Below are 388,312 nucleotides of genomic sequence, written 5' to 3'. Positions count from 1 at the left end.
AGCACCGTAAGGTGTGGAGGTGACCGGTACTAATAGGCCGAGGGCTTGTCCTCAGTTGCTCGCGTCCACTGTGTTAGTTCTGAGGCAACGACCGTGTTTTTTTCCGGTCCAACTTCATAGTGTTTCGGTGGTCATAGCGTGAGGGAAACGCCCGGTTACATTCCGAACCCGGAAGCTAAGCCTTACAGCGCCGATGGTACTGCAGGGGGGACCCTGTGGGAGAGTAGGACGCCGCCGAACAATCTTTGGGAAAACCCCGCACCTTACCGGTGCGGGGTTTTCTGCGTTTAGGCTCCTTGTTATGCGCTATGACCTCGTGATCTTCGACAACGACGGTGTGCTCGTCGACAGTGAGCCCATCTCCAACCGGCTGCTCGCCGCCTATCTCACCGAGCTGGGGTACCCGACCTCCTACGAGGACTCCCTGCGCGACTACATGGGCGCCGCCATGCACCGCGTACACGATCTCGTCGAGGCTCGGACCGGGGAACGGTTGTCGGGGGACTTCGATGATGTCTTTCACGCTCGGGTGTTCGCTGCCTTTGAGCGGGAGCTGAAGCCGGTGGCCGGGGCCGAGGGAGTGCTGGAGAAGCTGGCCGCGGACGGGGTGCCGTACTGCGTGGCCTCTTCCGGGAGTCATGAGCGGATTCGGGTGGGGCATCGGACGACCGGGCTGACGCGGTGGTTCGAGGACGGGCGGATCTTCAGCTCGCAGGATGTCGGGCGGGGGAAGCCGGCGCCGGATCTGTTCCTGTACGCGGCCGAGCGGATGGGGGTCGCGCCGGAGCGGTGTGTCGTAGTGGAGGACAGTCCGCTGGGGGTGCGGGCCGCCGTCGCGGCCGGGATGGATGTCTACGGCTTCACGGCGATGACGCCCGCCTCGCGGCTGGAGGGCGCCACCGGACTCTTCGGTGACATGGGGGAGTTGAACGACCTGCTCGTCTGACCGAAGCTGAGGGAAACTCATCTTTGGCTGGATCTACCCACGAGTACGCCCGGGCCCTACGCTCCCGCCATGACTGATGTGCTGCGGCGCGGCAGGGCCTCGCTGGCGTTCGGCTTCTTCGCCCAGGGCGTCGCCTTCGCGCTGCTGGTCACCCGGATCCCGGCCATCCAGGACCGGTACGGGGTCTCCGACGCGCTGCTGCCGGTCTTTCTCGCCGCCGTGCCCATCCTGGCCGGCGTCGGGAGCGTGGCGACCGAGCGGCTGGTGAAGCGGGTGCCGCCCAGCCGGGTGCTGCGGTGGTCCCAGCCGGTGGTGTTCCTGGCGCTGCTGGGGGTCGCGGCCGGGGACAGGATGGTCGAGCTGGCCGTGGCGCTCGCGGCGTTCGGGCTGTCGGTGGGGGCGTTGGACGCCTCGATGAACATGCTCGGGGTGAGTCTGCAGCGGTCGTACGGGCGCAGCATCATGCTCAGTTTCCACGCGGCGTACAGCCTGGGCGGGATTCTGGGGGCCTCGCTGGCGTGGGCGGGGGCACATTGGGATCTCGCGCTGTTCGTGTCGTACCTGCCCGTTGTGGTCGTGCTGCTGCCCGCCGCGTTCGTGGGGAGTCGGTGGTACGTCGACGGGGAGTCGGCGGCGGGTGTGCGCGGGGAGGTGGTGAAGGGCTCGGCGGGGGGCGTCGGGTTCAAGGTGCTGTTGCCGCTGTGTCTGGTGATGACCTTCGCGTACATCGGGGATTCCACGGTCTCCAACTGGAGCGCGAAGTACCTCCAGGACGTGCTGGGGAGCAGTGAGCAGCTCGCGACCGTGCCGTATGCCCTCTACATGGTGACCACGCTGGTGGGGCGGTCCATCGGGGACTTCGGGGTGCGGCGGTTCGGGGCCGTGGCGGTGGTGCGGGGCGGGACGGTGGTCGCGGCGGGTGGGTTCGCCGTCGTGGCCGTGGCGCCCGGGGCGTGGGTGGGGATGCTCGGGTTCACCTTGGTGGGGCTGGGGTTGTGTGTGCTGGTGCCGCAGACCTTCGCGGCGGCGGGGCGGTTGTTCCCGGGGGCGTCCGATGCGGCCGTTGCCCGGCTGAATGTGTTCAACTATGTGGGCTTTTTGATCGGTTCGCCGTTGGTGGGGGCCTTGGGCGATGCGTGGAGTTATCGCGGGGCGATGCTGGTGCCGATGGTGTTGGTGCTGGTGACGCTCGTGTATGCCAGGTCGTTCGACGCTCAACCGGACCGATACGGTGGCGGGCATGAGCGGCCGCGCACAGCTGATGTGGGACGAGGCAGTAACGGGATATGACTTTGGTCCGGAGCATCCGATGGATCCGGTCCGGCTCACGCTGACCCGGCGACTGGTCGAGGCGTTCGGGCTCGACCGGGAGGTCGATGTGGTCGCGGCGAAGGCGGCGGGGGAGTCGACGCTGCGGCTCGTGCACCGGGAGGACTACATCGCGGCCGTCAAGGCGGCGTCGGTGGATCCGGGGGCGGCGGACGGGTCGTACGGGCTGGGGACGCTCGATGATCCGGCGTTCGCGGGGATGCATGAGGTCTCGGCGCTGATCGCGGGGCAGTCGGTGGGGGCCGCGGAGGCGGTGTGGCGGGGCGAGGCGCTGCACGCGGTGAACTTCGCGGGCGGGCTGCATCATGCGATGCCCGCGAGTGCGTCGGGGTTCTGCGTCTACAACGACGCGTCGCTCGCCATCGCGCGGCTGTTGGAACTGGGCGCCGAGCGGGTCGCGTACGTGGATGTGGACGTGCATCACGGGGACGGGGTGCAGGCCGCCTTCTGGGAGGATCCGCGGGTTCTGACGATCTCCCTGCACGAGCATCCGCGGACGCTGTTCCCGCAGACCGGGTGGCCGGAGGAGACCGGGGCGGCCGGGGAGGCCGAGGGGTCGGCGGTGAATGTGGCGTTGCCGGCGGGGACGGGGGACGCGGGGTGGTTGCGGGCGTTTCACTCCGTGGTGCCGGAGTTGATCGCTGAGTTCCGGCCGCAGGTGCTGGTGACGCAGCACGGGGCGGATACGCACTTCGAGGATCCGTTGGCGCATCTGGCGGTGTCGTTGGATGCGCAGCGGGCTGTGCAGGTCGCCTGTCATGAGTTGGCGCATGAGTTCGCCGGGGGGCGGTGGGTGGCGCTCGGGGGTGGCGGGTACGCGGTGGTGGATGTCGTGCCGCGGTCGTGGACGCATCTGGTGGGGATTGCGGCGGGGCGGGAGATCGCGCCGGAGGCCGTGATTCCTGAGGGGTGGCGGCAGGAAGTGTTCGCTCGTACGCGGCAGTTGGCGCCGGCGCGGATGACGGACGGGCGGTGGCCGGTGGAGTGGGGGGCGTGGGAGGCGGGGTACGACCCTGCGGATCGGCTGGACCAGGCTGTGTTGGCGGCTCGGCGGGCGGTGTTTCCGTTGCGGGGGCTGTTGGCGTAGGGGAGGGGGTTTTCGCCCCCGCCGCCCCTACCCGTCCCCTCCCCAGGGGCTGCCGCCCCTTCCGCCCCGCCCGGGGGCTCCGCCCCCTGGACCCCCCGGTCGGCCCCGAAAGGGCCTCGTCCTCGAACGCCGGACGGGCTGAGAGGGCCGACCTTGCTTCCGCGTCCTCAACGCTGGACAGCTGAGAGCGCCAGCGTGCCGTTACGCCGACCGTGGGGTGTTCCGCTGTTCTGGTCGTCCTGGGCGGGCTTGTCCGTCAGCATCGCTCCCGTGTTGTCCATCGGTGCTCTGCGTGCTCATCTGGTCGCTGCTCGGCTGGCGGGGGTGGTGGCCACCTCGCGGGAGGCGAGTCTGCGGAGTTATCGGCTCTTCGCGGCTCGGGATCCGAGGGTTTTGCTCGGGATTGATCCGCAATGTTCCTGGGAGCCCCGCGAATTGGTCGCACTCATGGCCGATAAATGTGGGGTTTCCGCTGATCCGTCGCGCGTGGACGGGCATGATGTGATCGATCCGGCGCGAACCGTGGCCGCTCTCGACTCCTTCGCCGCCCGCATCGCGGCCGTCGCTCAGCGCAGCGGCCCCGTGCTGATCGGCACCGGACATCCGCATCGGCTGCTCGGTTTCTACGTCGCTTTGGCGGACGCTCTCTCGACGGCTGGATGTGCTGTCCTCACACCGGCGCAGGGTCGCTGTGTCGACATAACGACCCGGTTCGGTCTACGCACGTACAACCTGGACTACGTACGAGGAGTCGCGCTCGTGCGAGAACCGGGCCGCCCGGGCTCCGGTGGTGAGACCGGCGCACACAGCCACTCGCCCCTCCCGGTTCGCACCGCGCTGGCCGCGGCCGCCGAGGCCGGCGGGCCGTTGCCGGAGCTGGTCATCGGGGATCACGGCTGGGTCTGCGGAGCAGGTCAGCTGGGGTTCGAGGCCATTGGTCTCGCCGATACCGATGACCCCGCGCTCTTCGTGGGGGAGGCCGAGGGGACCGTGTCGGTCGTCGTTCCACTTGATGACGCTGTGCGGTCCGATTACTACCGGCCGCTTACCCGCTACGTACTCAATCGAGCGTGTCTGTCACAGTAGTCCGCCGATGGGTGCACCTCTTCCCCACTCGCATCACCCGCCCCTACATTGGGGAGTGAGCACGCAACGACGAAGAGTCACCGGAAGGGGAAGCCGGTGGCCGTCGAGTGCGGAAGGTTCAGGTGTGTCATGGCTGCAGCTGGCGAGAGGCCTCTGAACGAGGTTCAGTTCCTTACCGTGGCGGAAGTCGCCTCGGTGATGCGAGTGTCGAAGATGACCGTGTACCGCCTGGTGCACAGCGGTCATCTGCCCGCGATCCGGGTGGGGCGGTCCTTCCGCGTCCCCGAGCAAGCGGTGCACGAGTACCTCCGCGAGAGTTATGTGGGGGTGGAAACCGCCTGACGGCACGGGTGCGGGGGAGTCCTCAGGGCACCATCGGATCTCCCCCGGACACCTCGATTACGACCTCAGCGCTCGGGCGGGTAGGCTAGCCCCTCGTAGGTCGTGTGGGCCCATGGCGCCCAAACACCGAGTGATGAGAAGTGAGCGAGGGTAGTCGTGGGCTCTGTTATCAAGAAGCGGCGCAAGCGGATGGCCAAGAAGAAGCACCGCAAGCTGCTCAAGCGCACGCGCGTTCAGCGTCGCAACAAGAAGTAAGTTCGCGACGCGAGCCGCGAGAGCGTATGTGTGGCCCCCCACCGGCAGGTGGGGGGCCGCGCGCGTTCCCGGGCCGGTGTGCGGCGGACCGGACCCTGTGCGCGGGTCTGGACACCGGTATGGCTTGGTCCGTTCGTACGTCCGGGGGTGCCGTCACTTCGTGCAGTGGGTGGTCCTCACAGCGCGACACCGAGCCGCTAAGTTGGCGGCACGCGGGGAACCCGGCAGGGTAACGAGCAGCGGTACATCAGGTCTGGACGATTCCTGGAAGGAAGGCGCTGATCTTGGGCAAGGTCGTGCTCGTGACCGGAGTGGCCCGTCAACTGGGGGGCCGGTTCGTACGGCGGATCCAGCGTGACCCCCAGGTCGACCGGGTCGTCGCCGTGGACGCGGTTCCGCCCGAGCACCATCTGGGCGGTGCGGACTTCATCCAGGCCGACATCCGGCAGGCCGGCATAGCGCGGGTACTGGCCGAGACGGGCGCCGACACGGTCGTACACCTGGACGTCACGGGCACCGCGCTCGGCGCCGGCAGCCGGACCACGGTCAAGGAGACCAACGTCATCGGCACCATGCAGCTGCTCGGGGCCTGCCAGAAGTCGCCGGCCGTGCAGCGGCTGGTGGTGAAGTCCAGTACGAACGTGTACGGGTCGGCGCCGCGCGATCCCGCTATGTTCACCGAGACCACCCCGCCCAAGTCGCTGCCGAGTGGCGGGTTCGCCAAGGACACCGTCGAGGTCGAGGGCTATGTGCGCGGCTTCGCCCGGCGGCGGCCGGACGTCGCCGTCTGTGTGCTGCGGTTCGCCAACATCCTCGGCCCGACCGCGGACACCCCGCTCGCGGCGTACTTCTCGCTGCCCGTGCTGCCAACCGTGTTCGGCTACGACCCGCGGTTGCAGTTCGTGCACGAGGACGATGTGATCGAGGTGCTGCGGATCGGTTCGCACGAACCCGAGCGCGGCACCCTCAACAGCGGCACCTTCAACATCGCCGGTGACGGAGTCCTGCTGCTGTCGCAGTGTTCGCGACGGCTCGGCCGGCCCACCGTGCCCCTGCTGCTGCCCGCCGTCACCTGGGCCGGCTCGCTGGTGCGCACGCTCGGCATGACGGACTTCTCGCCCGAACAGATCCGGCTGCTGACCCACGGCCGGGTCGTGGCCACGGACCAGATGCGTGAGACGCTCGGCTTCCAGCCGAAGTACACGACCGCGGAGACCTTCGCGGACTTCGCGCGCAGCCGCGGACCCGGACTGCTCCCGCCGGAGGCCCTCGCGGGGGCCGTCGACCGGATCGCCGCGCTGTCCCTCGAGGGCAGCGGTCACCCCCCGACGCAGAGCGCCAACTGAGGAGCGCATCAACGATGGCGGACGCCAAGGTCATTCCGTTCGACGACGACCGGTCCCGCGCGGGCGCCGTACAGCGGCCGGCGCGGCGCCGGAGCGTGGGGAACCGGCGCAAGAGCGCGGAGCCCGCGCTGGTCCGCGAGGTCCGTGAGGTCCCTGGGGCCCAGCCCCTGCCCGACCCGGCGGCCGCGCAGGATGATGGCCCGGTGACTGAAGAGAAGCGGGAGCCGCAGGACGGCGGCCTGGAGCGGCGCATCGCCGGCGGACTGTCCTTTCTGCGCCGCCGCCTCACCGGGGACTACGAGGTCGACGACTTCGGCTACGACGAGGAACTGACCGACCAGGTCCTGATGTCGCTGCTGCGCCCGGTGTACGAGAAGTACTTCCGGGTCGAGGTGAAGGGCGTGGAGAACATCCCGTCCGAGGGCGGCGCCCTGATCGTCGCCAACCACTCCGGCACCCTGCCGCTGGACGGCCTGATGATGCAGGTCGCCGTCCACGACAACCACCCCGCCGGGCGTCATCTGCGGCTGCTCGCCGCGGACCTGGTCTTCATGCTGCCGGTGGTCAACGAACTCGCCCGCAAGCTCGGCCACACCCTGGCCTGCGCGGAGGACGCCGAACGCCTCCTCGGCCAGGGCGAACTGGTCGGCGTGATGCCGGAGGGCTTCAAGGGCATCGGCAAGCCCTTCAGCGAGCGCTACAAGCTCCAGCGCTTCGGCCGCGGCGGCTTCGTCTCCACGGCGCTGCGCCAGGGCGCCCCGATCATCCCGTGCTCGATCGTGGGCGCGGAGGAGATCTACCCGATGATCGGCAACGCCAAGACGCTGGCCCGGGTCCTCGGATTCCCGTACTTCCCGCTGACGCCGACCTTCCCGTGGCTCGGCCCGCTCGGCGCGATCCCGCTGCCGACGAAGTGGACGATCCAGTTCGGCGAGCCCATCCTCACGGACGGCTACCCGCTGGAGGCGGCGGAGGACCCGATGCTGATGTTCAACCTGACGGACCAGGTCAGGGAACAGATCCAGCACACCCTGTACAAGCTGCTGGTGCAGCGCAGGTCGGTCTTCTTCTGAGCCCTGCCGCACCCGGGCGGACCGAAGAAACGTTTATACGGCAACGGGGGCGCCCTTCCCGAGAAGGGCGCCCCCGATCCGCGTACCGGCTAGTCCGCGTCCTCGGCCTCGATGCCGAACCCGGGGAGCAGGCCCGGGAGGAGCGGCGGGAGTGTCACATCCGGCTCCGGGACCGGCGGGGTGCTGGTCGACGGAGTCGTACTGCCCGTGCTGTCCTTCGGCGGGTCGAGCAGGCCGCCGGTGCTGCCGCCGAGCAGGCCGTCGTCCTCGGCGCCGGAGCTCGCGGACCTGCTGGGGCCGCCGCTGCTGGACTGGCGGTCGTCGGAGGCGCTGTTGCCGCTGCTGGGGGCCGCCGAGCGGTCCGTGCCGGACGAGCCGGTGGAGGCCGCGCCGGAACCGCCCTGCCGGGGGCCGGAGCCGCCGCCCTTGGCGGGGGGCTCGGGCAGCAGGGTCTGCAGCGGGGCCACTTCTTCGTCTATGGCGTCGAAGACCGACGACACCCGCTCACCGACGTCGCCGAGCTGGACGGGGAGCCGGTCGCGCAGAGCGCCCCAGGTGTCGCGGTGCGAGCGGGAGAAGGCGGACAGCGCCTGCATGGGGCCGAGCGAGTCCGGATCGGCCGCGTACGCCGCGGAGAGCAGCCGGTGGCCCTCGGAGGCGTCGTGGTGCATCCCGGACAGGGCGCGGCGGATCTCGCCGAGGGACTCGTGGTCGAGGTGGCCGCCGCGGTCGCGCTCCATCAGCCGGCGCGCTTCGCTGAGCCGGGTGGAGGCCTGGTCGAGGAAGACCTGGCCGCGCTCGCCGTCGGTGTCGGTGAGACCGCGCTTGAAGTCCTCGATGCCGCGCTTGAGGCCGTAGAGCGAGTCACCGGGCAGGGCGTCACCGCTGGCGGCGGCGACACCGCCGAAGGCGCCGGCGGCGACTCCGACGCTGAGACCGCCCGCGGCCAGGCCCTTGGTGAGCCGGGACCGCGGTCGCAGTTTGCCGAGCGGGGTCGCCCGGTGTGCGCCCCGGGCCCGATGGGAGCGCTGTTCGGGTACCGCGGAATCCATCCCGCCGCCCGCGCCCTCCAGCAGCATGGCCTCCATCGCGGCCACGAGCTGGGCCCGCTGCACGACCTTGACCTCCGGATCCATCTCCGGCTTGGGCAGTTCGCCGAGACCCGAGGCGAGGGCCAACAGGCGGCCCTGCTCGGTCTGTTCCGCAGCAGCCGGGGCCGGGGCCGGTCCTTCGGACTGCTCGGCCGCCGTGCCCCGGTCGGACTGCTCCTCCAGGGCCAGGGCGAAGGCGTTCGCCCGCCGGTGCGCCGATACGTTCGCGATCACTGGCGGCACCTCCTCTCGTCATGACGGTCGACTCCCCAGGGGGTCCTGAGGGTTGCACCACCTGACCACATCCACACGATCGGGTGATCGGTGGTGGCCGGGTGGTGACCACAGGGAGCCTGCATCCCGCACAACGAGCGTCGCGGCACTTGGGTTACGGACGGCGGATGATCGGATCGGGAAGTCAACGCACTATTACCGAAAGCGACTTGGTCATTACCGACCGTATGCGGTCAGCGGGCGTCGTCCGGCAGGAGCCGGGCGAGGGTGCGTACGGCGCGGTACTGGAGGGTCTTGATGGCCCCTTCGTTCTTGCCCATGACGCGGGCGGTCTCGGCGACGGAGAGGCCCTGGAGGAAGCGGAGCGTGACGCACTCCTGCTGCTGCGGATTGAGCCGCCGGACGGCGTCCAGCAGGGCCGCGTTGGACAGCGACTCCAGCACCGAGTCCTCGGGGGAGCGCTCGACCTCGTTGGCGTCGAGCATCTCGCCGGTGGTGACCTCCAGCCGGAAGCGGCTGGACTTGAAGTGGTCGGCGACGAGATTGCGGGCGATGGTGACGAGCCAGGCGCCGAAGTCACGCCCTTGCCAGGTGAAGGTGCCGATCCGCCGCAGGGCGCGCAGAAAGGTCTCGCTCGTGAGGTCCTCGGCCGTGGCCTTTCCGCCCACGCGGTAATAGATGTACCGGTAGACCGTGTCGCTGTACTGGTCGTAGAGACGCCCGAAGGCGTCGGCCTCGCCGGCCTGTGCGCGTTCGACGAGATCCATCATGCGGGCGCTGTCGCTGTCAGCGGCCGGACGCCGGGCGGTCGTGGCACCGGTCGAACGCCCCCGTCTGCCGACGGCGGCGCCGCCGTCGGCGAGCGCGTAGCACGGCCCGACGGGGGCGGCGGCTACGGCAAGGGTGGGGACGGCGTACGCGGTGGGGACGAAGCCGCGCAACAGGTCTTGGACCGTTGCGCGCAGCGTAGCCAGGCCCGAGGCGTCAACCCCGACGTGTGGGTACACGGGACTCCCAGAGGCAGAGCTTCCATCACGTGCAGTACGGGACCGTTCACCCGTCGTAGCGACGGAGGGGTACCGGAATGCGTCTGAGGAGAATAACGCTTCGTACAGGCGCTGCTACACCCAGTTGCTCAAATCATCGATTACGTCGCTTCTGTAACCGAATGAGGCTCGATCAAGTGCCGCACTGTGATCGTTTGTTGATCAGGTGTGGGCGTATTCCGGTCGGGGCCGGGGCGTGTTGTGGCCGTGTGCAGCCAAGGGGGCTGGACAGCGGGTCGAGGGGGTACGGACTTGCGATTGGCCGGGTTCCGTCGGCGCGGAGGGCTGGTGATCAGAGGTGGGCGCGGGTGGGCGCGGTCCGGTCGGCCGGAGACGCGGGCGCGGGCCGGTTCAGCGGCGGCGGCGCGAGATGGCGATCGCCGCGGCCGTGCCGCCGGCCACCGCGCCGACTCCGGCCGCCGCGGGGATGCCGACCTTGGCGGCCTTGCGGCCCGTCCGGTAGTCGCGCAGGCGCCAGTCCAGTTCGCGGGCGTGCTTGCGGAGCTTGGAGTCCGGGTTGATCGCGTAGGGGTGGCCCACCAGGGACAGCATCGGGATGTCGTTGTGGCTGTCGCTGTAGGCGGCGCAGCGGGTCAGGTCCAGGCCCTCCGCCGTCGCCAGCGCCCGGACCGCCTCCGCCTTCGCCGGGCCGTGCAGGGGTTCCCCGACCAGCTTGCCCGTGTAGACGCCGTCCACCGATTCCGCCACCGTGCCGAGGGCGCCGGTGAGGCCCAGCCGGCGCGCGATCACCTGCGCGATCTCCACCGGTGCCGCCGTCACCAGCCACACCTTCTGGCCCGCGTCCAGATGGGCCTGCGCCAGCGCCCGCGTCCCGGGCCAGATCCGCTCGGCCATGTACTCGTCGTAGATCTCCTCGCCGATCGACATCAGCTCCGAGACCCGGTGGCCCTTGACGATCGACAGCGCCGAGTCCCGCGCCTCCTGCATGTGCTCGGGATCCTCGACCCCGGCCAGCCGGAACCACGCCTGCTGCCAGGCGAAGCGGGCCAGGTCACGGGTCTCGAAGAACTTCCGTTTGTGCAGGCCACGGCCGAAGTGGAACAGCGCGGCGCCCTGCATCACGGTGTTGTCCAGGTCGAAGAACGCCGCCGCCCGGTCGTCCCCGAGCACCGGGAACTGCGGTTCGTCCTCCGGGGGGACCGACTTGCGCGCGGCCTCCGCCGAGGCCTCGCCTGCCAACACGCTCCGCGCCGTGGCGGAGCGCCTACGGGGAGTGAGCCATCCGAGAGCGGCCATGGCGTGAGCATAGCCATTTTGTTCGGTGGTTCCGGAGTCGAGAGGTTGGGAGGCTGTGAACTCTCCGCGACCGTGCCGTTAAAGAAGTCGTCGCCGCGGCGGTCCCTGTCCGCGGGCTCCCGGGCGGTGTCCGCGGCTGTCCCGGCCGCCTTGCCGCGGGCGAGAATGGCTGACATGAGTCCACTCTTCCGCCGCAAGGGCCGGGCGCCCCAGGACCGGCTCGTCACTCTCGTCCGCAAGCCGGGCTGTCATCTGTGTGATGACGCACAGATCGTCATCGAGAAGGTCTGCGGTGATCTCGGGGTCCGCTGGGAGCAGAAGGACATCACCCAGGACCCCCAACTCCACGACCGGTACTGGGAACAGATCCCCGTCGTGCTCGTCGACGGGGAGCAGCACACGTTCTGGCGGGTGAACGAGGAGCGGCTCCGCAAGGCACTGACCGAGTAGTCCAACTCCTCCGGCCGGTCGCTTAGGATCGATGGAGAGTTGGTCTTGGGGGCGAGATTGATGAGGGAAGTGTGCGGTTTTGCCTCCGAGACAGACGCGCGTGACCCCGGTCACGTTGGCCGGGCAAATCGGACACCATCTTTGTGCACGCGTTCACAAAGACATAGCCTGCATTCGACGGGGCGGTCTGGGGACGCATGACCGCCTACAGCCCCGCTCTACCCGCAGGAGCACCGTGGCAACTGGCCGAACTCACCGACCGGCGACCCGTAGCCGAGGGATTCCCGAGGCCACCGTCGCCCGGCTTCCGCTGTACCTCCGTGCGCTGACCGGACTCTCGGAGCGCTCGGTACCCACGGTTTCCTCCGAGGAACTCGCGGCCGCGGCGGGGGTCAACTCCGCGAAGCTGCGCAAGGACTTCTCGTACCTGGGCTCCTACGGGACGCGTGGCGTGGGTTACGACGTCGAGTATCTCGTGTACCAGATCTCCCGCGAACTGGGGCTGACCCAGGACTGGCCGGTTGTGATCGTCGGTATCGGAAACCTCGGCGCCGCGCTCGCCAACTACGGCGGCTTCGCCTCGCGCGGCTTCCGGGTGGCGGCGCTGATCGACGCCGATCCCGCGATGGCCGGCAAGCCCGTCGCCGGGATCCCGGTGCAGCACACCGACGAGCTCGAGAAGATCATCGACGACAACGGCGTGTCCATCGGTGTCATCGCCACTCCGGCCGGAGCCGCCCAGCAGGTGTGCGACCGGCTGGTCGCCGCCGGGGTCACCTCCATCCTGAACTTCGCGCCGACCGTGCTGAACGTCCCCGAGGGCGTCGACGTGCGCAAGGTCGACCTCTCCATCGAGCTGCAGATCCTCGCCTTCCACGAGCAGCGCAAGGCCGGCGAGGAAGCCGCGGCGGCCGACGGCGCCGGTCGGGTGCCCGCCGTCCGCGCCGAGTCCGGCGACAAGGGACCCGACGGGGACGTACCCGCCGTGATGCCGGCATGAGCCTTCTCGTCGTAGGACTGAGCCACCGCAGCGCCCCGGTCAGCGTGCTGGAGCGGGCCGCGCTGAGCGCGGACGCCCAGGTCAAGCTGGTCCAGGACACGGTCGCCGCCGAGCCGGCCACCGAGGCCGCGGTGCTCGCCACCTGCAACCGGATCGAGCTGTACGCCGACGTGGACAAGTTCCACGCCGGTGTCGCCGAGCTGTCCACGCTGCTCGCCCAGCACAGCGGGGTGGGGCTGGACGAGCTCACGCCCTATCTCTACGTGCACTACGAGGACCGGGCCGTCCACCATCTGTTCTCGGTGGCCTGCGGGCTGGACTCCATGGTCGTCGGCGAGGGGCAGATCCTCGGGCAGATCAAGGACTCGCTGGCCCGGGCGCAGGACCTGCACACCGCGGGGCGCCTGCTCAACGACCTGTTCCAGCAGGCCCTGCGGGTCGGCAAGCGCGCGCACTCCGAGACCGGCATCGACCGCGCCGGGCAGTCCCTGGTCACCTTCGGGCTGGAGCAGCTCTCCGGCGGTACGGCCGTGCGGGACTGGGCGCGCGGGAAGAAGGCGCTGGTCATCGGCGCCGGGTCGATGTCCTCGCTGGCCGCGGCGACGCTGGCGCGGGCCGGGGTCGCGGAGATCGTGATCGCGAACCGTACGGCCGACCGGGCCGAGCGGCTCGTCGAGATCCTGAACGAGGGCGCGGCGGGGCCGGCGCGCGCGGTGCCGATGGACGCGGTGCCCGATGAACTGACACGTGCCGATGTCGCGGTGTCCTGCACCGGGGCGACGGGTCTCGTGCTGGCCGCGGAGACCATCGCCGGGGCGCTGACGGGCCGGGTGCCCCTCGCGCAGCCGGGCGCCGGCGAGGCGCCGGTCTCCGTCCCGGCGGTACGGCAGCCCGCGGGCTCCGCGTCCGTCGCGGCTCTCACGGCCGAGGAGAACTGCCCGCTCGACCTGCCCGCCGTCCGGGCCACCGCCGGCTTCTCCGTGCTCGGGGAGGCCGCCGTGGCCGGGATGGGGGCCGCCGAGCTGGAGCAGCACGCCGCCTGGGTGGACAACGCCCCGCGCCCGCAGACCACCCCCGACGAGGCCGAGGCCATCGCCGCGCTCGCGGCCGCCGCGGCCACCGCCGGACGGATCCCCGAGCGCCGCAGGCCCGAGTCGGTGGTCGAGTCCGCGCGGCCCGAACCCGTGCTGTACCTGCTCGATCTCGCGATGCCGCGGGACATCGACGCGGCCGTGCACCGGCTGGCCGGGGTGCGGCTGGTGGACATCGAGTCGCTCGCCGACGCCTCGGCGGACGCTCCGATGGCGGCCGACGTCGACCAGGTGCGCCGTATCGTCTCCGACGAGGTCGCCGCCTTCGGGGCGGCGCTGCGGGCCGCGCACATCACGCCGACCGTGGTCGCGCTGCGCACCATGGCCGCGGATGTCGTCGCCGGGGAGATCGCCCGGCTGGAGGGGCGGCTGCCGGGTCTCGACGACAAGCACCGCAGCGAGATCACCCAGACCGTGAAGCGCGTCGTGGACAAGCTCCTGCACGCGCCGACCGTACGGGTCAAGCAGCTCGCGGCCGAACCCGGCGGCGCCGGGTACGCGGACGCACTGCGGACCCTGTTCGACCTCGACCCCGAGACGGTGGCCGCCGTCTCCCGGGCCGAGGACAGCACCGAGAAGGACCGAGGGCCGGCATGAAAGACAAGGCACTGAGGCTCGGGACCCGGCGCAGCAAGCTCGCCATGGCCCAGTCCGGGCAGGTGGCGGACGCCGTGAGCCGGGTGACGGGAAGGCCCGTGGAGCTCGTCGAGATCACCACGTACGGCGATGTGTCGCGGGAGAACCTCGCGCAGATCGGCGGCACGGGCGTGTTCGTCACCGCGCTGCGGGACGCGCTGCTGCGCGGTGAGGTCGACTTCGCGGTGCACTCCCTGAAGGACCTGCCCACCGGGCAGCCCGAGGACCTGGCGCTGGCCGCGATCCCGGAGCGCGAGGACCCGCGGGACGTGATCGTCGCCCGGGACGCGCTGAAGTTCACCGACCTGCCGCGCGGGGCGCGCATCGGTACGGGTTCGCCGCGCCGCATGGCGCAGCTGAACGCGTACGCGCGCAGTCACGGGCTGGACATCGAGACGGTGCCGATCCGCGGCAACGTCGACACGCGGATCGGGTTCGTGCGGGACGGCGCGCTGGATGCCGTCGTGCTCGCCGCCGCCGGACTGAACCGCATCGGGCGCATCGACGAGGTGACCGACTTCCTCTCGGTCGACACGGTTTTGCCCGCCCCCGGCCAGGGGGCCCTGGCGATCGAGTGCTCCGCGGACAACGCGGACCTGATCGCCGCGCTCGGCGAGCTCGACGACCCGTTCACGCGGGTCGCCGTGACGGCCGAGCGGTCCCTGCTCGCCGCCCTGGAGGCCGGCTGCTCCGCCCCTGTGGGCGCGCTGGCCGACCTTCCCCCACTCTCGGCTCCGCTCGAGCGGGGGGACCCCCAGGCCGCCAGGCAGATTGTCAAGGAAATGCGCCTGCGGGGCGTCGTCGGCACGACCGACGGCTCTCGTACGGTGCAGCTGTCCACCACCGGTCCCGTGCCCGAGACGCACGACCATGCGCTGGCACTCGGTCGCGAACTCGCGGCCGAGATGCTCGCCCAGGGCGCGGCCGGTCTGATGGGGGAGCGAGCACAGTGAGCCCCACCGCCCTTTCCGCCGGCCTGGAACACGGTCACGTCACCTTCCTCGGTGCCGGACCCGGGGATCCGGGGCTGCTGACTCTGCGCGCCGTCGAGGCGCTGGCGAACGCGGACGTCCTCGTCGCCGAGCACGACGTGCTCGACGTCGTCCGGGTGCACGCCAGGCCGGGCGTGTCCGTCGTGAACACGGATCCCTCGTCGGACCCTGTTCCGGGCACAGGCACGCCTCAGCTCGCGGTCGTTGACGGTACGTCAAAAACCGCTGGTGCACCCGCTGTGCGGGATGCCGCACATCTTGTCATGGAGGCCGCGCGGGGCGGCAGGCGGGTCGTGCGTGCGGTGTCCGGGGACCCCGGGCTCGACGCCTACGCCGCCGAGGAGATGCTGGCGTGCGCCGCGGCCGGGGTGCCCTTCGAGGTCGTCCCCGGTGTCGCGGCCGCGGTCGGTGTGCCCGCGTACGCCGGTGTGCCGCTGCGCGACGCACAGGGCGCGGACGTGCGGTTCGTGGACGCGCGCACCGCGTCCGACCGGTGCTGGACGGAGGTGGGTGCCTCCGACGGCACGGTGGTCGTCTCGACGACCCTCGACTCCGTCGCCGCGGCCGCCGGTGAGCTGGTGGCGGCCGGGCGCAAGCCCGATACGCCGATGACGGTCACGGTCGCCGGCACGACCACGCGTCAGCGGACCTGGACCGCCACGCTCGGCACCATCGCGCAGACGCTGAAGCAGGCCAAGGTGCTGCCCTCGCCGGAGGGCGGGCGGCAGGTCATAGCCGTGGTCGGTGAGCGTTCCGCAGCCGCCCAGCGCGACCAGCTGTCGTGGTTCGAGTCCAAGCCGCTCTTCGGCTGGCGAGTGCTCGTGCCGCGCACCAAGGAGCAGGCGGCCTCGCTCTCCGACCAGCTTCGGTCCTACGGGGCCGTGCCGCACGAGGTGCCGACCATCGCCGTCGAGCCGCCGCGCACGCCCCAGCAGATGGAGCGCGCGGTCAAGGGGCTGGTGACCGGGCGGTACGAGTGGATCGCCTTCACCTCGGTGAACGCGGTCAAGGCCGTGCGGGAGAAGTTCGAGGAGTACGGGCTCGACGCGCGGGCCTTCGCCGGGATCAAGGTCGCGGCGGTGGGGGAGCAGACGGCCAAGGCGCTGATCGCCTTCGGCGTGAAGCCGGATCTGGTGCCGTCCGGGGAGCAGTCGGCCGCGGGCCTGCTGGAGGACTGGCCGCCGTACGACCCGGTCTTCGACCCGATCGACCGGGTGTTCCTGCCGCGGGCCGACATCGCCACCGAGACGCTGGTCGCCGGGCTGATCGAGCTGGGCTGGGAGGTGGACGACGTCACGGCCTACCGGACCGTGCGGGCGTCGCCGCCGCCGGCGGAGACCCGGGAGGCGATCAAGGGGGGTGGCTTCGACGCCGTTCTCTTCACGTCGTCCTCCACGGTGCGGAACCTGGTCGGCATCGCCGGCAAGCCGCACAACGTGACCGTGATCGCGTGCATCGGTCCCGCCACGGCGAAGACCGCCGAGGAGCACGGGCTGCGGGTGGACGTGATGGCTCCGGAGCCGTCCGTGCACAAGCTGGCCGAGGCGCTGGCGGACTTCGGCGCGCAGCGCCGGGCCGCGGCCGTGGAGGCGGGGGACGCGGTGACCCGGCCGAGCGAGCGGCGGCCGGGGGCGCGGCGGAGGCGTACGACGACCTGAACGTGACGGTCGGCTGGGGCGGCACCGGTTCGGTGCCGCCCCAGTGGCATGTCCGGCTGCCGTTACTGGGTGACGGTGTGGCCGTAGCGCAGCAGGTTGTCCGGGTCGTACGTCTTCTTCGCCGCGCGCAGGCGGGTGAGGACCTCCGGGGTCCAGGCGCGGGCCCGGTCCTCGGCGTCGCCCGGGGTGCCGTGGATGTTGACCATGGTGCGGCCGGTGCCGTACGGGGCCATGGCGCGGTGCAGGGAGGCCGTGGCGCGCTCCAGTGCTTCCGCCGCCGGCGGGGCGGCCAGGACGCCCACCGCTTCGAGGAGGAAGGCGGCGTCCCGGGCGCAGATCGCGTCCTCGGTGCGTGCCGGGCGGGACAGGGCGCCGCCCATGTGGCGCAGGCCGACCGCCAGCAGGGGGTAGTCGGCTGCCTGGGGGCCCGCCTCGTCGAGGAAGGCGCGGATCGCCTCCGGCGGGAGGTCGCGCAGCAGGCTGCACGATTCCCGGGCGGGGAGCGGGTCCTGGGGTTCCATGTAGATACGGTCGAGTGCGGTGTACGGCATCTCCTCGACCAGGTCGACGGCTACCGGGGCGGCTCCGCGGATCGGTGCCAGCAGGGCTTCGCCCTCGGCGGGGTCCGCGGTCCAGGCCACCGCGACGCGGGCCCAGGAGCCGCCGCGCAGGGGCTCGGGGATCTGGGGGATCGGGGGCAGGCGCAGCAGCGTGAACGCGCTGCACATGGTCTCCGGGATGTCCTGGGCCCACTGCGCCCAGGCGGTCATGAGGGCTTCGGCGTGCTGGATCTCGCAGTAGATTCCGCCGCCGAGGAGGGTGCGGAGTTCGAGCAGGCCGCAGGTCATGGAGGTGACGACGCCTACGTTTCCCTTGCCGCCCCTCAGGGACCGGAAGAGTTCCGGTTCGTGGGTGGCGTCCGTCTCGTGCAGGGTGCCGTCCGGGGTGACCACCTGGAAGCTGTGGACCAGGTCGGCGGCGTAGCCGTAGGCGCGGCCCAGGACGGGGAGGCCGCCGCCGAGGGTGTAGCCGATGGCTCCCGCGTCGGTGGCGGAGCCGCTGAGGGCGGCGAGGCCGTGGGGGGCGGCGGCGTCCAGGACGTGTCGCCACTTGGCGCCCGCGGAAATCTTCGCGGTGCGGGTTTCCGGGGTGACCGTCACGTCGGTCATGCGGGTGGTGTTGATGAGCAGGCCGTGGTCGATGGGGAAGTTGGCGCCGTGGCCGGTGGCCTGGACGGCGACGGGGGTGTGGGTGGCCGAGGCCCAGCGGAGGGCGGTGACGATGTCGTGGGGGCTGGTGGCTCCTACGACGACGTCCGGGGTGTGGAGGGCGGCGAGGTTGAAGCCGGTGACTTCGTCGCCGTAGCCGGGGTCGCGGGGGCGCAGGACTGGGCCCTGGATCTCCGAGAGGGCGAAGAGGTCGGGGGTGGGGTGGGGAGCGGTCATGTGGTCCTCCGTCGGGGGCGTACGGAGGGACGACGGCGGTCGGGGGCGGCCGTCGGGGTCCTGGGGCGCGCTTGTTCTTCCAGGATGACTTGTGGGGGTGGGGTGTGCAGGTTGGCGGGGGCGGGGCGGGGGTGTGGGGGGTGCGCTTTGGTGGGGGCTTTTCGGGGTGCGGGTTGGTTGGGCTGAGGTGGGGTGGGTTTCGCTGGGTCCGCGCTGGCGGGGTGCCTCCCCCAGAGGGGGGACCCCCAGCCCACCCGTGCCGCCCCAGCGGCACGACTGCCCGCAGCTAGGCGGGTTGGGGGCGGCGCTGCGTGCGGCTGCGTGGGCGGGGGCGGGGTCGTGGGGGGTGGGTTTGGGGTGGGGGAGGCCGACATTGCGTCGGTATCGGGGGGGTCTGGGCGGGCGTAGCGTAGGTGGTATGACGACGTATGGATCTTTTCCGGGGACTCGGCCCCGGCGGTTGCGGGGTTCCGCTGTCATGCGGCGGATGGTTGCCGAGACCCGGTTGCATCCGGCCGACTTCATCCTTCCGGCCTTCGTGCGGGAAGGGGTCAGTGAGCCGGTGCCGATCGCCGCCATGCCGGGCGTCGTGCAGCACACCCGGGACAGTCTGAAGAAGGCCGCCGCCGAGGCCGTCGCCGCCGGCGTTTCCGGGATCATGCTCTTCGGCGTGCCCGAGGAGAGCAAGAAGGACGCCCTCGGCACCCCCGGGACCGACCCGGACGGCATCCTGCAGGTCGCCCTGCGGGACGTGCGCGCCGAGGTCGGTGACGAGCTGCTCGTGATGTCCGATCTGTGTCTCGACGAGACCACCGACCACGGACACTGCGGGGTGCTCGACGACCAGGGGCGCGTCGACAACGACGCCACCCTGGAGCGGTACGCCGAGATGGCTCAGGTCCAGGCCGACGCCGGCGCCCATGTCGTCGGGCCCAGCGGGATGATGGACGGGCAGATCGGGGTCGTCCGGGACGCTCTGGACCAGATCGGCCGGGAGGACGTCGCCATCCTCGCGTACACCGCCAAGTACGCGTCCGCCTTCTACGGCCCCTTCCGCGAGGCCGTCGGCTCCTCCCTCCAGGGGGACCGCAAGACCTACCAGCAGGACCCCGCCAACGCCCGGGACTCCCTGCGGGAGTTGGCCCTCGATCTGGAGGAGGGGGCCGACATGGTGATGGTCAAGCCCGCCGGGCCCTACCTCGACATCGTCGCGCGCGTCGCGGACGCCGTGGACGTGCCGGTCGCCGCCTACCAGATCTCCGGCGAGTACTCCATGGTCGAGGCCGCCGCCGAGAAGGGCTGGATCGACCGGGACCGGGCCATTCTGGAGACGCTCACCGGGATCAAGCGGGCCGGAGCGCGGAACATCCTCACCTACTGGGCCACCGAGGCGGCCCAGAAGCTCCAGGAGCGCCAGTAGCCCGGCGCGTCCCGGATGCCGGGCGTCCGTATCGCGGAAAGCTGCTTGTAGGCACCACCTAGCTCCTTACAGTGCGGGAAGCAGCCGTATCGCCAACGAGGAGCCGCCCCGTGACCGTCGTCGAGCCCGCGCCGTTCCGTTCCGCGCCCGTTCCGCCGCTCGCCGCTCGCGCCCGCTCGGTCGGAGGGTCGCCGGTGCGCGACATCCTGGCCGTCACCGCGCGGCCCGAGGTGATCAACTTCGCCGGCGGGCTGCCGGCGCCGGAGCTGTTCGACGCGGCGGGGATCGCGGCGGCCTTCGGGGCGGTGCTGGCCGAAGTGCCCGCGCGGGCGCTCCAGTACGCCCCCACCGAGGGCGAGCCGGAGCTGCGGGCCGCGCTCGCCGCGCGGACGTCCGCGCGGGGGCTCGCCACCGACGCCGACGACCTCCTCGTCACCACCGGCTCGCAGCAGGCGCTGTCCCTGCTCGCCACCGCGCTGCTGGAGCCCGGGGACGCCGTGCTGGTCGAAAGCCCCTGCTATCTGGCGGCACTTCAGGCCTTCGGTCTCACCGGGGCGCGGCTCGTGGCGGTGCCGGGCGACGGGGACGGCGTCGACCCGGCCGCGCTGGAGGAACTGGTCGTCCGGGAGCGCCCCAAGCTGCTCTACACCGTCCCCACCTTCCAGAACCCGACCGGCCGCACCATGCCCGCCGCCCGCCGGGCCGCCGTCGCCGCGGTGGCCGCCCGGCACGGGCTGTGGATCGTGGAGGACGACCCGTACGGCGAACTGCGCTTCGAGGGCGAGCGCGTGCCGTGGATCGCGGCCCACCCGGGCGCCGAGGACCGTACCGTCCTGCTCGGTTCCTTCTCCAAGGTCATGGCACCCGGACTGCGCCTGGGCTGGCTGCGCGCGCCGGCCGGCCTGCGCCGCGCCTGCACGGTCGCCAAGCAGGCCGCCGACCTGCACACCCCGACCGTCAACCAGCTCGCCGCCGCACGTTACTTGGCCGACCGGGACCTCGACGCCCACGTGGCCCGCGTCGCGCGCGTCTACGGCGAGCGGCGCGACGCCCTGCTCGCGGGCCTGGCCGACGCCCTCCCGCCCGGCTCGACCTGGCACCGTCCCGAGGGCGGCATGTTCCTGTGGGCCCGGCTGCCCGAGTCGTACGACACGGCCGCCCTGCTGCCGAAGGTGGTGCGGCAGGACGTCGCGTACGTCCCCGGCGCCCCCTTCTACGCCGGCGAGCCCGACCCCTCGACCCTGCGCCTGTGCTTCGTGACGGAGACCCCGGAGCAGATCGCGGAGGGGCTGCGGCGGTTGGGCCGAGGGCTGCGGGACTAGGACCGAAGTCCCGGCGCTGTTGCGGCTGAGGTCCGCCGACGGGGGCGGGGGTGGCTGCCTAGGGTGAAGGCATGTCCGACACAGTGGAGTTCGACCTCGACGCGTATCTCGGCCGCATCGGATGGGACGGGGAGCGCAGGGCCGACCTGGCCACGCTGCGGGGGGTGCATCTGGCGCACTCCCGGTCCGTTCCGTTCGAGAACCTGGACCCGGTCAGCGGCAGGGCGCCCTCGCTGGAACTCGGCGACCTCATGGCCAAGTTGATCCACGGGCGCCGCGGCGGCTACTGCTACGAGCACAACACCCTCTTCCGGCACGCCACGGAGGCCCTCGGCTTCCGGGTGACCACGCTGGCGGCCCGGGTCGTCCTCGGCGCGGACCGGCCCGAGAGCCGGCCCCGCACCCACATGACCCTGCTCGTCCACGTCCCCGGCGAACCGGAGCCCTGCCTCGCCGACGTCGGCTACGGAGCCATCGGCGCGCTGCTGGAGCCGGTGCCGCTGAGGACCGGCGCCGAGTTCCGCGGCGCGGGCCGCCGGCACCGGCTCGTGCACGCCCCGCACCACGGGCCGCTGGAGCTGTGGATGCTGGAGTCGCACGACGGGAAGGACTGGGAGCAGCAGTACGCCTTCACCCTGGACCCCTTCGAGGAGCCCGACTACGAGGTGTTCAACTGGCACGTCGGGACCAACCCGCGCTCCCCGTTCACCCGGAGCCGCTACGTCCAGCGCGTCACCGCCGACCGCCATGTCCTGCTGCACGGCAACCTCCTCACCGAGACCCGCGCCGACGGCACGGTCAGCGAACGCGAGGTCGCGGACGAGGACGTCGAGCGGCTGCTGAAGGAGGAGTTCGGGATCGAGGTCTAGCCGGCGCGGGCGGCCACGCACTCCCGGCGGCCGTCGGCGGGCCGGAAGCAGGCCCGGACGGTGGCTCCGGGGGGCGTCGCGGTCATCGGCGTGTAGACGTAGGCGTCCGCGTCGATGCCGTCCTCGATCCGCCTGCCGCGGGTCGCGCCGCCCGCCTCCACCTCCAGCCGGTCCCCGACCCGCGTGCCCCACATCCGGCCCCAACTCGCCCCGCACGCCGCGTTGTAGCGCACCGCCACCCAGGCGCCGGAGGCCGTGCGGTGCTCGGCGAGGGTGGCGGGACCCCTGCCGCAGCCCATGTGCATGGGGTCCTGCCCCTCGCAGCCGGCCCCTCGGCAACGGGGGCCGGTGAGCGTGCTGGTGGGGGCGGCGGACGGTTCGGTGCCGTCGCCCGGCAGCAGGAGCAGGCCCGCCGCGACGACCCCGGCGAGCAGTACGGCGCACCCGGCCACGAGCGGAGCGCGCCGCCGCCGGCCTGCCGCGACGGGCGGCTCCGGCTCCTTCGCCCGGCCGCTCCACTCCGCCTCCGCTATCTCCCACAGCGCCAGATACCGGCCCTCGGGCTCCCGGGCGATCCGGCACAGCTCCTGCACGGCCCGCCGGGGCGGCAGCGTCTTGCCGTTGAGGTACCGCTCCCAGGACGACTTGCTGTACGTCGTCCGGCCCGCCAGCGCCACCATGCTCAGGCCCGTACGCGACCGCAACTCCCGCAGCTCCGCGGCCAGTCGGGCGCCGGTCATCCGCGCAGGGCCTTCCAGGTGTGCGGCCCGATGATGCCGTCCACGACCAGACCCTCCCGCTCCTGGATCCGCTTGACCGCGCCCTGCGTCAACGGGCCGTAGATCCCGTCGATCTCGCCCGCCGGGAACCCCGCCCGGCGCAGCAGGCACTGCGCCTCCGCGACCTCCGGGCCCGCCTGGCCGTACGCCAGGATCGCGTCCCGGGTGCGGCTGTTGCCCGCGTACCAGCGGCCGTCCGCGCTCCGCTCGACCCGGCACTCGTAGGTGCGCTTCGACCGGGACGCCGACGGGGGCCCCGGGTGTGCCGCCGCGCGTTCCTCCCCGGAGCCGCCGTCCGTGAACCGCACGATCAGCACGACCGACGTGGCGATCGCCACCACCAGGGCCACCGCGCCCGCCACGAACGCGACCCGCAGGCGCCGCGGTGGCTCCGGTGCCGCGCGGCGCGCACCCCACGCCTCCGCGGCGACCTCGTGCAGGGCGAGCAGCCTCGTCGGGTCGTCCCCGCCGACGCGGGCCAGCGCCGCCACGGCCTCCCTGGGCGGCAGCGACCGGCCGCCCAGGTACCGCTCCCAGGACTTCGCGCTGTACCCCGTCTTGACGGCCAGTTGCCGCATGCTCAGCCCGCTGTGGTCCTTCAGCCGGCGCAGGCGTACCACCAACTGGCACACCTGAGGGCTCAGTTCGGCGGGCAGCTCTTTCCAACGCGCCATGCCAGAAGGTACGGCCCCCACCGCCCCGCGGTTCCCGCCGCCGTACGGAACCGGCCACCGCCGCCGTCCCGCGCCGCCGTCCCGGCCGACCGCGTCCCCGCAGGTCAGCGCGCGGGACGTCCCGGGAGGCCGTCACTTGCCCGGTGGCTGTGGCGGGCAGCCGGTCCAGCCCAGCAGTCTCGATGGCACCGCACCACCGACCCACCGAAGGGGGAACACCATGGGAGCCATGACGAGGACCCTCGTCAGTCTGACCGCCGCCGCCGGGATCGCCGCGGGGGGCCTGGCCGCCACGGGCACCGCCCACGCGGCGTCCGCACCGGCCGCCCGGCCGGCCGTGAGCGCCGAGGCCGTCGCACCGCTCGCGGTCAACAACCTCGGCCTGAACACCACCCAGGCCAAGAACTGGCAGTGCTGGCTGCGCGACACGGGCTACCACCCGGGCACGATCGACGGGCAGCTGGGCACCAACAGCTGGAAGGCGGCCCAGCGGAAGTTCAACGACCTGGGCCTGGGCGCCGGTGCCGTCGACGGAGTCGTCGGAACCAACACCGTCAAGGCGCTCCAGCGCTACCTGAACATCTTCGACTACGGCCTCACCGTCGACGGCGTCGCCGGAGCGAAGACGAGGGCCGCCTTCGCCGACTTCAACTCCATCGGCTGCTGAGCGGCCCCGCACACGCCGCGGCCCGTCCTCCCAGCGGGGGAGAGGACGGGCCGCGGTCCCGCGTGCGCGGCTACAGCCGTGCGGGCGTCCGGATGCCCAGCAGGGCCATGCCCTGGTGGAGCGTCTTCGCCGTCATGTCGCACAGGAACAGCCGGTTCTCCACCAGCTCGGGCGTCTCGGCCTTCAGCACCGGGCACTTGTCGTAGAACGTCGTGTACAGCGACGCCAGCTGGTACAGGTACGCGGCCAGCTTGTGCGGGGCGTACTCCGCCGCCGCCTCGAAGACCGTGTCACCGAAGGCGTCCAGGTGCAGGCCCAGGGCCCGCTCGGCCGGGGCGAGTTCGAGCTCCGGGTGCGCGGCCGGCTCGGTCGCGCCCGCCTTGCGCAGGATCGACTGGATCCGGGCGTACGCGTACTGCAGGTACACGCTCGTCTCGCCGTTCAGCGACACCATCTGGTCCAGGTCGAACTTGTAGTCCCGGTTCGGTGACGTCGACAGGTCCGCGTACTTCACGGCGCCGATGCCGACCTGCGCGGCCCGCTCCTGGATCTCGTCCTCGGTGAGGTCCCGCGCCTTCTCCCGTACGACCTCGGCGGCCCGCTGGGTGGCCTCGTCGAGGAGGTCCTCCAGCTTCACCGTCTCGCCCTCACGGGTCTTGAACGGCTTGCCGTCCGCGCCGAGCACCGTGCCGTAGCCCATGTTGTGCGCGGTGACGTGCTCGCCGAGCCAGCCCGCCCGGCGGGCCGTCTCGAAGACCATCCTGAAGTGCAGCGACTGGCGGACGTCCACCACGTACAGGAGCGTCGTCGCCTTCAGGTCGAAGACCCGGTTGCGGATCGCGGACAGGTCGGAGGCCGCGTAGCCGAAGCCGCCGTCCGCCTTCTGCACGATCAGCGGCACCGGCTGGTCGTCCTTGCCGCGGATCTCGTCGAAGAAGACCACGAGCGCGCCCTCGGAGCGCACGGCGACGCCGGACTCCTCCAGCAGCCGGGCCGTCTCCGGCATCAGGTCGTTGTACGCCGACTCGCCGACGATCTCCTCGTCCCGGACCCGCATGTCCAGCTTCTCGAAGACCGAGTAGAAGTAGACCTTCGACTCGTCCACGAACTGCTGCCACAGCTCCAGGGTCTCCCGGTCGCCGGACTGCAGCGCCACGACCCGCTTGCGCGCCCGCTCCTTGAACTCCTCGTCCGAGTCGAAGAGCGCGCGGGACGCCTTGTACACCCGGTTCAGGTTCGACATGGCCTGCTCGCCGTCGACCTCCGAGGCGGGGGCCAGCACGCCGGGGTGCTCCAGCAGGTACTGGATGAGCATGCCGAACTGGGTGCCCCAGTCGCCGATGTGGTGCCGGCCGATCGTCTTCTCGCCGGTGAAGTCGAGCATGCCGCGCAGGGCGTCGCCGATCACCGCGGACCGCAGGTGGCCGACGTGCATCTCCTTCGCCACGTTCGGCTGGGCGTAGTCGATGACCGTGACGCCGGGGTTCTGCTTCGGCGCCACGCCGAGGCGGTCGGGGTCGGCGTACCGGGCGGCGAGGTTCTCGGTGATCGCCCTGTCGGTGATCGTGATGTTGAGGAAGCCGGGGCCCGAGACCTCGACGTCCTTGATCACGTCGCCGGTGACGATGCTGCCGACGACCCGCGCCGCCAGCTCCCGCGGGTTCGCCTTGGCCTGCTTGGCCAGCGCGAGGACACCGTTCGCCTGGAAGTCGGCCCGGTCACTGCGTCGCAGCAGGGGGTCCGCGGAGGTCTCCGGCAGGGCGGCGGAGAGGGCGGCGGTGAGCTGCTGTTCGACGGAGTCGCTGAGGGACGTGACCGGAGCCATAGGAGTGGGTGCCGTTCTCCTCGTGGGAATCGATGGGCACGGTCAGTATCCCACGGGGGGTAAAGCCGTTTTTCGGCCGCACGCAGGTCTGTGACAATGGAGCCTCACCCGTTCAGAAAGAAGGACGTGCCGATCGTGGCTCAGAGCACCGAGACCACCGACTGGGTCTCCCGTTTCGCGGATGAGGTCATCGAGGAGTCGGAGCGTCGGGCCCCGGGCAAACCGGTCGTCGTCGCGTCCGGGCTCTCCCCCTCCGGGCCCATCCACCTGGGCAACCTCCGTGAGGTCATGACCCCCCACCTCGTCGCGGACGAGATCCGGCGCCGTGGTCACCAGGTCAGGCACCTGATCTCCTGGGACGACTACGACCGCTACCGCAAGGTGCCCAAGGGCATCGCCGGGGTCGACGAGGAGAGCTGGGCCGAGCACATCGGCAAGCCGCTGACCTCGGTACCGGCGCCCAAGGGCTCGCCGTACCCGAACTGGGCCGAGCACTTCAAGGCCGCGATGATCGACTCGCTCGCCGAGCTGGGCGTGGAGTTCGACGGGATCAGCCAGACCGCGCAGTACACCTCCGGGGTGTACCGCGAGCAGATCCTGCACGCCATGAAGCACCGCGGCGACATCGACGCGATCCTCGACCAGTACCGGACCAAGAAGTCCCCGGCGAAGAAGCAGCAGAAGCCTCTCGACGAGGCCGAGCTGGAGGCCGCCGAGGGTTCGGGGGCCGCGGCCGAGGACGACGGCTCCTCCGGCTCGGCGGGGTACTTCCCGTACAAGCCGTACTGCGGCAACTGCGAGAAGGACCTCACCACGGTCACCTCCTACGAGGACGAGACCACCGAGCTGTCGTACACCTGCAACGAGTGCGGCTTCGCGGAGACCGTCCGGCTGAGCGAGTTCAACCGCGGCAAGCTGGTGTGGAAGGTCGACTGGCCCATGCGCTGGGCCTACGAGGGTGTCGTCTTCGAGCCGAGCGGTGTCGACCACTCGTCCCCGGGGTCGTCGTTCCAGGTCGGCGGGCAGATCGTCGGGATCTTCGGCGGCAAGCAGCCCATCGGGCCGATGTATGCCTTCGTCGGCATCTCCGGCATGGCGAAGATGTCCTCCTCGCGCGGCGGCGTGCCCACGCCCGCGGACGCCCTGCAGATCATGGAGCCGCAGCTGCTGCGCTGGCTGTACGCCCGCCGCCGTCCCAACCAGTCCTTCAAGATCGCCTTCGACCAGGAGATCCAGCGGCTGTACGACGAGTGGGACAAGCTCGACGCCAAGGTCGCCGACGGTTCGGCCCTCCCGGCGGACATCGCCGCGCACGCCCGTGCGGTGCGCACGGCCGCCGAGGAGCTGCCCCGGACGGCCCGGCCGATGCCGTACCGGACCCTCGCGTCCGTCGCCGACATCACCGCCGGGCACGCGGACCAGGCGCTGCGGATCCTGTCCGAGCTGGACCCGGCGAACCCGCTCGGGTCGCTGGACGAGGCCCGGCCGCGGTACGACAAGGCCGAGGCGTGGATCAACACGCATGTGCCCGCCGACCAGCGGACCATCGTGCGGTCCGAGCCCGATGCCGAGCTGCTGAAGTCGCTCGACGAGGCGTCCCGGCAGTCGCTGCGGCTGCTGCTCGACGGGCTGGCCTCGCACTGGTCGCTGGACGGGCTGACCCATCTCGTCTACGGCGTGCCCAAGGTGCAGGCCGGCTTCTCGGCCGACGCCACGCCCAAGGAGCTGCCGCCGGAGATCAAGACGGCTCAGCGGACGTTCTTCGCGCTGCTGTACCACCTGCTCGTCGGGCGGGACACCGGGCCCCGGCTGCCCACGCTGCTGCTGGCGGTGGGGCAGGAGCGGGTGCGGGCCCTGCTCGGGGAGTAGGCGGTACGCAGGCGGTACGTACGGGAAAGGGGGCCCTCGGCTTGGTCGAGGGCCCCCTTTCGTGTGCCTGCTGTTCTGTGCCTGCTGTTCTGTGCCTGCTAGGCGATGTGTTCGTCCGCCAGTTCCGCGTTGAGGCGGTTCGAGAAACGGTTCACCATGCGCTTGGCCTCGGCCTCGGGAAGCGTGACGCCGTAGGTCGCCTCCACGTCCGCCATGAAGCCGCGGGGCGTGGGGGCTCCGTTGCCGCTCTTTATCGACTCGCGGAAGACCTGGTAGTAGGCGTCCTCGTCCGGTTCGGCGGGGAGGGTGCCGCCGCCCTCGCCGAGTTCACGGGTGCGGCCGGGGGCGACGGGGATGGGGAAGCTGCCGGTTTCCTCCATGGAGGGTTCCGGGGTGGGGGGTTCTTCCTGGTGCCACTGGTCGAAGCCCGGGTCGTACGTAGGGTCGTAGCCGCCGTGGTACTGGATCTCCTCCGGGTGCCTGGCGTGCAGCCAGGGGCTCTCTTCCGGCTCGGGTTCGTGGTCGAGGTACTCGGGGTGGGGATCGCGGGGCAGTTCGGGGCGCTGCTCGCGGGCAGGCACCGCCGCGTCGGCGCGGCCGGCCGTGACCGGCTCGGGCCGGGGCGCCGGAGGCAGCAGTGCCGGTTCGATTCCCGCCGCCGCCAGGCCCGCCGGGGCCGTTTCCGCCAGGGGGACGCCGTAGCGGGCCAGGCGCAGGGGCATCAGGCTTTCCACCGGGGCCTTGCGGCGCCAGGCCCGGCCGTACCGGGAGCGCAGGCGGGCCTGGTAGACCAGGCGCTCCTGCTCCAGCTTGATGACCTGCTCGTACGAGCGGAGCTCCCAGAGCTTCATGCGGCGCCACAGCAGGAACGTCGGGACCGGGCTGAGCAGCCAGCGGGTCAGCCGGACGCCCTCCATGTGCTTGTCGGCCGTGATGTCGGCGATCCGGCCGATCGCGTGCCGGGCCGCCTCCACCGACACCACGAACAGGATCGGGATCACCCCGTGCATGCCGACGCCCAGCGGGTCCGGCCAGGCCGCCGCGCCGTTGAAGGCGATCGTCGCCGCCGTCAGCAGCCAGGCCGTCTGGCGCAGCAGCGGGAACGGGATGCGGATCCACGTCAGGAGCAGGTCCAGTGCCAGCAGGACGCAGATGCCCGCGTCGATGCCGATCGGGAAGACGTACGAGAAGTTCCCGAACCCCTTCTGCAGGGCCAGCTCGCGGACGGCGGCGTACGACCCCGCGAAGCCGATGCCGGCGATGATCACGGCGCCGAACACGACCACGCCGATGAGAACGCGGTGCATCCGGGTCAGCTGTATTGGCGCGGCCACCCGTACTCCCCTCCCTTACCTGTTGTTGCGCGCAACAGGGTGGCACATGTGTGCGGTGCACGTGGTGCCGGAGGGGTCAGCTCTTCTTCGTCGCCGTGGCGGAGGGCTTCTTCGAGGCCGAGCCCGAGGCCGACTTGGACGGGTTCGCGCTCGCCGAGCCGCCGCCCGCGCCGTTCGCCTCCGTCACCGCGGCCACCGCCTCCTTGGCGGCCTTCTTCGCCAGCTTGGTGAGGGTGTCCGCGCTCGGGGTCTCCTCACCGGCGAGACCGGCGCCGTTGTAGTCGAGGGTGACGACGACGTTCTCGACGCGGGCCACGACCGTCTGCTGCTTGAAGAGCCCTTCCTTCTTCTTCAGGTCGTAGCGCACGGCCGTCGCCTCGTCGCCCGTGCCGCTGACCGGCTCGGACTTGACGTTCTTCGCGCCGTCCACCGCCTGGACGTCCTCGACCTGCTTGGCGTAGTACTCCCGCGCCAGCTTGTCGCCCTCGCCGCGGGTGACGTCGGAGTCGAAGCGCAGCAGCGAGACGTTCAGCCAGCGGAACTGCGAGCCGTCCACGCCGTTGTTGTCCAGGCTGTTCCAGGAGCAACTGGCGCGCGCCGCCGTGTCGTTGGACGCGCCCTCCTTGCCCGACTTGCTCGCCTGCGGCACGAGATCGCTCAGGGTGCCCTTCGACAGCACGTCGCACGCCTCGGGCAGCTTGCCGTACGCGGCGGCCTGCACCGTGGGCGACGGGCTCGCCGAGGCCGAGGCGCTCGCGGAGCTCTTGCCCGCGTCGTCCGTGCCGGAGTCCGAGGAGCAGCCCGCGGCGATCAGCATCGCGGGGACGGCGGCCGCACCGACAACAGCGCGGGAGAGGCGCCTGGCTCGCTGGGGGCTCGGGTCACGCTGGACTGCTCGCTGCATGGTTCCTTCACTCATGAGACTCGTGGTTCCTGCCGTCGGATCGGGTCCGAGGGGCCACGGTACGCGGTGAGCACGGCGGGCGTTTTGGTTTCGCCGTCTTCGCGAACGGCCGCGAACGGACCTCAGCCGGCCAGCGCGTCCGCCAGCTCGGCCGCCAGATTCCGCGCCCTGTCCTGCATTTCCTTGCTGTCCGGGACGGTGCCGACGGTGGCCGGCTGCTCCTCGTACTGGATGGTCACGATGACGTTGGACGTGCGGAACGCCACAGTCACCGTGCGCTGCTGGACCGTCGAACCGGCGCTGCTCAACACGTCGTCCAGGAACGCCTCGTCGCCCACGTCGTCGAGGACGCGGGGCTGGAGGTCGGTGGGGGTGGCGGACGGCGAGGAGGAGGCGGAGGAAGCGGAGGGGTCCGGTTCCGAGGGGGTCGCCGAGGCGGACGCGGAGCCGCTCGGGGTGATGGTGGGGGCCACGGAGTCGGACTCGGTGACGGTCGGCACCGGGAGGTCGGCCGCCGTGCGCCGGTCGGCGAAGAGCTGCTCGGCCTGGGCGTCGTCGCTGACGCCGTTGTCGTAGGACACCACCCGCTCGAAGTCGATGAAGAGATGGTCGGTGGCGTCGGTGGACTCCACCTTCCAGCGGCAGCCGACCTTGCGGTCGGTGTCGTAGGTGAGGGTGGCGGTGCCCTCGTAGGCCTTCTCGCGCTGGTTCGCGTCGGCGATCTGCGGGATGCCGGGCAGCAGGACGTCGAGGGTGTCGGCGCTGACCGCGCCGCAGGGTTCGGGGAGCGTGCGGTAGCGGCCGGGCTCGGCCGCCGTCGTCGCCGTACCGGAGTCGTCCGCGTTGGAGCCGTCCGTGGTGCCGCCGTCCGCGGAGCCGCCGGTGCAGCCGGCCAGCAGGGCCGCGAGGAGCGCGGCGGCGCCGGATACGTACGCCTTCCGCTGCACGGTCGGCTCCTCTCGCTGCGGGTTAATCGTTTGCGGGGTGGGGGCGGCCCCTGCAGACAATGTGTATCGCACGCACTGCCGTGAACGCCGGTCCGTTGTCCCTTACGTTGACCTTGGCGCCGGTTTTGCGATTTGAGACTTGTGTTGCTTATCGGGGGAATGAGGGCGATATGTCGTACGTGGAAATGCCCGGCGCGAAGGTTCCGATCCGGATGTGGACGGATCCGGCGACGGTGGAGGACGTGGCCCTCCAGCAGCTGCGGAACGTGGCGACCCTGCCGTGGATCAAGGGTCTGGCGGTCATGCCGGACGTTCACTACGGCAAGGGCGCGACGGTCGGCTCGGTGATCGCGATGCGGGGCGCGGTGTGCCCGGCGGCGGTCGGCGTCGACATCGGCTGCGGTATGTCGGCGGTCCGGACGTCCCTCACGGTGAACGATCTGCCGGGGGATCTGTCGAGGCTGCGCTCGAAGATCGAGCAGGCGATCCCGGTGGGCCGGGGCATGCATGACGACGCCGTCGACCCGACCCGGATGCACGGCTTCGGCACGGCCGGGTGGGACGACTTCTGGGGCCGCTTCGACGGGATCGCGGACGCGGTGAAGTTCCGGCAGGAGCGGGCCACCAAGCAGATGGGGACGCTGGGCAGCGGAAACCACTTCGTTGAAGTGTGTACTGACACCGAGGGTGCCGTCTGGCTCATGCTGCACTCGGGTTCGCGGAACATCGGCAAGGAGCTGGCCGACTTCCACATCGGTGTGGCCCAGAAGCTGCCGCACAACCAGGGCCTGGTCGACCGCGACCTCGCCGTCTTCATCGCGGACACCCCGCAGATGGCGGCGTACCGCAACGACCTGTTCTGGGCGCAGGAGTACGCGAAGTACAACCGCTCGATCATGATGGCGCTCCTGAAGGACGTGGTCCGCAAGGAGTTCAAGAAGGCGCGGCCCGCCTTCGAGCCGGAGATCAGCGCGCACCACAACTACGTGGCCGAGGAGCGCTACGACGGGATGGACCTGCTGGTCACCCGCAAGGGCGCGATCCGTGCGGGCTCCGGCGAGTACGGGATCATCCCGGGCTCGATGGGCACCGGTTCGTACATCGTGAAGGGCCTCGGCAACCCGCTGTCCTTCAACTCGGCCTCGCACGGCGCGGGCCGGCGCATGAGCCGTAACGCCGCCATGCGCCGCTTCTCGACGAAGGACCTGGAGGAGCAGACGCGGGGCGTGGAGTGCCGCAAGGACTCCGGGGTCGTGGACGAGATCCCGGGTGCCTACAAGCCGATCGAGCAGGTCATCGATCAGCAGCGGGACCTCGTCGAGGTCGTGGCGAAGCTGAAGCAGGTCGTCTGCGTCAAGGGCTGACCGACCGCGGGGCCCGGGCCGTCCTGGCTCGGGCCCTTTCGCGCGTCAGGCCAGCTTCTTCTCCAGCAGCGTCACCGGGTACGGGCCTCTCGGGCCGTCCTTCGTGGGGTGTTCGCCGGTTGCCCGGCGGGGCGGTGTGGGCGGTGGTCATCAGGCGGTGGATGCAGCCGGCGTCGTCCGGGCGGGGGCCCCAGGCCGCGGGGTCGGTCCAGCACAGTTCCCAGGCGCCGGCCAGGTGGCCGCCCGTGTGGGCGAGCCAGACCTCGCCGTCCCGCATGCGGGCGAGGGTGCCGGCGTCGGTCTCGGCCGCCTTGCGGTAGGTCAAGTGCGGCCAGGTGGCGGGGGGTTGTTCCAGGAGGGCGGTTCGCAGGGTGTGCGTGAGGGCCGGCGCGTCCAGGGACAGGGCCTTGGTGACGTAGTGCTCGAGCGAGCCGTAATGAGTGGTGAGGGAGGCCAGGAACAGGCGCATCACCGACTCGGGGGCGCGGCCGTAGCCCAGCCAGGTCGGTGTCCGGCCGTCGTTCCTGGCCCGCCACTCGGCGAGGAGCGCCGGGGCCGCCAGCTCCGTGAGGCTGAAGTCCTCGATGACGGTGTGGTCGCCGACGCCGAGCAGTCCCAGGACCAGGGCCGCCAGCAGTCCCGTGCGGTCCTTGCCGGAGGCGCAGTGGAAGACCAGGGGCTGGTCCGCCTCGGCCGCCTCGGCGACCAGTTCCAGGGCCCGGCGGATCTCCTTCGTGCCGTCCTGCGCCACCTCCAGGTAGCGCTCCGCCAGATACGGGCCCGGATCCACGTCGGCGGCGAGCGCGGGCTGGTCGTAGGGGCGGTGCTCGATGCTGAGGTTGTGGTAGGCGAGGCCGTCGTGGTGCGGGACGCGGCCGCGGCTATCGATCTCCCAGGGATGGCGCAGGTCGATCACCGTGCGGATGCCCAGGGAGCGGAAGCGGGACCAGTCGGGGGTGGCTTCGGCCGGCTTGCTCAGGGAGTCCGCGCGGTAGAGCCGGGACGGGCGGACGCGGCGGCCGTCCGCGGCCGGACAGCCGCCCAGATCGCGGAAGTTGTGCAGGGCGTCGAAGCGTATGTGTCTGTCCACACCGATCGTTCTACTGGCCGTTCCGCTGCGCGCCCCCGGAAACGGAAAGACCGTCACAGGTCGCGGTGCACCTTGGTGTTGGACGCCTGGGCGCGCGGGCGGACCACCAGCAGGTCGATGTTGACGTGGCTGGGGCGGGTCACCGCCCAGGTGATGGTGTCGGCCACGTCGTCCGCGGACAGCGGCTCGGCCACGCCCTGGTAGACCTTGGCCGCCTTCTCCTCGTCGCCGCCGAAGCGGGTGAGCGCGAACTCGTCGGTCTTCACCATGCCGGGCGCGATCTCGACGACGCGGACCGGCCGGCCGACGATCTCCAGGCGGAGGGTCTCCGCCAGGACGTGGGCGCCGTGCTTGGCGGCGACGTACCCGCCGCCGCCCTCGTAGGTGCTGTGGCCCGCGGTGGAGGAGACGACGACCACCGTGCCGTCGCCGCTCGCCTCCAGCTTCGGGAGCAGGGCCTGGGTGAGGTTGAGGGTGCCGATGACGTTCGTCTCGTACATCGTGCGCCAGTCGGCCGGGTCGCCGGTGGCCACCGGGTCGGCGCCGAGGGCTCCGCCGGCGTTGTTCACCAGGACGCCGATGGTCCGGAAGGCGGTGGCGAACTCGTCGACCGCGGCGCGGTCGGTGACGTCCAGCTGGTAGGCCGCCGCCGAGTGGCCGGCCGCGCTGATCTCCTCGGCCAGCGCCTCGACGCGGTCCTTGCGGCGGGCGGTGAGGACGACCCGGTATCCGGCCGCCGCGAGCCGGCGTGCGGTGGCGGCGCCGATTCCGCTGCTCGCACCGGTGACGACGGCGATGCGGGAGGCGGCGGAGGGTGCGGCGGTGGCCATGGGGGTGCTCCTCGGGGCGGACCGGTGGACGGTCTCGGGTCGACGGACTGTCCGGCCAGGATAGGCGGGCGGTGGGACAATGAAACGGGTGATCCCCACTGTGGGAGGTGGACCATGGGACAGGCACGTGAGGTCATGGACCGGCTCACGGAAGCGATCACGACGGCGGACCAGAAGACCATCGGCGAGCTCTACGCGCAGGACGCCGTCGCGATCACGCCCGACGGCGGTGAGCTGCACGGCCGGGAGGACATCGCCGCGTACTGGCGGCAGATGACGGAGGCGATGCCGGAGGCCAGGTTCGAGTCGGTGCACGCGTACGAGGTCGGCGACACGGCCATCGACGAGGGCATCTACACCGGCCGGAACACGGGGCCGATCCAACTCCCCACCGGGGAGACGCTGCCCCCGACGCAGAAGGAGATCAGGATCCGCGGGGTGGACTTCGCCACCGTCGACGACACCGGGCACATCGTCGACTACCGGCTCTACTTCGACGAGATGGAGTTCCTCGACCAGCTCGGCCTGCTGCCGCCCGGCTGATCCCCGGGCTGATCCCCCGGCTCAGCCGCCTCGCGGGGCGTACATGATCACGGCCATCCCCGCGAGGCAGATCAGCGCGCCCGTCACGTCCCACCGGTCGGGCCGGTAGCCGTCCGCGACCATGCCCCAGGCGAGCGACCCGGCCACGAAGACCCCGCCGTACGCGGCGAGGATGCGCCCGAAGTTCGCGTCCGGCTGGAGGGTGGCCACGAAACCGTAGGCGCCGAGCGCGACGACGCCCGCGCCGGTCCACAGCAGCCCGCGGTGCTCCCGCACCCCTTGCCAGACCAGCCAGGCGCCGCCGATCTCGAACAGGGCGGCGACGGCGAAGAGGGCAGCGGAGCGGGCGACGAGCATGCGCAGCAGCTTCGCATACGGCCGTCCGCGGGCCGTCACCTGATGGAGGGCGCCTGTGACCCGCTCCGCGTGGGATACATCCGTACGACGAGATGACCGGCGGTGTGCGATCGCGGAGGAGTGGGCGGTATGCGGAGTGTGCGGGTGCTCGGGACCGGGGTCGCGGCGGTGCTGCTGGCGGCGGGCGGGGCGGCCGGTGCCGGCGCCGCCGAAGGGCGGGAGGCGGATCTCGCCTATCACGGGGCCGCGTCCCTGGCCGCCGGTCAGGTCGACCTGCGGTTCACCCCGCGCAATCACGGGCCGGCGGCGGTACCGGACGCGACGGTACGGCTGCGCTGGTCCGAGCCGCTCGCCGACCGGCAGGAACTGCCCGGTGGCTGCGCCCGGTCCGGGGCGCGGGCGGTGCTGTGCCGGGTGGGGGCGCTGGCGGCGGACGGGGTGGGGGAGCGGATCGCGCTGCGCGTGCAGCTCCACAAGGCCGCGTCCGAGGTGCGGCTGGAGATCGACACGGTGTGGAGCAGCGGGGCGGTGGACCGGAACCCGGACAACGACCGGCAGCGGGTGCTGATCCTGGACACCGGGGACGCGTACTACTTCTAGGGCTGCCGGGCGGTGGGAATAGTGGGCCCGGGGGTGCCGTTCCCAGGTATAGTTGAACAGTCAACAACCTGGAGGGTGAGCGGCCATGCAGTTCGGGATCTTCACCGTCGGCGATGTCACACCGGACCCCACCACGGGCCGGACGCCGACCGAGCGGGAGCGCATCAAGGCCATGGTCGCCATCGCGCTGAAGGCCGAGGAGGTCGGCCTGGACGTCTTCGCTACCGGTGAGCACCACAACCCGCCGTTCGTGCCGTCCTCGCCGACCACGATGCTCGGCTACATCGCGGCACGGACGGAGCGGCTGGTCCTGTCCACCTCGACCACGCTGATCACCACCAACGACCCGGTGAAGATCGCCGAGGACTTCGCGATGCTCCAGCACCTGGCCGACGGCCGGGTCGACCTGATGATGGGCCGCGGCAACACCGGCCCGGTCTACCCCTGGTTCGGCAAGGACATCCGCGAGGGCATCAACCTCGCCATCGAGAACTACAACCTGCTCCACCGGCTGTGGCGCGAGGACGTGGTGAACTGGGAGGGCACGTTCCGCACGCCCCTGCAGGGCTTCACCTCCACGCCCCGCCCGCTGGACGGCGTACCGCCGTTCGTCTGGCACGGTTCCATCCGCTCGCCGGAGATCGCCGAGCAGGCCGCCTTCTACGGCGACGGCTTCTTCCACAACAACATCTTCTGGCCGGCCGACCACACCAAGCGGATGGTCGAGCTGTACCGGACCCGCTACGCCCACTACGGGCACGGCACCGCCGAGCAGGCGATCGTCGGACTCGGCGGGCAGGTGTTCATGCGGAAGAACTCCCAGGACGCGGTGCGCGAGTTCCGCCCGTACTTCGACGACGCGCCGGTCTACGGCCACGGGCCCTCCCTGGAGGACTTCACCGAGCAGACCCCGCTGACCGTCGGCTCGCCGCAGCAGGTGATCGAGAAGACCCTGTCCTTCCGCGAGTACGCCGGTGACTACCAGCGCCAGCTGTTCCTGCTGGACCACGCCGGACTGCCCCTGAAGACCGTGCTGGAGCAGCTCGACCTGCTCGGCGAGGAGGTCGTGCCGGTGCTGCGCGAGGAGTTCGCGAAGAACCGCCCGGCCGGTGTCCCGGAGGCTCCCACCCACGCTTCCCTGATCAAGAAGGCCCAGGAGGTGACCGTCGCATGAAGCTCGTCGTCGTCTCGGCGGGGCTGAGCGTCCCGTCCTCCACCCGGCTGCTCGGCGACCGTCTCGCCGCCGCGGCCGCCGGGCGGACCGGGGCCGAGGTCGAGGTCGTGGAGCTGCGCGACCTCGCGGTGGAGATCGCACACCATTTCACCAACGGTTTCCCGGGCCGGAAGCTGGCCGCCGCGCAGGACGCGGTCACCCGGGCCGACGGCCTGATCGTCGTCACGCCGGTGTTCTCGGCCTCGTACAGCGGACTGTTCAAGTCGTTCTTCGACGTCCTGGAGCAGGACGCGCTGGCCGGGAAGCCGGTGCTGGTCGCCGCGACCGGCGGCACCGCCCGGCACTCGCTCGTCCTGGAGCACGCCCTGCGCCCGCTCTTCGCCTACCTCAAGGCGGTGGTCGTCCCGACCGGCGTCTACGCGGCCTCGGAGGACTGGGGAGCGGAGGGCCTGGACGGCCGCGTCGAGCGGGCGGCGGGTGAGCTGGCCGCGCTGATGAGCGGGCTGAGCACGACGAAGGCCGCCGGGGCGGAGCGCCTGGTGCCGTTCGCGGAACAGCTCGCCGCGCTGCGGCCCACGGGGTGAGAGGCCGGTAAGAGGGCCCCGGGTGAGCTGCTCGGCACGCCGTAGGACGGGCCGGGTTGGCACACTGAGCACCGTGCCTCAGACCGTGCTCCTCGCCGAAGACGACCGCGCCATCCGGCATGCCCTGGAGCGTGCCCTGACCCTGGAGGGCTACCGGGTCATCGCGGTCGCCGACGGCGTGGAGGCGCTGGCGCAGGCCCACACCGCACCGCCGGACGTGCTCGTCCTCGACGTGATGATGCCCGGCATCGACGGCCTCCAGGTCTGCCGGGTGCTGCGCGCCGAGGGCGACCGCACGCCGATCCTGATGCTGACGGCGCTCGTGGAGACCCAGGACCGTATCGCGGGCCTGGACGCGGGCGCCGACGACTACGTGGTCAAGCCCTTCGACGTCGAGGAGGTCTTCGCCCGGCTGCGGGCGCTGCTGCGCCGCACGGGACAGGCCGAGGCCGCGCCCCCCTCCGTAGCCGACGCACCGAAGCCGGAGCCGGAGCCCGAGCCCGATCGGGTGTTGGAGGCGGCCGGGCTGCGCATGGACCTCCAGGCGCGCCGGGCCTGGCGCGGCGGGCGCGAACTGGAGCTCACCCGCACCGAGTTCGAGCTGCTGGAACTGCTGGTGCGCAACGCCGGGATCGTCCTCGACCACGCCACCATCTACGACCGCATCTGGGGCTACGACTTCGGCCCCGGCTCCAAGAACCTCGCCGTCTACGTCGGCTATCTGCGCCGCAAGCTCGACGAGCCCGGCGCCCCGCCGCTGATCCACACGGTGCGCGGGGTGGGTTACGTGCTCCGGGAGAACTGAGTGGCCCGCTTCGGCCGGCTGCTGCGGCGCCCGCGGCCCCGGCTGGTCTCCCTGCGCACCACCTTCGCGGTGTCCTTCGCCGCCGTCACCGCCGGGGTCACCGTCCTGGTCGGCATCCTGTCCTACAGCGCCGCCGCCCGGCTGGTGCGGGTGGACCAGCAGTCCGTGTTCGACGAGGTCGTGCAGGACGTGCGCAGCGAGGTCCGCAACCGGCGGATGGAACCCGTCGACTTCTCCTCCACCGCCCCCGGCCACGACCTGGTCCGCCCCGCCCGCACGGACGTGCAGGTCCTCGGCGCGGACGGCTCCGTCTACGACCCCGGCCGCCCCGGCCTGCCGGTCACCGACGCCGACCGGCGGATCGCCGCCCAGCGGGTCTCCGGGCGCACGGTCGTGCACGCGGACGTCGATGTCGGCGACGACGTCTACCGCGTCGCCACCGTCTCGTTCGGGGGCGGGCGGGGAGCGGTGCAGATCGCGCAGGAGTTCAGCAACACCGAGGATCTGCTGCGCGCGCTCCAGCAGCGGACCCTGATCCTCATGTCGGCGGTCGTGGTCGCGGCCGGGCTCTTCGGGTGGTGGCTGGCCCGGCGCATCACCCGCCGGCTGATCGTCCTCACCACCGCCGCGGAGGACGTGGCGCGGACCCGGCGGCTCGGCATCCAGGTGCCGGTCACCGGATACGACGAGGTGGGGCGTCTGGGGCGGGCCTTCGACCGCATGCTGGGCCGGCTCGCCCAGTCGGAGGAGGACCAGCGGCGGCTGGTGCAGGACGCGGGGCACGAGCTGCGCACCCCGCTGACGTCCCTGCGCACCAACATCTCGCTGCTGCGCCGCATCGAGGAGTTCCCGCCGCAGACCCGGGACGAGCTGGTCGCCGACCTCGCCCAGGAGGCGCGTGAACTGACCGACCTGGTCAATGAGCTGGTGGACCTGGCGGCCGGGCAGTCCGACTCCGAGCCGCCGCAGCGGGTGGACCTCGCCGAGGTCGCGGAGGACGTGGCGGGGCTCGCCCGGCGCCGCACCGGTCGGCGGATCGTGGTGCGGGCCAGTGGCGATACGACGACGGTCGGGCGGCCCGGGATGCTGCAGCGGGCCGTGTCCAACCTGGTGGAGAACGCGGCGAAGTTCGACCGGGGCGGGACGGCGCCGATCGAGATCAATGTGGCGGGGCCCGCGGTGCACGGGACTGTCCGGGTGGAGGTGCTGGACCGGGGGCCCGGGATCACCGACGACGACCTCCGGCATGTGTTCGACCGGTTCTACCGGGCCGCGGATGCGCGGTCCCTGCCGGGGTCGGGGCTGGGGCTGTCGATCGTGCGGGAGGTGGCCTTCGCGCACGGAGGTGCGACGTTCGCTGCGCGGCGGGCGGGGGGCGGGTCTGTTATCGGGTTCACGGTGGGGGGTGGTTGAGTCGCGTGGTCGGGTGCGGGCCGGTGGGGGCCGGTCGCGCTCACGGAGCCGCATATGGACACTGTCCCGCGCCCCTGGGTGAGCCCTAGCATCCGGCGTTATGTTGAGCCGTGAAGAGGCGCTTGCGCTGGACGCCATCGATGACGCCGACATCGGCCGTACCCTGCTCGAACTGATCGCGATACCCAGCGTCACCGGGAGCGCGGCCGAGTCCGAGATCCAGCATCACCTCGCCCGTCGCCTCGAACTCCTCGGGCTGGACGTCGACTTGTGGTCCATGGATCTCGACGCCCTGCGCTCCCACCCCGCCTTCCCCGGCTCCGAGGCCCCCCGCGACGAGGCGTGGGGGCTGGTCGGTACGACGGCCGGCGGGGACGGGCCGACCCTCGTCCTGCAGGGCCACGTCGACGTCGTACCCCCCGGGGACCCCGCCACCTGGCCCGGCGACCCGTTCGTCCCCCGGGTCACCGGAGATCTCGTGCACGGCCGCGGCGCCTGCGACATGAAGGCGGGCCTGACCGCGCACCTCGCCGCGCTCGCCGCGATACGGGCGGCCGGGATCCGGCTGCGCGGGCGGGTCGCCGTGCACTTCGTCGTGGGGGAGGAGGACGGCGGTATCGGCGCCTTCGGGACCCTGGAACGCGGCTACCGCGGTGACGCCTGTGTCATCGCCGAGCCCACCGCGGGGAGCGTCATCACCGCCAACGCCGGAGCGCTGACCTTCCGCCTCGCGGTACCCGGCAAGTCGGCGCACGGCAGCTCGCGCGAGCAGGGCGTGAGCGCGATCGACGCCTACCTGCCGCTGCACCGGGCGCTGGCCCGCCTGGAGACCGAGCGCAACAGGGACCCCGCGCCGCTGATGGCCGAGTACCCGATCCCGTACGGCCTCTCCGTCGGTACCCTGCGCGCCGGTGACTGGGCGAGCAGCGTGCCCGATCTGCTGGTGGCCGAGGGACGGCTCGGGGTGCGGCTGGGGGAGGAACCGGCCGATGCGCGCGCGGAGTTCGAGCGGTGTGTGGCGCGGGCGTGTGCCGAGGATCCCTGGCTGCGGGAACATCCGGCGCAAGTGACGTGGCCCGGCGGGCAGTTCGCGAGCGGGGCGCTGCCGGACGGGCATCCGCTGGCGGAACTGGTGCGGGACGCCCGGTCCGACGCCGTCGGCGACGGCAGGCCGCGGGTGCGCGGGGCGACGTACGGCAGTGATCTGCGCCTGTACGCCGGGGCCGGCATCCCCACGCTCCAGTTCGGGCCCGGTGACATCCAGGTCGCCCACAGCGCGCGGGAGCATGTCTCGGTGCGCGAAGTCGTGGCCGCGGCACGGACGTTGGTGCCGGTGATCCTGCGGACCGTCGGGACGAGGTGAGCACCGGCGCCCGCGAGCGGGCCGGGCGCCGGTGCCGTGGGGTCACGGGGTGACCGCGGTGCCGCCGAACGTCACCACCAGTCGGCCGTCCGAGGTGAAGGACCAGCCGAGGGCGCCGTCGTAGGAGGAGCAGCGGGAGCCGTTCGTACCGGACCAGAACTGGTTGGTGGCGTCGGAGTTGCCGATGATCCGGTCGTTCGTGCCGCTGCTGAAGCGGCAGGAGGTGTTGTTGCGGAACACCGAGGTGCCCGCGTCGAAGTTGAAGTTGCGCTCGGTGTTGTCGACGCTGACGTTGTCGGAGATCGTCATCGTGCCCGGGTTGCTGTTGTAGGTGAACCCGTGCTTGCCGTTGTCGACGGCGAAGCTGCGCCGCACGACGTGGTTGACCGGCACGTTCTCACCGCCGAGCTTGTAGCCGTTGCGGTCGCCGGCGCCGGCCTGGGAGCCGTCGCTGAGGGTGCCGTTCTCGTAGGAGAGGGAGTCCTCGACGGTCACCGGGCCGATGGGGTCCTCGTCGGCATAGGTGTACAGGTCCCAGCCGTCGTCGATGTTGTGGTGGGCGACGGCGTGGCGGAAGACGTTGCCGGTGCCGGTGGTGAGCTTGGCGGCGAAGCCGTCGGCGTCCTCGCCGTCGGAGTCGGCGTTGTCGTGCGACTCGGCGCTCAGGATGAGGTTGTTGGACGGCCACTGGGCGGTCGGCGTGGTGGAGGTCATCCGGCCGAGCTGGAGTCCGGTGTCGCGGTTGAAGCGGGTCACCGTGCGCTCGATGACGTTGTTGCTGCCGCCGACGAAGATGCCGTTGTCCCCGGCCCGTTCGACGATCAGACCCTTGATGTGCCAGTACGAGGCGTTGAGCTGGAGCCCGCGGTTGGCCGAACTCTCGGTCTGCGCGGAGAAGTTGAGCACCGGGGTCTCGCCCGGGTAGGCGGCCAGGGTGGTGCGGGCGCCGGCGGTGCCGTTCTGGCCGGCCGGGACGGTGACCGTCGAGGACTGGCGGTACGTCCCCCCGCGCAGGTAGATCGTGCCGCCCGCGGAGATCCGGCTGATCGCCGAGGTGAGGGTGGTCGGGGCCGACTGGGTGCCGGCCGCGCTGTCGGTGCCGTTCGGGGCGGCGTAGAGGGTGGCGCCGGTCGGCGGCGGGGTGTCGCCGGTGACGACGTCCAGGTGGTCGAGGTTGGGCAGGCCGGTCGCGGTGGTCGGGCTGAGGCGGACGGTGTTGCTGCCCGCGGCGAGCGGGACGGTCAGCGTCTTGGTGGTCCAGGCCGACCAGGTGCCGGTGCCCTCGAAGGACGGGGTCTGCACGGTGGTGCCGTTGACGATCAGGTTCGCCGGGCGGGGGGTGGTGGTGCCGTTGGCGAAGCGGACGTTCAGGGCGGCGGTGCCGGCGGTGGCCGCGTTCACGGTGAACTGGGCGTACGCGCCGGTGGCGTTGGTGCCGTTGCAGAAGCCGCTGCCGGAGTACCCGGGCCAGTCGGAGTCGATGGTGCCGGTGCAGACGGCGGCCTCGGCCTCGTACCGGGTGGTCGCGGCCTGTGCCGGGTTGCCGGACAGCGCGACCAGCGCACCGGCGAGCAGTGCGGCGCACGCGAGGGCGGGTCTCAGGTGCATCGGGTGCCTCCAGGCTCTTGGGAGCAAGCGCTTTCTCCCCGGAAGCTTGGGAGTGGTGTTGTGTGCGCGTCAATATCCGGGTACTTGATTCTTATTCACGGACATGAACACCGGAACGCCGTGGTGTGGGTCACAGGTTCGGGATTGAGTGCGGGGCGGGGGCGGACGTCGTACCCACGCCTGACGGGACGTGCCCGGATGCGAGGATGAGGCGCTGTGACAGCAGGGTGGGGTACGCGCACGACACGGGCCGCGGTGTTCGCGGCCGTGTGCGTGCTGCTCGCCGCCCTGGGGCACGTCCTGATGTCCGGCAGCCATGTGCCCGCGTGGACGCTGGCGGCCGGGGTGGCCGGCGCCGGGGCCGTGGGGTGGTGCCTGGCGGGCCGCGAGCGTGGGCTGCCGCTGGTCGTGACGGTCGTGGTGGCCGCGCAGACGGGGCTGCACTCGGTGTTCTCCTGGGCGCAGTCGGCGTCTGGTGCGTCCGGTGTGTCTGGCGGGTCCGGTGCGGCTGGTTCGGATGTGGGCGCGGGGCACGTGCACTCCATGGGTGCCATGGATATGGGGCACGTGCATCACGGGGGCTCGATGACGGCTGCGGTGTCACCGTCGGCGGAGGTGTCTTCGTCGGTGGAGGTGTCTGCGTCGGTGGGGATGCTCGCCGCCCATCTGCTCGCCGCCCTGCTGTGCGGGCTGTGGCTGGCGTACGGCGAGAAGGCCGCGTTCCGCATCCTGCGGGCGGTGGCCGGATGGCTGGCCGCGCCGCTGCGCCTGCTGCTCGCCCTGCCCGCCCCCGCCGACCGCAGCCCGCGCCCACGTCTCGACCGGGACCGTGCGGACCGCGTACCGCGCCTTCTCCTCGTCCACGCGATCACCTCTCGGGGTCCGCCTGTGGGGCCCGCTGTCGCCTGACGACAGCCGGCGCTTACGGCCCTGTGGCCGGTACCCCCACATCCCTCACCGGGTCCCTGACCGCCACGCCTGCCCGCTCCGCACGCCGCGGTCCGGACTCGGGACGACCCGAAGGACAACAGGTGATCGCTCCTGCCTTGCCGGAAACGGCGCCGTGCGCGGGGAAACCGGTGGCAACCGTCCCGCACTCCCCGAACGCCCTTCCGCACCACCCCGCACCCCCCAGATCCGCCGCCCTCGACGAGGCGATAACCGGGTGGGCGCTTGCCGCGCGTGCCGGGGACTCCGTCGCCGTCGAACGGTTCGTGGGCGCGCTTCAGCGGGATGTGCTGCGGTACGTCGCTCATCTCGGGGCTGATCCCCAGGCTGTGGACGACCTCGCGCAGGACACGTTCCTGCGGGCGCTCGGCAGTCTGCACCGGTTCGAGGGGCGTTCCTCGGCCCGGTCCTGGCTGCTGGCCATCGCCCGGCGCGCGGTGATCGACAGTTACCGTCGTGCGGCCGCGCGGCCCCGCCTGTGCGACGTACCGGACTGGCGGCTGGCCGTGGAGAACGCGCAGCCGCGAAGCGTGCCCGGGTTCGACGACGGTGTCGTCCTGCGCGATCTGCTGGCCGCGCTGCCCGCCGAGCGCCGGGAGGCGTTCGTGCTCACCCAGCTGCTCGGCCTGCCGTACGAGGAGGCCGCCGCGGTCAGTGACTGCCCGGTCGGCACCGTGCGTTCACGGGTGGCGCGGGCGCGGGCGACGCTGCTGGAGGCCGTGCGTCAGGCGGCGTGAGCCGGGGGAGGGGTGCCGGGTCTCCGGCACCCCGTTCCCGTCATGACGGTGGCCTGCCCCTCCTCACGTACCGGTTCAGCGGGGGCTCCTCCGCCAGTACCGCTCCGATGGTGACCGAGAAGGTGGCCGCGGCGCAGACCACGATCAGCCAGGAGAGGAGGGTGAGGACGAGGCCGAGGGAGCCGTACTCCGCCAGGCTGCGGTTGAGTGCGTTGGGGACGTAGAGGCGGGCCGTCAGGGCCAGGGCGGTGGTGGAGGCCGCGGTGAGGATCGCGCCGGGCAGCAGCGGCAGCCAGTCGACGCGGCCCGCCAGCAGCAGGCGCTGCGTCCACAGCCACACCCCCGTGCTCGCCAGGAACAGCAGCGGGACGCCCAGCCACAGGCCGACGCCGAAGCCGCTGCGGATGGGGCCCTGCAACAGTACGAACAGCACCAGTGCGAGGAGCCACACCACCCAGCGCCAGGCCGCGATGCGGGTGCTCGCCCTCGGCAACTGCCAGGCGCGTGCACAGACGCGGGCCATGACCCGGCTGAAGCTGGTGGCGGAGACCAGCGCGACGAGCAGTCCGACGACACCGCCGGTCTCGCGGGCGGTCTCGTCGACGGAGCCGCCGAGGACCTGCTCCAGTTCCAGTTCGGCCCGGCCGTTGAGCCCGAACATCGCGCGCAGCGACTCCCCGAGTTGCTCGCGGACGCCGTTGGGGGTGAAGGCGGCGACGGCGAACAGCAGCGGTACGGACGCCAGGAACGCCTGGGCGGCGAGCCTGGTCCCCGCGTCCAGGAGGTTCGCGGACAGGAGCCGGTTGGTGACCTCGGTCAGGACGGGGAAGCGCTCCTCGGCACGGTCGCGCAGACGCTGGATCCGCACCGTCCACGTCATCCCGCCTCCCACGGCCGCACCACTCGCCCCCAGTCAAGGCCGTCCGCCTCGGGGCGGCGAGCGGGGGTGGCCCGTCGGGGGCAGGGGGTGTTCTCGGGGGTGGGTTTCGGGGCGTCGGGGCGTTGGGGGTTCGGGCGGGGTGGCGGGTCGGTTCGGCGCGGGGTGTTGTGGTCAATCGTCCCTGGGCGAGGCCGTCCGCCTCGGGGCGGCGAGGGGAACTGGCCCGTCGGGGGCAGGGGGTGTTCTCGGGGGTGGGGTGTCGGGGCGCTGGGGGTTCGGGGGGATGGCGGTGGAGGTGGCCCGTCGGGGGCAGGGGGTGTCCTCGGGTGGGGTGTCGAGGCCCCCGGGGGTTCGGGCGGGGTGGCGGGTCGGTTCGGCGCGGGGTGTTGTGGTCAGCCGCTCCCCGTGAGGCCCGCCCCCGGACGGCGGCCGGGTCGGCCGGAGGGAGTCAGCGGGGGGCTTCGTCGGACGGGGCGCCGAGGCCCTGGGAGTCAGGGCGGGACGCCACCCGGTTCAGCAGGGGGTCGGGCAGGGCCGTCGCGGTCAGCCGCTCCAGTGCTGCCCGGCGCTCGTCGAGCGGTTGCGCCCGGTCCTCGGATGCCTCGGCGCGCACCCGGTCGAGCAGGGCCCGCAGCCGCCGTACGACCTGCGGGTTGGCGCAGCCGTAGAGAAGGGTCTCGTCCAGGGCGAGGGAGACGAAGTCGGCCCACTGCGGTGCGGGGCAGCGGACACGGGGCCGGCCGGCCCGGTCGAGCAGCCAGGCGGGTCCCAGCGGGCGGCGGGCCAGCCGCAGCAGGCCCTCCTCGATCTGGTCCAGCGCCTGGACGGCCGTGGTCGGGTCGTTGACGGCCGGGGACAACGAGCGGATCGCGATGTCGGCCAGCAGACGGAAGCCGTACGCCACGTCCTGTTCCACGGTACGGGTGGGGCCGTAGCGCACACAGGAGGCGGCCCGCCGGGCCACGCGCGCGGGGACGGGACCACGGCCGTCGAGCCGCCCGACCACCACCCCGGATCCGACGAAGTCACCGACCGCCTGCCGCAGCTGGACCTGGACGTCATGGCGGGCCGCGAGCCTGGTCAGGCGCGGTTCGTCGACGGCGAAGACGACGGCCGGGGGCCCGTGATGGATGAGCGGGATGCCGCGGGGGTCCCCGTGATTCCCTGACACCCCGGGCACGGTGGAGCGCGCCGAGCCGGGATCCCGAGCCGGTTCCGGACGCCACGTGGGATACGCCTCGGACGTCTCGGCGGAGCGCGCCGAGCCGGAGTCCCCAGGGCCCTCGGGATGCCCCCCGGGCCCCGGCCCGGTCACCCCCGTATCCCGCCCCGAGCCGGAATCCCCACCAGCCTCCGGACGCCCCCCGGGGCCCGCCCCAGTCACCCCCGTATCCCGCGCCAAGCCCGACCCCCCGGCCCCCTCCAACCCCCCACCCCCCTCCCCCGGAAACACCTCCTCGATGACCGTCCGCAGCCGCTCCCCGACCGCTCGGGCCAGGCCGCCGCCGGTGACGGCGTGGCGGAGTGAGGCGAGCAGGCGCAGGACCGTGACGGCGTCGATCAGGACGAGACCGATCGCGAGCGTCACACTCACCCGGGGCACGCTGTCCCCCCGGATCTGGCTCAGGGTCACCAGCGCGTACAGGGCCGTCCCGATCAGCAGACCGAACAGGACCAGGTACCGGCTGAAGTGCCCCAGCGCGGACACCAGCCGAGGCGACATGGCCTGCACGGTCTGCACGACGAGCGTGATGGCCGTGACCACGAACCCGGCGAGGGTGATCATCCCCCCGGCGATCGCGGCGAGCGTGGCCTGCGCCGTGGAGGCGTCGAAGCTCAGCCCCGCCTCGGGCAGATGCCGTTCCCACCGCGGCAACGCCCAGCCCAGCAGCGCCCCCGCGGCGACCAGCACGAGCGCGGCGCCGTTGCTGCGGGCGCGCCGGGCACGCTGACTGCCGCTGCCGCGGTGCGGCGGCCGGGCGCGTACGGGCTCTGTCGCCATTCACCGGTCCAGGTCCAGGGGGGAGAGGGACTTCGAGTGTCCGGCGGGGCGCGGCCGGGGGCGAGTCGTCATTCCCCTGTCCGGCCCACACCCGCTCGTGGCGCCGCCGGGTCCGGGAGACGGTGGCACCAACCCCTCCGGTGAGGGAGGTCCACATGACGCTGCGAGGGAGTTCGACATGACCCGCTCCGACGGATCCAGGCCCGCCGAGCCGGGCATCGCCGCGGCCAACCGGGCGGTGCTCAGCCGGTTCCCCTTCGACGACGAGCAGGATCTGGCGGACGCGCGGCGCGGGTTCATGGGCACGGCCCGGGACGGCGTCGTACGCGACACGGAAGGCCGTACCGTCTGGGACCTGGACGCCTACGGCTTCCTCGCCCAGGACTGCCCCGACACCGCCAACCCCAGCCTGTGGCGGCAGAGCAGGCTCTGCTCCGACCACGGCCTGTTCGAGGTGGTCGAAGGCATCTACCAGGTGCGCGGCTTCGACCTGTCGAACATGACCCTGGTCGAGGGCGAGCGGGGCGTCTTCGTCATCGACCCGCTGCTGTGCGCCGAGACCGCCGCCGCCGGGCTGGCCCTGTACCGGGCCCATCGCGGGGACCGGCCGGTGACGGGCGTGCTGTACACCCACAGCCACGCCGACCACTTCGGCGGCGTGCGCGGTGTGGTGACGGATGACGTGCCGATCCTCGCCCCGCAGGGCTTCCTGGAGCACGCGGTCAGCGAGAACGTCTACGCCGGTACGGCCATGAGCCGCCGCGCCGCCTACATGTACGGTGCCGCCCTGCCGAAGGGTGAGCGCGGGCAGATCGGCACCGGCCTCGGACAGACCGTCTCCACCGGCGCGGTCGGTCTGATCCCGCCGACCGTGGACATCACCGCCACCGGGCAGACCGAGACGGTCGACGGCGTCCGCATGGTCTTCCAGCTCACCCCCGGCACCGAGGCACCGGCCGAGCTGAACGTCCACTTCCCCGACCACGCGGCGCTGTGCATGGCCGAGAACGCCACCCACAACCTGCACAACCTGCTGACGCTCAGGGGCGCGCAGGTCCGCGACCCGAAGGTGTGGGCCCGTTACCTCACCGAGGCGATCGACCTGTTCGCGGGCTCCTCGGACGTCGCCTTCGCCTCCCACCACTGGCCCATCTGGGGCCGCGAGCGCCTGATCGGGTTCCTGTCCGAACAGCGGGACCTGTACGCCTACCTCCACGACCAGACCCTGCGCATGCTCAACCAGGGCCTCACCGGCCCGGAGATCGCCGAGCTGATCGAGCTGCCCCCGGCCCTGGAGCGGGCCTGGCACACCCACGGCTACTACGGCTCCGTCAGCCACAACACCAAGGCCGTCTACCAGCGTTACCTCGGCTGGTTCGACGGCAACCCCGCCCACCTGTGGGAGCATCCGCCGGTCGAATCCGCCCAGCGGTACGTGGAGTTCATGGGCGGCGCCGACGAAGTCCTGCGCCGGGCCCGGGAGTCCTTCGCCGCCGGCGACTTCCGCTGGGTGGCCCAGGTCGTCAACCACGTCGTCTTCGCCGACCCCGGCAACACCGAGGCCCGCGCCCTCCAGGCCGACGCCCTCGAACAGCTCGGCTACGGCAGCGAGAACGGCACCTGGCGCAACTTCTTCCTCATGGGCGCCCTCGAACTGCGCCACGGCTCCGTCGGTACGCCCACGGCGACCAGTTCGCCCGACATGCTCGCGGCGCTCACCCTGGACCAGCTCTTCGACGCCCTCGCCATCCGGGTCGACGGCCCGCGCGCCTGGGACGCGGACCTCACCGTTCGCTGGAACGTGACCGACGCCGAGCCCGTCACCCAGCGCCTGCGCAACGGCGTCCTCACCCACGTGACGGGCACCGGCCCGGCGGCGGCCGCCCCGCAGGTCGAGATCACCCTCGGCGAGGCGGACCTGCGGGCCGTCCTGCTCGGCATGGTGCCGCCGGCGGACCTGGCGTCCCGGGACGGCATCAAGGTCACCGGTGACGTGGGCGTACTGGCCGAACTGCTCGGCCATCTCGGGGAGCCGGACCCCGACTTCGCGGTCGTCACCCCCTAGTGGTGTTCTGGGGGCGGGTCAGTACCGCAGGGCCGTGCCGACCTGCGCCCGCACGCTCCCGGAGAGCTTGTGCGTGCTGCGTGCCGTAGCGCTGCCGGAGGCGTCGGCGCCCACGTCGGAGAGGGTCACCACCACCATGTCGACCAGCTTGCCGTCCTCGGCGCGGAACTCGACCCGTACGGCGAAGGACTTGGGTTCGCCCGCCGTGTTCCGGGCCGTCACCTGGACCGTGGTGCGGCCGTCGCCGTCCGTGCCCGGCTTGCCCAGCGTGACCTGGTCCTTGGCCTCGACGCCCCCCTTGACGGACTCCATCGCCTGTCCGGCCTCCGCGGTGGCCGAGGCGACGGCGTCGGAACCCCGGGAGGCCAGGGAGGAGGCCGCGGAGGCCGCCCTGCTCGCGGCGTCCGAACCGACGCCGTTCCCCTCGTCCGAGCAGCCGCTCACCCCCGCGGCGCACACCGCCACCAGCGCCGCACTCACCGCGGCCCGTCCGGCTCGTCCCACCTGTCCAACCATGACGTCTCCTGCCTGTCCGTGATCAGCCGTCACCCCAGTGAAGGGCCGCCGGGCAGCCCCCGCATGCCCCGGCGACCGGGGGCGCCGGGGATTCACACCAACAGCCCCGCGGCGCGCTTCACCCGAACGGCCCGGCCCTCGTGGCCGGCTCCCGGCGCGGCGCGGAAGGTCGAGGCGTACGGCGCCGGCCGGACCGGACCGCCGGACAGGCACCGGAAGGGGACCCCATGCGGCGCTACCCGCCCATCGCCGACCACGGGATGATCGGCGACCTCCAGACCACCGCCCTCGTCTCCTCCGACGGCGTCGTGGACTGGTTCTGCGCCCCGCGCTTCGACTCGCCGAGCCTCTTCGCGGCCCTGCTCGACCACGACCGCGGCGGGCACTTCGCGATCGGCGTGGAAGGCGCGCACGTGACCACGCGCCAGCTGTACCTGGCCGACACCGCCGTGCTGATCACCCGCTTCCTCACCCCCGACGGGGTCGGCGAAGTGGTCGACTTCATGCCCGTCGACCGCCCGGAGACGGCCACCGACCACCACCGGCTGGTCAGGGTGATGCGGGTGACCCGGGGCCGGGTCCGCTTCTCGCTCACCTGCCGCCCCCGCTTCGACTACGCCCGCGCCGAGCACCGCCTCACCCTGCGCGAGGACACCGCCCACTTCTCCGCGTCCGGCACCGAGGCCTACCTCCAGACGGCGGGACCGGTGTCCCTGCAACCGGACGGGCGGGACGTGCGCGCCTTCGTGGAGCTGGAGCCGGAACACCTGGCGGCGGCGGTCCTGACGGTGTGCGCGGCCGGCGGCGAGCCGCCCCCCTCGCCCACCGCGGACAGCGTCCGCGCCGAGTTCGAGGAGACGTACGCCTTCTGGCACCGCTGGATCCGCCGCAGCCGCTACCGGGGCCGCTGGCTGGAGACGGTCAACCGGTCCGCGATCACGCTGAAGCTGCTCACCTACGCCCCCACCGGCGCCCCCGTCGCCGCCGCGACCGCGGGCCTGCCCGAGCAGCTCGGCGGCGAACGCAACTGGGACTACCGCTACACCTGGGTCCGGGACGCCTCCCTCTCCCTGCACGCCCTGCTCGGCCTGGGCTTCACCGAGGAGGCGCACGCCTTCCGGCAGTGGCTCGGCGAGCGGCTGCGCGAGGGCCGCACGGTCACCGGGGAGCCGTTGCAGATCATGTACCGGGTCGACGGCGACCCCCGGCTCGCCGAGGAGACCCTCGGCCATCTGGAGGGCTACCGCGGCTCCGCCCCGGTCCGCATCGGCAACGGCGCCGCCGACCAGCTCCAGCTCGACATCTACGGCGAGGCGGTGTACGCCCTCACCCGCACCGAGGACCTCGCCCACCACATGGGGTACGACGGCTGGCTGGGCCTGTCCCGGGTGCTCGACTGGCTGGTGGACCACTGGGACCGCCCCGACGAGGGCATCTGGGAGACCCGGGGCGGCCGGCGGGACTTCACCTACAGCCGGCTGATGTGCTGGTCCGCCTTCGACCGCGGCATCCGCGTCGCCCGCGAGCTGGCCCGCCCCGCCGACCTGGCCGGCTGGACCGCCGCCCGGGACGCCGTCTTCCGGCAGATCATGGACCGCGGCTGGAGCGAGCGGCGCGAGGCGTTCGTCCAGCACTACGGCAGCGACGTGCTCGACGCCTCACTGCTGCTGATGCCGTCCGTCGGTTTCATCACACCCCGCGACCCGCGCTGGCTGTCCACCCTGGACGCGATGGAGAGCGAGCTGGTCTCCGACAGCCTGGTCTACCGCTACGACCCGGCCGCCTCCCCCGACGGACTGCGCGGGAGCGAGGGCACCTTCTCGCTGTGCAGCTTCCTCTACGTCGACGCCCTCGCCCACTCCGGCCGCCTCGCCCAGGGCCGCTATGCCTTCGACAAGATGCTCACCTACGCCAACCACGTCGGCCTGTTCGCCGAGGAGATCGGCCCCACCGGCGAACAACTCGGCAACTTCCCCCAGGCCTTCACCCACCTGGCCCTGATCACAGCGGCCCTGTCCCTGGACGAACACCTCGACGACGCCCCCGAGAAACCCCGCCTCAGGGCCACCCGGAATTGACGATGTGTTACCGAGCGCGCACCTTCTGTAGCAGTCTTGAGTCATGACGTACATCCCGGAAGACCTGAAGTACACCTCGGAACACGAGTGGGTCCGCACCCTGAGCGCCAACAAGGTCCGCGTGGGCATCACCGAGCACGCGCAGAGGCAGCTCGGTGACATCGTCTTCGTGGAACTCCACCCCATCGACGGCCGGATCGACGCCGGCGAAACGTTCGGCACCCTGGAGTCGGTCAAGGCCGTCACCGAGCTCTACATGCCGGTGACCGGTGAGGTGACCACCCGCAACGACCGCCTGAAGGACGATCCGGAACTGATCAACACGGACCCGTACGACGACGGGTGGCTGATCGAGGTCACCGTGAGCAACCCGAGCAGCGACGGCCTGATGACCGCCAAGCAGTACGGCGCGTACCTCACGGCCGAGGACTAGCCGCCCGCCGGCGGCCGCAACCACTCCAGGGAGCGCCCGCCGGCGCCTGTCACCACCGCCGGAAAGGAGCGAGCCGCCTCAGGGCCACACAAGGCAGTACGGCTGATGTCCCGCCTCATGCAGGCGATGGCTGAAGTCCTGCCACTCGTGCAGCGATTGGTGACGGGAGGGCGCTGACCTGGGATTTCGCAAGGAAATGCGCGTTGACATGGGGAAACTCCTCTCGGTAGTTCTCACGGGTCAACGCCGTTTCCCAGGCTCATGTGCCCTGGATGTGCCCTCGCGGCCTCTCACCAGAGGGCGCCTTGCTCGGCAGATGGGCGGGTAGGGGGCGGCGCTGTAGCCAGGCTCACTCGCGTCTTGACGTTGATGGCGCGAGGTTCCGTCGTCACAGCGCCCGCCTCACGCAGCTGCCGGACGGTCTCGATCACTTGGGCGGGCCGGTAGACGGTTTCCAAGAGGGCGTATCGCTTGAGCTCGGGGATGGTTCGCCCGCCAGGCGTTTCGGAGATGAAGTCGTGCAGGATCCGTCGCAGCGGAGCCGTATCCGGTTCGAATACGAGATCAAGCATCTGCTGTTGGGTGTCCCTGGGGTCGCGGTAGCGGACGCCGTAGGAAGGGTCCACCTTCCACATGGCGTCCTTCATCTTCTCCAACCCCCGTTCGTGCTGGGTGCCGAAGATCAGGTAGAGCATCCTGCCGCCCTCGTCGACCATCTCGAAGTACAGCGTGTGCGTGAAGCCTGCCTGGCGCAGCGTGTTCCGGTACTGCTCGCGCAGGAAGGTGAACTTGCCTGAGGGAGACTGCTGGAAGACGCCTTGCCACTCCTGACTGCCGAAGGCTTCGTTGCCGAGCTGGCGGTGGCCGTCGTGCTTCTCGGCGAACCGGGTGAGGAAGCTGGGCTCGAAGGTCACCATCACTTCCGTGCTGGGATGGCGCCCCAGCTCCTGGAGGAGTGAGAAGGGGATGTCTGGTCCGCCGAAGCTGTCCAGCAGCACAAAGAGGGGCTTCCCCAATGCGCCGATGTCCCGCAGCTTCTGCAGGAGGGCCGGGCGGAAATCCCCGTGATGTATGTCGACGGCTATTCGTTTGGTGATGTCGTCCGTTTGCCTGGAGCGGACGAGCTCCATCTGGCGCTGTAACTCTTTGACACGCCGGGCGTCCTCCTCCATGAGGATCACGCGCATACGCTTTGGGAACCTATGCAGAGCGTCGGCGAAGACTTCGTAAGCGATGACCGGGGAGCCAGGCTCTCCCCGTTTGTAGACGCCGGCACCCGCGAAGCCTTCGGCGTAACCGATCACGTCGAGTCGTGATAGCAGAATCGGCGCCCATGCCGCCAAGTACTGCTTCAGTAAGTCATGTTTGGCCGCCGTGTGCGGATCGCGTTCCCACACGGCATCCTTCGGTACGGCCACGATCGGTCCCCCTACTCCCGTCGGCCCCGCTGGGAAGAGGGTCACACACCGTTGCCATATGCCACCAGAGTGCGTACGGCGACTGCTGGACTTTGGCCGCTAATGGGCTGCGACAGGCAGTCGGGGTGGCATCTCGTCCCAGGTCGCTCCGTCGAGTTCGCGGCCCCCTGACTTCGGGCTGCGGCCACCCCATTGCTTGAAGAAGAAGGGCACTCCAGCGTCGTTGCAGGCGTCGCGGATGTCCACCAGCCACTCCTCCTGCACGGGCCGATGGTGGGGCCCGGACTCCCCCCCGGCGATAACCCAGCCGATGCCGTCCAGGTGCAGACCGGTAAGCGGACCGAGTAGTGGCTCACAGGACAGGAAGCGCACAGCAGCGGGAACCTGTCGAAGGTCGTCGACACGATCCAGGTGCTCTGCATCTTCGACGGAGACGCCCATCCACAGGTTGGAAGGCCAGTCGAGTTCGCCGGCCACACGTCGCAGCCTGCGGGCTCTCTTGGTCAGTAGCTGGTAGGTGTGTTGGGGAGTCTCGGCAATTACCTGGAAGACCTGCCGGACGAAGTCCAGGGGGACCTTGGCGTGGAAGAGGTCGCTCATGGAATTGACGAAGACCATCCGTGGGGCCTTCCACTGGCGGGGAATGGCCAATGCGTCTGGGTGAGGGGTGAGGCCGAAACCCGGGCCGGAAGTCCTGGGATCCCCGTCCGTTTGGTACTTGGCAACACCCATGGCCTTGAGGCGCCTGGATAACGTCAAGGCGTAGCAGTTGTCACACCCGGGGGAGATCTGGTCGCATCCTGTGGTGGGATTCCAGGTCGCCTCGGTCCACTCGATGGTGCTGCGATCGCCCATGGGTCCCCTCCCGTAGCGGGTGGACACTGGTCATCAGCGCTTTCCCACCCGGCGCTTCGACTGCGCTGCCTAACGAGCGACGTGCTGAACTGACACGCGATCACCCCCATCCTCCACGTCGAACGCATGTTCTGTGAAGGGGGTGTTGGAGTCGAGGTCGGTTCAGGCAGCTGTGCGGCTACCTGAGGGCGTCAACCAGCGCGGCACAAAGAGACTTCGCGTCGTCGAGGCCTTGGCGGCATGCGGCATGCGGCATGCGGCATCGGTGAGTACGAGACGCTGACCGATTCGAGCGGACCCTGGGCACTCTGGACAGGTACTTCTCACCCACGATGCCGTCGTTATGCGTGAAGACGTGCCGGGCGGCCCCGGTTTCGAGGAGGCGTTGCCACGACTGTGGGCAGGCTCCGGGTAGGTCATGACGCTCTCCGCGGAGTAGCCGTGGATTCCGGGCGCCAGCTGTTCGCTTGAGCTGTTCCCAAGCACGTCTGTTGACCGTTGCCTGGTCGACCTCCGAGATGTCGACCCAGAGACTGCCCTCGCCATCAGCGATAAGTTTCTTGCATGCGTCACAGATGGCGAGAAGCTCGTGCGTCAAGGCGTTCCCTCCCAGCAGGTGCGAGGCTACTTCGAGGCGTCCTCGATGGCCTCGAAGATGTCGGCGTCGGTCTCCTTCTGCCAGTCGGGCAGGTCGGGCCAGTCGGCGACGTATCCGGGCTTGGGGTTCTCGAAGTGCTTGTACATCTGGGCGGTCCAGCAGGTGGCGACGAAGCGGCTCTTCTGCTCGCGGGTGAGGCGGGAGGCGTGGCGGTCGCTGAGGTCGAGGAACAGTCGCACCTGGTTGTACACGGCCCCGGCAGCCTGACGCTCCCACTCGGGGGTTTCTTCCCAGGGGGTGATGTAGCCGGGCTTGGGTTCGCCGGGGAAGTACTTTCGAACGCCGGTGATCCAAGCCTCGCGGAACACGTGTGCGCCCTCGATCTGCGACATGCCTTCCCCTCTCGTCACATCGTGCACAGTGCGTCGATATCGGCGCCCAGTTCGACCACGCGGGCGTCGCGGGCGAGGGGGCCAAGATCGGTTCGTAGCCCCTGGAGTTTACGGGCGACGTACCCGGAGGACGTCGCCCGGGCGAGCTGCAGGGCCTCGCGGCCGTAGGTGATGACCTGGTCCGGGTCGTGGCGCTTGGCGCCGATGGACGCGAGGTCGGTCAGGACTGCGCCGCGGCGCCGGAAGGACTGCCCGGAGGCGAGTACGTCCTGGCTCAAAGCAGTGGTGAGAGCCTTCTCGGCGAGGTCGAGGCGGCCGAGTTGGAGGTAGCGGGCGCCGCGTTCCTCGGCGAGGCGGGAGCCGTCGAAGCGCAACCAGCCGCCGGTGTGAAACGGGCCGTTGAGGTCCGTGACCCTCTCCGCCTCGTCCAAGGCGCGCTCGCAGGCGGACAGGTTCCCGAGTCCGGCGTACGCCTCGGCCTGAACGGAGGCGACCCAGTGGCGGGTGGACAGGGAGCTGTCTCCTCGCCGCGCCACCCGCTCTGCAGCCGAGAGTGCGGTGGCAGCCTCGGCGTAACGCCGTTCGTACAGGTCGACGTATGCGTGCCGGACCAGGGCGCATGCCCAGAGGTCGTAGGACTCGGCTTCCTTGCTGGCGGAGGCGGCGAGTGTGTAGGACGCGGCTGCATCGGTGTAGCGGTTGCCGTCGAAGGCCAGTTCTCCGGCGAGCTGGAAGAGATCACCGGCCGCGCCGCACAGAGCCTGGGATTCAGCTGCTGGCTGGCCGTCGAGAGTGTCGTTGAGCGTGGTGAGCTGGTCGCGGACGATCGGGTACACGGAACCCTTGGCACGGGCGAGTTGGTACACCTGCCACAGGTGGCCGTTCATGCGCAGGAAGTCCTCCGACATCCCACGGCGGGTCCCGTCGGTGAGGGCGGCGCTCTCGTCGGCGGGCAGAGCCACGAGGGCGCTGGTGACGGCGATGGCGCGCAGAAACTGGCGTCGGATCATGTCGTCGAGGTCCCCTGAGCCGTGGTGGTCGCGAGGCGGCGACCCTGCCGGCGCTGGACGGGCTGCTTGTGGCTGTCCCACCAGGGCGTCGAGTTCGTCAAGGTCGAGGTGCAGCAGCTCGGCCAGCCGTGGCCGTAATGGCGGCTGGGGTGTGGTGGTCCGGGTCTCCCAGCGCCCGATCGTGCGCCGGTCGACGCCGAGGGCGTGCGCGAGCTCTTCCTGACTGTAGCCCAGCGCCCTGCGCCGCTCCGCAAGCCCCATGCCGCCCCCTTTCCACGTTCCCGTCCGTGTCTACCCTGGCGGCGCTGATCTGTCCCATGAGTGTCCCAGGACTGCCTCATGGATGCCGTGGTCCGCGCCAACCCGCTCCGGTTTTCTGGACGTTGTCAGCCACGACAACGGTGGACACCGGAGAAGGGGTGCGGGCATGGGAACACAGAGCGCCATGTCGTCCGAGGCGGCGCAGCTCCCGACCGCCTTGGAGGCGGTCGACGAGAGCGTGGCCACGGCGCTCGCAGTCGGGCTGGTGATGCCGGATCGCTCGGTGATCGAGGCGACGACCCGGGACCTGGTCGGTCACCTCAGAGCGCTGATGGCCGAGGACCTCGGCTTCGACGAGGACCCGGCCGTGCAGGCGCTGTTCCGGGAGGGCTGCCGGGTCCTCGACCTGACGCGCCGGCCCACCGCGGAGTCCACCCACTTCGGCGCCTATCAGTACATGCGTGAAGTCGGCCTGCTGACCAGGCGCTTCGCTGATGTCTACCGCGAGGCGCAAGAACAGGACGAAGCCGATGCCTGACGAAGCCCCCACCGATCTGCCCATGCGCTGGCGCGGAGCGACATTGCCCGAGCAGGAACGGGCACGACGCCTCTTCATCAGGCCACCCGGCCTCCCGCCCTTCGTCAGGCAACCCGAGAAGAGCCACCGCGAACAGTGAAGAAACACATCACGGCCCAGGTCATGTACGTCGTCTCGGTCCTTGCGCTCGGCGGCTCGATCACGCTGGCAGTGTCGCGAGGATGGTGAGACATGGAAGCAACAGGCGCCGTGGTCCTTACGGCTGGCGGCAGTGGCTGTTGTCAGCCCTGATCATCGCCTCCACCTCACCGGTCGCCTGGGCCTTCTGGTACTTCGACCGCTCCTAGCCCTCGACGGGCACTCACTGACTCCCGCTCTGGCCGCGCGAGCCCTCAGGAAGACCCGGTCCCCCACCGGGGCGGGCTCAGCAACTCCCCGGCGGCCGGAGCGGGATCCCACCACGGGGCAACCCGGTGTGCGCCCTGCCGCCGTGGCAGAGCAGTACCTCCGATAAGCCCCCGTCCCGGTCGCTGGATCTGCCTGCGGCTGGGACGGGTCCTGGGCTTCGCAACTTGCGGGGCTCGTCCACTCACTCCGTAGGAGAGGAACGACCATGAACATCGACGAACTGTTCACCGGCGACCTGATCACCGGCGTCCCCAGCATGGACGCGGCGCTGCTCGACAAGATGCCCGGTGGCGGCGACAACAACGGCGACCACTGCAGCTGACCAGCCCGTGAACGCGGTGGAGCAGGGCTGACTGCTCTGCTCCACCGCCCTGACTAGGGGGGAAGCAGGTGCTTTCGTTTCGTGTGCGGCTGGCTGACACCTGGAGCACAGCCTGGCGCTGGGACACAGATCGTTGGGTGAGCGGCGATAGCTGGATCAGACCCGCTCACGCGGCTGCCCTGGAAGCCGAGCTTGTGCCGGGCGATGGATCCGGCGTCCACGCGCTGGTGAGAGAGGACAAGGGCGGGGAGGTGGACTTCACGTCGCTGCTCCTACGCCCGGACGAGGTTCAGGTTTCAGTGGGAGTGTTTGGCACCGCACCGCTCTACCTCGTAGCGGCCGGAGAAGACCTATACGGCTCATGGGACTTGGCCGACCTACGGCCGCACCTGCGACCCGACCGACTCAATCCCCAGACCGTGGCGCGCACCTTGACCCGCCGACACCGCTACAGCTCCGACACCCTCTTCGACGGCGTGTACCGGCTCACGGAACGCGCCACGGCCGTCTTCACGACCGCGGGACTCGCGATCCTCTACCCCGAGCCCGCCCAGCACGTGCTGGAGCCCCGAAGGCTGCGCGCGGGTGTTGACCCGGTGGAGACGTTCGATGCGCTGCTGACCGAGGCCGTGGCCGGGTGGCGTTCTACGGTGAGCTGCGTCGGCGTGGAGGTGTCTGGCGGGGCCGACTCGGGCAACGTGGCTCTCTCGACCGCCGCAGCCGGCTTCAGCTCCGTCCACACGTTCGGCTTGCTCATGGGCGGCCGGATCGGCTGGGTCCAGCAAGAGCGACGCCGCATCCTGGTGGAACACCTGGAGCTGCGGGACACGGCTGTCCCGGCCATGCAGTACCCACCGTTCATGCCTGGTGGGGTACGAGGGCGCGGAGCGCCGCACGACCCGGCAGGAGCCTTCTACCAGGAGGCTTTCGACGCCCTGCGTGGACGCGTGGCTGCCCACGGTTGCGAGGTGATCTTCACGGGCGGTGGTGGGGACGAGGTCAATGCCTGCCACTCGCGTACGAACGTCCAACTGCCCAAAGCCAACTCCATCCCGTGGCTCGGGAACAAGGCCGTTGAGGCCCTGGTCCAGGTGGACGAGAACCTCGCTCCCATACCAGTACTCCCCGTCCCCACCCTCATGGCCTTCGGCCTGCACAACCCGGCCTACCTGAGACACGGCATCTGGCCGGTCGCCCCGCTCGTCCACCCGCGAGTCGTCCGCTTCATGGAGCAGCTGCCGCACGAGCACAAGCAGGGCAAGACAATGTTCCGCAACCGCTTGCGGCGTGCCGGATTGTCCGATTCCGTCGCGGCCCCGGCCGAACCGGAGAACTTCCTCGCGGTCATGGAGTCGGGCCTGCGAAGCTACGGTCTTCCGCTCTTGGACGACATGCTCCGCGAGTCGCTGTTGGTCGACCTCGGCTACGTTGATCCTGTCGCCCTGGCCCAGGCCCGGGACCACGCGGAGCGAGCCCCCGTCGTGCCCGACCTGCTCTGCGACACACTCGCCCTGGAAGTCGGACTCCGGAGCCTTTCATGAGCAACCTGGACACCGTGGAGGCGGAACGCCTCCAAGCGTCCAACCTCTTCTACCGAGACCCCGCTCTGTATGACAGCGTGCAGGCCGACAGCGATAGCACGAGCATCTGTCAGGCGCTGATCGACCGGTACTCCCCGGAAGCCCGCACCCTGCTGGACTTCGGCTGCGGCACCGGCAGGAACCTGCAGCTGCTGGCCCGGCGCTTCGACTGCATCGGTATTGATCTACAACCTGGTCTGGTCGACTACGGGCGACACACGCGCTCCGAACTCGACCTCCGTGTCGGGGACATGCGCACTGTGCGACTCGGCTGCACCGCCGACGTCCTGGTGTGTCTGGGCAACTCCCTCGCCTACGTGCACGAAAACGCTGACCTCCAGGCAACGTTCCAGACCTTCGCCGCACACGCACACCGCCACACCCTGCTCGTCCTGTGCTCCCCGGTGGCCCCGATCCAGTCACCGAGCCCTCAACAAGCCCGCGTTGAGACGCGCCTCGGGCCTGCCACGGTGACTATCGGCTACGAGTGGGATCTGCGGACGCAGATCAACACCATGCGTCGTCACTGGGTGTTCGACTCGGGCGAGGAGTACCACGATGCCATCCGGCGGCGTGTTCTCGGCCCTCGCGAGCTGGAGCTGCACGCGCTCCTCGCCGGTTTCGAGGTCTTTGAGATTGTCAACGAAACCGGCGCACTGACTGTCCTGGGTCCAGGCGCCTACACCGTAGCTCGCTATCAGGGGTGAGGCTGCGACGACGCCTCCACCGAGGACGCCAGGCTGGAGCGCAGGGCATATCAATGCCTCGCCCAAACTCATGTGCCCTGGCCGCCTGACGGCCCCTCCCGGCACATGACAAAGGCGAGGTCCGAAAACCCCGCCCGAATCACCGAAAGCCCAGGTCAGGGCCACACAAGGCAGTACGGCTGATGTCCCGCCTCATGCAGGCGGTGGCTGAAGTCCTGCCACTCGTGCAGGAGTTGGTAGACGTTGAACGCGTCCCGCGGGCCCCCGCGGTCGGGGACCGTGGACCAGATGAACGCCGCCGCGCCGACCGCTTCCTCGCCGATGCCGCGCAGGGGGTCGACGACCGTCATGGGGAGTTTCACCACGGCGTAGTCGGGATGCAGGACGACCAGCTCCAGCGGGGGGACCTTGTGCAGGGGGACACCCTCGATGCCGGTGAGCACCATCGCGGCCATGGTCTCCGGCTTGATCTTGGTGAACATGCCGTTCATGCCGAGTTCGTCGCCGCCGAGTTCCTCCGGGCGCATCGAGATCGGGACGCGGGCCGCGGTCGCGCCGTCCGGCGCGCCGAAGTACTTGTACGTCACCCCCACCCGACCACCATTCCCGCTCGCCTCCCGGAGCCGGTCGACACGTCGGTCGATCCGCTCGGGGTCGGTCTGTCCGCCCTGTGCCTGCCGTGCGTCGGTGGTGTCCGCCGCCTCGCGCCGGTGCTTCCCCCGCCGGGCACGTCGAGGACCCAGGTCATCAGTCCCCTCGCCCAGTCCGCCACCGCGATGCATATCTCCACCCGACTGCTTTTCTAGGACGCGTGGCCCCCGCCGCGCAACCCGATCATCGTGTCAGTGACCTCCCCCACGGCCGCTCGCCGAAACGTGCGCGCTGAAACACCTGTCCGCAGGATCTTGTACCAGCCCCCAGTTTCGCAGATCGCCCGGGGGTAGGAGTCGGATGTCCGGTCGGAGGAGAGCGGGCCCACAGCCCCGGGCGCCCGCTGGCCTACCCTGAGGAGGTCACTGGCAACCGGAGTCCGAGCAGTCGGAGAAGGTCGGAGAAGTCGCACGACATGAGCTCACTGCCCTATTCATACGATGCGCCTGAGTCGCAGGCTCTGTTCGACCGTGCGGCGGCCGTCACGCCCGGCGGCGTGAACTCCCCGGTGCGCGCCTTCCGCGCGGTGGGCGGAACACCCCGGTTCATGGTGTCCGGCACCGGTCCCTACCTCACCGACGCCGACGGACGCGAATACGTCGACCTCGTCTGTTCCTGGGGGCCGATGATCCTCGGGCACTCGCACCCCGAGGTCATCGCCGCCGTGCAGGAGGCCGTCGCGCGCGGCACCTCCTTCGGTACGCCCGGTGAGGGCGAGGTCACGCTCGCCGAGGAGATCGTCGACCGCGTCGGCCCGGTGCAGCAGGTGCGCCTCGTCTCCAGCGGCACCGAGGCCACCATGTCCGCGATCCGGCTCGCCCGCGGGTTCACCCGGCGCACCAAGGTGGTCAAGTTCGCCGGCTGCTACCACGGCCACGTCGACTCCCTCCTCGCCGCCGCCGGCTCCGGCGTCGCCACCTTCGCGCTGCCGGACACCCCGGGCGTCACCGGTGCCCAGGCCGGCGACACCATCGTGCTGCCGTACAACGACCTGGAGGCCGTGCAGGAGGCCTTCCACCGGCACCCGGGCGAGATCGCCTGCGTCATCACCGAGGCATCGCCGGGCAACATGGGCGTCGTACCGCCGCTGCCCGGGTTCAACCAGGGGCTGAAGGACGCCTGCCAGGCCAATGGCGCCCTCTACATCTCCGACGAGGTCATGACCGGCTTCCGCACCAGCCGCGCCGGCTGGTTCGGCGTCGACGGTGTCGTCCCCGACCTGATGACCTTCGGCAAGGTCATGGGCGGCGGCTTCCCGGCGGCGGCCTTCGGCGGCCGGGCGGACGTCATGGCGCACCTCGCGCCCGCCGGGCCGGTCTACCAGGCCGGCACCCTCTCCGGGAACCCGGTCGCGACGGCCGCGGGGCTCGCCCAGCTCCGGCTCCTGGACGACGCCGCGTACGAGAAGGTCGGCGCCGTGTCGGAGCAGATCCGGACCCTCGTCGCCGAGGCGCTCACCAAGGAAGGCGTCGCGCACCGGCTGCAGACCGCCTCCAACATGTTCTCGGTGTTCTTCACCGACCGGCCGGTGCAGAACTACGAGGACGCCAAGAAGCAGGAGTCCTTCCGCTTCACCGCCTTCTTCCACTCGCTGCTGGAGAACGGCGTCTATCTGCCGCCGTCCTCCTTCGAGTCCTGGTTCGTCTCCACGGCCCACGACGAGCGGGCCGTGCAGAAGATCGCCGACGCCCTTCCGGCGGCGGCCCGGGCGGCGGCGGAGGCGCGGGCATGAGCGGCTCCGACATCACCGTCGTCCATCTGATGCGGCACGGCGAGGTCGCCAACCCGGACGGCGTCCTCTACGGCCGGCTGCCCGGCTACCACCTCTCCGAGCTGGGCCGGCAGATGGCCGACCGGGTCGCCGAGCACCTCGCCGCCCGGGACATCACCCATGTCGGCTCCTCCCCGCTGGAGCGGGCCCAGCAGACCGCCACGCCGATCGCCAAGGCGCACGGCCTGGACCTCGCCACCGACGAGCGGCTCATCGAGGCCGACAACGTCTTCCAGGGCAAGACCTTCGGCGTCGGCGACGGCGCCCTGAAGCGGCCCGGGAACTGGAAGCACCTCGTCAACCCCTTCAAGCCGTCCTGGGGCGAGTCGTACTTCGACCAGGTCGTGCGGATGATGGGCGCCCTGGACACCGCCAAGGACCGGGCGCGCGGTCACGAGGCCGTGCTGGTCAGCCATCAGCTGCCGATCTGGATCGTGCGGTCCTACGTCGAGAAGCGCCGCCTGTGGCACGACCCGCGCCGCCGCCAGTGCACGCTGGCGTCCCTGACGACGTTCACGTTCCAGGGCGACCGGATCGTCTCGGTCGGCTACAGCGAGCCGGCGATCGACCTGGTCCCGCCGCATCTGCGGGCCGGGGCACGGCCGGTCAAGGGCAAGAACAAGGCATTCGGGGCCTGAACGGGCCCTGGGCCCGCTCAGGGCCTTAGTGCCCATTCTTCGTATTTGTTGTGAAACACATGTGATCCGCCGGAACCTCCCCCTTCGTCACGTCCTCTGACTGGGTGACCAGCACAGAACGTGACGAAGGGGGAGGCCATGCGCACTCTCACCCGCAGGGGAGCACTCGGACTCGGCGTCGCCGGGGCCGCCGCGGTCGGACTCGGCGGGTGCGGGACCTCCACCCCGTCAGAGGGGTCGACCCCCTCCGAAGGTTCCGCGGCTCACCGCCCGGCCGGTTCCGGGCCGAAGCCCTCGGCCCGTCTCATCGGCGACGGCTCCACCGCGTACACCGGCAAGCAGCCGAAGCAGCCCGAGCGGCCCGTCCCGCTGGAACCCGGCCAGACCCCGCCCCAGTTCGTCGTCTTCTCCTGGGACGGCGCCGGTGAGGTCGGCAACGGCCTCTTCCCGCGCTTCCTCGACCTCGCCGAGGAACACGGCGCCCGCATGACCTTCTTCCTGTCCGGGCTCTATCTCCTGCCCGAGTCCAAGAAGCGGCTCTACGACCCCCCGAACAACCCGCGCGGCGCCTCCGACATCGGCTACCTCACCGACGCGCACATCAAGGACACCCTGAAGAACGTCCGCCGCGCCTGGCTCGACGGACACGAGATCGGCACCCACTTCAACGGCCACTTCTGCGCCGGTTCCGGCTCGGTCGGCAACTGGACCCCGCGCCAGTGGCGCAGCGAGATCGACCAGGCGAAGTCCTTCGTGCAGGAGTGGCGCACCAACAGCGGCTGGACCGACCTGCCCCCGCTGCCCTTCGACTACGACAAGGAACTCGTCGGCGGCCGCACGCCCTGCCTGCTCGGCCAGGAGAACCTGCTCCCCGTCGCCCGCGACCTTGGCTGGCGCTACGACGCCTCCTCGCCCGGCGGCCGTCAGGTCTGGCCGGCCAAGAAGCAGGGCATCTGGGACCTGCCGCTTCAGCAGATACCTTTCCCCGGCCGGAGCTTCGAGGTCCTGTCCATGGACTACAACATGCTCGCCAACCAGTCCGTGAACTCCACCAACGCCCCCGCCCACAACTACCCGGCCTGGCGCGAACAGTCCGCCCAGGCGTACATATCCGGCTTCAAGCGGGCGTACGAGACCAATCGCGCTCCCTTCTTCGTCGGCAACCACTTCGAGCAGTGGAACGGCGGCATCTACATGGACGCCGTCGAGGAGGCCCTGAAGCACATGGCGCGGGAGAAGGAGAAGGGCGAGGACGTGCGGCTCGTCTCCTTCCGGCAGTTCACGGACTGGCTGGACGTGCAGTCGCCGGAGGTCCTGGACAAGCTGCGCACACTGGACGTCGGCCAGGCACCCGCGGAAGGGTGGAAGCGCTTCTGAAATGCGGGTTTTCACCTGCAAGGGGGGTGTGCAAGATCCCCGGAACGGACATGCGAAACTTTTCACATGAGTGCCGCCAGTCGCGCCCCCCTGACCCTCGCCGGTGCCGTCGTCGCCGCGTCGCTGCTGTCCGCGTGCACGTCCGGAGGCACCTCGGGCGGTGGCGGCGACACGAACTTCATCATGGGCAAGGACGGCATCTCCACCGTGGCGAAGGGCAAGCGCGACGCGGCCCCCGAACTGTCCGGCAAGACCCTCGACGACAAGCAGCTCGCGGTCTCGTCCTTCAAGGGCAAGGTCGTCGTCCTGAACGTGTGGGGCTCCTGGTGCGCCCCCTGCCGCGCCGAGGCCCCCAACTTCCAGAAGGTCTACAAGGACCTCAAGCCGCGGGGCGTGCGGTTCGTCGGCATCAACGTCGCCGACCCCCAGATCCGCAGCGCCCGCGCCTTCGAGGAGCAGTACGGCGTCACCTACCCCAGCCTGTACGACCCGAGCAGCAAGCTGATGCTCCGCTTCGACAAGGGCACCCTCAACCCGCAGGCGATCCCCTCCACGCTCGTCCTCGACCGGGACGGGAAGATCGCGGCCCGCTCGCTGGCCGCGCTCAGTGAGGAGAAACTCCGCAAGATGATCGACCCGGTCCTCGCGGAGAAGTGACGTGAGCGCGCTCACCACGCTCGCCGCGGAGGGCTACAACGGCACCGTGCTCAACGGTGCCCTGCTGGTCGCCCTGCCCATCGCTCTGCTCGGCGGACTCGTCTCCTTCTTCTCCCCGTGCGTGCTGCCGCTGGTCCCCGGCTATCTGTCCTACGTCACCGGCATCAGCGGCACCGACCTGGCCGAGGCCCGGCGCGGCCGGATGGTCGCGGGCGCCTCCCTGTTCGTGGCGGGCTTCACCGCCGTGTTCGTCTCCGGCGGGGCCCTGTTCGGCTACTTCGGGGCGACGCTCCAGGAGCAGCAGGACGTCCTGTCCAAGGTGCTGGGCGGGCTCATGATCCTCATGGGCGTGTTCTTCATGGGCCTGATGCCCTGGATGACCCAGCGGGAGTTCCGCCTCCACCGCAGGCCGGTGGCCGGACTGGTCGGCGCCCCCCTGCTCGGCGCGCTGTTCGGCATCGGCTGGACGCCCTGCATCGGCCCGACCCTCGCCTCCGTGCTCGCCCTGTCCTCGCAGCAGTCGAGCGCGGGCCGCGGTGCCATACTGACCGTCGCCTACTGCCTGGGCCTCGGGGTGCCGTTCGTGCTCGCCGCGGTCGCCTTCCGCAAGGCGCTCGGTGCCTTCGGCTGGGTCAAGCGCCACTACGTCTGGGTGATGCGGATCGGCGGGGCGATGATGATCGTCACCGGTCTGCTGCTGCTGACCGGAGCCTGGGACAGCCTCGTACAGGACATGCAGTCCTGGTCCGCTGGATTCACCGTGGGGATCTGACCGATGAGCAAGACGACAACCGACCGCGCCGAAGACCAGGACCTCGGCGCCGCCGGCTCCCAGCTCTCGACCGCCCCCAAGGAGGAGCCGGCGAACCTGCCCGCGATGGGGGTCGTCGGCTGGGTCCGCTGGTTCTGGCGGCAGCTGACCTCGATGCGGGTCGCGCTGCTGCTGCTCCTGCTGCTGGCCCTCGGCGCCATCCCCGGCTCCCTGATCCCGCAGTCCGGCAGCGACGAGACGAAGGTCGCCGAGTTCCGCGAGCGGCACGAGATCCTCGCGCCGGTCTACGACCAGCTCGGTCTCTTCCACGTCTACAGCTCGGTGTGGTTCTCCGCGATCTACATCCTGCTGTTCGTCTCCCTCATCGGCTGCATCGTGCCGCGCACCTGGCAGTTCGTGGGCCAGCTGCGCGGCCGGCCGCCGGGCGCCCCGAAGTGGCTGACCCGGCTGCCCGCCTACACCACCTGGCGCACCGAGGCGGAGCCCGAGCAGGTCCGCGAGGCCGCTCTCGCCCTGCTGAAGAAGAACCGCTTCCGCGCGCATGTCGCCGGTGACGCGGTCGCCGCCGAGAAGGGCTATCTGCGCGAGGTCGGCAACCTCCTCTTCCACATCGCGCTGATCGTGATGCTGATCGCCTTCGCCTGGGGCCAGCTCTTCAAGTCCGAGGGCAACAAGCTCCTCGTCGAGGGCAACGGCTTCTCCAACACCCTGATCTCCTACGACGACTTCAAGTCCGGCAACCTCTTCAGCACCCACGACCTGACGCCGTTCAGCTTCACCCTCGGCGACTTCACCGGCACCTACGAGACCACCGGCCCCAACAAGGGCACCCCGCGCACCTACCAGACCACCCTCACCTACTCCGAGGGCGCCTACGGCAAGGACCGCAGGACGACCGTCAAGGTCAACCAGCCGCTGGAGATCGGCGACTCCAAGGTCTACCTCACCGCCCACGGCTACGCCCCCGTCGTCACCGTCCGGGACGGCAAGGGCAAGGTGGTGTTCCGGGACGCCGTGCCGCTGCTGCCGCTGGACTCCAACGTCACCTCCACCGGCGTGATCAAGGTCCTCGACGGCTACAAGAACGCCGAGGGCGTGACCGAGCAGCTCGGGATCAAGGCCTTCTTCCTGCCGACCTACACCGCCGGCAGCGAGGTCGCCTCCACCTTCCCCGCCCTGATCAACCCGGTGCTGAACCTGGAGCCCTACCACGGCGACCTCGGCGTCAACTCGGGCATCCCGCAGAGCGTGTACCAGCTCGACAAGAAGCACATGAAGGGCTTCAAGAACGCCAAGGGCAAGCAGATGCGGGAGAACCTGCGGCCCGGGCAGACCGTGAAGCTGCCCGGCGGCGCCGGCTCGATCACCTACGAGGGCACCAAGGAGTGGGCGAACTTCCAGATCACCCAGCAGCCCGCGAGCGGCTGGGCGCTGGCCGGTTCCCTCGCCGCGATCCTCGGCCTGGCCGCCTCCCTGTTCATCCAGCGCCGCCGGGTGTGGGTGCGGGCGGTCAGGGGCGCCGACGGGGTGACCGTCGTGGAGATGGCCGGGCTCGGCCGCAGCGAGTCCGCCAAGGTGCCCGAGGAACTCGGCGACCTCGCCGGGATCCTGTACGAACGGGCGGCGCCCGGCGCGCCGGACCCCGAACCCACAACCGACCCCGCTGTACCTGCCGAAGGGGCTGAGAAGTGACTCTCGCCGCCGCAACCAACGAAAGCCTCGCGAGCCTCAGCAACACGCTGATCTACTCCGCGATGGCCGTCTACACCCTGGCGTTCTTCGCGTACATCGCCGAATGGCTCTTCGGCAGCCGCAGCAAGGTCGGCCGCACCGCCGCCGCGCTCACCGCGTCGCAGAAGGCGGGCGCTCCGGCGGTCACGGTGCGCAAGGCCGGCGGCACCGCCGTCCTGGAGCGGCCGAAGGTCGTCGTCCGGGCCGCGAGCGGCACCCGCGACGTGCCCGACGGCCCCGGCGCGCACGGCGGGGACGAGCAGGGCGACCTCTACGGCCGTATCGCCGTCTCGCTCACGGTGCTCGCCTTCCTCATCGAGTTCGGCGGTGTGCTCGCCCGGGCCCTGTCGGTGCAGCGGGCGCCGTGGGGCAACATGTACGAGTTCAACATCACCTTCTCCACGGTCGCCGTCGGGGTGTACCTGACGCTGCTGGCGCTGAAGAAGAACGTGCGCTGGCTCGGGCTGTTCCTGATCACCACGGTCCTCCTCGATCTCGGTCTCGCCGTCACTGTCTTGTACACCGACAGCGACCAGTTGGTTCCCGCGCTGCACTCGTACTGGCTGTACATCCACGTCTCCACCGCGATCTTCTGCGGCGCGGTGTTCTACGTGGGCGCGCTCTCCTCGCTGCTGTACCTCTTCAAGGACAGCTACGAGAACAAGCTCGCGGGCGGCGGCACCCCGGGCCGGTTCGCGAACTCCGTGCTGGACCGGCTGCCCGCCGCGGCGTCCCTGGACAAGTTCTCCTACCGCGTCAACGCCGCCGTCTTCCCGCTGTGGACGTTCACGATCATCGCGGGCGCGATCTGGGCGGGCGACGCCTGGGGCCGCTACTGGGGCTGGGACCCCAAGGAGACCTGGTCCTTCATCACCTGGGTCGCCTACGCCTGCTACCTGCACGCCCGGGCCACGGCCGGCTGGAAGGGCCGCAAGGCCGCCTACCTGGCCCTGATCGCCTTCGGCTGCTGGCTGTTCAACTACTACGGCGTCAACATCTTCGTCTCCGGCAAGCACTCCTACGCCGACGTGGGCCTGGGCGCGCTGCAGTCCGTGGGGTTCTGAACCTACGCTGGTGTCATGACCGGACCCATCGAACAGGGCACCAGCCAGACCGACGGGAGCACGCGCGTCCTGCACTTCCTGGTGCGGCTCCCGAAGCGCATGGAAGAGGTCTGGCCGGCGCTCGCGACCCCGGAGGGGCTGGCCGGCTGGTTCACCGACGTCGACGTCCTCGAACCCCGGCTCGGCGGGATCGTCGCCCTGCGCGGCCTGGGCGCCGGGGAGGTCACCGCCTGGGACGTGGACCGGGTCGCCGAGTACACCGTGGAGGGCGGCGGCCGGCTCCGCTTCCACCTGGAACGCGACGGCGACGAGGCGAGCGCCCTCCGCTTCACCCACGAGTACCAGGGCGGAACGGAGCCGGAGGACCGCTGGTGGACCCGCTTCGAACGCCTGATCGAGTTGTTGCGATAGCCCCGGGCGTCCCGGCCCTCACTCCCCGATGTCCTCGTGCCACAGCTCGGGCCGCTCCCGGATGAAGTCGCGCATCATCCCGACGCACTCGGAGTCGTCGAGCAGCACGACCTCCACGCCGTGCCCGGCCAGCCAGTCGTGCCCGCCGTGAAAGGTGACGGCCTCCCCGATGACGACCCGCGAGATCCCGAACTGCCGGACCAGCCCGGAGCAGTACCAGCAGGGCGAGAGGGTCGTCACCATGGTCGTCCCGCGATACGAACGCTGCCGTCCCGCGTTCCGGAACGCCGCCGTCTCCGCGTGGGTCGACGGGTCGTCGTCCTGGACGCGCCGGTTGTGGCCGCGGCCGAGCAGGGTGCCGTCGGCGCCGTAGAGCGCCGCGCCGATCGGGATGCCGCCCTCGGCGAGCCCGGCGCGGGCCTCCTCGACGGCGGTGGTGAGCCAGCTGCGTGCCTGTGACCGATCCATGGGTCCACTCTGGCCGAACGAAGCCGGTGCCTGCCACGTCGGAGTCACAGGCAGCGGGAAGAGGGGGCGTCCATGAGGGCGGTAGTGCTGATGGCCGGGATCACGGTCGTGGCGCTGAGCGCGGTCGGCTGCGCCGAGGCGGACGGGGGCGGGGCAGCGGAGGCGTCCTGCGCCTACCTCGTCGAGTACGACGACCGGCAGTACGGAGACGTGGCCAACATCGACTTCCTACCGGGTCAAGGGCCTGGACCCCGAGGTGGCCATCGCCGTGGGGGACGACCCGGGCGCCCTCCTCCTGGTCGCCGTCCGCCGGAACGGCGAACTGCCCCTGGAGTTCGAGAAGTTGCGGCAGGCGGCGACGGACGAGTGCGTCGGCACCCGCCCCGCCCCCACCGCGTCCGGCACCGACGACAACCCGGACGACACCCCCCTCTATCGCACCCTCGCCCACATCGACCGACTCGCCGCGAAGCGGTACGCGGGGTCCTTCACCGGGCTCTCCGTCGAGGCCGTCTGCGACGCCGCCGAGGACCTTCCGGTTGGCGTCGGTGTCGTGGATCCGACCGCCGAGCCGCTCATCCAGGACGCCTTCGACGCCGAGCACATCAAGGTCGTACACGTCGAGCAGAGCCACCTGGACCGATCGGCGACCCCGATGGGCCCATCGGCAGGACGCCCCAGCAGCCCGTGGACCTGCGCCGACACCGGCTCGTAGCGTCCAGGACATGACCTCAGAGAACAAGGGCACGGCCCAGCTGACGACCGCGATGGTGCTCTCCGGCACCCTCGGTGTCTTCGTCGTCGAGTCGGGCGCCTCGCCCTTCAACGTCGTCTTCTTCCGCGTCCTGTTCGGCGCCCTCGCCCTCGGCGGCTACATCCTCGCCCGCGGCTGGTTCCGCGAGCGCGGCCTCGGCTTCACGCCCCGCACCCTCGCACTCGCCGTCCTCGGCGGCGTGTTCATCGTCTTCAACTGGGTCTTCCTCTTCCAGTCGTACGAGAACACGTCCATCTCCGTCGCCACGGTCGTCTACCACACCCAGCCGTTCTACGTCGTCCTGCTCGGCGCCCTCCTCTTCCGCGAGCGGATCACCGCCGCCAAGGCCGGCTGGATCGGCGTCGCCTTCGCGGGACTGGTCCTCGTCTCCGGCGTCCGGCCCGGGGACCTGACCGCCGCCTCGGGCGAGTACGTCCTCGGCCTGGGCCAGGCCCTCCTCGCCGCGCTCCTCTACGGCCTGTCCACCGTCGTCACCAAGAGAATCACCGGCGTCCGCCCGCACCTCATCGCCCTGGTCCAGGTCATCGTCGGCATCCCGCTCCTCCTGCCCTTCGCCGACTTCGGCGCGATGGCCGGCACCGGCGCGGACTGGGGCTGGCTGGTCGGGCTCGGGGTCATCCACACCGGGCTGATGTACGTCCTGATGTACGCCGCCTACGCCCAGCTCCCCACCCCGAAGATCGCCGTCCTCGCCTTCGTCTACCCGGCGGTCGCGATGACCGTCGACTGGGCGGTGTACGGCCATCACATCGGCCTGGTCCAGGCGCTCGGCGTCCCGCTGATCGTGACGGCGAGCCTGAAGGTCACCCTTGCTCGGCGATCAGCTTCCGTGCCTGCTCAAGGAAGAGCCGGGCGTGCGCCGGAAGCCGCTTCCCGGCCCGCCACGCCAGCTGCGTCCGAAGCGTGAACGGCGGCTCCCACGGCAGCCGTACCAGCGACCCCTCCGCGAGTTCGGCGGCGACCGTCACCTCGGGCAGCAAGGCGATCCCGAGACCGGCCGCCGCCGCCCGCTTGGTCGCCTCGATGGTGCCGAACTCCATGAACTCCACAGCCGGGTCCACCGACTTCAGCTCCCGCTCGAACAAGTCCCGGTAGGCGCAGCCGGGTTCCGTGGCGAGCAGCGGATGCCGGAGCAGACCGGCCGTCCCCGGGACCTCCACCGCGGTGCCCGCCACCAGCGCCAGCGGCTCGACCGCCAGCACCTCGCTCTCCAGGCCGGGATGGTCCGTCTCCGCCTCCATCAGGAAGCCGAGGTCGTACGTCCCCTGCCGCAGCGCCTGCCGGGTCTCGTCGCCGATCGTCGTGCGCAGCGCGAGCCGCACCTTCGGATAGCGGTGGTGGAACAGTTCCAGCAGCGGGGGCAGCCGGTAGGAGGTCAGCGACTCCATGGTGCCGACGACGAGCGACCCCGTCGGCTCCTCTTCGGCCGTCACCGCGGCCCGGGCCTCGGCGCTCAGCTCGATGATCTGCCGGGCGTAGGGCAGCAGCCGCTCACCCGCCTCCGTCAGCCGGATCCGCCCGCCGAGCCGGTCGAACAGCTCGGTGCCGAGGGAGGATTCCAGGGCCCGGATCTGACTGGTCACACTGGACTGCGCGTACGCCAGCTCCGCCGCGGCCCGCGTGAAGCTCAGGACGGTCGCGACCTTCTCGAAGGTGACGAGGAGCCGCAGCTCCATGTCAGGGCTCGTCCCGCTTCTTCTTGTCGTCGTCCTCGTCCAGGGACTTCAGGAAGTCCGGGTTGTCGTCGGGCGCCACCCACTGCTGGGAGCGGCCCGTGCGCACCCCGGACCAGCCCTCGGCGGCCGGGCTGCGCTTCTTGCCCGCGATCAGCCACGAGATCGAGCCGACCAGCGGGAACAGCAGCACGAGGATCGCCCACAGCGGCTTGGGGATGTGCCGGATGTCCTCGTCCTTCGTGCTGATGCAGTCGATGAAGGCGTAGATGCTCAGCGCCAGCGGTACCAGGAACATCAGCACCCGGAGCATGGGGCCCTCCAGCGATTAGTGGTCGGGGACGCGATCACAGCCCCCAGGTACAGGGCCAGGGTAGCGGCTCGGGGATACTTGACCCCATGGCTTACGACGATCTTCGTTCCCTGCTCAGGGCACTGGAACGCGAAGGCGACCTCAAACGCGTCAAAGCTGAGGTCGATCCGTATCTGGAGGTCGGGGAGATCGTCGACCGGGTGCAGAAGGCAGGTGGCCCGGCACTGCTCTTCGAGAACGTGAAGGGCTCCTCGATGCCCCTCGCGATGAACGTCTTCGGCACCGACCGCCGGCTCCTGAAGGCGCTCGGCCTGAAGTCCTACGCCGAGATCAGCGAGAAGATCGGCGGGCTGCTCAAGCCCGAGCTGCCGCACGGCTTCGTGGGCGTGCGGGAGGCCTTCGGCAAGCTCGGCGCGATGGCCCACGTACCGCCGAAGAAGGTCAAGTCCTCCGACGCGCCGGTGCAGGAGGTCGTCCTGCACGGGGACGACGTCGACCTCGACGCCCTGCCCGCCCTGTTCACCTGGCCCAAGGACGGCGGCTCCTTCTTCAACCTGGGGCTGACCCACACCAAGGACCCGGAGTCCGGGGTCCGCAACCTCGGTCTGTACCGGCTCCAGCGCCACGACCGGCGCACCATCGGCATGCACTGGCAGATCCACAAGGACAGCCGCAACCACTACCAGGTCGCCGCGCGCCGGGGCGAGCGGCTGCCGGTCGCGATCGCCTTCGGCTGCCCCCCGGCCGTCAGCTACGCCTCCACCGCCCCGCTCCCCGGCGACATCGACGAGTACCTCTTCGCCGGGTTCCTCGCGGGCAAGCGGATCGAGATGGTCGACTGCAAGACGGTCCCGCTGCAGGTCCCGGCGCAGGCGGAGGTGGTGATCGAGGGCTGGCTGGAGCCGGGCGAGATGCTGCCGGAGGGCCCCTTCGGCGACCACACCGGCTTCTACACCCCGCAGGAACCGTTCCCCGCTCTGAAGATCGACTGCGTGACGATGCGGAAGCGCCCGCTGCTCCAGTCGATCGTCGTGGGCCGCCCGCCGACGGAGGACGGGCCCCTGGGCCGGGCGACCGAGCGCTTCTTCCTGCCCCTGCTGAAGATCATCGTCCCGGACATCGTGGACTACCACCTGCCCGAGGCGGGCGGCTTCCACAACTGCGCGATCGTCTCGATCGACAAGAAGTACCCCAAGCACGCGCAGAAGGTGATGCACGCGATCTGGGGCGCCCACATGATGTCCCTGACGAAGCTGATCGTGGTCGTCGACTCCGACTGCGACGTCCACGACCTGCACGAGGTCGCCTGGCGGGCGCTGGGCAACACCGACTACGCCCGTGACCTGTCGGTCGTCGAGGGTCCCGTCGACCATCTCGACCACGCCTCCTACCAGCAGTTCTGGGGCGGCAAGGCGGGTATCGACGCGACGAGGAAGTGGCCCGAGGAGGGCTACACCCGCGACGGCGGCTGGCCGGACATGGTGGAGTCGGACCCGGAGACGGCGGCGAAGGTGGACCGCCGGTGGAAGGAATACGGGCTGTGACTTCCGCGTCTGCCGCGCTTCCCCAGCCGGGCCGCACCAAGGCGTTCCTGCGCCTGGTCATGATCGAGCACTCGGTCTTCGCGCTGCCCTTCGCCTACATCGCCGCCCTGACCGCGATGTTCCAGTGGGACGAGAACATCCATTGGGGCCGGCTGCTGCTGGTCACCGTCTGCATGGTCGGCCTGCGCACCTTCGCCATGGCCGTGAACCGGATCATCGACCGCGAGATCGACGCCCGCAACCCCCGCACCGCGCACCGCGAGCTGGTGACCGGCGCGATGTCGGTGAAGCACGCCTGGACGGGCGCGCTGATCGCGCTGGTGGTCTTCCTGGGCTCGGCGGCGGCGCTGAACCCCCTGTGCCTGGCCCTCGCGCCGGTCGCGGTGATCCCGATGGTGGTCTACCCCTACGGCAAGCGGTTCACCAACTACCCGCAGGCCATCCTTGCTCTGGCCCAGGCGATGGGCCCGATCGGCGGCTGGCTGGCGATCACCGGCGAGTGGTCCTGGGACGCGGTGATCCTGGGCCTCGCGGTCGGCATCTGGATCGGCGGCTTCGACCTGATCTACGCCTGCCAGGACGTGGAGTCGGACCGCGAGACCGGCGTCAAGTCGGTCCCGGCCCGCTTCGGCGTCCCGGCGTCCGTCCAGGCCGCCCGGGTCTGCCACGCCCTCACCACGCTGCTGCTCGTCTGGTACGCGCTGGCCACCGGCGCGGGCGCGTTCTTCTGGCTCGGCCTGCTGATCGTGGCGGGAGCCTTCGTCTACGAGCACACCATCGTCCGCCCGACCGATCTCTCCCGCCTGAACAGGGCGTTCTTCAGCGTCAACGGCTTCATCGGCATCGCCCTGTTCGGCTGCGCCCTGCTGGACCTCCTGGTGCGGGGGCTGACCGTCTGACCGTCCCGTCCACCGGTACGCTCAAGATGTGAACGCAGGAGAATCGCAGCGCGTGCCTTGGATCGTGGGGGTGTCCGGAGCGTCCGGGACGCCGTACGCGGCTGCTGTGCTGCGCGCGCTGCTCGCGGCGGGGGAGAGCGTGGATCTGGTGGTGAGCCGCGCCTCGCGGCTCACGCTGCTCGACGAGACCGGGCTCTCCTTCCGGGACGCGCACTGGCAGGACGACCTGCGCGCCTGGCTGTCCCGGGGGGCGGACGGAAAGCCGGGCACCTTCGACCCGGACATCGCGGGGGTACGGCACTGGAGTGCCGGGGACCTCGCGGCGGGGCCGTCCTCCGGCTCGTACCCCACGAAGGGCATGCTGATCGTGCCGGCGTCCACCGCCGCCGTCGCGGGTGTGGCGCTCGGGCTGTCCAAGGACCTGCTGCAGCGGACCGCGAGCGTCACCCTGAAGGAAGGCCGCAAGCTGGTCGTCGCCGTACGGGAGACCCCCTTGAACGGGCAGACGCTGCGGCACCTGGTCACCCTCGACGACGCGGGCGCCACCGTCGTGCCCGCCTCGCCGGCCTTCTACGCCGGGGCCACCCACATCCAGGACCTGGTGGACTTCGTCGCCGGGCGGGTGCTCGACGCGGCGGGCGTGCCGCACCGCCTCTACCGCCGCTGGAAGGGCGACCTCGGCGGCGCACGCACCGACTGAGGCGGCACGGCAGGACGCATCAACCGTTTCAGACCTCTTCAGACCTCTTCAAGATCTTTCGGATCAGGATCATTCAGCGGAAGGCTTCGAATCGCATGGACGCGGTGGACAGGCAGCTCATCCAGGCCCTGAGGGAGAACGGCCGGGCCTCCTACGCGGAGCTTGGGCGCCTCGTCGGCCTGTCGGGACCCAGTGTCACCGACCGCATCAACCGGCTGGAGGCGGCCGGGGTCATCACCGGCTACCGCGCCACGGTCGACGCCGCCTCCCTCGGCCTCGGCGTCACCGCCCTGATCGGCATCTCGCTCTCCGACGCGGCCGACCACGAGGACGTGGCCCGGCGCATGAAGGACCTCTCGGAGATCGAGGACTGCTGGTTCATCGCCGGCGACGACTCGTACATGCTCAAGGTGCGGGCGAACGACGTGGACGGCCTGGAGAAGATCATCCGGCGGCTCAGCGGCACCAAGGGCGTCTCCCGGACCCGTACCACCATCGTGCTCTCCACGAAGTGGGAGAACCGGGTGGGTGAGTTGCCCGAAGAGGTGTAGGCCCGCAGGGCCGTATGGGGGTACCGCCCGCCCGAAGGGTGGGGGAGTAGGTTTGTCACGTCGGTCTAGGAGAGGTGTACGCATGGACGTCGGGCTCAAGCGCGAGCTGGAGGAGAAGGTCCGCTCCGGTGAGCGGCTGACCCGCGAGGACGGCATCGCGCTGTACGCGTCGGACGATCTCGCCTGGCTCGGCGGACTCGCCCACGAGGTGCGGACCCGCAAGAACGGCGACGTGGTCCACTTCAACGTCAACCGTCACCTCAACATGACCAACGTGTGCACGGCGTCCTGCGCCTACTGCTCCTTCCAGCGCAAGCCGGGGGAGAAGGACGCGTACACGATGCGCATCGAGGAGGCGGTGAAGCTCGCCAAGGCGATGGAGTCGGAGAACCTGACCGAGCTGCACATCGTCAACGGCCTGCACCCGAACCTGCCGTGGCGCTACTACCCGCGCTCGCTGCGGGAGCTGAAGGCCGCCCTGCCGCACGTGTCCCTGAAGGCCTTCACGGCGACGGAGATCCACCACTTCGAGACGATCTCGGGCCTGTCGGCGTCGGAGATCCTGGACGAGCTGATCGACGCGGGCCTGGAGTCGCTGACCGGTGGCGGCGCGGAGATCTTCGACTGGGAGGTCCGCCAGCACATCGTGGACCACCGCACGCACTGGGAGGACTGGTCGCGGATCCACCGCCTGGCGCACGAGAAGGGTCTGAAGACCCCGAGCACCATGCTCTACGGCCACATCGAGGAGCCCCGGCACCGGGTGGACCATGTGCTGCGGCTGCGCGAGCTGCAGGACGAGACCGGCGGCTTCCAGGTCTTCATCCCGCTGCGCTACCAGCACGACTTCGTGGACATGCAGGACGGCAAGGTCCGCAACCGCCTCCAGGCGCGCACCCAGATGGCGACCGGCGCGGAGGCGCTGAAGACGTTCGCGGTGTCGCGGCTGCTGTTCGACAACGTGCCGCACGTCAAGGTCTTCTGGGTCATGCACGGCGTCCAGACGGCGCAGCTGGCCCTGCAGCACGGCGCTGACGACATGGACGGCTCGGTCGTCGAGTACAAGATCACCCACGACGCGGACAACTACGGCACGCCGAACAAACTCACCCGCGAGGACCTGCTGGACCTGATCAGGGACGCAGGCTTCCGCCCGGTCGAGCGGAACACGCGCTACGAGATCATCCGAGAGTACGAGGGCCCGGACCCGGCCCGCAGGGAGTCCCCCCAGCCGATGCGGGTGTGAGGGCGAGGCCGTTACGGCTGGTCGGGCTTCCCCCGGTTCCCACCTCAGGGGCGCGGGGAACTGCGCGACCAGCCCCCACCGGCCCGCATCCGCCACACATGCTCGGCGTAATGGTTACGATGCGCAGGTGGCCCTTACCTTCACCCTCGACCCCGCCGTCGGCCCCACCCTCCGCGACGGCGTCCTCGACCTGTGGACGGACGTCTCCAACGCCGGCGGCTCCGTCGGCTTCGTGCCCCCGGTGACCCGCGAAGCGATACGCCCCGAGCTGCTCAAGCACTTCGCGGCGATGGCCGAGGGCCGCACCCGCCTGCTCGTCGGGCACGACCCGGACGGACAGGTCGCCGCCACCGCGTTCTTCACCTTCAACACGCACCGGCTGATGACGCACTGGGTGTGGCTGTACACGGTGATGGTGCACCCCCGGCACCAGGGCAAGGGCTACGGCCGGGACCTGCTCGCCGCCGCCGAGCGCGCGGCCCGCGGTTTCGACGGCATCGACGCCGTACGGCTCACCTGCCGCGGCGGTCAGGGCCTGGAGCGCTTCTACGGCTCCTGCGGCTACAAGGAGGTCGGCCGGATCCCGGACGCCATCGAGGTCGCCCCCGGTGACCGCCGCGACGACGTGATCATGCTGCTGCCGCTCGACTGAGCCCCGCCCCCAAGATCGCGCCCCGGACATGCTTCACTGGATGTCGCACCTTTGGGACTTTGTCGGAATCGGAAGACTGGATTGAGATGCTCCGCTACACGCTGATGCGCCTCGGGATCTTCGCGGGCTGCCTCGTGGTCGTCTGGGGCCTCGTCTACTCCGGTGTCGCCCCGCGCGGCCTCGGCGACTCCAACGGCATGTGGGTCGTGCTGCTCGCCCTGCTGATCTCCGCCCCGATCAGCTTCGTCGTGCTGCGCAAGGAGCGGGACCGCGCCTCCGTGCAGATCGTCCAGAGGGTCGACCGGGTGAAGGCCAACCTGGAGGCGAACCGCTCCCAGGAGGACGGCATCGACGACTCCGCTCGGGCGCAGGGGCAGACGTCCTAGTCTTGCCCCATGGGTGCAGTCAAGTCCAAGCGAATGCCGCGTGCGGTCCGTGAACAGCAGATGCTGGACGCCGCCGTACGGACCTTCGGGCGCCGCGGATACATGGCCGCCTCGATGGACGAGATCGCCGAACTCGCCGGTGTCTCCAAACCGTTGGTCTACCTGTACCTGAACTCCAAGGAAGACCTCTTCACCGCCTGCATCCGCCGCGAGGCGCGCGCGCTCACCGCCGCCGTACGGGCCGGGGTCGACGCCGACGCGCCCCCCGACCGCCAACTCTGGGACGGCCTGCGGGCGTTCTTCACGCACACCGCCCGCAACCCGGACGGCTGGGCGGTGCTGCACTTCCAAGCCCGCACCCACGGCGACGCGTTCGCCGCCGAGGCGACCGCGATGCGCGAGGAGATCGTCGCGTTCGTCACCCAGCTGATCCTCGCCGCCGCCCGCGCCGCCCACCGCGACCCGGACCTCCCCGAGGACGAGGTCGCCGGGCTCGCCGAGGCCCTGGTCGGCGCCGCCGAGTCGCTCGCCGACTGGGCCAACGCCACCCCCGGCGTCAGCGCCCGCCAGGCCGCCGCGACCCTGATGAACTTCGCCTGGGCGGGACTGGGCAACATGATGGACGGCCGCCCCTGGGTGCCGCCGGTCAGCTGACCGTCCCCGCCAGGTGCACGCGGCCCGCGCCGCCGCGCACCTCGAACCGCCCCGGCTCCGCCCCGTACGTCACCGTCCCCGGCAGCGGCACCGGCGCCCGGAACTCCGCGGTGACCCGGGCCGCCGGTGGAACCCCGTAGGCAGCCAGACAGCGCGCCACCGTCCACATCCCGTGCGCGATGGGCCGGGGGAAGCCGAACGGCCGGGCGGTGAGCGGGTGGAGGTGGATGGGGTTGCGGTCGCCGGAGACGGCGGCGTACCGCCGTCCGAGGTCCGCGCCGAGCCGCCAGTCGGCGACCGCGGGCAGCGGCGCCCGCTCCTGCCGCGGTGCGGCGCGCGTGTCCGTCCGGTGCCGCGCGAGATAGGTGCTGCGCGACTCCCATACGGCGGCCCCGCCGGCCCTGAGTTCCGTCACCACCGCCGCCTCCGTGCCGCGCCGGTGCGGGGCAAGTCCGGCGACGTACACGGTGAGTTCGTACTCCTGAAGGGCCGCGAGCCGTTCCCGCTGGGTGATCTCGATCGAGGTGTGCACGAGTCCCAGCAGCGGCAGCGGGAAGTCCCGTCCGCTCATCAGCCGCAGGGCCGACGGGAAGCCCAGCACATGCGGGTAGGTGAGCGGCAGGGCGTCCTCGCCGGTGGCGAAGCCGCACACCCGCTCGTAGGCGGCGAGCCGCGCGAGGTCGACGCGCACGCCCGGCAGGACCAGCCGGCCGCGCGGGAAGTCGGCGTCGGCGCGGGGCCGTTTGAAGGGTGAGAGCAGGGCACCGAGAACGACGGTCATGGCGGCTTCCACCTTGCTTCCCCTCGTGACTGCTGCTTACTTCGGAGTAAGGTTACCGGAGGTAAGCACTTCTGTACGCCCCGAACCGGAGTGACCCTCACGTAACCCCCGAGGATGCACAGCCCCGCCCCCGAGCCCTCCCCGAACACGCACAGCCCCCACACGTAAGCCCCGTACGATCTCCTTCCTAACCGGCGGTAACCCCGTTCCGCACGTAGGGAGCCGTCCGCGAACGCCGTGCCAGGAGCCGCCCGTGTCCACGCCACTGCCTTCCTTCGCCGCGTCCGCCGCCTTCGACGACGCCCCCGCCCCCACCCTCGTGGAGCCGGAGACACGGCGGCTGGACGGAGCCGTCCGGGAGGCGTACGTACCGCCCTTCGCGCCGCCCGTCTCGCACGGCTCACTGGGCGACCTGCCGTTCGACAACGCCCTCGCGGTGCCGGACAAGGTGCTGCTCAGCCGCAAGACGCGGGACGGCAGTTGGGCCGACGTGACGGCGACGCGGTTCGCCGCGCAGGTGCTAGCCGTGGCCAAGGGGCTGATCGCCGAGGGGCTGATGCCGGGCGACCGGATCGCCGTCATGGCGCGCACGACGTACGAGTGGACACTGCTCGACTTCGCCGCCTGGGCCGCCGGCCTGGTGACCGTGCCCGTCTATCCGACCTCGTCCGTCTTCCAGACCCGCTGGATCCTCCAGGACTCCGGCGCCGTCGCCCTGGTCACCGAGACCGTCGCACAGGCCGCCGCCCTCGGCCCCGAGCGCGAACGCCTCCCCGACCTGCAGCACTTGTGGGTGATGGAGAAGGGCCATGTCGAACGGCTCGCGGAGACCGGCCGCCGGATACCGGACCAGGAGGTCGAGGTGCGCCGGGGCATGCTCGGCCCGAGCACCCTGGCCACCCTGATCTACACCTCCGGCACCACCGGCCGCCCCAAGGGCTGCGCGCTCACCCACGGCAACTTCTTCGCCGAGGTCGACAACGCCATCGAACTGCTCTACCCCGTCTTCAAGTCCAGATCCGACGAGGACATCTCGGTCCTGCTCTTCCTGCCGATGTCCCATGTCTTCGGCCGCATGGTCGCGGTGGCCTGCGTCCGCGCCCGGGTACGCCTCGGCCACGCGCCGAGCCTCCAGTCCGAGGACCTCCTCGCGGACCTCGCCGCCTTCCGCCCGACCTGCCTGCTCGCCATCCCCTACATGCTGGAGAAGGTCTACAACTCCGCCCGCGCCAAGGCGGAGGCGGGCGGCCGGCTGACCATGTTCGACCGGGCCGCCGCCGTCGCGGGCCGCTACGGCGAGGCCATGGAGGCCAAGCAGCACGGCACCGGCTCGGGTCCGGGCCGCGCCCTGAGCATGGCCCGTTCCTTCTACGACCCGCTCGTCTACCGCCGGATCCGCAACGCCATGGGCGGCCGGGTCCGCCACGCGATCTGCGGCGGCTCCCCGCTCGGGCGCCGCCTCGCCGCGTTCTACGCCGGTGCGGGCATCGAGATCTACGAGGGCTACGGCCTGACCGAGACGACCGCCGCCGCCACCGTCACCCCGCCCCTCAAGCCCCGCCTGGGCACGGTGGGCTGGCCGCTGCCCGGCACCCGGGTCCGGATCGCCGCCGACGGCGAGATCCTGATCTCCGGCGAGCAGGTGCTGCGCGGCTACTGGGACCCGGCCGCCGGGGGAGTGGTCCCGGCCGCGGTGGACGGCTGGCTCGCCACCGGTGACATCGGCGAACTGGACGACGAGGGCTATCTGACCATCACCGGCCGCAAGAAGGAGCTGCTGATCACGGCCGGCGGCAAGAGCGTGGCCCCGGCACCGCTGGAGAACTGGCTCCGTTCCCACCCGCTCATCTCGCAGGCCATGGTCCTCGGCGACCGCCGCCCCTACGTCACCGCCCTGATCACCCTCGACACCGACGGCGTGAACCACTGGCGCCGGATGAACGGCCGCCACCCGGTACCGGCCGAACTCCTCGTCGACGACCAGGAGTTGCGGGCCGTCGTGCAGCGGGCGGTGAACGAGGCGAACAAGCTGGTCTCGCGCCCCGAGTCGATCCGCCGGTTCGCGATCCTGCCCAGGGACTTCACGGAGTTCACGGGCCACCTCACCCCGTCGATGAAGCTGCGCCGGGCGGCGGTCATGCGGGACTTCGCGGCCGAGATCGAGGCGCTGTACGAGCGCTGAGCGTCAGGGCTGCGGCCAGTGGTCCGAGGCGAGGAAGGCGGACCAGGCGGCGGGGGAGAGGGTCAGCCGGGGGCCGGTGGGGGTCTTGGAGTCGCGGAGGTGGATGGTGGTGGGGGTTATGGCGACCTCCAGGCATTCGCCGCCCTCGCCGTCGCTGTAGCTGGACTTGAACCAGGCGAGCTGCTCTTTGTTCATAGCTCCTCCAGCTTGCTCTCGATCAACTTGCGGGTCTCCGAGGGGGAGAGCGCCATCGCTCGCATGATCCCATAGCGATCGGCGATCTTCCGGACCTCTTCTGGATCGGTGACCAGCCGGGGGTGCCCCTGCGCTTCCGTGTACGCCACCTGCCCGTGGCCCTTTGGCGTCAGCAGGTTGAACGCGCTGCCCAGATTGGGGTGTTCCTCCACGCGGGTCGGCATCACCTGGATTTCGACGTTCTGCATCTGCCCCACATGCAGCATGCGGCGAAGCTGGTCCGTGTGCACACGCCGACCCCCGATCGGCCGATCCAGCAGGACCTCTTCGAGGACATAGCTCACGATCGGAGCAGGCCGACGCTCGAAGACCTGCTGCCGCGAGAGCCGGTCCGCCACCCGCCGCTCGATCGTCTCCTCGTCGAGGAACGGCCGCCGTTTCGCGAACACGGCCCGTGCGTAGTCCTCGCTCTGCAACAGACCCGGCACGCCGTGGTTGGCGTAGAAGTGGAGCTCGACCGCCTCCGCTTCCAGCCCCGCGTAGTCCCGGTACCACTCCGGGTGCCGGGTCCTCGCTTTTGTCATCGCCGCCTGTACTTCCGGAATAACCTCCTTCAACAGGCCCCCGGCGTCCAGGATTTCGTCGGCCTTCTCCAAAAGATCCGGCTGTGGCGTCCGTACGCCCCGCTCGATCGCCGAGATCGCGTCCGGGCCGTATCCCACCAGCGCCCCGAACTCCTTCTGCGTCAGCCCTTTCCGCTCTCGCAGCAGTCGGAGCATCTTGCCCACGGCCGTGAACAACCCCGTCGTTCCGTCCGCCTCCGCCGGTGTCTCAGGACCCCGTTTGCTCACGTCCGCACCCTCTCTCACGACAACCCGCACACCGCACTCAGCGCAGTCGTACAGATACCCAGCGTCGTCCCGTCCCTCCTGGTCAGGGTAGAGAGAACCCGCCACTCTCGGTGACGTGAACGCCGAAATCACCACCCCCACTGCTGAACTGGCCCAGCGCATCAGCGCCACTCCGCGCGGCGCCCGGCTGGCCCGGCACCTGACCACCCAGCAACTGGCCCTGTGGGGTTACGCCCCGGACAGCGAGGTCAGCGACACCGCGCAGCACCTGGTCGCGGAGCTGGCCGCCAACGCCGTCACGCACGGCCGTGTGCCCGGCCGCGCTTTCGAACTGCGGCTGCTCCTGTTTCCGGAGGGCACTCTCCGTATCGAGGTGAGCGATGCGCGGGGCGACCGGAAACTGCGGTACGTGACGGAGACGGACGGCGAGGGCGGCCGGGGCCTGATCCTGGTGACGCTGCTGGCGAGGGCCTGGGGCGTGGCGGAGCGGGACGTGGGAAAGACGGTGTGGGCGGAGATCGGTCCGGGCCCGAAGTGAGGCTCGCCCACTAGGAGTTGGCGTCGTCCGAGGGCGGGGCGGGCGGCTCCGCATACAGTATGTCGCGGGCCTGTTCGGCGGCGCGGGCGATGCTCTCGCCGACGAAGTCGACGAAGCGGGCGATGTTCTCCAGGCGGACTGCGGCCGGGGTGTCGGCGCCGAGGATGCCGACACCCTGCCGTGCGGTCTTGGCGAGGTCGAAGCTGGCGCGGGCGCTGGCCATCATGGACTGGAACCAGACGTCGTTGTCGACGACGTAGCGCTCGCGGCGGCGTTCGTCGCGCTCCCGGCGGATGAGGCCCTGGTTCTCCAGAAACGCCACCGACTTGGAGACGGACGCCGGGCTGACGTCGAGGCGCTGGACGAGTTCGGCGGCGGTGAGACTGCCCGCGTCGGTGGTGAAGAGGCAGGTCAGCACCCGGGACATCATCTTGGGCAGGCCCTGTGCCATGAGGAGGGTGGTGAACGCCTCCTCGTACTCCCGCACCGCTTCGGGATCGCGTCCGTAGGCCGGTGCGGGCGCCTTCGGGTCCCGGGGGGCGGCCTGCTTGCGGCGGTGGGCGCGCTGTTCGGTGGCGCGGTGGGCGAGGTCGGCGCGGTAGCCGGTGGGGCCGCCGTTGCGCATGACCTCGCGGGTGACGGTCGAGGTCGGGCGGTCCAGGCGCCGGGCGATCTCCGCGTAGGCGAGGCCGTCGGCCAGTCCCAGCGCGATCTGCTGACGTTCCTGCTGGGTGAGCCTGCCTCCGGGCATCGCTGTCTCCTTCATGGGTCCTGAGGCGGTCAGCATAGCGTTCATTTCCTAGCCATTGCAACGGTTGGGGTTGATGTGCGTTGCGTTAGATGTTGGCCTGTTGCAACGATTTCGCTCAATCTACCTGGCGTTATGGGGATTGCGTGCAACGAAGTTGTTGCCAGGATCTCGAACGCAACGTAGCTTTCCATCAACGGAAACGACGGCGGACGGAACGCCCGCCACCTGAACCAGGAGAGCCACCATGCAGACCTTCGCCACCCCCGCCGCCATCACCGCCGTCCTGGACATCCCCGCCGGACGCATCCAGATCATCGCCGGCGACCGCACCGACACCACCGTCGACATCCGCCCCGCCGGCGCCGCCGAGAAGCACGACATCAAGGCCGCCGAGCAGGTCCAAGTCGCCTACGAGGACGGCGTCCTGCGCATCACCGCCCCCGAGGTGACCCACCGGCTCCTGGGCAACACCGGCTCCGTCGAGGTCACCGTCCAGCTCCCGGCCGGCTCCCACGTCCAGGCCAAGGCCGACGCCGCCGAACTGCGCGGGGTCGGACGCCTCGGAGACGTCGACTTCGACGGCGGCTACCGCTCGGTCAAGCTCGACGAGACCACCGGGGCCCGCATCACCGCCCACGACGCCACCATCACCGTCGGCCGCCTCACCGGCCCCGCCGACATCACCACCCAGCGCGGCGACATCCACATCACCGAAGCCACCACCGGCACCGTCACCCTGGCCACCCAGCACGGCGACATCGAGATCGGCGCCGCCCACGGCGTATCCGCCTCCCTCGACGCCGGCACCGCCTACGGCCGCGTCCACAACTCCCTGAACAACAACGACGGTTCCGCCGCGCCCCTCGCCCTTCACGCCACCACCAGCCACGGCGACATCACCGCCCGCAGCCTCTGAGCCACCGAGCCTTCGAAGGAGCCCCTCTCATGACCAACCTGGCGATCGCGGCGGACGGACTGCGGAAGTCCTACGGCGACAAGACGGTCCTCGACGGGATCGACCTGGCCGTACCGGAAGGCACGGTCTTCGCCCTGCTCGGGCCGAACGGTGCGGGCAAGACCACGGCGGTGAAGATCCTGTCCACCCTGATCTCGGCGGACGGCGGCCGGGCGAGCGTCGCCGGGCACGATCTCGCCGCCGAGGCCCAGGCGGTACGGGCCGCCATCGGGGTCACCGGTCAGTTCTCCGCCGTGGACGGGCTGATCACCGGCGAGGAGAACATGCTCCTCATGGCGGACCTGCACCACCTGCCCCGGAGCGAGGGCAGGCGGGTGACGGCCGAACTGCTGGAGCGGTTCGACCTGGTGGAGGCCGCGAAGAAGCCGGCCTCCACCTACTCCGGCGGTATGAAGCGCCGCCTGGACATCGCGATGACGCTGGTCGGCAGCCCGCGGATCATCTTCCTGGACGAGCCGACCACGGGGCTGGACCCCCGTTCACGGCACACCATGTGGCAGATCATCCGGGAGTTGGTCACGGGCGGGGTCACGGTCTTCCTCACCACGCAGTACCTGGAGGAGGCGGACGAACTCGCCGACCGGATCGCGGTGCTGAACGACGGGGGGATCGCGGCGGAGGGAAGCGCCGACGAACTGAAGCGGCTGGTCCCCGGCGGGCACGTACGGCTCCGCTTCACCGACCCGGCCGCCTACCGGGCCGCAGCGTCCGCGCTGCACGAGACGACGCGGGACGACGAGGCGCTGGCGCTGCAGATCGCCAGCGGCGGAAGCCAGCGCGAACTGCGCGCCATCCTCGACTGGCTCGACGCGGCGGGCGTGGAGGCCGACGAGCTGACCGTGCACACCCCCGACCTCGACGACGTGTTCTTCGCCCTGACCGGCGGCGCCGCGACCGTCCCCAACCAGCCGAAGGAGAACGTCCGATGAGCTCTGTGTCCCTCGCCGTGCGCGACTGCTCCACGATGCTGCGCCGCAACCTGCTGCACGCCCGGCGCTACCCGTCGCTGACCCTGAACCTGCTGCTGACTCCGATCATGCTGTTGCTGCTCTTCGTGTACATCTTCGGCGACACGATGAGCGCGGGGATCGGGGGCGGGGGGCCGGACCGGGCCGCGTACATCGCCTTCGTGGTGCCGGGGCTGGTGCTGATGACCATCGGCAGCACGACGATCGGCACGGCGGTCTCCGTCTCCAACGACATGACCGAGGGCATCATCGCCCGCTTCCGGACCATGGCGATCCACCGGGGGTCGGTGATCATCGGCCATGTGATCGGCAGTGTGCTCCAGGCCGTGGCCAGTGTGGTCCTGGTCGGGCTGGTGGCGGTGGCGATCGGCTTCCGCTCCACCGACGCGACGGTGGTGGAGTGGCTGGCGGCGTTCGGACTCGTCGTCCTGTTCGCCACGGCACTGACCTGGATCGCGGTGGGCATGGGGCTGGTCAGCCCGAACGCGGAGGCGGCGAGCAACAACGCCATGCCGCTGATCCTGCTGCCGCTGCTCTCCAGCACGTTCGTTCCGCTGGACGCGATGCCGGGCTGGTTCCAGCCGATCGCCGAGTACCAGCCCTTCACCCCGGCCATCGAAACCCTCCGAGGCCTCCTGCTCGGCACGGAAATCGGCATCAACGGCTGGCTGACCCTGGCCTGGTGCACAGCCTTGACGGTCCTGGGCTACCGCTGGTCCACGGCCCGCTTCAACGCGGACCCGAAGTAAGGGCACCCCATAGCCCGCGTAGCTGCGGGCAGTCGTGCCGCTGGGGCGGCACGGGTGGGCGCAGCGGCCCCCCGCCAGCGCGGGGGAGCGTGCCCACCCCCACCTCGACCCCGACCGACGGTCACGGCACCCCCAGCCAGCGCAACCCCGCCGCCACGGCCGCCGCTCCCAGGACCACCACCGCGAACGGGGCCCGGCGCCAGGCCAGTACACCTCCGGCCAGCGCCCCCGCCGGGCGGGCCCAGCCCGCGAAGTCCCCGCCCTCCGTCAACGCCCCCGTGGCCAGGAGCGCCACCAACAGCACCACCGCCCCGCCCGCCAACAACTCCCGCACCCGCCCCGACAACTCCACCCGCCCATGCAGCACAGGCCCCGCCAGCCGAAACGCGTACGTCCCCACCGCCAGCACCAGGATCAAGCCCACCGTCGCACTCACGCCGAACCGACCTTCCGCCCGCGCCCGTACAGCGCCAGCCCCACCAGCGCCAACAGCACCGGCACACCCGCCGGAACCACCGACGAGACCGCCAGTGTCACCCCCGCCCCCACCACCGCACACCGCCGCACCCGCGCATCCGCCCGCAGCACAGGCAGCACCAGAGCCACCAGCACCGCCGGGAACGCCGCGTCCAGCCCGTACACCGCCGTATCCCCCAGCGCCGTACCCGCCACCGCCCCCGCCGGCACCCCCACGTTCCACACCACGAACAGCCCCACCCCGGAGACCCAGAAGGCCGCCCGCCGCCGCCCCGGATCCGGCTGCGCCAGCGCGAAGGCCACCGTCTCGTCGGTCACCAGATGCGCCCCGAGGAAGCGGGAGAACCGGCCCCCGCTCGCCAGGACGTCCGCCACCGCCAGACTGAAGGCAGCGGTCCGGGTGTTCAGCAGCAACCCCGTCGCCGCCGCCGCGAGCGGCCCGCCCCCCGCCAGCAACACCCCCACCGCACTGAACTGCGCGGACCCGGCGTACACCACCACCGACATCACCACCGGCACCCACACCGGAAGCCCACCCGCCACGGAGATCGCCCCGAAGGACACCCCCACCACCCCACTGGCCACCCACACCAGCGAGGCGTCCCGGACCAACCCACGGGACCCACCCACCGTTCGCCACACCGTACGCATGTTCACTACGATGGACAGCAGACCCCTCGTCCGTCAAGGCGAACGATCGTACCGATGGAGCGAACGCAGATGGCCGACACCCCACCCCCACGGCTCCCCCTGGACTGGATCGCCGCCTCCCTGCGCAGGGAACGCACCCGCGCCGGCCTCTCCCTCTCGGAACTCGCCAAGCGCGCGGGCATCGCGAAATCCACGCTCTCCCAGCTGGAGGCGGGCAGCGGAAACCCGAGCGTGGAGACCCTGTGGGCGCTCGGCGTCGCACTCGGCGTGCCGTTCAGCGCCCTGGTGGAACCCCCGGCCCCGCCCGTCCACGTCATCCGCGCAGGCCAGGGCCCGTCCGTCGCCTCGGAGAAGGCCGCGTACGCCGCCACCCTGCTCTCCGCCAGCCCACCCGGCGCCCGCCGTGACATCTACCACCTGCGCGCCGAACCGGGCCCGGCCCGGGAGTCGGAGCCGCACATCCCGGGCTCGGTCGAGCACCTGATCGTGAGCACCGGCAGGATGAAGGCCGGTCCCGCGGGCGAGGAGGTCGAACTGGCCCCCGGCGACTACATGTCGTACCGCGGGGACGTCCCCCACTCCTATGAGGCCCTCGCCCCCGGCACGACGTTCGTCCTGGTCATGCAGCACGTGTAGCGGGCCCCGGAAAAGGCAGGAGCCCCGACGCCTGACGGCGCGGGGCTCCTTGGGTACTGCTCTCAGGTCCGGATCAGAGGCGGGGATCGCCTCAGACGGGGGTGACGTTCTCCGCCTGCGGGCCCTTCGGGCCCTGGGTCACGTCGAAGGAGACCTGCTGGTTCTCCTCCAGCGAACGGAAGCCGCTCGCATTGATCGCGGAGTAGTGGACGAAGACGTCGGGGCCGCCGCCCTCCTGGGCGATGAAGCCAAAGCCCTTTTCGGCGTTGAACCACTTAACGGTTCCGGTAGCCATAAGCCCTCCTTGGGCCCAAAGGGTTGCCCTGCTCCAGAACCTGCAAGTGTGAGAGCAAATGCCTGCACTGCATACTTCTGAAAACGACTAGAGCCTGCGGTTACATGCTCCGCAGGCTCTGTACTGCAAGGGAAACCAAACTGCAACTTGCGGGCGAGCCTAGCACGCGGGCAGCCGAAAGCAATAGAGGTCAAGATCACGTCACCCGAACGTTTGAAGGGCCGAAAACCGCTTGACGTCGGGGCCGAAGTCTGGAGCGTACCCCAGAGGGTCTAGCCTCGCGATGTGGACAATTCTCGCACCCGGCCGCGTGTCGGCCACATCCAGTTCCTGAACTGCCTGCCCCTGTACTGGGGGCTCGCGAGAACGGGCACGCTCCTCGACTTCGAGCTCACGAAGGACACCCCGGAGAAGCTCAGCGAGCAGCTGGTGCAGGGAGACCTCGACATCGGGCCCATCACCCTGGTCGAGTTCCTCAAGAACGCCGACGACCTGGTCGCCTTCCCCGACATCGCCGTCGGCTGCGACGGGCCGGTGATGTCGTGCGTGATCGTCTCGCAGGTCCCGCTGGAGAAGCTGGACGGCGCCCGGGTCGCCCTCGGCTCGACCTCGCGCACCTCGGTCCGGCTCGCGCAACTGCTGCTGGCCGAGCGCTACGGCGTACAGCCCGACTACTACACCTGCCCGCCCGACCTCAGCCTGATGATGCAGGAGGCGGACGCGGCCGTACTGATCGGCGACGCGGCCCTGCGGGCCAACCTGCACGACGGCCCGCGCTTCGGCCTCGACGTGTACGACCTCGGCGCGCTGTGGAAGGAGTGGACCGGCCTGCCGTTCGTCTTCGCCGTCTGGGCCGCCCGCCGCGACTACCTGGAGCGCGAGCCGCTGATCACCCGCAAGGTCCACGAGGCGTTCCTCGCCTCCCGCAACCTCTCCCTGGAGGAGGTCGGCAAGGTCGCCGAACAGGCCGCCCGCTGGGAGGCCTTCGACGAGCGGATCCTGGAGCGGTACTTCACCACCCTCGACTTCCGCTTCGGCGCCCCCCAGCTGCAGGCGGTCGCCGAGTTCGCCCGCCGCGTCGGCCCGACCACCGGCTTCCCCGCCGACGTGAAGGTGGAACTGCTCCAGCCCTGAGGCCGTAACCTGCTGGGAGTTCTACGGGGGAGTTCTACGCGGGGGAGGGGGACGCCATGCAGCCGCTCGGAGTCGAGGAACCCAGCGTCGTGGGGCCCTACCGGCTGCTCGGCCGGCTCGGCTCCGGCGGGATGGGACGCGTCTACCTGGGGCGCAGCGCGGGCGGCCGGACCGTCGCGGTCAAGATCGTGCACCCGCACTTCGCGCTCGACGAGGAGTTCCGCGCCCGCTTCCGCCGCGAGGTCGAGGCCGCCCGCCGGGTCGGCGGCGCCTGGACGGCCCCCGTCCTGGACGCGGACCCGGAGGCGCCGGTCCCCTGGGTCGCCACCGTGTACGCGGCGGGCCCCTCCCTGTCGGCGGCGGTCGCGGACACCGGCGCCCTGCCCGCCCACACCGTGCGAGTCCTGGGGGCGGGGCTTGCCGAGGCGCTGGCCGCCGTGCACGAGCTGGGCCTGGTGCACCGGGACGTCAAGCCCTCCAACGTCCTGCTCACCGTCGACGGCCCCACCCTGATCGACTTCGGCATCGCCCGCGCCATCGACGGCACCGCCTCCCTCACCTCCACCGGCGTCTCCATCGGCTCCCCCGGCTACATGGCGCCCGAGCAGATCCTCGGCAAGAACGTCACCGGCGCGGCGGACGTCTTCTCCCTGGGCGCGGTGCTGGCGTACGCGGCGACGGGGGCACAGCCCTTCCCCGGCGACTCCTCGGCGGCGCTGCTCTACCGGGTCGTGCACGAGGAGCCCGAACTCGGCTCGCTGGAGGGTGAGTTGCGGGAGGTGGTGGAGGCGTGCCTGGACAAGAACCCCGCGGGCCGTCCCGCCCCGGCCGAGCTGGCCCGGCGGCTGGCCCCGGAGGGCGCGGCACGGCTGGTGGCGGCCGGGTGGCTGCCCGGGGTCCTGGTCGAGCGGGTCAGCCGCAGCGCGGTGCAGGTGCTGAACCTGGAGGCGACGGGTGGGGGTGAGGGCGGGGGTGGTGGGGGCGGGGTCTCGGGGCCGGTGGCGTTCAGCAGTCCCGCCGTGGGGGACTTCGGCAGTCCCGCCGTAGGGGAGTTCGGGCCGCCCCCGGTCATGCCTGCCTCTGCGATGCCTGCCTCTTTGGCGCCTGCCACCGCGATGCCTGCCGGTTCGACGCCTTCCGTCGCGGTGCCCGAGCCGCGGGACGCCGAGCCCGGCACGGCGCCGCGGCCCGGCAAGCTGTCGGTCTCCGTCGCGGCGACCTCGGTACCGGGCGACGGCGGCCGGGGACGCCGTATGAGCTGCACGGTCGCGCTGGCCGTCGCCGGCGCGCTGGCCGCCGTGACCGTCGGGTCGGTGTTCGTGCTCGACCTGCTCCCCGGCAACTCCCCGGACGACGCGGGCGGTTCGGACGCCGGCTCGTCCTACTCCCAGGCACCGCCCGGCGCCTCCGGCTCCGCGTCGGCCGCCCCCGACGCCCTGACGGCCTACCTCGGCACCTGGGAGGGCCAGGGCGTCGCCCTCGACGGCAAGCTCCCCCTCGGCGCCTTCCGGCTCACCGTGCACCGGGCCGAGCCGGGCGAGAAGCTGGGCGAACTCCGCCAGACGGATGTGCTCGGCGGCGTCTGCAATGACGTACTGACCCTGAAGAGCGTCAGCGCCGAGCGGCTCGTGGCGACCTCCGTGGGTGCCGAGTCCAACCACAAGGGCTGCAACCCGGCGCCGACGACGGTCACCCTCACCCCCGTCGGCGACGACCTCGACTACGCCTCGGACAGCGCGGAGTCGGGGAAGCCGACGGCACGGCTGTCGAAGACCGGGTAGCCGTCATCCGGGGATGACCACCGTGCGCAGCTCGCCGTCGCCCAGGTGCAGCATGCCCTTGCCCGGCACCGCGGGCCCGCCGACCATGCCGCGGTTCAGGCGGAAGCCGATCAGATCACCGCTGGAGGACTCCTGCGGGGAGAGCAGGATGCCGCGGCGGGCCTTCTTGGCGTCGACCTGCCAGCCGGAGAAGCCGCTGCACACGTCCTCCTCGTCACCGGCGATGACGAGCGCCAGCCCGCGCTCGGCACCACGCGAGACGATCTTCTTCATCTGGCTCGCGGCGTCGCAGTCCTCCAGGATCTCGCCGTCGTCGATCAGGACGACCACCGGGTTCTCCACCGACGGCTCCGCGCCGTCGATGAGCTCCTCGAACTCGTCCTCGTCGATGTCGTCACCGGTGAAGACCTTCAGCACGCCCTCCACACCGTCCAGTTGGCGGACCGGCGACTGACGCGGCGCGGCCACGACGAGCCGTGCGCCCTGCGTCAGGAACGACTGCGCGAAGTTCATCAGCACCGTCGAGCGACCGGACTTCGCCGGGCCCGCGATGACGAACGACGGCACGCCCCGCGCGAGATCGGGGCCGAAGCCGATGATCTCGTCGCCACCGATACCGGCCAGCGCGTACAGCTTGGAGCCCGAGACGTCCGGGTCGCGCAGCTCCCACGCCTCGGGGAAGGAGATCCGGCTCGGCAGGCTGTCCACCCGGAACGGCCGCCGGGCGCGCGGTACTTCGGCGTCGCGGGCGGTCGCCGCCTCGCCGATCGCCGCCAGCGCCGCCGCCTGCCCCTGTCCGGTGGTGTCCTCGGCGAGCAGCGCGAACTGCGTCTCCGTACCGGCCTCGTTCTTGAAGGCGCGGCCCGGCGGGATCTCCTCGGGCACCTTGCGCGCCGGGATGCCGAGCGTGGAGAAGTCGCTGCGGTCGGCCAGCCGCAGACCGTACTTGTCCTCGGTGAGCGTGGCGATACGGCCCACCAGCAGCGTCCGGTCACCGGTGAGGACCAGATGGATGCCGACGCTCGCGCCCTCCCGCATCATCGTCTGCAGATCGTCCGTCAGCGCCCCGTGATCGACCTCGCCGAGCGTGGGCACCCAGCCCTCCCAGCGGTCCAGCAGCACGACGATGTGCGGCAGCCGCTCGTCCTCCGCCACCGCGGCCCGCTGCTCACCGATGTCGGCGAAGCCCTTGTCCGCCAACACCCCCTGGCGGCGGTCCATTTCGCCCTTGAGCCGGTTGACGAGCCGGACCACCCGCTCGGTCTGGTTACGGCTGACCACCGCCCCGCAGTGCGGCAGCCGGGTCAGCGCGTTCAGCGCGCCGTTGCCGCAGTCGATGCCGTACAGGTGCACATCGGCCACCGAGTGCGTACGGGCGATGGAACCCGCGATGGTCCGCAGCACCTGCGAACGGCCGCTGCGCGGCGCACCGCCGATCATCAGATGCCCGAAGCTCGCGAAGTCCACGGCGACCGGGCGGCGCGCCTGGAGCGCGGGCAGGTCCTCGACGCCGTACACCGCGGGCGGCAGCTTGCCGGCGGCCGGGGTGAAGGCCGGTGCCGGGATCGCGTCCAGCAGCAGCGTCTCGTCGAGGGCGGGCAGCCAGGGGCTGTGCTGCGGAGGGATGCCCAGCGACTGATTGGCCCGGCGGATCTCGTCCACGAGCACCTTGAGGTCGGTGATCTCCTCGTCCTCGCGCGACTCGGCCTTCGGCTTGGTCAGCGCGGCCCGCCCCAGGTCCTCCCAGGTCAGCGGCGACACCCACGGCATGAGGACCGCGGGGTCCGCGGCGCCGGGCCGGCGGCCACCCACCCGGCCCGACTGGAACGGCACCAGGGAGGCGTGCCCGAGCCGGACGTACGCCCGGCCCGGCGTGCTCTTGGAGATGTGCCCGGCCTCGGGGGAGTCGATGACGTCGGTCGACTCGCCGCCGTCCGTCACGCGCAGCGCGATGCGGAGGTTGGTGTTGGCCCGGATCTCGGGCGACACGACACCCGAGGGTCGCTGCGTGGCGAGGAGGAGGTGGATGCCGAGGGACCGCCCTCGCTGGGCGATGTTGACCAGACCGGTGACGAAGTCGGGCAGGTCGCGCACCATCGAGGCGAACTCGTCGATGACGATGAGGAGTCGGGGCACGGGCTTGTGGGACGGATCCCTGCGCACCAGATCCTGATAGTCCTCGATGTCCTTGGCATCGGCTTTGGCGAGGATGTGCTCCCGCCGGTGCAGCTCGGCACCCAGCGACTCCAGCGCCCGCTCCACGAGATGGGCGTCGAGGTCGGTCACCATGCCGACGGTGTGCGGGAGATGGACGCAGTCCTTGAACGCCGCGCCGCCCTTGTAGTCGACGAGCACGAAGGTCATGTTCTCGGGCGTGTTCGCCACGGCGAGGGCCGCGACGATGGTCTGCAGCAGCTCCGACTTGCCCGAACCGGTCGTACCGGCGATGAGACCGTGCGGCCCGTCCTTGCGGATGTCGATGCCGAAGGGACCGTCGTACGACTCACCGATGACGGCGAGCGTCGACTGCCCGCCCATCCGCCAGCGCGCCACGATGGCGTCGCTGGTCGGCGGCTCCAGCTGCAGCACGTCGAGCAGCCGGCTGGAACCGGGCAGCGCCGAGTCCTCCGTCTCCCCGCTGATGTCCCGCAGCGAGGACAGGGACCGGGCGAGCCGCAGACACCAGGCGGCGGAGACGAAGTCGGGCCGTACGTCCTTGCGCCGCTCGGCCCCCGCCTCCTCGACCCTGAGCCGCAGCTTGTCGGGCTGCTGGGCGCCGGGCCCGCCGGGCTCGGGGGCGCTTTGATGCCACGCCTGGAAGGACGGGAAGCCCCCCGCGGGCCGGGCCGCCTGCTGGACGCTCTCCTGCCGCTGCCGGCCCTCCTCGGCCTTGGGCTCCGCCACGACGAACGCCTGGCACTCGCCGGGCAGGAACCGCTCCTCGGCGTCGAGGCAGAGCGCGTACATGGACACGGACGGCCCCTCGCGCAGCAGCCGTACGACACCCGGCAGCGACCGCAGCCGCCGCGACCCGTCCCATACGACGACGATGTCCGGGTCGGTGAAGGTGCTGCCCTGGCTCCGGTTCTGCTCGGCGGCCTTCTTGCGCGCGTCGAGGATCTGCGTCAGCTCACCGATCCGGGCGCCGACGGTCTCGGCGTCGGTGCCGATGAGCACGTTGACGTCCTGCCCGCCGGACGGCCTGGAGTGCGGCAGCCAGCGCATCCAGTCCCAGCTGCCCTGGGCGGAGTGCTCGGACAGGACGTAGAACTGCACGTCCATCGGGCTGTGCAGGGCGGCGAACTGGGCGACGGCCCAACGCCCCATCGCCCGCGCGGAGTCGCCGGGCCCGGCCATGCCGATGACCCCGAGGCCGCGCAGGTTCAGCGCCACGGGCGCGTCCTCGATGGTCCAGGTGACCTCGCGCTTGTGGTCGTCCTGCTCCGGGTCGTCGAGCACGACCTCGGACGGCAACTGCCCGGTGCCGACGCGGAGAAGAAGGTGATCGCGGTCGGTGCGCCGCCGCTCCCAGAGCCGGGTGCGGGGTCCGGTCCCCAGCGACAGGACCGTCGCCGGATCGGGAATGGCCTGGCGCCGGTCGTCGCGCTCGGCGACGAGGGCGTCCTGGGCGTCCTGCTCGATCCGCGCCTTCTGCTCCTCGTACTCCTTGACCTGCTTCGCGTGCGACTTCCTGCCGTGCTTCTTGTCGTTGTAGTAGTTCGCGAAGAGGAGGAAGGGGCTGAGCGCCGCCATGATCAGGTAGTACCAGCGCTGGAAGATCAGCACGGCGACGACGGCCCCGACGAGCGGCGTCAGCGCCATGAGCCAGGGCAGCGGCCGGGCTTCGTACTCACGCGGCGGCGACGGCAGCCGGAACCGGGTCTGCCGCTCCGGGGGCCGCAGACGCGGGGGCCGGTTGTAGTCGAGGCCGACGCCGTCCTCGGACCACTTCAGGGCGGCGTTGGGAGGGGAGTAACGAGCCAGCTCGACCAGGGAGTTGCCGATGGCGATCTGGGATCCGAGCTGCCACAGGTCGGGGTCGGGGGGAGGAGCGACGGCGGAGGCGTCTGCGCCGGCCGGGCGACCCCGCTTCTTCTTTTCCTTCTTCTTCCCCTTTTCGCGGGCCTTGTCGTCCTTGGGGTCGAGGATGTCGTCGATGGGGGTGCCGTCGAGGGAGACGCCGTCGGTGTCACCGTGGACCTTGAACCGGCAGGTGCCGTCGGTGGCGACGGAGAGGGTGAGGGCGCGGGCGTCGAGTTCGGGGTCGTCGATACGGATGTGACTGGCCGGCCCGCTGCCGATGTCGTACCGCCCGACACCGAGCCGGTGCACGTACCCGGCGACGGGCCCGCCGACGATGCGCAGCTCCACGAGCCCGGTGGGTTCCCCGGGCAGGCACCCGGACGGGTCCTGGAGACTGACGACGGCGCCTTCGCGCAGGGGCGAGTTGAGGACGGTGGCGGAGGGGTCGACGGCGTATCCGTCGACGTAGAGAAGGGGGGCGTTGTTGCCGGGGACATGGTGGGGCTGCTGTCCGATGGGAATGACCTGAGCCCCGGAGTGCCCGACCTGCCTGGCCAGTTCCTGGGCGATGTCCCCCATGGTGGACTCAGGATCGGCATCGAGCACGACGTCGGCGGTGCCCCCGCCGAACGGGTCGACGACGGTCAGAGTCAGGCGCACGTCTCTTGTCCTCCCCGATGCCCCTGTGACCGCTTCCGCAACGCCGGCCACAGTTCGAAGCGACGATATCCGCTGGGCGCGGAGCGGCGACAGCGGGAGGGGGCGGTCGCGGGTTCCGTCTTCCCGATGGCAACGAAGTGCGGGAGTTGTTGTGACGGGGCCATGACGGCTTGTTCACAAAGCCGGGATGTGACACCTCAGGCCCCACCCGTAAGCTGCTGCCTCAAGAGCGGACGATCACACCGGCTGGCGCACCCGAGTTGGGGCCGGCCGGTCACTGTCGGACCGCAAACAGGGAGCCACGGGGGTTGGCCCTGCGGCGTTGTGGAGAGGGAGCGGCTTCATGGCCAAGGACCTTGACGTCACATATCAGGACATGCGGGATGCTGCCAAGCATGTCGTGAAGGAGAAGGAGCGGCTCCAGGAGAAGCTCGACGGCCTGAAGAAGTACATCAACAACCTGGTCGAGTCGGGCTACGTCACGAAGAGCTCCTCCAAGGCCTTCGACGAGAACTTCACGGAGTTCGTGCAGGGTTCCAAGGACACGCTGGACGGTCTGGACGGCATGGGGGACTACCTGACCATGGCGGCGGACAAGTTCGAGCAGATCGACGACGAACTGGCCAAGCAGGCTCGGGGTAAGTGACGTTCGTCGGATGACGCGTGGGGCGGCGGCCTCGATCGGGGCCGCCGCACCGCTGTGACCGAGCTGGACATGGCACAACGGGGGCATTTATGAGCGACTTGTCGGCCGACTACGCGGTCCTGAACCGAGTGAGACACAACCTCGATCACATAGCCGAGCTGATGAAGAAGCCGGGCCGGGAGATGGAACACGTCACCGGCGACGCCATGGGGGTGCCGGAACTCGCCAAGCGCATGGACGACCTCGGTGACGAGTGGTCGTACGGCATCAAGCAGCTGACGAAGTTCTCGGAGAAGGCGTCCGAGGCGCTGCTCAAGGTCAAGGAGTCCTTCGAGAAGCTGGACCACGAACTGGCTGAGGCCAACAAGAACCAGGGCAAGGCCAAGGGAGGCGGCAAGTAGTCATGGCCGAGGCGAAACTGGAGAGTTTCCCGGCCCTGGGCTTCGTGCCCTGTCCCGGTGATCACACGGTGGCCGACGAGGTGGCCAAGACGGTCCGCCGGACGGCGAAGGCGCTCGTCGAGATCTGCCATGTGCTGCACGGCACCGGGGTCGGTGACTGGAAAGGGAAGGCGGCGGAAGCCTTCCGGGAGAAGTTTGACGATGAGTTCCGCCCGCGCATGGACGAGGCCCGCGACTCGTTCGACGCTGCCGCCACCGCCCTGGAGGACTGGGCGGCGTACATGGAGAACAAGCAGGCCGACGCCGTGCGGCTGGAGGCGAGTGCGGCTGCGGTCAGTGAACAGTTGGGCAACGCGCGCGACACGTCCGACAAGCTGAAGAAGGCTGACGACGACACCAAGGACGCCGACGACCACGAGGACAAGGTCAAGGCGGCAGGCCGTACGGTGAGCGCCAAGGAGGAGGAGCTGGAGGAGCTCCGCCGCCGGGGTCGCCGTATGGCCGGCAACTACCGGGAGTACGGCAAAGAGATAGCCGAGCGCCTGAAGAAGGCCATGGACATCGCCCCGAACGAGCCCGGCATGTGGGACAAGCTCGGGGACGCCATCGCGGATCTGGGAAAGGCAATAGCCGATCTGCCGGGGGCGGTGGGTGACGTACTCGCCGCAATAGGCGACTGGATCAAGAGCCACGCCGACTGGATCACCGTCGCGGCCTCCGTCATCGGCGTGATCGCCATCTTCTGTCCGGTGCTGGCCCCGCTGGCCATCGGGCTGAGCGCCGTCGCGCTCTTCGCACACGCGGCGTCCTACGGAGTGAGCGGGCTGTTCCCGCCGACCGGGGGCAACATCGGCAACTGGCTCACCCTGGGGGGCGACGCACTGGGCATGATTCCCGGCGTCGGTGCCGCGAAGGCGGGAATCACGGCCGGGCTCAAGGCGGGCCGAGGGGCCGGGGGCGTCGTCGCGGGCACCAAGGTCGGTATCAAGACCGGCTCCACAGTGGCGAAGAATGCCATGAAGGCCGCCGACCCCGTAGCAGCGGTGATCGACAAGCCGATCATGGCCGCCGCCGCCAAGCTGGGTGTCTCGCGCGGCGCCGCCCTGACGACCACGGAGGGTGTTCAGGCCGCGGCACAGCTCGCGTGGACGGCGCCCACCGCCATCAACGCCTACGAGACGAGCACCGGTCGCTACGACGCCGCCACCTGGGGAACCGGCGTGGGCAACATCGCCACCGGTGCGGGCGGAGGCAAGTTCGGCGGAGTCGTGGCCGTGGGTAGTGCCATCGGCCTGGGTGCTTGGGAGCTGACGGACTGATGACCCCCACCGCAACACCGATCGCCCCCACTGACGTACCCGACCTCTGGTTCGAGCTTCCGCCGGGCTTCATGGAGTTCGACCTCGCCGAGGACCCCGAGGCGCGCGTGCTGCGCATGGCGGAAGCGGCCGAGATGCTCTTCGCCGACGCCACGGGGGAGCAGAGGCTCAGCCTCGTGGTGTCGAGCGAGTACATCCTGCAGACGATGATCGCGGCGGGTGCCGAGCACGTGTCGAGCTGCCTGTTGCGCATGCCCGGGGACCAGCTGTCGCAGGGCACGCTCTACGTGATGATCGAAAGGCCGGAGGCCGGCCCGCAGAGCCAGGACAGACAGGGGTCCGCGAGACGGACGGCCGCCCAGTGGCGTGAGCTGTATTCGGATGCCGAGGTTGGGCTGGTCATGCTGCCCTACGGCATTTCGGCCCTCTGCATCCGCGATCAGGACCTGCGGATCCCCGGCGTACTCTTCGGTCTGGACGAACCCGTACCCGCCACCGTCCGGCAGGTGCAGTTCTGCGTGCCGCTGAAGACCGGACCTGGGTCGGCCCTGTTCGTCTTCATGACCCAGGACATCGAGCACTGGACTGAATACCTCGATGTGCTCAGCGGCATCATGAAGTCGGTCTCGGTGGACGAACCGCGCGGAGGGAACACTCCGCAGGCCACTGGCCCGAATGTCGAAGGAACGGAGTGACGAGCATGAGCGGCCTTGCAGGGGCAGAGGGCGAGGCGCACATGAGGCGTATCCGCTATCCGGTTCTGCTGGCGGTCGGCATTGGCTGCTATGTACTCGCCGTGATCGCGGGGCTGTTCGTCCTGGCGGACGATCTCGGGCCCGTCGCTGAGATCCTTCTGTGGATCGCCCACGGCGTGCTGCTGATCGTGCTGATCCGGAAGCTCGGGGCCAAGGAATCGAGTGCCTACGCGGCGCTGTTCATGGTGATTACGTCTGCGATGTCGGTGGTTGTCGCTGACCTCGCCCGTGACGACCTCATGCTGGCACAGCGGGGCGAGGAGGTCAGCGCAACGGTAGTGAGCGAACGGCGCGATCCGGCCCAGGGGCGAAAGGGCCGTCACTCCTACTACACGCTGGAGCATCAGGACGGTACCCGGGTCCCGGGCCCCGAAATGGAAACGACGTCGGACCTCTACGACGCCGGCCAAGTGCTGACGGTGATCGAGGACCCCGACGGCGACCTCCGTCCGCAGACGCCGGGCCAGGTGGACGCCACCGCCGAAGCCCTCGGCTCCAGCGCGCTCGCCCTCGCCGCACTCGGCTCCGTCGCGTGGATGACCTGGCGCGGTTCGGACGCCGCGAGGCGCCGGGACGCGCAGAAGGACAAGGGGACGGGCGCCGTGGGGCAGCCGTACAAGGCTGCGGAGCAGGAGGAGAAGCTGCGTGAGGCGCTGCGCACCCACCCTGCCGACAGGCGCGGCTACATCAAGGTGCTCCCCGAGGAATACCCCGACCTGACACACGGCCGGGCCGCCCGGATCGCCTGGGAGCTGGGCCTGAAGGCGGAGGCACTGGGGAATCGGGGCTCGTGGCGGTTCAAGGAGACGGTGATCGAGGAAGTCCCGCACGACTGAGGGGGGCGGGGGGAGTGGACGTGGCTGCAGCCCTGACCTGCTACAAGAAACTGGCAAAACTCACCACGTGAAACATCCTCTTCAGGCCGCAGGGTGGGGTCTCGTCGGACTTGCCCTTGGCGTACGGCTCGACGATGGAGCCGTCGGCGTTGATGGCGCCCGTGGCCTGGACCTCGTGGAAGACGGCACGTCGAGCCAGGCCCACGTCGGCAGGTTCAGCTTGGTGACCGCCGCAGGGGCGAGGGTGACCTCGGAGTCCGGTAGCTCCATGTGCTGGTCGACGCCGTGGCTCGTTCGGTCAGGTCGTGGCTTGGAGCCGAACGCTCTTGGCGAAGTCGTCGATGGCGTCGAAGGATGCCTCAAGGAGCGCCGGATCGTTGTAGTGGCCCTTCAGAAGCAGGTCGATGTTGTGGACCGGGTCGTTCCAGGCGTAGGCGACGGAAAGCATCAAACCCCCGTCTGGAGCCGTCCAGCTGCGGAGACAGCGGAGGCCTTCCCCGAAGTGGGGAGAGACGAACGGCGTGGTCTCGACGCGGCTGCTGGCATCCGCTGTTGAGGGGTCGGGTTCGGCCATCATGCTCAGATGCAGAGGTGTGTGTGCCTCGTCGCACGCGAACTGCTTGGCGAAAAGGACCAAGGGTGCGGCCTGAGGCGGCATCGGGCCGAACAGGAAAGCCTGCTCGGCCTGGACGCGATTCCGCAGCATGGCGGCGGAGCCTTCCAGGAACTTCTTCATCTGCCGTTTCTCACGCCAGGTGAGCCTTCGCTGGTGGAGCAGAGAAGTCGCTTCGACTTGCAGATCCAGCCACTGGGCGAACTCCGATTTTGTGCCGTGCAGAGGCATGTGAAACCAGAGGGACGGATCGGAGTCGGTCTCGACGATCATCATGCGTAGCTCCATCGGAAGGTGGTCATCACGGCGTCGAAAAGCTCCACCAGGGTCTCGGTGAACTCGATGTCCATGCCGGAAGCGATCAGTGTGCTGAAGGAGAACGTCAACCATTGAGCGGGGAGGCTGTGCGGGATCGGCACTGTGTACTGCACGCGCCACGACGGTACCTCGACGCCCTTGGCGGGGTCGGCCGGCATCTTCAGCAAGGTGCGTACGGCGGCAGTCCCGTCGAGTTCCCGTGCTGATGCCTCTTCGGCCCCCCGGGCGAGGTCAAGGAGGACACGGTCGGGATCGACGTTTTCCGTCGGCGCTCCCAGCGGCTCCGAGGCGATGAAGGAGGCGGGGATGAGCATTCCGTGCATCCGCTCGACAGGGAGGTAGAGCGTGAGGCCGTCGGACTTGCGGGCCTGCCGGACCGTGTCTTTGAGTTCCTTCGTGAGGAGCATGCGCGCCTTGGGGATGTCATCCTTCGGGAACCCGACGGGCAGCTGAGTCACCGACTTTTGCACGATCCGTTGGATTGCCTCCCTCGTGCCAGTCTGGAGGGGAATCGTGTCCCATCCAGGCGGTGGGACGAGGTTGAACCCGGTGGGCATGCTGGTGGATTCCCCAGGGTTCTCAGGACGTGGCATCGCGGTGTCCAACCTTTTCCACGGCCCAAGTCGCGCCGACCAGCAGGGTGAGCAGCGGGGCGCCGATGACTCCCGGCCAGAAGGAGACGAGGAGGCTGGGGATCGCGAGAGCCCACCCCATGGCGAGGTCGCGGGTCAGCAGGGGTGGCCGCCGACTGGGCCTTGGGTTCTGGAAGAGGATCCAGAGGAGGTAAAGCAAGCAGCCTGCGAGCATGGCCCAGTAGAGCCAGAGCAGAAAGTCACCACCGGATTCGGGAACCACAATTCCGATAGCAATCATGGGGAAAATGGAGACGAGTCCACCGATGATGGTCACGCGAACCCTATAATTTGCGCCTGCGCCCAGTTGGTCTCTAAATGACATGTATCCGGCCTAGTTTCCGTTTGTGATGCAACTTCCCCGCAGTGGTCAAGTGTCACCAATGGGTGTCGGGTTCAGGCATCCAGCCGCTTTCCTTCCATGTGTTGTAGTCCTCGTTGTACGGCTTGTCACCGGGAAAGAAGGACGCATGCTCGTTCAGCCAGCCGACGGAGTCGCTCTTGCTCAGCGATTTGTCCATGACATCCACGGCCATACCGGTGTATCCGGCGAACACCGACGCAGCGTATCCTGCGTGTCCCAGCCTTGAGGCGCCGCCGGCGACAGCGTCCGGGAAGGCTTGCTTGTTGGCACGGAGCTGGCCGAACAATCCGGGCGCCTCGTCATCGCCCACGTGCATCCACTTGGAAAGTCCGGAAACCGGCGTTGGCTCCTTGGCGACCAGACCGGTATCCCGGGAGATCTTCTTCAGGGTGTAATTGCGCAGGTCCGTGTAAAATTTACGCGATCCGGCGTCCCTGGCGTTCGCAATGGCCTTACTCAAATCATCCAGCATTCCCTTGTGTGATCTCAGGCCCCCTTTGAGGCCGCCGGTACGTGCAACTTGAGCTGCCGCGCTGGTGCGCTTGGCGGCGCTTTTGAGCGCAATGATGCCGCCGCGGCCAATTCCCATCAGGAGTAGGCCGCCGATGTCGAAGGCCAGATCGGTCCAGGATGCGTCGCCGGAGGCGACCAGTAGGGATCTGGTGAGGATGGTGAGCAGGGCGATGCCGAGGACCAGAACGTTCAGGCCCGGAATCCAAATGGCCACGATGCCGGCGATGGTGGCGATCCAACCCAACCCGTCGAGTACGGTCTTGATCCAGTCCGCGTTGTCATGAACCCATCCTTTGACGTCGTCCCACCACGAGTCCTCAATGACGTCGTCGATCTCGTCCTTGATTTTTCCCGCGTGGTAGCCGGCTCGGCTGTCACGGTCGCCGGTGATGGTGTTCAGCTGACTCCGATACGTCTGCAGAGGATCGTGATCCGTTCCGCTGACAGACGGCTTCGGTGTGTTCTTCTCTCCCGAGTCGGCCTCCTTGGCTTTCTCGGCCTCGATCTCGGCCTGCTTCTCCTTGGCCCGGCGCAGGACCTTGTCGGCGTCGGACTGGAAGTCCTCCAACTCATTGGCCCACGTGGTGAGATGGCCGTGAACGCGCTCGTACCGACTGGCCACCTCCCGCATGTGCTTCTCAAGGGTCGAGGATTCCTCGCGCAGGCGGTTTACGTATTTGCCCTTTAGTTTGTCCTCGTTGCTGATTGTCTGCAGGTTCTTTGCCTGATCCCTGAGCTTCTTCGCAACCGACACCATGTGGCGGACCTCAGCGCGGATCTCTTCCGGATCGCCGGGTACGGGATCGGTGTCACAGAGCGGCTGCCAGTCGACCGGGCGGCGCTTTGATGTTGGTGTCACTTCTTCTGCTTCTGGTCATCGCGCTTGGCAAGCTGGTTGTCGAGATCCTCAAATGCCTTTTTGGTGCCGGCCACGAGCTTGCCGACCGAATCGAAGCCCTCGACAAGCTTGGTGCGGTAGTCGTCCCAGTTGTCGACGAACTTCTCCATAGCCTCGGCCATCGAGCCGGCACCCCAGTGTTGGCGCATGTCGTCACGACGGTTCTCGAGATCCTCGAATGTCTTCTTGAGCTGGCCCAGCTTCTTCTCGGACTCCGCGAGGAAGTCGTAGTCGACTGTCAGGTCTGGCTCTGCCACTGGGCACCCTCCCCCTGTGTGTGATGTGTCGCTTCTTCGGTCAGCGGTTGGTGGCCTGGATTTCCTGGACGGTGACGGCCTGGTTGCTGCCGTAGGTGCCGTTCGGGAGGTCGCCGCCCGTGCCGCCCGTGCCCGTCCACGTGATTTCCCAGGTGATGGTGGCCTGGAGGTTGTAGGTGCCGTCGCCGGAGGAGCGGAGGTATTTCAGGCCGCAGGGTGGGGTTTTGTTGGCCTTGCCTTTGGCGTAGGGCTCGCCGATGGAGCCGTCGGTGTTGATGGCGCACTCGCCCGATGCCGGGTAGGTCTCGGCGTCTGTCGTGCCGGGCTCCAGTTTCAGGGTTACCGGCTTGGCTGTGGTGGTGGCCTGGAGGTTGAGGCCGGGGGCGTTGATGGCGGCCGTGGCCTGGATCTCGTCGAAGACGGTCTTGTCGAGCCAGGCCCATGTCGGCAGGTTCACCTTGGTGACCGCCTCGGGGGCGAGAGTGACCTCGGTGTCCGGCAGCTCCATGTGCTGGTAGGCCAGGGCTGCGAGGATCTTTGGGGTGATGGCCTGTTCGTACTGGGGTGGCGGGGGCTCGCCGGTCTCGACCCAGAAGGGGAGGTCGTTGCATGAGCTGCGCTTGAGCAGGTCTGGCTCGTCGGGGTTTTCGACGGCGGCCCAGAACATGCCCTTGCCGTCGTTCTCGACGTTGTAGTCCTTGTAGCCCGGTGTGTCGGTCCAGCCGTACTCGTCCTCGTAGTGGCGCTGCAACTCGCTGAGCGCGGCGCCGGCGTGGCCGCCCATGCCGGGTGTGTTCATCTGGCCTTCGATGTCCTTGGACATCTTCTCTTTGAAGTCCTTGGCGCCGAGGTAGGGGGCGTACCAGCAGGGTGGTGGCGTCCAGTTGACGTCGGCGGAGGTGACGTTGCCGGTGCCGCCGTTCTTGGCTACGGATCCGGAGTAGTGGATGCGGGCGGCGGCGTAGATGCCGTTGCCGTCACTGCCGCCCGACTGCTCGGTGTTGGAGCCCTGGGTGTTCCCCGGCTGTTCTCCCGCGAAGGCCGGTTCCGTGACGAAGGCACCCAAGGCCAGTGTCAGCGCGGCCGCGCCGGTGGTGAGGGTCGTACGCCGTGACCTGTTCACTGGCACTGCGCCGCCTTCGTCTCGACGTACACCTTGGACGCCTGCCACAGAGCGTCCCCGGTGGGGAGCTTGACCATGATGATCTTGAAGCGGTCGTAGTCCGAGATGCTGGGCGCACCCTTCAGGACCTTTCCGGTCTTGACCTCTTTCGAGTAGAACTTGGTCGAGTCCACGCAGAACGCGACCTCCACCGAGTTGCCGTTGGAGGCGGACCTGGTGGTGGCCTGGTAGTGGCGTCGGGTGCCGGTTGCCGTCCAGCCGCCTTCGAGCCTGACGTCGATCTGCGTCTTCGCGTACCTCAGCCCATCGCCCGTGGCGTAGGCGGCCAGGGCGGCGTCGTCGGTCGTGCGCTTGTTCACGCCCCGATAGATGGCCCGGAAGAAGTTGGCCGTATCCGCCATCGCCGCAGCCTCGTTCTCGTCCTCCGGCTCGGCCCAGTCGAAGACCAGGTTCATGTCCTTCGGCAGGGAGACATCCACGCCGTCCGGCTTGTTCTGCGCCGTGGCCCCGGAGGGCTGCGCCGACTTCGTCGGCTTTTCCGTCCCCTGCTCGGCGCCGGCGATCTTGTCGTTGTCGCTGGACTTGTCGTCCTCGCTGCCACACGCTGTCAGCAGCAGAGCCGCCGTCGCGGCGAGCGCGGCAGCAACGGGCAAAGAGCGGCGCTTCACAGTGGACTCCCCGTGAGATACAGATGCAGTTGAGTGCACTGACGGTATCTATGGGGCGGGTCGGTTCGCCAGGCGGAACGTGCCCTGTGAGGTGGGCGTTCAGGAAACTTCTGGTGCAAATCGTGCGCCGTGTGTGTCCTGAATCGTATCCGGTGGGAAGTGACGTCGGTCTCGGGCGGCGGGGGCGATCCGGGTCGAGTCCGACGTGCATGCTTCGCGGAAGCTACGGGTTACGGGACGCGCACCGCCTCCCGCACCCTTTCGACCAGCCGCCGAACACCCTCGGGTACCGCCGTCAGCAGCTCGTCCGCCTCCTCGTACGGCACCCGGGCGCCCCGGCTCGTGGGCAAGGTCAGGATCCGGGTGTGCAAGGCGGCCGGCGTCGCGATCGCCGTATCGCGGCACAATCCGCACACGTGCAGCAGCCGCCGCTGCCTGCCCTGGGCGGAGACCCGCACATGGTGGCGCGTGACCGCCGGGCCGTGCAGGGGATTGACCGCGCAGCAGCGGTTGTAGCCCTTGCCCGCGAGCGCGGCACGGCCTGCCCGGGCCAGCACGATCACCGCGACCAGGGTGGCGGCCGACGTTGAGGAGTCCTCGACACGGCCCGCGTCCCCGTCGAGGAGCAGCAACGCCGCGTCGAGACTGTCCGCCGGCCGGCGATCCGACGCCGTCACCGCGGCTGAGGACTCGAAGTCCCATGTCAGCGCGCGCAGTTCGACCCGTGCCGTGCTTCGCAGGTACGACATCGGCGGCTCGGTCGGCGACACCTCCGGGAGCGAAGCCGTCGGCAACGGCTGCGGCCGGAGGCGCCGCAGCACCCTCCGGACGATCGCCACGACGGCCGCCACCAGACCGAACACCGCCCCCGCCGCGAGCGTGCCCATGAACAGCCCCGGCGTGAAGTCGGTCCCGAACAGGGGCGGAAGGTCGTCCTCGGTGACGGGGTCCGTGACCGGGTACGGCTCGCCGGAGGTCTCGGGCCGGTCCGTGCGCGGGGCCTTGTCGAGGACCGTCATCAGGGCGTCGAGGCGCTCACCGAGCAGGTGGTCGTCGGCCTCCTCCGCCCTGTCGTCGCCGTAGGCGATGGACGAGGGGAGGTCGAAGAGGAGGTCGAGGCTGTCCAGCAGGAGGCCGTGGTTGAAGACCTCGATGGAGCCGTACACCGGATCGGCGACGACGTACACGCCGTCCTCGCCCAGTTTGTCGTGGACCGCGGCCGCGAACGCCTCCTCGTCCCCCTCGGACTCGTCCGCGGGCAGCTGCGGCACGACGGACACTTACACCGGGCCGCCGCCCTCGGACTTCCGGAACTTCTCGATACGGCTGTGCAGGCGCTCCAGTTGGGCCGCGTCCAGGACTCGGGGGCTCTCGGGATCCGCGTACACCGGGTCCTCGGCCAGGCCCTGCGCGACCCGGTCGATCCGGACGTTGAGGTCCATCGCCCGCGGGCGGGGGGAGGCGCTCGACGTGGTCTGGTCGAAGGCCGCCGTCGCCACCAGGAGGACGGTGGCAGCCGCCGCCAACGCCACCGCCGGGACCAGCCAGCGGCGCCTGGGCTTGCCCTTCCGGCCGCGAAGCCGGCGTACGTACGGGGTCAGCAGGAGGATCAGCAGCGGTACGCCCGTGAGCAGCATCCCGGTCAGGAAGGACTGGCTCTCCCGGTCGGACGGCCCGATGTACATCTCCTCGGGCTCGTCGTCGCCGTACTTCTCCCGGGCCGCCTCCGCCCGGTCCGCTGCCTTCCCGGCGCCGTCGGCGACGACCTCCGCGAACAGCTCGAACTCGCGCAACGGACCCGCGTCGTAGGGAAGTTCGTAAAGGCAGACGGCCAGGGCCTCATCGACCGGCGCGTTGACCCCGAAGGCCGCGGCGTACGTGACCGACGACTCGTCGATGAGGACGTACAGCCCGTTCCGGTCCAGTCGGTCGTGCACAGCGCCGAGCAGGCCCTCCCTGTCCGCCGCCAGGCCGGGCAGGACCAGGACATACGTCGGGACGCCCGTGCGCTTCGCCACCTCGGCGAAGTCCGGAGTCATCGACTTCGGTACCTCGCGCGGGAGTTGGTCGGACACGTACACCGGGCTCTCCCGGAGACGGTCGGCCAGGTAGGCCGCCTGGGTGTCGGCGCGGGCCGGAGTCGCTGTGGCAAAAGCCGCGAGCAGCGCTGCAACGAGAGCGCACAACGCGAGGAGTGCCCGCGCGAGCCGGCCCCCTTCCGTGGCGTATGCCCGCAGCGCGCTCACCGTCGCCGCCCCCCGTATCCCGTCGGCTGTTGTCACCGGCGGCACTCTACTGAGGGCTTCGCTGGTGCGAAACTCGTCGCGGCGCGGGCTACGGGGAGAGGACGATCAGGCTTCGGGGTCCGCGAAAAGGTCGTCGGCGGAGTCCACCGTCACGGCCCGGGTGAGCCAGGTGCGGAGCGCGTCCAGGTCCGTGCAGGAGGTGATCCGCTCGCGCGCCGCCTCCGTCACCTCGATGCCGCGTGTGTCGAGGATCAGGAGGACACCCTCGGCACGGCCTTCGGCACGGCCTTCGGCACGCAGGCGCTGGGAGGTCTCGGAGCGGAAGAAGGACAGATCCACGGACATCAGTTGCCTCCAGGTCTCGGCGGCCCTGGCTTTACCGAGGCCGAGTTCGGTGAGCTCGGCGAAGATCCTTGCGGTCTCCTCGTCGATGGTCTTCAGGGCGACAGCCAGGGCCTTCAGTATGGCAGGAGCGTTCGGATCCTTACCATGCGTGATGGCGCTCAGGGTCGCGAGCGGGATGTCCCGGGCCGCGGCGGACGGATCCGTGATGACCGGGACGTTGTGAGGGCCCAGGACCAGGGCGCGCAGGGTGAGAGTGGGCCACTGCGGGGGCCCGATCTTGAACGGCTTCGAAGCCCAAGCGGCGGTGTGCCTGTCCTGGCACGTCACGAGAAGGACCGGAGGGATGCCGTACTTCTCGCGGAGGTGCGCGACGTAGTAGGCCCAACTGGTGGGCTTGCGAGGGTCCTTCTCGCCTTGTGCCTCGACGATCAGGAGGTGACTGTCGCCCGACTCGGTGTCGATCCTGAGGAGAGTGTCCACGCGCCGTTCCGTGGGTCTGGTCTCGGTGAGATCCGTGGGCATCAGGGACACGGCGGCGGGGTCGGGGAAGGGGAGGTCCAGGGCCCGGAAGGTCCGGGCGAAGACGCCCGGATCCTCCTGGAAGATGCGATGCATCGCCTCGTGGGATGAGCTGACCATGGGGCTGAAGCTAGGTGGGGCGCTGCACAGTGGTCTGGCATACGCCCTCGATTCACTCGTGGGTGTGGACCAGGTTCATCTCGTGAGTGAATCGTGCAGGGCTCATGGTCGCCGCGTGACGAACAGGCGGCGCGGTGCCGGTTCCCCTTCGCTACCGCACAGGCGGACGCAGCTCACTACCGCGTGTGCGACTGGGTCACCAGGGAATCCAGTTGCGGATGAGTAACAGTCCCGCCACCGCTCCCCACGGGGCCGGACGCGTCTTGAGGGGCTTATGAGCGGCTGATACGGTGCCATGGCTTGACACTCACCCCAGCTGCTGACTATCCGCGCAGACCGCGACGATGAAGCGGGAAGTCGGGTGAAGTGTCCGGAATTGCAGAGAATTTGACAGTCGTGGCAGACAATTTCTTGGGTGTACGGGGAGCGGTTGCGTGAAGATCCAAGAGCGTACGGGGGCGGGCGCTGGACGTTCCGCCGCTCCGGCTCAGCCGTCGGTCGGCGATCGGCTTCCCACCCCTCCTCGCGAGCGCAAACCCGCGCTGGCCGCACTGGCGGTGCTGCTGATCCTGGTCGGCGCGCTCGGCGCGACCATGCTCGTGCTGCAGGCCGGTGACCGGATCGAGGTCGTCAAGGTCACCAAGGAGATCCCGGCCGGCGGATCCGTCACCGACGACAACGTCACCTCCGTGATGGTCGCCGAGGACGAGAGCATCCACTACGTCGAGTGGCACCTGCTGGACGGCCTGAAGAAGCTCAAGGCCGTGCACACCATCCCGGCCGGTGTCGTGCCCGTCGGTGAGATGTTCAGCGAGCAGGTCGGTGTCACCGAGGGCAAGGCCACCGTAGGACTCTCCCTCAAGGCCGGTCAGTACCCCACCGGTCTGAAGGCGGGCGACACCGTCGCCGCCTACCGCGTCGGCACCACCAGCGGCTCCAACTCCAGCTCCAATGAGGAGGACAGCGGCGCCGCCGCGGGCGGTGGCAGCGACACCCTCATCGTCGACCAGGCCACCGTCACCTCCGTGCCGGGCGCGGGCGGCGACGACATCGTCGCCAGCAGCAACCTCGCCGTCACCCTCACCGTCGACGCCGACAAAGCCGCCCTCCTCGCCCAGGCCGCCTCCAACAACGAAGTGGCCCTCGTGCTCGTCCCCGGCAGCAACTAGAAGGCGGCACACCACCCATGGCGCTCATCGCTCTCGCCGCCGACAAGGGTTCCCCCGGCGTCACCACCGCGGCCGTCGCCCTCTCGGCGGTCTGGCCGCGTCGCGTCCTGCTCGCCGAGACCGACCCGGCGGGCGGCGACCTGGTGTACCGCAGTGCCGCCGCGCACGGCGGGCCGCTCAACCCGAACACCGGCATGCTCTCCATAGCCGCGACCGCGCGACGCGGACTCGTGCCCGACCAACTCTGGGACCACGTCCAGCCGTTGAGCGGCGGACTCGAGGTCCTCGTCGGACTCGGCATCGCCGAGCAGGCCGCCGGTCTGGCCGGGCTGTGGCCCACCCTCGGGCACGCCTTCGCCGCCCTCGCCGACTCCCCGCACGCGCCCGCCGACGTCATCGCCGACTGCGGCCGGATCAGCGGCGACACCCCGGCCGTGGAACTCTTCCCGCACGCCGCCCTCGTCCTGCTGATCAGCCGTACCGAACCCGAGGCCATCGCCCGGGTCCGGGACCGCGCCGCCGCCCTCGCCGCCAAGCTGCACGGCGGCCCGCGCGGCGCCGCGAGCCTCGCCACCCCGCTGATCGGCGTCGTGCTCATCGCCGACCCGGGCGACGCCGCGAAGATCGCGGGCCAGGTCAACGACATGCTCGTGCACGCCCAGACCGGCGCCCGTGTCGTCGGCACCATCGCCGAGGACCCCAGCGGCGCCGACCAGCTGGCCGGCCGCAAGCGCGGACGCCTCGACAAGTCGCTGCTGATCCGCTCGGCCCGCAAGGTCGCGGCCGACATCTACCAGCAGTACGGCGCCGCATGGGCCCACCAGGCGCAGCTGAACGGCGGCCCGGCTCGATGAGCGCTGTCGATCATCAGCTGGTCAAGCGGTTCCGGCAGGAGGCCGGCGACCGCATCTCCGAACAGCGCCGCCTGGACCAGGTCAGCGGCGTCACCCCGATGTCCAGCGAGGACGAGCGGCAGTACGCCCGTGCCGTCATCGCGCAGATATTGGAGGAGTACGCCCGCACCGAGATCAACGCCGGGCGCACCCCGCTGGACGCGGAGACCGAGGAGCAGTACGCGGCGGCCGTGCACGCGGCACTGTTCGGGGTGGGACGCCTCCAGCCGCTCCTGGACAACCCCGAGGTCGAGAACATCGACATCAACGGGTGCGACCAGGTCTTCGTCGGCTACAGCGACGGCCGTGAGGTCAAGGGCGACCCGGTCGCGGAGACCGACGAGGAGCTCATCGAGCTGATCCAGGTGCTCGGCGCCTACTCCGGTCTCTCCTCCCGGCCCTTCGACTCCGCCAACCCCCAGCTCGACCTGCGGCTGCCCGACGGCTCCCGGCTGTCGGCCGTCATGGACGTCGCCCGGCGCCCCGCGCTGTCCATCCGTCGCGCACGCATGGGCAAGGTCTTCATCTCCGACCTCGTCGGCAACGGCACGCTGACCCCCGAGGTCGGCCACTTCCTCGCCTGCGCGGTCCGCGCCCGCAAGAACATCATGATCGCGGGCGCCACCAACGCCGGAAAGACCACGCTGCTGCGGGCCCTCGCCAACGAGATCCCGGGCCATGAGCGCCTCATCACCGTCGAGCGCGCCCTGGAGCTGGGGCTCGACACCTTCCCCGAACTCCACCCGAACGTCGTGGCGTTCGAGGAGCGGCTGCCCAACTCCGAGGGCCAGGGCGCCATCACCATGGCCGAGCTGGTCCGCCGCAGCCTCCGGATGAACCCCTCCCGGGTCATCGTCGGTGAGGTCCTCGGCGACGAGATCGTGACCATGCTCAACGCGATGTCGCAGGGCAACGACGGCTCGCTGTCCACGATCCACGCCAACAGCTCCAGCGAGGTCTTCAACCGTATTTCCACCTACGCGCTGCAGGCGACCGAGCGACTGCCCATCGAGGCCAGCCAGATGCTGATCGCGGGCGCGGTGAACTTCGTCGTCTTCATCCAGCGGCGCAACGACTACCAGAGCGGCGGCCGACTCCAGCGCATGGTCACCTCCATCCGCGAGGTCAACGGCGTCGACGGCCGCGTGCTGTCCAGCGAGGTCTTCGCCGAGGCGCCCGACGGCCGCGTCGTACCGCACGCCCCGCTCGCCTGCCTGGAGGACCTGATGGCGCACGGATACCGGCCCGCCGGAACGTGGGGGTGAGCACATGAGTGAACTCGGCTCCATGGGCGGCCTGTTCTCCACGACCGTCCTGTACGCGCTCGTCTGCGGCGTCGCCGTCGGCGGTGGACTCGCGCTGCTCCTCATCGCCGTACGCGGACTGCCCGCCAAGCCCGAGCACGAGAAGCAGCGGGCGAGCGAGCGCGCCAACGAACTGATCCGGTTCGCCGGTCAGCGCGGGTCGCTCGCCGCGGGCGTAGGACTGGTCGTCCTGCTGCTCACCCGGTGGGCGGTGCTCGGCATCGCGGCCGGGATCCTCGTCTTCTTCTGGGACCGGCTCTTCGGCGGGGCCGCCGAGGAGCGGGCCGCCATGAAGCGGGTGGAGGCGCTCGCCTCCTGGACGGAGTCGCTGCGCGACACCATCGCCGGCGCGGTCGGCCTGGAGCAGGCCATCCCGGCGTCCGCGCGGGCCGCGGCCCCGGTGCTGCGGCCGCACCTGGACGCCCTCGTCGACCGGCTGCGCTCGCGCACCCCGCTGCCCGACGCGCTCCAGCAGCTCGCCGACGAGATCGACGACGCCTCCGCCGACATCATCGTCGCCGCGCTCATCCTCAACGCCCGGCTGCGCGGCCCCGGTCTGCGGCAGGTGCTCGGCGCGCTCGCCAAGTCCGCCCGCGAGGAGGTCGACATGCGTCAGCGCGTGATGGCCCAACGGGCGTCCACCCGGCGCTCGGTGCAGATCGTCGTCGCGGTGTCCGTGGCCTTCGTACTCGGACTGTCCGTCTTCAACCGCGAGTTCGTCGAGCCCTACGGCGACCCGGTCGGCCAGCTCGTCCTCGCCTGCGTCTGCGGCCTGTTCGCGCTCGGCTTCCTGTGGCTGCGCAAGCTGTCGACGATCGAGACACCGGAGCGCTTCCTGGTCCGCGATGAGGCGTCGGTGCAGTTCGTGCGGCCGCGGACGCCCTCCGGTGCCGCCCAGCCGTCGCCGTTCCAGCCGGAGGAGGGGGCACGCCAGTGAGCGATGTGACGATGCCGATCGTCGTCGGCGCGATCTTCGGACTGGGCGTGTACACCCTCGTCCGCGCCCTGATGCCGACCAAGCGCAGCGCCGTCGCCCAGGTCGCGCGGATCGACGCGATGCGGTCGCGGGGTGCGGCGTACGGATCGACGCGCACCACACAGGACACGGGCCGCTTCTCCTCGACCCGGACCGAAGTCGGCCGCCGGGTCGCCGAGTTCTACCTGCAGCAGGGCTGGGAGCAGCGCTCGCTGCGGGCGGACCTCGCGGTGCTGGAGCGCAGCTGGGAGAAGTTCCTGGCGACGAAGGTGCTGCTGGGGATGGCGGGCCTGTTCTTCGGCCCGTTCCTGTTCGCGGTCGTCTGGACCCTCGGCTTCGGCAGCAGCCCGGTCATCCCGGTCTGGCTGGCCCTGCTCTTCGCGGTCCTCTTCTTCTTCCTCCCCGATGTGGAGGTACGGCGGGACGCGGCCGAGAAGCGGCGCGACCTGCGGCGGGTGATCGGCGCCTATCTGGACCTGGTGTCGATGAGCCTGGCCGGCGGACGCGGTCTGCCGGAGGCGCTGATGGCGGCGGCCGAGATCTCGGACGGCTGGGCCAACCAGCGCATCCGCAACGCCCTCGCCGACGCCCGGATCACCGGCACCAGCCAGTGGCAGGCGCTGGGTTCGCTCGGCGAGGAGCTGGGCGTGGAGGAACTGAAGGACCTGTCGGCGTCGTTGGCCCTGGTCGCCGACGACGGCGCGAAGGTCCGGGAGTCCCTCGCCTCCCGCGCCGAGACCATGCGACACCGTGAACTCGCCGAGATCGAGGGCAGCGCGGGCGAGAAGTCCCAGTCGATGCTCGTGGCGCAGCTGCTGCTGTGCGCCGGGTTCCTGGTGTTCCTGATCTATCCGGCCGCCATGCGCGTGTTCCAGGTCTGACGCCGACCAACCCTCTGAAAGGACAACTGACCATGACCGAACGGAACTTCCGTACCGGGATCCCGGCGGTGGACTTCCTCGTCACCTTCCTGCAGAGCCGGGTGCAGCGCGCCCGCTCCGGCGAACTGGACCGCGGCGCCTCGGCCGTGGAGTGGGTCATCATCTCCGCGGTCGTCGTGGCGATCGTCGGCGTGGTCGCCGCGATCATCAACCGCGCGCTGGAATCCGGCGCGGAGAACGTGGAGGACTGCATCGAGGGCGCCAGCGCGGCCGGCACCTGCTGACCGTGGTGACGGGGGTGCAGCGACGTATGCGGGCCTGGGTACGCCGTAGACGGGAGGAAGCCGCCACGCGCGGCGACTCCGGCATGTCCGCGATCGAGTTCGTGCTGCTGACCCCCGTCCTGTTCTTCATGATCTTCGCGACCGTGCAGTTCGCGCTGTACTTCTTCGCCGATCACGTGGCCCAGGCGGCGGCCCAGGCCGGAGCCCGCAAGGCGCGTGCCACGGCGGACGCCCAGCCGGGCGGCTGGCGCGGCGAGGCCCGTACGGTCGTCGACAGCTACATCGAGCAGCTGGGCCCGACGCTGGTGCTCTCGCCGGACGTGACGATGCTCCAGCCGGAGCAGAACACGGTGGGCGTGGAGATCACGGCGCGGGTGCCGTCGGTCTTCCCGGGCCTGGACCTGACGGTGCACGCGCAGTCGGCGGGGCCGGTGGAGCGGTTCGTGCCGGAGGGGGAGAACTGATGCGGTCCCTGCGGGAGGACCGGGGCCTGTCCACCATCGAGGTCGTGATCCTCGCTCCGGTGATGATGCTGTTCATCCTGGTGCTGGTCGCCTTCGGGCAACTCGTCGACGGGCGGGGCGCCTTGGACGGCGCCGCCCGGGACGCGGCCCGCGCCGGGTCCATCCAGAAGGACCACGGCACGGCGATGGCCGAGGCCCGCAAGGCGGCTGCCGCGAACCTGGCGGACGTCTGCTCGGGCCCGGTGACGGTGACGCAGACGAGCGCGGGCTTCGACCCGGAGGTGGACCCCCTCTTCTCGGTCCAGGTCAGCTGCGAGGTCAGGGGCCTGGCGATGCTCGGCCTGGACATCGACCCGACGATGGACGCGACCTTCAGCTCCCCGCTCGACCCCTTCCGGAGGTCGGCGTGAGACGGTGGTTCTCGCAGGTCCGCGCGGGGATGGACGACCGCGGTTCGGGCGCGGGCGCGGTGATCATCTTCGCGCTGCTGTTCCTGGCCCTCGCGGCGTTCGTCATCGACGGAGGCATGTCCATCAGCAAGCGCGAGCGCGCGGCCGACATCGCGGAACAGGCCGCCCGTTACGCCGCCCAGGACATCGACCGCGAGGCCCTCTACGACAACGAGGGCGGCCCCGCGCCGATCAACTACGAGAACTGCGACGCCCGCGTGAAGGCCTTCGCGCGCGAGATGGACATGACCGGCCCGGACATCGCGGCGACGCACTGCGTGGCGGCGGACGTGGACCAGGTGCAGGTGCAGGTCCAGCTCACGTACTCCCCGGTCTTCACCGGCATGTTCTACGGCGGTGACGTGATCGTCCGCGGGGAGGCCGTGGCCGAGAACGAGGTGGGCTGACGGGGCTCAGCCCTTGTCTTTCTTGGGCCGCTTGTCCTCGGTCTTCATCGCGTCGTTGACCTGCTTGGCGAGTTCGTCGTCGAGCTTCTTGAACTCGCGGACCACGGCGTCGGACATGCCGGCGAGGGCGTCGAGCTGCTGGCCGATGTCCTCGCGGCCGTCCTCCCAGTTGGACTCGAAGTCCCCGAGAGCGCTGTTGACGGTGCCGTCGCCGATGTCGTCCGCGTAGGCCTCGAACATCTTCTTGGTGTGGTTCATCCGGGTCTTGATGGACCGCAGCCGCCGCCCGTAGTCCTCCAGCTCGGTCAGCGGCAGCGACAGGTCGCTCTTGCCCTTGCCCATGTATGCGTCCCCCGACTGGTACTCGTAGGCTGATCGGCACCGTACATCGGATGAAGGGGGAAGGTCGACGTCATGGCCCGCTACATGGAGGCGCTCACGATCGAGCGCGGCGGCTTCCGGATCAAGGTGCCGGAGTCGTGGTGGGAGTTCGACGTCCGCCCTGAGTCGCGCGACGACTCGATCCGCCGCATGGTGAACGACCGGGTGGCCGGCCACCCAGAGTTGTCCAAGTACCGCGACACCTATGTGGAGTTCCTCCGCAAGGCCGCCGCCGACGCCTGGAAGTCGGGCGCACTGTACTGCGGTTGCATGGCGGAGAGCTTCGGCGGCGACACCCCGATCACGGGCTCGGTGACGGTGTCCCTGGTGGGCGGCCGCTCGCAGTCGGGCGAGCCCCTGTCGACGGACCCGTCGGTCATGGCGAGCCAACTCGCCGTCAAGGAAGCCAAGAAGGAGGGCGACTCCTGGCGCAAGGTGACCACCGTCGACATCCCGGGCGTGGGCCCGGCGGCCCGGACGTACGGCATCGAGGACATCGCGGTACCGGACGACGCGCTGAAGCGCACGATCCGCGCGGTGCTGATGCAGACCTTCATCCCGGTGCCGGGCCAGGAGGGGAAGGTGGCGCTGGTGGCGGGGAGCAGCCAGGTACTGGATCTGGCGGACTCGTTCTTCGACATCTTCGATGCGATTACTTCTACGTTCCGCTTCGCGGAGTAGGCCGCGAGAGACGATCCATGGTGAGTTCCTGTGGGTCTTCGCGCAGAGCGCGCCCAACGGGCATCTCGACATCGCCGAGCAGACCGGGCAGTTGCGCTCCCTCCTCCAAACCAGGCCGCTCCCCGTACTGGACGCATACCGTGCCGAACACGGGGATCTCGTCCCGAACACTGGCCGACCGTGATCATTCAGGCCGGCCCAGCATGCCGGCCGGCCGGCTCGGTGCGGTCGTGAGTGCCCGCAGTTCGGCCGAGACTGTCCTCGGACTCCTCACCGGGGCTGTGCGCGTCCCCTTCTTCCCCGACGACTTTCCCAGCGAGCGGCCCTCGTTCTCACCGGACCCGTATCACTGAGTCCGCAGATCCACCGGCACCCTTCGCATCGAACCTCTGACCCTTGTATGTTCACGTGTGCATACGGTTGTTGAAGATGCGTACGTGACGGGGGTTGCGGTATGGCGGGGCATCGGCCCACGGATTGGCATGTCCTGGATCTGGACGGTGATCCGGTGCCGGGGGATCCGCAGCAGGTGCGGCAGCTGGCGAAGAAGCTGCATGACTTCGCGGATGACGTGTCGGATGCGTTGCGTCTGGTGAAGGGGATGGCGGGGGAGGGCACGCTCGCGGAGTGGGCGGGTAAGTCGGCGGATGTCTTCAAGGAGGACTTCGCCGATGTCCCGAAGAATCTGAAGAAGTTGAAGTCGTCGTACGAGTTGTGCGGTGATGCGCTGGCGGATTACTGGCCGAAGCTGGAGCGGGCGCAGGCGTTGGCGGATCGGGCGTTGGCGCGGGGGCGGGAGGCGCGGTCGGATCTGGCGTCGGCGAAGTCGCGGCTGTCGACTGCTGATTCGTGGGTGACGCGGGCGGGGAAGGAAGCCGGCAAGTACAAGGACGACCCGACGGGCAGCAAGGCGGCCGACAAGCCGGACGAGGCGAAGGTCCGTGCGGCGACGCGGGATGTGCAGCAGGCGGAGACGGCTCAGGCCACCGCGCGTGGTGATGTCGCTGATGCGCAGGGCGCGTTGGACGCGGCGAAGAAGATGGCCGAGGACGCGCGCAAGATGCGCGAGGAGGCCGCCAGGACCGCGAAGACGAAGATCGACGAGGCGTCGGACGCGGGGATCCAGAACCGGTCATGGTGGGAGGACATCGGGGACTGGTTCGTCGACAACTGGGACACGATCGTCGCCGTATGCAAGGTCGTCGTGGCGGTGGTGGGTGTGATCGCGATGATCATCGGGGGGCCGATCCTGGCCGCGATCGTGATCGTCGCCGGTCTCATCGTGCTCGCCGACTCCCTCTACAAATACTCCAAAGGCCAAGCCGGTCTACTCGACGTCGGACTCGCCGCGCTGGACTGCATACCCGGCATGAAGGGCCTCACCAGCCTCGGCAAGCTCGCCATGGGTATGAAGGCGCTCGGCAAGGGCGGCCTGAAGGCCATGGCCAAGGGGCTGGGGAAGAAGGGCCTGCGCAAGGAGGCCGACGACGCCGTCGCGCACAGCAAGCCGACGAAGGGCCGCTGCAAGAACGGCGACCCCATCGACATGATCTCCGGCGACATGCTGATGGAGGAGAGGGACGTCGACCTGCCGGGCCTGCTCCCGCTGGTCCTGCGCCGCACGCACCTCTCCTCGTACCCGTACGGCCGCTGCTTCGGCCCCTCCTGGGCCTCCACGCTGGACGAACGCCTCGAACTCGACGACGAGGGCGCCGTCTTCGCCACCGAGGACGGCATGCTCCTCTTCTACCCGGTGCCGACGCCGGGCACCTCGGTCCTGCCCCTGGAAGGCCCGCGCCTGCGACTCGACTGGGACGGCGCTCCCGGCGCCCCCGTCAGGATCACCGACCCGCTCAGCGGCATCACACGCCACTTCGCCCCGCGCAGGAAGCCGGCGGCACCCGACGAGGCGTTCACCCTCCCCCTCGCCGCGATCACCGACCGCAACGGCCTCCGTATCGACTTCGACCGCGACGACGACGGCACCCCGGTCGCCGTACGGGATTCGGCGGGACGCCACCTCTACGTCGACACCGCGGACGGCCGCGTCACCGCACTGCGCCTCCACAACCCCGAGGACGGCCCCGACGGCACGCTCCTCAGGCGCTTCGGCTACGACGCCCAGGGCAACCTCGGCAGCATCCACAACTCCAGCGGCCAGCCCCGGAAACTGACGTACGACGCCCGCACCCGCATCACCTCCTGGACCGACCGCAACGGCTACTCCTACCGCTTCACCTACGACGCCCTGGACCGCTGCACCGCGGGCGAGGGCGACGACGGCAGCCTCTCCTGCACGGTCGAGTACGACAGCGAGAACCGCGAGACGCGCTACACGGACGCGCTCGGGAACACGACGACGTACCGCTACAACGAGCAGCTCCAACTCGTAGCGGAGACAGACCCCCTCGGCCACACCAATCACTCCGAGTGGGACCGCTACGGCCGGATGCTCTCCCGCACCGACGAACTGGGTCGCACGACCCGCTTCACCCTCGGCGAGCACGGCGAGCCGGTGCGCATGGACCGCCCCGACGGCACCAGCATTCACGTCGAGTACGACGCGGAGATCCAGCCCGTCGCCATCGTCGAGCCCGACGGGGCGCGCTGGGAATGCGCCTACGACGACCGCGGCAACCTGCTGAGCAGCACCGATCCGCTGGGCGCGCTGAGTTCGTACACCTACGACACCCGCGGCCACCGCATCGCCCAGACCGACGCGCTCGGCAACACCTTCCGCTTCGACACCGACGGGACCGGACTCCCGGTACGGGTCGTCGACCCGCGCGGGAGCGTCGCCGTCGTGCACAGGGACGCGTACGGCCGTGTCGTGCGGATCGACGACCCCGTCGGCGGCAGCGTCCGGCAGGGCTGGAACCCCGAGGGCCTGCTGCTGTGGCGAGAGCGTGCCGACGGCAGCCGCGAGTCCTGGTCGTACGACGCCGAGGGCAATCTCACCGAACACCAGGAACCGGGCGGCTTCACCACGGCCTTCGAGTACGGCGCCTTCGACCTGCCGAGCGCCCGGACCGACCCGGACGGCACCCGTTACGTCTTCACGCACGACGCCGAGCTGCGCCTCACCGCGGTGACCAACCCGCAGGGCGGCGCATGGCGTTACCGCTACGACGCCGCGGGCCACCTCATCGCCGAGACGGACTACAACGGCCGCACGGTCACCTACGCCTACGATCCCGCCGGCTACCAGATCGAGCGCACGAACGGAACCGGCCAGACCGTGCGCGTCACCCGCGACGCCGCCGGGCGTGCCGTGACGACGCAGACCGACACCGGCGCGGTCACCTCCCTGCGCTACGACGCGTCCGGCCGGATGGTCGAGGCCGTGAACGCCGACAGCAGCGTCGCGTACGCCTACGACGCCGTCGGCCGGATCGTCGCGGAGACGGCGGACGGCCGTACCGTCACGAGCGAGTACGACGCGCTCGGCCGACGTATCCGGCGGACCACCCCCTCCGGCGCCGTTTCGCAGTGGTCGTACGACTCCGCAGGTCTGCCCGCCTCGCTCGTCACCGCCGCCGGCGAACTGACGTTCACGTACGACGCGGCCGGTCGCGAGACCGCTCGGGGCCTGGGCGGCGCGGCGACGCTGACGCAGTCCTGGGACGCGGGCCACCGGCTGGTGGAACAGATCATCCAGTCCCGGACGGGGGTGGACGGCAGCGGGTCCGGTACCCCGGCCGTCCGCCAGTCCCGCGCCTACGCGTACCGCGCCGACGGCCACCTGACCGCGATCACCGACCGCCTGTCCGGCACCCGCCGCTTCGACCTCGACCGCGCGGGCCGGGTCACCCGGGTCACGGCCGACACCTGGACCGAGTCCTACGCCTACGACGAACTCGGCAACCTCACCACCGCCGAGCACCCTGCCCCCGACGGCCAGGACGCCCAGGGCCCGGCGCAGCACGCCGGCACGAAGGTCAGCTCGGCGGGCCGCACCTCGTACGAGCACGACGCCCAGGGACGCGTCTCCCGGGTGATCCGACGGACGCTGTCGGGCCTGCGCCGCGTATGGACGTACGTCTGGGACGCGGAGGACCGCCTCACCGAGGCGGTGACGCCCGACAACGGCGTCTGGCGCTACCGCTACGACGCCCTGGGCCGCCGTACGGCCAAGGCACGGGTGCGGGAGGACGGTTCGCTCACCGACGAGGTCCTCTTCACCTGGGACTGCGCCAACCTCGCGGAGCAGCAGACGCTCCGGGACGGTGTGCTGGAGACGGACACCTGGGACTGGGAGCCGGGGACGCACCGGGCGGCGGCCCAGGTGCGGAGCAGGTTCCGCACGCCGGAGGAGATCGACCGGCAGTTCTACGCGATCGTCACCGACCTGGTCGGGACCCCCACCGAACTGGTCGACGAGGACGGCGAGATCGCCTGGCGGTCGGCGACGAGCCTGTGGGGACGGCCGCTGCCGGACTCGGGCGAGGCCCTGTGCCCGCTGGCCTTCCCGGGCCAGTACCGCGACGCGGAGACGGGCCTGCACTACAACCTGGCCCGCTACTACGACCCGGACACGGCGAGCTACCTCTCACCGGATCCCTTGGGTCTCGCCCCGGCGCCGAATCATCACGGATACGTCGACAACCCGTTCCGCTGGAGCGACCCGCTCGGTCTGGAGGAGGACGCCAAGGAACCGACCCGGGTCTACGACGACTCGGAGTACAGCAAGCACGGTTCGGGGTCCAGTTCGTCGGCCAAGGGCGAGGTGAGCCGGGCGCCGTCCAACGGTCAGGCCGCGCTGGACCGCTCGATCGACATGGACCCGAACAACCCCAACGTCACCCGGCGTCTCGGCGTGGACCACGCCAACAACGAGATCGTGGTCCTGGACCGGCACCGGGAGATCCTCGACAAGGACGGCAACGTGGTCAAGGAGATCTACCATGGCCACGTCCAGTCGTCGTACCCCTCGAAGAGCGTCACACAAGGCGACCTGACCAAGCTGAAGAAGGCGGGAATGATCGACAACGTCAAGAAGCAGCGGGTGCTCCCGCCGCCGCCCTGCGATGACTGACGGCCGTAGCTGGAACTGGGAGACCGGCGAGGGCCTGCTGGGTGTCGACGACCCCGCCGAGGTGGACGCGGCGTTCGAACGGGGTGAGGAGTCCCTCGGCGCGGCGGTGATCGGTCTGGCGCTGAACTGCCCGCCGGAGGTGGCCTCGTCGCGGATCATCCGGGCCCTCGCCGTACTGGACCGCTCCCGGCGGGACTTCCCGTTCACGGCGGCGGCGCACGTGGCCCGGCTCAACGGGCGGCTGACTCCGGAGCTCTACGCCGCGCTGCGAGCGGAGGGCTGGGGTGGCTTCGCCGACCATGCGATCAGGGACACGCTGACGTTCGTACCGTTCCGTGAGCTCCCGCCGTGGTTCAAGTGGCAGATGGTGCGGACAACGGTGGCCGACAAGCTGGAGTCGTGGCGCCTGACGGTCACGGATGCGGTGGAGGAGGCCTGGAAGACCCTGCGCCGACGCCGGTCCTGAACAGTGGTGTCGGAAGCGCTGCTCGCGCGCGCGGTGTTCGGGCCGCTGGGCGGGGTGGTGGAAGTCGGTGCGGTGAACTCCACCGGCACCTGGCGGCTGACCGAGGTCTCCATGGGCGACTATCTGGCGCGTCACCGGCCCGACACCGAACGCCTGATGGAGGGCATCCGGTCCGTCTGCCGGTTCAGTGACCACGCGATGGCGATCGTCGACGAGTTGGGCAGATTCCGCGACCATGACGTGCCCGCGGCCCTCCTGCTGCTCTGGTCAGGGGGCATCACGGGTGTGGCGCAGCCGCTGGAGCGACTTGAGGAGCCGCCGGTGGTGCGGCGGATGTGCCGTATGGCGGCGGACCTCCAACTCACCCTCTTCCTGCAGGCCCTGATCAACGCCGCCATCGCCGCTGGGACGGAACCCGGACGAGGGGCGCCCGAAGTCGCCGAAATCCTTGCCACCGCCTCCGACTTGGCCGACACCACGGGCCGAAGCGCCCCGGCGGACATCTTCAGGATGTGGCGGGTCGCTCATCTCCCGGCCATCCTCCGCCCTGAGTCGGACGCACCGGAGAGCGGCAAGGCCGGCTTCCGGGCATACGACCAGCTGCTGGAGGAACTGCTCGCAGCAGACTGACCTTTACTACAAGGAGGCCACTGTGACGCGCGGGTGGGAGCGCGAGCATCGATGGTCCGAGGAGACCGACCGGGTGTTGCGCAGAGCCGGCTGGTACTCGCTGCTCTCCAGCCCGCCGAACTCGGTGAGGAAACGCCGGGCCGCCTCGTGGATCTCGAAGCCGCCGTGCTCGCGGAGCGTGTCCCACTCAACCGTGCACACCGAACGGCCCGGGGGGATCTACGACACGTTCGCCGAAGCCCTGCTGTTCCCCGGCTACTTCGGCAGGAACTGGGACGCGATGGTGGACTGTCTGGATGATCTGTGCGGTGCGGTGACCGGCGGGGTTGGGGTTGCCGCAGTCATCGGCGAAGCGGATCGACTCCTGGAGGCGGAGCACTTCCCCCTGTTCGTGTCTGTGCTTCGTCTTCGAGTTCGATGAGTTCGATGAGTTGGACGAGATCGACGGGTTCGACGGGAGCGGGTCGTCCGCAGGGTGGAACATCCCGACCTGACGATCACGGTGGGGGAGGGGTTCGTCGCGGCCGCTCTGAACCCGCAGGTGTGGCACCAGCGGAGAGCCCCCTGAGCCTGCCGTCGCGATTGTGTGGGGAATGTGAGGAGTCCCCCGGTCCCGGCCGCCCGGGCCCACCTGGCCTTCGACGACCCCGAGGCGAGTCCATAAGATCTCTGTAGGCTCAGCACACCCATCACACCTCACCCCGCCGCACCCGACCACTCACGACCACACACCCCAGGACACCTCCCATGCCGCGACGCTCCAGCTCGACGGGAAGCCCGACGGGAAGCCCGACCACCCCGCGGAACCGGACCCCGCAGCCCGTGCGGGTGCACCGGCGTTCGTTCGGGGACGTCGTCAAGGCGTTCCTCGCGTTCGTCGCGCTGCTCGTGCTGGTCGTCGGGGTGCCCTGGGCGCTGGCAACGCAGTTGGGGTGGCCGCTGCCCGAAACCTGGGACCCGCAGGAGTGGCTGACCGACGAGCTGAGCGTCGGCACCTTCCTCGGCATCCTCACCTTCTTCGTCTGGGTCGCCTGGGCCCAGTTCACCGCCTGCGTGATCGTCGAGATGAAGGCCGCCCTGTCGGGCGTCGGGGTCCCCGGGCGGGTACCCGGCGCCGGGCCCAGCCAGTTGCTCGCCCGCCAGCTCGTCGCCGCGCTGCTCCTCGTCGGCGCCACCGCCGCCAGCCTCACGCCGGGGCTCTCCCAGCTCGGCCAGAGCCTGGACGCCGACCAGCGCGGTGCCGTCGCCGCCGCCCAGCAGACGCCCGGTGGCGGTCTCTTCGCCCAGCAGCAGGAGCAGGCCGCGGCCTCCGCCGCCGCCCTCGCCGAGCAGGCGTCCCACGCCGAGGCGGCAGCGCCGAGCAGCGCCAAGGACGGCGACACGAAGTACTACCGGATCCAGCCGCCCGAGGGCCGCCACCACGACTCCCTGTGGGAGATCGCCGAACGGCACCTCGGCGACGGCCGCCGGTACAAGGAGATCTACCAGCTCAACAAGGACCGGGTGCAGCCCGACGGCAGCAAGCTGTCCGAGGCCAGCCTCATCCGGCCCGGCTGGATCATGGAGATGCCGGGCGACGCCCGCGGCGGCGAACTCGTGGAGATGCCCGACGAGTCCCCCGACGTCTCGCCGGAAGTCGAGCAGCAGATCCACGACTACGCCAAGACCGGCGGCGACCACGCCCAGGGCGGCGGCGCAGGGGCCGCCCACGTCTCCCTCCCCGAGCAGCGCCCCGCCCCCGACCAGCGGCAGACCCCCCACAACACGCCCGCCGCCACCCCCGCCACGCCCGCCACCACCCCCTCCGCCGCCGCGCAGTCCGACGGTTTCGGCCTCCCCGAGGCCCTCCTCGCCGCCCCCCTCCTAGCCGCCGGCCTCCTCGGCGCCCTCGGCCGCCGGCGCCGCCAGGCCATGTGGCAGTCGGCGCTCGGTTCCGTCGGCGGGCGGCGCGGCATGGAACCGCCCACGCCCACCGGCGACGCCGCCGACGCCCAGGACGCCCTCCTGGTCGGCGCCGACCCCGAAGGCGTACGACTGCTGGACCGTTCCCTGCGCGGGCTCGCCGCGTCCCTCGCGGCGGAGTCCCGCGCCCTGCCCACCGTCTACGCGGCCTGGCTCAGCAACGGCGATCTGCATCTCCAGCTCGCCCAGCCCGCCGGGAAGCCCCCCGCGCCCTGGCAGCTCGGCCAGGACCAGACCTTCTGGATGCTGGCCCGCAGCGACGCCGAACGGTACGAGGAGGCGGACACCGCCGCGCCCTACCCCGGCCTCGTCAGCCTCGGCACCATGGACGACTCCCGGCTGCTGCTGAACCTGGAGTCCGTGCCGGGCATCGTGTCGCTGAGCGGACGCGAGGCCGACCGGGCCGCCGTATTCGCGTCCGTCGCCGCCGAGTTGGCCACCAACGGCTGGTCCGACCGCATGACCATCACCCTCGTCGGGTTCGGCCAGGACCTCACCCCGCTCGCCCCCAACCGCCTGCGCCACCTCGACGGCATCGACGACCTGATCGAGACCATGGAGGCCGAGACCCGGCAGCGGCGCGGCGCGCTCGGGGCCACCGGACACGACTCCGTGCTCACCGGCCGCACCGGGCCCGCCCAGCACACCCGTTGGGCCCCGCACCTCGTCCTGCTCGCCGCGCAGCCCTCCGCCGAGGACGCCGTCAAGCTCGCCGAACTCGCCTCCGACGCAAGCCGGCTCGGCATCGGCTACCTCGTCGGCACCGAGACCGGCGATCTGCCGGGCGCCGCCTGGGAGATGGAGATCACCGGCGAGGGCAAGCTGCTCGCCCCGCTGCTCGGCCTCGAACTCGAGGCGCAGCTCCTGCCGACCGCCCAACAGCAGGCCGTGGTCGAGCTGTTCGTCCAGGCGGACCCCGACCACGGCCCCGAGGGCGGCCCCGCCAACACGCCGCCGTTCCTCGTCGACATCAGCGAGCAGGGACGGCCCGCGGTCTACGCCCGGCTCGTCGGCCCGTACGAGATCATCGGCCTCGACACCCCGGACGGCGAGCGCAGCGCCCTGCTCCACGAGGCGCTCGCGCTGCTGCTGCTGCACCGCGAGGGCGTGCACCCGCGCGTGCTGTCCTCCGCGCTGTGGCCGCGCGGGGTCACCCAGGACGTGCGCGACGCGCTGCTGGAGCGGCTGCACGCGTGGCTCGGCACCGACCCGGACGGCAGCCCCCGGCTGCGTACCGACGCCACCGGGCGGCTCACGCTCGCCAAGTCCGTCGTCTCCGACCTCGACGTGCTGCGCTCGCTCTACCACGAGGCCACCCAGGGCCGGGGGATCAACAGCCGGCAGGTCCGGGGGCGGCTGCTCACCGACGCGCTCGTGCTGGTGCGCGGACCGCTGCTCGCCGACCGGCCCGAGGGCCGCTACCGCTGGCTCACCCACGAGATCATCGACGCCCAGCTTCCGCTGCTGGTCGCGGACATCGGGCTCGCGCTGTCGGCGTTCCACCTGGAGAAGGACCGCGCGGAGAAGGCCATCGAGGCACTCACCGCGGCCCTGAACTCCGCGCCCGCCGACGAGCGCCTGTGGCACGAGCTGCTGCGCGCCACCCACGCCACCGGCGACACCGCCCGCCTCCAGGCCCTGGCCGCCGACCTCATCACCCGCAGCGGGGCGCGCGGGCTGCCGCCGCGCACGGAGGCGCTGCTCGACGAGCTGCTGCCGGCCTGGCGCTCCGGCGCCGTCGCCGCGGGATGACCGAGGTGATCGCCGCCGCCCTGTGGGGTGCGGCGGCGGGCGCGTTCCTGCCCCGGGCCGTGTACCGCTTCTCGGCCCCGGCCGGCGAGCCCTGGCGGGACGGCTGCCCGGACGGGCATCCGGTACGCGGCTGGCTCGGGCGCGCGCGATGCGCGACCTGCATGAAGGCATACGGCCCTGCCGTCGCCCCCCTCTCCCTCGCCACCGCCCTCGTCTGCGCCGCCCTCGCCGCGGCCACCGGCACCCGCCCCGAGCTGGGCGTATGGCTGCTGCTCGCCCCCCTCGGCGTGCTGCTCGCGGTCGTCGACTTCCGGGTGCAGCGGCTGCCGGACCCGCTGACCCTGCCGTTCGCGGCGGCCGCCCTCACCCTGCTCGGCGTGGTCGCCTTCGTCCCCGAGCACACGGGGGAGTGGCTCACCACTCTCTACGGCGCCCTCGCCCTCGGCGCCGGCTACCTCCTCCTCTTCCTCATCAACCCCTCCGGCATGGGCTTCGGCGACGTCAAGCTCGCCCTCGGCACGGGCGCGGTCCTCGGCTGGTACGGCTGGTCCACGCTCATGCTCGGCACCTTCGCCGGCTTCCTGCTGGGGGCGCTGTACGGCGGCGCCCTCGTCGTCGCCCGGCGGGCGGGGCGCAAGACGGCGATCCCGTTCGGCCCGTTCCTGATCACCGGGGCTTTTCTGGGCCTGCTGGCCGGGGCGTACGCGGCCTGACGTCGGCCCGGCAAAGCACCTGGCGTACGCTGGATCTCCGTCCACAACCCTTGACGAAAGGGACGCCGCCGGTGACCGAGAAGGCCGACCTTCAGTCCGTCCTCGACCGTGCCGCCGCGGGCGGGCGCATCACGCCCGAGGAGGCGCTCGACCTCTACCGCGACGCCCCGCTGCACGCGCTCGGCGCCGCCGCCGACGCCGTGCGCCGCCGCAGGTACGCGGGCACCGAGCACATCGCGACGTACATCATCGAGCGCAACATCAACTACACGAACGTCTGCGTGACGGCGTGCAAGTTCTGCGCCTTCTACGCCGCCCCCAAGGACACGGCCAAGGGCTGGACCCGCGACCTCGACGACATCCTGCGCCGGTGCGCGGAGACCGTCGAGCTCGGCGGCACCCAGATCATGTTCCAGGGCGGCCACCACCCGGACTTCGGCGTCGAGTACTACGAGCACCACTTCGCCGCCATCAAGAAGGAATTCCCCCAGCTGGTCATCCACTCGCTGGGCGCCTCCGAGGTCGAGCACATGGCCCGCATCTCCCAGGTGTCCGTGGAGGAGGCGATCCGGCGGATCCACGCCGCCGGCCTCGACTCCTTCGCCGGTGCCGGCGCCGAGCTGCTGCCCGCCCGCCCCCGCAAGGCCATCGCGCCGCTGAAGGAGTCCGGCGAGCGCTGGCTGGAGATCATGGAGATCGCCCACGGGCTGGGCGTCGAGTCCACCTCCACCATGCTGATGGGCACCGGCGAGACCAACGCCGAGCGCATCGAGCACCTGCGGATGATCCGCGACGTACAGGACCGCACGGGCGGCTTCCGCGCCTTCATCCCGTACACCTACCAGCCCGAGAACAACCACCTGAAGGGCCGCACCCAGGCCACGCTCTTCGAGTACCTGCGGATGATCGCCATCGCCCGGCTCTTCATGGACAACATCGCCCACATCCAGGGCTCCTGGCTCACCACCGGCAAGGAGATCGGCCAACTCTCCCTGCACTACGGCGCGGACGACCTCGGCTCGATCATGCTGGAGGAGAACGTCGTCTCCAGCGCGGGCGCCAAGCACCGCTCCAACCGGCTGGAGATCATCGACCTGATCCGCAAGGCGGGACGTGTGCCCGCCCAGCGGACGACGACGTACGAGCACATCGTCGTGCACGACGACCCGGCGGACGACCCCGTCGACGAGCGGGTCATGTCGCACATCTCGTCCACGGCGATCGAGGGCGGTACGGCCCACCCCGAGCTGAAGCTGCTGGCCTCCAACTAGGCCCGCGGTGCTGACGATCCACGCGGCGCCGCTCGTCCTGCCGGTCGGCGCCGCGCCGGTGCCCGACGGGGCGGTCGTCGTCGACGGCGACCGCGTCGCGGCCATCGGGCCCTACGCCGAGCTGGCCGCGTCCTTCGGGAGCGCGCGCACCCGCCGCTGGCCGGGAGTGCTGACCCCGGGGCTGCGGCAGTGGCACGGGCGGTGGCTGCTGACCCGGGTCTACCACCCCGACCCGCGCGAGGCGGACGAACTCGGCACCGAGCCGGTCACGGGTGCCGCCCTCGACGCGCTCGCCCCGGACGCGGGCCGGATGGCGGGCAGCGTCCGGCGCGGGCTGCAGCGGATGCTCGCGCACGGGACGACCCACCTCGGCGGCCCCTTCCCGGACGCCGTACGGCAGTCCGTGGTGCGCGCGGGACTGCGCGAGGTGCCCGAGCCGTGGCGCTCGGCCCCGCCGGTGGGGGACGGGCCCGACCTGGATCCCTTCGCCGAAGGCTCCGACCTCCCCGGCACCGTCCACGGCCCGCTCACCGTCGGCGGCGCGGCCGACCTCGCGGTCTTCGACGTGCCGGACGAGGCGGCCCTCCGCGCCAAGGGCGCGCGGACCTGCGTGGCCACGGTGCTCGGCGGCCGGCTGGTGTACCGGCGGCGCTGACCCCTCAGCCGGCGAACGCCTCCCCGAAGGCGCCTGAACTCTGCTCCACCCCACTGCACTTGGTCAGTGCGTCCGCCCCCTCCGCACACTCCTGGTCCCGAAGCGTCGACCACATCGACACCCAGGCGATCTCCCTCCGCTCCGCGAACCGCCGTACCTGCGCCGCGTCCTGGAGCGTGAAGGTCTCGCCGTCGACATCGTTCACGCCGATCATCGAGGTCAGCGCCATGCCCCGCCAGGCGGCGGCGGAGGACGTGCCGAAGACGTCCCGGAGCTGGGCGTGCGCCGCCTTCGCCGCGGTGAGGGCGTAGTCGCCCATGTCACCGTCGTAGGACTCGCCGTAGTTCATCGTCATGAGGTTGACGGTGGAGACCTGGACGGCGTGGTCGTTGGCCGACCGCAGGAGGGCGACTCCGGCGTCGTCGAGGCCGGCCGGCATCACCGGGAGCGTGAAGGAGACCGTGAGGCCGGTGCGCTCCCGCTGGAGCAGGGCTATCGCCTCCGCGCGCAGGTCCACCGAGTCGGAGTCGGTCAGTTCGTCGCCCTCGATGTCGAAGTCGGCCTGGGTGGAGCCCGCCGCGTCGAGTGCGTCGCCGTACGCCTTCGCCAGCGCCTCGGCGCTGTCGCAGTGCTGGGCGAGTTCGTCGCCGGAGGCGCCGCCGAAGGAGACGCGGACCGTGGCACCGGACTCCTTCAGCCCGGCGACCCGGGACGCCACCTGGGTGGCGTCCACGTCGTACACCCCGCTCCAACTCGGCGTGCAGTCACTGCCGTCCGCGATCACGAAGGCCAGGTTGTACGTCGCCGGGGAGCCGGCCGTGTCCGTGGCGGAGGCGGTGAGGGCGCTGACGTAGGGGGCGTAGGAGGTAGGGCTTTCGGCGCTCTCGGTGTTTTCGGAATCCGCTGAGCACCCGCTCATTGCCAGGGCAAACATCAAGGTGAGTCCGGCCGTCGTCTTCAGGAAGCTCCGCATCCAGTGAATGTCTCACATCGCGCCGGACGCACCCCCGGAAGTCGCCCGCAGCGGCCCAACTCTCAGCGAACAGACAGCTCAAGGAGGTTTTCATGGGCATCTCACATGAATACCGGCGCCTCGGACACATAAAGCTTCCCTACTGTCCGTGGAATGCACTCCGAGCCTGCCATCGAAAGCCGCGCCGCGACTCGCGGTCGCCGCCGCAAACGCGGCAACGGGTCCGTCGAAGGGCCCGTGTTCGTTGACAACTCCGGACGCCGGTCGAGGATGCTGCGCCGTATCGGCATCGCCGTGGGCGTGGGCTGCGTCGGGTACGCGGTCGTCCTGGGGATGGCCTTCATGGGCATCGGCACCTCGATCACCCCGGCCGAGCTGCTGCCGTTCGGCACCAGTGCCCAGGGCGCCGGGCCGGGCGGTGTCCCGGGCGAGCAGCCGCAGGGCGGCATGGGAGGCCAGGTCCCGCCCAGCGGCGCCCCGTCGGCCCCGCCGTCCGGCACGCCCGCGCCCACCGCTTCCGCGTCCACCTCCGCCGCTCCCGCGTCCACCGCTTCCGCCTCCGCCGTGGCGGACTCCGCCAACTGACCCTGGACCGCAGCCACTCCATGACTACGACGCCACCCTCACGCGGCCGTCGGCGTGCCCCCACCCGGATGAAACGGGTGGCCGGCAAGGCCGCGGCGCTGCAGAAACCGCGTGTCATCCTCGCCCTGCTGCTCCTGCTCGCGCTGACCAGCGTCATGCTGCTGGACGGCTACCTGCGCGCCGAGGTCGGCGGCGACCAGCGCGTGCGCAGCGGGGCCAGCTCCAGCGACGTGCCCGACGACATCCTCGACGGCGGCCCGATCCTCACCTTCCGGGGCGGCCGGGCCGGCACGGTCTCGGTCCCGGACAAGACCATCGCCCTCACCTTCGACGACGGCCCGAACCCCACCTGGACGCCCCAGGTCCTGGAGATCCTGGAGGAGTACGACGTCCCGGCCACTTTCTTCGTGGTGGGCTCGATGGTCTCCCGCTACCCGGGCATCGTGAAGGACCTGGTCGACCAGGGCAACGAGGTCGGCATCCACACCTTCACCCACGTCGACCTGTCGTACCAGAGCGACGCCCGGGTCACCCGTGAGATGACCCAGTCCCAGCTCGCCCTCGCGGGCGCGGCCGGCATCACGACCACGCTGTTCCGGGCGCCGTACTCCTCGGAGACGGACGCCATCGACAACTACAGCTGGCCCGTGTACCAGGCGCTCGGCGAGGACGGTTACACCAGCGTCTTCATCGACACCGACAGCGACGACTGGAAGCGGCCGGGTGTCTCGAAGATCGTCAAGTGGGCCACTCCCGCGAAGGACCAGGGCGCGTCCGTGCTCTTCCACGACGCCGGCGGCGAGCGGTCCCAGACGATCAAGGCGCTGCCCCGCTACATCGAGAGGATGCGGGCCAAGGGATACACCTTCACCACGATCAGCGGGGTCATGCAGGAGGAGGGACCCGCCGCCGGTCCCGGCGGCTCCGGCCTCCAGGCCGCCCACCGCGAGGCCACCGGCGCGACCCTGTACGAGGGCAAGGCCCTCATCGCCGCCGTCGCCGTCGCCGAGTGGACCGTACCGGCGCTCTCGGTCGGGCTGATGGTCGTCGGGGTCGCGGTGCTGGGCCGGTTCGGGATGATGCTGCTCCTCGCCCGCCGCCACTACCGCCAGCGCAACAGACGCCGGTTCAGCTGGGGTCCCCCGGTGACCGCGCCGGTCAGCGTGATCGTCCCGGCGTACAACGAGAAGGAGTGCATCGCCAACACCCTTCAATCGCTGGCGAGGAGCACCCATCCGATCGAGGTCATCGTCGTCGACGACGGCTCTACCGACGGCACCTCCGAGATCGCCCGGGCCGTCGCCGACTCGCTGGGCATGCGCAATGTCCGCGTGGTCCGCCAGGAGAACGCGGGCAAGCCCGCCGCGCTCAACAACGGCGTCCGCAGCGCCAGTCACGACATCGTCGTGATGATGGACGGCGACACCGTCTTCGAGCCGGACACCGTACGGCAGCTCGTGCAGCCCTTCGCCGACCCCGAGGTCGGCGCCGTCGCGGGCAACGCCAAGGTCGGCAACCGCGACACCGTCATCGGCGCCTGGCAGCACATCGAGTACGTGATGGGCTTCAACCTCGACCGGCGCATGTACGACCTGCTGCGCTGCATGCCCACGATCCCGGGCGCGATCGGCGCGTTCCGCCGGGAGGCGGTGCTGGAGGTCGGCGGGATGAGCGAGGACACCCTCGCCGAGGACACCGACATCACCATCGCCATGCACCGCGCGGGGTGGCGGGTCGTCTATCAGGAGCACGCGCGCGCGTGGACCGAGGCGCCGGGCTCGCTCAGGCAGCTGTGGTCGCAGCGCTACCGGTGGTCGTACGGCACCATGCAGGCGCTGTGGAAGCACCGCAAGTCGCTGACGGACAAGGGGCCTTCGGGCCGCTTCGGGCGGGTCGGGCTGCCGCTCGTGGTCGTCTTCCAGATCGTCACGCCGGTCTTCGCCCCGCTGATCGACGTCTTCACCGCCTACTCGATGATCTTCATCGACTTCGGGGCGGCCCTGCTGGCCTGGCTCGCGGTGCTGGCCGTCCAGCTGGTGTGCGCGGCGTACGCCTTCCGCCTCGACCGCGAGAAGTACCGCTACCTGCTGATGATGCCGCTCCAGCAGCTGGCCTACCGGCAGATGATGTACCTCGTCCTGATCCACTCCTGCGTCACGGCCCTGACCGGCGGCCGGCTGCGCTGGCAGAAGCTGAAGCGCACCGGTGAGGTCGGGACACCGGCGGGGGCGGGCTGAGTGGGCGCGCACCGGCGCGGGGGGACTGTCACCGCCGCAGCGGCCCACCCCGTTCGCGACCGCTACTTCGACACCCTCCGCGCGGTCGCCCTGATCAGGGTCGTGACCTACCACACCTTCGGCTGGGCCTGGGCCGGACTCGTCTTCCCCTCCATGGGCGTCATGTTCGGCCTGGCCGGCACCCTGATGGCCAAGTCCCTGGAGCGGCCCGCGCCGCAGGTGGTGCGCGGCCGCCTCCGTCGCCTCCTGCCGCCCTTCTGGTTCTGGGGCTTCTTCGTGGTCCTCGCCATGCTGATCCACGGCTGGATGCCGGGCCCGGCGATCGTCTACTGGGTCCTCCCGCTCGGCGACCCGCCCGGCAACGCGTGGGGCGTCCAGGCGTACGAGATCGTGTGGTACCTGCGGACGTACCTGTGGTTCGTGCTCCTGTCCCCCTTGCTGCTGAAGCTGTTCCGGCGCGCGCCCCTGGCCGTCCTGCCGGCCTCCCTCGCCCCGGTCCTGGTGCTGCACTTCCTCTGGACGCCCCGGGACGACCGGCTCGGCAGCGCCCTGTGGGATCTGTCGACGTACCTCTTCTGCTGGATCCTCGGCTTCGCGCACCGCGACGGCGTGTTCCAGCGGACCAGACCGGCGGCGGTGGTCCTGCTGTCGCTCGCCGCGCTCGGCTACGGCGGCTGGTACGCCTTCGCCCACCAGGGCGCGTACGGCACCTACGACCTGGACGAGATCCCGCTCGCGCAGGCCTTCTGGTCGGCCGGGTTCGTGACGCTGCTGATGTGGGCCAAGGCGCGGTTCCGGATCGACTTCGCGGGGCTGTCCCGGTTCCGCCGGCTGGACCGGCTGGTGACGGTCTTCAACGCGCGTGCCGTGACGATCTACCTCTGGCACGAGATCGCCCTGATCCTCGCCGTCCCGCTGATCGACCGGTTCTGGGAGGTGCCGGCCTTCGAGGCGTATCTGCCGCTGGAGAGCCAGTGGTTCATGTTCGGCGTCGGCTGGGTGCTGATCGCGGGGTTCGTCCTGCTGTGCGGGTGGGTGGAGGACATGGCGGCGAAGCAGCGGCCGCGGCTTCTGCCGGGACGGGGTGCTGCAAGAATGGGCGCGTGACCCGCGCCTCCCTGAACAAGCAGCCGCACGAAGTCGCCTCGATGTTCGACGACGTCGCGGAACGGTACGACCTGACGAACGACGTGCTCTCGCTCGGCCAGGACCGGGTGTGGCGCAAGGAGGTCGCCAGAGCGGTCGACGCCCGCCCCGCGCAGAAGGTCCTGGACCTGGCCGCCGGTACGGCGACCTCCTCCCTGCCCTTCGCCCGCACCGGTGCCTATGTCGTCCCCTGCGACTTCTCGCTCGGCATGCTCCAGGTCGGCAAGCGCAAGCACCCCTGGCTGCCGCTGACGGCGGGCGACGCGACGAGGCTGCCCTTCAAGGACGACACCTTCGACGCCGTCACGATCTCCTTCGGCCTGCGCAACGTCCAGGACTTCGACGCCGCCCTGCGCGAGATGTACCGGGTGACCAGGCCCGGCGGCCGGGTCGTCATCTGCGAGTTCTCGCACCCGACCTGGGCGCCCTTCCGGACCGTCTACACCGAGTACCTGATGCGCGCCCTGCCGCCGGTCGCCCGCGCGGTCTCCTCCAACCCCGAGGCGTACGTGTACCTCGCGGAGTCCATCCGCGCCTGGCCCGACCAGCCCGCGCTCGCCGAGCGGCTGCGGAAGGCGGGCTGGTCGAAGGTGGCCTGGCGGAACCTGACCGGCGGTGTCGTCGCCCTGCACCGGGGCTTCAAGGAGAGCTGAGGCGCCGCGGCGGGGCTTCAAGGAGCGCTGAGGCGCCGCGCCGCGCCGGGGCTTCGAGGCCAGCCGGCACGCCGTCGCTCAGGCGAACCCGGACGCCGGGGCGTAGGAGTGACCGGTCGGCTCGTCCAGCTCCCGCTGCGTCCCACCGCCCGGCGGACGCGGCGCTCTTGGCTCGCGCACCCCGGAGCCTCCGCCGCCCTCGCCCTCGGCGAACTCGAACCAGACGGTGACCACGGCCCCGCGCGGCACCTCGACGCCGGGCGCCGGGTACTGCCGTACGACGTAGTCCACGACGGCGAGTCGGAGGTCGGGGCGGTCGGGGGAGGCGATCAGCACGCCGCGTGCCTCGGCCGACCTGCGCGCGTCCACGGCCATCAGACCGACGAGGCGCGGTACGCGCACTTCGGTTGTCCTGGGCGGTATGTACACAGACGTCACCCCCTGCGGTACCGGCAGGGTAACCCCCGCCGGGTACCACCCGGAAGCGCTAAGTGTCTTTCTGTGACAGTCAGTTACTGCGAGTAACGTAACTGCGTCAAGCCGCTCCGCTTGTCAGGTCCAAGCGGTAGCAGTGCCCCTGTCGATCGCTCGTCGGCGTGCGGAACACCTCGGCGAGCGTCATGCCCAGCCGCCGGGTCACCGCGATCGAGCGCTCGTTGCGGGCGTCGACCATCGCCACCACGCTCGGCACGCCCGCCGTCCGCACCCGCTCCAGCGTCTGCCGCGCGGCCGAGGTGACGTACCCCTTGCCCCAGTGCTCCCGCGCCAGCCGCCAGCCGATCTCGATCTCGCCCGTGGGCCCCCACGCGCGCTCCCAGGGCTGGGCGCCGGTGAAGCCGATGACCCGGTCGGACTCGTCCAGCACGGACCACAGACAGAACCCGCGTTCGGCGTCGTGCCGCCGCTGGCGGGCGGTGAGCTCCTCGTACACCGACAGTCCGGCGGACCTGCCGCCGTGGAACTCCATGACGTCCGGGTCGTCGAAGAGCCGGTGCCAGACGACCGCGTCCTCGTCGGTGGGGACGCGCAGCCGTACTGCGGGGAGAGCTCGGTTCACGGGGGGCAACCCTTCAGCCGGGTGATCGATGCTGCTGAATAGACTGCCCATGTCCTGTGCCGGTCGGCACGCAGATTTCGAACTTGGGGAGATCCCGCCGTGACCGAGCCCCTCCTCTCCGACAACACCGCTGATGTGATCGTCGTGGGCGCGGGGCCAGCCGGCTCCACGACCGCGTACCACCTGGCCAAGGCCGGACTCGATGTGCTGCTGCTGGAGAAGACCGAGTTCCCGCGGGAGAAGGTCTGCGGTGACGGCCTGACCCCGCGCGCGGTCAAGCAACTCGTGGCGATGGGCATCGACATCTCCGAGGAGGCCGGCTGGCTGCGCAACCAGGGCCTGCGGATCATCGGCGGTGGGGTCCGGCTCCAGCTCGACTGGCCCGAACTCGCCTCCTTCCCCGACTACGGCCTGGTCCGCAAGCGCGACGACTTCGACGAGCAGCTCGCCCGCCAGGCCCAGAAGGCCGGCGCCCGGCTGTACGAGCGCTGCAACGTCGGCGCCCCGATCGTCGACGACCGCACCGGCCGGATCACCGGCGTGCACGCCAAGCTCGGCGAGGAGAAGCACGAGGTCGCCTTCCACGCGCCGCTCGTGGTCGCCGCCGACGGCAACTCCACCCGCCTGTCCCTGGCGATGGGCCTGCACCGCCGCGAGGACCGCCCGATGGGCGTCGCGGTCCGGACGTACTTCGAGTCCCCGCGCCACGACGACGACTACCTGGAGTCCTGGCTCGAACTGTGGGACCGGCGCGGCCCGGGCGAGGACCGGCTGCTGCCCGGCTACGGCTGGATCTTCGGCATGGGCGACGGCACCTCCAACGTCGGCCTGGGCGTGCTCAATACCTCCGACTCCTTCAAGGAACTGGACTGGCGCGAGGTGCTGAAGGCCTGGTGCGCGTCGATGCCGGAGGAGTGGGGCTACACCCCGGAGCACATGACCGGCCCGATCCGCGGCGCCGCGCTCCCGATGGCCTTCAACCGCCAGCCCCACTACACCAAGGGCCTGCTGCTGGTCGGCGACGCCGGCGGCCTGGTGAACCCCTTCAACGGCGAAGGCATCGCCTACGCCATGGAGTCCGGCCAGATCGCCGCCGACGTCATCGTCCAGGCCCACGCCCGCCAGACCCCCGCGGGCCGCGAGATGGCCCTCCAGCGCTACCCGCGCGTGCTCAAGGACACCTACGGCGGCTACTACACGCTGGGCCGCGCCTTCGTGAAGCTCATCGGCAACCCGAAGGTCATGAAGATCGCCGCCCAGCGCGGGCTGACGCACCCGCTGCTGATGAAGTTCACCCTGAAGATGCTCGCCAACCTCACCGACCCGACCGGCGGCGACGCGATGGACCGCATCATCAACGGCCTGAGCAAGGTGGCCCCGAAGGCCTGAACGGCCGCTCAGCGCCCGAACGTCGACGGCCGGGGCGGAGGAGTCCTTCCTCCGCCCCGGCCGTCCCACACCGCCGACCTCGGCCGACAGCGATGCCGGACGGGGCCGCTGCCCCCGAGCGGCTGCGGCCCCGTCCGTACTGTTGTGCCCCTTTTCGGGCCGTGCGTCAGAGTACGCGCACCGCGCCCGAGGCGGGATAGCCGGAAAGGTCCTGAATGACCACGCCCTTGGACGGGTTGGCCGCGTCCAGGTACTGGCCGTCGCCGATGTAGACGCCCACGTGGTACGCCGAGCCCTTGCCACCCCAGTAGAGGATGTCGCCGACCTGGAGGCTGGACAGGGAGACGTCCGTGCCGACCATCGACTGGTCCTGGGAGACCCGGGGGAGGTCCACGCCGACCTGCTTGAAGGCGGCCTGCACCAGCGAGGAGCAGTCCCACGCGTTCGGGCCGGTGGCGCCCATGACGTAGGCGTCGCCCAGCTGCGCCTTGAGGAAGGCGATGACCGTGCCGACGCTGCCGCTCGCGGGGGCGGAAGCGGTGGCGGTGGTGGTGGCGGTGGCGGTCGTGCTGGTGGCGGCGAGCGTGGTCCGCTCGGCGCTGCGCGCGGCGCGCTCGGCGGCGGCCTTGCGGGCCGCCTCGGCGGCCTCCTTCTTGGCCTCCGCCTTCTTCTTGGCCTCCGCGAGGTCGGCCTTGGCCTCCTTCGCGGCCGCCGCGGCGGCGGCGTCGCGCTCGGCCTGCAGCTCATAACCGGCCGCGGCCTGCTGCGTGACGTCCGCGGACTCGGCGACCTGAGCGGCCAGGTCGGCCGTCAGGGTGGGCAGTTCGATGGTCTGCGTGACCGGCTCGGCGGCGCTCGCCGTGGCCGACGCACCCGCCGCTGCCATGCTGAGGACGCCACCGGCAACTCCGGCGCGCATCGCGAGGGTCGTGGACCCGGAGCGGCGGGGTTTCCGGTGGCTGCGTATGTGAGCGGTGTGGGACATGAGAACAACCGGTATCAGGGGCTCCTCCATACCTTCAAGAAACGTGTGCTGCGCCACAGTTGTTCAACCGACCCCCCGAAAACCTCTCCTGACACCCTTTATTGACGCCGTAACGGACATTGCGGGCGCCACCCCGCACGCCCGTGATCACGTCCTTTCATCGGTTCGCCCGAATTGCCCCGCGCCTACCACTGGTTGGGGCAGGTGGCCAAGCCCGGTTCTCATCGGCCTCTCATCAATGTGGCGGAGGTCACGCAACGGTCACAGCCGCGGGTGCGTCCCCCGTGCGCGACCGACCCCCCGATCGCTCGTGAACGCGTGCACGCGTCCACACCCCGCCCCGCGTCTCCCTCTGATGTGTGAACGCGGTCCTCTATCAGGACCCTGGGCCCATCTCCAATTTGCATGCAAGGGAAGTCTCTTGATATGGAGACGACCCATCCGAGCTGCGCCGACGAGCGGAAATGTCACCTCAGGTGATCACTTGCATGCCTCGCGTACGAAGATCACCACTCATCCGACTTCATGATCCTTCGTCAGGTGGTGGAGATCACAAAGCTTGTGCAATACCCCGTGTCGCAGATCACAGAGCGGCGGGCATAAGATGCGAGGCAGTTGGGCTTGTGACCTGCTTCACATGTTCTCGATCTTCGCCGGGACGAGCGGGGTTCGAGGAACCGGTGGGACAGGAGTGGCGAGCCCGACGCAACCGCCAGCAGTCAGTGCCGACTGAGAGGAGCGAGGAGCGGTGAACGCGTATGCGCCCATCCTCGTACTGGGAGCCCTCGGGGCAGGCTTTGCGATCTTCTCCGTGGTCATGGCCACGCTGATCGGTCCGAAGCGGTACAACCGGGCCAAGCTCGAGGCCTACGAGTGCGGCATCGAGCCGACCCCCACGCCGGCCGGCGGCGGGCGTTTCCCGATCAAGTACTACCTGACGGCGATGCTCTTCATCATCTTCGATATCGAGATCGTCTTCCTCTACCCCTGGGCCGTCACCTTCGACGCCCTGGGGATCTTCGGGCTCGTGGAGATGCTGCTCTTCGTGCTCACCGTCTTCGTGGCGTACGCGTACGTATGGCGGCGCGGCGGCCTGGAATGGGACTGAGGGGCCTTTAACTCATGGGACTCGAAGAAAAACTGCCGAGCGGCTTCCTGCTGACCACCGTCGAGCAGGCCGCGGGCTGGGTGCGCAAGGCGTCCGTCTTCCCGGCCACCTTCGGCCTCGCCTGCTGCGCCATCGAGATGATGACCACCGGCGCCGGCCGCTACGACCTGGCGCGCTTCGGCATGGAGGTCTTCCGCGGTTCCCCGCGGCAGGCCGACCTCATGATCGTCGCCGGCCGGGTCAGCCAGAAGATGGCGCCGGTGCTCCGGCAGGTCTACGACCAGATGCCGAACCCCAAGTGGGTGATCTCCATGGGGGTCTGCGCCTCCTCGGGCGGCATGTTCAACAACTACGCCATCGTGCAGGGCGTCGACCACATCGTCCCGGTCGACATCTATCTGCCCGGCTGTCCGCCCCGGCCCGAGATGCTGTTGGACGCGATCCTCAAGCTCCACCAGAAGATCCAGACCTCCAAGCTCGGCGTGAACGCCGAGGAGGCGGCCCGCGAGGCCGAGGAAGCCGCGCTCAAGGCGCTCCCCACCATCGAGATGAAGGGGCTGCTGCGATGAGCGACACGAACAACGGCGTCAACCCCGAGAAGGACCTCGGCACCGAGAACCTCCCCGGCCAGCGGGGCGAGGGCGGCGAGGAGATCCGCGTCCAGCGCGGCATGTTCGGCGCCAACAACGGCGGCGACACCTCCGGTTACGGCGGCCTGGTCCGCTCGGTCCGGCTCCCGGGACCGGCCACCCGCCCCTACGGCGGCTGGTTCGACGAGGTCGCCGACGAACTCGAGGGCGCTCTGGAGGAGCAGGGCCTGCTGCCGGAGAACGCCATCGAGAAGACGATCGTCGACCGCGACGAGCTCACCTTCCACATCGAGCGCGAGCACCTGCTCCGCGTCGCCCGCACCCTGCGCGACGACCCGGCCCTGCGCTTCGAGCTGTGCACCGGCGTGAGCGGGGTCCACTACCCCCACGACAAGGGCCGCGAGCTGCACGCCGTCTACCACCTGCGCTCGATCACCCACAACCGGCTGATCCGCCTGGAGGTCAGCGCCCCCGACAGCGACCGCCGCGTCCCGTCGCTGGTCTCCGTCTACCCGACCAACGACTGGCACGAGCGCGAGACCTACGACTTCTTCGGTCTCGTCTTCGAAGGCCACCCGGCCCTGACGCGGATCATGATGCCGGACGACTGGCAGGGCCATCCGCAGCGCAAGGACTACCCCCTCGGCGGCATCCCCGTCGAGTACAAGGGCGCCCAGATCCCGGCTCCGGACCAGCGGAGGTCGTACTCGTGAGCACTTCCCACGCTTCCCCCCGCGAGACCACCGAGGGCACCGTCTACACGGTCACCGGTGGCGACTGGGACGAGGTCGTCCAGTCCGCGGCCCGCGCCGACGACGAGCGCATCGTCGTCAACATGGGTCCCCAGCACCCCTCCACCCACGGAGTGCTCCGGCTGATCCTGGAGATCGAGGGCGAGACGGTCACCGAGGCCCGCTGCGGCATCGGCTACCTGCACACCGGCATCGAGAAGAACCTCGAGTTCCGCACGTGGACGCAGGGCACCACGTTCGTGACGCGCATGGACTACCTGACGTCCTTCTTCAACGAGACCGGCTACTGCCTCGCCGTCGAGAAGCTCCTCGGCATCGAGGACCAGATCCCCGACCGGGCCACCCTGATCCGGGTGCTCCTGATGGAGCTCAACCGCCTCTCCTCGCACCTGGTGTGCATCGCCACCGGCGGCATGGAGCTAGGCGCCACCACGATCATGATCTACGGATTCCGTGATCGTGAAATGATTCTCGACATCTACGAGCTCATCACGGGCCTGCGGATGAACCACGCGTACATCCGCCCCGGCGGCCTCGCCCAGGACCTGCCGCCGGGCGCGGTGGACCAGATCCGCGAGTTCGTGAAGAAGATGCGGAAGAACCTCCCGGAGTACGACAAGCTCGCCACCGGGAACCCCATCTTCAAGGCCCGTATGCAGGACGTCGGCCACCTCGACCTGGCCGGCTGCATGGCCCTCGGCGCCACCGGCCCCATCCTGCGCTCCACCGGCCTGCCGCACGACCTGCGCAAGTCCCAGCCGTACTGCGGCTACGAGACCTTCGACTTCGACGTCCCCACCGCCGACACCTGCGACTCCTACGGCCGCTTCCTGATCCGCCTGGAGGAGATGCGCCAGTCGCTCAGGATCGTCGAGCAGTGCCTGGACCGGCTGCAGCCCGGCCCGGTCATGGTCGCCGACAAGAAGATCGCCTGGCCCGCCCAGCTCGCGCTCGGCCCGGACGGTCTCGGCAACTCCCTCGACCACATCAAGAAGATCATGGGCACCTCCATGGAGGCCCTGATCCACCACTTCAAGCTGGTCACCGAGGGCTTCCGCGTTCCGCCGGGACAGGCGTACGTGGCCGTCGAGTCGCCCAAGGGCGAGCTCGGCGTGCACGCCGTCTCCGACGGCGGCACCCGCCCCTACCGGGTCCACTTCCGCGACCCGTCCTTCACCAACCTTCAGGCGATGGCGGCGATGTGCGAGGGCGGCCAGGTCGCCGACGTCATCGTCGCCGTCGCGTCCATCGACCCCGTGATGGGAGGCGTCGACCGGTGACCACCAGTTCTTCGGAGCAGGGCGTCAGCCTGGGCATGCCCGAACTGCCCGCGCCCGGCTACCCGGACGACGTCCGAGCCCGGCTGGAGCGGGACGCGCGCGAGATCATCGCCCGCTACCCCGACTCCCGGTCCGCGCTCCTTCCGCTGCTGCACCTGGTGCAGTCGGAGGAAGGCCACGTCACGCGCACCGGGATGCGGTTCTGCGCGGACATGCTGCAGCTGACCACGGCCGAGGTCACCGCGGTGGCCACCTTCTACACCATGTACCGGCGCCGCCCGAGCGGTGACTACCAGGTCGGGGTGTGCACCAACACGCTGTGCGCGGTGATGGGCGGTGACGCGATCTTCGAGGCGCTCCAGGACCACCTCGGCATCGGCAACGGCGAGACCACCGACGACGGCAAGGTCACCCTGGAGCACATCGAGTGCAACGCGGCCTGCGACTACGCCCCGGTCGTGATGGTCAACTGGGAGTTCTTCGACAACCAGACCGTGCAGAGCGCCAAGCGCATGGTGGACGACCTGCGCGCGGGAGCACCGGTCTCCCCCACGCGCGGGGCGCCGCTGTGCACCTTCAAGGAGACGGCCCGGATCCTGGCGGGCTTTCCCGACGAGCGGGAAGGGGCGGTCGAGGCCGGCGGAAGCGCGGGACCCGCTTCGCTGATCGGACTCAAGCTGGCCAAGGGGGAGACCGCCCCCGCGCGCGTGGTGCACCCGCGCGACGGCGGACCCCATGAGGAGCCGCAGGACAGGGCGGTGCACGAGCCGTCACCCACGCAGCACCTGAGCTCACACGACGCGCCGCAGGACACATCGGCCTCCGACCCGGCCCACCCGGCCGGGCCTGCCGCCGAGGAGGGGGAGTGATGACCTTGGCACCCGAGCTGAAAGACACCGGCCCCGAGAAGCTGCTCGCACCCGTGCTGTCGGCCTTCTGGGACGAGGACAAGTCCTGGACGCTGGACGTCTACCGAAGGCACGAAGGGTACGAGGGACTCCGCAAGGCGCTCGCCATGTCGCCGGACGACCTCATCGCCTATGTGAAGGACTCCGGTCTGCGCGGGCGCGGCGGCGCGGGATTCCCCACCGGAATGAAATGGCAGTTCATTCCCCAGGGAGATGGGAAGCCGCACTATCTGGTTGTCAACGCCGACGAGTCGGAGCCGGGAACCTGCAAGGACATCCCGCTCCTCTTCGCGAACCCGCACAGCCTCATCGAGGGCATCGTCATCGCCTGTTATGCCATCAGGTCTTCTCACGCCTTCATCTATCTGCGGGGTGAAGTCGTCCCCGTGCTCCGGCGGTTGCACTCGGCCGTGAGCGAGGCCTATGCGGCCGGCTACCTCGGAGAGAACATCCTCGGCAGCGGCCTCGATCTCGAACTCACCGTGCACGCGGGCGCCGGGGCGTACATCTGTGGTGAAGAGACCGCACTGCTCGACTCGCTCGAAGGCCGCCGTGGTCAACCGCGGCTCCGTCCCCCCTTCCCCGCGGTGGCGGGCCTGTATGCCTGCCCCACTGTGGTGAACAACGTCGAGTCGATCGCGTCGGTTCCCGCGATCCTGCACAAGGGCAAGGACTGGTTCAGGTCGATGGGCAGCGAGAAGTCCCCGGGCTTCACGCTCTACTCGCTCAGCGGCCATGTCGCGAGCCCCGGCCAGTACGAGGCCCCGCTCGGCATCACCCTGCGCCAGCTGCTGGACATGAGCGGCGGAATGCGGCCCGGCCACCGGCTGAAGTTCTGGACGCCGGGCGGCTCCTCGACGCCGATGTTCACCGACGAGCACCTCGACGTCCCCCTCGACTACGAGGGAGTGGGCGCCGCCGGTTCGATGCTCGGCACCAAGGCGCTCCAGTGCTTCGACGAGACGACCTGCGTGGTCCGCGCCGTCACCCGCTGGACCGAGTTCTACGCCCACGAGTCCTGCGGCAAGTGCACGCCCTGCCGTGAGGGCACGTACTGGCTCGTGCAGCTGCTGCGCGACATCGAGGCCGGCAAGGGCGTGATGAGCGACCTCGACAAGCTGAACGACATCGCCGACAACATCAACGGCAAGTCCTTCTGCGCCCTCGGCGACGGTGCCGCCTCGCCGATCTTCTCCTCGCTCAAGTACTTCCGCGAGGAGTACGAGCAGCACATCACGGGCCGCGGCTGCCCCTTCGACCCGGCCAAGTCGACGGCCTGGGCCGACCACCGTACGGAGGTGAACGCATGACTGTGACCACGAGCGCTCCCTCCGGAGGGGGAGAGGCGGCGGTCCCGCCGGAAGATCTCGTCTCGCTGACCATCGACGGCGTGGAGATCAGCGTGCCCAAGGGCACCCTGGTCATCCGGGCCGCCGAACAGCTCGGCATCGAGATCCCCCGCTTCTGCGACCACCCGCTCCTCGACCCGGCCGGCGCCTGCCGCCAGTGCATCGTCGAGGTCGAGGGCCAGCGCAAGCCGATGGCGTCCTGCACCATCACGTGCACCGACGGAATGGTGGTGAAGACGCATCTGACCTCGCCGGTCGCCGAGAAGGCCCAGCACGGTGTGATGGAGCTGCTCCTCATCAACCACCCGCTGGACTGCCCGGTCTGCGACAAGGGCGGCGAGTGCCCGCTGCAGAACCAGGCCATGTCGCACGGCCAGGCCGAGTCCCGCTTCGAGGGACGCAAGCGGACCTACGAGAAGCCCGTGCCGATCTCCACGCAGGTGCTCCTCGACCGCGAGCGGTGCGTGCTGTGCGCCCGCTGCACCCGCTTCTCCAACCAGATCGCGGGCGACCCGATGATCGAGCTGGTCGAGCGGGGCGCCCTCCAGCAGGTCGGCACCGGCGAGGGCGACCCCTTCGAGTCGTACTTCTCCGGCAACACCATCCAGATCTGCCCGGTCGGAGCGCTCACCTCGGCGGCGTACCGCTTCCGCTCCCGCCCCTTCGACCTGGTGTCCTCGCCGAGCGTCTGCGAGCACTGCTCGGGCGGCTGCGCCACGCGCACGGACCACCGGCGCGGCAAGGTCATGCGCAAGCTCGCCGCCGACGACCCCGAGGTCAACGAGGAGTGGATCTGCGACAAGGGGCGGTTCGCCTTCCGGTACGCGCAGCAGCGGGACCGGCTCCAGACGCCGCTGGTGCGCAATCCCGAGGGCGAACTGGTGCCGGCGTCCTGGCCGGAGGCCCTGCAGATCGCGGCCCAGGGGCTGCTCGCCTCGCGCGGGCGGGCCGGTGTCCTGACCGGCGGCCGCCTCACCATCGAGGACGCCTACGCCTACAGCAAGTTCACGCGCGTGGCGCTCGATTCCAACGACATCGACTTCCGCGCGCGGGTGCACAGCGGCGAGGAGGCCGACTTCCTGGCGGCCCGGGTCGCCGGACGCGGCCGTGACCTCGACGGTACGGGCGTCACCTACACCCTCCTGGAGAAGGCGCCCGCGGTCCTGCTCGCCGGGTTCGAGGCCGAGGAGGAGGCGCCCGGGATCTTCCTGCGGCTGCGCAAGGCCTGGCGCAAGCACGGCCAGCAGGTCTTCTCGCTCGCCACGCACAGCACCCGCGGCCTGGAGAAGGCCGGCGGCGTCCTGCTGCCCGCCGCTCCCGGCACCGAGACCGAGTGGCTGGACGCCCTCGCGAGCGGGGTCGGACTGGAGGGCGACGGTGCCAGGGCCTCCGAGGCGCTGCGCACCGAGGGCGCGGTGATCGTCGTAGGGGAGCGGCTGGCCGGGGTGGCGGGCGGGCTCACCGCCGCCGTACGGGCCGCGTCCGCGACCGGCGCGCAGCTGGTGTGGATCCCGCGGCGGGCCGGTGAGCGCGGCGCCGTGGAGGCCGGCGCGCTGCCGTCGCTGCTGCCGGGCGGCCGTCCGGCCACCGACCCGCGCGCGCGGGAGGAGGTCGCCGCGGCCTGGGGCGTGGCCGAGCTCCCGCACCGCTACGGACGCGACACCAGCCAGATCGTGGAGGCCGCCGCCACCGGTGAACTCCAGGCCCTGGTGGTCGCCGGAGTCGAGATCGCCGACCTGCCCGACCCGGCACGCGCACGCGTGGCGCTCGCCGAGGCCGGCTTCCTGGTCTCGCTGGAGCTGCGGCCGAGCGAGGTCACCGAGCTGGCCGACGTGGTCCTGCCGGTCGCCGCCGTCGCCGAGAAGGCGGGCACCTTCCTCAACTGGGAAGGCAGGGTGCGCTTCTTCGAGGCCGCGCTCAAGCCCGACCACATGACCCGCCGCCTGCCCCCGACCGACGCCCGCGTCCTGCAGATGCTGGCCGACGCCATGGACGTCCACCTGGGCCTGCCGGACCTGCGCACCGCGCGTGCGGAGCTGGACCGGCTGGGCGCCTGGGACGGACCCCGTGCCACCGAACCCCTGGAGACCGGGGCGCAGTTGCCGCGGCCGGCCGTCGGAGAGGCCGTGCTGGCCGGGCACCGGCTGCTGCTCGACCAGGGACGCCTCCAGGACGGTGACGAGGCGCTCGCCGGGACCCGGCACACCGCCCACGCGCGCCTGTCGGCCGCCACGGCCGCCGAAGCGGGGCTGAAGGAGGGCGACCTCCTCGCGGTGACCGGCACCGCCGGGACCGTGCAACTCCCGCTCAGGATCACCGCGATGCCCGACCGGGTGGTCTGGCTGCCGCTGAACTCCACCGGTGGCGGCGTCGCCTCCGACACCGGGGCGCGACCCGGCTCCCTCGTCCGCATCGGCCCGGCGACGCTCGCCACCGGAGCACCCAAGGAGGTGGAGGCATGAGTGTGTTCCTCGCCGCTGAAGACCTCTCGATGTTCGGCCGCGACCCCTGGTGGCTGGTCGTCGTCAAGGCGGTGTTCTGCTTCGCCTTCCTGATGGTGACGGTGCTGTTCTCCATCGTCTGGGAGCGCAAGGTCGTCGCCTGGATGCAGCTGCGCATCGGCCCCAACCGGCACGGCCCCTGGGGCATGCTCCAGTCGCTCGCCGACGGCATCAAGCTGATGCTGAAGGAAGACGTCATCGTCAAACGCGCGGACAAGGTGGTCTACGTCCTCGCGCCGATCGTCGCGGCCATCCCGGCCTTCATGGCGATCGCGGTGATCCCCTTCGGCCCGGCCGGGAACGAGATCTCGATCTTCGGCGAGCGCACCACGATGCAGCTCACCGACCTGCCGATCGCGATGCTCTACATCCTCGCGGTCGCCTCGGTCGGCATCTACGGCATCGTGCTGGCGGGCTGGAGCTCCGGCTCCACGTATCCGCTCCTCGGCGGCCTGCGCTCCTGCGCGCAGATGATCTCGTACGAGATCGCCATGGGCGCCGCCTTCGCCTCGGTGTTCCTCTACTCGGGGTCGATGTCGACGTCCACGATCGTCGAGGCGCAGCATGACCGCTGGTACGTCGTCCTGCTGCCGGTCTCCTTCCTGATCTACATCGTCACGATGATCGGCGAGACCAACCGTGCCCCCTTCGACATGCCGGAGTCCGAGGGCGACCTGGTCGGCGGCTTCAACACCGAGTACTCCTCGATCAAGTTCGCGATGTTCATGCTCGCCGAGTACGTGAACATGGTGACGGTCTCGGCGGTGTCGGTGACGCTCTTCCTCGGCGGCTGGCGGGCCCCCTGGCCGGTCTCCACCTTCTGGGAGGGCGCCAACCACGGCTGGTGGCCGCTGCTCTGGTTCGTGATCAAGGTGCAGCTGCTGCTCTTCTTCTTCATCTGGCTGCGCGGCACCCTGCCCCGCGTCCGCTACGACCAGCTGATGAAGCTCGGCTGGAAGGTCCTGATCCCGGTCTCCGTGGTCTGGCTGATGCTCGTCGCGACGGTACGGACCCTGCGCAACGAGAACTACGACTTCGCCGACATCGCCCTGTACGTCGGCGGCGGCGTCCTGGTGCTCCTGCTGCTCTCCTTCGTCGCGGACATGTTCCGCGGCAAGCCGAAGGAGGAGGAACCCGCCGCCCCGGCCGCCGGATTCGACGCGATGGCGGGCGGATTCCCCGTGCCGCCGCTGCCCGGACAGGAGCTGCCGCCGGTGCCGCGACGCCGTTCGCGCCGGGAGCGGGAGCTGATTGTCAGTGGCGGGGTCAATACTCACAGTGACGACGGATCTCTGGATGGAAAGGAGGCGTCCGATGGCTGAGGAGCCCAAGGAGACCAAGCCCGGTTTCCAGAATCCCGTGGCCGGCTTCGGCGTGACCTTCAAGGCCATGTTCAAGAAGCGGCTGACCGAGCAGTACCCGGAACAGCAGAAGACCACCGCTCCCCGGTTCCACGGACGGCACCAGCTCAACCGCCATCCGGACGGCCTGGAGAAATGCGTCGGCTGCGAACTGTGCGCCTGGGCCTGCCCCGCCGACGCGATCTACGTGGAGGGCGCGGACAACACCGACGAGGAGCGCTACTCGCCGGGCGAGCGGTACGGCCGCGTCTACCAGATCAACTACGCCCGCTGCATCCTGTGCGGCCTGTGCATCGAGGCGTGCCCCACGCGCGCGCTCACGATGACGAACGAGTTCGAGCTGGCCGACTCCAGCCGCGCCAACCTCATCTACACCAAGGAGCAGCTGCTCGCCGGCCTTGAGGACGGCATGGTCGACGCGCCGCACGCCATCTACCCCGGCACGGACGAGCAGGACTACTACCGGGGCCTGGTGACGGAGGCCGCGCCGGGCACCACCCAGCAGGTCGCGCTCTCCAAGGGCGAGGTCCCGCAGGAGGCCGCCTCGACGTTCGGCGAGGACGAACCGGCGTCGGGGAAGGTGGTCGGCCGATGACCGCGCAACTCGCCGCCTACTCCACCTCCACCGGCGAGGCCTTCCAGTTCTGGATCCTCGGCACGGTCGCGGTGATCGGCGCCCTGTGCACCGTCTTCATGAAGAAGGCCGTGCACAGCGCGCTCTGCCTGGCCGGCACCATGATCGTCCTGGCGGTGTTCTACCTCGCCAACGGCGCCTACTTCCTGGGCGTCGTGCAGATCATCGTCTACACCGGCGCGATCATGATGCTGTTCCTGTTCGTGGTGATGCTGGTCGGCGTGACCGCCGCGGACTCCCTGAAGGAGACCATCAAGGGCCAGCGCTGGCTGGCCCTTCTGTGTGGCCTCGGCTTCGGCATCCTGCTGTTCGCCGGGATCGGCAACGCCTCCCTGACGGAGTTCAACGGCCTCGCCCAGGCGAACGCGGGCGGCAATGTGGAGGGCCTGGCCGCCCTGCTGTTCACCAAGTACGTCTTCGCCTTCGAGATCACCGGCGCCCTGCTCATCACGGCCGCCGTCGGCGCCATGGTGCTCACCCACCGCGAGCGCACCGAGCGGGCCAAGACGCAGCGCGAGATGGCCGAGCAGCGGGTGCGCGAGGGCAAGCACGTGCCGCCGCTGCCGGCGCCCGGCGTGTACGCCCGGCACAACGCCGTGGACATCGCCGGTCTGCTGCCCGACGGCACCCCCTCGGAGCTCACCGTCAGCAAGACGCTGCGGGAGCGCGGCCAGATCCGTGATGTGTCCACCGAGGCGCTCAACGACCTCAAGGCCCTGGAACAGCGGGCCGAGGAGCGCCTGGAGCGCACGAAGAGCGGGGAGGCGTTGAAGTGAACCCGGTCAACTACATCTACCTCGCGGCCCTGTTGTTCACGATCGGCGCCACCGGCGTACTGATCCGGCGCAACGCGATCGTGGTGTTCATGTGCGTCGAGCTGATGCTCAACGCCTGCAACCTCTCGCTCGTCGCCTTCTCCCGGATGCACGGCAATCTCGACGGCCAGATCCTCGCCTTCTTCACGATGGTCGTCGCCGCCGCGGAGGTCGTGGTCGGGCTCGCGATCATCGTGTCGCTGTTCCGTTCCCGCCACTCGGCCTCGGTCGACGACGCCAGCCTGATGAAGCTGTAAGGGGTCGCTGAATCGTGGAGAACCTGATTGCGCTGCTCATCGCGGCGCCCCTGCTCGGAGCGGCGGTCCTGCTGTGCGGCGGCCGGCGCCTGGACGCCGTCGGGCACTGGATCGGCACGCTCCTCGCGGCCGTGTCCTTCGTGTTCGGCGCGATCCTCTTCGTCGACCTGCTCGGCAAGGACGCCGACCAGCGGACGCTGACCCAGCATCTGTTCAGCTGGATCCCGGTGGAGGGCTTCCAGGCGGACGTCGCCTTCCGCCTGGACCAGCTGTCGATGACGTTCGTCCTGCTGATCACCGGTGTCGGCTCGCTGATCCACCTGTACTCGATCGGGTACATGGAGCACGACGAGCGGCGCCGCCGCTTCTTCGGCTATCTGAACCTGTTCCTCGCGGCGATGCTGCTGCTCGTCCTCGCCGACAACTACCTGCTGCTGTACGTCGGCTGGGAGGGCGTGGGTCTCGCCTCGTACCTGCTGATCGGCTTCTGGCAGCACAAGCCCAGTGCCGCGACGGCCGCGAAGAAGGCCTTCCTGGTCAACCGCGTCGGCGACATGGGTCTGTCGATCGCGATCATGATCATGTTCACCACCTTCGGGACCTTCGCCTTCGGCCCGCTGCTCGGCACCCACGAGGAGCCCGGGCTCGTCGGCGAGACCTCCGAGGGCACGCTCACCGCCATCGCCCTGATGCTGCTGCTCGCGGCCTGCGGCAAGTCCGCCCAGGTGCCGCTGCAGTCCTGGCTCGGGGACGCGATGGAGGGCCCGACCCCGGTCTCGGCCCTGATCCACGCGGCGACGATGGTGACCGCGGGCGTCTACCTGATCGTCCGCTCCGGCGCGATCTTCAACGCCGCCCCCGACGCCCAGCTGGTCGTCACCATCGTCGGTGCCGTCACGCTCCTGTTCGGTGCGATCGTCGGTTGCGCGAAGGACGACATCAAGAAGGCGCTGGCCGGCTCGACCATGTCGCAGATCGGCTACATGGTCCTGGCCGCGGGCCTCGGCCCGATCGGCTACGTCTTCGCGATCATGCACCTGGTGACCCACGGCTTCTTCAAGGCCGGGCTCTTCCTCGGCGCCGGTTCGGTCATGCACGGCATGAACGACGAGGTCGACATGCGCAAGTACGGCGGCCTCAGGAAGTACATGCCGATCACCTTCATCACCTTCGGCCTCGGCTACCTCGCGATCATCGGCTTCCCGGGCCTGTCCGGCTTCTTCTCCAAGGACAAGATCATCGAGTCGGCGTTCGCCAAGGGCGGCACCGAGGGCTGGATCCTCGGCGGCTGTGCCCTGCTGGGCGCCGCGATCACGGCGTACTACATGACGCGCGTGATGCTGCTGACGTTCTTCGGCGAGGAGCGCTGGCGCAACCGGCCCACCGCCTCCCCGGCCGCGCCCAGCGCGGAGCCGGCCGCCGCGCACCACGGCGACCACGCTGAGCCGCACCCGCACGAGTCGCCCAGCTCCATGACGATCCCGATGATCCTGCTGGCGTTCGGATCCGTCTTCGCGGGCGGCCTGTTCAGCGTCGGTGACCGCTTCGTGCACTGGCTGGAGCCCATCACCGGCCACGACCACGGCCACTCCCCGCTCAGCGCGGCCACGGTCACGGCGTCCACGGTGGCCGTGATGGTCATCGGTGTCACCGCCGCGTACCTGCAGTACGGGCGCCGCCCGGTGCCGGTCGTCGCCCCGCGCGGGTCGCTGCTCACCCGGGCCGCCCGGCGCGATCTGCTCCAGGACGACTTCAACCACGTCGTCCTCGTCCGCGGCGGCGAACACCTCACGCGCTCCCTGGTGTACGTCGACCACACCCTGGTCGACGGCGTCGTCAACGGCACGGCGGCCTCGGTCGGCGGCCTCTCCGGACGGCTGCGCAAACTGCAGAACGGCTTCGCGCGGTCGTACGCGGTCTCGATGTTCGGCGGTGCGGCACTCCTCGTCGCCGCGACCCTGCTGATGAGGGCGGTCTGATACCGATGTCCTTTCCCCTGCTGACAGCGACGGCGGCGCTCCCCGCGATCGGGGCGATCGTCACGGCCGCCGTACCGGCCACGCGGCGCACCGCGGCCAAGTGGCTGGCGCTGCTCGTCTCGCTCGCCACGCTCGCGCTCGCCGTCGCGATCGTGGTCCGCTTCGACCCGGACGGCGACCGCTACCAGCTCACCGAATCCCACTCGTGGATCGCCGAGTTCGGGGTCCGCTACGACCTGGGCGTGGACGGCATCGCGGTGGCCCTCATCGCGCTGACCGCCCTGCTGATCCCCTTCATCATCCTCGCGGGCTGGCACGACGCCGACCCGCTGGAGACCGGCAGCAAGCGCTGGCGGCCGACGCAGGGCTTCTTCGCCCTGATCCTGGCCGTCGAGGCGATGGTGATCCTCTCCTTCGAGGCCACCGACGTCTTCCTCTTCTACATCTTCTTCGAGGCCATGCTCATCCCGATGTACTTCCTCATCGGAGGCTTCGGGGACCGTGCCCACGAGCACGGCGAGGAGGTGGCGTCCACCCAGCGCTCGTACGCCGCGGTGAAGTTCCTCCTCTACAACCTGGTCGGCGGCTTGATCATGCTGGCCGCGGTGATCGGCCTGTACGTGGTCGCCGGGAACTTCTCACTGCCCGAGATCGCCGAGGCCCGGGCCAACGGCTCGCTGGAGATGGCGACCAGCACCGAACGCTGGCTGTTCCTCGGCTTCTTCTTCGCCTTCGCGGTGAAGGCGCCGCTGTGGCCGCTGCACACCTGGCTGCCCAATGCCATGGGCGAGGCCACCGCCCCGGTCGCCGTGCTGATCACCGCGGTGGTCGACAAGGTCGGCACCTTCGCGATGCTCCGCTTCTGCCTCGGGCTGTTCCCGGAGGCCTCGAAGTGGGCGACGCCCGCCGTCCTCGTCCTGGCGCTGATCAGCATCATCTACGGCGCGCTGCTCGCCGTCGGCCAGCGGGACATGAAGCGCCTGGTGGCCTACGCGTCGATCTCGCACTTCGGCTTCATCATCATGGGCATCTTCGCGATGACCAGCCAGGGCCAGTCGGGCGCGACGCTGTACATGGTCAACCACGGTCTCTCCACGGCCGCGTTGATGCTGGTGGCCGGCTTCCTGATCTCGCGGCGCGGCTCGCGGCTCATCGCCGACTACGGGGGAGTGCAGAAGGTCGCCCCGGTGCTCGCCGGCACGTTCCTGATCGGCGGTCTGGCGACCCTGTCGCTGCCCGGACTGGCGCCGTTCGTCAGTGAGTTCCTGGTCCTGGTCGGCACCTACGCCAGGTATCCGGTGGTCGGCATCATCGCCACCTTCGGCATCGTGCTCGCCGCGCTCTACACCCTCGTCCTGTACCAGCGGACGATGACGGGGCCGGTGAAGCCCGAGGTCGCCACGATGCCGGACCTCAGGGTGCGGGAGCTCGCGGTCGTCGCCCCGCTGGTCGTACTGCTGATCTTCCTGGGCGTCTACCCGAAGCCCGTCACGGACATCGTCAACCCGGCGGTGGAGCAGACCATGTCCGACGTACAGAAGAAGGACCCCCAGCCCGAGGTGGAGGCGGCCAAGTGAGCGCATCAGCCGTCCACAGCCTGTGGACAACCGCGGCCGACCCGATCTCGAAGATCGACGCGCCGAAGATCGAATACGGACAATTGTCGCCCACGCTGATCGTCGTCGGCGCGGCGGTCGTGGGGGTGCTGATCGAGGCGGTGGTACCGCGCAAGTCCCGGTACTACGCCCAGGTGATCGTCTCCGCCATCGCGCTGACCGCCGCCTTCGCCGCGGTGGTCGCGCTCGCGGCCGACGGGTACGGCACCACGAAGGCCGGCATCGTGGCGATGGGCGCCATCGCCGTCGACGGCCCGGCGCTCTTCCTCCAGGGCACGATCCTGCTGGCCGGGCTGGTGGGCCTGTTCACCTTCGCCGAACGGCGGCTCGACCCGGCGGCGCACGGCAACCGGGTCGACTCGTTCGCCGCGCAGGCCGCGTCCGTGCCGGGCAGCGACAGCGAGAAGGCCGCGGTGCGGGCCGGGTTCGCCACCACCGAGGTGTTCCCGCTGCTGCTCTTCGCGGTCGCGGGCATGCTGGTCTTCCCGGCCGCCAACGACCTGCTGACGCTGTTCATCGCGCTGGAGGTCTTCTCCCTGCCGCTGTACCTGATGTGCGCCCTCGCCCGCCGCAAGCGGCTGATGTCGCAGGAAGCGGCGGTGAAGTACTTCCTGCTCGGCGCGTTCGCCTCCGCGTTCACCCTGTTCGGCATCGCGCTGCTGTACGGCTACGCGGGCTCGTTGTCGTACGCGACGATCGCGCAGGTCGTGGACGGCACCCTCACCACCGTCGACCCGGCCCTCGCGTCCACCATGGGCAATGACGCGCTGCTGCTGATCGGCATGGCGATGCTCGTCATGGGCCTGCTGTTCAAGGTCGGCGCGGTGCCCTTCCACATGTGGACGCCGGACGTGTACCAGGGCGCGCCGACCCCGGTGACCGGCTTCATGGCGGCGGCGACCAAGGTGGCGGCGTTCGGCGCGCTGCTGCGGGTCCTGTACGTGGTGCTGCCCGGCCTGCGCTGGGACTGGCGGCCGGTCATGTGGGCCGTCGCGATCATCACCATGCTGGGCGGCGCCATCGTCGCGATCACGCAGACCGACATCAAGCGGCTGCTGGCGTACTCGTCGATCGCGCACGCGGGCTTCATCCTCGCCGGTGTGATCGCTACCACGCCGGACGGTGTCTCCTCCGTGCTGTTCTACCTGGGCGCCTACTCCTTCGTGACGATCGGCGCCTTCGCGGTGGTCACGCTGGTCCGGGACGCGGGCGGCGAGGCCACGCACCTGTCCAAGTGGGCGGGGCTCGGTCGGCGTTCGCCGCTGGTGGCGGCCGTGTTCGCGGTGTTCCTGCTGGCCTTCGCGGGCATTCCGCTGACGTCCGGGTTCGCCGGGAAGTTCGCCGTGTTCAAGGCGGCGGCGGAGGGCGGGGCGGCCCCGCTGGTCGTGGTCGGTGTGATCTCGTCGGCGATCGCGGCGTTCTTCTACATCCGCGTCATCGTGCTGATGTTCTTCAGCGAGCCGCGCGCCGAGGGCCCCACGGTCGCGGTGCCGTCACCGCTGACGACGACGGCGATCGCGGTCGGCGTGGCGGTCACGCTGGTGCTCGGTGTGGCGCCGCAGTACTTCCTGGACCTGGCGAGCACTGCCGGGGTGTTCGTGCGCTGACCCGCGCCGCCGACCCGGAGGGCCCCCGGTTCCCGAGGTGGGAGCCGGGGCCTTCGTCGTGCGCCGGGGCAGGGATGACCGGCTCCCTTCGGCCGACCACCGACCGTCACGAGGGGCAGCCTGTGGATAACTCGGGCGCTGTCGGTGCGGACGCCTATCGTGGACGCAGTGGTCGACAAGCGACGTACGGGGGGCACGACGATGGGCGGGACGGGCGGGATCGGTGTCATGACAGCGGTAGCCGAGAGCGAGGCGTTGGCCACGCTCAACAGGGTCTTCGGGTACGAGACCTTCCGGGGCGAGCAGGAAGCGGTCATCGAGCATGTGGTGGCCGGCGGTGACGCCGTCGTCCTCATGCCGACCGGCGGCGGCAAGTCGCTGTGCTATCAGATCCCGTCCCTGGTCAGACCCGGTACGGGCATCGTGGTGTCACCGCTGATCGCGCTGATGCAGGACCAGGTGGACGCGTTGCGGGCGCTCGGCGTGCGGGCCGGGTTCATCAACTCCACGCAGGATTTCGACGAGCGCCGGGTGATGGAGGCCGAGTTCCTCGCCGGGGAGCTGGACCTGCTGTACCTCGCCCCGGAGCGGCTGCGGCTCGACTCCACGCTGGATCTGCTCTCCCGCGGCAAGATCGCGGTGTTCGCGATCGACGAGGCGCACTGCGTGTCCCAGTGGGGCCATGACTTCCGGCCCGACTATCTGGCGCTGTCCCTGCTCGGCGAGCGCTGGCCGGACGTGCCGCGGATCGCGCTCACGGCGACCGCCACCCACGCGACGCACCAGGAGATCACCGAGCGGCTGAACATGCCGACGGCCCGCCACTTCGTGGCGAGCTTCGACCGGCCCAACATCCAGTACCGGATCGTGCCGAAGGCCGACCCCAAGAAGCAGCTGCTGAGCTTCCTGCGCGAGGAGCACGCCGGGGACGCGGGCATCGTGTATTGCCTCTCGCGCAACTCCGTGGAGAAGACGGCGGAGTTCCTCAGCCGCAACGGCGTGGAGGCGGTGCCGTACCACGCGGGGCTCGACGCGGGGACCCGCGCGGCGCACCAGTCCCGCTTCCTGCGGGAGGACGGGCTGGTCGTGGTGGCGACGATCGCGTTCGGCATGGGCATCGACAAGCCGGACGTACGGTTCGTCGCGCACCTGGACCTGCCGAAGTCGGTCGAGGGCTACTACCAGGAGACGGGCCGGGCGGGCCGGGACGGGCTGCCGTCCACGGCGTGGATGGCGTACGGACTCAATGACGTCATCCAGCAGCGCAAGATGATCCAGTCGGGGGAGGGCGGCGAGGCGTTCCAGCGGCGGGCGGCGGCCCACCTGGACGCGATGCTCGCCCTGTGCGAGACGGCTCAGTGCCGGCGGGGGCAGCTGCTCGCCTACTTCGGCCAGGACCCCGATGCGTCCGCCTGCGGCAACTGCGACACCTGCCTGACTCCGCCCGAGACCTGGGACGGGACCGTCGCGGCGCAGAAGGTGCTGTCGACCGTGGTGCGGCTGCAGCGGGAGCGGGGCCAGAAGTTCGGGGCCGTGCAGATCGTCGACATCCTGCTGGGCAAGCGCACGGCCAAGGTGATCCAGTTCGACCACGACCAGCTCTCCGTCTTCGGCATCGGGGAAGAGCTGAACGAGGGCGAATGGCGCGGCGTCATCCGGCAGTTGCTGGCCCAGGGCCTGCTGGCCGTCGAAGGGGACTACGGCACGCTCGTGCTGACCGAGGGCAGCGGGGCGGTGCTCCGGCGGGAGCGGGAGGTGCCGCTGCGCAAGGAGCCGAAGAAGCCGGTGACCTCGCGGTCGGCGTCGGCCGGCAAGGGGGAGCGGAAGGCCCGGGCCGCCGTGGTGGAGCTGCCGGAGCGGTTGGTGCCCGCGTTCGAGGCGCTGCGGGCCTGGCGGGCCGAGCAGGCCCGGGAGCAGGGGGTTCCGGCGTATGTGATCTTCCATGACGCCACGCTTCGGGAGATCGTCACGGTCTGGCCCTCGTCGGTGCGGGAGCTGGGGAGCGTTGGCGGGGTGGGGGAGAAGAAGCTGGCGACCTACGGGGAGGGCGTGATCGGGGTTCTGGCCGGACTGGGCGAGGGCGCGGCCGAGCCCGAGTCCGAGTCCGAGTCCGAGTCCGAGTCCGAGTCCGAGTCCGAGCCTGAGTCCAAGTCGAAGTCCGAGCCCGAGCCCAGGCCCAAGTCCGTTTCTCAGCGCGAGGAGGATCACTGGCCCGAGATGGACGCGGAGCCGGAGCCTGACGCCTGGGAGTGAGGGGGCGCCCGGGGGCGGGACGCGCCTTCGCCGCTAGGCCAGCGCCGTCAGCCCCGGGCCGAAGACGATCAGCAGCGGGAGCAGGGGCACCAGCGCCGCCGCGGTGGTCGTCAGGACCCGGTGGCGGCGGTCCAGGCGCGGCTGGGGTTCCAGCAGCCGGTCCACGCGCTCGCCCAGCAGGCGGTGGCTGGAGGCGCAGGACAGGACGCCTCGGTGCTGGTTGAGCTCGATCAGCGCCAGCGCCGTGGTCAGGTGGCCGCAGCGGCGGGACGCGGTGTCGTCGGCGGCCAGCTCGACCAGGCGGTGGGTCTGGTCGCAGAAGTGGGCGAACAGGGGGATGCGGGGGAAGCCGGTGGCCAGTGCGGTGGACAGGTGCAGCAGCCAGTCGTGGCGGGCCCGGGCGTGGCCGCGTTCGTGGGTGAGGACGGCGTCCAGCTGGTGGTCGGTCAGGCGGCGCAGGGCGCCGGTGGTGACGATCAGCTGGGGCGGGTTGCCGGGCATCCACCAGGCGTCCGGGTACTCGTCCTCCAGCACCAGCAGGGGGCCGCGTGCGGCCGGGAGACCGGCGGGCAGGTCCGGGGCGCGTTCGCGCAGGTGGGCCCTGGCCTGGCCGCGGCTGCGCCGGGCCTCGACCAGCTCCCGGGCCAGCATCGCCGTCGTCCAGGCGGCGCCGCAGGCCAGCAGCAGCGTGAAGGCCGTCGCCCAGACCGGCGCCGTGGACAGGTCGTACGCCGCGGTCACCGCGGGCGGCGCGGGCGCGAAGACATGGTCGCGGACCGTGTGGAAGACGGCGGCGGCGCCCAGGACGAGGGCCGTCAAACAGCACAGCAGCACGGTCGCGACCAGGCACTGCCACACCCACAGCGCGACCACCGGCTCCCGCTCCGGCCACATGGCCCGGGTCAGGGAACGCGGTACCGGCACGGCGGCCATCAGCGCGACGGCGCTCAGCAGGAGCAGGCAGACGGTCATGCCACGGGCTCCGGATCCTGGTCGGGACAAGGGCGGCTGCGGGGCGGGGTGTGCGCGGGCGGTGCGAGAGCGTGTCCCGCGCGCACCGTCCGCCGCCCAGTATGACGGCGAGCGGCGGTACGCGGCAGACATCGGCGGCCATCGAACCGTTCGACCCGAGGGGCGCGGCCGTGAGCGGCAACTCCCGCGGGGGTGATGGCCGTTCGGCAGGCGGTGGGGTCAGGCCCCGCCGCCGGCCACCACGCGCCCGGTGACCTCGCCCAGCCCCACCCGCGCCCCGTCCGCTCCCGGGGCCCACGCCGACAGCGTCACCACGTCGCCGTCCTCCAGGAAGGTCCGCTTGCCGTCGGGGAGCTCCAGGACGTCCCGGCCGTTCCAGGTGAGCTCCAGCAGGGAGCCGCGCTCGCGTTCCGCCGGACCGCTGACCGTGCCGGAACCGTAGAGGTCGCCGGTGCGCAGGGAGGCGCCGTTGACGGTCATGTGGGCCAGCTGCTGGGCGGCCGTCCAGTACATCGTCGAGAAGGGAGGTTCGGAGATCACATGACCGTTGAGGGAGACCGAGATGCGCAGGTCGTAGCCGGCGGGTTCCTCGGCCGCGTCGTCCAGGTAGGGAAGCAGGCCGTGGGTGCGCTGCGGAGGGGCCACCCGGGCCTCCTCCAGCGCGTCCAGCGGGGTGATCCAGGCCGACACCGACGTGGCGAAGGACTTGCCGAGGAAGGGGCCGAGCGGGACGTACTCCCAGGCCTGGATGTCGCGCGCGGACCAGTCGTTGAGCAGGCACAGTCCGAAGACGTGCTCCCGGAAGTCACCGAGGCCGACCGGGCTGCCCATCGCCGACGGCACGCCCACCACGAAGCCGACCTCGGCCTCGATGTCCAGGCGGACGGACGGGCCGAAGACGGGCGCCGCGTCGGCCGGCGCCTTGCGCTGGCCGGAGGGCCGTACGACGTCGGTGCCCGAGACCACGACCGTGCCCGAGCGGCCGTGGTAGCCGATCGGGAGGTGCTTCCAGTTCGGGGTGAGGGAGTCCGCGGCGTCCGGGCGGAACATCTGGCCGACGTTCCGGGCGTGGTTCTCCGAGGCGTAGAAGTCCACGTAGTCCGCGACCTCGAAGGGCAGGTGCAGGGTCACCGCGGAGAGCGGGTGGAACAGCGGCTCGATGGTCTCCCGGTGGGACGGCACCGTGACCCAGGCGGTCAGCGCGCGGCGCGCGTCCGACCAGGCGGTGCGGCCCGCCGCCAGCAGCGGGTTCAGCGTGGGCCGGGCGAGCAGGGAGGCGTACGGGGAACCCAGGGCCAGCGCCGCCGCGCCCGCGTCGAGGACGTGGTCGCCGAGCCGTACGCCGACCCGGCGCGCGCTGTCCTCACCGGGAAGGGAGAAGACACCGTACGGAAGGTTGTGCGGGCCGAAGGGGTCGCCCTCGGGGACATCAAAGGGGGGCATGGGTGCTGCCTCACTCTCGTGCGTGCCACGGGTCCGTGTCGTCGCCGCACACGTTACGGGTGGGGCACCCGTCTTGGGCAGTGCACAAGGAGCGGGACGATCGGTTCCCGAGGTGCGCCCGGCCTGCTGGCGGCCCTGTCGCACGGACCTCGCTCCGGCCCGTCCCGCCCTCCGCGCCCGTGCGGCACGGCAGTGCCCTCAGGCCGCCAGCAACGGGTGAGGGCAAGGGAGTTGGAGGGGGCGCGTGGGGCGCAGGAGGGCGCCGGGGTCGTCCGGTTCGCGCTGAGTCGTGGGGGCGTCCTGTCCGTATTCTCTGATCATGGCCGCACCCATCGCATATTCACTCATCGCCACCGACCTGGACGGGACCCTCCTGCGAGGCGACGACACGCTCTCCGACCGGTCGCTGGCCGCACTCGCGCGGGTGGCGGAGGCGGGCGCCCGGCACCTGGTGGTGACCGGCCGGCCGGCGCCCAGGGTGCGGCCGCTCCTGGACGACCTGGGCAGCGAGGGGCTCGCGGTGTGCGGGCAGGGCGCGCAGGTGTACGACGCCGGCGCGGGCCGTCTGCTCTGGTCCGTCACCCTGGACCAGGAGCTGGCCGAGACCGCGCTCGGCAAGATCGAGGCCGAGGTGGGGCAGGTGTACGCGGCGGTCGACCAGGACGGCGTCGACGGGCTCACCCTGATCGAGCCCGGGTACCTGATGCCGCATCCCACCCTGCCCGCGGTGCGCGTCGGCCGGCGCGACGATCTGTGGGGCGCGCCGATCAGCAAGGTGCTGCTGCGCCATCCCGAGCTGTCCGACGACCAGTTGGCGGCGACGGCGCGTGCGGTGGTGGGTTCGCTGGCGACGGTCACCATGTCGGGGCCCGGGACCGTCGAACTTCAGCCATGCGGCATCACCAAGGCGACCGGGCTCGCCCTGGCCGCGGATCACCTGGGTCTCGGCCCGGAGGGGACGATCGCCTTCGGTGACATGCCGAACGACATCCCGATGTTCGACTGGGCCGCCCACGGCGTGGCGATGGCCAACGCCCACCCCGAACTCAGGGCGGTCGCCGACGAGATCACCCTGTCGAACGAGGACGACGGCATCGCCGTCGTCCTCGAACGACTCTTCCGGTGACGGGCCCGGTCAGTACGCCCCGAAGACGTTGTCGATCGAGCCGTACCGCTGCGCCGCGTAGTTGCAGGCGGCGGTGATGTTGGCGACCGGGTCGTAGGGGTCCCACGAGGTGCCGGACACGTGGTACGCCTGGAAGGTCGGGTCGATCACCTGGAGCAGGCCCTTGGAGGGGGTGCCGGCGGCGGCGTTGGAGTCCCAGTTGTTGATCGCGTACTGGTTGCCCGAGGACTCCCGGATGATGTTGCGGTAGATGCCGTTGTAGCTGCCGGGGATCCCCTTCTGGGCCATGACCTGGAGGGACGCGTGGATCCAGCCGTCCAGGTTGTTGGCGTACCCCAGCGAGGCGGCGGTGGTGACGGTCGGGGTGGCCGCGGAGGCGGTGGTCGCGCCGAGGAGCGGCAGCGCGAGTACGGCGGCTCCGGTGCCGAGGACGGCGAGCTTGCGGGCGACCCGGCTGGTGCGGGCAGGACGGTGCTGAGCGGCAGCAGGCATGACGAAGTTCCTCTCCGGCGCCTGCGAGGTGAGCTGTCGGGTTCGGGCGGGAGCTGCCCGGCCGCGCACCGCGAAGGGCGCGCGACTGCACCCCGAGCCGCACCGGCGCGTCCGAAGACGTTCCGGGTCGGCGACTTACCTGGTTCCCCCGCTCCTGCCGTACGAAGAATCTCGGTGGAGCCGGACGGCGGCAGGATTAGGCGTCCGCCCGACAGGCCGGGAACGTATGCGAGAGCACATGTCCGAAACAAGTAGCGGATTCACATATCCAGGGTTTTGATCTTCGTCCACAGGGTGTGTGGCGGGTGCATCTTTGCGAGTGTCAAGGCTCAACTGGCGGCCGGGGAAGGGGCGTCGGGGGAAGTCCGTGGGGTGCCGGTGGACTCGCGGGCGTGAGTCACATCACGCGTGATCGCAAGTCACACTAAATCGGGCAATCGCCTCAAGGAGGCTTAATCAGCCCGCCGTTCGCGGGATCCGCTTCTCCCGCGTCCGGTGGAAGACCACTTCGCCGCCCGCCGTGCACATCACCTCGTTCGAGGCGACGAAGTCCTCCGCGTCACAGGTGAGCTCCGAGCGGGTCCGCACGGTCGTGTCCCACGCCAGGTCAGGCCGGTGCAGCCGGATCGACCGGTCCGAGCGGGTGCGGGCGGACAGCGGGTCCGCCTCCCGGATCGTGTACGTCTCCAGCGCGTCCTCGGTGCACTCCAGGCCGTCGGGGTACACGCGCGTGCCGCCGTCCCGCGGATCGACCTCCAGGCGCCACTCACCCTTGGCCACGTCCCGGACGACCAGCCGCTCCGGGCGCGGCTCGTCCAGCGTGACCGGCTCATTCGCCCCCAGCGGCTCGGCCTGCTCGGGTTCCTCGAAACCGACGCCGCCCCCGGAAGCCTCGGCCCGCGCGCGCACCGGCACCTCCAGGAAGCTCCCCGCCGGATCCAGCGTGAAGCCCGCCCCCGACTCCGCCTGCGGCCACACCCACGGCCAGTACGCCGACGACACCGCGAGCCGGATGCGGTGCCCGGCCGGGAAGGCGTACCCGATGCCGTTCAGCCGGAGCTCCACGTCCCGGGTGGCACCCGGCTCCCACGGCACCGCCCGGTCCCGGCCGAGGCGCGCGGAGAGGTTCAGCACGCCCCGCGTGACCAGGGTGGAGGTGCCGTCGGGGGCGACATCGCACAGCCGGGCGACGACCTGCCCGCGCGACACCTCCGACGTCAGCCGCAGCCGCACCCCCGGCCGCCCCAGCACCCAGGTGTCCTTGCCCACCGTGAACTCGAAGCAGGCCGAGCGCGCGTCCTCCTCCCGCTGGTCCGGCGGCAGGTCGGCCTCGTTCCCGACCGGGCGGAAGCGGCCGGCGTCCACCCCGGTGTGCATCGGCGACCGTACGAGGACGGGGGCGCCCTGGAGGGCGTACGTCACGTTCGTGATGTGCGGGGAGGGCCAGGCGGGCTCGCCGACCCAGTGGCCGGGCAGGGTGCCGCAGGCCGGGGCGGGCGGGTGCGGGCCGGTGACGTAGGCCCGCAGGAGGGGCTCCGCCAGTACGTCCGTGGGGGCGCCCTTCAGCCAGTGGTCCCACCAGCGCAGGGTCTCCTGGAGGAAGCCGATCGCCGGTCCCGGCAGGCCGCGGTCGGGGTACTGGGCGGACCAGGGGCCGATCAGGCCGCGGACGCGGTCGGCGGGCAGGTGCTCGACGAGGCGGAGCACGGTGTCGCGGCACGGCTCGTGCCAGCCGCCCACCGCCAGGACGGCGGCGTCGATGGCGCCGTAGTCCTCGCGGACGCTGCCCCGCCGCCAGTAGTCGTCCCGGGTCTGGTGGTCCAGCCAGGTGTGCAGGAGCGGTTCCAGGGACTCCAGGCGCCTGAGCCACATGTCCTGCCAGGCGTCCCCGGCGTACCGCGGATCGGGGGGCCGGGAGGCGTGGGCGAGCAGGGTGGCGGCCCCGGCGTGCAGACCTGCCGCGAGGACGGAACCTCCCGTGCAGTGCGCGTCGTTGTCATAGCGATCGTCGGTGGCGCAGACCGTGACGATCGCCTTGAGCGGCTCGGGCGCGAGAGCCGCGACCCGGAGGGAGTTGCCGCCGCCCCAGGAGAGGCCGAACATGCCGACCTTGCCGTCGCACCAGGGCTGGGCCGCCAGCCAGTGCACCACCTCGACCCCGTCCGCCAGCTCCGTCGCCGAGTACGCGTCCGTCGGCAGCCCCTCGCTGTTGCCGTGCCCGCGGACGTCCACCCGGACGGAGACGTAGCCGTGACCCGCGTACCAGGGGTGGCGCTGGACGTCGCGCGGGGCGGTCCCGTCGGTCAGCCGGTGCGGGAGGTACTCGAGGAGCGCGGGCACGGGCTCGTCGCTCAGCGGGCGCCACACGCGCGCGTACAGCATGGTTCCGTCCGCGAGGGGGATACGGACATCCGCGTGGGTTGTCTCGTAGGGGAAGGACGTACGGATGTGCGGGCTCATCGTGAGGGCCTCGGGGGCGGGCGGCCGTCGACTTCGGTTCGAGACACGCTCCACCGCTTCCACGTAAGTCGATCTATATCCGTTCTTATCAGGTGATCAAAAACATAACCGCCGTGATCCGATACCGCCCGTCGTGGACGGGTGGGCGGCAGCGGTGATCGAAACGTGACCGGATACGCTGACTTGAGTGAAGGCAGCGACCTATCGACAAACCGCGTAATCGCCAGTAGACACCAGCAGACAGGAGACCCCTCGTGACCGTCGTCGGGCCGTTCGGGCTGAGCGTGCGGGACCAGGCTCTGGAAGCCGATGTCCAGGCCGGATTGGCGGCTGTCGAGGAGGGACTGCTCGAGGCCACCAAGAGCGAGGTCCCCTTCATCACGGGCGCAGCCCAGCATCTGGTGCGCGCGGGCGGGAAGCGGTTCAGGCCGCTGCTCGTGATGCTCAGCGCGCAGTTCGGGGACCGCCACGCGCCGGGGATCGTGCCGTCGGCCGTGGTGGTGGAGCTGACCCACCTGGCGACGCTGTACCACGACGACGTGATGGACGAGGCCGAGGTCAGGCGCGGGGTGCCGAGCGCCAACACCCGCTGGGGGAACTCGGTCGCGGTCCTCACCGGCGACTTCCTCTTCGCCCGCGCCTCGCACATCCTCGCCGACCTCGGCCCGGAGGCCGTCCGGGTCCAGGCCGAGGCGTTCGAGCGGCTGGTCACCGGGCAGATCCTGGAGACGGCGGGACCGCAGGACGGGCGCGACCCGGTCGAGCACTACCTCGATGTGCTGGCCGGGAAGACCGGCTCGCTGGTGGCGGTGTCGTGCCGCTTCGGCGCGATGATGTCGGGCGCCGACGAGACGGTGGTGGACGTGCTCACCCAGTACGGCGAGCGGCTGGGGGTCGCGTTCCAGCTGGCCGACGACGTCCTGGACATCGCTTCCGACTCCCGCGAGTCCGGCAAGACGCCGGGTACGGACCTCCGGGAGGGGATCGCGACCCTGCCCGTGCTGCGGCTGCGGGAGCGGGCGCAGCGGCTGGGTCTCGCGGAGGACATCGCGCTCTGCGAGCTGCTGGACTCCGACCTGACCGACGATGTGCGGCATGCCGAGGCGCTGGCCGCGCTGCGGGTGCACCCGGCTCTGGAGCAGGCCCGCCGGGACACCGTGCGGTACGCCCAGGACGCGCGGGCCTCGCTGGCGCCCCTGCCCGAGTGCGACGCCAAGGCCGCGCTGATGGAGCTGTGCGACGCGGTGGTGCACCGCGCGGGTTAGCGGCGCGGCCCCCTTCCGGGCCACCGGCGAAACGGCGGCGTCACCGTCCGACCCCTACGGGTCGGGGGAGGCGCCGCCCTCTTGTGTCATACCGCAGGTGTACACGGAGTTGAGCCCGCGGTCTGACGCTTCGCGGCCGCCGATTTGGTCAGATGGTGACAACGGAAAACACCACTGCTCACCGATTCGGGTGAGAATGGCGGCTGAGGGCTGGACGCACGGGAGTTGGCAGGCCGCCGCCGACGACGGAGGTAAGTCAGACATGGCACCGTACGAATCCGACGACAGCACGACCGCGAACGAGGTCGACGACCTGCGCTCGGGGCGGCGCAAGGCCGCGCGGTACGTCGTTCCGGTCGCGGTGGTGGGCGTGGCGGCGGCGACCATCGGTCTCGTCCCCGCCCTCGCCGACTCCGGCGACCCCGACCTGCCGAAGATCAGCGCACAGCAACTCATCGAGAAGATCGCCGAGTCCGACGTACAGCAGCTGTCCGGGACCGTGCGCGTCAGCACCGATCTGGGGCTGCCCGACCTCGGCGGTCTGGAGAGCTCGCTGGCGTCCGGGGCGATGGAGTCCGGGGACGGTTCGTCCGCCGACCCGTCGGCCAAGCTCACCGAACTGGTGTCCGGCAGCCACACCCTGCGGGTCGCCGTCGACGGCCCGGACCGGCAGAAGCTCTCGCTGCTGGAGAACGCCTCGGAGTACAGCCTCATCCACAACGGCAAGGACGTCTGGGGCTACGACAGCTCCTCCAACGAGGTCTTCCACAGCACCGCCCCCGACAGCGCCGAGCCGGAGAAGGAGGTCCCGGCCACGCCCAAGGACCTCACGGAGGAGGCCCTGAAGTCGGTCGACGACACCACGTCCGTCACCGTCGACGGCACCGCGCAGGTCGCGGGCCGGGACGCCTACCGGCTGCTCATCAAGCCCAAGCAGTCCGGCACCACCGTCGGCGCCATCACCGTGGCCGTCGACGCGAAGACCGGTATGCCGCTGAAGTTCACGCTCACCCCGTCGAGCGGCGGCGCGGCCGTCGTGGACGCGGGCTTCACCGACGTCAGCTTCGCCAAGCCGGCCGCCTCCACCTTCGACTTCACCCCGCCGAAGGGCGCGAAGGTCACCGAGGACGACGCGATCGAGGCCCCGGCGGAGGAGCAGGAGGAGCACTCCAAGGCGCCCGAGCTGGAGCCGGAGGGCGAACCGGAGGTCATCGGCGAGGGCTGGAACTCCATCGCCGTCCTCGACACCGGCGGCGAGGGCATCCCCTCCGGCTCCGAGGTCGGCGGAGACCTCGGCGGCTTCATGGATTCCCTGGGCGACAAGGTGAAGGGCTCGTTCGGCGAGGGTACGGTCTTCAAGACCCGCCTGATCAACGCCCTGATCACCGACGACGGCACGGTCTACGTCGGCGCGGTCACCAAGGACGCGCTGGTGAAGGCCGCGAACGCCGGGTAGTAAGGCACCCATGACCGACACGTCCGCCGCGGAGCCGAAGCCGGAGCAGGGTGACGGCGTGATCGTCACCCGCGCTCTCACCAAGCGCTACCGCGGCGGACAACTCGCCGTGGACGGTCTCGACCTGACCGTCCCGGCGGGCAGCGTCTTCGGCTTCCTCGGCCCCAACGGCTCCGGCAAGACCACCACCATCCGGATGCTGATGGGCCTCATCGAGCCCACTTCCGGCACGGCCCGGGTCCTCGGCCGCCCCATGCCCCGGGCCGCCCGCTCCGTTCTGCCGCACGTGGGCGCCCTGATAGAGGGCCCCGCCCTCTACGGCTTCCTCTCCGGCCGCGACAACCTCCTGCGCTACGACGCCGCCGACCCGACCGCCGACCCGCGCACCCGGCGCGAGCGCGTCGCGGCGGCACTGGACCGGGTGGGCCTGACGGCCGCCGCGGCCAAGAAGGCCAGGGCGTACTCGCTCGGCATGAAGCAGCGGCTCGGCCTGGCCGCCGCGCTGCTCCAGCCGCGCCGCCTGCTGGTGCTGGACGAGCCGACCAACGGCCTCGACCCGCAGGGGATGCGCGAGATCCGCGCGCTGATACGGGAACTGGCCTGCGACGGCACGACCGTCTTCCTCTCCTCCCACCTCCTCGACGAGATCGAGCAGGTGTGCACGCACGCGGCCGTGATGGCCCGGGGCCGGCTCGTCACCCAGGGCGTGGTCGGCGACCTCGTGGCCGGCATGCGCGGCAGGCTCCTGGTCACCACCCCCGACACCGCGGACGCCGCCCGGGTGCTGAAGGAGCAGGGCGCGAGTGATGTCGTGGTAGCCGAGGACCGGGTGACGGCCGAGCCGCCCGACCGGGACCTGGCGGAACTCACCGCCGCTCTGGTGACCGCGGGCGTCCGCGTCCGTGGCTTCGGGGTCGAACGGGCCTCCCTGGAGGACGCGTTCTTGGCGCTGACGGGAGAGGGCTTCGATGTCGCAGGCTGAACCCACCGCCCCGGTGCGCGGGGGATGGACCTTCGGTCTGCTGCGCAACGAGTGGTGGACGACCCTGCGCCGCTGGCGCACCCTCGCCCTGCTGGGCGTCCTCGCCGCCGTGCCGGTCCTGGTCGGGGTCGCCGTGAAGATCGAGACCGGCGACGGCGGTTCGGCCGGCGGCGGCGGTGGCGAAGGCCCCGCGTTCGTCGCGCAGATCACCAACAACGGCCTGTTCCTGGTGTTCACCGCGCTCGCCGCGACACTGCCGTTCTTCCTGCCGATGGCGGTCGGCGTGATCGCGGGCGACGCCATCGCCGGCGAGGCGAACGCGGGCACCCTGCGCTATCTGCTGGTCGCCCCCGCGGGCCGCACCCGGCTGCTGCTCACCAAGTACGCGACCACGATGGCCTTCTGTCTGCTGGCCACGCTCGTGGTCGCGGTCTCGGCGCTGACGGTGGGCGCGCTGCTCTTCCCGCTGGGGGACCTGACGACGATCTCCGGTACCCGGATCGGTTTCGGCGAGGGACTCGGCCGCGCGCTGCTGATCGCGCTGGTCGTCGCCGCGTCCCTCACCGGGGTCGCGGCGCTCGGCCTGTTCGTCTCCACCCTGACCAACAGCGGCATCGCGGCGATGGCCACGACCGTCGGCCTGCTGATCACGGTCCAGATCCTCGACCAGATCCCCCAACTGGACGCGCTCCAGCCGTACTTCTTCTCCCACTACTGGCTGTCCTTCGCCGACCTGATGCGCGAACCGGTCTACTGGGACGACCTGGTCAAGAACCTCGGCCTCCAGGCCCTGTACGCCGCGGTGTTCGGCTCGGCGGCCTGGGCGAGGTTCACGACGAAGGACATCACGGCCTAACTCTCGTGGGGGAAGCGCGCGAGCGGGGTCTCCCCCTGGAAGAACGTCTTCGCGCGGGTCAGCGCGTCGGCGTCGTTGAGTACGTCACCGGGCTTGCTGCCGTTGCCGAGCAGCACTCCGCCGAAGCGCATGCCCATGTACGCGGCCGAGTTGTTGAGCGTGCCGATCAGCGGGTCGGCGACCACCTGCTCGTGCTCGGCGAGCACGGTGACGCCCCAGAGGGTGCGCCCGGCCAGCGTCGGCTTGAAGTCGAGGCCGGGGGTGCGCAGCCAGCCGGCCCAGTAGTCGAGGTAGCGCTTGGTGTGGGCGGACACGGAGTACCAGTACAGCGGGGAGACGATCACGATGTCCGTCGCCGCGAGGGTGGCGTCGAGCAGCAGCGCTTCGGGGCCCTCGGTCGGGCGGACACGGTCGCTGTCGTGGCGCAGGTCCACGAAGTCCGGCAGCGGACGGGCGGCGAGATCGATCCACTGCTGCTCGACGTCCTCGGGCAACTGTTCGGCGGCGCGGCGGGCGAGCGTCTCGGTGTTGCCGTCGTCGCGGCTGCTGCCCAGGACGAACAGGAAACGGCGGGTCATGGGTCCCCCAGAAGGCGAATGGTCGGCGTACGCGAACAAACTGCATCTGCATTATATGCGTACGCAAGAAGTTGTCGAGGGGGATTATCCGGAGTCCGCCCGCTACCGTCGCCCGATGCCGGTCAGGTGGGCCAGCGCCTCGGTCTCCCGGGGCGGGCCCCCGGCCCGCTCGCCGAGCCGCCAGTCGTGGACCCAGGGCACCCGGTACACGTCGATGACCTCCTCGATCGCCTTCACCCGCCGGGCGAGCGGGCGCGGCAGCCGGCCCGGCGCGTCGGCGACGAGCACGACCGCGTCCAGGTCGAGTCCGGGCGGCACCGGCCCGTGCCGGAAGGCGTCCAGCGCGCGCAGTACGGCGTCGAGGCCGGCGGCGTGCGTACGGCCGACCAGCAGGACGGAGCGCGGAGCGCCGGGCCCCGGCCAGTCGCGCCCGCAGTCGTGGCCGCCGTAGACCAGGGCCAGGGTGGTGACGCCGGCGCCGCCGTGGGTGCCGACCCAGGAGTAGCGCCGGGGGGTGACTCCGGCGGGCGGGCTGGGCGGCGGTGGTGCTTGAGGTACGGCCACCGGCCCGCGGATCCAGATTTCCGGTCCCTGTCGCACGTCGGTGGGCATGCCCGCGCGCGCCCCTCGTCACGCCATCGATGTGGGGGCGGGTCCTGGAACGAGGCTGTGACGACTCGGTGACGTGTGTGGCGGGGACCTGCGGAGAGACTCGACGGTAGGTGCTGCCAGGGAGTGAGGAACCGATGTCTCGACTCAGCCGCGCGAAGAAGCGGGAACAGGGGGAGGAGCGGGCGGTGGATGCGGGAGCTTCCGTGGGTTCTGCGGCTTCTGGCGGTCCTGGAATTGCCAGGGGCTCTACGGCTTCTACGGCTTCTGCGGCTCAGGCGGTTTCCGCGGCGGCGCCGATAGAGGTCCGGGTGCCGGGGGACGGCGGGGGAGGCGCGTCGGTCGGTGGTGTTCCGGTCGCTGCGGTTCCGGGCGAGGAGATCCAGCAGACCGTCCTGACCCACCTGCACCGGATCGCTCTCGCTGCGGGGACCCCGGTGCGGGCGACGATCCGGGACGACCGGATCGGGTACGTGGTGCCGCTCCTGGTGAACCTGGACGGGTCGAGCGCGCTGATGGGGGAGCCGGTGGACACGACGCCGCGAGCGGAGTCGGCCGTACCGCTTCCGCCCGAGCCGCCGCGGGCCGTCCGGGAACCCGCTCCCACGTTCCCCCTGCGGGCGGTACGGGACGCCGTCCCCGGCACGGTCGCCCCACCGACGGGCGCGTTCGGCCCGCCGCCGGTGATGGACGCGCCGGTGAGGGAGACGCCGGTCGGGGACGCGCCAGTCCGGGACGTGCCGGTCAGGGACATGCCGGTGAGGGAGACGCCCGTGAGGGACGTGCCGGTCAGGGACATGCCGGTCAGGGAGACGCCCGTGAGGGACGCGCCGGTCAGGGACATGCCGGTCAGGGAGACGCCCGTGAGGGACGCGCCGGTCACGGACGTGCCCGTGCGGGACGTGCCCGTGCGCGACGCCCCGCCCCCGGTCGGCGCCCCACGGTCACCGCACCCTTCCCGACCGGCGGCCCCGGACCCGGCCTTCGACCCCGGAGTGGACCCGGGACCCAAACCCCCGACCCCGCCCCGGGGCTTCGACGCCGTCGCCGAGGCGGTACTCGGTGACGAGCCCCCCACCGCCACCCTCCTCGCGGAACCGGTGACCAGGATCAACGAGGCCGTCCGGGCCGGGCGCACCCAGGAGGCGGCGGAACTCGCCCAGCGGACCGTGGCAGAGGCCGCGCAGTCACTGGGCCCCGAGCACCCCGACGTGCTCCAGCTGCGCGAACTGACCGCGTACATCGCCTACCTGGCGGGCGAACCGGCGCAGGCCCTCACCCTCTCCCTGGACCTGGCCCGGATACACCACCGCGCCCAGGACGCCGAGGCCGCCTACGGCAACGTCCTGAGCGCGGCGACCGCCTGGCGAGCCGTACGCGACCCCGAGCAGGGCCTGCGCCTCGGCCACGACCTGATCGCCCTGTGGGCCGTCCTCGCGGCGGAAGCCGGCCCGGCCGCCGAAGAACCCGAGAAGCTGACCGCGGCCCGGACCCGCATGGGCCGCCTCGCGCAGCGAGCCCGCAACCGATAGAGGCCCCGGCGGCTCACTGCACGCAGAACTCGTTCCCCTCCGGATCCGCCATCACCACCCACTGACCGGAGGGTTCCTTCACCTCCCGCAGCACACTCGCGCCGAGCCCCCGCAGCCGCTCCACCTCCGCCTCCCGCCGCCCCTCGGGGGCGTGCAGGTCGAGATGGAGCCGGTTCTTGCCGGTCTTCTCCTCCGGCACCCGCTGGAACAGCAGCCGCCGCCCGAGCCCCGTCCCGCTGTCCGGGTCGAAGGGGTCCTCGGGATGCCGTACGGCGACGAGGTCCCGGAAGGCGAGCCGGGCACGGAACTCGACGGTGGCCTCACGGGGCAGCGCGCCGAGTTCCAGCAGCCGTTCGATGAGCGCGTGGTTGTCCTCGACCTCGTAGTGCAGCGCGGCGGCCCAGAAGTCGGCCTGCGCCTGCGGGCTCGCGCAGTCCACGACGAGCTTCCAGTGCAGCGGCGCGGGTGCGGACGCGGAATCGGGAACCTGTGTCATGGGTCCCTTATAGCGGCCCATCAGGTCGGGAACTGTCCTAGTGGGCCGCGGCTTCCCTCTTGTCGTACGCCTCCCGCGCCTCCGCGATCTCCCGCTGGTGCCGCTCCGTCCAGTCCACCAGCGACTGGATCGTCGCGTGCAGGGTCCCGCCCAGCGGTGTCAGCTCGTACTCCACCCGAGGCGGCACCACCGGATGCACGGTCCGCTTCACCAGCCCGTCCCGTTCCAGCTGCCGCAGCGTGACGGTGAGCATCCGCTGGCTGACCCCGTCGATCTCGCGCCGCAGCTCGGTGAAGCGCAGCCGCCGGTTCTCCAGCAGGGCGATGACCAGCAGCGACCACTTGTCGGCGACCCGGTCCAGGATCTGCCGTACCTGGCAGTCCTCGCGGGTGTCCCACTGGAAGGGGTCGGCGTCGCCGTAGTCCACGGTGCTCGCGCAGTTACTCGGTGACTGAGAAGTGCCTTCTTCCATGTCTGCCGATGGTGCCGCAGGGTGGGGGTGGTTACAAGAGGGAACCGACCCTCTTTCGCGTAACTCCCCTCTCTTTCCTGGAGTGTTCCTATGGGCACCCGCGCCTGGGCCCTGCTGTTCGTCCTCTGCGGAACGATTTTCCTGGAGGGCATCGACGTCGCCATGATGGCCGTCGCGATCCCGTCGATCAGAGCCGATCTGGGGCTCACGACCGGCACCGCGGCCTGGGTCATGAGTGCCTACGTCCTCGGGTACGCCGGTTTCACCCTGCTCGGCGGCCGGGCCGCCGACCTGCTGGGCCGGCGCCGCATGTTCCTGCTCTGGCTCACCGTCTTCCTCTGCTTCTCCGGCCTCGGCGGTTTCGCCACCGAGGGCTGGATGCTGGTCCTCGCCCGCTTCGTCACCGGCGTCGCCGCCGCCTTCATGACCCCGGCCGCGCTCTCGCTGATCACCACCTCGTACGAGGAGGGCCCCCGGCGCAACAAGGCCCTGATGATCTTCGCCGGTACCGCCGCCGGAGGCTTCTCCTTCGGCCTGGTGGCCGGCGGACTCCTCACCGAGCTGGGCTGGCGGTGGGTCTTCTTCGCGCCGGTGCTGCTGAGCGCCGCCCTGCTGCTCGCGGCGGTGCGGCTGGTCCCCCGGCAGGACGGTCCGCGCGCCCGCGGACGGAGCTTCGACCTGCCCGGCGCGATCATCGCCGCCGGCGCCATGCTGCTGGCCGCCTACACCGTCGTACGCCTGGAACACGGTCTGGAGGATCTGCCGCTGACCTCGGGCGCGGCGCTCGCGGCGGTGCTGCTGGCCGCCGCCTTCGTGGTCGTGGAGCGCCGCACCGCCGATCCGCTGGTCCGGCTGGGCATCCTGCGGGTGGGATCCGTCGTGCGCGCCGACCTCGGGGCGCTGCTCTTCGTCGGCGCCTTCTTCGGCTTCCAGTTCGTGGTGACGCTCTACCTCCAGGAACTGCGCGGCTGGTCCTCGCTGCAGACCGCGCTCGCCCTCGTGATCATGGGCTGCGACATGATCCTCGCGCCGACCCTGACGCCCTGGCTGGTCGCCCGGTACGGCAACACCCGCGTGATCGTCGGCGGCTTCGCGCTGGCCGTCGTCGCCTACGCGCTGTTCCTGCCGGTGGGCCCGGACTGGCCGTACGCCGCGATGCTGCCCACGCTGTTCGTCGCGGGCCTGGCGTTCGCGCTGGCCTACGGGCCGCTGACGATCGCGGCGACGGACGGGGTCGCCGAGCGGGAGCAGGGCCTGGCGAGCGGGCTGCTGACCACCGCCACCCAGTTCGGCTCGGCGATCGGCATCTCCGCGGTGACGGCCGTCTACGGCCTGGCGTCCACCGGGCCGGGACCCGAGGAGACGCTGTCCGCGTTCCGTACGGCACTGGTGGTGCCGGTCGCGATGGTGGCGCTGGGGTTGCTGATATCGGCCCTCGGCGCCCGGGCGGACCGGCGGCGCGCGGAGCGCCAGGCGTCGGCGGTCAGCAGGGTCAGCGCCAGCCACACCAGCGCGAACCCGGCCCAGCGCTCGGCGGGCATGGCCTCGCGGAAGTAGAGGATGCCGAGCAGGAACTGGAAAACGGGCGCCAGGTACTGCAGCAGCCCCAGGGTGGACAGCGGCACGCGGATGGCCGCCGCGCCGAAGCAGACCAGCGGCAGCGCGGTGACCAGGCCGGTGGTCGCGAGGAGCGCCGCGTGTCCCGGGCCCTCGGTGGTGAACGTGGAGCCGCCGTCGGCCGACAGCCACAGCAGAAACGCCAGCGCCGGCAGGAACTGGATGGCGGTCTCGGCGGCCAGCGACTCCAGGCCGCCGAGGTTGACCTTCTTCTTCACCAGGCCGTAGGTGGCGAAGGAGAAGGCGAGGACGAGCGAGATCCACGGCGGCCGGCCGTAGCCGATGGTGAGCACCAGGACCGCGGCGAAGCCGATCCCGACCGCCGCCCACTGCACGGGACGCAGCCGCTCCTTCAGGAGCAGCACGCCCATCGCGATGGTGACCAGCGGGTTGATGAAGTAGCCGAGCGAGGCCTCGACGACCCGGTCGTTGTTCACGGCCCAGATGTAGACGCCCCAGTTGACCGCGATGACGGCCGAGGCGACGGCGATGAGCGCGAGCTTGCGCGGCCGGCGCAGCAGCTCACCGGCCCACTTCCAGCGCCGTACGACCAGCAGGGCCAGCGCCACCGCGACGAGGGACCACACCATCCGGTGGGCCAGCACCTCGACCGGCTCGGCGGGCTTGAGCAGCGGGAAGAACAGGGGGAACAGCCCCCACATCCCATAAGCCGCGAAGCCGTTCAGCAGACCTATGTGCCGCTCGCCCTTCGGCTTCCCGCTCACGGGCCCTCCTTCTGGTCGTCCTCGCCCCGAAGAAGGTAGCGCCGATCACCCTCGCCTGTCATGCCCGTATCGTCATACGGTCATGACACGCGGTGGCGCCCGGTCACGGGGGGCGTCAGTCCTTGAGCGCGGCGGCGATGGCCTCGGAGAACGGCGTGGTCGGACGGCCGGTGAGCCGGGACAGGTCGCCGGAGGAGACGACCAGTTCGCCCTTGGCTATGGCGGCGTCCACCCCGACGAGGATGTCGGCGAACGGCGCCGGCATCCCCGTGCCACCGAGGATGCCCTTCATGACCTCGCCGGAGACGGCGTTGTAGGCGATCTCCCGGCCGGTCCGCCGGCTCAGCTCGGCCGCGTACTCGGCGAAGCTCCACGCCTCGTCGCCGCCCAGCTCGTACGCCGTGTTCTCGTGCCCCTCGCCGGTCAGTACGGCGACGGCGGCAGCGGCGTAGTCGGCGCGTGCGGCGGAGGAGACCCGGCCCTCGCCGGCGGCGGCCACGACGGCGCCGTGCTCCAGCACGGGGGCGAGGTTCTCGGTGTAGTTCTCGTGGTACCAGCCGTTGCGCAGCAGGACGTAGGGCACGCCCGAGCCGGTGAGCGCCTCCTCGGTGCCTCGGTGGTCGTCGGCGAGCGCGGCCGTCAGGCTGCCCGGGGCGCTGGTGTAGGCGAGCAGGGCGACACCGGCGGCCTTCGCGGCCTCGATGACGACCTGGTGCTGGGCGACCCGGCCCTTGTCGAACTCGTTGCCGGAGACCAGCAGCACCTTGTCGCCCGCGGCGAACAGGCCGTCGAAGGTCTCGGGCGCGTTGTAGTCGGCGACGGCGATCCGGACGCCCTTGGCCGCGAGGTCCGCCGCCTTCTCCGGGGTGCGCACGACGGCGGTGATCCGGTCGGCGGGCACCTTGTCCAGCAACTGCTCCACGACGTGGCGGCCGAGGTTTCCGGTGGCTCCGGTGACGACGATGCTCATGATGCGGGCTCCTTGGGAGGTGGGTGATGTCATCGACCCTAGAAGGAGCGCTAACTATTGGAAAGTACCCACTTTGAAGTAAGGTACTGGCATGACGGTAAGTGAGGGGACGCGCCAAGGGCAGCCCGACGGTGAGGCGATGTGCCCGTACCGCCTGGTGCTGGAGCATGTGACGAGCCGCTGGGGCGTCCTGGTCCTGATCCACCTGCTGGACCGGCCCCGCCGCTTCAGCGAACTGCGCCGGGCGATCGGAGAGGTCCGCCCGGTCAGCGAGAAGATGCTGACCCAGACCCTCCAGACCCTGGAACGCGACGGCATGATCCACCGCGACGCCCAGCCGGTGATCCCCCCGCGCGTCGACTACTCCCTGACCGGCCTCGGCCGCGAGGCGGCGGAACAGGTGCGGGGGCTCGCCGAGTGGACGGTGCGGCGGATGGGGGAGGTCAACGCGGCCCGGGAGCGGTACGACGCGGAGAAGGGGCGGGGCTGAAGGTGCGGGGCTGAAGGGGCGGGGTCGAAGGGGCGCGGCTGCGGCAGAGGGCCCGGGCACCCTGCGGTACCCGGGCCCTGATCGGCCGGTCGGTCAGCCGACGACCGTCCAGGTGTCGCCGCCCGCCAGCAGCGCGGCCAGGTCGCCCTTGCCGTTCTGCTCGATGGCCGCGTCCAGCTGGTCGGCCATCTGCGTGTCGTAGACGGGCCGCTCGACGCTGCGGAACACACCGATCGGGGTGTGGTGGAGGGTGTCGGGGTCGGCGAGCCGGGAGAGGGCGAACGCCGTGGTCGGCGAGGCGCTGTGGGCGTCGTGGACCACGATCTCCGCCTCGTTCTCCGGCGTCACCGTCACCACCCTCAGATCACCCGTCGCCCGGTCCCGGACCACGCCCCGCGCCCCGTCGGTGCCGAAACGGATCGGCTCGCCGTGTTCCAGGCGGATGACCGCCTCCTGGGCCTGCTGCTTGTCCTTCAGGGCGTCGAAGGCACCGTCGTTGAAGATGTTGCAGTTCTGGTAGATCTCCACCAGCGCGGTGCCGGGGTGCGCGGCCGCCTGGCGCAGCACCTCGGTGAGGTGCTTGCGGTCGGAGTCGACGGTCCGCGCCACGAAGGACGCCTCCGCGCCGATCGCCAGCGACACCGGGTTGAAGGGCGCGTCGAGCGAGCCCATCGGCGTCGACTTGGTGATCTTCCCCAGCTCGCTGGTCGGGCTGTACTGGCCCTTGGTCAGGCCGTAGATCCGGTTGTTGAACAGCAGGATCTTGAGGTTCACGTTGCGGCGCAGGGCGTGGATCAGATGGTTGCCGCCGATGGACAGCGCGTCGCCGTCCCCGGTCACCACCCACACGCTCAGGTCCCGCCGGCTGGCCGCGAGACCCGTCGCGATCGCGGGCGCGCGGCCGTGGATGGAGTGCATGCCGTACGTGTTCATGTAGTACGGGAAGCGCGAGGAGCAGCCGATCCCCGAGACGAACACGATGTTCTCCCGCGCCAGGCCCAGTTCGGGCATGAAGCCCTGCACCGCGGCCAGGATCGCGTAGTCACCGCACCCGGGGCACCAGCGCACCTCCTGATCGGACTTGAAGTCCTTCATGGACTGCCTGGCCTCGGCCTTGGGAACGAGCGAGAGTGCCTCGATCGTGCCCGTGCCTTCCCTGGACGTCTCAGCCATCGATGGCCTCCTTGAGAGCCGCTGCGAGCTGTTCGGCCTTGAACGGCATGCCGTTGACCTGGGTGTACGAGCGGGCGTCCACCAGGTACTTCGCCCGGATCAGCGTGGCGAGCTGACCGAGGTTCATCTCGGGGACGACGACGCGGTCGTACCGCCCCAGGACGTCACCGAGATTCTTCGGGAAGGGGTTGAGGTGCCGCAGGTGCGCCTGCGCGATCCCGTGTCCGGCGGTGCGCAGCCGGCGGACGGCCGCGGTGATCGGGCCGTAGGTCGAACCCCAGCCCAGCACCAGGGTCCTCGCGTCGTGCGGATCGTCGACCTCGAGGTCGGGCACCTCGATGCCGTCGATCTTCGCCTGCCGGGTGCGGACCATGAAGTCGTGGTTGGCGGGGGCGTAGGAGATGTTGCCCGTGCCGTCCTCCTTCTCGATGCCGCCGATGCGGTGCTCCAGACCCGGGGTGCCGGGGACGGCCCAGGGCCGGGCGAGGGTCTGGGGATCCCTCTTGTACGGCCAGAAGGCTGCCGAGCCGTCCTCCAGGGTGTGGTTCGGGCCCTGCGCGAACTGCACCCGCAGGTCCGGGAGTTCGTCCAGCTCCGGGATCCGCCAGGGCTCGCTGCCGTTGGCCAGGTAGCCGTCGGAGAGCAGGAAGACCGGCGTCCGGTACGTCAGCGCGATCCGTGCCGCCTCCAGCGCCGCGTCGAAGCAGTCGGCGGGCGTGCACGGCGCGACGACCGGCACCGGCGCCTCGCCGTTGCGCCCGAACATGGCCTGCAGCAGGTCCGCCTGCTCGGTCTTGGTCGGCAGACCGGTCGAGGGCCCGCCGCGCTGGATGTCCACCACCAGCAGCGGCAACTCCAGCGAGACGGCCAGCCCGATCGTCTCGCTCTTGAGCGCCACCCCGGGGCCGGAGGTCGTCGTCACCGCGAGCGAGCCGCCGAAGGCCGCGCCCAGCGCCGCCCCGATCCCGGCGATCTCGTCCTCCGCCTGGAAGGTACGCACACCGAAGTTCTTGTGCCGGCTCAGCTCGTGCAGGATGTCGGAGGCCGGGGTGATCGGGTACGAGCCCAGGAACAGCGGCAGATCCGCCTGCCGGGAGGCCGCCACCAGGCCGTACGACAGGGCCAGGTTCCCGGAGATGTTCCGGTAGGTGCCGACGGGGAAGGTCTTGGCGGCCGGGGCGACCTCGTAGGAGACCGCGAAGTCCTCGGTCGTCTCGCCGAAGTTCCACCCCGCTCTGAACGCCGCGATGTTCGCCGCCGCGATCTCCGGCTTCTTCGCGAACTTCGTCTTCAGGAACTTCTCCGTGCCCTCGGTGGGCCGGTGGTACATCCATGACAAGAGGCCGAGCGCGAACATGTTCTTGCTGCGCTCGGCCTCCTTGCGGCTGAGGTCGAATTCCTTGAGGGCCTCCACCGTCAGGGTGGTCAGCGGCACCGGATGCAGGTGGTAGCCGTCCAGCGAGCCGTCCTCCAGCGGTGAGCTGACATAGCCCACCTTCTGCATGGCCCGCTTGGTGAACTCGTCCGTGTTCACGATGATCTCCGCGCCGCGCGGCAGATCCTGCACGTTCGCCGCCAGCGCCGCCGGGTTCATCGCGACCAGGACGTTCGGCGCGTCACCCGGCGTGAGGATGTCGTGGTCGGCGAAGTGCAGCTGGAAGGAGGAGACGCCGGGGAGGGTGCCGGCGGGGGCGCGGATCTCGGCAGGGAAGTTCGGCAGCGTCGACAGGTCGTTGCCGAAAGCCGCTGTCTCGGAGGTGAAGCGGTCACCGGTGAGCTGCATACCGTCACCCGAGTCCCCCGCGAACCGAATGATCACTCGGTCCAGCCGGCGGACGTCCTTCGCCGTCGCCGGTTTGCGCTGCTCTCCCAGAACTGCTTCGTCGGCCTGCTCCGCTGGGCTACTGACCTGGCTGGTCACTGAACTGGACCTCCCTCGAGGCGGCTGTCGGGGACAGGCCTTCCCGCGGGCCCTCCCACAGGATCAACCCTACGTCCGTAAAGGTCGCCTTCCCCGGGCCATTCGCATGATGGACACGGTTTTGAGACGGTTCGCCACCCTGACTTGTCACGGTTTACGCGCCCCCCGGCGCTTTCTCGAAGACGCTCTCCGCTCTGTGTGTGGTTCTGTGTGTGGTTCCCCCGCTCGGCGAGGGCCGCCGGGCGGGACTGACGCGGTGTCAGTTACGTCATGAGTTCAGATAGGTGAGTACCGCGAGAACGCGACGGTGATCCCCGTCGCTCGGGGACAGCCCCAGCTTCAGGAAGATATTGCTGACGTGCTTCTCCACGGCCCCGTCGCTGACCACCAGTTGGCGGGCGATGGCGGAGTTGGTCCGCCCCTCGGCCATCAGCCCCAGGACCTCCCGCTCCCGCGGGGTGAGCCCCGCGAGCACGTCCTGCTTCCGGCTGCGTCCGAGCAGCTGCGCGACCACCTCCGGGTCGAGCGCCGTGCCGCCCTGGGCCACCCGCACCACCGCGTCCACGAACTCCCGCACCTCGGCGACCCGGTCCTTGAGCAGATACCCGACCCCCCGGCTGGAGCCTGCCAGCAGCTCGGTGGCGTAGCGCTCCTCCACGTACTGTGACAGCACGAGCACACCGAGTCCCGGATGCGCCTTGCGCAGCTGTACGGCGGCCCGCACGCCCTCGTCGGTGTGGGTGGGCGGCATCCGTACGTCCGCGACGACGACGTCCGGAAGTGTGCCCTGCGCGTCGAGCTCCGTGATGGTCTTGATCAGTGCTTCCCCGTCGCCCACGCCGGCGACGACCTCGTGCCCGCGGTCGGTCAGCAACCGGGTCAGGCCCTCTCTGAGCAGCACTGAATCCTCTGCGATGACCACCCGCACCCTGTCCTCCACGACGTCCGGCCCCCCGAGCCTGTTGCGCGCCCGGCCGGCTGTCTCCGGCCCGGTCCCGCGGCTCCTCAGTATCGCGCGATCGGCCGGTCCTCACCGGGCCTGTGGATAACCCGGCCTGCTGTTTTCCGATCCGAGGGCCGGGAGGGGCCGATCCGAGGGCCGGAAGGGGCTGATTTCCGGCCGCGTGCGCACACGGACACGTCCGCCTCCGGGAACCGGAGACGGACGTACTACGCCTGTACGGCTCTACGGCGCTTACGCCTGTACGGCTCTACACCGCCCGCCAGGGCAGCTCCGCCGTGATCCGGGTGGGCCCGCCCACCGGCGAGTCCACGACCAGGATCCCGTCCACCGCGTCCAGGCGTTCGGCGAGCCCGGCCAGACCCGACCCGGCGGAGGTGTCCGCGCCGCCCACGCCGTTGTCCACGACCTGGAGCATCAGCCGGTTCTCCACCCGCCAGACGTCCACCCCCGCCCAGGTGGCCCGCGCGTGCTTGCTGATGTTCTGGAGCAGTTCCGAGACGGTGAAGTAGGCGATGCCCTCGATCGCCGGCACCGGCCGCGCGGTCAGGTCGACCTGGACCTCGACCGGGACGGTGCAGCGGGAGGCGACCGAGGAGAGCGCGGCGTCCAGACCCCGGTCGGTCAGTACGGCCGGGTGGATGCCGCGGGCCAGGTCGCGCAGTTCCTGGAGCGCCGTCTTCACCTCGCCGTGGGCCTCCTCCACCATGCGGGCCGCGGCCTGCGGGTCCTCCGTCAGCTTCTCCTTCGCCAGCCCCAGGTCCATGGCCAGCGCCACCAGCCGGGCCTGCGCGCCGTCGTGCAGATCGCGCTCGATGCGCCGCAGGTCCGCGGCGGCCGTGTCGACCACGACCCCGCGGCCCGACTCCAGCTCCACCACGCGCGTGGCCAGCCGCGTCGGCCCGAGCAGCCCGTGCACCAGCAGCCGGTCCACCATCGTCAGCGCCCGCACGATCCACGGCGTCGCCAGCGTGAACAGCAGCCCCACCAGCGCCGTCACGGTGATCTCGAACGCGTTGTCGAGGTAGATGCGGTGCGTCTCGTCGCCGTAGAGCTGGATGCCGCCCTGGCCGCCGTAGAGCGGGAAGAGCCAGAACCACAGCGGATACGTCAGCAGGCTCCAGCCGATGGCCCAGAAGTTCACCGCGACCACGAAGGAGAAGACCGCCCACGGCAGCTGCAGCACCGCGTACAGCAGCGAGCGCCAGGAGGCGCCGCTCTTCAGGACGGCACCCATCCACGCCATGAAGCCCTGCTTGCGCATCCGCAGCGGCTCCGGGTCCGCGACCTCCAGATCGAGCAGCCCACGCGCGCGTGCCCGCTCCATCGCCCCGAACCCCCGGCAGCCGGCCAGGCCCGCCGCCAGCACCGGGATCCCCAGGAACGTCACCAGCAGGCCCGCCCCCAGCGACACCATGGTGACCGCGTAGGTGAAGAGCAGGATGCTGATCGGCAGGCTCAGCAGGACGTAACCGAGCTCGCGCCAGTGCCGCGCCTCGAACGGCGCCCGCAGCCCGGCGGGCAGCCGGTGAGCGCGCTCACTCTCGGGGAAACCGAGCCCGTAACCCTGTCCGTACTCCGTGGCCATCGACGTCGTCCGTTTCTGCTCGTGCGGCTGTGTCTTCGCGATACCTCCACCCTCCTCGGGCGCAGGTCGGCGGGCCATGGAGTCCGTCGGCGTCTTGGGCGGGGGGTTTTCCCTACCCCTGCTCCGGCACCCGGTCGCGCCAGGGCAGCTCGGCGGTGACCGTGGTGGGGCCGCCCGGCGGGGAGTCGATGACGAACAGCCCGTCCACGGCGCCGAGCCGGTCGGCGAGCCCGCGCATCCCCGTACCGCCGTCCAGCCGCGCGCCCCCGTGCCCGTCGTCCCACACCTGCAGCAGCAGCCGGTCGTCCGTCCGCCACACCTCGACCGAGGCGGTCCGGGCCCCGCTGTGCTTGCTGATGTTCTGCAGCAGCTCCGAGACGGTGAAGTAGGCGATGCCCTCGATGGCCGCGGCCGGCCGCCCGTCCAGATCGACCGTCACCTTCACCGGCACCGTGCACCGCGTGGCCACCGACGACAGCGCCGCGTCCAGCCCCCGGTCGGTCAGCACCGCCGGATGGATCCCGCGCGCGAGATCCCGCAGCTCCTGGAGGGCGAGCTTCACCTCACCGTGCGCCTCCGCGATCATCGAGGCGGCGAAGTCCGGGTCCTCCAGCAGCTTCTCCTTGGCCAGACCGAGCCCCATCGCCAGATTGACCAGCCGGGCCTGCGCGCCGTCGTGCAGATCCCGCTCGATGCGCCGCAGGTCGGCGGCGGCCGTGTCGACCACCACCCCCCGGTCGGACTCCAGCTCGGCGATCCGCCGCTCCAGCTCGTCCGAGGGCGACAACAGCCCCCGCACCATCGCCCGGTCCGCGTTGGCCAGGCCCCGCGCGATGAACGGCAGCACCGGCCACAGCACGAACAGCGAGGCCAGCGTGATGGTGAAGGTGAGCACGCCCCAGGGCAGCCGGATGAAGTCGTACAGCACCGTCCGCCAGCCCACCGGGTCCTTCAGCATCAGCCACAGCTGCGCGAAGAAGCCGTTCCGGCTGCCGCGCAGCCGGAGCGGGCTCGGCTCGTCCACCCGCACCCCGAGCAGCGCGCGGGCCCGCGCCCGCTCCAGCTTGCCCAGCTGCCGGGCGCCCATCAGCCCCGCCGCCAGCAGCGGGAAGCCGACCACGGTGACCGTCAGCCCGGCCCCGGTGAACAGCATCGTCACGACATAGACGAACCCCAGCAGCGACATCGGGAGGTTCGCCAGCAGATGCGCGATCTCTTTCCAGGTGTGCCGGTCGTAGGCGAAACGGGCCGGCGGCAGCCGGTCGCCGTCGGCCGGTTCGGCACGGCGGGCGCGGTCGGAGGACGGGTGGCGTTCGGTCATATGGGCTAGCGTGCCGGTCGAGCGGCACTCGCGCCATGAGGCGGACCGCCGCCCTCCCCGGGGGAAAACCCCACCCGCGCCCCCGAAGCCGTGACAGGCTGCTTACGCTCGCTTTAGCAGGGCCTAGACTCCCGTGCGTAAAGATCGTCGAACTAGATCGTCGAACGGCTGTGTTCACTGAGGTCAGGGAGCGAGGGACGGACGTGCCGGAATCGACCGTCGTCGTCGCGGCGGACAAGGGTGTCGTCGTCTCGGCGGAGTACTTCCAGTCCTACTCGGTCGTCGGACTGCTCGCCCTGGTCGGCGTGCTGTTCGTCGCGGTCGCCTTCGGCGCCGGGCGCCTGCTGCGGCCCGTGGTGCCGACGCCCGAGAAACTGATGACGTACGAGTGCGGCGTCGACCCCGTCGGCGAGGGCTGGGCCCACACCCAGGTCCGCTACTACGTCTATGCCTTCCTGTACGTGATCTTCGCTGTCGACTCGATTTTTCTCTTCCCCTGGGCGACCGTCTTCGCCGCCCCCGGCTACGGCGCCACCACCCTCGTCGAGATGTTCATCTTCCTCGGCTTCCTGACCGTGGGTCTGCTGTACGCATACAAGAAGGGCGTCCTGACATGGACGTGACTCCCTCTTCTTCCGAGCCCGTGCTGCTGCCGGAGCCGAAGCGGCTGGGCGCGCTCGCCCGGCTCGCCCCCGAGCCGATGAAGGTGGTCCTCAACTGGGGCCGCCGCTACTCGCTCTGGGTCTTCAACTTCGGCCTCGCCTGCTGCGCGATCGAGTTCATCGCGGCGTCGATGGCCCGCCACGACTTCATCCGCCTCGGCGTGATCCCCTTCGCACCGGGCCCGCGCCAGGCCGACCTGATGGTCGTCTCCGGCACGGTCACCGACAAGATGGCTCCCGCGGTGAAGCGCCTGTACGAGCAGATGCCCGAGCCGAAGTACGTCATCTCCTTCGGCGCGTGCAGCAACTGCGGCGGCCCGTACTGGGACTCGTACGCGGTGACCAAGGGCGTCGACCAGATCATCCCGGTGGACGTCTACGTACCCGGCTGCCCGCCCCGCCCCGAGGCGCTGCTCCAGGGCATCCTGAAACTCCAGGAGAAGATCGCCCGGGAATCGCTGGGGGAGCGGTACGGAGTGGCACGTCCTTCGGCGGCGGCTTTGCAGAGTGGGTTGGTGAAGGGGCCGGAGCCGGAGGGCGCCGGATCGGGTGCGGCGTCGGCTGTGGCTCCGGGTGCGGTTGCGGTTTCTGCGGCGGGGTCGGCGGGGTCGGTGGAATCGGGGGGGGCTGGTTCTGAATCGGTCAACGGATCGGCGGGGGGCGCCGGTTCCCGGTCGGCGGCAGATTCTGGAACGGGAGCCGGATCGGCCAACGGGTCGGGGTCTGCTTCGGGTTCCGGGTCCGGTCCGGCTTCTGAGCCCGGTCCGGCGTCCGGGTCCGGTTCGGCGTCCGGGTCCGGTTCGGCTTCGGACGCGGGGGAGGAGAGATGAGCACGGTCGGCTGGCTGCCCGCCCCCGTGGAAGAGCTCTTCGGCGCGGAGGCCACCGCCGAGGAGTCCTACGAGGTCCTGACCGTCGACGTGCCGTCGGCGTCCTGGACCTCCGCGCTTCGTACGGCGCGTGACGAACTGGGCTGCACGTACTTCGACTGGCTGAGCGCGGTCGACGAACCCGGCACGGGCTTCCGGGTCGCCGCCCACGTGGCCGCCCTGGCCCCGGTACGCCGGCTGCTGGTGCGCACGACGGTGTCGCACGAGGCTCCGGTGCTGGAGTCCGCGATCACGGTCTACGCGGGCGCGGCCTGGCACGAACGCGAGACGCACGAGATGTTCGGCGTCACCTTCGAAGGCCACCCGGCGCTGGACCACCTCCTCCTGCCGGAGACCTTCGAGGGCCACCCCCTGCGCAAGGACTTCGTCCTGGCCGCCCGCGTCGCCAAGGCCTGGCCCGGCGCGAAGGAACCGGGCGAGTCCGAACACGGCGGCCCCAAGCGCCGCCAGATGCTTCCGCCCGGCGTCCCCGACCCGAACGAGTGGGGCCCGCTCAAGGGCCAGCTCCCGCCTGCCCCGGCCCGCCCGGCGCGGGGCGCGGGCCGCGCGGCGGGCGAACGTCCGGCCCGCGCGGCGGGTGCGGGTGCGGGTGCTGCGGCTTCGACTGCGGCTACGGGAGACCGTCCCGTACGCCGTGCCCGGTCGGCCTCGGAAGGCTCGGCGAGCCAGGCCGCGGCGGCCGGTACGGCGGCGCCTTCGGCGGAGGGCACCCCCGCGGCGACCCCGCCCCGCCGCTCCCGCAGCGCGAGCGAGGGCTCCGCGAGCCGGCAGGCGGATACGGGGGCGGCAGACCGCGCGGGTGCTGGCGACACCACCCCTCGCCGCTCCCGCATCGTGAACGAGGGCTCCGCGAGCCGGCAGGCGGGAACGGAGGCGGCAGACCGCGAGGGCGCGGGTGACACCACCCCTCGCCGCTCCCGCATCGTGAACGAGGGCTCCGCGAGCCAGCGCACCCAGCCCCCGGCGGCCGAGGACACCCCGCCCGCGGCCCCCCGCAGCGCGGACGCCCCCTGGCACCACGCCCGCCCGGCCTTCGAGGAACCGTCCAAGAAGGAACAGAACCCGGCGACCGGGCCCACCCCGCCGGCACCCGAGAACGCCCCCAAGGGCACCCCCACCCCCGGCGAAGCCGCGCCACCAGCCGAGCCCGAGCCCGCGCCGGAAGCTGCGACCGGGCCTTCTCCTGAGACCGCACCCGAGTCCTCGCCGGAGGCTGCGACCCGGCCCTCGCCGGAGGCCGTGCCCGGGTCTTCTCCGGAGGCTGCGACGGAGTCCTCGCCCGAAGCCGCGCCGGAGCCTGCCACCGGGCCCGCGCGGGAGGCTGCGACCGAGTCGTCGCCCGAAGCCGTGCCCGGGTCTTCTCCGGAGGCTGCGACCGAGCCCTCGCCCGAAGCCGCGCCGGAGCCCCCCACCGGGCCCGCGCGGGAAGCCGCGACCGACTCCTCACCCGAAGCCGCGCCAGAGGCCGCGACCCGGCCCTCCCCGGAAGTCGCGCCCGAAGCCGCGACCCGGCCCTCGCCGGAAGCCACGCCCAAGGACCCGGCCGAGGAGCACACCGGCGACCTCACCCGCGCCCAGCCCGACGCCCCAGCCGAGGAACGCACCGGCGCCCCCGCCGTAGACCAGCCCGGCGCCCCGGCCGAAGAACGCCCCGACGCCCCCGCCGACGACGACCACCCCCACACCCCCGCCCAACCCCCCGCCGAAGACCCAAAGAACCCCTCAGGAGGCCCGCAGTGAACGACGTGCTCGACGTCACCCTGCGACTCCTCGTCGTCTTCGTCGTCTTCCTCACCTTCCCCCTGCTGATCGGCCAGACCGAGCACAAGGTGATGGCCCACATGCAGGGCCGCCTCGGCCCCATGTACGCCGGCGGCTTCCACGGCTGGGCCCAGCTCGTGGCCGACGGAGTGAAGTTCGCGCAGAAGGAGGACGTGGTCCCGGCCGGCGCGGACCGCCGTATCTTCCAGCTCGCCCCCGCCGTAGCCCTCCTGCCGTATCTCCTCGTCCTGCTCGCCATCCCGATCGGCCCCGGCGAAGGAGCCGTCGGCGAGGTCATCGACGCGGGCGTCTTCTTCGTACTCGCCGTGATGGGCGTCGGCGTCCTCGGCGCGCTGATGGCCGGCTGGGCCTCCGCCAACAAGTTCTCCCTGCTCGGCGGCCTGCGCACCGCCGCCCAGCTCCTCGCCTACGAGCTCCCGATGCTCCTCGCCGCCGCCTCCGTCGCGATGGCGGCCGGCACGGTCTCCCTGCCCGGCATCCTCCACGCCTTCGAGTGGTGGTGGCTGCCCTGGCAGATCGTCGGCGCGATCGTCTTCTTCGTCGCGGGCCTCGCCGAACTCCAGCGCCCGCCCTTCGACATGCCGGTCGCCGACTCCGAGATCATCTTCGGCGCGTACACCGAGTACACGGGCCTGCGTTTCGCCCTGTTCCTGCTCGCCGAGTACGCCGGAATCGTCGTCCTGTGCGGCCTGACCACCGTCCTCTTCCTCGGCGGCTGGCACGGCCCCTGGGGCGAGGACGGGCTCGGCTGGGTCTGGACCCTGCTGAAGACCGCCCTTCTCGCCTTCGTCGTGATCTGGCTGCGCGTCACCTACCCACGGCTGCGCGAGGACCAGCTCCAGAAGCTCTCCTGGACCCTCCTCGTCCCCCTCGCCCTCGCCCAGATCGCCCTCACCGGCGTCGTCAAGGTGGTGATCGAGTAATGGCCCCCATCCCCGGCTCCGGCCTCGCCAAGGGCCTGGCCGTCACCCTGCGCACGATGACGAAGAAGTCCGTCACCGCGCAGTACCCGGACGCCCAGCCCCACCTCCCGCCCCGCACCCGCGGCGTGATCGGTCTGTTCGAGGAGAACTGCACGGTCTGCATGCTCTGCGCCCGTGAGTGCCCCGACTGGTGCATCTACATCGACTCCCACAAGGAGACGGTCCCGGCGGCGGCCCCCGGCGGCCGCGAACGCAGCCGCAACGTCCTCGACCGCTTCGCCATCGACTTCTCCCTGTGCATGTACTGCGGTATCTGCATCGAGGTCTGTCCTTTCGACGCCCTGTTCTGGTCCCCGGAGTTCGAGTACGCCGAGACCGACATCCGCGACCTCACCCACGAGCGCGACAAGCTCCGCGAGTGGATGTGGACCGTGCCGGCCCCGCCCGCCCTCGACCCCGGCGCGGAGGAGCCCAAGGAGATCGCCGCGGCCCGCAAGACCGCGGAGAAACTCGCCGCCGCCCAGGCCGAACCCCAGGAGGGACAGCCGTGATGCTCGCCGCTGATACGCACGGCTTCCTCTCCCCGACCGGCGTGGAGATCACCTTCCTCCTCGTCGGCCTGGTCACCTTCGGCGCGGCCCTGGTCACCGTCACCACCCGGCAGCTGGTGCACGCCGCCCTCTGGCTCGTGGTCACCCTCGGCGGCCTCGCCGTGGAGTACCTCCTGCTCACCGCCGAGTTCATCGCCTGGGTGCAGGTCCTCATCTACGTCGGTTCCGTGGTCGTCCTCCTGCTGTTCGGTCTGATGCTCACCCGCGCCCCCATCGGCCGCTCCCCGGACGCCGACTCCGGCAACCGCTGGGTGGCCCTGGGCGTGGCGCTCACCGCCGCGACCGCCCTGATCTGGGTGGTCGTCGACGCCTTCCGCACCACCTGGATCGATCTCGACGGCGCCCCCGCCGGCTCCACCGAGGTCACCGGCAAGGCCCTCTTCCAGAACTGGGTCCTCCCCTTCGAGGCCCTCTCCGTCCTCCTCCTCGCCGCCCTGGTCGGCGCGATCGTCCTGTCCCGCAAGGCGAAGGCCGGCCCCACGCCCGCGGCCGACGGCGGCGCCGCCGGACCGGACGGCGGGGGAGCCGCCCAGGCCGACAAGGAAGGCGCCCGCTGATGCACCTCGCCTACCCCGCCGTGCTCTCCGCCCTCCTGTTCTGCACCGGCCTGTACGGCGTGCTGGCCCGCCGCAACGCGATCCTGGTCCTGATGTCCGTCGAGCTGATGCTCAACGCCGTCAACCTCAACCTGGTCGCCTTCGACGTCTGGCTCAGCCGGGCCGCCGAGGAGACCCTGCACTCCGGCCAGGCCCTGACCCTGTTCACCATCGCCATCGCCGCCGCCGAGATCGGCATCGGCCTGGCGATCGTTCTCGCCGTCCACCGCAACCGCGGCACCGCGGACATCGACAAGCTCCGCGACACCGCCGAGGGCCACGAGAGCGAAACCCCGGACGTGCAGGCCCCCGTCGAGGAGAAGGCTGAGGCCACCGCGTGACCACGACCACCCTCGCCGTCCTCGTCCCCCTCCTTCCGTTCCTCGGCGCGGCTGCCGGCCTGCTCCTCGGCCGCACGGCCCCCGGCTACGTCCGCCCGCTCGCCGTCCTGCCGGCGCTCACCTCCCTTGTCCTCGCCGTCTGGGTCGCCGTCGACCAGGGCGGCGGCCAGGCCCTGAACGCCGCCACCGAGCTGACGCCCACCGGCTCGGTCCCGATCGACCTCGCCCTGCACATCGACGGCTTCGCCGCCCTCGTCGCCGTGCTGGTCGCGCTCGTCGCCTCCTGCGTGCAGATCTACTCGACCGGCTACCTGAGCGACGACCCGCGCTATCCGTCGTACGCCGCGCTCGTCTCCCTGTTCACCTCCGCGATGCTGCTCGTCGTCTACTCCGGCGACCTGATGGTGCTGCTGGTCGGCTGGGAGATCATGGGCATCTGCTCGTACTTCCTGGTCGGCCACTACTGGGAGACCCCGGAGGCCCGCGCCGCCTCCCTCAAGGCCTTCCTGGTGACCAAGCTCGGTGACGTCCCCTTCCTCATCGGTCTGTTCGCCCTGGCCGCCGACGCCGGGTCCTTCCGCATCACGGAGATCCTCGGCACCGTCGCGACCGGCGGCCTCGACCACCCCACGCTGATCGCCGTACTGCTCCTCGCGGGCGTGGCCGGCAAGTCGGCGCAGTTCCCGCTGCACACCTGGCTCCCCGACGCGATGGCGGGCCCGACCCCCGTCTCCGCGCTGATCCACGCCGCGACGATGGTCGCCGCCGGTGTCTACTTCGTGGCCCGTCTCCTCCCGGTCTTCGAGGCATCCCAGGCCGCGATGGTCCTCCTGGCCGTCATGGCCGCCGTCACGATGGCCGGCTCGGCCCTGTGCGCGCTCGCCCAGGACGACATCAAGCGCGTCCTCGCCTACTCGACGATCGGCCAGCTCGGCTACATGACCGGCGCCCTCGCCGTCGCCGACCGCGGTGCCGCCGTCTTCCACCTCCTGTCGCACGGCGCCTTCAAGGCGCTGCTGTTCCTCGCGGCCGGCGTGATCATCCACGCCGCCGGCACCAACTCGCTGGCCGCCATGTCCCGCATGCGGAACCTGCGCGCCCGGGTCCCGGACGCCTACTGGACGATGACCGTGGCGCTCCTCGCGCTCGCCGCGATCCCGCCGTTCAGCGGCTTCTTCTCCAAGGAGTCCGTCCTCGGCGCCGCCGAGCACGTCTCCACCGGCCACACCGAGCACGCCCCCGGCGCCGCGGGCTGGATCGTCCTGATCGCCGCCCTGCTCACGGCCCTGCTCACCGCCGCGTACGCGACCCGCCTGTGGCTGCTGGCCTTCCGCGGCCACGGAGCCGAGGCCCCCGACCACGGACGGCAGCCGCTCACCATGACCTCGGTGCTGTGGGTGCTGGCCGTGCCGTCGCTGGCCTTCGGCGCCTTCGCCTACGGAACGCTGCCCGACTGGTTCGACGGCCGTGACCTCGCCCCGACCCTGACCACCTCGGTCCTCGGCACCGGCGTGGCCCTGGTCGGCGGCATCGTCACCTACGCGGCCTGGCGGCACACCACCGCGCTCGCGGGCCGTGTCCCGCTGGGCGCGGTCGCCGCCCACCCCCAGGCCGACGCCGCACAGGTCGAGGCCGAGGCCATCGCCAGCCACGCGCCCGCCTACGGAGACGTCGCCTCGGCGCCCGACCCGTCGGACCCGGGCCGTCTCCTGCTCGGCCCGCTGCACCGCCACGCGGCCGTCGGCTTCCACCTGGACGCCGTGTACGCGACCCTCTTCGTCCGCCCGGTCCAGGCCGGCGCGAGTCTCGTCCGGTTCCTCGACCGCGAGGTCGTCGACACCTACGTCCGCGGGGCGGGCGCTCTACCTCGCTGGCTCGGCATCGCCGTACGGCGTGCCCAGACCGGCAATGTGCAGACCTATGTGAGCGCTCTGCTCGCCGGAACCGTCGTCCTGGCGGTCGCCGCCGTCCTCGTCGCCACGGGAGCGTGAGCAGGCGTGATCGATATCAACGAGTCCGTGATGCAGTTTCTTCTGGCGTTGATCGTCGTCGGCCCGCTCATCGGTGCCGCCGCCGCTCTCCTGCCGGCCCCGCCCGGGCTGAAGGGGAAGTCACCCGACCAGGCCGTACTGCGGCACGGCGTGACCGTCACCGGCACGGTCCTCGTCGCCGCGATCGTCCTCGCGCTCGGCTTCGACCACGACCAGCCGTCGAAGATGCAGGCCACGACGGACATCAGCTGGATCCCCGCACTCGATGTGCGCATCCACCTCGGCATCGACGGCATCTCCCTCCCCCTTCTGGTCCTGACCGCGCTGCTGACCTTCCTGTGCGCGCTCTACTCGTACTTCAAGATGCCCGCGGGTCCGACCCCGAAGGCGTTCGTCGCCCTGCTGCTCGTCCTGGAGGCCGGCACCCTCGCCACCTTCGCCGTCCTCGACCTGCTGCTGTTCTTCCTCGCCTTCGAGATGGTCCTGATCCCGATGTACTTCCTCATCGCCCGCTGGGGCGGTGCGGGGCGGACCCAGGCCGCCTGGAAGTTCATCCTCTACACACTGCTCGGTTCGGTCGTCATGCTGCTCGGCCTGCTCCTGATCGGGATCAAGGCGGGCACATTCGACATGGTGGCACTCGCCACTGACAACGGCCGGTCGCTGACCACATCCGTGCAGGTCATCGCCGTTTTGGCGATCGGTCTCGGGCTCGCGGTCAAGACGCCGATGTGGCCGCTGCACAGCTGGCTGCCCGACGCCCACACCGCCGCCCCGACCGTCGGCTCGGTCCTGCTGGCCGGTGTGCTGCTGAAGATGGGTACGTACGGTTTCGTCCGGATTCTGCTGCCGATCACCCCCGACGGCTTCGCCGACTTCGCGCCCTACCTCGCCGCCTTCGCCGTCGTCGGCATCATCTACGGATCCCTGGCCTGTCTGGCCCTGGCCAAGCAGGGCGCGAAGGGCGACCTCAAGCGCCTAATCGCCTACTCCTCCGTCGGCCACATGGGCTTCGTGCTGCTCGGCATCGCGACGATGACCCCGACCGGCGTCAACGGCGCCCTGTTCGCCAACATCGCCCACGGCCTCATCACCGGCCTGCTCTTCTTCCTGGTCGGCGCCCTGAAGGACCGCACCGGCACCACCGACCTCGACACCCTCGCCGAGGCGACCGGGGCGGCGCTGTACGGCAAGGCCCCGCGCCTCGGCGGACTGGTCGCCTTCGCCGCGGTCGCCTCGCTGGGCCTGCCGGGCCTCGCCGGGTTCTGGGGCGAGATGCTCGCCCTGTTCGGCGCCTTCGAACCCGCCGACCAGCTCAGCCGCCCGGCCTTCCTCACCTTCATGACCATCGGCGCGTTCGGCACCCTGCTCACCGCCGCCTACCTGCTGATCGTGGTCCGCCGGGTCTGCATGGGCGCCGTACCGCAGCAGGCCCCGAAGCTCGCCGACGTACAGCCGTACGAACTCGTGGCCTGGACCCCGCTCGTCGCCCTCACCGTCGTCGCCGGCCTGTGGCCGAAGACCCTCCTCGGCCTGACCGACCCGGCCGTCCAGCAGCTTCTCGCAGGAGGCACCCGATGAGCTCCCCGGCCCAGCCGCTGGCCGCGTCCCTCGTCCAGGACGTCGACTGGCTCGCCATCGCGCCGCCCACCCTCGCGGCCGTCGTCGGTCTCGTCGTCCTGGTCGCCGACCTCTTCGTCGGGCAGGACCGCAAGGCGCTCCTCGGCTGGGTGGCCGTCGCCGGCCTCGCCGCGTCGACACTGATGCTGCTGCCCCTGGTGGACGGCGACCGCTCCACCTTCTGCCTGACCGGCGCCCCCGACACCTGCAGCTACACCGCCGACCGCTTCACGCTCGTGCTGCAACTGCTGGTCCTCGGCGGCGCCCTCCTGGCCGCACTGCTGTCGGTCACCGCGCTGAAGGACGACGCCAAGAACCTCCCCGAAGGGGAGTTCTGGTTCCTGCTGCTCTCCTCCGCGGCGGGCGCCGCCCTGCTGCCCGCCTCCCGCGACCTCGCCACGCTCGTCGTCGCCCTGGAAGTCGCCTCCCTGCCCGCGTTCGCGCTCGTCGGCCTCCGCCACGGCGACCGCAAGTCCTCCGAGGCGGCGCTGAAGTTCTTCCTGTCCTCGGTCACCGCGACCGCGGTCAGCCTGATGGGCATCAGCTTCGTGTACGCCACCACCGGCACCCTCTACCTCACCCAGATCGCCGACCGCATCCAGGACGTCGACGGCCAGTTCCACACCCTCGCCCAGACCGGCGTCGTCCTCACCCTGGTCGGCTTCGCCTTCAAAACGGCAGCCGTCCCCTTCCACTTCTGGGTCCCGGACACCTACGTGGGCGCCCCCCTGCCCGTCGCCGCCTACCTCTCGGTCGTCGGCAAGGCGGTCGGCTTCTCCGGCCTGATCCTGATCACGGTCATCGCGCTGCCCTCGTACGACGAGGTCTGGGGCCCGGCGCTCGCCGTCCTGGCCGCCCTCACCATGACCGTCGGCAACGTGGGCGCCCTGCGCCAGCACGCCACGCGCGCGTACAGCGCGGTACGCCTGCTCGCCTGGTCGTCGGTGGGCCAGGCCGGCTACCTCCTCGTACCGATCGCCGCAGCCGCGTACTCCGACGACGCCGAACGCTCCATCGGCTCCACGGTGGCCTACGCCCTCATGTACGGCGCCGTGAACCTCGGCGCCTTCGCGGTGGCCGCCCTGGTGGGCCGCACCCGCTCCCTGAACCGCCTCACCGACTACCGGGGCCTGTACGCGCGTAACCCCGTCTCCGCCCTGGTCCTCGCCTTCTTCCTGCTCTGCCTCGCCGGGCTGCCGCCGGGCATCATCGGCCTCTTCGCCAAGGTCACGGTGTTCTCGGCGGCCGTCGACGCGGGCCTGGGCTGGCTGGCCGTGGTCATGGCCGTCAACGTCGTGATCGCGCTGTTCTACTACCTCCAGTGGACGGCGCTGCTGTTCCGGGCCCCCGAGGGCGAGCCCGTCCGGCACGCCGTGCCCGTCCCCCTCACGGCGGCCCTCTCCCTCACCGCGGTCCTCGCCGTCGCCCTGTCCGGTGCGCCCCAGCTGGTCCTGCGCTTCGCGGACACCGGCCTCTTCTAGGGCCGCGGCGGCATCACCCGGACGGCCCATCGGCGGGGCCGTGCGCCCAAGGGAACCCCAGACCCTCGCCTGGCGTTGACCAGTACGGGAGGGTCCACTGGACGTGTCACCACGACACCAGTGGCATCGGAGATCGACCAGCAAAGGGTTCCCCTGCCGCACCACTTGGAGGGCGTACCGTGCACCGCCGGCACAACGGGCTCAGGACCGCAGTACTCCTCGGGGGACTGTCCGCACTCATCATCGTCATCGGCAGCTTCTTCGGCCGCATGGGGCTCGTCGTCGCCGTCGTCATCGCCCTGGGCACGAACGCGTACGCGTACTGGAACAGCGACAAACTCGCGCTCCGCGCGATGCGCGCCCGCCCGGTGAGCGAATTCGAGGCCCCGGCGCTCTACCGCATGGTCCGCGACCTCTCCACCCAGGCCCGGCAGCCCATGCCACGCCTGTTCATCTCCCCGACGGAGGCACCGAACGCCTTCGCGACCGGCCGCAACCCGCGCAACGCCTCCGTGTGCTGCACCGACGGCATCCTGCGCCTGCTCGACGAGCGCGAACTGCGCGGAGTGATCGGCCACGAGCTCAGCCATGTCTACAACCGAGACATATTGATCTCGTCGATCGCCGGCGCGCTCGCCTCCGTGATCATGTTCCTGGTCAACTTCGCCTGGCTGATCCCGATCGGCCGCTCGGACGACGACGACGGACCCGGTCTGTTCGGCATGCTGCTGATCACGTTCCTGGGCCCGCTCGCCGCCGGCCTCATCCAGCTCGCCATCAGCCGCTCCAGGGAGTACGAGGCGGACGCCTCCGGAGCCCAGCTCACCGGTGACCCGCTCGCCCTCGCCAGCGCCCTGCGCAAACTCGAAACGGGCACCAAGCAGCTTCCGCTGCCCCCGGAGCCCCGGATCGAGACGGCGAGCCACATGATGATCGCGAACCCCTTCCGCCCGGGACAGGGGCTGTCCAAGATGTTCACCACGCACCCGCCGATGGCCGAGCGGATCGCGCGGCTCGAGAAGATGGCAGGTACCCACCAGTGAAGACAGTTCTGAACGTCATCTGGCTCGTCCTCAGCGGCTTCTGGCTGTTCCTCGCCTACCTCGTCGCGGGCGTGCTGCTCTGCATCACCATCATCGGCATCCCGTTCGGCATCGCCGCCTTCCGCATCGGCCTCTACGCCCTGTGGCCCTTCGGGTACACCGCGGTCGAACGCCGGGACGCGGGCGCGCCGTCCTGCGTCGGCAACGTCCTGTGGCTGATCCTGGCGGGCTGGTGGCTGGCGCTCGGCCACATCGCCACCGGCCTCCTGCTGTGCGTCACGATCATCGGCATCCCGCTGGGCATCGCCAACTTCAAGCTGATCCCGGTCTCGCTCCTGCCGATGGGGCGCGAAATCGTCCGCACCGACCAGGCGTTCGCGTCGACGGGCCGCTGGTAGCCGGCCGACCGTCCGCAGGCCGCTGGTTGTCCACAAGCCGGAGGTTGTCCACAGGCTCCGCTCGATTGTCAGTGCCGGATTGCATCATGAACGCATGACCGAGATCGAGCAGTTGCTGGCACGGGTGGCGGCCAAGGCCCACAATACCCGCCCGTGGGGCTGGGCTTCCCTCCCCGAGCCCGTGGACACGGCCGCCCTCGCCCGCGCCGAGGCCGCCCTGGGCTTCTCCCTGCCCCCGCTGCTCGCCGAGCTCTACCTGCGCATAGGAGACGGCGGCTTCGGCCCGGAGTACGGCCTGCTGCCCCTCCTCGAAGGGCCCCCGTCCGGCGAACCCGCAGCCGTCGTGCAGTACCTCGCCAACCGTGAGAGCGGCCGCAAGGACCCCGACTGGCCCTGGCCCGAGGGCGTCCTGCCGATCTCCCACTGGGGCTGCGCGATGTACGCGTGCGTGGACTGCCACGCCCCCGAGGCCCCCGTCCTGCTCTTCGAACCGAACGCCGACACCAGCGACCACGCCTGGTACGTGGACGCGCCCAGCCTCGAACTCTGGCTGCACACCTGGGTCGAGGGCACCGGCTGGTACGAGGAGACCAACGACGACATGGACATGGTCCCGTGGACCGACTTCCGCATACGGACGACGGGAGCGTCCTAGCCCCCTAGCCCCCGGGGAGAGCAGCTGGCCGCCGCCCTACCGGGCCGCCCTCCACCGCCGTACGCCGTACGCGAGGACGCCCACCGCCAGCACCCCGGCACCGACGACCACCGACACCCAGGGCAGCGCGAACGCCAGGACCGCGCAGCCCACCAGACCCACCGCCGGTACCACCCGCGCCGACGGACCCGACCCGAGCGTCCAGGCCGAGGCATTGGCCACCGCGTAGTACGCCAGCACACCGAAGGAGGAGAACCCGATGGCCCCGCGCACGTCCACCGTCGCGGCCAGCACCGCGACCACCGCGCCCACGGCGAGCTCCGCCCGGTGCGGCACCTGGAACCGCGGATGCACGGCCGCCAGAGCGCCGGGCAGATGCCGGTCACGCGCCATGGCCAGCGTCGTCCGGGAGACGCCCAGGATCAGGGCGAGCAGCGAGCCCAGCGCGGCCACGGCGGCGCCGACCCGGACGACCGGCACCAGCTCCGGCACACCGGCGGCCCGTACCGCGTCGGCCAGCGGCGCCTCCGCGGCGCCGAGACCGCCCGCGCCCAGCACGGACAGGACGGCCACCGCCACGCACGCGTACACCGCGAGCGCGATACCGAGGGCGATCGGGATCGCGCGGGGGATGGTGCGCGCCGGATCCCGCACCTCCTCACCGAGGGTCGCGATGCGCGCGTACCCGGCGAACGCGAAGAACAGGAGACCGGCCGCCTGAAGCACACCGCCCGCGCCACCGGAGGTCCCGATGTCCAGCCGCCCGGCATCGGCCTCCCCGGACGACAGGCACACCACCACCACGGAAGCGAGGACCGCCAGCACCACCGCCACGATCGCCCGCGTCAGCCAGGCGGACTTCTGCAGGCCGCCGTAGTTCACCGCGGTCAGCGCCACCACGGCCGCGACCGCCACCGCGTGCGCCTGGTCCGGCCAGACGTACGCGCCCACCGTCAGCGCCATCGCCGCACAGGAGGCTGTCTTCCCGACCACGAACGCCCAGCCCGCGAGATAGCCCCAGAACTCCCCGAGCCGCTCACGGCCGTACACATAGGTGCCGCCCGAGGCCGGATACCGGGCGGCCAGCCGCGCCGAGGAGGCGGCGTTGCAGTACGCGACCACGGCGGCGACGGCGAGTCCGAGCAGCAGCCCCGTGCCGGCGGCGTGCGCCGCGGGCGCCAGGGCGGCGAAGATCCCGGCCCCGATCATCGAACCGAGCCCGATGACCACGGCGTCGCCCACCCCCAGGGTGCGCCGGAGCCCGGCGGCGGACTGTGTCATCGGCTTCATGGGCCGAACCCTACTGATCGTCGCAACCGCCCGGTGCAGCGGCGACGTCCCCATCAGCAACAGGAGGCGAACAAAGCACGACCGACGGGCACGTCACCCCATCAGCAAGGACTTTCCACCTCCCCGAGCCCGCGCCGGTAGGCACCTCCCCGAACCCCGGTCGGCAGACGGAAGGGCGGACACCACCAGGTACCCGCCCTTTCTCGCGGCGACCACCGCCGTCGCGCCGGGCCGCCGCTCCCGCCCGTCACGCGCCTAGCCGGTCCGCAGTGCTCCGGACCGGCTGGTCACCGGTAGTTCACGAACTGGAGCGCGAAGTCGAAGTCCTTGCCCTTGAGCAGCGCGATGACCGTCTGAAGGTCGTCGCGGCTCTTGGAGCTGACGCGCAGCTCCTCGCCCTGGACCTGGGCCTTCACACCCTTCGGGCCCTCGTCACGGATGATCTTCGCGACCTTCTTGGCGTTCTCCTGGGAGATGCCCTCCTCGATCGTGGCGAAGATCTTGTACTCCTTGCCGGAGAGCTGCGGCTCACCCGCGTCCAGCGCCTTCAGCGAGATACCACGCTTGATCAGCTTGGACTGGAAGACGTCGAGGACAGCCTTCACCCGGTCCTCGGAGTTCGCCTCCATGAGGATCTTCTCGCCGGACCACGAGATCGAGGCGCCCACGCCCTTGAAGTCGTAGCGCTGCGAGATCTCCTTGGCGGTCTGGTTGAGGGCGTTGTCGACCTCCTGCCGCTCGACCTTCGAGACGATGTCGAAACTGGAGTCGGCCATGTGCTGTGGCTCCTTGTATCGGGGTCCGTGTCGGTGCGTATCGGCGTACGTGGGGGCGACCGCCGAGCCCGGTGTGCAACCCGGGCCGCATCCGGATAAGCCTAGCCATCCCCGGTCCCGGGGGCGGAGATCAATCGGGTGGCGGACCACCCCTCGGCATCGGGTATTGTTTACGTCGTTGCCGGGGAACGCAGCCGAGAGGCCGTTCGAAGGACAACAACCCCGGCGGTGTGCCCGAGCGGCCAAAGGGAGCAGACTGTAAATCTGCCGGCTCAGCCTTCCCAGGTTCGAATCCTGGCGCCGCCACTTCGGGGAAGACCCCCTCAGTACTGTGGAAACACAGAGCTGAGGGGGTCTCTTCGTGTGCGGCCGTTCCCCGGGCAGACTGGCCCCATGACCACTCGACGCAGAAGATGCCCCGAGTGCCGTCGGGAGATCGCCGTGGTGGCCGGGCGGTTCGCGCGGCACGATCCGCCCGGTGCGCGGGGCAGCGCGGAACTCGTCTCGTGCGCCGGTTGCCGGCGGCCCGCGGAACTCGGGGCCGTACAGCCGTCGTTGGACGGGTACGTCGTGCCCGAGTTCCCCGGTCAGCTGCCGCTGTTCTGACGGCTCGGCGGTCTCAGTTGCCCGCCACCGACTTCACCGCCACCGACACCGGCGCCGAGCCGCTGACCAGCTCCAGGGTCAGCCCGGCTGTGGCCGGGGTGTCGATCAGCTCTGCCAGTACGGCGGCCACGTCGTCACGCGGGATCGGGCCGCGGCCCGTGTGGGCCTCCAGGCGGACCAGGCCCGTGCCGGCGTCGTCCGTCAGCGCGCCGGGGCGCAGGATCGTCCAGTCCAGTGCGGTCAGGCCGCGCACGTACGCGTCCGCCTCGCCCTTCGCCCGCAGGTACACGTCGAAGATCTCGCCGCCCTCGTGCTGAGGGTCGGCACCCATCGACGACACGATCACGTACCGGCGCACACCCGCCCGCACGGCCGCGTCCGCGAACAGGATCGCCGCGTCCTTGTCCACCGTCTCCTTGCGGGCCGATCCGCTGCCCGGCCCGGCGCCCGCAGCGAAGACCGCCGCGTCCGATCCCTGCAGATGTGCCGCGACCTCCTCCACCGTCGCCGACTCCAGGTCCAGCAGCACCGGTTCGGCACCCGCCTCCCGCAGATCGTCGCCCTGTTCGGCGCGGCGGATGATGCCCGCGACCTCGTCCCCGCGCGCGGAGAGCAACCGCTCCAGCCGCAGCGCGATCTGACCATGACCTCCAGCGATGACTGTGCGCATGTCTTCGACCGTACGCCCGGACGGCCGCATCCGCCGCATGAGTCCCCAGGGCCCCGCGGCCCGACCGACAGCGCCCCGGAACCGCACCCCGCCTCGACACGGGCCCCACGCCTCACCCCGACGCCGCTCAGCGCCACTTACCGAGCGCGACAAGTCCTGCGATCCCGTGCACACAGACCCCGGTGACGCCACCCCGTCCACCCTCGAAACCCGGCCCCACCCCCTCAGGAAACCTCCCCCCGCCCCTGCCGGGGCAACCCCAACTCCACCGCCGCCGCGGAGTTGCAGTACTCCCGCACCGCGCTCGTCCGCGCCACCACGCGCCCCCGATGCACCACGATCCGGCTGTACGCCAGCGACAACGCCCCCGCCAGCCGATCCCCCCGCACCGCCAACAGGTCCGCAGGAAAGCCCGCTTCGACCCGGACCTCGGGCAGACCCAGAACCGTCCGCGCCCCCGAACTCACCGTGTCGTAGGCGTCCTCGGGGCTCAGCCCGTAACGGGAGGCCAGCAGATACGCCGCCTCCAGAGGGTCACCGCGGCCCACCGGGTTGGACACGTCCCGCAGCGCCCCGCTCCCCGCGGCCACCCGCACCCCGGCCGCGCGCAGCAGCCGTACCGGCGCCGTCCCCCGCTGCTCCACGCCGCCGCAGCCGCCCTGCGGCAGGCACACCACCGTCACGCCGGCCGCGGCGAGTTGGTCCGCCGTCCGGGCCGCCGCGTCGGCCGGCAGGCGCCCCAGGCCGCCGCACGGGCCGAGCGTCACGCCGGGGCGCAGGCCGCCCGCCATGGCCGCCAGCCGGGACAGCCGCGCCGGGTCGTCGGCGTCCGTGTGCAGGTCGACCGGGCAGCCGTGCTCGGAGGCCAGTTCCAGGACCGCCTCCACGTACCCCGTCGGATCGGGATCCAGATCCGGACAGCCGCCCACCACCGACGCGCCCATCTTCAGCGCGTCCCGCAGCATCGCCAGCCCGTCCGCCCCGGCCACGCCGGTCAGCAGCCGCGGCATCGCCACCGCGCTCAGCTCGGTGAGCCCGCGCAGCGAGCGCCGGGCGCGCAGGACGGCGGACAGTGCGCCGAGCCCCGGGACGTCGCCCACCCGCACGTGGGCCCGCAGCGCGGTCGCGCCGTGGCCGAGCTGCAGCAGAGCCGCCTCCGTGGCCCGGCGCTGGACGTCCTGGGGGTCGTAGGAGACCGGGCCGTCCGCGTCGGCGGAGAGGGCGGTGTCGCCGTGGGCGTGCGGATCGGCGGGGGCCGGCAGGAGCAGGTAGCCGGTGAGGTCCACCCGCGCGCCGCACGCGCGCGTGCCGCTCGCCGCCAGGCTCCCCGCCGTGCCCACCGCCTCGATGCGACCGCCGCCCAGCCGGACGTCCACGGTCCGGCCGTCGGTGAGCCGAGCCCCGCAGAGCAGCAGGGCGGCCGGATCGGACGGACCGGACGACCCCGGGGACGACGACGAGGACGACGAGTGATGCGGCTGGGGCTGGCTGTCGGGCATCGCGCTCCAGGTGCTCGCTGCTCGGGCTGCGCGGGGGAGTGCGCGGGGACGCAAGATCACGCAGAGTGCGTCGAGCCTAGGGCGGTGATCCGCTCGCGGCCGGGAGGAGCGCAATAGTCGTACCGGTGTGGTCCGCCCCGCGGGAGCTGCGTCGATGGGCTGCGGCGGGGGCGGCCGAGGCGCCTGGGAAGCGTGCCGGAACGGGGTGCCGAGGGCGCCGCGAAACGGATTTGGGTGAACGGCTGCCGAGCGTGTAATGTCTTCATCGCTCGCCCCAATAGCTCAGTCGGTAGAGCGTCTCCATGGTAAGGAGAAGGTCTACGGTTCGATTCCGTATTGGGGCTCTGGTGTGAGAGGTTCCCGTCGCGAGGCGGGAACTGATCGCATCACAGCGGTGTAGCTCAGTCGGTAGAGCAAGCGGCTCATAATCGCTGTGTCACCGGTTCAAGTCCGGTCACCGCTACTGACAGTAGCCGATTGCGGGGTCGGTCCTTCGATCGGCTACTCTTTCTTGCGTTAATGTCCTATCCGTTCGTCAAGGAGCACTCACGTGGCTGCCACCGACGTCCGCCCGAAGATCACGCTGGCCTGCGTGGAGTGCAAGGAGCGGAACTACATCACCAAGAAGAACCGGCGTAACAACCCGGACCGTCTTGAGATGAAGAAGCACTGCCCGCGTTGCAATGCGCACACCGCGCACCGCGAAACGCGATAAATCAGGCTCGTACACGAGGCCGTCCCCGCACTCCGGGGGCGGCCTCGTGTCGTTTCGTCGGCCGGTCGACGGCCGGTTCGCAGATCCCGGGAAACCACACGCTGACTCACAGGAGGTGCCGAGCCCATGGCGCTCGACCAGTCCTTCGTCGGGCGGACCTATCCGCCCACCGACCCCTACGAGGTCGGCCGCGAGAAGATCCGTGAGTTCGCGGAGGCGGTGGGGGACGCCAATCCGGCGTACACCGACCCGGAAGCCGCCAAGGCGCTCGGCCACCCCGATGTGATCGCCCCGCCCACCTTCGTGTTCGCCATCACCTTCAAGGCGGCCGGAGAGGTCATCGCCGACCCCCAGCTCGGCCTCGACTACAGCCGGGTGGTGCACGGCGACCAGAAGTTCGCCTACGCCCGCCCGGTCCGGGCCGGCGACCGGCTCACGGTCACCTCGACCATCGAGGCGATCAAGTCCCTCGCGGGCAACGACATCCTGGACGTCCGCGGTGAGGTCCACGACGAGGCGGGGGAGCACGTCGTGACCGCCTGGACGAAGCTGGTCGCCCGCGCGGCCGAGGAGGCGTGAGCAATCCCATGACGGCGAAGATTTCGTACGCGGACGTCGAGGTCGGCACCGAGCTGCCCGCGCAGACGTTCCCCGTGACCCGCGCCACGCTCGTCCAGTACGCGGGCGCCTCGGGCGACTTCAACCCGATCCACTGGAACGAGAAGTTCGCCAAGGAGGTCGGGCTGCCGGACGTCATCGCGCACGGCATGTTCACCATGGCCGAGGCGATCCGCGTGGTGACGGACTGGGCCGGTGACCCGGGCGCGGTCGTCGAGTACGGCGTCCGCTTCACCAAGCCCGTCGTCGTCCCCAACGACGACCAGGGCGCCACGATCGAGGTCAGCGGCAAGGTCGCGGCCAAGCTCGACGACAACACCGTTCGCGTGGACCTGACGGCGACGAGCGCGGGTCAGAAGGTGCTCGGCATGTCCAGGGCGGTCGTACGACTGGCCTGACGGCACGCGCGCGGTGAGGTAAGGGGCGTTCTCCATGGTGGGGCGCCCCTTACGGCGTTGCGGCCCCCTACCGGCCCCAACGGGTGGGCGGGCGGCTGGGGTTCCGTGGGCTCCCCACCCTTGACTTAGTTAGTGATTGAGTACTAACTTACCGGCATGGTCAGGATGAGCGCAGAAGAGAGGCGCGAGAGCGTCATCCGTGCCGCGATGCGCGAATTCGCCCGCACCGGCTATCACGGGACGTCGACCGAGACGATCGCCAAGCGGGTCGGTGTCTCGCAGCCGTATCTCTTCCGGCTCTTCCCGGGCAAGAAGGCGATCTTCCTGGCGGCGGCGGAGCGGTGTCTGGAGGACACCATCCGCACCTTCTCGGAGGCGTCCGAGGGGCTGGAGGGCGAAGAGGCCCTGCACGCCATGGCGGACGCGTACACCAAGGTCATCGCGGAGCACCCTGAGCAGCTGCTCATGCAGATGCAGATGTACGTCGCCGTGGCGGCCGCCGAGCAGGAGGGCGACCTGGAGCTCGGCGCCGCGGTGCGCGAGGGCTGGATGCGGCTGTGGGACACGGTTCATCTGCCGCTGGGCGCCGACGTCAAGGAGACGACGACCTTCATGGCGTACGGGATGCTCGTCAACTGCCTGGTCGCCATGGGGTTCCCGCCCGAGCACCGGGTGTGGGAAGGGCTCTACCCGGCCGCCCGCACCAAGGGGCGGCTCGAACACTGACGCAGGGAAGAGGCGTTTCCGGCGCCTTTTCATGATCGTAGAAGTTAGTCATCAATAACTAACCATGCCGCGTGAGCACCCTCTGGGGGAGAGATGTCACAACAGACCGCACCTCGCGGAGGGCCCGTCTGGGCTCTCGTCATCACCAGCGTCGCCGGATTCATGGCGGCCCTGGACAACCTCGTCGTCACCACCGCCCTGCCCTCCATCCGCGAGGACCTCGGCGGGGCGCTGCACGACCTGGAGTGGACGGTGAGCGCGTACACCCTCACCTTCGCCGTCCTGCTGATGTTCGGCGCGGCGCTCGGCGACCGGTTCGGCCGCCGCCGGCTCTTCCTCGTCGGCATCACGATCTTCACCGCCGCCTCCGCCGGCGCGGCCATGGCCCCCGGCATCGACTCCCTGATCGCCGCCCGCGCGGTGCAGGGCGTCGGCGCGGCGATCATGATGCCGCTGACGCTGACCCTGCTGACGGCCGCCGTGCCCGCCGCCAAGCGCGGGATGGCGTTCGGGATATGGGGAGCGGTCAACGGCCTCGCCGTGGCCTCCGGGCCGCTCATCGGCGGCACCCTCACCGAACACATCTCCTGGCAGTGGATCTTCTGGCTGAACGTTCCGCTGGGCCTGATCCTGCTCCCGCTCGCCCGCCTCCGCCTCGCCGAGTCGCACGGCACCGGCGCCGCCCTCGACCTCCCCGGCACCCTCCTCGCCAGCGGCGGCCTCTTCGGCATCGTCTACGGCCTGGTCCGCGGCCCCGCCGACGGCTGGACCGCGCCCTCGGTCCTGACCGCCCTGTTCTCTGGAGGGGCGCTGCTCGCCGGGTTCGTCCTCTACAGCACCCGCGCCAAGAACCCCATGCTCCCGATGCGGCTGTTCCGCTCCCGGGCCTTCTCCGGGATCAACGCCGCCAGCATGCTGATGTTCCTCGGCATGTTCGGCTCGATCTTCCTGCTCAGCCAGTACATGCAGGGCGTGCTCGGCTACTCGCCCACCGAGGCCGGCCTGCGGATGCTGCCCTGGACCGGCATGCCGATGCTGGTCGCGCCGATCGCCGGCATCCTCTCCGACCGGATCGGCGGCCGCCCCGTCGTCGCCACCGGCCTCTTCCTCCAGGCCGCGGGCCTCGGCTACCTGGCCTGGGTCATCACCGCGGACGCCTCCTACGGCATCCAGCTGCCCGGTCTGATCATCAGCGGAATCGGCATGGCCCTGTTCTTCGCACCCGCCTCCGCCCTGGTGATGTCCAGCGTCCGGGCCGGCGAGCAGGGCATCGCCTCCGGCGCCAACAACGCCCTGCGCGAGGTCGGCGGCGCGCTCGGCATCGCCATCATGTCGTCGATCTTCGCGGCCCAGGGCGGCTACGAGACCGGACAGACCTTCGTCGACGGACTGAAGCCCGCCCTGGTGACCGGCGCCGCGCTGGTGGCCCTCGCCGGTGTCGCCGCCCTGATCATCCCCGGCCGGAGGCACACCGAGCCCGCCGGGACCCCGGACACCCCCGCCCCCGTGCTCGAGCCCGCCGGACGCTGAGGAGAACGTCGTGCCCACCCTTCCCTGGGCCGCTCCGCACACCCCTCCGCCCGGCGCCGACGTGCACGTCTTCGCCTCCCGCTTCGAGACCCGCACCCTCGCGGGCGCGCTGAAGTTCTTCCTCCGCACCCCGGGCGTGTGGCGCCAGGTCAGCCGCGCCCCCGGCGCCTACGGGGCCACCCTCCGGGCGCAGCCGCTGCGGCGGACCTTCTGGACCCTGTCCGCCTGGGAGTCGCCCCAGGCCCTGAAGACCTTCGCCCGCTCCGGCCCCCACGCCCCGGCCTCCCGGGACCTGGCCCCCCTGATGCGGGACGCGAAGTTCGTCACCTGGACGGTGCGCGGCGACGAACTCCCGCTCGACTGGTCCGAGGCGATCCGCCGGCTGGGCTGAGCCCTGGACGACGTGACGGAGCGGCCCCGCCCGGACCGGCGGGGCCGTTCTCGTACCCTTGAGCGCGTGCAGGAACTCCACGACGCCCCGCTCGCCCCGCTGACCACCTTCCGCCTGGGCGGACCGGCCAGCCGGCTGATCACCGCCACCACCGACGCCGAGGTGATCGCCGCCGTCCGCGAGGCCGACTCCGCCGGCACCCCCCTGCTGGTCATCGGCGGTGGCTCCAACCTCGTCATCGGCGACAAAGGCTTCGCTGGCACCGCCCTCGTCATCGCCACCCGGGGCGTCGAACTCGACGGCACCCGCCTGGAACTGGCCGCCGGCGAGGTGTGGACCGACGCCGTCGCCCGCACCGTCGAGGCCGGACTCGCCGGCGTCGAATGCCTGGCCGGCATCCCCGGCTCGGCGGGCGCCACCCCGATCCAGAACGTCGGCGCGTACGGCCAGGAGGTCTCCGCCACGATCACCGAGGTCATCGCCTACGACCGCCACCACGGCGAGACCGTCACGCTGGCGAACGAGGAGTGCGCCTTCTCCTACCGCCACAGCCGCTTCAAGGCCGACCCCGAGCGGTACGTCGTCCTGCGCGTCCGCTTCGCCCTGGAGGACGCGGACGGACTGTCCGGGCCGATCAAGTACGCCGAGACCGCCCGCGCCCTCGGCGTCGAGCCCGGCGACCGGGTGCCGCTCGCCGACGCCCGCGAGACCGTCCTGAAGCTGCGGGCCGGAAAGGGCATGGTCCTCGACCCCGAGGACCACGACACCTGGTCCGCCGGATCCTTCTTCACCAACCCGATCCTCACCGACGAACAGTTCGCGGCCTTCCACGCGCGCGTGCACGAGCGGCTCGGCGACACGGTGGAGCCCCCGGCCTACCCGGCGGGGGAGGGGCACACCAAGACCTCCGCCGCCTGGCTGATCGACAAGGCGGGCTTCACCAAGGGCTACGGCAGCGGGCCCGCCCGGATCTCCACCAAGCACACCCTCGCCCTCACCAACCGGGGCACGGCGACCACCGAGGACCTGCTCGCCCTCGCCCGCGAGGTCGTCGCCGGAGTCCGCGAGGCCTTCGGAATCACCCTGGTCAACGAGCCGGTGACGGTCGGCGTCAGCCTGTAGGCGGCCCCTGCCCGGCCGAATCCCCGTTGCGGGAGAGGGCGGGCAGCCCCGACCCTGGGGCCATGAGGCATCGCGCATGCGGCTGAGGCTGACCGAGTTCAGGCCCCGGACCGGACCCCACGAACACCGGGTGGTCCAGCCCCGGACCACCCTGCGGCACACCTCCCTGACGGCGCCCGACCCCATCGGCCTGCTGCTCGGCGACCACGACGGACTGAACCGGCTGGCGGGCCTGTTCTCCTTCGCCGCCTGCTCCCGGCACACCATCGTCCACATCCCGCTGCGCGACGGCGTCCCGCCCGACGAGGGCCGGGGCGAGCGGGTCGACCTCGTCCTGGCCCACCACACCCTCGGACTGCGCCCCAGCCGGTGGCCCGGACTCCGCCGCAAGCTGCGCGGGGGCACCCCGCTGACCGCCCGCAGCGACGAGGCGCGCACCGCCCGGGACGCGCGGACCTGGCAGGCCCGGCGGGACCGCGACGAACTGCGCCACACCACCCACGCCCGTACGTTCTTCCTGTCCGGCAGCCGGGACGTGTTCGCCGACACCGCCGCCGGCTTCGCCCACGCCGCGGGCTTCGGGCCGCACCACAAGCGCGTCGGCCAAGGGCACCCGGCGCTGATGACGACACTGCCGCTGACCCAGCCGCCCGGCGGCGGGCACCCCTACGAGGTCCTGATCTGTTTCAAGCCCTATCCGCCGTACGCCCACTTCAGGCGACCGGGCGAGTCAGCCACTCGTCCACCCCGGCCAGCAGCCGCGCCCTGACGTCCTCCGGTGCCGCCGACGCGCGTACCGACTGCCGGGCCAGTTCCGCCAGTTCCGCGTCCGTGAAGGCGTGGTGCCGGCGGGCGATCTCGTACTGCGCCGCCAGCCGCGAACCGAACAGCAGCGGGTCGTCCGCGCCCAGCGCCATCGGCACCCCGGCCTCGAACAGCGTGCGCAGCGGCACGTCCGCCGGTTTCTCGTACACGCCCAGGGCCACGTTCGACGCCGGGCACACCTCGCACGTCACGCCACGGTCGGCCAGGCGCTTCAGCAGCCGCGGATCGTCCGCCGCGCGCACCCCGTGGCCGATCCGGTGCGCGTCCAGGTCGTCCAGGCAGTCACGCACCGACGCCGGGCCCGCCAGCTCCCCGCCGTGCGGAGCGGACAGCAGACCGCCCTCCCGCGCGATGGCGAACGCGCGGTCGAAGTCCCGCGCCATGCCCCGGCGCTCGTCGTTGGACAGCCCGAAGCCGACCACACCCCGGTCCGCGTACCGCACCGCGAGCCGCGCCAGCGTCCGCGCGTCCAGCGGATGCTTCATCCGGTTCGCCGCCACCACGACCCGCATCCCCAGGCCCGTCTCCCGCGACGCCGTCTCCACCGCGTCCAGGATGACCTCCAGAGCGGGGATCAGCCCGCCCAGACGAGGCGCGTACGAGGTCGGGTCCACCTGGATCTCCAGCCAGCCCGAGCCGTCCCGCACATCCTCCTCGGCGGCCTCCCGCACCAGCCGCTGGATGTCCTCGGGCTCCCGCAGGCACGAACGCGCCGCGTCGTACAGCCGCTGGAAACGGAACCAGCCCCGCTCGTCCGTCGCCCGCAGGCTCGGCGGCTCCCCGCTCGTCAGGGCCTCCGTCAGCGCGTCGGGCAGCCGCACGCCGTGCTTGTCGGCCAGTTCCAGAACGGTGGCGGGGCGCATCGAACCGGTGAAGTGCAGGTGCAGATGGGCCTTCGGCAGCTCAGAGAGATCACGTACACGCTCCATCCCAGGATCCTGCCGCACCTCCGGGCCCTCCCGGTAGCGCTTTCCCCGTACGTGGTCTTGCTCGCACAAAGGAACAGGGCACCCGGGAAGCCCCAGGTGCCCTGCCCGCGGCGGTCTCGGCTACTTCGCCTCCGCCAGCAGCTTCTGGATCCGCGAGACACCCTCGACGAGGTCCTCGTCGCCCAGCGCGTACGACAGCCGCAGATAGCCCGGCGTGCCGAAGGCCTCACCCGGGACGACCGCGACCTCGGCCTCCTCCAGGATCAGCTCGGCCAGCTCCACGCTGCTCCGCGGGCGCTTGCCGCGGATCTCCTTGCCCAGCAGGCCCTTCACCGACGGGTACGCGTAGAAGGCGCCCTCGGGCTCCGGGCAGACCACGCCGTCGATCTCGTTGAGCATCCGCACGATCGTCTTGCGGCGCCGGTCGAACGCCTCGCGCATCGTGGCGACGGCGTCCAGGTCACCGGCGACGGCGGCCAGCGCCGCGACCTGGGCGACGTTGGAGACGTTCGACGTGGCGTGCGACTGGAGGTTCGTCGCCGCCTTCACCACGTCCTTCGGGCCGATGATCCAGCCCACCCGCCAGCCCGTCATCGCGTACGTCTTGGCGACACCGTTGACCACGACGCACTTGTCGCGCAGCTCCGGCAGGATCCCGGGCAGCGAGGTGAAGGTCGCGTCGCCGTAGACCAGGTGCTCGTAGATCTCGTCCGTCATCACCCACAGGCCGTGCTCCACGGCCCAGCGGCCGATCGCCTCGGCGTCCGCGGCGCTGTAGACCGCGCCGGTGGGGTTGGAGGGGGAGACGAACAGGACGACCTTCGTCCGCTCCGTACGGGCCGCCTCCAGCTGCTCGACGGAGACGCGGTAGCCGGTCGTCTCGTCCGCGACGACCTCCACCGGGACACCGCCGGCCAGCCGGATCGACTCCGGGTACGTCGTCCAGTACGGCGCCGGGACGATCACCTCGTCGCCCGGGTCCAGGATCGCGGCGAAGGCCTCGTAGATGGCCTGCTTGCCGCCGTTGGTGACGAGGATCTGCGAGGCCTCGGGCTCGTAGCCGGAGTCCCGCAGCGTCTTCGCGGCGATCGCGGCCTTCAGCTCGGGCAGACCGCCGGCCGGGGTGTAGCGGTGGTACTTCGGGTTCTTGCACGCCTCGATGGCGGCCTCGACGATGTAGTCCGGGGTCGGGAAGTCGGGCTCACCGGCGCCGAAGCCGATCACCGGACGCCCGGCGGCCTTGAGAGCCTTGGCCTTGGCGTCCACGGCGAGGGTGGCGGACTCGGAGATCGCGCCGACTCGGGCGGAGACCCGGCGGTCGGTGGGAGGGGTTGCAGCGCTCATGGGGCCCATCGTTTCAGACCGGAAACTCCCCCGGCACGCGGGTTTCACAGACTGAACAACGGCTGAACAACCGTCCGGATCCGCCCCGCACGCTGGGCGATCTTCCATCTCCCCGGCTCCCACGGGGCACTTTCTGTTCGACGAGGCGCTTGAGAACACGTACACTCTCTCCTCGTTGGCCTCCAGCAGCCCGCACTCGTACGGTGCACACCGAGCACCCGTGTGAATGCGGTACGTTGGGGAACACACAAAGGGTCGTAGCTCAATTGGTAGAGCACTGGTCTCCAAAACCAGCGGTTGGGGGTTCAAGTCCCTCCGGCCCTGCTACACACACCTTCGCCAGGATGTGTGCGCAGGTACGTACAGCAATGCACCGCCGTGCGGCTCAGACCGGGCGCGGCACGGCCACGACCCGGAATCAGGTGAGGACGAGTGACGGACGCCGTGGGCTCCATCGACATGCCTGATGCCGAGGACGAGGCGCCGGATTCCAGGAAGAAGACCCGCAAGGGCGGAAAGCGTGCCAAGAAGGGTCCGCTGAAGCGTCTTGCCCTCTTCTACCGTCAGATCGTCGCCGAACTGCGCAAGGTCGTCTGGCCGTCGCGCAGCCAGCTGACGACCTACACGACCGTGGTGATTGTCTTCGTCGTCATCATGATCGGCCTGGTGACCGTGATTGACTATGGGCTCGACCACGCCGCCAAGTACGTCTTCGGCTGAGCACAGAGCGAAGGGCGCCGCGGTTACCGGCGCCCCTTTTCGCATGTACCACCCCTATGTATCCAGGAAGAAGCAGCCACCGTGTCTGACCAGAACCTGAACGACGCCATCGAGCCCGACGAGACTGTCGAAGACGAGCTCGACATCGTCGAGGGCGCGGACGAGGACCTGGACGAGGTCGAGGCTGCCGACGCCGAGGCCGGCGAGCCCGCGGAGGAAGCGGCCCTCCACGTCGAGGCCGAGGCCGAAGAGGCCGAGGCCGAGGCCGAGGCCGAAGTTGAAGCCGAGGAAGAGCCGGCCGAGCCGGTCGACCCCGTCGCCGCCCTGCGCGAAGAGCTGCGGACCCTGCCCGGCGAGTGGTACGTCATCCACACCTACGCCGGCTACGAGAACCGCGTGAAGACCAACCTGGAGCAGCGCGCCGTCTCGCTGAACGTCGAGGACTACATCTTCCAGGCCGAGGTGCCGCAGGAAGAGGTCGTCCAGATCAAGAACGGCGACCGCAAGACGATCAAGCAGAACAAGCTCCCGGGTTACGTCCTGGTCCGCATGGACCTGACGAACGAGTCCTGGGGCGTCGTCCGCAACACGCCCGGCGTCACCGGCTTCGTGGGCAACGCCTACGACCCGTACCCGCTGACCCTGGACGAGATCGTCAAGATGCTCGCCCCCGAGGCCGAGGAGAAGGCAGCCCGCGAGGCCGCCGAGGCCGAGGGCAAGCCGGCGCCGCAGCGCAAGGTCGAGGTCCAGGTGCTGGACTTCGAGGTCGGCGACTCGGTCACCGTCACCGACGGCCCCTTCGCCACCCTCCAGGCCACGATCAACGAGATCAACGCCGACTCCAAGAAGGTCAAGGGCCTGGTGGAGATCTTCGGTCGCGAGACCCCGGTCGAGCTGTCGTTCGACCAGATCCAGAAGAACTAGCTTCACGATCATCCGACAGAGCCCCTGCCCAACGGGAAACCGTTGGGCAGGGGCTCTGTCGCGTCCTGTCCGCCAAGAAGAACTGCACTGGATACGAGAAAGAGCGTCGAGCAGGCGTATCAACTTGGTACCGGCGCCCCGCTCGCACAGGTAGCACGGGTGTTCTCGCGAGACGATCATCTGGCTGTGCGTCTGCCAGCTTCTGAGTGCACTTCGGGGGACCTCATGTACCGCCTCACCCACCGCACTGCCCATGCGCTGGTTACCGTCGTGCTGATTACCTGCACGGCATCTGCCTGTTCTGACTCCTCCGCAGCGTCGAGGGCTCCGCAGTCCGAGAAGGTGGCGAGCCCCAAGGCTGCACCCGCAGCGCAGCCGACCTTCCGGTCTGGCCAGGAGCAGCTGGACAGGGAAGCGCGCGACTTGCTCAACGTGACGGATCGCTGGCAGTCGGATGAGGAGGGCTTGGTCTCGTCCGGCTCTCTCGCGGTACCCGGAGAGAACCGTGACGAGACCCTCAAGCCCGGCACCACCCTGCGAGTGGAGGTGGCCTGCGCGTGGGAAGGCACCGTCACCTTCACAGTCGTTTCAGGCACCGCCAAGACCACTGAGCGCGTCGACTGTACGCAGCCGATGGCGAAGGGGTTCGACTTCACCACGGCTGGGTCAAGTCTCGCGATCCAGGCAGATTCGCCCGGAGAAGAAGCGGTGGGCGCTGCCTACCTGGTGAGCCGCACCACCTGACCGCCCCGGAGTCACGGGCCGTCTCTGGGCCCGCCCGCCCGGGGACGGGGACGGGGACGGCTGCCCGTGAGAGACTTGGCGCATTACTTCCACAAGAACTAGATCTCACTGCTTCCGAGCAGGTCAGGCGCACGCTCAAGCGGTCGCCTGACCTGCTCGGTTTTTGGCCGCGCATCTATACCCGTTATCGTTGTGCGGTATGCCTTCATCCGGGACGCGACCCGGGTGGTGGCACACCCGATTCGAAAGGACCCGGAGAGCTATGCCTCCCAAGAAGAAGAAGGTCACGGGGCTCATCAAGCTCCAGATCCAGGCCGGTGCCGCCAACCCGGCTCCGCCGGTCGGCCCCGCGCTGGGTCAGCACGGCGTCAACATCATGGAGTTCTGCAAGGCCTACAACGCCGCGACCGAGTCGCAGCGTGGCTGGGTCATCCCGGTGGAGATCACGGTCTACGAGGACCGCTCCTTCACCTTCGTGACCAAGACCCCGCCGGCCGCCAAGATGATCCTCAAGGCCGCGGGCGTGGAGAAGGGCTCCGGCGAGCCGCACAAGACCAAGGTCGCCAAGATCACCCAGGCGCAGGTCCGCGAGATCGCCGAGACCAAGATGCCCGACCTCAACGCCAACGACCTGGACGCCGCGTCGAAGATCATCGCCGGCACCGCCCGTTCCATGGGCATCACGGTCGAGGGCTGAGCCCCAACCTCGTAGACCAGCAGTAGTGGCAGGGCCTGCTCGGCCCGGACCACGACTCCTAAGAAAACCCCAGGAGCAGTAGTGAGCAAGCGCAGCAAGTCTCTCCGCGCTGCGGACGCCAAGATCGACCGGGAGAAGCTCTACGCCCCGCTCGAGGCCGTCCGTCTCGCCAAGGAGACCTCCACGACCAAGTTCGACGGCACCGTCGAGGTCGCCTTCCGTCTGGGTGTCGACCCGCGCAAGGCCGACCAGATGGTCCGTGGCACCGTGAACCTCCCGCACGGCACCGGTAAGACCGCCCGGGTCCTGGTCTTCGCGACCGGTGACCGTGCCGAGGCCGCTCGTGCCGCGGGCGCCGACATCGTCGGCGCCGACGAGCTCATCGACGAGGTGTCGAAGGGCCGTCTGGACTTCGACGCCGTCGTCGCCACCCCGGACCTCATGGGCAAGGTCGGCCGCCTCGGCCGCGTGCTCGGTCCGCGTGGTCTGATGCCGAACCCGAAGACCGGCACCGTCACCCCCGATGTCACCAAGGCTGTCAACGACATCAAGGGCGGCAAGATCGAGTTCCGCGTCGACAAGCACTCGAACCTGCACTTCATCATCGGCAAGACGTCGTTCGACGACAGCAAGCTGGTGGAGAACTACGGCGCGGCCCTGGAGGAGATCCTCCGTCTGAAGCCGTCCGCCGCCAAGGGTCGCTACATCAAGAAGGCCGCCATCACCACCACGATGGGCCCCGGCATTCCGGTCGACCCCAACCGCACCCGCAACCTCCTCGTCGAGGAGGACCCGGCCGCGGTCTGAGCCATCGAGGCTCGCTGAAGTCGGCTACGGGCCCCGCACCTTTCCAGGTGCGGGGCCCGTTCCCTGTTCCGGCGGAATTCAAGCGACCGCTCGCATCGCCATCGGTTAGGCTCACCGCTTCGCTGTGAATCGCTCATGTGTTCCTTGGGGGGAATCGATGACGGGGCTTTCTGTACGACGTTCCACGCGCGCCCGGACGATCGGTGCCGGGCTCGCCGCCGTGGCCCTCGCCGCAGGCGCGGTGAGCTGCGGCAAGGGCGAGGAGTCGCCGAAGATGTCGCCCGCGGCGGCCGTGGCCAAGGCGGCGAAGAACTCCGACGACATCACCTCCCTGCGGTACCGCATGACGGGCGAGGTGCCGGAGCAGGGGCGGGTCAAGGCCGAGGCCTCCATGCGCATGAAGCCCACCTTGGCCATGAGCATGAAGATGACGGCCCTCGACCAAGGGGCGGACGGCTCCGCCGAGATCCGGCTCGTCGACAAGGCCATGTACATCGGCGGGAACGCCGAGATGGCCAAGGAGATGGACGGCAAGTCCTGGATGAAGTTCGACATGTCCGCGCTCGGCGAGGACGCCCTCGGCGGAGCTGGCAACCCCGCCGCCGGCCGGGCCGAGCAGAACCCCGCGGCCGACTCCACGTTCCTCACCGGAGCCAAGGACGTGCAGGAGATCGGCACCGAGGAGGTCGACGGCGTCGAGACGACCCACTACCGGGGCACCGTCACCCTCGACGCGCTCCGCGACGCGCTCAAGGACGAGGACAAGGCCACCCGCGAGAAGCGTGAGAAGAGCATCGAGCAGTACGAGGACCTGGGCGTCGACAAGCTCACGATGGACATGTGGGTCGACGGCGAGGACCACACCAAGCAGTTCCGGATGAAGGGCGCCGCCGACAAGGGCCCCCTCGACCTGACCATCACCTTCCTCGACTACAACAAGCCGGTGACCGTGCAGGCCCCGCCCGCCGAGGACACCGTCGACCTGGCCGAGATGATGAAGGACCTCGGCGAGAGCTGAGCGCCGTATGACCGGATTTGCTTCACGGCGATCCGGTCACGTACTCTCTTCCAGAAGCCAAAGACCGCTGGTCGTTGCCGTGCGCTCGTTCGAGGGCGCGGTGGCCGAAGGATCCGCTGAACTGCGGACGACCCGCGCAGGTGATTGTGGAAGTTGCTCCCGCATGGATCTTCATGTCGGTCGAGCCACGCCCCGAGCGCCTGCGCCGGGGCGTTTCGTTTTCCCCAGTCCTCCTTCGGGTCCGCGCGGTCCGAATCACCCGGAAGGAGGCCGAGGCTCTATGGCGAGGCCCGACAAGGCTGCCGCGGTTGCCGAGTTGACGGACAAGTTCCGCAGCTCCAACGCCGCCGTGCTGACCGAGTACCGCGGTCTCACCGTGGCGCAGCTCAAGACGCTGCGTCGTTCGCTCGGTGAGAACGCCCAGTACGCCGTGGTGAAGAACACGCTGACCAAGATTGCGGCCAACGAGGCCGGGATCACGCTGGACGACCAGCTCTTCGCTGGTCCGACTGCTGTCGCCTTCGTCACCGGTGACCCGGTGGAGTCGGCGAAGGGTCTTCGTGACTTCGCCAAGGACAACCCGAATCTCATCATCAAGGGCGGTGTCCTTGACGGCAAGGCGCTGTCCGCCGATGAGATCAAGAAGCTTGCGGACCTCGAGTCCCGCGAGGTTCTGCTCTCCAAGCTGGCGGGTGCCATGAAGGGCAAGCAGTCTCAGGCTGCCGCGCTCTTCCAGGCGCTCCCGTCGAAGCTCGTCCGCACCGTGGACGCGCTTCGCGCCAAGCAGGACGAGCAGGGCGGTGCCGAGTAATTCGGCTCGCATCATGATCGCCGCCTGAGGCCCCCGGCCACGGGCAACGGTCGTAGCGGGCCGAACGTACGCCCGCCAGTCATGTACATCCGGCACCTGCCGAATTAGTGGAAGGAAAGCCATCATGGCTCTCACCCAGGAAGAACTGCTCGCCGAGTTCGAGGGCATGACCCTGATCCAGCTCTCCGAGTTCGTGAAGGCGTTCGAGGAGAAGTTCGACGTCACCGCCGCGGCCCCGGTCGCCGTTGCCGCCGCCGGCGCCCCGGGTGCCCCGGCCGCCGCCGTCGAGGAGGAGAAGGACGAGTTCGACGTCATCCTCACCGGTGCGGGCGACAAGAAGATCCAGGTCATCAAGGTCGTGCGTGAGCTGACCTCGCTCGGCCTGAAGGAGGCCAAGGACCTCGTGGACGGCGCCCCGAAGCCCGTCCTCGAGAAGGTCGCCAAGGACGCCGCCGAGAAGGCCGCTGAGTCCCTCAAGGGCGCCGGCGCCTCCGTCGAGGTCAAGTAACGCCCCCACGGGTCCGTACGGATCCGAGCGAGCTGATTGCGGTCCGGCAGGGCTGTAACGCGAGCGCACCGAAGAGCGATCATCCATCCGGGTGGTCGCTCTTCTGCGTTCCCGGAGGGGCGGCCGCGGTTGCCTTGCGCCTCAGGTCACGAGGGGTATGGTGATCTTCGTCGTGTCTCCGGCCGCCCCCGGTTCTGCCAAGGGGGGCCTTGACGAACCGCACGCAGCGCGCAATTCTCAGGACGCGTCGTCACAACGATCCGAATCCGAGGCATGGATCGACGGCGAAGAGGGCAGTATGAACGTGCATCGAGGGCGTGCATGCCGAGGGCGTTGAGAACGAGGGCGTTGAGGACAACGAGGGTCGCGAACAACCCGCACTGGACATCAGTGTGCCAACTGGCTACACTGACCCTTTGCGCTGCCTGTTAGCTGTCCCCTGCCCGTCACCAGGGGCATGCCCTCGCCCGAGCACAGACGACCGGACCATCCCTGACCTGGCCAAACAGCCAGAAAGGGGAATCTGTCTCTGCGCCCCGGAGTGAGGGGCCGGTACGCGCGTAGTGAGTCCGAGCCCTCGGAAGGACCCCCTCTTGGCCGCCTCGCGCACTGCCTCGACCGCGAATACGAACAACGGCGCCAGCACCGCCCCGCTGCGCATCTCCTTTGCAAAGATCAAGGAGCCCCTCGAGGTTCCCAACCTGCTCGCGCTGCAGACCGAGAGCTTTGACTGGCTGCTCGGGAACACCGCCTGGCAGAGTCGGGTCGAGGCGGCTCTGGAGTCCGGTCAGGACGTCCCCACCAAGTCCGGTCTGGAGGAGATCTTCGAGGAGATCTCCCCGATCGAGGACTTCTCCGGGTCGATGTCGCTGACGTTCCGCGACCACCGCTTCGAGCCGCCGAAGAACAGCATCGACGAGTGCAAGGAGCGCGACTTCACGTACGCTGCCCCGCTCTTCGTGACGGCTGAGTTCACCAACAACGAGACCGGCGAGATCAAGTCCCAGACGGTCTTCATGGGCGACTTCCCGCTCATGACCAACAAGGGCACCTTCGTCATCAACGGCACCGAGCGTGTCGTGGTGTCCCAGCTGGTCCGCTCGCCCGGCGTCTACTTCGACTCCTCCATCGACAAGACGTCCGACAAGGACATCTTCTCGGCCAAGATCATCCCGTCCCGGGGTGCCTGGCTGGAGATGGAGATCGACAAGCGCGACATGGTCGGTGTCCGTATCGACCGCAAGCGCAAGCAGTCCGTCACCGTCCTGCTCAAGGCTCTCGGGTGGACCACCGAGCAGATCCTGGAGGAGTTCGGCGAGTACGAGTCCATGCGCGCCACCCTGGAGAAGGACCACACCCAGGGCCAGGACGACGCGCTGCTCGACATCTACCGCAAGCTGCGTCCGGGCGAGCCCCCCACCCGTGAGGCCGCGCAGACGCTTCTGGAGAACCTCTACTTCAACCCGAAGCGCTACGACCTCGCCAAGGTCGGCCGGTACAAGGTCAACAAGAAGCTGGGTGCGGACGCTCCGCTGGACGCGGGCATCCTGACCGTCGAGGACATCATCTCGACGATCAAGTACCTGGTGAAGCTGCACGCCGGCGAGACCGAGACCACCGGTGACAGCGGTGGCACGATCGTCGTCGAGACCGACGACATCGACCACTTCGGCAACCGTCGTCTGCGCAGCGTCGGCGAGCTCATCCAGAACCAGGTCCGTACGGGCCTGGCGCGTATGGAGCGAGTCGTCCGTGAGCGGATGACGACCCAGGACGTCGAGGCGATCACGCCGCAGACCCTGATCAACATCCGGCCGGTCGTCGCCTCCATCAAGGAGTTCTTCGGCACCAGCCAGCTGTCGCAGTTCATGGACCAGAACAACCCGCTGTCGGGTCTCACCCACAAGCGCCGTCTGTCGGCTCTTGGCCCGGGTGGTCTCTCCCGTGAGCGGGCCGGCTTCGAGGTCCGTGACGTGCACCCGTCTCACTACGGCCGTATGTGCCCGATCGAGACGCCCGAAGGCCCGAACATCGGTCTGATCGGTTCGCTGGCCTCCTACGGCCGGGTCAACGCGTTCGGTTTCGTCGAGACCCCGTACCGCAAGGTCGTCGACGGCCAGGTCACCGACGAGGTGGACTACCTGACCGCCGACGAGGAGGACCGCTTCGTCATCGCGCAGGCCAACGCCACGCTCACCGACGACATGCGCTTCGCCGAGAACCGCGTCCTGGTCCGCCGCCGTGGCGGCGAGGTCGATTACGTCGCCGGTGACGACGTGGACTACATGGACGTATCGCCGCGCCAGATGGTGTCGGTCGCGACCGCCATGATCCCCTTCCTGGAGCACGACGACGCCAACCGTGCCCTCATGGGCGCGAACATGATGCGTCAGGCCGTGCCGCTCATCAAGAGCGAGTCCCCGCTCGTCGGCACCGGCATGGAGTACCGCTCCGCGGTCGACGCCGGCGACGTGGTCAAGGCCGAGAAGGCCGGTGTGGTCCAGGAGGTCTCCGCGGACTACATCACCACCGCCAACGACGACGGCACGTACATCACGTACCGCCTGGCCAAGTTCGCCCGCTCCAACCAGGGCACCTCGGTCAACCAGAAGGTCATCGTCAACGAGGGCGACCGGATCATCGAGGGCCAGGTCCTGGCCGACGGTCCGGCCACCCAGAACGGCGAGATGGCGCTCGGCAAGAACCTGCTGGTCGCGTTCATGCCGTGGGAGGGTCACAACTACGAGGACGCGATCATCCTGTCGCAGCGCCTCGTGCAGGACGACGTCCTCTCCTCGATCCACATCGAGGAGCACGAGGTCGACGCCCGTGACACCAAGCTCGGCCCCGAGGAGATCACCCGGGACATCCCGAACGTCTCCGAGGAGGTCCTCGCCGACCTCGACGAGCGCGGCATCATCCGGATCGGTGCCGAGGTCGTCGCCGGCGACATCCTCGTCGGCAAGGTCACGCCCAAGGGCGAGACCGAGCTGACCCCCGAGGAGCGCCTGCTGCGCGCCATCTTCGGTGAGAAGGCCCGTGAGGTCCGTGACACCTCGCTGAAGGTCCCGCACGGCGAGATCGGCAAGGTCATCGGCGTCCGCGTCTTCGACCGCGAGGAGGGCGACGAGCTTCCCCCCGGTGTGAACCAGCTGGTGCGCGTCTACGTCGCGCAGAAGCGCAAGATCACCGACGGTGACAAGCTCGCCGGCCGCCACGGCAACAAGGGCGTCATCTCCAAGATCCTGCCCATCGAGGACATGCCGTTCCTCGAGGACGGGACCCCGGTCGACATCATCCTCAACCCGCTCGGTGTGCCGTCCCGAATGAACCCGGGACAGGTGCTGGAGATCCACCTCGGCTGGCTCGCCAGCCGCGGCTGGGACGTCTCCGGTCTCGCCGAAGAGTGGGCCCAGCGTCTGCAGGCCATCGGCGCCGACAGTGTCGCCCCCGGCACCAACGTCGCCACCCCGGTCTTCGACGGTGCGCGTGAGGACGAGCTCGCCGGTCTGCTGGAGCACACCATCCCGAACCGAGACGGCGAGCGCATGGTGCTCCCGACCGGCAAGGCGCCGCTGTTCGACGGCCGCTCGGGTGAGCCCTTCCCGGAGCCGATCTCGGTCGGCTACATGTACATCCTCAAGCTCCACCACCTGGTCGACGACAAGCTGCACGCCCGCTCGACCGGCCCGTACTCGATGATCACCCAGCAGCCGCTGGGTGGTAAGGCTCAGTTCGGTGGCCAGCGGTTCGGCGAGATGGAGGTGTGGGCCCTCGAGGCCTACGGCGCCGCGTACGCCCTCCAGGAGCTGCTGACCATCAAGTCCGACGACGTCACCGGCCGCGTGAAGGTCTACGAGGCCATCGTCAAGGGCGAGAACATCCCCGAGCCCGGCATCCCCGAGTCCTTCAAGGTGCTCATCAAGGAGATGCAGTCTCTCTGCCTCAACGTGGAGGTGCTGTCCAGCGACGGTATGTCCATCGAAATGCGTGACACCGACGAGGACGTCTTCCGCGCGGCGGAGGAGCTCGGCATCGACCTGTCCCGGCGCGAGCCGAGCAGCGTCGAAGAGGTCTGACGGGAGTCCGGCGGCCTTCACCAGAAGGCCGCCGGCCCCAGGACCCCCGTATCAGACCCCTAAGACTTACAACCCTGAGAGGGATTGACGCATAGTGCTCGACGTCAACTTCTTCGATGAGCTCCGGATCGGTCTGGCCACCGCTGACGACATCCGTCAGTGGAGCCACGGCGAGGTCAAGAAGCCCGAGACCATCAACTACCGCACCCTCAAGCCCGAGAAGGACGGACTCTTCTGCGAGAAGATCTTCGGTCCGACCCGGGACTGGGAGTGCTACTGCGGCAAGTACAAGCGTGTCCGGTTCAAGGGCATCATCTGTGAGCGCTGCGGCGTCGAGGTGACTCGCGCCAAGGTGCGCCGTGAGCGGATGGGCCACATCGAGCTGGCCGCCCCGGTCACGCACATCTGGTACTTCAAGGGTGTCCCGTCGCGCCTGGGCTACCTGCTGGACCTGGCGCCCAAGGACCTCGAGAAGGTCATCTACTTCGCCGCGTACATGATCACGTACGTCGACGAGGAGCGCCGTACCCGCGACCTGCCCTCCCTGGAGGCGCACGTCTCCGTCGAGCGGCAGCAGGTCGAGAACCGGCGCGACGCCGACCTCGAGGCCCGCGCCAAGAAGCTCGAGTCGGACCTGGCCGAGCTGGAGGCCGAGGGCGCCAAGGCCGACGTGCGCCGCAAGGTGCGCGAAGGTGCCGAGCGCGAGATGAAGCAGCTGCGCGACCGTGCGCAGCGCGAGATCGACCGTCTCGACGAGGTGTGGACCCGGTTCAAGAACCTCAAGGTCCAGGACCTCGAGGGTGACGAGCTGCTCTACCGCGAGCTGCGGGACCGCTTCGGCACCTACTTCGACGGCTCGATGGGTGCCGCGGCGCTGCAGAAGCGCCTGGAGTCCTTCGACCTCGAGGAGGAGGCCGAGAAGCTCCGCGAGATCATCCGTACCGGCAAGGGCCAGAAGAAGACCCGTGCGCTGAAGCGGCTGAAGGTCGTGTCTGCCTTCCTGCAGACCTCCAACAGCCCCAAGGGCATGGTCCTCGACTGCGTCCCGGTCATCCCGCCGGACCTTCGCCCGATGGTGCAGCTGGACGGTGGCCGCTTCGCGACCTCCGACCTGAACGACCTGTACCGCCGGGTGATCAACCGCAACAACCGTCTGAAGCGCCTGCTCGACCTGGGTGCTCCGGAGATCATCGTCAACAACGAGAAGCGCATGCTTCAGGAGGCCGTTGACGCCCTCTTCGACAACGGTCGTCGTGGTCGCCCGGTCACCGGTCCCGGCAACCGCCCGCTGAAGTCCCTCAGCGACATGCTGAAGGGCAAGCAGGGTCGTTTCCGGCAGAACCTGCTCGGCAAGCGAGTCGACTACTCGGCGCGTTCCGTCATCGTCGTCGGCCCGCAGCTGAAGCTGCACCAGTGCGGCCTGCCCAAGGCCATGGCGCTGGAGCTCTTCAAGCCGTTCGTGATGAAGCGCCTGGTCGACCTGAACCACGCGCAGAACATCAAGAGCGCCAAGCGCATGGTGGAGCGCGGCCGCACGGTCGTGTACGACGTCCTCGAAGAGGTCATCGCCGAGCACCCGGTGCTGCTGAACCGTGCTCCCACCCTGCACCGCCTCGGCATCCAGGCCTTCGAGCCGCAGCTGGTCGAGGGCAAGGCCATCCAGATCCACCCGCTCGTCTGCACCGCGTTCAACGCGGACTTCGACGGTGACCAGATGGCCGTGCACCTTCCGCTGTCCGCGGAGGCGCAGGCCGAGGCCCGCATCCTGATGCTGTCCTCGAACAACATCCTCAAGCCCGCCGACGGCCGTCCGGTGACGATGCCGACCCAGGACATGGTCCTCGGTCTGTTCTTCCTCACCACCGACGGTGAGATGCGGAACGTCAAGGGTGAGGACCGCTCCTTCGCGTCCGTCGCCGAGGCGATCATGGCGTTCGACGCGGGCGAGCTCTCGCTCCAGTCGCCGATCGACATCCGCTTCCCGGTGGGCACCATCCCGCCGCGTGGCTGGATGCCGCCGGCGCGGGAGGAGGGCGAGCCGGAGTGGCAGCAGGGCGACTCGTTCCGGCTGCGGACGACCCTGGGCCGCGCGCTCTTCAACGAGCTGCTGCCCGAGGACTACCCGTTCGTCGACTACGAGGTCGGCAAGAAGCAGCTCTCCGAGATCGTCAACGACCTCGCCGAGCGCTACCCCAAGGTCATCGTGGCGGCGACGCTCGACAACCTGAAGGCGGCCGGCTTCTACTGGGCGACCCGTTCCGGTGTCACCGTGGCCATCTCCGACGTCGTCGTTCCCGAGGCGAAGAAGGAGATCGTCAAGGGCTACGAGGCGCAGGACGAGAAGGTCCAGAAGCAGTACGAGCGCGGTCTGATCACCAAGGACGAGCGCACGCAGGAGCTCATCGCGATCTGGACCAAGGCGACCAACGAGGTCGCCGAGGCGATGAACGACAACTTCCCGAAGACCAACCCGATCTTCATGATGGTGAACTCGGGTGCACGAGGCAACATGATGCAGATGCGTCAGATTGCCGGTATGCGTGGTCTGGTGTCGAACGCGAAGAACGAGACCATCCCGCGTCCGATCAAGGCGTCCTTCCGTGAGGGCCTGTCCGTGCTGGAGTACTTCATCTCCACGCACGGTGCCCGTAAGGGTCTGGCGGACACCGCCCTGCGTACCGCCGACTCGGGTTACCTGACCCGTCGTCTGGTGGACGTCTCGCAGGACGTGATCATCCGCGAGGAGGACTGCGGCACCGAGCGCGGTCTGAAGCTGAAGATCGCCGTGCGCGGCGCGGACGGCGTCCTGCGCAAGACGGACGACGTCGAGACCAGCGTCTACGCCCGCATGCTCGCCGAGGACGTCGTCATCGACGGCAAGGTGATCGCGCCGGCCAACGTGGACCTGGGCGACGTGCTCATCGACCAGCTCGTGCACCACGGTGTCGAGGAGGTCAAGACCCGCTCGATCCTCACGTGCGAGTCCCAGGTGGGCACCTGCGCCATGTGCTACGGCCGCTCGCTGGCCACCGGCAAGCTGGTCGACATCGGTGAGGCGGTCGGCATCATCGCCGCCCAGTCCATCGGTGAGCCCGGTACCCAGCTGACGATGCGTACCTTCCACACCGGTGGTGTGGCCGGTGACGACATCACCCAGGGTCTGCCCCGTGTCGTCGAGCTCTTCGAGGCCCGTACGCCGAAGGGTGTCGCCCCGATCTCCGAGGCCTCCGGCCGCGTGCGGATCGAGGAGACCGAGAAGACCAAGAAGATCGTCGTCACCCCGGACGACGGCAGCGACGAGACGGCGTTCCCGATCTCCAAGCGTGCCAAGGTCCTGGTCCGCGAGGGCGACCACGTCGAGGTGGGCCAGCAGCTCACCGTGGGTGCCACCAACCCGCACGACGTGCTGCGCATTCTGGGTCAGCGTGCCGTCCAGGTCCACCTGGTCGGCGAGGTCCAGAAGGTCTACAACTCGCAGGGTGTGTCGATCCACGACAAGCACATCGAGATCATCATCCGGCAGATGCTGCGCCGGGTGACGATCATCGAGTCCGGCGACGCCGAGCTGCTGCCCGGCGAGCTGGTCGAGCGCTCGAAGTTCGAGACCGAGAACCGTCGTGTGGTCCAGGAGGGCGGTCACCCGGCCTCCGGTCGTCCGCAGCTCATGGGTATCACCAAGGCCTCGCTGGCCACGGAGTCCTGGCTGTCGGCGGCGTCCTTCCAGGAGACGACGCGAGTCCTCACGGATGCGGCGATCAACGCCAAGTCCGACTCGCTCATCGGCCTCAAGGAGAACGTCATCATCGGTAAGCTCATCCCGGCCGGTACGGGCCTGTCCCGCTACCGCAACATCCGGGTCGAGCCGACCGAGGAGGCCAAGGCCGCGATGTACTCGGCCGTCGGCTACGACGACATCGACTACTCGCCGTTCGGCACCGGCTCCGGCCAGGCCGTTCCGCTGGAGGACTACGACTACGGTCCGTACAACCAGTAAGCGAGTCGCTTGAGTCGAAGGGCGGTCACCCACACGGGTGGCCGCCCTTCGGCGTGTTCGAGCCCGGCGTGCGAGTGATCGTGCGGTGCCGCCCGGCGGGTCCGCACCGGTCGCCCTGCCGCTGTGCCAGGTTGGCCCGGACCCGGCCCGGTGGAAGCGGAGGCGACATGACGTCAGCGATGGTCCGGCTGTTCGCCGCAGCGGCGATGACGGCGGTGCTGGCGGCCTGCGGGGGCGGCGGCGGGGACTCGGACTCGCGCCAGGAGCAGACGCGGCCCACGGGGGCCGAGGAGAACGGCACGGCGGCGACCGGGGACGCGGAGAAGGACCGGCTGGCCTCGATCTTCCCGGGCAGTGACTCGCGGGGCGGTTCCGGGACGGCGATCAAGCTGCCGCGGACCAAGGTGGGGGAGTCCACCCAGGGGGAGGTGCACGTCGCGGGGTCGAGCGAGGAGAAGCCCAAGCCGCTGCAGGGGGTCACGGGGGAGATCGACGGCGCGGAACTCGCGTTCATCCAGAAGTGCCTGGGCGAGGTGCCGCCGGAGGGCTGCGATGTGATCTTCCAGGTCACTCCGACCGAACCGGGCCCCTACAGCGGGGAGCTGACCTTCACGATGGAGGACGGGTCCACCGTCACCGCCCCCGTCTCCGGGGAGGCGACGGGCGAGGGGACCACCACCTCCGAGGCCCCCGTCGGGCCGAGCACGACCGCGCCGACGCCGGGCACGCCCTCCGACGTGGTGCCCGAGACGGACGGTGTGCCCACGGACGTCCCCACGCCCGAGGGCGAGTACGACCTCCCCTGAGCGCCGCCGCGGTCACGAGTCGGCGTAGATCTCCATCCAGACGGTGCCGTCGTCGGGCAGCATCACCACATGGCGGTCCCGGTAGCTCCGCGCCTGGTGGGAGATGAGGTAGAAGCGGGCCGGCGCCTTCGCGAGCACCCGGAAGCCGCGGTACTCGTAGCGGTACGGCGCGCTCCTCTCCCCGTGGTCCGTGAACTCGATGCCCACCGCTCGGTGGGCCAGGGGCACCTTGGAATGGACCACCACGGTCGGGATGCCCTCGTACCCCTCGTCCGCGTGCAGCATGGCGTCGCCGCGCCCCATGTCCGCCACGTAGAGCGCCATCCCGAAGAAGAGGCTCAGCGTCAGCAGCCCGATGGCCAGGGTGCCGCCCGCCAGCCACATCCGGTCGGCGTCGCGGGCCTGCCGGTCCCGGGTGGCCGGGACCTCGGTCAGCCGCAGATGGACGGCGAAGGCGGCCAGCGTGGCCCCCACGATCACCATCAGGGCGGGCAGGAACCGGCGCGGCCAGCCCGACGGGAAGAGGGCCGCCGCGTTCGTGAACAGGGCCGGGAAGCCGACGGCCACCAGGGCCACCCCGGCGGCCAGCAGCCAGCGGATCGCCCTCCGGCGCAGCATCGCGCGCCCCGGCCCCGCCAGTGCGAGCCCGAGCCGCCCGAGCGCCAGGAACGCGATCAGCCCGCCGCCCAGGAGCAGGCAGACGGGGACGAAGACCGCGCTGCTGCTGTTGGCCACCACACCCTGGACGGAGAACCCGAGGTCCTCCGGGAGGACGCTGAGGGTGGAGTAGTACGCCTTGGTGTAGACGCTGCCGAAGTAGTAGAGCAGGGCGAAGGCGATGGTGCCCGGCGCCGCGATGTACGCCGCCTTCCGCGCGAACGTCGAGGTCGGGGTGGGTACGGGTTCGGCCGGGGGCGGGGCGGACATGATCCTCAGTCTCCGTGCCGCCCATCACGCCCGCACCCCGGAGGTGTCCCCGCGGGGGCGTCTCCGGGTTTTCTCCGGGTCCGCACCCTGTGCCGGGAATGCCGGCTCGGCGCATGATGGAGGAACTCCGGCGGGTACGGGGAGGTGCTCCATGACGCAACCGGTGTGGCCGTCCTGGCAGGGCGGCGGTTCTTCGATGCTCGCCTCGCACGCCGACCGTGAGCGTGCCGTGGATGTGCTGAGGGCGGGGTTCGGCGAGGGGCGGATGGAGCAGCCCGAGTTCGAGAAGCGGGTCGCGCGGGCGTACGCCGCCCGTACGGTGGGGGAGCTGGGTCTGCTGGTCGCCGACCTGCCCAACGGGCCCGTGCCGCAGCCGGTGCCCTTCCTGGCCGTACCGCACCCGGCGCCCTATTACGCCGTACCGAGGCCGCGGACCAACGGGAAGGCGGTCGGGGCGGGCGTGTGCGGGCTGCTGTGTCTGGTCAGCTTGGGGTTCACCGGCATACCGGCGGTCGTCCTGGGGCACTCGGCCCGCGCCGAGATCCGGCGGACCGGCGAGGGCGGTGACGCGCTGGCGCTGACCGGGCTGGTGCTCGGCTGGCTGTCCACGGCCGGCTGGGTGCTCGTGCTGACGCTGCTGATGGTGGCCGCGGCCGTGTCCGGAGCGTAGCGCCCGAAGATCGATCTCGTGGATTCGAAGATCGATCGTGGCGGACGGTCTTGACATGGCACGTGCCGAGATGTGAGCGGGCCTCATTTGTTTTGACCGCAGCGAATGAGGTAGGTACGCTCAGACCTTGTGCCTGGGGTGTGCCCTGGCTCTCGTGCGTGCCTTCAAACCGCATAGCGAGCTGTGAGCGGCCACCGTAATCTGTGCTCTTTTCGCCTTGCGGCGGGAGTCCGCCGGATTCGACACACCCGACCGCGTGGGTCGGTGGCGTTCCAGGTTAGCTTCACCATTCGGCACACAGAAACCGGAGAAGTAGTGCCTACGATCCAGCAGCTGGTCCGGAAGGGCCGGCAGGACAAGGTCGAGAAGAACAAGACGCCCGCACTCGAGGGTTCGCCCCAGCGTCGCGGCGTCTGCACGCGTGTGTTCACGACCACCCCGAAGAAGCCGAACTCGGCCCTGCGTAAGGTCGCGCGTGTGCGTCTGACCAGCGGGATCGAGGTCACCGCTTACATTCCGGGTGAGGGACACAACCTGCAGGAGCACTCCATCGTGCTCGTGCGTGGTGGCCGTGTGAAGGACCTGCCGGGTGTTCGCTACAAGATCATCCGCGGTTCCCTTGACACCCAGGGTGTCAAGAACCGCAAGCAGGCCCGCAGCCGCTACGGCGCCAAGAAGGAGAAGTAAGAATGCCTCGTAAGGGCCCCGCCCCGAAGCGCCCGGTCATCATCGACCCGGTCTACGGTTCTCCTCTGGTGACCTCCCTCATCAACAAGGTGCTGCTGAACGGCAAGCGCTCCACCGCCGAGCGCATCGTCTACGGCGCCATGGAGGGCCTGCGCGAGAAGACCGGCAACGACCCGGTCATCACGCTGAAGCGCGCTCTGGAGAACATCAAGCCGACCCTCGAGGTCAAGTCCCGCCGTGTCGGTGGCGCCACCTACCAGGTGCCGGTCGAGGTCAAGCCCGGCCGCGCCAACACCCTGGCGCTGCGCTGGCTGGTCGGTTACTCCCGCGCCCGTCGCGAGAAGACCATGACCGAGCGTCTGCTCAACGAGCTCCTCGACGCCTCCAACGGCCTCGGTGCCGCTGTGAAGAAGCGCGAGGACACGCACAAGATGGCCGAGTCCAACAAGGCCTTCGCGCACTACCGCTGGTAGTCGCAGTCCACATCGAGACCGAGAGAAGACTGAAGCCTTATGGCTACCACTTCGCTTGACCTGGCCAAGGTGCGCAACATCGGCATCATGGCCCACATCGACGCGGGCAAGACGACCACCACCGAGCGGATCCTGTTCTACACCGGCGTTTCGTACAAGATCGGTGAAGTCCACGACGGCGCTGCCACCATGGACTGGATGGAGCAGGAGCAGGAGCGTGGCATCACGATCACGTCTGCTGCGACCACCTGCCACTGGCCGCTCGAGGACAACGACTACACCATCAACATCATCGACACCCCGGGGCACGTCGACTTCACCGTTGAGGTGGAGCGCTCCCTGCGTGTGCTCGACGGTGCCGTGACGGTGTTCGACGGTGTCGCCGGTGTCGAGCCGCAGTCCGAGACGGTGTGGCGTCAGGCCGACCGTTACGGCGTGCCGCGCATCTGCTTCGTCAACAAGCTCGACCGGACCGGCGCGGAGTTCCACCGCTGCGTCGACATGATCTCGGACCGCCTCGGTGCGCAGCCGCTGGTCATGCAGCTTCCGATCGGTGCCGAGGCCGACTTCAAGGGCGTCGTGGACCTGGTCCGCATGAAGGCGCTCGTGTGGTCCGCCGAGGCCGCCAAGGGCGAGATGTACGACGTCGTCGACATCCCGGCCACGCACACCGAGGCTGCCGAGGAGTACCGCGGCAAGCTGATCGAGGGCGTCGCCGAGAACGACGAAGAGATCATGGAGCTGTACCTGGAGGGCCAGGAGCCCACCGAGGAGCAGCTGTACGCCGCGATCCGTCGCATCACCATCGCGTCCGGCAAGTCCAGCGACACCACGGTCACCCCGGTGTTCTGCGGCACCGCGTTCAAGAACAAGGGCGTCCAGCCCCTGCTCGACGCGGTCGTGCGCTACCTGCCGACCCCGCTCGACGTCGAGGCCATCGAGGGCCACGACGTGAAGGACCCCGAGCTGGTCGTCAAGCGCAAGCCGTCCGAGGACGAGCCGCTGTCCGCTCTTGCGTTCAAGATCATGAGCGACCCGCACCTCGGCAAGCTCACCTTCGTCCGGGTCTACTCGGGCCGCCTGGAGTCCGGCACCTCGGTGCTGAACTCCGTCAAGGGCAAGAAGGAGCGCATCGGCAAGATCTACCGCATGCACGCGAACAAGCGTGAGGAGATCGACGCGGTGGGCGCCGGCGACATCATCGCCGTGATGGGTCTGAAGCAGACCACGACCGGTGAGACGCTGTGCGACGACAAGGCCCCGGTGATCCTGGAGTCCATGGACTTCCCGGCGCCGGTCATCCAGGTCGCCATCGAGCCCAAGTCCAAGGGTGACCAGGAGAAGCTGGGTGTCGCCATCCAGCGTCTCGCGGAGGAGGACCCCTCCTTCCAGGTTCACTCGGACGAGGAGACCGGCCAGACCATCATCGGCGGTATGGGCGAGCTGCACCTCGAGGTGCTGGTCGACCGTATGCGCCGTGAGTTCAAGGTCGAGGCCAACGTTGGTAAGCCGCAGGTCGCTTACCGTGAGACGATCCGCAAGGCCGTCGAGCGCGTGGACTACACCCACAAGAAGCAGACCGGTGGTACCGGTCAGTTCGCGAAGGTGCAGATCGCGATCGAGCCGATCGAGGGCGGCGACGCCTCGTACGAGTTCGTGAACAAGGTGACCGGTGGTCGTATCCCGAAGGAGTACATCCCTTCGGTCGACGCCGGTGCGCAGGAGGCCATGCAGTTCGGCATCCTCGCCGGGTACGAGATGACGGGCGTCCGCGTCACGCTTCTCGACGGTGCCTACCACGAGGTCGACTCCTCCGAGCTCGCGTTCAAGATCGCCGGATCGCAGGCCTTCAAGGAGGCCGCGCGCAAGGCCAGCCCTGTGCTCCTTGAGCCGATGATGGCCGTAGAGGTCACCACGCCCGAGGACTACATGGGTGAGGTCATCGGTGACATCAACTCCCGCCGTGGCCAGATCCAGGCCATGGAGGAGCGGGCCGGTGCCCGCGTCGTGAAGGGCCTCGTGCCCCTCTCGGAGATGTTCGGTTACGTCGGCGACCTGCGCAGCAAGACGTCCGGCCGGGCCAGCTACTCCATGCAGTTCGACTCCTACGCCGAGGTTCCGCGGAACGTCGCCGAGGAGATCATCGCGAAGGCCAAGGGCGAGTAACGCACCGCGTTCCCACGCTTTAGGCTTGACTCCGGAGCCTCGTGGGGCATTCCACCGCAATCGTGGTGGGACTGCCCCCCGGGCCCGGGCATTCCAGCAAAGATCACCTGGCGCCGATGAAGTAAGGCGTACCAGAACCACTCCCAGGAGGACCCCAGTGGCGAAGGCGAAGTTCGAGCGGACTAAGCCGCACGTCAACATCGGCACCATCGGTCACATCGACCACGGTAAGACGACCCTCACGGCCGCCATTACCAAGGTGCTGCACGACGCGTTCCCGGACCTGAACGAGGCCTCGGCGTTCGACCAGATCGACAAGGCTCCCGAAGAGCGCCAGCGCGGTATCACCATCTCCATCGCGCACGTCGAGTACCAGACGGAGACCCGTCACTACGCCCACGTCGACTGCCCCGGTCACGCGGACTACATCAAGAACATGATCACGGGTGCGGCGCAGATGGACGGCGCCATCCTCGTGGTCGCCGCCACCGACGGCCCGATGCCGCAGACCAAGGAGCACGTGCTCCTGGCCCGCCAGGTCGGCGTTCCGTACATCGTCGTCGCCCTGAACAAGGCCGACATGGTGGACGACGAGGAGATCCTGGAGCTCGTCGAGCTCGAGGTGCGTGAGCTCCTCTCCGAGTACGAGTTCCCGGGCGACGACCTTCCGGTCGTCAAGGTGTCCGCTCTGAAGGCCCTTGAGGGCGACAAGGAGTGGGGCCAGTCCGTCCTCGACCTGATGAAGGCCGTCGACGAGTCGATCCCGGAGCCCGAGCGCGACGTCGACAAGCCGTTCCTCATGCCCATCGAGGACGTCTTCACGATCACCGGTCGCGGTACGGTCGTCACCGGCCGTATCGAGCGTGGTGTCCTGAAGGTCAACGAGACCGTCGACATCATCGGCATCAAGACCGAGAAGACCACCACCACGGTCACCGGTATCGAGATGTTCCGCAAGCTGCTCGACGAGGGCCAGGCCGGTGAGAACGTCGGTCTGCTCCTCCGTGGCATCAAGCGCGAGGACGTCGAGCGCGGCCAGGTCATCATCAAGCCGGGCTCGGTCACCCCGCACACCGAGTTCGAGGCGCAGGCCTACATCCTGTCCAAGGACGAGGGTGGCCGCCACACGCCGTTCTTCAACAACTACCGTCCGCAGTTCTACTTCCGTACGACGGACGTGACGGGCGTTGTGACCCTCCCCGAGGGCACGGAGATGGTCATGCCGGGCGACAACACTGAGATGAAGGTTGAGCTCATCCAGCCCGTCGCCATGGAGGAGGGCCTGAAGTTCGCCATCCGTGAGGGTGGCCGGACCGTGGGCGCCGGCCAGGTCACCAAGATCAACAAGTAAGCTTGTTGATTGACCTGGTAGCTCCAGCCGTATAGCTGAGCTCCTTGAAGGGGCCCGTACGACTTCGGTCGTACGGGCCCCTTTGCCGTTGCCTCCGCGCCGGGCGGTGATCCGGTGCCGGGGGATCCGCAGCAGGTGCGGCAGCTGGCGAAGAAGCTGCATGACTTCGCGGATGACGTGTCGGATGCGTTGCGGCTGGAGCGGGCGCAGGCGTTGGCGGATCGGGCGCTGGCGCGGGGGCGGGAGGCGCGGTCGGATCTGGCGTCGGCGAAGTCGCGGCTGTCGACGGCTGATTCGTGGGTGACGCGGGCGGGGAAGGAAGCCGGCAAGTACAAGGACGACCCCACCGGCAGCAAGGCGGCCGACAAGCCGGACGAGGCGAAGGTCCGTGCCGCGACGCGGGATGTGCAGCAGGCGGAGACGGCTCAGGCCACCGCGCGTGGTGATGTCGCGGATGCGCAGGGCGCGTTGGACGCGGCGAAGAAGATGGCCGAGGACGCGCGCAAGATGCGCGAGGAGACCGCCAGGACCGCGAAGACGAAGATCGATGAGGCGTCGGACGCGGGGACCCCCGACGGACAGCCCCGGGAACTCGCGGCCTTCGACCACGCCCTGCACTTCACCCACGACGCCGCGGGCCGGGAGACGGAGATCAGGCTGGGCGACCGGCCGGCGGTGCGGCAGACCTGGGACGGGCTGCACCGCATGCGCCGTCGGACCGTCGTCACGGAGGCAGCTTCCGTCGACCGTCAGCACATCCACGGCCCCACCGGCCCCGTCGAGGAGATCGACGCCCTGGACGCGGTGGGCCGGCCCGTCGCGGTCGGGGCACGGTCGGGGAGCGAGCACTGCGCCTACGACACCGGCGGCCGGCTGGTCGCCTCCGGCCGGGAGCGGCCGGACGCTGCCGGTGAGGAACCCGAGCAGCGGTTCGAGTACTCCGGCAACCGGCTGAGGCAGGCGGGACGGACCGGCTGCGAGTACGACGCCCAGGGCCGGGTGGTCCGCCGTACCCGGAGAACGCTGTCGGGCCGGCGGAAGACCTGGACGTACAGGTGGAACGCGGAGGACCGGCTGACGGGTCTGGTCACCCCGGACGGGACGACCTGGCGCTACGCCTACGACCCCCTCGGGCGCCGGACATCGAAGGAGCGCCTGGATTCCGCCGGGGAAGTCGCCGAGGCCGTCTTCTTCGTCTGGGACGGCAGCCGGCTGGCGGAGGAGATACACGACCGCGGAGCCGGCGACCGCACCGGCGTCACCTGGGAGTACGCCCCCGACAGTCATCGTCCGGTGGCGCAGAGCACCCGTGAATGGCTCCGGGACGCTCCGCAGGACGAGGTGGACCGGAGATTCCGGCTCATCGTGAGCGAACTCGCGGGCAGTCCTCGTGAATTGCTTTCCCAGGAAGGCGCGGCGGTCTGGAAGAACAGTCGAGCCTGTGGGGAGAACCATGGGAATTCTTCGACACGGAAGAATCCTGTCGGCTTCGGTTTCCCGGCCAGTACGTCGACACCGAGAGCGATCTCCACTGCAACTGCTTCCGCTATTACGACCCGTACACCTCCCGGTACCTCTCGCCCGACCCCCTAGGGCTCGCCAGCCGCTCGTGGGGCCGCCGTCCACATGGACTTCCCGGCCGTTGGAGAGCTCATGGAGGCGAAGTTCACCGGCGGACGGGAGAGCGAGTGGGCCAAGTCCGCCTACAACCCCGAAAGCTCCTTCTGCAAGGAGCAGAAAATCACCGACCGGGCCGCCAAGCTGCTGAAGCTGAATGAAGAACTCGGCGGGAAAGGCGTGCGCTATGCCATTTTCAATGAAGCGGGTGCGGCGCATTTCCGGGAAGTGCTCGGCACGCATTTCCCGGAGGCAATGGCAAACGGTACGCTGCCGGTCTTTCATGTGCTCGGCGATGGTATGAGCGGAACGAGTAAATGGTTGACGTAAGCGCGGAAGTGGGTCGACTGTCCGAACTCGACGAACTCACCGGCCCCGCGGCGGCCGCGGTTCTCGAGGCGGCGGGCTGGACGGGCGAGCGCAGGAATCCGGCGAAGGAATGGGCGACGACCTGGCGGCGCGAGGACGCGCACGCGTGGATCCAGGGCGACGGGCCGTCCGCGCAGGTCGAGTTCACGCTCTGGTACCGGGAGGTCGAGGAGGAGTGGCCGGACCCGGACACCTGCCTCGACGACCTGTACGATGCCGCCTCGGCCGAGCTTCCGCGCATCGTCGCCCAGCTGGAATCCGGCGCCCTGGGGGCCCGGCTGGAATCCTCCGACGAGGACCTGACCGACGGCGCGGACTACATCGACCACACCGCCTGGCTGCTCTCGGGCAGGGCCCTGCTGGCCGGCGTCAAGCACGACGACACCGAAGCGCCGGTCCAGCTGGTCGTGGTGGTGCGCGACCGCGGTGAGGGTGCGGAGGGCGACGAGGGGGAGTGGCTCTGACGGGCCCTGCCGCGGGAGCTCCCGGCCGCCGGTGTTTGACCTGCGTCACTCCCGGGGTATTGTCTCCGGCTCGATTGGCCAGGCGGCTGCCCCATATGGCAGACTGTCGGAGTTGCTCGGTCGAGTGTTGATGCTGTGCGCCTCCCGCCGGGAGGACTGGAAGCAAGTCCCACGGTACTCGTCGCCTTAACTGCCGCAAGGCAGCGCTGGGGCGGACGTACGGGAATCTTCCGGGAAGTGTGGTGCGGCACCGACCAGGCGCCCGGTGGGCTTCTCGCCCTCGGCCTGCGGTTCCGGAAGGGCCGTTGCATTCCCAGCAGGGATGTTCGAACAAGGGACATCTGTGTCAGCGGGAGCGCGACACGCCCGACCGCGTGGGTCGGAGCGAGGGACAGGAACACCGGGTTCCAGAGCGTTACGAGACAAAGGACTACTGAGTAGCCATGGCGGGACAGAAGATCCGCATCCGGCTCAAGGCCTACGACCACGAGGTCATCGACTCTTCGGCGAAGAAGATCGTCGAGACGGTGACTCGCACTGGTGCGTCGGTCGCGGGCCCGGTGCCGCTGCCCACTGAAAAGAACGTGTACTGCGTCATCAAGTCGCCGCACAAGTACAAGGACTCGCGCGAGCACTTCGAGATGCGTACGCACAAGCGCCTGATCGACATCCTCGACCCGACTCCCAAGACCGTTGACTCTCTGATGCGACTCGACCTCCCGGCCGGTGTCGACATCGAGATCAAGCTCTGAGGGTCGGTGATCTGAGAATGGCTAAGCAGATCAAGGGCATCCTGGGCGAGAAGCTCGGCATGACGCAGGTGTGGGACGAGAACAACCGTGTTGTTCCGGTCACCGTCGTCAAGGCCGGCCCCAACGTCGTGACCCAGGTGCGTACGAACGACGTCGACGGCTACGAGTCGGTCCAGATCGCCTTCGGCGAGATCGACCCGCGCAAGGTGAACAAGCCCCTCAAGGGTCACTTCGCCAAGGCCGACGTCACCCCCCGTCGTCACCTCGTCGAGATCCGCACCGCTGACGCCTCCGAGTACACGCTCGGCCAGGAAGTCACGGCCGAGGTCTTCGAGGCCGGCGTGAAGGTCGACGTCACCGGCAAGAGCAAGGGCAAGGGCTTCGCCGGTGTCATGAAGCGTCACAACTTCAAGGGCCTCGGCGCCGGACACGGCACCCAGCGCAAGCACCGCTCTCCCGGTTCCATCGGTGGCTGCGCCACCCCGGGCCGTGTGTTCAAGGGCCTCCGCATGGCGGGTCGCATGGGCAACGAGCGGGTCACCACCCAGAACCTGACCGTCCACGCCGTTGACGCGGAGAAGGGTCTGCTGCTCATCAAGGGCGCGGTTCCCGGTCCGAACGGCGGCCTCGTCCTGGTCCGCACCGCGGCCAAGGGGGCCTGAGGTAACCGATGAGCACTGTTGACATCCTTTCGCCGGCGGGCGACAAGGCCGGTACCGTCGAGCTCCCCGCGGAGATCTTCGACGTAGAGAAGATCAGCGTCCCGCTGCTTCACCAGGTCGTCGTCGCACAGCTGGCCGCTGCCCGCCAGGGCACGCACAAGACCAAGACCCGCGGCGAAGTCCGTGGCGGTGGCAAGAAGCCTTACCGCCAGAAGGGCACCGGTCGCGCCCGTCAGGGCTCGACCCGCGCGCCGCAGTTCGCCGGTGGTGGCGTCGTGCACGGTCCCGTGCCGCGTGACTACTCGCAGCGGACCCCGAAGAAGATGAAGGCCGCGGCCCTGCGCCACGCCCTCACCGACCGGGCCCGCAACAACCGCATCCACGTCGTCTCCGGCGTCATCGAGGGTGAGACCCCCTCGACGAAGGCCGCGAAGTCGCTGTTCGGCAAGATCTCGGAGCGCAAGAACCTGCTCCTGGTCGTCGAGCGTGCCGACGAGGCCGCGTGGCTGTCCGCCCGCAACCTGCCCCAGGTCCACATCCTGGAGCCGGGCCAGCTGAACACGTACGACGTTCTCGTCTCGGACGACGTGGTCTTCACCCAGGCCGCCTTCGAGTCCTTCGTGTCCGGCCCGAAGGCCAATGACACCGAAGGGAGCGAGGCCTGATGGCTATCCGTCACCCCGCCATTGCCTCCAAGGCGGCCAAGGCCGCCAAGGCCGCCCGCGTCGCCAAGGCGCGTCGCCACGCCACGGAGGGCAAGAACACCGTCGAGACCCCGCTGAGCAAGTCGATCACGGACCCCCGTGACGTGCTGCTCAAGCCGGTCGTCTCCGAGAAGAGCTACGCGCTCCTCGACGAGGGCAAGTACACGTTCATCGTCGACCCGCGTGCCAACAAGACCCAGATCAAGGAAGCCGTCCAGGCGGTCTTCTCGGTCAAGGTCACCGGGGTCAACACGATCAACCGTCAGGGCAAGCGCAAGCGGACCAAGACGGGCTTCGGCAAGCGTGCGGACAGCAAGCGCGCGATCGTGACCCTCGCCGAGGGCGACCGTATCGACATCTTCGGCGGTCCGACCGCGTAAGCGGGTCGGATCGTCCGATATCGGACGAGGACTGAGAAATGGGAATCCGCAAGTACAAGCCGACTACGCCGGGCCGTCGTGGCTCCAGCGTCGCCGACTTCGTCGAGGTCACGCGGTCCACGCCGGAGAAGTCGCTGGTCCGCCCGCTGCACAGCAAGGGCGGCCGTAACAACGCCGGTCGTGTGACCGTTCGCCACCAGGGTGGCGGACACAAGCGCGCCTACCGCGTGATCGACTTCCGTCGTCACGACAAGGACGGCGTGCCGGCGAAGGTCGCGCACATCGAGTACGACCCCAACCGCACCGCGCGCATCGCGCTGCTGCACTACGCCGACGGCGAGAAGCGCTACATCCTCGCCCCGCGCAACCTGCAGCAGGGTGACCGCGTCGAGAACGGTCCCGGGGCCGACATCAAGCCGGGCAACAACCTGGCGCTCCGCAACATCCCGGTCGGTACCACGATCCACGCGATCGAGCTCCGTCCGGGTGGCGGCGCCAAGTTCGCCCGCTCCGCCGGTGCCTCCGTGCAGCTGCTCGCGAAGGAGGGCCAGATGGCCCACCTGCGCATGCCCTCCGGTGAGATCCGCCTGGTCGACGTGCGCTGCCGCGCCACCGTCGGCGAGGTCGGCAACGCCGAGCAGAGCAACATCAACTGGGGTAAGGCCGGCCGCAAGCGCTGGCTGGGCGTCCGCCCGACCGTTCGCGGTGTGGCGATGAACCCGGTTGACCACCCCCACGGTGGTGGTGAGGGCAAGACCTCCGGTGGTCGCCACCCGGTCAGCCCCTGGGGTCAGAAGGAGGGTCGTACTCGTTCGCCGAAGAAGGCTTCGAACAAGTACATCGTCCGCCGCCGCAAGACGAACAAGAAGCGCTAGGAGCGGGTTTAGATGCCGCGTAGTCTCAAGAAGGGGCCCTTCGTCGACGACCACCTGATCAAGAAGGTGGACGCCCAGAACGAAGCCGGCACCAAGAACGTCATCAAGACCTGGTCCCGTCGCTCCATGATCGTGCCGGCCATGCTCGGCCACACGCTCGCGGTGCACAACGGCAAGACCCACATCCCGGTGTTCGTCACCGAGTCGATGGTCGGCCACAAGCTCGGCGAGTTCTCGCCGACGCGCACCTTCCGGGGTCACGTCAAGGACGACCGGAAGTCGAAGCGCCGCTAGCAGCGGATCGCATTCAGACACGTAAGTAACTGAGAGGGACAACCATGGAAGCCAGGGCCCAGGCGCGGTACATCCGCGTCACGCCCATGAAGGCCCGCCGAGTGGTGGACCTGATCCGTGGCATGGACGCCACGGAGGCTCAGGCTGTTCTGCGATTCGCTCCGCAGGCAGCCTCAGTGCCCGTCGGCAAGGTGCTGGACAGCGCCATCGCCAACGCCGCGCACAACTACGACCACACCGACGCCGACAGCCTCTTCATCTCCGAGGCGTACGTCGACGAGGGTCCGACCCTGAAGCGGTTCCGGCCGCGCGCCCAGGGCCGTGCCTACCGGATCCGCAAGCGGACCAGCCACATCACCGTGGTCGTCAGCAGCAAGGAAGGAACCCGGTAATGGGCCAGAAGGTTAACCCGCATGGGTTCCGGCTCGGCATCACCACGGACTTCAAGTCCCGTTGGTACGCCGACAAGCTGTACAAGGACTACGTCAAGGAAGACGTCGCCATCCGTCGGATGATGACGTCCGGCATGGAGCGCGCCGGTATCTCCAAGGTGGAGATCGAGCGCACCCGTGACCGCGTCCGCGTGGACATCCACACCGCGCGTCCGGGCATCGTCATCGGCCGCCGTGGCGCCGAGGCCGACCGCATCCGCGGTGACCTCGAGAAGCTCACGGGCAAGCAGGTCCAGCTGAACATCCTCGAGGTCAAGAACCCCGAGACGGACGCTCAGCTGGTTGCTCAGGCCGTCGCCGAGCAGCTCTCCTCCCGCGTCTCCTTCCGCCGCGCCATGCGTAAGAGCATGCAGTCGGCGATGAAGGCCGGCGCCAAGGGCATCAAGATCCAGTGCGGCGGCCGCCTCGGTGGCGCCGAGATGTCCCGCTCGGAGTTCTACCGCGAGGGCCGCGTGCCCCTGCACACGCTCCGCGCGAACGTGGACTACGGCTTCTTCGAGGCCAAGACGACCTTCGGCCGCATCGGTGTGAAGGTCTGGATCTACAAGGGCGATGTCAAGAACATCGCCGAGGTCCGCGCCGAGAACGCTGCCGCCCGTGCGGGTAACCGCCCGGCTCGCGGTGGCGGCGGCTCCGACCGCCCGGCCCGTGGTGGCCGCGGTGGCGAGCGGCGCGGTCGCAAGCCGCAGCAGGCTGCCGGCGCCGAGGCCCCCAAGGCCGAGGCTCCCGCCGCCGCTCCGGCTGAGAGCACCGGAACGGAGGCCTGACCGTCATGCTGATCCCCCGTAGGGTCAAGCACCGCAAGCAGCACCACCCGAAGCGCCGTGGTCAGGCCAAGGGCGGTACGACGGTCGCGTTCGGCGAGTACGGCATTCAGGCCCTCACGCCGGCGTACGTGACCAACCGCCAGATCGAGGCGGCCCGTATCGCGATGACCCGCCACATCAAGCGTGGCGGCAAGGTCTGGATCAACATCTACCCGGACCGCCCGCTCACGAAGAAGCCTGCCGAGACCCGCATGGGTTCCGGTAAGGGTTCTCCCGAGTGGTGGATCGCGAACGTGCACCCGGGCCGGGTCATGTTCGAGCTGTCCTACCCCAACGAGAAGATCGCCCGTGAGGCCCTGACTCGCGCAGCCCACAAGCTGCCGATGAAGTGCCGGATCGTCAAGCGCGAGGCAGGTGAAGCGTGATGTCGGCCGGTACCAAGGCGTCCGAGCTGCGCGAACTGGGTGACGAGGAGCTTCTGGCGAAGCTCCGCGAAGCCAAGGAAGAGCTGTTCAACCTCCGCTTCCAGGCGGCGACTGGTCAGCTCGAGAACCACGGTCGGCTCAAGGCCGTCCGTAAGGACATCGCGCGGATCTACACCCTGATGCGCGAGCGTGAGCTGGGCATCGAAACGGTGGAGAACGCATGAGCGAGAACAACGTGACTGAGCAGAACACCGAGGCCCGAGGCTTCCGCAAGACCCGTGAGGGTCTCGTCGTCAGCGACAAGATGGACAAGACCGTCGTCGTCGCCGTCGAGGACCGTGTGAAGCACGCGCTGTACGGCAAGGTCATCCGCCGTACGAACAAGCTCAAGGCCCACGACGAGCAGAACGCCGCGGGCGTCGGCGACCGCGTCCTCCTCATGGAGACGCGTCCGCTGTCCGCGACGAAGCGCTGGCGCGTCGTCGAGATCCTCGAGAAGGCCAAGTAATTCCTGCGGGCAGACCCGCAGGACAGTTCCGCCAGGCTCGGCAGGGGCTCCCTCGTGAAGAGGACGCCCCTGCCGGGAACCGGCAGACAAACAGGAGATAGACGTGATCCAGCAGGAGTCGCGACTGCGCGTCGCCGACAACACTGGTGCGAAGGAAATCCTTTGCATCCGTGTGCTCGGTGGCTCCGGTCGCCGCTACGCGGGCATCGGTGACGTCATCGTCGCCACCGTCAAGGACGCGATCCCCGGTGGCAACGTGAAGAAGGGTGACGTCGTCAAGGCGGTCATCGTTCGCACCGTCAAGGAGCGCCGCCGTCCGGACGGCTCGTACATCCGCTTCGACGAGAACGCCGCCGTCATTCTGAAGAACGACGGCGACCCTCGCGGCACCCGTATCTTCGGCCCGGTCGGCCGTGAGCTGCGCGAGAAGAAGTTCATGAAGATCATCTCGCTCGCGCCGGAGGTGCTGTAAGCATGAAGATCAAGAAGGGCGACCTGGTCCAGGTCATCACCGGTAAGGACAAGGGCAAGCAGGGCAAGGTCATTGCCGCTTACCCGCGCGACGAGCGCGTCCTGGTCGAGGGTGTCAACCGGGTCAAGAAGCACACCAAGGCCGGTCCGACCGCTCGCGGTTCGCAGGCCGGCGGCATCGTCACGACCGAGGCGCCGATCCACGTCTCCAACGTCCAGCTGGTCGTTGAGAAGGACGGCAACAAGGTTGTCACGCGTGTCGGTTACCGCTTCGACGATGAGGGCAACAAGATCCGCGTTGCCAAGCGGACGGGTGAGGACATCTGATGGCTACCACCACCACTCCGCGTCTGAAGACGAAGTACCGCGAGGAGATCGCGGGCAAGCTGCGTGAAGAGTTCAAGTACGAGAACGTCATGCAGGTTCCCGGCCTCGTCAAGATCGTGGTCAACATGGGTGTGGGCGACGCCGCCCGCGACTCCAAGCTGATCGAGGGCGCCATCCGCGACCTCACCACGATCACCGGTCAGAAGCCGGCCGTCACCAAGGCCCGCAAGTCCATCGCGCAGTTCAAGCTGCGTGAGGGTCAGCCGATCGGTGCCCACGTCACGCTCCGTGGCGACCGCATGTGGGAGTTCCTGGACCGCACCCTGTCGCTCGCGCTGCCGCGCATCCGCGACTTCCGTGGTCTGTCCCCCAAGCAGTTCGACGGTCGGGGCAACTACACCTTCGGTCTCACGGAGCAGGTCATGTTCCACGAGATCGACCAGGACAAGATCGACCGCGTCCGGGGTATGGACATCACCGTGGTCACCACGGCGACCAACGACGCTGAGGGCCGCGCGCTCCTTCGTCACCTCGGCTTCCCCTTCAAGGAGGCGTGAGCGAGATGGCGAAGAAGGCTCTGATCGCAAAGGCTGCTCGCAAGCCCAAGTTCGGCGTGCGTGGCTACACGCGCTGCCAGCGCTGCGGCCGTCCCCACTCCGTGTACCGCAAGTTCGGCCTGTGCCGCGTGTGCCTTCGTGAGATGGCTCACCGTGGCGAGCTGCCGGGCGTGACCAAGAGCTCCTGGTAGTCCCTGCTTTCAGGGATTCCGGAGTCTCTCGGTAAGCACTGGGCGTGTCAGGCGCCCACCCCTTCATGGCTTAGGCTTGGAGGGTTGGGCGCCTGATGGTCGCCCGTACGACTTACTACGCCGTAGGTCCACCGCACCGCACCCGCCTCGTCTCGGATCGAGGAGAGGGATGGGCACCTGGAAACCCCGGCGAGAGAGGCCGAAGGCCAATTCATGACCATGACTGATCCGATCGCAGACATGCTTACGCGTCTGCGGAACGCGAACTCGGCGTACCACGACACCGTGGCGATGCCGCACTCGAAGATCAAGTCGCACATCGCGGAGATCCTCCAGCAGGAGGGCTTCATCACGGGCTGGAAGGTCGAGGACGCCGAGGTCGGCAAGAACCTCGTTCTCGAGCTGAAGTTCGGCCCGAACCGTGAGCGCTCCATCGCGGGCATCAAGCGGATCTCCAAGCCCGGTCTCCGGGTGTACGCGAAGTCCACCAACCTGCCCAAGGTGTTGGGTGGCCTCGGCGTGGCGATCATCTCCACGTCCCACGGGCTCCTCACCGACAAGCAGGCCGGCAAGAAGGGCGTAGGCGGAGAAGTCCTCGCCTACGTCTGGTAACGGAAGGGAACGGAGGAAACAGCTATGTCGCGCATCGGCAAGCTCCCCATCGCGGTTCCCGCCGGCGTGGACGTCACCATCGACGGCCGTACGGTGAAGGTCAAGGGCCCCAAGGGCGAACTGACCCACACCGTCTCGGCGCCGATCGAGATCGTCAAGGGTGAGGACGGCGTTCTGAACGTCACCCGCCCCAACGACGAGCGTCAGAACAAGGCCCTGCACGGCCTGTCCCGCACGCTGGTGGCGAACATGATCACCGGCGTGACCCAGGGTTACGTGAAGAAGCTCGAGATCAGTGGTGTCGGTTACCGCGTGACCGCCAAGGGCTCGAACCTCGAGTTCGCGCTCGGCTACAGCCACCCGATCACGGTCGAGGCCCCCGAGGGAATCTCCTTCAAGGTGGAGACCCCGACCCGTTTCCAGGTCGAGGGCATCGACAAGCAGAAGGTCGGCGAGGTTGCGGCCAACATCCGCAAGCTGCGCAAGCCCGACCCGTACAAGGCCAAGGGTGTCAAGTACGAGGGCGAAGTCATCCGCCGCAAGGTCGGAAAGGCGGGTAAGTAAGCCATGGCATACGGACAGAAGATCCTGAAGGGCGACGCCTACAAGCGCGCCGCGATCAAGCGTCGTCACATCCGGATCCGCAAGCGGATCGCCGGTACGGCGGAGCGTCCCCGTCTGGTCGTTACCCGCTCGAACCGCCACATCGTGGCCCAGGTGATCGACGACATCAAGGGTCACACCCTGGCGTCGGCGTCCACCCTGGACACCTCGGTCCGCGGTGGCGAGGGCGACAAGTCGGCCCAGGCCAAGCAGGTCGGCGCCCTGGTCGCCGAGCGTGCCAAGGCCGCCGGCGTCGAGGCTGTCGTATTCGACCGTGGTGGCAATCAGTACGCCGGGCGCATTGCCGCCCTGGCGGACGCCGCCCGCGAAGCCGGCTTGAAGTTCTGAGCCGTTCGTAGCTAGCGGAAAAGAGAGAGGTAAATCCAATGGCTGGACCCCAGCGCCGCGGTGGCGGTGCCGGTGGCGGCGAGCGGCGGGACCGGAAGGGCCGTGACGGCGGCGCAGCTGCCGCCGAGAAGACCGCGTACGTTGAGCGCGTTGTCGCGATCAACCGCGTCGCCAAGGTTGTGAAGGGTGGTCGTCGCTTCAGCTTCACCGCGCTGGTCGTGGTGGGCGACGGTGACGGCACCGTGGGTGTCGGTTACGGCAAGGCCAAGGAGGTGCCGGCCGCCATCGCCAAGGGTGTGGAGGAGGCCAAGAAGCACTTCTTCAAGGTCCCCCGTATCCAGGGCACCATCCCGCACCCGATCACGGGTGAGAAGGCTGCCGGCGTCGTGCTGCTCAAGCCCGCGTCCCCGGGTACCGGTGTTATCGCCGGTGGTCCGGTGCGCGCCGTGCTCGAGTGCGCCGGTATCCACGACGTGCTGTCGAAGTCGCTCGGCTCGTCGAACGCGATCAACATCGTGCACGCGACCGTGGAGGCCCTGAAGGGCCTGCAGCGTCCCGAGGAGATCGCGGCCCGCCGCGGTCTGCCGCTCGAGGACGTCGCTCCCGCGGCTCTGCTGCGTGCGCGTGCCGGGGCTGGTGCTGCGTAATGGCTCAGCTCAGGATCACGCAGACGAAGTCGTACATCGGCAGCAAGCAGAACCACCGTGACACCCTGCGTTCCCTTGGTCTCAAGGGCATCAACACGCAGGTCGTCAAGGAGGACCGCCCCGAGTTCCGCGGCATGGTGCACACCGTCCGCCACCTCGTGACGGTCGAGGAGGTCGACTGATCATGGCGGAGAACAACCCGCTCAAGATCCACAACCTCCGTCCGGCTCCCGGCGCCAAGACCGCCAAGACCCGTGTCGGTCGTGGTGAGGCGTCGAAGGGTAAGACGGCCGGTCGTGGTACCAAGGGCACCAAGGCCCGTTACCAGGTTCCGGAGCGCTTCGAGGGCGGGCAGATGCCCCTCCACATGCGCCTCCCGAAGCTCAAGGGCTTCAAGAACCCGTTCAAGACCGAGTACCAGGTCGTGAACCTCGACAAGCTGGCCTCGCTCTACCCCGAGGGTGGCGAGGTCACCGTCGAGGGTCTGGTGGCCAAGGGTGCCGTTCGCAAGAACAGCCTCGTCAAGGTCCTCGGCCAGGGCGAGATCTCCGTGGCGCTGCAGGTGACGGTCGACGCCGTCTCCGGCTCCGCCAAGGAGAAGATCACCGCCGCCGGCGGTACCGTCACCGAGCTCGTCTGAACACAACAGGCGTCTCGATGACTTGAGCGATCCCGACCGGGGATACCCCACAAATGGGGTATCCCCGGTTGGTCGTTCCTAGGGTGGCAGTCTCGCGGGTAAGGTGGCCTGCACTGCCAACTTTTACTGGGTGCTTCACATGCGGCACTCTGAGCGGCAGTTGACCGTTACCTAATCGTCGAACCTCAAGACCGTCACCCTTGACGCAGTAGCGCGGGGGTCGCAGGAGGCACCGTGCTCACCGCGTTCGCCCGGGCGTTCAAGACGCCCGACCTGCGCAAGAAGCTGCTCTTCACGCTCGGCATCATCGTGATCTACCGGATCGGTACGCATGTACCGATCCCCGGTGTCGATTACACGTCCGTCCAGCAGTGCGTGGACGAGGCGTCCGGCAACCAGGGCCTGTTCGGTCTGGTCAACATGTTCAGTGGCGGCGCGCTGCTGCAGATCACGGTCTTCGCGCTGGGCATCATGCCGTACATCACGGCGAGCATCATTCTGCAGCTGCTGACCGTGGTGATCCCGCGACTGGAGGCCCTGAAGAAGGAGGGCCAGGCCGGTACGGCGAAGATCACGCAGTACACCCGTTACCTGACGGTGGCGCTCGCCGTCCTCCAGGGCACCGGCCTCGTCGCCACCGCCCGCAGCGGCGCCCTCTTCTCCGGCTGCACGGTCGCCGGCCAGATCGTCCCGGACCGCTCGGTCTTCGTGACCGTCACCATGGTCATCACGATGACCGCCGGTACGGCCATGGTCATGTGGCTCGGTGAGCTGATCACCGACCGCGGCATCGGCAACGGCATGTCGATCCTGATGTTCATCTCGATCGCCGCCACCTTCCCGTCCGCGCTGTGGGCCATCAAGACCCAGGGCAGCCTGGCCGACGGCTGGATCGAGTTCGGCACCGTCATGATCGTCGGGTTCGTCATGGTCGGCCTCGTCGTCTTCGTCGAGCAGGCCCAGCGGCGGGTCCCGGTGCAGTATGCGAAGCGCATGATCGGGCGCCGTTCCTACGGTGGTACGTCCACGTACATCCCGCTGAAGGTGAACCAGGCGGGTGTGATTCCCGTCATCTTCGCCTCGTCGCTGCTCTACATCCCGGCACTGATCGCGCAGTTCTCGAGCGGTACTTCGGGCTGGAAATCCTGGATCGAAGCGAATCTCGTCACAGGCGACCATCCGATTTACATCACTGTGTACTTCTTGCTCATCGTTTTCTTTGCGTTCTTCTATGTGGCGATCTCCTTCAACCCCGAGGAAGTCGCCGACAACATGAAGAAGTATGGTGGCTTCATCCCGGGCATCCGGGCTGGCCGACCGACCGCTGAGTACCTGAGCTACGTGCTCAACCGGATCACTTGGCCGGGTTCGCTGTATCTGGGTCTGATCGCTCTCGTCCCGACGATTGCGTTGGCCGGTTTCGGCGCCAACCAGAACTTCCCGTTCGGTGGCACCAGCATCCTGATCATCGTGGGTGTCGGTCTCGAGACCGTGAAGCAGATCGAGAGCCAGCTCCAGCAGCGCAATTACGAAGGGTTCCTCCGCTGATGCGAATCGTCCTCGTCGGGCCGCCGGGCGCCGGTAAGGGAACGCAAGCCACGCGCCTTGCCGAGAAGCTGAACATCCCGCACATCTCCACGGGCGACCTGTTCCGCGCCAACATCAGCCGGCAGACGGAGCTCGGGAAGCTCGCGAAGTCCTACATGGACGCGGGCAATCTCGTGCCGGACGAGGTCACGATCGCGATGGCGAAGGACCGCATGGAGCAGCCGGACGCCGAGGGCGGGTTCCTGCTGGACGGTTTTCCGCGGAATGTGTCCCAGGCCGAGGCGCTGGACGAGCTGCTGACCACCGAGGGCATCACGCTGGACGCGGTGCTGGACCTGGAGGCCCCCGAGGAGGAGGTCGTCAAGCGGATCGCCGGCCGGCGCATCTGCCGCAACGACTCCGCGCACGTCTTCCATGTCTCGTACAAGAAGCCGGCCAAGGAAGGCGTCTGTGACGTCTGCGGCGGCGAGCTGTACCAGCGGGACGACGACTCCGAGGCGACCGTCCGGACGCGGCTGGAGGTCTACCACACGCAGACCGAGCCGATCATCGACTACTACAAGGCGCAGGGTCTGGTCGTGACGATCGAGGCCATGGGTCAGGTGGACGAGGTCACGGGCCGGGCGCTGGCCGCGCTGAAGCGCGAGGGCGCCTCGCAGTAGGTATTTGTACGGTGCGACAGCCGCGGTTCCCTTGTCAGGGGGCCGCGGCTGCTGCGTGGGCGGTCCCGCTCCGGCGGCACGGCCGCGCGTGGCCGCCCGTATGGTTGAGGTAGTCCCCTTCGCCGGTTCCAGAAAGGCCCCCGCCGCCATGGTGCAGATCAAGACCCCCGAGCAGATCGCCAAGATGCGTGAGGCGGGACTGGTCGTCGCGGCCATTCATGCGGCGACCCGGGAGGCCGCGGTGCCCGGGGCCAGCACCAAGGATCTGGACGAGGTCGCGCGCAAGGTGCTCGCCGAGCACGGGGCCAAGTCGAACTTCCTCGGCTACGGCGGGTTCCCGGCGACCATCTGCACCTCCGTGAACGAGGTCGTCGTCCACGGCATCCCGTCCGACGAGGTCGTCCTCAAGGACGGGGACGTCATCTCCATCGACTGCGGCGCGATCGTGGACGGCTGGCACGGAGACGCCGCGTACACGGCGTTCGTGGGGTCCGGTCACGCCCCGGAGCTGATCGAGCTCTCCCGGGTGACCGAGGAGTCGATGTGGGCCGGGATCGCGGCGATGAAGCCGGGCAACCGGCTCGTCGACATCTCCCGGGCCATCGAGACCTACATCCGCCGCCAGCCCAAGGTCGGCGGCGGCCGCTACGGCATCATCGAGGACTACGGCGGCCACGGCATCGGCACCGAGATGCACATGGATCCGCACCTGCTGAACTACGTCGAGCGCCGGCGCGGCAAGGGCCCGAAGCTGGTGCCGGGCTTCTGCCTGGCCATCGAGCCGATGGTCTCCCTCGGCACCCCGAAGACCGAGGTCCTCGAGGACGACTGGACGGTCATTACGACCGACGGCACCTGGTCCTCGCACTGGGAGCATTCCGTCGCGCTGACGGAGCAGGGGCCGCTGGTCCTGACGGCTCCGGACGGCGGCAAGGCGAAGCTGGCGGAGTACGGCATCACTGCGGCTCCGGATCCGCTGGCCTGAGCGGCCGGGGGGCTTGGCGTGCGGTTTCCTGTGCTCCTGGGTTTGCGTGCTTAAGGATCTGTGTGGCAGGGCAGACTTGGTCGATTCGTGTTTCCGGGTGCGCTGTCGTAGACTGACTCGTCGGCTCTTGTGTACCCGCATGTCTGCATGCGCTCGCACGGAGTCGATCAAGGTAGTCGATTCGAAGGGCGAAGCGTGGCCAAGAAGCAAGGTGCCATCGAGATCGAGGGCACTGTCGTCGAGTCTCTTCCGAACGCCATGTTCAAGGTCGAGCTCCAGAACGGCCACCAGGTCCTGGCACACATCAGCGGCAAGATGCGCATGCACTACATCCGCATCCTCCCTGACGACCGGGTCGTGGTGGAGCTGTCTCCGTACGACCTGACGCGTGGCCGGATCGTCTACCGCTACAAGTAGATCTTGCCCGCGCTCCGTTTCGGCGGGGTGATGGCACTGACCCGGAGAACCTCAATCCCATGAAGGTCAAGCCGAGCGTCAAGAAGATCTGCGACAAGTGCAGGGTGATCCGCCGTCACGGTCGGGTCATGGTCATCTGCGACAACCCGCGCCACAAGCAGCGCCAGGGCTGACGCACGACCTTTCCCTCTGCACTTCTTTCGCAGAGACTTCGCGCGACGCAAGCTGAATTTGTTCATACGCAGAACCCAGGCGAGTGATCGTCTGACACCCCCGGTTCGGAGGCCGGGGACCCAGTTCGTACCTGGTACGGCGGCTGGGAATCGGTTCTGCGGAAGACCTCCGAAGATCACCAGGAGCCATTGAATGGCACGCGTTTCCGGTGTTGACATCCCGCGCGACAAGCGCGTGGAGGTTGCCCTCACCTACGTGTTCGGCATCGGTCGGACCCTCTCCCAGGCGACGCTGGCTGCGACCGGCGTCGACCCGAACACCCGCGTTCGCGACCTCTCCGAGGAGCAGCTCGTCGCGATTCGTGAGTACGTCGACAACAACATCAAGACCGAGGGTGACCTCCGCCGCGAGGTCCAGGCCGACATCCGCCGCAAGGTCGAGATCGGCTGCTACCAGGGTCTGCGGCACCGCCGTGGCCTGCCCGTCCGCGGTCAGCGCACCAGCACCAACGCCCGCACCCGCAAGGGCCCGCGTCGCGCCATCGCCGGCAAGAAGAAGCCGGGCAAGAAGTAGTCCTCAGCGGACTTCGCAGTCCAGCGGTCTTCGCTGTAGGACCGACCACCTCCCGTAGGAGTACAGATGCCCCCCAAGGGTCGTCAGGGCGCTGCCAAGAAGGTGCGCCGCAAGGAAAAGAAGAACGTCGCTCACGGCCACGCGCACATCAAGAGCACGTTCAACAACACCATCGTCTCGATCACGGACCCGTCGGGCAACGTGATCTCCTGGGCCTCCGCCGGCCACGTCGGCTTCAAGGGCTCCCGGAAGTCCACGCCGTTCGCCGCGCAGATGGCCGCCGAGTCGGCTGCCCGCCGCGCCCAGGAGCACGGCATGCGCAAGGTCGACGTGTTCGTCAAGGGCCCGGGTTCCGGTCGTGAGACCGCCATCCGTTCGCTCCAGGCGACCGGTCTCGAGGTCGGCTCCATCCAGGACGTCACCCCGACCCCGCACAACGGCTGCCGTCCGCCGAAGCGCCGCCGCGTCTGACGCGTCGCGCCGCTTCGCGCGGGCTGGGTCTTCGGGCGGTACGGCTCCTTCGAGTCGTATCGCCCGTACCCTTGTCACATATCAGGGCGTCAAATAGCGGGCGCCCCTGACAGAAGGATCTGATCCACACATGCTGATCGCTCAGCGTCCCTCGTTGACCGAAGAGGTCGTCGACGAATTCCGCTCCCGGTTCGTGATCGAGCCGCTGGAGCCGGGCTTCGGTTACACCCTCGGCAACTCCCTGCGCCGTACCCTCCTGTCCTCCATCCCCGGCGCGGCTGTCACCAGCATCCGCATCGACGGCGTGCTGCACGAGTTCACCACCGTGCCGGGCGTCAAGGAGGACGTCACCGACCTGATCCTCAACATCAAGCAGCTGGTCGTCTCCTCGGAGCACGACGAGCCGGTCGTGATGTACCTGCGCAAGCAGGGCCCGGGTCTGGTCACCGCCGCCGACATCGCGCCCCCGGCCGGTGTCGAGGTGCACAACCCCGACCTGGTCCTCGCCACGCTCAACGGCAAGGGCAAGCTGGAGATGGAGCTGACGGTCGAGCGCGGCCGCGGTTACGTCTCCGCCGTGCAGAACAAGCAGGTGGGCCAGGAGATCGGCCGTATCCCGGTCGACTCCATCTACTCGCCGGTGCTCAAGGTCACGTACAAGGTCGAGGCGACCCGTGTCGAGCAGCGCACCGACTTCGACAAGCTGATCGTCGACGTCGAGACCAAGCAGGCGATGCGTCCGCGTGACGCCATGGCCTCCGCCGGTAAGACCCTGGTCGAGCTGTTCGGTCTCGCCCGCGAGCTGAACATCGACGCCGAGGGCATCGACATGGGCCCGTCCCCCACGGACGCCGCCCTCGCCGCCGATCTGGCGCTGCCGATCGAGGAGCTGGAGCTCACGGTCCGCTCCTACAACTGCCTCAAGCGTGAGGGCATCCACTCCGTGGGTGAGCTCGTGGCGCGCTCCGAGGCCGACCTGCTGGACATCCGCAACTTCGGTGCGAAGTCCATCGACGAGGTCAAGGCGAAGCTGGCCGGCATGGGCCTGGCCCTCAAGGACAGCCCGCCCGGATTCGACCCCACGGCCGCTGCCGACGCCTTCGGCGCCGACGACGACGCGGACGCGGGTTTCGTGGAGACCGAGCAGTACTGATCGGTCGTTGCCGGTGAGCATCCGCTCACCGGGTTCCTGACCCCGGTACCTGATACGGCCGGGGCAGACACACAGGAGAAAGAAATGCCGAAGCCCACCAAGGGTGCCCGTCTGGGCGGCAGTGCCGCGCACGAGAAGCTGCTCCTCGCGAACCTGGCGAAGAGCCTCTTCGAGCACGGTCGCATCACCACCACCGAGGCGAAGGCCCGTCGGCTGCGCCCGTACGCCGAGCGTCTGGTCACCAAGGCGAAGAAGGGTGACCTTCACAACCGCCGTCAGGTGCTCCAGGTGATCACGGACAAGAGCATCGTCCACACGCTCTTCACCGAGATCGGCCCGCGCTACGAGAACCGCCCGGGTGGCTACACCCGTATCACCAAGATCGGTAACCGCCGTGGCGACAACGCGCCCATGGCTGTCATCGAGCTGGTGGAGGCGCTGACCGTGGCGCAGGAGGCGGCCGGCGAGGCGGAGGCCGCGACGAAGCGGGCCGCCAAGGACGCGGAGACGCCGGCTGCGGAGGAGACGAAGGTCGACGTGACCAAGGCCGATGAGGCCGAGGAGACGTCTGCCGAGGAGTCGAAGGACGCGTAAGCGTTCTGCCGGGGACTGTTCGTCGGCGGGTGCGGCTTCGTAGTGGCTTGTCGCGCCCACGCGGCGGAGCCGCACATCGATACAGTCCCGCGCCCCTGAGGGCGTTGCGGGTCCGTTCCTTTCGAGGGGCGGGCCCGCTTTTGTGTTGCTGAGAGGATCTCTGGGTGAGTGACGACGTACAGCCCGGGTTCGTGCGGGTGCGGCTCGACCTGTCGTACGACGGGACCGGGTTCTCCGGGTGGGCCAAGCAGGCCGGGGGGCGGCGGACCGTGCAGGGGGAGGTCGAGGCCGCGTTGCGGACCGTGACGCGGTCGAAGGAGACGTACGACCTGACCGTGGCCGGCCGGACGGACGCCGGGGTGCATGCGCGGGGGCAGGTGGCGCATGTGGATCTGCCCGCCGCGTTGTGGGAGGAGCACCGGGAGAAGCTGGTCAAGCGGCTCGCGGGGCGGCTGCCCAAGGATGTGCGGGTGTGGGCGCTGAGCGAGGCTCCGGACGGGTTCAACGCGCGGTTCGCGGCGCTGTGGCGGCGGTACGTCTACCGGGTCGCCGACCGGCCGGGCGGGGTGGATCCGCTGCTGCGCAGTCATGTGCTGTGGCACGACTGGGACTTGGACGTGGCGGTGATGGACACCGCCGCCAAGTCCCTCGTCGGGGAGCACGACTTCGCCGCCTACGCGAAGAAGCGTGAGGGGGCCTCGACCGTCCGGGAGATCTTCGACTTCGAGGTGCGGCGGACCGCCGACGGGGTCGTCGAGATCGAGGTCCGGGCCGACGCCTTCTGCCACAACCAAGTGCGGTCCATGGTGGGGGCGTTGCTGTTCGTCGGCGACGGGCACCGCGGGGTGGAGTGGCCGCGGAAGGTGCTCGACGCGCGGCTGCGGGACAGTGCCGTGCATGTCGTACGGCCGCACGGGCTGACCCTGGAAGAGGTCGCCTACCCGGCCGCCGATCAGCTTGCCGAGCGGCAGCGGCAGGCTCGGCGGGTGCGGGGGCAGGTGCACTGAAAGGGGGCCCCGCAATCTCGCGGCGCCCCCTTTCGGCGGGCGTCAGTCCTGCGTGCGGGGGCGCTTGCGCAGCCGCGTCGCGGCCCAGCCGAGACCGACCAGGGCCGCGGCCGCCCCGGCCAGGGTGCCGATGCCCGCGGCGCCGGTCAGGGCGAGGCTGCCCGAGTCGCCCTGGGTGCCGGTGCCTCCGGTGCCGCCAGTGTCTCCGGTGCTGCCGGTGCTGCCGGTGCCGCCGGTCGTGGTGTCGGACGTGCCGGACGGGCTCGGGGACGGGGAGGCGGTCGCGTCCTCCTCGGTCACCTCGACGGTGAAGCGGATCCCGGCGTCGCCGGCCCTCGCGAAGACGTTGTACGTGCCCGGCTCCTGGCCCGCGACCAGCTCGGTGGCGGTGGCCTCGCCGTCGGCGTCGGTGGTGACGCTCACGGACTGCTCGCCCTCGAACGCCGGGGCCTCGTCGGTGTTGCTCTCGACGCTGAACTCCACCTCCGTGTCGGCCGCCGGCGCGCCGTTCTTGGTCACCTTGACGGCCAGCGGCTCCGCGAAGGCCTCACCGGGAGCCGCCTGCTGGTCGTCGCCGCCCGTGATCTCGACGGCGTGGCTCCGTTCCGCGACATGGGCGGTGAACGTCGTGGAGGCGTCACCGGAGGTCGCGCGGACCGTGAAGTGGCCCTCCTTCTCGTCGGTGATCACGCGGGGGGACTGGGCGCGTCCCTGGGCGTCCGTGTACACCTCGGCCGGGGAGGTGTCCTCCCAGCGCACCCCGAGGCCGTTCGGGTCCTCCAGGGTGTAGGTCACCTTCTGCTCGGGCAGCGGCTCGCCGTCCTTGTCGCGGGCCACGACGACCATCGGGTCGGAGACATCGAACGGATCGACGGTCTGGTCGTCACCGGACTCCCGGGTCAGCCCGGACACCACGGGGATGCCCTTGGAGTCCTTCCACTGCAGGACCACGCGGCCGTCGCCGCCACGGGAGTTGGCGCCGCCCTCGCCGATACCGGCCAGGTCCGGCGTGTTGTCCTCGAGCGGGTTGTGCACCCAGAACGGGTCGTCCTTCGCCGCCGGATCGGACGTGTTGCTGCTCAGCAGGCGTACGTCGGAGGTGCGTTCGGCGTCGACGTAGCTGGAACCGCCACCGCCGCTGCCCGCGTCGTCCGCGGCGTCCCGGGTGCCGCCGCCACCGCCGCCCGCGTGACCCGCGCCGCCGCCACCCGCTTTGGCGCCGCCGTCGCCGCCCGCACCGCCCTGGGTGTGGTCGGCGCCGGGCTTGCCGCCCTCGACTCCGGCCGCGCCGCCCTGGCCGCCCTTCGCGCCCTTGCCGCCGAAGTCGTCGCTGGCGTCGCCGCCGTCGGGGGCGCCGCCGCTTCCGCCGCGGCCCATGTCATGGCTGCCGAACCCGCCGCCCCCGCCGCCGGCGGCGATGAACAGCGCGGTGCCGTCCGCGGCGCGGACCGCGGTGCTCGCGCCACCGCCACCGTCCCAGTTGCCCGCGCCGGCCCTGCCGCCGAGCGCGTCGCCGTAGAGCTTGCCGCCGATGCGCACGCCGCCGACCTTGACGGTCAGGTGCTCACCGGGGGTGACGTCCAGCGTGCCCCCCACATACGCGGCGTTGCCCCCGCTGGCGAACGGATTGCCGTCGCCGCCCATGCCCCAGCCGCGGAAGTCCAGCTCCTCGACCCCGGCCGGGACCTGGAAGTCCACGGCCGCGCCGGAGTGGTCGAAGATCTTGCAGTGGGTGAAGCCCTCGGTCGGCTTGCACGGTGCGGTTCCGGCCGCGGCGGCCGGGAAGGCCCCGCCGGCTCCCAGTCCCGCCACGAGCAGTGCGGCCGCGGCGGTGAAGCGCAGGCCGACTGAACCCCTGTTCATGAACCCTCCGGTGTCATACGTACCAGCCCCCCCCGGGGGCCTGCGAAGTGTGGTGGTGAGGCGGCGAGATTCCCCTGTCTCGTCCAGGCCCTTGAAAAATGAAGGTAGGACCGAAAGCATCAACCTCACGTGTTCTACTGTGAGTTTACTGTCACACTGGTCTCATTGAACACATGAATAAGTGAACGCTTTTGACGAACGAGGGCATTTTGAGAAGAGGTAAAAGGGGCTCCGCTCCGATGGGGCGGCGTTCCGCGCTGCGGGCCATGGGGTTCGGGGGCCTGGTCACGGTGGGCGGAATAGGCGCGCTGGCCACCGCGGACGCGGCTCCGGCCGAGGGCCTCGGGGTGCCGCCGTACGCGCCGACCGGAGTGCGGCCACGCTATCGCCGGGCGACCTGGAGCCAGCAGTTCCAGTCGGGGCACGGCTGGACGGCGGGGGGCGCCGGGACCGCCTCGTCGAACCCGGCCGACACCGCCGTCTTCACCCGGGGGACGTCCTCGGTCCGGGTGACCACCGCGGGCACCGGGGTGCAGTCGTACGTCCGCAAGACCGGCATGACCGCCATGGACCTCAGCGGCAAGATGATCCGGCTGATCTTCCGGGTCACGGACGCCGCCCACCTCAGCCGGATCGTCTTCTACCTGGGCAGCTCCGGGCTGAAGAACGCCTTCAGCTGGCGGGTGCACAACCACTCCGGCACCGGGGCCAACTACGTGCAGTCCGGGGAGTGGGTGACCGTTCACCTGCAGTGGGCGGACGTGGCCGCCGCGTCCGGCACGTACACGCTCTCCGCGGCGGGCGAGCCGTCGGTGCGGACGGGCTTCACCGACATGTCCTTCGCGGTCTACGACGACGCGGCGGCGCCGGTGACGTACCACCTCCAGGCGGTCGAGCTGGTGCCCGACACCGAGTCCGTCTTCCCCAAGGGCGTGGTGTCCGTCACCTTCGACGACTCGCACAAGTCGGTGCACGATCTGGCCCGTCCGGTCATGGACCCGTACGGCATGCCGGGCACGCTGTACAACATCGCCGATGTGATCGGCACCGGCTCCTTCGTGACCCTCGGCCAGATGCGCTCGCTCCAGGACTCCTCCGGCTGGGAGATGGCCGGGCACTCCTACGCCAACGCCACGCACACGGCGAGTTACCCCAAGCTCACCGCCCAGCAGGTCGACGCGGATTTCGCAAAGCTGCGGGAATGGCTCGTCGGCAACGGATTCACCAGCGAGCACTTCGCCTATCCGCACGGCGCATTTCAGAAGACCACCGACGGGGTGCCCGTCGATCTGCTCGCCGCCCGCCACTTCACCACCGCGCGCTCGATCATTTCCGAGACCATCGAGAGCTTTGCGCCGGCCATGCCCTACCGGCTCAAGGCGCTGACCGGAATCACCGACGGAACGGGAATCGGCGGCACCGCGCTGAGCAAGGTGGTCGGCGCGGGCGGAGCGCTGGACCGCTGTGCCAACAGCGGCAGTTGGCTGATCCTGTGCCTGCACAAGATCGTGGCCGGTACGCCGGCGGCGAGCACCGAGATCAGCCAGGCCGGTCTCCGCACGCTGATGGCGGAGATCGACAAGCGCGAGATCGAGGTGCTCACCGTCCAGGAGGCGATGGCGTACTACGCCTGACGGCTAGCGGCGGTCGTTGAACCAGCCGTCGTCCTGGTGCTCCGGGGCGTACGGCTGGTTCTCCGGGGGCCACTGCTGCTGTTGCTGCGGCGGCTGTTGCTGTTGCTGGTACGGGCCCTGCGGCTGCTGCGGGATGTGCGGGACGTACGGCTGCTGGCCCTGGTGACCCTGCTGGTCCTGCCACTGGTCGTACCCCTGCGGGTGCTGCTGCTGGTGGTGCTGCGGCTGCTGCTGGTACGGACCCTGCGGCCGGCCGCCGTACGGCTGCGGCTGCTGCTGGTACTGCGGCTGTTGCTGCTGGTACTGCTGTTGCTGCTGGTACTGCGGTGTGACGTAGCCCTGCTCGGGGATCGGCTGCGGCTGTGTCACGCCGTTCCACGCCACCTGCTGCTGGGGCGCGTTGCGGCCCATGTCGTGCAGCTCGCCCTGGGTGTGGCCGGTGTAGGCGTGGGCCATGCCGTTGGGGTTGCGCGGGGAGGCGTGCGGGGCCGTACGGGCGAGGGCGATGCCCTCCAGGCGCATCATCTCGATCGTGGAGGAGACCTGCTGGGACGAGTACTCGTCCTCTTCCTCGTAGACCGCGGAGACGTCCTGCTCGTGGTCGCCGGCGACGGAGACCTCGACGCCGCCCTGACGGGTGCCCCAGCTGCCCTTGTGCAGGGTGAGCAGGGCGTAGAAGCGCAGCGGGGTCAGCAGGAGCAGCTGGATGACGCCGTACAGCGGGGCCAGCAGGAACATGCCGAAGCGTTTGATGAAGCCCATGCCGCGGCGGGGGAAGTCCAGGTACCGGACGTTGCGCAGGTACCCCATGAGGACCATGAAGACCAGGTAGTCGCCGATGTGGTTGACGAACCGCTCCGGCTGCATGATCGGCAGGATGACCATGGAGTAGAACATCGCCGAGCCGAAGACCAGCCACAGCGCCAGTTCCATGCAGGTCAGCCAAAAGGCGGGCCGGAACTTCTTCTGGTTCTTGAAGGCCCACAGGGACTCGCGGAAGAAGGACTTGTTCCAGCGGACCTGCTGGCGCAGGAAGTGCGGCAGCTTCTCGGGGACGGCGGTGTAGCCGACGGCCGTCTCCTGGAAGACGACCTGGCCCTCCATCAGGCAGTAGTTCGTCATGCGCCGGTCGTCGCCGAAGACGGCCGGCTTGCCGAGGAACTGCTGGTTGAGGAAGTCCGGCAGGTACTTGCGCACCAGCGTGCCGCGGTACACCGAGAGTGCGCCGCAGCAGCAGAGCACCGACTTCAGCCGGGAGTACGCGGCCCGCTCGAACAGGAACGAGTTGCCGTACCGGAGGTCCTGCAGGCGCGTGAAGATGTTGCTGTCGTGGTTGAGCGCGAGGACCATGCCCGTGGAGGCCATGATCTTCGGGTCGGCCATGGGCAGCAGCAGCTCACGGACGGTGTCCCGGGACAGGATCGTGTCCGAGTCCACGCACAGGAACAGGTCGGTGTACGGCGCCGCCTCGAAGCCGAGGGCGAGGGCCTCGCGCTTGCCCTTGTTCTCGGGCTGCACGCTGACCGTGTACTTCACGCCCTGCGCCTCGAACTCGCGGCGCATCTTCTTCGCCGCCTTGATGCCGGAGTTGTCGGCGCTGGCGTCGTCGATGATGTGGATCTCGTTGGGGAGCCGGCTCTGCGCGAGAAGGCTGCGCATGCCCTGCTCGAACATCACCGGGTCCTCGTTGTAGATCGGGATGACCGCGGTGACCCAGGAGTTGTCCAGCAGCATCAGCTCCTCGCGGTCCGCCTTGGCGGGCCGGTAGAAGAGCGCCCCGAACATTTTCAGGGCGAGCAGCCCGAGCGCGCCGAACGAGTAGTAGTGGAGCGAGTCCGGGTCGAGCTTGGTGACGATGACGGCGGCGATGGCGAGGAAGAAGAAGTACGAGACCTTCAGATGCCGTCGGCGCTTGTGACGGCGGCGGCCGTCGGTGTCGACGGCCCCCGGTATGTAGGCGTCGGTCACAGCTTGACCACCTGGGGATGGTCGGCCGACCTGCCGCGCGTGTCGAAGAGCAGGCGGCACCGGTCGGCCAGCGCGTCCAGGTCGAGCTCGCTGTGCTGCTGGAGAAGGATGGTCAGGTCGGCGTCGGCCGCACCGGCGAGGTAGTCCTCGACCCGGGGCACCGAGGCGCCCTCGACGGTCCAGTCCTCGACGCGGGGGTCGTAGTAGGCGAGGTCGGCGCCGCGCTCGAGCAGCAGCTCGGCCACGTCCACCGCGGGGCTCTCCCGCTGGTCGGAGATGTCCGGCTTGTAGGTGACGCCGAGCAGGAGGACGCGCGAGCCGCGGATCGGCTTGCCCTGCTGGTTCAGCAGGTCGGCCGCGCGGGCGACGACATGGGCGGGCATCCGCTGGTTGATCTCCTGGGCCAGTTCCACGAATCGGAACGGTATACCGAGCGAACGCACCTTGTAAGAAAGGTAGTTCGGGTCGATCGGGATGCAGTGGCCGCCGACGCCGGGGCCCGGGTAGAAGGGCGCGAAGCCGAAGGGCTTGCTGGAGGCGCAGCGGATGGAGTCCCAGAGATCGACACCGATCTCACGGCAGAACATCGCCATCTCGTTGACGAGCGCGATGTTCACGTGCCGGTAGGTGTTCTCCAGCAGCTTGGCCATCTCGGCTTCACGCGTGCCCTTGGCCTCCACCACGCTGCCCACGAAGCGCTCGTACAGCGCGCGGGCCGCCTTGGTGCAGTCCGGGGTGGTGCCGCCGACGACCTTGGGCGTGTTCTCCAGGCCGTAGGTCGGGTTCCCCGGGTCGATGCGCTCGGGGGAGAAGGCGAGGTAGAAGTCGACGCCCGCCGTCAGGCCGCCGGCCTCCAGGCGCGGGCGGACGACCTCGTCGGTGGTGCCCGGGTACGTCGTGGACTCCAGGACGACCAGGGTGCCCGGCTTGAGGTGGGCCGCGATGTCCGCGACGGCGGAGTCCACCGCGCCGAGGTTGGGCGCGCCGTGCTCGGTCAGCGGGGTCGGCACGCAGATGACGACGGCGGCCGCGTCCGCGATGACCTCGGGCGAGGAGACCGCGTGGAAACCCTGGTCGAGCATGGCGCGTACATCGGCGTCGCTGATGTCGTCGACGTGCGAGGAACCCGAGTTCAGCCCCTGCACCACTGGCTGGCTGCGGTCCAGGCCCACGACCTTGAGGCCGGAAGCGCTTGCTGCCCGGGCAAGGGGCAGCCCGACGTAGCCGAGCCCGATGATCACGAGATCGACAGTGGTGTTTCGGTTCACGGCAATACTTCCCACCCCGGCGCCACCCAGGCCCCCCGGCCCGAGCGCACAGTCATCCATCGAATACAGGAGCGAGAAGGCTAACAGCGACCACACATGTGTTCACAGCTCGCACACCGTCTTTATTGTCACTAGAGACGCGTACAACCCTTACGCATGGTCATGAGTCGCCTCGTTCGGCGTCGGATTCCGCTTCGAACCGACCCCTGGTGCCGGGCCCGGCGACGGGTACCCTCTTGCCGATTCCATCCGCCGGGCGCACGCCCCGCGCCCCCTGAAGGAGACCTACGTGGCGTCCCGTCGTCAACCCCGCCGGCGTAGTGGCACAGCCCGCGCTTTCAAGGTCCTGCTCGTGGTGGCCGTCCTGGCCGGCGGTGTGCTGGCCGCCAAGCCGCTGTGGAACCACTTCAACCCGGAGGACCCCGAGCTCACGGTCCGCTACCGCACCGAGACCTCCGCCGAGGCCGACGCGGTCCGCCCGTGGCTTGAGGTGTTCAACACCTCCGAGCAGCCGGTCCCGCTGAGCGAGGTAGCCCTGCGGTACTACTTCGCGGCCGACGACGACGCCTCCTACGGCTTCAACTGCGTGGAAGCGGCCGTCGGTTGCGCGAATCTGACCGGTGCCGTGGTCGCCATGGACGCGCCGCACGAGGGCGCCGACCACTACCTGGAGCTGGGGTTCACCGAGAAGGCGGGGGTGCTGAAGCCCGGCGCCAACAGCAAGGGCCTGGAGATCCAGCTCTACCGGACCGACCACAAGCCGGTCGACCAGGACGGTGACTGGTCCTACGACGCCTCCAAGAAGACCTACCAGGAGTCCGACCGGATCCCCGCCTACAAGCGCGGCGCCCTGGTGTGGGGCGAGGAGCCCGGCGGCGGGGACGGGAAGACCTCGGCGCAGCCGGTGTCCCGGACCGAGCCCGAACTGCCCGAGGGCGGCTTCTTCGACGACTTCAACTACCGGGGGCCGAAGGACACCGCGCTGTTCAAGCACGGCTGGCTGGTGCGCACCAGCGAGGGCGGCCCCGGCATCGAGAGCACCTGGACCGCGAAGGGCGTCTCGTTCCCGGGCGACGACGAGGCGCTCGGCGGGCAGGTCCTCAACCTGCGCGCCGCCACCGACGGCACGGAGGCCGGCACCGAGCAGGCGGCCCTCGGCACCAAGGAGGCCAAGTTCCGCACCGGCACCTACGCGGCCCGGATCCACTTCACCGACAAGCCGACGACCGGTGAGAACGGCGACCACATCAACCAGACGTTCTTCACCATCGGCGGCTCGGGCAGCAAGTACGCCGAACTCGACAACGAGTACATGCCGAACGGCGGCTGGGGCGCGCCCGGACCGAAGCTGGACACCACCACCTGGCGCAACGCCGACGAGGGCGACCGCGTCACCAACAAGACCGAGCGGAGCATCGCCGGCTGGCACACCATGGTGATCACGGTCGACAAGAAGTCCGTCACCTACAGCATCGACGGCGAGACCCTCTACCGCAGCGGCGCGGACTACGCCCCCCGCGCGGACATGGCGATCCACTTCAACACCTGGTTCGTGGACCTGCCGTTCGCCGGCGACCGCGCCTGGGACATGAAGGTGGACTGGGTCTACCACCAGGCCGGCGAGAAGCTCACCGCGAAGGAGGCCGAGCAGGCCGCCAAGGAGTTCCAGGGCAACGGCGTCGGCTGGTTCGACACCCTGCCGGCCTCCTGAGCGGCTAGCCCGCCTGCGCCGCCGCCGATGCCTGGGCCTCGCCCCGGCGGCGGATCTGGTTGAAGGTGAACGTCTGGAGGTCGTCGTCGGCCGAGAACACCTCGGTGTCCTTGGTCGTGACGTCCTTGCCGCTGGTGAAGCCGGTGACCGTGAAGTAGGCGTAGCGGCCGTTGGCATTGCGCGTGGTGCGGCAGACCGCGCCGCTGCAGAAAGGCTTCACGCCCTTGCCGGCCAGCGCCTGCACGATGCTCTTGTCGTCCGTCTGGCTCTTGGCCTTGGTGGCCTGGGCCGCGGTGTCGAAGACGGCCACACCGACCGTGACCGCGACGCCGTCGTGGACGTAGGTGACGCGCATCAGACGGGTGCAGTCGTTGGCGTCGAGGATCTTCGGCAGGGTCTTCAGGGCGGCCGAGGAGCAGTCCGCGGTGTCGGCCGTCGCGCCCTTCTGGTAGACGGTCTCGCCCACGGTCAGCCGGGTGCCCGGGAAGAGGGTCTCGGGGCTGAGCGGGGCGGTGTCCTTCTTCGCGCTGGCGATGAAGTCGTTCGGATCCAGCGGGGGCGGCGCGCTCGTCGGCTCGAAGGACGGCGCCGGGCCCGTGGACCCGCTCGGTATGTCCGCGGTCGCGGGAAGCTGCGCGCTCGGCTTGCCGGACGCCTCGTCGCCGCCGTTCGCCGACACCACGGCCACCGCGACCGCCGCGGCCACGCCGACCGTGGCCAGCGCGCCACCGCCGATCAGCAGCAGCCGGCGCCGCTTGTTACGGGACTCGGACGCCTCGGCGAGCGCGGCCCAGTCCGGGGTCTGGCTGTCGCCGCCGCTGTTCCACGGCTGCTGGGAATGCGGTTTCCAGGGGTCCCACTGGGACTGGGGTCCCCCCTGCTGCCCGAAGCTCATGCGCCGCATCTTAGACGGGGCCCGGGGTGTGCCGTTCCGTCTCAAGAGGCCCTGGGACGCCTAGCGTTGCGTCGATGAGCGAGCGCAAAAGCGACATCTCCGGGTGGTTGGTACGACCCGCGTCCTGGCACCTGTGGGCGCTCCTCGCGGCCGTGCTCGGCGCCACGACGCTCCGCACCACCCGGGTGACCAGGGACGGCGGCATGGACAACGCCATCGTGGTGCGGGCCGCGCGCACCTGGCTGGCGGGCGGCTCCCCCTACGACGATCCGCACTTCCTCTATCTCCCGGGCGCCGTCCTGGCCGCCGCCCCCCAGGCCCTGCTCTCCCCGGCCGCGCTGCGCCTGCTGGTCCCGCTCGCGGTCACCGCCTGCCTCGCCGCGGGCTGGGCCTGCGCCCTGCGGCTGCACCGCGTCCCGCTCCGCAGCCGCCTGGCCGCCCTGGGCCTGGCCGGCCTCGCCGCCGGCTTCGCGCCCTTCGCCCATCTGATCCTCCTGGCGAACTGGACGGCGACGGCGGCGCTCGCCCTGCCGCTGGGACTGCTCCTGGCGGACCGGAAGCGCTGGACGGCGGCCGCCGTGGTGTTCGGCACGGCGATCGCGCTGAAGCCGGTCCTGGTCCCGGTGGCGCTGCTGTTCGTCTTCGCCTGCCGGTGGCGGGCCCTCGCCCTGCTGGTCGCGCTGCCCACCACGGCGTCGGCGGTCGCGGCCCTGTTCCTCCCCGACCCCACGGGCTTCTTCACCCGCACCCTGCCCTTCCTGCTGCGCGGCGACGACGACTTCGTACGGCTCTACGAGGCGTCCCCGGCGGCCGTGCTGCCCCGGCTCGGGGTGCCGCAGGGGCCCGCCGCCCTGCTCGCCCTGCTCGCGGCGGCCGTCGGGGTGGGCTGCGCGTACCGGCGCTGGCGGCGCGCCGACGCCGGGCCGCTCAGGCTCACGGAGACGGCGGCGGCCCTGATGCTCTCGGCGTTCCTGGTGTCCAGGCCGTCGTACGACCACTACCTGGTGATCGTCGTGCCGCTGCTGCTCGCCTCTGTTCCGTGCGCGGGGTCGGTGGCCCGGTCGCCCTGGTTCTGGCTCGCGCTGGTGCCCCAGCTGCCGGGGCTGAGCTGGCCCTATCTGGAACCGGTGCAGCGGCGGGCCTTCAAGGACGCGCTCACGCTGTGCGTGCTGGCGGGCACCATCGCCGGGTACGGCTGGGCGGGGCGCCGCGGGGCCGGGGTAAAATCGGCTCCAGTTGAGGCAGCGACCTCGTTTTGACCCTTCCGGGGCAGCACAGGTATTCTGCCTGTTCGTTGTGTATTGGCTTGCTCATTCTCACGGGACGGGCCCTTACACCGGTCCACCGGGCCGATGACCAGCGACCTGCACGCGGTTTGCGTCAACCGCAGTGTGGTCAGGGCTGTCGTGATCGTTTCGGTGACCTGTTCAGGACCATTCACTCGAAGCGAAGGCTACGAACCGTGCGTACGTACAGCCCCAAGCCCGGCGATGTGACGCGCCAGTGGCACGTCATCGACGCCCAGGACGTTGTCCTCGGCCGTCTCGCCACCACCGCAGCGACCCTCCTCCGGGGCAAGCACAAGCCGATCTACGCCCCTCACGTCGACACCGGTGACTTCGTCATCATCATCAACGCCGACAAGGTGCACCTGTCCGGCAACAAGCGGACCCAGAAGATGGCCTACCGCCACTCCGGTTACCCGGGTGGTCTGCGCTCGGTCCGTTACGACGAGCTGCTCGACAAGAACCCCGAGAAGGCCATCGAGAAGGCCGTCAAGGGCATGCTCCCCAAGAACACTCTGGGCCGTCAGATGCTCTCGAAGCTGAAGGTCTACAAGGGTGACCAGCACCCGCACGCCGCCCAGCAGCCGGTGCCGTTCGAGATCACCCAGGTCGCGCAGTAAGTCCGGCCACCCCCTAAGACTGAACAGAATCTGAGGAGAATCGTGGCCGAGACCACTGCCGAGCAGCCGCTCGAAGAGCTTGACATCGACAGCTACACCACCGAGTCCGAGGTCCCCGTCGAGGGTGAGTACACCTCGGAGTCCATGGCCTCCCGCTTCGGCGAGCCCCAGCCGGCCGCCGGCCTGGGCCGTCGCAAGAACGCCATCGCCCGCGTCCGGATCGTCCCGGGCACCGGCAAGTGGAAGATCAACGGTCGCACCCTCGAGGACTACTTCCCGAACAAGGTGCACCAGCAGGAAGTCAACGAGCCCTTCAAGGTGCTCGAGCTCGAGGGCCGTTACGACGTCATCGCCCGCATCGCGGGTGGCGGTGTCTCCGGTCAGGCCGGTGCGCTCCGTCTGGGTGTCGCCCGTGCGCTGAACGAGGCCGACGTCGACAACAACCGCGGCGCCCTGAAGAAGGCCGGCTTCCTCAAGCGCGACGACCGTGCGGTCGAGCGCAAGAAGGCCGGTCTGAAGAAGGCCCGTAAGGCTCCGCAGTACAGCAAGCGTTAAGCTTCGCTGCCTGCAGCGCGTACTCGCACTTCAGCAGTACGTTCGAACGCCCCGGCGGCACGCCACAGTGCCGCCGGGGCGTTCGTTTATGACGGTCTTGGGCGTATAACGGCACAAGACGTTCAAAGACTGATGTGATCGCATGATCGTGGGCGATCCCCGGAAGTGACGCTTCATCAGGAGGACAAGTGGGACGACTCTTCGGCACGGACGGCGTGCGCGGTGTCGCCAACGCGGATCTGACCGCCGAGATGGCGCTCGGTCTGTCGGTCGCGGCGGCCCACGTGCTGGCCGAGGCGGGCTCCTTCGCGGACCACCGGCCCACCGCGGTGGTCGGCCGGGACCCGCGCGCGTCCGGGGAGTTCCTGGAGGCCGCCGTGGTCGCCGGTCTGGCGAGCGCGGGCGTCGACGTGCTGCGGGTCGGTGTGCTGCCGACGCCCGCCGTGGCGTATCTCACCGGCGCGCTCGGCGCCGACCTCGGCGTCATGCTCTCGGCCAGCCACAACGCCATGCCGGACAACGGCATCAAGTTCCTCGCGCGCGGCGGGCACAAGCTCGACGACGAGCTGGAGCAGCGGATCGAGGCCATTTACGAGGAGCACCGGCGCGGTGAGCCCTGGGAGCGGCCCACCGGCGCGGGCGTCGGCCGGGTCCGTGAGTACGACGAGGGCTTCGACAAGTACATCGCCCACCTCGTCGCCGTGCTGCCCAACCGGCTCGACGGGCTGAAGATCGTCCTCGACGAGGCGCACGGTGCCGCGTCCCGGGTGTCGCCGGAGGCGTTCTCGCGGGCCGGTGCCGAGATCGTCACGATCGGGGCCTCGCCGGACGGGCTCAACATCAACGACGGCTGCGGCTCGACCCACCTCGATCTGCTGAAGGCCGCCGTCGTCGAGCACGGCGCGCACTTCGGCATCGCCCACGACGGCGACGCCGACCGCTGCCTCGCCGTGGACCACACCGGCGAGGAGGTGGACGGCGACCAGATCATGGCCGTCCTCGCGCTGGCGATGCGGGAGCGCTCCGCGCTGCGCGCCGGGACCGTGGTGGCGACCGTGATGTCCAACCTCGGGTTCAAGCTGGCGCTGGAGCGGGAGGGACTGAAGATCGTCCAGACCGCGGTCGGCGACCGGTATGTGCTGGAGGAGATGAAGGAGCACGGGTACGCCCTGGGCGGCGAGCAGTCCGGGCACGTGATCATCCTCGACCACGCGACCACCGGTGACGGCACGCTGACCGGGCTGATGCTCGCGGCGCGGGTCGCGGAGACCGGGCGGTCGCTGCGGGAGCTGGCCTCGGTGATGGAGCGGCTGCCGCAGGTGCTGATCAATGTGCCCGATGTCGACCGGACGCGGGTGAAGACGTCCGGGGAGCTGGCGGCGGCCGTCGCGGAGGCGGAGGCGGAGCTGGGGTCCACCGGGCGGGTGCTGCTGCGGCCCTCCGGGACCGAGCCGCTCGTCCGGGTGATGGTCGAGGCCGCCGATATCGACCAGGCGCGGGCTGTCGCCGGGCGGCTGGCCGATGTGGTGAAGTCCGCGCTGGGCTGAGGGTCTGCGGGGGGCCGGCCGCGGCTTTCGTCGTGCTGGTCGCGCCCCTAGGCGGGCTCCCCTGCCCGGCGTTTCGACCGGGCCCAGAACCACTTCTGGGCCAGCAGCGTCAGGGTGCCCGCCAGGACGATCGCCAAGAGGTTCAGCAGGAGTTGTTCCGTCGAGCCCACGGTCTGCTCGGTGTCGCCGTAGCTCAGGGCCACCGCCGCGTTGGCGGCCGCCGGGACCGTGGTGACCGAGATGGCGACGCCCACCAGGGCGCCCGACTTGGACGAGGTCAGCGACAGGGTGCCGGCCATGCCGGCCAGGATCGCGACGATGAACGAGAACCAGTCGGGGGCGTAGACGAAGTCGGTCTGGGGGCGGTCGGCGTCCAGCCGCTCCCTGCTGAACAGGTCGATCGCGTCCATGAAGTGGCTGAAGCCGACCGTGACCGCCATGGCCACGGCGAAGCCCACCAGCAGCGCGACCAGTGACCGCAGCGCCAACCGCGGGGCGCGCTGCACCAGCGCCGTGCAGAAGCCCGCCAGTGGTCCGAACTCCGGGCCGACGGCCATCGCGCCCACGATCAGGACGGCGTTGTCGAGCACCACACCGCACGCCGCGATCATGGTGGCGAGGGTGAGGAACGCGAGGTAGGTGACGGAGAGCGTCGACTCCTCGTGGGTCGCCTCCGTCAGGTGCTCCCACAGGACCGCGTCCGCGGCCTCGCCGGGGGCGTCCTTCTCGGCCTTGTAGGCGCGCTTGGACAGGGACAGGTCGATGTTCTCGACGGCGATCGATCCGCAGTCCTCGATGTCCAACCGCTGCAGCCCGTTGAGGAGTTCGTCACCGGCCTCGCGCGCCACGTCGCACATGACGACATCACCGGCGGGGGTGCGGGCGGCGCCCTTCAGCACCACGAGGTGGGTGGTGCCGACGGTCGACTCGATCAGGCCGACCACGTCGTCCGTCTTGCCGGGAGGCGTGATCAGGCGCAGATGCAGCATGGGCGCCTTTCTACCAGCTCACAACTTCCGCAGGCTGAGCCGCTGCACTTTGTGGTCGGGGCCCTTGCGCACGACGAGGGCGGCCCGGCCGCGGGTCGGGGCGACGTTCTCCACCAGATTGGGCTTGTTGATGGTCCGCCAGGTCGTCCGGGCGTATTCCAGTGCCTCCTCCTCGGAGACCTGGGTGTACTTGCGGAAGTACGAGGACGGGTTCTGGAAGGCGGTGGCGCGCAGCTTCTTGAAGCGGCTGAGGTACCAGCGCTCGATGTCCTCGGTGCGGGCGTCGACGTACACGCTGAAGTCGAAGTAGTCGGCGAGGCCGACGCGGGTGCGGCCGTCCTTGCCGGGCAGGGCGGGCTGCAGGACGTTCAGGCCCTCGACGATCAGGATGTCCGGGCGGCGGACGGTGAGCCTCTGGTCCGGGACGATGTCGTAGATGAGGTGGGAGTAGACGGGGGCGGTGACCTCCTCCTTGCCCGCCTTGATGTCGGCGACGAAGCGGGTGAGGGCGCGGCGGTCGTACGACTCCGGGAAGCCCTTCCTCGACATCAGGCCCCGGGCCTCCAGCTCCCTGGTCGGCAGCAGGAAGCCGTCGGTGGTCACCAGCTCCACGCGCGGGTGCTCCGGCCAGCGCGAGAGCAGCGCCTGGAGGAGACGGGCGACCGTGGACTTGCCGACGGCGACCGAACCGGCGACCCCTATGACGAAGGGGGTGCCGGACTGCGAGCCCTGTTCGCCGAGGAAGGTGTTGAGCGCGCTTCTGAGGCCGTCCGTGGCGCCGACGTAGAGATTGAGCAGACGGGAGAGCGGGAGGTAGATGTCCCGCACCTCGTCGAGGTCGATGACGTCGCCGAGACCGCGCAGCTTCTCGACCTCCTCGGCGCTGAGCGGCAGCGGCGTCTTGTCGCGCAGCGCGCTCCACTCGGCTCGGGTGAGGTCGACGTAAGGAGTCGCCTCCGGCCTGTGCCGGTGGGCGCTCCGGGGCATCGGTGGGACCGGAGAGATCACAGTCCATTGTTACGGGAGGACGAACGGACGGCGGGGTGGGATCCGTCACGCGCCGGGGATTTCCGGGCGAACCGGGACAAGACGGGGAATGTCAGTGGCGTGCGTCACAGTTGTGGGAGAGGTGGGCCCAGGCCGGGGTCCACCGACCCCCGAGGGGTGAGCCATGACATACGCGATCGAGGCGGAAGGGCTGGTCAAGCGGTTCCGGGAGACCGAGGCGCTGGCCGGGGTCGATCTGGCGGCCCGGCAGGGCTCGGTGCTCGGGCTGCTGGGGCCCAACGGGGCGGGGAAGACCACGGCCGTGCGGATCTTCGCGACGCTGCTCCGGCCGGACGGCGGCCGGGCCCGGGTCGCCGGGTACGACGTGGTGCGGGAGGCGGGGACCGTGCGCGCGCTGGTCGGCCTGACCGGGCAGTACGCCGCCGTGGACGAGAACCTGACGGGCACGGAGAATCTGCTGCTCATCGGCCGTTTGCTGGGCCTGCCGCGGCGCGAGGCGAAGGCGCGGGCGCGGGAACTGCTGGAGCGCTTCCAGCTGACGGACGCGGCCGGGCGGGCGGTGAAGACGTACTCCGGAGGCATGCGACGGCGGCTCGACCTCGCCGCGAGCCTGGTGGGCCGGCCCAGCATCCTCTTCCTCGACGAGCCCACGACCGGTCTGGACCCGCACAGCCGAGGGGAGCTGTGGGACCTGCTGCGGGGCCTGGTCGCGGACGGCGCGACCGCCCTGCTGACCACGCAGTATCTGAACGAGGCCGATGTGCTCGCCGACGACATCGTGGTGATCGACAAGGGCCGGGTGATCGCCGAGGGCACCCCGGACCAGCTGAAGTCCCAGGTCGGCGGTCAGGTGCTGCAGGTGCGGCCGCTGGCCGCGCGGGAGCTGGGGCGGGTGCACGCGCTGGTGGCCGAGGCGGCCGGCGCCCAGACCCAGATCGAGGGCGAGACGGTCACGGCCCCGGTGAAGGACCCCGAGCTGATGCCGGCCGTGGTCCGCACGCTCGACCGGGAGGGCATAGCGGTGGGCGAGCTGGCGCTGCGCCGCTCCTCGCTGGACGAGGTGTTCCTGGCGCTGACCGGCCACCGCGCCGAGCCCGAGGGCGCACCGGAGGAGGACGGCGGCGGGTCGGTCCGCGAGGACACCGAGCCGGCGCGGGCGGTGAACTGATCATGGCCGCCACCACCGTCACGGCACCCCTCACGAAGTCGGGCCGGGTGCGGCCGCTCGCCGGCCTCCAGCAGACCTTCACCATGGCCTGGCGCAGCCTGGTCGCGGTCAAGCACAACCCGCTCGAACTGGTCGACTACAGCATCACGCCGATCATGTTCGTGTTCCTGTTCACCTATGTCCTGGGCGGGCAGATGGCCGGGTCGCCCGAGGCGTACCTGAAGTACGCGCTGCCCGGGATCATCGTGCAGAACACCCTGTTCATGACGATGTACACGGCGATGGCGCTCAACACGGATCTCACCAAGGGCGTCTTCGACCGGCTGCGCAGCCTGCCGATAGCCCGCTCGGCGCCGCTGATCGGCCGGATCACCGCCGACCTCGCCAAGCACCTGTGGGCGCTGCTGCTGATGATCGGGCTCGGGCTGCTGCTCGGCTTCCGGGTCACGGGCGGGCTCGACGGCTTCCTGCTCGGCACCCTGCTGGTGATCGTGTTCGCGGCGGCGGTGTCGTGGTGCGCGGTGCTGATCGGGATGCTGGCGGGGGACGCGGAGAAGGTGCAGGCGTTCGCGTTCACCCTGATCTTCCCGGTCACCTTCACCAGCAGCGCGTTCGTCCGGGTGGACACGATGCCGGGGTGGCTCCAGGCGTGGAGCGACGTCAACCCGGTGACCCATCTCTCGGACGCCTTCCGGGGGTTGCTGCTCGGCGGGCCGGTGGCGGAGCCGGTGCTGTGGTCGCTGCTGTGGGCGGCCGGGATAGCGCTGGTGTTCTATCCGCTGGCGATGCGGGCGTACCGGGCGAAGACATGATGCGGGCGTACCGGGCCAAGACATGAGGGAACAGGGCGCGGAAATTTCCGGAATCGGGCACGCGGTGACCGCTTTGGCGATCGATTCGATCGTAGGCTGCCGTTCATGTGCGGAATCGTGGGATACGTGGGGTCGCAGTCGGCGCTCGATGTCGTGATGGCCGGGCTGAAGCGACTGGAGTACCGGGGCTACGACTCGGCGGGCGTGGCCGTGCTCGCGGACGGCGGGCTGGCCGCCGCGAAGAGGGCCGGCAAGCTCGTCAACCTGGAGAAGGAACTCGTCGACCGCCCGCTGCCGAGCGGTTCCACCGGCATCGGGCACACCCGCTGGGCGACCCACGGCGGACCCACGGACACGAACGCGCATCCGCACCTGGACAATGCCGGGCGCGTGGCCGTCGTCCACAACGGCATCATCGAGAACTTCGCGGCGCTGCGGGCCGAACTGGCGGAGCGGGGCCACGAGCTGGCCTCCGAGACGGACACCGAGGTCGTGGCGCATCTGCTCGCGGAGGAGTTCTCCTCCTGCGCCGACCTCGCGGAGGCCATGCGGCTGGTGTGCCGGCGGCTGGAGGGGGCGTTCACGCTGGTCGCGGTGCACGCGGACGAGCCGGACGTGGTCATCGGCGCCCGCCGGAACTCGCCGCTGGTGGTGGGCGTGGGGGAGGGCGAGGCGTTCCTCGCCTCCGACGTGGCCGCCTTCATCGCCCACACCCGTTCCGCGATCGAACTGGGCCAGGACCAGGTCGTGGAACTGCGCCGCGACGGCGTCACGGTGACCGGCTTCGACGGCAGCCCGGCCGAGGTCCGCTCGTACCACGTCGACTGGGACGCCTCGGCCGCCGAGAAGGGCGGCTACGACTACTTCATGCTCAAGGAGATCGCCGAGCAGCCCAAGGCGGTCGCCGACACCCTGCTCGGCCGCATCGACGGCACCGGCTCGCTGACCCTGGACGAGCTGCGGATCCCGGCGAGCGAGCTGCGGGAGATCGACAAGGTCGTCGTGGTGGCCTGCGGTACGGCCTTCCACGCGGGGCTGATCGCCAAGTACGCCATCGAGCACTGGACGCGGCTCCCCTGCGAGGTGGAGCTGGCCAGCGAGTTCCGCTACCGGGACCCGATCCTGGACGCGCGGTCCCTGGTCATCGCGATCTCCCAGTCCGGGGAGACCATGGACACGCTGATGGCGCTGCGGCACGCCCGTGAGCAGGGCTCCCGGGTGCTGGCGATCTGCAACACCAACGGCTCGACGATCTCGCGCGAGTCGGACGCGGTGCTGTACACGCACGCGGGGCCGGAGGTGGCGGTCGCCTCGACGAAGGCCTTCCTGACCCAGCTGGTGGCCTGCTACCTGGTGGCCCTCTACCTGGGCCAGGTGCGCGGCACCAAGTGGGGCGACGAGATCCGGGCGGTGGTCCGGGACCTGGCGGAGATCTCCGGCGCGGTGGAGCAGGTCCTGGAGACCATGGAACCCGTGCGCGCGCTGGCCCGCTCCCTGGCCGCCAAGAACACGGTCCTGTTCCTGGGCCGGCACGTGGGCTACCCGGTGGCGCTGGAGGGCGCGCTGAAGCTGAAGGAGCTCGCCTACATGCATGCGGAGGGCTTCGCGGCGGGTGAGCTGAAGCACGGGCCGATCGCGCTGATCGAGGACGACCTGCCGGTCGTGGTGGTCGTCCCGTCCCCGCGGGGGCGGTCGGTCCTGCACGACAAGATCGTGTCCAACATCCAGGAGATCAGGGCCCGGGGCGCGCGGACGATCGTGATCGCGGAGGAGGGGGACGAGGCGGTGGTGCCGTACGCCGACCATCTGATCCGCATCCCGGTGACGCCGACGCTGCTTCAGCCGCTGGTGGCGACGGTGCCGCTGCAGGTGTTCGCGTGCGAGCTGGCCACGGCCCGGGGCAACGAGGTGGACCAGCCCCGGAACCTGGCCAAGTCGGTGACGGTGGAGTAGTTCGACCCCGGGCGGTCAGGGGGCCGCCCGTACGTCGCGCCACGCCCGGGCGATCCCCTCCGCCACGTCGTGCGCCCCGACCGGCGCCCCGTCCGCCGCGTACCGTCCCGCCAGGCCGTGCAGGTACGCGGCCACGCTGCCCGCGTCCCGCGCCGGGAGCCCCGCGGCCAGCAGGGAGCCGGACAGCCCCGACAGCACGTCACCGCTGCCCGCCGTGGCCAGCCAGGGCGTGCCGGTCGCGTTCACCCGGACCGGCGCCGCCGCCTCCGGGTCCGCCACCAGCGTCGTCGAGCCCTTCAGCAGCACCGTCGCCCGGTACCGGGCCGCCAGCTCCCGTACCGCCGACAGCCGGGCCCCCTCGACCTCCTCCCGCGCGACGCCGAGGAGCGCCGCCGCCTCCCCGGCGTGCGGAGTCATCAGGGTCGGTGCCGTGCGCTCCCGTACCGCCTGACGGTCCGCCAGGCGCAGTCCGTCCGCGTCGATCAGGAGGGGTACGTCCGCCTCCAGCACCTCCGCCACCGTCGCCGCGTCGTCCCCGGCGCCCGGGCCCACCACCCAGGCCTGGACCCGGCCGGCCTTCCGCGGACCCCGGTCCGAGACGAGGGTCTCGGGGAAGCGGGCGAGCACCGCGTCCCCGGCCGGGCCGACGTACCGCACGGCTCCGGCACCGCCGCGCAGCGCGCCCGCGACCGCCAGCACCGCCGCCCCCGGGTACCGCGCGGACCCGGCCGCGATGCCGACCACGCCCCGCCGGTACTTGTCGCTCTCCGCCCCCGGCACCGGCAGCAGCCGCGCCACGTCCGCGTGCTGCAACGCCTCCAGTGCGGCCGACTCCGGCAGGTGCAGCCCGATGTCGACCAGCCGGACCGCACCGGCGTACTCCCGCGCCGGATCGATCAGCAGGCCCGGCTTGTGGGTGCCGAAGGTGACGGTCAGGTCGGCACGGACCGCCGGCCCCCGCACCTGGCCGGTGTCCGCGTCGACCCCGCTCGGCAGGTCCACGGCGACCACGGCGGCCCGGGACCGGGCGGCGGCCTCGGCCAGCGGTGCCGCGTCCGGGCGCAGCCCGCCCTTGCCGCCGATCCCGACGATGCCGTCCAGCACCAGGTCCGCCCGCTCGATCAGCGGCACCGCGGCATCGGTGCCGGTCACGCTTCCGCCCGCCCCGCGCAGGGCCGCGAGCCCGCCCGCGTGGGCCCGCTCCGGCGCCAGCAGCACCGCCGTGACCCCCGCGCCGCGCCGGGCCAGGCGGGCACCGGCCCACAGCGCGTCGCCGCCGTTGTCGCCGCTGCCGACCAGGAGTACGACGCGGCTGCCGTAGACCCGGCCGAGGAGGTCCGCGCAGGCCGCGGCGAGGCCCGCCGCCGCCCGCTGCATCAGCGCCCCCTCCGGCAGCCGCGCCATGAGGTCCCGTTCCGCCGCCCTGACCGTCTCCACGCTGTACGCAGTACGCATGCCGTCGAGTCTCCCGCGCCCCTCAGCCTTCCGCGACCACCACCGCGGAGGCCACCCCCGCGTCATGACTGAGCGACACATGCCAGGACCGCACGCCGAGTTCCGCCGCCCGGGCCGCCACCGTCCCCGTCACCCGCAGCCGCGGCCGGCCGCTGTCCTCGACGAAGACCTCCGCGTCCGTCCAGAGCAGGCCCGCCGGGGCGCCCAGCGCCTTGGCCAGCGCCTCCTTCGCCGCGAACCGCGCCGCCAGCGAGGCGACCCCCCGCCGCTCCCCGCTCGGCAGCAGCAACTCGCTGTCCAGGAACAGCCGTCGGGCCATCCCGGGCGTGCGTTCCAGGGAAGCCGCGAAACGGTCGATCTCCGCCACGTCGATACCGACCCCGATGATGCTCATGCCGAGCACCCTACGGCCGGGGCCGTGGTGCGTACGTCCGGGTGACCCCGCCGCGCGGCACGCTCCGGGCGGTCCGGGTGCGCGGTTCGCTGATCGCATGATCAGCTCGCGTATGGCAGGTCGGGGTGTCGCGGTGGTGATGGCGGCGGCGTGTGTGCTGCCGGTGGGGAGCGCGGCCGCCGCGCCCGGCCCGGAGGGGGAGTTGGTGCCCGGCGTGGCGCCCAGGGTGTGGGTGACGGACACGCCCGACCAGATCCTGCCGCCGGTGGTGTACACGCCCAGCGCCCGCGAGGACGCCGTCGAGCCGCGGGAGGCCGCCGAGGGAGCCTACGACCCGGTCGAGTACGTGCCCCTCGGGGACGCCGTCGCCCGGGTCACGTGCAGCAAGCGGACCGGGCCCTATCAGCGGCAGGTCGAACGGTGGCTGAAGCGGAAAGCGGACGGGAAGCAGTCCGCCGCCGACTGCCGGGCCATCCGGGCCTTCCAGCTCAAGCACCGGATCAAGCCCGCCATCGGCTTCGCGGGACCCGTCACCTGGGCCACCATGCAGCTCGTCGGCGCGCGCAAGAACCCCAACGCCGCCGGGAAGTGCCCGGTGCGGTCCTACCGCGTCGCCTGCGTCGACCTCAGCCGCCAGCTGACCTGGGTGCAGAAGGGGAAGAGGGTCGTGTACGGGCCGGTGCCCATGCGCAGCGGCCGGGCCGGGTACCGGACCCGTACCGGATGGCACACGGTCTACTGGAAGCACAAGAACCACGTGTCCACGCTGTACCACCAGCCCATGCCCTACGCGCAGTTCTTCAGCGGCGGCCAGGCCTTCCACGCCGTCTACGGGTCGATCTTCACCACCGTCGGCTCCATGGGATGCGTCAATCTGCGCCTCGGGGACGCCCGGAAGCTGTGGAACGTACTGAAGAAGGGGGACCGGGTGTACGCCTGGGGCCGTCGCCCCGGCAGCTGACCGGGGCTCGACCGGGCCGTCGGACCCCTCTGAGAGACTGAGGGCGCCATGACTGAAACTGCTGCCCTGCGGACCGCCCCCCTGCGGGCCCGCGCCGAGATCGATCTGGCCGCCGTGCGGGCCAATGTGCGGGCCCTGCGCGCCCTCGCGCCGGACGCGGCCCTGATGGCCGTCGTGAAGTCCGACGCCTACGGCCACGGCGCGCTGCCGTGCGCCCGCGCGGCCGTCGAGGCGGGGGCGACCTGGCTCGGCACCGCCACGCCCGAGGAGGCCCTCGTGCTGCGGGCGAAGGGGCGGCTGCCGGACGACGTCCGGATCATGTGCTGGCTGTGGACCCCGGGCGGGCCCTGGCGGGAGGCCATCGAGGCCCGCCTCGACGTCTCGGTGAGCGACCTGTGGGCCCTGCGCGAGGTCACGGCCGCGGCCCGCGAGGCGGGCCGGCCGGCCCGTGCGCAGCTCAAGGCCGACACCGGCCTCGGGCGCGGCGGCTGCCAGCCGGGCGAGGACTGGGCCGAGCTGGTCCGGGAGGCGCTCGCCGCCGAAGGGGACGGGCTGCTGAAGGTGACCGGCCTGTGGTCGCACTTCGCCTGCGCCGACGAACCGGGACACCCCTCCATCGACGCCCAGCTCGCCCGCTTCCGCGAGATGACCGGGTACGCCGAGGAGCGGGGCGTGCGCCCCGAGGTGCGGCACATCGCCAACTCGCCGGCCACGCTCACCCGCCCCGACAGCCACTTCGACCTGGTGCGGCCGGGCATCGCGGTCTACGGCGTCTCGCCCAGCCCCGAGCTGGGCAGCCCGGCCGACTTCGGGCTGCGGCCCGCGATGACGCTGTCCGCGTCCGTGGCGCTCGTCAAGCAGGTGCCCGGCGGCCACGGCGTCAGCTACGGGCACACCTACACCACCGCCGGTGCGACCACCCTCGGGCTCATCCCCGTCGGGTATGCGGACGGAGTCCCGCGGCACGCCTCCTCCGCCGGCCCCGTGCTGGTCGGCGGCAAGTGGCGGACGATCGCGGGGCGGGTGGCGATGGACCAGTTCGTCGTGGACCTGGGCGGCGACGAACCCGAGCCGGGTGCGCGCGCGGTGCTCTTCGGGCCCGGTGACGGCGGTGAACCCACCGCCGAGGACTGGGCGCAGGCCGCCGGCACCATCGCGTACGAGATCGTCACCCGGATCGGCACCCGTGTTCCGCGCGTCTATGTGAACGAGAGCCAGACTGACGGGCAGCAGTAGTCCGGCGAAGAGGAGCGGTACGTGAGCGAGAGCAGTGCGGAGGGCGTCGCGGCCGTCGCGGCCGTCGCCTCCGCCGGCGCCTGGCGCCGCGCGACGGGATTCGCGGGCGCCGCGATAGGCGTGGTCGCCGCGGGCGCCGCCGCCGGGGTCGCCATAGAGCGGCTCACCGTCGGCCGGGGGATGCGGCAGAAGGCCCGTCTCGCGCTCGACTCGGCGGGCCCCTACGGCGCGCTGCGCGGCATGCCCGGCAAGGCCGTCTCCGACGACGGCACCGAGCTGTACTACGAGGTCGACGACGTGGAGCCCGAGGGCGGCTCCGCCCCCCGCCGGCGCCGCCTCTTCGGACGCAAGGCCCCGGCTCCCGTCACGGTCGTCTTCAGCCACGGCTACTGCCTCAGCCAGGACTCCTGGCACTTCCAGCGGGCGGCGCTGCGCGGCGTCGTCCGGACCGTGCACTGGGACCAGCGCAGCCACGGCCGCTCCGCGCGGGGCGCCGCGCAGGTGCGTGACGGAATACCGGTCGACATCGAGCAGCTCGGCCGGGACCTGAAGGCCGTCATCGACGCGGCCGTGCCGGAGGGGCCGGTCGTGCTCGTCGGGCACTCCATGGGCGGGATGACCGTCATGGCGCTGGCCGACCAGTTCCCCGAGCTGATCCGGGACCGGGTGGTCGCCGTCGCTCTGGTCGGTACGTCGTCGGGGCGGCTCGGCGAGGTCAACTTCGGGCTGCCCGTCGCGGGCGTCAACGCCGTGCGGCGCGTGCTCCCCGGTGTGCTGAAGGCGCTGGGGCAGCGGGCCGAGCTGGTGGAGAAGGGGCGCCGGGCCACCGCCGATCTGTTCGCCGGGATCATCAAGCGGTACTCCTTCGCCTCCCGGGACGTCGACCCGGCGGTGGCGCGGTTCGCCGAGCGGATGATCGAGGGCACGCCGATCGACGTCGTCGCCGAGTACTACCCGGCCTTCGCCGACCACGACAAGACCGAGGCGCTCGTCCACTTCGCGGACCTGCCGGTGCTGGTGCTGGCCGGGGTCAAGGACCTGGTCACACCGAGCGAGCACAGCGAGGCCATCGCCGATCTGCTCCCCGACGCCGAACTGGTGCTCGTGCCGGACGCCGGGCATCTGGTGATGCTGGAACACCCGGAAGTGGTCACCGACCGTCTCGCCGACCTGCTCACCCGCGCGGGGGCGGTGCCGGCGGGCGCTACCGTGGGTGGCTATGGAAGCAGTACCGCACAACCAGGCTGAGACCGAGCTGACGGTCACGTCTCCCGAGCAGATGCGGGAGCTCGGCCGCCGGCTCGCCAAGCTGCTGCGCGCCGGGGACCTCGTGATGCTCAGCGGGGAGCTCGGCGCGGGCAAGACGACCCTGACCCGGGGGCTCGGGGAAGGGCTCGGGGTCCGGGGCGCCGTCACCTCCCCGACGTTCGTCATCGCGCGCGTCCATCCCTCGCTCGGGGAGGGGCCGCCGCTCGTCCACGTCGACGCGTACCGCCTCGGCGGCGGGCTCGACGAGATGGAGGACCTCGACCTCGACGTGTCGCTGCCGGACTCGGTGATCGTCGTGGAGTGGGGCGAGGGCAAGGTCGAGGAGCTGACCGACGAACGGCTCCAGATCGTCATCCACCGGGCCGTCGGCGACACGACCGACGAGGTACGGCAGGTGACGGTGACCGGGCTCGGGAAGCGCTGGGCCGAGGCGGGACTGCCGGCGCTGTCCGCCTGAGCCCCGCCCGAGGCCTCCGCGGACGAGGTCTCCGCGGACGAGGTCTCCGTGAACATTCCGACAAGACGTCGGGAAAATATTGCGTTCGCCGTCCCGGGCGTGGTCACATGGTACCCAGCCCGTAGTTAGGCGTACCTAACTACGTCTGCCCCCGGCTCCCAGGAGGCGTCCATGTCGGTCACGGAACGGGACGCGACGCAGCCGCGTCCGCTGCCCGGAGTGTCCATGCGCGACCTGCTGGCGGCATGCGCCGCGGCAACCGCCGTGTCCACCCCGCCCCGCGCCCCGGAACCGAAGGCTCCGCCACAGCGGGAGCGCAAGGCGGCCTGAGGGTCAGCGGATCACGACGACCTTCTGTCCGATCGTCGCGAAGTCCCACATCGCGTCGCCGTCCGCCCGGGTCTCGCGGATGCCGCCCGTGCGGGCCGCCGCGCCCGGGGCCCCGGCCGTGTCGTCGACCGCCGCGCTGAAGCCGATGGCGACACCGCCCACGCTGGTGAAGCGGACCACGTGCTCGACCGGGACGCCGTCCGTTCCGGTGATCGCGTTCGAGCGGGAGGTGACCGCGTAGACGCCCGGCGCCGGGTCCACCGTGCCGGGGTCCACCTTGAAGGTCCGCTTGACCTTGTCGCCCGCGCCGACCAGCCAGACCCGGTCGTCGTCCACCGAGTACACCACCCGTTCACCCTTGCCGGACCCGGCGGGCAGGGCGGCCGGGTTGCGCTGGTCGCGGGGCGCCTTGGAGGCGGCCGCCGCGGGGGTGCTGCCGGCGTCCGGACGGCCCAGGTCGGCCGGGACGTTCACCGAGGCCTGATAGGCGAAGTAGCCGACGGTGACCAGGGCCGCCGTGGTGAGCCCGGCCACGAATCCGGAGCTGCTGCTTGCCACCGTCGCCCACCTCTTTGTCGTACGTCGCGCTTCCCGGCGACCGTAGCAGCCGGTGACCGCTCCTCCCGGGCGGCCGTGCGGCGGCGCGGGGAGCCGTAGGCTGTTTGCGTGCTCTTGCTCGCTCTGGATACCGCCACGCCCGCCGTCACCGTCGCGCTGCACGACGGGACGGACGTCATCGCCTCGTCGAGCCAGGTGGACGCCCGCCGGCACGGCGAACTGCTGCTGCCGGCCGTCGACCGCGTACTCGCCGAGGCGGGGCTGAAGCTCGACGCCGTCACCGGCGTCGTCGTAGGGACCGGGCCCGGCCCGTACACCGGGCTGCGGGTCGGTCTGATGACCGCCGACACCTTCGGGCTCGCGCTCGGCGTCCCCGTGCACGGCGTGTGCACCCTCGACGGCCTCGCCTACGCCGCCGACATCGCCGAGGGCCCCTTCGTGGTGGCCACCGACGCCCGGCGCAAGGAGGTCTACTGGGCCACGTACGCCGACTCCCGCACCCGCCTGACCGACCCGGCGGTCGACCGGCCCGCCGAGATCGCCGAGCGGGTCGCGGGCCTGCCCGCGGTCGGGGCCGGCGCGCTGCTGTACCCCGAGACCTTCCCGCGCGCCCACGAACCCGAGCACGTGTCGGCGGCGGCGCTCGCCGCGCTGGCCGCCGAGCGGCTGGCGGCGGGCGAGGAACTCCCCGCGCCCAGACCGCTCTACCTGCGCAGGCCCGACGCCCAGGTCCCCAAGAACTACAAGGTGGTCACCCCCAAGTGACAGCGGTGCTGCGCGAGATGCGCTGGTGGGACATCGATCCGGTGCTGGAGCTGGAGAAGGACCTCTTCCCCGAGGACGCCTGGTCCCGCGGGATGTTCTGGTCCGAGCTGGCCCACGCCCGCGGTGCCGGGGCGACCCGGCGGTATCTCGTGGCCGTCGCGGGCGAGCGGATCGTCGGCTATGCCGGCCTCTCCGCCTCCGGCGACCTCGCCGACGTCCAGACCATCGCCGTCGCCCGCGACCACTGGGGCACCGGCCTCGGCGGGCGGCTGCTGACCGAGCTGCTGCGGGCGGCCACCGCCTTCGACTGCGCCGAAGTGATGCTGGAGTGCCGGATCGACAACGTCCGCGCCCAGAAGCTCTACGAGCGCTACGGCTTCGAGGCCATCGGCTTCCGGCGCGGCTACTACCAGCCGGGCAATGTGGACGCCCTCGTGATGCGCCTGAACACCGACTCCACGGGCGGCTCCGCCGCGGGCCCCGCCTCAGAACAAGGAACAGAGATCCATGGCTGACGAACCCCTGGTCCTGGGGATCGAGACCTCCTGCGACGAGACCGGCGTCGGCATCGTGCGCGGGACAACCCTGCTGGCCGACGCCATCGCCTCCAGCGTCGACGAGCACGCCCGCTTCGGCGGAGTGGTCCCCGAGGTCGCCTCCCGGGCCCATCTGGAGGCGATGGTGCCGACCATCGACCGCGCGCTGAAGGAGGCGGGCATCACCGCCCGCGACCTGGACGGGATCGCCGTGACCGCCGGCCCCGGCCTCGCCGGTGCCCTGCTCGTCGGGGTCTCGGCGGCGAAGGCGTACGCCTACGCGCTCGGCAAGCCGCTCTACGGCGTGAACCACCTCGCCTCGCACATCTGCGTGGACCAGCTGGAGCACGGCCCGCTGCCCGAGCCGACGATGGCGCTGCTGGTGTCCGGCGGGCACTCCTCCCTGCTGCTGTCGAGCGACATCACCTCCGACGTCCGGCCGATGGGCGCCACCATCGACGACGCGGCCGGCGAGGCCTTCGACAAGATCGCCCGGGTGCTGAACCTGGGCTTCCCCGGCGGCCCGGTCATCGACCGGTACGCGCGCGAGGGCGACCCCGCCTCCATCGCCTTCCCGCGCGGGCTCACCGGGCCCCGCGATCCGGCGTACGACTTCTCCTTCTCCGGGCTGAAGACGGCCGTGGCCCGCTGGATCGAGGCCAAGCGGGCCGCGGGGGAGGACGTGCCGGTGCGGGACGTGGCGGCCTCCTTCCAGGAGGCGGTCGTGGACGTGCTGACCCGCAAGGCCGTGCGGGCCTGCAAGGACGAGGGCGTCGACCACCTGATGATCGGCGGCGGGGTCGCCGCCAACTCCCGGCTCCGGGCGCTGGCCCAGGAGCGCTGCGAGGCGGCCGGGATCCGGCTGCGGGTGCCGCGTCCGAAGCTGTGCACGGACAACGGCGCCATGGTCGCCGCCCTCGGCGCGGAGATGGTCGCGCGGGGCCGGCCGGCCTCCGGCTGGGACCTGTCCGCCGACTCCTCGCTGCCGGTGACCGACCCGCACGTGCCGGCACACGACCATGTGCACGAGGTCAGCAAGGGGAACCTCTACCCGTGACGGTCGCGCTGATGTGGGAGGCGCGGGCGGCCGAGGGCCGGGGCGCGGAGCTGCTGGCCTGGGTCGCCCGGCAGCAACTCGCCGAGCCTCCGCTGCGAAGGGAGACCTTCCGGGCCCCGGCGGACCGGGTGCTGGTCATCACCTGGTGGGACGGCGACTACGACGCCGTCCTGCCGGAACTGCCCGAGCCGGACGGTGAGCTGGTCACTCGGGCGGTGCACCGGTGGCGGTTCGAGGCAGTGGACGAGGGCTGACCGCCAGACGCCCCGGCCGGTCGGGGTCGTGGCCCCGCCACAGCACCTTGCCGTGGCGGCGCTCCCAGCCGTCGGCCAGCCAGGCCTGACCCAGCCAGGCCGCCGCCGGCCACAGCGGGAACACGGCCGCGACCGGCTCCCAGGCGAGCGCGGCGCCGAGCGTCCCGGCCGTCATCACGGTGAACAGCCACCAGTTGACCGGATGCCGGAGCAGCGGCGCCGCGGCGGGCGGCGTCGCCAGGGGCTCCGCCGCCTCGAAGTCCAGCACCTCGCTCAGCCATCTGATCCGGGACGCCTGCGCGAGCGTGCACAGCACCGCGAACCCGAGGAGAGCGGCCGCGAACAGCCCCAGGCCGCCCGCGTCGAGCGGCGCCCCGTGGACCCCGGCCGTCACCGGCACACAGACCGCGACGGTGGCCGACGCCGTGCCGACGGACCGCAGTTCGTGGTGGACGTACCGGTCCATCCGGCCCCTCCCCAGGGCTCAGGACACCACCGTCTCGCAGACCAGCCGCCGGTCGGGGCCGAGCGTCCGCGGCGGGCCGGTCAGGGTCAGGCGTGCCGTGTGCAGTGTCTCCGCGCTGGACGTGCCCAACCGTAGTTCCAGCACGCCGGGTTCGACCACCTTCGCGTGCGAGCGGTCCGTGAAGGCCGACAGGTCCGCGTGGAAGCGGAAGGTCACCTGCCGGGCCTCGCCGGGCGCCAGCTCCAGCCGCTGGTAGCCGATCAGCCGGACGTCCGGACGGGTCACCGAGGCCACCGGATCGTGCAGGTACAGCTGCACGACCTCCGCGCCCGCGCGGTCGCCGGTGTTGCGGACGGTCACGCTCATCTCGTACGAGCCGTCCGTGCCGATCTCCGTGTCCGCCGCGTCGGACTCCCAGGCGAAGCGGGTGTACGAGCGTCCGTGGCCGAACGCGTACAGCGGGGTCGGGTCCAGGTTGCTGACCTCGCCCGCGAGGCCCAGCGGCGGCTGGAGATACGTCCACGGCTGCCCGCCCGGCGCCCGGGGGACGCTCACCGGGAGGCGTCCGGAGGGGTTCACCCGGCCCGAGAGCACTCCGGCGACCGCCGGACCGCCCTCCTCGCCGGGGAAGAAGGCCTGGACGACCGCGCCCAGGCGGCCGTGCCAGCGGCCGAGCGCGTAGGGGCGGCCGGTGAGCAGGACCAGCACGACCGGGACGCCCGTCGCCACCAGCGCGTCCAGCAACTCGCCCTGCACGCCCGGCAGCCGCAGGTCGCTCACGTCGCAGCCCTCGCCCGAGGTACCGCGGCCGAACAGCCCCGCCCGGTCGCCCAGCACGGCGAGGCAGACATCCGCCTCGGACGCCCGCGCGACCGCCTCCTCGAAGCCCGCGAGGCCGGGGTCCGAGACCCCGCAGCCCTCGGCGAACGTCACCTTCGCGTCGGGGAGTTCGGTGCGCAGCGCCTCCAGGACGGTCGGGATGCCGAGGCCCATCGGGACGTCGGGGTGATGGGTGAGGACATGGGACGGGAAGGAGTAGCAGCCCAGCATCGCCAGGGCGTCCGCGGCGCGGGGCCCCACGACCGCGATCCGGGTGTCCGGCGCCAGCGGCAGCAGCCCCTCCGGGTTGTCCAGCAGCACCACCGACTCCTCGGCCAGTCGCCGGGCCAGGGCGCGGTTGGCGGTGGAGTCCAGGTCGATGCGCTCGGCCGGTTCCGGGTCCCAATCCTCGTCCAGCAGGCCCAGTTCGCACTTCTGGAGCAGGACGCGGCGGGCCGCCCGGTCCACCAGCTCCTCGGGGATCTCGCCCGCGCGGACGGCGTCCAGCAGCGGCGTGCCGTAGCACTTCAGGCTCGGCAGCTCCACGTCGATCCCGGCGGCGAGGGCCGCGTGCGCCGCCTCGGCGTCGGTGCCCGCCACGCGGTGCAGCGACCGCAGGAAGCCGATGCCGAAGTAGTCGGCGACGACCGTGCCGGTGAACCCCCACTGCTCGCGCAGCAGTCCGGTGAGCAGACCGGGGTCCGCCGAGGCGGGGACGCCGTCGGTCTCGGTGTACGCCGCCATCACACTGCGCGCCCCGCCCTCGCGCAGCGCCATCTCGAACGGCGGCAGCGTCACGTCGGCGAACTCGCGCACCCCCGCCCGCACCGGCGCGAGGTTGCGGGCGCCCGCCGAGGAGGCGTACCCGGCGAAGTGCTTGAGCGTGGCGATCACCCCGGCGGACTCCAGGCCCCGCACATAGGCGGTGCCGATGGTGCCGGTCAGATACGGGTCCTCCCCGATCGTCTCCTCGACCCGTCCCCAGCGCGGGTCGCGGACGACGTCCAGGACGGGTGCGAGGCCCTGGTGGACGCCGACCGAGCGCAGGTCCTCACCGATCCGGCGGGCCATCTCCTCGACCAGCGGGGCGTCGAAGCTCGCTCCCCAGGCCAGCGGCACCGGGTAGGCGGTGGCCCGCCAGGTGGTGAACCCGGCCAGGCACTCCTCGTGGGCGACGGCGGGGATGCCGAAGCGTCCGGCGGCCGCGATCCGGCGCTGGGCGCGGGCCAGCGCCTGCGCGCCGAGCGCCGGGTCCACGGGGGCGGTGCCGAAGGAGCGGGTGAGCTGGCCGAGGCCGTGGGTGATCAGCTCGTCCCAGTCGTACTCGGAGGTCATCTCGCGTTGCAGCGGGGCGACCCCGTCGCCGTCCGTGGCGGCGCCCACCCACACGCCGTAGAGCTGGGCGGTCTTCTCCTGCAGAGTCATCCGGGAGAGCAGGTCGTCGACGCGGGCGGAGGCGGGCAGGGCGGGGTCGCGCCAGGGGGCGGTCGTCATGGAACTCCTGTCGGGGCGGACGCCTTCTCGCGAATGTTTCGTTGTTCACCTCGAATGTTCCGGGAACCTAGGGGCGGCGGGAAGGGTTCGTCAAGAGGGGGCGCAGGGATACGATCGCCGCCATGACACCCTCCGAGCCCGCGGAAACGCGGACGACAGCCCGCGCGACAGGTCGGTCCGCGCAGAGCGCGACGCTCGCCGAGATCGCCCGGGAGGCCGGCGTCTCGGCGCCGACTGTTTCGAAGGTCCTCAACGGCAGAGCCGATGTCGCTCCCGCCACCCGCAGCCGGGTCGAGGAGCTGCTGCGCGCCCACGGCTACCGGCGCCGGCGGGCCGAGGCGAGCCGGTCGCCGCTGATCGACCTGGTCTTCCACGAGCTGGAGAGCGCCTGGGCGATGGAGGTCATCCGCGGGGTGGAGAACGTCGCCCGGGACGCCGGGCTGAGCGTGGTGCTCAGCGAGAGCGCGGGACGGCTCACGCCCGGGCGGACCTGGGCCGACCAGGTCGCCGCCCGGCGTCCGCACGGGGTGATCCTGGTGCTGTCCGGCCTCGACGACTCCCAGCGGGCGCTGCTCATGAGCCGTTCCATCCCGTTCGTGGTGATGGACCCGGCCGGCGACCCCGGCGCCGACGTGCCCTCCATCGGCGCCACCAACTGGCAGGGCGGGCTCGCCGCCACCCGGCATCTGGTCGAGCTGGGGCACACCCGGATCGGCGCCCTCACCGGCCCCTCGCGGATGATGTGCAGCCGCGCCCGGCTCGACGGCTACCGGGCCGCCCTGGAGACGGCCGAGCTGCCGGTCGACCCGGCGCTGATCCGGCCCGGCGACTTCCACCACGAGACCGGCTACCGCGAGGGCCTGAAGCTGCTGCGCGGCCCGGACCGGCCGACCGCGGTCTTCGCCGGCAACGACCTCCAGGCGCTCGGCCTGTACGAGGCCGCGCGCGAACTGGGGCTGCGCATCCCGGAGGACCTGAGCGTGGTGGGCTTCGACGATCTGCCGGTGGCGCGCTGGGTCGGGCCGCCGCTGACGACCGTACGGCAGCCGCTGACCGAGATGGCGGAGGCGGCGGCCCGGCTGGTGCTGGACCTGGCCAAGCAGGACGGCGATCCGGCGGCGACCCGGGTGGAGCTGGCCACGAGCCTGGTGGTGCGCAGCAGTACGGGAGCGCCGCCCGCCGATTAGCGGGAACGTATTGACGGGGTCCCGTGCCGCCTCCACACTGCCCGAAGCCAGTCGGTTGTACGACCGAAACTTTCGGAGGCACCCGCAATGAGATCTCTGAGAACGGGCTTCACCCTGGCTTCACTCCTCACGGGCGTCGCGATGCTCGGCGGCCTGCTGCTCGCGGCACCCGCCGCGCAGGCCGCCGACGCACCGCTGCGCGACCTCGCCGCCGCCAAGGGCAAGGTCATCGGCACCGCCGTCACCGGTTCCAAACTCACCGGCACCTACGGCGAGATCGCGGCCCGTGAGTTCAACGCGCTCACCCCCGGCAACGCCATGAAGTGGGAGTCGGTCGAGCCCGCGCGCGGCAGCTTCAACTGGGCCGAGGCCGACCGGATCGTCGAGTTCGCCGAGGCCAACGGCCAGGAGGTGCGCGGCCACACCCTGGTCTGGCACAGCCAGAACCCGGGCTGGCTGACCAACGGCACCTGGACGGCGGCCCAGTTGCGGCAGCTCATGACCGACCACATCGCCACCGAGGTGGGCCGGTACAAGGGGCGGCTCGCCACCTGGGACGTGGTGAACGAGCCGTTCAACGAGGACGGCACCTACCGGCAGACGCTCTGGTACAACGGCCTGGGCGCCGACTACATCGCCCAGGCGCTGACCGCGGCCCGCGCGGCCGACCCGAGCGCCAAGCTGTACATCAACGACTACAACGTCGAGGGCGTCAACGCGAAGTCCACCGCCCTGTACAACCTGGTCAAGTCGCTGAAGGAGCGCGGCGTCCCGATCGACGGCGTCGGACTCCAGGCCCACCTGATCCTCGGCCAGGTGCCGTCCACGCTCCAGCAGAACATCCAGCGCTTCGCCGACCTCGGCGTCGACGTGGCCATCACCGAGCTGGACATCCGGATGAACCTGCCGGCGGACAGCGCCAAGCTCGCCCAGCAGGCCACCGAGTACAAGCAGGTGGTCAGTGCCTGTGTGGCCGTGGCCCGCTGCGTCGGCGTCACCGTCTGGGGCTTCACCGACTCCGACTCCTGGATCCCGGACACCTTCCCCGGGCAGGGCGCGGCGACCCCGTACGACGAGAACTTCGCGCCGAAACCGGCGTACCACGCCATCGCGGAGGCCCTCGGCGGTACGACGACACCGCCGACGGGCGTCTGTACGGCCACGTACAGCGTCGTCAGCCAGTGGAACACCGGGTTCACCGGGCAGGTGCGGATCGCCTGCGACGGGGCCTCGCTGTCGTCCTGGAAGGCGACCTGGGCCTATGGCGCCGGGCAGCGGATCAGCCAGTCCTGGAACGCGACCTGCACCCAGTCGGGCTCCGCGGTCAGCTGCTCCAACGCCTCCTACAACGGGACCGTGCCGAACGGGGGTTCGGTGACCTTCGGGTTCAACGCGTCCTGGAGCGGGAGCAATCCGGTGCCGGTGGTGACCCTGGGCTGAGAAGTCTGAGAATTTCCGAAGAAAATGGTCCCTGGCACGCTCGTTGTCATAATTCGGACTTACGTTCCTGTCCGTGACCGGAGACGAGGCGGACGGGGACGAGGGCAGCACAGTGGGCCGGCGGTCGAGAGCGCTCAAAGCCGCCGGCCTCACCCTCGCGGGCGTCGTGGTGCTGGCCGCCGCCGCGGCGGGGTGGGCGTACTGGCAGCTCAACGGCAACATCCACAGCGTCGACATCAACAGCGCGCTCGGCGACAACCGGCCGGCGAAGGCCACCCCGTCGGCCACGGCCGCCGCGGAGGAGCTGCCGACCGAGTCGCTGAACATCCTGGTCCTCGGCTCCGACTCGCGCGGCGGCGCGGAGAACCAGGCGCTCGGCGGCGGCGACAGCACCGGCGCCCGCTCCGACACGGCGATGGTGGTCCACCTCGACGCGGGACGCTCCGGGGCGACGGTGGTGAGCATCCCCCGGGACACCCTCGTCACCCGCCCCGCCTGCCCGCTGGAGGACGGCGACTCCACCCCGGCCGTCTCCGGGGCGATGTTCAACAGCGCCTACGCGGTGGGCGGGCCGGTGTGCGCGGTCAAGACGGTCGAGTCGATGACGGACGTCCGCATGGACCACTACATCGAGATCGACTTCGCGGGGTTCGCGAAGCTGGTGGACGCGCTCGGCGGGGTCACGGTCACCACCGGGGAGGACATCGACGACGAGGACAGCCACCTCACCCTGGAGGCGGGCACCCACCATCTCGACGGCGAGCGGGCCCTGGCCCTGGCCCGCACCCGGCACGGCATAGGCGACGGCAGCGATCTGGGGCGGATAGTCCTCCAGCAGCAGCTGGTGAAGGCGCTGCTGGCGCAGATCTCCGCGACCGAGCTGCTCACCGACCCCGCGAAGCTCTACCGGGTCGCCGACGCGGTCACCGGCAGCCTCACCACCGACACCGGACTGGACTCGCTGGCCGAGCTGACCCGCCTCGGCCGGAGCCTGGAGGCGCTCTCGGCGGACGCGGTGCGGACGGTGACCCTGCCCGTCGTACCGGCGCCCCAGGACTCCAACCGGGTGGTGGCGCGGGAGCCGGAGGCGGGCGAGCTGTGGGAGTCGCTGCGCTGAGAAATTCTTTTCCGGGGAGGTGTCGATCCGGGCGGTCGCCGTTCGACGCAGCGGTGAGAGGCCGGGAAGGACCCGGCCGTCCGATACGAGGAGCCACCATGCCCCGCTACCTGTCGCTCGTGCAGATCGACGAGAAGACCGCCCCCGCCGAGGGCCCCAGCGCCGACCTGATGCAGCGCATGGGGGAGCTGATCGAGGAGATGACGAAAGCCGGGGTGCTGCTCGACACGGCCGGTCTGACGCCGACGGCCCAGGGCGTGCGGGTCCACTACGAGGGCGGCCGGACGTCCGTCACGGACGGACCCTTCACCGAGGCCAGGGAGGTCATCGGCGGGTACGCTCTGATGCAGTGCAAGGACCGGGCCGAGGCGATCGAGTGGACGACCCGCTTCCTGAAGGTCCACGAGCCGCACTGGACGGTCACCTGCGAGGTCCGCGAGATCGTCGAGGGCTGATCCCCCTTGGTCCCGGCCGCGCGGGGGTGTTGCATGGTGGGCTGTGACTTCACAGCCCACCGCGGACCCCCGCGGCGCCGTCGAGACCGTCTTCCGGATCGAGTCCCCGATGATCGTCGCCGCCGTAGCCCGCGTCGTCCGGGACATCGGACTCGCCGAGGAGCTCGCGCAGGACGCCCTGGTCGCCGCGCTGGAGCAGTGGCCGCGGGACGGGGTGCCCGACAACCCGGGCGCCTGGCTCATGACCACCGCCCGGCGCCGCGCGGTCGACCTGGTCCGGCGCGGCGAGAACTACGCCCGCAAACTGGCCGAGATCGGCCGCACGCTGGACAGCACGGTCCCGCCGGAGGAGCCCTCGGGGCCGGACGACATCGACGACGACCTGCTCCGGCTGGTCTTCACCACCTGCCACCCGGTGCTGTCCACCGAGGCCCGCACCGCCCTCACCCTGCGCCTGCTCGGCGGCCTGACCACCGCCGAGATCGCCCGCGCCTTCCTGGTCCCCGAACCGACGGTCGCCCAGCGCATCGTCCGCGCCAAGCGCACCCTCGCCACCAGGAACGTCGCCTTCGAAGTCCCCTACGGCGCCGACCGCGAGACCCGCCTCGGCTCCGTCCTGGACGTCATCTACCTGATCTTCAACGAGGGGTACGCCGCCACCGCGGGCGACGACCTGCTGCGCCCCTCGCTGTGCGAGGACGCGCTGCGCCTGGCCCGCGTGCTCTCCGCCCTGATGCCGAAGGAGCCCGAGGTCCACGGCCTCACCGCCCTGCTGGAGTTCCAGGCGTCCCGGCTCGCCGCCCGCACCGGACCGGACGGCGAGCCGGTCCTCCTCAAGGACCAGGACCGCCGCCGCTGGAACCGCATGCTGATCGCCCGCGGCATCGAGGCCCTGGCCCGCACGGACACCGCCGGCACCCCGGGCCCCTACACCCTCCAGGCCGCCATCGCCGGCTGCCACGCCCACGCCCACCGCTACGAGGAGACCGACTGGAAGAGCATCGCCACCCTCTACGCCCTGCTCGCCGCCCGGGCCCGCTCCCCGGTCGTCGAACTCAACCGGGCCGTGGCGGTGTCGATGGCCGAGGGCCCGGCCGAGGCCCTGGAGATCGTCGACACCCTCGCCGCCGAACCCGCCCTGCGCGACTACCACTTGCTGCCGAGCGTCCGCGGCGACCTGCTGCACCGCCTCGGCCGTACGGCGGAGGCGAGCGCGGAGTTCGCCCGCGCGGCCTCCCTGGCGCGCAACGAGCGGGAGCGGGAGCTGCTGCTGCGCAGGGCGGCTCAGAGCGGGTGACCGACCAGCATGGTGGGCGCGCCCTGCACCCGGGTCAGGAACACCGTCGCCGCGTTCGGCCCCTGCGGCTTGACCTTCCGGCGCAGCTCCTCCGGCTCGACGGCGGACCCCCGCTTCTTGACGGTGAGGACGCCGACCTCGCGCTGCCGTAGCAGGGCCTTCAGCTTCTTGACGTTGAAGGGGAGACGATCGGTGATCTCGTAGGGCGTCGCGAAGGGCGTCGGGCGCAGGTCGTCGCCGGTGATGTACGCGATGGTCGCGTCGATGAGCCCGCCGCCCACCGCCTCGGCGACCTCGGCGACCAGATGGGACCGGATGACGGCGCCGTCGGGCTCGTACAGGTACCGCCCGACGGGCCGGACGGCGGGGTCGGGCAGGCCCCGGCCGAGGAGGGTGCGCGGGCCGGGGAGCAGGGTCGCGCGCACGGCGCCCGGCTCGGTGCCGAACCACAGCACCGCCTCCTTCACGTCCCCGCCGTCCGAGATCCACTCGGCCTCGGCGCCGTCCGGCACGGCCTCGTGCGGGATGCCGGGGGCGACCTTCAGGGCGGCGTGCGGGGCCTTCAGGGCCGCCTGGACGGCCCAGGACAGGGGAGGCGAGTACGCCTCGGGATCGAAGATGCGGCCCCGGCCGCCGCGCCGCGCCGGATCGACGAACACGGCGTCGTAACCGGCCGTGTCGACCTCCGTGACGTCCGCCTCGCGCACCTCCATGAGGCCGGCCAGCCCGAGCGCGTCGGCGTTGGCGCGGGCGACGGCCGCCGTCAGGGGGTCCCGGTCCACCGCCAGCACCCGGATCCCGGCCCGGGCCAGCGCGACCGCGTCGCCGCCGATCCCGCAGCACAGGTCCGCGACGGAGGTGACGCCGAGCTCCCGCAGGCGCCCGGCCCGGTACGCGGCCACACTCGCCCGCGTCGACTGCTCGACGCCGTTCGGCGTGAAGAACATCCGCCCCGCGTCCTCGGCGCCGAACTTGGCCTCCGCCCGCTGCCGCAGCCGCGCCTGGCCGAGCGCCGCCGACACCAGGTCCGCGGGGTGGTCCCGGCGCAGCCGGGTGGCGACCGCGAGTTCGTCGGCGGGGGCGGTGCCGCGCACCGCGTCGAGGAGGGCGCGGCCCTCGGGGGTGAGGAGGGGAGCGAGGTCGTTCACCGGGTCATTGTGGGCCAGTCGGTGGACGGTACGCCCGCGGCGGCGGTGTCGGCCGGGCGTCGCAGGGGGCGGCTGGGAGGATCCGATCCCATGCGAGTAGTAGTACAAAATGATAAAAAACGGTCCGTGCGAGGGGCCCGGATCCGCGGCGGAATCGCCGTGCTCGCCGTCGCCGCCATCGCCTCCGGCTGCGCCCAGGGCACCGCGTCCCGCCCGGCCCCCGGCCAGCAGCCCCTGCTGGCACCGCCCGCCCGCGCCCTGGACTCCTACGCCACCCAGCTGCGCGCCACCGCCGCGGCCCGGGCCGCCGCCGCGAAACGCTGGGGCCTGGCCAAGGTCCCGCTGACAGCCCCCGCCCCGCCCGCGAAGAAGCCGAGGATCACCACCCGCAAGGGCTTCGAGGTCGACGGGCACACCCAACGCAACCTCCCGCCGGTCTTCACCACCGTCCCCACCGAGCGGAAGATCGTCTTCCTCACCATCGACGACGGCGCCGAGAAGGACCCGGCGTTCCTGCGGATGATGACCGAGCTGCGGATCCCGTACACCGCCTTCCTCAGCGACTACCTGGTCAAGGAGGACTACGCCTACTTCAAGCGGATGCGCGACCGAGGGGTCGGCCTGCACAACCACACCCTCCATCACCCCTTCATGCCCGGCCTGTCCTACGCCCGCCAGAAGCGCGAGATCTGCGGCATGCAGGACGTGATCGAGAAGCGGTACGGCACCCGGCCCGACCTCTTCCGGCCGCCCTTCGGCAACTACAACGCCAACACCCTGCGCGCCGCCAAGGCGTGCGGCATCACGCACGTGCCCCTGTGGAACGAGGAGGTCTTCGTCGACCGCTGGGAGTACCGCGAGTGGGACCGGGACATCCACCCCGGCGACATCGTGCTCAGCCACTTCCGGGGCAAGGAGCACTGGAAGGGCACCATGCCCGACATGATCCGCCGGTTCCTCGACAGGATCACCGCCGAGGGGTACGCGGTGGCCCGTCTCGAGGACTACCTGTGAGGCCCCGGGGCCCGCTGGCCGGGGCGGTGGCGGCCGTCCTCCTGACGGGCTGCGCCCAGGCCGCGGGCCCCTCGGACCGGCCGCCCCAGGGGCCGCCCGGGGCCGTTCTGCCGCCGGTCGTGCAGCATGTCGCCACCGACGACCGGGTCGTCTTCCTCACCTACGACGACGGCGCCGAGCAGGACCCCCGGTTCGTCGACCTGGTCCGCGCGCGGCGGCTGCCGGTCGCCATGTTCCTCACGGACAGCGTGGTCGGCCCGGGCTACGGCCACTTCGCGCGGCTGCAGTCGGTGGGCGCGTCGATCCAGAACCACACCCTCGACCACCGGGCCCTGCGCGGCCTGCCGTACGCCGGGCAGCGCGCCGAGATCTGCGGCCAGCAGGACAAGCTGCGCGCCCGCTTCGGCATCCGCCCCCGCCTCTTCCGCCCCCCGCACGGCACGTACGACACGACCACGCTCCGCGCGGCGGCCGGCTGCGGGATCTCGGCGGTGGTGCTGTGGCGGGCGGCGATGGGCGGCGACGGCCGGCTGGCCTACACCGAGGGCCCCCACCGCCTGCGCCCCGGCGACATCGTCTCGCTGCCCTCGGACGACCCGACGGGGGTGCCGCTGGTGGAGCGGACACGGCGGCTGCTGGGGGAGATCCGGGAGCGGGGACTGAGGGTCGGCAGGCTCGAGAACTACCTGTGACGCGCCGCGCCGAGCCGTCGGCATTAGCAGTCCGCTTGACCGAGTGCTAATCACGGTCATAGTCTCAGGTCTGGCACTCCCCACTGGAGAGTGCCAACTACGCGACGGGCAGGTCCGGCACCCGCGACGACGGATCCACCTGGTCGCCACCTCAGACAGTTAACCCCGTGAGATCTCCGAAGGGGGAGGTCGGATCGTGACGACCACCAGCTCCAAGGTTGCCATCAAGCCGCTCGAGGACCGCATTGTGGTCCAGCCGCTCGACGCTGAGCAGACCACCGCCTCTGGCCTGGTCATCCCGGACACCGCCAAGGAGAAGCCCCAGGAGGGCGTCGTCCTTGCCGTGGGCCCGGGCCGCTTCGAGAACGGCGACCGTCTGCCGCTCGACGTCAAGACCGGCGACATCGTGCTGTACAGCAAGTACGGCGGCACCGAGGTGAAGTACAACGGCGAGGAGTACCTCGTCCTCTCGGCTCGCGACGTGCTCGCGATCATCGAGAAGTAACCACAACCTCACAGTTTTTCCAGCTGCGCCCCTGGCCCCCGCGACCACATAAGAAGCCGGGCGCCCGGGGCGCAGTTTCTTTTTGAGAACCCACCGATCCGAGAGGGCTCCCGCTGTCATGGCGAAGATCCTGAAGTTCGACGAGGACGCCCGTCGCGCCCTCGAGCGCGGCGTCAACAAGCTGGCCGACACGGTCAAGGTGACGATCGGCCCCAAGGGCCGCAACGTCGTCATCGACAAGAAGTTCGGCGCCCCCACCATCACCAACGACGGCGTCACCATCGCCCGCGAGGTCGAGCTCGACGACCCGTACGAGAACCTCGGCGCCCAGCTGGTGAAGGAGGTGGCGACCAAGACCAACGACATCGCGGGTGACGGTACGACCACCGCCACCGTGCTGGCCCAGGCGCTCGTCCGCGAGGGCCTGAAGAACGTCGCCGCGGGTGCCTCCCCGGCGCTGCTGAAGAAGGGCATCGACGCGGCCGTCGCCGCCGTGTCCGAGGAGCTCCTCGCCACCGCGCGCCCGATCGACGAGAAGTCCGACATCGCCGCCGTCGCCGGTCTGTCCGCCCAGGACAGCCAGGTCGGCGAGCTGATCGCCGAGGCGATGGACAAGGTCGGCAAGGACGGTGTCATCACCGTCGAGGAGTCCAACACCTTCGGTCTGGAGCTGGACTTCACCGAGGGCATGGCCTTCGACAAGGGCTACCTGTCGCCGTACTTCGTGACGGACCAGGAGCGCATGGAGGCCGTCCTGGAGGACCCGTACATCCTCATCAACCAGGGCAAGATCTCCTCCATCCAGGACCTGCTGCCGCTGCTGGAGAAGGTCATCCAGTCGGGTGCCTCCAAGCCGCTGCTGATCATCGCCGAGGACGTCGAGGGCGAGGCCCTGTCGACCCTGGTCGTGAACAAGATCCGCGGCACCTTCAACGCGGTCGCGGTCAAGGCCCCCGGCTTCGGTGACCGCCGCAAGGCGATGCTGCAGGACCTGGCGGTCCTCACCGGCGCCACGGTCATCTCCGAGGAGGTCGGCCTCAAGCTCGACCAGGCCGACCTGGACGTGCTGGGCTCCGCCCGCCGTGTCACGGTCACCAAGGACGACACGACCGTCGTCGACGGCGCCGGCAACGCCGAGGACGTCGCGGGCCGCGTCGCCCAGATCAAGGCCGAGATCGAGAACACCGACTCCGACTGGGACCGCGAGAAGCTCCAGGAGCGCCTCGCGAAGCTGGCCGGCGGCGTGTGCGTGATCAAGGTCGGCGCCGCCACCGAGGTGGAGCTGAAGGAGAAGAAGCACCGTCTGGAGGACGCCATCTCCGCGACCCGCGCCGCGGTCGAGGAGGGCATCGTCTCCGGTGGTGGCTCCGCTCTGGTGCACGCCGCCAAGGTGCTCGAGGGCGGCCTCGGCAAGACCGGCGACGAGGCCACCGGTGTCGCCGTGGTCCGCCGCGCGGTCGTCGAGCCGCTGCGCTGGATCGCCGAGAACGCCGGCCTGGAGGGTTACGTCATCACCGCCAAGGTCGCCGAGCTCGACAAGGGCCAGGGCTTCAACGCCGCCACCGGCGAGTACGGCGACCTGGTCAAGGCCGGCGTCATCGACCCGGTGAAGGTCACCCGCTCCGCCCTGGAGAACGCCGCCTCCATCGCCTCCCTCCTCCTCACGACCGAGACCCTGGTCGTCGAGAAGAAGGAAGAGGAGGAGCCGGCCGCCGGTCACGGCCACAGCCACGGCCACTCCCACTGACGCACGTCAGCACTGAGGCCCGGCACCCCTGGGGGTGCCGGGCCTTCGCGTTGCCTACCGCTCCAGCCCCTCCAGCGCGCCCAGCTGCTCCATCAGCCCCAGCCGGTCGTACTGCCACCAGCCCTCGGCGATCTTCCCCTCCGGGGTGCAGCGGTGGATGGTGCACCCGGTCATGGACACCTGCCGTCCGGTGGCCCCGATGCCCATGAAGTCGCCCGTGTGCCGGCCGTCGAAGGCCCAGCGGGTGCACACCAGGTCGCCCTGGGCCAGCTGGTCCTCGATCGTGAACGTGAAGTCGAAGCCGTCGCGCCACATCCGCACCTCGCGCCGCATCGCGTCGATGCCGATGGTGTCCTGCGGGTTGGCGGGATCGTGGTCGTGATAGTCCTCGATGAGCACGTCGTTCAGCGTCGGGGCATCGTCCTTCCCGGCTACCTCCTCGAAGAACCGCCGCACGGTCGCCTCGGCCAGCTGGTCGTCCCGCACGACGTCCAGATCGGTGAACGTCGGCGTCTCGTCGCAGAGGGCGACCATGTCCTGGAAGATCCGGCCGGTCTCCGGGAGATCCGAGTTCCGCATCGCCTCCTCGTACGACGGGAACTCCACGATCTCGATGAAGTGCGACGCGTCGGACCGGTCCTTGCCGATCACGCTGTGCGTCGCGGTCCGCTTCCCCTTGGTCTGCTCGACCCACGTGTCCATCAGCCGGTCCATCTCGTCGAACCGGCTTGTCCTGCAGTCGATGAGCTGTACGAACGTCATGGCGTCGCCTCCGTCCCCCGAGGGTCCGGTCGAACAGCTCCATTGTCTCCGCTCGGCCGGACTCGCGCCCCTACTGCGGCCCGTACTTGCGTCCCGTCCGGGAGCTGAGCCCGCCGAGCATCCCGCGCGGCACCACCTTCGTGACGCCCATCAGCACCTTGTACCGGGGGTCGGGGATCGACACCGTCCTGCCCCGCGCCAGATCGTCCAGGGCGGACGCGACCAGCTTGTCGGCGTCCAGCCACATCCAGCCGGGGATGTTGTCCGTGCCCATCCCGGCCCGCTCATGGAACTCGGTGCGCACGAAGCCGGGGCACAGCGCCATCAGCCGGACGCCGCTGCCGGCCAGGTCGCGCGCCGCGCCCTGGGTGAACTGCACGACCCACGCCTTGGAGGCGCCGTAGGTCCCGCGCGGCACGAAGGCGGCGACCGAGGCGACGTTCACGACCCCGCCCCGGCCCCGCTCGCGCATCGCCTCGGCCGCCGCGGACGTCAGCCGCAGCACCGCCTCGCAGTGCACCTTGAGCATCTTCAGCTCGTCGGCCATGGAGACGTCGAGATAGCGGCCCTTGTTGCCGAAACCGGCGTTGTTGATCAGCAGGTCGACGGGGTTCCTGCGGTCGGCGAGCCGGGCGGCCACCGCCTCGATGCCCTCGTCCGTCGCCAGGTCCGCGGTCAGGACCTCCGCCTCGATGCCGTGCCGGTCGTGCAGCTCGGTCGCCTGCTCGCGCAGCCGCTTGGTGTCCCGTGCGACGAGGACGAGGTTGTGTCCGTCGGCGGCCAGCCGCCGTGCGAAGGCGGCGCCGATGCCCGCGGTCGATCCCGTGATGAGAGCCGTTGTCATGACGCAAGATTAGTGACCCGGACCGGGCGCATCCGCTCCGCGCCCGGCTCCTCCCCAGGACCTGCCCACCTCGCCGCCGGACGCTACGTCAGACGCCGTACCGCGACACGTACTTGCGTGCCGCCGCCAGCGACTCCGGGTGCAGCGCCTCGCCCGCCGGCAGCAGCCGCGGCAGCAGCTCCCGCTGCGTGGTGACCGCCCGGAACTGCAGCGCCACCGTCACCTCGTGGTCCGGCCGGCGCAGGATCTCGATCGCGTCGCCCGCCCGCACCACACCCGGCTCGATCACCCGCAGATACGCCCCCGGCGCCCCCTTCGCCGTGAACCGCTTCACCCACCGCTGCTCACCCAGGTGGCCCTGGAAGGTACGGCAGGGAATCCGCCCGCACGTCACCTCCAGCACCAGCTCCGGGCCGACCCGCCAGCGCTCCCCGATCAGGGCGCCGGACACGTCCAGGCCGCTGGTGGTGAAGTTCTCGCCGAAGGCGCCGCTCGCCAGCGGGCGCCCCAGTTCGCGCTCCCAGTCGTCCAGGTCCTCGCGCGCCATCGCGTACACGGCCTGGTCGTCCCCGCCGTGATGCCGTGTGTCGCATATGTCGTCCCCGGCCAGCCCGCTCGCCCCGGTCCCCTTCGGCCCCGGCGCCGCCACCCGCACCGGCGCGTCGGCCGGCCGCTTGTCGATCGCGGTCACACCCTCGGGGTGGTCCGTGTAGGGCACCGCCGTCCGGCGGCCCAGATTCACAGAGAGAAGCTTCATGGCGGCACGGTAGGCGAAGGAGGGTCAAAGGTTCACCGCATTTAGGAGCGACTGATCAAAGCCTCGCTTATCCTTGTGGGGTGATCGAGGCCCGACATCTGCGCGTGCTGCGCGCCGTCGCCACCACCGGCTCCTTCTCCGCGGCGGGGCGCGAACTGGGCTGCACCCAGCCCGCCGTCAGCCAGCAGATGAAGGCGCTGGAGGCGTCCGTCGGCACCCCCCTGCTGATCCGCAGCGGCCGCGAGATGCGGCTGACCCAGGCGGGCGAGGCCCTCGTCCGGCACGCGGCCGGCATCCTCGCCGGACTCACCGCCGCCGAGGAGGAGGTCGCCGCCATCGCGGGCCTGCGCGCCGGCCGGGTGCGTCTGGTCTCCTTCCCCAGCGGCAGCTCCACCCTCGTCCCCACCGCCCTCGCCGCCCTGCGCGCCGCGCACCCCGGCACCCGGGTCTCCCTGGAGGAGGCCGAGCCGCCCAGGTCCGTGGAACTGCTCCGCGAGGGCGACTGCGACCTGGCCCTCGCCTTCCGCTACGAGGGCGCCGCCCAGGAAGGCGAGTGGGACGACCTCGTGGTCCGGCCCCTGCTCACCGACCGCCTGGTCGCCCTGGTCCCGGAGCGGCACCGGCTCGCGCGGGCGCAGTCCGTGGCGATCGGCGACCTCGCCGCCGAGCCCTGGATCGCCGGATGCCCGCGCTGCCGCGGTCAGTTGGTCGAGGTGTGCGAGGGCGCCGGCTTCACCCCGCGCATCGACTTCGCCACCGACGACTATCCGGCGGTGGTCGGCCTGGTCGGCGCGGGCCTGGGCGTGGCGGTCCTGCCCCAGCTCGCCGTGGAGTCGGTACGCCCGCGCGGTGCACGCACAGTGACGCTGGAACCGCCGGTACGCCGGGAGATCGTCGCCCTCACCCTGCCCGACCTCGCCCAGGTGCCGGCGGTGACGGCGACGCTGGAACAACTGGCGCGGGCGGCGAACCGTCAAGTGCGGGACGCGCACAGCCAGTCGGGGCGCACGAAGTAAGGGCACGCCTGCGCGTGCCCCGGCTATGAAGAAACGTTACTTCAGGTGTTCGATGCGGTGTGCCCGCCGCCGGTCGACGCCGACACCAGCCGGTGGCGCGCCCGCCCCATGAGCTCCTCGCGCTCGTCCTCGGTCAAGCCGCCCCAGACGCCGTACGGTTCGCGCACCGCCAGCGCGTGTGCCGCGCACTGGGCGCGGACGGGGCATCTCATGCAGACCTCTTTGGCCGAGTTCTCACGAGCACTCCGGGCCGCACCGCGTTCGCCCTCCGGATGGAAGAAGAGCGAACTGTCGACCCCGCGGCAGGCAGCCAGGAGCTGCCAGTCCCACAGGTCCGCGTTCGGTCCGGGAAGGCGGGAGAAATCTGCCATTGCGTGACCCCTTGTAGCCGTTCTGGGCGGATACGGTGTCTACGACCGTACATCTATGATCTAAGTAGATGAAAATATGACTCATTGCGAATCTAGCCTCAGACACCAGGAAATGGGAAGAAAAAGGGCTGAATGGGGCACGGCTTGTGATGAAAGCTTGAGGGTCTGCCGTGCATGTCTGCACCGTGTCCGGCCCCTCACGTAGAGTGCCGAAGACGGCGCACGGCCCCGTAACTCTTTCGAGTGACCGTCGTTGAGAGTGCGGAGGCGGTTGAAGCAACAAGCGCTCGGGCAGGCGTCCGAGACGGTCGACCGCACAGGTGACGATTTCGTACCAGCCTGGAGGCTCAAGGTGACGTGCATCAGCTGCGGAGGGCGGCCATGACATCCGTCCTCGTCTGCGACGACTCCCCGCTTGCCCGAGAGGCGCTCCGCCGCGCGGTCGCGACCGTGCCCGGTGTGGAGCGTGTGACGACGGCGGCCAACGGCGAGGAAGTCCTCCGCCGCTGGGGCGCCGACCGCTCGGACCTGATTCTGATGGACGTACGCATGCCCGGCCTGGGCGGCGTCGAGACCGTGCGGCGGCTGCTGTCCGCCGACCCCGGGGCGCGCATCATCATGCTCACCGTCGCCGAGGACCTGGACGGCGTGGCCCTCGCGGTCGCCGCCGGCGCGCGGGGTTATCTGCACAAGGACGCCTCGCGCGCCGAGCTGCGCGCGACGGTGACCCAGGCGCTGGCCGACCCGACCTGGCGGCTCGCCCCGCGTCGGCTGCGGTCCGCCGAGATGGGGGCGGCTCCCACGCTCACAGCACGTGAGATCCAGGTGCTGGAGGGCATGAGCCACGGTCGGTCCAACGCCGAGATCGGGCGTGAGCTGTTCCTCTCCGAGGACACGGTCAAGACACACGCCCGGCGCTTGTTCAAGAAGCTCGGCGCCTCTGACCGGGCGCACGCCGTGGCGCTCGGGTTCCGATGGGGCCTGGTTCGCTGACAGCTCGGTCGTGCTCGCCGTCGCCCCGGTGCGGGTCGGCTGTGGCTGGTCGCGCGGTTCCCCGCGCCCCGTTTGGGGCGCGGGTGCTCGTTTCGTCGCGGATGCCGCATCCTTGAGTTGTGGAGTCTCTCGGGGACAAGTCGGTCGAGCGGAAGAGGAGGGCGCAGGAGATGAGTTCCGGCGCACCTGCTCATAACGCTTCGGTGCACAACATGGGACGCGGTGCCACGGACCGCGGCGCCGCAGGGCACCATGGACCGATGCGCGACGACGAGGCGGCCACTGCCGCAGGGGCGATCGGTGCACTCGTCCATCGCGCCGTCGACGGGGACGAGCAGGCCACGCATGACCTGCTCGCCCATGTCCACCCCCTCGCCCTGCGCTACTGCCGCACCCGGCTGTCCCGGCTGCCCGGAGACGCCCGGCACTTCGTGGAGGACCTCGCGCAGGAGGTCTGCGTCGCCGTCCTGCTCGCGCTGCCGCGCTACCGGGACACCGGCCGCCCCTTCGAGGCGTTCGTCTTCGCCATCGCCGCGCACAAGGTCGCCGACCTGCAGCGGGCGGCCATGCGCCACCCCGGTTCGACGGCGGTCCCCTCCGACGAGATGCCGGAACGCCCCGACGACTCCCTCGGCCCCGAGGAGCGCGCCCTGCTCAGCAGCGACGCCGAATGGGCCAAGAAACTCCTGGCCAACCTGCCCGAGAACCAGCGTGAGCTGCTGCTGCTGCGGATCGCGGTGGGGCTGACCGCGGAGGAGACGGGCCAGATGTTGGGAATGTCACCCGGAGCGGTGCGGGTCGCCCAGCACCGGGCGCTGAGCAGGCTGCGGGCGCTGGCGGAGCAGTAGAGCCGCCCTTCCTTGAACAGGCGTCCCCCCCCCCGATTCCGTACGAACATACGAAGCCCGAGGCCGGTCAGGACCGTGGAATTTGATAGCCGTGCTTCCCGTTAGCATGGACATCCGCACCGATCAAGGCCATTTGGGGAAGGTGTCATGACTGCCAACGTCGACGGAGTGCCCGCCAAATTCGCGACACTCGGGCTGACCTACGACGATGTGCTGCTGCTGCCGGGCGCGTCCGACATGGCGCCCGACGACATCGACACCGCCTCGTACGTCTCCAAGAACGTCCGGGTCAACATCCCGCTGTTGTCCGCCGCCATGGACAAGGTCACCGAGTCGCGCATGGCGATCGCGATGGCCCGCCAGGGCGGCGTCGGCGTACTGCACCGCAATCTCTCCATCGAGGACCAGGCCAACCAGGTCGACCTGGTGAAGCGCTCCGAGTCCGGCATGGTGGCCGACCCCATCACCGTGCACCCGGACGCCACGCTCGCCGAGGCCGACGCGCTGTGCGCCAAGTTCCGCATCAGCGGCGTGCCGGTCACCGACGGGGAGAAGAAGCTCCTCGGCATCGTCACCAACCGTGACATGGCCTTCGAGACGGACCGCTCCCGCCGGGTCCGCGAGGTCATGACCCCGATGCCGCTGGTCACCGGCAAGGTCGGCATCTCCGGCGTCGAGGCCATGGAGCTGCTGCGCAAGCACAAGATCGAGAAGCTGCCGCTGGTCGACGACGCGGGTGTCCTCAAGGGCCTGATCACGGTCAAGGACTTCGTCAAGGCGGAGAAGTACCCGAACGCCGCCAAGGACGCCGAGGGCCGCCTGCTGGTCGGCGCCGCGGTCGGCGTGGCCGGGGACGCCTTCGAGCGCGCCCAGGCCCTCGTCGAGGCCGGTGTCGACTTCATCGTCGTGGACACCGCGCACGGCCACTCCCGGCTGGTCGGCGACATGGTCGCCAAGATCAAGTCGAACGCCGCCGGTGTCGACGTCATCGGCGGCAACATCGCCACCCGGGACGGCGCCCAGGCGCTGATCGACGCCGGCGTGGACGGCATCAAGGTCGGCGTCGGCCCCGGCTCGATCTGCACCACCCGGGTGGTCGCCGGCATCGGCGTCCCGCAGGTCACCGCCATCTACGAGGCGTCCCTCGCCGCCAAGGAGGCCGGGATCCCGGTCATCGGCGACGGCGGCCTGCAGTACTCGGGCGACATCGCCAAGGCCCTGGTCGCGGGCGCCGACACGGTGATGCTCGGCTCGCTGCTCGCGGGCTGCGAGGAGTCGCCGGGCGAGCTGATGTTCATCAACGGCAAGCAGTTCAAGTCGTACCGCGGCATGGGCTCGCTCGGGGCCATGCAGTCCCGCGGCGACCGCAAGTCGTTCTCCAAGGACCGGTACTTCCAGGAGGGCGTCGCCTCCGACGAGCAGCTCGTGCCCGAGGGCATCGAGGGCCAGGTGCCCTACCGCGGTCCGCTCTCCTCGGTCGTCCACCAGCTGGTCGGCGGCCTGCGCCAGTCGATGTTCTACGTCGGTGGCCGTACGGTCCCCGAGCTCCAGGCCAACGGCCAGTTCGTCCGGATCACCTCGGCGGGGCTCAAGGAGAGCCACCCGCACGACATCCAGATGACGGTCGAGGCGCCGAACTACAGCCGTAACAAGTAGGCGCGAGCCTCTTCCAGGGCGGCCCCGGAGCACCGGGGCCGCCCTCGCCGTGCCCGTCGGCGATACTGGAAGACGCTGAAACGCATCAGGGAAAGGCCACAGACGTGACTGAGATCGAGATCGGGCGCGGCAAGCGCGGCCGCAGGGCGTACGCCTTCGACGACATCGCCGTCGTCCCGAGCCGTCGTACGCGGGACCCGAAGGAGGTCTCGATCGCCTGGCAGATCGACGCCTACCGCTTCGAGCTGCCGTTCCTGGCCGCCCCCATGGACTCGGTCGTCTCACCGGCCACCGCGATCCGCATCGGTGAGCTCGGCGGCCTCGGCGTGCTGAACCTAGAGGGCCTGTGGACGCGCCACGAGGACCCGCAGCCGCTGCTCGACGAGATCACCGAGCTGCCCGACGAGGCCGCGACCCGCCGCCTCCAGGAGATCTACGCGGCTCCCATCAAGGAGGAGCTGATCGGCGCGCGCATCAAGGAGGTGCGCGACTCGGGCGTGGTCACCGCGGCGGCGCTCTCCCCGCAGCGCACGGCGCAGTTCTCCAAGGCCGTGGTGGACGCGGGCGTGGACATCTTCGTCATCCGCGGTACGACGGTCTCCGCGGAGCACGTCTCGGGCTCGCACGAGCCGCTGAACCTGAAGCAGTTCATCTACGAGCTCGACGTCCCGGTGATCGTCGGCGGCTGCGCCACGTACACCGCGGCCCTGCACCTGATGCGCACCGGCGCGGCGGGCGTCCTGGTCGGCTTCGGCGGCGGCGCGGCGCACACCACGCGCAACGTCCTCGGCATCCAGGTCCCGATGGCCACCGCGGTCGCCGACGTGGCCGCGGCCCGCCGCGACTACATGGACGAGTCCGGCGGCCGGTACGTCCACGTCATCGCGGACGGCGGCGTGGGCTGGTCCGGCGACATCCCGAAGGCGATCGCCTGCGGCGCGGACGCGGTGATGATGGGCTCCCCGCTGGCCCGCGCGACGGACGCGCCGGGCCGCGGCCACCACTGGGGCATGGAGGCCGTGAACGAGGAGCTGCCGCGCGGCAAGAAGGTCGACCTCGGCACGGTCGGCACCATCGAGGAGGTCCTGACGGGCCCGTCGCACACCCCCGACGGCTCGATGAACCTCTTCGGCGCGCTGCGCCGGGCCATGGCCACGACCGGGTACAGCGAGCTGAAGGAGTTCCAGCGGGTCGAGGTCACGGTGGCCGACTCGCAGCACAAGCGGTAGGTCGTACGGCACCTGGAGGGCCGGTCGTCCCGAGAGGGGTGACCGGCCTTTTCCGTCACGGGCCTCCGGAGGGCCGCGACCTCCTTCACAGCCGGTGCGCCGCCCCCGTGGGCGTGGCCCCCCGGGTGTCGAGCAGGAGCTGCGCCTTCACCGACAGGCCTTGGAGGTCGTACGTCCGGTGCTGCTGGAGCAGGATCGTCAGGTCCGCGTCGGCCGCCGCCTCGTAGAGGGAGTCCGCCCGGGGGACCGGGCGGTCCAGGACGTTCCAGGAGGGGATGTGCGGGTCGTGGTAGCTGACGGAGGCGCCGAGGCTCATCAGGCGGACGGCGATCTCCTCGGCGGGGGTGGACTGCTGGTCGGCGAGGTCCGCCTTGTAGGTGACCCCGAGCAGCAGGACGCGGGCCCCGCGCGCCGATTTGCCGTGCTCGTTGAGGAGGGTGGCCGCGCGCTGGATGACGTAACGCGGCATCTGGCTGTTGACCTGCTGGGCCAGTTCGACCATGCGCAGGGTGCGGCCGGTGTGGCCGGTCAGGTCCTGGGGGACGGCATGGCCGCCGACGCCGGGGCCGGGGCGGAAGGAGTGGAAGCCGAAGGGCTTGGTCTCCGCGCAGCGGATGACGTCCCACAGGTCGACGCCCATGTCGTGGCAGAGGGCGGCCATCTCGTTGACGAGGGCGATGTTGACGTGCCGGAAGTTGGTCTCCAGCAGCTGCACCGTCTCCGCTTCTCGCGGGCCACGCGCGCGTACCACCTTGTCGGTGAGGCGTGCGTAGAAGGCCGCCGCCGACTCGGTGCACGCGGGAGTCAGGCCGCCGATCACCTTCGGTGTGTTGGCGGGGGTGAAGTCGCGGTTGCCGGGATCCACTCGACTGGGCGAGTAGGCGAGGTGGAAGTCGCGGCCCGCGCGCAGCCCCGAGCCCTCCTCCAGCAGCGGGCGCAGGAGGTCCTCGGTGGTGCCCGGGGGCACCGGTGACTCCAGGATCACCGTGGTGTGCGGGCGCATGCGCCCGGCCAGCGTGCGGGCGGCCGTCTCGACCTGGGTGAGGTCCAGGCCGCCGTCCGCCCCGCGCGGGGTGGGCGCGCAGATGACGGCGGTGCGCACCCGGCCCAGTTCGGCCGGGCTGGTGGCGTGCCGGAAGCCCGCCGCGAGCATGCGGCGCACCTCCGCGGGGCTGAGCGAGCCGGGTTCGGGCCCGGTGCGGTAACCGAGCGTGGGGATGCCGGCGGCCACGGCGGCCTGGGCCAGGGGCAGGCCGTACGGGCCGAGTCCGATGACGGCGAGATCTGCGGGCATGGCGTGGGCCGTCCTTCCCAGTAACCGAAGCGGGACAGGTGCGCAAGCCCTGTGGACAGGACGAGCGAGCGCAATGTCAGACTAGGAGTAAATATGACCGAAATACGGGATTGATCCTGTGTGTCTTTCCGGCGGGCGGGCAACACCCGGCGGACAGATCCGTGAAGGTTGTCCACAGGCTGGGGGCGACTGGTGGCTGAAGTCGGGCAAGCCGGTCAGACTTTGGGCATGGGGGACAGGACCGGGCTTCGCCCACCGGTGCGGCCGGGACGACCTACAGCGGGAGGCAGCGGTGAGGACAGCGACACTGGGGCCGGCGCAACGCGCCGAGTCGCTCGCGGCAATGGCCGAGCGCGAACTGGATCTGCTGGTCGTGGGCGCCGGAGTGGTCGGCGCGGGCACCGCGCTCGACGCGGCGACCCGGGGCCTGTCCACCGGACTGGTCGAGGCGCGTGACTGGGCGTCGGGCACGTCGAGCAGGTCCAGCAAGCTGATCCACGGCGGCCTGCGCTATCTGGAGATGCTCGACTTCACGCTCGTGCGCGAGGCGCTCAAGGAGCGCGGCCTGCTGCTGGAGCGGCTCGCCCCGCACCTGGTGAAGCCGGTGCCGTTCCTGTACCCCCTTCAGCACCAGGGCTGGGAGCGGCTGTACGCCGGTTCCGGCGTCGCCCTCTACGACGCCATGTCGATGGCCCGCGGCCACGGCCGGGGCCTGCCCATGCACCGTCACCTGAGCCGCCGTCACGCCCTGCGGATGGCGCCCGCCTTGAAGAAGGACGCGCTGGTCGGCGCCCTGCAGTACTACGACGCCCAGATGGACGACGCCCGGTACGTCGCCACCCTGGTCCGCACCGCCGCCGCGTACGGCGCCCAGGTGGCCAACCGCGCGCGGGTGACCGGATTCCTGCGCGAGGGCGAGCGGGTGGTCGGCGCCCGGGTGCAGGACGTCGAGGCCGGCGGGGAGTACGAGGTCCGCGCCAAGCAGATCGTCAACGCCACCGGTGTGTGGACCGACGACACCCAGGCCATGGTGGGGGAGCGGGGGCAGTTCCATGTGCGCGCCTCCAAGGGGATCCACCTGGTCGTGCCCAAGGACCGCATCCACTCCGGGACCGGTCTCATCCTGCGGACCGAGAAGTCCGTGCTGTTCGTCATCCCCTGGGGGCGGCACTGGATCATCGGCACCACGGACACCGACTGGGACCTCGACAAGGCACACCCGGCCGCGTCCAGCGCCGACATCGACTATCTGCTGGAGCATGTGAACTCCGTGCTCGCCGTGCCGCTCACCCGGGACGACGTGCAGGGCGTGTACGCGGGGCTGCGGCCGCTGCTGGCCGGTGAGTCGGACGCCACCAGCAAGCTGTCGCGCGAGCACACCGTGGCCCATCCGGTGCCGGGGCTCGTCGTCGTGGCGGGCGGGAAGTACACGACGTACCGGGTGATGGCCAAGGACGCGGTGGACGAGGCGGTGCACGGGCTGGACATGCGGGTCGCGGAGTGCGTCACCGAGGACGTCCCGCTGCTGGGTGCGGAGGGCTACCGGGCGCTGTGGAACGCGCGGGCGCGCATCGCCGCCCGGACGGGGCTTCATGTGGTGCGCGTGGAGCACCTGTTGAACCGCTACGGCGCGCTGGCCGAGGAGGTGCTCGACCTCGTCGCCGCGGACCCCTCGCTGGGCGAGCCGCTGCGCGCGGCCGAGGACTATCTGCGCGCCGAGGTGGTGTACGCCGCCTCGCACGAGGGCGCACGGCACCTGGACGACGTGCTGACCCGGCGGACCCGTATCTCCATCGAGACCTTCGACCGCGGCACGCTCAGCGCCCGCGAGGCGGCCGAGCTGATGGCGCCGGTGCTCGGCTGGGACAAGGACCACATCGAGCGGGAGATCCAGCACTACGAGAAGCGGGTGGAGGCGGAGCGGGAGTCGCAGCGGCAGCCGGACGATCTGACCGCGGACGCGGCGCGGCTGGGGGCGCCGGACATCGTGCCGCTGTAGCCGTTTCGCTCGCCCTTGCACTCGCTCTTGCACTCGCCCTTTCGTTCGCCCGCTCGCTCAGCTCTTTGTTCACTCGAACGAGGGGCGGGAACGGGGATCTTCGCCCGGAACCCGGCCGTTCTACCGGGTGCGGGGGCAGAACTCGGCGGTGAGCAGCCGGGGTTCCAGACCGGGGTCCGTCACCGCCGTCGTGTTCACCCGGTAGGTCAGGACGCGGCGTCCGTCGACGGTGGCCGCGGTGCGCACGAAGCTGCCGGAGATGATCCCGTTGTGGCCCCACACCGTGGTGCCGCAGGGCAGCCGCACGGGAAACAGGCCCATGCCGTACAAGCCGTGTGCGGCGCGGGTGTCGAGCATCTCGCGCATCCAGTGCGGGGGCAGCAGTTCACCGCCGAGCAGCGCCGCGTAGAAGCGGTTCAGGTCGGCGAGCGTGGTCACCAGCTCACCCGCGGCCCCGGCCACCCGCGGGTCGAGCTCGGTGACATCGCGCCCGCCGGAGGTGTAGGCGCGGCCGTGCGGGGAGGGCAGCGAGGTGCGTGATCCGGGAAAGGATGTGCCGGTCAGCCGCAGCGGAGCGATCAGCCGGCGTTGGGCCTCGGCCGCGTAGGAGCGGCCGGTGACCTGCTGGACGACCAGGCCGAGCAGGACGTAGTTGGTGTTGGAGTAGGCGAAGCGGCCGCGGTCGGCCGGGGGGTGGGTGAGCGCGAGGCGGACGGCCTGACGAGGGGAGAGGGGGACCAGGCCCCCGGTGTCGGCGGTGAAGTCGTACAGGCCGCTGGTCTGGGTGAGCAGGGCACGCAGGGTCAGCGCGCGACCGTCGTGGCCCGCTCCGCGCACCAGGCCCGGCAGGTGCTCGTCCACCGGGTCGGACAGGGACAGCCGGTGTTCGGCGGCCAGTTGCAGGACGACCGTGGCGAGGAAGGTCTTGGTGATGCTGCCCGCCCGGAAGTGGTCGGCGGCGGAGATGCCGGGGCCGGCCTCGGCGTAACGGGTGCCGTCCTCCGTGCGGGAGAGCAGCGCCGCGGCCGGGGCGCCGCCCCGGGTGACCAGCAGCGGAAGCAACGCGTCCGCGGTGGGCGGGGAGGATGCGGCCGGGGTGAGCGCCAGCAGGGCCAGGGCCACAGGAACGGCCAGTAGGGTCCGCAGTGGCGGCATGGCGGGACCTCCTTGTCGGGGCCCATGATGCAGGGTGCGGAACGGCCGGTTCCGCCGGGGGCACACCCGGCTCCCGGTCCACTTGCGCACCAGCGGCACCCTGGGCGTCAGGCACTTGTCGGGTGAGAGACAATGGAGGCTCTGTCAGGGCGGGTTGCATGAGGGGACGCATGTCGGAGGCGGAGCGGGCGGGAGCATCCCGTCAGGACAACAGCGGTCGTCTCCTCGCCGGGCGGTACCGGCTGGGAGATGTGCTGGGCCGCGGCGGCATGGGCACGGTGTGGCGGGCGGAGGACGAGACGCTGGGCCGCACCGTCGCCGTGAAGGAGCTGCGGTTCCCCTCGACCATCGACGAGGAGGAGAAACGCCGGCTGATCACGCGGACGCTGCGGGAGGCCAAGGCCATCGCGCGGATCCGCAACAACAGCGCGGTGACGGTCTACGACGTGGTCGACGAGGACGACCGGCCCTGGATCGTGATGGAGCTCGTCGAGGGGAAGTCGCTCGCCGAGGTCATCCGGGAGGACGGCCTGCTGCAGCCGAGACGTGCGGCGGAGGTCGGGCTCGCGGTGCTCGACGTGCTGCGCTCGGCCCACCGTCAGGGCATCCTGCACCGGGACGTGAAGCCGTCGAACGTGCTGATCGCCGAGGACGGCCGGGTCGTGCTCACCGACTTCGGCATCGCCCAGGTCGAGGGCGACCCGTCGATCACCTCCACCGGCATGCTCGTCGGCGCGCCCTCCTACATCTCCCCGGAGCGGGCGCGCGGGCACAAGCCGGGCCCGGCGGCCGACCTGTGGTCGCTCGGCGGCCTGCTGTACGCGGCGGTCGAGGGGGTGCCGCCGTACGACAAGGGCTCCGCGATCGCCACGCTCACCGCGGTGATGACCGAGCCGTTGGAGGAGCCGAAGAACGCCGGGCCGCTGCGGGACGTCATCCACGGGCTGCTCACCAAGGACCCGGCGCAGCGGCTCGACGACGCCGGTGCCCGGTCGATGCTGAGCGCGGTCATCCACGCCCCCGAGCCCAAGGCGGAGGCGGAGGTGCAGGACGCGACGAAGGCCGTGCCGCTGCCGGCCCAGCCGGACGCGCCGGCGGACGCCGGGGAGCGGTTGCGGGGGGCGCTGCGTTCCGTGCGGAAGGCCGCCGTCTCGGCGGGGGCCGCGGACGCCTCGCGTGCCGACTCGGGTGGCGCGGCGGCCGGTTCGGGCGCGGGCGCCGACGAGCAGCGCGGTGCCTCCGGGGGCGACGGGCAGGGCGGGGGGCGCAGTTCGGGGTGGCCCGTGATGACGCCGCCGGATCTGCCGGCCCGGCCGGCGCCCAGGGCGCCGCTCACCGATGTGGTGCCGCGGCGGACGTTGCTGATCATCGCCGCGGTCGTGGTGCTGGCCCTCATCGGGGTGGTGCTGGCGGTCGCGTTCAGCGGGGACGACGACCCCAAGGGCACCGCGGCCGGTGGGGGCACCAAGACCTCGGCCGAGGCGAGCGCGAGCGGCGACACCAGGGACGACGAGAGCGGCGCGGCGACCCCGGACGGGCAGGCGAGCCCGTCCGCGTCGACCGGATCCACGCCGAGCGCCAGTGCGAGCGGTTCCGCCGGGGGCGGGGCGGGCTCGGACGGTTCGTCCGGAAGTGACGCCGGTGTGGCGGTCACGCATGAGGGCGGCCAGGGGTACTCCATCGGGCTGCCCAAGGGGTGGAAGTACCAGTCCACGAGCGCAGCGGGTGACCGGTTCACCGGGCCCGACGGGCAGAAGCTGCTCATCGGCTGGACCACTGAGCCCAAGGACGACCCCGTCGCCGACTGGGAGACCCAGGAGGGCGCCATGCGGCGCGCCCAGTACCAGCGGATCCGAATAGAGGCGGTGGAATACCGCGACTGGAACACGGCCGATTGGGAGTTCACCTACGTCGACGGGGGTACCAAGTACCGGAGCATCGACCGTGGGTTCGTGGTGGACGACGATCTCGGGTATGGGCTGATGTACACGGCGAAAGCCGCCAATTGGGGTACTGAGCTGCGTAAGGACACATGGCGGACGCTGACGAAGTCCTTCGAACCGGAGTCGTGATCCACCGCGACGGTGCGTGGTCACGGTTTGGTGCGTGAGATCTGGCATCCCCTCTTTGTGGGTTGCCTACGGCACGTATCGTGAGTGCTTGCGGACCGTACGCATCCAGGTATGCGGTCACAACGGGACGCAAGGCGAACGGATTTGACCAACCGGGCGGCCGGGGGAGGCGTCGTGGACGACTATGCGGGTCGGGTGCTCGCCGACCGCTACCGCCTGCCGCTGCCGCCGTCCGACGAGTACGAACTCACCGAGACGCGGGCCTTCGACACCTACAGCGGACAGGAAGTCCTGGTCCGGCAGGTGCCGTTGCCGGAGGTCGTCGAGGCCGAGGTGCTCGACGCGGAGGGGCTGCCCGACGGTTTCACCGCGCGTGAGCGGGGCGCGGCGCGGCGGCCGGCGGCCCGCGGCAGTGCCCGGCGGCCCAGTGATCCGGCGGTGCGGCGGGCGGTGGAGGCCGCGCAGGCCGCGGCCCGGATTCCGGACCATCCCCGGCTGGACCAGGTCTTCGACGTGTTCGCCGAGGGCGGTTCGCTCTGGATCGTCAGCGAGCTGGTGCCGGCGCGACCGCTGGCCGCGCTGCTCGCGGAGAAGCCGCTGACGCCGTACCGGGCGGCCGAGGTCGCCTCCGACGTGCTGATGGCGCTGCGGGTGCTGCACGCGCACGGCTGGGTGCACCGGAACATCACCGCCCGGACCGTGCTCGTCTGCGACGACGGACGGGTGATGCTGACCGGTCTCGCGGTGGGGGCCGCGGAAGAGGCGCTGTGCGGGTACGACCCGGTGCCGGCGGACGATGACGAGGGCGGCGCGGCGGTCGGCGGACCCGGTGGTCCCCCCGGTGGTTCGGTCTCCGTGGAGGTGGACCCCGAGGCCGCTCGGCGGGCCGCGATCGAGGCCCGGGAGGCCAGTGGGCTGCCCCCGGTCGGCGGACCGGGCGGCACCGCCGGCCCGATCGGCGCGGGTGCCGGAGGGGCGGGGCCCCGGGCCGTGGAGGCCGGTGGATCTGGTGGGTCTGGTGGGTCCGGTGGGTCCGGTGGGTCCGGTGGGGACATCCGGGCGGCGCGGGCCGGAGCGATCGCCGCGTACCGAGCGGGGGCGCGGGCCGCGGCCCGGGTACAGGAGGCGCAGAACGGCCGAGCCGCGTTGCCGGGCGCCCGCTCGGCCCCCGAGGGCAACGGGGCGCAGCAGCCGCCGTATCCCTCGGCGAACGGGGCGCAGCAGCCGCCGTATCCCTCGGCGAACGGGGCCCAGCAGCCGCCGTACTCCTCGGCGAACGGGGCGTCGCAGTCGCCGTACTCCTCGGGCGGTGGGGCGCAGCAGCCGCCGTATCCCTCGGCGAGCGGGGCGCAGCAGCCGTTTCCCTCGGGCAACGGCGCCCAGCAGCCGTACCCGACCGCGAACGGGGCCCAGCATCAGCCGTATCCCTCGGCCGGTGGCGCCCAGCAGCCGCCGTACCCCTCCGCCGACGGCGCTCACCAGCCGCCCGCCGGGACGCCCGGTCAGATTGCCGACCCGTACGGTGTCCGTGCCGGTTCCTGGCACGGTGCCGCCCCCCGCCCGGGCGCCCCGGGCGTGGCCCCGGAGTCGGCCGGCCGGTCAGGAGTCGAGGCGGGCCCGGGCCGCACCGCGCTGCCCCCGGCCGGGAACGGCCCGCTGATCCCTTCCCCCGGAACCCAGGGCACGGGCGCCCGCCGCCCGGGCTCCGCCGGACGCCCGCCCGCCGGTGCGCCGGGTTCCGGTGGGCACCTGCCTGCCGGTGCGCCGGGTCCCGCTGGGCACCTTCCCGCCGGTTCCCCAGGCTCCGCCGGACGCCCGTCCGTTGGTTCCCCGGGCCACACCGGTATCGCACCCGTCGTCCCGTCGCCCAGTCGTTGGGACGAGTTGGCCGCTACCGCGCCCGTGCGCCGGGGGCCCGCCACCGCGCTTGCCGCTGAGCGGGCCCGGCAGGCTCGTATGGCCGTCGTCGGGCCCGTCACCGAGCGGTGGGCGCCCGAGCAGGCCGGTCCCGTGCACGAGAACTGGCAGCTGGCGGCGCCCATCGGCCCGGCCACCGACCTGTGGGCGCTCGGCGCGCTGCTGTTCCGGGCCGTGCAGGGGCACGCCCCGTACCCCGAGGAGTCCACCGCCGAGCTGGTGCAGATGGTGTGCGCCGAGCCGCCCGCCTTCGCGGAGGAGTGCGGCCCGCTCCGGCCGGTCGTAGAGTCGCTGCTGCGCCAGGACCCCACCGAGCGGATCGACTTCGAGGAGCTGCGCGGCTGGCTGCGCTCCCTCGTGCGGTCCGCGCCCGAGCCGGAGGCCGGTGCGCATGTCGTCGCCGCGCCGCCCGCCGACGCCAGCCGGCTGCCGGTGGTGCGCCGCAGGGGCGAGCTGGTGCGCAGGCGGCGTGCGGGGCTGCCCGCGCACCAGGGACGGCACAAACGGGCCCGGAAGGAGGAGAGTTCGCCGCGCAGCCTGGGCCGTACCCTGCTCGTGCTGATCCTGCTGCTGATGGCGGGAGCCGTCGCGTACGCCATGCTCTTCATGCCGAAGGCCGAGAGCGGTGGCGCAGAGGACGCCGGCCGGGCCGGCGCCACGGGCGAGGTCGGCCGGGCGCCGGAGGCCAGCAGTGAGCCCCGGCCCGACCAGACCTCACCCGGCGAGGAGCCGGAGAAGCCCGAGAACAGCCCTTCGGAGTCGGCGCGTTCGACCGACTCCCAGACCACCGGTCCCGATGTCGCCGACGGCTTCACCCTGCGCGCGGACGACGAGGGCTTCCGGGTCGCCGTCGCCAACGGCTGGGACCGGGAGGCGAAGAACGGCCGCGGACAAGTGGTCTACGCGCACGGCGACTTCGAGCTCATCGTCGTACCGGGCCGGGACACCGCGGACGAGTTCGGCGGCGACCCGATGGCGTACCAGCGGGAGGACGAGCCCGAGCTGCAGCCGTACCGGGACTCCAGCTGGGCCACCTCCACCGGTCTGAAGACCATCGAGGTGGGCGGACGGAGCATGGCCGAGGGCCAGTTCACCTGGACCGACGACGAGGGCCGCGAGCGGTTCGTCCGCAACCTCGCCATCCTGATCGGCGACCGGTACCACGTCGTGCAGGTGCGCGGTCCCGAGGCGGAGCGGGACGAGGTGACCCGGCTGTTCGAGCAGGCGTCGGCGACGTATCAGGTCACCGGCTGATCGCGTCAGGTCACCGGCTGATCGCGCGGCCCGACGCTGGGTGACGGCAACCGTCACAGTGCTGTCTCCGTGTCACCCCGCCGGTTCCCCGGGCGCGGCCCGGTCCCTAATCTGAACCCGTCAAGAACATTGCGGGGCGACGTGAATCAGATGCAGGGCCAGCTCCTCGCGGGGCGCTACCGACTGGCCGAGACCATCGGCAGCGGCGGTATGGGCCGGGTGTGGCGTGCGCACGACGAGGTACTGCACCGGGCCGTCGCCATCAAGGAGTTGACCGCCGCGCACTTCGTCTCCGACAGCGACCAGGAGCGGCTCCTCGCCCGCACCCGGGCGGAGGCCCGGGCCGCCGCGCGAATCAACCACTCCGCGGTCGTCACCGTGCACGACGTGCTCGACCACGACGCCCGGCCGTGGATCGTGATGGAGCTGGTCGAGGGCGACTCGCTGGCCGACGCGGTCAAGGACCGCGGCCGGATCGAGCCGCGCGAGGCCGCCCGGATCGGCCTGTGGGTGCTGCGCGCCCTGCGCGCCGCGCACGCGGCCGGCGTCCTGCACCGCGACGTCAAGCCCGGCAACGTCCTGCTCGCCGACGACGGCCGCGTCCTGCTCACCGACTTCGGCATCGCCCAGATCGAGGGCGACACCACCATCACGCGCACCGGCGAGGTCGTCGGCTCCGTCGACTACCTGGCCCCGGAGCGCATCCGCGGCCACGATCCGGGCCCCGCCTCCGACCTGTGGGCCCTCGGCGCCACCCTGTACACGGCGGTGGAGGGCCGTTCGCCGTTCCGCCGTACGTCCCCGCTCACCACCATGCAGGCGGTCGTCGAGGAGGAGGCCCCGCGGCCCGCGTACGCCGGTCCGCTCGGCCCGGTCATCGCCGCGCTGCTGCACAAGGACCCCGCGGTGCGCCCCGACGCCGTCGCGGCCGAGCTGATGCTCGCGGAGGCGGCGGAGGGCCGGCGGCCGAACGCGGCGCAGCTGTACGTGCCGACCCAGCACGCCCACCCCGGTTCCGGACCCGAGACGCCCACGACCCCGGAAGCGGCGGCGGCCACGCCGTATCCGCCGCCGAGCGGACCGGCGTACGGGCCTGCCACCGCCGACCAGGCTCCCGCCGCCCCTTCCCGGCGCCGCCGGCTGCGTACGCTCGCCCTGGTCGTCGTGCTGGCCGCGCTGGTCGGCGGAGGCACCGTCGTGGCCCTCCAGAAGTGGGACGAGGGGCGCCGGACGAACCGGACGTCCCCGTCGCCGAGCCCGACGCCCACGGCCGGGGACAGTGCGAGCGCGAACCCCGACAGCACCGTCCCGGCAGGCTGGGTGCCCGTCGACGACCCGCTCGGTTTCGGCCTCTCCCTGCCCGAGGGCTGGTCGCGGAGCAACTACGAGAAGTCGGGCGACTTCCAGCGGGTCGACTACTCGCCCGACGGCGGCAGGAACCTGCTGCGGATCACCATGGACAGCTCCCCGGACTTCAACGACCCGTATGCCCACCTCGCCGACCTGAGCCAGGTGCTGGGCGGGCGGCTGGTGGACTACACGCAGGTCGGCCTGGAGCGCGGGGCCTACCGCGACCGGCCGGGCGCGCGGCTGGAGTACACCTGGACCCAGCTGGCGAAGGACTCGCCCTTCCCGGGACCGTTCCGCGCCGTCGACCGGATGTATCTCGCCCGCAGCGGCGTCGAGTACGCGATCTACGCGTCCGCTCCCGTCGGCGAGTGGGCCGCCGCGGAGGAGCGGTTCGAGATCGTCCTGCAGAGCTGGCGCGAGGGCTGAGCACCCACCGGGGGCAAGTTGGCCGGTCAGCGCCGCGGAGCGCGGGCGTCCGGCGCGGCATGATGGGACGTATGGCGACCCACGGGGATCAGGGGGAGGGCGACTTCCGGGTCATCGCGGGCCGTTACCGCCTGGAGGAGCGGATCGGGCGCGGCGGGATGGGCGTGGTCTGGCGGGCCACCGACCAACTGCTCAAACGGCGCGTGGCGGTCAAGGAGTTCCCCTTCGACGAGGGCGACTTCGGATCGCTCACCCCGGGGGCCCTCCGGCGGCGCCGTGAGCGCACGCTCCGCGAGGCACGGACGGTCGCGCGGCTGCGGCATCCGCACATCATCGTCGTGCACGACGTCATCGAGCACGCCGAACGGACGTACATCGTGATGGAGTTGATCGACGGGGGCTCCCTCGACGACCGGATCTCCGGGCACGGGCCGGTCGACGCCGTCGAGGCCGCGCGGATCGGCGCCGATCTGCTGAGCGCGCTGCGCACCGCGCACGAGGCCGGGGTGCTGCACCGCGACATCAAGCCCGCGAACGTCCTCATCGACGCCGGTACCGGCCGGGTCGTGCTCACCGACTTCGGCATCGCCCGGATCGCGGGGGCCAGCACCCTCACCGAGACCGGCACCTTCGTGGGCTCGCCCGAGTACACCGCGCCCGAGCGGATGTCCGGCGCCAGGACCGGGCCCGCCTCCGACCTGTGGTCGGTGGGGGCGCTGCTGTGCACGGCGGTCAGCGGTGAATCGCCCTTCCGGCGCGACTCGTTGGGCGGCATCCTGCACGCGGTCGTGTTCGACGAGATACGGCCGCCGCCGCAGGCCGCGCCGCTGCTGCCCGTCGTACGGGGGCTGCTGGAGCGCGATCCGCAGCGGCGCCTGGACGCGGCGCGGGCCGAGTGGATGCTGCGGGACTTCCTGGCCACCGGCCGCCCACCGGGACCGGCGCCGGCCCCGTCGGTCTGGCGGTCCCGGCGGGGCGTGCTGGCGAGCGTGCTGCTGGTCGCCGCGGTGGCGGTGGCGGGGGTGTCGGCGGTGGCGCTGCTGGTGAAGGGGGAGGGGAACGGACCCGTACCGCCCCCGTCGAGCGCCAGCCCGCGGACCTCGGTGAGCACGTCCGTCCCGCCCTCGCTCACCCCTTCACCGACGCTGTCCCCCCGCGCGTACATAAATGGGAGATAAGCCCCGCCCCGGGTCACGGGTCTGCTACCGGACAGTGTTCGAGGTGGAACGCGGGGCCCCGGGCGCGATATGGATGGACGCATGAGCAGCAACGGGGGAGCCCCTTACGGATCCGACGAGCCAACCAGTTTTGGTCTGCAACCGCCGAGACCGGCCGCGGCGGTGCCGCACGCGGCCCATGGGCCGCACCTGGGCCACGGTCCGCACCCGGACCAGCATCCGCAACCGGACCGTGTGCCGCATCCCGGCAACCCCTACGCGACGCCCACCCAGGTCGTGCCGGAGCAGCCTCGGCCCGCGCAGGATCCGGGCGCCGGGCGGCTGATCGGCGGCCGGTACCGGCTGCTGAGCAAGCTGGGGCACGGGGGCATGGGCACCGTGTGGCGGGCCAAGGACGAGACCGTGGGCCGCGAGGTGGCCGTCAAGGAGCCCCGCATCCCGGACCACCTTCCCGAACGCGAACGCGCCAACGCCTTCGAGCGGATGCGCCGCGAGGCCCGCGCCGCGGCCGGGCTCGACCACCCGGCCGTCGTCAACGTGTACGACGTCGCGGTGGTGGACGGCCGGCCCTGGATCGTCATGGAGCTGGTGCAGGGCCGTTCGCTGGGTGACGTCCTCCAGGAGGGCACCCTCGGCGCCCGCGAGGCGGCCCGCATCGGCCTCGACGTGCTCGGCGCACTGGAGGCCGCGCACGCGGCGGGCATCCTGCACCGGGACGTGAAGCCCGACAACGTGCTGCTCGGGCGGCACGAGCGCGTCGTGCTCACCGACTTCGGCATCGCCCAGATCGAGGGCGAGACCAATCTGACCGACACCGGCGGCTTCGTCGGCTCGCCCGAGTACATCGCCCCCGAACGCGTGCTGGGCCAGCGCCCGGGCCCCGCGAGCGACCTGTGGTCCCTCGGTGTGGTGCTGTACGCGGCGACGGAGGGCGTCTCGCCGTTCCGCCGCAGCAACACCCCGGCCACGCTGCAGTCCGTCCTCAACGCCACCCCGGCCGCGCCCGCCTCCGCGCAGGGTCCGCTCGCCGAGGTCATCACCGGGCTGCTCCAGAAGGACCCGGCCCGCCGTCCCGACGCCGCGCAGACGCGGGCGCTGCTGGAACGGGCCGCCAACCCGCCGGTGCAGGCGCCGACGCAGGTCGTCCCGTTCGGGATGGCCGGGGGCGGGACGGCCGGGGGCGGTGCGGCTGGGGGCGGTGCGGCCGAGGGCGGGGTCCGCGTCGGCCGCAAGACGCTGATCGGCGTCGGCGCGGCGGTCGTCGCGCTGGCGCTGGCGGCCGCCTTCGTCGTCGTCGCCGACCCGTTCGCGGACGAACAGCCGCCGGACCCCTGGGCGCAGCGGGCGCACGCCAACCTGGGTGTGACGCTGAGCGTGCCCGAGGAGTACCAGGTGGGCAAGCCGGACGCCGACGACACCGACAAGAACTGGGTGACGTACACCGACTGGAGCGGCGGCATCTGGGTCGGCGTGAACGTGGCCAGGAAGTCCGAGGACACCTCGGGCACCATCAAGAACACCGCCGCCGCCGCGATGTACGACGACAACGAGAAGTTCAAGAGCACCGGCTCCTACGACCTCGGCATGCCCGAGGACCCCACGACCGATCCCGAGGAGACCCGCTACAAGGGCGAGAAGGCGGCCGAGAACACGGTCAAGTACATCACCAACGACACCCAGAACCCGCGCCCGCGCGAACTGCGGATCTTCTACTACAAGACGTCCAAGGGCGACCTGTACAAGGTGACGATCAGCTACCCGGGCAAGGGCGACTTCACCGAGCGGGGCCGCGAGGTGGCGCGTTCCGTGATCGAGAAGCTGGAGATCAATCCGCTGTGACGCGGCTGGTGGGCGGACGGTACCGGCTGGTCGAGCGCATCGGCTCCGGCGGTATGGGCACGGTGTGGCGCGCGCACGACGAACTCGTCGACCGCGAAGTCGCCGTGAAACAGCCGCGGTTGCCCGGCGAACCCGAGGACGAGGCGTACCAGCGGGCCGCCCACCGGCTCTACCGCGAGGCCCGGGCCGCCGCCCGCGTCGACCATCCGTCCGCCGTCGCCATCCACGACGTGGTCGTCGAGGAGGACGGACTGCCCTGGATCGTCATGGAGTTGGTGCGCGGCGAGTCCCTGCACGAGCGGCTCAAGGACGGCCCGCTGGAGCCCGCCGAAGCGGCCCGGACCGGCCTCGCCGTCCTCGGCGCCCTGCGCGCCGCGCACTCCGTCGGCATCGTGCACCGGGACGTCAAACCGGCCAACGTCCTGCTCGGCCCGCACGACCGGGTCGTCCTCACCGACTTCGGCATCGCCCACGTCCAGGGCGAGGAACCCCTCACCGCCACCGGGGAGTTCGTCGGCTCCCTGGAGTTCATCGCCCCCGAGCGGATGTCCGGCCGCACCGCGGGCCCCGCCTCCGACCTGTGGTCCCTCGGCGTCCTCCTCTACGCCGCCGTGGAGGGCTGGTCCCCTTTCCGCCGTACGACGATGGAGTCCACGCTCGCCGCGATCCTCGCCGTCGATCCGCCCGCGCCGAAACGGGCCGGCGCCCTCGGCCCCCTCCTCGTCCGGCTGCTGGCCAAGGACCCCGCCGAGCGCCCGGACGCGCAGCGGACCGCGGAGGCGCTGGAGGCGGTGGTCCCCGAGCGGGCCCGGGAGCCCGCACCCCAGGACGCCGCGGAACTGGCGGAGTTCGGGGACGACATCAGGACGATGCGGCTGGCCGCGGACGAGGACACCTCCACCGAGCCGGTCACCGCCGAACCGATACCCGCCGAACCGATGCCCGCCGAGCCGATACCCGCCGGACCGCCCCCGGTGGCCCGGCGCCTCCTCCTCCCGCGCCGCCCCCTCCCGCTGGCCGTCCTGGGCGTCCTCCTGGCCGGCTCCTGCTGGCTGGGCATCGCCCTGCTCGCCGGACCCGACAGCGGCGCGGTCCCCAGGAACACCGCCGCCCGCAAACCGGCGCCCAGCGCCGGCGCCACCGGCGCCACTTGGGCCGCGCACACCGAGAAGGCCATGCACGCCACCCTCGCCCTCCCCGCCGGGTACGAGGAGTTCGCCCGCCAGGGCACCGACGCCGTCCAGCCCCGCGTGGTCGAGTACGCCGACCCGGACGGCGCCGTACAGGTCCGCTTCACCCTCTGGGACAAGGCCCCCAGCGCCCCCCTGACCCAGGCGAAGCAGCACGGGCGGACCTTTGAGTTCTACGGCGACGCCGACACGCGGCACACCCCCACCAGCCTCAAGGGCTGGGAGGCCGTGCAGTCGGACAGCACCTTCGGCGACCAGGACGCCCGCCGCCGCGTCATGGAGATCCTCGTCCGCACCGACGACGGCCGGCTGTACGAGCTGCGGGTGGAGATGCCCAAGGGCACGGCCGAGGAGAAGGAGGGCACGGCGGTTTTCAAGAACGCGCGCGACCGGCTCAAGATTTCCCCAACGCCCTGATCAGCGTGTTTGTTGCCAGTGGACGCTGGCGGGATGTGTGCACTCGGTGAATCCCCGTTACCGACGGGTACACAAAGGCTCCGCCGCGGCATACCCTGCGCGTCATGACGGACTCGCAGGCCCCGGCACAGACCGGCACGAATCCCCTCGCCCCCGCCCCGGAGGGCGTCCGCACCGCTGCCGACGTGGTGACCCCCGAGCTGGTCGCCCAGCTGACCAAGGGCGTGACCGGATCGGGCCGCACCGCCAACCACACGCCGTTCACCGGCGAGAAGCTGGCGGACCTGCCGGAGTCCACGCCCGAGGACGTGGAGAAGGCGTTCGCCGCGGCCCGCGCCGCCCAGGCGGTCTGGGAGCAGGTCCCGGTACGCGAGCGCGCCGCGGTCCTGCTGCGCTTCCACGACCTGGTGCTGGCCCGCCAGGCCGAGGTCCTCGACCTGATCCAGCTGGAGACCGGCAAGGCCCGGCTGCACGCCCACGAGGAGGTGCAGGCCGTAGCCGTCGCGGCCCGCCACTACGGCCGCCGGGCCGCCGCCTACCTGCGGCCCAAGCGGCACACCGGCGCCATCCCGGCCCTCACCAAGGTGACCGAACTGCGCCACCCGCGCGGGGTCGTTGGCCAGATCGCGCCCTGGAACTACCCGCTGGAGCTGTCCGTCGGCGACGCCCTGCCGGCCTTCGTCTCGGGCAACGCCGTCGTCATGAAGCCGGACACGGAGACCTGTCTGACCGCCCTGTGGGCCCGTGACCTGCTCGTCGAGGCCGGTCTGCCCGCCGAGGTGTTCCAGGTGGTGCTCGGCGACGGACCGGTGGTCGGACCCGAGGTCGTCAAGCACGCCGACTACGTCTCCTTCACCGGCTCCACCCGCACCGGCCGCGAGGTCGCCCGGAGTGCCGCCGCCCGGCTGGTCGGCGTCTCCCTCGAACTCGGCGGCAAGAACGCCATGCTGGTCCTGGAGGACGCCGACATCGAGAAGGCGTCCGCCGGCGCCGTCCGCGCCTGCTTCTCCTCCGCCGGCCAACTGTGCATCTCCATCGAGCGGTTGTACGTCCACGAGTCGATCGCCGACGCCTTCCTGGAGCGCTTCGCCGCCCGGACCAAGGCCATGCGCCTCGGCCGCTCCCTCGCCTACGGCGCCGACATGGGCTCCCTGGTCGGCGAGCGCCAGCTGGAGACCGTCAAGCGGCACGTGGAGGAGGCCGTCGCCAAGGGCGCCACCCTCGTCGCCGGCGGTGTGGCCCGCCCGGACATCGGCCCGTACTTCTTCGAGCCGACCATCCTCGACGGCGTCGAGGCGCCCATGGCGGTCTGCACCGAGGAGACCTTCGGCCCGGTCGTCTCCGTCTACCGCTTCACGAGCGAGGACGAGGTGATCGCCCACGCCAACGCCACGCCGTACGGCCTCAATTCCTCGGTCTGGACGAAGGACGGCCGCCGTGGCCGCGCGGTCGCCGCCCGGCTGCGCACCGGCACGGTCAACGTCAACGAGGGCTACGCCCCCGCCTACGGCAGCGTCCAGTCGCCGATGGGCGGCATGAAGGACTCGGGCCTCGGCCGCCGCCACGGCTCCGAGGGCATCCTCAAGTACACCGAGGCCCAGACGGTGGCCCACCAGCGCCTGCTGCCGATGGCGCCGTCGCTGGGCATGGACGACGAGAAGTACGCCCGGTTCATGAGCAGGAGCCTGCGGCTGATGAAGGCCTTCCGGTTCCGGTAAAGGGGAGAACGCGTGAGCAAAGACGCTTACGACTACGACGTCATCGTCGTCGGATCCGGCTTCGGCGGTTCGGTGACCGCCCTGCGCCTGACGGAGAAGGGCTACACGGTGGGTGTCCTGGAAGCGGGCCGCCGCTTCACCCCCGACACCCTCCCCAAGAACTCCTGGGACCTGAAGAACTACCTCTGGGCGCCGAAGCTGAGGATGTTCGGCCTCCAGCGCATCCATCTGCTCGGCAACGTCATGGTGCTGGCCGGGGCGGGCGTCGGCGGCGGCTCGCTGAACTACGCCAACACCCTCTACGTACCGCCCAAGCCGTTCTTCGACGATCCGCAGTGGCGGCACATCACCGACTGGCAGGAGGAGTTGAAGCCGTACTACGACCAGGCCCAGCGCATGCTCGGCGTCCGGCTCAACCCGACCATGACCCCCTCCGACGTCCATCTGAAGGCCGCGGCCCAGCGCATGGGCGTCGGGGACACCTTCCACATGGCCCCGGTCGGCGTCTTCTTCGGTGACGGCAAGGACGCGGACGGCACGGTCAAGGCCAAGCCCGGCGAGGTCGTGGACGACCCCTACTTCGGCGGGGTGGGCCCGGCCCGCCAGGCCTGCACCGAGTGCGGCGGCTGCATGACGGGCTGCCGGCAGGGCGCGAAGAACACCCTGAACGAGAACTACCTCTACCTCGCCGAGAAGGCCGGCGCGGTCGTGCACCCCATGACGACGGTGGTGTCGGTCACCGACGACTCCCAGGGCGGGTACGCGGTCGCCACCCTGCCGACGGGCCGCAGGAAGAGCGGGGGCCGCACCTTCAAGGCCCGCCGGGTCGTCCTCGCCGCCGGCACCTACGGCACCCAGACCCTGCTGCACCGGATGAAGGCGAGCGGACACCTGCCGTATCTGTCGCCCCGGCTGGGCGATCTGACCCGGACCAACTCCGAGGCGCTGGTGGGCGCGCAGACCACCGACCGGCGCTACCGCAAGGTCAGCGGCGAGAAGAAGGTCGACTTCACCCGCGGGGTGGCCATCACGTCCTCGATCCACCCCGACCCGAACACCCATATCGAGCCGGTCCGTTACGGCAAGGGCTCCAACTCCATGGGCAGCCTGACGATCCTCCAGGTCCCCTACACCGAGGGCTCCTCCCGGGTCGCGGCCTGGCTGGGGCACGCGGCCCGGCATCCGCTGCAGGTCCTGCGCTCCCTGTCCAACCGGCGCTGGTCGGAGCGGACCATCATCGGGCTGGTGATGCAGTCCCTGGACAACTCCCTGACGACGTACCTGAAACCGGACGGCGTCGGCAAGGGCATGCTGACCGCCCGCCAGGGCCACGGCTCCCCGAACCCCATGCAGATCAAGGCGGCCACGGAGGGCGCGTCGGCGATCGCGGCCGAGATCAACGGCTTCGCGGGCTCCAACATCGGCGAGCTGATGGGCACCCCGCTCACCGCCCACTTCCTCGGTGGCTGCCCGATCGGGGACTCGCCCGAGACCGGCGTCATCGACCCGTACCACCGGCTCTACGGCCACCCCGGCATCTCGGTGGTCGACGGCGCCGCTGTCTCGGCGAACCTGGGGGTGAACCCCTCGCTGACCATCACGGCGCAGGCCGAGCGGGCGATGTCGCTGTGGCCCAACAAGGGCGAGGAGGACCCACGTCCGGCGCAGGACCGGCCGTACCAGCGGCTCCAGCCGGTCGAGCCGAAGGCGCCCGCGGTCCCGATGGAGGCGTTCGGCGCGCTGCGGCTGCCGTTCCTGGGGATGCCGGCGGTGCCGCCGAAGAAGTGACGGAACACGAGAAGGACCTGCGCCCCCCTCCGAGCGCAGGTCCTTCTCCTTTCCTTGCGTCAGGCTCTCTTCTTGCGTGAGCCTCCGGTGAGGCTTACGCCTCGGCACCCGCCTTGCGGCGCTTCATCGCGAACACGACGCCCGTACCGGCGACGATCGCGATCCCGCCGATGGTGGCGAGGGCCGGCAGGTCGGAGTCCGAACCGGTCTCGGCGAGCTCACCGTCGACGTCGACCTCGCTGACGTCGGTGATCTCGTCCTTGCCGCCGGTCTGCGGCTTGGAGTCGTCCGGCGTGCCCGGCTTCGAACCGGCCGGCAGCACCTCGAAGAAGTAGATGCCGTAGTTCTCGTCCTCGGAGGTCCAGCAGCCGTCCTCGGTCGAGTACTCGGCCAGACCGATGGCGATGCCGACCGCGCTCGGGACCTCGCGGGCGATGCTCACCCGCAGGTCGTAGCTGATCGACTGGCCGCCCTCGAGCGTGAAGGTGTTGAGCGCGCCGCCCTCACCGAACTGGGTGGCGAGGTCGACCCAGCCGCCGCCGCTCCTGACCTGCACGGTGACCAGGTCGGTGTAGTCGTCCTCCAGCTCCCAGTCCATCGCGGCGACGCCGACGACGGGCATGATGTCCTCGATCGTCTCGTCGCTGGAGTTGCTGACGTCGAACTGGAAGTCCGTCCAGCCGCTGCCCGCGACGACGGTCTCCGGCAGGCCGGACAGCGAGCTGTGCAGGGCCTCGCTGATGTCCCAGACCGGGTCGCCGTTCTCGTCGACCGGGCACTCCTCGACGACCTCGTCGCCGTCCTCGTCCTCGGACTCCTCGTCGGAGGGGGTGCTCTGGCTCGGCGACGGGGAGGCGCTCTGGTCGGCCGGCGGGGTGGTGCCCGACGGTGCCGGGCTGGTGCTGTCGTCACCGGCCGGGGTCGAGGTCTCGGGTGCCGGGCTGGTGCTGTCGTCACCGGCCGGAGTGGAGGTCTCGGGCGCCGGGGTGGTGCTGTCGTCGCCTGCCGGGGTGGACTGGTCGGCGGCGGGCGTGCTCTCCGACGTCGACGGCGCCGGCGACGTCTCGTCCGTCGCGAACGCGGCCGGTGCGGACAGCAGCGCGATCGGCGCTATGGCGGCCGTCGCGGCCGCGGCGGCCAGGGCACGGCGAAGCTTCATGAAGACCTCGGGAAGTCGGTGCGGGAGGCCGCCGCCTGGGGGTGCGGGTGTGGCCATCGGTTCGCATGGTTTGATCCGCGAACCCTGCGAATGGTTGTCCTCGCACTCACACAGTTTTTATGTGACCTGGCTCACGCCTCTGCGGCGGGGTGCGGAGACGGCGAAGGGCCCCGCGGGGACGGAGCCGCGGGGCCCTTCCTTCGTCAGCACCGACGTCAGGGCGTCGCCGGTGCCGGGAGCGGCGCCGGGGGGTTGCGCCGCTGGTCCGGTGGTGGCCGTGAGATCTCGGCCTGCGGCATTGCGGTGCGACAGCACAGGGCAATGCGAGGGTGTGTTCCCGGCGGCCGGCCCCGGGCGTCCCCGGAGCCGGCCGTTTCTCTTGGGTGACCGGGCTGCTGTCCCCTGCCGTCCGGTCACTCGACTGGAGCGAGGTCCCACGACGCACGGCACGATCCGCACGTCTCATCGCTCCAGTGAGCCACGCGTGGTTCTCTCGGGCCCGCCCCTGGCTGGCACGGACACCTCCACCAACGAAGCGCCTCGCCCCCGGTCACGCGCCGTACGGGTGAGGGCGGGCCCGAACTCAGATGCGACCGCGGCACAGTTCGAGCAGCGTCATCGCGAGGGCGGTGCCGGGCTTGCCGAGCGCCTGCCGGTAGTGGTCGAGGATCTCCATCTCACGGGAGAGGTTCACCCGGCGCCCGCCCGAGGAGATCCGGGCCTCCTGAACGACCGCGGAGACGGCCATCCGTTCCTGGATCAGGCCGATGATCCGGTCGTCGAGGGAGTCGATGCGCTGCCGGGCACCGGTGATCACTCCGGCGGCCTCGTCGGTACGGGCGCCGGTCTTCTCTGCTGCGGTGGCGGTCATGCCGGGGGTCTCCTGTACGGGGTGGGGTGCCCCGGGGCGACACGGTCCGGAAACGACAGGCGCCCCGGGCCTTGTCGGCCCGGGGCGCCTGGGAAGTCGCTTGTCAGTTGCTCAAGCAGCACGACCATGGCAGCCGGCGGGCCGGGTGCCATAGGTAAAGCGGAAGGTCGGGTGCGTGAGCATGCGGTCAGTATGCCGCTCCCCTCGGTGACCGCCAACCCGGTTCGCATCCTGAGACGCCATCCGCCGTTGGCCGCCCCGTTAGAATCGATGGCACAGCCCCTTTCAAGCCGCCGGAAGGCAACCCGTGTCACCAGCGACCCCCGCCGCCCCCGACACCGTCCTGGTCGTCGACTTCGGCGCGCAGTACGCCCAGCTCATCGCCCGTCGCGTCCGTGAGGCCCGGGTCTACAGCGAGATCGTGCCGAGCACCACGCCGGTGGCGGAGATGCTCGCCAGGAATCCGGCGGCGATCATCCTCTCCGGCGGCCCCTCGTCCGTCTACGAGGAGGGCGCCCCCCAGCTCGACCGCGCGCTCTTCGAGGCCGGCGTCCCCGTCTTCGGCATGTGCTACGGCTTCCAGCTGATGGCCCAGAGCCTCGGCGGCACCGTCGACAACACCGGCGCCCGCGAGTACGGCCGCACCGACCTGCATGTCTCCCGGACGTCCTCCACCCTCTTCGAGGGCACCCCGGCCGAGCAGCACGTCTGGATGTCGCACGGCGACGCCTGCTCCGCCGCCCCCGAAGGCTTCGCCGTCACCGCCTCCACGGACGTCGTCCCGGTCGCCGCCTTCGAGAACGACGAGAAGAAGCTCTACGGCGTCCAGTACCACCCCGAGGTCATGCACTCCACGCACGGCCAGCAGGTGCTGGAGCACTTCCTGTACCGGGGCGCGGGCCTGAAGCCGGACTGGACCACGGGCAATGTCATCGAGGAGCAGGTCGCGGCCATCCGCGAGCAGGTCGGCGACAAGCGCGCCATCTGCGGGCTGTCCGGCGGCGTCGACTCCGCCGTGGCGGCCGCCCTCGTCCAGAAGGCCATCGGCTCCCAGCTGACCTGCGTCTACGTCGACCACGGTCTGATGCGCAAGGGCGAGACCGAGCAGGTCGAGAAGGACTTCGTGGCCGCGACCGGCGTGCAGTTGAAGGTCGTGGACGCGGAGGAGCGGTTCCTCAAGGCGCTGGCCGGGGTCTCCGACCCCGAGGAGAAGCGGAAGATCATCGGCCGCGAGTTCATCCGGGTCTTCGAGCAGGCCCAGGCCGAGATCATCGCGGACGCGGGTCCGGCGGTGGAGTTCCTGGTCCAGGGCACGCTCTACCCGGACGTGGTCGAGTCCGGCGGCGGCACCGGCACGGCGAACATCAAGTCGCACCACAATGTCGGCGGCCTCCCCGAGGACCTGGAGTTCCAGCTCATCGAGCCGCTGCGCAAGCTGTTCAAGGACGAGGTCCGGATGGTCGGCCAGGAGCTGGGCCTGCCGGAGGAGATCGTCCAGCGCCAGCCCTTCCCCGGTCCGGGCCTCGGCATCCGGATCGTCGGCGAGGTGACCAAGGAGCGGCTCGACCTGCTGCGCGACGCCGACGCCATCGCCCGCGAGGAGCTCACCGCGGCCGGCCTGGACCGCGACATCTGGCAGTGCCCGGTGGTCCTGCTCGCGGACGTCCGCTCGGTCGGCGTCCAGGGCGACGGCCGCACCTACGGCCACCCGATCGTGCTGCGCCCGGTCTCCTCCGAGGACGCCATGACGGCCGACTGGTCGCGGCTGCCCTACGAGGTCCTGGCGAAGATCTCCACCCGCATCACCAACGAGGTGCGGGACGTCAACCGGGTCGTCCTCGACGTGACGTCGAAGCCGCCGGGCACCATCGAGTGGGAGTAGGCCCCAGTCGTACTAGGTCCGCTTGATCAGGCGCAGGGGCTCGCCGGGTCTCCAGACCTGGAGGACGAGGTACCTGTCGTCCTCGACGCAGGTCCGCACGACCTCCGTCAGCTCGGCACGGAAGAGGTGGAACGGCTCCGGCGGTTCCACCTCTTCGCCGTACCGGGCCTTCTCCGCGGGGTCGTGGACCTCCACAGCCCGCCCGCTGATCCGCACGTCGCCGCCGCCCATGCCGGTGCCCTCCCCCGGGTTCGCCTGGAGCGCGAAGCGCGGGTCGCGGCGCAGGTCCAGCGCCTTGAGCGAGCCCGGCATCATGCCGAGCCACAGCTCCCCGTTCAGGAACCGCGTCTCCAGGCCGGTGGTGCGCGGGGAGCCGTCCTTGCGGAGGGTGGCGAGGATGTGGTGGGTGTAGGCGCCGAAGCGCTCCTCCACGAGCCTCGCGAGGTCGGGTTCGGCGGCGGTGAAGGCGGCCCAGCTGTTCGTCATACGACGAGTGTGGCGCCGAAACCCGACATCTGCTGTCCGGTATCAGGCGGTGTACGGCAGCGGACGTACGAACGTGTCCCGGCCCCGCTCGTCCCGCGCCGGTGCGCAGCCCGCCGCCGTCAGGCGCTCGGCCAGCTTGGCGCGCCGGGCCTCGTTCACGCGCAGGGTGATCAGCAGGAACGCCGGGGTCAGGGCGGCGAGCGTGAACAGCACCGCGAACTTCCCGGTCACGGCGGCCAGCAGCACGAACAGCAGCGGGAACGCCCAGGACATGCTGATCAGCTGCTTGCGGTTTGCGGCGGCGCCCAGGGCGTCGTACCGGATGAGCGTGGCGATCAGGTCGACGTCCGGCTGGGCCTCGGGGACGGGCGTCAGCGAGCCCTGGTGCATGCCGGGCACCGGGCCGCCCGCGCCCGCCTGCGGGAACGCGGCCGCGTTGGCCGCCGCGCGCTGCCGGGCCCGCGGGTCGGCGTCGCGGACCATGCGGACGTACAGGGTCTTCTGCTTGCCGACGTGGCGGACGTCCGCGTACCGGAAGCCGTAGCACTCGGCGATGTACGCCAGGGCGCCGAGGGTCTCCCACTCGGCGAGGGGATGCACGAGCTCGACCACGTCCTGGGACGCGAGCTGCCGCATGAGGGCGGTGACGTGGCGGTCGGCGATACTCACGAAGGCTCCTGGCTGAAAAGTGACGCTGAATCTCTTGTTCCGCATCACAGACCCATGAGTCCCTGAAAGGGTTGTGCGTCACCTTCACCACTCGGCCCTGCCCTTTTGCCCTGACCGACGGTAACTTCCGGGCCGTAACGGAACCAGCGCAGGAGGCTGCCACATGTCCGGGTCCACGCCGCCGTCTCCGCTGCCCACCGACCGGCTGCGCTTCGCCATGCCGCCGATGCACGAGTCGGTCGAGGACGAACGCCGGCACCGCAAGGAACGGCTCGCGGGCGCGCTGCGGATCTTCGGGCGCCTCGGCTTCGAGGACGGCGTCTCGGGGCACATCACCGCGCGCGATCCGGAGTTCAGCGACTGCTTCTGGGTGAACCCCTTCGGGATGCCCTTCCGGCACGTCACCGTCAGCGATCTGGTGCTGGCCAACTCCGACGGCCAGGTCGTCGACGGCCGCTACCACGTCAACCAGGCCGCCTTCACCGTCCACGCCCAGGTCCACGCCGCCCGCCCCGACGTCGTCGCCGTCGCCCACTGCCACTCCGTGCACGGCCGCGCGCTCGCCGCCCTCGGCGACCTCCCCGACCCGATCACCCAGGAGAGCTGCGCCTTCTACGAGGACATCGCCCTGTACGACGCCTACAGCGGCGTCGCCGTCGACGCCCGGGAGGGCCGCCGGATCGCCGGCACGCTCGGCTCGAACAAGGCGCTCGTCCTGCGCAACCACGGACTGCTGACCGTGGGGGACTCGGTGGACGCGGCGGCCTGGTGGTTCCTGTCGCTGGAGCGCTCCTGCCAGGTGCAGCTGACCGCGAAGGCGGCGGGCCGGCCGGTCCTGATCGACCACAAGGCGGCGGTCGCGACCCGGGAACAGCTCGGCGGGGACCTGGTCGCGTGGATCAACTACCAGCCGATGTGGCAGGACATCAGCCGCAGCGAGCCGGATCTGCTGAGCTAGTGGTGCTTCGTTCGGTTCTCGTTCTAGAACCCGCGCAGCACGGCGGCCTTCGTCATCGCGAACTCCTCGTCCGTCAGCACACCGTCCCGGTGCAGCTCGCCCAGCTCCCGCAGCCTGCGCAGGAGGACGTCGTGATGGTCGGCCGGGGGCGGCACGGCCGCCGCGAGCGGGCGGACGGGCTCCGCGAACTGCACACCGGTGCGAGTGGAGGGGTGCGGCAGCCGGGCCGTCACCGCGGTGGCGACCAGCGCGGTGAGCAGATCGCGGCGCGCGCTGCCCCACAGATCCAGGGCGTACGGGTCCTTCTCCGGCGGCAGCTTGGAAAAGGACGTCTCACGGGTCACGAACCGCAGGAAGCCGTCCTCGTAGCCGGAGTTGGGCAGCCACTCCACCCCGGCGACATCGGCGAGGTCGATGATGCGCGGCCCGGTGGCCCGCTTGACCCGGTCGGAGGTGTCGGCCCAGTCGATGCGCACCTGGACCCCGTCGAAGGAGACCGTGCCGTCCGAGGAACGCACCGAGACCGGCACCGGGGGACCGGGCAGCAGATAGGTCTTGGTGGGCTCGTTCGGGATCTGGTCCAGCAACAGGCAACGGCGGATCTCCTCGGCCACGTACTCGGCGACCCCGGCCCGGTCGACGTCCACCGTCAGCCGGTACGGGTCCGCCGGATCGGGCAGCCGTCCGCCGGTCGCGTGCAGCAGCGGGTCGGCGCCCTCCCGCAGCCGCATCCGCAGCCGGCCCCGCTTGCGCTCGGGTTCGAAGACGACACCGGCGACCGCCTCCAGCGGTACGGAGATCTCCCCGTACGTCTGCCGGAACAACGCCACCGAGCGGTGCAGACCCGGCGTGATCCTGACCGTGGCGCCGTCGAAGGCCCAGGTCCCGTCGCGCTGGATGATCTCGGCCATGGGGAAATTCTCCCAGCCGGGTCAACACGGCGGACCGCACGTCACTCCCGGCCGGCCTTCCACGGACCGGACCTGCCGGGCGCGGCCGGGGTGATGTAGGGCACAATTCGCTGTCATCGCACTGGAGTTGTGACGGTACTGAGCGCGGGGAAGGCGGCGTCGGACGTGGCGGTGCAGGAGGCGAGACAGGGCTCGGACGGGGGTGCCCACGCGGGTGGCTGCACCTGCGGGAACTGTCCGCACGGGGCGCGTGCGGGACACCGGCGGGCGGTGGCCGAATTCCTGCTGAAACGGGACGAGTTCGCGGCCGGGCAGGGGCTGCCGGCGGCGGTCGCCCACTCGGCCTCGGCGTCCCGGCAGTGGGTCTCCGAGGAACTCACCCAGTCCGCCGGACTGGTCGCCGAACGCGGCCGCGCCGAGGGCGACGCCTGGCTGGCCCGCCTGTGGCGCGGCACCGCGTGCACGGTGTGGACCCTGGTCGTCGCCCTGCTCCTGGTCCAGTCGCTCACCGCGATCGGCACCGGCTGGACCAGCGCCCGTACGGCCGGACTGCTGGCGGCGGTGGTGACGGCGGGCGCGCTGACCGCCGCGTCGTGGCTCCACCGCGCCCGGGGCGGCGCGCTGGCCCCCGTCATCGGTGAGGACAACCGGCTCTCCACCTCCCGCGCGGTGGCCGCGGCGTGGGTGCTCTTCGTGGCGTACGCGGTACTGGTCCTGGTGGGCCGCCTCGCCGTCGCCTCCGACCCCGACGAACGCGACGCCCTGATCTCCGGCCTCGAACTCGTCCGCGGGGCCGGTGCGGTGACCGTCCTCGCCGTGGTCTGCGCCCTCGCCGTACTGGTACGCCGGGTGGTGGGCCTGCGGGTGCTGGGCCAGCGCCTGCAGAAGGTCCCCGCGGACCGCCCACGCGCCGCCGACCTCCTGACCGACGACGCGGGCCGGGGTACCTTCGCCGACATCCAGTACGTGGTCATCAGCGCGGTGGCCCTGCTGTTCGCCGCGGTACGCCTGGCCCGCCGCCCCGACCAACTCCCGGACCTGCCCTGGGGCCTGGCGGTGGTCGTCCTGATCTCCGCGGCGACCTACCTGGCCGGCAAGTACGCCGAGGGCGGCCGTCCGGTGATCCTCTCCGTGGTCCGCTCCCGCGAGGCCGGCGATCTGGACGGTCCGATCCGGACCGGCGACGACATCGAGATCCGCGGCGCCGGGTTCGTCCCGCCCGGGGCGGGCACGGCCGACCGGCTCTCCCGCATGGTCGTCCGCATCGGCCCGGTCAACGTCCACGTCCCGCTGGTCCCGGTGGCCGGAGGCTTCAGCAACCCGACGGACACGGTCCTCACGGTCCCGGTCCCCGCGGATGTGGAGCCGGGGAGGGTGGAGGTACAGGTCGTGACGGCCGCCGGGGTGGAGACCGGGCGGTACGCGATCGATGTGACGGAGTGACCGCGCGGGGCGGACGGCCCGGGCGGACCGCCGGGGCGGGTCCAGGGCGGGGGCGAAAAACCGTCCACCCGGAGAAAATGGTCTGGTCAGGATTGAGCGGGCCCCGGCCGGTGAACGTATCGTCCCGTGAGGGGCACGTCCCGACGGGCGAGAGGCGGCACCTATGACGCATGGCTTCCGTACCGACACACACGACCCCTATCTGGACGGCGGCCACGACTGGCGGGACCTGGCGACCCGCTACGCCCTCCTCCCGCTCCGCATCTTCCTCGGCGTCACCTTCATCTACGCCTCCCTGGACAAGCTCACCGACAGCGCCTTCCTGCAGGACTCCGGCTCGGGCTCCATCGGCGACATGATGCGCGCCGTCCGCGACTCCTCCGCCGTCCCCTCCCTGGTCGACACCGCGCTCGACAACCCCGTCGCCTTCGGCTACGCCATCGCCTTCGGCGAACTGGCCGTCGGCATCGGCACCCTCCTCGGCCTCTTCGCCCGCCTCGCGGCCCTCGGCGGCGCCCTGATCTCGCTCAGCCTGTGGCTGACGGTGAGCTGGGCCGCGGAACCGTACTACTACGGCAACGACCTCCCGTACATGTTTTGCTGGGTGCCGCTCGTGCTGGCCGGGGCGCCCTACTGGTCACTGGATGCCGTGATCAGGGGCCGACGGCGGGGACGGGGCCAGGCGGGGGCTTGGCGGTAAGTCAGAGCTGCTCCTGTGCGGACAGGTGTCGGTACAGCGTTGCCCTGGACACTCCCAGAGCCTTGGCTATGGCGCTGACGCTCTCGCCCTTGGCCTTCCTTGCCTTGGCCACGGTGAGGAGATCATCAGTGATGACTGTGGGGCGTCCTCCGGTGCGCCCCTGTGCCTTGGCCGCTTCCAGTCCGGCCTTGGTCCTGTCCTTGATGAGGGAGCGCTCGAACTCCGCCATGGCGGCGATGATCTGGAAGAAGAGACGGCCGTCGGCGGAGGTCGTGTCCACGGCACTGAGAGCCCCCGTCAGTACCTTGAAGCCGATGCCACGGCCCCTCAGGCCGTCCACGATGCTCACAAGGTCGATGAGGGACCTGCCAAGCCTGTCGAGCTTCCAGACGACGAGGGTGTCTCCTGCCCTCAGGTAGTCGAGTACGGCTGTCAGTTCAGGGCGATCGGTGTTCTTGCCGGATGCCTTGTCTTCGAAGATCCGAGAGCATCCCGCATCAGTGAGGGCATCGCTTTGAAGTTGTGCCTCCTGGTCGTCGGTTGACACTCGGGCGTAGCCGATGAGGTGGCCGGTGGTAGGCGTCGTCACATGCCCAACGTCTCACAACTCGTCTCAAAACAGCAAGTGGCTTGAGGTGGTTGTGAGACGGGTTTTGGACACCCCTGCGGAACCCTGGGGGTCTTGTTGGGTGCCGTCTCGTAAACCAAGGTTTCTGAGACATGACCTGCGGCATGCACCCGGGGGTAATGAGGGTGGGTTTCCCTGGCGTGGACCGCAGGGGCAGGTTCCTTCGACGCTGTACAAGTTTCAGGACTTACCGCGCTTCGTGCACCGTGTGCACTGGCAGGGAGGCCAAGCCAGGGTCATGAGGGGCTGAAGATCGTCCGCCGTGGACACGGTTCGCTCGGGTTCCCAGGTCTTACCTGAGTCGCGGGAGACGCGCATGGTCATCAAGGGGCGGTCGTCGAAGAGTCCAACCGCCTTCCCAGAGCTCATGAGTTGTGCGCCTCGGAGTGATGCTGGCGCAGCTCGACGTTCGCATCAGAGACGGCGCTGTGGTCGCCTCTCGACCGGGAATTCTTTCGGCGTACGCAGATGTCGAGACAGGCGCTGCATCCTGGAACCGCTCTTGGCTCTGGCGGCAGTTCGGTGAGCCCGTAGCCCTGAAGTTGCTGTGTGCTCGCCATCAGTCCTCCCCGGTTTCGTGACCCATTCATGGTCCACCAGTTGGCGAGCAACGCCGATCAGTATTCCCGTTCCTGACTAAAGATCATCGATAGTGCTCTGTGCACTGCTCAAGCAACTCTCTTGCTTCGCCGCCGAATAGAGCGTGACGCTCGAACGAGGTAAAGACGGCAAGGTACTCAGAGATGTCGCGGGGATCGCGAAAGACCATGCGGCCAGTGAAGTTCTCGACCGTGGCCAACCGGTCGTCATAGACGGTGAAGGTGTTCATCGGTCCTCGTGGTATCACCGTCCCCATCGGGATAACTCCCATGCGGATGTTGGGAAGGTGGGAGGCTGATGTGAGACGGTCAATCTGAACGGCCAGGGCGGAGCGAGGGACGACTGCCCACCTGATTGCCTGTTCCGTGAGGAGAAACGTGAACGTCTTCGTCGTGTCGTAGAGAACGGCCTGACGCTCCAGTTTTCTCGTGATGGTTTTGGAAGGGTCGCCTGGCGTGTGGCTCAGGCTGGCACGGATGTATTCCGGTGTCGCCAACAGTCCTGTGATCATCGCTGGCAGAAAGTACCGCAGCTCCGTCGCTTCGGACTCCAATGAGGCCAACTCCGTCTGACGCTTCTCCATCCCCCTGCGCCAGGAAGAGCGCTTGTCCTGCCACTCGGTGTTGGCGATCCGAGCAAGGGCGGTAATCTCCGTGACCAACTCAGGGGGAGCGTCCAGGGCTCGAAGGATGCGCTCGACATCGACCAGCTTCGGTGTCTTCTTGCCGGTTTCGAACTTGCTGATCTGACTCTGGGACATGTTGCAACGCCTTGCGAGCCGATCTCCCGTGAGACCGGCTCGCTTACGCAACTCGCGGAGCTTTTCTGCCAGATCAGTCTTCGACTGCCCTAGCTGCTCAGGATCGAACGTCACTCGTCACTCGGCTTCTTTCACGTACTCGAAGAACGGTACGGAGTGGGCCAGAGCTATGCGCTTCCATTCCAGATACGGAGCGATGTCTCCAGTGAACAGTTCACGGTTGATCTGTGTCCCGTCCGGTCGGAAGTTGAGGCGCACCACTTGTGTCGCGTCGAACATCCACCAGTCGGTTCCCGAGAGCGGTAGACCGTAGTCATTGTGTGTGACATCCAGGATGCGGATATCCTCCCCGGCTTGGATGTTCCCGGGGATTCCCCAAGCGAATTGGTATCGCTGATAGTCCGTCAACGGTTGTCGTACGATTCGTACTCGCCCGATACTCCGTCCCGATGCCACGTAGTCGTGCACGCGCTCATGCCAGCGTGAGTTGTGGTCGGTGGGCTTGGGTTCCCTCCGAAGGAACCGAGCAACGTTCTCGGTCTCCTTGGGCATGGTGTACGTGGGCTGAGCCTCGAACCGCCAGGCGTCACGCTGGAAGGCGTCGAACGTCCTGCGCCACTCATCACCATCCAAGAGCACGTACGGCCTCCCTGAGCACTGCTTCGGGGATCTCCACCAGGGCCTCACCCTCGGGCGGCTGGAAGGCGCTGGACACGTCCCCCTGGACCACGATGGAGCCGCTTGCCGTGCGGTAGACGTTCGGACAGTCGTCGTCATCGCAGTTGGGTCCGTCGAACTTGCCGGTGAGACGGGTCAGTTCCTCACGTGCCATGGTGGCCCCTCGTCTGTGTGGCCCCTGTTGGGGCTCTTGCTGATCGACGCTACGTAGCCCGTTGTTCCTCGTCCATGTCAGGACCGAACTATTCCTGATGCGGAATAAACGATCTTCGATCACGCTGCCCTCGTCCTGCTCGGTCCCCTGAGGGACTCCTGCTGGCCTCGTGCGGTGTGACCCTGCTCCCACCTGCTCAGACTGCCGTCCGGGAATGACGCAAAGGACGCGTACCTTATTAATGTGGGGGGTTTTATATACCCCCACGAAAAACTTCTGAGAGTAGCTCGTACTGGTGGGCACCCCCCTCAAGAGGGATGCCCTCTGGGTTAGTGGATGGTAAATGGCTCACTTCGGTTTCCTAGGTCCACCTCTCCACCGAAGTCGGTGGTGTTGGAGACTCCCTTGGTGAGGGGATTTAGCCGGATGGTGATTCCTGCCTTCAGGAGGTGACGTGTTCTCTCGACCTCATTTCCTTTGTTCCTCTCCCACATGTGACGGAAGGTCTCCCCAGTGTCCCGGTACTCGTACCTGTCCGGCTTGTCGCCTTCGGCCGCCAGAGAGTCGTGTTCTTCATAGAGGGCGGCAATCTTCCTCTGTGGCCTTCTTTGCGAATCCCGATGAGTTCTTGCCGCCAGGGCGGAGGGACCTCTGTAGTTCCGTTACATACTCTTCGATCTCCCGGGGCCTCTGAGAGTTGTTCGACCCTTTTACGTAGTGGCGCTCGTGCGTAGGGAAGTCCCCGATGGTTCCGAGGATCATCGTCTCGACAAGCTCCTCCACCTTCTCGGCCCGGAAGGCATACCCCTTCCCGCAGGAATCCCGATTTGCTGACTTATTGCATCGGTACACCGGCTTGCCTTGCTGTCTCTCCGGGTTGAAGAGGTACAGGTTCTTGCCGCATCTGCCGCAGAGCACAACTCCGCGATAGGCAGTCGTGTTCTTGGTGGAGCGACGGGCGGCACCAGGTCGTCCGTTCATCTCATCCTGGAGCCTCGCCCACTCGTCGTCTGTCAGAATGGGGTCTGCCATTCGAACCTTCCCCTCGGAAGTGAGGATGGCTTGGGATACCCCGTACTTCTTTCCGGGAACCTTCACCTCTTCGCACTTCCAGCCGAGGATGGTTTCTGACCTCAGAATGTTAGTGATGGTGCGGCTCCGCCATACAGGAACCGATGTACCGTTTTTCTTTCGGCGATCCGACATCCTCTCACCCGCAGGGGAGGGAATCCCCCTGGCGTTGAAGTCGTCGCAGATGGTCGAGTAGGGCTCCCCGTCCTCAACTACTCGCTTGTACATCTCCCGAATGACTTGCCTTTGATTCTCCCGGACTCGAAGCCTCATCGCGCCGTCGGTGTCTCGGAAGGACTCGTAGCCGTAGGGCGGGTTTCCCTTGGCCCAGACGTTCTTTGACTTGGCGTAGCTCTGGAACGACTTGACTCGCATGGAGATGTTCTGGGCTTCAGTCTCGGCAATGGCGGCGAATAGATCGATGATGACGTGCCGGAAGGGGCCGATCATGTCGAGTACTGGTTCCTTGACCGAAACCAAGGCCTTGCCGCCGTGTGCAGTCGCCCACTTGATCATGTCTTGCATGTCGACGACCTTGCGGACGAACCTGTCCATCTTCCAGAACAGCAACAGGTCGAATTCGGGAGCCCGGTTGTTTAGCCACTCCCCGAGTTCCGGTCTCTCGAAGGGGTGCGACTTGGTGGCGGAGATGTGAGCGTCTCTGGCTACTCCCACCACCTGCCACCCGAGGTGCTGCCTTTCGTTCACGTAGGCCGTGCAGTCCTGGAGCTGCCGCTCCAACGAGGTGGACGCATCGGTCTCGTTGCTGATCCTGAGGGCGATCAGAACACGCACAGGCTTCATGAGCGGTCTCCCTACAACAGTGATACGCAAGTGACCTCGCCTACCTGATGGCCTGGCTGCCCCTGGTCCTCGCCGGCGCCCCCTACCTCTCCCTGGACGCCCTGCTCCACGCCCGCAGACGCCAGCGAGCGGGTTACCAGTAGGCGGCGACTGGCACCGGTTTCCGGCGGGCGGCGCCCGGCATCGGCTATCAGCAGGCGGCGACCGGCACGGCTATCAGTAGGCGGTGACTGGCGCCGGTTTCCGGCGGGCGGCGCCCGGCACTTGCTATTTGCAAGCGGCGCCCGGCACCCGCTGCCGCCAGGCGGCGACCGGCACCGCAACCTCCCCAGGTCACCGTGCAGCCTCCCGCTCGGCCCGGCTCGGCGTCGGTCCGGAGTCGTCGCCCGCTCGGCCCGTCCGGCGGCGCCTGCGGATGCCCCGGGCCACGATGGCCACCGCGCCCGCCAGGCACAGCCCGGCCAGCACCACCGGGATCACCGCGAACCACGGCGTCTCCCACGCCCCGCCCGCGTCCCCGGCGTAGAGGACGCCCGCGAGGGTGAGGAAGGCGCCCGCGACCAGCCGCCCGGGCTGGAACTCATGACGCAGCACGCCGCACCTCCGCCTGTCCCACGCCCACATTCAGATCGAGCTCGATCGTGCCCGCCGCCTCGGTGCCCTTGGCCGGCTTCAGCGTGACCTCCTTGTGCTTGCCCGGTGCCACGTCCACGTCCTGCTGGTCGTCGCCGGGGAGCTGGATGTCTCCCACGCCCACGGCGATGCTCACCTTCACGGTCACCTCCGGAGGCACGATCACCTTCAGCTCTCCGACGCCGACCTCGGCGCTGGTGGTCACCGTCCTGCCCTCGGCGACCTCCAGCCGGCTCAGGTCGAGGGTGCCGACGCCGGTGCCCAGGTCGTACTGGCTCCCCACGGCCGCCGCACTGGCCGGCTTCCAGGTCGTACGTATCCACTCGGTGCCGATGTCCTTGGGCAGGGCGGCCGAGGCGGCCAGCAGTCCCGCGGTGACGACCGCCATGAAGACGGACCCGGCTCCCGTGCGCCCGAGGAACGCGCTGATCGCGATGCCCGCGCCGAACACCATCAGCGCGCAGGCCAGACCGGTCTGGAGGCTGGTGCCGAGCGGATGCTCGTGCCAGGTCTGGCCGGTGCCCAGACCGCCCGCGACCAGGGCCAGCAGCAGCACCCAGCCGCCGATCCAGCGGGGCCCGCGCGGCTTCGGCGGTTCCGGGCGGCGGGCGCGCAGCTCCTCGCGGCCGTGGGGGTATTCGTCGAGGCTGATGTCGACCACCGCGGAGATGTCCCGGTCGCGGGAGTCGCGGGGGCCCCACAGATAGCCGGTGCCGCCGTCATGGGTGCCGTCCTTGACGATGGGGTCCCGCCACCAGGAGGGGTAGGCGGAGGGCGCCGGGGGCGCCTGGGCCTCCGGCGGGGCGTCGGCGACGGCCTGCGCGGCGAGCGGATCGGGGTCGGCGCCGCCGCGCTGCCGCGACCAGTACCCGGCGCCGGCGAGGAGCAGGGAGAGTATGACGGCGAAGGTCAGCACCCCGCCGTTCCTCAGCATGGTCAGGAACACTCCGCAGCCGACCAGCGCGAACAGCACCGCCGCCAGCGCCTGGCCGTCGACCCGGCCGGTGAGCAGCTTGCGCACCTCGTTCTCGTCCTCGTCGTCGGACGGGACGAAGAGCCAGGCGAAGCCGTAGAAGATCAGGCCGAGGCCGCCGGTCGCGGAGAGCACGGTGAGGGTGATCCGGAAGATCACCGGGTCCATGTCGCACTGCCGTCCGAGGCCCGCGCACACCCCCGCGAGCAGCTTGTGCCGCCGGTCCCGGCGGAACCGGCCGGGCGGCCCGGCGCCCGGCCCCTCTTCCCGCGCGCCCGCCCGCCCGTGTGCGCGGGAGCCCGCGCCGGGAGCGGAGTCCGCGGCGGGCGCGGCACCCCGCGGCCCGGCGCCCGCGGCGGGGCCCGGGCCGGAGCCGGGTCCCGGACCCGTCGCGGCGTGCTCGTGATCAGTCATGGGTCCATGGTGACGGGCGCGGCGCCCCGGCGGCAGTGGGAACGACCCTGGCCGGACCCTGATTTCGCCCCTGAGCCGGCGCCCGGGACCCGTTCGAGCCGGGGGCCGCCCGAAGATCGGGGGAGTCTCGGGGGTCAACCCTGATGCTCCGCTCCGCCGGTCGTGTGACCATCGGTGGCATGTCGGAAGCCGCAGCAGCGCCCCTCGCCGAACCGCGGCCGCCGCGCAAGCTCTACCGCAGCAGCGACGGACGCTGGCTCGGGGGTGTGGCGCGGGGGCTCGCCGGGCACCTCGGGCTGCCGGTGATCTGGGTGCGGCTCGTCTTCGTGGGCCTGTTCATGGCGGACGGCCTCGGCGCCCTGCTGTACGCCGCGTTCTGGTTCTTCGTGCCGCTCGGCGTCGGCGGCGTCGCGGGACAGCGCCCGCCCTCCCTCGTCGGCACCGAGACCGCGGCGGACGGCCGCCGCAGACTGGTCGCCCGCAAGCCGGACAAGGGCCAGATCGTCGCCCTGCTCCTCATGGTCGTCGTCGCCATGGTCTTCGTGGGCAGCGTCGACGTCGGCACCGGCGCGCAGGCCTATCTCTGGCCCGCCGTCCTCGTCAGCGCGGGCGTCGCCCTGGTCTGGCGGCAGGCGGACAACGCCCGCCGGGCCCGCTGGATGGAGGTCGGCCGCCGTCGGCGCACCCTGACCCTGCTGCGCGCGGCCGGCGGAGTGCTGCTGGTCACCGCCGGTGTCTCCGGCATCTTCGTGCTCCAGGGCTCGGCCGCCCACCTCGGCTCCGTGCTCCAGGCGGCCCTCGCCGTCCTCGTCGGCATAACGCTCCTCGCGGGCCCGTATCTGGTCCGCATGACCCAGGACCTCTCCGAGGAGCGGCTGATGCGCATTCGCGCCCAGGAGCGCGCCGAAGTGGCCGCCCATGTCCATGACTCGGTGCTGCACACCCTGACCCTGATCCAGCGCAACGCGGAGAACGCGGGCGAGGTGCGCCGCCTCGCCCGCGCCCAGGAGCGCGACCTGCGCACCTGGCTCTACAAGCCCGAGGGCACCGGGAAGGACGAGGCCGAGGAGCCCGACACCCTCGCCGACGCGGTCCGGCGCAACGCCGCGGAGGTGGAGGACAAGCACGGGGTCCCCATCGAGGTCGTCGTGGTCGGCGACTGCCCGCTCGACGAGCGGATCGGCGCACAGATGCAGGCGGCGCGCGAAGCGATGGTGAACGCCGCCAAGTACGGTGGCGAGGGCGGCGCCGTGCAGGTCTACGCGGAGGTCGAGGGGAAGACGGTCTTCGTGTCCGTCCGGGACCGCGGTCCCGGCTTCGATCTCGACGCGATACCCGCCGACCGGATGGGCGTCAGAGAATCGATCATCGGCCGCATGGAGCGCTACGGCGGTACGGCGCGGTTGCGCGCGGTACCCGACGGCGGCACGGAGGTCGAACTGGAGATGGAGAGGGCGGAGAAGACGTCATGAGCGACGAGGCAAGCGGTACGGCGGAGGCCACCGGCAGCGCGGGTGAGCGCCGGGTGCGTGTGGTCCTCGTCGACGACCACCGGATGTTCCGTACGGGGGTCCAGGCCGAGATCGGCCAGACCGAGCAGACCGGCGTCGAGGTCGTCGGCGAGGCGGCGGACGTCGACCAGGCGGTCACGGTGATCACCGCGACCCGCCCCGAGGTCGTCCTCCTCGATGTGCACCTGCCGGGCGGCGGCGGTGTCGAAGTACTGCGCCGCTGCGCCCCGTTGATGGCCGACGCGGCGGAGCCCGTCCGCTTCCTGGCGCTGTCCGTCTCGGATGCCGCGGAGGATGTCATCGGGGTGATCCGGGGCGGTGCGCGGGGCTATGTGACCAAGACGATCACCGGCACCGACCTGGTCGACTCGATCTTCCGGGTGCAGGAGGGCGACGCGGTCTTCTCGCCGCGGCTGGCCGGCTTCGTCCTCGACGCCTTCGCCTCCACCGACGCCCCTCCGATCGACGAGGACCTGGACCGGCTCACTCAGCGCGAGCGTGAGGTGCTGCGGCTCATCGCCCGGGGTTACGCGTACAAGGAGATCGCCAAGCAGCTGTTCATCTCGGTGAAGACGGTCGAGTCCCATGTCTCGGCGGTGCTGCGCAAGCTCCAGCTCTCCAACCGGCACGAGCTGACCCGGTGGGCGACGGCCCGACGGCTGGTGTGAGCCCGGATCCGCCTCACACACCCCGCCTCACACGACCCGGGTCGCCCCGGCGAACGGCATCTCGGTGATCGGCGCCACCCGGACCGGAGCGGACGGGTTCGGGGCGTGGATCATCTGGCCGTTGCCGACGTAGATGCCGACATGGGTGATGCCGGAGTAGAAGAACACCAGGTCGCCCGGGAGGAGTTCGGCGCGGGAGACCCGGCGGCCGGCGTCGATCTGGGCGTAGGTGGTGCGGGGCAGCGAGACTCCCGCGGCGCGGTAGGCGGCCTGGGTCAGTCCCGAGCAGTCGAAGGCGTTCGGGCCGGTGGCGCCCCACACATAGGGGCTGCCGAGCTTCTGGTAGGCGTAGGCGACGGCGTCCGCCGCACGGGAGTCGGGCGCCTGGCCGGTGGCCGCCCCGGGGGCCGCGAGGGGGGTGCGCGGGTCCGGCGCGGAGCGGGTGGCGCGCTCGCCCGTGTCCTCGCCCGGCTCCGCGCGCTCCTCGGCCGACAGCCGGGACAGCAGCCGCTCGGCGGCGTCCAGCTTCCCGGTGATCGTCTTCTTGTGCCGCTTCAGCTCCGCCTGGCGTGAGGTGAGCGAGGCCAGTTCGACCCGCGCGGCCCCGCGCAACCGCTCGATGGCGCGCAGCTGTTTGCGTACGTCGGCGACGGAGGCGGCCTGCCGGGTGCCGACGCGCTCGACGAACTCGGCGCCCTCCAGATACCGCTCGGGGTCGTCGGTGAGGGCGAGCTGTACGGCGGGGTCGAGACCGCCGTCGCGGTACTGCGCCGCGGCCATGGAACCGAGTGCGTCCCGGGCCGTGTTGAGCTTCTCCGTCCTGCGGGCGGCCTCGTCCCGCAGCGTCTTCAGCCGCGCCTCGGCCGCGTCCGCCTTCTCCTTCGCGCCGTTGTACTTGTCGGTGGCGGCCTCCGCCTCCCGGTACAGCCGGTCCACCTCCGCCTTGACCTGCGCCGGTGTCCGTACGGGCTCGGCGTGCCCGGTGCCGTCGAAGCCCGTCGCGGTCGCCGCGCCCGCGAGGGCGACGGTGGCGGCCGTACGGACGGTGGTGCCGCCGGCCGAGCGCTGCCGGGGCTTGCGGTGCGCTGCCATGGGGACTGCACGTCCTTTCGCACGACTCCTGTGACCCGCCCGGCCCGCACGCCGCCAGGGGAGCGGAGCACGGCCGCACGCGTCCGGCGGCGGCCCGCACAGGGGGAGCGGTCCGCCGCCGGACTTTCTCGGCGGTGGTGTCCGGCTGCCGCCCCTGGCCCGGGCGGCGGTGGGGAGCCGGTCACCTGGAGGAGGACGCTAAACCTGGGTGTGCCGGGTGGGTGACGTCTTGTCCGGAACTGCCATGGGCGGATCACCGGGTGACCGCATGTGACCGTGATCCGCGAGTGGGGCGGTCGCCTTCACGCTGAGCGATGACCGAAGTGGGGGTTTCCGAGGCGGGTGGGGGCGGCGGGGTGCTATGGCGCGCATATATGCACGCTCCGCCGCGTGGGGAAGGCGGGCCGGTGCCGGGCGTTCCGGAGGCCCGGTGTCAGGCGTCGCGGAGGCCGCTGATTAGGCTCCGGCCTCATGGACGTACTCATCCATCTCTTCGTCGGCCTGCACATCATCGGCATCGCCTCCCTGCTGGGCGGATTCCTCACCCAGCTGAAGGCGATGGGCCAGGGCACCGCCCGGTTCGTGCCGGCGATGCTGCACGGCGCGCTGACGATGCTGGTCACCGGGGTGATCCTGGTCGGGCTCAACCAGGCGGACGACCAGACCGTCGACAACATCAAGATCGGCGTGAAGCTGGCCCTGCTGATCGTGATCCTCGGGCTCGTCTATGTGAAGCGGGACGACGAGAAGGTGGACAAGGGCCTGTTCGGCCTGGTGGGCCTGCTCACCACGGCGAACGTCTTCATCGCGGTGCTGTGGACGTGAGCCCGGCGTCCTGGGCGGCGGACGCGGCGTAGGCCCGCTCCTCCCGCACCGCCCCCGCGGCGACGGCGAGCCAGGCCGCGACCGCGATCCACAGCAGGACCTCCCCGGGGGTCTCCAGCCAGGGGACGTCCACCGCGGCGGCCACCGACAGGGTCGCCGCCGCGGTCATGCCCAGCGGGAACACGGTCGCCCAGCGGCGGACGTCGTAGCGCAGCCGCGGCCGGATCACCTCGGAGACGAGGAGCACGGCGTACCAGGCCAGGTCGAGCGCGAGCACGCCGGCGGTGACCGTGCGCAGGACGTCGTCGGCATCGTCGTTCCACAGGTGCAGGCGCGCGCTGTCGGCGGCGATCAGCCTGGAACCGGCGAGCGCGGAGATGGCCATCGCGCCGCCCGCCACCCACTGGTCCCCGGCGCCCTTCACCACCTGGTGTGGATCGAAGCAGGCCAGGGCGACGGCGTAGAGGACGAGACCGAGCCAGAACAGCACCAGCGCCGCGTGCGCGAGCCAGGCCGCCGACTCCGCCGCGGCGAGGGTGGCGCCGAGTACGGCGAGGCCCTGCGTGGCCACGCAGCCCAGGAACACCGCGCCGGGCATACCGCGGTGCCAGTGGCGCACGACGACACCGAGCAGGCCCGCCCACAGCAGGGCGGCCGCCGCCAGCAGGGCCCCGGCCAGGACCTGCCATCCCTCGGCGGAGAAACGGGTGCCGAGCACGGCCGTCGCCGCGACGGCGGTGAGCGCGGCGGGGGTGCCGGCCTCCTCCCGCCAGCGCCGCGGCTGCCGCAGCAGCCGTACGACGAAGTCCCCGGCCAGGCCCAGCCAGGCCGTGCAGCCCACCGCCAGGGCGATCAGGGAGAGGACCTCGTGCCCGGTGAGGTGCAGGCCGACCGACACGATGCCGGTCGCCATCACCGCCGCCCCGGCCGCCGGAGGACGCAGCGCCCACCAGGCGCTGAGTGAGCGGAGCACAAGGGAGCCGGACATGCGCCGATGCTAAGGAGCGCGGCGCGGCCGGCGAGGGGGCACGCGCGCGTGGGCGGGCAAACGGGGCGCCGAATCACCCCCGCGCGCGTGCCGCGTCGGATCAGGCCGGCCGGACCACGCTGTGGATCGAGCCCTCGCCGTCGTAGTAGACCGACTCCTCGCGGACGTACGTGCCGGGCTTCGGGGCATGGATCATCATGCCGTTGCCGATGTAGATGCCCACGTGGGTGACGTCGTCGTAGAAGAAGACGAGGTCGCCGGGGAGGGCGTTGGCGAGGGAGACCGTCGTGCCGGCGTCGACCTGGTCGTACGTGGTGCGCGGCAGGGAGATGCCCGCCGCGTTCCAGGCGGCCTGGGTCAGCCCCGAGCAGTCGTAGGAGTCGGGACCCGTGGCGCCCCAGACGTACGGCTTGCCGATCTGCGCGCGGGCGAAGGCGATCGCCTTCTCGGCCTTCGTGGCGTAGGAGGAGTCCGCGGTGGCCTCGGACCCGGTGCTGCCGGTGGAGGTCTCCGTCGAACCGGAGGAGGAGCCGCTCTGCTGCTGGGCCGCCGCCTTCGCGGCCTCATCGCGGCGCTGTTCCTCCGCCGCCTGCTGATCGGCCAGCTCGGCGGCCTTGCGCGCGGCCTCCTCCTGGCGCTTGCGCTCGATCGCGGCGAGCCGCGCCTTCTCCTCCGCCGTCAGCTGCGACAGCAGCTCCCGCGCGTCGGCGAGCTTCTTCTGGACCGTGGACTTGGCGGTCTTCAGATCGGTCTGCGACTCGTTCAGCGTCCGGAGGCTCTCGGTGGCCTCCTTGCGCTTCTTCATCGTCGCCGACTGCTCGGTGATGTAGTCGTCGACCGCTTCCTTCTGGCGGCCGGTCATCCGGCTCATCAGCTGGGTCTGGTCGAAGTAGTCCTGCGGGGTGTCGGCGAGCAGGAAGGTCGCGGTGTCGGGGACGGAGGCGCCGGTGCGGTACTGCGCGGCGGCGAAGGACCCGAGCTCCTCCCGCGCGTCGTTGAGCTTCTGGGTGCGCTCGGCGACGTCGTCGAGGAGGGTGTCGACCTGCTTGCGCTGCTTGGTGGTCCGCTCCTTGGCGGCGTTGTACTTCTCGGTCGCCGTCTCCGCCTGCCGGTAGAGGTCGTCGACCTTCTTCTCGACCTCTTCGAGGCTCGGCTTGTCGTCCGTGGCCGGGTTGGCGTTGGCCGTCTGGGACAGCAGGGCCACGGAGGTGAGGGCGGCCGTGGCAAGGGCGGGGGTCCGTATGCCTGCTACGCGCGTACCCGCGGGACGCGACTTGCGGTGCGACGCCAAGGGAGGCGACTCCTTCCAATGGTCCGCCTACCGGGTTAGCTGTCGGGTTCGGGCGGGTGGTTAGGAAGGGTTGCCCTACGACCGTGTCCCGTACGGGAGTCGGGTCGATTCACCCCAATGTTCGGTGGGTCCCCGGCTCGGCTGCCAGGCGGCAGCGGACTCGGCGGAGGCCGCGCGGCCCGGCGAGGTTCGCCGGTGGGGGTCGTACGGCCTGTGCGGCACGGTAGCCAACTCGTGTGGCGCCTGTGAAGGTTGATGGGTGATATGCCCGATACATTTTCGTGACCTTGGGTCCCGGCGTCGGGGGACCTGATCGATCTGGACGGGTCTGCGGCGACCTGTCCGCCGACCGGTTCCCGTCCGATGCTGTGACCAAGGTCTCCGCCGCAGGTGTACGGGGGTGAAGGCCCCCTGCCCGGCGGGCGCGACGCGACGATCCCCGGCCGCCGATTCGGGGGATGTTCTCAGGGCGGCGGCGGGCTGTCAGTGGGGAGCCCTAGACTCGGAGAGCGATGAGCAGCCTCTTTGACGACAGCTTCCTGGCGGACCTCCAGGCCCCTCGGGCCCATGCCGAGGAACCCCCGCCGCCGCCCGAGGACGATCACGCTCCGGAGCCGGTTCCGGACGATCTGTTCGGCGGGAAGTTCGACGTGCCCCCGGACCGGGACGCCTACTACCGCGACGGCGCCCCGCGCCCGGCCCTCGACGCGGCCGCGCTCATCGAAGGGCTGAACGAGAACCAGCGCGCGGCCGTCGTGCACTCCGGCACCCCCCTGCTCATCGTGGCCGGCGCGGGCTCCGGCAAGACGCGCGTGCTCACCCACCGCATCGCCCATCTGCTCGCCGCGCGGGACGTGCACCCCGGGCAGATCCTCGCGATCACCTTCACCAACAAGGCCGCGGGCGAGATGAAGGAGCGCGTGGAGCAGCTCGTCGGCCCGCGGGCCAACGCGATGTGGGTGATGACCTTCCACAGCGCGTGCGTGCGGATCCTGCGGCGCGAGTCGAAGAAGCTCGGCTTCACCTCCTCCTTCTCGATCTACGACGCCGCCGACTCCAAGCGCCTGATGGCCCTGGTCTGCCGTGACCTGGACCTCGACCCCAAGCGCTTCCCGCCGAAGTCCTTCAGCGCCAAGATCTCGAACCTGAAGAACGAGCTGATCGACGAGGAGGACTTCGCCGCCCAGGCATCCGACGGCTTCGAGAAGACCCTCGCCCAGGCCTACGCGCTCTACCAGTCCCGCCTGCGTGAGGCGAACGCGCTGGACTTCGACGACCTGATCATGACGACGGTCCATCTGCTGCGCGCCTTCCCGGACGTCGCCGAGCACTACCGCCGCCGCTTCCGGCACGTCCTCGTCGACGAGTACCAGGACACCAACCACGCCCAGTACGCGCTCGTGCGCGAGCTGGTGGGCACCGCCGAGCACCCCGTCGACGTACCGCCCGCCGAGGACGACCTCAAGCCCGCCGAGCTCTGCGTCGTCGGTGACGCCGACCAGTCGATCTACGCCTTCCGCGGCGCGACCATCCGCAACATCCTCCAGTTCGAGGAGGACTACCCGGACGCGACGACGATCCTGCTGGAGCAGAACTACCGCTCCACCCAGACGATCCTCACCGCCGCCAACGCCGTCATCGAGCGCAACGAATCCCGCCGCCCCAAGAATCTGTGGACCAACGCGGGCGCGGGCGCGCGCATCACCGGCTATGTCGCCGACACCGAGCACGACGAGGCGCAGTTCGTCGCCGACGAGATAGACCGCCTCACCGACGCGGGCGACGCGAAGGCCGGCGACGTCGCCGTCTTCTACCGCACCAACGCCCAGTCCCGCGTCTTCGAAGAGGTCTTCATCCGCGTCGGCCTGCCCTACAAGGTCGTCGGCGGCGTCCGCTTCTACGAGCGCAAGGAGGTCCGGGACGTCCTGGCCTACCTGCGCGTGCTCGCCAACCCCGAGGACTCGGTCCCGCTGCGGCGCATCCTGAACGTCCCCAAGCGCGGCATCGGCGACCGCGCCGAGGCGATGATCGACGCCCTCTCCCAGCGCGAGAAGATCAGCTTCCCGCAGGCGCTCAAGCGCGTGGACGAGGCGTACGGCATGGCCGCGCGCTCCACCAACGCGGTCAAGCGGTTCAACACGCTGATGGAGGAGCTCCGTACGATCGTCGAGTCCGGCGCCGGGCCCGCGACCGTCCTGGAGGCGGTGCTCGAACGCACCGGCTATCTCGCCGAGTTGCAGGCCTCCACCGACCCGCAGGACGAGACCCGGATCGAGAACCTCCAGGAACTCGCCGCCGTGGCCCTGGAGTTCGAGCAGGAGTCCGGCGAGGGCGAGGCGACCGGCTCGCTCGCCGACTTCCTGGAGCGGGTCGCGCTCGTCGCCGACTCCGACCAGATCCCCGACGAGGACGAGGACGGCTCCGGCGTCATCACCCTGATGACCCTGCACACCGCCAAGGGCCTGGAGTTCCCGGTCGTCTTCCTCACCGGCATGGAGGACGGCGTCTTCCCGCACATGCGGGCCCTCGGCCAGACCAAGGAGCTGGAGGAGGAGCGGCGCCTGGCCTACGTCGGCATCACGCGCGCGCGGGAGAGGCTGTACCTGACCCGCTCGTCGATGCGCAGCGCGTGGGGGCAGCCCTCGTACAACCCGCCCTCCCGCTTCCTGGAGGAGATTCCGACGCAGCACGTCGACTGGAAGCGCACCGGTGCCACCTCGCCGGTGTCCTCGGGGCCCGCGTCGGGTGTGGCGGCCTCGCTGTCGTCGTCCCGGTCGCGTTCCTCGGCCTCCGGCGCGTCCGGCTTCGCCACCCGGCGGACCTCCGAGCAGCCGGTCGTCTCGCTGGCGGTCGGGGACCGGGTCACGCACGACCAGTTCGGGCTCGGCACCGTGATGGCGGTCAAGGGCACGGGAGCCAACGCCGAGGCGACGATCGACTTCGGCGACAAGCCGAAGCGGCTGCTGCTGCGCTACGCGCCGGTGGAGAAGCTGTAGTTTCGCGGGTCCCCCGCTGCTGAACGGCGGGGGACTGCGGGGGAGTTACGAGGGCTCGAGGCCGTGGCTGCGCAGCCAGGCCAGCGGGTCGATGGCCGACCCCCCGCCCGGGCGGACCTCGAAGTGCAGATGCGGGCCGGTCGAGTTGCCGGAGTTGCCGGAGAACGCGATCTGGTCGCCGGCCTTCACGGCCGTACCGGAGGCGACCTGGTACGTGGAGAGGTGGCAGTACCACGTCTCCGTGCCGTCCATCGCGGTCACGATCATCATGTTGCCGTAGGCGCTGTTCCACTGGGTGCGCACGGTGCCGTCGGTCGCGGCCAGCACCGGAGTGCCGTACGCCACCGGGAAGTCGATGCCGGTGTGCACGGACATCCAGTTGATGCCGGCCTGGCCGTAGTAGGCGCTGAGCCCGTGCTGGGCCACCGGCAGCGCGAACTTCGGGCGCAGCCGCTCCTTGCGGGCCGCTTCCTCGGCCGCCTTCTTCCGCTCGGCCTCCTGCTCGGCCTTGAGGTCGATGCGCTCCTGCGTCCGGCTGGCCCGGTCGGCGAAGTCGTCGGCGCCGGCCGAGACGCTCTCCAGCTGGGTGTCCAGCATGTTGTTGGCCGTCGAGGGCTTGACCGCCTGCGCGTCCGACGCGGTGGCCGAGGTCTCCTGCTCGTCGGGCGTCAGCGTGCCGACGGAGGCGGCGGCGATCCCGGCCACGCCCATGACACACGCCGAGGGCACGGCGATGGTCAGCAGCGCGGAGCGCTTGGCGGGGGGACGGCGGCGGGAACGGGACGCGGTGCGGGCGGCGGCGCGGGAACCCGGCGCCGGGGCGCTCTCCTCCTCGTCGTCGAGGAGGGGGGTCACGTCGGGGATCTCGCCGGTGTCGGCCGACTCGCCCTCGCCCGGGGCGGGTTCCTCGTACGACGTCTCGCGGTAGGACGTCCCGTCGTGCGACGCTTCCTCGGCCGAAACCTGCTCGAAGGTCGCCGTCGGCTGCTGGTCGAACGATTCGGCCCGGTGCTCGTAGCCGTCGGACCCGGTGGCGGCGCCGTCGGAGTTCCACTGCGTGGCGTCGTAGGTGCCGGTGTCGAAGGTCTGCGTGCCCCAGTCCCAGTGCTGGGTCCGGTCGGCGGGGCCGCCGGACGGGTCGGGCTGCAGCCAGGCGTTGGCGTCCCACTGGCCACTGGCGTCGGGGCTGGTGGCCTGCGCCGGAACGCCGGGCAGCTGCTGGTGGCCGGCCGACCAGGCGGTCGTCTCGTGGACGCCGGTGTCATAGGCGGCGTGGTGCTGGGCCGCGTACGCGTCGTAGTGCGGGGTCTGATGGCCGGCCGTGGCCCACTGGCCCGAGTCGTAGACGCCGGTGCTCTCGCCCGGCATCGAGCCGAACAGCGGGTCCGTGTCGAAGGTCCCGGTGGCCGTCGGAAAACCGGTGGCGTCGTAGTGACCGTGCGTGGTGAAGTCGTCGTACTGGGCTTCCTGGGTGCCGTACGACGCGTAGTGCGCCGAGGCGGCCTCGGAGGCCGGAGCCGGGGTGGTCATGGTCCCCGACGGGTGACGGTCGTTCACCAACTTCTCTTTCGCCTCGACAACAGGGGCTGCCAGAGCAGTGCGGCGACTGTACCCGGCGGTATGCGGGCACGACAATCTTCGGCAGGTTTCACCTTTCCCGGAAACGGGCATTCGGCCGTGTTTCGGGGGACTGCGGGCGCGACTTTGGCCTTGTGTTCGAAGGCTGTTCGAGACTTCCGCCGGATTGGGGCCGGCTCAGGCCACCGTCAGACCGCCGGCGCGGGCGGTTTCGGCTGCCGTCCACTCGGTGTCGAGTGCCTGCCGTATCCCGACCGCCACGGCCGGGTGCACGGGCAGGGCGAGATGTCCCACCCCGCTCACCCGCACGTTCCGCGCCGACAGGTCGGGGTGGTCGATGCGGGCCGTCCCCAGCGGGTCCATCAGATGGTCGAGGTCGCTCCAGAAACTCACGAAGTGCGTACGGCAGCCGGACGCGGGCCGGGCCAGCTCCTCCAGCACCGCCGAACCGGGGCGCATCTGGCGGACGATGGGGTGCGCGTTCGCCAGCGGCGCCACGCGGGTGCCCGAGTGCGGGGTGCCGAGGGTGACGAGGGTCCGCACCCGGAGGTCACCGCCGAGCCGCTGCACGTAGTAGCGGGCGATGAGGCCGCCGAGGCTGTGCCCGACGACGTCCACCCGGCTGCTGCCCGTGCGCGCGCAGATCTCCTCGATGTGCCGGCCGAGCAACTCGGCCGCCGTGCGGATGTCGCAGGTCAGCGGCGAGTAGTTGAGCGACTCGAGTTGCTGCCTGCCGTGCTGGGCGAGGCTGCGGCGCAGCAGCACGAAGACCGAGCGGTTGTCGATGAAGCCGTGCAGCAGCACGACCGGCGGCTTCGCCTCCGCCGGCAGCCGGGGGGGCTCCGGGGAGTCCGGTGCGGGGAGGGGGGCCCTGCGCTCCTGGGAGATCCCGGACGGATAGAGGAGGAGGTGTCCGGCGAGGATCGCGATCTCGAGGGCGGTGGCCTTCAACAGCGCCATGGACAGTCCGGTCAGCCGGCTCGGGAGGAGCCGCTGACAGAGCGGGAGAAAGGGCAGCACTGCCTTGGTGACCGTCATGGCCGACCTCCTGTCGGCACGCCCGAGGACGGCTGTGTCCCCCGTGTGCCCTCATCGGAAGTCGCGCCGAGGCCGGCCGACGGCGCGCGAGCGGGCCGCGCGGGGCGGGGGCGGCGTGTGACGTCCATGACGCCGATGACGTGACGAGACTCCCTGCCGGTGTGGCGACGAGGCTCCCCGCTGTCGTGCCGTACCTGCCCTGCGTGCTCCTCGTGCCCTCGCCGACCCGCCGCACCCCCATGCCGCGCGGCCTGCGGCGCGGTGGTGCGGCGATCTCGTCGCGGCTCCCGTTGCGCGGGTTCCGGCCATGGCCCGGCGGCCGCCTGGGTCTGCGGTCCGTGAGCCGCAGAGGGTCGGAACGGTGCGCGGCGAACGTGTCCCACCATGTGATTTCCCCCTCGCTCCCCACCGTGAAACTGCGGGTTGCGGGATGCTGGCGATAACGTTCGTTCACTTCCCCGGGCGCTGTGGCGCGGGGCGTCCGTGCCACGGCGTGTGCGGCGTCTACGGCGCGAGTGATGTGTGCGGTACTTGACGGTACGGATGGATGTAGTCGCTTCATGGAGGCAGTGATGGGTGTGGCAGCCGGTCCGATCCGCGTGGTGGTGGCCAAGCCGGGGCTCGACGGCCACGATCGCGGGGCCAAGGTGATCGCGCGGGCGCTGCGCGACGCCGGTATGGAGGTCATCTACACGGGCCTGCACCAGACGCCCGAGCAGATCGTCGACACGGCGATCCAGGAGGACGCCGACGCGATCGGTCTGTCCATCCTCTCGGGCGCCCACAACACGCTGTTCGCCGCGGTGATCGCCCTGCTCAAGGAGCGGGACGCGGAGGACATCCTGGTCTTCGGCGGCGGGATCATCCCCGAGGCGGACATCGCGCCGCTGAAGGAGAAGGGCGTCGCGGAGATCTTCACTCCGGGGGCGACCACGCAGTCGATCGTGGACTGGGTCCGCGCGAACGTGCGTCAGCCGAGCGTCTCCGGGGGCTGAGCGGTTGTTCCGGCGCGGGCGGGCGGGTCGCCGGCCCGCGCGGTCCCGCTCAGCTCCGCCAGCATCGCCGCCCGCAGCCGCAGGGTCGTGACGAGCCGCTGGAACGCCTCCGCCCAGTACCCTCCGGCCCCCGGCGAGGCGTCCTCCGGCTCGTCGGGCACCGCCAGCAGGCCGTCGAGGCGGCTCGCCTCGGCCGGGTCCAGACAGCGCTCGGCCAGCCCCATCACGCCGCTGAAACTCCATGGGTAACTCCCCGCGTCCCGCGCGATGTTGAGCGCGTCGACCACCGCCCGTCCGAGCGGCGCGGCCCACGGCACGGCGCACACGCCCAGCAGCTGGAAGGCCTCGGACAGCCCGTGCCGCGCGATGAAGCCGGCCACCCACTCGGCCCGTTCGCCCGGATCCAGCGTGCCCAGCAGCTTCGCCCGCTCGGCCAGTGACACCGCCCCGGGCCCGCCCGCCTCCGGCGCCGACGGCGTCCCGAGCAGCGTCCGCGCCCACTCGGCGTCCCGCTGCCGTACGGCCGCCCGGCACCATGCCGCGTGCAGCTCGGCCTGCCAGTCGTCCGCGACCGGCAGCGCCACGATCTGCGCGGGCGTCCGGCCGCCCAGCCGCGCGGGCCAGCCGCCGAGCGGTGCCGCCTCCACCAACTGTCCGAGCCACCACGACCGTTCCCCGCGTCCCGCCGGAGCCTTCGACACCACACCGTCGCGCTCCATGCTCGGATCGCACTCGTGCGGTGCCTCGACCGTGATCGTCGCGGTGGCCCCGGTGTGGTCCACGGCCACGCACGCCCCGGCCCGGACCGCCATCCGCCCGGCCAGCGCCGAGTCCGGCAGCGCCGACAGCAACTCGGCCGCCGTCGCCCGCACGTTGCGGCTGCGGTCGGCCAGCGCCTGCTCCAGGAACGGCTCGTCCGACGGGCCGAGGCCGGTGCGCAGCGAGTCCAGGAACATCAGCCGGTCCTCGGCCCGCTCCGTCGCCCAGGTCGTCGCCAGCAACTCCCGTGCGGCGACGGGCTCCCGCGCCCGTATCGCGGCCAGCAGGGCGACGCGCTCGGCGAACAGGCCCTCCTGCCACAACCGCCGCACCCTTTCCCGCTCCTCGGGGCGGGGCAGCGCCGTGCCGCCGCCGGGCGTCGCGCGCAGGGCGAACCGCCAGTCCTTGTTCAGCCGCGCCAGCCACACCGCGCGGGTGCCCGCGAAGCGCAGTGCCGCCGGCCGCAGGTCCGTGCGGCCCCGGGCCGCGTCCAGCAGGGCCGGCAGCAGCTGCGGCGGCGCCGCGTAGCCGTGGGCGTTGGCCGCCGTCAGCCACTGGGGCAGCAGCTCCATGAGGTCCGGCGCCGTGCTTCTGCGTCCGCCGCCGGTAGCTCCGCGGTCGGCCAGCAGCAGCGCCAGCCTGCGGGCCGCCGCCGGGGGCAGCGCGGGCCGGTTGTCCTCGGGCGCCGGCTCGGGGCGGGCCGCCGCGCGTGCCGGGAGCAGGCCCGCCCGCCGGCGCACGGTCTCCAGGGCGGCCGCGTCCAGCAACGCGACCGGCGCCTCCCGGGCGGGGCCCGCCCCCGGTGGGGTGCGGCGGTCGGTGCCGAGGAGGGCGGTGGTGACGAGCTCTTCCCAGGCAGACGCGTCCGGGGTCCTGTTCACGAGGGGCGTCCCTTCTGTGGGGTGCTGCCGGATGGGGTGCTGCCGGATGGGGGGCTGGGGGTGCGGCGGGGGCGGATCTGCGGGGCTGCTGCGCTTTGCCTGGCTCTTGCGGCCGGGTTGGGGGTGGGGTGAGGCTGCGGGGGGCTTGGGGTGGGTCGGGGTTGGCTCCGCGCGGCTGCTCCGCTTTGCCTGGTCTCTGCGGTCACGCCGGGAGCGGGGTGAGGTCGCAGGGGTTGGGGCTTGTCGGGGCGTGGGCTCAGCATGGCTGTATCGCCTTGCCTGGCTCTTGCCGCCCGGCTGCGGGCGGGGTGAGGCCGTAGTCGTCCTGAGGTGTGTCGCGGGCGGCTCAGCACAGCTGTATCGCCTCGCCCGGTCCTTGCGGCCATGCCGCGAGCGGGGTGAAGCCGTGGTGGCCGCATTCGCCGAAGACCTTCACCGGTTCGCCGCCCGAGAGGGCGACCAGCTTCCACAGGCCGGGGCGGGACCGGGCCGTGGGGGTGAGCGGCAGGGCCGTGTCGGTGTCGGCGTCGGCCAGCTGCCAGGACTCGCCGTCCGGAGTCGGTATCACCCGCTCCAGCGTCACCGGGACCGAGTCCAGCCAGGGGTCGTCCCGCAGCGCCTCCCCGTAGCGTGCCGCCGCCTGCGTCGTCGTCACCCCTGCCGGGCGCAGAGAGGTGGGTACGGGCGCGGCGAACCGCTCGCCCAGGGACGCCCGCAGCTGTCCGGCGCCCGGATAGGGGGACACCTCCGCCTCCAGGGCCAGCCCGACCGGGAGCGCCGGCTCAGGGGCGCGGCCCGCGGCGCCGTAGGACAGGAGGAGGACGGTGCGGGCCGAGTCGGCGCCGTGGAGCCAGATCCGGCGGGTGGTCAGGCGGGTGTCCGCCGTGTCGTACTGGGCGAGGACCAGCCAGCGGTCGCGGATCGGCGGGCCCTCGGGCGAGGCGGGCAGACCGATGCGGGAGCGGACCGTCGCCGCCAGGGGCTCCGGCAGCCGCTCGCGGTGCAGCCAGCCCTGGTCCAGCAGGTGGAGCAGCGCACACTCTTCCAGCAGCCGCACCGGCCAGCCGGGCCCGGACGACGGAATCGCCCCCAACTCCCTCACCCGCGCCGCCAGTCCCGACGCCTGGGCGTCGACCATGCGGGCGGCCGTCTCCTCCCACAGCCCGTACCCCGCCTGCTCCGCGCCGGCCAGTCCGCCGCGCAGCAGATCCGCCAGCCGCTGCTCAAGCTCCGTCGCCCCCGCGGTGACCTTCTCCGCCCGGCGCTCCGCCCGCCGCCGCGCCGCCTCCGGATCCGCCGAGCCGGACGAGGAACCGGATGCGCCTTCCGCCCGCTGCTGCTCCGCGCGCTTCCTTCTCCCCTCGGTCCACTCCCGCGCCCAGTCCGGCGGCTGTCCCTGCGGCACGGCCCCGTCCCCGCCCGCCCACAGCAACAGCAGCCCGAGCGCGTGCTTGCACGGGAACTTCCGGCTGGGGCAACTGCACTTGTACGCGGGCCCTGACGCGTCCGCGATGTCGACGACCGTCTGATACGGCTTGCTGCCACTGCCCTTGCACAGTCCCCACACCGTCCCCTCGTCGGTACTGCCCGCCTCGGACCACGGTCCGGCCGCGCCGAGTTTGCTGCCCGCTTTGCGTGACGCGGTGTCAGGCGCGAGTGCCAGCACCTGCTCCGCGCTCCAGCGCACCCCCTGCTGAGTCATGCCATCGAAGGTAGATCCCCCCACTGACAATCGGCCCGGCGAGCGCGTTTGCGCAGGTCGGAACAGATTGTCAGTGGCGTGGTGCACGGTTGGTGACAGATCCGAACCGGCCGAGCTGGAGGGGGACTTCGCCATGACCGTGTCCGTGGACCCGACGTCCGAGACAACACGCGAGAGCGCACCGACCGAGCCGTTGCGACCGCACGCCGAGGATGCCTTCGCGGCCGAACTGTCCGCGCTGGCCGCGCAGGACGACCGCCCGCGCCCGGCCCGCTGGAAGCTGTCGCCCTGGGCCGTGGCGACCTACCTGCTCGGCGGCACCCTGCCGGACGGCACCGTGATCACTCCGAAGTACGTGGGACCGCGCCGCATCGTCGAGGTCGCCGTCACCACCCTCGCCACCGACCGCGCCCTGCTCCTGCTCGGAGTGCCCGGCACCGCCAAGACCTGGGTGTCCGAGCATCTGGCCGCGGCCGTCAGCGGCGACTCGACCCTGCTGGTCCAGGGCACCGCCGGCACCCCGGAGGAGGCGATCCGGTACGGCTGGAACTACGCGCAACTGCTCGCGCACGGCCCGAGCCGGGACGCGCTGGTGCCGAGCCCCGTCATGCGGGCCATGGCGGAGGGCATGACGGCCCGGGTCGAGGAGCTGACCCGGATCCCGGCCGACGTCCAGGACACGCTCATCACGATCCTGTCCGAGAAGACCCTGCCCGTCCCGGAGCTGGGCCAGGAGGTGCAGGCCGTCCGCGGCTTCAACCTCATCGCCACCGCCAACGACCGCGACCGCGGGGTCAACGACCTCTCCAGCGCCCTGCGTCGCCGCTTCAACACGGTCGTGCTGCCGCTGCCGGAGAGCGTGGACGCGGAGGTCGACATCGTCTCCCGGCGCGTCGACCAGATCGGCCGCTCCCTCGACCTGCCGGCCGTGCCCGACGGCGTGGACGAGATCCGCCGGGTGGTGACCGTCTTCCGCGAGCTGCGCGACGGGGTGACCTCCGACGGCCGGACCAAGGTGAAGTCGCCCAGCGGCACCCTCTCCACGGCCGAGGCGATCTCCGTCGTCACCGGCGGCCTGGCGCTGGCCGCCCACTTCGGGGACGGCGTCCTGCGGCCCGCCGACGTCGCCGCGGGCATCCTCGGCGCCGTGGTCCGCGATCCGGCGGCCGACCGGGTCGTCTGGCAGGAGTACCTGGAGGCGGTCGTCCGCGAGCGCGACGGCTGGACCGACTTCTACCGCGCCTGCCGGGAGGTGAGCGCGTGACCGCCAACCGGAGGCTCCGCACGCGGGACGACGACACCAGGTGGCCGGCCAGGCGAGGGGGACGGTGTGACGACGGGAGCTGACCCCGGCACGGCCGCCGGGCCGCTGCTGCTCGGCGTACGGCATCACGGGCCCGGCTCGGCGCGCGCCGTGCGGGCGGCGCTGGACGCGGCCCGGCCGCGCGCGGTGCTGATCGAGGGGCCGCCCGAGGCGGACGCGCTGATCCCGCTGGCCGCCGAGGAGGACATGCGGCCGCCGGTCGCCCTCCTCGCCCATGCCGTGGACGAGCCGGGCCGCTCGGCGTTCTGGCCGCTGGCCGAGTTCTCCCCGGAGTGGGTCGCGATCCGCTGGGCGCTGGAGCACGAGGTACCGGCCCGCTTCATCGACCTTCCGGCCACCCACACACTGGCGTGGGAGAAGGAGGACACGGGGGAGACGGAAGCGGGCGCACCAGCGTCCGAGTCCCCGGAGGAGCAGGCCGAGAGCCGTGCCGACGTCCGGGTCGACCCGCTCGCCGTGCTCGCCGACGCCGCCGGATACGACGACGCCGAGCGCTGGTGGGAGGACGTCGTCGAGCACCGCGGGGTCGGTGCGGCGGGGGATCCGCTCGCGCCGTTCGCGGTGCTGGCGGAGGCCATGACGGCGCTGCGGGAGGTGTACGGCAGCGGCGGACACGACCGGGACCTGGTGCGCGAGGCGTACATGCGGCTCCAAGTGCGCGCCGCGCAGAAGGAGTTCGGGGACGCGGTGGCCGTGGTGTGCGGGGCCTGGCACGTGCCCGCGCTCGGCGGGCGGAGCACCGTCGCCGCCGACCGGGCCCTGCTCAAGGGACTGCCCAAGGTCAAGGCGGACATGACCTGGGTGCCGTGGACGCACCGCAGGCTGGCGCGGGCCAGCGGCTACGGGGCGGGCATCGACTCGCCGGGGTGGTACGGGCATCTGTTCCGCGCCACCGACCGGCCCGTCGAGCGGTGGCTGACCAAGGTGGCGGGGCTGCTGCGGGCCGAGGACCGGATGGTCTCCTCCGCCCATGTCATCGAGGCGGTACGGCTGGCCGAGACGCTCGCGGCGATGCGCGGCCGCCCGCTGCCCGGCCTGGGCGAGACCACCGACGCCGTGCGGGCGGTGATGTGCGACGGCTCGGACGTGCCGCTGGCGCTGGTGCACGACCGGCTGGTCGTGGGCGACGTGCTGGGCGAGGTGCCGCGGAACGCGCCCGCGGTGCCCCTGCAGCGGGACCTCGACCGGATCCAGCGCCGGCTGCGGCTCAAGCCGGAGGCGCTGGAGCGGGAGTTGGAGCTCGACCTGCGCAAGGAGACCGACGCCGGGCGCAGCCGGCTGCTGCACCGGCTGCGGCTGCTGGGCGTGCCGTGGGGAGAGCCGGTCGCCTCGCGGGGGAGCACGGGCACCTTCCGGGAGACCTGGCGGCTGCGCTGGGAGCCGGAACTGGCGGTGCGGATCGCCGAGGCCGGGGTGTGGGGGACGACCGTACTCGCCGCAGCGACCGCCAAGTCCGAGGCGGACGCCGTCTCGGCGCAGCACCTCGCCGACGTCACCGCGCTCGCCGAGCGGTGCCTGCTGGCCGAGCTGCCGGACGCGTTGCCGACGGTGATGCGGGTGCTGGCCGACCGGGCCGCGCTCGACTCGGACGTCGGCCACCTCGCCCAGGCCCTGCCCGCCCTGGTCCGCTCCCTGCGGTACGGCGACGTCCGCGGCACCGGCACCGGGGCACTCGCGGAGGTCGCCGCCGGTCTCGCCGAGCGGATCTTCGTCGGACTGCCCCCGGCCTGCGCCGGACTCGACGCGGACGCCGCCGAGGAGATACGGCGCCATGTGGACGCCGTGCACGGGGCGGTGGGGCTGCTCGGCGACGCGCCCGCGCCGGGCCACGGCGATCTGCGCGGGCGCTGGCGGGCGGTGCTCAAGGTGCTGTCCCTGCGGGACTCGGTTCCCGGCGTGATCCGCGGCCGGTCCGTGCGACTCCTGCTGGACGAGGGGGAGTTGGCGCAGGACGAGGCGGCCCGGCTCATGGGTCTCGTGCTGTCGCCGGGGACACCGCCCGGGGACGCGGCGGCCTGGATCGAGGGCTTCGTCGGCGGCGGATCGGGCGGCGGGATGCTGCTCGTGCACGACGAGCGGCTGCTCGGCCTGGTCGACGCCTGGCTGACCGGGGTGCCGGCGGACGCGTTCACCGACGTACTGCCGCTGCTCAGGCGCACCTTCTCGGCGTACGAGCCGGGCGTGCGCAGAACGCTCGGGGAGCTGGTGCGGCGCGGGCCGGGACAGCGGGGCGGCGCGGCGGCCACGGGTGCGGGCGTACCCGGGTTCGCGGCCGGGCTGGACCAGGAGCGCGGGAACGTCGTACTGCCGGTGGTGCGGCTGCTGTTGGGGCTGGACACGGACGACGACGACATGGTGGGGGTGGCGTGATGGCGGCCGGAGGACGGGCGGAGCGGAGCGGGAGGGCCCGAGCGGTGCGCGCCGCGCGGCAGGCGCCGGGACAGGGCCAGGAGACGCGGGCGTGGGGCCGGCCGGCGACGACCGTGCCGGTGATCCCGCTGTGGGAACGGCACGGAGGGACGCGCGGATGACGACGGACGTGACGGACCCGGCGCAGGAGCGGCTGCGGCGCTGGCGGCTCGTGCTCGGCGGGGACGCGGCCGACGGCACCGGATGCACGCTCGCCGGGCAGGACGCCGCGATGGACGGGGCGCTCACCGCGCTCTACGGGAAGGGGGACAGGCCGCAGACGGGGAAGGACCGTTCGGCGGGGCTCGGGGCGTCGGCACCGTCCGTGGCGCGCTGGCTCGGGGACATCCGCACCTACTTCCCCTCCTCCGTCGTGCAGGTCATGCAGCGCGACGCCATCGACCGGCTCGGACTCTCCACGCTGCTGCTGGAACCGGAGATGCTGGAGGCGGTGGAGGCCGATGTGCATCTCGTCGGGACCCTCCTCTCCCTCAACAAGGCCATGCCGGAGACGACCAAGGAGACCGCGCGGGCCGTCGTGCGCAAGGTCGTCGAGGACCTGGAGAAGCGGCTCGCCACCCGCACCCGGGCCACGCTCACCGGCGCCCTCGACCGCAGCGCGCGGATCAGCCGGCCGCGCCACCACGACATCGACTGGAACCGCACGATCGCCGCCAACCTCAAGCACTATCTGCCGGAGTACCGCACGATCGTGCCCGAGCGGCTCATCGGCTACGGGCGGGCCTCGCAGTCGGTGAAGAAGGACGTCGTGCTCTGCATCGACCAGTCCGGGTCGATGGCGGCGTCGGTGGTGTACGCGTCGGTGTTCGGGGCGGTGCTGGCGTCGATGCGGTCGATCGACACCCGGCTGGTCGTCTTCGACACCGCGGTCGTCGACCTCACCGACCAGCTCGACGACCCGGTGGACGTCCTGTTCGGCACCCAGCTCGGCGGCGGTACGGACATCAACCGGGCGCTGGCGTACTGCCAGTCGCAGATCACCCGGCCCGCCGAGACGGTGGTCGTGCTGATCAGCGACCTCTACGAAGGGGGCATCCGCGACGAGATGCTGAAGCGGGTGGCGGCGATGAAGGCGTCGGGTGTGCAGTTCGTGGCGCTGCTCGCGCTGTCCGACGAGGGGGCACCGGCGTACGACAGGGAACACGCGGCGGCGCTGGCCGCGCTGGGGGCACCGGCGTTCGCCTGTACGCCGGATCTCTTCCCCGAGGTGATGGCGGCGGCGATCGAGAAGCGGCCGATCCCCGTACCGGATCCGGCGGCAGCAAAACGGACATGAGTACCCATCGGTCACGGGGGGCTTGCGCGGCCTCAGGAGTCCCGTGCAAGGATCGATGCCTTCACCGACTTCGACGCCGTGCCGCCGTACGGGAGGATCCGCCCCCTTGACCTGGTCAGCAGCCCTGCCCGGTGCCGCTGTGCGCATCCCGCGCACGGCGGCCGGACGGCGTGCGCTGTATCTGGCGCTGCTGGTGGGCGGGTTGTTCGCGCTCGCGCTCCTGGGCGGGCAGCGGGCTCAGGCGGCGGAGGACGCGCCCACGGCTCTGTCGGCCGACCTGCGCACGGCGGTCGAGGGGGTGACCGGGTCGGTGGCTCGGGAGCCCCGGGCCGGGGAGCCGCAGGGGCGAGAGCTTCGGCCCGTCACCGAGGACACCGTTCCGGCCGTCACCGAGCGTGCCGTGCGGCCCGTCGGCGAGGCCGTCGGCGCGGTGACCGAGGGGCTGGACGAAGCGCGGGGCGCGGTGCCGCCGCGGGAGTCGCTGCCTGAGCTGCCCGCCTTGCCCGAGCCGCCCGCTCTGCCGGAGCTGCCCCAGGCGCCGGATGCGGAACTCCCCGTGCTCCCCGGCCTGCCGGAACTCCCCGCGCTGCCGGAACAGACGCTGCCGGTCACGGCACCCGCGCCGGTGACCTCCGCACCGCCCGGCGAGGCGGACTCGGCGGGGCCGGCGACCGGGGAGGCCGCCACGGCCACCCCGCACGGCGTCACGCCGTACGACACCACCGCGCCCGCGCACCGCACCCCCGCGCACCGCACCTCCGCTCACCCCCACCCCCACCGTGCCGACTCCACCGCGCCCGTGCCCGTGCGGCACGCGCCCGCAGGGGTTCCGGGCGGTGCCCTGGACCACCGTGCGACGGTCGACAACGGCACGCCCAGGCATGGCGACGCGCATGCGGTCGCCGCACATCACCCGGCCCCGCCGCGGCTGGTGCCCGGCGCCGCCGCGCACGTCGGTGCCGACGAGATCAGGGACGCGTACCGGGACATTCCCGTATCCCCCGCCTAGAGCAGGCCTTTCCCGCGCAGTGGACCTGCCGCGCGGGGGCGGAACAGGTCTGCCCGTGTCCCCATCTCCTTTAAGGATCCGACGTACGCATGAACAAGAACATCCGCCGTTCCCTCGTCATAGCCGCCGGTGTCACCGGCGCGTGGGCGCTCGGCTCCACCGCCGCGAGCGCGGACGAGCTGCCCTCCTCCACGCTGTCCGTGCCGGACGCCACGGAAGACGTCACCGAGGGCGTGACCGAGACGGTCACCGCCACCTCGAAGCAGACGGCATCCGTCGAAACGAGCGCCACGACCACCCCCAAGGCCCCGAAGGCCGCCAAGACCCCCAAGGCCCCCAAGCTCAAGGGCGGCGCCGCGCAGCTCACCGAGGGCGTCAAGGCGGCCCGCGCCACGCAGGCCGCGCAGCAGACCCCTGAGATCCCGACCACCCCCGACACCCCCGACCCCTCCGACACCGTCGACTACCTCTTCGGCCCCCTCGCCGCCTTCGCCCCGGAGGTGGAGCGGACCCTGAGCGCCCCGACCGGCACCGTCACCCCTGTCCTCGACGAAACGACCGCCGCGGCCGTCCCGCCCCTCGTCACCGCCGCCGTGGACGGAGCCCTCCCCCCGGCCACCCGCGCGGTCGACGCCGCCACCGCCGCGGCATACGGCCTGGTGACCGACGTCCAGCCGGTCGCCACCGGCGCCGTCGCCGATGTGCACGCCGTCGCCACCGAAACCGTGGCCGACGTCCACGCCGTCGCCACCGGAACCGTGGCCGACGTCCACCCCCTCGCCACCCGCACCGTCTCCGGCGTCCAGCCGGTCGCCCACGGCGCCCTCGCCGACGTACCCCCGTACGCCACCGGACTCGTCGGTCAGGTCGCCGCGGACGCGCAGGGGGCCGTGCTGCCGCCCGTCGCGCGCACGGCCGTGCACGGGGTCACTCCGGTCGCCGGGCAGGCCGTGACGGACGCGGGTGCGCTGGCGTACGGCGTGGCGGGCGATGCGCGGCCGCTCGCCCACGGCCTGGCCGGAGAGGTCGGCCCCTTCGCGCACCGTGCCGTCGGCCATGTCGCCCACCCCGTGGCGGACCTCGTCGAGCCGGTCACGTACGCCGCCGGGACCGCGGCCCACGGCGTCGCGGGTGACGTCCAGCCCTTCGCCCACGGCGTCGCCGGCCATGCCGCCCCCGTCGCCGACAACCTGACCGGCACCCCGCTGGCGGGCAACGCCGTCACCGGCGTCCAGGGCGTCGCCGACTCGGTCACCCCGGGGTACCTCCGCTCCCTCTGAATCCCGGCTCCGTGAGGCGTAAGGACCCGGACGGCCGAAAGCCGTCGGACCGTCCGGCCGGGACCTCACGGACGGCCGGGCGGTCCCCATTGGGGTGGGGACCGCCCGGCCGGAGCCCTCGGGGGCGTACCGATTCCTGCCCCTTCGGGCTGTTCAAGGGGCCTCACCGGGCCGACCCCAGCCCGGTGAGGCCCTTCACATCAGGCACCCCGTGCCAGTGAGCGCGGCATCATGTGACAGGTATCACCGCTCAGGTGTGACCCCTGATTTAGAAGCCCCCGTCGAGCGGCGATAACCTGCGAGACGGACATGCCGCGCGCTCGGACACCGTGTGCGCCTCCCTAGTGACAGCGGACGTCACGTTGCCCTTCGCGGCACGCCCACGCATCCAACGAACCGCGAGATCACTGATAGGGACGGAAGCGCGTGGACCTGTTCGAGTACCAGGCGAGGGACCTCTTCGCCAAGCACGATGTACCGGTGCTGGCCGGTGAAGTCATCGACACGCCTGAGGCGGCCCGCGCAGCCACTGAGCGCCTCGGTGGCAAGTCCGTCGTCAAGGCCCAGGTGAAGGTCGGCGGGCGTGGCAAGGCCGGTGGCGTGAAGCTCGCCGCCACCGCGGACGAGGCCGTCGCCCGCGCGACGGACATCCTCGGCATGGACATCAAGGGCCACACGGTCCACAAGGTGATGATCGCCGAGACGGCTCCGGAGATCCTGGAGGAGTACTACGTCTCCTTCCTGCTGGACCGTGCCAACCGCACCTTCCTCTCCATCGCCTCCGTCGAGGGCGGCGTGGACATCGAGGAGGTGGCGGCCAACCGTCCGGAGGCCGTCGCCAAGACGCCGATCGACGCGATCGACGGCGTGACCGAGGAGAAGGCCCGCGAGATCGTCGAGGCCGCGAAGTTCCCGGCCGAGGTGGCCGACAAGGTCGTGAACGTCCTCGTCAGGCTGTGGGACACCTTCATCAAGGAGGACGCCCTCCTGGTCGAGGTCAACCCGCTGGCGAAGGTCGCCTCCGGCGAGGTCATCGCCCTGGACGGCAAGGTGTCGCTCGACGACAACGCCGAGTTCCGTCACCCCGACTTCGAGGAGCTCCACGACAAGGCCGCGGCCAACCCGCTCGAGGCCGCCGCCAAGGAGAAGAACCTCAACTACGTCAAGCTCGACGGCGAGGTCGGCATCATCGGCAACGGCGCGGGTCTGGTCATGTCGACCCTGGACGTCGTCGCGTACGCCGGTGAGGCGCACGGCGACGTCAAGCCGGCCAACTTCCTGGACATCGGCGGTGGCGCCTCCGCCCAGGTCATGGCCAACGGCCTGGAGATCATCCTCGGCGACCCGGACGTGAAGTCCGTGTTCGTCAACGTCTTCGGTGGCATCACCGCCTGTGACGAGGTCGCCAACGGCATCGTCCAGGCGCTGAAGCTCCTGGAGGACCGCGGCGAGGAGGTCACCAAGCCGCTCGTCGTCCGTCTCGACGGCAACAACGCCGAGCTCGGCCGGCAGATCCTCACCGACGCCAACCACCCGCTGGTCCAGCGCGTCGACACCATGGACGGCGCGGCCGACAAGGCCGCCGAGCTGGCCCACGCCGCCAAGTAAGCACTCAGGACGAGGACAGAACACACCATGGCTATCTGGCTCAACAAGGACAGCAAGGTCATCGTCCAGGGCATGACCGGCGCCACGGGCATGAAGCACACCAAGCTCATGCTCGGCGACGGCACCACGGTCGTGGGCGGCGTGAACCCGCGCAAGGCGGGCACCTCCGTCGACTTCGACGGCACCGAGGTACCGGTCTTCGGCACCGTCAAGGAGGCCATCGAGGCCACCGGCGCCAACGTCTCCGTCATCTTCGTGCCGGAGAAGTTCACCAAGGACGCGGTCGTCGAGGCCATCGACGCCGAGATCCCGCTGGCCGTCGTGATCACCGAGGGCATCGCCGTGCACGACTCGGCGTCGTTCTGGGCGTACGCCGGCAAGAAGGGCAACAAGACCCGGATCATCGGCCCGAACTGCCCCGGCATCATCACCCCGGGTCAGTCGAACGTCGGCATCATCCCGGGCGACATCACCAAGCCGGGCCGTATCGGTCTGGTCTCGAAGTCCGGCACGCTGACGTACCAGATGATGTACGAGCTGCGTGACATCGGCTTCTCGACCGCCGTCGGCATCGGTGGCGACCCGATCATCGGCACCACGCACATCGACGCGCTCGCCGCGTTCGAGGCCGACCCCGAGACCGACCTGATCGTCATGATCGGCGAGATCGGTGGCGACGCCGAGGAGCGGGCCGCGGACTTCATCGCGAAGAACGTGACCAAGCCGGTCGTCGGCTACGTCGCGGGCTTCACCGCGCCCGAGGGCAAGACCATGGGCCACGCCGGCGCCATCGTCTCCGGTTCGTCCGGCACCGCCCAGGCGAAGAAGGAGGCCCTGGAGGCCGCCGGCGTCAAGGTCGGCAAGACGCCGACCGAGACGGCGAAGCTGGCGCGCGAGATCCTCAGCGCCTGAGCTTCCGGCTGATCGTCGGATGGGCCCGTTCCCCGGTGGGGGACGGGCCCATCGGCGTCATCCCGGCAGCGGTACCAGCCGCTGCGGACCGCTCGCCGTCTCCTGGCGCAGCTTCGCCCGCAGCTTCTGTTCCATCTCCGACAGCGGGCCCGGGGCGACCTTCGGGGGGACGCCCTGGACGGTCCGGCCCGGTGAGACGGGCGCCTCGTACTGCCGGGGTGCGGTGCGCAGCGTCAGGGCCGTGGTGCCGATGAGGGCGACCGTGAAGGCGATGGCGGCGCGGGTCCAGAAGCTGGCCCGGCGCTCGCTGCCGGTGCGTACCGTCGGCGGCTTCGCGGCGCGCAGGCGCTCCGCCGACGCCACCTCGGCCAGCCGCCGGTGGAGTTCGGCGGGGTCGGCCAGCTCCGGCAGCCGCGCGGCCACCGCCTCGCGCGCGTGCAGCAGCCGGTTCGCCGCCGCGGGCGTGCTCGCCTCCGTCTCCGCCGCGGTGTCCGGGAGATCGAGGCCCACTCCGTCGTAGAGCAGCAGGGTGCGGCGGTACGGCGGCGGCAGGGTGAGGAGTACGTCCATCAGCGCGCGGTCGGAGGGGGCGGCGGGCGGCGGTTCGGGGTGCCGGTAGCGGGGGCGGAAGCGGTGCCAGGGGGAGAGGGCGTACTCGTACGCCGTCGCCCGCACCCAGCCCGCCGGATCCCGGTCGACGGCCACCTCCGGCCAGCGCTGCCAGGCGCGGTCGAAGGCCCGCTCGACCGACTCCCGGGCCAGCTCGCGCCGCCCGGTGAGCAGATAGGCCTGCCGTACGAGCGAGGGCGCGCAGAACGCGTAGAGCGCGTCGAAGGCCTGAGCGGGCGTCAGCGGCCGGGAGGACTCGACCTCCGCGGGCGCCGGCTCGGGCGGCGGGGTCCGTACGGGCAGCTCGGCGGTGTCGGCGCTCTGCTGAGGTGCGGTCACCTCGGGCTCGTCCGGGGCCTCTTGGGCGGCCGGCGCCGTGGTCAGCTCGCTCAGCAGTCGCGCGTAGGCCTCCCGCTTCCGGCCGCGCGGCGTCATGCGGCCGGTCTCCCACGCGCGCACGGTCTCCCGGGTCACGCCCACCCGCGCCGCGACCTGAGCCTGCGTCAACGACGAGGACTCGCGCAGGCGTCGGCGTTCCTTGGGCGGGGGCAGCGGGATGGCAGGGCTCTGCGTCACGAGATGCCCCTTCGGACGAAAATGTACATAAACGTATATTGAGCGACACAACGGAGGTTCGCCTGTTACGACGGGAAAGCGCGTGTCGTTGGGAGCATGGCGGGCGTGATCCAGCTGACCGTTCGTCGATCGCCGTTGTCGTCCCTGCTCACCCGGTTGCGCGACCGCTCCCCCGGACTGGCCGCGGGCCTCCTGGGTGGCGCGGTGGCCGCGGGCCTCGGTCTCGGCTCGTTCGCCGTGCTGGTGATGGTGCTGTGGATCAGCTCGCCCTACCCCGACAGCGGTCCCTCGGGCGCGCTGCACGTCGCCGCGGCGCTGTGGCTGCTGGCGCACGGCGCCGAACTGGTCCGCGTCGACACCCTGTCCGGCGTGCCCGCGCCGGTGGGCGTCACGCCGTTGCTGCTGCTCGCGCTCCCGGTGTGGCTGGTGCACCGCGCCGCGCGGGACGCGGTGGAGGGGGAGGAGTCGGAGGAGCCCACCGTCTCGGGGCGTACGGCCTGGGCGGGTGTCGTGCTCGGCTATCTCGCCGTGGGCGCCGCCGCAGCGGGGTACGCGGCGGGCGGGGTGCTCCGGCCGGACTGGGTGTGGACCGGGGTGTGGGTGCCGCTGGTCGTCGTCGCAGCGGCCGGGGCGGGGGTGTGGACGGCGTACGGGCGGCCCCGGGACGCGGTGGACGAGGTGCTGATCCTGCTGCCGGCGGGGATGCGGCGGCTGGTCGTCGGGGGAGCGGCGCGGGCCCGTCTCGATGCCGCGGCACGGGCGGCCGGGGCGGGTACGGCGGTGCTGCTCGGGGGCGGGGCGCTGCTGCTGGCGGTGTCGCTGGTGTGGCACGGCGGGGCGGCGCGCACGTCGTTCTTCCAGCTCACCGAGGGGTGGTCGGGGCAGTTCGCGGTGCTGCTGCTGTGTCTGGCGCTGACGCCGAACGCGGCGGTGTGGGGGACGGCGTACTCCCTGGGCCCCGGCTTCTCCCTCGGTGCGGGGCATGTCGTGGGGCCGCTGTCCTCCTCGCCCGCCGCGCTGCTGCCGCCGTTTCCCTTGCTGGCGGCGGTCCCGGAGGCGGGGCCGGGGACGCCGGTGAACTGGGCGGCGGGGGTGGTGCCGGTGGTGGCCGGGGTGACCGTGGGGTGGTTCGTGGGACGGGCCGGGAGCGCGGAGGCGGACGGCTCGGTGTGGTCGCGGGGGCGGACCGCCGGGGCGGCGGCGCTGGCGGTGGTCCTGGGTGCGGCGGCGATGGCGGGGCTGGGCGCGATGGCGGGCGGTGCGCTCGGGGTGGCGGCGCTGGCCGGGTTCGGACCGGTGTGGTGGCAGATGGGGGCGGCCGCGCTGGCGTGGGGCGTGCTGGTCGCCGTACCGGTGGCGGTGGCGGTGCGGTGGTGGCGGTGCCGGGGGAGGACGGACGGGCCCGCGCCTCGGGTGGGGAAGCCTCGGGCGGAGGAGCGGGGCGGGCAGGACGCGCCCGGTGGGAAGGACGCGCCCGGAGGGAAGACTCCGTCGGCGGGTCGGACTCGGCGTGGCGGGAGGACCCTGTTCGCCGGAAAGGCTCAGCGGGCGGAGAAGGCTCAGCACGGGGAGAAGGCCACGCCCGGAGACACGACCTCGCCCGGCGAAAAGACCCCGTCCGCCGGGAAGACCCCGTCCGCCGCACAGGCTTCGTACGGTGACGGCGGTGACGACGACAGCTTCGAGCCGTACGACTTCCTGCCGACCGAGCCGGAGCCGGTCTGGCCGCCGGTCTGGCCGGCGGACGACGCGGCACGGGAGGCACGCTGGGCCGCACTGCGGGAGGCGTCGGGGCAGGAGGACGCCCCCGAGTCCTCGTGACGCTCGCCCCCGGGCCCGGGGGCGAGCGTCACGGGCAGTGCCTCAGCCGGTGTCCCCCAGGACCCCGCGCAGCTCCTCCGGCAGCAGGTCCTCGCAGGCCTGCTTCGCCTGGTAGGTCAGGGCGTCGGTGGTGCAGGTGTAGTAGTCGTTGTACACCAGCTTCGCCGTGAAGCCCGCCGCCACCAGGGCGATCGCCAGGGACGCCGTGACCAGACCGCTCACCGCGGCCGTCGTCTGGGGGCGGCCGGTGTTCGCCGGGGCCGGGGTGTCGGGGTCGGGGGAGCGGGGCTTGGCCCGCAGCGCGGTGATGCCCCAGTACAGGGCGAGCGCGCCGAGCATCAGGGCGACGTACGGCCAGCTGAACAGGGCGAAGAAGAAGGCCCACATGCCGCAGAGCAGGGCGTAGCGCGCGCGGCGCTGCGAGGGGTCGGTCGGGTCCCAGCGCATGTTCGTGCCGGGGCCGTCATTGCCGCTCGGGGTCTCGGGGTTCGGGCCGGGGCGGTCGCCGAAGCCGCCGGAGGACCGGCCGGGCTGGCGGTCGCTCCACTGGCTGCCCCAGGGCGAGCCCTGGTCGCCGTCACCGGAGTCGCCGCCTCCCGATGCCGGGCGGCGCGGCTGCCACGGGCGGTCCGGGGTGCCCTCCGGCGGCGGTGCGAAGGGGTTGTCGTCCTTCGGCCTGTCGTCCCGCTCGTCGCCGCTGTTCCCGCCCGACGGCGCGTCCGGCGGCGAGGAGGGCCGCTCGCGCAGCAGCACGCCACGGCGCTCCCCTCCCTGCACCGACTGCGGGGGGAGCGTGAGGAGTCGCAGGCTGCGGTCCGGCATCAAGTGAGCGTCTTCCCCTAGGTGATTACGGCTGACTACTGCTGGCGGCACCAGGTCCGTCACCCTGTGAACGCACCGTCCACGAACGGCGTTCCCGACCGGGCCCCTCTCAGACGCTACCTTCCGGCCACGCCCCCGTCCCGAGGGGGCTGCCCGGTGTGCCGGTATCGTTGCTGACGGTCGGCCGCTTCGTAGGCTTCCCCGTATCCGGGGGCCCGAAGCATTCGTACGAACGTACATACCGCCGTGCGTGCCCGGCCACCGTACCGACGCACCCCCCGAGAAAGGCCCCCGCTGTGGCTGCCAAGCGCCTCGTCGTGCTGGTCTCCGGATCCGGCACCAATCTCCAGGCGCTGCTCGACGCCATCGCCGCCGACGGCACCGCGGGCTACGGCGCCGAGATCGTGGCCGTCGGAGCCGACCGCGAGGGCATCGAGGGGCTGGCCCGCGCCGAGCGCGCCGGCATCCCGACCTTCGTACGGAAGGTCAAGGACTTCGGCAGCCGCGTGGAGTGGGACGCGGCGCTCGCCGAGGCCGTCGCCGGGTACGAGCCCGATCTCGTGGTCTCCGCGGGGTTCATGAAGATCGTCGGCAAGGAATTCCTCGCGCGCTTCGGCGGCCGGTTCGTGAACACGCACCCCGCCCTGCTGCCCAGTTTTCCCGGCGCCCACGGCGTCCGTGACGCGCTCGCGTACGGCGCCAGGGTCACCGGCTGCACCGTCCACTTCGTCGACGACGGCGTCGACACCGGACCGATCATCGCGCAGGGCGTGGTGGAGGTCCGGGACGAGGACGACGAGAGCGCTCTGCACGAGCGCATCAAGGAAGTCGAGCGCAGGCTGCTCGTCGATGTCGTGGGGCGGCTCGCCCGCAACGGCTATCGCATTGAGGGACGAAAGGTAGTTATCCAGTGACCGCCGAGAGCAACAAGCGGGCCCTTCGACGGGCGCTCGTCAGCGTCTACGACAAGACGGGTCTCGAGGACCTCGCCCGCGGGCTGCACGAGGCCGGCGTCGAGCTGGTGTCGACCGGCTCCACGGCCTCCCGTATCGCCACGGCCGGCGTCCCCGTCACCAAGGTGGAGGAGCTCACCGGCTTCCCCGAGTGCCTGGACGGCCGCGTCAAGACGCTGCACCCGAAGGTCCACGCGGGCATCCTCGCCGACCTGCGCCTGGAGGACCACCAGCGGCAGCTGGCGGAGCTCGGCGTGGCGCCGTTCGACCTGGTCGTCGTCAACCTCTACCCCTTCCGCGAGACCGTCGCCTCCGGCGCCTCCCGCGACGAGTGCGTCGAGCAGATCGACATCGGCGGCCCCTCGATGGTCCGCGCCGCCGCCAAGAACCACCCCTCGGTGGCCGTGGTGACCAGCCCCTCGCGGTACGCCGACGTCCTGGCGGCCGTGCGGGACGGCGGCTTCGACCTCGCCACGCGCAAGCGGCTCGCGGCGGAGGCCTTCCGGCACACCGCGGCCTACGACGTGGCGGTGGCGAGCTGGTTCGCGTCCGAGTACGCGCCCCTCGACGACTCCTCGTTCCCCGACTTCCTCGGCGCCACCTGGGAGCGGAAGGACACCCTGCGCTACGGCGAGAACCCGCACCAGCCGGCCGCGCTGTACACCTCCGAGTCCGGCGGTCTCGCCGAGGCCGAGCAGCTGCACGGCAAGGAGATGTCGTACAACAACTACACGGACACCGACGCCGCCCGCCGTGCCGCGTACGACCACGCCGAGCCGGCCGTCGCGATCATCAAGCACGCCAACCCGTGCGGGATCGCGGTCGGCGCGGATGTCGCCGAGGCGCACCGCAAGGCGCACGCCTGCGACCCGCTGTCGGCGTTCGGCGGGGTGATCGCCGTCAACCGCCCGGTGTCCAGGGAGATGGCGGAGCAGGTCGCGGAGATCTTCACCGAGGTCATCGTCGCGCCGGACTACGAGGACGGGGCCCTGGAGGCCCTCGCCAAGAAGAAGAACATCCGCGTGCTGCGCTGCCCCGAGGCACCGGCCGCCCCGGTCGAGGTCAAGGCCATCGACGGCGGCGCGCTGCTCCAGGTCACGGACCGCCTCCAGGCCGAGGGCGACGACCCGGCGAACTGGACCCTGGCGACCGGCGAGGCGCTCTCCCCCGAGGAGCTCGCCGAGCTGTCCTTCGCCTGGCGGGCCTGCCGGGCGGTCAAGTCCAACGCCATCCTCCTCGCCAAGGACGGCGCCTCGGTCGGCGTCGGCATGGGGCAGGTCAACCGGGTCGACTCCGCGAAGCTGGCGGTGGAGCGGGCGGGCGCCGAGCGCGCGCAGGGCTCCTACGCCGCGTCCGACGCTTTCTTCCCCTTCCCCGACGGCCTGGAGATCCTGACCGAGGCCGGCGTCAAGGCGGTCGTCCAGCCCGGCGGTTCGGTCCGTGACGAGCAGGTGATCGAGGCGGCGAAGAAGGCGGGCGTGACGATGTACTTCACGGGGACGCGGCACTTCTTCCACTGACCCGCTCGCACCGGGTCGTTCGCTGCGGTACCGCGACACGTGAGGGCCGTGTCCCCCTGGATCGGGTGGGACACGGCCCTCGGTGGGCAAGGGCGCGCACTGCTCAGTGCCGCGGGCGCTTGAACCACTCGGCGCTCGACCGCTTCGCCGCGAAGATGATCACCAGGATCGCGAGGATCATGATGAGCAGGCCCAGGAGGTAGATGCCGAGTGCGAAGATGCCGCTGACGATCGCGAACGACGCGTACACGATCGAGCAGACGCGGACGCCGTTGCCGCCCTTGGCGAACTGCAGCAGCAGCACCAGACCGAGGATCGCGAAGACGGCGGCCAGGCCCAGGAAGAAGACCACGACGCCCTTGCCCAGATCCGCGTAGCGCTCGGCCTCGGCGTCACCGGTGATGCCCGCTTCGAGCATCGTCTGGTCCCAGTCGGCCAACGCCACGCCGTACACGGCGGCGATGACGATGTGGCACAGGGCGATCACGCCGAGCATGATCTGCGCGGCACGGGTGATGCCGGGCATCCGGGCCGGACCGGCCGGCGGGTAGCCGTAACCGCCGGGGTGCACCGGAGGACCGGCGGGGTAGGCGCCGTAGCCCTGCGGCGGGACGCCGGGCGGCTGGCCCTGCTGCGGATAGCCGTAACCGGGGGCCGGCTGCTGGGGCGGGGGCCCGTACGGGCTGTTCGGTTCGCCGAAACTCATGGCGGTGTTCCTCCGTGTGACTGCGGGGACGACGAGCGGCACGGTTCGGAGGAAGGTTCAACAGATGCGGTTCGTCCCCCCGGTACTGCCCGCGGCACTGTGGCCACAATCGTTCTTCAGTGGCCGGTTCGTTGTCCAGCCGTACTCCCTATGTGTTGTGCAAGTGCAACACAGCTGATCATGGGCGGACACGGGCGGACAGCCGGCCGGGGGGCCCGGATTGGAAGAGGGACCCCGTCATCCGCGAGGATGGGGCCATGACCGCCCAGATTCTCGATGGCAAGGCCACCGCAGCCGCGATCAAGTCCGATCTGACCGCCCGTGTGGCGGCGCTGAAGGAGAAGGGCGTCACGCCCGGCCTCGGCACGATCCTGGTCGGGGACGACCCCGGCAGCCAGAAGTACGTCGCCGGCAAGCACCGCGACTGCGCCGAGGTCGGCATCGCCTCCATCCAGCGCCAACTGCCCGCCACCGCCACCCAGGACGAGATCGAGGCGGTCGTACGGGAGCTGAACGAGGACCCGGCCTGCACCGGCTACATCGTCCAGTTGCCGCTGCCCAAGGGCATCGACGAGAACCGCATCCTGGAGCTGATGGACCCGGACAAGGACGCGGACGGCCTGCACCCGATGAACCTCGGCCGTCTCGTCCTGAACGAGCCGGCCCCCCTGCCCTGCACCCCCAACGGCGTCCTCACCCTCCTGCGCCGCTACGGCGTGGAGATCAAGGGCGCCGAGGTCGTGGTCGTCGGCCGCGGTGTGACCATCGGCCGGCCGATGCCGCTGCTGCTCACCCGGCGCAGCGAGAACGCCACCGTGACCCAGTGCCACACCGGCACCCGCGATCTGTCGGCGCACCTCAAGCGCGCGGACATCATCGTCGCGGCCGCCGGTTCGGCCCACCTCATCCGTCCCGAGGACGTGAAGCCCGGCGCGGCCGTGCTCGACGTCGGTGTCTCGCGCAGCGCCGAGGGCAGGATCGTCGGCGACGTCCACCCGGACGTGGCGGAGGTGGCCGGCTGGATCTCCCCCAACCCCGGCGGTGTCGGCCCGATGACCCGGGCCCAGCTGCTGGTCAACGTGGTCGAGGCGGCGGAGCGCAGTGTCGGCTGAGCGGCCCTTCGAGCCGGACGACGAGATCGAGGTCCGGGACGCGGTCAGCGCGCCCGACGCCGAGGGCCGGCCGCGCCGTACGACCCGCCGCTTCCCGCTGTTCACCCGGGACACCGCCCGCCCCGAGGGCGGCGGCCGGGCCGCTCCGGGTGACGCCCCGGCACCGGCCCGCCAGTGGCCGGTCCTGCTGGTGCTCGTGCTCGTCGGCACCGGCCTGCTCGTCACCGCTCTGGACGCCTTCCGCGCCGGGACCCTGCTGATCGGGGTGGCCCTGGTCGGTGGCGGGCTGCTGCGCTGGCTGGTCCCGGACGTCGGCATGCTCGCGGTCCGCTCCCGCTTCACCGACATCCTCACCTACGGCGTGCTCGGCACCGCGATCGTCCTGCTGGCGCTGATGGTGCAGCCGGACCCCTTGCTGGAGATCCCGTTCCTCAAGGACACCCTGCACTTCACGGTCAGCAACTAGCACATCCGTACGACGGCGGCCCGTCCTCTCCCCCGAGCGAGGACGGGCCGCCGCCGTGCGTTCACCTTCCCGCGCCGGGAAGTGCCTGTTCAACGGCTGTCAGGGCGCTGTGGCACAGCGGTGACCGTTCCGCCACGGTGTGCGCGGCGTGCCACAGCGTGCGGAGGTCCGGAACCGCTGGGACCGGAGGAGCGTCGCGTGCATTCCGTGACGGGATATGTGCGGTCTGTGTGTCGATGTGTTGACAAGTTTGCGGATTTGGATCGAAGTCGGTCGACAGTCGGGCTAGCGTGGCCAATCGGGACGGTCCGGGACGTCCCGCACGGCCGTCAGCGGTGTCACCGGGGGGAGACGGGCCGGGAGGAAACGGGCGGTGGGAGACTGGACCACGGCCCGCCAGGCGTGCGACGGTGCATGCCCACGGCCCCCTACGCTCCCGTGCGCCCCCACCCCGGGAACTGAGATCCTGACTCGGCGCATCCCTTTGGGTAGCCAGAACGGGACTCGGCAGAGGGTGACACGCGCGGGGAACGTACAGCACGAACCGGGGGGAAGAGGGGGGAAGCAATGCCTCGTTGGAAGGACTTGCCGGATGAACTGGATCCGCAGGTCAGGGAGTTCGCCAGCCAGTTGCGCCGGCTCGTGGACCGCAGTGGCCTGAGCATCGCCGCGGTGGCCGACCGGACGGGTTACAGCAAGACGTCCTGGGAGCGGTATCTGAACGGGCGGCTGCTCGCGCCGAAGGGCGCGATCGTGGCGCTGGCCGAGGTGACCGGGACCAACCCGGTCCACCTCACGACGATGTGGGAGCTCGCCGAACGCGCCTGGAGCCGTTCGGAGATGCGGCACGACATGACGATGGAGGCGATCCGGATCTCGCAGGCGCGCGCCGCGCTCGGCGAGTTCGGTGCGCCTCCGGCGAACGCGAAGGGCGCCCGGACGGCCCGCAGGAACGGCAGCGCGACGGCGACGCCGGGCATCGCGGGTCCGGCGGGGGTGGCGCCGACGGTGCCGCCGCGGTCCGCGGACGCCGATGACGTACGGGACTCGGTGGAGGAAGCGGCGGCGTCGGGCCCCAACTCCTGGGGCATGGCGGGGTACCGGGGCCCGTCGCGGTCCGGGAGCACCGGCGGCGGTACGGCACCGTCCGCGAGCCCGGCACCGGCTCCGCGGCCGACTCCGTCGTACAGCGAACCGCCGCGCGGGCCGCGGGCCGGGCATGCCGCCGCTCCCTCGGGCGAGAGCCGGGGCAAGCGTCGGCTGACGATGTTCCTGGCGGGCGTCGTGGGCGTGCTGGTGGTGGTCGCCGCCGCGTTCTTCCTGACGGACGGCGGCGGGGAGAAGAACGAGAGCGGTACGAAGTCCCCCTCGCCGACGGCGACCAAGGACGCGGAGCTGCCTCCGGGCGTGGAGTGCAGCGGGGCGTCCTGCGCCGGCAAGGACGCGGAGAGCATGGGGTGCAGCGGCGACCTGGTGACGACCGCGAAGACCGCGACCGTGGGCACGACGGTGGTGGAGGTCCGGTACAGCGAGACCTGCAGTGCCGCGTGGGGCCGGATCACCCAGGGGGCCGAGGGCGACCAGGTCCGGGTGAGCGTGGGCAAGTCGGAGCAGACCGGCGCGATCACGGTGACCGGCGACACGATCGCGTACACCCCGATGGTCGCGGTCAAGGACGCGGGCGACGCGACGGCCTGCGTGACCCTCGCGGCGGGTCAGGAGGGCTGCACGAAGTAGCGCGGCGGCCGAGCCGGGCGGGAGGGTGCGTCCCCGGTCAGGGGACGGTCGCTGAGGCGGGGTGGAAGAAATTCGGCGGCGCAGGATTAGCCGCCGCCATCCCGGGCACGCGCACGGTACCCCCACGGGAGTCCGGCAACCCGGCACCCCCACTCGGCGGCCGCCTCGTTCCACCTCTCCCGGACGGGCGGCCGCCCCCTTTGGGGGGTCTGTGGGGTGGGCCACACCGACCCGGACGCCCGGGATCGCGGAGGCGCGATAGCCTGACCGCTGGATCTCTCTTGACGCCAAGAGATCGATCAAACATCCGGGGCAGGGACGCCCCACCGCCAGCTGTCATACGGAGAACGCCATGACCCGCACTCCCGTGAACGTCACCGTCACCGGCGCGGCCGGCCAGATCGGTTACGCCCTGCTCTTCCGCATCGCCTCCGGCCAGCTGCTCGGCGCGGACGTGCCGGTCAAGCTGCGCCTCCTGGAGATCACCCCGGCGCTGAAGGCCGCCGAGGGCACGGCCATGGAGCTGGACGACTGCGCGTTCCCGCTTCTCCAGGGCATCGAGATCAGCGACGACCCGAACGTCGCCTTCGACGGCGCCAACGTCGCCCTCCTCGTCGGCGCCCGCCCCCGCACCAAGGGCATGGAGCGCGGCGACCTGCTGGAGGCCAACGGCGGCATCTTCAAGCCGCAGGGCAAGGCCATCAACGACCACGCCGCGGACGACATCAAGGTCCTCGTCGTCGGCAACCCGGCCAACACCAACGCCCTGATCGCCCAGGCCGCCGCCCCGGACGTACCGGCCGAGCGTTTCACCGCGATGACCCGCCTCGACCACAACCGCGCGCTGACCCAGCTCGCGAAGAAGACCGGCGCCACGGTCGCCGACATCCAGCGGCTCACCATCTGGGGCAACCACTCCGCCACCCAGTACCCGGACATCTTCCACGCCACCATCGCCGGCAAGAACGCCGCCGAGGTCGTCAACGACGAGCAGTGGCTGGCCGACGACTTCATCCCGACCGTCGCCAAGCGCGGCGCCGCCATCATCGAGGCCCGCGGCGCCTCCTCGGCCGCCTCCGCCGCCAACGCCGCCATCGACCACGTCCACACCTGGGTCAACGGCACCGCCGACGGCGACTGGGTCTCCATGGGCATCCCGTCGGACGGCTCCTACGGCGTCCCGGAGGGCCTGATCTCCTCCTTCCCCGTCACCTGCAAGGACGGCGAGTACGAGATCGTCCAGGGCCTGGAGATCAACGAGTTCTCCCGCGCCCGCATCGACGCCTCCGTGGCCGAGCTCGCGGAGGAGCGCGAGGCGGTCCGCGCCCTCGGCCTCATCTGAGCCCCGGCTCGGCAAGTCCTCCCCACAGGCCCCGCTCCGGTCTCCGCCGGAACGGGGCCTGTGGTCCGTTCGGTTCACTTCTCCGGGCGGCCCGTCATCAGAGCCGCTTCTCGAACCAGTGCCCGGCGTACACGTTGTCGTCGTACCGCGGGATCTCCCGGTACCCGCACGCCCGGTACATCGCCCGCGCCTGGGTGAGCACGACGGCGTCCAGGCGGCCGAGGGCGCGATCCGGCGCATGACGTAGCGGTTGAAGCGGCTGAAAGCCGTCACTTGCGCCCTGTTTGCCCGCATGTTCCGTGACGCCGACCACTTTCGGCCACCGATCACGCATGCAATCGCGGAGGCCAGGGCAGGTGCTGCCGGTCCCAGAAGGTGACGCCCGGATGACTCAGGGGCACCGAACAGGAACGGAAGGCAATACCGATCATGGCAAGGCAGCACGAACGACGGACGATCCATGTCGGCGGCGAGTGGCGCGAAGCGATCTCCGGCGCCACCCGCGACATCGTCGACCCAGCGGTCGCCCGGCCCTTCGCCGTGGTCGCGGAGGGCGACGAGAAGGACACCGACCTGGCGGTCGAGGCCGCCCGCCGCGCCTTCGACGAGGGCGACTGGCCGCGCACCCCGGCCGTCGAACGCGCCGCCCTGCTGCGCCGCGTCGCCGACCTGCTGGTGCGCGACCGCGAGGAACTCGGCGCGCTGGAGAGCCGGGACGCGGGCAAGACCCTGGAAGAGGGCCGCGTCGACATCGACTGCGTCGCCGACGCCTTCCGCTACTTCGCCGACCTCGTCGCCGCCGAGGCCCCGGGCCGGGTGGTGGACGCGGGCTCACCCGACATCCACAGCGTCGTCGTACACGAGCCGGTCGGCGTCTGCGCCCTGATCACCCCCTGGAACTACCCACTCCTCCAGGCCAGTTGGAAGATCGCGCCGGCACTCGCCGCGGGCAACACCTTCGTCGTCAAGCCGAGCGAGATCACCCCGCTGACGACCGTCGCGCTGATCGGCCTGCTGGCCGAGGCAGGACTGCCGGCCGGTGTCGCCAACATCGTGACCGGGCCGGGCCATCCGGTCGGCGCCCGGCTCGCCGAGCACCCCGACGTCGACCTCATCTCCTTCACCGGCGGCCTGGCCAGCGGCACCAAGGTGGCGCAGGCCGCCGCACCGGGCGTCAAGAAGGTCGCCCTCGAACTCGGCGGCAAGAACCCCAACGTCGTCTTCGCCGACGCCTGCGCCACCGACGAGAGCTTCGACACGGCCGTCGACCAGGCCCTCAACGCCGCCTTCATCCACAGCGGCCAGGTCTGCTCGGCCGGTGCCCGCCTCATCGTCGAGGAGTCGGTGCGGGACCGCTTCGTCACCGAACTCGCCCGCCGGGCAGGCCGCATCAGGCTCGGCCGCGGCACCGACGAGGGCGTCGAGTGCGGCCCCCTCGTCTCCGAGCAGCAGCGCGCGAAGGTCGAGGCGTACGTCACCTCCGCGCTGGAGGAGGGCGCCATCCTGCGCACCGGCGGCAAGCGCCCGGAAGGGCTCGGCGCCGGCTACTTCTACGAGCCGACCGTCCTCGACGCCTGCCACCGCGAGATGAGGGTCGTCCGCGAGGAGGTCTTCGGCCCGGTCCTCACCGTCGAGACCTTCCGCACCGAGGACGAGGCCGTCGCCCTCGCCAACGACACCGAGTACGGCCTCGCGGGCGCCGTCTGGACCGCCGACGCCGGCCGCGCCCGCCGGGTCGCCGGCCGGCTGCGCCACGGCACCGTCTGGATCAACGACTTCCACCCCTACCTCCCGCAGGCGGAGTGGGGCGGCTTCGGCAAGAGCGGCGTCGGCCGCGAGCTGGGCCCGGCCGGCCTCGCCGAGTACCGCGAGAGCAAGCACGTCTACCAGAACCTCGCCCCGAAGCCCGTCCGCTGGTTCGCCGGCTGACCCCCTCCGCCCCGCACCTCCTGGAGCACCCCCCATGTCCCCTCTGTCCGCGAACACCCATGTCTACGACTACGTCGTCATCGGCGGCGGCACCGCAGGCTCCGTCATCGCCTCCCGGCTGACCGAGAACCCCGATGTCACCGTCGCCGTCATCGAGGGCGGCCCCAGCGACGTCGGCCGGGACGACGTGCTGACCCTGCGCCGCTGGATGGGCCTGCTCGGCGGCGACCTCGACTACGACTACCCCACCACCGAGCAGCCACGCGGCAACTCCCACATCCGGCACAGCCGCGCCCGCGTGCTCGGCGGATGTTCGTCGCACAACACCCTGATCGCCTTCAAGCCCCTGCCCTCCGACTGGGACGAGTGGGAGGCGGCCGGCGCCAAGGGCTGGGGCGCGGTGCCGATGGAGGCGTACTACGCGCGGCTGCTGAACAACATCGTCCCGGTCGACGAGAAGGACCGGAACGCCATCGCCCGCGACTTCGTCGACGCGGCGCGGGAGGCACTCGGCGTCCCGCGCGTGGAGGGCTTCAACGACAGGCCCTTCACCGAGGGCGTCGGCTTCTTCGACCTCGCCTACCACCCGGAGAACAACAAGCGGTCGTCCGCGTCGGTGGCGTATCTGCACCCGGTGATGGACGAGCGCCCCAACCTGACGCTCCTGCTGGAGACCTGGGCCTACCGGCTGGAGCTGGACGGCACCCGCGCACAGGGCGTGCACGTACGCGCCAAGGACGGCGAGGAGTTCCTCGTCCGCGCCCGCAACGAGGTGCTGCTGTGCGCCGGTGCCGTCGACTCGCCGCGGCTGCTGCTGCACTCGGGCATCGGGCGCCGCGCGGACCTGGAGGCGCTCGGCATACCCGTGGCGCTCGACCTGCCCGGCGTCGGCGAGAACCTGCTCGACCACCCCGAGTCGGTGATCGTCTGGGAGACCGACGGCCCCATCCCGGAGAACTCCGCGATGGACTCCGACGCGGGCCTGTTCGTGCGCCGCGACCCCGAACACGCGGGCCCCGACCTGATGTTCCACTTCTACCAGATCCCCTTCACGGACAACCCCGAGCGCCTCGGCTACCAACGCCCGGAGTTCGGCGTCTCGATGACCCCGAACATCCCCAAGCCGAAGAGCCGCGGCCGGCTGTACCTGACCAGCCCGGACCCCTCGGTCAAGCCCGCGCTGGACTTCCGCTACTTCACCGACGAGGACGACTACGACGCGCGGACCCTGGTCGACGGCATCCGCATCGCCCGCGAGATCGCCAGGACCGAGCCGCTGGCCGGCTGGCTCAAGCGCGAGGTCTGCCCGGGCCCGGAGATCCTCGGCGACGCGGAACTCAGCGAGTACGCCCGCAAGGCCGCGCACACCGTGTACCACCCGGCGGGCACCTGCCGGATGGGCGCCGCCGACGACGAACTCGCCGTGGTGGACCCCGAGCTGCGCATCCGCGGCCTGGAGAACATCCGCATCGCCGACGCCTCCGTCTTCCCGGCCATGCCCGCCGTGAACCCGATGATCGGCGTCCTGATGGTCGGGGAACGCGCGGTGGACCTGATCGGCGGTGATGCCCGATGAGCGGCACTCCGGTCTTCTCCGTGCAGGGCCTGTGGAAGGTCTTCGGCCGCAAGGCCGACCGCGTGCCCGCCGACCCCGAACTCGCCGCGCTCGCCCCCGCCGAGCTGCGCGCCCGCACCGGCTGCACGGCGGCGGTGCGGGACGTCTCCTTCGACGTCCGCAAGGGCGAGGTCTTCGTGGTGATGGGCCTGTCCGGCTCCGGCAAGTCCACGCTCGTGCGCTGTCTGACCCGCTTGATCGAGCCGACCTCCGGCACGATCGCCATCGACGGCGAGGACGTCCGCGCCATGGACACCGCCCGGCTGCGCCGACTGCGCCGCCACCGCGCGGCGATGGTCTTCCAGCACTTCGGCCTGCTGCCCCACCGCACGGTCCTCGACAACGTCGCGTACGGCCTGGAGATCCAGGGCGTCGGCAGGTCCGAACGCCGCGCACGCGCCGCCGAGGTGGTGACCAAGGTCGGCCTGGCCGGGCTGGAACAGCGCAGGCCCAGCCAGCTCTCGGGCGGCCAGCGCCAGCGCGTGGGCCTGGCCCGCGCCCTCGCCGTGGACCCCGAGGTGCTGCTGTTCGACGAGCCCTTCAGCGCCCTCGACCCCCTGATCCGCCGGGACATGCAGGAGGAGGTCGTCCGGCTGCACCGCGAAGAGGGCCGCACCATGGTCTTCATCACCCACGACCTGAACGAGGCCCTCAAACTGGGCGACCGCATCGCCCTGATGCGCGACGGCAAGGTGGTCCAACTGGGCACCCCGGAGCAGATCGTGGGCTCCCCGGCCGACGACTACGTCCGGGAGTTCGTCCGGGACGTACCGCGCGAGCAGGTCATGACGGTGCGTACGGCGATGCGGCCCGCGTCCGCGGAGGAGGCCGGCAACGGTCCGGCGCTCGCCCCGGACGCCACGGTGTCCGAGGCCATCGAGGCGGTCGCCCGTACGGGCAGCCCCGCCCGGGTCGTGGACCGCGGCCGCTGCCTCGGCGTGGTGGACGCCGCCGCCCTGCTGGGCGTCGTGGCCGGCGGATCCGCCGTCGGCACGGGTGGCCCTGCCGCCGGGCCGGCGCCCGCCGATCTCACCCCGGAGCCGGTCTGATGGCGACGATCACCGCACCGGCGCCCCGCACCCTGCCGCGCGTCCTGAGAAACCGAGCCGCGGCCAAGCTCACCCTGCTCGCCCTGGCCGCCGCGATCCTCGTCCCGCTGGCCCACGCCCGCTGGGCGAGCGGCAGCTGGCCGGACGCCCTCACCGTCGACCTCACCGACCCGCTGGCCAGGACCAGCGACTGGATCATCGACAACCGGGACAGCCACCCGCTGTTCCTCCACTTCCTGGGCCATGTCAGCAACGCCGTCGTCCTCGGCGTACGCGCCGTGTACCTGGTGCTGCTCGCCGCGGGCTGGGCCGGCGTCACCGCGGTCGGCGCGCTCGTCGCCTGGCGCGTCGCAGGCGCCAGGCTCGCCCTGGGCACCGCCGCCGCCTTTCTGGCCTGCGGCGCCCTCGGCATGTGGGTGCCGACCATGCAGACCCTCGCCCTGATGGCGGTCGCCGTGCTCGCGTCCGTCGCCGTCGGCGCCCTCCTCGGGCTCGCCGCGGGCCTCTCGGACCGGATGGACCGCGCCCTGCGCCCGGTCCTGGACACCATGCAGGTCCTCCCCGCCTTCGCCTACCTGCTCCCGGTCGTCCTGGTCTTCGGCATCGGTGTCCCCGCGGCCGTCCTCGCCACCGTCGTCTACGCCGCCCCGCCCATGGCCCGCCTCACCGCCCTCGGCCTGCGCGGCGCCGACCAGGAGGTGCTGGAGGCCGTCGACTCCCTCGGCGCCACCGCTCGCCAGCGGCTGCTGACCGCCCGTATCCCGCTGGCCCGCAAGGAACTCCTCCTCGGCGTCAACCAGACGATCATGATGGCGCTGTCCATGGCCGTCATCGCGTCGGTCATCGGCGCCGGCGGCCTCGGCGACCGCGTCTACCAGGCGCTGGCCTCGGTCGACGTGGGCGCCGCCCTGGCGGCCGGCATCCCGATCGTGCTGCTGGCGGTCGTCCTGGACCGCGTCACCGCCGCGACCGCCGACGGCACCGGACGGACGGGCCGCGCGTCATGGGCGTACGCCCTCGGCGCCGCCCTGGCCGTCGCCGTCGCCGGACGCCTCGTGAGCCGCCTCGACTGGCCCGACGCCTGGGTGCTGAACATCGCCGAACCGGTCAACCGGGCCGTCGACTGGATGACCGCCCACCTCTACTCGGGCGTCCCGGTCGTCGGCGGCACCGCCGAGTGGGCGGGCCACTTCACGACCTGGGTCCTGGACCCCGTACGCGACGGCCTGCAGTGGCTGCCCTGGTGGGCCGTCCTGCTCGTCGTCGCCGCCCTCGCCTGGCTGATCGGCACCTGGCGCACCGCGCTCACCGCGACCCTCGCCATGGCCGCGATCGGCGTGCTCGGTGCCTGGGAGCCGTCCCTGGACACCCTGTCCCAGGTGCTCGCCGCCGTCGCCGTCACCCTCGTCCTGGGCGTCGCGACCGGCATCGCGGCGGCCCGCAGCGACCGGGTGGAGCGCGCTCTGCGCCCCGTCCTGGACGTCTTCCAGACGATGCCGCAGTTCGTGTACCTGATCCCGGTCGTCGCGCTGTTCGGCGTCGGCCGCGCCCCCGCGGTGGCGGCGGCCGTCGTCTACGCCCTGCCCGCCGTCGTCCGGATCACCGCCCAGGGCCTGCGCGGGATCGACCCCGCCGCTCTGGAGTCGGCCCGCTCGCTCGGCGCGACCCCGGCCCAGCAGCTGTGGCAGGTGCAGCTCCCGCTCGCCCGCCGCTCGTTGCTGCTCGCCGTCAACCAGGGCGTGGTCCTGGTCCTCGCCGTCGTCATCATCGGCGGCCTGGTCGGCGGCGGCGCGCTCGGCTACGACGTCGTCTTCGGCCTCGCCCAGGGCGACCTCGCCACCGGCCTGGTGGCCGGCGCCGCGATCGTCTGCCTCGGCCTGATGCTCGACCGGGTGACCCAGCCGACGGAACGCCGCACGAAGAAGGGAGCGTGACATGCGCGTCCGTGACACCACGACCGCGGCGGTGGGTGCGCTGCTGCTGCTCACCGGCTGCGGCGCCGCCGACATGACCCAGCAGGCCTCGCCGTTCGCCAACGCCCAGGGCGCGAAGACGGTCACCCTGTCCGTCCAGTCCTGGGTCGGCGCCCAGGCCAACGTGGCCGTCGCCCAGTACCTGCTGGAGCACGAACTCGGCTACCGCGTCGACACCGTCCAGGTCGACGAGGTCCCCGCCTGGGACGCGCTCAGCCAGGGCCGGGTCGACGCGATCATGGAGGACTGGGGCCACCCCGACCAGGAACAGCGGTACGTCGAGGACAAGAGGACGATCGTGAACGGCGGCGGCCTCGGCGTCACCGGCCACATCGGCTGGTACGTCCCCACGTACTTCGCGAAGCAGCACCCCGACGTCACCGACTGGAAGAACCTCGACCAGTACGCCGACCGGCTCCGCACCCCGGAGAGCGGCGGCAAGGGCCAGCTGCTGGACGGCTCGCCCTCCTACGTCACCCACGACAAGGCACTGGTGAAGAACCTCGACCTGGACTACCAGGTGGTCTTCGCCGGTTCCGAGGCCGCCCAGATCACCCAGATCAAGCAGTTCGCCAAGGAGAAGAAGCCCTTCCTGACCTACTGGTACGCCCCCCAGTGGCTGTTCGGGAAGGTCCCCATGACCGAGGTGAAGCTGCCGGCGTACAAGGAGGGCTGCGACGCGGATCCGGAGAAGGTCGCCTGCGCCTATCCGCACACCCCGCTGCAGAAGTACCTCAACGCCGACTTCGCGCGGGACGGCGGAAAGGCCGCCGCCTTCCTGAAGAAGTTCCGCTGGACGACCGAGGACCAGAACGAGGTCTCCCTGATGATCGCCGAACAGAAGCTGACCCCCGAGGAGGCGGCGAGGAAGTGGGTGGACAGCCACGAGTCCACCTGGCGGCCGTGGCTGTCCTGACGGTCACGGCCCGGACGTGATCCGGGCGGTGCACACTTCGGCGGTCAGTGCCGGCCCGGCTGGTAGTGCCCCGGCGTCACCCGGCAGGTCACCCCGAACCGGTTCCAGGCGTTGATCACCGCGATCGAGGCGATCAACTGGGCCAGCTCCGGCTCCTCGAAGTGGGCGGCGGCCTTCGCGTACACCTCGTCGGGCACGAAACCGTCGGTGAGCACGGTGACCGCTTCGGTCAGCGCGAGCGCCGCGAGCTCCTTCTCGGTGTAGAAGTGGGCCGACTCCTCCCAGGCGGAGAGCTGGATGATCCGCTCCACGCTCTCCCCGGCCGCCAGGGCGTCCTTGGAGTGCATGTCCACGCACATGGCGCAACGGTTGAGCTGCGAGGCGCGCACCTTCACCAGCTCCAGCAGCTTCGGGTCCAGACCCCGCCGGGCCGCCGCGTCGAGCCGCACCATCGCCTTGTAGACCTCGGGCGCGTGGTCGGCCCAGCGCAGCCGAGGGGGGTGCTCGGGCGCGTACTCGACGGTGGCTTCGGCAGGGGCGGTGTGATCACTGGTCATCGTCATGCCTCGACCCTACGAAGCAAAAGGCCCAGGAGTATGGTCCATTTCCATGGCAGACACCTGGGCCACTTCCCGGGCCCTGGGGATCGACCTCCACCTCGACCCGGCCACCGGACCCGGTCTGCGCCGGGGCCTCACCGACGCCCTGCGCGAGGCCGTCCGCACGGGCCGGCTGGCGCCCGGCACCCGGCTGCCCTCCTCCCGCTCCCTCTCCGCCGACCTCGGCATCGCCCGCAACACGGTCGCCGACGCCTACACCGACCTCGTCGCCGAGGGCTGGCTCACCGCCCGCCAGGGCTCGGGCACCCGGGTCGCCGAGGGCCGCTCCACACCCCCCACGGCCACCGCTCCGACCCGCCGTGCCCGCCCCCGTCCCACCCACGACCTGACCGCCGGCACCCCCGATCTCGCCGCCTTCCCCCGCGCCGAATGGCTCAAGGCGGCCCGCCGAGCCCTCAACACCGCCCCCTACGACGTCCTCGGCTACGGCGACCCCCGCGGCCGCATCGAACTGCGCACCGCCCTGGCGGCCTACCTCTCCCGCGCCCGCGGCGTCCGCGCCCACCCCGAACGCATCGTCATCTGCTCCGGCTTCCCCCAGGGCCTGCATCTGCTCGGCACGGTCCTGCGGGCCCGCGGAGCCCGGACGATCGCCGTGGAGTCGTACGGACTCCCCGACCACCGCGCCGTCCTGGCCGGCACCGGCCTCGCCACCACCCCCCTGCCCTTCGACGAACTCGGCACCGAGCCGGCCGGGTTGACCGACGAGGGTGCCGTACTGCTCACCCCCGCCCACCAGTTCCCGATGGGCGCCGACCTGCACCGCTCCCGGCGGGCGGCCGTCGTGGACTGGGCCCGCCGCACCGGCGGCCTGATCCTGGAGGACGACTACGACGGCGAGTTCCGCTACGACCGCCAGCCCGTCGGCGCCCTCCAGGGCCTGGACCCCGACCACGTCGTCTACCTGGGAACCGCCAGCAAGTCCCTCGCCCCCGGCCTGCGCCTGGCCTGGCTGGTCCTGCCGCCCGCCCTGGTGGAACCGGTGACCCGGGCCAAGGGCGACGTGGACAGCTGCGGGGTGCTCGACCAGCTGACCCTGGCCGAGTTCATCGCCCACGGCGCCCATGACCGCCATGTCCGCGCCTCCCGGCTGCGCTACCGCCGACGCCGGGACGCCCTGGTCACCGCCCTCGCCGAGCGCGCCCCGACGGTCCGGGCCACCGGGATCGCGGCCGGTCTGCACGCCGTGCTGTGCCTGCCGCCCGGCACCGAGACATCGGTCGTCCAGGCGGCCCGCTGGCAGGGCCTGTCCCTGTTCGGCCTGGCCCACTTCCGCCACGAACAGGCCATCGCCGAGCCCCTCGACGCCCTGGTCGTCGGCTACGGAACCCCGCCCGACCATGCCTGGGCGGGGGCCCTCGAAGCCCTCTGCAGGGTGCTGCCGTAAGGTGATTGTCCAGCCGAAGGACACGGGGAGAGACGGGACATGGCTCGCACGAAGCGCCGACTGCGGTCCAGCACGGTGGTGCTGGGCGGTATGGGAGTCGTCGCGGCGGCACTGACCTCCTGCGGCTCCGAGCCCGACCGTCGCTGCGTCGACCGGGACAGTTACACCTGGGACGGCTACAAGGTCATCGCCGACAAGAACTGCAAGTCGGGCGCCTCGGGTTCCTCCGGCTCCTCGTACGGCAAGGGCGGCAAGGGCGGCAAGAAGAAGGGCGGCGGCGCCGACGCCGCCTGGTACTACGACGCCGAAGTCGACGGCGGCTACGCCGACTACGGCACCTTCAGCCGCAGCGACGCCGTCGACCGCGGCGGCTTCGGCTGCTCGGGCTCCGGCAGCGGCGGCGGCTGACCCGGTCCGTCCGGACGTCCACCATGGAACGCCGCACCATCGAGCCCCGCCCCGGCTGGCAGCGGACCGTCGAGGAACAGGGCCTGATCTACCCGCTCACCCGCTACCCCGACAACTCCCTGCGCCCGTACTGGGACGAGAGCGCCTACTACGTCTTCTCCCTGGAGGAGGTCGAGGCGCTGGAGGAGGTCGTCGAGGAACTCCACCGCATGTGCCTGCGGGCGGCGCAGCACATCGTCACCTCCGGGCGCCTCGCCGACCTCGGCATCACCGACCCGCGCGTGGCGGAAGCGGTCACCGAGGCCTGGCACCGCCGCGCCGAACTCCCGTCCCTCTACGGCCGCTTCGACCTGCGCTACGACGGCCGCGGCCCGGCGAAGCTCCTGGAGTACAACGCCGACACCCCCACCTCCCTGGTCGAGGCCGCCTCCCCGCAGTGGTTCTGGATGGAGGAGCGCTTCCCGGGCGCCGACCAGTGGAACTCGCTGCACGAACGCCTGGTCGCCGCCTGGCGGAAACAGGCCGCCCTCCTCCCGCCCGGCAGCCCGCTGTACTTCGCGCACTCCGCCGCCGACGAGCTCGGCGAGGACCTGATGACGGTCGCCTACCTCAAGGAGACCGCCGAGCAGGCCGGCCTCGACACCGACTGGATCTCCATGGAGGAGATCGGCTGGGACCGTCTCTCCGGCCGCTTCGTCGACAACCGGCTCCGCTTCATCCGCAGTTGCTTCAAGCTCTACCCCTGGGAGTGGCTCACCACCGACCGCTTCGCCCCCCACGTCCTGGACACCCTCGACAACGGCGGCGGCACCGGATCCACCCTCTGGATCGAACCGGCCTGGAAGATGCTCCTGTCCAACAAGGCCCTGCTGGCGATCCTCTGGGAGCTCTACCCCGGCCACCCCAACCTGCTCCCCGCCCACCTCGACGGCCCCCGCGACCTCGCCCGCACCACCGGCTACGTCGCCAAGCCCCTGCTGGGCCGCGAAGGCGCGGGCGTCACCGTCCACGAACCGGGCACCGACCCCGCCCCGCGCGACGAGCCCTGCTGCTACCAGGAGCTGGCACCCCTGCCCGACTTCGACGGCAACCGGGTCGTCCTCGGCGCCTGGGTCGTCGAGGACGAAGCGGCGGGCCTGGGCATCCGCGAATCGGCGGGACTGATCACCGACGAGTACGCCCGCTTCCTGCCGCATGTGATCCTCTAGACCCCCAGCACCGCCCGCAGCTGGGCGAGCCCCCAGTCCAGATCCTCCTTGCCGATCACCAGCGGCGGGGCGATCCGGAGCGTCGCGCCATGGGTGTCCTTCACCAGCACCCCCCGCTCCATCAGCTTCTCCGACACCTCCCGGCCCGTCCCGTACGCCGGGGCGATGTCCACCCCCGCCCACAGCCCGCGCCCCCGCACCTGTGTCACCCGCCCCATGTCCACCAAGGCGCCCAGCTCCCGGTGCAGATGCGCGCCGAGCTCCGCGGACCGCGCCTGGTACTCGCCCGACCGCACCATCGCGATCACCTCCAGCGCCACCGCGCAGGCCAGCGGATTCCCCCCGAACGTAGACCCGTGCTCCCCGGGCCGGAACACCCCCAGCACCTCGGCCGACGACACCACCGCCGACACCGGCACCACGCCGCCGCCGAGCGCCTTGCCCAGCACATACATGTCCGGCACCACCCCCTCGTGCTCACACGCGAAGGTCCGCCCCGTCCGCCCGAGCCCCGACTGGATCTCGTCGGCCACGAACAGCACGTTCCGCTCCCGGGCCAGCTCCCGCACCGCCGGCAGATAACCGGACGGCGGCACGATCACCCCCGACTCGCCCTGGATCGGCTCCAGCAGCACCGCGACCGTGTTCTCCGTCATCGCCTCCCGCATCGCCGTCAGATCCCCGTACGGCACGATCTCGAAGCCGGGCGTGTACGGCCCGAAGTCGGCGCGCGCCTCCCGGTCGGTGGAGAAGCTGATGACCGTCGTCGTCCGGCCGTGGAAGTTGCCGCCCGCGACCACGATCTTCGCCATCTCCGCGGGCACGCCCTTGACCCGGTACCCCCACTTCCGGGCCGTCTTCACCGCGGTCTCCACCGCCTCCGCCCCGGTGTTCATCGGCAGCACCATCTCCATGCCGCACAGCCGCGCGAGCTCCTCGCAGAACGCGGCGTACCGGTCGTGATGGAACGCCCGCGACGTCAGCGTCACCCGCTCCAGCTGCGCCTTGGCCGCCTCGATGATCCGCCGGTTGCGATGACCGAAGTTGAGCGCCGAGTAACCGGCCAGCAGATCCAGATACCGCCGCCCCTCCACATCCGTCATCCACGCCCCGTCGGCCGAGGCGACGACGACGGGCAGCGGCGCGTAGTTGTGCGCGCCGTGCGCCTCGGCCGCGGCGATGAGGGTTTCCGTCGTGGTCACGGGACCTCCAGAAGACTCCGGGAGACAAGCGGAGTCCCCTTCCTATCCTCGCTCGGATGGTGGACGCGGGACCTTCACCCGACGGCGCGCCCGGTAGGCTGACGGCGGGCCGTGACTGGCGCGCTGGGATGGGACCGACCATCGGGGAGCGGCCCGGTCGTGACTGTGTGCCGTGCGCCTGGGCCGAACCGTGAACGCTGAAACCACGCCGTCCGGAGGCCGACTTGCCCGAGCAGCCCCTTTCCCACGAATCCACCGCCTTCCGCGCCGCCCTCGACGTCATCCGCGCCGTGGAACCGCGGGTCGCCGACGCCATCGGCCAGGAGGTCCACGACCAGCGCGAGATGCTCAAGCTGATCGCCTCCGAGAACTACGCCTCCCCGGCCACCCTGCTGGCGATGGGCAACTGGTTCAGCGACAAGTACGCCGAGGGCACCGTCGGCCGCCGCTTCTACGCCGGCTGCCGCAACGTCGACACCGTCGAGTCGCTCGCCGCCGAACACGCCAGGGAGCTCTTCGGCGCCCGCCACGCCTACGTCCAGCCGCACTCCGGCATCGACGCCAACCTCGTCGCCTTCTGGTCGGTCCTCGCCGCCCGTGTCGAGGCCCCCGCCCTGGAGAAGGCCGGCGTCCGCCAGGTCAACGAGCTCTCCGACGCCGACTGGGCCGAACTGCGCCAGGCCTTCGGCAACCAGCGCATGCTCGGCATGTCCCTGGACGCCGGCGGCCACCTCACCCACGGCTTCCGCCCGAACATCTCCGGCAAGATGTTCGACCAGCGCTCCTACGGCACCGACCC

General features: G+C 70.7%; 368 protein-coding genes, 4 tRNA genes, 1 rRNA gene, 4 pseudogenes and 3 riboswitches (1 of these 380 cut by a window edge). Of the genes and pseudogenes, 262 read left to right on the top strand and 115 right to left on the bottom strand.

Annotated elements, in window-relative coordinates; all coding sequences use genetic code 11:
* Positions 1–123 precede the first annotated feature (123 nt).
* From rrf to ACWD1Z_RS04510, 9 genes are all read left to right on the top strand, one after another.
* Positions 124–240, top strand: a 5S ribosomal RNA gene (rrf, locus tag ACWD1Z_RS04550).
* Positions 241–301: 61 nt separating this feature from the next.
* Entirely contained in the window at positions 302–946 is a 645-nt protein-coding gene (locus ACWD1Z_RS04545; RefSeq protein ID WP_451115410.1) for an HAD family hydrolase, read from the top strand.
* A 27-nt stretch (positions 947–973) separates the two neighbouring features.
* Complete coding sequence (locus ACWD1Z_RS04540) at positions 974–2,236, top strand: MFS transporter (protein ID WP_451115470.1); 1,263 nt, start codon at positions 974–976, stop codon at positions 2,234–2,236.
* The gene (locus tag ACWD1Z_RS04535; RefSeq protein WP_451115408.1) at positions 2,187–3,362 is read left to right on the top strand and encodes an acetoin utilization protein AcuC; all 1,176 of its coding nucleotides are present in this window, start codon (positions 2,187–2,189) and stop codon (positions 3,360–3,362) included. The genes ACWD1Z_RS04540 and ACWD1Z_RS04535 overlap by 50 nt, the downstream gene beginning before the upstream one ends.
* A 270-nt stretch (positions 3,363–3,632) precedes the next feature.
* Positions 3,633–4,448 (top strand): phosphatase, encoded by an 816-nt coding sequence (locus ACWD1Z_RS04530; RefSeq protein WP_451115406.1) that lies wholly within the window; start codon positions 3,633–3,635, stop codon positions 4,446–4,448.
* A gap of 129 nt (positions 4,449–4,577) precedes the next feature.
* Positions 4,578–4,790: a helix-turn-helix domain-containing protein gene (locus tag ACWD1Z_RS04525; protein WP_004984898.1), complete on the top strand. Its 213-nt coding sequence runs from the start codon at positions 4,578–4,580 to the stop codon at positions 4,788–4,790.
* Between the two features lie 156 nt (positions 4,791–4,946).
* On the top strand, positions 4,947–5,045 hold the full coding sequence (locus ACWD1Z_RS04520; RefSeq protein WP_003948845.1) for a 30S ribosomal protein bS22: 99 nt from the start codon (positions 4,947–4,949) through the stop codon (positions 5,043–5,045).
* Between the two features lie 284 nt (positions 5,046–5,329).
* Complete coding sequence (locus ACWD1Z_RS04515; RefSeq protein ID WP_451115404.1) at positions 5,330–6,391, top strand: NAD-dependent epimerase/dehydratase family protein; 1,062 nt, start codon at positions 5,330–5,332, stop codon at positions 6,389–6,391.
* A 14-nt stretch (positions 6,392–6,405) separates the two neighbouring features.
* On the top strand, positions 6,406–7,464 hold the full coding sequence (locus ACWD1Z_RS04510; protein WP_451115402.1) for a lysophospholipid acyltransferase family protein: 1,059 nt from the start codon (positions 6,406–6,408) through the stop codon (positions 7,462–7,464).
* An 89-nt stretch (positions 7,465–7,553) separates the two neighbouring features.
* On the opposite strand, the gene ACWD1Z_RS04505 is transcribed toward ACWD1Z_RS04510, so the two are convergent.
* The 3 genes from ACWD1Z_RS04505 to ACWD1Z_RS04495 form a co-directional block, all read right to left on the bottom strand.
* Entirely contained in the window at positions 7,554–8,789 is a 1,236-nt protein-coding gene (locus ACWD1Z_RS04505) for a DUF5667 domain-containing protein (protein ID WP_451115401.1), read from the bottom strand.
* Positions 8,790–9,022: 233 nt separating this feature from the next.
* A complete protein-coding gene (locus ACWD1Z_RS04500; protein ID WP_451115399.1) occupies positions 9,023–9,796 on the bottom strand; it encodes an ECF subfamily RNA polymerase sigma factor, BldN family in 774 nt (257 codons plus the stop codon).
* Positions 9,797–10,186: 390 nt separating this feature from the next.
* Positions 10,187–11,092, bottom strand: a complete 906-nt coding sequence (locus ACWD1Z_RS04495; protein ID WP_451115397.1) for an HAD family hydrolase — start codon at positions 11,090–11,092, stop codon at positions 10,187–10,189.
* A 174-nt stretch (positions 11,093–11,266) separates the two neighbouring features.
* Between ACWD1Z_RS04495 and ACWD1Z_RS04490 the strand changes: the two genes are divergently transcribed.
* From ACWD1Z_RS04490 to ACWD1Z_RS04470, 5 genes are all read left to right on the top strand, one after another.
* Complete coding sequence (locus tag ACWD1Z_RS04490; protein WP_451115395.1) at positions 11,267–11,542, top strand: glutaredoxin family protein; 276 nt, start codon at positions 11,267–11,269, stop codon at positions 11,540–11,542.
* Between the two features lie 235 nt (positions 11,543–11,777).
* The gene (locus tag ACWD1Z_RS04485) at positions 11,778–12,542 is read left to right on the top strand and encodes a redox-sensing transcriptional repressor Rex (RefSeq protein ID WP_451115394.1); all 765 of its coding nucleotides are present in this window, start codon (positions 11,778–11,780) and stop codon (positions 12,540–12,542) included.
* The gene (locus tag ACWD1Z_RS04480; protein WP_451115392.1) at positions 12,539–14,230 is read left to right on the top strand and encodes a glutamyl-tRNA reductase; all 1,692 of its coding nucleotides are present in this window, start codon (positions 12,539–12,541) and stop codon (positions 14,228–14,230) included. The genes ACWD1Z_RS04485 and ACWD1Z_RS04480 overlap by 4 nt, the downstream gene beginning before the upstream one ends.
* The gene (gene hemC / locus ACWD1Z_RS04475) at positions 14,227–15,222 is read left to right on the top strand and encodes a hydroxymethylbilane synthase (RefSeq protein WP_451115390.1); all 996 of its coding nucleotides are present in this window, start codon (positions 14,227–14,229) and stop codon (positions 15,220–15,222) included. The genes ACWD1Z_RS04480 and hemC overlap by 4 nt, the downstream gene beginning before the upstream one ends.
* On the top strand, positions 15,219–16,919 hold the full coding sequence (locus ACWD1Z_RS04470) for a uroporphyrinogen-III synthase (RefSeq protein ID WP_451115388.1): 1,701 nt from the start codon (positions 15,219–15,221) through the stop codon (positions 16,917–16,919). Before hemC ends, ACWD1Z_RS04470 begins: the two co-directional genes overlap by 4 nt.
* A 62-nt stretch (positions 16,920–16,981) precedes the next feature.
* On the opposite strand, the gene ACWD1Z_RS04465 is transcribed toward ACWD1Z_RS04470, so the two are convergent.
* Positions 16,982–18,364 (bottom strand): FAD-binding oxidoreductase, encoded by a 1,383-nt coding sequence (locus ACWD1Z_RS04465; RefSeq protein WP_451115386.1) that lies wholly within the window; start codon positions 18,362–18,364, stop codon positions 16,982–16,984.
* Between the two features lie 418 nt (positions 18,365–18,782).
* On the opposite strand from ACWD1Z_RS04465, the gene hemB reads away from it, so the two are divergent.
* The 3 genes from hemB (at position 18,783) to ACWD1Z_RS04450 (ending at position 21,975) form a co-directional block, all read left to right on the top strand.
* Positions 18,783–19,784 carry a porphobilinogen synthase gene (gene hemB, locus ACWD1Z_RS04460; protein ID WP_451115384.1) on the top strand — a complete coding sequence of 334 codons (1,002 nt, stop codon included), beginning with the start codon at positions 18,783–18,785 and terminating at the stop codon, positions 19,782–19,784.
* A gap of 110 nt (positions 19,785–19,894) precedes the next feature.
* The gene (locus ACWD1Z_RS04455; protein WP_451115383.1) at positions 19,895–21,106 is read left to right on the top strand and encodes an aminotransferase-like domain-containing protein; all 1,212 of its coding nucleotides are present in this window, start codon (positions 19,895–19,897) and stop codon (positions 21,104–21,106) included.
* A gap of 71 nt (positions 21,107–21,177) precedes the next feature.
* Complete coding sequence (locus tag ACWD1Z_RS04450; RefSeq protein WP_451115381.1) at positions 21,178–21,975, top strand: arylamine N-acetyltransferase family protein; 798 nt, start codon at positions 21,178–21,180, stop codon at positions 21,973–21,975.
* Here the strand turns inward: ACWD1Z_RS04450 and ACWD1Z_RS04445 are convergent.
* Together ACWD1Z_RS04445 and ACWD1Z_RS04440 are read right to left on the bottom strand one after the other, a co-directional pair.
* Positions 21,972–22,715, bottom strand: a complete 744-nt coding sequence (locus ACWD1Z_RS04445; RefSeq protein WP_451115379.1) for a helix-turn-helix domain-containing protein — start codon at positions 22,713–22,715, stop codon at positions 21,972–21,974. The genes ACWD1Z_RS04450 and ACWD1Z_RS04445 overlap by 4 nt on opposite strands.
* The gene (locus tag ACWD1Z_RS04440; RefSeq protein ID WP_451115378.1) at positions 22,712–23,428 is read right to left on the bottom strand and encodes a peptidoglycan-binding protein; all 717 of its coding nucleotides are present in this window, start codon (positions 23,426–23,428) and stop codon (positions 22,712–22,714) included. Before ACWD1Z_RS04440 ends, ACWD1Z_RS04445 begins: the two co-directional genes overlap by 4 nt.
* 229 nt (positions 23,429–23,657) lie before the next feature.
* Between ACWD1Z_RS04440 and ACWD1Z_RS04435 the strand changes: the two genes are divergently transcribed.
* Positions 23,658–24,095, top strand: a complete 438-nt coding sequence (locus ACWD1Z_RS04435; protein WP_451115376.1) for a peptidoglycan-binding domain-containing protein — start codon at positions 23,658–23,660, stop codon at positions 24,093–24,095.
* 70 nt (positions 24,096–24,165) lie between these two features.
* On the opposite strand, the gene argS is transcribed toward ACWD1Z_RS04435, so the two are convergent.
* Positions 24,166–25,920 (bottom strand): arginine--tRNA ligase, encoded by a 1,755-nt coding sequence (gene argS, locus ACWD1Z_RS04430; RefSeq protein ID WP_451115374.1) that lies wholly within the window; start codon positions 25,918–25,920, stop codon positions 24,166–24,168.
* Positions 25,921–26,046: 126 nt separating this feature from the next.
* Between argS and lysS the strand changes: the two genes are divergently transcribed.
* The gene (lysS, locus tag ACWD1Z_RS04425; RefSeq protein ID WP_451115372.1) at positions 26,047–27,789 is read left to right on the top strand and encodes a lysine--tRNA ligase; all 1,743 of its coding nucleotides are present in this window, start codon (positions 26,047–26,049) and stop codon (positions 27,787–27,789) included.
* 98 nt (positions 27,790–27,887) lie between these two features.
* Here lysS and ACWD1Z_RS04420 read toward each other — a convergent pair whose 3' ends face one another.
* From ACWD1Z_RS04420 to ACWD1Z_RS04410, 3 genes are all read right to left on the bottom strand, one after another.
* Positions 27,888–29,123, bottom strand: a complete 1,236-nt coding sequence (locus tag ACWD1Z_RS04420; RefSeq protein WP_451115371.1) for a DUF2637 domain-containing protein — start codon at positions 29,121–29,123, stop codon at positions 27,888–27,890.
* Positions 29,124–29,199: 76 nt separating this feature from the next.
* Positions 29,200–30,027, bottom strand: a complete 828-nt coding sequence (locus ACWD1Z_RS04415) for a DUF3558 family protein (protein WP_451115369.1) — start codon at positions 30,025–30,027, stop codon at positions 29,200–29,202.
* 122 nt (positions 30,028–30,149) lie between these two features.
* Complete coding sequence (locus ACWD1Z_RS04410) at positions 30,150–30,974, bottom strand: DUF3558 domain-containing protein (RefSeq protein ID WP_451115367.1); 825 nt, start codon at positions 30,972–30,974, stop codon at positions 30,150–30,152.
* Positions 30,975–31,144: 170 nt separating this feature from the next.
* Here ACWD1Z_RS04410 and ACWD1Z_RS04405 point away from each other — a divergent pair, with 170 nt between their 5' ends.
* Complete coding sequence (locus ACWD1Z_RS04405) at positions 31,145–32,338, top strand: RtcB family protein (RefSeq protein WP_451115366.1); 1,194 nt, start codon at positions 31,145–31,147, stop codon at positions 32,336–32,338.
* On the opposite strand, the gene ACWD1Z_RS04400 is transcribed toward ACWD1Z_RS04405, so the two are convergent.
* Both ACWD1Z_RS04400 and ACWD1Z_RS04395 read right to left on the bottom strand, forming a co-directional pair.
* Positions 32,328–33,428, bottom strand: a complete 1,101-nt coding sequence (locus tag ACWD1Z_RS04400) for a tyrosine-protein phosphatase (RefSeq protein ID WP_451115364.1) — start codon at positions 33,426–33,428, stop codon at positions 32,328–32,330. The two genes, ACWD1Z_RS04405 and ACWD1Z_RS04400, sit on opposite strands and share 11 nt — an antisense overlap.
* A gap of 53 nt (positions 33,429–33,481) precedes the next feature.
* Entirely contained in the window at positions 33,482–34,258 is a 777-nt protein-coding gene (locus tag ACWD1Z_RS04395; RefSeq protein ID WP_451115362.1) for an SDR family NAD(P)-dependent oxidoreductase, read from the bottom strand.
* Between the two features lie 114 nt (positions 34,259–34,372).
* Between ACWD1Z_RS04395 and ACWD1Z_RS04390 the strand changes: the two genes are divergently transcribed.
* A complete protein-coding gene (locus tag ACWD1Z_RS04390) occupies positions 34,373–34,801 on the top strand; it encodes an ester cyclase (protein ID WP_451115361.1) in 429 nt (142 codons plus the stop codon).
* Between the two features lie 21 nt (positions 34,802–34,822).
* On the opposite strand, the gene ACWD1Z_RS04385 is transcribed toward ACWD1Z_RS04390, so the two are convergent.
* On the bottom strand, positions 34,823–35,158 hold the full coding sequence (locus tag ACWD1Z_RS04385; RefSeq protein WP_451115468.1) for a YnfA family protein: 336 nt from the start codon (positions 35,156–35,158) through the stop codon (positions 34,823–34,825).
* A gap of 129 nt (positions 35,159–35,287) precedes the next feature.
* Here ACWD1Z_RS04385 and ACWD1Z_RS04380 point away from each other — a divergent pair, with 129 nt between their 5' ends.
* From ACWD1Z_RS04380 to ACWD1Z_RS04355, 6 genes are all read left to right on the top strand, one after another.
* Positions 35,288–35,758 carry a hypothetical protein gene (locus ACWD1Z_RS04380; RefSeq protein ID WP_451115360.1) on the top strand — a complete coding sequence of 157 codons (471 nt, stop codon included), beginning with the start codon at positions 35,288–35,290 and terminating at the stop codon, positions 35,756–35,758.
* 85 nt (positions 35,759–35,843) lie between these two features.
* Positions 35,844–36,932, top strand: a complete 1,089-nt coding sequence (locus tag ACWD1Z_RS04375) for an LLM class flavin-dependent oxidoreductase (protein WP_451115358.1) — start codon at positions 35,844–35,846, stop codon at positions 36,930–36,932.
* A complete protein-coding gene (locus tag ACWD1Z_RS04370) occupies positions 36,929–37,516 on the top strand; it encodes a CE1759 family FMN reductase (protein ID WP_451115357.1) in 588 nt (195 codons plus the stop codon). Before ACWD1Z_RS04375 ends, ACWD1Z_RS04370 begins: the two co-directional genes overlap by 4 nt.
* Before the next feature lie 73 nt (positions 37,517–37,589).
* Positions 37,590–38,321 carry a response regulator transcription factor gene (locus ACWD1Z_RS04365; protein ID WP_451115356.1) on the top strand — a complete coding sequence of 244 codons (732 nt, stop codon included), beginning with the start codon at positions 37,590–37,592 and terminating at the stop codon, positions 38,319–38,321.
* Positions 38,322–39,734 carry an ATP-binding protein gene (locus tag ACWD1Z_RS04360; RefSeq protein WP_451115355.1) on the top strand — a complete coding sequence of 471 codons (1,413 nt, stop codon included), beginning with the start codon at positions 38,322–38,324 and terminating at the stop codon, positions 39,732–39,734.
* Between the two features lie 100 nt (positions 39,735–39,834).
* Positions 39,835–41,097, top strand: coding sequence for an ArgE/DapE family deacylase (locus ACWD1Z_RS04355; protein WP_451115353.1), 1,263 nt, complete (start codon positions 39,835–39,837; stop codon positions 41,095–41,097).
* Positions 41,098–41,139: 42 nt separating this feature from the next.
* Here the strand turns inward: ACWD1Z_RS04355 and ACWD1Z_RS04350 are convergent, their stop codons facing one another.
* Complete coding sequence (locus ACWD1Z_RS04350; protein WP_451115352.1) at positions 41,140–42,705, bottom strand: carbohydrate-binding protein; 1,566 nt, start codon at positions 42,703–42,705, stop codon at positions 41,140–41,142.
* A gap of 216 nt (positions 42,706–42,921) precedes the next feature.
* On the opposite strand from ACWD1Z_RS04350, the gene ACWD1Z_RS04345 reads away from it, so the two are divergent.
* Positions 42,922–43,614, top strand: a complete 693-nt coding sequence (locus tag ACWD1Z_RS04345; RefSeq protein WP_451115350.1) for a hypothetical protein — start codon at positions 42,922–42,924, stop codon at positions 43,612–43,614.
* Between the two features lie 170 nt (positions 43,615–43,784).
* Complete coding sequence (locus tag ACWD1Z_RS04340) at positions 43,785–44,390, top strand: sigma-70 family RNA polymerase sigma factor (RefSeq protein ID WP_451115348.1); 606 nt, start codon at positions 43,785–43,787, stop codon at positions 44,388–44,390.
* Positions 44,391–44,430: 40 nt separating this feature from the next.
* Here ACWD1Z_RS04340 and ACWD1Z_RS04335 read toward each other — a convergent pair whose 3' ends face one another.
* Positions 44,431–45,270 (bottom strand): YhjD/YihY/BrkB family envelope integrity protein, encoded by an 840-nt coding sequence (locus ACWD1Z_RS04335; RefSeq protein ID WP_451115347.1) that lies wholly within the window; start codon positions 45,268–45,270, stop codon positions 44,431–44,433.
* 448 nt (positions 45,271–45,718) lie between these two features.
* Positions 45,719–47,272 (bottom strand): DUF2254 family protein, encoded by a 1,554-nt coding sequence (locus ACWD1Z_RS04330; protein WP_451115345.1) that lies wholly within the window; start codon positions 47,270–47,272, stop codon positions 45,719–45,721.
* Positions 47,273–47,450: 178 nt separating this feature from the next.
* On the opposite strand from ACWD1Z_RS04330, the gene ACWD1Z_RS04325 reads away from it, so the two are divergent.
* Positions 47,451–49,337, top strand: a complete 1,887-nt coding sequence (locus ACWD1Z_RS04325) for an alkyl/aryl-sulfatase (protein ID WP_451115343.1) — start codon at positions 47,451–47,453, stop codon at positions 49,335–49,337.
* Between the two features lie 18 nt (positions 49,338–49,355).
* Here ACWD1Z_RS04325 and ACWD1Z_RS04320 read toward each other — a convergent pair whose 3' ends face one another.
* Entirely contained in the window at positions 49,356–49,853 is a 498-nt protein-coding gene (locus ACWD1Z_RS04320; RefSeq protein WP_451115341.1) for a hypothetical protein, read from the bottom strand.
* A gap of 227 nt (positions 49,854–50,080) precedes the next feature.
* Here ACWD1Z_RS04320 and ACWD1Z_RS04315 point away from each other — a divergent pair, with 227 nt between their 5' ends.
* Both ACWD1Z_RS04315 and gcvH read left to right on the top strand, forming a co-directional pair.
* Complete coding sequence (locus ACWD1Z_RS04315; RefSeq protein ID WP_451115340.1) at positions 50,081–51,931, top strand: glycoside hydrolase family 15 protein; 1,851 nt, start codon at positions 50,081–50,083, stop codon at positions 51,929–51,931.
* A gap of 43 nt (positions 51,932–51,974) precedes the next feature.
* Positions 51,975–52,364 (top strand): glycine cleavage system protein GcvH, encoded by a 390-nt coding sequence (gene gcvH / locus ACWD1Z_RS04310; RefSeq protein WP_451115338.1) that lies wholly within the window; start codon positions 51,975–51,977, stop codon positions 52,362–52,364.
* A 290-nt stretch (positions 52,365–52,654) separates the two neighbouring features.
* Here gcvH and ACWD1Z_RS04305 read toward each other — a convergent pair whose 3' ends face one another.
* The 4 genes from ACWD1Z_RS04305 to ACWD1Z_RS04290 all read right to left on the bottom strand — a co-directional run bounded on the left by ACWD1Z_RS04305 (position 52,655) and on the right by ACWD1Z_RS04290 (position 56,898).
* Positions 52,655–53,782: a three-Cys-motif partner protein TcmP gene (locus tag ACWD1Z_RS04305; protein ID WP_451115336.1), complete on the bottom strand. Its 1,128-nt coding sequence runs from the start codon at positions 53,780–53,782 to the stop codon at positions 52,655–52,657.
* A gap of 99 nt (positions 53,783–53,881) precedes the next feature.
* The gene (locus tag ACWD1Z_RS04300; protein ID WP_451115334.1) at positions 53,882–54,637 is read right to left on the bottom strand and encodes a DUF5131 family protein; all 756 of its coding nucleotides are present in this window, start codon (positions 54,635–54,637) and stop codon (positions 53,882–53,884) included.
* 624 nt (positions 54,638–55,261) lie between these two features.
* On the bottom strand, positions 55,262–55,627 hold the full coding sequence (locus ACWD1Z_RS04295) for a hypothetical protein (protein WP_451115333.1): 366 nt from the start codon (positions 55,625–55,627) through the stop codon (positions 55,262–55,264).
* 14 nt (positions 55,628–55,641) lie between these two features.
* Positions 55,642–56,898 carry a helix-turn-helix transcriptional regulator gene (locus tag ACWD1Z_RS04290; RefSeq protein WP_451115331.1) on the bottom strand — a complete coding sequence of 419 codons (1,257 nt, stop codon included), beginning with the start codon at positions 56,896–56,898 and terminating at the stop codon, positions 55,642–55,644.
* Positions 56,899–57,064: 166 nt separating this feature from the next.
* On the opposite strand from ACWD1Z_RS04290, the gene ACWD1Z_RS04285 reads away from it, so the two are divergent.
* The 4 genes from ACWD1Z_RS04285 to ACWD1Z_RS04270 all read left to right on the top strand — a co-directional run bounded on the left by ACWD1Z_RS04285 (position 57,065) and on the right by ACWD1Z_RS04270 (position 60,453).
* Entirely contained in the window at positions 57,065–57,436 is a 372-nt protein-coding gene (locus tag ACWD1Z_RS04285; protein ID WP_451115329.1) for a DUF6415 family natural product biosynthesis protein, read from the top strand.
* 221 nt (positions 57,437–57,657) lie between these two features.
* Positions 57,658–57,783, top strand: coding sequence for a hypothetical protein (locus ACWD1Z_RS04280; protein ID WP_451115328.1), 126 nt, complete (start codon positions 57,658–57,660; stop codon positions 57,781–57,783).
* Positions 57,784–58,303: 520 nt separating this feature from the next.
* Complete coding sequence (locus ACWD1Z_RS04275) at positions 58,304–59,707, top strand: asparagine synthase (RefSeq protein ID WP_451115326.1); 1,404 nt, start codon at positions 58,304–58,306, stop codon at positions 59,705–59,707.
* On the top strand, positions 59,704–60,453 hold the full coding sequence (locus ACWD1Z_RS04270) for a class I SAM-dependent methyltransferase (protein ID WP_451115324.1): 750 nt from the start codon (positions 59,704–59,706) through the stop codon (positions 60,451–60,453). Before ACWD1Z_RS04275 ends, ACWD1Z_RS04270 begins: the two co-directional genes overlap by 4 nt.
* A gap of 155 nt (positions 60,454–60,608) precedes the next feature.
* Here the strand turns inward: ACWD1Z_RS04270 and ACWD1Z_RS04265 are convergent, their stop codons facing one another.
* Positions 60,609–61,235 (bottom strand): hypothetical protein, encoded by a 627-nt coding sequence (locus tag ACWD1Z_RS04265; protein WP_389415558.1) that lies wholly within the window; start codon positions 61,233–61,235, stop codon positions 60,609–60,611.
* A gap of 284 nt (positions 61,236–61,519) precedes the next feature.
* Here ACWD1Z_RS04265 and hemL point away from each other — a divergent pair, with 284 nt between their 5' ends.
* The 8 genes from hemL (at position 61,520) to ACWD1Z_RS04225 (ending at position 69,525) form a co-directional block, all read left to right on the top strand.
* On the top strand, positions 61,520–62,836 hold the full coding sequence (gene hemL, locus ACWD1Z_RS04260; protein ID WP_451115322.1) for a glutamate-1-semialdehyde 2,1-aminomutase: 1,317 nt from the start codon (positions 61,520–61,522) through the stop codon (positions 62,834–62,836).
* Positions 62,833–63,513, top strand: a complete 681-nt coding sequence (locus tag ACWD1Z_RS04255) for a histidine phosphatase family protein (protein WP_389415556.1) — start codon at positions 62,833–62,835, stop codon at positions 63,511–63,513. Before hemL ends, ACWD1Z_RS04255 begins: the two co-directional genes overlap by 4 nt.
* Before the next feature lie 138 nt (positions 63,514–63,651).
* Entirely contained in the window at positions 63,652–64,890 is a 1,239-nt protein-coding gene (locus tag ACWD1Z_RS04250; RefSeq protein WP_451115320.1) for a hypothetical protein, read from the top strand.
* Positions 64,891–64,956: 66 nt separating this feature from the next.
* A complete protein-coding gene (locus tag ACWD1Z_RS04245) occupies positions 64,957–65,547 on the top strand; it encodes a TlpA family protein disulfide reductase (protein ID WP_451115318.1) in 591 nt (196 codons plus the stop codon).
* Position 65,548: 1 nt separating this feature from the next.
* Entirely contained in the window at positions 65,549–66,319 is a 771-nt protein-coding gene (locus ACWD1Z_RS04240; protein ID WP_451115317.1) for a cytochrome c biogenesis CcdA family protein, read from the top strand.
* A gap of 3 nt (positions 66,320–66,322) precedes the next feature.
* Positions 66,323–68,011, top strand: a complete 1,689-nt coding sequence (resB, locus tag ACWD1Z_RS04235; RefSeq protein ID WP_451115315.1) for a cytochrome c biogenesis protein ResB — start codon at positions 66,323–66,325, stop codon at positions 68,009–68,011.
* Positions 68,008–69,114, top strand: coding sequence for a c-type cytochrome biogenesis protein CcsB (gene ccsB / locus ACWD1Z_RS04230; RefSeq protein ID WP_451115314.1), 1,107 nt, complete (start codon positions 68,008–68,010; stop codon positions 69,112–69,114). The genes resB and ccsB overlap by 4 nt, the downstream gene beginning before the upstream one ends.
* A 15-nt stretch (positions 69,115–69,129) precedes the next feature.
* A complete protein-coding gene (locus ACWD1Z_RS04225) occupies positions 69,130–69,525 on the top strand; it encodes a hypothetical protein (protein WP_451115312.1) in 396 nt (131 codons plus the stop codon).
* A gap of 18 nt (positions 69,526–69,543) precedes the next feature.
* Here ACWD1Z_RS04225 and ACWD1Z_RS04220 read toward each other — a convergent pair whose 3' ends face one another.
* On the bottom strand, positions 69,544–69,993 hold the full coding sequence (locus tag ACWD1Z_RS04220) for a nucleoside deaminase (protein ID WP_451115311.1): 450 nt from the start codon (positions 69,991–69,993) through the stop codon (positions 69,544–69,546).
* A gap of 256 nt (positions 69,994–70,249) precedes the next feature.
* Here ACWD1Z_RS04220 and ACWD1Z_RS04215 point away from each other — a divergent pair, with 256 nt between their 5' ends.
* Both ACWD1Z_RS04215 and ACWD1Z_RS04210 read left to right on the top strand, forming a co-directional pair.
* On the top strand, positions 70,250–70,708 hold the full coding sequence (locus tag ACWD1Z_RS04215; RefSeq protein WP_451115309.1) for a hypothetical protein: 459 nt from the start codon (positions 70,250–70,252) through the stop codon (positions 70,706–70,708).
* Positions 70,709–70,718: 10 nt separating this feature from the next.
* Complete coding sequence (locus tag ACWD1Z_RS04210; protein WP_451115308.1) at positions 70,719–71,675, top strand: DMT family transporter; 957 nt, start codon at positions 70,719–70,721, stop codon at positions 71,673–71,675.
* On the opposite strand, the gene ACWD1Z_RS04205 is transcribed toward ACWD1Z_RS04210, so the two are convergent.
* The gene (locus ACWD1Z_RS04205; RefSeq protein WP_451115306.1) at positions 71,572–72,444 is read right to left on the bottom strand and encodes a LysR family transcriptional regulator; all 873 of its coding nucleotides are present in this window, start codon (positions 72,442–72,444) and stop codon (positions 71,572–71,574) included. The genes ACWD1Z_RS04210 and ACWD1Z_RS04205 overlap by 104 nt on opposite strands.
* Before the next feature lies 1 nt (position 72,445).
* Entirely contained in the window at positions 72,446–72,754 is a 309-nt protein-coding gene (locus tag ACWD1Z_RS04200; protein ID WP_451115304.1) for a PLD nuclease N-terminal domain-containing protein, read from the bottom strand.
* An 86-nt stretch (positions 72,755–72,840) separates the two neighbouring features.
* Between ACWD1Z_RS04200 and ACWD1Z_RS04195 the strand changes: the two genes are divergently transcribed.
* The 8 genes from ACWD1Z_RS04195 (at position 72,841) to ACWD1Z_RS04160 (ending at position 79,386) form a co-directional block, all read left to right on the top strand.
* The gene (locus ACWD1Z_RS04195; protein ID WP_451115302.1) at positions 72,841–74,298 is read left to right on the top strand and encodes a menaquinone biosynthesis decarboxylase; all 1,458 of its coding nucleotides are present in this window, start codon (positions 72,841–72,843) and stop codon (positions 74,296–74,298) included.
* Complete coding sequence (gene mqnP / locus ACWD1Z_RS04190) at positions 74,295–75,197, top strand: menaquinone biosynthesis prenyltransferase MqnP (RefSeq protein WP_451115300.1); 903 nt, start codon at positions 74,295–74,297, stop codon at positions 75,195–75,197. The genes ACWD1Z_RS04195 and mqnP overlap by 4 nt, the downstream gene beginning before the upstream one ends.
* Positions 75,198–75,249: 52 nt before the next feature.
* A complete protein-coding gene (locus tag ACWD1Z_RS04185; RefSeq protein ID WP_451115298.1) occupies positions 75,250–75,897 on the top strand; it encodes a UbiX family flavin prenyltransferase in 648 nt (215 codons plus the stop codon).
* Between the two features lie 95 nt (positions 75,898–75,992).
* Positions 75,993–76,448 carry an Lrp/AsnC family transcriptional regulator gene (locus ACWD1Z_RS04180; RefSeq protein WP_250070821.1) on the top strand — a complete coding sequence of 152 codons (456 nt, stop codon included), beginning with the start codon at positions 75,993–75,995 and terminating at the stop codon, positions 76,446–76,448.
* A gap of 82 nt (positions 76,449–76,530) precedes the next feature.
* Positions 76,531–77,694: an aminofutalosine synthase MqnE gene (mqnE, locus tag ACWD1Z_RS04175; protein WP_389415543.1), complete on the top strand. Its 1,164-nt coding sequence runs from the start codon at positions 76,531–76,533 to the stop codon at positions 77,692–77,694.
* Between the two features lie 127 nt (positions 77,695–77,821).
* Positions 77,822–78,346, top strand: a complete 525-nt coding sequence (locus ACWD1Z_RS04170) for an N-acetyltransferase family protein (RefSeq protein ID WP_451115296.1) — start codon at positions 77,822–77,824, stop codon at positions 78,344–78,346.
* Between the two features lie 86 nt (positions 78,347–78,432).
* Positions 78,433–78,732, top strand: coding sequence for a DUF4229 domain-containing protein (locus ACWD1Z_RS04165; protein ID WP_389415542.1), 300 nt, complete (start codon positions 78,433–78,435; stop codon positions 78,730–78,732).
* Between the two features lie 9 nt (positions 78,733–78,741).
* Positions 78,742–79,386: a TetR/AcrR family transcriptional regulator gene (locus ACWD1Z_RS04160; protein WP_451115294.1), complete on the top strand. Its 645-nt coding sequence runs from the start codon at positions 78,742–78,744 to the stop codon at positions 79,384–79,386.
* Here ACWD1Z_RS04160 and ACWD1Z_RS04155 read toward each other — a convergent pair.
* Entirely contained in the window at positions 79,379–80,167 is a 789-nt protein-coding gene (locus ACWD1Z_RS04155) for a MaoC family dehydratase (RefSeq protein WP_451115292.1), read from the bottom strand. The two genes, ACWD1Z_RS04160 and ACWD1Z_RS04155, sit on opposite strands and share 8 nt — an antisense overlap.
* 253 nt (positions 80,168–80,420) lie before the next feature.
* On the opposite strand from ACWD1Z_RS04155, the gene ACWD1Z_RS04150 reads away from it, so the two are divergent.
* The gene (locus tag ACWD1Z_RS04150; RefSeq protein ID WP_451115291.1) at positions 80,421–82,349 is read left to right on the top strand and encodes an AMP-dependent synthetase/ligase; all 1,929 of its coding nucleotides are present in this window, start codon (positions 80,421–80,423) and stop codon (positions 82,347–82,349) included.
* 3 nt (positions 82,350–82,352) lie between these two features.
* Here ACWD1Z_RS04150 and ACWD1Z_RS04145 read toward each other — a convergent pair whose 3' ends face one another.
* Positions 82,353–82,544: a DUF397 domain-containing protein gene (locus ACWD1Z_RS04145; RefSeq protein ID WP_451115289.1), complete on the bottom strand. Its 192-nt coding sequence runs from the start codon at positions 82,542–82,544 to the stop codon at positions 82,353–82,355.
* Entirely contained in the window at positions 82,541–83,323 is a 783-nt protein-coding gene (locus tag ACWD1Z_RS04140; RefSeq protein ID WP_451115467.1) for a helix-turn-helix domain-containing protein, read from the bottom strand. Before ACWD1Z_RS04140 ends, ACWD1Z_RS04145 begins: the two co-directional genes overlap by 4 nt.
* A gap of 187 nt (positions 83,324–83,510) precedes the next feature.
* Here ACWD1Z_RS04140 and ACWD1Z_RS04135 point away from each other — a divergent pair, with 187 nt between their 5' ends.
* Positions 83,511–83,933 (top strand): ATP-binding protein, encoded by a 423-nt coding sequence (locus ACWD1Z_RS04135; protein WP_451115288.1) that lies wholly within the window; start codon positions 83,511–83,513, stop codon positions 83,931–83,933.
* Between the two features lie 10 nt (positions 83,934–83,943).
* Here the strand turns inward: ACWD1Z_RS04135 and ACWD1Z_RS04130 are convergent, their stop codons facing one another.
* Complete coding sequence (locus tag ACWD1Z_RS04130) at positions 83,944–84,684, bottom strand: helix-turn-helix domain-containing protein (protein ID WP_451115286.1); 741 nt, start codon at positions 84,682–84,684, stop codon at positions 83,944–83,946.
* Between the two features lie 244 nt (positions 84,685–84,928).
* Between ACWD1Z_RS04130 and ACWD1Z_RS04125 the strand changes: the two genes are divergently transcribed.
* Genes ACWD1Z_RS04125 through ACWD1Z_RS04115 form a run of 3 tightly spaced genes read left to right on the top strand, consistent with a single transcriptional unit; the run spans position 84,929 to position 87,377 of the window.
* Positions 84,929–85,600, top strand: coding sequence for a DUF4097 family beta strand repeat-containing protein (locus ACWD1Z_RS04125; RefSeq protein WP_451115284.1), 672 nt, complete (start codon positions 84,929–84,931; stop codon positions 85,598–85,600).
* Positions 85,601–85,629: 29 nt separating this feature from the next.
* A complete protein-coding gene (locus ACWD1Z_RS04120) occupies positions 85,630–86,589 on the top strand; it encodes an ATP-binding cassette domain-containing protein (RefSeq protein WP_451115282.1) in 960 nt (319 codons plus the stop codon).
* Positions 86,586–87,377: an ABC transporter permease gene (locus tag ACWD1Z_RS04115; protein WP_451115281.1), complete on the top strand. Its 792-nt coding sequence runs from the start codon at positions 86,586–86,588 to the stop codon at positions 87,375–87,377. The genes ACWD1Z_RS04120 and ACWD1Z_RS04115 overlap by 4 nt, the downstream gene beginning before the upstream one ends.
* Positions 87,378–87,498: 121 nt before the next feature.
* On the opposite strand, the gene ACWD1Z_RS04110 is transcribed toward ACWD1Z_RS04115, so the two are convergent.
* Positions 87,499–87,813: an AzlD domain-containing protein gene (locus ACWD1Z_RS04110; protein ID WP_451115279.1), complete on the bottom strand. Its 315-nt coding sequence runs from the start codon at positions 87,811–87,813 to the stop codon at positions 87,499–87,501.
* Entirely contained in the window at positions 87,810–88,505 is a 696-nt protein-coding gene (locus ACWD1Z_RS04105) for an AzlC family ABC transporter permease (RefSeq protein WP_451115277.1), read from the bottom strand. The genes ACWD1Z_RS04110 and ACWD1Z_RS04105 overlap by 4 nt, the downstream gene beginning before the upstream one ends.
* A gap of 69 nt (positions 88,506–88,574) precedes the next feature.
* Here ACWD1Z_RS04105 and ACWD1Z_RS04100 point away from each other — a divergent pair, with 69 nt between their 5' ends.
* Complete coding sequence (locus tag ACWD1Z_RS04100; protein ID WP_451115465.1) at positions 88,575–89,141, top strand: helix-turn-helix domain-containing protein; 567 nt, start codon at positions 88,575–88,577, stop codon at positions 89,139–89,141.
* A 91-nt stretch (positions 89,142–89,232) separates the two neighbouring features.
* On the opposite strand, the gene ACWD1Z_RS04095 is transcribed toward ACWD1Z_RS04100, so the two are convergent.
* Positions 89,233–89,436, bottom strand: a complete 204-nt coding sequence (locus ACWD1Z_RS04095; protein ID WP_003992177.1) for a cold-shock protein — start codon at positions 89,434–89,436, stop codon at positions 89,233–89,235.
* A 285-nt stretch (positions 89,437–89,721) separates the two neighbouring features.
* Between ACWD1Z_RS04095 and ACWD1Z_RS04090 the strand changes: the two genes are divergently transcribed.
* A complete protein-coding gene (locus tag ACWD1Z_RS04090) occupies positions 89,722–90,570 on the top strand; it encodes a menaquinone biosynthetic enzyme MqnA/MqnD family protein (RefSeq protein ID WP_451115275.1) in 849 nt (282 codons plus the stop codon).
* Positions 90,571–90,626: 56 nt separating this feature from the next.
* Positions 90,627–92,351, top strand: a complete 1,725-nt coding sequence (locus ACWD1Z_RS04085) for a protein kinase domain-containing protein (RefSeq protein WP_451115273.1) — start codon at positions 90,627–90,629, stop codon at positions 92,349–92,351.
* A 3-nt stretch (positions 92,352–92,354) separates the two neighbouring features.
* Here the strand turns inward: ACWD1Z_RS04085 and ACWD1Z_RS04080 are convergent, their stop codons facing one another.
* Positions 92,355–97,034, bottom strand: a complete 4,680-nt coding sequence (locus ACWD1Z_RS04080) for an FtsK/SpoIIIE domain-containing protein (RefSeq protein ID WP_451115271.1) — start codon at positions 97,032–97,034, stop codon at positions 92,355–92,357.
* A gap of 343 nt (positions 97,035–97,377) precedes the next feature.
* Here ACWD1Z_RS04080 and ACWD1Z_RS04075 point away from each other — a divergent pair, with 343 nt between their 5' ends.
* The 5 genes from ACWD1Z_RS04075 (at position 97,378) to ACWD1Z_RS04055 (ending at position 100,991) form a co-directional block, all read left to right on the top strand.
* Positions 97,378–97,680 (top strand): WXG100 family type VII secretion target, encoded by a 303-nt coding sequence (locus ACWD1Z_RS04075; protein WP_186287136.1) that lies wholly within the window; start codon positions 97,378–97,380, stop codon positions 97,678–97,680.
* Between the two features lie 89 nt (positions 97,681–97,769).
* Positions 97,770–98,081 carry a hypothetical protein gene (locus ACWD1Z_RS04070; RefSeq protein ID WP_451115269.1) on the top strand — a complete coding sequence of 104 codons (312 nt, stop codon included), beginning with the start codon at positions 97,770–97,772 and terminating at the stop codon, positions 98,079–98,081.
* Positions 98,082–98,083: 2 nt separating this feature from the next.
* Positions 98,084–99,400: a WXG100 family type VII secretion target gene (locus tag ACWD1Z_RS04065; RefSeq protein ID WP_451115268.1), complete on the top strand. Its 1,317-nt coding sequence runs from the start codon at positions 98,084–98,086 to the stop codon at positions 99,398–99,400.
* Complete coding sequence (locus tag ACWD1Z_RS04060) at positions 99,400–100,095, top strand: hypothetical protein (RefSeq protein WP_451115266.1); 696 nt, start codon at positions 99,400–99,402, stop codon at positions 100,093–100,095. Before ACWD1Z_RS04065 ends, ACWD1Z_RS04060 begins: the two co-directional genes overlap by 1 nt.
* A 5-nt stretch (positions 100,096–100,100) precedes the next feature.
* On the top strand, positions 100,101–100,991 hold the full coding sequence (locus ACWD1Z_RS04055) for a hypothetical protein (RefSeq protein ID WP_451115463.1): 891 nt from the start codon (positions 100,101–100,103) through the stop codon (positions 100,989–100,991).
* Positions 100,992–101,070: 79 nt separating this feature from the next.
* Here ACWD1Z_RS04055 and ACWD1Z_RS04050 read toward each other — a convergent pair.
* The 11 genes and pseudogenes from ACWD1Z_RS04050 to ACWD1Z_RS04000 all read right to left on the bottom strand — a co-directional run.
* Positions 101,071–101,267 (bottom strand): annotated as a pseudogene (locus ACWD1Z_RS04050) (hypothetical protein); the annotation flags it as partial.
* A 22-nt stretch (positions 101,268–101,289) separates the two neighbouring features.
* Positions 101,290–101,880, bottom strand: coding sequence for a hypothetical protein (locus ACWD1Z_RS04045; RefSeq protein ID WP_451115265.1), 591 nt, complete (start codon positions 101,878–101,880; stop codon positions 101,290–101,292).
* Positions 101,877–102,479, bottom strand: coding sequence for a hypothetical protein (locus ACWD1Z_RS04040; protein WP_451115263.1), 603 nt, complete (start codon positions 102,477–102,479; stop codon positions 101,877–101,879). The genes ACWD1Z_RS04045 and ACWD1Z_RS04040 overlap by 4 nt, the downstream gene beginning before the upstream one ends.
* 22 nt (positions 102,480–102,501) lie before the next feature.
* On the bottom strand, positions 102,502–102,831 hold the full coding sequence (locus ACWD1Z_RS04035; RefSeq protein WP_451115261.1) for a hypothetical protein: 330 nt from the start codon (positions 102,829–102,831) through the stop codon (positions 102,502–102,504).
* A gap of 100 nt (positions 102,832–102,931) precedes the next feature.
* Positions 102,932–104,290: a hypothetical protein gene (locus tag ACWD1Z_RS04030; protein ID WP_451115259.1), complete on the bottom strand. Its 1,359-nt coding sequence runs from the start codon at positions 104,288–104,290 to the stop codon at positions 102,932–102,934.
* Positions 104,287–104,586, bottom strand: a complete 300-nt coding sequence (locus tag ACWD1Z_RS04025; protein WP_451115257.1) for a hypothetical protein — start codon at positions 104,584–104,586, stop codon at positions 104,287–104,289. Before ACWD1Z_RS04025 ends, ACWD1Z_RS04030 begins: the two co-directional genes overlap by 4 nt.
* Positions 104,587–104,626: 40 nt before the next feature.
* A complete protein-coding gene (locus ACWD1Z_RS04020) occupies positions 104,627–105,715 on the bottom strand; it encodes a hypothetical protein (protein WP_451115255.1) in 1,089 nt (362 codons plus the stop codon).
* Complete coding sequence (locus ACWD1Z_RS04015; RefSeq protein WP_451115253.1) at positions 105,706–106,377, bottom strand: hypothetical protein; 672 nt, start codon at positions 106,375–106,377, stop codon at positions 105,706–105,708. The genes ACWD1Z_RS04020 and ACWD1Z_RS04015 overlap by 10 nt, the downstream gene beginning before the upstream one ends.
* 230 nt (positions 106,378–106,607) lie before the next feature.
* On the bottom strand, positions 106,608–107,648 hold the full coding sequence (locus tag ACWD1Z_RS04010; RefSeq protein ID WP_451115251.1) for a hypothetical protein: 1,041 nt from the start codon (positions 107,646–107,648) through the stop codon (positions 106,608–106,610).
* Between the two features lie 9 nt (positions 107,649–107,657).
* Complete coding sequence (locus ACWD1Z_RS04005) at positions 107,658–108,659, bottom strand: hypothetical protein (protein WP_451115249.1); 1,002 nt, start codon at positions 108,657–108,659, stop codon at positions 107,658–107,660.
* A gap of 69 nt (positions 108,660–108,728) precedes the next feature.
* Positions 108,729–109,607 carry a hypothetical protein gene (locus ACWD1Z_RS04000; RefSeq protein ID WP_451115247.1) on the bottom strand — a complete coding sequence of 293 codons (879 nt, stop codon included), beginning with the start codon at positions 109,605–109,607 and terminating at the stop codon, positions 108,729–108,731.
* A 434-nt stretch (positions 109,608–110,041) separates the two neighbouring features.
* On the opposite strand from ACWD1Z_RS04000, the gene ACWD1Z_RS03995 reads away from it, so the two are divergent.
* The 9 genes from ACWD1Z_RS03995 to ACWD1Z_RS03955 are packed head-to-tail and all read left to right on the top strand — an operon-like array spanning position 110,042 to position 116,434.
* A complete protein-coding gene (locus ACWD1Z_RS03995) occupies positions 110,042–110,776 on the top strand; it encodes a hypothetical protein (protein WP_451115245.1) in 735 nt (244 codons plus the stop codon).
* A gap of 17 nt (positions 110,777–110,793) precedes the next feature.
* Positions 110,794–111,630 (top strand): hypothetical protein, encoded by an 837-nt coding sequence (locus ACWD1Z_RS03990; RefSeq protein ID WP_451115243.1) that lies wholly within the window; start codon positions 110,794–110,796, stop codon positions 111,628–111,630.
* Complete coding sequence (locus ACWD1Z_RS03985; protein ID WP_451115241.1) at positions 111,627–112,934, top strand: CpaF family protein; 1,308 nt, start codon at positions 111,627–111,629, stop codon at positions 112,932–112,934. The genes ACWD1Z_RS03990 and ACWD1Z_RS03985 overlap by 4 nt, the downstream gene beginning before the upstream one ends.
* Before the next feature lie 4 nt (positions 112,935–112,938).
* Positions 112,939–113,910 carry a type II secretion system F family protein gene (locus ACWD1Z_RS03980; RefSeq protein WP_451115239.1) on the top strand — a complete coding sequence of 324 codons (972 nt, stop codon included), beginning with the start codon at positions 112,939–112,941 and terminating at the stop codon, positions 113,908–113,910.
* Positions 113,911–113,921: 11 nt separating this feature from the next.
* Positions 113,922–114,830, top strand: coding sequence for a type II secretion system F family protein (locus ACWD1Z_RS03975; RefSeq protein WP_451115461.1), 909 nt, complete (start codon positions 113,922–113,924; stop codon positions 114,828–114,830).
* A 32-nt stretch (positions 114,831–114,862) separates the two neighbouring features.
* On the top strand, positions 114,863–115,114 hold the full coding sequence (locus ACWD1Z_RS03970; RefSeq protein WP_389415514.1) for a hypothetical protein: 252 nt from the start codon (positions 114,863–114,865) through the stop codon (positions 115,112–115,114).
* A 26-nt stretch (positions 115,115–115,140) separates the two neighbouring features.
* The gene (locus tag ACWD1Z_RS03965) at positions 115,141–115,578 is read left to right on the top strand and encodes a TadE family protein (protein WP_389415648.1); all 438 of its coding nucleotides are present in this window, start codon (positions 115,141–115,143) and stop codon (positions 115,576–115,578) included.
* On the top strand, positions 115,578–115,988 hold the full coding sequence (locus ACWD1Z_RS03960) for a TadE/TadG family type IV pilus assembly protein (RefSeq protein ID WP_451115237.1): 411 nt from the start codon (positions 115,578–115,580) through the stop codon (positions 115,986–115,988). The genes ACWD1Z_RS03965 and ACWD1Z_RS03960 overlap by 1 nt, the downstream gene beginning before the upstream one ends.
* A 29-nt stretch (positions 115,989–116,017) precedes the next feature.
* Complete coding sequence (locus ACWD1Z_RS03955) at positions 116,018–116,434, top strand: pilus assembly protein TadG-related protein (protein WP_451115459.1); 417 nt, start codon at positions 116,018–116,020, stop codon at positions 116,432–116,434.
* A 6-nt stretch (positions 116,435–116,440) separates the two neighbouring features.
* On the opposite strand, the gene ACWD1Z_RS03950 is transcribed toward ACWD1Z_RS03955, so the two are convergent.
* Positions 116,441–116,776 (bottom strand): hypothetical protein, encoded by a 336-nt coding sequence (locus ACWD1Z_RS03950; protein ID WP_389415512.1) that lies wholly within the window; start codon positions 116,774–116,776, stop codon positions 116,441–116,443.
* 72 nt (positions 116,777–116,848) lie between these two features.
* On the opposite strand from ACWD1Z_RS03950, the gene ACWD1Z_RS03945 reads away from it, so the two are divergent.
* From ACWD1Z_RS03945 to ACWD1Z_RS03930, 4 genes are all read left to right on the top strand, one after another.
* Positions 116,849–117,496 carry a hypothetical protein gene (locus ACWD1Z_RS03945; protein WP_451115234.1) on the top strand — a complete coding sequence of 216 codons (648 nt, stop codon included), beginning with the start codon at positions 116,849–116,851 and terminating at the stop codon, positions 117,494–117,496.
* 508 nt (positions 117,497–118,004) lie between these two features.
* Complete coding sequence (locus tag ACWD1Z_RS03940) at positions 118,005–122,531, top strand: DUF6531 domain-containing protein (protein ID WP_451115232.1); 4,527 nt, start codon at positions 118,005–118,007, stop codon at positions 122,529–122,531.
* Positions 122,524–122,997 carry a hypothetical protein gene (locus ACWD1Z_RS03935; RefSeq protein ID WP_451115230.1) on the top strand — a complete coding sequence of 158 codons (474 nt, stop codon included), beginning with the start codon at positions 122,524–122,526 and terminating at the stop codon, positions 122,995–122,997. The genes ACWD1Z_RS03940 and ACWD1Z_RS03935 overlap by 8 nt, the downstream gene beginning before the upstream one ends.
* Positions 122,998–123,003: 6 nt before the next feature.
* Positions 123,004–123,627 carry a hypothetical protein gene (locus ACWD1Z_RS03930; protein ID WP_451115228.1) on the top strand — a complete coding sequence of 208 codons (624 nt, stop codon included), beginning with the start codon at positions 123,004–123,006 and terminating at the stop codon, positions 123,625–123,627.
* 6 nt (positions 123,628–123,633) lie between these two features.
* On the opposite strand, the gene ACWD1Z_RS03925 is transcribed toward ACWD1Z_RS03930, so the two are convergent.
* A complete protein-coding gene (locus ACWD1Z_RS03925; protein ID WP_451115226.1) occupies positions 123,634–123,828 on the bottom strand; it encodes an SUKH-3 domain-containing protein in 195 nt (64 codons plus the stop codon).
* Here ACWD1Z_RS03925 and ACWD1Z_RS03920 point away from each other — a divergent pair.
* The 5 genes from ACWD1Z_RS03920 (at position 123,821) to ACWD1Z_RS03900 (ending at position 129,980) form a co-directional block, all read left to right on the top strand.
* Positions 123,821–124,048 (top strand): barstar family protein, encoded by a 228-nt coding sequence (locus tag ACWD1Z_RS03920; RefSeq protein WP_451115224.1) that lies wholly within the window; start codon positions 123,821–123,823, stop codon positions 124,046–124,048. The two genes, ACWD1Z_RS03925 and ACWD1Z_RS03920, sit on opposite strands and share 8 nt — an antisense overlap.
* A gap of 326 nt (positions 124,049–124,374) precedes the next feature.
* Positions 124,375–127,341, top strand: coding sequence for a BTAD domain-containing putative transcriptional regulator (locus tag ACWD1Z_RS03915; RefSeq protein WP_451115222.1), 2,967 nt, complete (start codon positions 124,375–124,377; stop codon positions 127,339–127,341).
* Positions 127,338–128,054, top strand: coding sequence for a prepilin peptidase (locus ACWD1Z_RS03910; RefSeq protein ID WP_451115220.1), 717 nt, complete (start codon positions 127,338–127,340; stop codon positions 128,052–128,054). The genes ACWD1Z_RS03915 and ACWD1Z_RS03910 overlap by 4 nt, the downstream gene beginning before the upstream one ends.
* A 71-nt stretch (positions 128,055–128,125) precedes the next feature.
* Positions 128,126–129,325: a cyclic dehypoxanthinyl futalosine synthase gene (gene mqnC, locus ACWD1Z_RS03905; protein WP_451115218.1), complete on the top strand. Its 1,200-nt coding sequence runs from the start codon at positions 128,126–128,128 to the stop codon at positions 129,323–129,325.
* Positions 129,326–129,332: 7 nt separating this feature from the next.
* Complete coding sequence (locus ACWD1Z_RS03900; protein ID WP_451115216.1) at positions 129,333–129,980, top strand: imidazolonepropionase-like domain-containing protein; 648 nt, start codon at positions 129,333–129,335, stop codon at positions 129,978–129,980.
* Between the two features lie 4 nt (positions 129,981–129,984).
* Here ACWD1Z_RS03900 and ACWD1Z_RS03895 read toward each other — a convergent pair whose 3' ends face one another.
* Complete coding sequence (locus ACWD1Z_RS03895) at positions 129,985–130,953, bottom strand: chitinase (RefSeq protein ID WP_451115214.1); 969 nt, start codon at positions 130,951–130,953, stop codon at positions 129,985–129,987.
* Positions 130,954–131,190: 237 nt separating this feature from the next.
* Here ACWD1Z_RS03895 and ACWD1Z_RS03890 point away from each other — a divergent pair, with 237 nt between their 5' ends.
* The 4 genes from ACWD1Z_RS03890 to ACWD1Z_RS03875 are packed head-to-tail and all read left to right on the top strand — an operon-like array spanning position 131,191 to position 135,574.
* The gene (locus ACWD1Z_RS03890) at positions 131,191–131,538 is read left to right on the top strand and encodes a hypothetical protein (protein ID WP_451115212.1); all 348 of its coding nucleotides are present in this window, start codon (positions 131,191–131,193) and stop codon (positions 131,536–131,538) included.
* 20 nt (positions 131,539–131,558) lie between these two features.
* Positions 131,559–133,775 carry a bifunctional polysaccharide deacetylase/glycosyltransferase family 2 protein gene (locus tag ACWD1Z_RS03885; protein ID WP_451115210.1) on the top strand — a complete coding sequence of 739 codons (2,217 nt, stop codon included), beginning with the start codon at positions 131,559–131,561 and terminating at the stop codon, positions 133,773–133,775.
* Positions 133,776–134,882, top strand: a complete 1,107-nt coding sequence (locus ACWD1Z_RS03880) for an acyltransferase family protein (RefSeq protein ID WP_451115208.1) — start codon at positions 133,776–133,778, stop codon at positions 134,880–134,882.
* A complete protein-coding gene (locus ACWD1Z_RS03875; protein ID WP_451115207.1) occupies positions 134,879–135,574 on the top strand; it encodes a demethylmenaquinone methyltransferase in 696 nt (231 codons plus the stop codon). Before ACWD1Z_RS03880 ends, ACWD1Z_RS03875 begins: the two co-directional genes overlap by 4 nt.
* A gap of 78 nt (positions 135,575–135,652) precedes the next feature.
* On the opposite strand, the gene ACWD1Z_RS03870 is transcribed toward ACWD1Z_RS03875, so the two are convergent.
* Together ACWD1Z_RS03870 and ACWD1Z_RS03865 are read right to left on the bottom strand one after the other, a co-directional pair.
* Positions 135,653–135,976, bottom strand: coding sequence for a PASTA domain-containing protein (locus ACWD1Z_RS03870; RefSeq protein WP_389415494.1), 324 nt, complete (start codon positions 135,974–135,976; stop codon positions 135,653–135,655).
* A gap of 133 nt (positions 135,977–136,109) precedes the next feature.
* On the bottom strand, positions 136,110–136,631 hold the full coding sequence (locus ACWD1Z_RS03865; protein WP_451115205.1) for a GNAT family N-acetyltransferase: 522 nt from the start codon (positions 136,629–136,631) through the stop codon (positions 136,110–136,112).
* 99 nt (positions 136,632–136,730) lie between these two features.
* Between ACWD1Z_RS03865 and ACWD1Z_RS03860 the strand changes: the two genes are divergently transcribed.
* Entirely contained in the window at positions 136,731–138,020 is a 1,290-nt protein-coding gene (locus ACWD1Z_RS03860) for a geranylgeranyl reductase family protein (protein WP_389415492.1), read from the top strand.
* Positions 138,021–138,186: 166 nt separating this feature from the next.
* Here ACWD1Z_RS03860 and ACWD1Z_RS03855 read toward each other — a convergent pair whose 3' ends face one another.
* Entirely contained in the window at positions 138,187–139,035 is an 849-nt protein-coding gene (locus ACWD1Z_RS03855) for a C40 family peptidase (protein WP_451115203.1), read from the bottom strand.
* 718 nt (positions 139,036–139,753) lie between these two features.
* Between ACWD1Z_RS03855 and ACWD1Z_RS03850 the strand changes: the two genes are divergently transcribed.
* From ACWD1Z_RS03850 to recQ, 15 genes are all read left to right on the top strand, one after another.
* Positions 139,754–140,113, top strand: a complete 360-nt coding sequence (locus ACWD1Z_RS03850) for an NADH-quinone oxidoreductase subunit A (RefSeq protein WP_003974383.1) — start codon at positions 139,754–139,756, stop codon at positions 140,111–140,113.
* A gap of 14 nt (positions 140,114–140,127) precedes the next feature.
* The gene (locus ACWD1Z_RS03845; protein WP_056552623.1) at positions 140,128–140,682 is read left to right on the top strand and encodes a NuoB/complex I 20 kDa subunit family protein; all 555 of its coding nucleotides are present in this window, start codon (positions 140,128–140,130) and stop codon (positions 140,680–140,682) included.
* Positions 140,679–141,416, top strand: a complete 738-nt coding sequence (locus ACWD1Z_RS03840) for an NADH-quinone oxidoreductase subunit C (protein ID WP_451115201.1) — start codon at positions 140,679–140,681, stop codon at positions 141,414–141,416. The genes ACWD1Z_RS03845 and ACWD1Z_RS03840 overlap by 4 nt, the downstream gene beginning before the upstream one ends.
* Entirely contained in the window at positions 141,413–142,735 is a 1,323-nt protein-coding gene (locus tag ACWD1Z_RS03835; protein WP_451115199.1) for an NADH-quinone oxidoreductase subunit D, read from the top strand. The genes ACWD1Z_RS03840 and ACWD1Z_RS03835 overlap by 4 nt, the downstream gene beginning before the upstream one ends.
* A complete protein-coding gene (gene nuoE, locus ACWD1Z_RS03830; RefSeq protein WP_451115198.1) occupies positions 142,732–143,604 on the top strand; it encodes an NADH-quinone oxidoreductase subunit NuoE in 873 nt (290 codons plus the stop codon). Before ACWD1Z_RS03835 ends, nuoE begins: the two co-directional genes overlap by 4 nt.
* Positions 143,604–144,953: an NADH-quinone oxidoreductase subunit NuoF gene (nuoF, locus tag ACWD1Z_RS03825; protein ID WP_451115196.1), complete on the top strand. Its 1,350-nt coding sequence runs from the start codon at positions 143,604–143,606 to the stop codon at positions 144,951–144,953. Before nuoE ends, nuoF begins: the two co-directional genes overlap by 1 nt.
* Positions 144,950–147,454, top strand: coding sequence for an NADH-quinone oxidoreductase subunit G (locus ACWD1Z_RS03820; RefSeq protein ID WP_451115195.1), 2,505 nt, complete (start codon positions 144,950–144,952; stop codon positions 147,452–147,454). Before nuoF ends, ACWD1Z_RS03820 begins: the two co-directional genes overlap by 4 nt.
* Positions 147,451–148,815 carry an NADH-quinone oxidoreductase subunit NuoH gene (nuoH, locus tag ACWD1Z_RS03815; RefSeq protein ID WP_451115193.1) on the top strand — a complete coding sequence of 455 codons (1,365 nt, stop codon included), beginning with the start codon at positions 147,451–147,453 and terminating at the stop codon, positions 148,813–148,815. The genes ACWD1Z_RS03820 and nuoH overlap by 4 nt, the downstream gene beginning before the upstream one ends.
* Positions 148,808–149,449, top strand: coding sequence for an NADH-quinone oxidoreductase subunit NuoI (gene nuoI, locus ACWD1Z_RS03810; protein WP_451115191.1), 642 nt, complete (start codon positions 148,808–148,810; stop codon positions 149,447–149,449). The genes nuoH and nuoI overlap by 8 nt, the downstream gene beginning before the upstream one ends.
* Positions 149,446–150,264 (top strand): NADH-quinone oxidoreductase subunit J, encoded by an 819-nt coding sequence (locus ACWD1Z_RS03805; RefSeq protein WP_451115189.1) that lies wholly within the window; start codon positions 149,446–149,448, stop codon positions 150,262–150,264. Before nuoI ends, ACWD1Z_RS03805 begins: the two co-directional genes overlap by 4 nt.
* A complete protein-coding gene (gene nuoK / locus ACWD1Z_RS03800; protein ID WP_250070882.1) occupies positions 150,261–150,560 on the top strand; it encodes an NADH-quinone oxidoreductase subunit NuoK in 300 nt (99 codons plus the stop codon). Before ACWD1Z_RS03805 ends, nuoK (ACWD1Z_RS03800) begins: the two co-directional genes overlap by 4 nt.
* 14 nt (positions 150,561–150,574) lie before the next feature.
* Entirely contained in the window at positions 150,575–152,539 is a 1,965-nt protein-coding gene (gene nuoL / locus ACWD1Z_RS03795; protein WP_451115187.1) for an NADH-quinone oxidoreductase subunit L, read from the top strand.
* A gap of 5 nt (positions 152,540–152,544) precedes the next feature.
* Positions 152,545–154,116 carry an NADH-quinone oxidoreductase subunit M gene (locus tag ACWD1Z_RS03790; RefSeq protein WP_451115185.1) on the top strand — a complete coding sequence of 524 codons (1,572 nt, stop codon included), beginning with the start codon at positions 152,545–152,547 and terminating at the stop codon, positions 154,114–154,116.
* A complete protein-coding gene (gene nuoN / locus ACWD1Z_RS03785) occupies positions 154,113–155,762 on the top strand; it encodes an NADH-quinone oxidoreductase subunit NuoN (RefSeq protein WP_451115183.1) in 1,650 nt (549 codons plus the stop codon). Before ACWD1Z_RS03790 ends, nuoN begins: the two co-directional genes overlap by 4 nt.
* Positions 155,763–155,963: 201 nt before the next feature.
* On the top strand, positions 155,964–158,015 hold the full coding sequence (gene recQ / locus ACWD1Z_RS03780) for a DNA helicase RecQ (protein WP_451115457.1): 2,052 nt from the start codon (positions 155,964–155,966) through the stop codon (positions 158,013–158,015).
* 33 nt (positions 158,016–158,048) lie between these two features.
* Here the strand turns inward: recQ and ACWD1Z_RS03775 are convergent, their stop codons facing one another.
* Together ACWD1Z_RS03775 and fahA are read right to left on the bottom strand one after the other, a co-directional pair.
* Positions 158,049–158,987 (bottom strand): M56 family metallopeptidase, encoded by a 939-nt coding sequence (locus tag ACWD1Z_RS03775; protein WP_451115181.1) that lies wholly within the window; start codon positions 158,985–158,987, stop codon positions 158,049–158,051.
* Between the two features lie 219 nt (positions 158,988–159,206).
* Positions 159,207–160,430, bottom strand: coding sequence for a fumarylacetoacetase (fahA, locus tag ACWD1Z_RS03770; protein WP_451115180.1), 1,224 nt, complete (start codon positions 160,428–160,430; stop codon positions 159,207–159,209).
* Positions 160,431–160,749: 319 nt separating this feature from the next.
* Here fahA and ACWD1Z_RS03765 point away from each other — a divergent pair, with 319 nt between their 5' ends.
* On the top strand, positions 160,750–161,556 hold the full coding sequence (locus ACWD1Z_RS03765; RefSeq protein ID WP_451115179.1) for an HAD family hydrolase: 807 nt from the start codon (positions 160,750–160,752) through the stop codon (positions 161,554–161,556).
* A 9-nt stretch (positions 161,557–161,565) separates the two neighbouring features.
* Here the strand turns inward: ACWD1Z_RS03765 and ACWD1Z_RS03760 are convergent, their stop codons facing one another.
* Both ACWD1Z_RS03760 and ACWD1Z_RS03755 read right to left on the bottom strand, forming a co-directional pair.
* Positions 161,566–162,048, bottom strand: a complete 483-nt coding sequence (locus ACWD1Z_RS03760) for a transglycosylase SLT domain-containing protein (RefSeq protein ID WP_451115178.1) — start codon at positions 162,046–162,048, stop codon at positions 161,566–161,568.
* Between the two features lie 3 nt (positions 162,049–162,051).
* A riboswitch (cyclic di-AMP (ydaO/yuaA leader) is annotated at positions 162,052–162,235 on the bottom strand.
* A gap of 269 nt (positions 162,236–162,504) precedes the next feature.
* A complete protein-coding gene (locus ACWD1Z_RS03755) occupies positions 162,505–164,508 on the bottom strand; it encodes a CocE/NonD family hydrolase (RefSeq protein ID WP_451115177.1) in 2,004 nt (667 codons plus the stop codon).
* A 254-nt stretch (positions 164,509–164,762) separates the two neighbouring features.
* Between ACWD1Z_RS03755 and ACWD1Z_RS03750 the strand changes: the two genes are divergently transcribed.
* The 4 genes from ACWD1Z_RS03750 (at position 164,763) to ACWD1Z_RS03735 (ending at position 169,067) form a co-directional block, all read left to right on the top strand.
* On the top strand, positions 164,763–165,773 hold the full coding sequence (locus ACWD1Z_RS03750; protein ID WP_451115175.1) for a polyprenyl synthetase family protein: 1,011 nt from the start codon (positions 164,763–164,765) through the stop codon (positions 165,771–165,773).
* Between the two features lie 262 nt (positions 165,774–166,035).
* Positions 166,036–167,229, top strand: coding sequence for a LolA family protein (locus ACWD1Z_RS03745; RefSeq protein WP_451115173.1), 1,194 nt, complete (start codon positions 166,036–166,038; stop codon positions 167,227–167,229).
* A gap of 10 nt (positions 167,230–167,239) precedes the next feature.
* Positions 167,240–168,211, top strand: coding sequence for an ABC transporter ATP-binding protein (locus tag ACWD1Z_RS03740; RefSeq protein WP_451115171.1), 972 nt, complete (start codon positions 167,240–167,242; stop codon positions 168,209–168,211).
* Positions 168,198–169,067, top strand: a complete 870-nt coding sequence (locus tag ACWD1Z_RS03735; RefSeq protein ID WP_451115169.1) for an ABC transporter permease — start codon at positions 168,198–168,200, stop codon at positions 169,065–169,067. Before ACWD1Z_RS03740 ends, ACWD1Z_RS03735 begins: the two co-directional genes overlap by 14 nt.
* On the opposite strand, the gene ACWD1Z_RS03730 is transcribed toward ACWD1Z_RS03735, so the two are convergent.
* From ACWD1Z_RS03730 to ACWD1Z_RS03720, 3 genes are all read right to left on the bottom strand, one after another.
* Entirely contained in the window at positions 169,064–169,645 is a 582-nt protein-coding gene (locus ACWD1Z_RS03730) for a flavodoxin family protein (RefSeq protein WP_451115167.1), read from the bottom strand. The genes ACWD1Z_RS03735 and ACWD1Z_RS03730 overlap by 4 nt on opposite strands.
* A gap of 102 nt (positions 169,646–169,747) precedes the next feature.
* The gene (locus ACWD1Z_RS03725; protein WP_451115166.1) at positions 169,748–170,257 is read right to left on the bottom strand and encodes a DUF6668 family protein; all 510 of its coding nucleotides are present in this window, start codon (positions 170,255–170,257) and stop codon (positions 169,748–169,750) included.
* A 271-nt stretch (positions 170,258–170,528) separates the two neighbouring features.
* Positions 170,529–171,137, bottom strand: a complete 609-nt coding sequence (locus ACWD1Z_RS03720) for a pentapeptide repeat-containing protein (RefSeq protein WP_451115164.1) — start codon at positions 171,135–171,137, stop codon at positions 170,529–170,531.
* On the opposite strand from ACWD1Z_RS03720, the gene ACWD1Z_RS03715 reads away from it, so the two are divergent.
* The gene (locus tag ACWD1Z_RS03715) at positions 171,118–171,786 is read left to right on the top strand and encodes a tetratricopeptide repeat protein (protein ID WP_451115163.1); all 669 of its coding nucleotides are present in this window, start codon (positions 171,118–171,120) and stop codon (positions 171,784–171,786) included. The two genes, ACWD1Z_RS03720 and ACWD1Z_RS03715, sit on opposite strands and share 20 nt — an antisense overlap.
* Positions 171,787–171,799: 13 nt before the next feature.
* Here ACWD1Z_RS03715 and ACWD1Z_RS03710 read toward each other — a convergent pair whose 3' ends face one another.
* Together ACWD1Z_RS03710 and ACWD1Z_RS03705 are read right to left on the bottom strand one after the other, a co-directional pair.
* The gene (locus ACWD1Z_RS03710) at positions 171,800–172,282 is read right to left on the bottom strand and encodes a VOC family protein (protein WP_451115162.1); all 483 of its coding nucleotides are present in this window, start codon (positions 172,280–172,282) and stop codon (positions 171,800–171,802) included.
* Positions 172,283–172,319: 37 nt separating this feature from the next.
* Complete coding sequence (locus ACWD1Z_RS03705; RefSeq protein WP_451115160.1) at positions 172,320–172,754, bottom strand: winged helix-turn-helix transcriptional regulator; 435 nt, start codon at positions 172,752–172,754, stop codon at positions 172,320–172,322.
* 90 nt (positions 172,755–172,844) lie between these two features.
* Here ACWD1Z_RS03705 and ACWD1Z_RS03700 point away from each other — a divergent pair.
* Positions 172,845–173,999: pseudogene (locus ACWD1Z_RS03700) on the top strand (MFS transporter); the annotation flags it as partial.
* An 80-nt stretch (positions 174,000–174,079) separates the two neighbouring features.
* Here ACWD1Z_RS03700 and rarD read toward each other — a convergent pair.
* Both rarD and ACWD1Z_RS03690 read right to left on the bottom strand, forming a co-directional pair.
* Positions 174,080–175,033, bottom strand: a complete 954-nt coding sequence (rarD, locus tag ACWD1Z_RS03695; RefSeq protein WP_451115455.1) for an EamA family transporter RarD — start codon at positions 175,031–175,033, stop codon at positions 174,080–174,082.
* A 178-nt stretch (positions 175,034–175,211) separates the two neighbouring features.
* On the bottom strand, positions 175,212–176,066 hold the full coding sequence (locus ACWD1Z_RS03690) for an SDR family oxidoreductase (RefSeq protein WP_451115159.1): 855 nt from the start codon (positions 176,064–176,066) through the stop codon (positions 175,212–175,214).
* Positions 176,067–176,157: 91 nt separating this feature from the next.
* Here ACWD1Z_RS03690 and ACWD1Z_RS03685 point away from each other — a divergent pair, with 91 nt between their 5' ends.
* Positions 176,158–176,556 (top strand): winged helix-turn-helix transcriptional regulator, encoded by a 399-nt coding sequence (locus tag ACWD1Z_RS03685; protein WP_451115157.1) that lies wholly within the window; start codon positions 176,158–176,160, stop codon positions 176,554–176,556.
* Between the two features lie 93 nt (positions 176,557–176,649).
* On the opposite strand, the gene ACWD1Z_RS03680 is transcribed toward ACWD1Z_RS03685, so the two are convergent.
* The 5 genes from ACWD1Z_RS03680 to ACWD1Z_RS03660 form a co-directional block, all read right to left on the bottom strand.
* Positions 176,650–177,729 (bottom strand): 2-oxoacid:ferredoxin oxidoreductase subunit beta, encoded by a 1,080-nt coding sequence (locus ACWD1Z_RS03680; protein ID WP_451115155.1) that lies wholly within the window; start codon positions 177,727–177,729, stop codon positions 176,650–176,652.
* Positions 177,722–179,650 (bottom strand): 2-oxoacid:acceptor oxidoreductase subunit alpha, encoded by a 1,929-nt coding sequence (locus ACWD1Z_RS03675; RefSeq protein ID WP_451115154.1) that lies wholly within the window; start codon positions 179,648–179,650, stop codon positions 177,722–177,724. Before ACWD1Z_RS03675 ends, ACWD1Z_RS03680 begins: the two co-directional genes overlap by 8 nt.
* A 268-nt stretch (positions 179,651–179,918) precedes the next feature.
* A complete protein-coding gene (locus tag ACWD1Z_RS03670) occupies positions 179,919–180,578 on the bottom strand; it encodes a LuxR C-terminal-related transcriptional regulator (RefSeq protein WP_389415645.1) in 660 nt (219 codons plus the stop codon).
* A 283-nt stretch (positions 180,579–180,861) separates the two neighbouring features.
* Positions 180,862–182,199 carry a sensor histidine kinase gene (locus tag ACWD1Z_RS03665; RefSeq protein ID WP_451115152.1) on the bottom strand — a complete coding sequence of 446 codons (1,338 nt, stop codon included), beginning with the start codon at positions 182,197–182,199 and terminating at the stop codon, positions 180,862–180,864.
* Positions 182,200–182,311: 112 nt separating this feature from the next.
* On the bottom strand, positions 182,312–183,520 hold the full coding sequence (locus ACWD1Z_RS03660; RefSeq protein ID WP_451115150.1) for a sensor histidine kinase: 1,209 nt from the start codon (positions 183,518–183,520) through the stop codon (positions 182,312–182,314).
* A gap of 203 nt (positions 183,521–183,723) precedes the next feature.
* Here ACWD1Z_RS03660 and ACWD1Z_RS03655 point away from each other — a divergent pair, with 203 nt between their 5' ends.
* From ACWD1Z_RS03655 to ACWD1Z_RS03595, 13 genes and pseudogenes are all read left to right on the top strand, one after another.
* Positions 183,724–184,143 carry an NADH-quinone oxidoreductase subunit A gene (locus tag ACWD1Z_RS03655; RefSeq protein WP_451115148.1) on the top strand — a complete coding sequence of 140 codons (420 nt, stop codon included), beginning with the start codon at positions 183,724–183,726 and terminating at the stop codon, positions 184,141–184,143.
* The gene (locus tag ACWD1Z_RS03650; RefSeq protein WP_451115146.1) at positions 184,134–185,012 is read left to right on the top strand and encodes an NADH-quinone oxidoreductase subunit B; all 879 of its coding nucleotides are present in this window, start codon (positions 184,134–184,136) and stop codon (positions 185,010–185,012) included. Before ACWD1Z_RS03655 ends, ACWD1Z_RS03650 begins: the two co-directional genes overlap by 10 nt.
* Positions 185,009–186,385 (top strand): annotated as a pseudogene (locus ACWD1Z_RS03645) (NADH-quinone oxidoreductase subunit C); the annotation flags it as partial. The gene ACWD1Z_RS03650 and the pseudogene ACWD1Z_RS03645, both read left to right, overlap by 4 nt.
* A gap of 422 nt (positions 186,386–186,807) precedes the next feature.
* Positions 186,808–187,776, top strand: a complete 969-nt coding sequence (locus ACWD1Z_RS03640; protein ID WP_389415458.1) for a complex I subunit 1/NuoH family protein — start codon at positions 186,808–186,810, stop codon at positions 187,774–187,776.
* Positions 187,776–188,327, top strand: a complete 552-nt coding sequence (locus tag ACWD1Z_RS03635; RefSeq protein WP_389415457.1) for a NuoI/complex I 23 kDa subunit family protein — start codon at positions 187,776–187,778, stop codon at positions 188,325–188,327. The genes ACWD1Z_RS03640 and ACWD1Z_RS03635 overlap by 1 nt, the downstream gene beginning before the upstream one ends.
* Positions 188,327–188,944: an NADH-quinone oxidoreductase subunit J family protein gene (locus tag ACWD1Z_RS03630; RefSeq protein WP_451115144.1), complete on the top strand. Its 618-nt coding sequence runs from the start codon at positions 188,327–188,329 to the stop codon at positions 188,942–188,944. Before ACWD1Z_RS03635 ends, ACWD1Z_RS03630 begins: the two co-directional genes overlap by 1 nt.
* Positions 188,944–189,324, top strand: a complete 381-nt coding sequence (gene nuoK, locus ACWD1Z_RS03625) for an NADH-quinone oxidoreductase subunit NuoK (RefSeq protein ID WP_451115143.1) — start codon at positions 188,944–188,946, stop codon at positions 189,322–189,324. Before ACWD1Z_RS03630 ends, nuoK (ACWD1Z_RS03625) begins: the two co-directional genes overlap by 1 nt.
* A complete protein-coding gene (locus ACWD1Z_RS03620) occupies positions 189,321–191,315 on the top strand; it encodes an NADH-quinone oxidoreductase subunit 5 family protein (RefSeq protein WP_451115141.1) in 1,995 nt (664 codons plus the stop codon). The genes nuoK (ACWD1Z_RS03625) and ACWD1Z_RS03620 overlap by 4 nt, the downstream gene beginning before the upstream one ends.
* Before the next feature lie 6 nt (positions 191,316–191,321).
* Positions 191,322–192,896, top strand: coding sequence for a complex I subunit 4 family protein (locus tag ACWD1Z_RS03615; protein WP_451115139.1), 1,575 nt, complete (start codon positions 191,322–191,324; stop codon positions 192,894–192,896).
* On the top strand, positions 192,893–194,416 hold the full coding sequence (locus ACWD1Z_RS03610; RefSeq protein ID WP_451115138.1) for an NADH-quinone oxidoreductase subunit N: 1,524 nt from the start codon (positions 192,893–192,895) through the stop codon (positions 194,414–194,416). Before ACWD1Z_RS03615 ends, ACWD1Z_RS03610 begins: the two co-directional genes overlap by 4 nt.
* A gap of 179 nt (positions 194,417–194,595) precedes the next feature.
* Positions 194,596–195,459, top strand: coding sequence for a zinc metalloprotease HtpX (htpX, locus tag ACWD1Z_RS03605; protein ID WP_451115137.1), 864 nt, complete (start codon positions 194,596–194,598; stop codon positions 195,457–195,459).
* Positions 195,456–195,857: a YccF domain-containing protein gene (locus ACWD1Z_RS03600; RefSeq protein ID WP_451115135.1), complete on the top strand. Its 402-nt coding sequence runs from the start codon at positions 195,456–195,458 to the stop codon at positions 195,855–195,857. The genes htpX and ACWD1Z_RS03600 overlap by 4 nt, the downstream gene beginning before the upstream one ends.
* A gap of 94 nt (positions 195,858–195,951) precedes the next feature.
* Complete coding sequence (locus ACWD1Z_RS03595) at positions 195,952–196,512, top strand: SMI1/KNR4 family protein (protein WP_451115133.1); 561 nt, start codon at positions 195,952–195,954, stop codon at positions 196,510–196,512.
* Positions 196,513–196,548: 36 nt separating this feature from the next.
* Here ACWD1Z_RS03595 and ACWD1Z_RS03590 read toward each other — a convergent pair whose 3' ends face one another.
* Both ACWD1Z_RS03590 and ACWD1Z_RS03585 read right to left on the bottom strand, forming a co-directional pair.
* Positions 196,549–197,793, bottom strand: coding sequence for an APC family permease (locus ACWD1Z_RS03590; RefSeq protein WP_451115454.1), 1,245 nt, complete (start codon positions 197,791–197,793; stop codon positions 196,549–196,551).
* A gap of 296 nt (positions 197,794–198,089) precedes the next feature.
* On the bottom strand, positions 198,090–198,578 hold the full coding sequence (locus tag ACWD1Z_RS03585; protein WP_397631193.1) for a YajQ family cyclic di-GMP-binding protein: 489 nt from the start codon (positions 198,576–198,578) through the stop codon (positions 198,090–198,092).
* 224 nt (positions 198,579–198,802) lie between these two features.
* On the opposite strand from ACWD1Z_RS03585, the gene ACWD1Z_RS03580 reads away from it, so the two are divergent.
* Both ACWD1Z_RS03580 and ACWD1Z_RS03575 read left to right on the top strand, forming a co-directional pair.
* Positions 198,803–198,884: transfer RNA gene (locus ACWD1Z_RS03580), tRNA-Tyr, on the top strand.
* Positions 198,885–198,971: 87 nt separating this feature from the next.
* Positions 198,972–199,184, top strand: a complete 213-nt coding sequence (locus ACWD1Z_RS03575) for a hypothetical protein (RefSeq protein WP_451115132.1) — start codon at positions 198,972–198,974, stop codon at positions 199,182–199,184.
* Between the two features lie 13 nt (positions 199,185–199,197).
* On the opposite strand, the gene ACWD1Z_RS03570 is transcribed toward ACWD1Z_RS03575, so the two are convergent.
* Both ACWD1Z_RS03570 and ACWD1Z_RS03565 read right to left on the bottom strand, forming a co-directional pair.
* Positions 199,198–199,854 (bottom strand): SDR family oxidoreductase, encoded by a 657-nt coding sequence (locus ACWD1Z_RS03570; protein WP_451115130.1) that lies wholly within the window; start codon positions 199,852–199,854, stop codon positions 199,198–199,200.
* Positions 199,855–200,078: 224 nt separating this feature from the next.
* Positions 200,079–201,353 (bottom strand): amidohydrolase family protein, encoded by a 1,275-nt coding sequence (locus tag ACWD1Z_RS03565; protein ID WP_451115128.1) that lies wholly within the window; start codon positions 201,351–201,353, stop codon positions 200,079–200,081.
* 271 nt (positions 201,354–201,624) lie between these two features.
* Here ACWD1Z_RS03565 and ACWD1Z_RS03560 point away from each other — a divergent pair.
* The 10 genes from ACWD1Z_RS03560 (at position 201,625) to ACWD1Z_RS03515 (ending at position 207,622) form a co-directional block, all read left to right on the top strand.
* Positions 201,625–201,697, top strand: a tRNA-Thr gene (locus ACWD1Z_RS03560).
* Between the two features lie 46 nt (positions 201,698–201,743).
* Positions 201,744–201,816, top strand: a tRNA-Met gene (locus ACWD1Z_RS03555).
* Between the two features lie 87 nt (positions 201,817–201,903).
* Positions 201,904–202,068, top strand: coding sequence for a 50S ribosomal protein L33 (rpmG, locus tag ACWD1Z_RS03550; RefSeq protein WP_003948671.1), 165 nt, complete (start codon positions 201,904–201,906; stop codon positions 202,066–202,068).
* A 126-nt stretch (positions 202,069–202,194) separates the two neighbouring features.
* Positions 202,195–202,647: an FAS1-like dehydratase domain-containing protein gene (locus ACWD1Z_RS03545; RefSeq protein ID WP_389415445.1), complete on the top strand. Its 453-nt coding sequence runs from the start codon at positions 202,195–202,197 to the stop codon at positions 202,645–202,647.
* 8 nt (positions 202,648–202,655) lie between these two features.
* Positions 202,656–203,084, top strand: a complete 429-nt coding sequence (locus ACWD1Z_RS03540) for a MaoC family dehydratase (protein WP_315886137.1) — start codon at positions 202,656–202,658, stop codon at positions 203,082–203,084.
* A gap of 156 nt (positions 203,085–203,240) precedes the next feature.
* The gene (locus tag ACWD1Z_RS03535) at positions 203,241–203,810 is read left to right on the top strand and encodes a TetR/AcrR family transcriptional regulator (RefSeq protein ID WP_451115126.1); all 570 of its coding nucleotides are present in this window, start codon (positions 203,241–203,243) and stop codon (positions 203,808–203,810) included.
* 93 nt (positions 203,811–203,903) lie between these two features.
* Positions 203,904–205,340 (top strand): MFS transporter, encoded by a 1,437-nt coding sequence (locus tag ACWD1Z_RS03530; protein WP_451115124.1) that lies wholly within the window; start codon positions 203,904–203,906, stop codon positions 205,338–205,340.
* A gap of 10 nt (positions 205,341–205,350) precedes the next feature.
* Positions 205,351–205,731 carry a DUF3291 domain-containing protein gene (locus ACWD1Z_RS03525; protein WP_451115122.1) on the top strand — a complete coding sequence of 127 codons (381 nt, stop codon included), beginning with the start codon at positions 205,351–205,353 and terminating at the stop codon, positions 205,729–205,731.
* A 66-nt stretch (positions 205,732–205,797) separates the two neighbouring features.
* Entirely contained in the window at positions 205,798–206,853 is a 1,056-nt protein-coding gene (locus tag ACWD1Z_RS03520; protein WP_451115121.1) for a UDP-N-acetylmuramate dehydrogenase, read from the top strand.
* 76 nt (positions 206,854–206,929) lie between these two features.
* Positions 206,930–207,622, top strand: a complete 693-nt coding sequence (locus ACWD1Z_RS03515) for a hypothetical protein (RefSeq protein WP_451115119.1) — start codon at positions 206,930–206,932, stop codon at positions 207,620–207,622.
* On the opposite strand, the gene ACWD1Z_RS03510 is transcribed toward ACWD1Z_RS03515, so the two are convergent.
* The gene (locus ACWD1Z_RS03510) at positions 207,567–208,607 is read right to left on the bottom strand and encodes an adenosine deaminase (protein ID WP_451115117.1); all 1,041 of its coding nucleotides are present in this window, start codon (positions 208,605–208,607) and stop codon (positions 207,567–207,569) included. The two genes, ACWD1Z_RS03515 and ACWD1Z_RS03510, sit on opposite strands and share 56 nt — an antisense overlap.
* 120 nt (positions 208,608–208,727) lie before the next feature.
* On the bottom strand, positions 208,728–209,951 hold the full coding sequence (locus ACWD1Z_RS03505; protein WP_389415439.1) for a pyridoxal phosphate-dependent aminotransferase: 1,224 nt from the start codon (positions 209,949–209,951) through the stop codon (positions 208,728–208,730).
* Positions 209,952–210,202: 251 nt separating this feature from the next.
* Between ACWD1Z_RS03505 and ACWD1Z_RS03500 the strand changes: the two genes are divergently transcribed.
* From ACWD1Z_RS03500 to ACWD1Z_RS03445, 12 genes are all read left to right on the top strand, one after another.
* Positions 210,203–210,275, top strand: a tRNA-Trp gene (locus ACWD1Z_RS03500).
* 108 nt (positions 210,276–210,383) lie between these two features.
* A complete protein-coding gene (gene secE, locus ACWD1Z_RS03495; RefSeq protein WP_250070946.1) occupies positions 210,384–210,671 on the top strand; it encodes a preprotein translocase subunit SecE in 288 nt (95 codons plus the stop codon).
* Positions 210,672–210,752: 81 nt separating this feature from the next.
* Positions 210,753–211,595, top strand: a complete 843-nt coding sequence (gene nusG / locus ACWD1Z_RS03490) for a transcription termination/antitermination protein NusG (protein WP_451115115.1) — start codon at positions 210,753–210,755, stop codon at positions 211,593–211,595.
* A 225-nt stretch (positions 211,596–211,820) separates the two neighbouring features.
* Positions 211,821–212,339: a hypothetical protein gene (locus tag ACWD1Z_RS03485; protein WP_451115114.1), complete on the top strand. Its 519-nt coding sequence runs from the start codon at positions 211,821–211,823 to the stop codon at positions 212,337–212,339.
* 262 nt (positions 212,340–212,601) lie between these two features.
* Positions 212,602–213,036 carry a 50S ribosomal protein L11 gene (rplK, locus tag ACWD1Z_RS03480; protein WP_250070948.1) on the top strand — a complete coding sequence of 145 codons (435 nt, stop codon included), beginning with the start codon at positions 212,602–212,604 and terminating at the stop codon, positions 213,034–213,036.
* 81 nt (positions 213,037–213,117) lie between these two features.
* The gene (rplA, locus tag ACWD1Z_RS03475) at positions 213,118–213,843 is read left to right on the top strand and encodes a 50S ribosomal protein L1 (RefSeq protein WP_383311455.1); all 726 of its coding nucleotides are present in this window, start codon (positions 213,118–213,120) and stop codon (positions 213,841–213,843) included.
* 157 nt (positions 213,844–214,000) lie between these two features.
* Positions 214,001–214,861 carry a DUF1396 domain-containing protein gene (locus ACWD1Z_RS03470; RefSeq protein ID WP_451115113.1) on the top strand — a complete coding sequence of 287 codons (861 nt, stop codon included), beginning with the start codon at positions 214,001–214,003 and terminating at the stop codon, positions 214,859–214,861.
* A 280-nt stretch (positions 214,862–215,141) separates the two neighbouring features.
* The gene (gene rplJ / locus ACWD1Z_RS03465; RefSeq protein ID WP_389415434.1) at positions 215,142–215,672 is read left to right on the top strand and encodes a 50S ribosomal protein L10; all 531 of its coding nucleotides are present in this window, start codon (positions 215,142–215,144) and stop codon (positions 215,670–215,672) included.
* A gap of 121 nt (positions 215,673–215,793) precedes the next feature.
* Entirely contained in the window at positions 215,794–216,180 is a 387-nt protein-coding gene (gene rplL / locus ACWD1Z_RS03460; protein WP_389415640.1) for a 50S ribosomal protein L7/L12, read from the top strand.
* Between the two features lie 593 nt (positions 216,181–216,773).
* The gene (gene rpoB, locus ACWD1Z_RS03455; protein ID WP_451115111.1) at positions 216,774–220,259 is read left to right on the top strand and encodes a DNA-directed RNA polymerase subunit beta; all 3,486 of its coding nucleotides are present in this window, start codon (positions 216,774–216,776) and stop codon (positions 220,257–220,259) included.
* A 94-nt stretch (positions 220,260–220,353) separates the two neighbouring features.
* Positions 220,354–224,253, top strand: coding sequence for a DNA-directed RNA polymerase subunit beta' (locus ACWD1Z_RS03450; RefSeq protein ID WP_451115109.1), 3,900 nt, complete (start codon positions 220,354–220,356; stop codon positions 224,251–224,253).
* Positions 224,254–224,420: 167 nt separating this feature from the next.
* Complete coding sequence (locus tag ACWD1Z_RS03445; RefSeq protein WP_451115108.1) at positions 224,421–225,059, top strand: hypothetical protein; 639 nt, start codon at positions 224,421–224,423, stop codon at positions 225,057–225,059.
* 12 nt (positions 225,060–225,071) lie between these two features.
* Here ACWD1Z_RS03445 and ACWD1Z_RS03440 read toward each other — a convergent pair whose 3' ends face one another.
* Positions 225,072–225,986, bottom strand: coding sequence for a hypothetical protein (locus ACWD1Z_RS03440; RefSeq protein WP_451115107.1), 915 nt, complete (start codon positions 225,984–225,986; stop codon positions 225,072–225,074).
* Positions 225,987–226,137: 151 nt separating this feature from the next.
* Between ACWD1Z_RS03440 and ACWD1Z_RS03435 the strand changes: the two genes are divergently transcribed.
* The 39 genes and pseudogenes from ACWD1Z_RS03435 to truA all read left to right on the top strand — a co-directional run bounded on the left by ACWD1Z_RS03435 (position 226,138) and on the right by truA (position 251,582).
* Complete coding sequence (locus ACWD1Z_RS03435) at positions 226,138–226,656, top strand: DUF1707 and DUF4190 domain-containing protein (protein ID WP_451115105.1); 519 nt, start codon at positions 226,138–226,140, stop codon at positions 226,654–226,656.
* Positions 226,657–226,971: 315 nt separating this feature from the next.
* On the top strand, positions 226,972–227,343 hold the full coding sequence (rpsL, locus tag ACWD1Z_RS03430; protein WP_003948652.1) for a 30S ribosomal protein S12: 372 nt from the start codon (positions 226,972–226,974) through the stop codon (positions 227,341–227,343).
* A gap of 2 nt (positions 227,344–227,345) precedes the next feature.
* Complete coding sequence (rpsG, locus tag ACWD1Z_RS03425) at positions 227,346–227,816, top strand: 30S ribosomal protein S7 (protein WP_003998848.1); 471 nt, start codon at positions 227,346–227,348, stop codon at positions 227,814–227,816.
* A gap of 39 nt (positions 227,817–227,855) precedes the next feature.
* Positions 227,856–229,982, top strand: a complete 2,127-nt coding sequence (gene fusA, locus ACWD1Z_RS03420; RefSeq protein WP_250070966.1) for an elongation factor G — start codon at positions 227,856–227,858, stop codon at positions 229,980–229,982.
* 157 nt (positions 229,983–230,139) lie between these two features.
* Positions 230,140–231,333 carry an elongation factor Tu gene (gene tuf, locus ACWD1Z_RS03415; RefSeq protein WP_030671874.1) on the top strand — a complete coding sequence of 398 codons (1,194 nt, stop codon included), beginning with the start codon at positions 230,140–230,142 and terminating at the stop codon, positions 231,331–231,333.
* 1,394 nt (positions 231,334–232,727) lie between these two features.
* Positions 232,728–232,877: pseudogene (locus ACWD1Z_RS03410) on the top strand (hypothetical protein); the annotation flags it as partial.
* A 109-nt stretch (positions 232,878–232,986) separates the two neighbouring features.
* Positions 232,987–233,280: a hypothetical protein gene (locus ACWD1Z_RS03405; RefSeq protein WP_451115102.1), complete on the top strand. Its 294-nt coding sequence runs from the start codon at positions 232,987–232,989 to the stop codon at positions 233,278–233,280.
* Entirely contained in the window at positions 233,268–233,783 is a 516-nt protein-coding gene (locus ACWD1Z_RS03400) for a hypothetical protein (RefSeq protein ID WP_451115101.1), read from the top strand. Before ACWD1Z_RS03405 ends, ACWD1Z_RS03400 begins: the two co-directional genes overlap by 13 nt.
* A 443-nt stretch (positions 233,784–234,226) precedes the next feature.
* Positions 234,227–234,535: a 30S ribosomal protein S10 gene (gene rpsJ / locus ACWD1Z_RS03395; RefSeq protein ID WP_003948644.1), complete on the top strand. Its 309-nt coding sequence runs from the start codon at positions 234,227–234,229 to the stop codon at positions 234,533–234,535.
* A 17-nt stretch (positions 234,536–234,552) separates the two neighbouring features.
* Positions 234,553–235,197: a 50S ribosomal protein L3 gene (gene rplC, locus ACWD1Z_RS03390; protein ID WP_062706771.1), complete on the top strand. Its 645-nt coding sequence runs from the start codon at positions 234,553–234,555 to the stop codon at positions 235,195–235,197.
* 8 nt (positions 235,198–235,205) lie between these two features.
* Positions 235,206–235,862 carry a 50S ribosomal protein L4 gene (gene rplD, locus ACWD1Z_RS03385; protein WP_062706770.1) on the top strand — a complete coding sequence of 219 codons (657 nt, stop codon included), beginning with the start codon at positions 235,206–235,208 and terminating at the stop codon, positions 235,860–235,862.
* On the top strand, positions 235,862–236,281 hold the full coding sequence (gene rplW / locus ACWD1Z_RS03380; RefSeq protein WP_389415426.1) for a 50S ribosomal protein L23: 420 nt from the start codon (positions 235,862–235,864) through the stop codon (positions 236,279–236,281). The genes rplD and rplW overlap by 1 nt, the downstream gene beginning before the upstream one ends.
* Positions 236,282–236,319: 38 nt before the next feature.
* Positions 236,320–237,156 (top strand): 50S ribosomal protein L2, encoded by an 837-nt coding sequence (gene rplB / locus ACWD1Z_RS03375; protein ID WP_059192905.1) that lies wholly within the window; start codon positions 236,320–236,322, stop codon positions 237,154–237,156.
* Between the two features lie 12 nt (positions 237,157–237,168).
* Positions 237,169–237,450, top strand: a complete 282-nt coding sequence (gene rpsS / locus ACWD1Z_RS03370; RefSeq protein ID WP_003992359.1) for a 30S ribosomal protein S19 — start codon at positions 237,169–237,171, stop codon at positions 237,448–237,450.
* A gap of 44 nt (positions 237,451–237,494) precedes the next feature.
* Complete coding sequence (rplV, locus tag ACWD1Z_RS03365) at positions 237,495–237,842, top strand: 50S ribosomal protein L22 (RefSeq protein ID WP_003974262.1); 348 nt, start codon at positions 237,495–237,497, stop codon at positions 237,840–237,842.
* Positions 237,842–238,669, top strand: coding sequence for a 30S ribosomal protein S3 (gene rpsC, locus ACWD1Z_RS03360; protein WP_250070974.1), 828 nt, complete (start codon positions 237,842–237,844; stop codon positions 238,667–238,669). Before rplV ends, rpsC begins: the two co-directional genes overlap by 1 nt.
* A gap of 5 nt (positions 238,670–238,674) precedes the next feature.
* Positions 238,675–239,094 (top strand): 50S ribosomal protein L16, encoded by a 420-nt coding sequence (gene rplP, locus ACWD1Z_RS03355; RefSeq protein ID WP_004927269.1) that lies wholly within the window; start codon positions 238,675–238,677, stop codon positions 239,092–239,094.
* Complete coding sequence (gene rpmC, locus ACWD1Z_RS03350) at positions 239,094–239,318, top strand: 50S ribosomal protein L29 (RefSeq protein ID WP_030831683.1); 225 nt, start codon at positions 239,094–239,096, stop codon at positions 239,316–239,318. Before rplP ends, rpmC begins: the two co-directional genes overlap by 1 nt.
* Positions 239,315–239,602 (top strand): 30S ribosomal protein S17, encoded by a 288-nt coding sequence (gene rpsQ / locus ACWD1Z_RS03345; RefSeq protein ID WP_020941675.1) that lies wholly within the window; start codon positions 239,315–239,317, stop codon positions 239,600–239,602. Before rpmC ends, rpsQ begins: the two co-directional genes overlap by 4 nt.
* 103 nt (positions 239,603–239,705) lie before the next feature.
* Positions 239,706–240,074, top strand: coding sequence for a 50S ribosomal protein L14 (gene rplN / locus ACWD1Z_RS03340; RefSeq protein ID WP_003998823.1), 369 nt, complete (start codon positions 239,706–239,708; stop codon positions 240,072–240,074).
* A 2-nt stretch (positions 240,075–240,076) separates the two neighbouring features.
* Positions 240,077–240,400, top strand: coding sequence for a 50S ribosomal protein L24 (gene rplX, locus ACWD1Z_RS03335; RefSeq protein WP_053674523.1), 324 nt, complete (start codon positions 240,077–240,079; stop codon positions 240,398–240,400).
* Positions 240,400–240,957: a 50S ribosomal protein L5 gene (rplE, locus tag ACWD1Z_RS03330; RefSeq protein ID WP_433045761.1), complete on the top strand. Its 558-nt coding sequence runs from the start codon at positions 240,400–240,402 to the stop codon at positions 240,955–240,957. Before rplX ends, rplE begins: the two co-directional genes overlap by 1 nt.
* 5 nt (positions 240,958–240,962) lie before the next feature.
* A complete protein-coding gene (locus tag ACWD1Z_RS03325) occupies positions 240,963–241,148 on the top strand; it encodes a type Z 30S ribosomal protein S14 (RefSeq protein ID WP_003948630.1) in 186 nt (61 codons plus the stop codon).
* Between the two features lie 213 nt (positions 241,149–241,361).
* Positions 241,362–241,760 carry a 30S ribosomal protein S8 gene (gene rpsH / locus ACWD1Z_RS03320; RefSeq protein WP_015658459.1) on the top strand — a complete coding sequence of 133 codons (399 nt, stop codon included), beginning with the start codon at positions 241,362–241,364 and terminating at the stop codon, positions 241,758–241,760.
* Positions 241,761–241,784: 24 nt separating this feature from the next.
* A complete protein-coding gene (gene rplF, locus ACWD1Z_RS03315) occupies positions 241,785–242,324 on the top strand; it encodes a 50S ribosomal protein L6 (protein WP_451115098.1) in 540 nt (179 codons plus the stop codon).
* A gap of 3 nt (positions 242,325–242,327) precedes the next feature.
* The gene (gene rplR, locus ACWD1Z_RS03310; RefSeq protein ID WP_067018998.1) at positions 242,328–242,711 is read left to right on the top strand and encodes a 50S ribosomal protein L18; all 384 of its coding nucleotides are present in this window, start codon (positions 242,328–242,330) and stop codon (positions 242,709–242,711) included.
* A 38-nt stretch (positions 242,712–242,749) separates the two neighbouring features.
* Positions 242,750–243,358 carry a 30S ribosomal protein S5 gene (gene rpsE / locus ACWD1Z_RS03305; RefSeq protein ID WP_030671799.1) on the top strand — a complete coding sequence of 203 codons (609 nt, stop codon included), beginning with the start codon at positions 242,750–242,752 and terminating at the stop codon, positions 243,356–243,358.
* Positions 243,358–243,540, top strand: coding sequence for a 50S ribosomal protein L30 (rpmD, locus tag ACWD1Z_RS03300; protein ID WP_053846785.1), 183 nt, complete (start codon positions 243,358–243,360; stop codon positions 243,538–243,540). The genes rpsE and rpmD overlap by 1 nt, the downstream gene beginning before the upstream one ends.
* Positions 243,541–243,542: 2 nt before the next feature.
* Positions 243,543–243,998 (top strand): 50S ribosomal protein L15, encoded by a 456-nt coding sequence (gene rplO, locus ACWD1Z_RS03295; RefSeq protein ID WP_053846784.1) that lies wholly within the window; start codon positions 243,543–243,545, stop codon positions 243,996–243,998.
* A gap of 234 nt (positions 243,999–244,232) precedes the next feature.
* Positions 244,233–245,546 carry a preprotein translocase subunit SecY gene (gene secY / locus ACWD1Z_RS03290; RefSeq protein WP_451115097.1) on the top strand — a complete coding sequence of 438 codons (1,314 nt, stop codon included), beginning with the start codon at positions 244,233–244,235 and terminating at the stop codon, positions 245,544–245,546.
* Positions 245,546–246,208 (top strand): adenylate kinase, encoded by a 663-nt coding sequence (locus tag ACWD1Z_RS03285; RefSeq protein ID WP_389415424.1) that lies wholly within the window; start codon positions 245,546–245,548, stop codon positions 246,206–246,208. The genes secY and ACWD1Z_RS03285 overlap by 1 nt, the downstream gene beginning before the upstream one ends.
* Before the next feature lie 148 nt (positions 246,209–246,356).
* Positions 246,357–247,193, top strand: coding sequence for a type I methionyl aminopeptidase (map, locus tag ACWD1Z_RS03280; protein ID WP_451115096.1), 837 nt, complete (start codon positions 246,357–246,359; stop codon positions 247,191–247,193).
* A 195-nt stretch (positions 247,194–247,388) separates the two neighbouring features.
* Positions 247,389–247,610 carry a translation initiation factor IF-1 gene (gene infA / locus ACWD1Z_RS03275; protein ID WP_003948620.1) on the top strand — a complete coding sequence of 74 codons (222 nt, stop codon included), beginning with the start codon at positions 247,389–247,391 and terminating at the stop codon, positions 247,608–247,610.
* A gap of 59 nt (positions 247,611–247,669) precedes the next feature.
* A complete protein-coding gene (gene rpmJ / locus ACWD1Z_RS03270) occupies positions 247,670–247,783 on the top strand; it encodes a 50S ribosomal protein L36 (RefSeq protein ID WP_003974245.1) in 114 nt (37 codons plus the stop codon).
* Positions 247,784–247,976: 193 nt separating this feature from the next.
* Positions 247,977–248,357 carry a 30S ribosomal protein S13 gene (rpsM, locus tag ACWD1Z_RS03265; protein WP_250070983.1) on the top strand — a complete coding sequence of 127 codons (381 nt, stop codon included), beginning with the start codon at positions 247,977–247,979 and terminating at the stop codon, positions 248,355–248,357.
* Between the two features lie 66 nt (positions 248,358–248,423).
* Positions 248,424–248,828: a 30S ribosomal protein S11 gene (rpsK, locus tag ACWD1Z_RS03260; protein ID WP_003956432.1), complete on the top strand. Its 405-nt coding sequence runs from the start codon at positions 248,424–248,426 to the stop codon at positions 248,826–248,828.
* 130 nt (positions 248,829–248,958) lie between these two features.
* Complete coding sequence (locus ACWD1Z_RS03255) at positions 248,959–249,981, top strand: DNA-directed RNA polymerase subunit alpha (RefSeq protein ID WP_003966937.1); 1,023 nt, start codon at positions 248,959–248,961, stop codon at positions 249,979–249,981.
* A gap of 84 nt (positions 249,982–250,065) precedes the next feature.
* Positions 250,066–250,575, top strand: a complete 510-nt coding sequence (gene rplQ, locus ACWD1Z_RS03250) for a 50S ribosomal protein L17 (RefSeq protein ID WP_451115094.1) — start codon at positions 250,066–250,068, stop codon at positions 250,573–250,575.
* Between the two features lie 164 nt (positions 250,576–250,739).
* Positions 250,740–251,582, top strand: coding sequence for a tRNA pseudouridine(38-40) synthase TruA (truA, locus tag ACWD1Z_RS03245; RefSeq protein ID WP_451115092.1), 843 nt, complete (start codon positions 250,740–250,742; stop codon positions 251,580–251,582).
* A 42-nt stretch (positions 251,583–251,624) separates the two neighbouring features.
* On the opposite strand, the gene ACWD1Z_RS03240 is transcribed toward truA, so the two are convergent.
* Positions 251,625–253,445 carry a hypothetical protein gene (locus ACWD1Z_RS03240; protein WP_451115090.1) on the bottom strand — a complete coding sequence of 607 codons (1,821 nt, stop codon included), beginning with the start codon at positions 253,443–253,445 and terminating at the stop codon, positions 251,625–251,627.
* A 239-nt stretch (positions 253,446–253,684) separates the two neighbouring features.
* On the opposite strand from ACWD1Z_RS03240, the gene ACWD1Z_RS03235 reads away from it, so the two are divergent.
* Complete coding sequence (locus tag ACWD1Z_RS03235; RefSeq protein ID WP_451115088.1) at positions 253,685–255,079, top strand: polysaccharide deacetylase family protein; 1,395 nt, start codon at positions 253,685–253,687, stop codon at positions 255,077–255,079.
* A 3-nt stretch (positions 255,080–255,082) separates the two neighbouring features.
* On the opposite strand, the gene ACWD1Z_RS03230 is transcribed toward ACWD1Z_RS03235, so the two are convergent.
* Positions 255,083–257,047, bottom strand: coding sequence for a glycosyltransferase (locus ACWD1Z_RS03230; RefSeq protein ID WP_451115087.1), 1,965 nt, complete (start codon positions 257,045–257,047; stop codon positions 255,083–255,085).
* Positions 257,044–258,315 (bottom strand): nucleotide sugar dehydrogenase, encoded by a 1,272-nt coding sequence (locus ACWD1Z_RS03225; RefSeq protein WP_451115085.1) that lies wholly within the window; start codon positions 258,313–258,315, stop codon positions 257,044–257,046. Before ACWD1Z_RS03225 ends, ACWD1Z_RS03230 begins: the two co-directional genes overlap by 4 nt.
* Before the next feature lie 352 nt (positions 258,316–258,667).
* Between ACWD1Z_RS03225 and ACWD1Z_RS03220 the strand changes: the two genes are divergently transcribed.
* Positions 258,668–260,026, top strand: coding sequence for a cellulose binding domain-containing protein (locus ACWD1Z_RS03220; protein ID WP_451115083.1), 1,359 nt, complete (start codon positions 258,668–258,670; stop codon positions 260,024–260,026).
* 4 nt (positions 260,027–260,030) lie between these two features.
* On the opposite strand, the gene ACWD1Z_RS03215 is transcribed toward ACWD1Z_RS03220, so the two are convergent.
* Complete coding sequence (locus ACWD1Z_RS03215; RefSeq protein ID WP_451115081.1) at positions 260,031–260,921, bottom strand: hypothetical protein; 891 nt, start codon at positions 260,919–260,921, stop codon at positions 260,031–260,033.
* Positions 260,922–260,995: 74 nt separating this feature from the next.
* On the opposite strand from ACWD1Z_RS03215, the gene ACWD1Z_RS03210 reads away from it, so the two are divergent.
* The 4 genes from ACWD1Z_RS03210 to glmM all read left to right on the top strand — a co-directional run bounded on the left by ACWD1Z_RS03210 (position 260,996) and on the right by glmM (position 264,929).
* Positions 260,996–262,180 carry a glycosyltransferase family 87 protein gene (locus ACWD1Z_RS03210; protein ID WP_451115079.1) on the top strand — a complete coding sequence of 395 codons (1,185 nt, stop codon included), beginning with the start codon at positions 260,996–260,998 and terminating at the stop codon, positions 262,178–262,180.
* A 203-nt stretch (positions 262,181–262,383) separates the two neighbouring features.
* Entirely contained in the window at positions 262,384–262,827 is a 444-nt protein-coding gene (gene rplM / locus ACWD1Z_RS03205; protein WP_315884859.1) for a 50S ribosomal protein L13, read from the top strand.
* 42 nt (positions 262,828–262,869) lie between these two features.
* Positions 262,870–263,382 (top strand): 30S ribosomal protein S9, encoded by a 513-nt coding sequence (gene rpsI / locus ACWD1Z_RS03200; RefSeq protein WP_250071000.1) that lies wholly within the window; start codon positions 262,870–262,872, stop codon positions 263,380–263,382.
* Positions 263,383–263,570: 188 nt separating this feature from the next.
* Complete coding sequence (gene glmM, locus ACWD1Z_RS03195; protein ID WP_451115077.1) at positions 263,571–264,929, top strand: phosphoglucosamine mutase; 1,359 nt, start codon at positions 263,571–263,573, stop codon at positions 264,927–264,929.
* Between the two features lie 47 nt (positions 264,930–264,976).
* On the opposite strand, the gene ACWD1Z_RS03190 is transcribed toward glmM, so the two are convergent.
* Both ACWD1Z_RS03190 and coaA read right to left on the bottom strand, forming a co-directional pair.
* Positions 264,977–265,918, bottom strand: coding sequence for a DUF389 domain-containing protein (locus tag ACWD1Z_RS03190; RefSeq protein ID WP_451115075.1), 942 nt, complete (start codon positions 265,916–265,918; stop codon positions 264,977–264,979).
* 18 nt (positions 265,919–265,936) lie between these two features.
* Entirely contained in the window at positions 265,937–266,905 is a 969-nt protein-coding gene (gene coaA / locus ACWD1Z_RS03185; RefSeq protein ID WP_451115074.1) for a type I pantothenate kinase, read from the bottom strand.
* A 184-nt stretch (positions 266,906–267,089) separates the two neighbouring features.
* On the opposite strand from coaA, the gene ACWD1Z_RS03180 reads away from it, so the two are divergent.
* The 3 genes from ACWD1Z_RS03180 (at position 267,090) to glmS (ending at position 270,859) form a co-directional block, all read left to right on the top strand.
* A complete protein-coding gene (locus ACWD1Z_RS03180) occupies positions 267,090–268,094 on the top strand; it encodes an ATP-binding cassette domain-containing protein (protein ID WP_451115072.1) in 1,005 nt (334 codons plus the stop codon).
* Positions 268,095–268,096: 2 nt separating this feature from the next.
* Entirely contained in the window at positions 268,097–268,906 is an 810-nt protein-coding gene (locus tag ACWD1Z_RS03175) for an ABC transporter permease (RefSeq protein WP_451115070.1), read from the top strand.
* 105 nt (positions 268,907–269,011) lie between these two features.
* Positions 269,012–270,859, top strand: a complete 1,848-nt coding sequence (gene glmS, locus ACWD1Z_RS03170; RefSeq protein ID WP_451115069.1) for a glutamine--fructose-6-phosphate transaminase (isomerizing) — start codon at positions 269,012–269,014, stop codon at positions 270,857–270,859.
* A 15-nt stretch (positions 270,860–270,874) separates the two neighbouring features.
* Here the strand turns inward: glmS and ACWD1Z_RS03165 are convergent, their stop codons facing one another.
* Positions 270,875–272,314, bottom strand: a complete 1,440-nt coding sequence (locus tag ACWD1Z_RS03165) for an NAD(P)H-hydrate dehydratase (protein ID WP_451115067.1) — start codon at positions 272,312–272,314, stop codon at positions 270,875–270,877.
* Between the two features lie 22 nt (positions 272,315–272,336).
* Entirely contained in the window at positions 272,337–272,708 is a 372-nt protein-coding gene (locus ACWD1Z_RS03160; RefSeq protein WP_250071011.1) for a holo-ACP synthase, read from the bottom strand.
* 97 nt (positions 272,709–272,805) lie between these two features.
* Between ACWD1Z_RS03160 and ACWD1Z_RS03155 the strand changes: the two genes are divergently transcribed.
* The 5 genes from ACWD1Z_RS03155 to ACWD1Z_RS03135 all read left to right on the top strand — a co-directional run bounded on the left by ACWD1Z_RS03155 (position 272,806) and on the right by ACWD1Z_RS03135 (position 276,961).
* Positions 272,806–273,669: a L,D-transpeptidase family protein gene (locus ACWD1Z_RS03155; RefSeq protein WP_451115065.1), complete on the top strand. Its 864-nt coding sequence runs from the start codon at positions 272,806–272,808 to the stop codon at positions 273,667–273,669.
* A 48-nt stretch (positions 273,670–273,717) separates the two neighbouring features.
* Positions 273,718–274,905: an alanine racemase gene (alr, locus tag ACWD1Z_RS03150; RefSeq protein ID WP_451115063.1), complete on the top strand. Its 1,188-nt coding sequence runs from the start codon at positions 273,718–273,720 to the stop codon at positions 274,903–274,905.
* Between the two features lie 21 nt (positions 274,906–274,926).
* Positions 274,927–276,153 (top strand): alpha/beta fold hydrolase, encoded by a 1,227-nt coding sequence (locus ACWD1Z_RS03145; RefSeq protein ID WP_451115061.1) that lies wholly within the window; start codon positions 274,927–274,929, stop codon positions 276,151–276,153.
* Positions 276,125–276,631 carry a tRNA (adenosine(37)-N6)-threonylcarbamoyltransferase complex ATPase subunit type 1 TsaE gene (gene tsaE, locus ACWD1Z_RS03140; RefSeq protein ID WP_451115059.1) on the top strand — a complete coding sequence of 169 codons (507 nt, stop codon included), beginning with the start codon at positions 276,125–276,127 and terminating at the stop codon, positions 276,629–276,631. Before ACWD1Z_RS03145 ends, tsaE begins: the two co-directional genes overlap by 29 nt.
* A 171-nt stretch (positions 276,632–276,802) precedes the next feature.
* Complete coding sequence (locus ACWD1Z_RS03135) at positions 276,803–276,961, top strand: hypothetical protein (RefSeq protein WP_451115057.1); 159 nt, start codon at positions 276,803–276,805, stop codon at positions 276,959–276,961.
* 3 nt (positions 276,962–276,964) lie between these two features.
* On the opposite strand, the gene ACWD1Z_RS03130 is transcribed toward ACWD1Z_RS03135, so the two are convergent.
* Positions 276,965–277,519, bottom strand: coding sequence for a hypothetical protein (locus ACWD1Z_RS03130; RefSeq protein ID WP_451115055.1), 555 nt, complete (start codon positions 277,517–277,519; stop codon positions 276,965–276,967).
* A 108-nt stretch (positions 277,520–277,627) separates the two neighbouring features.
* On the opposite strand from ACWD1Z_RS03130, the gene tsaB reads away from it, so the two are divergent.
* From tsaB to ACWD1Z_RS03110, 4 genes are read left to right on the top strand one after another with little or no spacing between them, the layout of a single operon-like run.
* Positions 277,628–278,284, top strand: coding sequence for a tRNA (adenosine(37)-N6)-threonylcarbamoyltransferase complex dimerization subunit type 1 TsaB (tsaB, locus tag ACWD1Z_RS03125; protein WP_389415399.1), 657 nt, complete (start codon positions 277,628–277,630; stop codon positions 278,282–278,284).
* A gap of 17 nt (positions 278,285–278,301) precedes the next feature.
* A complete protein-coding gene (rimI, locus tag ACWD1Z_RS03120; protein WP_451115452.1) occupies positions 278,302–278,799 on the top strand; it encodes a ribosomal protein S18-alanine N-acetyltransferase in 498 nt (165 codons plus the stop codon).
* The gene (gene tsaD, locus ACWD1Z_RS03115) at positions 278,792–279,877 is read left to right on the top strand and encodes a tRNA (adenosine(37)-N6)-threonylcarbamoyltransferase complex transferase subunit TsaD (RefSeq protein ID WP_451115054.1); all 1,086 of its coding nucleotides are present in this window, start codon (positions 278,792–278,794) and stop codon (positions 279,875–279,877) included. Before rimI ends, tsaD begins: the two co-directional genes overlap by 8 nt.
* Entirely contained in the window at positions 279,874–280,131 is a 258-nt protein-coding gene (locus ACWD1Z_RS03110) for a hypothetical protein (RefSeq protein WP_451115052.1), read from the top strand. The genes tsaD and ACWD1Z_RS03110 overlap by 4 nt, the downstream gene beginning before the upstream one ends.
* On the opposite strand, the gene ACWD1Z_RS03105 is transcribed toward ACWD1Z_RS03110, so the two are convergent.
* Together ACWD1Z_RS03105 and ACWD1Z_RS03100 are read right to left on the bottom strand one after the other, a co-directional pair.
* A complete protein-coding gene (locus tag ACWD1Z_RS03105; RefSeq protein ID WP_451115050.1) occupies positions 280,082–280,597 on the bottom strand; it encodes a hypothetical protein in 516 nt (171 codons plus the stop codon). The two genes, ACWD1Z_RS03110 and ACWD1Z_RS03105, sit on opposite strands and share 50 nt — an antisense overlap.
* A gap of 18 nt (positions 280,598–280,615) precedes the next feature.
* Entirely contained in the window at positions 280,616–282,910 is a 2,295-nt protein-coding gene (locus tag ACWD1Z_RS03100; protein WP_451115048.1) for a beta-xylosidase/alpha-l-arabinosidase, read from the bottom strand.
* Positions 282,911–283,032: 122 nt separating this feature from the next.
* On the opposite strand from ACWD1Z_RS03100, the gene ACWD1Z_RS03095 reads away from it, so the two are divergent.
* From ACWD1Z_RS03095 to ACWD1Z_RS03075, 5 genes are all read left to right on the top strand, one after another.
* Complete coding sequence (locus ACWD1Z_RS03095; protein ID WP_451115047.1) at positions 283,033–284,097, top strand: LacI family DNA-binding transcriptional regulator; 1,065 nt, start codon at positions 283,033–283,035, stop codon at positions 284,095–284,097.
* Between the two features lie 87 nt (positions 284,098–284,184).
* Positions 284,185–285,537 carry an endo-1,4-beta-xylanase gene (locus ACWD1Z_RS03090; RefSeq protein ID WP_451115046.1) on the top strand — a complete coding sequence of 451 codons (1,353 nt, stop codon included), beginning with the start codon at positions 284,185–284,187 and terminating at the stop codon, positions 285,535–285,537.
* Positions 285,538–285,610: 73 nt separating this feature from the next.
* Positions 285,611–286,654: an LCP family protein gene (locus ACWD1Z_RS03085; protein ID WP_451115045.1), complete on the top strand. Its 1,044-nt coding sequence runs from the start codon at positions 285,611–285,613 to the stop codon at positions 286,652–286,654.
* A gap of 98 nt (positions 286,655–286,752) precedes the next feature.
* A complete protein-coding gene (locus ACWD1Z_RS03080) occupies positions 286,753–287,109 on the top strand; it encodes a YciI family protein (RefSeq protein ID WP_451115043.1) in 357 nt (118 codons plus the stop codon).
* A 43-nt stretch (positions 287,110–287,152) separates the two neighbouring features.
* Positions 287,153–288,406, top strand: a complete 1,254-nt coding sequence (locus ACWD1Z_RS03075) for an RNA polymerase sigma factor (RefSeq protein ID WP_451115042.1) — start codon at positions 287,153–287,155, stop codon at positions 288,404–288,406.
* On the opposite strand, the gene ACWD1Z_RS03070 is transcribed toward ACWD1Z_RS03075, so the two are convergent.
* Positions 288,394–289,554, bottom strand: coding sequence for a THUMP-like domain-containing protein (locus ACWD1Z_RS03070; RefSeq protein ID WP_451115040.1), 1,161 nt, complete (start codon positions 289,552–289,554; stop codon positions 288,394–288,396). The genes ACWD1Z_RS03075 and ACWD1Z_RS03070 overlap by 13 nt on opposite strands.
* Positions 289,555–289,644: 90 nt before the next feature.
* On the opposite strand from ACWD1Z_RS03070, the gene ACWD1Z_RS03065 reads away from it, so the two are divergent.
* The 4 genes from ACWD1Z_RS03065 to groL all read left to right on the top strand — a co-directional run bounded on the left by ACWD1Z_RS03065 (position 289,645) and on the right by groL (position 293,512).
* Positions 289,645–290,568: a polysaccharide deacetylase family protein gene (locus ACWD1Z_RS03065; protein WP_451115039.1), complete on the top strand. Its 924-nt coding sequence runs from the start codon at positions 289,645–289,647 to the stop codon at positions 290,566–290,568.
* Positions 290,565–291,260 (top strand): polysaccharide deacetylase family protein, encoded by a 696-nt coding sequence (locus tag ACWD1Z_RS03060; RefSeq protein WP_451115037.1) that lies wholly within the window; start codon positions 290,565–290,567, stop codon positions 291,258–291,260. Before ACWD1Z_RS03065 ends, ACWD1Z_RS03060 begins: the two co-directional genes overlap by 4 nt.
* Positions 291,261–291,456: 196 nt before the next feature.
* A complete protein-coding gene (gene groES, locus ACWD1Z_RS03055; RefSeq protein WP_149511938.1) occupies positions 291,457–291,765 on the top strand; it encodes a co-chaperone GroES in 309 nt (102 codons plus the stop codon).
* 118 nt (positions 291,766–291,883) lie between these two features.
* Complete coding sequence (gene groL / locus ACWD1Z_RS03050; RefSeq protein ID WP_451115036.1) at positions 291,884–293,512, top strand: chaperonin GroEL; 1,629 nt, start codon at positions 291,884–291,886, stop codon at positions 293,510–293,512.
* Positions 293,513–293,566: 54 nt separating this feature from the next.
* Here the strand turns inward: groL and ACWD1Z_RS03045 are convergent, their stop codons facing one another.
* From ACWD1Z_RS03045 to ACWD1Z_RS03035, 3 genes are all read right to left on the bottom strand, one after another.
* On the bottom strand, positions 293,567–294,274 hold the full coding sequence (locus ACWD1Z_RS03045; RefSeq protein WP_451115034.1) for an ester cyclase: 708 nt from the start codon (positions 294,272–294,274) through the stop codon (positions 293,567–293,569).
* A 70-nt stretch (positions 294,275–294,344) separates the two neighbouring features.
* A complete protein-coding gene (locus ACWD1Z_RS03040; protein ID WP_451115033.1) occupies positions 294,345–295,118 on the bottom strand; it encodes an SDR family NAD(P)-dependent oxidoreductase in 774 nt (257 codons plus the stop codon).
* A gap of 88 nt (positions 295,119–295,206) precedes the next feature.
* On the bottom strand, positions 295,207–295,875 hold the full coding sequence (locus ACWD1Z_RS03035; RefSeq protein WP_451115032.1) for an MOSC domain-containing protein: 669 nt from the start codon (positions 295,873–295,875) through the stop codon (positions 295,207–295,209).
* Positions 295,876–295,955: 80 nt separating this feature from the next.
* Between ACWD1Z_RS03035 and ACWD1Z_RS03030 the strand changes: the two genes are divergently transcribed.
* Positions 295,956–296,891, top strand: coding sequence for a LysR family transcriptional regulator (locus ACWD1Z_RS03030; protein ID WP_451115031.1), 936 nt, complete (start codon positions 295,956–295,958; stop codon positions 296,889–296,891).
* 41 nt (positions 296,892–296,932) lie between these two features.
* Here the strand turns inward: ACWD1Z_RS03030 and ACWD1Z_RS03025 are convergent, their stop codons facing one another.
* A complete protein-coding gene (locus ACWD1Z_RS03025; RefSeq protein WP_315884829.1) occupies positions 296,933–297,262 on the bottom strand; it encodes a WhiB family transcriptional regulator in 330 nt (109 codons plus the stop codon).
* A gap of 381 nt (positions 297,263–297,643) precedes the next feature.
* Between ACWD1Z_RS03025 and ACWD1Z_RS03020 the strand changes: the two genes are divergently transcribed.
* The 4 genes from ACWD1Z_RS03020 (at position 297,644) to ACWD1Z_RS03005 (ending at position 301,988) form a co-directional block, all read left to right on the top strand.
* Complete coding sequence (locus ACWD1Z_RS03020; protein ID WP_003948568.1) at positions 297,644–298,255, top strand: response regulator transcription factor; 612 nt, start codon at positions 297,644–297,646, stop codon at positions 298,253–298,255.
* A gap of 260 nt (positions 298,256–298,515) precedes the next feature.
* On the top strand, positions 298,516–299,103 hold the full coding sequence (locus tag ACWD1Z_RS03015) for a sigma-70 family RNA polymerase sigma factor (protein WP_015658406.1): 588 nt from the start codon (positions 298,516–298,518) through the stop codon (positions 299,101–299,103).
* A 147-nt stretch (positions 299,104–299,250) separates the two neighbouring features.
* Positions 299,251–300,759, top strand: a complete 1,509-nt coding sequence (gene guaB / locus ACWD1Z_RS03010; protein ID WP_451115028.1) for an IMP dehydrogenase — start codon at positions 299,251–299,253, stop codon at positions 300,757–300,759.
* A 104-nt stretch (positions 300,760–300,863) separates the two neighbouring features.
* Positions 300,864–301,988 carry a GuaB3 family IMP dehydrogenase-related protein gene (locus ACWD1Z_RS03005; protein ID WP_451115027.1) on the top strand — a complete coding sequence of 375 codons (1,125 nt, stop codon included), beginning with the start codon at positions 300,864–300,866 and terminating at the stop codon, positions 301,986–301,988.
* Positions 301,989–302,073: 85 nt separating this feature from the next.
* Here ACWD1Z_RS03005 and ACWD1Z_RS03000 read toward each other — a convergent pair whose 3' ends face one another.
* Positions 302,074–303,282: a nucleotide sugar dehydrogenase gene (locus ACWD1Z_RS03000; RefSeq protein WP_451115025.1), complete on the bottom strand. Its 1,209-nt coding sequence runs from the start codon at positions 303,280–303,282 to the stop codon at positions 302,074–302,076.
* A 292-nt stretch (positions 303,283–303,574) separates the two neighbouring features.
* Between ACWD1Z_RS03000 and ACWD1Z_RS02995 the strand changes: the two genes are divergently transcribed.
* Positions 303,575–305,281, top strand: coding sequence for a glycerol-3-phosphate dehydrogenase/oxidase (locus ACWD1Z_RS02995; protein WP_451115023.1), 1,707 nt, complete (start codon positions 303,575–303,577; stop codon positions 305,279–305,281).
* Between the two features lie 120 nt (positions 305,282–305,401).
* Here ACWD1Z_RS02995 and ACWD1Z_RS02990 read toward each other — a convergent pair whose 3' ends face one another.
* A complete protein-coding gene (locus ACWD1Z_RS02990) occupies positions 305,402–306,436 on the bottom strand; it encodes a serine hydrolase domain-containing protein (protein WP_451115021.1) in 1,035 nt (344 codons plus the stop codon).
* A 170-nt stretch (positions 306,437–306,606) separates the two neighbouring features.
* On the opposite strand from ACWD1Z_RS02990, the gene ACWD1Z_RS02985 reads away from it, so the two are divergent.
* The 8 genes from ACWD1Z_RS02985 to ACWD1Z_RS02950 all read left to right on the top strand — a co-directional run bounded on the left by ACWD1Z_RS02985 (position 306,607) and on the right by ACWD1Z_RS02950 (position 321,585).
* Positions 306,607–308,508, top strand: a complete 1,902-nt coding sequence (locus tag ACWD1Z_RS02985; RefSeq protein WP_451115019.1) for a serine/threonine-protein kinase — start codon at positions 306,607–306,609, stop codon at positions 308,506–308,508.
* 174 nt (positions 308,509–308,682) lie between these two features.
* On the top strand, positions 308,683–311,679 hold the full coding sequence (locus tag ACWD1Z_RS02980) for a protein kinase (protein ID WP_451115017.1): 2,997 nt from the start codon (positions 308,683–308,685) through the stop codon (positions 311,677–311,679).
* A 150-nt stretch (positions 311,680–311,829) separates the two neighbouring features.
* Positions 311,830–313,455 carry a serine/threonine-protein kinase gene (locus ACWD1Z_RS02975; RefSeq protein WP_451115450.1) on the top strand — a complete coding sequence of 542 codons (1,626 nt, stop codon included), beginning with the start codon at positions 311,830–311,832 and terminating at the stop codon, positions 313,453–313,455.
* A 71-nt stretch (positions 313,456–313,526) separates the two neighbouring features.
* A complete protein-coding gene (locus ACWD1Z_RS02970) occupies positions 313,527–314,633 on the top strand; it encodes a serine/threonine-protein kinase (protein ID WP_451115016.1) in 1,107 nt (368 codons plus the stop codon).
* 81 nt (positions 314,634–314,714) lie between these two features.
* Positions 314,715–316,472, top strand: a complete 1,758-nt coding sequence (locus tag ACWD1Z_RS02965) for a serine/threonine-protein kinase (protein ID WP_451115014.1) — start codon at positions 314,715–314,717, stop codon at positions 316,470–316,472.
* A gap of 53 nt (positions 316,473–316,525) precedes the next feature.
* Positions 316,526–318,079: a protein kinase domain-containing protein gene (locus tag ACWD1Z_RS02960; protein ID WP_451115448.1), complete on the top strand. Its 1,554-nt coding sequence runs from the start codon at positions 316,526–316,528 to the stop codon at positions 318,077–318,079.
* Between the two features lie 104 nt (positions 318,080–318,183).
* The gene (locus ACWD1Z_RS02955) at positions 318,184–319,797 is read left to right on the top strand and encodes a succinic semialdehyde dehydrogenase (protein ID WP_451115013.1); all 1,614 of its coding nucleotides are present in this window, start codon (positions 318,184–318,186) and stop codon (positions 319,795–319,797) included.
* Positions 319,798–319,809: 12 nt separating this feature from the next.
* Positions 319,810–321,585 carry a GMC oxidoreductase gene (locus tag ACWD1Z_RS02950; RefSeq protein WP_451115011.1) on the top strand — a complete coding sequence of 592 codons (1,776 nt, stop codon included), beginning with the start codon at positions 319,810–319,812 and terminating at the stop codon, positions 321,583–321,585.
* Positions 321,586–321,679: 94 nt separating this feature from the next.
* Here ACWD1Z_RS02950 and ACWD1Z_RS02945 read toward each other — a convergent pair whose 3' ends face one another.
* A complete protein-coding gene (locus ACWD1Z_RS02945) occupies positions 321,680–322,744 on the bottom strand; it encodes an LPXTG cell wall anchor domain-containing protein (protein WP_451115010.1) in 1,065 nt (354 codons plus the stop codon).
* Between the two features lie 583 nt (positions 322,745–323,327).
* Entirely contained in the window at positions 323,328–323,615 is a 288-nt protein-coding gene (locus ACWD1Z_RS02940) for a chorismate mutase (RefSeq protein WP_451115008.1), read from the bottom strand.
* Between the two features lie 307 nt (positions 323,616–323,922).
* On the opposite strand from ACWD1Z_RS02940, the gene guaA reads away from it, so the two are divergent.
* A complete protein-coding gene (gene guaA / locus ACWD1Z_RS02935; protein WP_451115007.1) occupies positions 323,923–325,497 on the top strand; it encodes a glutamine-hydrolyzing GMP synthase in 1,575 nt (524 codons plus the stop codon).
* Positions 325,498–325,509: 12 nt separating this feature from the next.
* On the opposite strand, the gene ACWD1Z_RS02930 is transcribed toward guaA, so the two are convergent.
* Both ACWD1Z_RS02930 and ACWD1Z_RS02925 read right to left on the bottom strand, forming a co-directional pair.
* Complete coding sequence (locus ACWD1Z_RS02930) at positions 325,510–325,983, bottom strand: pyridoxamine 5'-phosphate oxidase family protein (protein ID WP_451115005.1); 474 nt, start codon at positions 325,981–325,983, stop codon at positions 325,510–325,512.
* Between the two features lie 42 nt (positions 325,984–326,025).
* Positions 326,026–326,652, bottom strand: coding sequence for a hypothetical protein (locus tag ACWD1Z_RS02925; protein ID WP_451115003.1), 627 nt, complete (start codon positions 326,650–326,652; stop codon positions 326,026–326,028).
* Positions 326,653–326,815: 163 nt separating this feature from the next.
* On the opposite strand from ACWD1Z_RS02925, the gene ACWD1Z_RS02920 reads away from it, so the two are divergent.
* The gene (locus ACWD1Z_RS02920) at positions 326,816–327,610 is read left to right on the top strand and encodes a class II aldolase/adducin family protein (RefSeq protein WP_389415363.1); all 795 of its coding nucleotides are present in this window, start codon (positions 326,816–326,818) and stop codon (positions 327,608–327,610) included.
* Positions 327,611–327,633: 23 nt separating this feature from the next.
* Here ACWD1Z_RS02920 and ACWD1Z_RS02915 read toward each other — a convergent pair whose 3' ends face one another.
* Entirely contained in the window at positions 327,634–328,521 is an 888-nt protein-coding gene (locus tag ACWD1Z_RS02915) for a DUF4429 domain-containing protein (RefSeq protein WP_451115002.1), read from the bottom strand.
* A gap of 165 nt (positions 328,522–328,686) precedes the next feature.
* Here ACWD1Z_RS02915 and ACWD1Z_RS02910 point away from each other — a divergent pair, with 165 nt between their 5' ends.
* Together ACWD1Z_RS02910 and ACWD1Z_RS02905 are read left to right on the top strand one after the other, a co-directional pair.
* Positions 328,687–329,964 carry a hypothetical protein gene (locus ACWD1Z_RS02910; protein WP_451115447.1) on the top strand — a complete coding sequence of 426 codons (1,278 nt, stop codon included), beginning with the start codon at positions 328,687–328,689 and terminating at the stop codon, positions 329,962–329,964.
* 163 nt (positions 329,965–330,127) lie between these two features.
* Complete coding sequence (locus ACWD1Z_RS02905; RefSeq protein WP_451115000.1) at positions 330,128–330,664, top strand: DoxX family protein; 537 nt, start codon at positions 330,128–330,130, stop codon at positions 330,662–330,664.
* A gap of 1 nt (position 330,665) precedes the next feature.
* On the opposite strand, the gene ACWD1Z_RS02900 is transcribed toward ACWD1Z_RS02905, so the two are convergent.
* The 7 genes from ACWD1Z_RS02900 to ACWD1Z_RS02870 form a co-directional block, all read right to left on the bottom strand.
* Positions 330,666–331,253, bottom strand: coding sequence for a recombinase family protein (locus ACWD1Z_RS02900; protein WP_451114999.1), 588 nt, complete (start codon positions 331,251–331,253; stop codon positions 330,666–330,668).
* A 682-nt stretch (positions 331,254–331,935) separates the two neighbouring features.
* Positions 331,936–332,766 (bottom strand): helix-turn-helix domain-containing protein, encoded by an 831-nt coding sequence (locus ACWD1Z_RS02895; RefSeq protein ID WP_451114997.1) that lies wholly within the window; start codon positions 332,764–332,766, stop codon positions 331,936–331,938.
* A 3-nt stretch (positions 332,767–332,769) separates the two neighbouring features.
* Positions 332,770–333,291, bottom strand: coding sequence for a DUF6879 family protein (locus ACWD1Z_RS02890; RefSeq protein ID WP_451114996.1), 522 nt, complete (start codon positions 333,289–333,291; stop codon positions 332,770–332,772).
* Positions 333,275–333,484, bottom strand: coding sequence for a hypothetical protein (locus ACWD1Z_RS02885; RefSeq protein ID WP_365445829.1), 210 nt, complete (start codon positions 333,482–333,484; stop codon positions 333,275–333,277). Before ACWD1Z_RS02885 ends, ACWD1Z_RS02890 begins: the two co-directional genes overlap by 17 nt.
* Positions 333,485–334,057: 573 nt before the next feature.
* A complete protein-coding gene (locus tag ACWD1Z_RS02880; RefSeq protein ID WP_451114994.1) occupies positions 334,058–335,359 on the bottom strand; it encodes a recombinase family protein in 1,302 nt (433 codons plus the stop codon).
* Positions 335,360–335,692: 333 nt separating this feature from the next.
* The gene (locus ACWD1Z_RS02875) at positions 335,693–335,953 is read right to left on the bottom strand and encodes a hypothetical protein (protein ID WP_451114993.1); all 261 of its coding nucleotides are present in this window, start codon (positions 335,951–335,953) and stop codon (positions 335,693–335,695) included.
* Positions 335,940–337,379 carry a PspC domain-containing protein gene (locus ACWD1Z_RS02870; protein ID WP_451114991.1) on the bottom strand — a complete coding sequence of 480 codons (1,440 nt, stop codon included), beginning with the start codon at positions 337,377–337,379 and terminating at the stop codon, positions 335,940–335,942. The genes ACWD1Z_RS02875 and ACWD1Z_RS02870 overlap by 14 nt, the downstream gene beginning before the upstream one ends.
* A 179-nt stretch (positions 337,380–337,558) precedes the next feature.
* Between ACWD1Z_RS02870 and ACWD1Z_RS02865 the strand changes: the two genes are divergently transcribed.
* Together ACWD1Z_RS02865 and ACWD1Z_RS02860 are read left to right on the top strand one after the other, a co-directional pair.
* Positions 337,559–338,851, top strand: a complete 1,293-nt coding sequence (locus ACWD1Z_RS02865; RefSeq protein WP_451114989.1) for an ATP-binding protein — start codon at positions 337,559–337,561, stop codon at positions 338,849–338,851.
* Positions 338,848–339,558 carry a LuxR C-terminal-related transcriptional regulator gene (locus tag ACWD1Z_RS02860; protein ID WP_451114988.1) on the top strand — a complete coding sequence of 237 codons (711 nt, stop codon included), beginning with the start codon at positions 338,848–338,850 and terminating at the stop codon, positions 339,556–339,558. The genes ACWD1Z_RS02865 and ACWD1Z_RS02860 overlap by 4 nt, the downstream gene beginning before the upstream one ends.
* Before the next feature lie 27 nt (positions 339,559–339,585).
* Here the strand turns inward: ACWD1Z_RS02860 and ACWD1Z_RS02855 are convergent, their stop codons facing one another.
* Complete coding sequence (locus ACWD1Z_RS02855) at positions 339,586–340,650, bottom strand: NlpC/P60 family protein (RefSeq protein WP_451114987.1); 1,065 nt, start codon at positions 340,648–340,650, stop codon at positions 339,586–339,588.
* A gap of 471 nt (positions 340,651–341,121) precedes the next feature.
* Between ACWD1Z_RS02855 and ACWD1Z_RS02850 the strand changes: the two genes are divergently transcribed.
* A complete protein-coding gene (locus tag ACWD1Z_RS02850) occupies positions 341,122–341,475 on the top strand; it encodes a hypothetical protein (protein ID WP_451114985.1) in 354 nt (117 codons plus the stop codon).
* Here the strand turns inward: ACWD1Z_RS02850 and ACWD1Z_RS02845 are convergent.
* Positions 341,453–342,463, bottom strand: a complete 1,011-nt coding sequence (locus tag ACWD1Z_RS02845; RefSeq protein WP_451114984.1) for a tellurite resistance/C4-dicarboxylate transporter family protein — start codon at positions 342,461–342,463, stop codon at positions 341,453–341,455. The genes ACWD1Z_RS02850 and ACWD1Z_RS02845 overlap by 23 nt on opposite strands.
* Before the next feature lie 100 nt (positions 342,464–342,563).
* Entirely contained in the window at positions 342,564–343,754 is a 1,191-nt protein-coding gene (locus ACWD1Z_RS02840) for an NlpC/P60 family protein (RefSeq protein ID WP_451114982.1), read from the bottom strand.
* Between the two features lie 7 nt (positions 343,755–343,761).
* Positions 343,762–343,915: riboswitch (cyclic di-AMP (ydaO/yuaA leader) on the bottom strand.
* A 351-nt stretch (positions 343,916–344,266) separates the two neighbouring features.
* On the opposite strand from ACWD1Z_RS02840, the gene pcrA reads away from it, so the two are divergent.
* Complete coding sequence (gene pcrA / locus ACWD1Z_RS02835) at positions 344,267–346,750, top strand: DNA helicase PcrA (RefSeq protein WP_451114981.1); 2,484 nt, start codon at positions 344,267–344,269, stop codon at positions 346,748–346,750.
* 45 nt (positions 346,751–346,795) lie between these two features.
* On the opposite strand, the gene ACWD1Z_RS02830 is transcribed toward pcrA, so the two are convergent.
* Positions 346,796–348,421: a M23 family metallopeptidase gene (locus ACWD1Z_RS02830; protein WP_451114979.1), complete on the bottom strand. Its 1,626-nt coding sequence runs from the start codon at positions 348,419–348,421 to the stop codon at positions 346,796–346,798.
* A gap of 84 nt (positions 348,422–348,505) precedes the next feature.
* Positions 348,506–349,366 (bottom strand): esterase/lipase family protein, encoded by an 861-nt coding sequence (locus tag ACWD1Z_RS02825; protein ID WP_451114978.1) that lies wholly within the window; start codon positions 349,364–349,366, stop codon positions 348,506–348,508.
* Positions 349,367–349,938: 572 nt separating this feature from the next.
* Between ACWD1Z_RS02825 and ACWD1Z_RS02820 the strand changes: the two genes are divergently transcribed.
* On the top strand, positions 349,939–350,361 hold the full coding sequence (locus ACWD1Z_RS02820) for a cobalamin B12-binding domain-containing protein (protein ID WP_186281212.1): 423 nt from the start codon (positions 349,939–349,941) through the stop codon (positions 350,359–350,361).
* Here ACWD1Z_RS02820 and ACWD1Z_RS02815 read toward each other — a convergent pair.
* On the bottom strand, positions 350,337–352,001 hold the full coding sequence (locus tag ACWD1Z_RS02815) for a DUF5691 domain-containing protein (RefSeq protein WP_451114976.1): 1,665 nt from the start codon (positions 351,999–352,001) through the stop codon (positions 350,337–350,339). The two genes, ACWD1Z_RS02820 and ACWD1Z_RS02815, sit on opposite strands and share 25 nt — an antisense overlap.
* Positions 352,002–352,347: 346 nt before the next feature.
* Positions 352,348–353,703, bottom strand: coding sequence for an SWIM zinc finger family protein (locus ACWD1Z_RS02810; RefSeq protein ID WP_451114974.1), 1,356 nt, complete (start codon positions 353,701–353,703; stop codon positions 352,348–352,350).
* Between the two features lie 133 nt (positions 353,704–353,836).
* Here ACWD1Z_RS02810 and ACWD1Z_RS02805 point away from each other — a divergent pair, with 133 nt between their 5' ends.
* The 7 genes from ACWD1Z_RS02805 to sucD all read left to right on the top strand — a co-directional run bounded on the left by ACWD1Z_RS02805 (position 353,837) and on the right by sucD (position 363,542).
* Entirely contained in the window at positions 353,837–354,967 is a 1,131-nt protein-coding gene (locus ACWD1Z_RS02805) for an ATP-binding protein (protein WP_451114973.1), read from the top strand.
* A 66-nt stretch (positions 354,968–355,033) separates the two neighbouring features.
* The gene (locus ACWD1Z_RS02800; protein ID WP_451114972.1) at positions 355,034–357,397 is read left to right on the top strand and encodes a DUF5682 family protein; all 2,364 of its coding nucleotides are present in this window, start codon (positions 355,034–355,036) and stop codon (positions 357,395–357,397) included.
* Between the two features lie 157 nt (positions 357,398–357,554).
* Positions 357,555–358,733, top strand: coding sequence for a VWA domain-containing protein (locus ACWD1Z_RS02795; protein ID WP_389415345.1), 1,179 nt, complete (start codon positions 357,555–357,557; stop codon positions 358,731–358,733).
* A gap of 106 nt (positions 358,734–358,839) precedes the next feature.
* Positions 358,840–359,742: a hypothetical protein gene (locus ACWD1Z_RS02790; RefSeq protein ID WP_451114971.1), complete on the top strand. Its 903-nt coding sequence runs from the start codon at positions 358,840–358,842 to the stop codon at positions 359,740–359,742.
* A gap of 89 nt (positions 359,743–359,831) precedes the next feature.
* Complete coding sequence (locus tag ACWD1Z_RS02785) at positions 359,832–361,022, top strand: hypothetical protein (RefSeq protein WP_451114969.1); 1,191 nt, start codon at positions 359,832–359,834, stop codon at positions 361,020–361,022.
* Positions 361,023–361,448: 426 nt separating this feature from the next.
* On the top strand, positions 361,449–362,630 hold the full coding sequence (sucC, locus tag ACWD1Z_RS02780; protein WP_451114967.1) for an ADP-forming succinate--CoA ligase subunit beta: 1,182 nt from the start codon (positions 361,449–361,451) through the stop codon (positions 362,628–362,630).
* 27 nt (positions 362,631–362,657) lie between these two features.
* Complete coding sequence (sucD, locus tag ACWD1Z_RS02775; RefSeq protein WP_250071099.1) at positions 362,658–363,542, top strand: succinate--CoA ligase subunit alpha; 885 nt, start codon at positions 362,658–362,660, stop codon at positions 363,540–363,542.
* Between the two features lie 57 nt (positions 363,543–363,599).
* Here the strand turns inward: sucD and ACWD1Z_RS02770 are convergent, their stop codons facing one another.
* Entirely contained in the window at positions 363,600–364,727 is a 1,128-nt protein-coding gene (locus tag ACWD1Z_RS02770) for a helix-turn-helix domain-containing protein (protein WP_451114965.1), read from the bottom strand.
* Positions 364,728–364,823: 96 nt separating this feature from the next.
* Here ACWD1Z_RS02770 and ACWD1Z_RS02765 point away from each other — a divergent pair, with 96 nt between their 5' ends.
* A complete protein-coding gene (locus tag ACWD1Z_RS02765; protein WP_451114964.1) occupies positions 364,824–366,548 on the top strand; it encodes a cell division protein PerM in 1,725 nt (574 codons plus the stop codon).
* Positions 366,549–366,590: 42 nt separating this feature from the next.
* On the opposite strand, the gene ACWD1Z_RS02760 is transcribed toward ACWD1Z_RS02765, so the two are convergent.
* On the bottom strand, positions 366,591–367,370 hold the full coding sequence (locus tag ACWD1Z_RS02760) for a hypothetical protein (protein WP_451114963.1): 780 nt from the start codon (positions 367,368–367,370) through the stop codon (positions 366,591–366,593).
* Positions 367,371–367,666: 296 nt separating this feature from the next.
* Here ACWD1Z_RS02760 and purN point away from each other — a divergent pair, with 296 nt between their 5' ends.
* Together purN and purH are read left to right on the top strand one after the other, a co-directional pair.
* Positions 367,667–368,284, top strand: a complete 618-nt coding sequence (gene purN, locus ACWD1Z_RS02755) for a phosphoribosylglycinamide formyltransferase (protein ID WP_451114962.1) — start codon at positions 367,667–367,669, stop codon at positions 368,282–368,284.
* Positions 368,281–369,843, top strand: coding sequence for a bifunctional phosphoribosylaminoimidazolecarboxamide formyltransferase/IMP cyclohydrolase (purH, locus tag ACWD1Z_RS02750; protein ID WP_451114960.1), 1,563 nt, complete (start codon positions 368,281–368,283; stop codon positions 369,841–369,843). The genes purN and purH overlap by 4 nt, the downstream gene beginning before the upstream one ends.
* 103 nt (positions 369,844–369,946) lie before the next feature.
* On the opposite strand, the gene ACWD1Z_RS02745 is transcribed toward purH, so the two are convergent.
* Positions 369,947–370,549: a proline-rich domain-containing protein gene (locus ACWD1Z_RS02745; RefSeq protein ID WP_451114958.1), complete on the bottom strand. Its 603-nt coding sequence runs from the start codon at positions 370,547–370,549 to the stop codon at positions 369,947–369,949.
* A 257-nt stretch (positions 370,550–370,806) separates the two neighbouring features.
* Here ACWD1Z_RS02745 and ACWD1Z_RS02740 point away from each other — a divergent pair, with 257 nt between their 5' ends.
* From ACWD1Z_RS02740 to ACWD1Z_RS02700, 9 genes are all read left to right on the top strand, one after another.
* Positions 370,807–371,661, top strand: coding sequence for a bifunctional methylenetetrahydrofolate dehydrogenase/methenyltetrahydrofolate cyclohydrolase (locus tag ACWD1Z_RS02740; protein ID WP_389415335.1), 855 nt, complete (start codon positions 370,807–370,809; stop codon positions 371,659–371,661).
* Entirely contained in the window at positions 371,651–372,127 is a 477-nt protein-coding gene (locus ACWD1Z_RS02735; protein WP_451114957.1) for a DUF3017 domain-containing protein, read from the top strand. Before ACWD1Z_RS02740 ends, ACWD1Z_RS02735 begins: the two co-directional genes overlap by 11 nt.
* A gap of 567 nt (positions 372,128–372,694) precedes the next feature.
* Positions 372,695–373,864 (top strand): DUF2690 domain-containing protein, encoded by a 1,170-nt coding sequence (locus ACWD1Z_RS02730; RefSeq protein ID WP_451114956.1) that lies wholly within the window; start codon positions 372,695–372,697, stop codon positions 373,862–373,864.
* Between the two features lie 352 nt (positions 373,865–374,216).
* The gene (locus ACWD1Z_RS02725) at positions 374,217–375,206 is read left to right on the top strand and encodes a malate dehydrogenase (protein ID WP_451114954.1); all 990 of its coding nucleotides are present in this window, start codon (positions 374,217–374,219) and stop codon (positions 375,204–375,206) included.
* Between the two features lie 429 nt (positions 375,207–375,635).
* Positions 375,636–377,135 (top strand): aldehyde dehydrogenase family protein, encoded by a 1,500-nt coding sequence (locus tag ACWD1Z_RS02720; RefSeq protein ID WP_451114953.1) that lies wholly within the window; start codon positions 375,636–375,638, stop codon positions 377,133–377,135.
* A gap of 34 nt (positions 377,136–377,169) precedes the next feature.
* Positions 377,170–378,711 (top strand): GMC family oxidoreductase, encoded by a 1,542-nt coding sequence (locus tag ACWD1Z_RS02715; RefSeq protein WP_451114951.1) that lies wholly within the window; start codon positions 377,170–377,172, stop codon positions 378,709–378,711.
* Positions 378,708–379,799: a quaternary amine ABC transporter ATP-binding protein gene (locus tag ACWD1Z_RS02710; protein WP_451114949.1), complete on the top strand. Its 1,092-nt coding sequence runs from the start codon at positions 378,708–378,710 to the stop codon at positions 379,797–379,799. Before ACWD1Z_RS02715 ends, ACWD1Z_RS02710 begins: the two co-directional genes overlap by 4 nt.
* Positions 379,799–381,733 (top strand): ABC transporter permease, encoded by a 1,935-nt coding sequence (locus tag ACWD1Z_RS02705; protein ID WP_451114948.1) that lies wholly within the window; start codon positions 379,799–379,801, stop codon positions 381,731–381,733. The genes ACWD1Z_RS02710 and ACWD1Z_RS02705 overlap by 1 nt, the downstream gene beginning before the upstream one ends.
* A gap of 1 nt (position 381,734) precedes the next feature.
* On the top strand, positions 381,735–382,688 hold the full coding sequence (locus ACWD1Z_RS02700; protein WP_451114947.1) for an ABC transporter substrate-binding protein: 954 nt from the start codon (positions 381,735–381,737) through the stop codon (positions 382,686–382,688).
* A 44-nt stretch (positions 382,689–382,732) separates the two neighbouring features.
* Here the strand turns inward: ACWD1Z_RS02700 and ACWD1Z_RS02695 are convergent, their stop codons facing one another.
* Positions 382,733–383,245 carry a carboxymuconolactone decarboxylase family protein gene (locus tag ACWD1Z_RS02695; RefSeq protein ID WP_451115445.1) on the bottom strand — a complete coding sequence of 171 codons (513 nt, stop codon included), beginning with the start codon at positions 383,243–383,245 and terminating at the stop codon, positions 382,733–382,735.
* A gap of 52 nt (positions 383,246–383,297) precedes the next feature.
* On the opposite strand from ACWD1Z_RS02695, the gene pdxR reads away from it, so the two are divergent.
* The 3 genes from pdxR to ACWD1Z_RS02680 are packed head-to-tail and all read left to right on the top strand — an operon-like array spanning position 383,298 to position 386,311.
* Positions 383,298–384,695 (top strand): MocR-like pyridoxine biosynthesis transcription factor PdxR, encoded by a 1,398-nt coding sequence (pdxR, locus tag ACWD1Z_RS02690; protein WP_451114945.1) that lies wholly within the window; start codon positions 383,298–383,300, stop codon positions 384,693–384,695.
* Positions 384,696–384,734: 39 nt separating this feature from the next.
* Positions 384,735–385,103, top strand: coding sequence for a hypothetical protein (locus ACWD1Z_RS02685; RefSeq protein ID WP_451114943.1), 369 nt, complete (start codon positions 384,735–384,737; stop codon positions 385,101–385,103).
* A 23-nt stretch (positions 385,104–385,126) separates the two neighbouring features.
* Positions 385,127–386,311: a glutathionylspermidine synthase family protein gene (locus ACWD1Z_RS02680; RefSeq protein WP_451114941.1), complete on the top strand. Its 1,185-nt coding sequence runs from the start codon at positions 385,127–385,129 to the stop codon at positions 386,309–386,311.
* On the opposite strand, the gene rocD is transcribed toward ACWD1Z_RS02680, so the two are convergent.
* Positions 386,308–387,513, bottom strand: a complete 1,206-nt coding sequence (rocD, locus tag ACWD1Z_RS02675; protein WP_451114940.1) for an ornithine--oxo-acid transaminase — start codon at positions 387,511–387,513, stop codon at positions 386,308–386,310. The genes ACWD1Z_RS02680 and rocD overlap by 4 nt on opposite strands.
* Positions 387,514–387,614: 101 nt before the next feature.
* A riboswitch (ZMP/ZTP riboswitch) is annotated at positions 387,615–387,704 on the top strand.
* A gap of 33 nt (positions 387,705–387,737) precedes the next feature.
* Between rocD and ACWD1Z_RS02670 the strand changes: the two genes are divergently transcribed.
* Positions 387,738–388,312: the start of a glycine hydroxymethyltransferase gene (locus tag ACWD1Z_RS02670; RefSeq protein WP_451114938.1), read on the top strand. The gene runs 874 nt beyond the window's last position; only the first 575 of its 1,449 coding nucleotides appear in the window; the start codon lies at positions 387,738–387,740; the stop codon falls past the right edge of the window.

This window comes from Streptomyces sp. NPDC002784, from assembly GCF_053592135.1.
This window is presented reverse-complemented; position numbering and strand designations above follow the sequence as displayed.

Bases quoted from the DNA above. Each gene is read 5' to 3' on its own strand.
- ACWD1Z_RS04545 (WP_451115410.1), top strand. From the start codon at position 302: ATGCGCTATGACCTCGTGATCTTCGACAACGACGGTGTGCTCGTCGAC.
- ACWD1Z_RS04535 (WP_451115408.1), top strand. From the start codon at position 2,187: ATGAGCGGCCGCGCACAGCTGATGTGGGACGAGGCAGTAACGGGATAT.
- ACWD1Z_RS04525 (WP_004984898.1), top strand. From the start codon at position 4,578: ATGGCTGCAGCTGGCGAGAGGCCTCTGAACGAGGTTCAGTTCCTTACC.
- ACWD1Z_RS04510 (WP_451115402.1), top strand. From the start codon at position 6,406: ATGGCGGACGCCAAGGTCATTCCGTTCGACGACGACCGGTCCCGCGCG.
- ACWD1Z_RS04495 (WP_451115397.1), bottom strand. From the start codon at position 11,092: ATGGCCGCTCTCGGATGGCTCACTCCCCGTAGGCGCTCCGCCACGGCG.
- ACWD1Z_RS04490 (WP_451115395.1), top strand. From the start codon at position 11,267: ATGAGTCCACTCTTCCGCCGCAAGGGCCGGGCGCCCCAGGACCGGCTC.
- ACWD1Z_RS04480 (WP_451115392.1), top strand. From the start codon at position 12,539: ATGAGCCTTCTCGTCGTAGGACTGAGCCACCGCAGCGCCCCGGTCAGC.
- hemC (WP_451115390.1), top strand. From the start codon at position 14,227: ATGAAAGACAAGGCACTGAGGCTCGGGACCCGGCGCAGCAAGCTCGCC.
- ACWD1Z_RS04465 (WP_451115386.1), bottom strand. From the start codon at position 18,364: ATGACCGCTCCCCACCCCACCCCCGACCTCTTCGCCCTCTCGGAGATC.
- hemB (WP_451115384.1), top strand. From the start codon at position 18,783: ATGACGACGTATGGATCTTTTCCGGGGACTCGGCCCCGGCGGTTGCGG.
- ACWD1Z_RS04450 (WP_451115381.1), top strand. From the start codon at position 21,178: ATGTCCGACACAGTGGAGTTCGACCTCGACGCGTATCTCGGCCGCATC.
- ACWD1Z_RS04445 (WP_451115379.1), bottom strand. From the start codon at position 22,715: ATGACCGGCGCCCGACTGGCCGCGGAGCTGCGGGAGTTGCGGTCGCGT.
- ACWD1Z_RS04440 (WP_451115378.1), bottom strand. From the start codon at position 23,428: ATGGCGCGTTGGAAAGAGCTGCCCGCCGAACTGAGCCCTCAGGTGTGC.
- ACWD1Z_RS04435 (WP_451115376.1), top strand. From the start codon at position 23,658: ATGACGAGGACCCTCGTCAGTCTGACCGCCGCCGCCGGGATCGCCGCG.
- argS (WP_451115374.1), bottom strand. From the start codon at position 25,920: ATGGCTCCGGTCACGTCCCTCAGCGACTCCGTCGAACAGCAGCTCACC.
- ACWD1Z_RS04415 (WP_451115369.1), bottom strand. From the start codon at position 30,027: ATGCAGCGAGCAGTCCAGCGTGACCCGAGCCCCCAGCGAGCCAGGCGC.
- ACWD1Z_RS04405 (WP_451115366.1), top strand. From the start codon at position 31,145: ATGTCGTACGTGGAAATGCCCGGCGCGAAGGTTCCGATCCGGATGTGG.
- ACWD1Z_RS04395 (WP_451115362.1), bottom strand. From the start codon at position 34,258: ATGGCCACCGCCGCACCCTCCGCCGCCTCCCGCATCGCCGTCGTCACC.
- ACWD1Z_RS04390 (WP_451115361.1), top strand. From the start codon at position 34,373: ATGGGACAGGCACGTGAGGTCATGGACCGGCTCACGGAAGCGATCACG.
- ACWD1Z_RS04385 (WP_451115468.1), bottom strand. From the start codon at position 35,158: ATGCTCGTCGCCCGCTCCGCTGCCCTCTTCGCCGTCGCCGCCCTGTTC.
- ACWD1Z_RS04380 (WP_451115360.1), top strand. From the start codon at position 35,288: ATGCGGAGTGTGCGGGTGCTCGGGACCGGGGTCGCGGCGGTGCTGCTG.
- ACWD1Z_RS04375 (WP_451115358.1), top strand. From the start codon at position 35,844: ATGCAGTTCGGGATCTTCACCGTCGGCGATGTCACACCGGACCCCACC.
- ACWD1Z_RS04370 (WP_451115357.1), top strand. From the start codon at position 36,929: ATGAAGCTCGTCGTCGTCTCGGCGGGGCTGAGCGTCCCGTCCTCCACC.
- ACWD1Z_RS04355 (WP_451115353.1), top strand. From the start codon at position 39,835: ATGTTGAGCCGTGAAGAGGCGCTTGCGCTGGACGCCATCGATGACGCC.
- ACWD1Z_RS04350 (WP_451115352.1), bottom strand. From the start codon at position 42,705: ATGCACCTGAGACCCGCCCTCGCGTGCGCCGCACTGCTCGCCGGTGCG.
- ACWD1Z_RS04335 (WP_451115347.1), bottom strand. From the start codon at position 45,270: ATGACGTGGACGGTGCGGATCCAGCGTCTGCGCGACCGTGCCGAGGAG.
- ACWD1Z_RS04330 (WP_451115345.1), bottom strand. From the start codon at position 47,272: ATGGCGACAGAGCCCGTACGCGCCCGGCCGCCGCACCGCGGCAGCGGC.
- ACWD1Z_RS04325 (WP_451115343.1), top strand. From the start codon at position 47,451: ATGACCCGCTCCGACGGATCCAGGCCCGCCGAGCCGGGCATCGCCGCG.
- ACWD1Z_RS04320 (WP_451115341.1), bottom strand. From the start codon at position 49,853: ATGGTTGGACAGGTGGGACGAGCCGGACGGGCCGCGGTGAGTGCGGCG.
- ACWD1Z_RS04315 (WP_451115340.1), top strand. From the start codon at position 50,081: ATGCGGCGCTACCCGCCCATCGCCGACCACGGGATGATCGGCGACCTC.
- gcvH (WP_451115338.1), top strand. From the start codon at position 51,975: ATGACGTACATCCCGGAAGACCTGAAGTACACCTCGGAACACGAGTGG.
- ACWD1Z_RS04300 (WP_451115334.1), bottom strand. From the start codon at position 54,637: ATGGGCGATCGCAGCACCATCGAGTGGACCGAGGCGACCTGGAATCCC.
- ACWD1Z_RS04295 (WP_451115333.1), bottom strand. From the start codon at position 55,627: ATGTCGCAGATCGAGGGCGCACACGTGTTCCGCGAGGCTTGGATCACC.
- ACWD1Z_RS04290 (WP_451115331.1), bottom strand. From the start codon at position 56,898: ATGGGGCTTGCGGAGCGGCGCAGGGCGCTGGGCTACAGTCAGGAAGAG.
- ACWD1Z_RS04285 (WP_451115329.1), top strand. From the start codon at position 57,065: ATGGGAACACAGAGCGCCATGTCGTCCGAGGCGGCGCAGCTCCCGACC.
- ACWD1Z_RS04280 (WP_451115328.1), top strand. From the start codon at position 57,658: ATGGTGAGACATGGAAGCAACAGGCGCCGTGGTCCTTACGGCTGGCGG.
- ACWD1Z_RS04270 (WP_451115324.1), top strand. From the start codon at position 59,704: ATGAGCAACCTGGACACCGTGGAGGCGGAACGCCTCCAAGCGTCCAAC.
- ACWD1Z_RS04265 (WP_389415558.1), bottom strand. From the start codon at position 61,235: ATGCATCGCGGTGGCGGACTGGGCGAGGGGACTGATGACCTGGGTCCT.
- hemL (WP_451115322.1), top strand. From the start codon at position 61,520: ATGAGCTCACTGCCCTATTCATACGATGCGCCTGAGTCGCAGGCTCTG.
- ACWD1Z_RS04255 (WP_389415556.1), top strand. From the start codon at position 62,833: ATGAGCGGCTCCGACATCACCGTCGTCCATCTGATGCGGCACGGCGAG.
- ACWD1Z_RS04250 (WP_451115320.1), top strand. From the start codon at position 63,652: ATGCGCACTCTCACCCGCAGGGGAGCACTCGGACTCGGCGTCGCCGGG.
- ACWD1Z_RS04245 (WP_451115318.1), top strand. From the start codon at position 64,957: ATGAGTGCCGCCAGTCGCGCCCCCCTGACCCTCGCCGGTGCCGTCGTC.
- resB (WP_451115315.1), top strand. From the start codon at position 66,323: ATGAGCAAGACGACAACCGACCGCGCCGAAGACCAGGACCTCGGCGCC.
- ACWD1Z_RS04225 (WP_451115312.1), top strand. From the start codon at position 69,130: ATGACCGGACCCATCGAACAGGGCACCAGCCAGACCGACGGGAGCACG.
- ACWD1Z_RS04220 (WP_451115311.1), bottom strand. From the start codon at position 69,993: ATGGATCGGTCACAGGCACGCAGCTGGCTCACCACCGCCGTCGAGGAG.
- ACWD1Z_RS04210 (WP_451115308.1), top strand. From the start codon at position 70,719: ATGACCTCAGAGAACAAGGGCACGGCCCAGCTGACGACCGCGATGGTG.
- ACWD1Z_RS04205 (WP_451115306.1), bottom strand. From the start codon at position 72,444: ATGGAGCTGCGGCTCCTCGTCACCTTCGAGAAGGTCGCGACCGTCCTG.
- ACWD1Z_RS04200 (WP_451115304.1), bottom strand. From the start codon at position 72,754: ATGCTCCGGGTGCTGATGTTCCTGGTACCGCTGGCGCTGAGCATCTAC.
- ACWD1Z_RS04195 (WP_451115302.1), top strand. From the start codon at position 72,841: ATGGCTTACGACGATCTTCGTTCCCTGCTCAGGGCACTGGAACGCGAA.
- ACWD1Z_RS04180 (WP_250070821.1), top strand. From the start codon at position 75,993: ATGGACGCGGTGGACAGGCAGCTCATCCAGGCCCTGAGGGAGAACGGC.
- mqnE (WP_389415543.1), top strand. From the start codon at position 76,531: ATGGACGTCGGGCTCAAGCGCGAGCTGGAGGAGAAGGTCCGCTCCGGT.
- ACWD1Z_RS04165 (WP_389415542.1), top strand. From the start codon at position 78,433: ATGCTCCGCTACACGCTGATGCGCCTCGGGATCTTCGCGGGCTGCCTC.
- ACWD1Z_RS04160 (WP_451115294.1), top strand. From the start codon at position 78,742: ATGGGTGCAGTCAAGTCCAAGCGAATGCCGCGTGCGGTCCGTGAACAG.
- ACWD1Z_RS04155 (WP_451115292.1), bottom strand. From the start codon at position 80,167: ATGACCGTCGTTCTCGGTGCCCTGCTCTCACCCTTCAAACGGCCCCGC.
- ACWD1Z_RS04145 (WP_451115289.1), bottom strand. From the start codon at position 82,544: ATGAACAAAGAGCAGCTCGCCTGGTTCAAGTCCAGCTACAGCGACGGC.
- ACWD1Z_RS04140 (WP_451115467.1), bottom strand. From the start codon at position 83,323: ATGCTCCGACTGCTGCGAGAGCGGAAAGGGCTGACGCAGAAGGAGTTC.
- ACWD1Z_RS04130 (WP_451115286.1), bottom strand. From the start codon at position 84,684: ATGCCCGGAGGCAGGCTCACCCAGCAGGAACGTCAGCAGATCGCGCTG.
- ACWD1Z_RS04125 (WP_451115284.1), top strand. From the start codon at position 84,929: ATGCAGACCTTCGCCACCCCCGCCGCCATCACCGCCGTCCTGGACATC.
- ACWD1Z_RS04120 (WP_451115282.1), top strand. From the start codon at position 85,630: ATGACCAACCTGGCGATCGCGGCGGACGGACTGCGGAAGTCCTACGGC.
- ACWD1Z_RS04115 (WP_451115281.1), top strand. From the start codon at position 86,586: ATGAGCTCTGTGTCCCTCGCCGTGCGCGACTGCTCCACGATGCTGCGC.
- ACWD1Z_RS04105 (WP_451115277.1), bottom strand. From the start codon at position 88,505: ATGCGTACGGTGTGGCGAACGGTGGGTGGGTCCCGTGGGTTGGTCCGG.
- ACWD1Z_RS04100 (WP_451115465.1), top strand. From the start codon at position 88,575: ATGGCCGACACCCCACCCCCACGGCTCCCCCTGGACTGGATCGCCGCC.
- ACWD1Z_RS04095 (WP_003992177.1), bottom strand. From the start codon at position 89,436: ATGGCTACCGGAACCGTTAAGTGGTTCAACGCCGAAAAGGGCTTTGGC.
- ACWD1Z_RS04085 (WP_451115273.1), top strand. From the start codon at position 90,627: ATGCAGCCGCTCGGAGTCGAGGAACCCAGCGTCGTGGGGCCCTACCGG.
- ACWD1Z_RS04075 (WP_186287136.1), top strand. From the start codon at position 97,378: ATGGCCAAGGACCTTGACGTCACATATCAGGACATGCGGGATGCTGCC.
- ACWD1Z_RS04070 (WP_451115269.1), top strand. From the start codon at position 97,770: ATGAGCGACTTGTCGGCCGACTACGCGGTCCTGAACCGAGTGAGACAC.
- ACWD1Z_RS04065 (WP_451115268.1), top strand. From the start codon at position 98,084: ATGGCCGAGGCGAAACTGGAGAGTTTCCCGGCCCTGGGCTTCGTGCCC.
- ACWD1Z_RS04060 (WP_451115266.1), top strand. From the start codon at position 99,400: ATGACCCCCACCGCAACACCGATCGCCCCCACTGACGTACCCGACCTC.
- ACWD1Z_RS04055 (WP_451115463.1), top strand. From the start codon at position 100,101: ATGAGCGGCCTTGCAGGGGCAGAGGGCGAGGCGCACATGAGGCGTATC.
- ACWD1Z_RS04045 (WP_451115265.1), bottom strand. From the start codon at position 101,880: ATGATGATCGTCGAGACCGACTCCGATCCGTCCCTCTGGTTTCACATG.
- ACWD1Z_RS04040 (WP_451115263.1), bottom strand. From the start codon at position 102,479: ATGCCCACCGGGTTCAACCTCGTCCCACCGCCTGGATGGGACACGATT.
- ACWD1Z_RS04000 (WP_451115247.1), bottom strand. From the start codon at position 109,607: ATGGTCAGCTCATCCCACGAGGCGATGCATCGCATCTTCCAGGAGGAT.
- ACWD1Z_RS03990 (WP_451115243.1), top strand. From the start codon at position 110,794: ATGGCGCTCATCGCTCTCGCCGCCGACAAGGGTTCCCCCGGCGTCACC.
- ACWD1Z_RS03985 (WP_451115241.1), top strand. From the start codon at position 111,627: ATGAGCGCTGTCGATCATCAGCTGGTCAAGCGGTTCCGGCAGGAGGCC.
- ACWD1Z_RS03980 (WP_451115239.1), top strand. From the start codon at position 112,939: ATGAGTGAACTCGGCTCCATGGGCGGCCTGTTCTCCACGACCGTCCTG.
- ACWD1Z_RS03975 (WP_451115461.1), top strand. From the start codon at position 113,922: ATGCCGATCGTCGTCGGCGCGATCTTCGGACTGGGCGTGTACACCCTC.
- ACWD1Z_RS03970 (WP_389415514.1), top strand. From the start codon at position 114,863: ATGACCGAACGGAACTTCCGTACCGGGATCCCGGCGGTGGACTTCCTC.
- ACWD1Z_RS03965 (WP_389415648.1), top strand. From the start codon at position 115,141: ATGCGGGCCTGGGTACGCCGTAGACGGGAGGAAGCCGCCACGCGCGGC.
- ACWD1Z_RS03960 (WP_451115237.1), top strand. From the start codon at position 115,578: ATGCGGTCCCTGCGGGAGGACCGGGGCCTGTCCACCATCGAGGTCGTG.
- ACWD1Z_RS03955 (WP_451115459.1), top strand. From the start codon at position 116,018: ATGGACGACCGCGGTTCGGGCGCGGGCGCGGTGATCATCTTCGCGCTG.
- ACWD1Z_RS03950 (WP_389415512.1), bottom strand. From the start codon at position 116,776: ATGGGCAAGGGCAAGAGCGACCTGTCGCTGCCGCTGACCGAGCTGGAG.
- ACWD1Z_RS03945 (WP_451115234.1), top strand. From the start codon at position 116,849: ATGGCCCGCTACATGGAGGCGCTCACGATCGAGCGCGGCGGCTTCCGG.
- ACWD1Z_RS03935 (WP_451115230.1), top strand. From the start codon at position 122,524: ATGACTGACGGCCGTAGCTGGAACTGGGAGACCGGCGAGGGCCTGCTG.
- ACWD1Z_RS03915 (WP_451115222.1), top strand. From the start codon at position 124,375: ATGCCGCGACGCTCCAGCTCGACGGGAAGCCCGACGGGAAGCCCGACC.
- ACWD1Z_RS03910 (WP_451115220.1), top strand. From the start codon at position 127,338: ATGACCGAGGTGATCGCCGCCGCCCTGTGGGGTGCGGCGGCGGGCGCG.
- ACWD1Z_RS03895 (WP_451115214.1), bottom strand. From the start codon at position 130,953: ATGCGGAGCTTCCTGAAGACGACGGCCGGACTCACCTTGATGTTTGCC.
- ACWD1Z_RS03885 (WP_451115210.1), top strand. From the start codon at position 131,559: ATGACTACGACGCCACCCTCACGCGGCCGTCGGCGTGCCCCCACCCGG.
- ACWD1Z_RS03855 (WP_451115203.1), bottom strand. From the start codon at position 139,035: ATGGAGGAGCCCCTGATACCGGTTGTTCTCATGTCCCACACCGCTCAC.
- ACWD1Z_RS03845 (WP_056552623.1), top strand. From the start codon at position 140,128: ATGGGACTCGAAGAAAAACTGCCGAGCGGCTTCCTGCTGACCACCGTC.
- ACWD1Z_RS03840 (WP_451115201.1), top strand. From the start codon at position 140,679: ATGAGCGACACGAACAACGGCGTCAACCCCGAGAAGGACCTCGGCACC.
- nuoF (WP_451115196.1), top strand. From the start codon at position 143,604: ATGACCTTGGCACCCGAGCTGAAAGACACCGGCCCCGAGAAGCTGCTC.
- ACWD1Z_RS03820 (WP_451115195.1), top strand. From the start codon at position 144,950: ATGACTGTGACCACGAGCGCTCCCTCCGGAGGGGGAGAGGCGGCGGTC.
- nuoH (WP_451115193.1), top strand. From the start codon at position 147,451: ATGAGTGTGTTCCTCGCCGCTGAAGACCTCTCGATGTTCGGCCGCGAC.
- nuoI (WP_451115191.1), top strand. From the start codon at position 148,808: ATGGCTGAGGAGCCCAAGGAGACCAAGCCCGGTTTCCAGAATCCCGTG.
- ACWD1Z_RS03805 (WP_451115189.1), top strand. From the start codon at position 149,446: ATGACCGCGCAACTCGCCGCCTACTCCACCTCCACCGGCGAGGCCTTC.
- ACWD1Z_RS03790 (WP_451115185.1), top strand. From the start codon at position 152,545: ATGTCCTTTCCCCTGCTGACAGCGACGGCGGCGCTCCCCGCGATCGGG.
- recQ (WP_451115457.1), top strand. From the start codon at position 155,964: ATGGGCGGGACGGGCGGGATCGGTGTCATGACAGCGGTAGCCGAGAGC.
- ACWD1Z_RS03775 (WP_451115181.1), bottom strand. From the start codon at position 158,987: ATGACCGTCTGCCTGCTCCTGCTGAGCGCCGTCGCGCTGATGGCCGCC.
- fahA (WP_451115180.1), bottom strand. From the start codon at position 160,430: ATGCCCCCCTTTGATGTCCCCGAGGGCGACCCCTTCGGCCCGCACAAC.
- ACWD1Z_RS03765 (WP_451115179.1), top strand. From the start codon at position 160,750: ATGGCCGCACCCATCGCATATTCACTCATCGCCACCGACCTGGACGGG.
- ACWD1Z_RS03760 (WP_451115178.1), bottom strand. From the start codon at position 162,048: ATGCCTGCTGCCGCTCAGCACCGTCCTGCCCGCACCAGCCGGGTCGCC.
- ACWD1Z_RS03755 (WP_451115177.1), bottom strand. From the start codon at position 164,508: ATGAGCCCGCACATCCGTACGTCCTTCCCCTACGAGACAACCCACGCG.
- ACWD1Z_RS03745 (WP_451115173.1), top strand. From the start codon at position 166,036: ATGGCACCGTACGAATCCGACGACAGCACGACCGCGAACGAGGTCGAC.
- ACWD1Z_RS03740 (WP_451115171.1), top strand. From the start codon at position 167,240: ATGACCGACACGTCCGCCGCGGAGCCGAAGCCGGAGCAGGGTGACGGC.
- ACWD1Z_RS03735 (WP_451115169.1), top strand. From the start codon at position 168,198: ATGTCGCAGGCTGAACCCACCGCCCCGGTGCGCGGGGGATGGACCTTC.
- ACWD1Z_RS03730 (WP_451115167.1), bottom strand. From the start codon at position 169,645: ATGACCCGCCGTTTCCTGTTCGTCCTGGGCAGCAGCCGCGACGACGGC.
- ACWD1Z_RS03725 (WP_451115166.1), bottom strand. From the start codon at position 170,257: ATGCCCACCGACGTGCGACAGGGACCGGAAATCTGGATCCGCGGGCCG.
- ACWD1Z_RS03710 (WP_451115162.1), bottom strand. From the start codon at position 172,282: ATGACACAGGTTCCCGATTCCGCGTCCGCACCCGCGCCGCTGCACTGG.
- ACWD1Z_RS03705 (WP_451115160.1), bottom strand. From the start codon at position 172,754: ATGGAAGAAGGCACTTCTCAGTCACCGAGTAACTGCGCGAGCACCGTG.
- rarD (WP_451115455.1), bottom strand. From the start codon at position 175,033: ATGTGGGGGCTGTTCCCCCTGTTCTTCCCGCTGCTCAAGCCCGCCGAG.
- ACWD1Z_RS03690 (WP_451115159.1), bottom strand. From the start codon at position 176,066: ATGAGCATCGTCGTCACCGGAGCCACCGGAAACCTCGGCCGCCACGTC.
- ACWD1Z_RS03685 (WP_451115157.1), top strand. From the start codon at position 176,158: ATGACGGTAAGTGAGGGGACGCGCCAAGGGCAGCCCGACGGTGAGGCG.
- ACWD1Z_RS03680 (WP_451115155.1), bottom strand. From the start codon at position 177,729: ATGGCTGAGACGTCCAGGGAAGGCACGGGCACGATCGAGGCACTCTCG.
- ACWD1Z_RS03665 (WP_451115152.1), bottom strand. From the start codon at position 182,199: ATGGCCACGGAGTACGGACAGGGTTACGGGCTCGGTTTCCCCGAGAGT.
- ACWD1Z_RS03660 (WP_451115150.1), bottom strand. From the start codon at position 183,520: ATGACCGAACGCCACCCGTCCTCCGACCGCGCCCGCCGTGCCGAACCG.
- ACWD1Z_RS03650 (WP_451115146.1), top strand. From the start codon at position 184,134: ATGGACGTGACTCCCTCTTCTTCCGAGCCCGTGCTGCTGCCGGAGCCG.
- ACWD1Z_RS03635 (WP_389415457.1), top strand. From the start codon at position 187,776: ATGGCCCCCATCCCCGGCTCCGGCCTCGCCAAGGGCCTGGCCGTCACC.
- ACWD1Z_RS03630 (WP_451115144.1), top strand. From the start codon at position 188,327: ATGCTCGCCGCTGATACGCACGGCTTCCTCTCCCCGACCGGCGTGGAG.
- nuoK (WP_451115143.1), top strand. From the start codon at position 188,944: ATGCACCTCGCCTACCCCGCCGTGCTCTCCGCCCTCCTGTTCTGCACC.
- ACWD1Z_RS03610 (WP_451115138.1), top strand. From the start codon at position 192,893: ATGAGCTCCCCGGCCCAGCCGCTGGCCGCGTCCCTCGTCCAGGACGTC.
- ACWD1Z_RS03595 (WP_451115133.1), top strand. From the start codon at position 195,952: ATGACCGAGATCGAGCAGTTGCTGGCACGGGTGGCGGCCAAGGCCCAC.
- ACWD1Z_RS03590 (WP_451115454.1), bottom strand. From the start codon at position 197,793: ATGACACAGTCCGCCGCCGGGCTCCGGCGCACCCTGGGGGTGGGCGAC.
- ACWD1Z_RS03585 (WP_397631193.1), bottom strand. From the start codon at position 198,578: ATGGCCGACTCCAGTTTCGACATCGTCTCGAAGGTCGAGCGGCAGGAG.
- ACWD1Z_RS03575 (WP_451115132.1), top strand. From the start codon at position 198,972: ATGACCACTCGACGCAGAAGATGCCCCGAGTGCCGTCGGGAGATCGCC.
- ACWD1Z_RS03570 (WP_451115130.1), bottom strand. From the start codon at position 199,854: ATGCGCACAGTCATCGCTGGAGGTCATGGTCAGATCGCGCTGCGGCTG.
- ACWD1Z_RS03565 (WP_451115128.1), bottom strand. From the start codon at position 201,353: ATGCCCGACAGCCAGCCCCAGCCGCATCACTCGTCGTCCTCGTCGTCG.
- ACWD1Z_RS03545 (WP_389415445.1), top strand. From the start codon at position 202,195: ATGGCGCTCGACCAGTCCTTCGTCGGGCGGACCTATCCGCCCACCGAC.
- ACWD1Z_RS03540 (WP_315886137.1), top strand. From the start codon at position 202,656: ATGACGGCGAAGATTTCGTACGCGGACGTCGAGGTCGGCACCGAGCTG.
- ACWD1Z_RS03535 (WP_451115126.1), top strand. From the start codon at position 203,241: ATGGTCAGGATGAGCGCAGAAGAGAGGCGCGAGAGCGTCATCCGTGCC.
- ACWD1Z_RS03530 (WP_451115124.1), top strand. From the start codon at position 203,904: ATGTCACAACAGACCGCACCTCGCGGAGGGCCCGTCTGGGCTCTCGTC.
- ACWD1Z_RS03515 (WP_451115119.1), top strand. From the start codon at position 206,930: ATGCGGCTGAGGCTGACCGAGTTCAGGCCCCGGACCGGACCCCACGAA.
- ACWD1Z_RS03510 (WP_451115117.1), bottom strand. From the start codon at position 208,607: ATGGAGCGTGTACGTGATCTCTCTGAGCTGCCGAAGGCCCATCTGCAC.
- ACWD1Z_RS03505 (WP_389415439.1), bottom strand. From the start codon at position 209,951: ATGAGCGCTGCAACCCCTCCCACCGACCGCCGGGTCTCCGCCCGAGTC.
- ACWD1Z_RS03485 (WP_451115114.1), top strand. From the start codon at position 211,821: ATGTACCGCCTCACCCACCGCACTGCCCATGCGCTGGTTACCGTCGTG.
- rplK (WP_250070948.1), top strand. From the start codon at position 212,602: ATGCCTCCCAAGAAGAAGAAGGTCACGGGGCTCATCAAGCTCCAGATC.
- ACWD1Z_RS03470 (WP_451115113.1), top strand. From the start codon at position 214,001: ATGACGGGGCTTTCTGTACGACGTTCCACGCGCGCCCGGACGATCGGT.
- rplJ (WP_389415434.1), top strand. From the start codon at position 215,142: ATGGCGAGGCCCGACAAGGCTGCCGCGGTTGCCGAGTTGACGGACAAG.
- ACWD1Z_RS03445 (WP_451115108.1), top strand. From the start codon at position 224,421: ATGACGTCAGCGATGGTCCGGCTGTTCGCCGCAGCGGCGATGACGGCG.
- ACWD1Z_RS03440 (WP_451115107.1), bottom strand. From the start codon at position 225,986: ATGTCCGCCCCGCCCCCGGCCGAACCCGTACCCACCCCGACCTCGACG.
- ACWD1Z_RS03435 (WP_451115105.1), top strand. From the start codon at position 226,138: ATGACGCAACCGGTGTGGCCGTCCTGGCAGGGCGGCGGTTCTTCGATG.
- rpsG (WP_003998848.1), top strand. From the start codon at position 227,346: ATGCCTCGTAAGGGCCCCGCCCCGAAGCGCCCGGTCATCATCGACCCG.
- fusA (WP_250070966.1), top strand. From the start codon at position 227,856: ATGGCTACCACTTCGCTTGACCTGGCCAAGGTGCGCAACATCGGCATC.
- ACWD1Z_RS03405 (WP_451115102.1), top strand. From the start codon at position 232,987: ATGGAGGCGAAGTTCACCGGCGGACGGGAGAGCGAGTGGGCCAAGTCC.
- ACWD1Z_RS03400 (WP_451115101.1), top strand. From the start codon at position 233,268: ATGGTTGACGTAAGCGCGGAAGTGGGTCGACTGTCCGAACTCGACGAA.
- rpsJ (WP_003948644.1), top strand. From the start codon at position 234,227: ATGGCGGGACAGAAGATCCGCATCCGGCTCAAGGCCTACGACCACGAG.
- rplC (WP_062706771.1), top strand. From the start codon at position 234,553: ATGGCTAAGCAGATCAAGGGCATCCTGGGCGAGAAGCTCGGCATGACG.
- rplD (WP_062706770.1), top strand. From the start codon at position 235,206: ATGAGCACTGTTGACATCCTTTCGCCGGCGGGCGACAAGGCCGGTACC.
- rplW (WP_389415426.1), top strand. From the start codon at position 235,862: ATGGCTATCCGTCACCCCGCCATTGCCTCCAAGGCGGCCAAGGCCGCC.
- rplB (WP_059192905.1), top strand. From the start codon at position 236,320: ATGGGAATCCGCAAGTACAAGCCGACTACGCCGGGCCGTCGTGGCTCC.
- rpsS (WP_003992359.1), top strand. From the start codon at position 237,169: ATGCCGCGTAGTCTCAAGAAGGGGCCCTTCGTCGACGACCACCTGATC.
- rplV (WP_003974262.1), top strand. From the start codon at position 237,495: ATGGAAGCCAGGGCCCAGGCGCGGTACATCCGCGTCACGCCCATGAAG.
- rpsC (WP_250070974.1), top strand. From the start codon at position 237,842: ATGGGCCAGAAGGTTAACCCGCATGGGTTCCGGCTCGGCATCACCACG.
- rplP (WP_004927269.1), top strand. From the start codon at position 238,675: ATGCTGATCCCCCGTAGGGTCAAGCACCGCAAGCAGCACCACCCGAAG.
- rpmC (WP_030831683.1), top strand. From the start codon at position 239,094: ATGTCGGCCGGTACCAAGGCGTCCGAGCTGCGCGAACTGGGTGACGAG.
- rpsQ (WP_020941675.1), top strand. From the start codon at position 239,315: ATGAGCGAGAACAACGTGACTGAGCAGAACACCGAGGCCCGAGGCTTC.
- rplX (WP_053674523.1), top strand. From the start codon at position 240,077: ATGAAGATCAAGAAGGGCGACCTGGTCCAGGTCATCACCGGTAAGGAC.
- rplE (WP_433045761.1), top strand. From the start codon at position 240,400: ATGGCTACCACCACCACTCCGCGTCTGAAGACGAAGTACCGCGAGGAG.
- ACWD1Z_RS03325 (WP_003948630.1), top strand. From the start codon at position 240,963: ATGGCGAAGAAGGCTCTGATCGCAAAGGCTGCTCGCAAGCCCAAGTTC.
- rpsH (WP_015658459.1), top strand. From the start codon at position 241,362: ATGACCATGACTGATCCGATCGCAGACATGCTTACGCGTCTGCGGAAC.
- rplF (WP_451115098.1), top strand. From the start codon at position 241,785: ATGTCGCGCATCGGCAAGCTCCCCATCGCGGTTCCCGCCGGCGTGGAC.
- rplR (WP_067018998.1), top strand. From the start codon at position 242,328: ATGGCATACGGACAGAAGATCCTGAAGGGCGACGCCTACAAGCGCGCC.
- rpsE (WP_030671799.1), top strand. From the start codon at position 242,750: ATGGCTGGACCCCAGCGCCGCGGTGGCGGTGCCGGTGGCGGCGAGCGG.
- rpmD (WP_053846785.1), top strand. From the start codon at position 243,358: ATGGCTCAGCTCAGGATCACGCAGACGAAGTCGTACATCGGCAGCAAG.
- rplO (WP_053846784.1), top strand. From the start codon at position 243,543: ATGGCGGAGAACAACCCGCTCAAGATCCACAACCTCCGTCCGGCTCCC.
- ACWD1Z_RS03285 (WP_389415424.1), top strand. From the start codon at position 245,546: ATGCGAATCGTCCTCGTCGGGCCGCCGGGCGCCGGTAAGGGAACGCAA.
- map (WP_451115096.1), top strand. From the start codon at position 246,357: ATGGTGCAGATCAAGACCCCCGAGCAGATCGCCAAGATGCGTGAGGCG.
- rpmJ (WP_003974245.1), top strand. From the start codon at position 247,670: ATGAAGGTCAAGCCGAGCGTCAAGAAGATCTGCGACAAGTGCAGGGTG.
- rpsM (WP_250070983.1), top strand. From the start codon at position 247,977: ATGGCACGCGTTTCCGGTGTTGACATCCCGCGCGACAAGCGCGTGGAG.
- rpsK (WP_003956432.1), top strand. From the start codon at position 248,424: ATGCCCCCCAAGGGTCGTCAGGGCGCTGCCAAGAAGGTGCGCCGCAAG.
- ACWD1Z_RS03255 (WP_003966937.1), top strand. From the start codon at position 248,959: ATGCTGATCGCTCAGCGTCCCTCGTTGACCGAAGAGGTCGTCGACGAA.
- rplQ (WP_451115094.1), top strand. From the start codon at position 250,066: ATGCCGAAGCCCACCAAGGGTGCCCGTCTGGGCGGCAGTGCCGCGCAC.
- ACWD1Z_RS03240 (WP_451115090.1), bottom strand. From the start codon at position 253,445: ATGAACAGGGGTTCAGTCGGCCTGCGCTTCACCGCCGCGGCCGCACTG.
- ACWD1Z_RS03235 (WP_451115088.1), top strand. From the start codon at position 253,685: ATGGGGCGGCGTTCCGCGCTGCGGGCCATGGGGTTCGGGGGCCTGGTC.
- ACWD1Z_RS03215 (WP_451115081.1), bottom strand. From the start codon at position 260,921: ATGAGCTTCGGGCAGCAGGGGGGACCCCAGTCCCAGTGGGACCCCTGG.
- ACWD1Z_RS03210 (WP_451115079.1), top strand. From the start codon at position 260,996: ATGAGCGAGCGCAAAAGCGACATCTCCGGGTGGTTGGTACGACCCGCG.
- ACWD1Z_RS03190 (WP_451115075.1), bottom strand. From the start codon at position 265,918: ATGCTGCATCTGCGCCTGATCACGCCTCCCGGCAAGACGGACGACGTG.
- coaA (WP_451115074.1), bottom strand. From the start codon at position 266,905: ATGCCCCGGAGCGCCCACCGGCACAGGCCGGAGGCGACTCCTTACGTC.
- ACWD1Z_RS03180 (WP_451115072.1), top strand. From the start codon at position 267,090: ATGACATACGCGATCGAGGCGGAAGGGCTGGTCAAGCGGTTCCGGGAG.
- ACWD1Z_RS03175 (WP_451115070.1), top strand. From the start codon at position 268,097: ATGGCCGCCACCACCGTCACGGCACCCCTCACGAAGTCGGGCCGGGTG.
- glmS (WP_451115069.1), top strand. From the start codon at position 269,012: ATGTGCGGAATCGTGGGATACGTGGGGTCGCAGTCGGCGCTCGATGTC.
- ACWD1Z_RS03165 (WP_451115067.1), bottom strand. From the start codon at position 272,314: ATGCGTACTGCGTACAGCGTGGAGACGGTCAGGGCGGCGGAACGGGAC.
- ACWD1Z_RS03160 (WP_250071011.1), bottom strand. From the start codon at position 272,708: ATGAGCATCATCGGGGTCGGTATCGACGTGGCGGAGATCGACCGTTTC.
- ACWD1Z_RS03155 (WP_451115065.1), top strand. From the start codon at position 272,806: ATGATCAGCTCGCGTATGGCAGGTCGGGGTGTCGCGGTGGTGATGGCG.
- alr (WP_451115063.1), top strand. From the start codon at position 273,718: ATGACTGAAACTGCTGCCCTGCGGACCGCCCCCCTGCGGGCCCGCGCC.
- tsaE (WP_451115059.1), top strand. From the start codon at position 276,125: ATGGAAGCAGTACCGCACAACCAGGCTGAGACCGAGCTGACGGTCACG.
- ACWD1Z_RS03135 (WP_451115057.1), top strand. From the start codon at position 276,803: ATGTCGGTCACGGAACGGGACGCGACGCAGCCGCGTCCGCTGCCCGGA.
- rimI (WP_451115452.1), top strand. From the start codon at position 278,302: ATGCGCTGGTGGGACATCGATCCGGTGCTGGAGCTGGAGAAGGACCTC.
- tsaD (WP_451115054.1), top strand. From the start codon at position 278,792: ATGGCTGACGAACCCCTGGTCCTGGGGATCGAGACCTCCTGCGACGAG.
- ACWD1Z_RS03105 (WP_451115050.1), bottom strand. From the start codon at position 280,597: ATGGACCGGTACGTCCACCACGAACTGCGGTCCGTCGGCACGGCGTCG.
- ACWD1Z_RS03100 (WP_451115048.1), bottom strand. From the start codon at position 282,910: ATGACGACCGCCCCCTGGCGCGACCCCGCCCTGCCCGCCTCCGCCCGC.
- ACWD1Z_RS03095 (WP_451115047.1), top strand. From the start codon at position 283,033: ATGACACCCTCCGAGCCCGCGGAAACGCGGACGACAGCCCGCGCGACA.
- ACWD1Z_RS03090 (WP_451115046.1), top strand. From the start codon at position 284,185: ATGAGATCTCTGAGAACGGGCTTCACCCTGGCTTCACTCCTCACGGGC.
- ACWD1Z_RS03080 (WP_451115043.1), top strand. From the start codon at position 286,753: ATGCCCCGCTACCTGTCGCTCGTGCAGATCGACGAGAAGACCGCCCCC.
- ACWD1Z_RS03065 (WP_451115039.1), top strand. From the start codon at position 289,645: ATGCGAGTAGTAGTACAAAATGATAAAAAACGGTCCGTGCGAGGGGCC.
- groL (WP_451115036.1), top strand. From the start codon at position 291,884: ATGGCGAAGATCCTGAAGTTCGACGAGGACGCCCGTCGCGCCCTCGAG.
- ACWD1Z_RS03045 (WP_451115034.1), bottom strand. From the start codon at position 294,274: ATGACGTTCGTACAGCTCATCGACTGCAGGACAAGCCGGTTCGACGAG.
- ACWD1Z_RS03040 (WP_451115033.1), bottom strand. From the start codon at position 295,118: ATGACAACGGCTCTCATCACGGGATCGACCGCGGGCATCGGCGCCGCC.
- ACWD1Z_RS03035 (WP_451115032.1), bottom strand. From the start codon at position 295,875: ATGAAGCTTCTCTCTGTGAATCTGGGCCGCCGGACGGCGGTGCCCTAC.
- ACWD1Z_RS03025 (WP_315884829.1), bottom strand. From the start codon at position 297,262: ATGGCAGATTTCTCCCGCCTTCCCGGACCGAACGCGGACCTGTGGGAC.
- ACWD1Z_RS03020 (WP_003948568.1), top strand. From the start codon at position 297,644: ATGACATCCGTCCTCGTCTGCGACGACTCCCCGCTTGCCCGAGAGGCG.
- ACWD1Z_RS03015 (WP_015658406.1), top strand. From the start codon at position 298,516: ATGCGCGACGACGAGGCGGCCACTGCCGCAGGGGCGATCGGTGCACTC.
- guaB (WP_451115028.1), top strand. From the start codon at position 299,251: ATGACTGCCAACGTCGACGGAGTGCCCGCCAAATTCGCGACACTCGGG.
- ACWD1Z_RS03000 (WP_451115025.1), bottom strand. From the start codon at position 303,282: ATGCCCGCAGATCTCGCCGTCATCGGACTCGGCCCGTACGGCCTGCCC.
- ACWD1Z_RS02990 (WP_451115021.1), bottom strand. From the start codon at position 306,436: ATGCCGCCACTGCGGACCCTACTGGCCGTTCCTGTGGCCCTGGCCCTG.
- ACWD1Z_RS02985 (WP_451115019.1), top strand. From the start codon at position 306,607: ATGTCGGAGGCGGAGCGGGCGGGAGCATCCCGTCAGGACAACAGCGGT.
- ACWD1Z_RS02975 (WP_451115450.1), top strand. From the start codon at position 311,830: ATGCAGGGCCAGCTCCTCGCGGGGCGCTACCGACTGGCCGAGACCATC.
- ACWD1Z_RS02970 (WP_451115016.1), top strand. From the start codon at position 313,527: ATGGCGACCCACGGGGATCAGGGGGAGGGCGACTTCCGGGTCATCGCG.
- ACWD1Z_RS02965 (WP_451115014.1), top strand. From the start codon at position 314,715: ATGAGCAGCAACGGGGGAGCCCCTTACGGATCCGACGAGCCAACCAGT.
- ACWD1Z_RS02960 (WP_451115448.1), top strand. From the start codon at position 316,526: ATGGGCACGGTGTGGCGCGCGCACGACGAACTCGTCGACCGCGAAGTC.
- ACWD1Z_RS02955 (WP_451115013.1), top strand. From the start codon at position 318,184: ATGACGGACTCGCAGGCCCCGGCACAGACCGGCACGAATCCCCTCGCC.
- ACWD1Z_RS02945 (WP_451115010.1), bottom strand. From the start codon at position 322,744: ATGAAGCTTCGCCGTGCCCTGGCCGCCGCGGCCGCGACGGCCGCCATA.
- ACWD1Z_RS02940 (WP_451115008.1), bottom strand. From the start codon at position 323,615: ATGACCGCCACCGCAGCAGAGAAGACCGGCGCCCGTACCGACGAGGCC.
- ACWD1Z_RS02930 (WP_451115005.1), bottom strand. From the start codon at position 325,983: ATGACGAACAGCTGGGCCGCCTTCACCGCCGCCGAACCCGACCTCGCG.
- ACWD1Z_RS02920 (WP_389415363.1), top strand. From the start codon at position 326,816: ATGTCCGGGTCCACGCCGCCGTCTCCGCTGCCCACCGACCGGCTGCGC.
- ACWD1Z_RS02915 (WP_451115002.1), bottom strand. From the start codon at position 328,521: ATGGCCGAGATCATCCAGCGCGACGGGACCTGGGCCTTCGACGGCGCC.
- ACWD1Z_RS02905 (WP_451115000.1), top strand. From the start codon at position 330,128: ATGACGCATGGCTTCCGTACCGACACACACGACCCCTATCTGGACGGC.
- ACWD1Z_RS02885 (WP_365445829.1), bottom strand. From the start codon at position 333,484: ATGGCACGTGAGGAACTGACCCGTCTCACCGGCAAGTTCGACGGACCC.
- ACWD1Z_RS02880 (WP_451114994.1), bottom strand. From the start codon at position 335,359: ATGAAGCCTGTGCGTGTTCTGATCGCCCTCAGGATCAGCAACGAGACC.
- ACWD1Z_RS02870 (WP_451114991.1), bottom strand. From the start codon at position 337,379: ATGACTGATCACGAGCACGCCGCGACGGGTCCGGGACCCGGCTCCGGC.
- ACWD1Z_RS02865 (WP_451114989.1), top strand. From the start codon at position 337,559: ATGTCGGAAGCCGCAGCAGCGCCCCTCGCCGAACCGCGGCCGCCGCGC.
- ACWD1Z_RS02860 (WP_451114988.1), top strand. From the start codon at position 338,848: ATGAGCGACGAGGCAAGCGGTACGGCGGAGGCCACCGGCAGCGCGGGT.
- ACWD1Z_RS02855 (WP_451114987.1), bottom strand. From the start codon at position 340,650: ATGGCAGCGCACCGCAAGCCCCGGCAGCGCTCGGCCGGCGGCACCACC.
- ACWD1Z_RS02850 (WP_451114985.1), top strand. From the start codon at position 341,122: ATGGACGTACTCATCCATCTCTTCGTCGGCCTGCACATCATCGGCATC.
- ACWD1Z_RS02845 (WP_451114984.1), bottom strand. From the start codon at position 342,463: ATGTCCGGCTCCCTTGTGCTCCGCTCACTCAGCGCCTGGTGGGCGCTG.
- pcrA (WP_451114981.1), top strand. From the start codon at position 344,267: ATGAGCAGCCTCTTTGACGACAGCTTCCTGGCGGACCTCCAGGCCCCT.
- ACWD1Z_RS02830 (WP_451114979.1), bottom strand. From the start codon at position 348,421: ATGCCCGTTTCCGGGAAAGGTGAAACCTGCCGAAGATTGTCGTGCCCG.
- ACWD1Z_RS02825 (WP_451114978.1), bottom strand. From the start codon at position 349,366: ATGACGGTCACCAAGGCAGTGCTGCCCTTTCTCCCGCTCTGTCAGCGG.
- ACWD1Z_RS02820 (WP_186281212.1), top strand. From the start codon at position 349,939: ATGGGTGTGGCAGCCGGTCCGATCCGCGTGGTGGTGGCCAAGCCGGGG.
- ACWD1Z_RS02810 (WP_451114974.1), bottom strand. From the start codon at position 353,703: ATGACTCAGCAGGGGGTGCGCTGGAGCGCGGAGCAGGTGCTGGCACTC.
- ACWD1Z_RS02805 (WP_451114973.1), top strand. From the start codon at position 353,837: ATGACCGTGTCCGTGGACCCGACGTCCGAGACAACACGCGAGAGCGCA.
- ACWD1Z_RS02795 (WP_389415345.1), top strand. From the start codon at position 357,555: ATGACGACGGACGTGACGGACCCGGCGCAGGAGCGGCTGCGGCGCTGG.
- ACWD1Z_RS02785 (WP_451114969.1), top strand. From the start codon at position 359,832: ATGAACAAGAACATCCGCCGTTCCCTCGTCATAGCCGCCGGTGTCACC.
- sucD (WP_250071099.1), top strand. From the start codon at position 362,658: ATGGCTATCTGGCTCAACAAGGACAGCAAGGTCATCGTCCAGGGCATG.
- ACWD1Z_RS02765 (WP_451114964.1), top strand. From the start codon at position 364,824: ATGGCGGGCGTGATCCAGCTGACCGTTCGTCGATCGCCGTTGTCGTCC.
- ACWD1Z_RS02760 (WP_451114963.1), bottom strand. From the start codon at position 367,370: ATGCCGGACCGCAGCCTGCGACTCCTCACGCTCCCCCCGCAGTCGGTG.
- ACWD1Z_RS02745 (WP_451114958.1), bottom strand. From the start codon at position 370,549: ATGAGTTTCGGCGAACCGAACAGCCCGTACGGGCCCCCGCCCCAGCAG.
- ACWD1Z_RS02740 (WP_389415335.1), top strand. From the start codon at position 370,807: ATGACCGCCCAGATTCTCGATGGCAAGGCCACCGCAGCCGCGATCAAG.
- ACWD1Z_RS02730 (WP_451114956.1), top strand. From the start codon at position 372,695: ATGCCTCGTTGGAAGGACTTGCCGGATGAACTGGATCCGCAGGTCAGG.
- ACWD1Z_RS02725 (WP_451114954.1), top strand. From the start codon at position 374,217: ATGACCCGCACTCCCGTGAACGTCACCGTCACCGGCGCGGCCGGCCAG.
- ACWD1Z_RS02720 (WP_451114953.1), top strand. From the start codon at position 375,636: ATGGCAAGGCAGCACGAACGACGGACGATCCATGTCGGCGGCGAGTGG.
- ACWD1Z_RS02715 (WP_451114951.1), top strand. From the start codon at position 377,170: ATGTCCCCTCTGTCCGCGAACACCCATGTCTACGACTACGTCGTCATC.
- ACWD1Z_RS02710 (WP_451114949.1), top strand. From the start codon at position 378,708: ATGAGCGGCACTCCGGTCTTCTCCGTGCAGGGCCTGTGGAAGGTCTTC.
- ACWD1Z_RS02705 (WP_451114948.1), top strand. From the start codon at position 379,799: ATGGCGACGATCACCGCACCGGCGCCCCGCACCCTGCCGCGCGTCCTG.
- ACWD1Z_RS02700 (WP_451114947.1), top strand. From the start codon at position 381,735: ATGCGCGTCCGTGACACCACGACCGCGGCGGTGGGTGCGCTGCTGCTG.
- ACWD1Z_RS02695 (WP_451115445.1), bottom strand. From the start codon at position 383,245: ATGACCAGTGATCACACCGCCCCTGCCGAAGCCACCGTCGAGTACGCG.
- pdxR (WP_451114945.1), top strand. From the start codon at position 383,298: ATGGCAGACACCTGGGCCACTTCCCGGGCCCTGGGGATCGACCTCCAC.
- ACWD1Z_RS02685 (WP_451114943.1), top strand. From the start codon at position 384,735: ATGGCTCGCACGAAGCGCCGACTGCGGTCCAGCACGGTGGTGCTGGGC.
- ACWD1Z_RS02680 (WP_451114941.1), top strand. From the start codon at position 385,127: ATGGAACGCCGCACCATCGAGCCCCGCCCCGGCTGGCAGCGGACCGTC.